This window comes from Nostoc sp. 'Lobaria pulmonaria (5183) cyanobiont', assembly GCF_002949795.1.
GTDB lineage: Bacteria > Cyanobacteriota > Cyanobacteriia > Cyanobacteriales > Nostocaceae > Nostoc.
In genome coordinates this window covers 2,287,458-2,748,830 of record NZ_CP026692.1, presented here as the reverse complement: position 1 = coordinate 2,748,830, position 461,373 = coordinate 2,287,458, and the positions used below count along the sequence as shown (strand labels likewise).

Annotated in this window: 418 protein-coding genes, 3 tRNA genes, 14 pseudogenes, 1 CRISPR repeat array and 1 riboswitch (2 of these 437 running past the window's edge); of the genes and pseudogenes, 195 read left to right on the top strand and 240 right to left on the bottom strand. The window is 41.8% G+C overall.

Annotated elements, in window-relative coordinates:
- Positions 1-1,030: the 3' portion of an AIR synthase related protein gene (locus NLP_RS11985; RefSeq protein WP_104906600.1), read on the top strand. It extends 107 nt beyond the left edge of the window; the window shows 1,030 of its 1,137 coding nt (coding positions 108-1,137); the start codon falls outside the window, past its left edge; its stop codon occupies positions 1,028-1,030.
- A gap of 16 nt (positions 1,031-1,046) precedes the next feature.
- On the opposite strand, the gene NLP_RS11980 is transcribed toward NLP_RS11985, so the two are convergent.
- Positions 1,047-1,238: a hypothetical protein gene (locus NLP_RS11980; RefSeq protein ID WP_104906599.1), complete on the bottom strand. Its 192-nt coding sequence runs from the start codon at positions 1,236-1,238 to the stop codon at positions 1,047-1,049.
- 2,242 nt (positions 1,239-3,480) lie between these two features.
- Between NLP_RS11980 and NLP_RS11975 the strand changes: the two genes are divergently transcribed.
- Complete coding sequence (locus NLP_RS11975) at positions 3,481-3,747, top strand: hypothetical protein (protein ID WP_104906598.1); 267 nt, start codon at positions 3,481-3,483, stop codon at positions 3,745-3,747.
- 163 nt (positions 3,748-3,910) lie between these two features.
- Here NLP_RS11975 and NLP_RS33060 read toward each other — a convergent pair whose 3' ends face one another.
- Entirely contained in the window at positions 3,911-4,048 is a 138-nt protein-coding gene (locus tag NLP_RS33060; RefSeq protein WP_158680351.1) for a hypothetical protein, read from the bottom strand.
- Positions 4,049-5,375: 1,327 nt separating this feature from the next.
- On the opposite strand from NLP_RS33060, the gene NLP_RS11970 reads away from it, so the two are divergent.
- Complete coding sequence (locus NLP_RS11970) at positions 5,376-6,062, top strand: PHP domain-containing protein (RefSeq protein WP_104906597.1); 687 nt, start codon at positions 5,376-5,378, stop codon at positions 6,060-6,062.
- 84 nt (positions 6,063-6,146) lie between these two features.
- Here NLP_RS11970 and NLP_RS11965 read toward each other — a convergent pair whose 3' ends face one another.
- The 5 genes from NLP_RS11965 to NLP_RS11945 all read right to left on the bottom strand — a co-directional run bounded on the left by NLP_RS11965 (position 6,147) and on the right by NLP_RS11945 (position 11,082).
- On the bottom strand, positions 6,147-6,857 hold the full coding sequence (locus tag NLP_RS11965; protein ID WP_104909852.1) for a precorrin-2 C(20)-methyltransferase: 711 nt from the start codon (positions 6,855-6,857) through the stop codon (positions 6,147-6,149).
- 2 nt (positions 6,858-6,859) lie between these two features.
- Entirely contained in the window at positions 6,860-7,486 is a 627-nt protein-coding gene (locus NLP_RS11960) for a precorrin-8X methylmutase (protein ID WP_104906596.1), read from the bottom strand.
- 158 nt (positions 7,487-7,644) lie between these two features.
- Entirely contained in the window at positions 7,645-9,096 is a 1,452-nt protein-coding gene (cobG, locus tag NLP_RS11955) for a precorrin-3B synthase (protein WP_104906595.1), read from the bottom strand.
- 61 nt (positions 9,097-9,157) lie between these two features.
- Positions 9,158-9,247, bottom strand: a riboswitch (adenosylcobalamin-variant (AdoCbl-variant) riboswitch).
- A 441-nt stretch (positions 9,248-9,688) separates the two neighbouring features.
- Positions 9,689-10,672 (bottom strand): alkanesulfonate monooxygenase, encoded by a 984-nt coding sequence (ssuD, locus tag NLP_RS11950; RefSeq protein WP_442946649.1) that lies wholly within the window; start codon positions 10,670-10,672, stop codon positions 9,689-9,691.
- Between the two features lie 35 nt (positions 10,673-10,707).
- A complete protein-coding gene (locus tag NLP_RS11945) occupies positions 10,708-11,082 on the bottom strand; it encodes a hypothetical protein (RefSeq protein WP_234017287.1) in 375 nt (124 codons plus the stop codon).
- A 150-nt stretch (positions 11,083-11,232) separates the two neighbouring features.
- On the opposite strand from NLP_RS11945, the gene NLP_RS11940 reads away from it, so the two are divergent.
- On the top strand, positions 11,233-11,646 hold the full coding sequence (locus tag NLP_RS11940; protein WP_104906594.1) for a GNAT family acetyltransferase: 414 nt from the start codon (positions 11,233-11,235) through the stop codon (positions 11,644-11,646).
- A 103-nt stretch (positions 11,647-11,749) separates the two neighbouring features.
- A complete protein-coding gene (locus NLP_RS11935; protein WP_104906593.1) occupies positions 11,750-12,136 on the top strand; it encodes a VOC family protein in 387 nt (128 codons plus the stop codon).
- A gap of 208 nt (positions 12,137-12,344) precedes the next feature.
- Here the strand turns inward: NLP_RS11935 and NLP_RS11930 are convergent, their stop codons facing one another.
- Positions 12,345-12,830 (bottom strand): molybdenum cofactor biosynthesis protein MoaE, encoded by a 486-nt coding sequence (locus NLP_RS11930; RefSeq protein ID WP_104906592.1) that lies wholly within the window; start codon positions 12,828-12,830, stop codon positions 12,345-12,347.
- Between the two features lie 31 nt (positions 12,831-12,861).
- Here NLP_RS11930 and NLP_RS33055 point away from each other — a divergent pair, with 31 nt between their 5' ends.
- Complete coding sequence (locus NLP_RS33055; protein WP_158680350.1) at positions 12,862-13,041, top strand: hypothetical protein; 180 nt, start codon at positions 12,862-12,864, stop codon at positions 13,039-13,041.
- Here the strand turns inward: NLP_RS33055 and NLP_RS11925 are convergent.
- Positions 13,038-13,454 (bottom strand): KTSC domain-containing protein, encoded by a 417-nt coding sequence (locus tag NLP_RS11925; protein WP_104906591.1) that lies wholly within the window; start codon positions 13,452-13,454, stop codon positions 13,038-13,040. The two genes, NLP_RS33055 and NLP_RS11925, sit on opposite strands and share 4 nt — an antisense overlap.
- 516 nt (positions 13,455-13,970) lie before the next feature.
- Between NLP_RS11925 and NLP_RS11920 the strand changes: the two genes are divergently transcribed.
- On the top strand, positions 13,971-14,363 hold the full coding sequence (locus tag NLP_RS11920; protein WP_104906590.1) for a hypothetical protein: 393 nt from the start codon (positions 13,971-13,973) through the stop codon (positions 14,361-14,363).
- Between the two features lie 231 nt (positions 14,364-14,594).
- Positions 14,595-15,539, top strand: coding sequence for a tetratricopeptide repeat protein (locus NLP_RS11915; RefSeq protein WP_104906589.1), 945 nt, complete (start codon positions 14,595-14,597; stop codon positions 15,537-15,539).
- A gap of 40 nt (positions 15,540-15,579) precedes the next feature.
- On the opposite strand, the gene NLP_RS11910 is transcribed toward NLP_RS11915, so the two are convergent.
- The 3 genes from NLP_RS11910 to NLP_RS33050 form a co-directional block, all read right to left on the bottom strand.
- On the bottom strand, positions 15,580-16,191 hold the full coding sequence (locus NLP_RS11910) for a DUF411 domain-containing protein (protein ID WP_104906588.1): 612 nt from the start codon (positions 16,189-16,191) through the stop codon (positions 15,580-15,582).
- 174 nt (positions 16,192-16,365) lie between these two features.
- Positions 16,366-16,491 (bottom strand): hypothetical protein, encoded by a 126-nt coding sequence (locus NLP_RS35515; RefSeq protein WP_267894915.1) that lies wholly within the window; start codon positions 16,489-16,491, stop codon positions 16,366-16,368.
- Positions 16,492-16,517: 26 nt separating this feature from the next.
- Entirely contained in the window at positions 16,518-16,733 is a 216-nt protein-coding gene (locus tag NLP_RS33050; RefSeq protein WP_158680349.1) for a hypothetical protein, read from the bottom strand.
- Positions 16,734-17,757: 1,024 nt separating this feature from the next.
- On the opposite strand from NLP_RS33050, the gene NLP_RS11905 reads away from it, so the two are divergent.
- Both NLP_RS11905 and NLP_RS34850 read left to right on the top strand, forming a co-directional pair.
- On the top strand, positions 17,758-18,135 hold the full coding sequence (locus NLP_RS11905; protein WP_094350598.1) for a hypothetical protein: 378 nt from the start codon (positions 17,758-17,760) through the stop codon (positions 18,133-18,135).
- Between the two features lie 10 nt (positions 18,136-18,145).
- On the top strand, positions 18,146-20,473 hold the full coding sequence (locus tag NLP_RS34850) for a caspase family protein (protein WP_234017286.1): 2,328 nt from the start codon (positions 18,146-18,148) through the stop codon (positions 20,471-20,473).
- Positions 20,474-20,490: 17 nt separating this feature from the next.
- Here NLP_RS34850 and NLP_RS11895 read toward each other — a convergent pair whose 3' ends face one another.
- Both NLP_RS11895 and NLP_RS11890 read right to left on the bottom strand, forming a co-directional pair.
- A complete protein-coding gene (locus NLP_RS11895) occupies positions 20,491-20,859 on the bottom strand; it encodes a type II toxin-antitoxin system PemK/MazF family toxin (protein WP_234017285.1) in 369 nt (122 codons plus the stop codon).
- Positions 20,817-21,059: a DUF2281 domain-containing protein gene (locus NLP_RS11890; RefSeq protein ID WP_234017284.1), complete on the bottom strand. Its 243-nt coding sequence runs from the start codon at positions 21,057-21,059 to the stop codon at positions 20,817-20,819. Before NLP_RS11890 ends, NLP_RS11895 begins: the two co-directional genes overlap by 43 nt.
- A gap of 337 nt (positions 21,060-21,396) precedes the next feature.
- On the opposite strand from NLP_RS11890, the gene NLP_RS11885 reads away from it, so the two are divergent.
- From NLP_RS11885 to NLP_RS11865, 5 genes are all read left to right on the top strand, one after another.
- Entirely contained in the window at positions 21,397-21,612 is a 216-nt protein-coding gene (locus NLP_RS11885; RefSeq protein ID WP_104906587.1) for a bromodomain-containing protein, read from the top strand.
- 60 nt (positions 21,613-21,672) lie between these two features.
- Positions 21,673-22,224, top strand: a complete 552-nt coding sequence (locus NLP_RS11880) for an alpha/beta hydrolase (protein ID WP_104906586.1) — start codon at positions 21,673-21,675, stop codon at positions 22,222-22,224.
- Between the two features lie 184 nt (positions 22,225-22,408).
- A complete protein-coding gene (locus NLP_RS11875; RefSeq protein ID WP_104906585.1) occupies positions 22,409-22,966 on the top strand; it encodes an HdeD family acid-resistance protein in 558 nt (185 codons plus the stop codon).
- Between the two features lie 177 nt (positions 22,967-23,143).
- Positions 23,144-25,228 (top strand): glycoside hydrolase family 10 protein, encoded by a 2,085-nt coding sequence (locus tag NLP_RS11870; protein ID WP_104906584.1) that lies wholly within the window; start codon positions 23,144-23,146, stop codon positions 25,226-25,228.
- 295 nt (positions 25,229-25,523) lie between these two features.
- Positions 25,524-25,961, top strand: coding sequence for an NUDIX hydrolase (locus tag NLP_RS11865; RefSeq protein WP_104906583.1), 438 nt, complete (start codon positions 25,524-25,526; stop codon positions 25,959-25,961).
- 98 nt (positions 25,962-26,059) lie between these two features.
- On the opposite strand, the gene NLP_RS11860 is transcribed toward NLP_RS11865, so the two are convergent.
- The 9 genes and pseudogenes from NLP_RS11860 to NLP_RS11820 all read right to left on the bottom strand — a co-directional run bounded on the left by NLP_RS11860 (position 26,060) and on the right by NLP_RS11820 (position 33,924).
- Positions 26,060-26,851, bottom strand: coding sequence for a GH25 family lysozyme (locus NLP_RS11860; RefSeq protein ID WP_104906582.1), 792 nt, complete (start codon positions 26,849-26,851; stop codon positions 26,060-26,062).
- 100 nt (positions 26,852-26,951) lie between these two features.
- Positions 26,952-27,578, bottom strand: coding sequence for a DUF4232 domain-containing protein (locus NLP_RS11855; RefSeq protein ID WP_234017283.1), 627 nt, complete (start codon positions 27,576-27,578; stop codon positions 26,952-26,954).
- A gap of 146 nt (positions 27,579-27,724) precedes the next feature.
- A complete protein-coding gene (locus tag NLP_RS11850; protein WP_104906580.1) occupies positions 27,725-28,540 on the bottom strand; it encodes a class I SAM-dependent methyltransferase in 816 nt (271 codons plus the stop codon).
- Between the two features lie 210 nt (positions 28,541-28,750).
- Positions 28,751-29,689 (bottom strand): prolyl aminopeptidase, encoded by a 939-nt coding sequence (gene pip, locus NLP_RS11845; RefSeq protein ID WP_104906579.1) that lies wholly within the window; start codon positions 29,687-29,689, stop codon positions 28,751-28,753.
- A 29-nt stretch (positions 29,690-29,718) separates the two neighbouring features.
- Positions 29,719-30,228 (bottom strand): annotated as a pseudogene (locus NLP_RS11840) (response regulator); the annotation flags it as partial.
- Positions 30,229-30,614: 386 nt separating this feature from the next.
- The gene (locus NLP_RS11835; protein WP_104906578.1) at positions 30,615-31,565 is read right to left on the bottom strand and encodes an AAA family ATPase; all 951 of its coding nucleotides are present in this window, start codon (positions 31,563-31,565) and stop codon (positions 30,615-30,617) included.
- Positions 31,566-31,625: 60 nt separating this feature from the next.
- The gene (locus tag NLP_RS11830; RefSeq protein ID WP_104906577.1) at positions 31,626-32,717 is read right to left on the bottom strand and encodes a DUF4350 domain-containing protein; all 1,092 of its coding nucleotides are present in this window, start codon (positions 32,715-32,717) and stop codon (positions 31,626-31,628) included.
- 85 nt (positions 32,718-32,802) lie between these two features.
- Positions 32,803-32,997: pseudogene (locus NLP_RS36045) on the bottom strand (hypothetical protein); the annotation flags it as partial.
- Between the two features lie 309 nt (positions 32,998-33,306).
- The gene (locus tag NLP_RS11820; protein WP_104906576.1) at positions 33,307-33,924 is read right to left on the bottom strand and encodes a hypothetical protein; all 618 of its coding nucleotides are present in this window, start codon (positions 33,922-33,924) and stop codon (positions 33,307-33,309) included.
- A gap of 156 nt (positions 33,925-34,080) precedes the next feature.
- On the opposite strand from NLP_RS11820, the gene NLP_RS11815 reads away from it, so the two are divergent.
- Complete coding sequence (locus tag NLP_RS11815) at positions 34,081-34,836, top strand: TspO/MBR family protein (protein ID WP_104906575.1); 756 nt, start codon at positions 34,081-34,083, stop codon at positions 34,834-34,836.
- A gap of 193 nt (positions 34,837-35,029) precedes the next feature.
- Here the strand turns inward: NLP_RS11815 and NLP_RS34845 are convergent, their stop codons facing one another.
- Positions 35,030-36,019 (bottom strand): aromatic ring-hydroxylating dioxygenase subunit alpha, encoded by a 990-nt coding sequence (locus tag NLP_RS34845; protein ID WP_234017282.1) that lies wholly within the window; start codon positions 36,017-36,019, stop codon positions 35,030-35,032.
- Positions 36,020-36,149: 130 nt separating this feature from the next.
- Between NLP_RS34845 and NLP_RS11805 the strand changes: the two genes are divergently transcribed.
- The gene (locus tag NLP_RS11805; RefSeq protein ID WP_234017281.1) at positions 36,150-36,563 is read left to right on the top strand and encodes a nuclear transport factor 2 family protein; all 414 of its coding nucleotides are present in this window, start codon (positions 36,150-36,152) and stop codon (positions 36,561-36,563) included.
- 262 nt (positions 36,564-36,825) lie between these two features.
- Here NLP_RS11805 and NLP_RS11800 read toward each other — a convergent pair whose 3' ends face one another.
- Positions 36,826-40,527 carry a leucine-rich repeat domain-containing protein gene (locus NLP_RS11800; RefSeq protein ID WP_199784803.1) on the bottom strand — a complete coding sequence of 1,234 codons (3,702 nt, stop codon included), beginning with the start codon at positions 40,525-40,527 and terminating at the stop codon, positions 36,826-36,828.
- 188 nt (positions 40,528-40,715) lie between these two features.
- On the opposite strand from NLP_RS11800, the gene NLP_RS33045 reads away from it, so the two are divergent.
- Positions 40,716-41,291, top strand: coding sequence for a hypothetical protein (locus NLP_RS33045; protein WP_158680348.1), 576 nt, complete (start codon positions 40,716-40,718; stop codon positions 41,289-41,291).
- A 116-nt stretch (positions 41,292-41,407) separates the two neighbouring features.
- On the opposite strand, the gene NLP_RS11790 is transcribed toward NLP_RS33045, so the two are convergent.
- Together NLP_RS11790 and NLP_RS33040 are read right to left on the bottom strand one after the other, a co-directional pair.
- Positions 41,408-43,999, bottom strand: coding sequence for a chloride channel protein (locus tag NLP_RS11790; protein ID WP_104906572.1), 2,592 nt, complete (start codon positions 43,997-43,999; stop codon positions 41,408-41,410).
- A 285-nt stretch (positions 44,000-44,284) separates the two neighbouring features.
- Positions 44,285-44,653, bottom strand: a complete 369-nt coding sequence (locus NLP_RS33040) for a hypothetical protein (RefSeq protein ID WP_158680347.1) — start codon at positions 44,651-44,653, stop codon at positions 44,285-44,287.
- A gap of 203 nt (positions 44,654-44,856) precedes the next feature.
- Here NLP_RS33040 and NLP_RS11785 point away from each other — a divergent pair, with 203 nt between their 5' ends.
- The gene (locus NLP_RS11785) at positions 44,857-45,312 is read left to right on the top strand and encodes a DUF4288 domain-containing protein (protein ID WP_104906571.1); all 456 of its coding nucleotides are present in this window, start codon (positions 44,857-44,859) and stop codon (positions 45,310-45,312) included.
- A gap of 472 nt (positions 45,313-45,784) precedes the next feature.
- Here NLP_RS11785 and NLP_RS11775 read toward each other — a convergent pair whose 3' ends face one another.
- On the bottom strand, positions 45,785-46,282 hold the full coding sequence (locus NLP_RS11775) for a DUF6174 domain-containing protein (RefSeq protein ID WP_104906569.1): 498 nt from the start codon (positions 46,280-46,282) through the stop codon (positions 45,785-45,787).
- 31 nt (positions 46,283-46,313) lie between these two features.
- Positions 46,314-46,463 (bottom strand): hypothetical protein, encoded by a 150-nt coding sequence (locus tag NLP_RS33035; RefSeq protein WP_158680346.1) that lies wholly within the window; start codon positions 46,461-46,463, stop codon positions 46,314-46,316.
- Between the two features lie 267 nt (positions 46,464-46,730).
- Here NLP_RS33035 and NLP_RS11770 point away from each other — a divergent pair, with 267 nt between their 5' ends.
- Positions 46,731-48,053: an MATE family efflux transporter gene (locus NLP_RS11770; protein WP_234017280.1), complete on the top strand. Its 1,323-nt coding sequence runs from the start codon at positions 46,731-46,733 to the stop codon at positions 48,051-48,053.
- 63 nt (positions 48,054-48,116) lie between these two features.
- On the top strand, positions 48,117-49,307 hold the full coding sequence (locus NLP_RS11765; protein ID WP_104906567.1) for an MFS transporter: 1,191 nt from the start codon (positions 48,117-48,119) through the stop codon (positions 49,305-49,307).
- A gap of 203 nt (positions 49,308-49,510) precedes the next feature.
- Here NLP_RS11765 and NLP_RS11760 read toward each other — a convergent pair whose 3' ends face one another.
- Positions 49,511-49,885 carry a hypothetical protein gene (locus NLP_RS11760; RefSeq protein ID WP_234017279.1) on the bottom strand — a complete coding sequence of 125 codons (375 nt, stop codon included), beginning with the start codon at positions 49,883-49,885 and terminating at the stop codon, positions 49,511-49,513.
- A gap of 863 nt (positions 49,886-50,748) precedes the next feature.
- On the opposite strand from NLP_RS11760, the gene NLP_RS11755 reads away from it, so the two are divergent.
- Positions 50,749-52,878 carry a hypothetical protein gene (locus tag NLP_RS11755; RefSeq protein WP_104906565.1) on the top strand — a complete coding sequence of 710 codons (2,130 nt, stop codon included), beginning with the start codon at positions 50,749-50,751 and terminating at the stop codon, positions 52,876-52,878.
- Positions 52,879-52,895: 17 nt separating this feature from the next.
- Here the strand turns inward: NLP_RS11755 and NLP_RS11750 are convergent.
- Positions 52,896-53,027 (bottom strand): annotated as a pseudogene (locus NLP_RS11750) (glutaredoxin family protein); the annotation flags it as partial.
- Positions 53,028-53,058: 31 nt separating this feature from the next.
- Positions 53,059-53,367 (bottom strand): glutaredoxin family protein, encoded by a 309-nt coding sequence (locus NLP_RS11745; protein ID WP_104906563.1) that lies wholly within the window; start codon positions 53,365-53,367, stop codon positions 53,059-53,061.
- Between the two features lie 88 nt (positions 53,368-53,455).
- On the opposite strand from NLP_RS11745, the gene NLP_RS11740 reads away from it, so the two are divergent.
- The 4 genes from NLP_RS11740 to NLP_RS11725 all read left to right on the top strand — a co-directional run bounded on the left by NLP_RS11740 (position 53,456) and on the right by NLP_RS11725 (position 57,589).
- Positions 53,456-53,644, top strand: coding sequence for a DUF4089 domain-containing protein (locus NLP_RS11740; RefSeq protein WP_104906562.1), 189 nt, complete (start codon positions 53,456-53,458; stop codon positions 53,642-53,644).
- A complete protein-coding gene (locus tag NLP_RS11735) occupies positions 53,641-55,026 on the top strand; it encodes an AtzE family amidohydrolase (protein WP_104906561.1) in 1,386 nt (461 codons plus the stop codon). The genes NLP_RS11740 and NLP_RS11735 overlap by 4 nt, the downstream gene beginning before the upstream one ends.
- Before the next feature lie 723 nt (positions 55,027-55,749).
- Positions 55,750-56,673: a hypothetical protein gene (locus NLP_RS11730; protein WP_104906560.1), complete on the top strand. Its 924-nt coding sequence runs from the start codon at positions 55,750-55,752 to the stop codon at positions 56,671-56,673.
- 328 nt (positions 56,674-57,001) lie between these two features.
- Positions 57,002-57,589, top strand: coding sequence for a hypothetical protein (locus NLP_RS11725; RefSeq protein WP_104906559.1), 588 nt, complete (start codon positions 57,002-57,004; stop codon positions 57,587-57,589).
- A gap of 325 nt (positions 57,590-57,914) precedes the next feature.
- Here NLP_RS11725 and NLP_RS11720 read toward each other — a convergent pair whose 3' ends face one another.
- The 10 genes from NLP_RS11720 to NLP_RS11675 all read right to left on the bottom strand — a co-directional run bounded on the left by NLP_RS11720 (position 57,915) and on the right by NLP_RS11675 (position 67,275).
- Complete coding sequence (locus NLP_RS11720; protein ID WP_104906558.1) at positions 57,915-59,033, bottom strand: ABC transporter permease; 1,119 nt, start codon at positions 59,031-59,033, stop codon at positions 57,915-57,917.
- Between the two features lie 37 nt (positions 59,034-59,070).
- A complete protein-coding gene (locus NLP_RS11715) occupies positions 59,071-60,177 on the bottom strand; it encodes an ABC transporter permease (RefSeq protein WP_104906557.1) in 1,107 nt (368 codons plus the stop codon).
- A gap of 15 nt (positions 60,178-60,192) precedes the next feature.
- Complete coding sequence (locus tag NLP_RS11710) at positions 60,193-62,199, bottom strand: ATP-binding cassette domain-containing protein (protein WP_104906556.1); 2,007 nt, start codon at positions 62,197-62,199, stop codon at positions 60,193-60,195.
- Positions 62,199-63,560: an HlyD family secretion protein gene (locus NLP_RS11705; RefSeq protein ID WP_104906555.1), complete on the bottom strand. Its 1,362-nt coding sequence runs from the start codon at positions 63,558-63,560 to the stop codon at positions 62,199-62,201. Before NLP_RS11705 ends, NLP_RS11710 begins: the two co-directional genes overlap by 1 nt.
- Before the next feature lie 99 nt (positions 63,561-63,659).
- A complete protein-coding gene (locus NLP_RS11700; RefSeq protein WP_104906554.1) occupies positions 63,660-64,298 on the bottom strand; it encodes a hypothetical protein in 639 nt (212 codons plus the stop codon).
- Positions 64,299-65,125: 827 nt separating this feature from the next.
- Complete coding sequence (locus tag NLP_RS35510; RefSeq protein WP_267894914.1) at positions 65,126-65,254, bottom strand: hypothetical protein; 129 nt, start codon at positions 65,252-65,254, stop codon at positions 65,126-65,128.
- A 78-nt stretch (positions 65,255-65,332) separates the two neighbouring features.
- A complete protein-coding gene (locus NLP_RS11695; protein WP_104906553.1) occupies positions 65,333-65,593 on the bottom strand; it encodes a hypothetical protein in 261 nt (86 codons plus the stop codon).
- A 144-nt stretch (positions 65,594-65,737) separates the two neighbouring features.
- Positions 65,738-66,010 carry a hypothetical protein gene (locus NLP_RS11690; protein WP_104906552.1) on the bottom strand — a complete coding sequence of 91 codons (273 nt, stop codon included), beginning with the start codon at positions 66,008-66,010 and terminating at the stop codon, positions 65,738-65,740.
- A gap of 78 nt (positions 66,011-66,088) precedes the next feature.
- Positions 66,089-66,349: a hypothetical protein gene (locus tag NLP_RS11685; RefSeq protein ID WP_104906551.1), complete on the bottom strand. Its 261-nt coding sequence runs from the start codon at positions 66,347-66,349 to the stop codon at positions 66,089-66,091.
- A gap of 662 nt (positions 66,350-67,011) precedes the next feature.
- Complete coding sequence (locus NLP_RS11675) at positions 67,012-67,275, bottom strand: hypothetical protein (RefSeq protein WP_104906549.1); 264 nt, start codon at positions 67,273-67,275, stop codon at positions 67,012-67,014.
- Between the two features lie 1,115 nt (positions 67,276-68,390).
- On the opposite strand from NLP_RS11675, the gene NLP_RS11670 reads away from it, so the two are divergent.
- Positions 68,391-68,801, top strand: coding sequence for a hypothetical protein (locus NLP_RS11670; RefSeq protein WP_104906548.1), 411 nt, complete (start codon positions 68,391-68,393; stop codon positions 68,799-68,801).
- A gap of 160 nt (positions 68,802-68,961) precedes the next feature.
- Here the strand turns inward: NLP_RS11670 and NLP_RS11660 are convergent.
- The 3 genes and pseudogenes from NLP_RS11660 to NLP_RS11650 form a co-directional block, all read right to left on the bottom strand.
- Positions 68,962-69,572, bottom strand: a pseudogene (locus tag NLP_RS11660) (GNAT family N-acetyltransferase).
- A complete protein-coding gene (locus tag NLP_RS11655; RefSeq protein ID WP_104906546.1) occupies positions 69,569-70,078 on the bottom strand; it encodes a GNAT family N-acetyltransferase in 510 nt (169 codons plus the stop codon). Before NLP_RS11655 ends, NLP_RS11660 begins: the two are co-directional and overlap by 4 nt.
- 56 nt (positions 70,079-70,134) lie before the next feature.
- A complete protein-coding gene (locus tag NLP_RS11650; RefSeq protein ID WP_104906545.1) occupies positions 70,135-71,460 on the bottom strand; it encodes a DUF58 domain-containing protein in 1,326 nt (441 codons plus the stop codon).
- A gap of 254 nt (positions 71,461-71,714) precedes the next feature.
- On the opposite strand from NLP_RS11650, the gene NLP_RS11645 reads away from it, so the two are divergent.
- The gene (locus NLP_RS11645; protein WP_104906544.1) at positions 71,715-72,260 is read left to right on the top strand and encodes a hypothetical protein; all 546 of its coding nucleotides are present in this window, start codon (positions 71,715-71,717) and stop codon (positions 72,258-72,260) included.
- Positions 72,261-72,359: 99 nt separating this feature from the next.
- On the opposite strand, the gene NLP_RS11640 is transcribed toward NLP_RS11645, so the two are convergent.
- Positions 72,360-74,123, bottom strand: a complete 1,764-nt coding sequence (locus NLP_RS11640; protein ID WP_234017278.1) for a mechanosensitive ion channel family protein — start codon at positions 74,121-74,123, stop codon at positions 72,360-72,362.
- 393 nt (positions 74,124-74,516) lie between these two features.
- On the opposite strand from NLP_RS11640, the gene NLP_RS11635 reads away from it, so the two are divergent.
- The 3 genes from NLP_RS11635 (at position 74,517) to NLP_RS33030 (ending at position 77,978) form a co-directional block, all read left to right on the top strand.
- On the top strand, positions 74,517-75,146 hold the full coding sequence (locus NLP_RS11635) for a hypothetical protein (RefSeq protein WP_199784802.1): 630 nt from the start codon (positions 74,517-74,519) through the stop codon (positions 75,144-75,146).
- A gap of 293 nt (positions 75,147-75,439) precedes the next feature.
- Positions 75,440-77,785, top strand: coding sequence for an alpha/beta fold hydrolase (locus NLP_RS11630; RefSeq protein WP_104906543.1), 2,346 nt, complete (start codon positions 75,440-75,442; stop codon positions 77,783-77,785).
- A gap of 28 nt (positions 77,786-77,813) precedes the next feature.
- Positions 77,814-77,978 (top strand): hypothetical protein, encoded by a 165-nt coding sequence (locus tag NLP_RS33030; protein ID WP_158680345.1) that lies wholly within the window; start codon positions 77,814-77,816, stop codon positions 77,976-77,978.
- 54 nt (positions 77,979-78,032) lie between these two features.
- Here the strand turns inward: NLP_RS33030 and NLP_RS11625 are convergent, their stop codons facing one another.
- From NLP_RS11625 to NLP_RS11610, 3 genes are all read right to left on the bottom strand, one after another.
- Positions 78,033-78,644, bottom strand: coding sequence for a hypothetical protein (locus NLP_RS11625; protein ID WP_104906542.1), 612 nt, complete (start codon positions 78,642-78,644; stop codon positions 78,033-78,035).
- 400 nt (positions 78,645-79,044) lie between these two features.
- Positions 79,045-79,812: a phosphatase PAP2 family protein gene (locus NLP_RS11615; RefSeq protein WP_104906540.1), complete on the bottom strand. Its 768-nt coding sequence runs from the start codon at positions 79,810-79,812 to the stop codon at positions 79,045-79,047.
- Between the two features lie 36 nt (positions 79,813-79,848).
- Positions 79,849-81,090, bottom strand: a complete 1,242-nt coding sequence (locus NLP_RS11610) for a hypothetical protein (RefSeq protein ID WP_104906539.1) — start codon at positions 81,088-81,090, stop codon at positions 79,849-79,851.
- Positions 81,091-81,184: 94 nt separating this feature from the next.
- Between NLP_RS11610 and NLP_RS33025 the strand changes: the two genes are divergently transcribed.
- Positions 81,185-81,334: a hypothetical protein gene (locus NLP_RS33025; RefSeq protein WP_158680344.1), complete on the top strand. Its 150-nt coding sequence runs from the start codon at positions 81,185-81,187 to the stop codon at positions 81,332-81,334.
- A gap of 3 nt (positions 81,335-81,337) precedes the next feature.
- Here the strand turns inward: NLP_RS33025 and NLP_RS11605 are convergent, their stop codons facing one another.
- The 4 genes from NLP_RS11605 to NLP_RS11590 form a co-directional block, all read right to left on the bottom strand.
- Positions 81,338-82,072 carry a glutathione peroxidase gene (locus NLP_RS11605; protein WP_104906538.1) on the bottom strand — a complete coding sequence of 245 codons (735 nt, stop codon included), beginning with the start codon at positions 82,070-82,072 and terminating at the stop codon, positions 81,338-81,340.
- A 77-nt stretch (positions 82,073-82,149) separates the two neighbouring features.
- Complete coding sequence (locus NLP_RS11600; protein WP_104906537.1) at positions 82,150-83,079, bottom strand: alpha/beta fold hydrolase; 930 nt, start codon at positions 83,077-83,079, stop codon at positions 82,150-82,152.
- 22 nt (positions 83,080-83,101) lie between these two features.
- Positions 83,102-83,926, bottom strand: coding sequence for an SDR family oxidoreductase (locus NLP_RS11595; RefSeq protein ID WP_104906536.1), 825 nt, complete (start codon positions 83,924-83,926; stop codon positions 83,102-83,104).
- A 109-nt stretch (positions 83,927-84,035) separates the two neighbouring features.
- Positions 84,036-84,521, bottom strand: a complete 486-nt coding sequence (locus NLP_RS11590) for a glutathione peroxidase (RefSeq protein ID WP_104906535.1) — start codon at positions 84,519-84,521, stop codon at positions 84,036-84,038.
- Between the two features lie 388 nt (positions 84,522-84,909).
- Between NLP_RS11590 and NLP_RS11585 the strand changes: the two genes are divergently transcribed.
- Positions 84,910-85,365, top strand: a complete 456-nt coding sequence (locus NLP_RS11585) for a DUF2141 domain-containing protein (RefSeq protein WP_104906534.1) — start codon at positions 84,910-84,912, stop codon at positions 85,363-85,365.
- Positions 85,366-85,461: 96 nt separating this feature from the next.
- On the opposite strand, the gene NLP_RS11580 is transcribed toward NLP_RS11585, so the two are convergent.
- Together NLP_RS11580 and NLP_RS11575 are read right to left on the bottom strand one after the other, a co-directional pair.
- Positions 85,462-86,595, bottom strand: coding sequence for a peptidoglycan-binding protein (locus tag NLP_RS11580; protein WP_104906533.1), 1,134 nt, complete (start codon positions 86,593-86,595; stop codon positions 85,462-85,464).
- A gap of 237 nt (positions 86,596-86,832) precedes the next feature.
- Positions 86,833-87,900: a DMT family transporter gene (locus NLP_RS11575; protein ID WP_104909844.1), complete on the bottom strand. Its 1,068-nt coding sequence runs from the start codon at positions 87,898-87,900 to the stop codon at positions 86,833-86,835.
- 382 nt (positions 87,901-88,282) lie between these two features.
- Here NLP_RS11575 and NLP_RS11570 point away from each other — a divergent pair, with 382 nt between their 5' ends.
- Positions 88,283-89,626: a cytochrome P450 gene (locus tag NLP_RS11570; protein ID WP_104906532.1), complete on the top strand. Its 1,344-nt coding sequence runs from the start codon at positions 88,283-88,285 to the stop codon at positions 89,624-89,626.
- Between the two features lie 434 nt (positions 89,627-90,060).
- On the opposite strand, the gene NLP_RS11565 is transcribed toward NLP_RS11570, so the two are convergent.
- The 5 genes from NLP_RS11565 to NLP_RS11545 all read right to left on the bottom strand — a co-directional run bounded on the left by NLP_RS11565 (position 90,061) and on the right by NLP_RS11545 (position 95,746).
- Positions 90,061-91,326: a bifunctional sterol desaturase/short chain dehydrogenase gene (locus tag NLP_RS11565; RefSeq protein ID WP_104906531.1), complete on the bottom strand. Its 1,266-nt coding sequence runs from the start codon at positions 91,324-91,326 to the stop codon at positions 90,061-90,063.
- 215 nt (positions 91,327-91,541) lie between these two features.
- Entirely contained in the window at positions 91,542-92,489 is a 948-nt protein-coding gene (locus NLP_RS11560; RefSeq protein ID WP_104906530.1) for a fatty acid desaturase family protein, read from the bottom strand.
- A gap of 259 nt (positions 92,490-92,748) precedes the next feature.
- Positions 92,749-93,372 carry a Uma2 family endonuclease gene (locus NLP_RS11555; RefSeq protein ID WP_104906529.1) on the bottom strand — a complete coding sequence of 208 codons (624 nt, stop codon included), beginning with the start codon at positions 93,370-93,372 and terminating at the stop codon, positions 92,749-92,751.
- A 336-nt stretch (positions 93,373-93,708) separates the two neighbouring features.
- Positions 93,709-94,113: a hypothetical protein gene (locus NLP_RS11550; protein WP_104906528.1), complete on the bottom strand. Its 405-nt coding sequence runs from the start codon at positions 94,111-94,113 to the stop codon at positions 93,709-93,711.
- A 181-nt stretch (positions 94,114-94,294) separates the two neighbouring features.
- Entirely contained in the window at positions 94,295-95,746 is a 1,452-nt protein-coding gene (locus NLP_RS11545; protein WP_104906527.1) for an MFS transporter, read from the bottom strand.
- Between the two features lie 101 nt (positions 95,747-95,847).
- Here NLP_RS11545 and NLP_RS11540 point away from each other — a divergent pair, with 101 nt between their 5' ends.
- From NLP_RS11540 to NLP_RS11505, 8 genes are all read left to right on the top strand, one after another.
- Positions 95,848-96,366, top strand: a complete 519-nt coding sequence (locus NLP_RS11540; RefSeq protein WP_104906526.1) for a phosphoribosyltransferase — start codon at positions 95,848-95,850, stop codon at positions 96,364-96,366.
- 451 nt (positions 96,367-96,817) lie between these two features.
- Positions 96,818-97,078, top strand: coding sequence for a hypothetical protein (locus NLP_RS11535; protein ID WP_104906525.1), 261 nt, complete (start codon positions 96,818-96,820; stop codon positions 97,076-97,078).
- 198 nt (positions 97,079-97,276) lie between these two features.
- Positions 97,277-99,037, top strand: coding sequence for a hybrid sensor histidine kinase/response regulator (locus tag NLP_RS11530; RefSeq protein WP_104906524.1), 1,761 nt, complete (start codon positions 97,277-97,279; stop codon positions 99,035-99,037).
- Positions 99,038-99,070: 33 nt separating this feature from the next.
- Entirely contained in the window at positions 99,071-101,191 is a 2,121-nt protein-coding gene (locus tag NLP_RS11525; RefSeq protein WP_104906523.1) for an ATP-binding protein, read from the top strand.
- A gap of 138 nt (positions 101,192-101,329) precedes the next feature.
- Positions 101,330-101,743, top strand: coding sequence for a response regulator (locus NLP_RS11520; RefSeq protein WP_104906522.1), 414 nt, complete (start codon positions 101,330-101,332; stop codon positions 101,741-101,743).
- A gap of 5 nt (positions 101,744-101,748) precedes the next feature.
- Positions 101,749-102,156 carry a response regulator gene (locus tag NLP_RS11515; protein WP_104906521.1) on the top strand — a complete coding sequence of 136 codons (408 nt, stop codon included), beginning with the start codon at positions 101,749-101,751 and terminating at the stop codon, positions 102,154-102,156.
- Between the two features lie 217 nt (positions 102,157-102,373).
- Positions 102,374-102,625, top strand: coding sequence for a type II toxin-antitoxin system Phd/YefM family antitoxin (locus tag NLP_RS11510; RefSeq protein WP_104906520.1), 252 nt, complete (start codon positions 102,374-102,376; stop codon positions 102,623-102,625).
- Entirely contained in the window at positions 102,618-102,893 is a 276-nt protein-coding gene (locus tag NLP_RS11505) for a type II toxin-antitoxin system RelE family toxin (RefSeq protein ID WP_104906519.1), read from the top strand. The genes NLP_RS11510 and NLP_RS11505 overlap by 8 nt, the downstream gene beginning before the upstream one ends.
- A gap of 71 nt (positions 102,894-102,964) precedes the next feature.
- Here NLP_RS11505 and topA read toward each other — a convergent pair whose 3' ends face one another.
- A complete protein-coding gene (gene topA / locus NLP_RS11500) occupies positions 102,965-105,130 on the bottom strand; it encodes a type I DNA topoisomerase (RefSeq protein ID WP_104906518.1) in 2,166 nt (721 codons plus the stop codon).
- 358 nt (positions 105,131-105,488) lie between these two features.
- On the opposite strand from topA, the gene NLP_RS11495 reads away from it, so the two are divergent.
- The 3 genes from NLP_RS11495 to NLP_RS33020 are packed head-to-tail and all read left to right on the top strand — an operon-like array spanning position 105,489 to position 107,557.
- On the top strand, positions 105,489-106,775 hold the full coding sequence (locus NLP_RS11495) for an AAA family ATPase (protein ID WP_199784801.1): 1,287 nt from the start codon (positions 105,489-105,491) through the stop codon (positions 106,773-106,775).
- Positions 106,768-107,427: an RloB family protein gene (locus tag NLP_RS11490; protein ID WP_104906517.1), complete on the top strand. Its 660-nt coding sequence runs from the start codon at positions 106,768-106,770 to the stop codon at positions 107,425-107,427. The genes NLP_RS11495 and NLP_RS11490 overlap by 8 nt, the downstream gene beginning before the upstream one ends.
- Positions 107,393-107,557, top strand: a complete 165-nt coding sequence (locus NLP_RS33020; protein ID WP_158680343.1) for a hypothetical protein — start codon at positions 107,393-107,395, stop codon at positions 107,555-107,557. Before NLP_RS11490 ends, NLP_RS33020 begins: the two co-directional genes overlap by 35 nt.
- A 222-nt stretch (positions 107,558-107,779) precedes the next feature.
- Here the strand turns inward: NLP_RS33020 and ftsH are convergent, their stop codons facing one another.
- A complete protein-coding gene (gene ftsH / locus NLP_RS11485; protein ID WP_104906516.1) occupies positions 107,780-109,690 on the bottom strand; it encodes an ATP-dependent zinc metalloprotease FtsH in 1,911 nt (636 codons plus the stop codon).
- A 438-nt stretch (positions 109,691-110,128) separates the two neighbouring features.
- Here ftsH and NLP_RS11480 point away from each other — a divergent pair, with 438 nt between their 5' ends.
- The 3 genes and pseudogenes from NLP_RS11480 to NLP_RS11465 all read left to right on the top strand — a co-directional run bounded on the left by NLP_RS11480 (position 110,129) and on the right by NLP_RS11465 (position 112,520).
- Positions 110,129-110,674 (top strand): NADPH-dependent FMN reductase, encoded by a 546-nt coding sequence (locus NLP_RS11480; RefSeq protein ID WP_104906515.1) that lies wholly within the window; start codon positions 110,129-110,131, stop codon positions 110,672-110,674.
- Positions 110,675-110,753: 79 nt separating this feature from the next.
- Positions 110,754-110,837, top strand: a pseudogene (locus NLP_RS34840) (NADPH-dependent FMN reductase); the annotation flags it as partial.
- A gap of 336 nt (positions 110,838-111,173) precedes the next feature.
- On the top strand, positions 111,174-112,520 hold the full coding sequence (locus NLP_RS11465; RefSeq protein ID WP_104906513.1) for a glutamate-cysteine ligase family protein: 1,347 nt from the start codon (positions 111,174-111,176) through the stop codon (positions 112,518-112,520).
- A 122-nt stretch (positions 112,521-112,642) separates the two neighbouring features.
- On the opposite strand, the gene NLP_RS11460 is transcribed toward NLP_RS11465, so the two are convergent.
- Complete coding sequence (locus tag NLP_RS11460) at positions 112,643-113,767, bottom strand: RNA-guided endonuclease InsQ/TnpB family protein (RefSeq protein ID WP_104909842.1); 1,125 nt, start codon at positions 113,765-113,767, stop codon at positions 112,643-112,645.
- 46 nt (positions 113,768-113,813) lie between these two features.
- On the opposite strand from NLP_RS11460, the gene tnpA reads away from it, so the two are divergent.
- On the top strand, positions 113,814-114,215 hold the full coding sequence (gene tnpA, locus NLP_RS11455) for an IS200/IS605 family transposase (RefSeq protein ID WP_104906512.1): 402 nt from the start codon (positions 113,814-113,816) through the stop codon (positions 114,213-114,215).
- Between the two features lie 192 nt (positions 114,216-114,407).
- Here the strand turns inward: tnpA and NLP_RS11450 are convergent, their stop codons facing one another.
- The 3 genes from NLP_RS11450 to NLP_RS11440 all read right to left on the bottom strand — a co-directional run bounded on the left by NLP_RS11450 (position 114,408) and on the right by NLP_RS11440 (position 116,856).
- The gene (locus NLP_RS11450) at positions 114,408-115,520 is read right to left on the bottom strand and encodes a ferrochelatase (protein ID WP_104906511.1); all 1,113 of its coding nucleotides are present in this window, start codon (positions 115,518-115,520) and stop codon (positions 114,408-114,410) included.
- A gap of 308 nt (positions 115,521-115,828) precedes the next feature.
- Positions 115,829-116,401: a hypothetical protein gene (locus NLP_RS11445; RefSeq protein WP_104906510.1), complete on the bottom strand. Its 573-nt coding sequence runs from the start codon at positions 116,399-116,401 to the stop codon at positions 115,829-115,831.
- A gap of 11 nt (positions 116,402-116,412) precedes the next feature.
- Positions 116,413-116,856 (bottom strand): LemA family protein, encoded by a 444-nt coding sequence (locus NLP_RS11440; RefSeq protein WP_234017277.1) that lies wholly within the window; start codon positions 116,854-116,856, stop codon positions 116,413-116,415.
- Positions 116,857-117,161: 305 nt separating this feature from the next.
- Here NLP_RS11440 and NLP_RS11435 point away from each other — a divergent pair, with 305 nt between their 5' ends.
- The 3 genes from NLP_RS11435 (at position 117,162) to ilvB (ending at position 121,208) form a co-directional block, all read left to right on the top strand.
- Positions 117,162-117,755: a hypothetical protein gene (locus NLP_RS11435; protein WP_104906508.1), complete on the top strand. Its 594-nt coding sequence runs from the start codon at positions 117,162-117,164 to the stop codon at positions 117,753-117,755.
- 168 nt (positions 117,756-117,923) lie between these two features.
- A complete protein-coding gene (locus NLP_RS11425; protein ID WP_104906506.1) occupies positions 117,924-119,186 on the top strand; it encodes an MFS transporter in 1,263 nt (420 codons plus the stop codon).
- A gap of 126 nt (positions 119,187-119,312) precedes the next feature.
- The gene (gene ilvB / locus NLP_RS11420) at positions 119,313-121,208 is read left to right on the top strand and encodes a biosynthetic-type acetolactate synthase large subunit (RefSeq protein ID WP_104906505.1); all 1,896 of its coding nucleotides are present in this window, start codon (positions 119,313-119,315) and stop codon (positions 121,206-121,208) included.
- Positions 121,209-121,995: 787 nt separating this feature from the next.
- Here ilvB and NLP_RS11415 read toward each other — a convergent pair.
- The 3 genes from NLP_RS11415 to egtC form a co-directional block, all read right to left on the bottom strand.
- Entirely contained in the window at positions 121,996-122,190 is a 195-nt protein-coding gene (locus tag NLP_RS11415; protein WP_104906504.1) for a hypothetical protein, read from the bottom strand.
- Positions 122,191-122,401: 211 nt separating this feature from the next.
- Positions 122,402-123,436, bottom strand: a complete 1,035-nt coding sequence (gene egtD / locus NLP_RS11410; RefSeq protein WP_104906503.1) for an L-histidine N(alpha)-methyltransferase — start codon at positions 123,434-123,436, stop codon at positions 122,402-122,404.
- 335 nt (positions 123,437-123,771) lie between these two features.
- Positions 123,772-124,560: an ergothioneine biosynthesis protein EgtC gene (gene egtC, locus NLP_RS11405; RefSeq protein WP_104906502.1), complete on the bottom strand. Its 789-nt coding sequence runs from the start codon at positions 124,558-124,560 to the stop codon at positions 123,772-123,774.
- Between the two features lies 1 nt (position 124,561).
- On the opposite strand from egtC, the gene NLP_RS11400 reads away from it, so the two are divergent.
- Positions 124,562-125,323, top strand: a complete 762-nt coding sequence (locus NLP_RS11400) for a nucleotidyltransferase domain-containing protein (RefSeq protein WP_104906501.1) — start codon at positions 124,562-124,564, stop codon at positions 125,321-125,323.
- Positions 125,324-125,710: 387 nt separating this feature from the next.
- Here the strand turns inward: NLP_RS11400 and NLP_RS11395 are convergent, their stop codons facing one another.
- From NLP_RS11395 to NLP_RS11380, 4 genes are all read right to left on the bottom strand, one after another.
- A complete protein-coding gene (locus tag NLP_RS11395) occupies positions 125,711-126,091 on the bottom strand; it encodes a DUF423 domain-containing protein (protein ID WP_104909841.1) in 381 nt (126 codons plus the stop codon).
- An 88-nt stretch (positions 126,092-126,179) separates the two neighbouring features.
- Positions 126,180-126,659, bottom strand: coding sequence for a hypothetical protein (locus NLP_RS11390; protein WP_104906500.1), 480 nt, complete (start codon positions 126,657-126,659; stop codon positions 126,180-126,182).
- 508 nt (positions 126,660-127,167) lie between these two features.
- Entirely contained in the window at positions 127,168-127,854 is a 687-nt protein-coding gene (gene bchM / locus NLP_RS11385) for a magnesium protoporphyrin IX methyltransferase (RefSeq protein ID WP_104906499.1), read from the bottom strand.
- Between the two features lie 353 nt (positions 127,855-128,207).
- Positions 128,208-130,820, bottom strand: coding sequence for a U32 family peptidase (locus NLP_RS11380; RefSeq protein WP_104906498.1), 2,613 nt, complete (start codon positions 130,818-130,820; stop codon positions 128,208-128,210).
- A 378-nt stretch (positions 130,821-131,198) separates the two neighbouring features.
- Here NLP_RS11380 and NLP_RS11375 point away from each other — a divergent pair, with 378 nt between their 5' ends.
- Both NLP_RS11375 and NLP_RS11370 read left to right on the top strand, forming a co-directional pair.
- Positions 131,199-131,480 carry an element excision factor XisH family protein gene (locus NLP_RS11375; RefSeq protein WP_325034758.1) on the top strand — a complete coding sequence of 94 codons (282 nt, stop codon included), beginning with the start codon at positions 131,199-131,201 and terminating at the stop codon, positions 131,478-131,480.
- Positions 131,468-131,800 carry a XisI protein gene (locus NLP_RS11370; protein WP_104906497.1) on the top strand — a complete coding sequence of 111 codons (333 nt, stop codon included), beginning with the start codon at positions 131,468-131,470 and terminating at the stop codon, positions 131,798-131,800. The genes NLP_RS11375 and NLP_RS11370 overlap by 13 nt, the downstream gene beginning before the upstream one ends.
- Before the next feature lie 133 nt (positions 131,801-131,933).
- Here NLP_RS11370 and NLP_RS11365 read toward each other — a convergent pair whose 3' ends face one another.
- Together NLP_RS11365 and NLP_RS11360 are read right to left on the bottom strand one after the other, a co-directional pair.
- Positions 131,934-132,197, bottom strand: coding sequence for a Txe/YoeB family addiction module toxin (locus NLP_RS11365; protein WP_104906496.1), 264 nt, complete (start codon positions 132,195-132,197; stop codon positions 131,934-131,936).
- Positions 132,178-132,429 (bottom strand): hypothetical protein, encoded by a 252-nt coding sequence (locus NLP_RS11360; protein ID WP_104906495.1) that lies wholly within the window; start codon positions 132,427-132,429, stop codon positions 132,178-132,180. Before NLP_RS11360 ends, NLP_RS11365 begins: the two co-directional genes overlap by 20 nt.
- Positions 132,430-132,489: 60 nt before the next feature.
- Here NLP_RS11360 and NLP_RS33015 point away from each other — a divergent pair, with 60 nt between their 5' ends.
- A complete protein-coding gene (locus NLP_RS33015; protein WP_158680342.1) occupies positions 132,490-132,660 on the top strand; it encodes a hypothetical protein in 171 nt (56 codons plus the stop codon).
- Positions 132,661-132,676: 16 nt separating this feature from the next.
- Positions 132,677-133,957 (top strand): hypothetical protein, encoded by a 1,281-nt coding sequence (locus NLP_RS11355; RefSeq protein WP_104906494.1) that lies wholly within the window; start codon positions 132,677-132,679, stop codon positions 133,955-133,957.
- A 221-nt stretch (positions 133,958-134,178) separates the two neighbouring features.
- Here NLP_RS11355 and NLP_RS11350 read toward each other — a convergent pair whose 3' ends face one another.
- The 5 genes from NLP_RS11350 to NLP_RS11330 all read right to left on the bottom strand — a co-directional run bounded on the left by NLP_RS11350 (position 134,179) and on the right by NLP_RS11330 (position 138,742).
- Positions 134,179-135,582: a ferredoxin:protochlorophyllide reductase (ATP-dependent) subunit N gene (locus tag NLP_RS11350; RefSeq protein WP_104906493.1), complete on the bottom strand. Its 1,404-nt coding sequence runs from the start codon at positions 135,580-135,582 to the stop codon at positions 134,179-134,181.
- Positions 135,583-135,758: 176 nt separating this feature from the next.
- Positions 135,759-136,553 (bottom strand): DUF5331 domain-containing protein, encoded by a 795-nt coding sequence (locus NLP_RS11345; RefSeq protein ID WP_104906492.1) that lies wholly within the window; start codon positions 136,551-136,553, stop codon positions 135,759-135,761.
- Between the two features lie 32 nt (positions 136,554-136,585).
- Positions 136,586-137,452 carry a ferredoxin:protochlorophyllide reductase (ATP-dependent) iron-sulfur ATP-binding protein gene (bchL, locus tag NLP_RS11340; protein WP_012410753.1) on the bottom strand — a complete coding sequence of 289 codons (867 nt, stop codon included), beginning with the start codon at positions 137,450-137,452 and terminating at the stop codon, positions 136,586-136,588.
- 609 nt (positions 137,453-138,061) lie between these two features.
- Complete coding sequence (locus NLP_RS11335) at positions 138,062-138,316, bottom strand: TIGR02450 family Trp-rich protein (protein WP_104906491.1); 255 nt, start codon at positions 138,314-138,316, stop codon at positions 138,062-138,064.
- Between the two features lie 51 nt (positions 138,317-138,367).
- Positions 138,368-138,742 carry a hypothetical protein gene (locus NLP_RS11330; protein ID WP_104906490.1) on the bottom strand — a complete coding sequence of 125 codons (375 nt, stop codon included), beginning with the start codon at positions 138,740-138,742 and terminating at the stop codon, positions 138,368-138,370.
- An 878-nt stretch (positions 138,743-139,620) separates the two neighbouring features.
- On the opposite strand from NLP_RS11330, the gene NLP_RS11325 reads away from it, so the two are divergent.
- On the top strand, positions 139,621-141,954 hold the full coding sequence (locus NLP_RS11325) for an NACHT domain-containing protein (RefSeq protein ID WP_104906489.1): 2,334 nt from the start codon (positions 139,621-139,623) through the stop codon (positions 141,952-141,954).
- Positions 141,955-142,015: 61 nt separating this feature from the next.
- Here the strand turns inward: NLP_RS11325 and cruF are convergent.
- Positions 142,016-142,919: pseudogene (gene cruF / locus NLP_RS11320) on the bottom strand (gamma-carotene 1'-hydroxylase CruF).
- Positions 142,920-143,259: 340 nt separating this feature from the next.
- The gene (locus NLP_RS11315; protein WP_104906488.1) at positions 143,260-143,469 is read right to left on the bottom strand and encodes a hypothetical protein; all 210 of its coding nucleotides are present in this window, start codon (positions 143,467-143,469) and stop codon (positions 143,260-143,262) included.
- 523 nt (positions 143,470-143,992) lie between these two features.
- Here NLP_RS11315 and NLP_RS36040 point away from each other — a divergent pair.
- A pseudogene (locus NLP_RS36040) lies at positions 143,993-144,154 on the top strand (ISH3 family transposase); the annotation flags it as partial.
- A gap of 135 nt (positions 144,155-144,289) precedes the next feature.
- Here the strand turns inward: NLP_RS36040 and NLP_RS11305 are convergent.
- Both NLP_RS11305 and NLP_RS11300 read right to left on the bottom strand, forming a co-directional pair.
- The gene (locus tag NLP_RS11305) at positions 144,290-148,513 is read right to left on the bottom strand and encodes a chemotaxis protein CheB (protein WP_104906487.1); all 4,224 of its coding nucleotides are present in this window, start codon (positions 148,511-148,513) and stop codon (positions 144,290-144,292) included.
- Between the two features lie 556 nt (positions 148,514-149,069).
- Positions 149,070-149,510, bottom strand: coding sequence for a response regulator (locus tag NLP_RS11300; RefSeq protein WP_104906486.1), 441 nt, complete (start codon positions 149,508-149,510; stop codon positions 149,070-149,072).
- A gap of 1,516 nt (positions 149,511-151,026) precedes the next feature.
- Between NLP_RS11300 and clpB the strand changes: the two genes are divergently transcribed.
- Positions 151,027-153,645 (top strand): ATP-dependent chaperone ClpB, encoded by a 2,619-nt coding sequence (clpB, locus tag NLP_RS11285; protein ID WP_104906484.1) that lies wholly within the window; start codon positions 151,027-151,029, stop codon positions 153,643-153,645.
- A gap of 161 nt (positions 153,646-153,806) precedes the next feature.
- Positions 153,807-154,676, top strand: a complete 870-nt coding sequence (locus tag NLP_RS11280; RefSeq protein WP_104906483.1) for a glycosyltransferase family 2 protein — start codon at positions 153,807-153,809, stop codon at positions 154,674-154,676.
- 148 nt (positions 154,677-154,824) lie between these two features.
- Here the strand turns inward: NLP_RS11280 and NLP_RS11275 are convergent, their stop codons facing one another.
- On the bottom strand, positions 154,825-155,382 hold the full coding sequence (locus NLP_RS11275; protein ID WP_104906482.1) for an SRPBCC family protein: 558 nt from the start codon (positions 155,380-155,382) through the stop codon (positions 154,825-154,827).
- Between the two features lie 419 nt (positions 155,383-155,801).
- On the opposite strand from NLP_RS11275, the gene NLP_RS11270 reads away from it, so the two are divergent.
- From NLP_RS11270 to lpxD, 5 genes are all read left to right on the top strand, one after another.
- A complete protein-coding gene (locus NLP_RS11270; protein ID WP_104906481.1) occupies positions 155,802-155,996 on the top strand; it encodes a hypothetical protein in 195 nt (64 codons plus the stop codon).
- A 278-nt stretch (positions 155,997-156,274) separates the two neighbouring features.
- Positions 156,275-156,439 carry a rubredoxin gene (rd, locus tag NLP_RS11265; protein ID WP_104906480.1) on the top strand — a complete coding sequence of 55 codons (165 nt, stop codon included), beginning with the start codon at positions 156,275-156,277 and terminating at the stop codon, positions 156,437-156,439.
- Between the two features lie 49 nt (positions 156,440-156,488).
- Positions 156,489-157,730: an NAD(P)/FAD-dependent oxidoreductase gene (locus NLP_RS11260; RefSeq protein ID WP_104906479.1), complete on the top strand. Its 1,242-nt coding sequence runs from the start codon at positions 156,489-156,491 to the stop codon at positions 157,728-157,730.
- Between the two features lie 234 nt (positions 157,731-157,964).
- Positions 157,965-159,047 (top strand): hypothetical protein, encoded by a 1,083-nt coding sequence (locus NLP_RS11255; protein WP_104906478.1) that lies wholly within the window; start codon positions 157,965-157,967, stop codon positions 159,045-159,047.
- 134 nt (positions 159,048-159,181) lie between these two features.
- Positions 159,182-160,234 carry a UDP-3-O-(3-hydroxymyristoyl)glucosamine N-acyltransferase gene (gene lpxD / locus NLP_RS11250; protein ID WP_104906477.1) on the top strand — a complete coding sequence of 351 codons (1,053 nt, stop codon included), beginning with the start codon at positions 159,182-159,184 and terminating at the stop codon, positions 160,232-160,234.
- Between the two features lie 562 nt (positions 160,235-160,796).
- On the opposite strand, the gene NLP_RS11240 is transcribed toward lpxD, so the two are convergent.
- A complete protein-coding gene (locus NLP_RS11240; protein ID WP_104906475.1) occupies positions 160,797-161,702 on the bottom strand; it encodes a CoB--CoM heterodisulfide reductase iron-sulfur subunit B family protein in 906 nt (301 codons plus the stop codon).
- A 422-nt stretch (positions 161,703-162,124) separates the two neighbouring features.
- Here NLP_RS11240 and acpP point away from each other — a divergent pair, with 422 nt between their 5' ends.
- The 8 genes from acpP (at position 162,125) to NLP_RS11210 (ending at position 170,561) form a co-directional block, all read left to right on the top strand.
- Complete coding sequence (acpP, locus tag NLP_RS11235; protein ID WP_094349173.1) at positions 162,125-162,379, top strand: acyl carrier protein; 255 nt, start codon at positions 162,125-162,127, stop codon at positions 162,377-162,379.
- Positions 162,380-162,392: 13 nt separating this feature from the next.
- Positions 162,393-162,536, top strand: a complete 144-nt coding sequence (locus NLP_RS33005; RefSeq protein WP_158680340.1) for a hypothetical protein — start codon at positions 162,393-162,395, stop codon at positions 162,534-162,536.
- Positions 162,537-162,703: 167 nt separating this feature from the next.
- Positions 162,704-163,954, top strand: a complete 1,251-nt coding sequence (gene fabF, locus NLP_RS11230; protein ID WP_104906474.1) for a beta-ketoacyl-ACP synthase II — start codon at positions 162,704-162,706, stop codon at positions 163,952-163,954.
- A 382-nt stretch (positions 163,955-164,336) separates the two neighbouring features.
- On the top strand, positions 164,337-166,364 hold the full coding sequence (gene tkt, locus NLP_RS11225) for a transketolase (protein WP_104906473.1): 2,028 nt from the start codon (positions 164,337-164,339) through the stop codon (positions 166,362-166,364).
- A 114-nt stretch (positions 166,365-166,478) separates the two neighbouring features.
- Complete coding sequence (locus NLP_RS11220) at positions 166,479-166,754, top strand: hypothetical protein (RefSeq protein WP_104906472.1); 276 nt, start codon at positions 166,479-166,481, stop codon at positions 166,752-166,754.
- A gap of 158 nt (positions 166,755-166,912) precedes the next feature.
- The gene (locus tag NLP_RS11215) at positions 166,913-167,914 is read left to right on the top strand and encodes an ATP-binding protein (protein WP_104906471.1); all 1,002 of its coding nucleotides are present in this window, start codon (positions 166,913-166,915) and stop codon (positions 167,912-167,914) included.
- A 28-nt stretch (positions 167,915-167,942) separates the two neighbouring features.
- Positions 167,943-168,419, top strand: coding sequence for a hypothetical protein (locus NLP_RS34075; protein WP_199784799.1), 477 nt, complete (start codon positions 167,943-167,945; stop codon positions 168,417-168,419).
- 306 nt (positions 168,420-168,725) lie between these two features.
- Complete coding sequence (locus NLP_RS11210) at positions 168,726-170,561, top strand: S8 family peptidase (RefSeq protein ID WP_199784798.1); 1,836 nt, start codon at positions 168,726-168,728, stop codon at positions 170,559-170,561.
- Positions 170,562-170,998: 437 nt separating this feature from the next.
- Here the strand turns inward: NLP_RS11210 and NLP_RS11205 are convergent, their stop codons facing one another.
- Positions 170,999-172,078, bottom strand: coding sequence for a hypothetical protein (locus NLP_RS11205; RefSeq protein ID WP_104906470.1), 1,080 nt, complete (start codon positions 172,076-172,078; stop codon positions 170,999-171,001).
- A gap of 53 nt (positions 172,079-172,131) precedes the next feature.
- Positions 172,132-173,115: pseudogene (locus NLP_RS11200) on the bottom strand (hypothetical protein).
- A 515-nt stretch (positions 173,116-173,630) separates the two neighbouring features.
- Between NLP_RS11200 and NLP_RS11195 the strand changes: the two are divergent.
- The 5 genes from NLP_RS11195 (at position 173,631) to NLP_RS11175 (ending at position 179,314) form a co-directional block, all read left to right on the top strand.
- Positions 173,631-174,383 (top strand): winged helix-turn-helix domain-containing protein, encoded by a 753-nt coding sequence (locus tag NLP_RS11195; RefSeq protein ID WP_104906469.1) that lies wholly within the window; start codon positions 173,631-173,633, stop codon positions 174,381-174,383.
- A 53-nt stretch (positions 174,384-174,436) separates the two neighbouring features.
- The gene (locus tag NLP_RS11190; RefSeq protein ID WP_104906468.1) at positions 174,437-175,756 is read left to right on the top strand and encodes a sensor histidine kinase; all 1,320 of its coding nucleotides are present in this window, start codon (positions 174,437-174,439) and stop codon (positions 175,754-175,756) included.
- A 28-nt stretch (positions 175,757-175,784) separates the two neighbouring features.
- Positions 175,785-176,453: a phosphate signaling complex protein PhoU gene (gene phoU, locus NLP_RS11185; protein ID WP_104906467.1), complete on the top strand. Its 669-nt coding sequence runs from the start codon at positions 175,785-175,787 to the stop codon at positions 176,451-176,453.
- A 426-nt stretch (positions 176,454-176,879) separates the two neighbouring features.
- The gene (locus tag NLP_RS11180; RefSeq protein WP_104906466.1) at positions 176,880-177,509 is read left to right on the top strand and encodes a Crp/Fnr family transcriptional regulator; all 630 of its coding nucleotides are present in this window, start codon (positions 176,880-176,882) and stop codon (positions 177,507-177,509) included.
- A gap of 131 nt (positions 177,510-177,640) precedes the next feature.
- Positions 177,641-179,314, top strand: a complete 1,674-nt coding sequence (locus tag NLP_RS11175) for an iron uptake porin (protein ID WP_104909840.1) — start codon at positions 177,641-177,643, stop codon at positions 179,312-179,314.
- 72 nt (positions 179,315-179,386) lie between these two features.
- Here NLP_RS11175 and NLP_RS11170 read toward each other — a convergent pair whose 3' ends face one another.
- Positions 179,387-179,647, bottom strand: a complete 261-nt coding sequence (locus NLP_RS11170) for a hypothetical protein (protein WP_104906465.1) — start codon at positions 179,645-179,647, stop codon at positions 179,387-179,389.
- A gap of 232 nt (positions 179,648-179,879) precedes the next feature.
- Between NLP_RS11170 and NLP_RS11160 the strand changes: the two genes are divergently transcribed.
- Both NLP_RS11160 and NLP_RS11155 read left to right on the top strand, forming a co-directional pair.
- Positions 179,880-180,485: a DUF3318 domain-containing protein gene (locus NLP_RS11160; RefSeq protein ID WP_104906463.1), complete on the top strand. Its 606-nt coding sequence runs from the start codon at positions 179,880-179,882 to the stop codon at positions 180,483-180,485.
- A 408-nt stretch (positions 180,486-180,893) separates the two neighbouring features.
- Positions 180,894-181,085 (top strand): hypothetical protein, encoded by a 192-nt coding sequence (locus NLP_RS11155; RefSeq protein WP_104906462.1) that lies wholly within the window; start codon positions 180,894-180,896, stop codon positions 181,083-181,085.
- A 181-nt stretch (positions 181,086-181,266) separates the two neighbouring features.
- Here NLP_RS11155 and NLP_RS11150 read toward each other — a convergent pair whose 3' ends face one another.
- From NLP_RS11150 to NLP_RS33000, 6 genes are all read right to left on the bottom strand, one after another.
- Positions 181,267-181,671 carry a hypothetical protein gene (locus tag NLP_RS11150; RefSeq protein ID WP_104906461.1) on the bottom strand — a complete coding sequence of 135 codons (405 nt, stop codon included), beginning with the start codon at positions 181,669-181,671 and terminating at the stop codon, positions 181,267-181,269.
- Between the two features lie 335 nt (positions 181,672-182,006).
- Complete coding sequence (locus NLP_RS11145) at positions 182,007-182,186, bottom strand: hypothetical protein (RefSeq protein ID WP_104906460.1); 180 nt, start codon at positions 182,184-182,186, stop codon at positions 182,007-182,009.
- Entirely contained in the window at positions 182,183-182,956 is a 774-nt protein-coding gene (gene hisA, locus NLP_RS11140; RefSeq protein ID WP_104906459.1) for a 1-(5-phosphoribosyl)-5-[(5-phosphoribosylamino)methylideneamino]imidazole-4-carboxamide isomerase, read from the bottom strand. Before hisA ends, NLP_RS11145 begins: the two co-directional genes overlap by 4 nt.
- 28 nt (positions 182,957-182,984) lie before the next feature.
- Positions 182,985-183,296, bottom strand: a complete 312-nt coding sequence (locus NLP_RS11135; protein WP_104906458.1) for a DUF3593 domain-containing protein — start codon at positions 183,294-183,296, stop codon at positions 182,985-182,987.
- Entirely contained in the window at positions 183,293-183,628 is a 336-nt protein-coding gene (locus NLP_RS11130; protein WP_104906457.1) for a DUF2499 domain-containing protein, read from the bottom strand. Before NLP_RS11130 ends, NLP_RS11135 begins: the two co-directional genes overlap by 4 nt.
- Before the next feature lie 85 nt (positions 183,629-183,713).
- Positions 183,714-184,055 (bottom strand): hypothetical protein, encoded by a 342-nt coding sequence (locus tag NLP_RS33000; RefSeq protein WP_158680339.1) that lies wholly within the window; start codon positions 184,053-184,055, stop codon positions 183,714-183,716.
- 177 nt (positions 184,056-184,232) lie between these two features.
- Between NLP_RS33000 and csaB the strand changes: the two genes are divergently transcribed.
- Positions 184,233-185,276 (top strand): polysaccharide pyruvyl transferase CsaB, encoded by a 1,044-nt coding sequence (csaB, locus tag NLP_RS11120; RefSeq protein ID WP_104909839.1) that lies wholly within the window; start codon positions 184,233-184,235, stop codon positions 185,274-185,276.
- A 244-nt stretch (positions 185,277-185,520) separates the two neighbouring features.
- Positions 185,521-186,996 (top strand): glycosyltransferase family 87 protein, encoded by a 1,476-nt coding sequence (locus NLP_RS11115; protein WP_104906456.1) that lies wholly within the window; start codon positions 185,521-185,523, stop codon positions 186,994-186,996.
- 203 nt (positions 186,997-187,199) lie between these two features.
- Here NLP_RS11115 and pgeF read toward each other — a convergent pair whose 3' ends face one another.
- Positions 187,200-187,979, bottom strand: coding sequence for a peptidoglycan editing factor PgeF (pgeF, locus tag NLP_RS11110; protein WP_104906455.1), 780 nt, complete (start codon positions 187,977-187,979; stop codon positions 187,200-187,202).
- Between the two features lie 77 nt (positions 187,980-188,056).
- Between pgeF and NLP_RS11105 the strand changes: the two genes are divergently transcribed.
- Both NLP_RS11105 and NLP_RS11100 read left to right on the top strand, forming a co-directional pair.
- Positions 188,057-188,875, top strand: coding sequence for a biotin--[acetyl-CoA-carboxylase] ligase (locus tag NLP_RS11105; protein ID WP_104906454.1), 819 nt, complete (start codon positions 188,057-188,059; stop codon positions 188,873-188,875).
- A 91-nt stretch (positions 188,876-188,966) separates the two neighbouring features.
- Entirely contained in the window at positions 188,967-190,541 is a 1,575-nt protein-coding gene (locus NLP_RS11100) for a M23 family metallopeptidase (RefSeq protein WP_104906453.1), read from the top strand.
- A gap of 72 nt (positions 190,542-190,613) precedes the next feature.
- Here the strand turns inward: NLP_RS11100 and NLP_RS11095 are convergent, their stop codons facing one another.
- Positions 190,614-191,294, bottom strand: coding sequence for a riboflavin synthase (locus NLP_RS11095; RefSeq protein WP_104906452.1), 681 nt, complete (start codon positions 191,292-191,294; stop codon positions 190,614-190,616).
- A gap of 340 nt (positions 191,295-191,634) precedes the next feature.
- Between NLP_RS11095 and NLP_RS11090 the strand changes: the two genes are divergently transcribed.
- The 4 genes from NLP_RS11090 (at position 191,635) to NLP_RS11075 (ending at position 196,149) form a co-directional block, all read left to right on the top strand.
- Complete coding sequence (locus NLP_RS11090) at positions 191,635-192,132, top strand: bifunctional nuclease family protein (protein ID WP_012406891.1); 498 nt, start codon at positions 191,635-191,637, stop codon at positions 192,130-192,132.
- 58 nt (positions 192,133-192,190) lie between these two features.
- The gene (locus NLP_RS11085; protein ID WP_104906451.1) at positions 192,191-193,321 is read left to right on the top strand and encodes an aldo/keto reductase; all 1,131 of its coding nucleotides are present in this window, start codon (positions 192,191-192,193) and stop codon (positions 193,319-193,321) included.
- 214 nt (positions 193,322-193,535) lie between these two features.
- Positions 193,536-195,344 (top strand): ABC transporter ATP-binding protein, encoded by a 1,809-nt coding sequence (locus tag NLP_RS11080; protein ID WP_104906450.1) that lies wholly within the window; start codon positions 193,536-193,538, stop codon positions 195,342-195,344.
- 187 nt (positions 195,345-195,531) lie between these two features.
- The gene (locus tag NLP_RS11075) at positions 195,532-196,149 is read left to right on the top strand and encodes a Uma2 family endonuclease (protein ID WP_104906449.1); all 618 of its coding nucleotides are present in this window, start codon (positions 195,532-195,534) and stop codon (positions 196,147-196,149) included.
- A 61-nt stretch (positions 196,150-196,210) separates the two neighbouring features.
- On the opposite strand, the gene NLP_RS11070 is transcribed toward NLP_RS11075, so the two are convergent.
- Positions 196,211-196,441, bottom strand: coding sequence for a type II toxin-antitoxin system HicB family antitoxin (locus tag NLP_RS11070; protein WP_104906448.1), 231 nt, complete (start codon positions 196,439-196,441; stop codon positions 196,211-196,213).
- A gap of 145 nt (positions 196,442-196,586) precedes the next feature.
- Between NLP_RS11070 and NLP_RS11065 the strand changes: the two genes are divergently transcribed.
- Both NLP_RS11065 and NLP_RS11060 read left to right on the top strand, forming a co-directional pair.
- Positions 196,587-197,648, top strand: a complete 1,062-nt coding sequence (locus NLP_RS11065; RefSeq protein WP_104906447.1) for a ParA family protein — start codon at positions 196,587-196,589, stop codon at positions 197,646-197,648.
- Positions 197,632-198,381 carry a HEPN domain-containing protein gene (locus NLP_RS11060; RefSeq protein WP_104906446.1) on the top strand — a complete coding sequence of 250 codons (750 nt, stop codon included), beginning with the start codon at positions 197,632-197,634 and terminating at the stop codon, positions 198,379-198,381. Before NLP_RS11065 ends, NLP_RS11060 begins: the two co-directional genes overlap by 17 nt.
- Positions 198,382-198,512: 131 nt before the next feature.
- Here NLP_RS11060 and NLP_RS11055 read toward each other — a convergent pair whose 3' ends face one another.
- Positions 198,513-199,391 carry a LysR family transcriptional regulator gene (locus tag NLP_RS11055; protein ID WP_104906445.1) on the bottom strand — a complete coding sequence of 293 codons (879 nt, stop codon included), beginning with the start codon at positions 199,389-199,391 and terminating at the stop codon, positions 198,513-198,515.
- 67 nt (positions 199,392-199,458) lie between these two features.
- On the opposite strand from NLP_RS11055, the gene NLP_RS11050 reads away from it, so the two are divergent.
- The gene (locus NLP_RS11050) at positions 199,459-199,857 is read left to right on the top strand and encodes a class I SAM-dependent methyltransferase (RefSeq protein ID WP_104906444.1); all 399 of its coding nucleotides are present in this window, start codon (positions 199,459-199,461) and stop codon (positions 199,855-199,857) included.
- A gap of 39 nt (positions 199,858-199,896) precedes the next feature.
- Positions 199,897-200,397, top strand: a complete 501-nt coding sequence (locus NLP_RS11045; RefSeq protein WP_104906443.1) for a hypothetical protein — start codon at positions 199,897-199,899, stop codon at positions 200,395-200,397.
- Between the two features lie 161 nt (positions 200,398-200,558).
- On the opposite strand, the pseudogene NLP_RS11040 reads toward NLP_RS11045, so the two are convergent.
- The 4 genes and pseudogenes from NLP_RS11040 to NLP_RS36035 form a co-directional block, all read right to left on the bottom strand.
- Positions 200,559-200,886: pseudogene (locus NLP_RS11040) on the bottom strand (amino acid ABC transporter permease); the annotation flags it as partial.
- Positions 200,887-200,903: 17 nt separating this feature from the next.
- Positions 200,904-201,179, bottom strand: a complete 276-nt coding sequence (locus NLP_RS11035; protein WP_158680337.1) for a hypothetical protein — start codon at positions 201,177-201,179, stop codon at positions 200,904-200,906.
- 35 nt (positions 201,180-201,214) lie between these two features.
- Positions 201,215-201,512 (bottom strand): annotated as a pseudogene (locus NLP_RS11030) (ABC transporter permease subunit); the annotation flags it as partial.
- Positions 201,502-201,766: pseudogene (locus NLP_RS36035) on the bottom strand (amino acid ABC transporter substrate-binding protein); the annotation flags it as partial. The pseudogenes NLP_RS36035 and NLP_RS11030, both read right to left, overlap by 11 nt.
- A gap of 548 nt (positions 201,767-202,314) precedes the next feature.
- On the opposite strand from NLP_RS36035, the gene NLP_RS11020 reads away from it, so the two are divergent.
- Complete coding sequence (locus NLP_RS11020) at positions 202,315-202,872, top strand: hypothetical protein (protein ID WP_104906442.1); 558 nt, start codon at positions 202,315-202,317, stop codon at positions 202,870-202,872.
- 77 nt (positions 202,873-202,949) lie between these two features.
- Positions 202,950-203,594, top strand: coding sequence for a DUF3318 domain-containing protein (locus tag NLP_RS11015; RefSeq protein ID WP_104906441.1), 645 nt, complete (start codon positions 202,950-202,952; stop codon positions 203,592-203,594).
- Positions 203,595-203,874: 280 nt separating this feature from the next.
- Here the strand turns inward: NLP_RS11015 and NLP_RS11010 are convergent, their stop codons facing one another.
- Complete coding sequence (locus tag NLP_RS11010) at positions 203,875-204,672, bottom strand: 7-carboxy-7-deazaguanine synthase QueE (RefSeq protein ID WP_104906440.1); 798 nt, start codon at positions 204,670-204,672, stop codon at positions 203,875-203,877.
- A 198-nt stretch (positions 204,673-204,870) separates the two neighbouring features.
- On the opposite strand from NLP_RS11010, the gene NLP_RS11005 reads away from it, so the two are divergent.
- On the top strand, positions 204,871-205,920 hold the full coding sequence (locus NLP_RS11005) for a sugar transferase (RefSeq protein ID WP_104906439.1): 1,050 nt from the start codon (positions 204,871-204,873) through the stop codon (positions 205,918-205,920).
- Between the two features lie 291 nt (positions 205,921-206,211).
- Here NLP_RS11005 and NLP_RS11000 read toward each other — a convergent pair whose 3' ends face one another.
- From NLP_RS11000 to NLP_RS10975, 6 genes are all read right to left on the bottom strand, one after another.
- On the bottom strand, positions 206,212-207,666 hold the full coding sequence (locus NLP_RS11000; protein WP_104906438.1) for a YcjF family protein: 1,455 nt from the start codon (positions 207,664-207,666) through the stop codon (positions 206,212-206,214).
- A 103-nt stretch (positions 207,667-207,769) separates the two neighbouring features.
- A tRNA-Met gene (locus NLP_RS10995) sits at positions 207,770-207,846 on the bottom strand.
- Positions 207,847-207,892: 46 nt separating this feature from the next.
- Positions 207,893-208,846 carry an asparaginase gene (locus NLP_RS10990; protein WP_104906437.1) on the bottom strand — a complete coding sequence of 318 codons (954 nt, stop codon included), beginning with the start codon at positions 208,844-208,846 and terminating at the stop codon, positions 207,893-207,895.
- 94 nt (positions 208,847-208,940) lie between these two features.
- The gene (locus NLP_RS10985; protein ID WP_104906436.1) at positions 208,941-209,441 is read right to left on the bottom strand and encodes a CGLD27 family protein; all 501 of its coding nucleotides are present in this window, start codon (positions 209,439-209,441) and stop codon (positions 208,941-208,943) included.
- The gene (gene rsfS / locus NLP_RS10980) at positions 209,438-209,896 is read right to left on the bottom strand and encodes a ribosome silencing factor (protein ID WP_104906435.1); all 459 of its coding nucleotides are present in this window, start codon (positions 209,894-209,896) and stop codon (positions 209,438-209,440) included. Before rsfS ends, NLP_RS10985 begins: the two co-directional genes overlap by 4 nt.
- Before the next feature lie 608 nt (positions 209,897-210,504).
- The gene (locus NLP_RS10975) at positions 210,505-211,779 is read right to left on the bottom strand and encodes a glycosyltransferase family 4 protein (protein WP_104906434.1); all 1,275 of its coding nucleotides are present in this window, start codon (positions 211,777-211,779) and stop codon (positions 210,505-210,507) included.
- Between the two features lie 372 nt (positions 211,780-212,151).
- Here NLP_RS10975 and NLP_RS10970 point away from each other — a divergent pair, with 372 nt between their 5' ends.
- The 6 genes from NLP_RS10970 to NLP_RS10945 all read left to right on the top strand — a co-directional run bounded on the left by NLP_RS10970 (position 212,152) and on the right by NLP_RS10945 (position 219,288).
- Positions 212,152-213,336 carry a DNA cytosine methyltransferase gene (locus NLP_RS10970; protein ID WP_104906433.1) on the top strand — a complete coding sequence of 395 codons (1,185 nt, stop codon included), beginning with the start codon at positions 212,152-212,154 and terminating at the stop codon, positions 213,334-213,336.
- A 164-nt stretch (positions 213,337-213,500) separates the two neighbouring features.
- Positions 213,501-214,181, top strand: coding sequence for a deoxyribose-phosphate aldolase (deoC, locus tag NLP_RS10965; protein WP_104906432.1), 681 nt, complete (start codon positions 213,501-213,503; stop codon positions 214,179-214,181).
- 90 nt (positions 214,182-214,271) lie between these two features.
- On the top strand, positions 214,272-215,222 hold the full coding sequence (gene recO / locus NLP_RS10960; protein ID WP_104906431.1) for a DNA repair protein RecO: 951 nt from the start codon (positions 214,272-214,274) through the stop codon (positions 215,220-215,222).
- Positions 215,209-216,861, top strand: a complete 1,653-nt coding sequence (locus NLP_RS10955; protein ID WP_104906430.1) for an MFS transporter — start codon at positions 215,209-215,211, stop codon at positions 216,859-216,861. The genes recO and NLP_RS10955 overlap by 14 nt, the downstream gene beginning before the upstream one ends.
- A 357-nt stretch (positions 216,862-217,218) precedes the next feature.
- On the top strand, positions 217,219-218,367 hold the full coding sequence (locus tag NLP_RS10950; RefSeq protein ID WP_104906429.1) for a glycosyltransferase family 4 protein: 1,149 nt from the start codon (positions 217,219-217,221) through the stop codon (positions 218,365-218,367).
- 477 nt (positions 218,368-218,844) lie between these two features.
- Positions 218,845-219,288 carry a DUF29 domain-containing protein gene (locus NLP_RS10945; protein WP_104906428.1) on the top strand — a complete coding sequence of 148 codons (444 nt, stop codon included), beginning with the start codon at positions 218,845-218,847 and terminating at the stop codon, positions 219,286-219,288.
- A 61-nt stretch (positions 219,289-219,349) separates the two neighbouring features.
- On the opposite strand, the gene NLP_RS10940 is transcribed toward NLP_RS10945, so the two are convergent.
- The 6 genes from NLP_RS10940 to NLP_RS10915 all read right to left on the bottom strand — a co-directional run bounded on the left by NLP_RS10940 (position 219,350) and on the right by NLP_RS10915 (position 225,546).
- Complete coding sequence (locus NLP_RS10940) at positions 219,350-220,162, bottom strand: peptidase (RefSeq protein ID WP_104906427.1); 813 nt, start codon at positions 220,160-220,162, stop codon at positions 219,350-219,352.
- Between the two features lie 10 nt (positions 220,163-220,172).
- Complete coding sequence (gene secG / locus NLP_RS10935) at positions 220,173-220,406, bottom strand: preprotein translocase subunit SecG (protein ID WP_104906426.1); 234 nt, start codon at positions 220,404-220,406, stop codon at positions 220,173-220,175.
- Between the two features lie 98 nt (positions 220,407-220,504).
- The gene (gpmI, locus tag NLP_RS10930) at positions 220,505-222,103 is read right to left on the bottom strand and encodes a 2,3-bisphosphoglycerate-independent phosphoglycerate mutase (protein ID WP_104906425.1); all 1,599 of its coding nucleotides are present in this window, start codon (positions 222,101-222,103) and stop codon (positions 220,505-220,507) included.
- A gap of 221 nt (positions 222,104-222,324) precedes the next feature.
- Complete coding sequence (locus NLP_RS10925) at positions 222,325-224,019, bottom strand: ABC-F family ATP-binding cassette domain-containing protein (RefSeq protein ID WP_104906424.1); 1,695 nt, start codon at positions 224,017-224,019, stop codon at positions 222,325-222,327.
- Between the two features lie 155 nt (positions 224,020-224,174).
- Positions 224,175-224,969 (bottom strand): Rpn family recombination-promoting nuclease/putative transposase, encoded by a 795-nt coding sequence (locus NLP_RS10920; protein WP_104906423.1) that lies wholly within the window; start codon positions 224,967-224,969, stop codon positions 224,175-224,177.
- A gap of 52 nt (positions 224,970-225,021) precedes the next feature.
- Entirely contained in the window at positions 225,022-225,546 is a 525-nt protein-coding gene (locus NLP_RS10915; protein ID WP_325034736.1) for a hypothetical protein, read from the bottom strand.
- Between the two features lie 310 nt (positions 225,547-225,856).
- Between NLP_RS10915 and NLP_RS10910 the strand changes: the two genes are divergently transcribed.
- The gene (locus tag NLP_RS10910; protein ID WP_104906421.1) at positions 225,857-227,884 is read left to right on the top strand and encodes a hypothetical protein; all 2,028 of its coding nucleotides are present in this window, start codon (positions 225,857-225,859) and stop codon (positions 227,882-227,884) included.
- Positions 227,885-227,982: 98 nt separating this feature from the next.
- Positions 227,983-228,720, top strand: a complete 738-nt coding sequence (locus tag NLP_RS10905; protein ID WP_104906420.1) for a type I restriction enzyme HsdR N-terminal domain-containing protein — start codon at positions 227,983-227,985, stop codon at positions 228,718-228,720.
- Positions 228,721-228,772: 52 nt separating this feature from the next.
- On the opposite strand, the gene NLP_RS10900 is transcribed toward NLP_RS10905, so the two are convergent.
- Together NLP_RS10900 and NLP_RS10895 are read right to left on the bottom strand one after the other, a co-directional pair.
- Positions 228,773-229,231 carry a DUF29 domain-containing protein gene (locus tag NLP_RS10900; protein WP_104906419.1) on the bottom strand — a complete coding sequence of 153 codons (459 nt, stop codon included), beginning with the start codon at positions 229,229-229,231 and terminating at the stop codon, positions 228,773-228,775.
- A gap of 203 nt (positions 229,232-229,434) precedes the next feature.
- Entirely contained in the window at positions 229,435-229,797 is a 363-nt protein-coding gene (locus NLP_RS10895) for a helix-turn-helix domain-containing protein (RefSeq protein ID WP_104906418.1), read from the bottom strand.
- Between the two features lie 240 nt (positions 229,798-230,037).
- Between NLP_RS10895 and NLP_RS10890 the strand changes: the two genes are divergently transcribed.
- Positions 230,038-230,484 carry a hypothetical protein gene (locus NLP_RS10890; protein WP_104906417.1) on the top strand — a complete coding sequence of 149 codons (447 nt, stop codon included), beginning with the start codon at positions 230,038-230,040 and terminating at the stop codon, positions 230,482-230,484.
- A 10-nt stretch (positions 230,485-230,494) separates the two neighbouring features.
- Here the strand turns inward: NLP_RS10890 and prfA are convergent, their stop codons facing one another.
- The 31 genes from prfA to rplC all read right to left on the bottom strand — a co-directional run bounded on the left by prfA (position 230,495) and on the right by rplC (position 248,651).
- On the bottom strand, positions 230,495-231,592 hold the full coding sequence (prfA, locus tag NLP_RS10885; RefSeq protein ID WP_104906416.1) for a peptide chain release factor 1: 1,098 nt from the start codon (positions 231,590-231,592) through the stop codon (positions 230,495-230,497).
- A gap of 103 nt (positions 231,593-231,695) precedes the next feature.
- Positions 231,696-231,938, bottom strand: a complete 243-nt coding sequence (gene rpmE / locus NLP_RS10880) for a 50S ribosomal protein L31 (RefSeq protein ID WP_069070756.1) — start codon at positions 231,936-231,938, stop codon at positions 231,696-231,698.
- 88 nt (positions 231,939-232,026) lie between these two features.
- The gene (rpsI, locus tag NLP_RS10875) at positions 232,027-232,443 is read right to left on the bottom strand and encodes a 30S ribosomal protein S9 (RefSeq protein ID WP_104906415.1); all 417 of its coding nucleotides are present in this window, start codon (positions 232,441-232,443) and stop codon (positions 232,027-232,029) included.
- Positions 232,443-232,904 (bottom strand): 50S ribosomal protein L13, encoded by a 462-nt coding sequence (rplM, locus tag NLP_RS10870; RefSeq protein WP_104906414.1) that lies wholly within the window; start codon positions 232,902-232,904, stop codon positions 232,443-232,445. The genes rpsI and rplM overlap by 1 nt, the downstream gene beginning before the upstream one ends.
- A gap of 97 nt (positions 232,905-233,001) precedes the next feature.
- Complete coding sequence (truA, locus tag NLP_RS10865; protein ID WP_104906413.1) at positions 233,002-233,850, bottom strand: tRNA pseudouridine(38-40) synthase TruA; 849 nt, start codon at positions 233,848-233,850, stop codon at positions 233,002-233,004.
- A 116-nt stretch (positions 233,851-233,966) separates the two neighbouring features.
- Positions 233,967-234,317 (bottom strand): 50S ribosomal protein L17, encoded by a 351-nt coding sequence (gene rplQ, locus NLP_RS10860; RefSeq protein WP_094349105.1) that lies wholly within the window; start codon positions 234,315-234,317, stop codon positions 233,967-233,969.
- A gap of 32 nt (positions 234,318-234,349) precedes the next feature.
- Positions 234,350-235,297: a DNA-directed RNA polymerase subunit alpha gene (locus NLP_RS10855; RefSeq protein WP_104906412.1), complete on the bottom strand. Its 948-nt coding sequence runs from the start codon at positions 235,295-235,297 to the stop codon at positions 234,350-234,352.
- 310 nt (positions 235,298-235,607) lie between these two features.
- Positions 235,608-236,003, bottom strand: a complete 396-nt coding sequence (gene rpsK / locus NLP_RS10850; protein ID WP_012410703.1) for a 30S ribosomal protein S11 — start codon at positions 236,001-236,003, stop codon at positions 235,608-235,610.
- Between the two features lie 54 nt (positions 236,004-236,057).
- On the bottom strand, positions 236,058-236,438 hold the full coding sequence (rpsM, locus tag NLP_RS10845) for a 30S ribosomal protein S13 (protein ID WP_104906411.1): 381 nt from the start codon (positions 236,436-236,438) through the stop codon (positions 236,058-236,060).
- A 115-nt stretch (positions 236,439-236,553) separates the two neighbouring features.
- The gene (rpmJ, locus tag NLP_RS10840; RefSeq protein ID WP_015129703.1) at positions 236,554-236,667 is read right to left on the bottom strand and encodes a 50S ribosomal protein L36; all 114 of its coding nucleotides are present in this window, start codon (positions 236,665-236,667) and stop codon (positions 236,554-236,556) included.
- Positions 236,668-236,784: 117 nt separating this feature from the next.
- Positions 236,785-237,009 (bottom strand): translation initiation factor IF-1, encoded by a 225-nt coding sequence (infA, locus tag NLP_RS10835; RefSeq protein ID WP_006276978.1) that lies wholly within the window; start codon positions 237,007-237,009, stop codon positions 236,785-236,787.
- 175 nt (positions 237,010-237,184) lie between these two features.
- Positions 237,185-237,739, bottom strand: a complete 555-nt coding sequence (locus NLP_RS10830; protein ID WP_199784797.1) for an adenylate kinase — start codon at positions 237,737-237,739, stop codon at positions 237,185-237,187.
- Between the two features lie 2 nt (positions 237,740-237,741).
- Positions 237,742-239,052, bottom strand: a complete 1,311-nt coding sequence (gene secY, locus NLP_RS10825) for a preprotein translocase subunit SecY (protein ID WP_104906409.1) — start codon at positions 239,050-239,052, stop codon at positions 237,742-237,744.
- Positions 239,053-239,126: 74 nt separating this feature from the next.
- The gene (rplO, locus tag NLP_RS10820) at positions 239,127-239,570 is read right to left on the bottom strand and encodes a 50S ribosomal protein L15 (protein WP_104906408.1); all 444 of its coding nucleotides are present in this window, start codon (positions 239,568-239,570) and stop codon (positions 239,127-239,129) included.
- A gap of 103 nt (positions 239,571-239,673) precedes the next feature.
- Positions 239,674-240,201: a 30S ribosomal protein S5 gene (rpsE, locus tag NLP_RS10815; RefSeq protein ID WP_094328453.1), complete on the bottom strand. Its 528-nt coding sequence runs from the start codon at positions 240,199-240,201 to the stop codon at positions 239,674-239,676.
- Positions 240,202-240,294: 93 nt separating this feature from the next.
- Positions 240,295-240,657 carry a 50S ribosomal protein L18 gene (gene rplR / locus NLP_RS10810; RefSeq protein ID WP_094349098.1) on the bottom strand — a complete coding sequence of 121 codons (363 nt, stop codon included), beginning with the start codon at positions 240,655-240,657 and terminating at the stop codon, positions 240,295-240,297.
- Positions 240,658-240,659: 2 nt separating this feature from the next.
- Positions 240,660-241,208, bottom strand: coding sequence for a 50S ribosomal protein L6 (gene rplF, locus NLP_RS10805; protein WP_104906407.1), 549 nt, complete (start codon positions 241,206-241,208; stop codon positions 240,660-240,662).
- A gap of 142 nt (positions 241,209-241,350) precedes the next feature.
- The gene (gene rpsH / locus NLP_RS10800) at positions 241,351-241,752 is read right to left on the bottom strand and encodes a 30S ribosomal protein S8 (RefSeq protein WP_104906406.1); all 402 of its coding nucleotides are present in this window, start codon (positions 241,750-241,752) and stop codon (positions 241,351-241,353) included.
- A 20-nt stretch (positions 241,753-241,772) separates the two neighbouring features.
- Positions 241,773-242,321: a 50S ribosomal protein L5 gene (gene rplE, locus NLP_RS10795; protein ID WP_104906405.1), complete on the bottom strand. Its 549-nt coding sequence runs from the start codon at positions 242,319-242,321 to the stop codon at positions 241,773-241,775.
- 112 nt (positions 242,322-242,433) lie between these two features.
- On the bottom strand, positions 242,434-242,787 hold the full coding sequence (rplX, locus tag NLP_RS10790; RefSeq protein WP_069070771.1) for a 50S ribosomal protein L24: 354 nt from the start codon (positions 242,785-242,787) through the stop codon (positions 242,434-242,436).
- Positions 242,787-243,155 carry a 50S ribosomal protein L14 gene (rplN, locus tag NLP_RS10785; protein WP_012410715.1) on the bottom strand — a complete coding sequence of 123 codons (369 nt, stop codon included), beginning with the start codon at positions 243,153-243,155 and terminating at the stop codon, positions 242,787-242,789. Before rplN ends, rplX begins: the two co-directional genes overlap by 1 nt.
- Before the next feature lie 46 nt (positions 243,156-243,201).
- Complete coding sequence (rpsQ, locus tag NLP_RS10780) at positions 243,202-243,450, bottom strand: 30S ribosomal protein S17 (protein WP_094349093.1); 249 nt, start codon at positions 243,448-243,450, stop codon at positions 243,202-243,204.
- Positions 243,451-243,456: 6 nt separating this feature from the next.
- Positions 243,457-243,684: a 50S ribosomal protein L29 gene (gene rpmC / locus NLP_RS10775; RefSeq protein ID WP_104906404.1), complete on the bottom strand. Its 228-nt coding sequence runs from the start codon at positions 243,682-243,684 to the stop codon at positions 243,457-243,459.
- A 3-nt stretch (positions 243,685-243,687) separates the two neighbouring features.
- A complete protein-coding gene (gene rplP / locus NLP_RS10770) occupies positions 243,688-244,113 on the bottom strand; it encodes a 50S ribosomal protein L16 (RefSeq protein ID WP_012410718.1) in 426 nt (141 codons plus the stop codon).
- A 104-nt stretch (positions 244,114-244,217) separates the two neighbouring features.
- Positions 244,218-245,000: a 30S ribosomal protein S3 gene (gene rpsC / locus NLP_RS10765; protein WP_104906403.1), complete on the bottom strand. Its 783-nt coding sequence runs from the start codon at positions 244,998-245,000 to the stop codon at positions 244,218-244,220.
- Positions 245,001-245,053: 53 nt separating this feature from the next.
- On the bottom strand, positions 245,054-245,410 hold the full coding sequence (rplV, locus tag NLP_RS10760; protein WP_069070777.1) for a 50S ribosomal protein L22: 357 nt from the start codon (positions 245,408-245,410) through the stop codon (positions 245,054-245,056).
- A 108-nt stretch (positions 245,411-245,518) separates the two neighbouring features.
- Entirely contained in the window at positions 245,519-245,797 is a 279-nt protein-coding gene (rpsS, locus tag NLP_RS10755) for a 30S ribosomal protein S19 (protein ID WP_012410721.1), read from the bottom strand.
- A gap of 136 nt (positions 245,798-245,933) precedes the next feature.
- Positions 245,934-246,797 (bottom strand): 50S ribosomal protein L2, encoded by an 864-nt coding sequence (rplB, locus tag NLP_RS10750; RefSeq protein WP_104906402.1) that lies wholly within the window; start codon positions 246,795-246,797, stop codon positions 245,934-245,936.
- 124 nt (positions 246,798-246,921) lie between these two features.
- Positions 246,922-247,236 (bottom strand): 50S ribosomal protein L23, encoded by a 315-nt coding sequence (locus tag NLP_RS10745; protein WP_104906401.1) that lies wholly within the window; start codon positions 247,234-247,236, stop codon positions 246,922-246,924.
- Entirely contained in the window at positions 247,229-247,867 is a 639-nt protein-coding gene (gene rplD / locus NLP_RS10740) for a 50S ribosomal protein L4 (protein WP_104909837.1), read from the bottom strand. Before rplD ends, NLP_RS10745 begins: the two co-directional genes overlap by 8 nt.
- A 151-nt stretch (positions 247,868-248,018) precedes the next feature.
- Positions 248,019-248,651, bottom strand: a complete 633-nt coding sequence (rplC, locus tag NLP_RS10735) for a 50S ribosomal protein L3 (protein WP_094349087.1) — start codon at positions 248,649-248,651, stop codon at positions 248,019-248,021.
- A gap of 270 nt (positions 248,652-248,921) precedes the next feature.
- On the opposite strand from rplC, the gene NLP_RS32990 reads away from it, so the two are divergent.
- Together NLP_RS32990 and NLP_RS10730 are read left to right on the top strand one after the other, a co-directional pair.
- Entirely contained in the window at positions 248,922-249,092 is a 171-nt protein-coding gene (locus NLP_RS32990; RefSeq protein ID WP_158680335.1) for a hypothetical protein, read from the top strand.
- Positions 249,093-249,579: 487 nt separating this feature from the next.
- Complete coding sequence (locus NLP_RS10730; protein WP_104906400.1) at positions 249,580-250,056, top strand: NAD(P)H-quinone oxidoreductase subunit N; 477 nt, start codon at positions 249,580-249,582, stop codon at positions 250,054-250,056.
- A gap of 35 nt (positions 250,057-250,091) precedes the next feature.
- On the opposite strand, the gene NLP_RS10725 is transcribed toward NLP_RS10730, so the two are convergent.
- From NLP_RS10725 to NLP_RS10715, 3 genes are all read right to left on the bottom strand, one after another.
- Complete coding sequence (locus NLP_RS10725; protein ID WP_104906399.1) at positions 250,092-250,565, bottom strand: GNAT family N-acetyltransferase; 474 nt, start codon at positions 250,563-250,565, stop codon at positions 250,092-250,094.
- A 307-nt stretch (positions 250,566-250,872) separates the two neighbouring features.
- Positions 250,873-254,184: an efflux RND transporter permease subunit gene (locus NLP_RS10720; RefSeq protein WP_104906398.1), complete on the bottom strand. Its 3,312-nt coding sequence runs from the start codon at positions 254,182-254,184 to the stop codon at positions 250,873-250,875.
- Positions 254,185-254,263: 79 nt separating this feature from the next.
- Positions 254,264-255,604 carry an efflux RND transporter periplasmic adaptor subunit gene (locus NLP_RS10715; RefSeq protein ID WP_442946663.1) on the bottom strand — a complete coding sequence of 447 codons (1,341 nt, stop codon included), beginning with the start codon at positions 255,602-255,604 and terminating at the stop codon, positions 254,264-254,266.
- 632 nt (positions 255,605-256,236) lie between these two features.
- Between NLP_RS10715 and NLP_RS10710 the strand changes: the two genes are divergently transcribed.
- Positions 256,237-256,776, top strand: coding sequence for a phycobiliprotein lyase (locus NLP_RS10710; RefSeq protein ID WP_104906396.1), 540 nt, complete (start codon positions 256,237-256,239; stop codon positions 256,774-256,776).
- Between the two features lie 265 nt (positions 256,777-257,041).
- Positions 257,042-257,356 carry an RNA recognition motif domain-containing protein gene (locus tag NLP_RS10705; protein ID WP_104906395.1) on the top strand — a complete coding sequence of 105 codons (315 nt, stop codon included), beginning with the start codon at positions 257,042-257,044 and terminating at the stop codon, positions 257,354-257,356.
- An 84-nt stretch (positions 257,357-257,440) separates the two neighbouring features.
- On the opposite strand, the gene NLP_RS10700 is transcribed toward NLP_RS10705, so the two are convergent.
- From NLP_RS10700 to NLP_RS10670, 8 genes are all read right to left on the bottom strand, one after another.
- On the bottom strand, positions 257,441-257,842 hold the full coding sequence (locus NLP_RS10700) for a nuclear transport factor 2 family protein (protein WP_104906394.1): 402 nt from the start codon (positions 257,840-257,842) through the stop codon (positions 257,441-257,443).
- Positions 257,843-258,059: 217 nt separating this feature from the next.
- Positions 258,060-258,236, bottom strand: a complete 177-nt coding sequence (locus tag NLP_RS32985) for a hypothetical protein (protein ID WP_158680334.1) — start codon at positions 258,234-258,236, stop codon at positions 258,060-258,062.
- Positions 258,237-258,719: 483 nt separating this feature from the next.
- On the bottom strand, positions 258,720-259,478 hold the full coding sequence (locus NLP_RS10695) for a YebC/PmpR family DNA-binding transcriptional regulator (protein WP_104906393.1): 759 nt from the start codon (positions 259,476-259,478) through the stop codon (positions 258,720-258,722).
- Between the two features lie 171 nt (positions 259,479-259,649).
- Positions 259,650-261,218 carry a metallophosphoesterase gene (locus NLP_RS10690; protein WP_104906392.1) on the bottom strand — a complete coding sequence of 523 codons (1,569 nt, stop codon included), beginning with the start codon at positions 261,216-261,218 and terminating at the stop codon, positions 259,650-259,652.
- A 247-nt stretch (positions 261,219-261,465) separates the two neighbouring features.
- Complete coding sequence (locus tag NLP_RS10685) at positions 261,466-261,891, bottom strand: type II toxin-antitoxin system VapC family toxin (protein ID WP_104906391.1); 426 nt, start codon at positions 261,889-261,891, stop codon at positions 261,466-261,468.
- A gap of 7 nt (positions 261,892-261,898) precedes the next feature.
- On the bottom strand, positions 261,899-262,114 hold the full coding sequence (locus NLP_RS10680) for an antitoxin family protein (RefSeq protein ID WP_104906390.1): 216 nt from the start codon (positions 262,112-262,114) through the stop codon (positions 261,899-261,901).
- Between the two features lie 126 nt (positions 262,115-262,240).
- Positions 262,241-263,470, bottom strand: a complete 1,230-nt coding sequence (locus tag NLP_RS10675; protein WP_234017276.1) for a damage-control phosphatase ARMT1 family protein — start codon at positions 263,468-263,470, stop codon at positions 262,241-262,243.
- A 323-nt stretch (positions 263,471-263,793) separates the two neighbouring features.
- Positions 263,794-264,150, bottom strand: coding sequence for a hypothetical protein (locus NLP_RS10670; RefSeq protein WP_234017275.1), 357 nt, complete (start codon positions 264,148-264,150; stop codon positions 263,794-263,796).
- A gap of 615 nt (positions 264,151-264,765) precedes the next feature.
- Between NLP_RS10670 and NLP_RS10665 the strand changes: the two genes are divergently transcribed.
- On the top strand, positions 264,766-265,050 hold the full coding sequence (locus NLP_RS10665) for a DUF427 domain-containing protein (protein ID WP_104906388.1): 285 nt from the start codon (positions 264,766-264,768) through the stop codon (positions 265,048-265,050).
- Positions 265,051-265,179: 129 nt separating this feature from the next.
- Here the strand turns inward: NLP_RS10665 and NLP_RS10660 are convergent, their stop codons facing one another.
- The 6 genes from NLP_RS10660 to NLP_RS10635 form a co-directional block, all read right to left on the bottom strand.
- A complete protein-coding gene (locus NLP_RS10660; RefSeq protein ID WP_104906387.1) occupies positions 265,180-266,163 on the bottom strand; it encodes a hypothetical protein in 984 nt (327 codons plus the stop codon).
- 39 nt (positions 266,164-266,202) lie between these two features.
- Positions 266,203-266,616 carry a type II toxin-antitoxin system VapC family toxin gene (locus NLP_RS10655; RefSeq protein WP_104906386.1) on the bottom strand — a complete coding sequence of 138 codons (414 nt, stop codon included), beginning with the start codon at positions 266,614-266,616 and terminating at the stop codon, positions 266,203-266,205.
- Entirely contained in the window at positions 266,613-266,858 is a 246-nt protein-coding gene (locus NLP_RS10650) for an antitoxin family protein (RefSeq protein ID WP_104906385.1), read from the bottom strand. Before NLP_RS10650 ends, NLP_RS10655 begins: the two co-directional genes overlap by 4 nt.
- 656 nt (positions 266,859-267,514) lie before the next feature.
- Positions 267,515-267,895 (bottom strand): HEAT repeat domain-containing protein, encoded by a 381-nt coding sequence (locus NLP_RS34825; RefSeq protein WP_234017274.1) that lies wholly within the window; start codon positions 267,893-267,895, stop codon positions 267,515-267,517.
- Positions 267,896-267,911: 16 nt separating this feature from the next.
- A complete protein-coding gene (locus NLP_RS10640) occupies positions 267,912-268,919 on the bottom strand; it encodes a HEAT repeat domain-containing protein (RefSeq protein WP_234017273.1) in 1,008 nt (335 codons plus the stop codon).
- The gene (locus tag NLP_RS10635; RefSeq protein WP_104906384.1) at positions 268,892-269,341 is read right to left on the bottom strand and encodes a hypothetical protein; all 450 of its coding nucleotides are present in this window, start codon (positions 269,339-269,341) and stop codon (positions 268,892-268,894) included. Before NLP_RS10635 ends, NLP_RS10640 begins: the two co-directional genes overlap by 28 nt.
- Before the next feature lie 271 nt (positions 269,342-269,612).
- Here NLP_RS10635 and NLP_RS10630 point away from each other — a divergent pair, with 271 nt between their 5' ends.
- The gene (locus tag NLP_RS10630) at positions 269,613-270,989 is read left to right on the top strand and encodes a dihydrolipoyl dehydrogenase family protein (protein WP_104906383.1); all 1,377 of its coding nucleotides are present in this window, start codon (positions 269,613-269,615) and stop codon (positions 270,987-270,989) included.
- Positions 270,990-271,321: 332 nt separating this feature from the next.
- Here the strand turns inward: NLP_RS10630 and NLP_RS10625 are convergent, their stop codons facing one another.
- From NLP_RS10625 to alr, 7 genes are all read right to left on the bottom strand, one after another.
- Positions 271,322-274,345 carry a hybrid sensor histidine kinase/response regulator gene (locus tag NLP_RS10625; RefSeq protein WP_104906382.1) on the bottom strand — a complete coding sequence of 1,008 codons (3,024 nt, stop codon included), beginning with the start codon at positions 274,343-274,345 and terminating at the stop codon, positions 271,322-271,324.
- 258 nt (positions 274,346-274,603) lie between these two features.
- Positions 274,604-277,414 (bottom strand): methyl-accepting chemotaxis protein, encoded by a 2,811-nt coding sequence (locus tag NLP_RS10620; protein WP_104906381.1) that lies wholly within the window; start codon positions 277,412-277,414, stop codon positions 274,604-274,606.
- A gap of 62 nt (positions 277,415-277,476) precedes the next feature.
- Positions 277,477-277,974, bottom strand: coding sequence for a chemotaxis protein CheW (locus NLP_RS10615; RefSeq protein ID WP_104906380.1), 498 nt, complete (start codon positions 277,972-277,974; stop codon positions 277,477-277,479).
- 4 nt (positions 277,975-277,978) lie between these two features.
- The gene (locus NLP_RS10610) at positions 277,979-278,356 is read right to left on the bottom strand and encodes a response regulator transcription factor (protein ID WP_069071198.1); all 378 of its coding nucleotides are present in this window, start codon (positions 278,354-278,356) and stop codon (positions 277,979-277,981) included.
- 62 nt (positions 278,357-278,418) lie between these two features.
- The gene (locus NLP_RS10605) at positions 278,419-279,486 is read right to left on the bottom strand and encodes a response regulator (RefSeq protein ID WP_104906379.1); all 1,068 of its coding nucleotides are present in this window, start codon (positions 279,484-279,486) and stop codon (positions 278,419-278,421) included.
- An 881-nt stretch (positions 279,487-280,367) separates the two neighbouring features.
- Positions 280,368-280,449, bottom strand: a tRNA-Leu gene (locus NLP_RS10600).
- A gap of 168 nt (positions 280,450-280,617) precedes the next feature.
- Positions 280,618-281,805, bottom strand: a complete 1,188-nt coding sequence (alr, locus tag NLP_RS10595; protein WP_104906378.1) for an alanine racemase — start codon at positions 281,803-281,805, stop codon at positions 280,618-280,620.
- A 417-nt stretch (positions 281,806-282,222) separates the two neighbouring features.
- On the opposite strand from alr, the gene NLP_RS10590 reads away from it, so the two are divergent.
- The 12 genes from NLP_RS10590 (at position 282,223) to NLP_RS10530 (ending at position 292,525) form a co-directional block, all read left to right on the top strand.
- The gene (locus tag NLP_RS10590; RefSeq protein WP_094349059.1) at positions 282,223-282,720 is read left to right on the top strand and encodes an HNH endonuclease; all 498 of its coding nucleotides are present in this window, start codon (positions 282,223-282,225) and stop codon (positions 282,718-282,720) included.
- Between the two features lie 668 nt (positions 282,721-283,388).
- Positions 283,389-284,672 (top strand): DHH family phosphoesterase, encoded by a 1,284-nt coding sequence (locus NLP_RS10585; RefSeq protein WP_104906377.1) that lies wholly within the window; start codon positions 283,389-283,391, stop codon positions 284,670-284,672.
- A 175-nt stretch (positions 284,673-284,847) separates the two neighbouring features.
- On the top strand, positions 284,848-285,318 hold the full coding sequence (locus NLP_RS10580; protein WP_104906376.1) for a DUF29 domain-containing protein: 471 nt from the start codon (positions 284,848-284,850) through the stop codon (positions 285,316-285,318).
- Positions 285,319-285,460: 142 nt separating this feature from the next.
- Positions 285,461-286,108: a hypothetical protein gene (locus tag NLP_RS10575; protein ID WP_104906375.1), complete on the top strand. Its 648-nt coding sequence runs from the start codon at positions 285,461-285,463 to the stop codon at positions 286,106-286,108.
- Positions 286,109-286,150: 42 nt separating this feature from the next.
- Complete coding sequence (locus NLP_RS10570; protein ID WP_104906374.1) at positions 286,151-286,351, top strand: hypothetical protein; 201 nt, start codon at positions 286,151-286,153, stop codon at positions 286,349-286,351.
- Positions 286,352-286,653: 302 nt separating this feature from the next.
- Positions 286,654-287,148 carry a phosphohistidine phosphatase SixA gene (gene sixA / locus NLP_RS10560; protein ID WP_104906373.1) on the top strand — a complete coding sequence of 165 codons (495 nt, stop codon included), beginning with the start codon at positions 286,654-286,656 and terminating at the stop codon, positions 287,146-287,148.
- 108 nt (positions 287,149-287,256) lie between these two features.
- Positions 287,257-288,393, top strand: a complete 1,137-nt coding sequence (locus NLP_RS10555; RefSeq protein ID WP_104906372.1) for a citrate synthase — start codon at positions 287,257-287,259, stop codon at positions 288,391-288,393.
- Between the two features lie 315 nt (positions 288,394-288,708).
- Positions 288,709-289,827 carry an NADH-quinone oxidoreductase subunit NuoH gene (gene nuoH / locus NLP_RS10550; protein WP_104906371.1) on the top strand — a complete coding sequence of 373 codons (1,119 nt, stop codon included), beginning with the start codon at positions 288,709-288,711 and terminating at the stop codon, positions 289,825-289,827.
- Between the two features lie 110 nt (positions 289,828-289,937).
- Positions 289,938-290,522, top strand: coding sequence for an NAD(P)H-quinone oxidoreductase subunit I (gene ndhI, locus NLP_RS10545; protein WP_104906370.1), 585 nt, complete (start codon positions 289,938-289,940; stop codon positions 290,520-290,522).
- Between the two features lie 97 nt (positions 290,523-290,619).
- Positions 290,620-291,234, top strand: a complete 615-nt coding sequence (locus NLP_RS10540) for an NADH-quinone oxidoreductase subunit J (protein WP_104906369.1) — start codon at positions 290,620-290,622, stop codon at positions 291,232-291,234.
- A gap of 58 nt (positions 291,235-291,292) precedes the next feature.
- A complete protein-coding gene (nuoK, locus tag NLP_RS10535) occupies positions 291,293-291,598 on the top strand; it encodes an NADH-quinone oxidoreductase subunit NuoK (RefSeq protein WP_006199065.1) in 306 nt (101 codons plus the stop codon).
- 6 nt (positions 291,599-291,604) lie between these two features.
- Positions 291,605-292,525, top strand: a complete 921-nt coding sequence (locus NLP_RS10530) for an NAD(+) kinase (protein ID WP_104906368.1) — start codon at positions 291,605-291,607, stop codon at positions 292,523-292,525.
- A gap of 152 nt (positions 292,526-292,677) precedes the next feature.
- Here NLP_RS10530 and NLP_RS10525 read toward each other — a convergent pair whose 3' ends face one another.
- On the bottom strand, positions 292,678-294,447 hold the full coding sequence (locus NLP_RS10525) for a pentapeptide repeat-containing protein (protein ID WP_104906367.1): 1,770 nt from the start codon (positions 294,445-294,447) through the stop codon (positions 292,678-292,680).
- A 545-nt stretch (positions 294,448-294,992) separates the two neighbouring features.
- Here NLP_RS10525 and NLP_RS10520 point away from each other — a divergent pair.
- Positions 294,993-298,010, top strand: a complete 3,018-nt coding sequence (locus NLP_RS10520; protein WP_104909835.1) for a zinc-dependent metalloprotease — start codon at positions 294,993-294,995, stop codon at positions 298,008-298,010.
- Between the two features lie 593 nt (positions 298,011-298,603).
- Positions 298,604-299,080 (top strand): hypothetical protein, encoded by a 477-nt coding sequence (locus tag NLP_RS10515; RefSeq protein WP_104906366.1) that lies wholly within the window; start codon positions 298,604-298,606, stop codon positions 299,078-299,080.
- Positions 299,081-299,545: 465 nt separating this feature from the next.
- On the opposite strand, the gene NLP_RS10505 is transcribed toward NLP_RS10515, so the two are convergent.
- On the bottom strand, positions 299,546-300,280 hold the full coding sequence (locus NLP_RS10505) for a DUF1995 family protein (RefSeq protein WP_104909834.1): 735 nt from the start codon (positions 300,278-300,280) through the stop codon (positions 299,546-299,548).
- A gap of 301 nt (positions 300,281-300,581) precedes the next feature.
- On the opposite strand from NLP_RS10505, the gene NLP_RS10500 reads away from it, so the two are divergent.
- The 4 genes from NLP_RS10500 (at position 300,582) to NLP_RS10485 (ending at position 305,025) form a co-directional block, all read left to right on the top strand.
- The gene (locus NLP_RS10500; protein WP_104906364.1) at positions 300,582-301,400 is read left to right on the top strand and encodes a DUF2382 domain-containing protein; all 819 of its coding nucleotides are present in this window, start codon (positions 300,582-300,584) and stop codon (positions 301,398-301,400) included.
- Positions 301,401-301,857: 457 nt separating this feature from the next.
- A complete protein-coding gene (locus NLP_RS10495) occupies positions 301,858-302,802 on the top strand; it encodes a DUF2382 domain-containing protein (protein ID WP_104909833.1) in 945 nt (314 codons plus the stop codon).
- A gap of 258 nt (positions 302,803-303,060) precedes the next feature.
- Positions 303,061-303,933, top strand: coding sequence for a YsnF/AvaK domain-containing protein (locus NLP_RS10490; RefSeq protein ID WP_104906363.1), 873 nt, complete (start codon positions 303,061-303,063; stop codon positions 303,931-303,933).
- A gap of 177 nt (positions 303,934-304,110) precedes the next feature.
- Positions 304,111-305,025 (top strand): ion channel, encoded by a 915-nt coding sequence (locus NLP_RS10485; protein WP_104906362.1) that lies wholly within the window; start codon positions 304,111-304,113, stop codon positions 305,023-305,025.
- Between the two features lie 20 nt (positions 305,026-305,045).
- On the opposite strand, the gene NLP_RS10480 is transcribed toward NLP_RS10485, so the two are convergent.
- On the bottom strand, positions 305,046-305,240 hold the full coding sequence (locus tag NLP_RS10480; RefSeq protein WP_104906361.1) for a hypothetical protein: 195 nt from the start codon (positions 305,238-305,240) through the stop codon (positions 305,046-305,048).
- A gap of 62 nt (positions 305,241-305,302) precedes the next feature.
- On the opposite strand from NLP_RS10480, the gene NLP_RS10475 reads away from it, so the two are divergent.
- Positions 305,303-307,021 (top strand): alpha/beta hydrolase, encoded by a 1,719-nt coding sequence (locus NLP_RS10475; protein ID WP_104906360.1) that lies wholly within the window; start codon positions 305,303-305,305, stop codon positions 307,019-307,021.
- A gap of 323 nt (positions 307,022-307,344) precedes the next feature.
- Here the strand turns inward: NLP_RS10475 and NLP_RS10470 are convergent, their stop codons facing one another.
- Positions 307,345-308,676 (bottom strand): HlyD family efflux transporter periplasmic adaptor subunit, encoded by a 1,332-nt coding sequence (locus NLP_RS10470; RefSeq protein WP_104906359.1) that lies wholly within the window; start codon positions 308,674-308,676, stop codon positions 307,345-307,347.
- An 804-nt stretch (positions 308,677-309,480) separates the two neighbouring features.
- Between NLP_RS10470 and NLP_RS10465 the strand changes: the two genes are divergently transcribed.
- From NLP_RS10465 to NLP_RS10440, 7 genes are all read left to right on the top strand, one after another.
- Positions 309,481-309,729: a hypothetical protein gene (locus NLP_RS10465; protein ID WP_104906358.1), complete on the top strand. Its 249-nt coding sequence runs from the start codon at positions 309,481-309,483 to the stop codon at positions 309,727-309,729.
- A 332-nt stretch (positions 309,730-310,061) separates the two neighbouring features.
- Positions 310,062-310,313, top strand: coding sequence for a hypothetical protein (locus NLP_RS32980; RefSeq protein ID WP_158680333.1), 252 nt, complete (start codon positions 310,062-310,064; stop codon positions 310,311-310,313).
- A 1,762-nt stretch (positions 310,314-312,075) separates the two neighbouring features.
- Positions 312,076-312,336: a hypothetical protein gene (locus NLP_RS10460; protein ID WP_158680332.1), complete on the top strand. Its 261-nt coding sequence runs from the start codon at positions 312,076-312,078 to the stop codon at positions 312,334-312,336.
- Positions 312,337-312,675: 339 nt separating this feature from the next.
- On the top strand, positions 312,676-312,927 hold the full coding sequence (locus NLP_RS32975; RefSeq protein WP_158680331.1) for a hypothetical protein: 252 nt from the start codon (positions 312,676-312,678) through the stop codon (positions 312,925-312,927).
- Between the two features lie 613 nt (positions 312,928-313,540).
- Entirely contained in the window at positions 313,541-313,840 is a 300-nt protein-coding gene (locus tag NLP_RS10450) for a hypothetical protein (protein WP_158680330.1), read from the top strand.
- Positions 313,841-313,938: 98 nt separating this feature from the next.
- Positions 313,939-316,083: a peptidase domain-containing ABC transporter gene (locus NLP_RS10445; protein ID WP_104906354.1), complete on the top strand. Its 2,145-nt coding sequence runs from the start codon at positions 313,939-313,941 to the stop codon at positions 316,081-316,083.
- A 1,695-nt stretch (positions 316,084-317,778) separates the two neighbouring features.
- Positions 317,779-318,600: an SDR family NAD(P)-dependent oxidoreductase gene (locus tag NLP_RS10440; protein ID WP_104906353.1), complete on the top strand. Its 822-nt coding sequence runs from the start codon at positions 317,779-317,781 to the stop codon at positions 318,598-318,600.
- Positions 318,601-318,631: 31 nt separating this feature from the next.
- On the opposite strand, the gene NLP_RS10435 is transcribed toward NLP_RS10440, so the two are convergent.
- Positions 318,632-319,870 (bottom strand): ScyD/ScyE family protein, encoded by a 1,239-nt coding sequence (locus tag NLP_RS10435; RefSeq protein ID WP_104906352.1) that lies wholly within the window; start codon positions 319,868-319,870, stop codon positions 318,632-318,634.
- 368 nt (positions 319,871-320,238) lie between these two features.
- Between NLP_RS10435 and NLP_RS10430 the strand changes: the two genes are divergently transcribed.
- The 3 genes from NLP_RS10430 (at position 320,239) to NLP_RS10420 (ending at position 324,460) form a co-directional block, all read left to right on the top strand.
- Positions 320,239-321,735 carry a glycosyl hydrolase family 57 gene (locus NLP_RS10430; RefSeq protein WP_104906351.1) on the top strand — a complete coding sequence of 499 codons (1,497 nt, stop codon included), beginning with the start codon at positions 320,239-320,241 and terminating at the stop codon, positions 321,733-321,735.
- Positions 321,736-322,218: 483 nt separating this feature from the next.
- The gene (locus NLP_RS10425) at positions 322,219-323,376 is read left to right on the top strand and encodes an FIST signal transduction protein (protein WP_104906350.1); all 1,158 of its coding nucleotides are present in this window, start codon (positions 322,219-322,221) and stop codon (positions 323,374-323,376) included.
- Between the two features lie 7 nt (positions 323,377-323,383).
- Entirely contained in the window at positions 323,384-324,460 is a 1,077-nt protein-coding gene (locus tag NLP_RS10420; RefSeq protein WP_104906349.1) for a sensor histidine kinase, read from the top strand.
- Positions 324,461-324,497: 37 nt separating this feature from the next.
- Here the strand turns inward: NLP_RS10420 and NLP_RS10415 are convergent, their stop codons facing one another.
- The gene (locus NLP_RS10415) at positions 324,498-325,856 is read right to left on the bottom strand and encodes a sensor histidine kinase (RefSeq protein ID WP_104906348.1); all 1,359 of its coding nucleotides are present in this window, start codon (positions 325,854-325,856) and stop codon (positions 324,498-324,500) included.
- A 239-nt stretch (positions 325,857-326,095) separates the two neighbouring features.
- Here NLP_RS10415 and NLP_RS10410 point away from each other — a divergent pair, with 239 nt between their 5' ends.
- On the top strand, positions 326,096-326,866 hold the full coding sequence (locus NLP_RS10410; RefSeq protein WP_104906347.1) for a Uma2 family endonuclease: 771 nt from the start codon (positions 326,096-326,098) through the stop codon (positions 326,864-326,866).
- Positions 326,867-326,974: 108 nt separating this feature from the next.
- Positions 326,975-328,147, top strand: a complete 1,173-nt coding sequence (locus tag NLP_RS10405) for an S-layer homology domain-containing protein (RefSeq protein WP_104906346.1) — start codon at positions 326,975-326,977, stop codon at positions 328,145-328,147.
- A gap of 197 nt (positions 328,148-328,344) precedes the next feature.
- Here NLP_RS10405 and NLP_RS10400 read toward each other — a convergent pair whose 3' ends face one another.
- The gene (locus tag NLP_RS10400; protein ID WP_104906345.1) at positions 328,345-328,791 is read right to left on the bottom strand and encodes a CAAD domain-containing protein; all 447 of its coding nucleotides are present in this window, start codon (positions 328,789-328,791) and stop codon (positions 328,345-328,347) included.
- 1,156 nt (positions 328,792-329,947) lie between these two features.
- Here NLP_RS10400 and NLP_RS10395 point away from each other — a divergent pair.
- Complete coding sequence (locus tag NLP_RS10395) at positions 329,948-331,621, top strand: sensor histidine kinase (protein ID WP_199784796.1); 1,674 nt, start codon at positions 329,948-329,950, stop codon at positions 331,619-331,621.
- A gap of 224 nt (positions 331,622-331,845) precedes the next feature.
- Here NLP_RS10395 and NLP_RS10390 read toward each other — a convergent pair whose 3' ends face one another.
- The 3 genes from NLP_RS10390 to NLP_RS10380 are packed head-to-tail and all read right to left on the bottom strand — an operon-like array spanning position 331,846 to position 333,860.
- Entirely contained in the window at positions 331,846-332,547 is a 702-nt protein-coding gene (locus tag NLP_RS10390; RefSeq protein ID WP_104909832.1) for a carbonic anhydrase, read from the bottom strand.
- A 28-nt stretch (positions 332,548-332,575) separates the two neighbouring features.
- Positions 332,576-332,887: a P-II family nitrogen regulator gene (locus NLP_RS10385; protein WP_104906343.1), complete on the bottom strand. Its 312-nt coding sequence runs from the start codon at positions 332,885-332,887 to the stop codon at positions 332,576-332,578.
- 4 nt (positions 332,888-332,891) lie between these two features.
- Positions 332,892-333,860: a sodium-dependent bicarbonate transport family permease gene (locus tag NLP_RS10380; protein ID WP_104906342.1), complete on the bottom strand. Its 969-nt coding sequence runs from the start codon at positions 333,858-333,860 to the stop codon at positions 332,892-332,894.
- A gap of 654 nt (positions 333,861-334,514) precedes the next feature.
- Between NLP_RS10380 and pcrA the strand changes: the two genes are divergently transcribed.
- Both pcrA and NLP_RS10370 read left to right on the top strand, forming a co-directional pair.
- Complete coding sequence (gene pcrA / locus NLP_RS10375; protein ID WP_104906341.1) at positions 334,515-336,839, top strand: DNA helicase PcrA; 2,325 nt, start codon at positions 334,515-334,517, stop codon at positions 336,837-336,839.
- A 59-nt stretch (positions 336,840-336,898) separates the two neighbouring features.
- Positions 336,899-337,084 carry a hypothetical protein gene (locus NLP_RS10370; protein WP_104906340.1) on the top strand — a complete coding sequence of 62 codons (186 nt, stop codon included), beginning with the start codon at positions 336,899-336,901 and terminating at the stop codon, positions 337,082-337,084.
- A gap of 147 nt (positions 337,085-337,231) precedes the next feature.
- Here the strand turns inward: NLP_RS10370 and NLP_RS10365 are convergent, their stop codons facing one another.
- From NLP_RS10365 to NLP_RS10350, 4 genes are all read right to left on the bottom strand, one after another.
- Positions 337,232-337,525, bottom strand: a complete 294-nt coding sequence (locus NLP_RS10365) for an antibiotic biosynthesis monooxygenase family protein (RefSeq protein ID WP_104906339.1) — start codon at positions 337,523-337,525, stop codon at positions 337,232-337,234.
- A 93-nt stretch (positions 337,526-337,618) separates the two neighbouring features.
- Positions 337,619-338,269 carry a retron system putative HNH endonuclease gene (locus NLP_RS10360; RefSeq protein ID WP_104906338.1) on the bottom strand — a complete coding sequence of 217 codons (651 nt, stop codon included), beginning with the start codon at positions 338,267-338,269 and terminating at the stop codon, positions 337,619-337,621.
- A complete protein-coding gene (locus tag NLP_RS10355; RefSeq protein WP_104906337.1) occupies positions 338,266-339,615 on the bottom strand; it encodes an AAA family ATPase in 1,350 nt (449 codons plus the stop codon). Before NLP_RS10355 ends, NLP_RS10360 begins: the two co-directional genes overlap by 4 nt.
- Before the next feature lie 5 nt (positions 339,616-339,620).
- A complete protein-coding gene (locus NLP_RS10350) occupies positions 339,621-340,538 on the bottom strand; it encodes a metallophosphoesterase family protein (protein ID WP_104906336.1) in 918 nt (305 codons plus the stop codon).
- A 135-nt stretch (positions 340,539-340,673) separates the two neighbouring features.
- On the opposite strand from NLP_RS10350, the gene NLP_RS10345 reads away from it, so the two are divergent.
- The gene (locus tag NLP_RS10345; RefSeq protein ID WP_104906335.1) at positions 340,674-341,549 is read left to right on the top strand and encodes a hypothetical protein; all 876 of its coding nucleotides are present in this window, start codon (positions 340,674-340,676) and stop codon (positions 341,547-341,549) included.
- A gap of 83 nt (positions 341,550-341,632) precedes the next feature.
- Positions 341,633-342,463, top strand: coding sequence for an ATP-grasp domain-containing protein (locus NLP_RS10340; RefSeq protein ID WP_104906334.1), 831 nt, complete (start codon positions 341,633-341,635; stop codon positions 342,461-342,463).
- Between the two features lie 95 nt (positions 342,464-342,558).
- Here the strand turns inward: NLP_RS10340 and NLP_RS36030 are convergent, their stop codons facing one another.
- A complete protein-coding gene (locus tag NLP_RS36030; protein ID WP_442946662.1) occupies positions 342,559-343,206 on the bottom strand; it encodes a sensor histidine kinase in 648 nt (215 codons plus the stop codon).
- 5 nt (positions 343,207-343,211) lie between these two features.
- Positions 343,212-344,597: a GAF domain-containing protein gene (locus NLP_RS10335; RefSeq protein WP_442946648.1), complete on the bottom strand. Its 1,386-nt coding sequence runs from the start codon at positions 344,595-344,597 to the stop codon at positions 343,212-343,214.
- Positions 344,598-344,692: 95 nt separating this feature from the next.
- Here NLP_RS10335 and cobN point away from each other — a divergent pair, with 95 nt between their 5' ends.
- Positions 344,693-348,871 carry a cobaltochelatase subunit CobN gene (cobN, locus tag NLP_RS10330; protein WP_104906333.1) on the top strand — a complete coding sequence of 1,393 codons (4,179 nt, stop codon included), beginning with the start codon at positions 344,693-344,695 and terminating at the stop codon, positions 348,869-348,871.
- 9 nt (positions 348,872-348,880) lie between these two features.
- The gene (locus NLP_RS10325) at positions 348,881-350,020 is read left to right on the top strand and encodes a peptidoglycan-binding domain-containing protein (RefSeq protein WP_104906332.1); all 1,140 of its coding nucleotides are present in this window, start codon (positions 348,881-348,883) and stop codon (positions 350,018-350,020) included.
- A gap of 132 nt (positions 350,021-350,152) precedes the next feature.
- On the opposite strand, the gene NLP_RS10320 is transcribed toward NLP_RS10325, so the two are convergent.
- The 4 genes from NLP_RS10320 to lipA all read right to left on the bottom strand — a co-directional run bounded on the left by NLP_RS10320 (position 350,153) and on the right by lipA (position 354,924).
- A complete protein-coding gene (locus tag NLP_RS10320) occupies positions 350,153-350,608 on the bottom strand; it encodes a Fur family transcriptional regulator (RefSeq protein WP_104906331.1) in 456 nt (151 codons plus the stop codon).
- 420 nt (positions 350,609-351,028) lie between these two features.
- Positions 351,029-352,279: an RNA polymerase sigma factor SigC gene (sigC, locus tag NLP_RS10315; protein ID WP_104906330.1), complete on the bottom strand. Its 1,251-nt coding sequence runs from the start codon at positions 352,277-352,279 to the stop codon at positions 351,029-351,031.
- A gap of 809 nt (positions 352,280-353,088) precedes the next feature.
- Positions 353,089-354,021, bottom strand: coding sequence for an NAD(P)H-dependent glycerol-3-phosphate dehydrogenase (locus NLP_RS10310; RefSeq protein WP_104909831.1), 933 nt, complete (start codon positions 354,019-354,021; stop codon positions 353,089-353,091).
- A 24-nt stretch (positions 354,022-354,045) separates the two neighbouring features.
- On the bottom strand, positions 354,046-354,924 hold the full coding sequence (gene lipA, locus NLP_RS10305) for a lipoyl synthase (RefSeq protein WP_104906329.1): 879 nt from the start codon (positions 354,922-354,924) through the stop codon (positions 354,046-354,048).
- Between the two features lie 140 nt (positions 354,925-355,064).
- Here lipA and NLP_RS10300 point away from each other — a divergent pair.
- Positions 355,065-355,138, top strand: a tRNA-Pro gene (locus NLP_RS10300).
- Positions 355,139-355,266: 128 nt separating this feature from the next.
- Positions 355,267-357,754: a CRISPR direct-repeat array (repeat unit 37 nt; unit sequence GTTTCAATCCCTAATAGGGATTTTATTTGATTGCGAT).
- Positions 357,755-358,006: 252 nt separating this feature from the next.
- Here NLP_RS10300 and NLP_RS10295 read toward each other — a convergent pair.
- Complete coding sequence (locus NLP_RS10295; RefSeq protein ID WP_104906328.1) at positions 358,007-358,774, bottom strand: circadian clock KaiB family protein; 768 nt, start codon at positions 358,772-358,774, stop codon at positions 358,007-358,009.
- Between the two features lie 169 nt (positions 358,775-358,943).
- On the bottom strand, positions 358,944-360,227 hold the full coding sequence (locus NLP_RS10290; protein WP_104906327.1) for a type IV pilus twitching motility protein PilT: 1,284 nt from the start codon (positions 360,225-360,227) through the stop codon (positions 358,944-358,946).
- Between the two features lie 730 nt (positions 360,228-360,957).
- Here NLP_RS10290 and NLP_RS10285 point away from each other — a divergent pair.
- Positions 360,958-361,329: a hypothetical protein gene (locus tag NLP_RS10285; RefSeq protein WP_104906326.1), complete on the top strand. Its 372-nt coding sequence runs from the start codon at positions 360,958-360,960 to the stop codon at positions 361,327-361,329.
- A 261-nt stretch (positions 361,330-361,590) separates the two neighbouring features.
- Entirely contained in the window at positions 361,591-362,721 is a 1,131-nt protein-coding gene (wecB, locus tag NLP_RS10280) for a non-hydrolyzing UDP-N-acetylglucosamine 2-epimerase (RefSeq protein WP_104906325.1), read from the top strand.
- A gap of 225 nt (positions 362,722-362,946) precedes the next feature.
- Here the strand turns inward: wecB and NLP_RS10275 are convergent, their stop codons facing one another.
- The 4 genes from NLP_RS10275 to NLP_RS10260 all read right to left on the bottom strand — a co-directional run bounded on the left by NLP_RS10275 (position 362,947) and on the right by NLP_RS10260 (position 365,951).
- Positions 362,947-363,537, bottom strand: a complete 591-nt coding sequence (locus tag NLP_RS10275) for a peptidoglycan-binding protein (protein ID WP_104906324.1) — start codon at positions 363,535-363,537, stop codon at positions 362,947-362,949.
- A gap of 270 nt (positions 363,538-363,807) precedes the next feature.
- Complete coding sequence (locus tag NLP_RS10270; protein ID WP_104906323.1) at positions 363,808-364,218, bottom strand: response regulator; 411 nt, start codon at positions 364,216-364,218, stop codon at positions 363,808-363,810.
- Positions 364,219-364,413: 195 nt separating this feature from the next.
- Positions 364,414-365,124, bottom strand: coding sequence for a Crp/Fnr family transcriptional regulator (locus NLP_RS10265; RefSeq protein WP_104906322.1), 711 nt, complete (start codon positions 365,122-365,124; stop codon positions 364,414-364,416).
- 80 nt (positions 365,125-365,204) lie between these two features.
- On the bottom strand, positions 365,205-365,951 hold the full coding sequence (locus tag NLP_RS10260) for a Crp/Fnr family transcriptional regulator (RefSeq protein WP_104906321.1): 747 nt from the start codon (positions 365,949-365,951) through the stop codon (positions 365,205-365,207).
- A gap of 1,095 nt (positions 365,952-367,046) precedes the next feature.
- Between NLP_RS10260 and NLP_RS10255 the strand changes: the two genes are divergently transcribed.
- The 3 genes from NLP_RS10255 to NLP_RS10245 all read left to right on the top strand — a co-directional run bounded on the left by NLP_RS10255 (position 367,047) and on the right by NLP_RS10245 (position 370,247).
- Positions 367,047-368,084 carry an NADP(H)-dependent aldo-keto reductase gene (locus NLP_RS10255; RefSeq protein WP_104906320.1) on the top strand — a complete coding sequence of 346 codons (1,038 nt, stop codon included), beginning with the start codon at positions 367,047-367,049 and terminating at the stop codon, positions 368,082-368,084.
- A gap of 124 nt (positions 368,085-368,208) precedes the next feature.
- Positions 368,209-369,336 carry an aryl-sulfate sulfotransferase gene (locus NLP_RS10250; protein WP_104906319.1) on the top strand — a complete coding sequence of 376 codons (1,128 nt, stop codon included), beginning with the start codon at positions 368,209-368,211 and terminating at the stop codon, positions 369,334-369,336.
- A gap of 239 nt (positions 369,337-369,575) precedes the next feature.
- The gene (locus NLP_RS10245; RefSeq protein ID WP_104906318.1) at positions 369,576-370,247 is read left to right on the top strand and encodes a glutathione S-transferase family protein; all 672 of its coding nucleotides are present in this window, start codon (positions 369,576-369,578) and stop codon (positions 370,245-370,247) included.
- A gap of 77 nt (positions 370,248-370,324) precedes the next feature.
- Here the strand turns inward: NLP_RS10245 and NLP_RS10240 are convergent, their stop codons facing one another.
- The 3 genes and pseudogenes from NLP_RS10240 to NLP_RS36025 all read right to left on the bottom strand — a co-directional run.
- On the bottom strand, positions 370,325-371,338 hold the full coding sequence (locus NLP_RS10240) for a zinc-dependent alcohol dehydrogenase family protein (protein WP_104906317.1): 1,014 nt from the start codon (positions 371,336-371,338) through the stop codon (positions 370,325-370,327).
- Positions 371,339-371,515: 177 nt separating this feature from the next.
- Positions 371,516-372,538: a tetratricopeptide repeat protein gene (locus NLP_RS10235; protein WP_104906316.1), complete on the bottom strand. Its 1,023-nt coding sequence runs from the start codon at positions 372,536-372,538 to the stop codon at positions 371,516-371,518.
- A gap of 254 nt (positions 372,539-372,792) precedes the next feature.
- A pseudogene (locus NLP_RS36025) lies at positions 372,793-372,927 on the bottom strand (ATP-binding protein); the annotation flags it as partial.
- Between the two features lie 275 nt (positions 372,928-373,202).
- Here NLP_RS36025 and NLP_RS10225 point away from each other — a divergent pair.
- The 3 genes from NLP_RS10225 (at position 373,203) to NLP_RS10215 (ending at position 376,427) form a co-directional block, all read left to right on the top strand.
- Positions 373,203-375,083, top strand: coding sequence for an ABC transporter ATP-binding protein (locus tag NLP_RS10225; protein WP_104906315.1), 1,881 nt, complete (start codon positions 373,203-373,205; stop codon positions 375,081-375,083).
- Positions 375,084-375,220: 137 nt separating this feature from the next.
- Positions 375,221-375,730, top strand: a complete 510-nt coding sequence (locus NLP_RS10220; RefSeq protein ID WP_104906314.1) for an ATP-binding protein — start codon at positions 375,221-375,223, stop codon at positions 375,728-375,730.
- Positions 375,630-376,427, top strand: a complete 798-nt coding sequence (locus tag NLP_RS10215) for a hypothetical protein (RefSeq protein WP_158680329.1) — start codon at positions 375,630-375,632, stop codon at positions 376,425-376,427. Before NLP_RS10220 ends, NLP_RS10215 begins: the two co-directional genes overlap by 101 nt.
- A 44-nt stretch (positions 376,428-376,471) precedes the next feature.
- Here the strand turns inward: NLP_RS10215 and NLP_RS10210 are convergent, their stop codons facing one another.
- The 3 genes from NLP_RS10210 to NLP_RS10200 form a co-directional block, all read right to left on the bottom strand.
- Complete coding sequence (locus NLP_RS10210; protein ID WP_104906312.1) at positions 376,472-377,110, bottom strand: acetoacetate decarboxylase family protein; 639 nt, start codon at positions 377,108-377,110, stop codon at positions 376,472-376,474.
- A gap of 135 nt (positions 377,111-377,245) precedes the next feature.
- Positions 377,246-379,168: a molecular chaperone DnaK gene (gene dnaK, locus NLP_RS10205; protein ID WP_104906311.1), complete on the bottom strand. Its 1,923-nt coding sequence runs from the start codon at positions 379,166-379,168 to the stop codon at positions 377,246-377,248.
- Positions 379,169-379,601: 433 nt separating this feature from the next.
- Positions 379,602-380,420: an SDR family oxidoreductase gene (locus NLP_RS10200; RefSeq protein WP_104906310.1), complete on the bottom strand. Its 819-nt coding sequence runs from the start codon at positions 380,418-380,420 to the stop codon at positions 379,602-379,604.
- A gap of 114 nt (positions 380,421-380,534) precedes the next feature.
- On the opposite strand from NLP_RS10200, the gene NLP_RS10195 reads away from it, so the two are divergent.
- The 3 genes from NLP_RS10195 to NLP_RS10185 all read left to right on the top strand — a co-directional run bounded on the left by NLP_RS10195 (position 380,535) and on the right by NLP_RS10185 (position 383,520).
- Positions 380,535-381,278, top strand: coding sequence for a TIGR03032 family protein (locus NLP_RS10195; RefSeq protein WP_325034733.1), 744 nt, complete (start codon positions 380,535-380,537; stop codon positions 381,276-381,278).
- A gap of 5 nt (positions 381,279-381,283) precedes the next feature.
- Entirely contained in the window at positions 381,284-381,790 is a 507-nt protein-coding gene (locus NLP_RS10190) for an Ig-like domain-containing protein (RefSeq protein WP_234017271.1), read from the top strand.
- Positions 381,791-381,993: 203 nt separating this feature from the next.
- On the top strand, positions 381,994-383,520 hold the full coding sequence (locus NLP_RS10185) for a sensor histidine kinase (RefSeq protein WP_104906308.1): 1,527 nt from the start codon (positions 381,994-381,996) through the stop codon (positions 383,518-383,520).
- A gap of 311 nt (positions 383,521-383,831) precedes the next feature.
- Here the strand turns inward: NLP_RS10185 and NLP_RS10180 are convergent, their stop codons facing one another.
- The 5 genes from NLP_RS10180 to NLP_RS10160 all read right to left on the bottom strand — a co-directional run bounded on the left by NLP_RS10180 (position 383,832) and on the right by NLP_RS10160 (position 389,464).
- Positions 383,832-385,502 carry a hypothetical protein gene (locus tag NLP_RS10180; protein WP_158680328.1) on the bottom strand — a complete coding sequence of 557 codons (1,671 nt, stop codon included), beginning with the start codon at positions 385,500-385,502 and terminating at the stop codon, positions 383,832-383,834.
- Positions 385,503-385,734: 232 nt separating this feature from the next.
- Positions 385,735-386,958, bottom strand: a complete 1,224-nt coding sequence (locus tag NLP_RS10175) for a M20 family metallopeptidase (RefSeq protein WP_104906306.1) — start codon at positions 386,956-386,958, stop codon at positions 385,735-385,737.
- 236 nt (positions 386,959-387,194) lie between these two features.
- On the bottom strand, positions 387,195-387,941 hold the full coding sequence (locus tag NLP_RS10170) for a phycoerythrobilin:ferredoxin oxidoreductase (RefSeq protein WP_104906305.1): 747 nt from the start codon (positions 387,939-387,941) through the stop codon (positions 387,195-387,197).
- Between the two features lie 58 nt (positions 387,942-387,999).
- A complete protein-coding gene (locus tag NLP_RS10165; protein WP_104906304.1) occupies positions 388,000-388,734 on the bottom strand; it encodes a 15,16-dihydrobiliverdin:ferredoxin oxidoreductase in 735 nt (244 codons plus the stop codon).
- A 151-nt stretch (positions 388,735-388,885) separates the two neighbouring features.
- Positions 388,886-389,464, bottom strand: coding sequence for a phycobiliprotein lyase (locus NLP_RS10160; protein ID WP_104906303.1), 579 nt, complete (start codon positions 389,462-389,464; stop codon positions 388,886-388,888).
- A 115-nt stretch (positions 389,465-389,579) separates the two neighbouring features.
- Between NLP_RS10160 and NLP_RS10155 the strand changes: the two genes are divergently transcribed.
- Entirely contained in the window at positions 389,580-390,404 is an 825-nt protein-coding gene (locus NLP_RS10155; protein WP_104906302.1) for a pentapeptide repeat-containing protein, read from the top strand.
- Between the two features lie 138 nt (positions 390,405-390,542).
- On the opposite strand, the gene NLP_RS10150 is transcribed toward NLP_RS10155, so the two are convergent.
- Positions 390,543-390,743, bottom strand: coding sequence for a hypothetical protein (locus NLP_RS10150; protein WP_104909830.1), 201 nt, complete (start codon positions 390,741-390,743; stop codon positions 390,543-390,545).
- 310 nt (positions 390,744-391,053) lie between these two features.
- Positions 391,054-391,716 carry a HEAT repeat domain-containing protein gene (locus NLP_RS10145; RefSeq protein ID WP_104906301.1) on the bottom strand — a complete coding sequence of 221 codons (663 nt, stop codon included), beginning with the start codon at positions 391,714-391,716 and terminating at the stop codon, positions 391,054-391,056.
- A gap of 147 nt (positions 391,717-391,863) precedes the next feature.
- Between NLP_RS10145 and NLP_RS10140 the strand changes: the two genes are divergently transcribed.
- From NLP_RS10140 to NLP_RS10105, 8 genes are all read left to right on the top strand, one after another.
- The gene (locus NLP_RS10140) at positions 391,864-392,445 is read left to right on the top strand and encodes a phycobilisome protein (RefSeq protein WP_104906300.1); all 582 of its coding nucleotides are present in this window, start codon (positions 391,864-391,866) and stop codon (positions 392,443-392,445) included.
- Between the two features lie 701 nt (positions 392,446-393,146).
- Positions 393,147-394,010, top strand: a complete 864-nt coding sequence (locus NLP_RS10135) for a phycobilisome linker polypeptide (RefSeq protein ID WP_104906299.1) — start codon at positions 393,147-393,149, stop codon at positions 394,008-394,010.
- Positions 394,011-394,465: 455 nt separating this feature from the next.
- Complete coding sequence (locus NLP_RS10130; RefSeq protein ID WP_104906298.1) at positions 394,466-395,224, top strand: phycobilisome rod-core linker polypeptide; 759 nt, start codon at positions 394,466-394,468, stop codon at positions 395,222-395,224.
- A 218-nt stretch (positions 395,225-395,442) separates the two neighbouring features.
- Positions 395,443-395,970, top strand: a complete 528-nt coding sequence (locus NLP_RS10125; RefSeq protein ID WP_104906297.1) for a phycobiliprotein lyase — start codon at positions 395,443-395,445, stop codon at positions 395,968-395,970.
- A 108-nt stretch (positions 395,971-396,078) separates the two neighbouring features.
- Positions 396,079-396,708, top strand: coding sequence for a chromophore lyase CpcT/CpeT (locus NLP_RS10120; protein WP_104906296.1), 630 nt, complete (start codon positions 396,079-396,081; stop codon positions 396,706-396,708).
- Positions 396,702-397,040 carry a CpeR family transcriptional regulator gene (locus tag NLP_RS10115; protein ID WP_104906295.1) on the top strand — a complete coding sequence of 113 codons (339 nt, stop codon included), beginning with the start codon at positions 396,702-396,704 and terminating at the stop codon, positions 397,038-397,040. Before NLP_RS10120 ends, NLP_RS10115 begins: the two co-directional genes overlap by 7 nt.
- Before the next feature lie 346 nt (positions 397,041-397,386).
- Positions 397,387-398,394: a phycobilisome rod-core linker polypeptide gene (locus NLP_RS10110; protein WP_104906294.1), complete on the top strand. Its 1,008-nt coding sequence runs from the start codon at positions 397,387-397,389 to the stop codon at positions 398,392-398,394.
- 1,072 nt (positions 398,395-399,466) lie between these two features.
- Positions 399,467-400,381, top strand: coding sequence for a M23 family metallopeptidase (locus tag NLP_RS10105; protein ID WP_199784795.1), 915 nt, complete (start codon positions 399,467-399,469; stop codon positions 400,379-400,381).
- Between the two features lie 209 nt (positions 400,382-400,590).
- Here NLP_RS10105 and NLP_RS10100 read toward each other — a convergent pair whose 3' ends face one another.
- The gene (locus NLP_RS10100; RefSeq protein WP_104906292.1) at positions 400,591-401,445 is read right to left on the bottom strand and encodes a cyanophycinase; all 855 of its coding nucleotides are present in this window, start codon (positions 401,443-401,445) and stop codon (positions 400,591-400,593) included.
- A gap of 365 nt (positions 401,446-401,810) precedes the next feature.
- Positions 401,811-402,014, bottom strand: a complete 204-nt coding sequence (locus NLP_RS10095; RefSeq protein ID WP_104906291.1) for a hypothetical protein — start codon at positions 402,012-402,014, stop codon at positions 401,811-401,813.
- Positions 402,015-402,343: 329 nt separating this feature from the next.
- Between NLP_RS10095 and NLP_RS10090 the strand changes: the two genes are divergently transcribed.
- Positions 402,344-404,254 carry an ATP-binding protein gene (locus NLP_RS10090; RefSeq protein WP_104906290.1) on the top strand — a complete coding sequence of 637 codons (1,911 nt, stop codon included), beginning with the start codon at positions 402,344-402,346 and terminating at the stop codon, positions 404,252-404,254.
- Positions 404,255-404,450: 196 nt separating this feature from the next.
- Positions 404,451-405,041 carry a thioredoxin family protein gene (locus tag NLP_RS10085; RefSeq protein ID WP_104906289.1) on the top strand — a complete coding sequence of 197 codons (591 nt, stop codon included), beginning with the start codon at positions 404,451-404,453 and terminating at the stop codon, positions 405,039-405,041.
- Between the two features lie 347 nt (positions 405,042-405,388).
- Here NLP_RS10085 and NLP_RS10080 read toward each other — a convergent pair whose 3' ends face one another.
- The 3 genes from NLP_RS10080 to NLP_RS10070 form a co-directional block, all read right to left on the bottom strand.
- Positions 405,389-406,504, bottom strand: coding sequence for a sensor domain-containing diguanylate cyclase (locus NLP_RS10080; RefSeq protein ID WP_158680327.1), 1,116 nt, complete (start codon positions 406,502-406,504; stop codon positions 405,389-405,391).
- A gap of 648 nt (positions 406,505-407,152) precedes the next feature.
- Positions 407,153-407,383, bottom strand: coding sequence for a DUF6737 family protein (locus tag NLP_RS10075; RefSeq protein WP_104906287.1), 231 nt, complete (start codon positions 407,381-407,383; stop codon positions 407,153-407,155).
- 59 nt (positions 407,384-407,442) lie between these two features.
- A complete protein-coding gene (locus NLP_RS10070; protein WP_104906286.1) occupies positions 407,443-409,062 on the bottom strand; it encodes a cyclic peptide export ABC transporter in 1,620 nt (539 codons plus the stop codon).
- Between the two features lie 339 nt (positions 409,063-409,401).
- Here NLP_RS10070 and NLP_RS10065 point away from each other — a divergent pair, with 339 nt between their 5' ends.
- Positions 409,402-411,057 carry a B12-binding domain-containing radical SAM protein gene (locus tag NLP_RS10065; RefSeq protein ID WP_199784794.1) on the top strand — a complete coding sequence of 552 codons (1,656 nt, stop codon included), beginning with the start codon at positions 409,402-409,404 and terminating at the stop codon, positions 411,055-411,057.
- Between the two features lie 432 nt (positions 411,058-411,489).
- On the opposite strand, the gene NLP_RS10060 is transcribed toward NLP_RS10065, so the two are convergent.
- Positions 411,490-411,870 (bottom strand): hypothetical protein, encoded by a 381-nt coding sequence (locus NLP_RS10060; RefSeq protein WP_104906285.1) that lies wholly within the window; start codon positions 411,868-411,870, stop codon positions 411,490-411,492.
- Between the two features lie 226 nt (positions 411,871-412,096).
- Here NLP_RS10060 and NLP_RS10055 point away from each other — a divergent pair, with 226 nt between their 5' ends.
- From NLP_RS10055 to NLP_RS09980, 17 genes are all read left to right on the top strand, one after another.
- Positions 412,097-412,897: an SDR family NAD(P)-dependent oxidoreductase gene (locus NLP_RS10055; RefSeq protein WP_104906284.1), complete on the top strand. Its 801-nt coding sequence runs from the start codon at positions 412,097-412,099 to the stop codon at positions 412,895-412,897.
- Between the two features lie 189 nt (positions 412,898-413,086).
- Positions 413,087-414,265, top strand: coding sequence for a zinc-dependent alcohol dehydrogenase (locus tag NLP_RS10050; protein ID WP_104906283.1), 1,179 nt, complete (start codon positions 413,087-413,089; stop codon positions 414,263-414,265).
- Between the two features lie 239 nt (positions 414,266-414,504).
- Positions 414,505-415,110, top strand: a complete 606-nt coding sequence (locus NLP_RS10045) for a CDP-alcohol phosphatidyltransferase family protein (protein ID WP_104906282.1) — start codon at positions 414,505-414,507, stop codon at positions 415,108-415,110.
- Between the two features lie 51 nt (positions 415,111-415,161).
- Positions 415,162-415,290: a hypothetical protein gene (locus NLP_RS35505; protein WP_267894913.1), complete on the top strand. Its 129-nt coding sequence runs from the start codon at positions 415,162-415,164 to the stop codon at positions 415,288-415,290.
- 106 nt (positions 415,291-415,396) lie between these two features.
- Positions 415,397-415,699, top strand: a complete 303-nt coding sequence (locus NLP_RS10040) for a type II toxin-antitoxin system HigB family toxin (protein ID WP_104906281.1) — start codon at positions 415,397-415,399, stop codon at positions 415,697-415,699.
- Complete coding sequence (locus NLP_RS10035; protein WP_104906280.1) at positions 415,680-416,096, top strand: helix-turn-helix domain-containing protein; 417 nt, start codon at positions 415,680-415,682, stop codon at positions 416,094-416,096. The genes NLP_RS10040 and NLP_RS10035 overlap by 20 nt, the downstream gene beginning before the upstream one ends.
- A gap of 67 nt (positions 416,097-416,163) precedes the next feature.
- A complete protein-coding gene (locus NLP_RS10030) occupies positions 416,164-416,556 on the top strand; it encodes a hypothetical protein (protein ID WP_104906279.1) in 393 nt (130 codons plus the stop codon).
- A gap of 123 nt (positions 416,557-416,679) precedes the next feature.
- Entirely contained in the window at positions 416,680-417,402 is a 723-nt protein-coding gene (locus NLP_RS10025) for a 2OG-Fe(II) oxygenase (RefSeq protein WP_104906278.1), read from the top strand.
- A gap of 104 nt (positions 417,403-417,506) precedes the next feature.
- Positions 417,507-418,265, top strand: a complete 759-nt coding sequence (locus tag NLP_RS10020) for a phosphocholine cytidylyltransferase family protein (RefSeq protein WP_234017269.1) — start codon at positions 417,507-417,509, stop codon at positions 418,263-418,265.
- A gap of 165 nt (positions 418,266-418,430) precedes the next feature.
- On the top strand, positions 418,431-420,086 hold the full coding sequence (gene aepX, locus NLP_RS10015) for a phosphoenolpyruvate mutase (protein ID WP_104906276.1): 1,656 nt from the start codon (positions 418,431-418,433) through the stop codon (positions 420,084-420,086).
- A 23-nt stretch (positions 420,087-420,109) separates the two neighbouring features.
- Entirely contained in the window at positions 420,110-420,508 is a 399-nt protein-coding gene (locus NLP_RS10010) for a hypothetical protein (protein ID WP_199784793.1), read from the top strand.
- A gap of 1 nt (position 420,509) precedes the next feature.
- A complete protein-coding gene (gene aepY / locus NLP_RS10005) occupies positions 420,510-421,688 on the top strand; it encodes a phosphonopyruvate decarboxylase (RefSeq protein WP_104906275.1) in 1,179 nt (392 codons plus the stop codon).
- A 42-nt stretch (positions 421,689-421,730) separates the two neighbouring features.
- On the top strand, positions 421,731-422,819 hold the full coding sequence (locus tag NLP_RS10000; RefSeq protein ID WP_234017268.1) for a 2-aminoethylphosphonate aminotransferase: 1,089 nt from the start codon (positions 421,731-421,733) through the stop codon (positions 422,817-422,819).
- Between the two features lie 247 nt (positions 422,820-423,066).
- Positions 423,067-423,543 (top strand): hypothetical protein, encoded by a 477-nt coding sequence (locus NLP_RS09995; protein WP_104906274.1) that lies wholly within the window; start codon positions 423,067-423,069, stop codon positions 423,541-423,543.
- Between the two features lie 266 nt (positions 423,544-423,809).
- Complete coding sequence (locus tag NLP_RS09990; protein ID WP_104906273.1) at positions 423,810-424,196, top strand: endonuclease domain-containing protein; 387 nt, start codon at positions 423,810-423,812, stop codon at positions 424,194-424,196.
- Between the two features lie 255 nt (positions 424,197-424,451).
- Positions 424,452-424,721: a hypothetical protein gene (locus NLP_RS09985; RefSeq protein WP_234017267.1), complete on the top strand. Its 270-nt coding sequence runs from the start codon at positions 424,452-424,454 to the stop codon at positions 424,719-424,721.
- An 81-nt stretch (positions 424,722-424,802) separates the two neighbouring features.
- Positions 424,803-428,123, top strand: coding sequence for a HEAT repeat domain-containing protein (locus tag NLP_RS09980; RefSeq protein WP_104906271.1), 3,321 nt, complete (start codon positions 424,803-424,805; stop codon positions 428,121-428,123).
- Positions 428,124-428,454: 331 nt separating this feature from the next.
- On the opposite strand, the gene NLP_RS09975 is transcribed toward NLP_RS09980, so the two are convergent.
- Both NLP_RS09975 and NLP_RS09970 read right to left on the bottom strand, forming a co-directional pair.
- Positions 428,455-428,910, bottom strand: coding sequence for a cupin domain-containing protein (locus NLP_RS09975; protein WP_104906270.1), 456 nt, complete (start codon positions 428,908-428,910; stop codon positions 428,455-428,457).
- A gap of 272 nt (positions 428,911-429,182) precedes the next feature.
- A complete protein-coding gene (locus NLP_RS09970) occupies positions 429,183-429,962 on the bottom strand; it encodes a cysteine hydrolase family protein (RefSeq protein WP_104906269.1) in 780 nt (259 codons plus the stop codon).
- A 78-nt stretch (positions 429,963-430,040) separates the two neighbouring features.
- On the opposite strand from NLP_RS09970, the pseudogene NLP_RS09965 reads away from it, so the two are divergent.
- Together NLP_RS09965 and NLP_RS09960 are read left to right on the top strand one after the other, a co-directional pair.
- Positions 430,041-430,424, top strand: a pseudogene (locus tag NLP_RS09965) (amidohydrolase); the annotation flags it as partial.
- Positions 430,425-430,587: 163 nt separating this feature from the next.
- A complete protein-coding gene (locus tag NLP_RS09960) occupies positions 430,588-431,796 on the top strand; it encodes a NupC/NupG family nucleoside CNT transporter (protein WP_104906268.1) in 1,209 nt (402 codons plus the stop codon).
- A gap of 55 nt (positions 431,797-431,851) precedes the next feature.
- Here the strand turns inward: NLP_RS09960 and NLP_RS09955 are convergent, their stop codons facing one another.
- From NLP_RS09955 to NLP_RS09940, 4 genes are all read right to left on the bottom strand, one after another.
- Positions 431,852-433,588, bottom strand: coding sequence for an ABC transporter ATP-binding protein (locus NLP_RS09955; protein WP_104906267.1), 1,737 nt, complete (start codon positions 433,586-433,588; stop codon positions 431,852-431,854).
- 102 nt (positions 433,589-433,690) lie between these two features.
- Positions 433,691-434,908 carry a lipid-A-disaccharide synthase-related protein gene (locus NLP_RS09950; RefSeq protein ID WP_104906266.1) on the bottom strand — a complete coding sequence of 406 codons (1,218 nt, stop codon included), beginning with the start codon at positions 434,906-434,908 and terminating at the stop codon, positions 433,691-433,693.
- An 804-nt stretch (positions 434,909-435,712) separates the two neighbouring features.
- A complete protein-coding gene (locus NLP_RS09945; RefSeq protein ID WP_104906265.1) occupies positions 435,713-436,258 on the bottom strand; it encodes an RNA 2'-phosphotransferase in 546 nt (181 codons plus the stop codon).
- Positions 436,259-436,434: 176 nt separating this feature from the next.
- Positions 436,435-437,751, bottom strand: a complete 1,317-nt coding sequence (locus tag NLP_RS09940) for an amino acid permease (RefSeq protein WP_104906264.1) — start codon at positions 437,749-437,751, stop codon at positions 436,435-436,437.
- Positions 437,752-438,720: 969 nt separating this feature from the next.
- Here NLP_RS09940 and NLP_RS09935 point away from each other — a divergent pair.
- Positions 438,721-439,344: a hypothetical protein gene (locus NLP_RS09935; protein WP_234017266.1), complete on the top strand. Its 624-nt coding sequence runs from the start codon at positions 438,721-438,723 to the stop codon at positions 439,342-439,344.
- A gap of 87 nt (positions 439,345-439,431) precedes the next feature.
- Here the strand turns inward: NLP_RS09935 and NLP_RS09930 are convergent, their stop codons facing one another.
- Positions 439,432-440,400, bottom strand: a complete 969-nt coding sequence (locus NLP_RS09930; protein WP_104906262.1) for a threo-3-hydroxy-L-aspartate ammonia-lyase — start codon at positions 440,398-440,400, stop codon at positions 439,432-439,434.
- A 208-nt stretch (positions 440,401-440,608) separates the two neighbouring features.
- Here NLP_RS09930 and NLP_RS09925 point away from each other — a divergent pair.
- Positions 440,609-441,409, top strand: a pseudogene (locus tag NLP_RS09925) (SDR family NAD(P)-dependent oxidoreductase); the annotation flags it as partial.
- 245 nt (positions 441,410-441,654) lie between these two features.
- Here the strand turns inward: NLP_RS09925 and aroF are convergent.
- Entirely contained in the window at positions 441,655-442,725 is a 1,071-nt protein-coding gene (gene aroF, locus NLP_RS09920; RefSeq protein ID WP_104906261.1) for a 3-deoxy-7-phosphoheptulonate synthase, read from the bottom strand.
- Positions 442,726-442,784: 59 nt separating this feature from the next.
- On the opposite strand from aroF, the gene NLP_RS09915 reads away from it, so the two are divergent.
- A complete protein-coding gene (locus NLP_RS09915; RefSeq protein ID WP_104906260.1) occupies positions 442,785-442,979 on the top strand; it encodes a hypothetical protein in 195 nt (64 codons plus the stop codon).
- A 67-nt stretch (positions 442,980-443,046) separates the two neighbouring features.
- Here the strand turns inward: NLP_RS09915 and trpD are convergent, their stop codons facing one another.
- The 14 genes from trpD to NLP_RS09840 form a co-directional block, all read right to left on the bottom strand.
- Positions 443,047-444,138, bottom strand: coding sequence for an anthranilate phosphoribosyltransferase (trpD, locus tag NLP_RS09910; protein ID WP_104906259.1), 1,092 nt, complete (start codon positions 444,136-444,138; stop codon positions 443,047-443,049).
- A gap of 166 nt (positions 444,139-444,304) precedes the next feature.
- Entirely contained in the window at positions 444,305-445,546 is a 1,242-nt protein-coding gene (trpB, locus tag NLP_RS09905; protein WP_104906258.1) for a tryptophan synthase subunit beta, read from the bottom strand.
- Between the two features lie 202 nt (positions 445,547-445,748).
- A complete protein-coding gene (locus NLP_RS09900) occupies positions 445,749-446,975 on the bottom strand; it encodes a tyrosinase family protein (protein ID WP_104906257.1) in 1,227 nt (408 codons plus the stop codon).
- A gap of 150 nt (positions 446,976-447,125) precedes the next feature.
- Positions 447,126-447,959, bottom strand: coding sequence for a tryptophan synthase subunit alpha (gene trpA / locus NLP_RS09895; RefSeq protein WP_104906256.1), 834 nt, complete (start codon positions 447,957-447,959; stop codon positions 447,126-447,128).
- Positions 447,960-448,421: 462 nt separating this feature from the next.
- Positions 448,422-449,375: a zinc-dependent alcohol dehydrogenase family protein gene (locus tag NLP_RS09885; RefSeq protein WP_104906255.1), complete on the bottom strand. Its 954-nt coding sequence runs from the start codon at positions 449,373-449,375 to the stop codon at positions 448,422-448,424.
- An 82-nt stretch (positions 449,376-449,457) separates the two neighbouring features.
- On the bottom strand, positions 449,458-450,291 hold the full coding sequence (gene trpC / locus NLP_RS09880) for an indole-3-glycerol phosphate synthase TrpC (RefSeq protein WP_104906254.1): 834 nt from the start codon (positions 450,289-450,291) through the stop codon (positions 449,458-449,460).
- Between the two features lie 94 nt (positions 450,292-450,385).
- Positions 450,386-452,587 (bottom strand): anthranilate synthase, encoded by a 2,202-nt coding sequence (locus NLP_RS09875; RefSeq protein WP_104906253.1) that lies wholly within the window; start codon positions 452,585-452,587, stop codon positions 450,386-450,388.
- A gap of 392 nt (positions 452,588-452,979) precedes the next feature.
- Entirely contained in the window at positions 452,980-454,176 is a 1,197-nt protein-coding gene (locus NLP_RS09870) for a 3-dehydroquinate synthase (protein WP_104906252.1), read from the bottom strand.
- Positions 454,170-454,814 carry a DsbA family oxidoreductase gene (locus tag NLP_RS09865; protein WP_104906251.1) on the bottom strand — a complete coding sequence of 215 codons (645 nt, stop codon included), beginning with the start codon at positions 454,812-454,814 and terminating at the stop codon, positions 454,170-454,172. Before NLP_RS09865 ends, NLP_RS09870 begins: the two co-directional genes overlap by 7 nt.
- Positions 454,815-454,823: 9 nt before the next feature.
- Positions 454,824-455,915 (bottom strand): bifunctional chorismate mutase/prephenate dehydrogenase, encoded by a 1,092-nt coding sequence (tyrA, locus tag NLP_RS09860; protein ID WP_199784792.1) that lies wholly within the window; start codon positions 455,913-455,915, stop codon positions 454,824-454,826.
- Between the two features lie 18 nt (positions 455,916-455,933).
- Positions 455,934-457,223 carry a glycosyltransferase family 4 protein gene (locus tag NLP_RS09855; RefSeq protein ID WP_104906250.1) on the bottom strand — a complete coding sequence of 430 codons (1,290 nt, stop codon included), beginning with the start codon at positions 457,221-457,223 and terminating at the stop codon, positions 455,934-455,936.
- A gap of 270 nt (positions 457,224-457,493) precedes the next feature.
- On the bottom strand, positions 457,494-458,690 hold the full coding sequence (gene scyF, locus NLP_RS09850) for a scytonemin biosynthesis PEP-CTERM protein ScyF (protein ID WP_104906249.1): 1,197 nt from the start codon (positions 458,688-458,690) through the stop codon (positions 457,494-457,496).
- Between the two features lie 171 nt (positions 458,691-458,861).
- A complete protein-coding gene (locus NLP_RS09845; RefSeq protein WP_104906248.1) occupies positions 458,862-460,238 on the bottom strand; it encodes a ScyD/ScyE family protein in 1,377 nt (458 codons plus the stop codon).
- 340 nt (positions 460,239-460,578) lie between these two features.
- Positions 460,579-461,373, bottom strand: the 3' portion of a protein-coding gene (locus tag NLP_RS09840) for a ScyD/ScyE family protein (protein WP_104906247.1). The gene runs 486 nt beyond the window's last position; the window shows 795 of its 1,281 coding nt (coding positions 487-1,281); its start codon lies off the right edge, out of view; its stop codon occupies positions 460,579-460,581.

The window sequence follows — 461,373 nt, the reverse complement described above, 5'->3', positions numbered from 1 at the left end:
CGTGCCCGCGTCAGGTCTGGGAGCAAGCGCTAACGCTTTCAGTTTCAACCTCGCTCCGTTTCTGGAGACGGGGGCTAGAGAACTCTCTATGACACTTGTCCCCGAAGGACTGGGCACCGCAGACGATACCCGCCCTGACGACCTTTCCGAAGAAGAACTTCGACGATTCTGGTGGAATATTGGTATCAAGATCGTCTCGTGTCTGACGAACGATGCTGCAACTTCAGGTATGCAGACTATACTTCTCGGTCTTTATCTGCCGTCGAGTACTCCTGAAACAATTTTTACCCCCGCTTTCCTTGATGGGTTTCTGGATGGAGTCGTTGAGGGGTGCAAACGCGTGGGGTGTGTTTATCTTTCAGGAGAAACTCCTCAACTAAAAACTAAGATGATTCCAGGGCGGCTCGACATTGCCGGCTCGGTTTTTGGGGTTATGCCGGCTGGTGTTGCTCCTATTGATAGCTCGCGTTTGGATGCCGGCAATACCATTGTTCTCGTCGAAAGTTCGGGGCCTCATGAGAACGGCTTTACCCCATTGCGAAAGCTTGCTGAGTCGCTCCCTGATGGTTATAGAACAAAACTCCCAAGTGGGCAGGAGTTATGGGAAGCAATGAATGCTGCGTCGTATCTTTATACGCCCCTTGTACAGGGCGTGCTTAGTGAGGGAATTCGTCCCACGGCGATGGAGAATATCACTGGTCATGGCTGGCAAAAGCTGATGAGGTCGGTGAAGCCGCTTCGGTATGTCATTGAAACGATGCTCCCAGTACCAGAGATATTTACATTTGTTGAAAGTCATCTTGAGGGTGGGGCTGAGACGATGCTTTCAGTGTTCAATTACGGTGCAGGATTCGCATTCTATACAGAGTCAGAGCAGGATGCAGAGAGAATTGTCCTGCTTGCAAGAGAACATCAACTTTCGGCTGTGATTGCAGGAAGAGTTGAAGCGTCCCTTACCCGCCAGGTAGTGGTAGAACCCTTGGGAGTCACCTTGAAGGGAGATTCTTTTGGAATTGCGCGAGGGGTATAATGATTCACCTGACTTTTCACCTCATCTGGAAAAGACCACGAAAAACATAACCCCTTTCCCGACACTCTAAAGGGGAAAATTCCAAGTCTGTAATGCGATCGCTTGCTAATACTGTTGATTCTCCAAACTGGAAGGCAAATAAATCTGCGCCTTGGTCGCCAGTTAAAGTATCAGCACCACCAAACAAAGGATCATTTCCGAATGACACTAAGTTAAGATACAATGCTTGTCCTCATGGGTTAAGAGCCTCTAGGCTCTTAACCCATTCTAGAAGGCTCCGCCTCCAGTGGCTTGACCAGAGGCACAGCCTATATACATTCCCAGCCTCCAGGCTGGGAACGAGGCGACACGAGCTTTTGAGGTTTTCTTAGTGTCAGTCTCAACCAGCCAGCACTCAAAATGCTAACTCTGATTGGGACTCAGCCATCTAATATACAGTTAATAGCTGTATGGTCGGGGTAAAAATTATTTATTATCATCAGATTTCAGAAATATTTACATGAAAAAACTATAAATTCTTCAAATTTTCAGTTGATCAGTGTAAGCTTATTACATTGATATTGAATGCCCATTGATTGCGTGAAAACACTTCAGTACACATCTATTCTCTTCTTTCGTGTTCCCTGTTCCCTGTTCCCTGTGTACCCCAGTCAATTCAGGAATCAAATCGCGTTTGTATATGCTTCTGGCAAAAGTCTAGACATCTTTGAAAAAGAATGTAGAGACGTAGCACTGCTACGTCTCTACAAGGGTTCTGGGTAACGCATATTTAATTTCTGGAGATGTCTTCTGTTTAACCACTCGCAATCATTACGCTCTCGGAGGTATAATAAAACTTACATAATTGTTTGAACGTTACCTTAAAGATGCTAGACACGGCTAGAAAAAGATTAACTTTGGTATCTTGCAAGAAAACCAAGCAGTTATTGTATTTTTTCAGTGAGAGTTTAGTTGACTAGTAATAATATCTTAAAAAGATGTACTTTCTAGTTTTTCTTGTCTCTTTACTTTAGATGGCTCGAAGCCAGCTTTTTAATCCTGGAGGTTAAAGGCTTGAGACTGAAGCTACTCCCTCAGGTAGTATGCCTGTTTCATTGGATCAGGTAAAGGTTTTGTTAAGACTTATGAGCGTGAAATTTGGAGAAGTGGGAAAAATAAAAATTACCCTTTCAACAAATTTAAGTGCCTTTGCATAGCCTTTTGCAGAAAAGTCATAGACATGAGAATAATCAGATCAGATTCTTGAATCACCTGATTTTTTCGTGTTAGACGCTTATCAAGTTAGTGCTTTTTAAGCAATTAAATAGCTATGCTCAAGATAGTATCCCAGAATCAGCGAAATTCCAGGACACTACCGAGACCTTAAATGCACCTCGTGTAAACCTCTGATTAACCTTTTATGGTTAATCATATAGTGCAGTTGTGATCTTTTTACTGTCAGGTATTGATCACACAACTGCTATGGCTTCCGTTTGCCCATAATTTACGACTTAATGCAAGGTAGATACAATTATGTCACACAATGTTACTAACGACAAAGCTGTTGACCACAAGGCTGTCGAAAAGCGTCAGGTTTTATTCAAGAGCATGGAAACTAATTTTCAGTCAGGAAATTTTGCTCACAATTAACATCTGGATAAAATACCGGGGGCTGGTGATTGGGATTCGGGAGAATTTACACAGGGATCAACTCACGAAAGCTTTGATCTAAAAAGAATTCCTTTTACAGCAGATTGCAATCGCTCCATTCTCAAATCAGCGTTGTTACCAAGATACTTTTCTGTTTGGTGGGACTATTAGTAAAAACATTGCGATCCTCACATTTATCATAAGCTTTGCGATCGCATATTTCGTAATCTTTACCCAGAAGAGGTTTCGATACTTTTTGGTGGCTAATAATTTGGGCACAGTCCGAAACACATAAATCTAGGTTTTATAAGGCTTTGAGAGATGTGGTCAGGATATCTTGGACTCCAGTACCGCAAAGATTGTCGTCCTAATATTGCAGCGGCTGTATTTGCTGCTGCACCACTACAAGCTCTTAAACCGATTACGACAAATCAGGGGAGGTATTTATAGATTTAAAAAATACCATCAACGCTGGTATTTTCTACTTACAAATTTAATAATGTTTTCTTTTTAGCATTTTATAACCGCATTTAAATCGTGCTATTTTAATACGATTTAAAAACTAATTTAAATCGCTAAAAGTCTTTGTGGGTAAGATTAATATTCAATCTTACCTGATTTTGTTATGCAATACTTGATGGCTATTAAATATTGCATATATATTGAAAAATCAATAAAAGCATATTAGTTTTTAAATCAAAAATTACTCAAAAAAAGATTGACTTTTCGGGAAAACAAACTATAGTAATTATGTAGGCAACAAAACAAGTTGATTACGACAAAAAGACCCAAAAAGATTACAATTCCCAGGAAAAACTCAAATGATTATTTCTGATCTAAACTACTTGGAAAATACTTCTGAAGAAGTTATTGGTGGGTTCAATCGCAGTAGTTCTTCTAATTTCAACGAAACATTAACAGTTAAAAAAACTGTTGAGTCTAACTTAACCGTAAAGGGCAACCTAGCTACTTCTGAAGGCGATGCTCAAGCAATTGGTTCAAACACCGTGACTCAATCGATTCTTGGCGCGTCTACCACTCCGCGTTCTTCTAATTCTGGTGGTTTCGTGTTAGCTGGTACCAATTAGTCGTTAAACTCTACTTACAAAGAGTATTAACTCCTGCAAATAGAGTTAGGCTCGAAAGGCTAGTAGATTCATAAATCGCCGAAGGCTCTTTGCTCATTTGAGCCTTCGGCTTTTAGCTAAAACACATCTTTGAAAAGTATCAAAGCCTCTTTTTAACTAGGTTCTAATGAGAACCACCCAAGACTAAATTAGGCGCACCCATTAAAATAATTCGTAATTCGTAATTTGTAATTAAGTTTTGTGACGAACGCGAGAGCGTCTCTAAGAGTTGAGTGCTGTTGTGGGGACGGTTTGGGTCCACAAAACTTCTCTTGATTTAGCTGAGGCTTCAATTCGCGCTGCTTACAGCACTTTGCAAGTAAATGAAGTACACCCTTCGCTTGCTTGGGGCTATGGTGAATTACCCCCCTTAAAACAATTCGCTTTTTCGCCCATTCGCAATTACGTTTTGCGACGGGGATTTAGCGCAAAGTGCGGTCTTGGGGTCTCCCCAAGAGGAGCAACTTTGCAAGACAGACACCGACCCAAAACGGGCTGCCTGTCTTGCTGGGGACTTAAACCCCCAAAGTTCGTTAATCCCCCCGTTTATTGGGGGAAAAAGAAATCTAGTTCCCTCCCCAATACATACCTACGGTGTACACACAAGTAGAATTACCCCCCTTAATCCCCCCTTGGCAAGGGGGGAAACCGGAAAATCTAGTTCCCTCCCCAATGCATCGGGGAGGGTTAGGGTGGGTTAAAAGCCTGGTTAATCAGCTATTTCCGACTTGTGTGTACACCGTAGCCAATACATACGGGGAGGGTTAGGGTGGGGTATTTTTGTACCTCACCAACTCGCAATCTGCTGTAATAGAAGCAGGGGACTTAAGAGGGTGTTTGAAAAGTATTTTTCGTAACATCAAAGCCTCGGAAACCTAACCCCCCAGCCCCCCTTCCCTACGAGGGAATGGGGGTTTCAAAGCCTCTCTCCTTTGAGGAGAGAGACTTTCTAGATTCGGTGAAAACTCAGAGTGATTTGCAACCGATCGCTAGTTTTATTGTGAGCTATTGTAGATAATTAGGGACTTCTAAGAAATAAATTATCCAATCTTGTGGGGTGGGCAACATGAGCGCCTTTGGCTACTGGGCGCTCGTGTCGCCCACCCCACAATAAATAGTTGGATATTTTTTTATTTGTCAGTCCCTTATCTGTTTTCAATCACAGAATTTTCTGACTTTGGCGATGCCTGCGGCGGGCTACGCCTACGCTGAATTCATTATTGATTAGACAAAAGTTGTAATTACTGAGATAAATAATGTTTTGTATACGCAGTATATAGTTGCATTTCCGGCTGATTATAGATAATTACTCTACTAAACCTATGTATCTAAGTCATTTACCACAGATGCTACAGGTGTAGTTATGGGATTTTGGATGCAATATTTATTACTACTTAAATATAAAGTACTCGAAAATACTCATGACTACTGAGATTAAGATTTGCTAACGTAGTCTTAACATATTGAAAAATTTGCTGATAAAGCTGAGAAAGTAGCAGCCGATACTAATTTTTAGTGTTAGTTCTTTCTCATCTAAAAATGTGGCGTTTTGGTGTGTTAAGAAAATATGTTTTTCTTCAGAGGGGGTTATGGTTGTAAATTTGGCCCGTACTACAGCTTCGGCAGAACTTTTGAAGCAAGTATTTAGTAACATTGATGCACATAGTTGTCCAAGGTTATTCAACTTTCACATGCACACTGTCCACTCGGATGGAAGGTTGCAGCCAAGTGCATTGATCGAGCAGGCGATCGCTATTGGGCTAAAAGGGTTAGCCATCACCGATCATCATGGTATTATCGGCTATCAAGCGGCCCTTGCTTGGTTAGAAGATTGGAAGTGGAATAATCCTGATGCAACCATTCCTCACCTGTGGAGTGGCGTAGAAATCAATGCCAACCTTTTAAATATAGAAGTTCACATTTTGGCTTATGCTTTTGCAACAGAACACCCTAGTATGAAACCCTATCTGCAAAGAAGGGCGAGTACAGGCCAAGAATATCAGGCAAGTAACGTGATTGCCGCTATTCATGAAGCTGGGGGATTGGCAGTTCTGGCTCATCCAGCTCGTTACAAGCGATCGCTTTTCGATTTAATTCCAGCTGCGGCGCAAAAGGGGATCGATGGTGTGGAAACTTTCTACGCTTACAATAACCCTAACCCCTGGAAACCCAGCACCTCGGAATCAGAACAAGTGCAAAAGTTAGCTGATGAATACTTTCTTTTCAATACCTGTGGTACTGACAGCCACGGTTTGAGCCTACTACAACGCTTGTAAAGATGAATCCATTTTTTTAAACTCTCCTGGTTTAATCTGCCAGGAGGTTATTCTATTTAGGATTTTCGATTTTTTAACAAAGAACTATAGTCGATTCTTGGTAGGAATCACAATCATTGAGAAATAGGGTACTTCATCTGGATTAACTTCATCCAGGGGTACGATGCGTTGCTGTGATGTTGATGCCCGCTCAATATATCTTGCCCGTGATGCTAACCCTAATTTATGCAAGATATCTCGTACTTTGGTAAAGTGACGACCTAGTTTCATTATTGCCGCTGCATCGGTCATCAGCAGATGTGTAGTCAGTTCTTCTGCTGGTAATGGCGCTGGTAAGACGGTGAGAATATCAGTGTAGTAGGTGAAAGGTACACCCAAGGCTACCGGACAAGCCATCAGCGAAGAAACTCCAGGGACAACTTCTGTTTCGTACTGGTCGCATAACCGCGTGAACAGGTACATAAATGAGCCATAGAAAAATGGATCGCCCTCGCATAGCACCACAACATCTCGACCGGCTGCTAAATGGTCGGCGATTGGTTGAATTTCCTGGTCATAAATAGACTTTGCTTTTTCTGGTTCTAAAGCGCGGGGGAGGTGAAATAGCACCTCGATTTGATTGCCAGGAAGATACTGCGCGACGATCGCTCTAGCAATACTTTCTTTATCTGTGGCTGATTGATAGGCTACTACAGGAGCCGCACGTAATAACCGCAGCGCTTTGAGGGTCAATAGTTCGGGATCGCCTGGGCCGACACCAATTCCATAGAGACGACCTTTACCTTTGGGTTGCATATTCATTCTTCCTCCGTTGCCAGGGCGTTAACTGCTGCTGCCGCGATCGCACTCCCACCGCGCCGACCGTGTAAGGTTAAAAATGGTACATTTATGCTGTCTGCTGCCAATGCAGCTTTTGATTCTGCTGCACCAACAAACCCCACTGGAAAGCCTAAGATAATCGCAGGTTTGGGCGCTCCTGCATCGAGCATTTCTAGCAGTCTGAACAGGGCGGTGGGCGCATTGCCAATTGCGATTACTGAGCCTTTTAGGTGCGATCGCCATAATTCTAAAGCTGCTGCCGACCTTGTAGTACCCATACTCTGGGCAAGTTCTGGCACTTCTGGCTCGTTGAGGGTACAGATAACTTGATTGTTTGCAGACAACCGCCGTTTGGTAACGCCATCGGCAACCATCCGGCAATCGCACAGAATTGGCGCTCCTGCGGCTAATGCTGCCCTTGCGGATTGTACTGCTGTTGGTGAATATCCCAAGTCAGTGACAATATCCGTCATCCCACAGGCATGAATTAGACGCACAGCAACTTTTGCTACATCCGGTGGCAACACATCTAAGTTCGCTTCTGACCGGATGATTGCAAAGGAATTACGGTAAATTTCGTTGGCATCTCGGATATAGTCGGGCATTAAATTTGGGATTTTAGATTTTGGATTAATTTGTTTGTTAGTATAAATACTTCTTTTTCAATAGAAGAATATCTAATTTAATTAACCGCAGAGGCGCAGAGAACACATCAGAGAAAGGGAGGAATCAATTATCTGTATTTATCTGTGGTTCCATTTTCTCAGTATTTATTAAATAACTGCTGTAATTGTGCTGGTGGATATCGATTAGCAAATTCCCCAAAGGACTCATCAGAATTTAAGCGTTGAATTTTATATACATATAGCATCCGCTCTATTAATGCAGGTAGTTCGGCAAAAGTTACATATTGATATAGTTCGCGTCCGAATTTATGCTTGCTGTCACCAACATAAATGTGATATCCTTCCACAGTTTCATTGTCAGCATTGAAGCTGACACCAAGCAGAGTAATATCACTCTTGCTATGTTGGGCACAAGATTTTTCGCAGCCGCTAAAGTGGATATTAACTGGGTAATCGAGAGTAATGCGAGTTTCAAGATACTCTGCTAATGTCAACGCATGACTTTTGGTATCCGTAGCAGAAGCGGCGCAACCCTTTTTTCCAGAACAGGCAACTAATCCAGTTTTGATGTTGGTTGCAGAGGAATCTAATCCTAAGAAAGCAATTTCACTTTGGACATCAGCAACCCATTGCTGAGGAATATCTGTAAGGAGCAAATTTTGCCAAGGGGTTAGCCTGATTGCACTACCGTATTTCGTTGCTAAATCTGCTAAACCCCGCATCTGTCTACTCTCCAATCGACCAAGGGGCAAGACAACACCAATGTAAAATAAGCCTTGCTGACGTTGGGGATGAATGCCAATATGGTGATATTTTTCCCTCTTGCCTTGCTGGGGGAGTAGGTCTTTTCTTATTTCACTGCATAAAAGGGGGAAAGGTAGACGCTGCTCAACTTCTTGGAGATAATTTTCACAACCCAAAGTATTCAATAACTCTCTCAAACGTAGCCGCCGTTTACTCGGAGTATGACTATAAGCTAGATAGACATCCGCCAAAGCTGCTAAGACAGGCAAACAGTCCTCTGGTGGTAACAAAATTCCCGTATCGCTGGGCGGTTGACCCTTCTCGCCGACACTGAGATAGAGGCAAAAGTAAACATTATCGTTAATTAAGACAGCTGCAAAGGTGATATCATTCAAGCGATCGCCCACCTGAATTATCCCACCACCATCAAAGCAAACGCTAAATTTTGCCGAGAGTCCCGAAAGCGCCGGATGTGCTGTAATATAATCATCCCAACCTTGGACAAAAGGGCGAGTGTCGATTAATTCCTGGGGATCGATACCAGCAGTTGGACTGGTCATAATATTGCGGATTTGGTCTACAAGAGTATTGTCAGAACCCAATCCCATCTTTTGGAGGTACTTCAGAACCTCAGCATTTATCCCCGTGCGGATTTCACGAACTTGCAGGTTGGCTCGATTAGTCACATCTATATAGCCGCCACCATGCTGTTCTGCTATATCTGCGATCGCACGGCATTGCTGACTACTAATAATTCCACCTGGTATTCTAACGCGAGATAATATACCATCTGCGGCGGGAGTAGCATAAAACAAGCCAGGACAAGTGGCAAATCCAGAAACCAAACTTAAAACTCCTTCCCCGTGCAACGCAGGGAGTAGACGGTGAGTGTGTCTTCAGGACATCCTGAGAGTTGGCATTCTGACTTGGGCGATCCCATCACAGCTGCGGCACAGTCCCGGAATTTCACCGGAGTTTCCCAACTTTTAGCTTTAGTAATTTAGACTTTGTTTAGGTTATAGATTTCAACCTAGACATCATCCAGATAATTATCTTACATTAGTATAGCCAGAAATTTTAACTGAACTTATCCACTACCGATCGGAAGATATAGCTCTTGAAGCTAGTCTATAAATTGAATTTAGTCATGGCTCAGGCAGGAATGCTTGAGCCTTTTTGCTGCAAAACTTGCTTTAGAAAAAGTTAGCCGGTCTAAGTTGAGGTTTTTTCGGACTCATGCTTTTTGGAATTTTGAATTGCTTACACAGGCTGTGGTTTGAGTAAATCTGTGTTGGTAACAAATTCACTGAATGTACTTGCAACCTGCTGCGGTAATGCAATCGCCGGAGTTTGTAACGGCAACCTGGGAAATAATAATTCTGCGACTCGATAGGCTTCTTCGAGATGGGGATACCCTGAGAAAACGAAGGTATCAATTCATAAATCGGTATATTCTAACATTCGCGCTGCAACTGTCTCTGGATCTCCGACTAAGGCAGTCCCAGCGCCCCCACGCACTAAGCCAACACCTGCCCATAAGTTGGGGCTAATTTCTAAGTTTTGGCGTTCGCGTAGCGTGCCGGAGGCAACCTCGCCATTGTGCAGTTGGGCCATGCGGCGTTGCCCTTCTGATTCAGACTGAGTAAATCGCTGATGTGCAGCTGCTATGGTTTCATCATCCACATACTGAATCAGTTCATTAGCTGCATCCCAAGCTTTTTGCGTAGTTTCGCGGACTATGACGTGCATCCGAATCCCAAAGCGGACTGTTCTACCTTGTTCTGCTGCTAATCGGCGTACCTTTGTAATCTTTTGAGCAACTCGATTTGGTGGTTCACCCCAAGTTAAATACACATCAATGTGTTTGGCAGCAACTTGGAGAGCGGCATCTGAAGAACCACCAAAATATAAGGTGGGGTAAGGCTTTTGTACGGGAGAAAATTGGAGTTTTGCGCCTTGAACTTGCAAGTGGCGACCACTATAGCTTACTTCTTCACCTTGCATGAGCGATCGCCAAATTGTCAAAAACTCATCCGTGAGATCATAACGCTGATCGTGATCTAAGAAAATCCCATCTTTAGCAAGTTCTTTTGTGTCGCCACCAGTGACAACATTCAGAATAATTCGACCGTTAGAAATCTGGTCAAAAGTCGCAGCCATCCTGACTGCCAAAGAAGGCGACATAATTGCTGGACGAAAGGCTACAAGAAACCGCAAGCGTTCTGTAACTGAAATTAACGAAGTAGCTACAATCCAAGTATCTTGTTTTTGTCCAGTACCAATCAACATCCCACCATAGCCCAATTTATCAACAGCCTGAGCTATTTGCTGCATATAGGGATAAGTGGCTGGTCGCCTGCCGATTGTAGTACCTAAATAACGCTCATCTCCCTGTGTCGGCAAATACCAAAAAACTTCCATTTTCCTATCTCCTGGCGCTATTTCTGGCTAATGGTTTATGGTGTGATAGCTGCATATTGTTCGCTAGTCAGCATCGCTTCCTTGATATTAATAGGTTTAAAAATAACTTTTTCTTTGGCAAACAAATCTGCAATCTTATGTTGATTTTCCATGATTTCTGGCGTAATTGGTCTTAACCCGTAAGTTCGCCTTTCAACCATTGTTGTTAAAATATCTTCATCAATTTTCAGGTGAGGAATAGTCAGTTTTACAACTTCTGATCGGTTTTTCTCACTCCATTGACCTGTGTTATCTATCTCCTCAAGAACTAATCGCACTAATTTCGGATTTTCTGTGGCAAATTTTCGCGCAGCCATATAATCTCCGTTAGGGACTTTAACTCGATCTGTACGAATTTCTGTGTTTGTCATCTTAGGATTAGCCTGTAATTGCTTTCATGACGCGATGTTTTATGGTAATTTTTGTACAATATTACTTAAAACATATCTATTTGCCGTAGTTTAAAGAGTAGTATTTCACAAACAATGTGCAAAGGCAAGTCTTTTGATTTAGAGATGTAGATGAATATAAGACCATATCAAGAATCTGATGCTGAATTAGTCAGCGCTTTGTGGGATGAGGTGTTTCCTAATAACCCGTCGCACAGCAGCCCAAAATTGGTAATCAGTCAGAAGCTTGCTGTACAGCCTGAGTTGTTTTTCGTTACTGAGATTAACTTTGTAATTGTAGGCACTATCATGGCAGGATATGACGGGCATCGCGGTTGGCTATACACAGTTGCGGTCAGTCCTCAGTATCAACCGCAGGGTATTGGTAGCAAGCTAGTGCAGCACGCAGAGAAGGAATTGATAGCGATGGGATGCCTCAAAATCAATCTCCAAGTTCGTGTCTCCAACGCAGAAGCAGTTGAGTTTTATAAAAAACTTGGCTATCTCGTAGAAGAACGCATCAGTATGGGAAAGCTTGTCGTATAGATGTTTGGTGAGTCGGAACAGAAAAACTTTACAAATACGCCAGTATTAGGGCAAAAAGTGATTATAGCAGTACCAAATTTAACCCAAATTAGGAGAAAAATTTATGAAGCTTAATGCAGTTCATCATATTCAAGTAACCTATCCTTTTGAAGTGGAGGAAGCAATGCTATCTTTCTACAGCGAAGTTTTGGGACTGACTGAAATTGCCAGACCTGATATCATCAAAAATGATTCAGGAGCGTGGTACAAGTTGGGAGACATTGAACTGCACGTTAGTAGAGAGAAAAACGCCAATAACCAAGCATCTAGACGGCATTTTTGTTTCCAAGTTGATAACTTGAACGCCTTTGAAGAACACCTAAAAGAGCATGGGATAGAAATTATTCCCGATCAACGACCACTTCCAGGATGCGTGCGGTTTTTCCTCCGAGATCCCGGCGGGAATCGTATAGAGATTGCAGAGTTCGTTTTGTCAACAAATATCAATTAATTATCAATAAGCAATCAATTTTGTAGCCTGAAACCCTTACTGTGGAAACAATCGACACCAGTCAACGAAGTTTTGCGGTTTTCAATGTTTTGGCGAGTGGTGTCGATGAGTTCAATACACTTCAAAAAAGGGCATAGCAGTTTACCTGTGCTTGTCAAGATTTTGTCAATCTGACTCCTGAATTCTGATTTCTGAATTCTTCTTCAAATCAACAATTTTCTCCTGATGTTTCACACGCACCAACACTCACCCAAGTGCTAGAACCATCTTCCCAATGTTCTTTCTTCCAAATGGGTGCTTCATGTTTGAGTGTATCAATAGCATATTGGCAAGCTTCAAACGCCTCACTCCGATGAGGAGAACCCACAGCTACTAAAACGCTGATTTCCCCAACTTGCAAACGTCCAACGCGATGATAAATCGCAACTCGATTCACATCAGACATAGATAAGCGAATATCAGCAGCAATTTGATAAAATATCCGCAATGCCATCGGTTCATAAGCTTGATACTCTAGAGCAATCACAGGTTTACCATCGGTTTGATTGCGAACCATACCACTCATCACAACCACAGCACCATTGGCTGGATCGTCAGATTTAGCATAGATTTCTTCCAGAGATAACGGCGCAAAGGTAATGGCAAAACTATCTTCGGCTCTTGGTTTAACAGCAGAGGTAAGTGTGGTTGTCATAACTGCGTTGATATTATATAGGCTTTTTCTATTGTCTCTGAAGAAAGCGTTACTAGTATTATGTTTAGTGTTGCCGATTATTGCTGTAAATCGACTGGCAACAAGTGAACAAGTACCGATCGATAAGACTGCTGAGTATACAGCCTTTTTACCTAAACCTTATACAACGCAAGAATTATTGAAAACCCTGTATGCAGTTATTAATCATTAATCTGCATTATCTAGACGATCGCAGTCATATCTACCTTTAATCTCTTGATTGAAAAAGCTGCCAATTGAGTCAGAGGAATGTAAATCTTCCCAAGTATCCTCGTCTACGCCTAAGTACTGATAAACCGCTCCACTTTGAAACTCAACTTGCAAAATCTGTTCGTTGTGATCGTAGCCTACAGCCATAGCCATTGATGAGACAACTGGTAGCATGACAATTGGTTCTTCTTCAAAGGGTAATGCAGTCGTTTCGGCGATCGCCTCGTTCAGTTCTTGCAATCCTTCATAAGCTTGTATCGGGGCCGGAATTTCCAAAAACTCTAGTTCGTTACCTCGGTCGAGCAACAACTGCAAATATCCATCAGAGTGAGCGATCGCTACTAAACTGCTCAAGTCTACCTTAGATAGCTTCATTTATTTTGTACTCTCCTATTGGCGTAGTCGGGAGTGGTAAAGTTTTATGCAACATTTAAGCGCTTTTATAGTACAAATATACTACAAAAGCGCTTTGCCGTCAAGTTTTTTCTCCCAAGCGAGAATTTTAGGTGCGTAGAGACGCTTTAGCAAAGCAGTACGAAGTGTTTTTCTCTAACATCCTGGGAAATACTTACGATTCAGCTTGGGTAAATGGGCGTGTTTGAGTCATCTGTTGCAGCAATCTCTGCTTTTTTAGGGGAACTCAAAAGGCGAATTGAAAAATTGCATAAATGTTCAACTCGCCTCAGTTCAGTACTTGAAAATTTCAACTAATCTTTTCTATATCTAGGCTTAACAAGTCTTTATTGCTCTTTGTGTCACTCAATTAGCTCACCCTTTTGGGTGAGTCATAGATCAACCGATCAGATGACCTGATTGAAGGAAGCTGAGATTAATAATAAAGAGGATTCTATTACTAAGGAACACTGATCGCATTTTACCTAAATATAACTTATGAAACTTGCTACCTTAATAAATACTGCACTGATTTTTGCTTCTATTACTCTTGTACCTGGAATTGGTGGCGCTCAAACAGCTACTATCAACAACAGTGAAACAATAGCTGTTAACTCTAATAATTTATCTACTAACTCGACTTCTGCGAATTACCTCCAGCCTTCAAATCTAGTTGCTTTTGCTTATCAAGGAGGTCTGCAACAACATGGTATTCCTAGCGGAGAAGCGCTAATACTTAAAACTCAAAATAGAAATATTCTTGCGAAAGATTTGGTTAAAGCTGCTGTGAATGCAGATAAGTTACCATCACAAGTTTTAAACGATCAAAATTATCTAAGTGCTGTGAATTTACAACTCAACGTATTGCCAGATTATGCTGCTGCTGATTAATTTGGTTTGTTTTATATCTTTTGAGAAAGCTAAGTTTTTCAGCACGATATATTCGTGTGATTGTTAGCAAAGAGAAATAAAAGCCTTTTATACATCGGGATGCTGCGTATATAATAAAGTTTGATATTGAAAAAGAATTTCTCGATTTTGACATAAGTTGCATTTATCCTGTGCTCAAGCCACAGAAAATTGTATAATCGACAGCTTATCAATCAAAAATTTCTATAGAGAATGACAGAAGTAATAAGATCCGGGGGACTAAATAATATTGAGTCCATTGAGTTTGAAGAGCGGTGTTTAGAAAAAGCCAGAGAAACAGGCGATCGCAATCGGGAAGTCATTTCTTTGGGAAGTTTGGGCAATGCTTATCAGTCACTCGGCGAGTACCACCTAGCAATTGAGTTTTATCAACAGTGGTTAGATATAGCTAGAGAAATAGGCGATCGCTTAGAAGAAGCCAAATCTTTATCTGGATTGGGTAACGCTTACCAATCACTAGGCAAATACCAGCGAGCGATTGAATTTTATCACCAGTGGTTGAGTATTACCAGGAAAATAGGCGATCGCACTGGGGAAGGCATAAGCTTGGGAAGTTTGGGCAATACTTATGAATACCTGGGTAAGTACGAGCAAGCGATAGAGTTTTACCAACAATGGTTGAGTCTAACCAAGAAAACAGGCGATTGGACTGGGGAAGGTCTTTGCCTGGGAAGTTTGGGCAATACTTATGAATCATTGGGATCTTACCAACTAGCAATTGAATTTTACCAACAATGGTTAGGGCTGGCAAAATTCATCAGCGATCGCAATGGTCAAAGTATGGCCTTAAGTGGATTGGGCGGTGCTTATAAGGCTTTAGGAAAGTATCAAAGGGCGTTTGAGTTTTATCAGCGTTCATTAGAGATCAGAAGGAATCTTGATGACCGAAATCAGGAAGCAAACGCCTGGTTTAATTTGGGTTTAGTGTTAGAAAAAATCAATCGAGAATCAGAAGCGATGAATGCCTTTTGCAATGCTCGTGAAATTTATCATGCAATGGGACTTGATGCCAGCCTGCAAGATTGTAACCATGCCATTGAGTTTCTTTCTCAAAATGTTGCAACTTTCGCATCTGCCTTCTGGTTTAGGAAATGGTTAAGTCATTTGTCGCAGTCGATCAAAAATGTTTATAAATGAAGAGTGCTGAGTTGCGAGTTAAAAGACCCTTTTAATTCACTCAGGATTCACCACCATACTTATTGAATACTGCAACTGAGTTATTGCGATCGAAGGAAAGCACAGAAAACGCGTCTTTTCGATTCCCCATCTCCATCCCAGGTGTGCCTACAGGCATTTGAGGAACAGATAAACCAACAACATTTGGCTTTTCTTGAAGCAGACGTTTGATGTCGTCTGCTGGGACGTGTCCTTCGATGACATATCCATTAACAATTGCTGTGTGGCAAGATGACAAGTTATCCGGCACGTTGTACTTTTGTTTAACTGTTTCGATGTCAGGCGTAGAAAAATCTGTGATTTTAAAACCCTGTGCCTTTAAGTGAGCAATCCACCCGCCACAACAGTTACAATCGGGACTGCGATACACAGTGGCATTTAGCACTGTTGATTTTGATGGTGTTTGTTGCTCCTCGATGTGCCTAGTGGTACTTAACAGTTGAGCTTTACCTGCAATAGAAGTGGGAAAAATAGCTTGAGCATGACTCACAGGAGCAGTACTTCCCAAAATGCTCAACACCCCTAATGTTAGAACCACTATTTGCACAGTAGCAGGCATCCAGATGGGAAGTAACCATTTTTGCCAGCAATAAATTAATTGTTTGTGCAACATCTGATACTTCCTCAATACAACACTGCTTTCAAAACACTCTACGCTTACGTTGCGTCCCTCAGCGTTTAAAATACTACGATTTTACATACAAAGAGATATGAATAAAATTAAATATGCGTTATCCAGAATCTTTGTAGAGACGTAGCACTGCTACGTCTCTACATTCATTTTCACTCATATCTCTAAAAATGTACTTTTTTCGTGAAAACAAATGGAGCGATGTCTACGACGGGCTACGCCTACGCTTTTTTTGAGGCGATCGTCCCATGATTCATATTTTGATTCAGGAATGTCTGCCATTTAGATTTATTTCCCCATCTCCTTCCCTACAAGTTTGCTGTTTTGTGAATAGTCTGTATAGCCACTTTTGTCACCTTGTCCCCGTGTCCCCAAGCCTCCCCTGCTCCCCTGCTCCTCTGCTCCTCTGCTCCCTCATCTCCCCAGTCCCCAATCTCACGTTTGCACTTGGCTTTGGGGTGGAAAGCCATGCTGAATTCTGCCTTCATCGGCATCAAATTGCTTGGAACTTTTGAAGAGTTCAAAAGAAATATTGGTTGAGAGTGACTGTTCTGTGCATACACAACTTTTAGGCATAGTCAGGTTAAATTTGTGCTTATTTCTTTAGACATAAATTTTAGAAATTTTGCACTAAATTCAAACTGTCTCTATAACTTTAGGGTGATAAAGTCATAATTTGGCAGACATACTACAGGGTCGTTGATTATTTGGAACGAAAATTGATTATCAAACCTGATGACGCGAAAAACTCAGAAAATACCATAGATTAAGCTAAACCACATCTAGTTTGCATATTTAAGATTTATATAACTCTTGTGGGGTTTGCATCTTGCCCGCCTTAATTATGCAATTTAAATGTGGAACAACTTACCTACGATATTTGCTAACTCACTCTGCCGATCTTGGACTGGGAATGCTTATTTTGGGGTTGCCGCCTCCCTGACTGACGGCAGTAGCGCAATCAGGAACATTTCTAGCCAGAGTCTAGAAACGAGTTTTTAAAGAGGTTTTAGCTTAAATTTTGTAGTTTTATTTATTTTCGCCGACTTAATTTACTGAGAAAGTATTCAAGCATTTTAAGAAAGTCAAATGTCATTATTACTTTCGGAAAACACCAAAATGAATAAGTCAAATGACATTTTGAGAAAGCATTTAAGTATTTTGATAAAGTAATTAGGCTTTTTGATAAAGTAATCAGCAAATATACTTGACGATTAAAAATCACGGCTGCACATAGCTTGTCTCCTGTTCGCCTTTGGCGTTCCGTAGAGAAGGGTACAAAGCCGACGCTCAGATATTCTGCAACTGTAAAATTTTATAATATGACACAGCAATAGCGATCGCTCTGGTATTGCTAAATTAACAAAGTAAATGTGGTAAGCAAGAGTCTCTATTTTTACTTTGAAGTACTCTTCTTATTCATAGCACGCTATGCATATTGGCAAATTTTGTATTTACAACAATCCAAACCGGAATTATCACTAATTGGATTGTATAAGATACTTGTGATAATTTAAGCATTAACTAACCACAATTAGAGGTGTAAGAATGGCGAGTACATCCAACGTCCAGATTACCATCGCCTTGCAAGAGCCTGATTTAGATGACGATGAACTGCAAGACGAAACGCAGAGACTATTGCAACAGATGCTGCAACTGGATGAAGTGGAAGATGCTAGTCTTTTCCGTGAAGCAGAAGCGCCAGCAGGAAGTAAGTCACTTACAGGACTGGCTGTGGGTTGGCTAACAGCCCAGGTGAATGCCAAGAATATTAAAGCACTGATGGGATTTTTAGGCGATCGCCTTGGGAACAAAACTATTGAACTAGAAATTGAAGCCAATGGCAAAAAATTGAAAGTGAAAGCCAGCAGTCGGCAAGAGTTAGAAGCAGCAATTGAGGCAGCACAGAAATTTGTAGCAGGATAGAATATTTCAAATGGTTAAGGTGGCGTTGCTGATTGGGGTGAGTGAATATGAGCCTGGGTTAAACCCGCTACCTGCTGCGGTAAAAGATGTTGAAGCGATGCAGCAAGTGCTATTACACCCAGAAATGGGCGGCTTTACTGAAACAGATATTATGGTGCTAAAAAATCCCCAGCGCCAAGATATGGAAGAAGCTATCGAAAATCTATTTGTCCATCGTCAAAAAGATGATCTGTTAGTTCTCTTTTTCTCTGGTCATGGCATTAAGGATGACACTGGCAGACTGTTCTTAGCAACCCGCACCACACGCAAAACTCCCAGAGGAGATTTAATTCGCTCATCGGCAGTAGCAGCCAGTGTTGTACATGAAAGCATGAGCCGCAGCCGTTCTAAACGGCAAGTGGTGATTCTCGACAGTTGCTTTAGTGGTGCTTTTGCTGAGGGTTTATCAGCCAAAGATGACGGGAGTGTAAATATCCGTGAGCAATTAGGAGGAGAGGGGCGAGCTGTTCTGACTTCATCCAGTTCAACTCAATATTCTTTTGAACAACAGGGATCAGACCTCTCAATTTATACCCGTTATTTGATTGAAGGAATCACAACTGGGGCGGCAGACCTAGATGAAGATGGCGTTGTCTCAATTGACGAGTTGCATGAGTATGCCAGCAGAAAAGTTAGAGAAATACAGCCGACGATGAAGCCAGAAATCTACACAAGTAGAGAAGGCTTTAAGATTCGACTTACAAAAGTTCCGCAAGGCGATCCTAAACAGAAGTATCGCAAAGAAGTGGCACGATACAGTAACCGTGGCGATGTTTCTTTTGTGGGTCGCAAGATTTTGGATGCGCTCAGAAGCCGCTTGGGATTATCCGAAATAGAAGCAACTGCAATTGAAGATGAGATGTTAGCAGTTGCTCGTCAGGAATTTAGACAAAAGTTACAGCAATACGAGCGGGACTTTACTGAAGCACTTCAGCAGACAGTAGCCCTAAGTGAAGATGATCTTAATGCACTAAGACAGAATCTTCAGCAAATTTTGGGGCTGAGGAATGAGGATACAATGCCAATTGAGGCGCAGGTTAAAGCAAGAATTGAAGCATATAAGCGACACCTTCAACACTACAGACAGTCGTTAGCTAAAGCAATGCGACAAGAGTATCCCCTAAGTCAACCTACTCGCCATCAATTGCAACAGATGCAGCAGGAATGGCAACTTAAGGATGAGGATTTAACTGCAATTGAAAACAGCTTGACAGCAGATATGGAGGCATATCGACAAAAGTTACAGCAGTTTGAGCAGGCATTTATCAGAGCAGTGCAGCAGGAATATCCTTTGAGCCAAACAAACCATAACCAACTGTGGCAACAGCAGCAACTTTTAGGTCTAAAAGCTGAAGATATTCACCCAATTACAGCCCGAATTACAACAGAAAGAGAGGCATATCAACAAAAATTGCAGCAGTATGAACAAGTAATAACTCAAGCAATTGAGCATCAGTTCCCGTTCACAGAAGAGATTCGTGAAGAGTTAAGGCGATATCAGCACGTTTTGGAAATTAGGGATGAAGAAGTAGCACGAATTGAACAAAAAGTTGTTCGACAAAGAGAGACAAATAAACCTCAAATTCGGCAATCAAATACTTATGAACCACCAGTAGCCCAATCATATTCAATTAATATAGATGCCGATACGTTTTTGGAAGAGGTAAAAGCAGATGAATTCCCGACTCAGTTTTTATCAAGGCGAGTAACTCAGGTAATTCCAGAAACTAAGCCAGTCAAAACTTCTAAATTACCCTTATATTGGATAGTTCCATTAATATTTGTGCTAGCAGCAGGTTTTTTAGGATTGTTCGTCAAGCAACTACGATCGCCATTAGTGGCCTCTCCAATTTTTTCTAATCCATTACAAACTCAAAACCCTGCCAACCCTGCCATTGAAGCGACACCTACACCGCGATCGCTGGCTAATCTTTCTCTTGGTTGGGTAATTAAAACCAATAATGACATCTCCTTGGGAAACAACCAATCACTTCCTCGTGGGACTTTTTTAGAAGTTATTGAGAAAAAATCAAATCCAAATCCTGCTTCTGGGAGTTTTTTGATGTCTATGCGAGTCTGTGCCAATAAAACTACACAAACTCCAGCTAATCCTAATAACCCAGCTGTAACTCCCTCAGTTCCACCAAATTCAAAACCTTTGCCAGCAACAGTATTGCTAAACTCCTCCCAAGTCAACCGTTTTGGCGTTGTTTTACAATCAGACGTACCAAATCCATGTAGAACTGTGACGCAACCGCCACCGCCAGTTACCGAACCATCTGACACCAGTCCAACTTAATCAAATACTGGATACAACTACGGGTTTGAGTACTGTATAATTTCAATAATTTTATTAATAACCTCTGTTAATTTTTCAAGTTTTATTTGACCTGCTTGATATAAAACAATTTGTTTATCGGCAGTAAAAATTCGATTTGGTCTAATATTACTTGGCTGATTTAATCGACCGTAGCTAAAATCAATATTATCTAGTTGAATGGCATAGATATCGCCAACAGCTTGGCTAGTAATTTGGCAAAGAATCAGATCATCTCCCTGAAGAATAGCAATAACTAAAGCTGGTCTGCGTTTTATATCAGTTAAGTCTGAAAATGGAAATGGAACAATAACAACATGTCCTTTTACAAATCCTGCAATGCTGTATTTTCCTCTGATCTTAACCAATCTTTTTGCAGTGATGATTCACTCATAATGGTAATTTCTAAGGTTTTTTCTTTTTGGTACTTGGCTTGTAAGAACTGAACAAAATCTAAAATTTCTTGTAACAGAGGTTCAGGTAATTTTTCTAGCTCTTGTGTAATCTGTTCTTTAAGCATAATTATTTTATTTTGTGCTTTGACAATATCTAAAATAATATTTATCATATCGTTTTTTGAATAAAAATATAAAATCAAAGAAATTCTGCCTCTTAAAGCTAATAGACTTATCCTGCACAAGGCAGAAGCAGCAAAGCTTCGATAGGGAAAATTTATCAAACCATTGCAACAGCGATCGCAAATGATAGCAATAGTTATTAAATTTGCGCTCGCAACTCCTGATTGCCTTAAAATTAGGGTGATAGAGTATTCCTACTTTAATATAATATTAAATTTATACCCTCTGAATGAGCCTCTTCAACCCATAGCAGGAGTGTCATGTTCCATTAACCGCGTACTATGAAGAACTAGTAAATCAAATTGCAGTATATCTGCCTTTCAAATTATGGACTGGAAGTACAGGTGGAAAAATGGCTATCGACCTAGCCGAGATGAAGCGGCAAAAAATCCTCATTTGTTAGATGAGAGTCAGTTCGAAAACGAACAAGACCGAAAGCTTGCTGAAGAAACTACAAGGAAGCATTTGGGCGTACCAGCAGCAACTTTAGATGAAGATCAATCTATACTACCTCATGCAGCTTCGCCTAATGGCAAGGTTTAATACTAAAACATAGGCATTTTTTGCCTATGTCTACTACATACCATTATCAAGTTTAACAAAATGCAGATTTATCAACTTTTTAGTCGATTAAACAATAAAAAATTTACTAAGTTACTCACTCAGGCAGTAGCTGTAGGTGTAGGCGCTATTGTTCTATTATCAACTACTAATGCTAATGCTGCCGAGCAAGTCGTTTTAAAGTATGGTACTTTTCAGGGGCAAATATCTGTTGAAGAATTAAGTCAGTTTACAGAAACTGGCAAAACTACCCCAACATTAAGAGCTTATTTACAGGCGGCGCAACAAGACCCCGCAGTAGCTCGTAAGGCACTAAAAGCCCCAATAAAAGCTGATGCTGCCTTTTTAAATAGCTTACTAGCTAGTTGGGCAGGGCCAATTTTAGTTAACCAAATTGGTGAGGTAGTTCACCCTCCCGCAGGACAACTAGATCAGCAGGCACTGCGAAGTGCTTTAAGTGCATCTATTAAACAAAATGGTGAAGTTACACTACTTGGAGCCATTCAGAATTATCCAAATACTTCTGTTGAACTTGAAGGAGATCGTCTCATCTCTGTTTATGAACGTCTAAGCAATCTTGCAGAACTCTTATAAGGGTTACTTAGAGACAATGCAGTTGTTATCAGATGATTGATTTAGTATCTCAATAGTCGTAGATTTTAGTCACGATCGCAATGAAGTTAATACTGATGAGTCTATCTTAGGGTTCATACCCTGTTACTTAGAAATTCCCTAACCTAAATGTAGAGTTTAGTCTAAGAATAGGAAAAGGATTTTTATGACAAGCGATGTTTCTAGAGATACTAACAAGAATGTGAATGGGTCCCTGATAACAGGTGTTCTCTTGAGTATTTTAGGGGTTATTGCGATCGCAGCGCCTAATTTCGCCACCATATTTGCCGAAACTTGGATTGCCGCGATTTTGATTTTCGCCGGATTTACAAAACTAGTTTATGCCACTCAAACCCGCGAAAGAGGGGGTTTTGTTTGGAAACTTCTCTTGAGTGGACTTTATATTGCAACCGGCATTATGCTGTTTGTTTACCCTTATACGGGTGTTCTTACATTGACTCTGTTACTTGGCACATTTTTGTTGACTGAAGGCACATTCGAGTTAATTCTGGCATTCAAGTTGCGTCCACAAGAAAACTGGACGTGGCCATTAGCTAATGGCATTATTACCCTCGTGTTAGGTGCAATGATTTGGTTCCAGTGGCCCTTCAATGCACCCTGGCTGATTGGGACATTAGTTGGTGTCAGCATTATTTTCACCGGCATTTCACGTGTAATGCTGGCGTTGAGTGGGCGTTCTACTTTAACTGCGGAACTACCTTAAGTGGGGAATAGGGAATAGGGAAAGGTTTTCTAAATGCCTAATTCCCAATCCCCAGTACCCAAAAAAGTTTAGAAGACATTGCAGCAGCGATGCCTACAGCTGGCTATGCCTACGCTAACAAAATTGCTAAATTAACTAAGGAAATCAAAATCAAGGCCAGCTAGCTGCTTTTCATCAATGGTATCTATTGCTACTCCATTCTCTGATATTCAAAACCATTGGGCACGCTCATTTATTACAGCTTTAGCCCAACGCGGTATTGTCAATGGGTTGCCTAATGGCACTTATCGCCCCGATAATTCACTTACCCGTGCTGAATTTGCCGCCATCATCGCCAATGCATTTGGGACAGTTTCCAAGAAGCGGCAGTATATTCCCTTTATTGATGTACCTACGAATTATTGGGCAGCAGCCGCCATTAAAACAGCTTACGAAAAAGCATTTATTAGCGGGTTTCCTGATAAAACTTTCCGTTCTGCTAACCGAATTACTAGAGTAGAAGTCTTGGTTTCCTTGGTAGGAGGCTTAGAAATTGCCACTAAGGTAAAACCTGACCTTCTTTCAAAACTCTCACAAATTTATGAAGATTCTATTCTGATTCCTGAGTATGGTAGAAATCACGTAGCTATTGCCACCAGCGCTGGCTTGGTGGTTAGTTTCCCAAATATCAAATTACTCAATCCTAATCTCGCAGCTACCCGTGCAGATGTGGCAGTGATTATTTATCAAGCTTTGGTATATTTAGGTCAGGCAGAAAAAATTGCCTCTAGTTACCTAGTACAGCCGCCAATATTAACGCCCACGCCGATACCGACACCAACTCCAACCCCAACACCCACACCAACTCCAACACCAACACCCACACCTGTCAATAGCGTTAGGGTAAATCATAGCCGGGAGTTCCGGGGAGCATGGGTAGTATCTGTGTGGAATGGTGATTGGCCTTCCAAACCGGGACTTTCTGTTGCTGAACAAAAAGCAGAACTTACCGAGATTATTACTAAATTACAAGCGCTAAACTTCAATGCTCTGATTTTCCAGGTGCGACCAGAGGGAGACGCTTTGTATGAATCTAGATTAGAGCCTTGGAGTGCTTGGATTACAGGAACTCAAGGGAAAGCACCAGAACCATTTTACGATCCTTTAGCGTTTGCGATCGCAGAATGTCATAAGCATAATCTTGAACTCCATGCTTGGTTTAACCCTTACCGCGCTAGCACTTCCACCGACCCAGCGAAAACAGTCCGTCCCCACATCGCAGCTACCAATCCAGAAAGCGTTTATTTGTGGAAAACTCAGCGCTGGATGGACCCAGGACTAAAAATAGTTCAAGACAGGGCGTATAACGTAATTATCGATGTAGTAAAACGCTACGATGTTGATGGCATTCACTTAGATGATTATTTCTATCCATATCCCATTGAGGGACAACCTTTCCCCGATGATAAAACCTACGCTGCATATAAAGCAGCTGGTGGTACACTCAGCCTTGGCGACTGGCGACGCGACAATGTTAATAAAATGGTACAGCGCCTTTGGCAGGGGATTAAAACAACCAAACCCGACGTTAAATTTGGTATCAGTCCTTTTGGGATTTATCGCCCTGGACAACCCGCTGGTATTACTGGGTTGGATGCTTACAATGTGCTGTATGCTGACTCAAAGAAATGGTTAGAAGAAGGCTGGATTGATTATATCGCTCCTCAACTTTACTGGCGCACAGACCAACCACAACAAAGTTATCCAGCGTTGCTAAAGTGGTGGACACAGGTAAACACAAAGCAAAGACACGTTTACGCTGGCAACAATCTGACAGAACCAAGCAACAAGAGTCGAGAGAGTGATGAGATTGAAAAACAGGTGAAAATTAGTCGTAGCCAAGCTGGACAGTTATCACTGGGGAATATCTTCTTTAATCTCAGTGTTTTGACAGAAAATAGTCAGGGCATTGCTGATAAATTTCAAAGTCTACTTTATAACAAACCTGCGCTACCGCCAACTTTGCCTTGGCAGGATACAACACCACCATCTCCACCCATTGGACTACAAGTCAATAACCGCAAACTGAGTTGGCAGCCTGGAGATAATCAGCCAGTTCGCTCCTGGACACTTTATCGGCTGAGTGGCGATACTTGGACAATTGGGCGAATTTTGTCTGCTGGCACAACCTTTGCTACCGTCCAACAAGCCGGAACCTATGCCGTTTGTGCAGTGAATAGATTAGCCAACGAGAGTGTGGGAACAGTTATTACAGTTAGTTGACCAAAAGTGCTGCCCAGATTCCCGATAACTTTTATGGATACAACTGACGAATGGGGGTCTGACTCTTCAAGATAAAACTAGTCTGACAATAATAGTGTAACTGCGGCATAAAAACCATCATCACCCGCTCAAACACTTATGCTGGAAATTTTTTGAATAATTAACTCTTATAAGCAAAAAGCAATTTTTAACCTTTTCATAACTTAAGATTAACCAAAATTTATTCGGTATCAGCTCTAGAATTTTTGAAGTAAACATTGTACAAAAAAGCTAGGACGTACAGGATGTAAATTACATGAGTCGAAAAGCCAGTAAAGTGTTTATACAGTCTGGGGTAATTCCTTACAGAGTGAACAATGGTAAAGTTGAAATCTTGCTAATTACAACCCGTGACTTTCAACACTGGGTGATTCCGAAAGGAGATATTCCTAATGGCATGAGTCCGCCTGATTCAGCAGCCAAAGAGGCGTGGGAAGAAGCAGGGATAATTGGGCAAGTAGATGCAAATGAACTGGGAACTTACAAGTATCGCAAACAAGGCAAAATTTACTGTGTCAAGATGTATTTATTATCAGTTGATATGCTAAGTGAAGATTATCCAGAAGCAACTAAAAGAAAACGTCAGTGGGTAGAAGTGAATAAAGCTATCAGGCGGGTTAAGTTTAATTCACTCAAACGAATCCTTAAAGGTTTTTTCCAGGTAAAATCTCAATTTTGTGCATTACGATCTTAAGTAATTACCGTAACAAATTAAGCTATACTATACAATATAAAATTAATTAAAGGTTTGGAAGCGTTGACACAAACCTTTGTTTATTCACACCTACTTACTTAAATCCATAGTAAAGCTACCCAAGTTTTTATACCGACAATTCCATCAGCCTGCAATTTCTTAGATGTTTGGAAACTAACAATTGCATTCTTAACTGACTCAGAAAAACGCCCATCAATGGCATCAGTATATAATCCAATATCTTTTAATTGCTGTTGTAATTGTTTTACTCTCAGCCCAGAATCTCCTAGCTGCAATCCATTAAATCTATTCAAATCGGCTCGACCACTAACACCAGTTACACCAGATATATCACCTTCATATTGATGGATTAAATATTGTCCCTGCCAAGCACCAGGAATCGTTGGGTTTCTAGTTCCATAGTGGGCAATCCATAACGGATAATTAGCAAAATCAGATGGATTACCAAGTTCTGTCCAGAAACTGGGGAAGGTATAAATAATTGGTTTGATTGGTTTTTTTGTTTGTTGTAGAAGGGCTTTTTCTACCTCTGCCAACCACTGTTTGGCTGCATTAATTACAGCTTGACTATTTACTTTGTCAGTTACCTCTACATCTAGGACTGGTGGTAAGTCTCCTGGTTCTAATTTGCCCAGCGTTTTTAAGAATTCCTTTGCTTGCTGAACCGGGTCAGATGTATGAGGGTGAAAAAAATGATAAGCACCCCGAATAATACCAACAGCTTTCATGGTTTGCCAGTGATGAGCAAAAGCAGAATCTTTGATGCTAGCTCCTTCTGTGGCTTTGACAAACGCAAAAGTTTTACCAGAGTTTTTTACTGCCGTCCAATCTACTCTGCCATCTTGATCGGCAACATCAATTCCTTCCATAAAATTTTTAACCTTTTTGATTAGTACAATCCTGAACTTATCAGAGGCTTTGATTAAATTTATGCTTTTTCTGGATCTTTGAGTAAATTACAGAAATTTACTAGGGTTGAGTGTTAGCGGCTCGTACTGGAGTCACTCTAACTTTGCCTGTACAAGGCTTGATTTGTTCTGTAAGGGTAAAGCGATCGTAAGCATTAGGAGGTGTGATTTGAATTTTACTAGACATTGGGCAGTTTTTCTCCGGGGAACTAATGTGGTTGTATGCTATCTGAAATGAGGCTTGTTTTCCAGGAGCTAGAGTTACTTGTTGTCGAAGTTGCTTACTTGAAAAGTAAGTGTCCTGGGAGCGAATAACTTTAATTCCCTGCAAAGGTTGATCTTTTGCATCCAGTAGTCCCAATCCTGGATAACCGTAGAGGCTACAAGGAGATGAGCCGTTATTGGTGAAGTTATAGGTAATTGCAACATTCCCAACGCCAGCATCTTCAGAGACTCGGCGCACTGACAATTGACTAGTTTCACAGCGCCTCGGATTTGTGGCAGTAGTGGCTTCAGGGGTAGAATTTTCTGTAGTTTTTTCAGTCGGTGTGGGTGTTGAGGTCAACACAGCTTCTTTCGTCGGCTGTTCAGTGATTGTTGGTAAGGCTTGTGTCTGTTTGGTAACAGAGGGAGAACCAACACAGCCAGTTGTCACCGCAGTCAGGAGCAATAACAGACTGCTTTCCATAAATAGAATTCGCATATCTCTTTTTTTGTGGTGAACTACTTACACTGATGCTTCATATACAGTATAAGTTTCCAATTTCACAAGGGTTATGCACGTCTGCTCCAATGACTTGTTCTGCTGCGTCATTACATAACAAATTCAACAGCTTATCCATCTTTTTGGGCAACGTGAACGGCAGAAAGAAACGAGAGGTGTACACTGTCTCCAAAGTTCCTCAGCTTTTCCCGCAATCCTGCAAATAGCAACTCCTTCGCCTTTGGCTCCAGTCTGCTCATGGTATTTAATAACTTAAGGAAGTCATCGATGCTGTACGTCACCTCACACGCGATTTGCTCAGTTACCAACTCCTTAAAATAACCAGAGTCTAGAATGTCTTGTTCAAACCCTCTCAAAATTTCCGCTTGAGTTTCTGCACCTTCATACCGGATAAGTGAAGGAGCATAGGCTTGATACACTTCCTCGATCGCTTGGTAAACTTCATATTTCAGTTCAGGTCTGAGATTCCATAGTAAGATGAGAAACCCGTTGTCGCGTAATGCCGTAGCTGCCTTGGCATACCGAATTTCTGACGGTATCCAGTGAAAGGCATTAGCAGATAGAACGGCATTGAACTGTTTTGCTTCCAGTTCCCACTCCTCAAATGAGGTGTTGTAGATTGCAACGTTTGGATAGGTTGCACAGTTGCGTTGTGCCAAACGACAAAAATCCTGGTTTGGCTCAATACACGTCATTGAAAAACCAAATTGAGCAAAAGCTACCGTCGCATTTCCTGGACCACAACCGACCTCAAGAATCGATGCATCTGAGTCAAGTTGGGCTAAAACGACAGACCGCTCGATCAGTTGCTTTGGATATTGTGGTCTGGCGTTGTAATAAACATCAGCTACGGGAGAATACCAATTTCTTCGCTGTTCTAAATCTATAGAAGCTCTGGCATTTATTTCTTGTTTAGAGTCTTGCATAAGCTAGTTTTATCAGCTTTTGAGTCCAACTTCATTTTAATTTAGTCTCCTGGATCAAAGACCAATTCAATATCGATTGTCGCGATACTGTTTGCAAGATTACCATCAAACAAAGTAGGTACTGCAAAATCCCCTCGCATCCTGCTAAAGATTGCCTTGTCGTGGGTTTGATTTTATATCCCCGTCTCCGAAGCTAAGTATTCAACCGAATTAAATATTATCTGTTGCTTCAATCAAAGCACTGCAAATCCCTGGTTCACTCATCGAATGTCCGGCATCAGGAACCACTATAAATTCTGCTTCTGGCCAAGCGCGATGTAATTCCCAAGCTGATGTCATCGGGCAGACTACATCATAGCGCCCCTGAACAATTACAGCCGGAATATGGCGGATGCGGTCTACATTTATAAGTAATTGATCTTCTGTTTCAAAAAATCCTTTATTCATAAAGTAATGGCATTCAATCCGAGCAAAAGCGGAAGCAAATTCACTTTCGCCAAACTTTTGCATGAGTTCTGGGTCTAAGAAAAGTCTACTAGTACTAGCTTCCCAAATTGACCAAGCACGCGCTGCTGTTAATTGAATTTCTAAATCTGGATTGGTCAATTGCTTGTAATATGCTGCGATCAGATCGTTACGTTCATCTATAGGAATTGGTTTGAGATATTCTTCCCAAGCATCAGGAAAAATATAGCTAGCACCCTCTTGGTAGAACCAGCGCAACTCCTTTTGTCTCAGCATAAAAATCCCACGCAGAATTAATCCCGTGCATCGAGAGGGATGGGTTTGACTGTAGGCTAATGATAAAGTGCTACCCCAACTACCACCGAAAACCGCCCACTTTTCTATACCTAAATGTTGGCGCAGTTTTTCAATATCACTGACTAAATCCCAAGTGGTGTTTTCTCGTAATTCGGCATGGGGAGTACTTTGACCACAACCGCGCTGGTCAAACATGACTAACCGCCATTTTTCTGGGTGGAAATATTGCCGATAAAAAGCTGGACATCCACCACCAGGGCCCCCATGCAGCAAAACGATGGGTTGACCTTGCGGGTTTCCTGACTCTTCAAAATGGATAGTATGAAGGTCGGAAACTTGTAAACTACCTTCTAAGTAAGGCTCGATCGCTGGGTAAAGTTCTCGCATTTTGCATATTTTATCAGTAATGTTGTCATCGCGATCGCTTTATCTGTCAAACTCTCTTCAAAAGCTAACCGCAACACTTCCAACCATTCTGGTTTGAGTTCGATTCCCGTTTTGATGTCTTTGGTGTGAGTTGCACCATGAAGGGCCAAATTAACCCGCATTAGCATTTCATTTTTGGGTAATCCTTTATCTGCGATCGCAAATCCAGCTTGATGATTATCAATCTCGTGTTTGATCCGAATTAACGCTTTCACATAACTAGTTTGCACCATAAAATTCTGATGGGGATATTCTTGGAGCAAAGTTTGCAACAGCTTAATTCCGGTATCAATTTCTACTGTCTCTCCTTGGCGATCGGGAATTGATAAATCCATCACAATCAGGTCAAAGTGATGATATTGAAGTTGAGAAAGTGTCTCTTTTGTTGTCTGAGCCTTAGCGATCGCAGATAAAGGATACTGTCAACTTAAGACATCGAGCGTACCAGTTAAAATTAATTAGTGGTCATCTACAACAAGAATACCCAGCTTTTTTTCCACTGGTAAATATCCAAAAACTTGATGTTATTTTAAATTTATTACTACCATATTTTCATCCAAATTCAAAGTTTCCTTAAGCTTTATGAAAAATTTCTTCCTCTTTGACGTTTAACTTGAGAGTCATATCTTGTATCTTTTAGCCCTAACTCAGTGAAGTATGCGCTTATTTTAATTGGAAATGAATATTTCAAGCTATACAGAAAAGTGCAAATCTAGAGGTGCGATCTGATTTTGGATTAGGAATCATAACTAATTAGCCCTCACCCTAAATCCCTCTCCCAAGTTTGGGAGAGGGACTTTGAAATTGGCTCCCCTTCTCCCAAAATTGGGAGAAGGGGTTGGGGGATGAGGGCAAATTTTACATTCACGCAAGAGGTTTAATTTTTTCACCTCGGAACTGGTACTTGATTAATTACCGACGCAATTACCGCATCCATTTGTAAACCATCCAGCATTGCTTCTGGTTTCAATATAAGACGATGACGTAGCAACGGTGATGCAACTGCTTTTACATCATCTGGCGTTACAAAATCCCTTCCCGCTAACCACGCTAGGGCTTGAGATGTCTGCAACCAAGCACCGGTAGCGCGGGGTGATGCACCCAAAGTCAAATCAGGATATTGACGCGATATTGTCACCAACGCCAACAAATAATCAACGATCGCTTCTGATACTTTAACTTCTTTGACTGCTTGTCGTGCTTGCAAAATGTCGGCTACTGTTGCGATTGGTTTCAAACGACTAATATCTAAACGTCGTGCTGCAAAACCCGCCTGACGATTGAGTAACATTTGCTTTTCAGCAGATCGATCGGGGTAATCTACCACCAGTTTAAATAAAAATCTGTCTAACTGTGCCTCTGGTAAAGGATAAGTACCCTCAAATTCCAGGGGATTTTGTGTCGCAATTACCCAAAATAAATCTGGTAAAGGCAAACTTTCGCCATCGAGCGTTACTTGCATCTCTTCCATTGCTTCTAGCAGCGCTGCTTGTGTCTTGGGCGGAGTACGGTTGATTTCGTCCGCTAGCAATACTTCAGTAAATATTGGCCCTTTTTTCAAAGTGAAATTGCGGCTATTCAAGTCAAAAATATTTGTACCAGTAATATCTGAAGGTAAAACATCAGGTGTTAATTGAATCCGGCGAAACTCCCCTTTAATTAACTGTGCCAACACTTTTACTAGTAGGGTTTTACCAGTTCCGGGAACTCCTTCTAAAATTACGTGCCCACCCGCTAGCAGTGCTACTAAAACTTGCTGTATTAAGCTAGATTGTCCGACAATTACTTGATTAAGACCTTGACCAAGACGAATTAAGATAGGATGTGTTTCACTCATATTTTTTATTGATAAACAACCAACCCAGAAATACTATGAATAATTCCAAAAAATTAAAAATTAATTTTTAATTTCCCTAATGGTTCGCCATTTCCCCAACCAGCTTAACAGGTCTCGTTCACTGATGGGTTGTTTGCGAGATTGTAGCTTTAAAACTGCATCTAGTTCTGCTGCACTTGCGCCTGTTTTTTCTATCCAGAAATCGATCAAGGCTTGACGTTCTAAAAGTACTTGCCCTAATCCCAAGGCTTTTTGAAGTTGTAGTTGTTCTTGTTTACCCACCATTTCAACAACAAAGTCGGTGGTATCAGCTTTCTGCAACACCCCGGCTAAAGCTTGGATATATGCCTCGCTATTATCTACAACTGGTGTATCTAAAGCTACAGGCTTACCAAAGCGGCGATTCTGCGCCCAAACTAGCACTAATAGCAGGATACCTACCTGGATCAATATTGGAAATAAAGGAGTTTTAGCAATAAAACTAGATAAATCTCCTTCACTTTCTTTCTTTCTGACATCGGCATCTTTATAGCCGTGGATGTATTCATCGACAAATATTGTATTACTTTTTTCAATAACCAAACTAGCTAAATACTTGAAATTACTTAAATAATCTTGGTAGGCGTTGGCAGCTAAATAAGGAGTAGTAGAAAAAATCACCTTTCCTTTTTTGTAATTCTCTTTCCAGACAACAGCACCAAAGCGATCGCCTAAATTAACTTGCTGGGAGTTAGCTTTTTTATATCGTCTACGTGTATCAATTTTAATATTACCTTCAGGAGATTTTTGCATAGTGCTAAACTCCGCTTCTGTAACCCGCGCCTTCGCACCCAAAATTACTAAAGTATTCCCTTTTTCTACCCATTCCCGCTCTTGACTATCCAGTGTGGTTTCCCTGGGATAGCCGCCTATCTGTAGCAAGGTAACTGGGCTGTTCTCTGGCTGAATATCACTAAAAGGCTTTTGCCAGCGCTTAATAGAAATTCCCTGTTGTTGCATAAAAGCGTACCAAGCACCATAGCCATCAGAGTTTCGGTTATAGGTAGAGCCAGCGTTAATTTTAGTATTATTGGGAGCCGCGAACAAACTAAGTAAAACGATCGCAGCGAGTGCGATCGCTCCCATCCAAGCAAGGCGATTTGGACGTTTCATTTTCGACTTTCATTGCTTTGGAATATCACTAGTGTTAATACTTACTTATTTTTCAGGCAAAGTCAAAAATATAATTAATTTTTTCTCAGTTTTCCAGCACTATGCGCTCTCTATATGCGTCACTCTTGCCCAGATTTTTGAGAATATCCTCTACCAAAATCAAAATGGCAGAGACATGAGGGTTTTTCCACTCTGGAAGGTCATGAGTCCACTCAGCAACTTCAATCGGGTCAAGATGCCCAAAAGCTTGATAAACCTGCTGAATGATTTCCTCTTCCTCTTCACAAAGGTCTTCGTCTCTCTAGGGAAGGGATTGACTATTATATTAATGCGAATATACATCAGAATACAGGAGTAAAACACGTTTTCTACCGGGAGCATCCCAATTTTGCCAAAAGATACAGGACTGGTACAAAAGCCCGATAAAAACCTCTTTCCTTTGTGTTCTTCTCTACGAGACGCTTTGCGAATGCGTCCTTTGCGGTTCGTTATTTCATTCTCCGTCTAAGTCAAAATACCGTATGAAAATCAACTTGCACATTTGGGATGCTCCCTTTTCTACCTGGTTAACATACTTAGAAATAATTTACTAACTACAATAAGCCAGACTGCTTAATCCAGGAGTATTCACTAAGTCAGTGTTGACCATCCAACCATTACCAGATAATTCTCCAGGAAAACTTCTGGAAAGGTCGATTTCTACCCAAATGTAATTTTCAGATTTGTATGACTTAACGATTTTACCTGTAACCAAGTTCACAAACACAATTGTGTTTGGATAAAGTGTTGTAATAAAAGGTTCTTTTGTACTTGGTTGGCGACGTATAGTTTCCTGTCGGACAATTTGCCGACATACACTGCCAATAGTAGGTTTATTCCAGATGTTTTGAGCGTTGTTATTCGTCTGACAAAATTTCAGCACAGCAGTTTGAATAAACCCTGAAGTTGGAGATTTAATTCTAACAAATCTATCTCCGCTAACTGGTATATATGCTAAAGTAATCCTTGTTTTTGCCGACAATATTCTGATAGCGTTGGATGATGTTGAAGGTTCTTTGAAAATTGGAGTATTTACTTTAGTTGCACGACAATTCGACTGTGAAGAATTAAAGGGAGTCTGTGTGATTTGAGCAAACACAGGTACACTCAGAGCAAACGTAGCAATATTTACTAGAGTAAAAATATACAATAACTTCTGAAATTCCACGTTTTTTCCTCAATCCCACTTACGAAAGACTGTACATTAGATTCGGAACTTATAAACTTTGATGTAAAAAAAACCTATAAAAATTATTTTTAACTATGAGAATATCATATAATGACTTATTACTACTAATTACCAACTACGGGCAATCTATTAATTATGAATCAATCCAATAATAGTGGAATAGTTGAACAGTTCGTTAATACAGTGATGGGGGTAAAACCTGGGAATAAACAACAGTATCTAAACACATCAATAGCTACTACACAAGAACTAGATATCAGAGCAGGTTTAGTTTATATACTAGGGACTACCCTACAAATCTTAGTGATGATTATCGTGTTATTAGGAATGGAAAAGTTAGTGTTTTTCATTGATAATAATTCTGATTTTGCCAGTTGGTTTAGTACTTTATTAACTGGATTATTTTTTGCTCTATTAAGTATCCGTTCTCGAATTTTTTCTCTTTTAGATAATACCCGTTCTCGTCAGACCTATGACCAGGTAATCAGACCAAGATGGTCTCCTCCACCTTTAGTATTTCCCATAGTTTGGATGATAATTGCTGTTTTGCGGGTAATTTCTTCTGTATTGGTTTGGCAGCAAATGAATCACCATTTTTTAGTGTTGCCTTTAATTTTGTTTGTGGTACATTTGGCTTTAGGGGATACTTGGAATACGATTTTTACTGTAGAACGGAGATTAGGTGCTGCTGTACCTGTAGTTATTTTAGGCCCTTGGTTATCTGCTGTAGTGGTGACGGCAATTTATTGGCAAACTAATCCTATAGCAGGAATGACTTTATCATTTTCTTGTGTGTGGTTAACTGTAGCTGTTGTATTGGTATTTAGAATTTGGCAATTAAATGGATCTGAGCCATTGTATCCTTTAAAACTAACACCTGTGGATAAATAAATACCAAAAATTCACCAAGACAATAAAGCTAGGAAAAATATCACTTGACTTTTGATTACCGCATTCAATATACATAAAAAACGGTAGAGCAGTTAACAATCTACCGTTTTTTAAACTCTTTAAGGGAGTTAGCTTCTAAACCAATTTTATCTAAATCTTTTTTCTTAATCATAATGACAAGCATCGCCAAGTTCTAAATAGTGCCGAAAGTAACACCCTGTTGTTTGAGCCACTTCCGGTATGCTATAGAATAGCGATCGCTCGGTAAATGTACTTCTGCTTGCAAATCCAAAGGTAAGCGTCGGGGTTGCTGCGACTCGACAATGGCAATATCTTGACTAGCAACTTGATTTTGAATATCTAGATACACTTCCACTTTTACTTCACGGACACTGTTTACCATTAACCAATATTGCACCACGCACTCATCTTCATCAACTGGTGTAATTGTATAAAAGATATTTAAACGATGATCTCCAGGTCCAAGTTTAAAGTATGCCACTAGCGGACGGAAAATGCGGTAATCGTAAGTGTTGAAAATCAGTGGTGCTGATAGAGGATTACCGGAATTAAAATCTAGTTCCCACAAACCACATTTGAAACTAATCCCATCTGGAAGAGGCTCTAATTCATAGTGCGTCAACTCAGGGCGACTGGCGTGGGCAAATAATCCCGAATGCATAATTGGGAAGTGTGCCGGATCGATGAAATTTTCTAGCACCCGCAAAGGGCTAGAGTGATAGTAGTAAGGGCCACAGAAAATCTTTTGATACACCGGATCGTACCATTCAGAAAACGGAGCTATGTCTTGTTTTGGTGTCCCTAAACAAACCCACAGCAGATCGTAACGTTCTTGAACTTGGTAAGTTTTAACACAAGCTTGTGTGGGGGGCGATTGTTCGGGATTAGCCGGAACTAGTACACATTTTCCCTCGCTATTAAAGGCTAAACCGTGGTAAGGACAAACAAGAGTCTCTTTATTAACATATCCTAGAGAAAGACGAGCACCACGATGAGGGCAAACGTCTTGCCAAGCTAAAACTTTGTCGCCATTATGCCAAAGCACTATGTTTGAGCCTAATAAGCGCTTTTGCAGGACTGTTCCAGGTTGGAGGTCTTGCGATCGCGCTATTACATGCCAATCATTCAGCAAAATCTGGTCTTGCACCATGAGTATCGACACCTGTCAGGTCAAATACCTATATCTTAATCATCCTGTGGAAAAACTATCAAAGCACTTTTAGGATTTGTTAACAGATAAATGTGCGATCTCCACGTATGCAAAAACTCAAAGTGGTGGTAAATTCAGGTTCATGCATAAGTCCTATAAGTTTATCAAAGCGATAGAAAACAAAACAATGGAGCGGCAAACCCCAACTCAAATACAGCAGGATTTACTGATAAAAGCCTATGCTGCCTTCAACGCCCGTCATATTGATTCCGTTATCGCCTTGATGCACTCTGATGTGGAATGGGCGAATGGTATGGAAGGCGGATATGTTCGCGGCCATGCGGCGGTGCGTGATTATTGGACTCGCCAGTGGAGCTTAATCGATCCTCATGTTGAACCTCAAGGTTTTCAACTTGATGAAAGCGGGCGGATAGTGGTTCATGTTCATCAAGTAGTGCAGGATCTAGATGGAAAGTTGATACACGAGCAAATGGTTCAGCATATTTACACTATCGAGAATGGATTAATCCGACAAATGGATATTCAGGCTTTGTGAATTAAGGAGCCTTGGTTTTACAGCTATTTTCAGGTAAATAGACCACGCGGTAGGGGCGCAAGGCCACGCGCCGCTACAACAGATGTGGTTCAAATACATGAAAACTGCTGTAATCTTTTGCAGTTTTTCAACAACTATATTTATATTGTTACAACAGATGGTTATTTGGCTGGCGCAGATTTGCAAATAGCAACATTTATTTCCAAAAATCACGGTGAAAGCGGATATAGTAATTAACTGGATTCGCCGCCTCTGTTATTGATTAGGGAAGCGGTAGTTCGATATTTAATTTGCTCCCTATTTCCATAACATTGTTTGCAAAGTCTGTCATACCTGCGATCGGGGCAGCGACTACAGTAGCAGCAGTTAGTATAGCTAATAGACGCTTTTTGAGTTTGGGTAAATTGCGTTTTTTTTCTGGCTTTTTAATTTCTTCTTCTACATCATCAATCTCAATGGTGATGTCGTCGCGGATAGCTGGTGGGAATTGGGCAGCAGTTTGGCGCAGGTTGCCGATCAGTTGCAGAATTTCGCTGATGTTTGCGCCGCTTGTTTGGTTGAAATTAGAGGCTTGCTGTCTGGCGTTGTCTTTGACTTCGTTGGCAAAGTTGGCGATGTTTGCGCCTTGAAGGTTGTTTGTGTTTTCTGTCATGGGTTTATATTCTCCTTGGTGGTTGTTATTGTAAATCTTGTTGACAATTGTGAAGCGATCGCTTTCTGGATCGCCTTTTTGTATTTTCTGACGCGATTCCAGTGATTCATAGCCATCTAAAAGTTGACGCAAATCGAGTTTTAATTTTAGTTTGCCGATGGTGATTGTGCTTTCACTCATTGCCTCAAGTCCGAGAAGTTCTTGGTAGTCAAGGGGCGGATGATTGGGATGGTTGGGGACGGGAACCCATTCGGTGATTTCGAGATTGGGAAGACTTTTGTGGATTTTTTGGAAGACATCGCGGAGGATGCCGAGAAATAAGCGGCGGGTTTCTTTGCGTCCGCTAATGGTGATGAAGATTTTTTTGTCTTCGGGATCGGCTTTGATCCGAGCAATGTTGTAGGGTTCGTTGTTTTCTTGATATTGCAGCATTACGCCACTGCGCCAATAGATTTGGTTATGAATTTTTTCGTGGGTGTTAACGATGAAGCGGGAAATGATGCTTTCGGGGAGAACTTTATAATGGTATTGAAATTCCAGGGTTTCGTCGTCGAGTTCTGTTTCGTCTGGTTGGTCTTTAGGCAAAAGTCCTGCAATCAGAAATTGTGGTGGATAACATTCTAGTGCAAAGCAAAGCTCAAATTCTTTCATCAACCCAATCAGATAACTGTGACGCTTGGTGGGGTAGCGTTCTGGATCGAGAATGCGGGTGAGATCGGCGGGGGTGAAAATGCCTTTGGTTTTAGTTTTGAGGTTTTCATCGCTCAGGAGCGCGTAAATGCCTTCTGTCACCCAGTTGGGTTTGAGGACGTTGGTATCTTTGAGGATGGGATGATCGCGGAAGTTGAGAACTAAGCCGAGTCGATGCAGCAAGTCGATGAGTTGCTCACGGTTTTGTTGTTCGCGAATCTTGTTTTCGTAGCAGATACAGATATAGTCATCGTAGCTGATGAAGTCTTGGGGCATGGATTCGAGTTGTTGTTTAACCTCAAACCATGTCAGGGGTAGAAGGTCGTAGACTTCTTTGAGGTTGGCGACTTGCTGCAAAATTGCGGTGCGAAGTTCATCAATGCCGATATTGTCTTGGCAAGAGGTTTCGATAATGTCTTGGATGTTAGGATATTTTTCGCGTAATGCTTTGCGGTTGATGTCGAAGGGTTGTTCGTCTTTTTTGTTGCCAACGATAATCACGGGGGACTTTCCGCCGAAGCTTTCGATTAGTTTCAGCCAATATTCGATGCGGTTTTCTTCTTCGCTGGTGCGACAATTACAAACGAGCAGATAGAGGCTGCGTTTAGTCAGAAAAAACTGATGGGTGGCATGATAAATTTCCTGTCCGCCAAAGTCCCAAACATTCAGGCGGATGTCTTTGCTATTGACCTGCACATTCCAAGTTTCCACATTGAGTCCGTCGGTTTGGGATTGATTTTGATCGTATTTATCGCGGATTAGTCGCTCGATAAGGGATGTTTTACCGACGCTACCTTGTCCGATGAGCAACAGTTTGGCTTCGTGTAATGGTCGAGTTTCACTTGTGCGAATTTGCCTCAAGTAATTAAAAATCTCTTTTGCATTTTTTGAATTAAGAATTTCTATGGGAATCTCGGTTATTTTGTTGTATCTGAGGTCAAGGTGCGTCAGATTGGTTAAATTAGCGATCGCTGGAATCTCGGTAATTTGGTTGCTATAGAGGTCAAGCTCCCTCAGATTGGTTAAATTAGCGATCGCCTCTGGAATCTGGGTTATTTTGTTGTCATTGAGGTGAAGCTGCGTCAGATTGGTTAATTTAGCGATCGCCTCTGGAATCTCGGTTATTTGGTTGTAACTGAGGTCAAGCTGCGTCAGATTGGTTAAATTAGCGATCGCTGGAATCTCGGTTATTTGGTTGCTATAGAGGTGAAGCAGCGTCAGATTGGTTAAATTAGCGATCGCCTCTGGAATCTGGGTTATTTTGTTGTCATTGAGGTGAAGCTCCCTCAGATTGGTTAAATTAGCGATCGCTGGAATCTTGGTTATTTGGTTGTAACTGAGGTCAAGCTGCGTCAGATTGGTTAAATTAGCGATCGCTGGAATCTCGGTTATTTTGTTGTATCTGAGGTGAAGCTGCGTCAGATTGGTTAAATTAGCGATCGCTGGAATCTCGGTTATTTTGTTGCTATAGAGGTGAAGCAGCGTCAGATTGGTTAAATTAGCGATCGCCTCTGGAATCTGGGTTATTTTGTTGTCATTGAGGTGAAGCTCCCTCAGATTGGTTAAATTAGCGATCGCTGGAATCTCGGTTATTTGGTTGTAACTGAGGTCAAGCTCCCTCAGATTGGTTAAATTAGCGATCGCTGAAATCTCGGTTATTTTGGTGTATCTGAGGTCAAGCTGCGTCAGATTGGTTAAATTAGCGATCGCCTCTGGAATCTCGGTAATTTGGTTGCTATAGAGGTGAAGCTGCGTCAGATTGGTTAAATTAGTGATCGCCTCTGAAATCTGGGTTATTTGGTTGTCATTGAGGTGAAGCTGCGTCAGATTGGTTAATTTAGCAAGCGCCTCTGGAATCTGGGTTATTTGGTTGTAACTGAGGATAAGCTGCGTCAGATTGGTTAAATTAGCGATCGTCTCTGGAATCTGGGTTATTTGGTTGGAAGAGAGGTGAAGCTGCGTCAGATTGGTTAATTTAGCGATCGCCTCTGGAATCTGGGTTATTTGGTTGTCATTGAGGTGAAGCTCCCTCAGATTGGTTAAATTAGTGATCGCCTCTGGAATCTGGGTTATTTGGTTGTAACTGAGGTCAAGCTGCGTCAGGTTAGTTAAATTAGCGAGCGCCTCTGGAATCTGGGTTATTTGGTTGGAAAAGAGGTCAAGCTGCGTTAGGTTGGTTAATTTAGCGATCGCCTCTGGAATCTGGGTTATTTGGTTGCCACTGAGGACAAGCTCCCTCAGATTAGTTAAATTAGCGATTGCATCAGGTATTTCAGTTAGCTCTACTCGAATTAAGATAAGTTTCTCTAAATGTAGTATTTGCGTTACCACATCGGGAATGCTCTCTAAAGGATTGCCACTAATATCCAACTTACGCAAATTAGGCAAACCCAATAGTTCGAGTGGAAGCGTTTTTAAATTGTTGCCTGAAACTTTTTGGAGAAGGCGGCCTCCTACTTCTTCATAACCTTCAACCTTCTTTCCCAAAATCAAAGACTCAAGCTGCTGCAACTTACCAATTTCTACAGGTAACTCAGTCAATTCCTGTCCAGACAAGTCTAACTCTTGCCAACCCTCAGCCACGGCGCGATCTATCAGTACCAATAACTCATCCTGCGTCATAATTCCAAGGATAAGGGTAAAAGGAAAGAAGATTGATAAAGATAGGACTTACGCATTGAAAACCTGAAACCTAGATCCCCCCTAACCCCCCTTAAAAAGGGGGGAACGCTAAAAGCCCCCTTTTTAAGGGGGTTGGGGGATCTCTTGTGCGTAAGTCCTAAAAGATGATCTTAACTGATTAGAGAAAAATGCTAGACCATCATTTTTTGGCGATCTGTCAGTTCCCTGTTTGGGATATTGCGGATTTAAGCGATCGCATATATCTAAATTTGGTTTTTAGCTATCTCTGTCATGATACTTGCGATCAATTTTTGGCATTGTTTACAAAATCGAGCGATCGTAAGTCGGAAAAACTTCATCCACCAAAGATTTGCGATGCGTTACGCTGGCGTGACAAAGCTAAATTGTTGCAATCATGGCGATGCCTGCGGCTGGCTATGCCTACGCATTTGTTACTTTGGCGAACTCATTTGTTATTTCGGCGAACTCATTTGTTATTTCGGCGAACTCATTTGTTATTTCGGCGAACGCATTTGTTATTTCGGCGAACTCATTTGTTATTTCGGCGAACTCATTTGTTATTTTGGCGATTGCATTTGTTATTTTGGCGATTGCATTTGTTATTTTGGCGATTGCATTTGTTATTTCGGCGAACTCATTTGTTATTTCGGCGAACTCATTTGTTATTTTGGCGATCGCATTTGTTATTTTTGAGTAAAGCAAACGCTCCTTTTACCAAGGCTACAGTGTATACACAAGTCTGAAATAGGTGATTAACCAGGGTTTTACCCCACCCTAACCCTCCCCGTATGTATTGGGGAGGGAACTATATTCTTGTTTTCCCCCAATAAACGGGGGGATTAAGGGGGGTAATTCGACATTAAGTTTTGACCATAATCACTGTACAATTACTCTTGCGAGAAATATTCTCGGCAATATTTCCATGAATCGCTTGTTGCAGTAGACTTTCACGGCTAGCTCCCAGAACAATCACATCACTGTTGTCTTCTTTGGCACAATTAAGAACAGCTTCAGAAACAGAATTGGCACAAACGGGAGTAGCCACCACTTTACCACTAACTCGGCGTTGCAGAAAGCTAACAGATTTATCTAGTAATGTTGTGTCAGGAATCGAGTTAGTCGGCTGGAAAACCTGACATAGCTTGATTTGGGGTGATGTACTTAAAGAAGCCAGAGCAGGTAATAACTTAATTGCTTGGCTGGAGTTAGGGCCGCCTGCCATTGGCAACAACCAACGGTCAAAGGATCTTTTATCATCCAATTTAGCCAAGATAACATCACAAGCAGCCTGTCGAATTATCGTATCCACCACTCGGCTAAAAACTCTACCAGGAGTTGATGTACTGCCTTTCCATCCCATCAGCACCATGTCAATGTGTCGTGCTTTGACAGTCTCCAAAATTGCCCCAGCAACATTATGGGCAACTCGGATCTCGGTATGAACGGGAATCCGCCATTCTTCTCCTAACAGTATTGCCCGTTGAAAAAGTTGAAGACTTTTGCTGATTTGCACTGGTGTTTCCGATGGGATGCGGCCAGACGCAACGATAATCACTTGGAGGCATTCTATTTCGTAATTGCGATCTTTGGCGATCGCAACTGCCATGTCTAGTAAAGTCTCGGCTGTTTGAGGATGTGAAAGTGGTACTAATAACCTTCCTTTGCCTGTAGCTGGAGCGCGAGTTTGGTAAACCACATAAGAAGGTGCTGATTTCGGTTCTATTTGTTCGCTATTACCACTCAGTCGCTCTGCTTCTACACGGATAATATCACTACGAGTAATAATTCCGATGAGCTTGCGACCTTCTGTAACCGGTAAGCAGCTGAGGTGATAACGATTGAGTATATGCAGTACATGAGCCAGTGTTGCTATGGGAGTTACTGTCACTGGCTCTGGTGTCATAATCTCGCTAACAGTTGTATCTTTGCCTGACTGTTGCGAAGCAATATTAACTAAATCTTTCTGAGTCACAATACCAACAACTTTACCATTTTCTAAAACTGGAAAGTTGCGATGGTTAGAGTGGGAAAATGCCTGTACTGCTTCATCAGTACTCATTTGACTAGAGAGAGTTTCCACACGCCGTTGCATCACATCTACGGCACTCAGTTGTGCCAGAAACCCCTCTGTGCTAGGCTCTTTGGTGATGTGAATCCCTTTCCACTCTAGTAGAAGGTCGTAGAGCGATCGCGGATCGATTTTTTCTGCTACTAAATAGGCAACCACAGACGCAATCATTAGCGGTAGCACCAGATTGAAATCTGTTGTCATCTCAAACACAATGACGACTGCTGTAATTGGAACCTTAGAGACGGCGCTAAAAAAGGCAGCCATGCCGACATGAGCATAGACTGTTGCAGCACTCATTCCCAGTAAACTGTGTTCGACAGCACCCACTAAGTAACCAAGGGCAGCTCCCAAGGCCAAAGTGGGAACTAGTAAACCCCCTGGCGCTCCAGAGCCGTAGGTAAAAATAATTAGGGTAAACTGAACTAAAAGAGCGATCGCTGCAAATGACCAATTAGCACTACCCACAAGCAAAATTTCTCTCAGCCCAGCATGATCGCGAAAGGTAGCAGGTAAAAAGGCGATCGCCGCACCACTGACTAACCCAGCGATTCCAATTCGCCAGGGTAAACTCAGGTGTAGCAGGCGGCGGTTAATTGCTAGACTCTCAAGAATACCTTTATTAAATAGAATGCCTAGAAGTCCCGCCAGCACTCCTAAAATCAAGTAGAAAGGGATTTCCTGAGCGAAGAAAGTTGTATCGGGAAGACCTAAATTTAGATGATTCAGATCCAGGCTGTGACTACCATAGAGCCGGGAAATGACTGAAGCGATGAAAGAAGCCAAAATCGCAGTCCCAAGAGTAATACCTGACACATCTTGGAGTAATTCTTCCACTACAAAAAGCACACCTGCGATCGGTGCATTAAAAGCTGCTGCTAACCCAGCCCCGGCTCCGGCGGCAATCAGTTGGCGACGATGCTCTGGTGAAGTCGGTGCCCAGTTACTAAGTTGATTTGCCAAGGCTGCCCCAATTTGGACAGTCGGCCCTTCTCGTCCTAAAGGCATTCCAGAACCCAACACTAATGTAGCGCTGATCAACTTGACCAAAGCAATCCGCAGATTTAATGGCATCGGCACGCGAGCCAATACGGCTTTGACTTCAGACATCCCACTACCTGATGCTTCCGGTGCAAAGCGCTCTACTAGCCAACCAGCTAAAAGTCCCCCTACTAGTCCAATACCTGGTAGCACCAAGTAGGCAGGCCAATGGTAAGAAAGATGCACTCGCCATGCGCCTGCCCAATCCACTGTCTGTCCTAATAGAACTGCCGCTAACCCAGAAACTAGACCAATCAGGCAAGCTTCCACGAAAGCTAACCGCCTGGGTTGAAGCAGCTGACGGGAAAGCCTCAACCAGAGAATTTTACCCCTGGCTAACATATTTTTAGGAATCACTTGTGATCAATGAAGGTATATAAATGTCTGAAATGTCTTACCGTTCACCCTATTTATAGCCTTTCATAAAAAAATGAAATTAGAATAAAAATTTTCTATGCCTAAAGATAGATATATACAGTAGCAGTACCGCAATGCGGAAGTCAAAAGTCAAAAGAATTGTATTCCGGGCTTTTACACCATTTGGAATGGTATGTTTATTTCCGCCATGTTGTACTAGATTAGGATTTACGCATAAAGATTCTCTAGAAAAATTGGGTGTAAAGTTTACTAGTAACGTTGCCAATCATACATAAATCGTCCATGACGATCGCGCACAAGTTCCCATTCTCCATGACGATATCGTTGTCCGTGATAACGTATAGAGCGATAGTGTCGCCTATAATAATGTCCTCGATTCCACTGGCGTTGATAATAATATCTTCCAGTCCGATGCCGTCTATGATAACGTCGTCGAGTTCGTCTGTGAGCTAACAAAAACTCTTCACTTCGCTCTCCTACTAATTTTGTCTGTACGTCAATACTCTGTTCATTGAGAACGTTATTTAGAGTATTATCTTTGGCTTCAACCAAAGTAGGTGGATAAATGAAGGCTAATAACAGGAACACAATTGAGGATAGCTTTTTGAAACGATTCACGTCTTTGCTTTTCCTAAACTATTGGTAATAATTTTATTTAATATTTAAGTTGAGCAATTATATAGTTCAGAATTCACAAATTTGAGTAACGCAAATGTCATTAAAAGTACATATAGCAGTTCCCATTCAGATGAAGTACAATGTCATATCGCTTGGTATAGTTGCTTGAGCATTATTAGTAAAAATTTTTAGTTTTATAAGCAATGGCATACATTCCAAAAAATGCAAAGTGGTATATTGCTGAATTGGTAATCGAGTGTAAAGTTGAGGGAAATCCACATAATGTTGTTCATGTAAATATTGTTCTTGTCCGTGCTTCTTCAGCAGAAGAGGCTTTTGAGAAAGCCGAAGAACTTGGTTATGAGAGTAACGACACATATCTTAATCCCAAAAATCAAACCGTAACTTTTACTTATAGAGGCTTACGGTCTCTGAATGTGATTCATGATGAATTAGAACATGGTGCTGAACTGATGTTTGAAGAAAAAATTGGTATACGTGAAAGCGAGTTACAACAAATGCTGACTCCAAAATCTCAGCTAGCTATTTTTCGTCCGTTAAAATCAATAGATCCATCTAAGCCAGACTATAGGAGTAAAGAAATTATGGATGAAGTCGCAAAAATGATGAGTGGCGATGGTGTTATTGAAAGACTTTAAATGCTTCAGCCCAACAGTGCATTCGCCATCCTAAACCTTTACAATAAAGCTAAGGTCAGCCCCTTCTCTGCGAGACGCTACGCGAACGGGGAAGTCAAAAGTCAAAAGTAAGAATCCCATAAATAAATTTACTTGCTCTGTAACAAGGACGCCGTATTTCTTGCGTTGCACGTCTCGAAATACATTTTTTCTTTTTCCATAAATAAATTTACTTGCTCTGTACCTTTTTCTTTCTGGTCATAAAAGCCCGAAATACAATTCTTTTGACTTTTGACTTTTGACTTTTGACTTTTGACTTTTGACTTTTGACTTTTGACTTTTGACTTTTGACTTCCGCCTTGCGGTATTAGTGGGTTGTTTGATGCAATCCACTGTGAGTATTGGTTGCATGTCTGTGCGATCGCTAGAGCAAGTAAGATACACTGAATCAATTAAGCACTGTTGTAGCAAATAATGCTCTCGCTAGCCATAGTTAATTAATTTTTTGCAGATTGCTAATTGTAAAAAATATTTCATCATCAGCGATCTGGCTATTATAATCAATGTTAATTTGAGTTGGATAACCAAGTATTGGATCGTATTGTACAGTCAAGTTTGCTGCTTTACGAATGAGCGCATCCCTGATGATATCAAAGAGTTTAGGAATTGTATTATATTGTTGAAAGAATTCTGCATTAGCTGGCTGTTTCGTTGCTTTATAAGTAATAGAAGTTGTGACTCGATTGCTTACTTTAATAATCACTGGTTCTGTGGCTTTCGGTAAACAATTGCAACTTCTAGTGAATTCATAGCGATAGTTAGAGATTTTTTGCCGTCTCCATAATCGGTAATTAATCTTAAATTGTTCCCAGGCTAAACTACTAGGCGCGGGTGTTTTGGCTACCTGTATAGGAGGAGGTTGAGATATTACAGGTGCACTAAAACCTAAAGATGCGACTAAAATAGCACTAATTGCAATTGGTAAGCGCATACAAATCCATTCTTAACTCCAACTGCTCACTTTAACGTAGCTTCAAGATGATTGCCAAAAGATTGAAATCATTTGTGACACTCAAAGCTGGTATGGGATTTTCAGCTTCATAGGCGATCGCGATGTGGATAATCTGCTTCAGGTCTGCTTCGGGGGATAAACCATCGCCCACAGCGAACATTCTAAAACTTTATTCCACAAGAACAATCAACCAAACATTTGATAGGTGTCGTGTTAGTCGTTACCTGGTTGCAACTCATCTGCTGTTAAATCTTTCCTGCAAAACGCTCTGCTAACCACTGTGACAGTAGTCCTCTTGCTCCATTAAGATAGATTCAAGTTCTCAGGAGCAATATCTCCTGAACATGGGTTTAGATTTTGGAAAAACCCTTTGTTCTTTACATCGGGTTATCAGCTGTATATGTTTTCTGAAGTTAAAAAATGTCTCATGTTAGCCGTACCTTTGGCAGCGGCACAACTGGCTCAATCTGCAACTGGTTTTGTGGATACAGTAATGATGGGCTGGTTGGGAAGTCAAACCATTGCATCTGGAGGTTTGGGAGCTGTTATCTTTAGTTTTTGTCTGTTGATTATTACTGGTATCGTTTCTGCTGTCAGTCCGTTAGCTGCCGAAGCATACGGAGCTGGAAATAGAGAAAAAGTTGGCACAATTGTCCGGCTTGGACTAAGGATATCTCTGGTGCTAGGAATACCAATTACATTGCTGCTCTACAATGGAGGTGCTTTACTACTTTTACTAGGACAGAATGCTAACACAGTAGCACTAGCAGAGATTTATTTAAGGGCGATCGCACTGGGTTTTATTCCTGCTTTAGGCTTTGGAGTACTTAAAAGCTTTCTTTCTGCTCTATTGCAACCGCAATTAGTGATCGTGACTGTGGTTTTAGGTACTCTGTTCAACATCACAGCTAACTATGTGCTGATGTTTGGCAAACTGGGATTCCCGGCGCTGGGTTTAGCTGGTATCGGTTGGGCAAGCACGCTTTCACTTTGGAGTATGTTTGTTGCTTTGACAGTTTATATATGTAATCAGCCTCGCTTTGCAGTTTACGGTATTTTTCGACCTTCGTCTCATGAAGCTTTTCCTCTAGAACATCGCCGGATCGTTGGTGAGATTTTTCAGGTTGGATTGCCCATTGGGGGTCTGATTGCGGTCGAAGGCGGACTGTTCACTGTTGTCACTTTCTCGATCGGACAATTGGGAACAAATGCCCTCGCTGCTCATCAAATTGCTTTACAAACAATTTCGATCTCATTCCAGATGGCACTAGGTATTTCTTTAGCGACAACAGTTCGTGTTGGACAGTTAGCTGGACAGAATGACCTAGTTGGCACTCGTCTAGCTGGATATGTAGGCCTTGCCATTGCAGCTTTATCTATGGGTATAGTAAGCCTTGCATTTTGGCTAGTACCAAAGTCGATTATTTGTCTTTATATTGACATCAACAATCAGAACAATGCAGATGTGGTTGCCCTCGCGGTGAAATTGCTAGCAGTCGCGGCAATTTTTCAAATAGTTGATGGTGTGCAAGTTACTGCCGCAGGAGCATTACGCGGACTAAAAGATACTCAAATCCCGATGTTGATTGGAATTTTTGCTTATTGGTGTGTTGGTTTATTCAGTGGTTATATTTTTGGGATCTCGTTGGGGTTTGGAGCTATTGGTTTTTGGTGGGGATTGGCTATTGGTTTAGCGATCGCTGCAATAATCCTAACTTGGCGGTTTAGCACCAGAAAAACTAATAACTGATAAACACAGATGAAGCTCAAGGGAAAAGTCCTTAAACAACTAAATTATAGTGACTTAGGTTGAATGAAAAAACAAATCTCAAGTAACGGATTAACTAAGGTTCAGGTACTGATTATGGCGATCGCATCTGGTGTGTGTGTTGCTAACGTTTATTATAATCAGCCAATTCTCAAAGATATTGCATCTTCTTTTCAAGTTAGTGAAGGTGAAGCAGGTAGCATATCTGTGCTTTCGCAAGTTGGTTACGGTTTTGGGCTTTTCTTTTTAATCCCCTTGGGCGATAAAATCAACAAAAAAACATTAATTCTTTCTTTACTTATATGTTTGTTCTGTTTGTTGATATTCATGACGGTTTCACAAAATATCGTCCAGGTTTGGATATTGAGCGTAGCAATTGGAATTACAACAGTCTCTGCTCAGATTATTCTTCCCTTAGCAGCAAGTATAGATAGAGTAACTACAGGTCAAACTGTAGGCAATATTTTTACTGGTATATTGATTGGAGTTTTAGGAGCAAGGGTTTTTAGTGGATATATTGCTGAATACTTGAGTTGGCGTTATGTATATGGATTTTCAGCAGTAATGATTTTAATTGTTACTGTTTTGCTCAAGATTTACTTGCCTAATGTAAATAATGAATATAGTGGTAATTATTTTGATTTATTAAAATCAACAATTCAACAATTAAAACGTTTTTCCTTATTGAGAGAAGCATCTTTAATTGGGGGATTAATGTTTGGTGTCTTTTGCTCATTTTGGACAACGTTGACTTTCCATTTAAGCGGAGCACCTTTTAACTTTCAATCTGACACAATTGGGATGTATGGCTTTGTGGCGATCGCAGGTGCATTGATGGCACCAATATTTGGTAAATTAGCTGATAAAGGTAATTCCCAACGTTCCTTAACTATTTCTGTATGCCTCGTGATTGCAAGTTTATTAATTGCTAAAATTGCTTCTAGTTCAGCGCTGGCGATCGCTGTTGCTGTATTGTTACTAGATGTAGGTGTACAAGCAATTCAAGTCACCAATGTTGCTAGAATATACACTCTTGATGCTCAATCAAATAGTCGCATCAACACCGTTTACATGACTACCTATTTTATTGGTGGTGCTGTAGGTACTAGTATTGGTCTATTATGCTGGCATTTTGGTGGCTGGAATTTGGTGACTTGGCAAATGTTAGTTTTTACTTTGCTTGCATTTATTGTTATAGTCAGACCCAAAATCACTACAGCGAGCATAAATAAATAGACCTCTTGCATTCAAAAATAAAGAACCCTACCCCGCATTTGAGTAAAGCAAACGCTCCTCTCCCCTTGGTAAGGGGCTACGGTGTACACACAAGTCAAATTACCCCCCTTAATCCCCCCAATATATTGGGAGGATTAAGGGGGGTCTATTCAACTTATGCAAGAGGTCTAATCTGTTGATATTTGCAAATCAACAGTGTTATTTTAAGCTATTGGGCGGCTACCATCTATCTCTAGAGTATCTTTAATTTTGAGTTTACTCTTGGCGATCGGACGTTGACCATCTATATCAAGAATTTTCTCAACCTCTAAATCACTAGGGTCAATTGGACGCTCGCCGTCTACAGCTAGCATCTCTTGTTCTTGAAAATTACTCTTGCCGATTGGGCGTTGACCATCTATATCAATTGTTTTATCGCTATAATTTTCATTTTTTGCAATTGGTCGCTCACCATCTATATTAATTGTTTCCTTAATCTCAAAGCTACTTGGATCGACTGGACGCTGACCATCTATATTAATTGTTTTATTTGACTGTTTGGGTTCGTTAGATAATGAATTCTCGTTAGTTTCAGCCATTTTTACCTCTCGATTTAAATTGTTTTTAGTACTATAAACTTTGTTTTTACTGTCCAGATTTCTTCTTACTTTTATAGACGTTTTCTCTACTGCAAGTAATATCATTTGAAGAATTATTTTTTTTCAGCTAAAGCGATTAACTTTAGGAAAATAGCAGCAAAATTGGTTTATTTAATCTTATATACTTTACTGAAATAGAATAAAAAAATCCTCTACCTCAGCACAGAATATATCTATGACTTTAGAGAGATATTTTATCTTTCAAAAAATATTTAATTACAGCAGTTTTCATATATTTGAACTACACCTATCGTAGGAGCGCCCCTACCGCGTGGTCTATTTACCTGAAAATAGCTGTAAAACACTGATGGGCGTGGTTGATTTTGCGCAGTAAGTGAGATGATTTTTGTCCTCACGCAGAGATGCAGTTTGCCGTTAGGCGTTTCCGTAGGATAATGCAAAGAATTAGAGATCGCGCCAAAGTATATATGCAAGTTGTCTAGCTTCATTGTCATCCCAAGTCAATTTCGGTGCTGCAACAAGCAAGGAAACTTATTCTGAAAATTTCAGTAAATAAATTAGAGTTTGTGGTAATATTTTTTAGTCAAAGTAACCCAATAAATACTTATATTAGTTCATACAAAAAATAAATAGTTATAACAAACTATACATAAATTTAGTAAAAATCTTGACAAAATATTTTTATTTTGCCAAAACATTTATATCAACTATTACCTATTGACAAGCATTACCTCATCTTCTAACTCAAGGAAGAATGCATACGCATTTCCACTTAATTTATACTATCTAGTTTTATTTACTAAGTATTATCTCTGTCTTCATTCCTTTACCAATGAGACTATATGAGCATTCGCTTGTTCCATATTCCTTTAAGGAAAATAATCCGCTTTTCTATACTCACTCTAGCTACGACCGTAGCACTTACAACCGTTGAACCTAGTCGCAGCGCAACAACATCTGAGTATCAATGGAATCAAGTCTCTATAGGGGGAGGAGGCTATGTTACCAATATTTATCTGCATCCTCTAGAGCGGAATTTAGCCTACATTAAAACCGATATAGGTGGCTTCTATCGTTGGAATTCGCTAGAGAAGAGATGGATTCCATTAACAGATCAGTTTGGGCCTGATAAAAGTAACTACTACGGCGGAGAAGGATTAGCACTTGACCCTAACAATCCAAATGTTATCTATATCGCAACAGGCAAATATACTAAGGCTAGCTTAGGAACAATCTTCAAATCGACCAATAAAGGTCAAACCTGGAGCAAACTGAACATAGATTTGCCAATGGGTGGCAACGAAACTAAGCGATGGACGGGGGAAAGGCTGGGAGTTAATCCATTTAATTCTAATATCATCTTCTTTGGTTCACGTTTGGATGGACTATGGAAGTCGGTGAATGCTGGTCAAACATGGAAGAAAGTAAGCTCTTTCTCTGGAAAACCCAATGCATACATTGGTATTACAGGAATTTTGTTTAGCAAAAAGAATGCTGGCTTGGTTTATGCAAATGCCTATGGAGACGGGATATATAAGTCTACCGATACAGGTGTTACCTGGAGCAGAATAACCGGAAGCCCATCAAAAGTAAATCGAATGGCGCTTACTAGCAATGGAGTACTGTATGTAACGCACACTTCAGGAGTTAGCAAATATGCAAATGGGGCTTGGAGCAATATTACGCCAACTAATATCAAAACTATTTCATTTAATGGGGTTTCTATAGATCCCAAAAACTCTAATCACGTTTTAGTTACTTATGACCAATACCATGAAAGTACTAATTACTCTAGAGTCTTTCAATCTACCGATGGTGGAACTACATGGCAACAGAAAAGCCATTCATTGAATCCTCAAGTCCCTTGGTGGTCAAACTGGTATTTTGCTTCTGCGGCCTCAGCGATTGAATTTGACCCAAATATTGCTGGCAAAGTTTGGTTAACAGACTGGTTTGGAACTTGGCAGACAGACAATATCAATGCTAACAAGCCTATCTGGTCTAACTATGAAAAAGGACATGAGCAAACAGTTACTTTTGACCTCGTCTCACCTCCAAAAGGCTCACTATTGTTAAGCGGTGTGGCTGATGTAGAAGGCTTTAACCATGGTCAGAAATTAGATACTTACCCATCTACTCAATTGGGTGGTATTAACGGCCCTTGGTTTCAAGAAACATACAGCATTGCTTACAGTGAAAAAGATCCTTTACGCATGGTACGTGTTGGCGGACATCGAGGGTTCAATACCTTTACAGGAGCAACTTCCACAGATGGCGGACATACCTGGAAAAACTTTTCCTCCTTTCCGCAGAATATTATGCCACTACGGGTAGCTATGTCTGCAACTAATCCAAATTTATTTGTAGCGATCGCCAGCGAGAAACAACCTATACGTACAACTAACGGTGGAGCTACTTGGAGTGGAGTATTAGGTTTACCCAACGGTTCTAAGGGGCCGTGGTACTGGGGTCAACCATTGGCATCAGACAAAGTAGATGGCAATATTTTTTACTACTATAGCGGTGGCAAAGTCTATCGCAGTCAGGATGGAGCTGCATACTTTAGTGTTGTCAACTCATCACTTCCTAGCGAAGATTCGTCTATACTCAAAACAGTTCCGGGGGTGAGTAACGAAGTTTGGATAAGTCTCAATTCGAATGGGCTTTATCGTTCAACAAACGGTGGTGCGAAGTTTGCCAAAATAGCTGGTGTGGAGAAAGCTTATTTATTTGCCTTTGGCAAGCCACAAACAGGAAGTACAATTCCAGCACTATATTTATATGGCAAAATTATTGGTATGGGAGGAGGAATTTTCCGTTCTTTGGATAGAGGGCAAACATGGACAAACATCTCTAATCCTCAAAATCCCATCGGCAATGTCCCGAACGTGATGGAAGCTAGCAGACAGCAATTCGGGCTAGTCTTCATTGGCACCGACGGCAAAGGAATCTACTATGGAAAACCACATTAATATAATTTCTCACTCCCCTTTGCATCCTTTGCGCCTCTGTGGTTAGATAAATAAATTACTGGCACCTCATACTCATACACACTCAACCAATCTTCACGAGTCGTAATATCCCTAACTTTCAACTCGAAACAGAGATTTTGGATTTGTTCTTAATACAGCATTTCATTAATTCGTAGCGAATTAATGAAAGGCAATACTTTGCAATGCCAATGCATCCCGATACAACGTTAATGCGTCCCTCTGCAATGCCATTGCATCCCGATACAATGTTAATGCATTCCCCTGCAATGCCAATGCATCCCGATACAATGCCAATGCGTACCCCTGCAATGCCATTGCATCCCGATACAATGTTAATGCATTCCCCTGCAATGCCAATGTATCCCCATGCATTAAAAACGCTATGCTTTTACGCAAAACTGTACTTAGCTTTTCTTGCAAGCCTTTACATAAATAACAGCCGGGTTTACTGTATAAAATGAATTGCATTTCAGTTGTTGCAAGAAGTTATAAGTTTAAGATAATGTAGACGCTTTGGCTTGTCGCAGGCTACCGCAAAGGGTACAAAGGAAGAGAGATGAGAAGAGAAGAGTTTGATGTGGGTGAGTATGTCGATCTGATGGGGTTGTTGTTAGATTTAGAGATCAGAGATGAGTATCGTGATGGTGTGGTGGCAAATTTTGAGAGAATTATGGCGATCGCTAATCTTGTAAATTCTTTCCCCCTACCAGAGGATATTGAAGTTGCACCAGTTTTTGAACCATGAATGACGCTGTATCAATAGCTGCTGCTGTGCGTGAAGCTAAAGTTAGCGCAGTGGAAGTTACCAAGGCTGCGTTAGCACAAATAGCAGCGCGGGATAATCAACTCAACTGTTTTACGGCTGTGACTGCCAAGACAGCTTTAAGTGATGCAGCACACATTGACAGGAAAATTGCCCAAGGTAATAATCCTGGAACACTTGCTGGTGTGCCTTTTGCCGTGAAAAATCTCTTCGATATCGCTGGTTTAACAACTTTGGCGGGGTCGAAAATCAATGCAGAAAACCCAGCAGCTACCCAAGATGCAACCGCAGTAGCAAAGCTGAAGCAAGCGGGTGCTGTGCTAGTTGGCGCTTTGAATATGGATGAGTACGCTTATGGGTTTGTAACAGAAAACTCCCATTACGGTGCTACTCACAACCCCCATGATTTACAGCGAGTTGCTGGTGGTTCATCGGGTGGTTCGGCGGCGGCGGTTGCGGCTGGATTAGTACCGTTGACACTGGGTTCCGATACTAATGGTTCAATTCGCGTTCCGGCGGCGTTGTGTGGCGTTTTTGGTTTCAAGCCAACTTATGGAAGATTATCTCGTGCTGGGGTAGCTTTATTTTCTAGCAGTTTTGACCACATTGGCCCTTTTGCGCGTTCGGTGCAGGATATCGCGATGGTGTTTGATGTGCTTCAGGGAGAAGACGATCGCGATCCCATTTGTACAAAGCGTCCGCCTGAATTATGTTTACCACAACTTAAACAAGATATTTCTGATATCAGAATTGCCATTGCAGCTGATTATTTTACCAATGCAGAACCGGCAGCTTTAGCAGCAGTGCAAAAAGTAGCTGATGCAATAGAAGTTACTGAATACGTAATCATACCAGAAGCACATCGCGCCCGTGCAGCAGCCTTTGTAATTACAGCTAGCGAAGGCGCAAATCTGCATTTGGATAAATTGCGATCGCATCCTGAAGATTTTGATCTAGCGACACGCGATCGCTTTTTGGCTGGGGCGTTAATTCCAAGTAACTGGTATCTCCAAGCACAACGGTTTAGAAAATGGTATCGCGATCGCATTCGGGAAGTGTTTCAAAATGTCGATGTAATTCTTGCCCCAACTACACCAATTTCTGCACCATTAATTGGTGAACAAACCATGATTTTAGATGGCGAAGAAATTCTTGTCCGTCCTCATTTAGGGTTGTTTACTCAACCATTATCTTTTATTGGCTTACCCGTTTTATCTGTACCAATTCAGCACCCAAATGCATTACCTTTAGGTGTGCAATTAATCGCCGCACCATATAATGAAGCCTTAATTTTACGGGTTGCAGCTGCGTTAGAGGCAAAAGGTGTAGTTTCAGCACCAGTAATTTTCAACGCCTTTAACTAAGAGGTTGTTTGAAAAATTTAATTTTTTAGTAAAAACTATACAACTACGCTATTCAAACGTTCGCTTAAAGATGATTTAAAATAGTAGGCTGTGCTTTGAAACATAAACTGACCAAAAAGGAATGATCAGTTAGCCTGTCAGCCCCTTCTCTGCGAGACGCTACGCGAACGGGGAAGTCAAAAGTCACGCATTCAAAAGTCAAACATTTTGAACTCCATAAATAAATTTAGTTGCTCTGAGTCAACTGACGTAGTATTTCTTGCACTACGTATCTCGAAATACATTTTTTTATTTTCCATAAATAAATTTACTTGCTCTGTACCTTTTTATTTCTGGTCATTTTTTGTCACTTAACTATCAAAAGCTTTGCCCTGTAATGCTTATACTCAAACAATCTCAGTTTTACCCTTTGGCAGACTTAACACAATTTTAAACCCTAGAATCTGTTGAGCAAAATTAGCTTGGCATACTGCTGTCAAAAATCATGTTTGAATCAACGTTTAAATTACGTATCACTTGGATGACTTGCTGCAAAAACATTCAAAAGTTGCAGATAATCTTTGAGATTTTTACTGAAAAAGATACAGAAAAGATTTGATTTCTTCTACTCAGTTTCACCCCCTATGTGTTTCTTTGGAGCGATTAATTCGCACTCTGTGCTAGCTATATTAGGTATTAGAAATAACTGACAGCTATCTGGTTTTAATCAAGGAGATTATTTATATGGTTGAGAGTAAGCAAGCTTTAGACAAACAGGTTGAAAATGCTAATCGCACAACAACAGATCAATTTTATACTGATTCAACCGGCACAAATATAAATGCTGGGGTATCTGGAATTGAGTATACTAACCGCACGACAGCAGGTCAATCTTATGCTGGTTCAACTGACACAAATATAGATGTTGGAGTATCTAGACCTGCAAATGCTCCTACAATTACGCCTCAATCCGATGCTCGTCCAGCAAACGGAGGTAGCAATACTACATTAAATAGAGCACTAATAGGAGGACTCATTGGTGTTACGTTAGGCTCATTAGCTGGCGCTTTCGCTGGTAAAAGAATAGGTCAAGGCTTTAAGCACACCGTAAAAGGTATAGGAGACGCATCAAAGACTATTGGTGATGGTCTTGGTCAAACAGCAAAAGGTCTAGGGGACGCGGCAAAGAGTGTTGCTGAGGGTACTATTCAAGCTGTTGTAGGTGGTGCAATCGACACAGCAGAGGGTGTTGCTGACGTAGCCAAGCAAACTGTGGTAGGTACACTAGACACAGTACAAAGTACAGCAGAAGGTGTTAATCAAGCGGTACAAGTTGCTGCGGACAAAGCAAAGGATACAGCACAAAATGTCGCTGACGTAGCCAAGCAAACCGCAGTAGGTACACTAGACGCAGTACAGAGTACAGCAGAGGGTGTTAATCAAACTGTACAAGGTGCTGCGGACAAAGCAAAGGATACAGCACAGAATGCCAGACTATCTGAAGATCAGGGCAATGAATATCAAGCGGAGATAGCTGCAACTAATCCGCAAATCAAGAATGATGAAATTGGTATAGGAAATATTGACGGTACGTCCACGGTCTATATTTCAAATTCAGATCAGACAGACAGAATTTTCGGAGAGCCACTTATGTCTGTAGATGAATGAATGCCAATAGCTTCTATTAAAGAAGACTTGTTTGAAGAAAAGATTGCTCGGTTTTAGTGACTCTCAGAAACAAACGGATAAGATTGCAAACCACTTATTTTCTGAGTTTATAACTGAGAGAAGTCTAATAGGGTAGTTCTTAAAGATTAAGGATAAGCAATAGTTCCTATTTTCAAAGCACATATACTTATTCCTTCTACTTTAAGGACTACCAGCAAACATAAAAAGTTCATAAGTTATTAGTTACTAGACAACTTAGACTCTGTGAAACTAAGGAAAAAATGTCTAGATATCGCTTTTCAGTCTTAGCGTAAAATAGAAGGTTATTATGAATCAGCAGTTTTCAGAGCAGCATGAAGAAAATATTGATCTGCTTACAGATCAAGCCAATAGTTATACAGCAGATAGAAGCACAAATAATGACTTAGCTAAAGTAGCAATTGGAGCGCTTATTGGTGCTACATTGGGCGCAATAGCTGCGGCTTTAACTATTAAGGGTACAACCGAAAAAGTTGACCAAACTGTAAAAAGTGTAGGAAATGCGGTAAAAGGTGCAACTGGGAGTTTTAAGCAAACTGTAACAAATGTAGGAAACGCAATCAAGACTGTAGCTGACAGTGTTAACGAAACTGTAAAAGATGTAGGAGATGCTGTTAAAGATACAGCTTTGGACGTTAACAGCATTGCAATAGATACAGTAGATGCTGTTAAAGGTACAGTTGTAGGCGTTAACGATACTGTAAAAAATACAGTGGATATTGTTAAGGGTGCAGCTGAAGGTGTTAAAGACACTGTAAAAGGTACAGTGGACGTAGCCAAGAGTGCAGAGGATGACACTCCATCTGCTAGTCAGAACGCTAATATACCTAATAACCAGACAACCTATATTTTAGTTCCACTAGACAAAAAGCAGTAACAGGCAAATAAGGTTTAAGTAAAATAGAATTCAGAATACAATCAGTGGGGGATTTAGATCCACCACCTAGAAGCACTACCTTTCTTGAAATTTGGTGGAAGACTTAGGGACTTCCAGAAAGTAAACTATTCCCTAAAAAACAATGATTATCATTATTGATAAATCCTGTCTTTTGTTTTTCTTGGAATGATTTATTCTTTGGAAGTCCCTAACAGATAAATTTCCTTAACCCAAGTGTATTGATCCTGAGGGCAGTATTTTTCTTGCCTTCTTCACGACCACTTATCCTGTTTAGACCCCATAAAGACTTAGTATCAGACATCCTCTAACTTAATTGATTGCGAAACTTGCTAAGACTAATAGTTAATAACACAACAGCAATACTAAGCAATGCCAGAATATGCATCCATAACACATCTAAACCAACCCCTTTAAGTAAAATCCCTCGAACAATGGCAATGTAATGACGTAAGGGATTCAGTAGAGATAGGACTTGAAAAAAGGGGGGCATGGCTTCGATAGGGGCAAGCACCCCAGAAGTCTGCAATATCGGCATATTGATAAAAAATGACATCAATACCACCTGTTGTTGCGAGCTGGAAAACATCGCCAACAAAATACCTATACTGATCCCAACCAGCAGATAGATAATTGACAGCCCAAAAAATAGTAGAAAATTTCCACGCAACGGTAAACCAAAGACCAGTTGTCCTAAAGTCAAAGCTAGCAGAATATCTCCCATGAGCAAAAACGCTAAAGGCAAAATTTTGGAAAGCAAAATTTCCCAGTTTGCGGCTGGTGTCATAAGTAATTGCTCCAAAGTTCCGCTATCTTTCTCTCGGACAACAGCGATTGATGAAACTAATGTTCCAACAAGCGTTAACACTAAACCCATGACTCCCGGCACAAAATACCAGCTACTTATTAGTCCGGGATTATATAAAAACACTACTTGGAGTGATACCGGAAAATTTAGCTGGGTTTGCCCAAAGTTACGATTATAATTTTGAATAATCTGAGTTATATAGCCACTAGCAATGCCTGCTGCGTTTGCATCCACTCCATCAATAAATACTTGAATCTTAGCTTCTTTTGTTGCCAGCTTTCTAGGGAATTCTGATGGAATAATCACCCCTAGATTGAGTTTGCCTTCTTCTACTTGACGGCTCAAATCTTTCTCAGTTGTTGGTGCAGATTCTATACTAAAAATGCTATTAGAGGTCATTGCCTGAACCAGTTCCCGACTAGCACCTACATTGGCATAATCAATAACACCCAATTTCAAATTATGTACATCAGGATTAAGTGCAAATCCATAAAGTAATAATTGCATCGTTGGTGGTATAATCATCAGAATAATTAACTGCTTATCTCGCAAGATTTGATTGATTTCTTTGCGAAGTAATGCCCAAAACGAGCTATTAAATAGTCGTGAAAAAAACATATTGGTTAGTAGCTGCAACATCTGAGAATAATACAGTTTAATAAGGCAATTGCATCTTACCCAAAGCACGACGCGTTATATTAAAAAACACCAATCCAAAAACAATCAGTACGACTAGATCAAACCAAACTCCTGCCCATCCGCTACCCCTGACAAATGCATCACGAGTGATATCTATAAAATAGCGGGCGGGAACTATGTTAGGCATAAGTGATAGGGGAAAGGGAATGTTGTTAATAGGATAAATAAAACCAGACAGTAATAGAGAGGTAACAAAACCAATCACAGAGACACTTTGTACAGCAGCATTTTGGTTACTGCTTCGTACCCCAAATAGTAAACCAAACAAAACACTGTCTATGAGAAAAAGGAGGGTTCCGATTAACAAGGTGATAGAATCGCCTACTAAGCTAACCTGGAAAATTAGCGAACCTAGACCCATAACTACGAATGCTTGAAGGATAGCTATCAGTAGGTAAGCCAGTCCTTTACCAAGTAACAGTTCAGTTGCACTGATACTAGAAGCGTAAAGTTGTAAGATGGTGCCTTTCTCCTTTTCTCTCACCATTGAGATCGCTGTCAGTAAAGACGGAAAAATCCACAAAACCACGGCATAGACTCCCGGTACGATATACAGGGACTCTAATCGACCGGGGTTAAACCATAAACGAATTTCAGGTGTGACGCTGTTATTAAATGTTATCAATCCTTGCTCTTGCATAAAAAAATTCGTCACTCTTTGAATGCTGTTTTTGATCACACGAGCATTATTCACATCCGTACCATCAATCAGCACTTGCACCGTAGCACTTCTACCAGCTTGCACATCTCGGCTGAATTGAGGAGGGATAATGACTGCTGCCTTAGCAATGCCACGGTCGATGGCATCCCGCACCGGGTCGTTTCCCGACCATTGGGTGGGCATAAACTGATTGGTGGCGTATAGTCGCTCAATATAGCTATTGCTAATGTTTGTGCGGTTAAAATCTTGCACGATTAAGGGAATATTTTTACTTTCTAACCGGATTGCAAACCCAAAAATGAGTAACGTCATAAATGGCAGTATAAATGCCAACCCTAATGTCAGGCGATCGCGCTGAAACTGTATTAGTTCTTTGGTAAACTGAGCAAAAATCCGTTTCATAAAAATAAAAAAATACTAGTTTTGCGATCGTTGTACTATACCGATAAAAGCGTCTTCTAGGGAAAAAGAAATGGGGCGCACACGGGAAATGGTGATTTGAGCAGATTCTATAAGTTTTAGTAGTTGAGGAAGTTCTCGATCGGGGTCGTCAAGGACAATGTGTAAACTATCGGCAAAGATGGAGACACGCCAAGGATCGAGGTGTTGTTTGAGTAGATCGGCAGCAGCTTGGTTTTGGTTGACAATAACCTCTATAAGTTGTCCTGGTTGACTGGCTTTAATCGAACTGGAAGAACCAGAGATGACGGTTTCTCCCGCAACCATAAAACTCATACGATTACACTGTTCAGCTTCTTCAAGGTAGTGCGTGGTTACTAAAATAGCTGTCCCGTTACGGGCAAAGTCATTAATCAACTTCCAAAACTGACGGCGTGCAAGCGGATCGACCCCTGATGTTGGCTCATCAAGGAATAAAATATCTGGTTCGTGCATTACCGAAGCACCAAAAGCAACTCGCTGCTTCCAACCACCCGGTAGCTGTCCGGTAAGCATCTTTTCCTGTCCTTTTAACCCACAAATGGCAATCACCCAATCAATTTTCTCCTGGCGTAGCTTGCGGGGTACACCATAAACACCGCAATAAAACTCCAGATTTTCTAAAATTGTTAGGTCATCGTAAAGGGTGAATTTCTGGCTCATGTAACCAATACGCCGCCGCAATTCAGTACTACGCAGGTTGCTTGTTTCGCCCCCAAGAGAAATGACACCACCACTGGCTTTAAGCAATCCACACAACATTTTAATTGTGGTGGTTTTCCCAGATCCATTCGCACCTAAGAGTCCGAAGATTTCACCGTGGCGTACCTCAAGATTGACACTTTTGACTGCTTGAAAATTGCCAAAAAAGCGGTTGAGGTTATGAGCGTATATGGCAATCGATGAGGAACTAGGATTAATTTCTCTATCTTTTGCTGCTACAGTTAACTTGTAGTTCTCCACTTTCCATTGCTGGTTGGTTGCTTTAGCTCTCGGAAATGGAAAAAATTGCGCTGCTAACCCCTGTTGCCGTAAATGGGTAACGAAGACGTTTTCTAATGTGGGGCTATTAGACTCAATACTAAATGATAATTGTTGCTGTTGCAGCAACTCCTGCACCTGTCTACGACCTAAAGTTATATCCTTGACAAGAACATCAAGGCGATCGCCAAATGTTTGCACATCTACAATGTTTGCTTGTGCTGTCTGTAATAATACTTGCTCGCTTAATTGCAGATTTGAGGTATGAACTTCTAGGCGATGTAAGGCTAAACTGGAGCGTAAAGCAGCAGGAGTACCAATTTTTTGAATTTGACCTTCATACATCAAAGCTACGCGATCGCAGCGTTCTGCTTCATCCAAGTAAGGTGTAGCAACGACAATGGTCATACCTCCTGCTGATAATTGCGCTAGCACATCCCAAAACTCTCGCCGTGAAACCGGGTCAACACCTGTGGTAGGTTCATCCAGTAACAAGACTTGGGGCTGTGAAATTAAAACACAGCAAAGTGCTAATTTTTGTTTCATACCGCCTGAGAGTTGTCCAGCCTGCCTCTTTGCAAACTGCTCTAAGTTCATCAAGCGTAGCAAGTGATTGCGACGTGTCCAAAATAAATCATCTGGCACTTGTCGCAAGCCAGCTGCATAACGTAAATTTTCATTAATGTTGAGATCCAAATACAGAGAAAACTGCTGCGTCAAATACCCCGTTATTGAGCGAGCATCCCGTGCAAGCTGACCAAATATCTGCACTTCTCCGGCGGTGGGTTCCATCACGCCACCGAGAATATGAAAGGTTGTAGTTTTCCCTGCACCATCAGGGCCAATCAGCCCAAACATCTCACCCTGCTGTACTGTCAAATCAATCCCCCGGACTGCGGCTAAACGACCATAGTGCTTGTGCAAGCCTCGAATGTAAATACTTTGGGTTGCAAGACTTGGGGTTTGGGGTAAAATTTGAGCGCCACTTGTGACTTTGCGATCCATTATTTACCCTTCAATAGAATCTCTGCATCAGCTGGCATCCCAATCTTGGCACAGGGTAAATCTGCACCAGTGTAGGGTTGTTTGGGGTTAAAGCAGCTCGCAGGGTTTTCAACACTTATGCGAATACCGACAACTTGTCTGACCCGATCCTTCTGAAAATAGATATTCTCAGGTGTAAACGAGGCTTGGGCATCGATGGCAATTACTTTACCTCGGAGGGGTTTATTAGGCGCAGAATCTAATAAGATTTTTGCTACCTGTCCTTGGCGCACTTTGCCAATATCTCCTTCAGGAATAAAACCCCTCAAATAAATCGTATAGGGATCAATCACTGACAGAATGTTCGTTTGACTATCCACCACCGCACCTGGTTCGACACTGCGGGCAGTTACAACACCGTTTAGAGGACTGAGAACATTTAGGTCTTTATTGGAATCTTGAATTTGGGTAATGAGTTGTTGTTTTGATGCCAACGCAACTTTCACCTTTGCCTGAGCAGATTTAACTTGCGCCCAAGCAGATTTCATTTGAGCGGATGTTTGAGCGTGCTTTCTTCTTAGGGCTTCTAACTGGGCGTTCCTAATACCGGGGTTGAAACCGGTTGATTGGGCTTGGGTGAGCGCCGCTTGGGTAGCACTTAATTGCTCAGAAGCCGCATTTACTGCTGCCTGTCGTGCCTGTAAAGTTGCGATCGCAGTGTCGAAGGTAGTTTGTGTTTGGTCAGATTGCTGTTGGGTAACTGCTCCATCATTGAGCAATTTAATATAGCGATCGCGATTTATTTTAGCTAGCTTAACTTCTGCTGCGGCTTGTTTGAGTACTGCCTGCGCTTGTACCACTTGCGCTTTAGCTGCCGCAGTGTTCGCTTGTGCTTGATTAACCTGACCTACCGTATCACCTCGCGATTGCTGTAAGTTAAGTTGGGCTTCAAGGATTTGGCTGTTGACTTCTTCTATCTCACCCTGTACCCGTTCTACATCTGAACGAGCCTGTTGTTCGTCAGATAGAGCAGACGCAACCTGTGCGTTTGCAGATTGCAGTTGTCCTTGTAGGAGTTGGTCGTTGCTGTTATCTAACCCAATTAACTTCTGACCCTTTTTAACCGCAGCCCCTTCGCGTACTGCAATCGACTCAATTCGTCCCGAATGCTTGACGCCAATTTTAGTCTCATAACCTTCAATGCGTCCACTTACCTTGAGTATGTCTGTTCTCGGTTGCGGCTGTAAGCTCCAAAATAGATAACCAATACCTGCGATCGTCACCATTGCCAACATCAAAGGAACCGCTTTGGTGCGGTGCTGCTTTGTTGGTTCTACTGGAGCAGGAAGACTTTCTGTGTATTTAGAGACAGTCTGAGCCATGCTATTACCCTTGATTACTAATTTATGGATTGGATTCCCATCTTGCAGTAAGCCTTAAACGAAAGTTTGTACTCTATAGAGGCGCGAAATTAGCCCTAACTAAGACAATACAATCTGTGTTGCCAACAGAGCTAAGATAAATGCAAAATCAACTGCCGAACCAACTAAAGAGCCAAAAATCTTTGTAGGTAAAGCATTGCCAAACAACATTACCACTGTTCCTACAAACATCCAAGGCCATTGGATTTCACGCCAAATGTAGAATCCTGCCACACCAACTAGCAAAGCGATTAAAATTGTCAAAATTGGCGCTTGACCATTTTTCGGTTTATATCGCAAACTGCCAGCAAAAGTTATTGGTGCTAGTTCCAAGTGCTTAAAATTAGTTAGTAATGCCAATCCAATCAAACCAAATGTAATCGTCCAGCAACCGGAGAGCAAAATCGGTTTACTTGCCCAGAACACACCAGCAGCACTAGCTAGTTGAACAGCCACTACCACTAACAATGGAATCAATAAATCATGTAATAAGAAACGCAGACGATTAAGTAATTTTAGGAAACTACCTTCATTAATCAAACGACCCAGAGAAATAATAAGATTGTCATAAGTCATTCCAGCTACCACTAACAGCAGCAACAATATGTTGGCATTGTGTGAGTGCTGCCATAAACTTATGCTCCATATAGCTAAGACCAAATTAGCTACCGTGTAGAGTGGATATAAGATAGCCCCCATAATTTAATTCCTAGTATTTTTAGAGAACGAAAACTTAGAGGATGTTTGAAAAGTGTCACATAACGCATCAACTTTGACATTACCCCTCAACCCTCTTTCCAAGGGAGGCTTTAAGAAGCTATTTGCCCACCCTTTCCAAGGGTGGGGTTGGGGGGTATTAGATACTTTTGGTAACAAAAATAGCTTTTCAAACATCCTCTTAGATTACAAAGTTAACTTCTATATATTCTTATTAGGTTCAGCTAATCAACTGAAGCTTTTAAGAAATTAGATATTAGCTAATGATTGCTTGATTAAAAAAGCAATGTTTTATACTTTATCATCACTCTATTTAAAATATTGTAAAGAAATAATTAGTTTTAATTTTCAATTTTAAATATTTAAATAACTCTGCAAGAAATTTAATTAAATAATTAACCTAGCATGAAAAAATAGATTAAATATACCATTAATTTAACCTTAAATTCTGAGTTTTTCAGTCTGAAAACGTAATTTTTCTGGTTAGGGTGAAATAATACAAGATATGAGTCAGGCTAAGGCAAACACATCTAAATAAAATTTCAAAGCCTTGACTGAAATGAATATGCATTTGCATCGCCCCTTTAGCGACATTACAAGCACGACGTGAAAAAATGGAGCTCTAGTCAAACTTTAACTCTAGCCCTAAATATGCAGCTTTAGAAAATGCCTAAAGCATTAATTTATCTAAGTGGGTAAAGTAGAACCCGCAGTGAATGTTCTAAACTGTAAGGTGAAATTGTCTACTGTACCAGTAAAAAGACTTCCACTGTCTGAAATGGTCTTCGATGATCCACCATTAGTAAAACCTATATAACTATTCCTGTGGTTACTCCAGTAACTTGAACACCTTTACCCCCATGAACAGCGTCCAAATCTATAACTGATACTTCTTCAAGCAAGCTAGACTGTAATTCAGCGATTTTGATATTAGCCATAATTTCCTGTTTGAGTTTTCTTGGTAGTACGTTGAGGTATCTTATTTACTATGCTTGTAAAATTTTTCCTGATGATTTTTAAGAAGGGAAAGACAGTGATACAGCGTTAGTAGCAAAAGTAGCAACGATAAATGGCGATCCAGCCCCTCCTTGTAAGCTACCAGTGGATGCAGTAGCATTTTCAATTCTTCCCGGTCCAATATTTACACCTGTGGAAAGAGCAGTTCCACCTAAACTAATTTGGAAACCACTACCTCCTCCATTAACTAACCGTAAATCGGCATCAGAAAGTTTCTCTAATTGGCTTTCTGGCAATTCAGATATTTTTATCGTAGCCATAGATTCTATCTATTCAAAAGAGATTAATTGAAATTTGTGCTGCGTATGTTTGAATTTGCAAACATAACTATAACGGTCAGAGTACTTCCGTTAAATTCTATTACAAAACTTGAAAAAGCTTTAGGTAATGTCTAAAGCATTAAGTTATCTAAGTGAATTGGATGAAGTAAAACCCTGGAATTGTGTTCCAAACTCTACGTCGGCACTTCCTAGTTGACCACTAACGATAGCGAAACTGTTTACAATGCCAAGCGTTGATCCATTATTAATAGCAACACCTAAGCCACCTCCTGAGCTTCCTCCAACAGCTTGAATACCAGGCTTAGATTTAACTCCACCATGAACAGCGTCCAAATCTATAACTGATACTTCTTCAAGCAAGCTAGACTGTAATTCAGCGATTTTGATATTAGCCATAATTTCCTGTTTGAGTTTTCTTGGTAGTACGTTGAGGTATCTTATTTACTATGCTTGTAAAATTTTCCCTGATGATTTTTAAGAAGGGAAAGACAGTGATACAGCGTTAGTAGCAAAAGTAGCAACGATAAATGGCGATCCAACCCCTCCTTGTAAGCTACCAGTGGATGCAGTAGCATTTTCAATTCTTCCCGGTCCAATATTTACACCTGTGGAAAGAGCAGTTCCACCTAAACTAATTTGGAAACCACTACCTCCTCCATTAACTAACCGTAAATCGGCATCAGAAAGTTTCTCTAATTGGCTTTCTGGCAATTCAGATATTTTTATCGTAGCCATAGATTCTATCTATTCAAAAGAGATTAATTGAAATTTGAGCGTCATTAGTTCAACATAATAACTATAAACAATTCAGATAATTTTGCAACATTTTTTTTCATTAAGTTTTGTAAATATAGTTTTGATATATTTGCTAAAAAACAACAATTTAGGTGGAGCATAACGCCACCTAAATTGTTGCCTTAGTTCTTAATTTTCCGAATAATTAATATGCGAATTAGAACTGGGTTGATAATTCATTTTTAGAGCAATTATCTGGAACACCAGCACTTTTCACACCATTCTTTATCTAAAAGTGCTTAAAGCAAAAGCACTTGAAGCCAAAGTTGGTAAGCAAGGAAACTGCGATTTTATTTTACTATAAAGTTAGCTCAAATTTATCCATTTTTTAGCGAACTGAATACTATCCCTAAAAGCTTTGTGCAACAGTAGTCTTACTTTTTTAACTTCATCGGTAATCTGTGAAGTTGAAAAAGTATTTGCCCAAAAGCCAGGGTTTTTACTGGATAAAGAAATCCAAATTTTTAATTTTGGAGAAAGTCGAGTTGAGAGTATGTTTGAATTTGCAAACATACTCTAACACTCAGAGTACTTCCGTTAAATTCTATTGCGAAACTTGAAAAAAGGTATTTGAGGCTAACAAAGCTAACGTCGTGTTCGTGTTATTTTTTCTTGATTGGTCTTACTGTTGCTTGAATTAAAGTTCCACCCGCTACTTTTTTATTACCGAAAGCGTCTGCTGTTATTGAAGCAGAACTAATACTACTAGCGTCTATCTGAGCTCCTGTGTCGTCGTAAACAGCCACTGTTCCACTTGTCAATAGTAAAATCGTAGTACCAGCGCCTCCAACTAAGTTTTTGGCTTTCTCATCATTTAGAGATTCTAAGTAACTCTGCTGGCAGTTCAAATCACGAATTTTAAGCATACTTTTCCCTGGTTAACTTCCTGTTTAGGATTATTGTCTGAGTCCAATTTACTGATTGCTTTTTAGCGCCACAAAAAAGAATAGCACTATTAGAAATTAATAAATAGTAGTTTTACATAATTTTTCTTGCTTGCGATTGTTGAAAGCCTCATATATACAGCTATTTACCTCATTATGTATTTAAAAGCTGTTTGAAAACTGTTTCGCTGTGACTGACTTTAGGTACTTTTAGATCCTCCCTAACCCAAGCTACAGGGCTATTTCATTCTATAAGGTCAAGAAGTTTGTCAATCTGATTCTAGAGAAATCGCTGAGAAGTTGCAATGGAAGCATTACTATTTCTGCGGAAAATTTGGAGTGATTTTTTACCGGATATCGAGAATAGTAGTGGTTCGCGAATGATATTCGCGAACATGAACAGATGAAATGATTTTTAGATTTCAGGTATTAACAAGCGAGTTTGTTATCACACATAAAAATATTACCTATATTCTCCGTTGATATACTTATCGTTGCCAGATAGAAGAGTATTATAAAGTTCTGAAATGGGCTGCAAAGCAAAAAGCGATCGCTTGGTGGGTGAGAGATATCTTTGATAATAGGTTTTTTGACTCTGATTGCTACGCAAGTATTAAGAAGGACTTATTTGTATCGGCAAAAGTATTAAGAATAACTTATTGATTGCTACGCAACTATTAAGAATGACTTATTTGTATCGACAAAACTATTAAGAATGACTTATTGGTACTGAACTAAACTACAAATTCTTGCATCATCGATGTTAACTAAGTTACAGAGATATCTGGTGTTTGCTAGTACACCTCCAAAGCAAAAATAATGTTGAATTCACTATTGATTGGACAATACGCGCAATAGTGGGGCTAGGAGGATACTTAGAATATATAAAAAATAGTGTAATTGGGATACAAGTTTGGTGAAGAGGTTAGTTAGAGTTGGAAACCTTGTGGCAAACTTGCTTGTTGTATTTTTTATTACATTTTGTTGTACTGTTTACTACATTTTGAAATTAATGGTTTAATTTTAATTGTTTAAAAGCTTTGTAGAGCCAAGAATGGTTCGTATAAGTTATTCACGAACCGTATAATTTTTGTTTTATGCCTAATAACTCAAAACCCTTGCCCCAAGAAGATTTATATGCACGCATAAATTGCGTAGTTCAAGCTAAAGAGCATCTTGAGAAAGAAATCCAAGCAATAAGTGCAAGTGCTTCGGGAGAAGTAGCTGCATCTTCCTGTTCGATTGTTCGCTATCTCGCTAAAGGCAGGAATTCAGCATATTGGTATTATAAACTACAGGCTAGTGTGGCAATATTTCCCACAAAGACTGATGGTAAGAGTTCTCGTTACAAACATTTAGGTAAAGCTGGTAGTCAAGCATACCTAGATGCTGTAGAACAAATTTTTCTAAAAGCCAAAATCGAAGCATTAGATCGTTCAATTAAAATTTTAAACCAGGGTTTGAAAGATTTAATCGAAGAAACTTCTAAATACAACAAAGATTATTAGTGGGTTCGCGAATAATGTGCCCGCGAACTATTCCCGCTTCTCTACATCCTGTGAAAAGTCAGAAGTAATAACGAATCGCGTACTCCTACGGAGAAGCAAGCTACGCGCAGCGTCTCAAAGAGAAAAAATAAATACTTAACTAAACTGTATTTTACTATACTTAATAAAAAGCATCTGGATAAACAACCTTGCCTTGATACTGCTTTTGATAACTTTGTAATGCTTTCACCATGAAAAATTCCTCTGGTACCGGAAAGGGAGACTCGATTTCATAAACAACAGAAGGCTGAAAACCAAAGCGAGTATAAAATTGGGGATGACCTAGTACCGCAAGGCGGAAGTCAAAAGTCAAAAGTCAAAAGTCAAAAGAATTGTATTCCAAGCTCTTGCGCCATTTGAAATGGTATGTTTATTTACGCCAAGCTGTACTAGTACAATTATTATGACTTCTTTCTTTGCCTCTGCTATTTCTAACCCTGCTTTTATTAGTGCGCTACCAATTCCTTGTCTTTGAAACTGTGGATGAACTGCCAAAGGAGCTAAACTAAGTACCTGTAGGGTTTCTTCACCCATCAGGTCAATGTAGCTGAATAAAATATGACCGACTACAACATTTTCAACCTCTGCAACTAGAGAAAGTTCGGAAATATAACGGTCAGAATAGCGAATTTTCTCCACAAGTTGAGCTTCGTTTTCTTGCCCAAAGGCTAATGTATTCACCTCAGCTATTGCTGTGTAGTCTAGCAGAGTTTCACAACGGATATCGATCATTTTAAAACTAATTCCATAAAAACCCAGTTTGCTCGATGTTCCAGAGAAATCTCTGTTTTTTCCAAATACGGCTCGATATTATGAAAGCCAAATATATGATAAAGTGCCTGTGCTTCCTTTGCAAAAGGGGCGCTGTCTAAACGTATTTTGGAGTAACCAATGTAGGCAGCTTCATTGATGATAACTTCTAATAAAGACCGACCGGTTCCTTTTCTGCAAAATTCTGGTCTTACATACATTCTTTTAATTTCGCCCATATCTTCACCAATCTTTCGCAAGCAAGCGCAGCCAGCTATTTTTTCCTCATATTGTCCCAAAAGCAAGCGCCCTGAAGGGGGTAGAAATTCGTGGAGTTGAGTCATATATTGTTCAAAGAATGTATTAATATTTAAATTGATGCCGAATTTATGGCTGAATATTAACTTAGTCTCATTAAAATATTCCCAAAACACTTCCTGGATATGAGAGTTATGTTTATCAGTCTCTACCTGGATAATTTTAAGCAAAGTTTATACCTCCGCTAAATAATTGCATAAAAATACACAAGTTAGAGTAACAATGACTAAAGTTGATTTCGCGCTTTGAGTTGCAGATATCGCTCAACCAACTGATCGGCAATTTGATTTGCTGGCGCGTCTAACACTAATACACCTTTTTGTTTTAGTTGGGCATAAGCCACTTGTCGTTGCATTAATAAATCTAGTGCTACTGCACGGGTGTAGGCACTTGCGACATCATCTGTAAAGGTGTGTGCTAGACGATCGACTTGTGGATCTCGCAAAGTCACGCAAAATGGAAGGTAGCGGGGTGCTAGCTTGGAGAGTGCAGCTAGGAGTTCTGTAGAGGCAGTAACATCAACTAAGTCAGTAATCACTACCACCAGCGCCCTCCGAGTTTGTCGCTGCAAAACATTTGTCACCGCCCCCAAATAATCAGATTCAAATAACACTGGTTGAATTGGAGTTAAGCGATCGATTAGCTGATTCAAATGATGTTGACCGCGTTCTGGGGGAATCCACGTATGCATTTGGCGGTCAAATACACCAATACCCACGCGATCGCCTCGATGTAAACCTGCCAAAGCTAAGAATAAAGTTGCATTCAATCCCCAGTCAAATCGCTGCAAATTCTGTACTTTTGCCGTCATCAGCCGTCCGCGATCGAGTAAAATCAGTAACGTTTGTTCCTGTTCTGGTTCCAAAACCCTCACCAGTGGCATAGCATTACCATAAGCCCCAACCCGACGGGCGGTAGCTTTCCAATCAATAAACCGCAAATCGTCACCTGTGCGATAGTTTCGCAATTCGGCAAACTCTGTACCAATACCAGTTTTGCGAGATTGGCGCATCGATCCCGATGATTGCAGTGTCAGACGAATGGTCAGCGATCGCAATCCCACTAAATCAGGATAAACTTTTACTGGCAGACTTTGGGGAATTTGCCAATCATCCCAAGCTAATCCCCAAAGCCCCAACTGTCGGACTTGAATATTTCCCCAAGGAAACTCTCCCCGCTGTGTCGGGTGGACGGTATACGTTAATTCCTCAGTGCTGTTACTGGGAACAATGGCGCTGAGTGCAGGTGCAGACACGCCAAATCCTGTTGGGTAATAGTCGCGGATTTCAATTTGGGTGTCGTTATTTGGCGATGTCACCTTTAGCACTACAGGATTATCTCGCCCAATCGATAATCGTGACGGTAATTCGCGGCTAATTTGCACACGAGAACGCCGCACCCGCAAACCATCTACAACCATCAGTCCGAAAATGATGGCATTAAATAGCACAGTGATAGCGATGGTTGCTCTAACAATCAGAAATAAGGATAGGATCGGGGCGATCGCAATACCCAAAACCAATAATAAATAAACTCGTTTGGAAGGAACCATTTTTTAGAGCGATGAAGTTAAGAGCTAGGTATAAGGTGAATTCAATGTAACCGAAATAAGAAGACTTGCTAACTTCTTATATTTTTTTCTTGTAGAAAAATGGCGACTTACTGTTTACAGCAGAATTCAAGTATTTGAACCACAATTGAGCAAATTCCACAAACTCATTCTCCTTTGGCAGAAAAATTGACAAACTTAGTACGCAGTTTCTGCTTCGATGAAATTATCAACCTAACTGAGGAAAATATACAATTATGAATAGCAAAACTAAATTATTGACTTTTGTCACCGTAATACTGGCAGTTTCTTCTCTGACTGTCAGCACAGTTGTAGCAAAGGCGAAACTGACGAACCAATCAAAACTTTTTATCAACGGCATCGGTACAGTACAAGTTGGCATGACTGTCCCCCAAGCGGCAAAGGCTGCTGGTACTAAGCTAGTGGGCGATGCACCAAATAATAATTGCTATTATGTTAAGCCACAAAATCAACCCAAAAACCTTTCGTTCATGGTGACAAAAGGTCGGATTTCTAGAGTAGATGTGAGGCAAAATAATCAGATTACTACCCTCAAAGGTGCAAAAATTGGCGACACAGAAGCGCAAATCAAGTCACTTTACCCAGGACAAATTAAAGTTACACCTCATAAATACGTCCAAAACGGACATTACCTAACTTTCATCCCGAAAGACCGTGGCGATCGCAACTATCGTCTAGTCTTCGAGACTGATGGTAAGCTTGTCACTGAGTTCAGAGCGGGTAAATTGCCAGAAGTCGAATATGTTGAGGGCTGTTCTTAATTTAATCATCTTGCAAAAAAGTTTTGTAGTATATTGAAGCGTTTTTCAGCAAAAGGTTTTAGCGGTTCTAGTAAGTTATTCGTTTTCAGCTGACAATCCTCAATTTGCATTCATCTGAATATTGTTGGCTTCAAAGGCTTGCCGTACCCGTAGACGAAACTCTCGCCCAACGCTCCATTGTTCCATAGGTGCGGTTTTAATCCAGACGCGCACTAACATACCTGTGTGGGATAGGTCATCAATCCCCAACACTTGGGGCGATTCTGGCAGGCGATCGCGCCATTCTACTTCGCTATACAATTGTTTGCATACTTGCTTGAGAATCTCTAAAACCTGCTTGGGGTCGTTTTCATACGCCACTACAATAGAAAAGTCTACCCGCGACCAGAGACGGGTTAGATTGCTGACATTCATGATATTGCTATTGGGAATGGTAATTAGTTTACCTTCGTTATTCCGTAGTTGAGTCACCCGCAGGTTGAGATTTTCCACCAGTCCGCTTTTATCCCCAATCTCAATTACATCTCCCACAGCAAATTGATCCTCCATCAAAATCAAGCAGCCATTGACTAAATCTTTAATCAGACTTTGGGAACCAAGAGAAATGGCGATACCGATGACAGCGCCCCCTGCCAAAATTGAACTGGTAGGCAGATTAAATATTTTTAGAAAATCCAAGATACCCAAGGTGATGAAAACAAAAGTGATTAATCCTTTGAGTGCCCCGGAAACTGTTGCAGCTCGTAGCGCAATCCGTTGAGTTTCACTCAAAGGGAGAGAGGAATGGGTTGTCCAGACATCAGTGAGGCGGTCAATTAAGATTTTGCCGATCCGAATAACAAGACTGATGAAAAACCAAATAATCAGTAGCGCCAGGGGCCTGGCTAAAGCGTCCGTCCACCATCTCATGAGGTAGGGGACGCGATACATGATGACCACAATCCCGATGTACCACATCAGAATAAATGCCCAAAACAGTAGCCATGTCAGCAGAGAATAAATCCCCAGTTGGCGCTTGAGGCTGAACTGTCGCTGGATCGTGTCTAGAAACTGCGATCGCTGATGGGCGATCGTGTCTGCATCTGTTTTCTTTTCGCCGATCTCTATTGTGTGAATAGTTGTGGATGTTTCTGCCTCAGCTCGCTTGACCACACCCTGTTTTACCGCAGCTTTCTGCTCTTGATGGCGAACTTGCAATGCTGTCTGTTTGCGAATTAAAGTTCGCCGCAGTAACCACAACACAACACTCCCCAACACTAAGCCGATGCTGATTTGCAGTGCCTGCCCAATCCGTTGCCACAATACCTTATGCGAGAAGAGTCTATTAATGCGTTCCACTTCTGCTTGTAATATTTTTTGCCACTCCTGCGCCAATTCCTCCAGAGTTTTCCCGTGGTAGTCAGCATCTGGCTCTGTTACACTCACCAGCCTTAAAGGACGGGTCGTTTGATCGTCACTCAACTGGAGGATTAAATCTTTATTCAGAATGGCAATAGAAACCAGAGGAGTTTGTTTAGCTTTGTTAGTTCGGTCGAGCGCTCGCATGAGCCGTTGTGTTATTTCTTCGGCACGTACCTCTACTGGAAGAGATCCATCTGGCGGTTGGCTACGATTAAAAACAGTGGGAGAGACAATCTCAAACAATAAGTTTCTGTCTAAGGGTGAATACACAGACGCAATTTCATACATACCGAGGCGGGTAACACCACTAGGTGGCTTATGCGGATCGTTGGAGGCTGCGGTAGGTAAAGAAGGTAGTTGACTGTGAGCGATCGCACTCCAACCAAGCACCATTGCGATCGTCATCACACTGACTAGCACAAACCGAATTATTGAATGGAGGAAGCGATTAAACAGGAACATATCTATGGTCAAGTGATTGAGTAACTGATATTAGTGTCGGTCATCGTCCGACTTTAATTCTTTATCATCAATTAATTTAGAGATTTTAGAACAAGGAAAATAGCGATTTTATCTCCATCTGGTCTTCAATTAGTAGAAGGTCTGAATCCCCCACGCTTTTAATTCTGACTTGCTTTTTCGAAATTCTTCTTCAAGAGAAAAAAACTGGCGATGCCTGCGGCGGGCTACGCCTATGCTTCCGATACAAAAGCTCTAGAATTCAGAATTTGCAAAAGTTTTTGGAGAGTGACACAACGCCAGATAGTTTAAAAATTTTTGCAAGTGTCAACTAGCAAATGCACATTTAGGGGATGATATAAAATGTCATCTTCGTTGTCATAACTCAGGAGCTTTATGGCGATCAAATCTTCAAATTTATTTTTAGCGGTAGCATTGGCGATCGCTTCTTTGAGTTTTCCCGTATCCGTCAAAGCCGATACCGTGAATGCCCGTTGCGATGTGTTCCCAAAAGGACAAGACCGCGCCACATCTTCTGGTTCTTGTACCTTTTCCCAACGGCAGGGTGCGGTTAGCATTCAACTGGAAAATGGTCGTAGCTATGACTTGCTCCCTGAGGGTAATCGACCCGGCAATTATCGCGATCAAAATGGTGATGCTGCCTATCGACAAGCTGGACTAGGCGATCGGGGACAGATTTATCGTCTCGCCAATGAGTCGATTTTTGTCTATTGGGATACATCTGCTAATCGACAAAACTCAGGTAACAGAAATCGTAGGGCTGCTGCTAGGCGTCAGCCTGAGGCGGGTACTACTGTTTCTCGGTTGAGTGATTTAGTGGGGGCAAGGGCAGGACAGGCAGAAAACACAGTGAAAGAGCGGGGCTATCGATGGGTCAAGAGTGATGATTCGGGCTACGGCTACTGGCTAGAAGGCAGAACTAACTACTGTGTAACGATCCGAACAGAGGAAGGACGCTACCAATCGATTGTTTACACAGGGGGTTCAGAGGATTGTAAGAAATAGTTGCTATCTGGACAAACACATCCAATTTAGAGGGCACTGAGACCCGGATTTCTTAAAAGGTAGCCGAAAAAGCTGAAACCCTCATTAATTATTTGGTTAAGTCACAATGTCTGAAACGCTGATTCTTTCGTGAATAAGCTAATGAGCATTTAAGTTGCATAACACCAGGGCTGAAGCCGTTACTACAAGCGAATCAGTCTGGAAAAATGAATGACGATTAGCTTAAGCATCCTCCAGGGGACTTCTCAGACATTGTGCTCTATTTTCCTAAATAATCACGATACATTTTTAACATGAAGCTTCAAAATTTACTTTTAGCAGTCACAACCGCGATCGCTTCATTTGGTTTCTCTGTAGCCGCGAAAGCAGAGACGATACAGGCGAATTGTGTTATCTATTCAAAAGTGGAAATTGGCAAGGTGGATACTGTACCCTGCACCTTTTCACAACTACGACGAGGCATAGTGACCATTCAACTCAGCAATGGCAAATACTATTTTTTACAGTCGCTCGGTAAACGCCCCGGAAGCTATCTCGATCAAAAGAGTCGAGTAGTCTACCGACAAGATGCACTCGGCAGCAAAGGTCAAATCTATCAATTTCCTGATGAATCGATCTACGTCTACTGGATTACTCGTGCATCTACTCAATCCCAATCGATTCGCCTCACCCCTTCACAAACGCCAAGTACACAGACGGCCGATCCACCGATTCAATCTGCCTCTGGATTTGCCGAGCAACCTTCGCCGCCATCATCTCTCTACCGCACCACTCAAATCCCTTGCCCCGTTGCTGTTGCGCCAGAAGAAATCGACGGTAAAACGACGATCTGTGGCATTCTCACCGTTCCCGAAAACTATAGCCAACCCAACGGACGCAAAGTTGAAATTACTTACACCATTTTTAAGAGCAAGAGTCTTTCACCCCAGCCCGATCCCCTCTTAGTTTTACATGGAGGCCCGGGCGGCAGCGATATAACGGCTCTAGGAGTATTCCCTCAATTTTATGAACCTCAGCGTCAGATCCGTGACGTGATTCTATTCGATCAGCGCGGCTCTCGATTTTCAGGCGATCTGGCTTGTTCTCCCACCTTCATTGCATTGGATACGCTGGCTAAAAATTCCAACAGCGAATGGCGCAACAAGATTGCTGAATTTACTAAAAAATTTGCTGCCAGTCTCAAAAAGGATGAGTCTGACGATGTGTCTGACCTTGCTGAGATGCTCTCATATTACAAAGTCTGCTCTGAGTTACTACAGGTACACGGCTTCGATCTCAATCAGTACAACACTGTTAACAATGCCACAGATGCGATCAATCTTGCGACAGCCTTGGGTTATGAAAAGGTCAATCTCTACGGTATTTCTTACGGTACTTATCTAGCATTGCGAATCATGCGCGACTATCCGCAACGTCTGCGGAGTGTCGTGCTGGATTCCACGATTCCCCCTCAAGTGAAAAAGTACGAAGTTGCACCGAGGGATTTGGAAGTGGTAATGCTGAATTTGATTGAAGACTGTCAGAAGGACACCGCCTGTAATGCAGCGTATCCCAATCTCAAAGCACGCACGATCGCACTGCTAAAAACACTTGCAAAGAAGCCCATTGCGATCGCGGGAACTGATAAAGCAGTGTCCGTGGCAGATTTTGCTAGCTTAATTGAATCAGTGAATATCGATCTAGATGCACGGAAAGCTGCTTACATTCCATTGATCGTGTCGGAATTAGAACGAGGCATCACTACGACTTATACAGGTGTTGTGTCAGGCAAGATTTTCCCGACGCCCCCAACTAAGCCGATTCCGATTGGTCGTTCACAAGAACTTCTTGCCAAAGCGGATGAGTTGCGAGAACAAGCCCACAAACTTTTGACCGAAACTGCCAACTTAGCCCAAGCCAATCGTCCCTCTCAGAAATGGGTACAGCAGGTACTGACGACGATCGAAACCCTGCCCGAAAAAGAACGCCCCGATGCGAGAGCTAATCTTTATGGCGTGGGCTTTCAAACTCAAAAACCGCGCGATCGTAGTGTTTTAATCACCTCCATCACTGAAATCTTCCCAGAAAACAAGAGACAGCCGCTGATTCAAGCTTTGCAGGCGATGTCAAATACAGAAATCCGTCATGTTTATGAATCGATTGGGACTATTTTCCGCTCTGGCATAAAGATTGATGACGTGGTGGCTGAGGGTGTGTTTAGAAGCTTCGATTGTCAAGATTTCGTCCCTCCTAGCAATAAGGATCGGACGCTGGCAACCTTTGAAGCACTGGAGATGCCTGGTTTGGGACTAAATCGAGCGATTGCTTCTCGCCAAGCCTACGCCATCTGTCAAATCTGGTCTGTTAAGCCTGCTTTGAAGCGCGATCGCGAAATTGTAAAAAGCAGCATTCCTACCCTGATTTTCCAAGATCGCTATGATACTGAAACAAATACAGATGTGGGCAAACAGGTATTAGCAGGATTAACAAATGGCACATTAATACAATTTCCCAATTTCGGACATGGCGCTCTTATATTTTCGCAATGTGCTAGAGATGTAGGAGCCGCATTTGTGATGAATCCCACTTCATCTCCCAATGCAGCGTGCAGGGAAGCTTTGAAAACCAAGTTCGTGCTGCCTGCAACTTCCTCAAAGTAGGTTGTCATGGAGCATCCTGCTAAAGCCAATGTCAAAGACCGCGGATGATGCGTTACTCGCCGCATTCCCAAATACAGTTACCGCATCTCTACCGCCATTGGCAAAGGCCAGGATGAACTGGCCTTACTTCTTGAGACTTAGACAAAAAGTAGCCAGACTAGAAACGAGTTCTGCCACTGCTCCAGTCGCCTGAATCGCAACTACCACGGAAATCCTCAATCCCATTAATGGCAATCCGTCCACTGCGTCAATCGATTTCAACACGCGGATGATTTAGCCCATTCACCCGGTATTTTCCCGTGATTTGCTTCGGTGTGACACGGAGATCGTTGAGGTTCCACCATCCATCAGTACCGCCTGAATTAATTGGTGGGATGAGCTTTCCGGCCAGATGAATTTTTCCCTGCATATTACGAATCTCGACTTGAACCTCGGAATCGAACTCGTCTGTCGAAGACTCTACACGATTTTGCAGTTCATAGCGATGACGACGTGAGTTCCATTCATAGCTGTTGCGGCTTTCAAGACTTGGTTTGCGACCTTCACCGTAGCAGATTAAGGTCAGTCTTTGCCGCATTGAGTCGTCACTGTTGCGCTCAGGTGCGCCTTGCTCCCGGAGATAGGTATCGATCGCAGTTTGAGCTTTACCAATTTCTCTTGAACTACAGGAACGACCATTTTGAACTAGCTCCCCTTGAGGGCTAAAAAGGACAGTGCAACCGCTTCCTCGTGTCATCCCCGTCACACTTAAATTACCGTTGTCTACAGTATCGATTATCGCTTGAGCATTCACAGAACTCGCGACTGTAAGTGTAAGTAAACCCAGCGCGATCGGCGTTAAAGCTCGCAATGTTTTCATTGTTATGTTAATTGTTGTTTTGAATAGATATGAATTAATGGGATCACTCTATCACCAAGAGGTTGAATGGTAAAGTCAGTAGACCTAAAAGTTTTGCCAACGCCAAAAATAATAGCCGATGATACCGTTTTTGGATAATTAAGTTATTAGCTTTACTTACAAAACGAGTTCCTGACAAAAAATAAAAGACCATATTTTGAGATACAATTTTTGAATTCAAAATAAGCTTACTGAAACCATGCTCTGGTTTTAATAATCATCTTGCACAAGTGCAAAATTTGCCTACCCTGCGGGATCTTGCTACATCCCCCAACCCCTTCTCCCAAAATTGGGAGAAGGGGAGCCAATTTCAAAGTCCCTCTCCCAAGCTTGGGAGAGGGATTTAGGGTGAGGGCTAATATTAATCCTCATTTATCAACTTTATTTCTTCAGGGAGTAAAGTAGTTTCATCTTTAGGACGTTCGCCATCTACAGATTTGGCTATAGTTGTATACGGATTGATAATTAGACTGACACCAATTGTCCAACCTAATGAAACCATCCAACCTGCGAGAATGTCACTGGGAAAATGAACCCCCAGATAGAGACGACACCACGCAATAGCTATGATGTATAAGCTGCCAAAGATGAGAACTAACCAGCGCCAAGAGCTAGCCCAAGTTAAGAATAACAAAATTGCTACCAGAGTTACACTCGTCATCGCATGAGCGCTGGGAAATGCAAAACTAGACTCAGGTGCAATAGACTGCCACAATTGTGGACGCACTCGATGCATTAATTCCTTGGCTGTGCGGTTGATGATGACACTTCCCAGTGAGGCGGTGAGTAAATAAGCTAGCGATCGCCAGCGTTTTTGAAGTAGTAACATCAGGGCGATCGCACCCAAAATCGGTATCGCCGTCCAAGGCAGCCCAATTGTAGCTAGGGTGACAGCTAAAACATCTAACTGTGGGTTTGTTGTAGAATGAACTGCTAACAGAATCGGTACATCCCACGGAAAGCCCGCTTGATTCTCCCATATCTTCACTGTTAAGATTTCAAAAACCTGCAAAGGTAAATAGACTCCGATCAAAAGGAGTAAGAGCGATCGCCAACGAGCAATCAACAGGTTTTCGAGAAAATCAAACGGTGACTGATTCTCTTTATTGATTTGTTTCGCTTTTTCCATATCTAAGTTAAGAAGACCGATCGACGACTTCACTGATTACAAATTACTGGATACTTGAGAAGTTCCACAATGTTTACAGTACGACAAATGTTTATAAGTAAGATTATGACAGTTCTGGCATTCAATGTACTGATAATAACCGCAGTGTGGACAGTAAGTATCAAGATGTTGAATTCTCTTAGCACAATTAACACAGCGTGAGTTTTGAACTCTACTAGCAGCTTGGACTTTAGCGTTAAAGACAAATTTTTGAAAAAACTGGATGATTCCAAAACCAATAATTGGAATCAGCAAGATATAAACATAATTTATCAGAAAAAGTAAACCACCAAAAATGGCACTGACTATATCAAATAAAAATTTAAATATTGCACCTACTTGCAAAAATTCAAATATTTTAACTATTAATGGGATAAAAAAGATAACTAGCAAATGCCAGCTAATTAGCGAAACGAGTCCATATCCTCTTCTTTGGGCAAATTTGTGAGCTGAGAAGGCAATAAGAATCAGTGGTAAAAGAAAGAGAGACTGAAAACCAAGTTGGATACTTGGATACCAAAATGATGCCTGCTGATAGCCTTTGTCAACTTCTTTGAATCGATTGTCATCTTTAATAAAGGCTATAAAACTAATGCTTTCCGGTTTGGCAAGTAGTTCATTTCTAAGAGTAGAAGTTTCTTGTTTAAGAGTAGAAATTTGACGATTGTTTTCTTCTAATGTCTGTTTAGCTTTTTGTGCACTGACTTGATTAATTGATTGTTCACTACTCTGACCTGCAATTTTTTCTAATAGCGTTGAGTCATATTGAGATTTAATAGTATTATTAGCTTGTTGAAGGCTAGTAATTTTCGCTTGTTTCTGCTCGATAGTTCTGATAATTTGCTGCTTTTTAGGATTGTTAATCTTATCTTTGTAATCGGCATATTGCAAGCACGTTTGAGAAACCTTACCCAGATGTCCTGCTTCGGCTTGTTGATAGTTTCGCCGAAAAGTGAGTTGATTGTTTGTGTAAGATGACAATGAAAGTCTAACAATTTCATAGTCTTTATCTTTAGTAGTTTTTGTCCGGTAATTTTGCCATTCTGAATAACATGGATAAGCCTCAGTCGGACTGATATGCCATCTGCTAATATCATCAAGTCCGGTAAAAACATTAATCAAGATAAAAATATCAATTATAATAATGACAATTAAACTTACTTTATTTAGTGGTTCGTTGTTGATTGTCCTTGATTTGCTAAAAAATTGACTCAAAATTCGGCGGATTCTGGCAAACATATTATATTTTAAATAAATAGAAATTCAATCTGAATCGATTTTATCCGATCGCTAGTGAATAACTGGAAAAAAATAAATCTACTCCTCTGAAGATTTGTTAACTGCTGACGAAAAACAAAATCCCCGACAACTTTTACGAAATCGGGGATCTGTGGTTTTCAATTCTCACAAATCAGGCTACGGTCAAAAATATCATGACTTTCACCTGAAGTTGACACAAGTAACGGCTGTGTATCCCAACTGAACTCTATTTAGCAGCGAAGTAAGCTTCTAGTGCCTCAGATCCACCAATTAATTTACCATCGATAAATACTTGGGGAACTGTTGTCGCACCTGTAACTGCTTTTAACGACCGTGTGGTGATATCCTTGCCCAAGGTAATTTCTTCGTAGTTGATGCCATGTTCCTTGAGCATAGCCTTAGCACGGGCACAGAAAGGACAACCCACTTTCGCAAACAGGGAAACTACTTCGGGCTTCACTGCTTTGGGGTTGATGTATCTGAGCATTGTCTCAGCATCAGACACCTTAAAGGGATCTCCTGGCTCCTCTGGTTCAATAAACATCTGGTTAATTACACCATCTTTCACTAGCATAGAATAGCGCCACGATCGCTTCCCAAACCCCAAGTCTGATTTATCTACCAACAGACCCATACCTTCAGTAAATTCGCCATTTCCATCAGGAATTAGTGTGATATTTTCTGCCTCTTGATCCTTCGCCCATTCGTTCATCACAAAGGCATCATTAACAGAAATACAGATAATGTCATCGACACTATTTTCTTTGAAAACCGGAGCTAATTCGTTATAACCAGGGAGATGAGTGGATGAACAAGTCGGAGTATAAGCACCCGGTAAAGAGAAGACAACTACTGTCTTATTAGCAAATAGCTTATCGGTTGTCACATCCACCCACTCGTTGTTATTGCGAGTATGAAAAGTGACATTGGGTACTTTTTTTCCTTGATGATTGGGTAACATAATTTTGCTTGCCTTTAGTAATCAATTCCAGTCATAACCTATCATGAGAGAACTGGTACGATGTAACTATCAATCAGCTAAAAAACTTCATTAATGAATGGAGCGATCGCTGCTACAAATTCAGTGGTTGATTCATAAGGTAAAACATTACGTCCATTTATTTTTATACCTCGACTTTGAGGAAAACAAGCAAGGTAGTGAGCCAAGCGTTCATCTGGGGTTTCTTTTTTATTGTCTTGGCTAATACTCGATGCAGTTTCCCCCATAACCGCTAATATTGGTTGCTGAATCGAGTCAATAAAACTAGTATAATCATCTCGCCAAAACCCTGCTAAAAAAGAAAACACTGCATGACGGCTAGCAGGATTTTCTGCACCTGCAAGCAATGTATTCAACCACTCTGCATCCACAGCATTTTCCGAAGCAAAGAGTTGACGAATCGAGAAAGAACGTAAAAATTTTGGTGTGCGTGCATAGCGATAAAAAGCACTGCCAAAAGGCGAATCTAACACATTCCAAAAGACTTTTTCCTGCCATTCTGGTGGTTTATTTGTCATTAAAGCCCACGCTGGTGGCCCAGAAAGTACCAGTCCGGCTATTAAATTTGATTCCTTTTGCACTAGTTGGATGGCAACTGGCAATAAAGCACCTTGTACTACTACAATAGCAGGTTTTTGGATTACTGTTTGTAAAAAGAACTGCAACTGTTGTGCCCAATCATTAGGAGTGTAAGCTATATGGGGCATATCACTTTCACCACATCCTATTAAATCAGGGTTGTAAATTGAATTACGCTGACCTGTATTATACCACTCGCGACAAAATCGCTGCCAAAATCGCCGCGACAATCCCACGCCAATCGGATGAATTAATAGTAAAGGAATGCCCTCAGATGTTGTATTGATTGGTTGATGAACTTCGTAGGCGCAACGATAATTCTGCCAACTGTAAAACTGGCTAGGAGATGCTGTCAAATTGGTTGTGTTAGCTACAGCAGATGGTTGCATAATTCCTAGTTTTTAATACTTGCTAAAAAATCATCTGTGGATGAATCAACTCATATCCAGCTTCTTTGAGCTTTTCATTAGATACCCAAGCATTATATGGGCGAGTACTATTGATAGATGTATCCCATTCTACTTTGGGTAAATTATGTTTTTCAAATAAGCTATCTAGTAAGTCTCGGCTAGTGAGATGTGCATCATCTACCAGATTATAAATTCCTTGCAACCGACGATGACGGGCAAATTCTATTGCACCAACAATATCATCTAGATGAACCCAATTTGTGATATCCTCACCATTGCCTGGACGGGTTGTATCAGAATATCTACCAAATATTTTCAACAGTTCTCTACCAGTTCCATAAATCCCTCCTAAGCGAAAGATACAAACACGGAGATTTTCGCTAGATGCTGATAGCAACACATCTTCTGTTTTTCGGAGAATTTGTGCATTTAAATTAGGAGGTGCAAGCGGTGTTTCTTCATCTACCCATACACCATTCCTGTCACCATATACGGCATAACTACCTGTGTATATTAATTGTTTTACACTCTTAATCTGCTGTAGGCATGAAACTAAAGTTTGGGCAGTTTGTAGATAAGTTTTTTCATAAACTTCCCGACTTTTTGCCCCAACACTCAAAAGTACAACATCTTGATTGTGTAAAACTGATTTTAGACTATCTATGTCATTACCACAGGTAACTACAACTCTTTGAGATACTGATTGTAGTGCAGGGACACGCTCAGGCGAAGTTGTGGTTACACTGACAACAAAATTTATATCTTGCTGCCAATATTGAGCAACTTTATAACCAACATAACCACAACCAATGATTGCAACGTTCATGACAAATTAGACACAAATAAATTAAACTACTAATTGAAAAAGCCTTCTCAATTAAGGGACTACCAAAAATCAATATCAATAGTACAACCTAATGACTAATGACTAATGGCTATTTTGCTAATTCTTTCTCAATTATGGCAATTATTTCTGGTGAATTTGGCTGAACACTACTATTAAATCGAGCTACCACTTCACCTTGCTTATTAACTAAAAATTTTTCAAAGTTCCAAGCAACAGTTCCCGTTGGCTCAACGGCTTTAGTAAGTCGCTCATAAAGTGGATGCTGCTGTGAGCCTTTAGCATGAACTTTATCGAATAGTTCAAAGGTAACATCGTATTTACTCGTGCAGAATTGCACAATTTCTTCATTGCTTCCTGGCTCCTGCGCTCCAAAATCGTTACAAGGGAAACCCAAAATACGTAACCCTGCTTCTGCATACTTTTGGTTCAACTTTTCTAGCTCCTCGTATTGAGAAGTATAACCGCAGAAGGAAGCCACATTTACAATTAAGAGTACCTTCCCGGTGTAGTCGTTTAATTGCTTATCTTCACCGTTGATGGTCTTGACTGCAATATCCAAAATTGTGTTACTCATCTTGAATCTGATTTATAGGGAATATTGCCAAGTCTCCCATATTACAGGTACTCTAAACCCGGTTTCTTTAAGGAAATTAGGTTTGTTAGCCTTGTTGTAACAATTCTATGTGAGTCATGTAGTTACAAAACGCTATATCTTGGATGAATAGCTCGAGCAATCTGCTATTTCAGGATAAATATGGTAAATCTGCGTTGTTGATTTCATAATATAAGCAAAAAAAATGTGTATGACGATACAGTTTTTTGGTTTGAGTAAATAAGACAATCAGTCAAATTTATCCGTTTAGGCATAAATTTACGAAAGTGAAATTAGTTTATACCTTCCACTTTTTGCCTGATTAGGGCTTTATTAATTTAGCGATCGCATTTTACCTTGTGAAAATTTTATGGTTAAAAGCTTAAGAGTTAGTATGCTGCTATTGGCAGTGATGGGAAATTTGGCATGGTCATTTAGTGCCAAGGCAAATTTTAGCGGCAAACTCACCGTGGAAATTGATGGCTTGAAGAATAAACAAGGACAAATATGTGCCAGTATATTTGCTAGCAGTGAAGGATTTCCTAGCGATCGCGATCGCGTCTTACAAAAGCAGTGTACCAAAATTACTGAAAATCCCTTATTCATTACCTTTAACAACTTGAAAGCAGGTAGCTACGCCGTTGCTGTCTTCCACGATCAAAATAATGACCACACTCTTAATACCAACATTTTTGGTATACCAAGGGAAGGTTTTGGATTTTCCAGCAACCCAGAAATTCGCACAAGAGCGCCTAAATTTAGCGAAGCAGCATTTTTAGTGGCAGGGCCAGATACCAATATCAAAATCCAGTTGAAATATTTTTAAGCTGCCAGCAGATTCAGCTTGGTACACTGTCAATTTGAGATTTGAGATTTTGGATTGAAGGAAAAATCTCAAATCTCAAATCAAATGACTCCTGCTTTATTGTTCTAAATCATTGTCTGAATCTTCCTGTAGACTCTGTTGTTCCGGCAAGCCACGTATTCGATTCATCTGAGTTAAAGCATATCGTGCTGTTGCTTGCACATCGGCATCTGGGTCTTCTAGCGCATGGTGCAACATCTGACTCATTTGACCCATCATGTCATAAACGCGCGTCAGGTCACGGATCGCATTTTGCCGCACTTGTGGACTTTCATCTTGAATGGAAATTGCTAAAGCACGGTTCATCGGTTTGAGTGTGCGGATGCCAATTTCTGACAAAGCTGCTAAAATTAAGCTACTTTCTTGAGAATCGGCATCAATTATCAGGTCAACCAGATGCTGAATAGCCCGCGAATCTCCCTGCTGACCTAAATCCCAAATAGCCTTGCGCCGCTTCGTTGGGTCAGAACTGCGTAAATCTTGAATTAATTCGTCAACGATATTGAGTTTAGCAAGACGGGAAGTTTTTTCTGGTAGCAGTAATTGTGGGGAAAGTGGTGGTGTAGTTGTTTGTAAACTAGTGACAGTCTCCAGTAAAGGTGGTGTAATCGGGTCTTTGTTAGCTTCACTCAAACTTTTAGGCTTTGATATTTCGGACTTTTGCACTTGCTTGACCTTCTGAAACCACCTCAGCAGATAAATAAGTGCGCCAGTACATCCTAGAACTCCAATGGCAAATATTAACCACCAGACAAAACCTCTTTCGGTTGGTTTGGGTTTTGCAGAAGTTGGAGCAATAGAGGTAACTTTTGGAGAGGTGACAAACTGCTTTTTAGCCTCCATTGCTGCTTGCAGTTTCTCCTGAGTTGCCGGGCCAGCAATCCCATCCACTTTTAAACCCTTTACTTTCTGGAATTTAGTTACAGCGATTTCCGTATTAGTGTTGTACTCTCCATCTACCACGCCACTGTAGTATCCCAACTGCTTTAATTGGGTTTGTAGTCTCTGCACATCTAAATTTCGACTACCATATCTCAAAACGGCCGGACTAGCAGTAACTGTCGAACTGGCTTGTGCAAGTTCTAAAATTTCAGGTGCTAGGTTAAGTGTGGCTGCGCTTGAGCGATTTGGGTAAAAACCCACGCAAGAAAAACAGGTAAATATCAGAATTGAGGAACGGCATAGCCTCATATTGCAAGTTTCAGCCTGAACGTGCTTTTCAAGTCTTCGATACCACAATAGCTTCTAGACGACCAAATGTTAACTGTCATTTTAAATTGGAAATCGGGCATTGGCAAAAAGGAGGCAGGAGGCAGAAGTTCTTTAATTTTTAATTTTTAATTAATTTCTCCCTCATCTCCCTACTGAATTACGAATTACGTAGCTTGCTTCTCGCCTTTGGCGAGTATTACAAATTATTTTAACAAGTTAGGGTAATATTTTTGGTTCAGATTCTTTAACTGCTAGGCTTATAGAACTCAATTTTTTAGCAGATGTTTCTAAAACTGGTTGCTGTATATTAGCTATCTCGCCGACAGTAACTGTGTCCTTTTGTCCTGCTAGAGTATCACGTTGGTTAATCAGATAGATGCTGATTAAAGTGAGAAATACTCCTACCCACTGCAACGGACTGAGAACTTCTGAGAGGAAAAGATTGCCGAATAGTAGCGCAAAGACAGGTGTCAGGAAGGTGAGAGAACTAAGACTCGTAAGACTGCCACTAGAGGCAAAGTAGAAGAATAACCCATAAGCGATCGCACTGCCAAATACGGTAGCATAACCCAAAGCCATGAAATCAGATCCTCCCAGATTTTCCCACTGCTGGGATTCAACAACTGATGAAATTCCCCATAGTGGCAATCCGCCCAAAATCATGTGCCATCCCGTAGCGCTTACAGGGTCAGTATGTCGGCACACAAACCGAATCAACACTGTTCCCACTGCCATTGATAGCGCTGCTAACAGCATTAACCACTCGCCACTAGCAAACAAATCTTGCCAGTTGCCAATTGTGATATTTGCGCCTGAGTCAAAAAAATGTAAAATCCACTCATCGGGTAAGCCAATTAAACTAATGCCTGTAACTCCCAAGCCTAGCCCCAGCCATCCCCAAAAACCAATGTGTTCTTGGAATAGCCACAACGACAGCAAGGCGACAGCCAAGGGTTGCGAGTCAATCATCACAGACCCTAACCCTGCACTAGTTCTGACTAATCCCTCTGCCAAAAAGCCTTGAAACAGCGTCCCATCTACTAGGGCAAATAAGGCAATCCACAGCCATGCAGCCCAACCCTTCGGCTGGGGTTTACCCATGAATGCTGCTGCAATCAGAATTAACATCCCTGCTGGTATCAGACGTACACCTGCCATGAATAGCGGTGTGGTATGGGGTATCACTCCTTTCATGGCTACCATTGCCGTCCCCCATAGGAAAAAGGGGGCGATTAACAAGAGGGGGGCGAAGGGAAGTCGAGATGCACTGAGTTTCAGTTGCATGGTTTGCTGATGCCTTTGTTTAACAAGCGCAAAAATTACTTTACCTAATTTTACCGAATTATGTAGTTTTGCGTAGGCATAGCCCGTCATAGACATCGCCTTTGGCGGGTGCTTTACACCATCGCATCGCGTCTTAGAGACAGTGAAACTCTCCAGCCTGAGCCTAGTACAGCACTGCGTAAATAAACATACCATTTCAAATGGCGCAAGAGCTTGGAATACAATTATGCGTGACTTTTGACTTCCGCCTTGCGGTACTAGTGCGATCGCTTGCTAGACAGCTTAAGAAATGCGGTCATCAGCCAGCCCCTAATATATGCTTACTCAAGCATAATAGGTGTATTTGTTTAAGATTATTAAGTGTAATCTACAGGTAAATATTATGCTTAGTCAATTACCGAATTGCATTACTAGCCCTTCGTGGTGGCAACTGATTGGATGGATTGCCGATCCGATTGGATTTCAGCAAAAGTATAGTCAAGAGTATGGAGATATTTTTTCCATGCAACTAGGTGGACTCAGTTCTTATGTAATTCTTAGCCATCCCCAAGCCATTCAAGAAGTTTTCAGTCAAGATTCTAAATTTGATATTGGTCGTGGTAATAGACTTGCAGAGCCTTTGATTGGGCGAAATTCTCTCATGTTAATAGATGGTGCCCGCCATCGACGAGAACGAAAATTATTAATGCCCCCCTTTCATGGAGAAAAGCTACAGACTTATGCTCAACAAATCTGCTTAATTACCGAGCAAATCGCCAGTCAATGGCAAATCAATCAACCTTTTGTAGCTCGTTCTGCCATGCAGAAAGTTAGTCTAGAACTAATTTTACAAATTGTCTTTGGTTTAAGTGAAGGGGAACGCTATCAACTAATTTTACCTCTCCTTACTAGTTGGTTGGATATGACTGATTCTCCTTTGCGCTCCAGTATGCTATTTTTCCCATTCTTACAACAAGATTGGGGAAAATGGACTCCTTGGGGGCAGATGAAAAGTAGACAAAGCTATATTCATGAGCTACTTCAAGCCGAAATTGAAGAAAAAAGAACAAAGAACGATCGGAGCCAGGGTGATGTTCTGAGCTTGATGATGGCAGCACGGGATGAAAATGGGCAAGCAATGACCGACGATGAATTAAAAGATGAATTGCTGACAATTTTATTTGCTGGACATGAAACTACTGCAACAACGCTAGCGTGGGCTTTCTATCAAATTCACCGAAATTCAGATGTTCTCTTAAAATTGCAGCAGGAACTCGACAGCTTGGGAGAAAATCCTAACCCGATGCAAATTGCCCAACTTCCTTACTTAAGCGCAGTTTGCCAAGAAACCCTGCGGATGTATCCAGTCTTGCCAGGGCTTTTCCCACGCATTACCAAATCATCCATAAATATTGCCGGATACCAGTTTCCTCCTGAGACAACTTTAATGATAAGTATTTACCTTTTGCATCACCGGGAAGACTTGTATCCTAATCCTCAACAATTTAATCCCGAACGTTTTTTAGGACGCCAGTATTCCCCTTGGGAGTTCATTCCTTTTGGTGGCGGAAGTCGGCGCTGTTTAGGATATGCCCTTGCTCTGTTAGAAATCAAATTAGTCCTGGCAACAGTTTTATCTAATTATCAACTTACCTTAGTAGAAAATAAACCGATTAAACTGCAACGACGTGGATTTACCCTTGCTCCGAATGGTGGAGTTCGGATGATGGCTATTAAAAAACGATAAACTTGCTTGGCAGGAACTTGCGTAGCGATCGCTTTCTCAAGTTTATCCAAATTCTGTTTCCATTTAGCCAAAGTCCCTCTCCCAAGCTTGCTATGCTGTACACACATCTTGGTAATCAAGCCCAAACCCTGGATTTACCCCCCTTAGTCCCCCCCTTGTCAAGAAGGGAAATATCCGGTTCTCCCCCTTGCTAAGGGGGAGTTATATCATGTCCGGTTAATTAGTTATAATTCCCGTAATCTATGCAGAAACCGGAAAACCCTCTTTCCCCCTGCCCCCTGCCCCCTGCCCCCCTGCGGTCTCAATGATAAGTTTTTCACCGGACACGATATTAGAGGGGGTAAGGAGAACTTGTGTGTACCCCGTAGCTTAAACTTGGGAGAGCGACTTAGGGTGAAAGCTCATTGATTCATGCAAAAAGTCTATTTTTTTGACTATTGTTTGCGTAAGTCCTGTTCGCTTTTCGCTGTCCGGCTGAAGAGTCGATAGTATAGTGACGTACTAGTTTCCTTTAAGGGAAACAGCAGATAGGTGAGAGGATTTATTGCCACAATAATATTTCGGAAGTCTCGTCGGGCGAAAAATAAGATTGCACGAGCAACTTGCTGTGCAGACATCACTCCATAAGGATTAAGTTGACTCTTAAATGGGCCAAGAATTAACTTGCGAATTACACAATCCCCATCTAAACGCTTGAGGGTGACAATATCTCCTAGCGCTCTTTTGCTGAGTTCATAAAGTGGACTCAGTGCGGGAGAAACCTCAGCCTCAGAAGTGTTTACCCAGATTTCCTTGGTTGCTTTTGCTTGTGGGCCTGTTACAGTTGTCAAAAATATATCTATCAACCGCAATGCTGAAAAGGTATTCACTTCATAAGAGGAGTTGATAGCCTCCGGTGTGCGGCTGGCATAGACATTGACTCCATGATTGATAATTAAAATATCTACTTTCTCTAAACTATCCTTCAGATTGGCTTCGTTGCCCAACTCCCAGGAAACCACCTTTACCCCAACTTGCTTTACTAATTTTTCTGGATTAGTGGTTAATGCCACGACTTTAGCATTATTCTTTACAAGTTCAGCTGCCAACGCTTGCCCCAACGCTCCTGATGCTCCGGTTAAAGCAATGGTTTTACCTTTGAGAGATAGTCCTGTACCAAGAATTTTATCCACTAGGGGAAAGACACCACTGTAGTAGGCGTTAACATTATCAAAATGATGCCGCCAATGGTAAGAGCGATTTACCCACCAAATGGATGGAACTGTCTCTAAAGGGCCGGGTAGGTGGTTGTAATCTGTATCAATTTTTCCTTGAAAATATCGCACAGACGCGCCATACAAAAAGGTGCAAGCGTAAGCTACTCCCAGCCATAACCCCTTATGTTGGACAATTAAGGCAATGACTATCAATACCACCAGCAGTAGACTCGATTCTAAAATGTCGTGATAAAGCTGAGATTCTTGGTAAACTTTCAGGGAAACTATCGATAAATCGCGGCGATAAGCTGCATGGTGCTTGTTGTGCCATTTAGCAAGCCAATTGACTTGGTGACACAAAGCATGGTAACTGTCTCTCAATATCTCAGCAAGTAAAAGTGAGAAAAGTGCCCAACTAGCAAACTCTAAGCTGGCATTTAGCCAAACCCAATTAATTTGTAAGCTTGTTTCAATTCCTATCAAGTTTTCTAGCATTTTTATCATGTTTGTCTATACTCGTTTTTTTTTAATCATTCTTCATGATCTGATAAAGGTGCGTTCAGGTCGAGTTTAGAGCAAATTAAAATCAAAGGGAATGGGCAATGGGGAGTGGGGAGTAGGGGAGCAGGGGAGACAAGGGTGAATTATTGAACAAGTCTCTCTCTTATCTCCCTCTTCTTCCTTGTCTACCTTGTCTCTTCTCAATGCCCAATGCCCAATTACGAATTAGTTATAATATCCCAGTTGACTTTCAGATATCCAGGTTCAATGTGGGTAAAGTGTTTGCTCAATTGCTGATGTGCTTTTGGTAGCGCGTGGAACGGAATTGATGCGTACAAATGATGCTCTGCATGAAATGGCATATTCCACATAAAAAATCGTATACACCAAAGTGTGAGGGTTGTGCGCGTATTGGTGAGCAGATTTGCATCAAGAGTGCAACCTGTATGTTCTGCTAGCAGAATAAAACGGAGAATTGGCTCACCGACAAGCATAGGTAGCAGCCAATAGAGGAAAAACCAAGGCTGATTAACTACAATTGAAAGAGCGATAGCACCTGCATAAATACCTAATTGCCAACGTGTAGAACGCATAACTTCGGCTCGTGCTGCTTCTGGGACAAATGGAAAATTGTCAAATTGACCAGTGGCAACTTGAAAATGCCCGTGTATTTTACCCCACCACCACGGTAAACCGCTAATTATCAACAAGTATTTGCCCAGGTTACTCGGTTTGGGATCGGTCAATTCTGGATCTTTGTCAGGAACGCGAGTGTAACGGTGATGCCATTTATGATAGCGGCGAAAAAACGTGCTGTTGTAAAATGAGAGCAAACCGGAAAACCAAGCCACAGCATCATTCAAACGATTGTTAGCGAAAGCCGTTCTGTGAACGCATTCATGCATTGGTGCAAACATCGAAGCCAGACTGAAGCCGTAGATTATCAGTGCTGGTATAGCCACTGACCAATTACCAAAGTTTGTTGCCCATAGGTAGCCACTGCAACCCATAACAGTGAGATGAAAAACTAGTTGAACTAGCCCTTTGCTGTTGGAGCGATCGTTTAGAAGACTTAATTCTTGTACAGTGAGAATTTTATAGAGGTTTTGCTTATTATCAGCTTTGTCATCTAATAATTCAGATTGAATAATTGCGTCATTAAACATAATTTGAAGTAGGTCGGTGTGAATAGTTGCGCGTGGGTTGCCTTCTAATTCCTCAATTCTGATGTAATTTTAATAGACACTGCGAATTTAAACCTCATCTATGTTGAGAACCGTAGTTTTTGCCCTCACCCTAAATCCCTCTCCCTACTTGGGAGAGGGACTTCTTTCCGGCTCCCCTTCTCCCAATATTGGGAGAAGGGGCTGGGGGATGAGGGTTTTTCTATTCATACAGAACTACGGTTTTCAACGTGGACGCAGTTTAGCTGACCACACCAGCGCGAAAAATTTGTTCTGCGGTTAAATTCAATTCTGGGAAAGTTGGTGATTGGATACGGTCATTGCCTCGAAATTTATTAATTAGATACTCACCTTCTTCTAAACAGCAAACCAAAATAGTAGGTTGTTTTGGCTTGCCAATAAATTCTCTACCGCCCAATGCGGCATAATCAACAATCCAATATTCAGGAATTCCCATTTCCTCATAATCAGCGTATTTTTTATGGTAATCATCACGCCAATTAGTACTCACTACCTCCACCACTAAAGGAATGGATGCAGCTTGACTTACAGTAGATGCTTTTTTCCATAGAGGTTCATTTATTAAATTGGGCTGATTTAGTATAAGGACATCTGGTGAATAAGCTGATTCGTTTTCAAGTGGTTTGACAAATACTGTTTTTGGGATGAGATAGAGAAGATTTAAGCGGTCAAATTCTACACTCAGTTTTCTGACCAAAAATCCTGTAACCTCTTCATGGTGGCCTGTTGGTTGTGCCATCTCAACAATTACTCCATCATGGAGTTCATAACGTCTTTGTGGGTTGTCTGGGTACTGAGCAACAAATTCGTCGAATGTAACTAGTTTGTGTAAAGCTTGAGTCATGGCTTTATTCCTCTAGGCAAAACTGATATGAGCGTGAAAGAAGTAAGAGTTAGGGGAAGTAGATAGATAGGACTTACGCAATAATTCTCTGAAACCTTATTCCTTTGTGTCCTTTGCGTCCTTTGCGGTTCGTTTTTTCATGATTTTGCGTAAGTCCTGATAGAGAACAAAGACTTATTCTAAGCATATTGCAATTCAAAGGCTTGTTCAGCCATTGAACTCTGTTAACGAGTATTTGAACCGGATGAATCTACCTCTGAACTCCGTTAACCTAGCTTTTGTACGAAATATTTTACTTCCTTCAATCTCAAGTGTCACACTACGGCTCTTCGATGTTTAGAGACTGTAGTTGGTGCGATCGCAATTAACTTCTGGCTTCACGTTTTGGTGTTTCGCGCAGTCTGTAGCAGCTTCCGTCTTCCCTGCAAGAACTTCTGCCTTGACGTTTCGGTGTTTCGCGCAGTCTGTAGCAGCTTCCGTCTTCCCTGCAAGAACTTCTGCCTTGACGTTTCGGTGTTTCGCGCAGTCTGTAGCAGCTTCCGTCTTCCCTGTAAGAACTTCTGCTTTGACGTTTCGGTGTTTCGCGCAGTCTGTAGCAGCTTCCGTCTTCCCTGCAAGAACTTCTGCCTTGACGTTTCGGTGTTTCGCGCAGTCTGTAGCAGCTTCCGTCTTCCCTGTAAGAACTTCTGCCTTGACGTTTCGGTGTTTCGCGCAGTCTGTAGCAGCTTCCGTAGTAACCAAGTATTAATATAGGAGGATAATCTAACTCCAAATTAAGACATAGGTGCAGGTGAGCAATGCCCACCCTACTTTGGCTCTTTTTATATAACGTCTACCTGCAATTAACTCCCCTAGACAATGCTGCCTAAATTCATCCCCCTTTTCTGCAACGCCAGAATTTCTTCCATGCTCCTGTGCTCCTTTAACTCTCCCTCTTCTCTTGCCGTTCTTTGAGTTTAAGCATAATTTCCGCGTGCATCTCGCGGGTAATTGGGTAAAAATACGTCAAAATTAAGCCAAAAATCAAACACACTGTCGGTATGGGGCCAACAGCAACGCGAATAGCAAACAGTGCCGATTCCGGTTGCATCGGTAGTGGTCTTCCGGCTACAGATTCTTTAAAACCGGCTACTTGCAAAGCATTTCCCACCAAAAATAGCCCGAAAGCCAAACCAAATTTTTGCAGCAAAACCATGAACCCATAAAAAATGCCTTCTCTGCGTTGTCCAGTTTGGAGTTCATCTAATTCAATCACATCTGGAATCATCGACCAGGGAATTAGATAAGCTGTGGATACACCAATACCAGCCATGACAGCCATCACATACATCAAAACTATTTGACCAGGTTGTAAGAAAAATAGTCCGGCAGCTGCTACGATCCACAAACTCATTCCCAGAAAATAAACAACTTTTTTTCCGATTTTTTTACTCAGCGCCCCCCAGACAAATAGCATCAGCAGGGCGGTTCCTTGGACTGCAATCACCAGTGTGGGCACATCTGATTCTTTAAGACCCATATAATAGACTACAAAATAGGGAATAATGCTGGCTGTAATCTGCACACCTAGCCAAGAAAAAAGATATATACCAATCACAAATAGAAAAGGTCGGTTGCTAAAGACAATTTTTAACTGTTCAAAGAAGGGGAGAGATGCAGGTTCTTCGGCTTGGATGCGTTTGGACTCAAAAGCCAGGATGCGATCGCGGACTCCAAAAACGCACCAATATAATGCCAAAATCGAAATTACCGTACAAATTGCTGCTAAAACGAGATATCGTTGTTGGGGATTGTGAATGTTGTCAAAAACAATTTTCGTTAAAATTAATGACAGAAGGCTACCACCAATAGAAAATGTGAACCGAAAGCTGTTAAGGCTGGTGCGTTCGTCGTAATCTTGAGTTAGTTCTGGAGTCATCGCCGTATAAGGCAAATTCACAACCGTGTAAAAGGACTGAGATACAATCCCAATCGCTACGTAATACCAGAACAGCGGCCAAATATTCTCACTCTGATTTGCACTAAATTGCGGTACAGTCCACTGCAACCAGAAGAAAATTCCAAAAGGGATTGCTCCATAAAACATCCAGGGAAGACGACGGCCCCAGCGACGAGATTTTGTTTTATCACTCAGGAACCCGATAACCGGATCATTTACCCCATCCCAGATTTTGCCAATCATCAGAATACTGCCAGCTAAACCCGCAGGAATACCAGCGACATTGGTAAAGAAAATCAGCAGAAAAAAGACAGAGATATTTGCAGTAATTGCTGGACCAAAATCCCCTGCACCGTAAGCCAGTTTTGTTTTAAAGTCGAGTTTTTGACTTAGAGGATCTCGTTGGGCATCGCCATCAGCGACATAATCATTCATAAAACTTTGCACTCATACTAAAATAATAAAGTTTGCGAGGCCGAATAGCCCGTTGTAGACATCGCCTTCAATACTAGCTATCTACCACTCCCCTTATACTTATGCCAGACCTTTATCTTTCTTGGTCAGATTATCACCAAAAAATTGAACAACTGGCTATTCAGATTTATCAATCCGGTTGGGAATTTAACCAGATTATCTGTCTTGCTAGAGGAGGACTACGAGTTGGAGATATTCTTTCCCGTATATACCAGCAACCACTGGCAATTTTAGCAACCTCATCTTACAGTGGCTCTGGAAAGCAAGAAAGAGGTAATTTAATTTTCTCCCACCACTTAACGATGACTGCCGAAAAGTTAGGTTCGCGCATTCTCCTAGTGGATGACTTAGTAGACTCTGGGGTAACACTCCAACAGACTATACCTTGGCTCAAGCAAAATAATGATTTCCCCATTGAGGAAATTCGCACTGCCGTTCTTTGGTATAAAGCCCGTTCATTTATAGCACCCGATTATTATGTTGATTATCTGCCTGATAACCCCTGGATTCATCAACCTTTTGAACACTACGAGCAGATGAACCCCGCAGAACTTGCGGCTAAGGTAAGTCAACTGTGTTGATTAATACCTAGACAAAATGAATCTTACACTCACTGATGCTCCCTAGTACCGCAAGGCGGAAGTCAAAAGTCACGCATAATTGTATTTCGGGCTTTTACACCATTTGAAATGGTGAGGCAGTCCGGTCTTGGGGGTTCCCCCCATGAGGAACTGCCGTTAGCACAGCGTTAGCGAGCCTGCGAGCGTCACCCGAAGGGGTATGTTTATTTCCGCCGTGCTGTACTAGATTTGTTACAGGATAATTTTTCGCAAATGGCACGGTGAATGTAACTACTGCACTGGTAGCATTTTAGATTTTAGCGATCGCTTCCGCTAGCACTATCAATCGCAAGTCAATTTCAACATTAGCTTTCAAACATAATAAAATATGTGCTGGTATTAGTTAGAAGGGCTTTCAAACTCTTCCCTCAGGAAGTACCAAGGGCACATCATTTGTCTTAGTCTTTGTTTTATGGAAATAAAAAGGAAGCCAGAAAAGAAGGCAACAGGCAGCTATGCTAAAGCGAACAATCAGTGGGAGCTTATACCCATCACTGATAGCGTAGGTAGCGAGTCCGTGAATGTCTTGCAGGCCACCATACCAGAGGTATGGTGGCCTGTACCCAATCAGGTCTTGGCTAAAGGCTTTCCTAAAAATTTTTTCTTTGCTTCTACCTCCTGCCTTGCCCAAAGGGCTTGGTCAGAATTCAGCAGTGAGAGTGAGAATGAATAAAAGGATTTTATACTACCACCTGATTGTAGACCGCCCTTGTTAGGCGGGTGTATTAAACCTTTTTATTCAAAAATCAGAATTCAGAATGAATTCTGATTTTTGATTTTTTCTTGATAAAAATTGAAGAAATGTTACTAAACTTGGGTGAATCTGGACAGGGACTGCTGAGGCAATATTTCTTAGAAGCGGAGTGTTGTAATGACGAATGAGGAAGTGGAGGAAATATGTTTAGACGATATTCTTATCACTGAAGAGTTGTCCCGTCGAGTTCCCAGAACCACTGACCTTAAGGAAGAAAACGATGCACTTCATACCCTGGTACGGCAACTAGTTGAGCAGCCTCAAATTATGCTCAAAAAGCTTGTAAAAATAACTACTCAATTGTGTCAGGCAGAATCAGCAGGTGTCAGCTTACTTGAGGTGACTCCAAACGGGGAAAATATCTGCCGCTGGTACACACTAGCCGGGATGTTAGAAGTGTATGAACAAACTCCCACTCTTTACAGCTGTAGTTTCTGCGGCTTCTGCCTAGAACGTCAAACCCCCCAGCTTTTTTCCTATCCAGAACGGTATTTCACCTACTTGCAAGAGTTTAAGCCAACAATCGTCGAGCTCCTGGTGGTACCTTTATTGATTGCCAATCAACCACTTGGCACGATTTGGATTGTATCCCACGATCAGCATCGGCAGTTTGATCAAGAAGACTTGCGGCTGATGAAAAGCCTCGCAAATTTTACCGCCGCCGCCCTTTACAGTAGCAATGCCCGTCAAGCAGCCGAAGAATCTGCACGGCGTGAGCAAGCCGCCCGTGCCGTTAGCGAAGCCGCACAAAATGCAGCTGAACAAGCCAATCGTCTTAAAGATGAGTTCCTCGCTGTTCTATCTCACGAACTGCGTTCCCCCCTCAACCCGATTCTGGGCTGGGCAAAACTCCTGCAAACCCGCAAATTTGATGAAGAAAAGACGGCTTATGCTTTAGCAACTATTGAGCGCAATGCCAAGTTGCAGTCTCAGCTAATGGAAGATTTACTGGATGTTTCCCGGATTCTTCAAAGCAAACTCAGCTTAAAAGTATCCTCTGTTGACCTGTCGGCCGTCATTGAAGTAGCCCTTGATACTGTGCAGCTAGCGGCTCAAGCTAAGTCAGTTCAACTGAAGACGAAATTTGAACCGAATGTAGGGCAAATTTTGGGCGATCCCAGTCGCTTGCAGCAAGTCGTCTGGAATTTGCTCTCTAACGCCGTTAAGTTCACACCGTCCGAGGGTCAGGTGGAAATACGACTTGAGCGCGTGGGTACACAAGCGCAAATCCAAGTGAGTGACACGGGTAAGGGGATTGAGCCAGAATTTCTGCCTCATGTGTTTGATTACTTCCGTCAAGCTGACAATACCACAACAAGAACCTTTGGCGGCTTGGGGCTTGGTTTAGCGATCGTTCGTCAAATCGTTGAACTGCACGGTGGAACAGTCCACGCAGAAAGTGAGGGAGATGAAAAAGGTGCCACCTTTATTGTGTTGTTACCCATCAAGAGTGTCGAGCCTCAAACAAGTGAAGACAAGGTTTTGCCTGAGAGTTCCCCTAACCTTGAGGGGGTAAATGTGCTAGTCGTGGACGATGAAGTTGACACCCGCGACCTCATAGTTTTCATTCTTCAACAGTATGGTGCTACTGTGCGTGCCTTCGCCTCAGCATCGCTTGCATTAGATGCCTTTGCACTCGATAAACCAGATATTCTCTTAAGTGATATTGGGATGCCAGAAATGGATGGCTATATGCTGATTCGGCAAATTCGATCGCTACCACCACAGCAAGGGGGAGAGATTAGTGCGATCGCCCTGACAGCTTATGCTGGAGAGACTAACGAGCAACAAATTCTCCAAGCAGGATTTCAAAAACATTTAACTAAGCCCATAGAACCAGACAAATTAGCTCTGGTAATTGCTAGCCTAGTGAAATAATAAATAATTATTCTAAGAAGTAGAGAGTACCAGGTGGCTACAAATTCTGGTTTTAGAAACTTAAAAGATCAGTTCCTGACTGAAGGCAAAGAAGCTCTGCTGGCTCGGATGTCCAACCGCATCCGGCAATCGCTGAACCTTCAAGAGATTTTAGATGCAACGGTGGTAGAGTTGCGGGCATTTTTGCAAACCGACCGGACTAAGGTCTACCGCTTTGATCACGATGGGCATGGACACGTCGTTGCCGAAGCCAGTGCCCCCAACCGCCTGCCTTCTTTGCTGGGATTGCACTATCCATCTGATGACATTCCGCCCCAAGCGCGGGCCTTGTTTATCAAAGCACGTACCCGCTCCATTGTCAATGTCAGCGAACAGCGCATTATCCTCAACTCCCTGCCGACCCCCAACACACCGACAACCGGGGACTTGACCGTTGAAGAAGTGCAACAGCAACCCCTTGAAGATATCTTAAGCCGTCCTGTAGACCCTTGCCATGTAGACTATCTCACCCAGATGGGTGTGCAATCTTCTTTGGTGGTGCCAATAATTTATCAACAGCAACTCTGGGGGCTGTTAATTTCTCATCATGCCGAACCCAGAGAAATTACATCCGAGGATTTGCTGGTCGTCCAATTGCTTGCTGACCAGGTTTCACTGGCAATTACCCAGGCGAATCTGCTGAATCAGGTACAGGAGCAGCAGCAACGCGAAGCGATCGTCAATCAAATTGCTACTTTGCTGCACGCGCCTCTGAACCCTGAGCAGATTTTGCATAACGTTCTGGAAAAAGCAGTAAAAGCTTCTGGCAGTTCTGGAGGAAGGTTGTACCTCACGTCCCCCGATGAGGCTTTACCAGCTCATCTTTATACTTATGGAAATCAGCCAGTCCCATCCGGGATTGATCAACCAAACTTACTAGAAAATCATCCCCTCTGGCAAAAGGTAGGGGAAACTCCTACTCCCATCGACCCTAGTTTAACCCAAAAGGATAATCCCCCCTTGCGAGTAGTAATTAATCTTCAGCAAGAACCACGTTTGCACCAACTGATTGAATCCTTCCAGACTACACACATTCAGGGTTTGATTATTCAACCTTTGTATTATGGTAAAGAATTCTTGGGGTATTTAACCTTCTTTCGCGATCAAATTGGTACAAAAGGTCTTTGGCCGGGCTATAAAGAAGCCGATGAGCGCCAACAGCGCCCCCGCGAGTCAATGGCGCAATGGCAGGCACTCAAAGAAGATAAAGCTCATTCCTGGAGCATCGAAGAGATGGAACTCATCCAGTCTTTGAATATTCACCTATCGCTGGCTGTGCTGCAAAACCGCCTTTATCAGCGCGAACGGCAACAGCGCCTGGTAGTTGAGATGCACAACGAAGCTCTCTCTCATGCCCGAGCTGCCGCCGAAGAGGTGAGTCGCCTCAAGAGCAACTTCTTGGCTTCTACTAGCCACGAACTGCGAACCCCTCTGGCCTCGACCTTGAACTACTTAAAGTTGCTCAAAGAGCGCCTTTATGAAGACGAAGAGGAGTTGCGCCAATATATCGATGGCGCTTACCAATCGACGCAAAATCTCGTTACCATCATTAACGATGTGCTTGACATTGCCAAGATTGAAGACGGGCGCATCGCCTTAGACTTGGAGACAGTTTATCTGGAACAGCTTTTACAAGAGCAATGTTTTCTCTCAGGTGCCGAAAGCCGCTATAAGTCAATTCCTCTGACACTCCACTGTGAAATTGAGACTGTTTTTGCTGACAAGATCAAAGTTCGTCAGGTGATGACAAACCTCCTGGATAACGCCTTCAAATTCACAGATGAGGGTCAAATCGATGTCCGGGCTGTCGTCGATAGTACTGGGACAATGGCTCAAATCTCAGTACACGACACAGGCATCGGCATTGAGATGGAAAACTCAGAGCAACTGTTTTCCCCATTTGTGCAAGCTGATGGTTCTGCCCAGCGCGCCTACGGGGGCACCGGTTTAGGGCTGACTATCTGCAAGCGATTAGTGGAACTGATGGGTGGTAAAATCTGGCTTGAAAGCCCTGGGCTAGGGCAGGGAAACACTGTGAACTTTACCCTGCCCCTAAACGAACAAAGTCAGATAGCAGGTCAGGGTTCTCTAATTGAGGGCCAAGCCCCTAGCTAAAAGCTAGGGGCTTGGCCCTTGGAAGATACTTCACCTGACGATAAAAAAGATGGATATTTTTATGGTTTTTCATATTTGGACGGCAATTAAAATCACCTGTACCTTACCCTCATACATGAATGTAGGAGCTTCCACAGCATGGAGGTTTTGGTAACAATCTTGAACATCTTACTGGTTGAAGATAACCAACTTCTAGCTCAGGGAACTGCCAAACTAATCGAACGCTTGGGGGGTCATCAGGTGTTTATTACTGCCGAACCAAAAGAGATATTCCAGCTATGCGAAACGGGAGCAGTAGAACTAGTGATTATGGATATCAATTTGCCGGGAGCTAAGTGGCAAGGGCAAAAAGTTGATGGCTCGATGCTGGCACGCCACCTAAAAGCACAGTGCAAACAAATACCAATTATCTTGGTGACGGCTTACACCATGCCCGCCGAACAACATCTGCTGTTGTCCCAATCTGGGGCGGACAGTTGCTATACCAAACCGATCACTGACTACGATGCTTTTTTGGATATGATTACTCTACTCGGTCAAAGGATAAATTGAATCCCATGTACAAGCTGGCGATTTTGGATGATGACGAACATTGGTGTAAAATCCTCCAAGGCTTTCTAAAGCAAGAATATGCGATGGTAACCTACAAGTCCGTGTCTAGTTTCTTATGGGAGTTAGAAGAACTAAACCAGTACGATATTTTTCTGGTTGACTTCATGCTGCCTACGGCTCGGTATGAGCTAAATACAGATGGCACCCAAATCGTTACCACTCTCAAGGGCCGCTTGCTTCATTCTCCTGTGGTCATCCTCGTCACGGCTTACATGAGTATGAATGAGTTAGAGGTGCATGGCAAACAAATGTGTCCAGAAGCAGACGCATTTTTTGCCAAGGATGCAGGACTAGAAATATTGGCTCGCCAAATGAAGCAACTGCTTACATCAGCTAAAACTAAGGACAGTTAGGAAAAAGTACTTAGGATTTTCGGACTTTCGCTTGCCCTAAATTCAGCTAAAGAGGCGTTTGAAGCGATCGCATTAAACTGCATAAATCTAAAATCAACTGGAAATTGTTTTATCCATTGTGTAATATTAGTACAGAACGTAAATTTTGTATATTTTTAGATATTTGTACAAAAATTACATTTTGATTAGTATCAATTACTTAATTTTATGAGGCGCTATGACTGCCATAAGTGCAACAGAAGCTCGTGCAAACTTTCAAGAGCTTATGAATCGTGCTGAGTATAAGGGTGAGCGTATTGTAATTCAGCGTCATGGTAAAGCTGCCGTAGCAATTATCGGTCTTGATGATTTGAAATTGCTTGAAGCTATTGAAGATGCTATTGATTCAGAAACACTTCGTCGTGCAATTGAGGAAAATGATGGGTTTACTACCTTAGACGCAATTAGTGTCAAGCGTGGAAATGAGTGAACGCTATAGTTTGAGAATTGCTAAGACTGCTGAAAAGGATTTATTGGATTTGCAAGCGAAACTTTATAAGCAGGTTGTATCTAAAATCCTTTCGCTTCAAGGCAATTCTAAACCTCAAGACTGCAAAGCCTTGAAAGGCTATAAGGGTGGTTATCGTGTTGATCAAGGTGAATATAAAATTCTCTACACGATTGATGAAGAAAGCAAATTGATTGATGTTTTTCGAGTTGGTAAGCGAAATGATGGTGAAGTCTACAAAAATTTGTAATCGCACTTCGTCCAAAATTTAGATGCATCTGCTCTGGAGTTGGCATTGAGTAAAAATATCAGCAGTGGAGTCTAACAATTCAACTCTCCAAACTTAGGACTCCACCACCCTTTTTGCGTACTGAAATAAGCCACCTCTTTATGTTTGGTGTCCTTACGGGATTGTGGGTCAGAACATCGCAACATTGTCTTACTCTGCCCCTCTTTGATGTAACTGTACTCCTCTAAAGCTTTCTTACATACTGGACAGGGATATGTCGTAACCTTGACGAGAGGCTTTTGTTGATTCTCAGGCTGGACTGCTTTAGTTCGTGGTGGCTGCCAAGTTTTGTTAAAGTCGCTCCAAAACAGCACAACATTTTCACAGCCTTTTGTGCATTTGAGAAAATATTTCTTTTTAACCTTAGTACTTGGAATTTTGGCGAGAAAATTTTTGCATTCAGGGCATCGAGTCTTGGAATTTTCATATTTGCGCTCACTCATCACATTAGCTTTACCTGTTGAGGAACTTGCAACTACAGTTTTAGCTTTGGAGAGTGCTGGTACAAAATAATTCTGATTCCAACTAGTTAAATAATGCTGCCAAGAGTTTTTTCCTTCGGAAATTGCATCAAGGGCATCTTCCATTTTCGCTGTGAATTCTGCCTCTAGTAAATCAGGTAATGCCTTGAGCAAAAACGCATCAACTTCTAACCCTAACGCTGTCGGTTGAAGATGGTCTTTTTTCAACTCAACATAATTTCGTTTTTTTAAAGTAGCAACAGTAGGAGCATAGGTACTTGGGCGACCAATTCCTTTACGTTCCATCAGTTGCACCAATTTTGGTTCACTATAACGGGGTGGTGGCTGCGTCTGTTTCTGCTCATGTCCAGCATTCTCCAGTTTCAATGCTTGTCCCTGTTGTAATGAAGGTAAAATACTGTCCTTGCTGAGATTGTTCCAGTACCGGGCATAACCGTAAAATTCAATCACTTGCCCTCTGGCTGACCACAGTATGGAACCAGACTGAGTAATGACCTGAGTTTTACGCAATTGGGCAGCACGACACTGAGAAGCAATTGACCGTTTCCAGATCATTACATATAGATTAAACTCATCATCAGGAAGTTCTAAACGCAATTGAACTGAGGGACGAAATACATCCGTGGGACGAATCGCCTCATGTGCTTCTTGAGCCGATTTGCTACTGCGATGCTTGGCGACTTGCTGCGGTACATTCTGCGGGTCATTTTGCTCTAACCATTTACGGGCGCTGGCACAAAATTCAGGACTTAGCATTACTGAGTCTGTTCGCATATATGTAATCAGCCCTGCCTCATAAAGCTTTTGGGCCACAACCATAGTTTTATCAGGAGCAAACCTCAACTTTGAACCGGCTGCTTGCTGAAGGCTGGAAGTTGTAAATGGTGGAGGTGGCTGGCGGTTAACGATTTTTCCTTCAAAATGAATCACCTGATGAGGATGTCGCTGTGCTTCTTCAACTAAACGTGTAGCTTCTGCTTCGGAAAGAACACGTTTAGACTCTGGTGTTTCTGTACTATTATTTACCTTTGCATCATCATGAGTTTCAGTTTCTTGCTCTGCTGCATCTTTTGCAGAATCGACCGTCCCTTTGTAAAAAGCCCGGAATCCTTCAGCATAATCTACCCAGACACTCCAGTAATCTTGGGGGACAAAAGCCAGAATTTCGTTTTCTCGCTGACAAATCAAGTGCAGCGTCGCGCTTTGGACTCTACCAACACTCTTAGCGCCGTTATTCAATGCCCAAACTAAAGGGCTACCCTTATAACCCACCAACTTATCTAGGCAATCTCGGCACAGTCCAGCACCGATTAAGTTTTGGTCTAGCTTTCTGGGATTAGCGATCGCACTCTTTACCGCCGATGCTGTAATCTCAGTATAAATTACTCGTTTCGGTTCCCTTAAACCCAGCGTTTCTTTCAGGTGCCAAGCGATAGTTTCGCCTTCCCGGTCTGGGTCAGTTGCTAAGACAACTTCATCAACCTGCCTCACCGCAGACTTGAGCTTCTGGATTGTTTCTTTCGCTCGTTGGTCACGTGGGATGTAATTACACCGGACATTATTGCCATCCATCACGAAGCCCAAGGAATCGTCTCCTTCATTGCTGAGTTCGCGGATGTGACCACAACTTGCGAGAACTTTCCAATCTGAACCCAAAATTTGACTGAGTTTTTTAACTTTTCCGGGAGACTCGACTACAAGCAGGCGTTTGACCATAGCAACTGCATTCTTGATTCTGAGCAATAAACTGGCAATTGCAATGAGCGATCGCCTATTCTCGTGATCTGGATTTTCTAGAATACTGTACCAAAAAGCTTGGGAAATTGCTCAACTCTGAAGTAATTTTCTTGTACCTAAACCTTTGCTTCACTTCTATGTGTCTAGGGTCAGTTTTTGCAACAAAACCGCCAATCGTCCGGTGCAGGCGTTTATTATGCTGCATACCTTAATAACAGTACATTTGTACGTTAAAAACAATCTTATAATTTAGCATCTTTAACCAATTATTGCTACTCTTAAAGCAGTAAATTACTATTTATTCACAATTTTCTGTCTGAAGCCTAAACTTCATCCTATGCTTATTGAATTTAGTGTCGCTAACTACAGATCGTTTAAAGAGCAAGTCACCTTTAGTATGGTGGCAGCAAACCTTGTCGCAAAAGACAAAAAACTCGACGAAAACAACGTTTTTGAAATAGATAAAGAATTAAAACTACTTAAAAGCGCCGCAATATACGGTGCAAATGCTAGTGGTAAAAGTAATTTGGCTACAGCTTTAGGTTTCATGAGATGGTTCATGATTAATTCTTCTAAAGAGACTCAAAGTACGGAAAAAATAGGTGTTGAGCGATTTAAACTCAGCACTGAAACCGAAGCTAAACCATCTTTTTTTGAAATTATATTTTTAATGAGTGGCAAGAGATATAGATATGGATTCGAGGCAACTATTGAGAAAGTTGTTTCTGAATGGTTATTCTATGTCCCTAAATCAAAAGAAACTAAGCTTTTTGAGCGTAAACTCGGCAAGATAAGTGTTTCTAAAACATATAAAGCTGATGGTATTCAGCAGAAGACAAGACACAATGCTCTCTTTTTGTCTGTATCTGCTCAATTTAATGTCCAGATTGCAGAGAAAATCTTGGATTGGCTGACAAACAAAGTTGCACTTATCTCTACTTTAAATGATAGAGGCTATCGAGGATACACAGTTAGTTGTTTAATGGATAATGAAAATAAAGATGAGATTCTTCAACTGCTCAAAAAATTAGATTTGGGATTTAGTGATCTTAAGGTAGAAGAAAGTGAAATTACTGCTAATTCTTTACCTAAAGAATTGCCAGATGAACTAAAGAACTTAATTCTAAAAAATGGGGAAGGAAAATTATCATCAGTTCAAACCACGCATCAAAAATTTGATGGCAAAGGAAATCTCGTATCTACAGAGGTATTTGATTTAGATGAGCAAGAGTCTGAGGGTACTAAAAAAGTCTTTTCTTTGGCAGGGCCTCTTGTTGACACACTGAAAAAGGGTAAAATTCTCATAATTGATCAATTCGATGCTAGAATTCATCCTTTGATCAGCCGTGCAATTGTTGAATTATTTAATTCTAATGAAAAAAATCCAAATAATGCTCAGTTAATATTTATGACTCACGATACCAATTTACTTAACAATAAGCTTTTCCGTAGGGATCAGATTTGGTTTACTGAAAAGAATAGATATGGTGCAACAGATTTATACTCTTTAGCAGAATACAAGATACCTGACGATGCGTCATTTGAGAGTGATTATATTCAAGGTAGATATGGCGCAATTCCATATATTGGGAATTTGAATCATCTAATCGACTCTCATGCCTAGAACAAAAGCAAACTCTCGTGGATATTCACCGAGAAAAGTTAATACTAGGGAAATCAAGCAGAGATTCTTAATAGTATGTGAAGGAGCGAAAACTGAACCTAACTACTTTAGGAGTTTTCGTGTTCCTAAAAATGTTGCTGAAATAGACGTACAGGGTTTAGGAGAGAATCCCAGCAAACTAGTTCAAAGCGCCAAGGAACTGAATAAGCAAGGAGAGTACGATCAGGTTTGGTGTGTATTTGATCGTGATTCTTGGACTATAGAAGATTTTAATAACGCTATTAAAAATGCTGAAGTTCAAGGTTTTAAAGTAGCTTATTCTAATGAAGCATTTGAATTATGGTATGTTTTACATTTTGAATTTCTCAATACTGGTATTCCTCGAAGTGATTATCTGAAGAAGTTAACTTATTTATTTGGTAGGACATATCAGAAGAATAGCGAAACGATTTATGATGAGCTATTTGAGAAGCAATCTATTGCTATTAGAAATGCTGAAAATCTTCTTAAACAATATGATCCTCACATTCCAGTCAAAGACAATCCATGTACAACGGTGCATAAATTAGTGAATGCACTCAACGATATCCTGAAAACAGAATCAGTCTGCACAGTAAGTGGTAAACCGCCGTTGCTGGCAGAAGATTATTGATGACACGCTTGATGCGTTGCTCAATGGATTGCAGCATTGGTATATACCACTTTTCCGTTCTGAGTTTGTCAGTACTATCCAATTATACTCAAACTTTGCGATCGCACTTCCTGTTTCTCTACCAGGTTGACTTATAGCAATAATTAGCGAGAATTGATGCTATCTGCACCAAGCGATTCTCATGGAGACGGTTTGCGATCGCACTTGTGACTTTTTTCAAGAAAATTCCCGACTTTTTTAAAAAGTCGGGAATCTGAATCTTTGGATTTTCACTAGTACAGCACAGCGTAAATCCTCTTGTTAATGGTAGGCAAACTTCCGTCACAGTGTACTAGAGAATGTCTTCTATTCCCTAATGAGGTACAGCTACTTGTGCATCGGCTACCTGGGCATTGTCAGCAACAATTTTGCGGAATAAATCGCCTTCAATTGTTTCCTGTTCTATTAACAAATCTACTAAACGCTCCAAAACTATGCGGTTGAGTTGCAACAGTTCTTTTGCTCTGATGTAGGAATTGTTAACAATTTCGCGCACTTGTGAATCAATCTTGGCGGCAATTTCCTCAGAATAGTCTGATTTATTCATCCAGTCACGTCCCAAAAATACCTCTCCACTCTGATTTTCTAGTGACAATGGGCCTAATTCTGACATCCCGAAGCGTGTCACCATCTGCCGCGCCATTCCTGTAACTTGTTGCAGGTCATTACCTGCACCTGTGGTCACTTCTGGCTTACCAAAAACAATTTCCTCGGCGGCACGACCACCCAAAGTAGCAGTAATCCTGGCTTTGAGTTGGGAACGGGAAATTAACCCCTGTTCTTCGTTGGGAGTAAACCAAGTTAATCCCAGTGCTTGCCCACGTGGGATCAGTGTAACTTTTTGTACAGGGTCATGCCCTTTGAGGAATGTGCCTACTAAAGCATGTCCAACTTCATGATAGGCAATCAAGCGCTTGCTCTTGCTGTCTACTAAGGCGGTACCTTCCATACCTGCAACAACTCGGTCTACAGCAGCATCAATTTCTAAAAGGGTAACAGCTTCTTTACGTCTTCTAGCGGTGAGAATAGCAGCTTCGTTGAGTAAGTTAGCTAAGTCTGCGCCAGTAAAACCAGGGGTGCGACGAGCGATCGCTTCTAATGATACGCTAGGATCGATTTTCTTATTGCGGGCGTGGACTTTCAAAATTTCCAGTCGCCCTTTGAGATCGGGTGGATCGACCATCACTTGTCTGTCAAAACGTCCCGGTCTGAGTAATGCTGTATCTAAAACATCTGGGCGGTTAGTGGCAGCAATAATAATTATGCCTGTGTTACCTTCAAAACCATCCATTTCGGTGAGCAGTTGGTTGAGGGTTTGTTCGCGCTCGTCGTTACCACCACCGATTCCAGCGCCCCGTTGTCTACCTACTGCATCAATTTCATCGATAAATATTAGACAAGGAGCATTATCTTTGGCTTTCTTGAAGAGGTCGCGCACGCGAGATGCACCCACACCAACGAACATTTCCACGAATTCCGAACCGGAAATACTGAAGAATGGTACACCTGCTTCACCTGCGATCGCTTTTGCTAGTAAAGTTTTACCAGTACCAGGAGGGCCAATTAACAGCACACCTTTGGGAATCCGTGCGCCTACAGCAGTAAATCTTTCCGGCTGTTTCAGGAAAGTCACAACTTCTTCGAGTTCTTCCTTAGCTTCTTCAACCCCGGCGACATCTTCAAATTTCACTCCAGTTTTTGCCTCCATTTGAAAGCGAGCTTTGGATTTGCCGAAATTCATCGCTTGGCTAGAAGCATTAGTAGAGCGCCGGAGGAACAATAGCATTAAAGCCCCCAGTGGCAAAATCCACATCAAATTAATCAACAGTCCAACAGCAGCTCGACTGTTCGCAGAGGAAACTTCGCCAAAATCAACATTCTTGTCTTTGAGAATGTTGACTAACTCTGTGTTTTGCGCCAAAAGTCTCACCTGTTGCGGTGGTGTATTATCTTTTTGCCCCTTCAGATAAACCTTTGCTAGCTGTTCGGTTTCGTCAAGCTCTACTTTCTCGACTTCTCCCGCCTTCACTTTCTTGATCAAGTCACCATAATTTAGGGAGGTGGTTTCTGCTTTTTGTGCCATGACAGGAGTACTTCCGAAAATTACTGGCAACATAATCAGACTAGCAGCGATGCCGAAGGCGGGCTGCGCCAACGCACCAAACCAAGCAACGCGCTTTGAGGACTGCCTTTTTATCAATGCTTTTTTTCCCAAATTTGTCATAATAATTACCCTTTGTCTGCTGGCACAAGTTAAGCGCTGGTTTTATGCCTATTCTTCTATCAAAAATTGTAATAACTGGAAATTACACTTTTCTTATCTAGTCTAACTTCCACACAAAAGCATTCCCAAGTTTCTTCAGGCTATTACATAAAGTTGAGCGAGGGTTATCTAGATTTATGCATCTGTTAAGACTGGGCATTGGGCACAAGAGGTAGAGGCGCTAAAGGGGCAGAGCGGAAAAACTTACTGCAACTTCTCCTCGGTCACTGAGCGTAGCCGTTCGCGCAGCGTCTCGTAGAGAAGTGCTGCTCCCCTGCTCACCAGTAGATATTAATTTGACACATTCCAGCACAAATCGCTAAGATAAACATAGTCATAACGATTCCGCTTTTTAAGAAATCTGATAGTAGTAGCTAGTTAGTAGTTTGTGGGTTAATTATGGTGAAAATTATTGGCATTGGTGGTAGTTTAAGGCCCAATTCTTATACCCAGGTTGCTTTAGAAGTCGCAGCGCAAAGGGTTGAAGCTGTAGGTGCAGAGGTAGAAATTCTCGATTTACGGCAGTTGCAGCTACCATTTTGCACTGGCGCAAAGGAGTATCCAGAGTATCCAGATGTTCAGCGGTTGCAAGATACAGTTAGTCAGGCTGATGGGTTAATTTTAGCAACACCTGAGTATCATGGTGGCGTTAGTGGTGTCCTGAAAAATGCTCTGGACTTAATGAGCTTTGAGCATCTGTCTGATAAAGTCACAGGATTAATTAGTGTCTTGGGTGGTCAGTCTAATAGCAACGCCTTAAATGACCTACGGCTAATTGTCCGTTGGGTACACGGTTGGGTGATTCCCGAACAAATTGCGATCGGACAAGCTTGGGGTGCTTTCAGTCCTGAAGGCAAGCTAGTAGATGAAAAGCTCTCTCAAAGATTCGATCAATTTGCTCAGAGTTTAGTTGAGAATACTCGCAAGCTGCGGGGCGTAAATTAGTTATTAAGGTGGGCGAAGCTTGGCCTACCCTACTCAACTTAATTGTGGTAGTGATTCCCAGCTAGTTGGGGACTAATAGTCTAATAGTAATGCTTTAAATGACCTACGGGTAATTATTCGTTGGGTACACAGTTAGGTAATTCCCGAACAAATTGCGATCAGATAAGCTTGGGGTGCTTTCAGTGCTGAAGGCAAGCTATGCTATATAAAGGGCAAACCTTTAATATGGCTCTCTAAGAGGGTGTAAGGGGATCTACACGAATGGCTGTGTCTCAGGTAGTGCTAACTGGTAAATTTGACGTAACTGATCTAAATTACTCACATTGGTAGATTTGAAACAAAGAAAAACCGAGAGCGGTAATGCAATCGGATTGCCTCAAACAGAGCCAGTATGCAATGGATATCTAGGTAACTGGATGGTTTCTATTCAGTTTGTGGGCGAGTCTAAATTTGTTATTTGTGTAGAAATGGTGGCGGGATTACCCTTGCGGAGGTTTAGATGAATGTAGTAAAGCGTCGTATCGGTCTTGAGCAAGAATTTTTTCTGGTAGATGAGGCTGGTAACTTAAGCGATCGCGCCGATGAGTTTTTGAAAGATTGTCACTTAATGGCGCAAACACAAGGTTTAGACCCAAAATACTTTGTGCCAGAGTTCGTCAAAAGCATGGTAGAAATCAACACACCTCCTGCCGATACTGGTACAGAACTAGCAAAAGTTTATCTCAAAAATCTCAAATTGGCGCTTTGTGTGGCGCAACAGATGGGTTTACGCCTTTACCCTCTGTCTAGCTACCCTTTGCATATTACACCAGTTATGCGCGATCACCCTAATTACCATATCCAAGCGCGGACTGTTGGCTATGAGAAATTCTTGCACGCCGCCAAATGTACAGGTACACACCTGCATTTGGAAGTCCCGCCTGGGGTAATTGACCCTAGTGTTGCAGTCTCCTACAACTCGACATCAGCAGAGCGAGAAGAACTACTAAATATCTATAATTTAGCTACAGCTTGCGACTCAGCGCTTATTTCCCTGACGCGGGCGTGTCCCTATTATGAAGGACAAGCGATCGGGCTAGCCGCGCACACAATTCGTTATCGAGGTAGTGAAACCTATGGCTGGGACGGAGTTTACACTCATTTACAGTCTGTCGGCGGACTCATGCCTTATGCATTAAGTGTAGAGGGTTTAGTTGAAGAGCACTTTGCTCGTTACTATGCTTGGTTGCAAGCGATGGAAAAAGCCGGAATTGAACCAAACCTGATATTAGAAGCAGAAGTCAGCTTACTCAAGTCAGCTTGGAATCCAATTAGACTCAACAAACTCGGCACTGTTGAAATCAGATGTATAGATAGTAACTATCCATCGGTAACTTTAGCTGTAATTACATTGCTTGAGAAGGCGGCTAATCGAGTCAGGCGGGAGAAGTTAACAGTTAGACCAGCTAAAGAAATGCAGATATTTGAACTAGTTGGCTCTAACCTGTATGTACCAGATTTTGAATATCTAAATGGTCAACTGCTCTATACCTCAGCTACAGAGGGAGTTAAAAATCCCAAAGTTAAGGCTTACGTCGATTCAATTTTGCAGTTTGCCAGCGCAGAGGGTGGCGAAGGAGCAAATTTTCTAGCAAAACTGAGCAAACACCTCGATAACTATCAGACGATAGAAGCTGGGATATTGCAAGAGTTTACACAGACAACTGCTCAACTTCCATTAGATGCCGGTTTGCATTTAGTGCGCTCTTGTTGTGACAAGCTAGAAGAACAGGTTTCATGGATAGACACAGAAAATCCCCTAGCAACGTTGGATACTGATGACCGATTGTTACTACAGCAGTATTAAAAAAAATAATTATATGTTACTAACGTGGGGCAGACGGAAATTTAAGCTTGAGGAGGCGTCTGCAACGGTGCGATATGAAGATTTGACATACTCCCCCAAATTGAATTCGGGGGATTCTAGGCTCAGACAGCGATTGCAGGCGTAGCCCGTCTGAAATCGCCTAACCCAACCATTGATGCCCCAACGGTTTGAATATTCTTAGACGCGTTGTCATCGCGCCCATTCACAGATTGACATGATGGACAACGCCACTCTCTGACCGATAAATCCAAAGTGTCTATTACATGTCCGCAGCAGAAACAAGTTTTACTAGAAGGATACCACTGGTCAATATAGACCACTTGTTTACCTTTTTTCTTCGCCACCCAACCCAAAATATCTAGGAAATCTCGAAGCGCTAAATCACTAACTTTCCTTCCCCAAAGACGCTTCATGCCCTTGAGGTTTAGCGTTTCAAAGCACAGCACATCAAATCTATTAGTTAGGTTATGCGCTAATTTCCAGAACCAATCAGTTCTGCGGTTGGCTATGTCTTCATGGGCGCGTGCTAAGTTTTTTCTTGCTCGTTCTTTGTTGGATGAACCTTTTAACTTTCTAGAGTGATGCCGATTCGCTTTCTTTAAGCAATTGAGTGATTGTTTAAAGAATTGGAGTGATTCAATCTTAGAACCGTCTGAACAAGTGAGGAATGTCTTCAGTCCAAAGTCAAATCCCGCTGTCTTACCAGTCGTGAATTTGATTTTTGATTCATCATCACTATCCACGACAATGACCACAAACAATTCACCAAGTGGTGTGCGCTTAATGGTCAAAGTTTTGATTTTCCCCTCAATCTCTCTAGAGTTCCAGTATTGATAAACCCTGTTTCCAATTCTTAAGCGATTACCACCTAAAAACTTGTACCCTGTTTGCTTTAGTGTAAATGATTTATACTTCTTGACTTTCTTAAATCCTGGCGGTCTAACACATGATTTATGGTATTTAAAAAATAGTTGGTAGGCTTTCTCTATGCGTTGGCAAATATCTTGCACTGCCTGAGAACCAACCGACTGCCAAAACTCTTTACGCTTGCGTATCTTGGCAATATGAGCTTGAAGTTTTGCACAGTTTAAGTGTTTTCCCCACATCCGATAATATCTTTTGTGGAGAGCAATACAATAGTTGTAAATTACCCCAGCGGCATTAATACTAGCTTTGAGGTATCTATTTCGCTTGTGTTGGTACAACTTAAACTTTAATGTCTTCATGTAAACATAATACCATTTATCATGTAGATAATCAATACTCATCTACATGAAAACTGTATACAATCATTACAATCACAGCTTAGGGTTAGCAACTGTTCACTTAGTCTGGATACCATGCAGGCGTAGAAGGGTATTTGCAAATAACGAAGACTTGAAATTTCGATGTATTCAAGTATTTCAGTCTGTCGCCAATGACAATAAATGGGTTATCAAAGCTTTAGAAATTGCACCAGTTCATATCCACTTGCTGGTAGAATACGATCCGCATCATTCAATTGCTCAGGTTGTGAAAGCGTTTAAAGGACGCTCCTCACGGATTTTGAGGCAAGAATTTCCTGATTTACTTAAGCTTCCTAGTTTGTGGACACATTCTTATATGTTTGATACCACAGGAAAAGTCAGCACACAAAAAGTACTGGACTATATCAATGATCCACATCACGGCTGAATAAATTCAGCGCGTTCGCTTATATCCCCCGACTGAAGTACGGAGGCTTTACGCATCACGACTCGTAAGACCTAAGCGAGGCAAAGAGAAAGCGCAGTTTTAGAGCAAAAATCCCACGCTTCAAGGCGTGGGAGTGTCAAGTGAATACACCATAAATGTAATGTGGGCAAAGCTTTGCCTACTCTACAAAACTTAATGATGGTGGTGGTGATGATGCCCAGCTAGTTGGGGATTAACTGCCAAAGTTTGGTCTGACAACAGCTGTGCAATATGAGCATCAGCCCATTGGGCTGCCATAGCTAAAAATTCTGGATGGTCGTTGACACAAGCCATTTGCACGTAGTTCGTACCAGGATGCTGTTTTTCCAAAGTATGGATGATATGGTGTACATCCAATAGAGTTTCGTGATTTTCTGTGGCAAAGCCAATTGGCATAAAGATCACTACTTTTGCACCCAATTGAATCAGGTTATTTGCAGCTTGCTCGGCGTTTGGCTGTGTCCAATCAATTAGGGGCGTATCATGATTGAGCCAACCCACGGAGATTAAGGGATAGCGGTTAATCAACTTATCCCGAACCAAGTCGTACATTGCTTCACTTTCGGCAATCCCAGAAGTAAATCCTTTCGCTTTATGGGGACAGCCGTGATTCATTAGCACAATGCCGATTTGAGAAGGAAGATAAGCTGCGGCTAACTCAGCAATTTTCTCCTCAACCAGATGAGCCATCAAATCTATGTAGGCTGGTTCGTTGAAGAAAGAAGGAATATAGCGCTGTGCTTTAACCCAGTGTTCTTCACCATCAGTCAACTCAACCAGAGCATTGTTAACTTGCTCGATCGCAATACCACTAGTAAAGATAGAATCAACAACCAGCAGTGGGTAAATTAGCAGTTTCTCGAAGCCTTGGTTTTTGATTTCTGCCAAGACTTGATTGGGTAGAAAAGGAGCGCAGAAGTTGAAAGCCTTGAAAACTTGAACCTTATCGCCCCATTTTTCTTGTAAATTCTTCTCAATCCCAGCCCGTTGCTGTTCAAAGATGGCATTGTGTGGGGAAATAAAATCGTGGTGTGTGTGTCCCCACTCATGGCGGTCAAATAGCGCCAAAAGTTTTGCCAGAGGGGGATAAATCCAGGTTGGTACTGGTGCGAATTTGGCTGTCAGGAGATTTAAAGCCTGTTCGTTATAGTTGGCGAAATCTTCGTAGCTTTCGACTTCGCCGTAGCCCATAAGCAATACGGCTACACGGTCTTTACCTGATAGATGCTCGTGGGTGTGTTGTACTTTTTCCGGCGTGGCAACCACAATTAGTTCCTCAATATAACCAGAGTGCAGAGAAATATAAAGTCAGGGAATAGTTTGTACATTTTCCCCACTAATAACCTATTATCCCATCCAGGGGGATAGGATAGGTGGGAAAATCAAGATAATACATCAAAAGACATACAAAATTTACGTAGGCCATTGGGCATTGGGCATTGGGCATTGAACCAATGCAGCATCTGCTATGTTGCTGAAATAGCAAAAGTGCTTAAGATGCCAAAAAGCCGCGTTCGTAGTGAAATTAATTTGGTACAGGTTTTTGCTAAATGCGTTTATCCAGATTTAAGTCTTCAACAATTCCCAACATCATTAATCAGAAGTTGCTGACAAAGAGCGATCGCTTGATTAATTTGCCCATTTTCTTGATATGCTTTTATCAGCCATTTGTGTTTTAGCAAATAGTGTTTTGTAGCTGGAGAAGCAGCTTTACAAAAAATCTTTAATGCTTGGATTGCTTTTTTATAGTATTTTTTAGTAATAGCTTCATACCCAGTGTTTATCAGTTGAGTTGCTTGTGCAGGCGTGAGTGAACTTTTAGTTGAATTAAGTGATGATTTTTGTGCTGTAGGTTTAGCTTCTGAAAATATTTCGGCAAGATAGTATTGTGCTAATATCTGAGTCGTTTGATGTTTACTGTTGCTCAATTCTTGGCATAAGTTAATTGCTTTATCAAAGCGTTCATTGTAGAGGTATGCGTCTAAAAGCAATACTCGTGCATATAAATATTCTTTTGTATTTGTTTCTGCATTATTTTGGAAAAAACTTTCCAAGCCCTGAAGTGCCAACTTATAGTTTTTGTATGCTAATAGTTTAGCTATTCCATTTAATAATTCCTGATTGTGTGCGGAACTAAATTTTGGCATATTTTTTTAAATTATTTATGGTTTATTTCAATTTTTACATTGTTTTTTGCTTGTAGATTAGCTTGAAACGGTAATTTTAATTGATATTTCATCCACGAAGCTATAATGTTTGTCGGAAACATTTCTACGGCATTATTATATTCAGTTACGGCAGAGTTATAAAATATTCTAGCGGCGGAAAGTTGTTCTTCTACTTCACTCAATGAATATTGTAATTTGATAAAATGGTCGTTTGCTTTTAATTCGGGATATGCTTCAACTATTACTATAATTTTGCTTAACATTCTCGAAATTTGGTCTTCTACAGCCACTCGGCTATTCTCACTTAAGTTTTTGGAAGTTGCTCTACTTCTGAGTCTGCTAATTTCTATCAATGTTTTTTGCTCAAATTGCATATAAATTTGAGCTAAGGTAACAAGTCTAGGTATCAAATCGCTTCTTTTTTGCAGAATCACATCAATCGTAGAAAAAGCATTATTAACTTGATTTTTTTTGAATTAGACTATTAAATAGTAATATAAAAATAATTGAAATTAAAATAAAAAAGCTAATTATAAAAATAAACATTTGATTGCTTAGATTAATCTGATATTATTTATAATCAAAATTAATCCTTTTATAAAATAGTATTATTTCGGAAAAATATATGAAGCGGCTATAATTTACTCAGTAAAAGTAAGGTAATATATAAGAATGTTACTTGATTTTTGAAAAAGCTCTGTACATCGGAAGAGTAAAAAAATCAAAGATAGTGTTATACATGAATATAATTATTTGCCCTGGAATTCATGATCCAGAGTTAACTGAAAGCTTTAGAGTAGAATTGTTAGATGTAGTTGGTAATAGCGCGATCGCTCCTAATACCGCAAATATACTGATTTATCCGGGAAAGGATGTTTTAGTTTTATCAGCATTGCACATCTTGCAGTTTTTGCGCGTTAGCGTAGCTCACCGCAGGTATCGCTTGACCGACTCTTTAAAATCACCAATTATATTCATTAGCTTTAGTGCTGGCGTAGTTGGGGCAATAGGGGCAGCACATTTGTGGCAACTCTTGGGTGGTCGTGTCAAAGCGTTTATTGCTATAGATGGATGGGGAGTACCACTACAGGGAAATTTTCCTATTCATCGGATGAGTCATGATTATTTCACCCATTGGAGTTCATGTTTGCTAGGTAGTGGGCAAGATAACTTTTATGCAGAGCCAGCAGTGGATCATTTGTCCATTTGGAAATCGCCCCAAACTGTACAAGGTTGTTGGGTAGATTCGTCCATTGAGATTATTCCACCCAAAGGTCGTCTGACAGCAGCTGAATTTTTGCTTATGCTGTTAAAACGCTATGAAGCAAATTAATCCGGACAATGGAGTAAGCAAACAGGAGTTAGGAGTGAGGAGTGCTCGAGGGAACAGGTTACAGGTGACAGGAGATAGTTCAAGAAAAACTATCCCCTATCCCTTATTCCCTATCCCCATGCTCCATGCCCCATGCCCCATGCCCCATCTACCTAAAGAAAGTATCTAATGTTTCCAACTGAACCTGCCGCTGTTAATAACGGCTTTGGCGCACTGCTAAAAAACCGTGGTTTTATGCTTCTGTGGATTGGGCAACTGCTGTCCCAGTTAGCAGATAAAGTCTTCTTCGTTTTGCTGATTGCTCTGCTGGAGAACTACCCACCGCTTCCAGGGTTGGCACGAAACTCGATGTATTCAACCTTGATGCTGTCGTTTACAATCCCAGCAATTTTGTTCGGCTCTGCCGGTGGTATCTTTGTTGACCGCTTGCCAAAAAAGCTGATTATGGTTGGCTCAGATATTGTGCGGGGAATATTGACGCTGTGTCTTCCCTTATTGCCACGACAGTTCCTGATTTTGTTAATCCTGACTTTTGCCATTTCCACGGTGACGCAGTTTTTTGCCCCAGCGGAACAAGCATCTATTCCCTTATTGGTGAAGCGAGAGAATTTGTTGGCAGCCAATGCGCTGTTTAGCAGCACGATGATGGGAGCTTTAATTGTTGGCTTTGCAGTAGGAGAGCCGATTTTGAGTTTGGCGAAAAGCTTGATGGGAGAAGAATACGGTCAAGAATTTGTGGTTGGTGGACTATACATATTATCGGCTGCAATTATGCAGCCAATAAAGTTTAAAGAACCCAAACAACCAAAGGAACATCGGGTATCAAATCACCCTTGGGCTGAATTCACCGAGAGCCTGCGCTATCTCAAGAAAAATCCTTTGATCTTAAACGCCATGTTGCAACTGACAACTTTATATTGCGTGTTTGCAGCCTTAACAGTGCTGACGATTCGGTTAGCCGAGGAGTTTGGTCTAAAAGAAAAACAGTTTGGCTTTTTCTTGGCAGCAGCAGGGGTGGGTATGGTATTTGGTGCGGCGATTTTAGGTAACTGGGGCCAGAAATTGCATCGCAAGCCCCTACCTTTAATTGGATTTTTGATGATAGCACTAGTTTTAGGGGTGTTCACTTTTACGCACAACTTGTTGCTGGCGCTAGGACTCTGTGCATTTTTGGGTGTAGGTGCTGCTTTAATTGGTGTCCCCATGCAAACTTTAATTCAACAGCAAACACCACCTACCATGCACGGTAAGGTATTTGGCTTTCAAAATCATGCTGTTAACATCGCTTTGGCGTTACCTCTGGCCATTACTGGGCCCTTAACTGATGCTCTAGGCTTGCGAACTGTGCTTGTAGCAATGAGTATTGTTGTCGTAGTTGTCGGTGTTTGGGCTTGGCAAAATACCCGCAAAGTCTTGCAAGACGTAATTTAACTAATGTAAGCTAATAATCTAGTTTTATATTTAATATAAAAATTAATAAGATTTTGATTGAAGTTTTCAATTAAAATGAAATCTTAACTACAGAATTCAGCATTAACTTTAGCTATAGTCTGAGGTTTGACCGTGCGATCGCTTTCCCCAATTAGTCTCCCACAAACTGAGAATCACAAACAGTCTCGTGCTTCTAGCCCGCCAGTAGTGCCCAAACGTGCATCTGGCGGTTTTGCTCTGCTTGACAGCCTTCATCGCCACGGCGTTGATTATATTTTTGGTTATCCTGGTGGGGCAATTTTACCAATTTACGACGACCTATATAAGGTGGAAGCAACTGGTGCTATGAAGCACATTCTCGTGAGACACGAGCAAGGCGCAGCCCACGCCGCTGATGGTTATGCCCGTGCCACAGGCAAAGTAGGAGTATGCTTTGGTACTTCTGGACCAGGAGCAACTAACTTGGTGACAGGCATAGCTACAGCCTACATGGATTCAATCCCGATGATTGTGGTTACAGGACAGGTAGCACGTCCGTCGATTGGTACAGATGCGTTTCAGGAAACTGATATTTACGGGATTACGCTACCGATCGTCAAGCATTCCTATGTGGTGCGCGACCCCAAAGATATGGCGCGAATTGTCGCCGAAGCCTTCCACATCGCTAGCACTGGGCGTCCAGGACCAGTTTTGATTGATGTCCCCAAAGATGTCGCTTTAGAAGAATTTGACTATGTACCTGTAAAACCAGGTTCAGTAAAGCTACGCGGTTATCGTCCCACTGTAAAGGGAAATCCCCGGCAAATTTATGCCGCGATCCAGTTGATTACTGAAAGTCGCCGTCCGCTATTGTATGTGGGTGGTGGTGCGATCGCCGCTGGTGCCCATGAAGAAATCAAACAACTAGCTGAATTATTCGATATCCCTGTCACCACAACCTTAATGGGGATCGGTGCATTTGACGAACATCATCCCCTCGCTTTGGGAATGTTGGGGATGCACGGCACTGCTTACGCTAACTTCGCCGTTAGCGATTGTGACTTGCTGATTTGCGTCGGCGCTAGATTTGACGATCGCGTTACAGGCAAGTTAGACGAATTCGCCTCCCGCGCCAAAGTAATTCACATCGACATCGATCCGGCAGAAGTCGGCAAAAACCGCATTCCCGAAGTGCCCATTGTTGGCGATGTGCGGAACGTGTTAGTAGACTTGTTGCATCGCTGCAAAGAAGCAGGGATTAAGGCTACACCTAATCAAAACCAAGAGTGGCTAAATCTAGTTAACCGTTGGCGCGATGAGTATCCTCTCATAGTGCCGCAGCATTCCGACAGCATTTCACCCCAAGAAGTAATTGTAGAAGTTAATAGCCAAGCACCCAACGCTTTCTACACCACAGATGTCGGACAACATCAAATGTGGGCAGCACAATTCCTCAAGAATGGCCCAAGGCGCTGGATTTCTAGCGCTGGTTTGGGAACGATGGGTTTTGGCTTACCTGCGGCAATGGGCGCGAAAGTGGCGTTTCCTGATGAAGAAGTCATCTGTATTAGCGGTGATGCTAGCTTCCAAATGTGTTTGCAGGAACTAGGAACAATTTCACAGTATGGAATAAATGTCAAGACAATAATTATCAACAACGGCTGGCAAGGGATGGTGCGCCAGTGGCAGCAAGCCTTCTATGGTGAGCGTTACTCATGCTCCGACATGGAAGTAGGGATGCCAGATGTAGAGTTATTGGCAAAAGCTTATGGCATTAAGGGCATGATAATCAGCGATCGCAGTCAATTAAAAGATGCGATCGCCGAAATGCTGGCACACAAAGGGCCAGTAATCTTAAATGTCCACGTCACCAGAGACGAAAACTGCTATCCAATGGTAGTCCCTGGTAAGAGCAACGCTCAAATGGTCGGCTTACAGAAGCAAGCACCGAAAGCGGCAGCCGAGCCAGTGTATTGTAGCCATTGCAATGCTAAAAATGCTCCCACCCACAATTTTTGCGCTGAGTGTGGGACAAAGCTCTAACGCTTTTTGATAATTCAGACTAGAGAGGTAGGGGAGCAAGGAGAAGGGGAGAAAGATGCTAGAATTCCCCCTAATTCCTGCCCCCTTTTCTCTTGCGTAGGCATCGCTTAATCTTCCTGATTAGGTTGAGGTAAAAAAATATTTCCTAAGTAATTCACTAAATCGCTTTGACTGTTGGAATCTAACAGCGCTTCAGCTAATTCTTCTAGTTTTATTAAAAATTCATATACTTTTTGCTTTAGTTAGTTAAATATGCGAGTTAGAGTTGATTTTAGATAAATTAGTTTTTTTAAAAATTTCAGTAACATTCCTCTTTTCTTAAAAAGTTAAATATAAATAAAATATTAATAGTTGTGCTGGCTTAGTTGATTGAAAAACATCAATTATTCTAGGTGTATCTATTTGCTAACTTTCTTTCAAGCAGATTCAGTAGTCTTAAAATAACTGCTCTCTTTCTTTTTACAAAAGAGAGTGTAGCTTCCTCTTGATTGAGGGAAGTTAGATTGTTGTTAGCGAATTAATCTACTAAGCATTAATAGTCTGTTCATTTGGAAGTCGCTGTGTTCAAGTTTTATTGGAGAACAGCGTCATGATTTCTATGGGAAAATTGCAGTTTTATTTCTAACTGAGAACAAACACAACTTCTTTAAGCTTTGAATATTTATCAACCCATTTGACTAATCTCTATGCAACAATATATTTCTCATTTGCTCGTACTGGTATTAGGAACAAGTTCAACTTTCTTAGTTACTCCATCTCAAGCTCAAACTCCGGTAAAAACCAACAGTCAAAATCCTGAGAATGTTACTTCCATATCTTCAAGTTTACCTTCGGCTACCCAATTGAGTGATTTTGCCAATTCTACTAATAGCAAACCACCTCTCCTTTCTGAGGCAACTAATAACTCTTCTGCTACTAATGCCAATATAACAGCAAATAAGCCTCGTCCACGGGTTCCTATATTCAGCAGAATTTTTGCCACACCTTCGATGCAGCAATAATTAGCGGCTAAACATTTAGTTTACTTGCTTGGGTTGATCAAAATTTCCATTCATACGTTTTAACCTCTCTCCTAAAAGGAGAGAGGCTTTAAGTGTTACTCCCTAATGCTTGTAGGGAAGGGCTGTTTTTGTTAGATATATATTGGACTCAACTGAGAACCGCTATATATATGAGTCATACTCTGATTTGCTTTATGCTTGCAGCTGACAGAGCATTAAGCCAAACCATTGATTTGGATCTCTCCACACATGAACAGGTAATAAACCTTGTGCAGTTAGTTGCTGTTTGATATTATTAAGGTCGAATTTGCGGGAAATTTCAGTGAGGATAGTCTCACCTAGTGCAAAATTAACCTTAAGATTAAGAGCGCGTAATTCTACAATTTGCGATCGCAGGCTGCATAAATGCATTTCTATTTGATGCTCGCTTTCATTGTAAAATGCTCTGTGTTCAAACTGGGTGGTGTCAAAGTTACCCTCAAACCGCTGATTTAAATGTTCCAGCATATTAAGGTTAAATGCAGCTGTCACTCCCTGGCTGTCGTTATAAGCTGGTTCCAAAATCTGTTTTGGCTTTCGTAAATCTATCCCCAATAAAAAATACTCACCTACTTGTAGAGCATTGGTAATTTGAGAGAAGAACACATCACACTCATCAGGGGTAAGATTACCTAAACTGCTACCAATAAAACAAATCATTCGACTGGGTAATTGCGTCGGTAGGAGTTTTGCAAGGGCTAATTCATAGGTTCCCGCTAGTGCATAAACTTGGAGTAAGGGATAATCTTCTAATAACTGCTTGGCACTACTTTCTAACATACCTGCACTTACATCAATTGGTAGGTAATGCAGAGGATAGCTTAGTTGCTGGTAGGCATCTAGTAAAATGCGGGTTTTACTAGAACTACCACTGCCAAGTTCTACCAATTCACAAACGCCAGTTATCTTAGCAATTTCACCAGCATACTGCTGTAAAATCTTTGTTTCTGTGCGTGTAAGATAATATTCTGGTAAATCACAGATTTGCTCAAACAGATGGGAACCACGGTCATCATAAAAGTAACAAGGGGGTAGAGATTTAGGTGTTTGAGTTAATCCCTTCACTACATCACTCCCAGCACTAGGTACAAATATTTGAGTTGCTCCTATCAAACGCTCTATCTGCAAGCGTTTTTCAACGTTGCTTTGAGAAGTAACCTTGTTGTTAACAGCTTTAGATATCGACATTAAACCTCCGTTTGCTCGGCGTAATAGGTTACTTTGATAGCAGACCTCTACCCCAATCAGTGAAACACATAGCCATAGTTAATAAAATCATGCTTGAGCAACATAGCTCAAGCTTTAAAGCTATTTTTCTGCATTTTCCCATTAGAATAATAGCAAGTAAGCACCTAAGTGCTATGTTCTAGCAGCGATAAAGACTTGATACAGGTAATATGAGCCAACAGCAGATCAAGTCAGAATGAGGTTGACTAGAGAATGTGGCTTCGTCCATATCTTGAAATAGCGCAAAAGTTTTCCAGCGACATTTATTGAAGGCTTGAGAAGTAGCCTCTTTCACACTAGATTTGCTCAATTTGGATCTCACAGTCTGCTCCCACACTAATGATGCTATTTTCTGGGCAAGCAATCCAATTACCTAGAAATAGAGGTTCAGACGCAATAATTACGGATTGTGGGAAAGTCGGATCGTCTCGTATCCAGTAAAGAGATGGAGGCGGTGAAGTGGTAGCAAAACGAGAAGCTATTAAACGATGTCCGTCACTAAAAACTACGTTGAGTGAGGCTTCTACTTGATAGCGTTTTGCCATCTCTAAAAGCATTAATAATGTGGTGCGTAAAGCATATTCTGAAGGCCGATGTTTGTTAATTTGACTTTGCGAAAGTAACAATGCAAAAATGTGTTCTGAGTCAGTACTGCCATTAATTTTTTCGTAAAATTCTTGGGTTAAAGTGCTGCGGATTTTTCTGTGTAATGTTTTGCGGAAATTTTCGATTCGTCCATTGTGAATAAATAGCTGTTGTTGATGGTTAAAAGGCTGACAGTTAGCAAAATCTACGGCTTGTCCTGCTGTAGCACTGCGGACATAAGCAAGAACGCACTTTGATTCAACGTAACGGCTGAGACTGGGTAGGTTTATATCATTCCAAATAGGTAGGGTATTTTTGTAGATAAAAGGATCGGCATCTTTTTGATTATGATACCAACCCACACCAAAGCCATCTGCATTTACTACTCCAGAAATCATTTCGCGGGGTTGATAACTCTGGGCTATAAGTGAGTGTTCTGGTTTATACAGAAGATGTTCTAAAGAAATAGGCAAACCGAGGTAAGCAAGTAAACGGCACATTATGAATATTCCAACTTCTATTAACACAATTATTAGACAACAGCCTTACTCACTTTTATTCACTATCATCAGTGGTTCCCACTTATATGGCTTTCCCTCACCTGATTCTGATTATGACTTGCGTGGTGTGCATATTTTACCAATTCAAGAAATAGTCGGATTAAAGACTAGGAATGAAACTATTGAAGTTTCAGAAATTCGTGAATCTTTAGAGATTGATTTAGTCACTCATGATGTCAAAAAATTCTTTTTGATGTTACTTAAAAAGAATGGTTATGTGTTAGAACAATTGTATTCTCCTTTAATATTAACAACTTCACCTGAACATAATGAATTGAAAATTATTGCTAAAAATTGTATTACCCGTCATCATAGCTACCATTATTTTGGTTTTGCTGCAACACAATGGAAACTTTTTGAAAAAGAACATACCTATCGAATTAAGCCATTGCTTTATGTTTATCGAGTTCTCTTAACTGGAATTTATCTGATGCAAACAGGGAGAATTGAAGCTAATTTAATTGATCTAAATGAGGTTTTTAATTTGTCATATATTTCTGATTTGATCGCCCAAAAGTTAGCAGGTACAGAAAAGTCTGCATTGTCAGATATTAATGTAGATTTTCATAAAAGAGAATATGAACGTCTGCGTAATAAATTACAGGAGGCATATCAATCTAGCTTATTACCTGAAACACCTTCAGCTAATGCAGCTTTGGATGATTTGTTAATACGCCTGAGAACAAGGAGCAATAAACTATAAGCTTTTAACTCCTCAGTACTAGCTTTTTAAAAAAGATAAACTTAGGAATTTTAAATTCTGCGTTACCTCTAAATAACGGTACTAGTTTATTTGTGTTTTAATAGGTAAAATGATTGCAAACTCCGCCCATTGTTAAAATTATGATTTAGTAATTGGTCAATTTTACTTTTTAAAAAATATTTTTGTTAATTTATTAGTTTTTGTACATATATAAGAGTAACTTTCCCTACTTAAAAACGAAGAGATTGAGTTTATTATTTGCAGCTTTTGGGCATTAAAATGCTAAATATACTATAGCATATTTTTATAAAATGTGTTGTGACAATCAGGTAAATGAGCTTATAAAAAATGGAGTTAGGAGTTAAAAACTCTTAACTCCTAACTTTTTTACAACTTCAAATTCCAAGCAGCAAAAGCTAAAGCACCCCAACCGGCAAGAAAGGCTGCACCGCCTAGTGGTGCGATCGCTCCCAAGGATTTAATACCGGTTAAGCTAAGGGCGTACAAGCTACCTGAGAAAAGAGCTATGCCAATGAGAAACAGCCATCCACTGGCGATAAGAGTAGGTTGAGGAGACTCGGTACGACTAATTAGTATTGCTACTAAGAAAAGTGCTAGAGCATGATACATTTGGTAACGAGCGCCAGTTTCAAAAATTTCTAGCGATCGCTCACTAATCTTTTGCCGCAAGGCATGGGAAGCAAAAGCACCAGCAGCAACCGACAAACCGCCTAAAATGGCAGCTACGCTCAAAAAAATCTGCGTCATTAGACCTAGCCGTAAGTTGGGTATTGTAGTCATTAGTCATTAGTCATTAGTGAATAACAAATAACAAATGACAAAGGACTAATGACAATTAGACATCAAAATGATATGATACAGCCCCTTCTTCGTTCACCTTAAAGTTTGCATTGAATTCTTTAGCTTTTTCATCTAAATATTGTCTGGCGTGGGCTGCGGGTAGTTGTGACTGCATGGCAAAACCTAAAACAGTTACGCGCCCGTGATTTTCTTGTAGCATCTCATAAAAAATCGATTGTAGGCGATCGCTAACTTGTTGATTAATCGCCTTTTTTTCCTGCCGACTTTGACGGTACAATCCCAATGCTAACCATGTGCCCAGTGTTAGGGTAGGGACACCAAAAATTAGACCACCAACAGCAGCATTATTATCTTCATAAGTAGCATTTGGTGCGTTAAACTCATACTCACCCGTGGGTATTATGATGGCTTGACGTGTAGCAAATTTTTCTAATGCCGCGGTTGCTGATAGAGTTACAAACATGAATCCGAGTGTCAGTAGCCAACCAGCAGCTAATTTTTCAGCAGTTTTCATAGTTTCACTTCAGATTTACACTTTGCTTGCGATTTTAACCTGACTTTCACAAAGGTTCCAAGATATCAATCTACTGCCGGCAACAGTTTTTTAGCTTTGACACAATATTTTTTTACCTACATTGCTTAATTAGTGCAGCGTTGGTTAATACAATATCACCCGTTATGATCTGAAATTAGGGAATTAGAGAAACTAGATAAACAAGAAATTAAATACACCTATAAAACCCTTGGAGTCAGCATCCTCAGAAGTTTGGTATCCTCTGTTGAAGCTTCAAAGAAGAAATTTTATCTGAATAAAATGTAAATGTGGTTATTTGCTTTCACTATTCTCTTGGGAGCAGCTGCGATCGCTTAGTTTGTAAGAATGTCTGATTATGCAGAGCAGAACAACGATTATTTAGAGAAAAAATAAAGCTTGATGCCAACGGTAATATCTACCATATCTCAGGTTTGAGATTGTCAAATCGCAGCAAGATGTTTATTATACCTTTGCTGCGATTTTAACCTTAATTGCGTGTAGCTTCCAGTAGGCGAGAAAAATAGAAGCGAGTCTTCGTCATTGCCCGTCGTTGCAATGAAAAGCCATTACTTTCTAAGATTTTCACCACATCAGCCTCACGATGCAAATATGCACGAGTGGCTTTACTTGGCCCAGGAAAGAAACTACCAATTTTCTTGAGTATACTCAGGGCGCAGGTCTTCGGCGCAAAACTGAGAATTATCCGCGACTGTGCCAAAGAACAGAGGTGAGATATCATTTCATCGGCTTTTTCTTGAGGGTAATGGATGAGAACATCTAGGCAAATAACGGTATGGTAGCTACCACTCAATGATTCCAAATCCTGCACAGCAAAAGTGGGATTTTCGGCATTTCCCAAAGTTTGCTTTGCTCTATCCCTGCCTTCTTCTACCATTTTTTCCGAAATATCGGTGGCATAGACTTTGGCACCATCTACTGCCAGGGGAATGCTGAGACTACCGACACCACACCCAGCATCACAGATTGATAGCTCTGGTAAATTATTATCAGCTTTCAGCCAACCAAGAACTGTATCCACAGTTTGCTGGTGTCCATTGCGGATGTCTAATTGGACTTTGTTGACTTCGCCATCGCCGTAGATTCGCTTCCAACGGTCAAACCCTGTGGAATTGAAATACTCGCGAACAATCGTTTTGTCGTCGGCTGCGTTCATAAACTTCGATTTTTAGGAGTTCCCAATGCTTAAAATTATCATTGATAGGAACCCAGGGTTATTTCATTTTAAAGGAAGGCGCAATATGGTAAAATGCAGCGCAAATTCTACTTACAGCACCTACTACTTATCGCACAAGCCCAACGACTCTCAATACAGTTCGGTTAGTGATATTTTGCCCTGGAGATCCCCCCAACCCCCCTTAAAAAGGGGAGCTTATAATCCTCTTTTACCCCCTTTTTAAGGGGGTCGCCGCAGGCGGGGGGATCTTAACCGAACCGTATTGCCCTACATTCCCGGAATTAAATTTAACCGCCGAACAGATTTTTCAAGCTGGGCGTTCAGAAAATCAATTATGACCGCAATGCAGACACTCCCATAGGGCCACGAGTCACGCCTAATTGATTTTGCAACTTCAACTCTCGCCATAGTTGAGAACCTGTAATCTCGCCTTGCAATAATTGAGTATAAAAATGTATTGTTTTACTCACTTGCTCTGGTGTTTCATTCACAAATTCGATGCGAAAGTGACGTAATCCCAGTTCTATGAGGCGCTGTACGTATTCGGCTCCGGTTTGAGCAGTGCCGTTAAATACAGTATTACGACAGCCTACATCTGCTTTGAGGACGTGTTCGCTACCTACACGGTCTTTTAATTTCACTTCCTGCTTTTCACAAGGTCGTCCACAGTTGGTGTAATCTGTACCCATCGAGAGAAAGGCACAAAAAACACAATGCTCCATGTGAAACATCGGTATATGCTGATGGATTGTCACCTCAAACCACTGGGGTGGACAACTGGTGAGCAGGTCTTGTAGTTGGGTAATATTCAGGTCATAGGATGCCGTCAGCCGTTCTAAACCAAAGTGTTGCTGAAAGTAGTCTGCTGTTAACGGATTAGCAACGTTGAGCGAAAAATCTCCGATACAACGGTCTGCTGCAAAGAATTGCAATTGGTCATAGTTCCGTATCAGATAGCCATCTGCTTCACATGCACGTACTTGCTGCAAAATCCAGTTTTCTCCAGGTTTAGTAATTCGGGGTGGTGCAACCCAAATTGTGGGGAGATGGGGAAGATGAGAGAGAAATTTTCCATTGTCCCCTTTGTCTTCCTTGTCTTTTTGCCCTTGTTGGCGTACCAGTTGCACGGCTTCTCGATAGGCACGGGGGTCTTCAAACTCACAGTAAAGTGTTTGGATTCCCGCTTGGAGTGCTGCTTGCAGTTGCTTGAGGTTTCGTACCAAGACTATGAGTGAAGGAGATATAGCTTTAGCTTCCCGCAGGGTAGGAGATGAGGGTAATGAGGAGGGGAGTAAGTCTTGAAAAGAGACATCAGAACGTAATTGCCAGCGTTTGGGTTGACTTCGCAATTCTTCCAACTGCACCACGATTTCCCGCCGCATCCGGTTCAACTCACTTACGGGTAGCATAATAGCACCGCTGAGGTGGTTGGTTAGCGTTCCCAAACAGAAAGGTGTGTTACCGAGACGACCGAATTGTTCTTGTAAACGCTCTGTATTTAAGGGTTTAGTGTGCGCCTCCACCAGAGAAATTGCAGATTCTACCTGTACGATATTACTGAGTCGATCGCGGGCGATCGCAATCAATGGCTGACCAACTTCTCCATAAATTTCCATATCAATCGGACGCTGAAATTGTGGGTTCTCCCCAGCAAAACTCTGACGTAGTTGCTTATCGAGTTCTGGATCGCTGGTTTTCCAAATGCGATCGCCTATATGCACTCGGCGCAGGTTCAAGTCATTTCGACCAAAGGTCAGCACACTTTCCTTACCTTTGGAAACCACCCCATAAACTCGGCCGCCTTCTTCCTTCGCCTCTGGATGACCGCAGTCAAACACAATTCCATCTCCTGGCTTGACAGGTGCTTTCAGTTTGACTGTTACCTGTTCGTTGTGAATGCGGGTGACTTCACCTAGATAAACCCCACGTTTTTTACCAAAGCGGGCGTGAACAAGTTCCTGATTATTAATCCCGCCAAACCAGCCTGTGTAAAGTCCGCGAGAAAATGCCATTTCTAGGTTGTAGTGTTCTTGGTCTGATTGACCTCTTCCCCCTTCCCTTGTAGGCAAAGAGGGGTTAGGTCTTTCCAATTCCGTCATGACACTATCCAAAGCTTGCCGATAAACACGGGTGACATTAGCAACATACTCTGGAGCTTTCAGGCGACCTTCAATTTTGAGACAAGTTACTCCTGATTTCACCAAATCTGGCAAAACATCTAACCCTGCTAGGTCTTGAGGACTGAGTAAATATTTGCGTTCTTTTAAATTTACAACTTCCCCATCGGCGATTAAATCGTAGGGCATCCGGCAAGCTTGGGCACATTCACCTCGGTTAGCAGAACGTCCACCTAAAGCCTCACTAGTCAAACACTGACCGGAATACGCTACGCACAAAGCACCGTGAACAAAAACTTCCAAGGGCAGCGAAGTTTCCTGTTGGGCAATCTGCTGCTGAATTTTATTGATTTCTTTGAGAGAACATTCACGCGCCAATACCACCAATTGACAGCCAAGAGACTTGGCAAATTCTACCCCAGCCGCACTCGTGATGGTCATTTGCGTGGAAGCATGGATGGGAAAATCGGAGGAAAGGTGACGGATGAGACGGCATATACCAATATCTTGAACAATTACCGCATCTACACCAGCTGCAATAATTGTGCGGAGATATTGCTGTGCTTCTGCTAGTTCTTTGGGAAATATTAGGGTGTTGACAGTGACATAACCCTTTATGCCCCGACGGTGCAGGAATGTCATCAATTGGGGTAAGTCCGCCTCAGTAAAATTTTGTGCCCGCATTCTGGCGTTAAACCGATCCAAACCGAAGTAAATCGCATCTGCCCCATTTTCCACAGCAGCTTTAGCACAGTCCCAATTACCTGCTGGCGCAAGTAGTTCAGGACGTTGAAGGGAAGGTTGGGAAGAAGGGCGATCGGTTTTCATTAGATTTAGGGAGGGTTAACTAGCACCATAGTGATTTTATCGAAGTTATTGGAGGATGGGGCGATCGCTCTTTCATCTGCGGTTCATTCAATACTCTTCTCCTCTGCATCTGAAGTAAGTAGACAGGCGAGAAGAAACAGAACTATATTAAATTTAGTTAAAAAAAAGTTTCGCTAGGTTGTCAATGTATTAACAAAATGGAAATTCTTAAATCAAGCACCGCCATAAATTTGAATCAAACCTGTGTCTGCTAAAGATGCTTTTCATACAGTTGTCAAAACAGCACTTGAGAAAGATGGCTAGTTAATCACTCACGATCCTTATGCTCTCCAGGCAAGAACCCTTGAATTATATGTTGATTTAGGAGCATAAAAAGTTATTGCAGCCGAAAAACAAGGACAAAAAATAGCTGTTGAAATTAAAAGTTTTCTAAGTCCGTCAAAAATCACAGAACTTTATGCTGCATTAGGACAATTTATCATTTACCGAATTGCTTTACAAAAACAAGAAGCTAATCGTACTTTATATTTAGCAGTTCCTAGTACTGTTTACAATGAGTTTTTTATCCTTCCATTTATCCAATCTGTAATTAAAAGTAATCAGCTCTGTTTACTAATTTATAATATTGAACAGGAGACGATCGCAGAATGGCAAATCTAGAAGTATATCGACAATATATTAAGAATTTGCTTGAACAACACGCTAGTACTGTTTGGGATAATCGCATTCAAGCACAGATAATTTTCGATACAGAACACGATCATTATCAATTATTTTATGTAGGTTGGCGCGAGCAAGACCGCATATATGGGACTGTTCTCCATGTAGATATTATTAACGAGAAAATTTGGATTCAGCAAGATGGAACAGAGGTAGGAATTGCTAATGAGTTGGTTGAATTAGGTGTCCCAAAAGAGGATATTGTTTTAGGTTTTCAGTTGCCATCTGTACGTAAATATACAGATTTCGCTGTTAGTTAATTGAAGGGTGACAATTTTAGCCATTTTCTACTAGCTTGCCTTTTACTTATCATTGTATCTGCGATCGCTCTGCATCTTCTGGTTAAAAAGAGCGATCGCTTGAAGTAAAACAATATCCTAGCCTCAATAACCTTTATTGCTCATAATGATATTTACAAGTCAAAATAATCAATAAATCTTCTTGCACTTTGTAAACTAATCTATGTTCATCTGTGATCCGCCTTGACCAGTAACCTTGTAGTTCATATTTTAATGGCTCTGGCTTCCCTATCCCCGCAAAAGAATCTCTTTGTATATCTCTAATCAGTTCCAATATTTTTTTGAAAATTTTCTTGTCTTCTGTTGCCCACTGGCCTAATTGTTCAAAAGCTTCTGGTTCAAAAGCAACTTTTTTCATATTCATCTAAATCTACATAAATTAAGTTTCCTTTTTCTACATTTTCCAAAGCTTTGAGCAGATGTTTTTTGTTAGTCTCTGATTTCAAAAGATAAGTAGTTTCATCCTCTTCAGTTGATAGTTCAACTAGCACAATAACTTCTACGATTGTTCCTTCTGCTAATTCGGTTGCTGAAAGTTCAATCTTGCCATCTTTGCCTACAATAGCCTTTTGTTTAATTCCACTAAGCATAATTCATATTTCCTCCTATCTTTACTACCTTATTGTAACTGTGTTTGACTGAGATGATATTTGGGCGATCGCTCGCTTTTCTTTATTAGCGTGGGCGGTTCGTTAAAAAGAGCGAAGCGATCGCTATTGCATAAACTACAACTCAAATTGGGAATACTGAGTAAAGCGCAGCTATTTGCTGTGCAGAATCGAAGCGACTGGCTACCAGACATCGTGCTGCTGAAATTTTAGCAACTAGGAGAAAATTGTGAGTTTACCAGTTACAGTAACCTTTATGCTTGCTGATTGGATTGCAAAAGGATTGGCAGATGGAACTTTTGAAAGGGTGGGGGGTGTTATCAGAGATGTAGGGACAAAACAAGTCGTTAGTTGGTTGCGGGAGCAAGGATCAAATAATTCCCAAGTGCCAACGTTAACTGATAGCCCTAACAATATATTCAACCTTTTTTTCTCAAGTGCAAATCTTGTTGCTTCAGGGGCTAATGCGGCTGCGACAGGAAAAGGATTAGCTGATGTTAATCGGCGTTTGGATGGCATTGAAAATCAGTTAGGTAAGGTTAGGCAAAGTGTGCAACTCACTCAAGAAATTTTGCAGGTAACTAGTGCAGTCAGTATACTTAACCTTGGTGTCTCAGTTATAGGCTTTGTTGTAATAGCACAACGCCTTAAGGAATTAGAACAACGCTTACAACAAGCACAAAAACTGTTAAATAACATTAATCGTAAAATCGACCTTAGTTTCTATGCTAATTTTCGTGCTGCAATCGAATTAGCAACTAATGCCTTTACGATGACCAAAATTGAAAATCGTAGAAGCAGCGCACTACAAGCTATTAACCGCTTTTTAGAAGCAGAGCATATTTATACTGAATACACCGATATCGAAATTGAGCAAAAAAGCCAGATTGCTGATGAATATCTGCTGACTTTATCTTTAGCCTATCTAGCTGAAGCACGTTGCTATTTAGAACTAGAGGAACACGATACAGCACTTCGCCGCTTCCAGGAAGGTTCGAGAGTTATTCGTTCTCGTATTCAGAAATATGTTAAGCTTCTGCTTACTTTTAACCCAGCAGTATATTTACAGCCTCAGTTCAGAGGTCAGATTGATTTGCGGAGGCTAACCCGAATTTACCAATGGCTCGACCCAACTTTGGATGAAAATGCAGTCTTTGATATGCAACGGATGAATCTATTCATGTTGGCTCAAGACCCTAATAAATGGGTAGAATCAATACCAGCAGCAATTTGGGATTCCAAAGTAGATTGGGTAGGAAAAGCAATTTGGGATGATCCTAAGCCGCAGATTTACGCACGTCTTCCTAAAACTTTGGATGTAGTGGAATCAATGATTGAAACTAATCGCAGGTTTGAATCTTACCAAACAGAAGTACAAGCAATATCCCAATTAGGAATCAGCTTTCATGACTGGCTTAAATTAACTCCGTCAACAGAAATTAAACCAGACGGTGCAGAATTAATGTATATCATTCCATCCAAACCTTTAGAGTTACAGCCTTCCATCTGATATCCAATCCGGTAGCATCTAAATGATTAAAAAACCGCAGAGACGCTGAGAGCGCAGAGGGAGAGGAAAGAGGAATAATTCCGATAAAACGGATTTGATATGAATTAAGTTCTCTCTCTCTTCCTCTGTGTTCTCTGCGCCTCTGCGGTTCGTAAAAAAAAGGCGAACCCAAAAGTTCGCCCTAACATACTATTTTGCTGTTGCTCAATCCAAACCCAAATCTAAATCTTCGCTTCTTCTCTCACCAACTTATCCCAACCCAAATCTTTCAAATTATTATTCCGACGCAACGGACGAGTCACCAACTCTAACATGTCACGCGCATTCGTAAAGCCGTGAATTTGAGCAAAAGTGAACTCCACCGACCACTTAGTATTAATACCGCGTGCTTCCAACGGATTAGCGTGAGCCATACCAGTAATTACCAAATCTGGTTTCAACGCATAAATCCGCTGAAGTTGATTGTAATTATCCGGCTTTTCCACAATCCTTGGCAGGGGTGAATTCATTTCCTGGCAAGTTTTCTCCAACAGTGCCAACTCAGCAGCTTGATAGCGCTTATCCATGTAGGGAATGCCGATTTCGTGAACTGTCATCCCACAACGGATTAAGAATCTTGCTTGGGAAACTTCCAGCAAGTTATCACCCATGAAGAATACAGATTTACCGCGAATCAGTTTCACATAATCTTCCAAACCTGCCCAAATTTGTGCTTCCCGTTCATCCAAACCCTTGGGAGTAATACCAAACACCGAGCAGATTTTCTCAATCCAAGCGCGAGTGCCATCGGGGCCAATGGGGAACGGTGCGCCAATCAGTTTACACTTACGGCGGCGCATTAAGGTGGTAGCTGTGCGGCTGAGGAAGGGGTTGACACCAGCGACATAATACCCTTCTTCTAGTACTGGCAGTTCAGTGAAGCGCTTCGCGGGTAGCCAGCCGGAAACTTTGATGCCTTGTCTCTTCAGTTCCAAGGTTAACTGAGTAACTACGGGGTCGGGAAGCGAGCCAAAGAGAACCAGTGGTGGGTGAACTACGTACTCAGATTCATCTTGGGCGACATCTTCTTTCTTTTTACCAAAGTTGAGCAATTTAGCGATCGCATTGCGTTCATTCTTCTCTGTTTCCGCCACAGGAGCCTTATCAGGGCAACGGTTAGCCATAGCAGCTAATACGGTATCTTCCCCTTGGGTGAAGGCGTAATCTAGACCATTTGCACGCGCTACAACGATGGGAATACCGATTTCGGATTCTAGCTTCGGCGCTAAACCTTCCAAATCTGTTTTGATAATTTCGGTGGTGCAAGTGCCAATCCAGACAATTACACTAGGATTGCGATCGCGTTTAATTTGCAAGCACAACCGCTTTAACTCTTCATAATCATTCAGTTGTGCTGAAATATCGCCCTCTTCCAACTCTGCCATTGCATAGCGGGGTTCAGCAAAAATCATCACCCCCATCGCGTTTTGCAAGAAGTAGCCACAAGTTTTTGTCCCAATCACCAAAAAGAAGCTATCTTCAATTTTTTGGTATAACCACGCCACGCAGCTAATTGGGCAAAAGGTATGGTAATTCCCGGTTTCACATTCAAAGCTTAAAGCTTCTGGTTGTTGAGCGACAGTCATTTTGGTTTTTTCTCCCCTTGATATTTAATGGCAGTTCAACCAATTTCAGATTTTAGATTGATAATTTTGGATTGAAGGCTGGGACAACAAAAGTATCCTCTGTCTAACGACAATTTCCCTAATTCCTCATCCAAAACCCCAAATCTAAAACTTAAAATTGCGAAGAACAGCAATAATTAAGCGTTGGGGAAGAGACGGGCAATTTCTGATTCATCAAAAACGCCTGCTGGCAGTTCTTCCCCCAAAAAATCGTTATTTTCTTCAGCCTTTTGTAAAGCTGTTTCATCACCCCAGACATCTGACAACACGTCTTTAAACGCATTCTCATCTAGCGGACTATCTTCAAGCGCTTCATCTTCATCCAGCTTTACTTCCGTTGCAGCTATTGAATCGAAGGCAATTTCCCCAAACTCATCTGCTTCTAAACTAGAGATTTGGAAAGACTCATCTTTTGAGTTGTGTGCGTTAGTTAAGGAAATATCGCCAAAGCCATTTTCGGTTTCCTCCAACTCGCTGATTCCCAGGCTTTCATCCTCAGAATCCACGATTGCGAACTCTTGAACGTCTACTACCGCCACCGACACAAAGCCATTTGTATGAGAATGTGTCAAAGTTTCATCTTCAGGCTTTTCATCAATGACATCTGCTGGTGTTTCTACGTATTTCTCTACTTCTGGGTTGACGACGAAGCGATTACCGAGAGCTAAATCTGGATCAAAATGCAAATCTAGCACCTCAATTAGGGTATCGGCGTCAGGATTAAGTTTGGCAAAGGGCAACATTAACTGCGCTAGCTTTGGCTCTAGGGCGTTAAGAACTCCCAGGATGAGGTAAGAAGGTGGTCGCTTCCCGCCATCAGGGGTGTACACTGATTCCACTTCCATGTGCAGGGTAATCCAGTCTCGATTATTCTGGAAAAATTGCAACCACTTTTGCTTTATTGAATCTGTAAAGCTGTGAAAGAAAGCCATATTATTGTCCCCCATCCTGAGAACTTAGTGATTTATACAATCATCAAGTCTAGTTCCTCTTCTGAATTAGGAACCTGGGGTTTACCCGGATTTAGATAAAAATCAGACAACAAAGAGAACAACTCACGATCTGGTGTGTCGTTTGGTACAACACCTTCGGGACGCGCCAAAATTTGGTCGGCGATGTTGAGATAGTAGTCGCAAACGTAGTCTAGAGAAGGATCTTGCTCTGCCATTTCAAACAAAGTCTTACCTTTCACACGGGAAACACGGATATCTTCAATTAAAGGTAAAACTTCCAAAACTGGCATTGGCACTGCTTCTATATATTTTTCAATCAAGTCGCGTTTGGAGGTGCGATTGCCAATTAACCCAGCTAGACGCAGTGGGTGAGTTCGGGCTTTTTCACGGACTGAAGCAGCGATCCGATTAGCCGCAAACAATGCATCAAAGCCGTTGTCTGTAACAATCAGGCAGTAATCTGCATAGTTGAGTGGTGCTGCAAAACCACCGCAAACTACGTCACCCAGAACGTCAAAGAGAATTACATCGTATTCATCAAAGGCGTTGAGTTCTTTAAGTAATTTCACGGTTTCACCGACTACGTAGCCACCGCATCCAGCACCCGCAGGTGGGCCACCAGCTTCTACGCAATCAACACCGCCGTAGCCTTTGTAAATTACATCTTCCGGCCAGACATCTTCGTAGTGATAATCCTTTTCTTGGAGGGTGTCGATAATTGTCGGAATCAAAAACCCAGTCAGGGTAAAGGTACTGTCATGTTTGGGGTCGCAACCAATTTGCAGCACTTTTTTGCCACGTTTAGCTAGGGCGACGGATATATTACAGCTAGTTGTGGATTTACCGATACCACCTTTTCCGTAGACTGCTAGTTTCACTGTTGTTCCCTCTTATAGCTTTTTGTCAAACTTGTGGCTCAAACATTTGCCTTCACCTTTCCTGAGATGGCGATGCGTGAGGTCTGTTGATGTCATTATTGGGCAAATTACATAGAAAAGAAAGTGGCTCTTAATTTGTAAAACGGTCTTATCGGATGAATTAAAGCTTAATTGTGTTTATTTGGATTTTTATGAACCTTAAAGACTTTTAAAGCTCTAAAAATAGTCAATAAAAAGTTTTTATTACTTATTTTTATAAAAATAGTTACAAAATAAAAAAATATGAAATCGGCTTTTTTGAATGCTTTTCATAGAATTAGCTGATGGTCAGACAACGTGTTTTCAAGGCATTGGGGTGTAGGGTCAATGGGAAAGAGAGGTATATGCAGACTGATGCTGGAAATATTACTGGAATTTGCGTTAGCGTAGCTCACCGAAGGTATCGCAGATAAATTGCCAGTTTTCAGACGGTAGCCAAGACCGTTTAATTGCTGCTTGAGAGTAAGTTAGTATGATTTTGTAAAAAATTATTAATTTGCAAAATAATCAGGCAGCAGCCCACTAATGGGTATTCCCAGTCAGAGGCTGGGAACGAGTCAACAAAGCTAATTAGGACACTTCAGTTTCAAGTCCGTGGATTTGCTGTAATGTTTGCCAGCCAGCTTGCCACTGGGAGTTATCTTGTAATAATTTGGCATTTATCCAAAAACGGACTTTCGGATCGCAAGCAGCAACCATTTCGGCATAAACCCACTTAGCCTGATTTTTGCGATTGACAACTTGGAAGTGCCGCCAGCCATCGATTTTTTGCTGTGCTGTCCACTTAGAACCAACTAGGTAAGGAAATTTTTGTTTTTTAGTCATTTGTTATTAGTCATTTGTCATCTGGCATTAGGTATAGTCCCCAATACCCAATTAAGATGTCACCAAATCGCCATTACGGGTAAACTTCTGGCAATGCAACTCACTATCTTGCTGGACACATAGCGAAAACCATCTGATATGACTCCAGCAGGTGTTGATGTTGTTGGTAATTTTGCGCTTTTTCTTAGAAAGGCGTTGCCTTACGACTTGATTAGGGCAAAGAATTTCTAACGTGCCCGTACCATCTTCATAATTGATGATACGAAATAGACAGTCTTGCAGCATAGCACGGCTGCTGCTGTCAAAGAACCGCTTAAATCGCTGTAGTTTTTCCCCTTCGGTCATTTGGCTGATGGGTTTTATTTTCAAGAAATCTTCATCCTCAAAGTCAAGGTCATCATCTTCAAAGTCGTAGGGGTCAATCATTTTCAGCATCCACTAGGCGACCTGGAATTATGGTAACTCTGTGTGGGGGCAAGAGGAGAATGGTAGAGGTAAGGTAGAACAACTTTAATACGTCATGCCTTGGTATACGCATTTAAATTTGTGCTGATGTTCAGACAGCTTCGGCAATAACCTTTCCAATTTCTTGAAGGGTTGCAATAGCTGTCACCAGCAACCTAACAATCGCCCCCGGTGAGTTCAAACCTTGAGTTGCGTAGAGCCATAATTTGAGGCAAAGGATTTCAAACTGGAAGCATAACAACAGTAGCAATCTTGCCAATCTTTAATGCTCATGGTGAAAAAACTTATCGCGCCTGTAAAACAATACGTCCTTATTAAATCCCCTAAATTTATTTATGGGGGATTATCTTTTTACTCTTTACTTCTTAAGCTATAGCAGTTCCGTACCTAGTGAGGTACGTTTTCAAAGGTAGTAACCTTGGTAAAAAAGATTTGGGTGTAACTCTGCTGCTTAAAAAATGCTATAAGTTATTTAAATATTAATTGATAATAAGCTAACTTTATAGACTTTATAGACAAGTATAGAGAAGTGCTACAATATTTATTATAAGTACTAAGTAATCAATGGTACATAAACTTTGAACTTGGCGCAGCACTTCAGCTATTAGATAGAGAAAAACTTTCTATAACATTAAACATAAAGTAGTAAAAAATACTTTAACATTTAAATTTTTACTGAGAATAATACAATCACAGGATATTGGCTGAAGATGCTTTAAATGAAATCATTAGTATTTAAAAATAGCAAAAATAACTAACTTATTTTCTAAGTAGTTCCGAAACTGAATGTAGCAATAATGTCAAATTGAATAATTATTGTTTGATGTGTGTAAACTCCTATGGTCAAGCGAGCGCTCCAGGCATCCCTCGCTGGGATTGAACAAGCTAAAAAAGCGTTCGCTCATAAGGGGTGGACACAAGACTATTTGGCTTTTGAAGTCCACTTAAAGACTCGCCAACCAATTTGGCGATTTTTTAGTGGGCGTCCAGTTGAGCGTCATATCTTTATAGAAATTTGTTCTGTGTTGTCGTTGAGTTGGCGGGAGATTGCGGCTAATCCTCCAGAAGAATTCCCTGAATCAAAAGAACTTAGTGCTGCTAAATTCTTAGATATTGATGCTTTAGTACAACAAGTGCGATCGCAACGCTTCGACAAAATTCAAGACCAGTGCGGCACTTTGCAGTTATTAGATATTAATCGTCCCGTTAAAATAGACGACATTTACATCGATGTCAACATTTTAGAGGAAATTGCCAGCTTTCAGTGGTTAGAGTTTGCTGATTTACAAAAGTTTACATCAAAAGAATTTGATCGCTTTGGTTTAGGTGAAGTATCCCAGACACAAATCGCGGGGATCACAGCAGTTGAAATTTACTCAAAGCTGCGGGTGTTGGGTAAACCGGGAGCAGGTAAAACCACTTTTTTACAACATCTGGCGATTCAATGCAACCGAGGTAGATTTGCTGCAAATCGGGTGACTATTTTTGTCACCTTAAGAGATTTTGCGGACGAATCTAGAGAAGCGGGGGAGTTCAATTTACTCAACTATATTTGCAAAGAATTCCTCACCTGTGGAATTCCAGACCCATCTATGCTGGAAACTTTGTTGTTAGAGGGCAGAGTGTTGCTATTGCTGGATGGATTAGATGAAGTACTCCATCAACAGAGCATCGGTGTCGTCAATGAGATTCGCAGACTATCTGAAAAGTATCAAAAGAATATGTTTGTCGTCACCTGCCGCACCGCAGCTAAAGCTTTCAACCTCAGACGCTTTACAGATGTTGAAATTGCCCCTTTTAGTCAAGATAAAATTGTTGCTTTTGCTCAGAAGTGGTTTACAGCAGTTACGAAAACGAACATCCAGGATAAACAAGAACAGGCATTTGAGTTTATTGAGAAACTAGATTTACCCGAAAATTTACAATTTCGGAGACTTGCTGTCACTCCCTTGTTTTTGCATCTCGCCTGCTGCGTTTTTCATCACCAGAACAAATTTCCAACCCAAAAAGCTGCGTTTTATAAGCAGTGTTTAGACCTGCTCCTGGGCAAATGGGACGAAACTAAAGCAATTGAGCGGGATGAAGTATACCAAGGTTTTTCATTACCACAAAAACTTAAGTTGCTGAGTCAGGTTGCTAACGCGACATTTGAGCAGGGTAATTACTTTTTTGAACAACGCATTGTTGAGCAATACATTAGCGATTATATCGGTGATTTGCCGAATGCTTCCACAGAACCAGAGGAATTGGAATTAGATAGTCAAGGGGTACTTCAGGCGATAGAGTTGCAACATGGATTGCTAGCAGAAAGAGTGCGGGGGATTTTCTCTTTCTCTTATTTGACGTTTCAAGAATACCTGACTGCTCGAAAAATCGTTGCCAGTTATAATTTACAAGCATTAAAACAACCGTTAGAACGTCTGGTGACTCATATTACTGAACCCAGGTGGCGTGAAATCTTTTTGTTAACGGTTGCTATGCTACGGAATGCAGATTTTCTGGTGCAGTTGATGAAGCAAGAAGTTGATGCGCTAACGGCTCAAGATCCATATTTGCAAAAATTTTTAACTTGGGCAAGTCAAAAATCTCTTGCTGCTCCTGAGTCTGCTGCAATTCGGGCGTTTTATCTTGCCTTGGCTAAGACTCCTCACCTTTCCCCGTACTTTGCCCTTGTCTGCATCTTCGATCGAGATATTTTTTTGGATGCGGCATTAGATAACCTAGTAATGGAATGCAAATCTAATTTTGCCGATGTCTATGGGTGCAACGATGCTCTGAGTAGTGCTTTAGCAATTGTTCAAGATGCTGGCTTACATCAAGCTTTACAACAACTTAAAGACCTACTGCCCGATCCAGAACAAAGTAGAGAAAGGATTCAGACATCGTGGAAAACAAGTTATCCTGCTTGGATGGAACAGTTAAAAACTGCGATCGCCAAGCATCGAAACATTCAGCATCACTGGCACTTCAGCCCACAGCAACAACAAGTATTGCAACAATATTACGATGCCAATCAGTTGCTTATCGATTGCCTCAATAGCAACTGTGAGGTAACAGGCGTTGTGCGCCAGGAGATTGAAGCTAGTTTGTTGTTGCCGATAAAAGAACTCTCCCAGCGAAAATGGCAGGGAATTAGGGACTGGGGGAGCAGGGGAGCAGAGGAAAAGTTGTAGTAAGTCTTTCCCCTCTGCCCTTTTACTCCTCTGCCTCTTGTACTCAATGCCCAATGCCCTTTCATTTCGCTGCAACTTTGACCCTAGCTACAGAGATTTCTGGTGCTTCCATGAGAACTTGGACAGGTGTAGATGAGCCTTTCAACCACAGCAGCACTGCGGGAGTTACACCCAGCAACAAGCCTAGCAACACGGGTACAAAGAATCCAGCTGTTAAGCTCATGACTGTAGCAAAACCAAAGTTACTTAAATAAACTGCAAAAGGTATATTAAGTTGCGATCGCTCCCAGCTAATTGGATTATTTCTCCACAACAGTGCAGTCACAGTCATAAATACCGAGCTAGTACCCAACCACCCCGCAAAGTTTTGGTAAGGCATTCCAAAGAAGGGGCCTGGTTGTTGCCAATACCAAAAGGGCAGGGAAGTTTGACTCATTGCCGGATCGAGAACAAAATCCCAGGAGGTTAGTAACAAAGCACCCAAAGCGATCGCACTTATATGACGCCACAAGGTGGGTTTTTTGTCCCCTTCCAAAACCTGCACGTGCCAGTAGGTAAGAAACAAATCCCAAATAAAACCACGACAAGGGAATTGTAAATGGGACTAAACCCGCAATCTTATAACCTAAACCGCTTAGGTAACTATAATGACCAAATGGAAAACCAGTACTGGTTCCTAGTAATTCACTTCCTAGAGAAATAAATACAGATGGCAACAGAAATGCCAAAGCGCGACCTAAACCCAAAGTCCGCGTGGCATACAAGAAAACACCTGCTGCACCTAAAATCATATAAACTACACCGCCTTCTGCCATACTCCATTGCATAGCAGTTTGTCCAACCTCGGATAAGTCGAAAATTACTTGGGCATTAGGTACAACCAGTAACATCCCTACCAATCCAAATACCATTGACACGATATGACCAATAAGGCTTACGCGTTCAGCAATAACAAGTTGTCTCATGATAATTCCTTAACAAAATATGACACGCGGCTACTCGGCTGCTAAAAGTTTCCAAATGTTTAAGAACATATTTAGAAAGTCATTGAATGCAATCTAGCCAGGAGTAAAACGGATCGTGTGCCAAGTCGGGAGCATATTTACGAAACCCATTTTGACAGTTGGAGAGACGCGATAAATCGTCGTCTCTACAGAAAATTTATTCGTCAATTATTTATTGACAGACTACTAGTACAGCACGGCGTAAGTAAACATACCATTTCAAATGGTGTAAAAGCCCGAAATACAATTATGCGTGACTTTTGCCTTGCGGTACTAGGTTGTAGCCTTGTCAAAAGCTTGCTTATGTCGTCCGCAAATCTGCCTCAGTGAGGAGTATCATCGTTTCTGCACCAACTCTGCCAAAGTTAGGCTCTAGCTCTAATGCCATCTCAATGAGATACGTCCATGTACCACATTCAGGTGTGTAGCTGCGTACAATTCCTTCTCCACCAACAAAACTCACCCATTGGGTATTACGAAACTTAGGCACCTTCATCAAGGTTGCAGTCATGCGTAAAAGTCCTCAATTCATAGTTGATACTTTCTGTTTTAGTTGAATAAATTAAATATGTTTTGTATCTTTTTAAGTAAAAATGTCAGAAATTATCTATAACTATTGAATGTTTTAGATGCAAATTAGACAATTTATACGTAATTAAAACGTTTATTCAAACATGATTTTTAACAACACTATCTTAAACTAATTATCCGTAACAGATTGATTAGAAAATGCGCCGCTATAGACTCAATTACTAGATAGGTTACTTGCTGATTACAATATAGTTAAATTCAGTAGACCGAAAACTTCTGCGATCGCTCTGTGATGATTACCTGTCTAAGTGAACTTTCGTTGAAAGTTAGTGATTTTAAATGTCAGTGTTGAATGACTGAGTTGATCTTGTGACATAAGTAAAGTTAATAAATCAGCCAAGCGTAAGAGCAAATTTAGCAGCAGAATATCATTCTGGTGTGATTACAGAGAATTTGTCAAAGAGTTGCGAGAAAATTGAACCAGAGAAATATCTGGTTGAGCTATGACTGCAATTACCCCAGTTCTAACTGATAGTAAAACTTTGAATGAAGTGGTTAACTGTTTAACTGAAAACATTCCAATTCAGACTCAAGGTAAGTGTGAACAAAGAAATATTTTTGAAATTTTAATTCGAGCAGCCACCCAGAGGGATAGCATTGAAAATTTAATTTCTTATGCTCAATTTCACACCCTGTGTGTTTCTTTAGAGCGATTAAGTCACGCTCTCTGCTCGCTATCTTAGTTATTAGAAATAACTAACAGATGTCTGGTTTTAATCAAGGACAAAAACAGCGCTCATTCATCTGACTCGGAGTCCACTCAAATTTGTAATCATCAATACCAATTTAGTCAGTTCAATGGGTTTAGCTAGATGCATTTGGAAACCAGCATCAATCACCTTTTGCTGCTCTTGTTCGCTAGCATAGGCAGTGATTGCTGCTGCTGGAATTTGTCCCCCAGCTTCAGCCTCAAGCTCTCTAACCTGACGAATCAGGGAGAAACCATCCTCCTCTGGCATCCCAATATCTGCTAGAAGCAGATCGTATCTGCCAGGAGATTCAGTTAGAGCAGCGATCGCTTCCCTTGCCGATGTCACAACCACTACTTCAGCCCCGAAGTCTTCTAACATCCACTTGATTAAGTCACGGTTATCCGCTTGATCGTCTACAGCCAAGATGCATAACCCTTCAAGGGTAAGGGATGGATTTTTACCATCTAATATATCTGGAGTCTCTGATAAAAGGCTCGGCTCTAAATAAGTTGGCGGTGTAATTTCCGGTGGTATTGAGCGCAGAGGCAGCCTGATGATGATTGTGGTTCCTTGTCCCTCGCCTGGACTTTGCGCTTGAACTGTTCCACCGTGAAGTTCGACAAGATGACGGACGATTGACAAGCCCAATCCAAGTCCCTGACTCGTTTTGCTGCTGCTGGAATCTCCTTGGCGGAAGCGCTCAAAAATATATGGCAGCAAGTCTGCCGGGATGCCAATTCCTGTGTCGCTGACTCGAATTTCAGCGTGACTATATACAGCTTCGAGGATAATTCCCACTCGTCCATCGGCTGGAGTGAACTTAATCGCGTTAGAAAGTAAATTCCACAGAACTTGCTGTAAACGGTCAAAATCTCCGACAACTGTCGCCGAGTTCAGCTGTGAAATAATTTGAATGTTTTTTGCCTCTGCGGAAAATTCCATAGACTCAATCGCGGCATCCACTACTGAAACTAGATCGATTAGACGAGTGTTTAAATGAAGCTTTCCGCTCGTAATCCGTGAGACATCCAGCATATCATCGATTAACTGAGCTTGTACTTTAGCACTCCGCTCCACCACTTCCCAGGCACGAGTGACTGCTGAAGAATCTAAATCGCGGGTGTGGAAAAGTTGCGCCCAGCCGAGTATAGTATTGAGCGGGTTACGAAGTTCATGGGAGAGGTTCGATAGGAATTCATTTTTAGCTTGGTTGGCAGTTTCCGCCTCTTGACGGGCTGACTGCTCCTGTGCTATTATATGCAATCGCTCTAACTCAAACTGTTTGCGATCGCTAATATCTTCAATCGCCAGCAAAATCCTTTGAGACTCTCCCTGTTGAATAATTTTCCAACCATTGAGCAGCATGGTTTTCTGCCCAATCTGCTCAAAACGATGCTCTACCTCTAAGTTTTGAATAGTGGTATCGTTGGCGAGAATGTCTTCTAGGATCTGTTGTAGTCCAGGTAGGTTCCACTGACCATTCCCTAGTTGAAAAATCAGAGATTGCGTTGTCTCTGATGGTGAAACCTGAAATGTTTCATAAAACGAGCGATTGGCTTTGTTCACCCGGAAATCAGAATCAAGCACGATTAACGGCACTTGTACCGTCTCCACAATTGCTTCAGCGTAATTCCGGGCTTGTTCTAAGGTTGTAGCAGTGCGTTTGAGAACATCAATATCTGTTAACACCAACACTACACCGTCAATCTGGTTTTCTGTGGTGCGATAAGGACGGATGCGGAGGTTGTACCAATGTCCCCCTAGAGTTTGGACTTCTAATTCTTTGATGCTGAGTGTGTCAAGTACCTCCAAAATTAGAGGTTCTAAGTCAGGAATATTCAGATTGGCTCTGATATCGCTCAAAGGTCGTCCAGCATCGGCGGGAATTAAATTGAAAAGCCGTTGTGCCATTGGCGTAAAACGTCGAACCCGTAAGTCCGAAGTCAATATCAAAATAGGAATATTGATACTGGCAAGCAAATTCGTCAGATCGTTGTTAAGTTGGTGTAATTCCAGATTTCGAGAGCGAAGTTCTTCATTAGTTGTGTTAAGTTCTTCGTTGGTTGCCTGAATCTCTTCTTTAGCAGTTTCTAGCTCTTCATTGGTGCTTTGCAACTCTTCATTGCTGGAGAGGATTTCTTCATTAGCAACTTTCAGGTCTTGATTGATGTGTTCCTGCTCTTGGATCACCGCTTGCAGATATTCTTGAGTTGCGGCCCTCTCTTGATTGGCGTTTGCTATTTCTTGCTTTAGCCGAACAATCTCTCGCTCTAAGTCTGGCTGCTCTTGGCTCTCAGGATTTACCGTGCTGAGATTGTTAACTGTGGGTGGGGCTTCTTCAAATAAAACCAAAAAGTAGAATTCTTCGTTGGTCGAAGGCTTGAATGGAATCACCTCAAGATTGATGATTCTTGAAAGATCGCCCTCTTCAATTCGTAATCCTTGCTTTTTAACTAGAATTTTTTGCCGTTGTGCCTGATAAACTGTAGCGCGTAGCTCTCCGAGCAAGCCTTGGCGCACCATTTTAAATAAGTTGAGACTCGGTTTTCCAGGTGCAAGTTTTAGGTAGAGATCGATTTCTCCCCGAAGTTGCAGCACCTCCATCTTGTTGTTGATTACTACACCCACTGGGGCATAGCGATTCAAGATCAGTTGGTCAGTTTTTCTCTCTAAATCAAACTCATCTGATGAATTCTCATTGGTGAGCTTGGGTTCATCCACTTTTACCATCGGATAATTGCTGGTAACGAACGATAGAATTGGACGATTTGCAGTTAGCTTCTTGGCATAAATTTTATACTTTTTGTCAATGGGAGTAAATAACTCCGAATATTTACCTGTGCTTTCTGAAGTTCCTAGCAGTAAAAAGCCAGTCGGGTTGAGACTGTAATGGAAGATGGGCAGTATCCGTTTTTGCAACGTTTCGTCCAAGTAAATCAATACATTCCGGCAGCTAATTAAATCTAAGTTGGAAAAAGGGGGGTCGCTACCCAAGTCTTGTCGGGCAAACACACACAGTTCGCGCACAGTTTTACTAATTTGATACCCACCGCCTTCAAGGGCATTAAAGAATCTGCGGCGGCGCTCTGGTGAGACTTCCATCATTTGATTCTCTACATAAATGCCTGATCTTGCTTTGTCAATCGCTATCTCGCTGATGTCTGTGGCAAAAATCTGGATCGGCGGTGGGGTGACTTTATCCGACAAAAACTCTAGCAAGCAGATGGCGATCGAATACACTTCTTCGCCCGTGGAACACCCAGAGACCCAAATCCGAAATGGCAATGCCGACTTATTTTGGATGATAGTGGGAAAAACTCGCTCTTTCAAGAGTTGAAATGCTTCAGGGTCGCGGAAAAAATAGGTGACGTGGATCAGAATTTCTTCATAGAGCGCTTTGACTTCACCCGGATTCTCTTGCAAATACTCGGCATAATCCTCCAAGCGTTCTAGTTTATACAACAGCATTCGGCGCTGGATTCGGCGATCGAGGGTGTTGGGCTTGTAGTGGCTAAAGTCAACGCCAGTTGCCGATCGCAACAACACAAATATAGTCGCCAGGGCATCCCCCTGTTCGGGCAACTTCTCAATCGCGATCGGTGGCAATAAGTTAGAAATAAAAGGATTGCGACTGAGGTTTACCAGTTCCTCGGCAATTTTTTGAGGCGGCAGCACAAAATCGACATTCCCTGTGGCAACAGCAGTATTGGGCATACTATCGAATTTGGCCGTGTCTTCACACTGAGCAAAAGTCACCCCTCCAGCTTCCTTGATTGCCTTTAGCCCCAGTGAACCGTCTCCATCCGCCCCAGATAAAACCACTGCGATCGCTTTGTGCCCTCGATCTGCTGCCAATGAAGTAAAGAACGCATCACCAGGCATATATTTACCCTGAACTTTCTCTCGCGGCGTGAGTTGCAACACCCCACCAGACAAGATCATCTTAGTGTTAGGCGGAATAATGTAGACTTGGTTTGGTTCTACAGTCACCCCGGATTGCACTTCCCTGACAGGCATTTTAGTTGTTCTTGCCAGAATCTCGCTCAACAGACTCTTGTGGTTAGGATCTAAGTGTTGAATCAGTACAAATGCCATCCCTGTATCAGTAAGCAAATGCCTGAGTACCTGCGTAAATGCCTCTAATCCACCCGCAGAGGCGGCAATGCCAACGATGGGAAATAAAGCTTTTGCCATGTCTTGCTGCTCTATGTCGAACGCTTCATTAGCGGTAGATTCAGATACAGGTTGCTCAGAGGATTGATCCGATGTCATAGGATGAAGTTTTGCACTGCAATGGTTTGGCAGCTAAGGTTTATATTTTAAGTTCAGTTTACTTACTTACCTTGTATTTAATAATAGTTTGAGTATAAATTAAATAAATTAAGGCTGCTTTGGGTGGTGCGCGTTCGCGTTGGCGCAGCCTCTCGTAGAGAAGCGTCTCGCACAGAAGCGCAGCGCCAGCGCGATAGGCAGGGAGTAGGGAGTAGGGAGTAGGGAATCAGCCTTTTCGAGTTATACCGATTTTTTTCACGCAATCAAACAGGAGTCCTATATTCCCAAAATATAAACTATCAACCATTTAAGTTTTCTAAACCCAAGTCACTGCCAAGAAATAAGAAGCTAGAATAAATCCAATACCAATAATTCCGCCACTCAAAAGCAAAACTAATTGAGTTAAAAGATATATTTGATAACTCCTGAGATTAATTCTATCGTTTATCAAGTTGATTAGTAGCATTTGAAAAAGAATTATCCCCACCAATAAATGACCCAGATCATTACTTCTCAAAACTTAGACTACTAGATATAAGACATTAATTAGAACTATTTAGCATGAGCGTAAATGAGGATTATTTGCAAGTGCTAAAATGCCAAGCACAGAAACGAAATCGTCAACAACTATCGGTTTAGCAAAGCATAAACTAAACCCAGCTAAAAGAGCACGTTGATACATATCTTCAGTTACAGCGCCTGTCAGAGCGATCGCTGGCACTACTTTGCCTCGTTCTCCCGTAAGTGTTCTCACTTGGTGAATCAGAGCATAGCCATCCTCCTTTGGCGAGGAAATACTATTTAAGAGGACATCAGGTTGCCATTCCATAAAGATTTTCAGAGCTTGCTCTCCTAAAAATGCCGCTTGCACGCTCACACCATAGGATTGCAACATCGGCGTGAACGAATTGCAGAAATTGACATCATTATCTACAAGGAGTACTCGTAGCCCTTGTAGAAATGAAGGATGAGTAGGAAATCTATTATTTATATGCATCAGAGTTTCAAAATTGAGATTTTCTTAAGCTTTTAAATGTCTTTAAGTAGTGAATCTATTGTGTGCTGCCTTGAAGTTCAATAAACGTCTCATCACTAGGCACAAAAACGGCGAACGTGCTATTACCTTTCAAAGTATCTAACTCTCTCATAGGACTTATATTTAATTCTTGCGAAGCTAGGTACACATGAATTCCCTTCTTTCGAGTTAAGAGTTCCCTCCCTATCGCGCTGGCGCTGCGCTTCTGTGCGAGACGCTTCTCTACGAGAGGCTGCGCCAAAGCGAACGCGCACCACGCAACTAAGTTCAGTAATCAAATCGGATTTGTATAGCAGCTTTGATTGCAGCAACTAATATATTAAAGCCACTAGCTTTCATGACCACATCGCCAAGATAAACCTTTTATTTGGCTTAATAAGTATAATTTTTATTAACAATTTTTACTATAACATCGTGTTGTTAAAGCTCATGTTTCAATCAATGTTTTAATAGCGTATAATTTGTATAAAATGTATAAAATTAATAATAATTTTTTTGATCAAAAAAATTAAATCATTCCAATGCTCAGTAACTAATGCTATCAATACTATGTCTAACGAAGTAGAATTTTTCTACCGTTCAGTAGTAATTAACACAAAATTTAAATTGCTGTACGTATATGCTCTGCCTGGAGGTGACAAAGAGGCTAGTACCGCAAGGCGGAAGTCAAAAGTCAAAAGTCAAAAGTCAAAAAGCTTATCATAATAGGCTTTTCAGTGATTTAAAATGGTCTGTTTATTTATGCCGACCTGTACTAGAAAGCAGACTGGATAAAAAATATAGCGCGTAAACCCTGATGAAAATAGGGTAGTTTACCAGGCTTTAAACGTATGAACTCATGAATTAAATCAGTCCAAAACTCCATCGCACCTACTGATAATTAGCCATTGCATTCCAACCTAAAAGGCACTATATCAGAGGTATAATCGCTTTAATTATTTCAGACGACCAACATATTTTTAGTTTTTAGCCTTAACCCAAGCGTATTGCATTACTTGCCTGGAAAAGTCACCATAGAATATTTGGAGATGAACAGTGCTTCTCAAGTGGTAGCCCGCCAACTATGGATTCGCTTGGATTTGTTTTCGTAATCGTACAGCACGGCAGTAACAAAATAGACGACCAATATCATGAGCGATTGCAAGCTTAACTACAGCATATCGAAGTAGAAAATTTAATAACTATCGTTCCGTTTCCTATTTTTATGACTATCATTTTGATTTGATGCAACTTCAGGTATCGCCTTAAGTGCAATGAGTGAGAATGACAAATAAGAAATGGGAACTACGGGAAAATACCACTTTTACAAGACGTGAACACCGATCTAGGCGATCGCCCTCATCTTCTTACAATAACGATATGAGAACAAAAATTTTCCTTTCCTTGGAGTCTAATCTACGAAAAGCCACCGTAGTCTGAGGTCAGCAGTGCTTTGCGCTTTTACAATGTCTAATATGGTTCATTCCTGAAAAAGCCTATGCAACCTACTAATCCTAACCAATTTACAGAAAAAGCCTGGGAAGCGATCGCCCATACCCCGGATATTGTTAAACAATATCAACAACAGCAAATTGAAAGCGAACATCTGATGAAAGCGCTGCTAGAACAAGATGGTCTAGCAACAGGGATTCTCACCAAGGCAGGTGTTAACCTCCAAAAACTGCGCGATCGCACTGAGCAATTTTTTCAACGTCAGCCGAAAGTATCTGGTAATAGTACCTCAGTATACTTAGGACGCAGCTTAGATACACTTCTTGATCGAGCAGACGGATATCGCAAAGAGTTTCAAGACGAATATATTTCAATTGAACACTTATTGCTGGCTTACGCTAAAGATGATCGCTTTGGCAAAGCTTTATTCCAAGAATTCGGTTTAGACGAAGGCAAGCTCAAAAATATTATTAAACAAGTTCGTGGGAGCCAAAAAGTGACTGACCAAAATCCAGAAGGCAAATACGAAGCACTGGAAAAATACGGGCGTGACCTCACCGAAGCTGCGCGTAAAGGTCAACTCGATCCAGTCATTGGGCGAGATGATGAAATTCGTCGCACTGTGCAAATTCTCTCTCGCCGCACCAAGAATAATCCTGTGCTAATTGGTGAACCAGGTGTTGGTAAAACTGCGATCGCCGAAGGATTAGCACAGCGCATTATCGCAGGTGATGTACCTCAATCCCTCAAAGACTGCAAGCTAATTGCTTTAGATATGGGTGCTTTGATTGCAGGGGCAAAATTTCGGGGTGAATTTGAAGAACGTCTAAAAGCAGTATTAAAAGAAGTTACTGAATCTACCGGCAAAATTGTTTTATTTATTGATGAAATTCACACTGTTGTCGGCGCTGGTGCAACCCAAGGCGCGATGGATGCTAGTAACTTGTTAAAACCAATGTTGGCGCGGGGCGAATTGCGCTGTATTGGGGCGACAACCCTAGATGAATACCGCAAACATATCGAAAAAGATGCCGCACTAGAAAGACGTTTCCAGCAAGTTTATGTCGATCAGCCCAGTGTAGAAGATAGTATTTCGATTTTGCGCGGGTTGAGAGAACGCTATGAAAACCACCACGGGGTGAAGATTTCTGATAGTGCTTTAGTTGCTGCCGCCGTATTGTCGAGTCGATATATTAGCGATCGCTTCCTCCCTGATAAAGCAATTGACTTAGTAGATGAAGCCGCCGCGAGATTAAAAATGGAGATTACCTCCAAACCAGAAGAACTCGACGAAATCGATCGCAAAATTCTGCAATTGGAAATGGAGAAGCTTTCGCTGCAAAAAGAAAGCGATGCCGCTTCTCGCGAACGTCTAGGAAGATTGGAAAAAGAAATTGCCGATCTCAAAGAAGAACAAAAAACTCTGAATACTCAATGGCAGTCTGAAAAAGATATCATTGACAAAATTCAGTCTGTTAAAAAAGAGATTGAACGGGTCAACTTAGAGATTCAACAAGCAGAACGCGATTACGACCTTAACCGCGCTGCTGAATTGAAATACGGTAATTTAACCAGTTTGCATCGTCAATTGGAAGCAATAGAAGCTGAATTGGCAAGTACTCAAAGAAGTGGAAAATCACTATTACGCGAAGAAGTCACAGAAGCCGATATTGCCGAAATTATTTCTAAATGGACAGGAATTCCTATTAGCAAGTTGGTGGAATCGGAGAAAGAAAAACTGCTGCATTTAGAAGATGAACTGCACCGCCGGGTAGTTGGACAAGAAGAAGCAGTCACAGCTGTAGCGGATGCAATTCAGCGATCGCGGGCTGGATTAGCCGATCCCAATCGTCCCATTGCTAGCTTTATCTTCCTTGGGCCTACGGGTGTGGGTAAAACCGAATTGGCGAAAGCACTGGCGGCATATATGTTTGACAGTGAAGATGCGCTGGTGCGAATCGATATGTCGGAGTACATGGAGAAACACGCCGTCTCTCGCTTAATCGGTGCGCCTCCAGGATACGTGGGTTATGAAGAAGGCGGACAACTTACAGAAGCGATTCGTCGCCGTCCTTACTCAGTGATTCTCTTCGACGAAATCGAGAAAGCACACCCCGATGTCTTCAATATCTTCTTGCAAATTCTGGATGATGGACGCGTCACTGATGCCCAAGGTCATAAGGTGGATTTCAAGAACGCTATTATCATCATGACCAGCAATATCGGTTCGCAGTACATTCTTGATATCGCCGGGGATAACGCCCACTACGACGAAATGCAGCGTCGAGTCATGGAAGCGATGCGAAATAGCTTCCGTCCAGAGTTCCTGAACCGGATTGACGAAATCATCATCTTCCACGGTTTGGATAAGAAGGAATTGCGGCAAATTGTGCTATTGCAAGTGGAAAGATTGCGTCAAAGACTGGGCGATCGCAAAATATCTCTGAAACTCTCGGATGCTGCCCTTGACTTTTTAGCAGAAGTAGGGTACGACCCAGTGTATGGGGCACGTCCACTGAAGCGGGCGATTCAGCGAGAGTTAGAAACTCAAATTGCTAAATTTATCTTGCGCGGCGAATTTAACGACGGTAACACCATCTTTGTTGATGTACAAAATGAAAGGTTGTCTTTTAGCCGTTTACCAGTTGAAGTCTTTATCGGATAATTACACCTGATAAATCACACACAAAAACCCGTTTTCTCACAGAAAGCGGGTTTTTGATTGTTTTAGGGAGAAAGTGGGAATCCTAAATTATATTCATAAAAAAATTTAAAATTAGGAAAACTCTTTCCCAGTCCTCAGTCTTTTTTACAAGGTAATAACTAATGATTAGTGTAATTACACCAGTTTATAACGGTGAGAAATTTATAGAATCTTGCCTTCAAAATGTCATTAACCAAAATTTTGCAGAAGTTGAGCATATTATTGTCGATGGTGGCTCAACTGACAAAACAATAGATATTATCAAATATTACGCCAATCAATATTCCCACATCCGCTGGATTTCTGAAAAAGATCAAGGACAATCAGATGCGATGAATAAAGGAATTGCTATGGCGCGAGGAGCGATTATAGGTATTTTAAACGTTGATGATTTCTATGAGCCAAAGGTTCTTACTCGTATTTCGGAACTATTTAAAACTCTACCAGAACCTAGCTTGATTGTTGGCAATTGTAATATGTGGGATCATCGAAATAGCTTAATTCAGATTAATAAACCTAAACGACTACGACCAGTTGATTTATTGATGGAAAAGCAAATTAATGATGATGGCATGATTGATGTTACTTTTCCTGTGAATCCATCGGCTTACTTCTACCACAAATCCTTGCATCAACAAATTGGAGTCTACAAACTTGAAGAGCATTATGTAATGGATATAGATTTTTTACTGAAAGCAGTTAAAGTAGCTTATGTTAAATATTTTAATGAAATTTGGGGGAATTTTAGATATTATCCAGGAACAAAAACTTTTGATGATTCTATAAATGGAACAAATGAAACGCGCATTCAACAGTTGTTTAAGGAGTATGCTAAAACACTCCCATTAATTGAGCAATGGGAGATATATTTGAATCGAATCATGATTTTTATTACATTAAGAATTTTCTATTTTTATAAGTATCCGCAACGATTACCTCAATCCATTAGGAATCGATTCATGAAATCGATTTCGTATTTAAATAGTAAATAAGAAGTGGTAGTGGGACGGCATATACAGCAGAATTCAGAATTGTCCGTTTATTCCTGCAAAAAAGCAAGCTACGCGCAGCGTCTCTTCCAGAGCGTTTTGTTCGCGTAGCCACCAAATTTATCCTTCAAATCAGCAACGCCTGAATTTTTTATTGAGTCTTACACATAACTTGTCGCATTTTACGCATATTTGCAGGCAACTCTAAATTCATCGCTTGTTGAATAAAAATAGATGGAATTGGAATTAGAGGTGTCGCTTGCACAGTATAAGCAAGTATTGTGCCATTACCACAATCTTTTAGTTCTAAATTGGCGACAAAATCCTCAAAAGTCCCTTTTACCATGCGAAATTGGATTTGCTGCCCCAGCACTTCTACAACATTGAGGTAAATTTCCACTTGAGCCGTAAAAAAGAAGAAGGCTTTTTGTGCTGCTTGATACAGACGTTTGACTTCACCTTTATGTACTATCTCACTCTTGGTGATATCGGGAAAATATTGTACCCAGCGGGGATAATCAGTTAATTGCTGCCAAACGTGCGATCGCACCATCGGCAAATACATCCAGGCTGTGACTGAACCACCCGACATCTTGTGCGATCGCGTTTCTACCAAAATTTCACCCTGTACCAGCAACTTTTGCTTGTCTTGACTCCAAGCCATATCTGAACCTGCAATAATTGAATCTGATATATAAGACGTAGACATAATGATTAAGTTACTCCTCAACTCATCCACCTAAATAAAGTTGAAACTACAAGCCATAAAACTTGATTTAGATCCAACCCATTAAATTAGTTCCAGTCTAATACTTATCTTTTACGGAAAGGATGATTTTTTACTAATCATTTCAGTTACTTTACTGTAAAAACTGTGTTTCTTATCACAATTAACATAATTAATACTCCAGTGAGTTTTGTCAAAGTAATACTTGTAGATGAAAAACTGCGTTATTAACAGCTAGAATGGCACAAACACGATTTAACATCAAGTACCTTACTCTAACGTTTGGATAGTATCTCTAAGTTTTTACGTGGTATTTATGATGAAACTGCAACTTCATCGTAACTTCATATTTTAATTATCAATATCAAGTGTAATGTCTGTTGAGTTGAGAGGAAAATTAGGTGAGTCAATCTTCTTTCAATCGTAGATTAATCCAGATTTTTGGTATACTTCTCGGCATTAGCGTTGCCGTCTGGGTACTCAGAGGTATTGGTATTCTCACTTTTATCCCAGGTGGAATTATTTGGCTACTGCTACTTGGGGCGATCGCGATCGCGATTATTAGTTATGCCCAAAGGACATGGTGGCGTTTTTAGTCATTTGTCATTGGTCATTGGTCATTGGTTATTAGTCTAAGATACAAGAGTTTTTGGTACATACCTCGCTTCTTGTAGGTGAAAAAAATAATGATATCGGACTAATTCAAACTACGCTCACAAGGGGCGTGGTTTCTCTTGGACTAATAATAACTTTGCAAAGCGGTTTGATTTTCATGCCATAGTTTCGTTTAAGAATTGTAGCGTGCCTATTTTGACACACTGCCAAAAGTATTTAATAAGAAAGCAATGCCACCAATTTACTAAAGGAAACGAATATGGCAAAGTATGTATGTACTGTTTGCGGCTATGAATATGATCCAGAAGTAGGCGATCCAGATAGCGATATAGCACCGGGAACAGTTTTTGAAAATATACCAGATGATTGGTCATGTCCAGTTTGCGGTGTCACAAAAGACCAATTTGAACTAGTTGAAGAGTGAAGATAACCGCTAGCCTAGTAAAGTACGTGCTATTAAAAAATTTTAAAACTTGCTACCGTTACAAATTGTAGTTATTGGAGGTGGAGCAGCAGGATTTTTTGGCGCGATCGCTTGTGCTAAAGCCAATCCTAATGCCCAAGTTACTTTACTCGAAGCTAGTCGTCAACCTCTAGCGAAAGTGTTAGTTTCTGGTGGCGGACGCTGCAACGTAACTCATGCTTGCTTTGATGCTGAGGAGTTAGTGCAAAATTACCCCAGAGGTGCAAAAGCTTTAAGGGGTGCTTTGACTCGGTTTGGGCCTCAAGACACAGTAGCTTGGTTTGCTGCTGGTGGAGTCTATCTCAAAACGGAAGCTGATGGCCGGATGTTTCCTGTCACCAATACTTCAGAAACCATTGTGGAATCTCTGATTAAAGCGGTGGCGACATCTGGGGTAAAACTTCGTATCGGTACGCATGTAACTTCGGTGAAACGAACCGCAGCAGAGGGTGGGTTTGATATTCTTCTGAAGTCGGGAGAGACGATTAAATGCGATCGCCTACTTCTGGCGACCGGTAGCAGCCTTGCGGGTTATAAAATTGTCCGAGAGTTAGGTCATGAAATTGAACCGCCAGTACCCTCGTTATTTACCTTCAACATTGTCGATCAAAAATTGCGGGAATTGGCTGGAGTTAGCGTTAACCCTGCTCAATTGCGGTTATCTGCGGGCGGAAAATCCCAATTACAACAAACTGGGCCATTGCTAATTACCCACTGGGGTTTGAGTGGCCCGGCTGTTTTGAAGCTTTCGGCTTGGGGTGCAAGAGTTCTGCACGAAAGCCGCTACCAAGCCACATTATTGATTAATTGGCTGCCTGATTTGCACCAAGAACAAGTGCGAGAAAAAGTTTTAGCAGTTAAGGATGAATGGGGAAAGAAAGCGATCGCCTTGCATCGCGGCGTTGACCTACCCCATCGTCTCTGGCAATATATCATTGCCCGTGTAGGCATTACTACTGACGATCGTTGGGCAGAAATATCTAGTAAAACCTTAAATCAACTGGTGCAAGAACTTACTCAAGGACAATATTTAATCAATGGCAAAGGAGCCTTCAAAGAAGAATTTGTTACCTGTGGCGGTGTCAAGCTCAAAGAAGTCAACTTTAAGACGATGGAAAGTCGGTTAGTTCCTGGTCTTTATTTTGCCGGAGAAATCTTAGATATTGATGGTGTTACCGGTGGGTTTAACTTCCAAAGTGCTTGGACAACAGGGTATTTAGCAGGCGTAGCAATGGCGACTAGCCACGAATAGTCCGCCGATCCAAAATTGATGGATTTGGAGTGACACAAAGACGCGGAGATTTTTCTCCGTGTTAACCCGAACCCATTTACCAGTTCTTTAGGAAGCGATCGCTACTTAACTATATTTACTTATCAAAATTCACACTAATCCTCCAGCATTTCCCACCTTGCCACTCTACATTCATAGCAGCCACCCTAGAGAAGGCAAATTTTCTGAGTGTATTACTTTTTTCATAAAACATATATGAATACTGATAAAAATGCTGCGTCTGAAATTATGTTGCAGGGAAGCCAGTATATGCTGCATGGCTTTCCAGTGCTTGGTATTCCTGATGAGGAGCGTGCTGTAAAATACTTTAGCCTCAATCCATTTCTGCCAAACGCCCAGAATCGTTGCCCGATTGAATGTGCCTATTGTGTCTGTCATCAAGACCGTGAATGGCATCATTATCCAGAAAATTTTCAGGATGTCTCAGATCCAGTTGACCTGCTCGATTTTTTGCTAGACTACATTTTTGCTACCCAGGAGGGACAAAAGGGTTTTCCGATTTCACTATGCGATTACTCTGACCCTTTTATTCCAGTCCATCGAGAACGCGTACTATCAATTCTGGATGCACTTATTGACCGGAAAGCTGCCAACATCGTCTACATCACCACTAAAGTCCATCCTGGTCAATCTTTTCTAGAGCGTCTCAAAACAACTTTAGAGCGGCCTCATTCACTTCGAGTCACTGTCTTTGTTAGTCTACCACCCTTGAAACCAGGCTATGAGCAAGCCTCAATTCAGAGCCGGGTACAGTTGCTGCAAGATTTAGTAAACCTTGGCATTCCCTGTTGTTGGTATCTGCGTCCACTGGTTGAAGAGTGGTTTGATGAAGCTTTAATGTGGCAATTAGCACGGACACTATTGCCCCATGTTTCCCGTCACGTTATTCTGTCTGGGCTTGTGATGTCTGAAGAGATTGAAGCGAGTCTGTTAAAACAGGAATTAATCGTTCCAGAATGGGATCGTACACAACCAGGACGTAAGCAATACTTGTCATTGGAGTTCGAGTCAAAACTGCGCTCAATTCTCAGCACTGTTGCTAGCGAGCAAAATATTTCTCTCGGCCCGGTGATGGGACATCGGCTATGCGGTACTAACGGCAATCATGCCTATGGCTGCTTGATTTGTGCCAAACAAAACCGTTATTGCCAACTTTTTCAACTTCATCATTATGGTGAAACGATCGCCACCGAAGATAATCAACGCCTCAAGACGCTATTGAGACAAGATTCGGTGAAAGTAAGCTCACGAGAGCCATCAACAGAAGAATGTCAGTAAAGTAATCCAACCGGAAGTGAATTTAGGAACGGATCTGATTGCCTCACCGCTACGCGTCTACAAAATTATTGTATTGGAGCATAAAGAGGGAAAATTATCTTGCGATTGTAGATCAATTTTAAACACACCCAACAATGAAATTTAGCGAAATTATCCGCCAATTTGGTGAAGCTGTTACTAATCATAGCCTCACTATTAACCCAGACTATGACCCAGAAATTACAGGAATGGCAGCTATTGATGAAGCTATGACTGGTACTCTCAGCTATGTAGAAGGGCCAAAATTTGGATCTTTTGTCGGCAATACCAATGCTAGTGCTTTAATTTTGCCCCAAGATGAAAAATTACAGGTGGTTGCACAAGAGAGAGGTATTGTCTGGATAGCAACCCCAGATCCGCGACTGTTGTTTGCCAAAGCGATCGCACTTTTTTATCAACCATATCGCCCCAGATCAGAAATTCATCCCACCGCTGTGATTCACTCCACCGCAAAAGTTGGTAGTGATGTTTATATTGGCCCCCATGCTGTGATTCAACACGGGGTAGAAATTGGCGATGGCGCAATCATTCATCCCAATGTAGTAATTTATCCAGATGTCAAAATAGGCGATCGCACCACCTTACACGCTAACTGTACCATCCACGAACGCACCCACATCGGTGCAGATTGCGTCATTCACAGTGGTGCTGTCATTGGTGCAGAAGGCTTTGGTTTTGTTCCTACCCGAAGTGGTTGGTTCAAAATGGAACAATCTGGCTATACAGTTTTAGAAGATGGCGTGGAAGTTGGTTGCAACAGTGGCATTGACCGCCCAGCCGTCGGAGAAACACGGGTAGGTCGCAATACAGTAATTGATAGCTTAGTGCAAATAGGTCACGGTTGCAAAATCGGTTCTGGCTGTGCGATCGCTGGTCAGGTTGGTATGGCGGGAGGTGTTCAACTGGGAAATCGCGTGATTTTAGCTGGACAAACAGGAATAGTCAATCAAGTGAAGATGGGAGATGGGTCAATGACATCTGCTCAAACTGGAATTCACAACGATGTTGCACCAGGAGAAATTGTCTGCGGAACTCCAGCCCTACCTTACAAACTATATCTCAAGGTATGTGCTGTTTATGGTCGCCTGCCAGATATGTATCAATCATTAAAACAATTGCAACGTAAATTCAAAAATAGCAATGATTAACTTCATCTAAACCTCTATTTCTCCCACCACCAATCTGAGTACAGATGTGGTGGGGGTCTGGTGAAGGTTTAAATGAATTTGATTTGAATGTGGCAAATACATTCCTAACCGGGAAAATTAGCGATCACATTTATGATTGCGCGAATTACTCAAATTACTCGAATTAGTAAGTCAAATGACCTTTTGCTTGCGGAAAACACCAAAATGAGTAAGTCAAATCACCTTTTGAGTAAGTCAAATGAACTTTTACTTGCGGAAAACACCAAAATGAGTAAGTCAAATCACCTTTTGAGTAAGTCGAATGACCTTTTACTTGCAGAAAAGACTAAAATGAGTAAGTCAAATCACTTTTTAAGTAAGTCAAATGAGCTTTTGAGAAAGCATTTAAGTATTTTGAGAAAGTAAACAGGCATTTTGATAAAGTAAAAATAGATAAAACTTTGAGAAATGAAATTCGGTCTTCGACAGCTTAAACTTGCCTTTGCGATCAGTTTGGTATCGCCATACTTCAAGTCTAATCAATGAACCAGACAAGGGACTTAAGCCCCTTGTACTCCATAAACTAAAATCCTAATTTTTCCAACACTGGCTTTGTGGAAACAACGTGACGGTCTAAACCCAGTTCTTTTGGACTAACTCCAAGTGCCAAAGCAATCAACTGGGGTAAATGCAACACTGGTAAACCTAGCTTCTGTTCAATAACCTTTTCTACCTCTGGCTGACGCGAATCTAAATTTAAGTGGCACAAAGGACAAGGTGTAACTATACAGTCAGCGCCAGATGTCAAAGCGTCCTGAATATGCATCCCCGCCATCTTAAAAGATTGGGTAGTGGCATAGCTAGCAAGCGGCCAACCACAACATTGTGTCCGTCCTCGATAATAAATTGGTGTTGCACCCACTGCCCGAAACATATTTTCCATCGCTTCCGGTTGGAAGGGGTCGTCATAAGGCATAGATTTTTGAGCGCGGAGGAGATAGCAGCCATAAAAAGCCGCACATTTTAATCCAGTTAACTTCCGGGTGACACGTTTGGTAATTTCCTCTAAACCGTAATCTGTTACCAAGGCGTAGAGAAGATGTTTTACGTCGGTACTGCCGCGATAAGGTGAACAACCTTCTTTGTGCAGCAAGCCATTAACCTGTTCAATGTAGGCAGGGTTAGAAGTCTTACATTCTTTCAGGTGTTCGTTAACGTGACCGATAACACCTTGACAAGTGCTGCAATGGGTAAGTAAGGGTAGATTTAATTCTTCTGCTAAAGCAATATTTCTGGCGTTGACTGTATCTTCCAGCAGTAGAGAATCTTCTTTAAATGTGCCAGAACCACAGCAGGCAGCTTTTTTAAGTTCAACCAATTCAATGCCCAGTGCTTGGGTAAGCGCTTGAGTTGACTGGTAAAGTTCCCGACAGGCCCCTTGGGCAACACAACCGGGAAAGTAAGCGTATTTGAGTGTCTGAGATAGCATAGAAGTATGTTTGGGTTAGAGCGATCGCTCTAAACAATAACTGTTTTATCATTCCTTGTTAGCACCAAAGTTATGATGTTTGACGTTTAGCGACCCTTTAAGCGTCTAGATTAAAGGGTCGCAGCATCTACATATTCTTAATTGCTAGCAAGGCTGTAAATACCGATCGAGACATTGTAAAAAATTTTAGCAATAATTGGAAAACCAAAGCATTTACACAGGATCGGCGATGGCGTAGCACGCTCCACTGCTCAAGTGTTCCGAGAAAACTTACCCGATTTATTTTAGGAATGGGAGAGGTTTTCTAACAGAAAAACTCTTGGAAGTATGCGGGCGATCGCGCTTGACGATAAGATGTATATGCTCAAAACAATGTCTCGTCTAAAGAGCAGATCGTAGCAAGTGGTTAAGGACTTTTATTTATGAGCCAAGCGGAACTTTTTGAAAAGGTCAAGAAAATCGTCATCGAACAACTGAGTGTTGATCCCCCAGATAAAGTCACACCACAAGCCAAGTTTATGGAAGACCTGGGAGCAGATTCCCTCGATACCGTTGAGTTGGTGATGGCCTTGGAAGAAGAATTTGATATCGAAATTCCCGACGAAGCTGCCGAGCAGATTACATCGGTTCAAGACGCAGTAGATTATATCAATAACAAAGTTACCGCCTCAGCTTAACTGGGGATTGGAATTGGGGATTGGAATTGGGGATTGGGATTGGGGAGATTTTTCTCTGATATCTAGCCACCCTTCGCGTGACGCTGCTAATGTTGCTAATGCTGACGTTAACGACAGTCACATTGAAGTCAGCAAATCCGATGCCAGTCGTTCGTAAAGGAAACCTTTAAGACCGCGCTGGCTCACCAGTACCTAGTCGCTAACCTCAAATTTTTTGTCTGCTGCTTCTTGAAAAGTGACGCTCCTGCGTCGCTAGCGCTGTGCTAACAGATCGCCGGAAGCCGGCGCCCCGACTTTCGTTTTTTCGCCATTTTTAACTGAATCATGACAGATCATACACGTAAACGCGTTGTTGTAACTGGTGTTGGCGCGATTACACCTATAGGTAACACAGCAACAGAATATTGGAATGGATTATTGAGTGGACGCAATGGCATTGACTACATCACATTATTTGATCCGTCTCGCCATGATTGCCGGATTGCTGGTGAGGTGAAAAACTTCGATCCGCATGATTACTTGGAGCGTAAAGAGGCCAAGCGCATGGATCGATTTTCCCAATTTGGGGTTGCGGCAGCAAAACAGGCTTTATCTAACGCGGAGTTAGAGATCAATGACCTGAATGCAGAACAGGTAGGTGTGATGATCGGTTCTGGCGTTGGTGGCATTAAGGTATTAGAAGACCAACAAACTATCTACCTCAACCGTGGCCCCGATCGCTGTAGTCCATTCATGATCCCGATGATGATCGCCAATATGGCCGCAGGATTAACGGCAATTCACACGGGTGCTAAAGGGCCAAACTCCTGTCCTGTAACTGCCTGTGCCGCTGGCTCTAACGCCATTGGAGATGCTTTTCGCTTAATTCAAGGGGGATATGCCCAGGCGATGATTTGCGGGGGAACGGAGTCAGCTGTCACACCATTGTCGATAGCTGGGTTCGCCGCCTGCAAGGCACTCTCTTTTAGCAATGATGACCCAGCTCATGCTTGCCGTCCTTTTGACCGCGATCGCAACGGATTTGTTTTGGGTGAAGGTTCAGGAATTTTAATTCTAGAAGAACTGCAACACGCCATCAGTCGCGGCGCTCACATTTATGCGGAAATGATTGGTTATGGCATGACCTGTGATGCTTACCATATCACCTCCCCCGTACCTGGTGGACTTGGAGCCGCTAGAGCAATCGAACTGGCTCTCAAAGATGCCAGTATAACTCCCGAACAAATTAGCTATATTAACGCCCACGGCACTAGCACCCCAGCTAATGATTCAACTGAAACCTCAGCCATCAAAAAAGCCTTGGGAGAATATGCCTATAAGGTGGCAATTAGCTCCACTAAATCGATGACAGGTCATTTATTGGGCGGTTCTGGAGGTATTGAAGCAGTGGCAACAGTACTAGCGATCGCTAATGACCAAATTCCACCGACAATTAATCTGGAAAATCCCGATCCTGAGTGTGACTTAGATTACGTGCCTAACTCTAGCCGTGCTCAAAAAGTTGAGGTGGCAATATCCAATTCCTTTGGGTTTGGCGGTCATAATGTCACACTGGCCTTTAAGAAATACGTTTAAAAGAAGTCAGGAGGCAGGAGTCAGAATTCAGAATTCAGTAGTTTGATCCGACTCTGCTCCTTTGCCCAATGCTGCCTCCCGCATGCCCACTTGCCCTGAGCGAAGCGGAAGGGATGCCCGATGACGGCAGTTGCTCCACTTGGGGAAACCCCAAGACCGCACTGCCTCCCTCATGCCCAAAGTATCAAAAATATCATTCCGATATAAAGTAAGCGTTCAGCATGACCCAATTATCAGCTTGATTTATCACCAGAAACTCAGGAGATCCCGCTTGTCCATCGACAAGCGGGAGTGGGATGATGAGGATACTGTGGGGAATCTAAAATAACCCCAGCAAGAGAAGCTACGAAGAGTGCTAACCCGTCGTTAAAAACAAGAGATTATGACTGTTGCAACCCAATCCGCCAAACAATTGTCCGTCGAAGAACTGGCTATTAACTCGATCCGCTTCTTGGCTATTGATGCCGTAGAAAAAGCAAAATCGGGACACCCAGGACTACCAATGGGTGCGGCTCCGATGGCTTTTGTCCTCTGGGATCGCTTTTTGAAGTTTAATCCCAAGAATCCCAAATGGTTTAACCGCGATCGCTTTGTCTTATCTGCCGGTCATGGCTCGATGTTGCAGTACGCGCTGCTTTACTTGACAGGCTACGATAGCGTCAGCATTGAAGATATCAAGCAATTCCGTCAATGGGAGTCAAAAACCCCTGGACACCCGGAAAACTTCATGACCCCTGGCGTGGAAGTCACCACTGGCCCGCTAGGTCAAGGAATTGCCAATGGAGTCGGTTTAGCGATCGCCGAAGCCCACCTAGCGGCTAAATTTAACAAACCCGATAGCAAGATTGTTGACCATTACACCTACGTGATTGTAGGTGACGGTTGCAACATGGAAGGAATTTCTGGTGAAGCTTGTTCTTTTGCAGGACACTTGGGATTAGGCAAACTCATCGCTCTGTACGACGACAACCACATCTCCATCGACGGTTCCACTGATGTGGCATTCACCGAAGATGTTTCTAAGCGCTTTGAAGCTTACGGTTGGCACGTCCAACACGTCGAAGACGGCAACACAGACCTAGAAGCGATCGCCAAAGCAATTGAAGCAGCCAAAGCTGTTACTGATAAGCCTTCTTTCATCAAGGTAACAACCATTATTGGTTACGGTTCCCCCAATAAAGCAAACACTGCTGGTGTTCACGGCGCTGCCCTTGGCGGAGACGAAATAGCATTGACTCGGAAAAACTTGGGTTGGGAATACGAGCCTTTTGTAGTCCCAGAAGAAGCCCTCAACCACACCCGCAAAGCTGTGGAACGTGGCGCAGGTTACGAAGACGAATGGAACAAGACTTTTGCAGACTACAAAGCTAAGTATGCCCAAGAAGCAGCTGACTTTGAACGCTACATAAGCAGCAAACTACCCGATGGTTGGGATAAAGTACTACCCACCTACACCCCAGAAGACAAAGGACTGCCCACCCGCAAACACTCAGAAAATTGCCTCAACAAACTAGCGGCAGTTTTACCTGAATTGATTGGTGGTTCGGCTGACTTGACCCACTCCAACCTTACTGAAGTCAAGGGCAAAGGCGACTTTCAAAAAGGGCACTACGAAAACCCCAACATCCACTTTGGTGTACGGGAACATGCAATGGGCGCAATCTGTAATGGGATAGCGCTACACGCTTCGGGATTGATTCCCTACGGTGCTACCTTTTTGATATTCACAGATTATATGCGTGCTGCCATCCGCTTATCCGCGCTTTCCCAAGCTGGCGTGATTTGGGTGATGACTCATGATTCCATTGGACAAGGTGAAGATGGCCCCACGCACCAACCCATTGAAACTGTGGCTTCCTTGCGAGCCATTCCTAATTTAACGGTGTTTCGTCCCGCAGACGGTAATGAAACCTCTGGCGCTTATAAAATAGCGATCGAGAAGGCGAAGGAAAACGCTCCGTCTCTGTTGGCATTTACCCGTCAAAATGTCCCGAACTTGGCAGGTACATCGGTTGAGGGCGTGGCGAAGGGTGGATACACCGTGGTGGATAGCGAAGGTACACCTGATATCATTTTGATTGGCACTGGTTCAGAATTGAGCCTCGCCGTCGGCGCAGCCGAAAAACTCAAGGCTGAAGGCAAGAAAGTCCGTGTTGTCTCGCTACCTTCATGGGAACTGTTTGAAGCACAGGATGCGGCTTATAAAGAGTCAGTTTTGCCGAAAGCTGTCACCAAGCGTTTGTCTGTAGAAGCTGCTAGCAGTTTCGGTTGGCACAAGTACGTAGGTACTGAAGGCGATTGCGTTAGTATCGATCGCTTTGGTGCTTCGGCTCCAGGCAATGTTTGTCTAGAGAAGTTTGGCTTTAGCGTTGATAATGTGTTAGCTAAGGCTAAACAATTGTTGGGTTAATAGCAACAGAATATTCTCGAAATTATGTGGGGTAGGCTAAAGAGTCTACCCTTTTTTTATGTAAAGGAAGATTAACTATAATTGGAGTAATAAGTTACTAATTGGGAGAAAGTTATGCAGGAAGTTTCTGAGGAAAAAGACGTACTTCTAGCTCGGATAACAAAAATTGTAGAACATTTGATGCAAAAGGATAGTAGCTATCAGTATTATCTAGATAAAGATAAAGCAATTCAAATGATATTTAAATATTATTCAGAGAAAGTTTCTATGAAGGAACTAAAAGCTATGTCTGATTTCAGATTAACAGGGTTTGTTGAGGGACATATGATGACTTTGTTATTGATTGAAGGGGAAGATGATATAGACCTTAAAGCAATGTCTTATGGTTAGATATGTTAAATTCCTAAGCAGAAAAATGATTTTTCGTTTATATAACTTAATATAATGATTATGGACAAGCTGATCGCGTTATAATTCTTAATGCACTATACGATATAGTACTATAGTACTATAAAAATCATAAATTACTATTTATACTGAGAGGCAGTATGAAAGCAGAGCTTCTCAAGAGATTTTTTAGAGCGATCGCTAGTTCAGATCAAGAGGCGATTGACAAGCTGACATATTTAGTGATTGAGGAAGAACGCACTAAGGGGCATACTCTCTTAGCTGACCAGTTAGAGAATATCACTAAAAAAAGCCAGAAAGAGAAGCCTACTAACATCAGCAAACCTGCTTCTTCAATACCAGAAAACTTACAGACATTAACTGAATTACCAACTAGCAAGCGATTTAATCTTCCTTTAGTAACTATCATACCAAGGGATCATTTGCGGCATCATATGGTGTTGCCAGAAAAAATTGAGAAACGTTTCTGCCGAATTGAACGTGAATATGCGGCAAGAGATAGGCTTGCTCATCATGGATTGCGTTACAGACAAAAAATTCTTCTATATGGGCCTCCTGGCTGTGGAAAGACGCTAGGAGCAGAACGTTTAGCTTGGAATACAGGATTACCACTGCTGAAAGTTCGGTTTGATGCAATGGTGTCGTCTTTTTTAGGGGAAACTGCAAGCAATTTGAGACTTGTATTTGAGGATGCTTCAAAAAATCCATGCTTATTGTTTCTTGATGAATGTGACTCAATTGCTAAGACACGAGAAGACTCTCAAGAAGTAGGAGAAATTAAGCGAGTAGTCAATACATTTCTTCAAATTTTGGATGAGTATCAACCCTCTTCTGGGCTTTTGGTAGCAGCAACGAACCTAAATAAATCTCTAGATACTGCCCTTTGGAGAAGATTTGATGATTTGATTGCAGTACCCAAACCCGGAGAACAAGAGCTAGAATTTATACTAAAGGAAACACTATCTGCAATTGAAGTGGGATCTATCAACTGGCCAAGGATTATTGAGCAGATGAGAGATTTTTCTGCGGCTCAAGCTGTGAGGGTTGCACAAGATGCAGCTAAACGAGCAATCCTTGAGCGGGAGGAGCTAGTGATTCAAGAACACTTAGAAGAAGCGATCGCAGAAATCAAAGTTTCCTAGTATTAAATTTTGCTGTCTGGATAAATAAATGGTTGAAAGTTCTCAGGGTTTTCCGCATATCCGGCTTAGGCTAACAACAGAAGGACGTGCTGCATCGCCATCAGGAGGAGGAAAAAATAATCCTATAACAGTCGTTAATCTGGGTAATCGCCAGGGACATGGAAGTAAACTCAAAAGTTCGGTTGACTCCTTGATCTTTGAATGGCAAGAAACTCAAGAAGAACGAGAGCAAGAAGAGAAGCCGCCACTTAAATCTCGACGTATTATCTTAGAAATTGATCCTGATTCTTTTAATCCAGATGGGTTGAAAGCATATGGCATTGAATTGATTGCTGATACAGAAGATGGATATATTATCGGTGCATCAGCAGATTTAGAACTTAGTGAATTACAAAAAAAAATAGAAAAATTTATTAATGAGCAGTATGGTGGTAATAGAGTTGCTGAAATTTGGGAAGTAATAGACGGTAAAAAAAAGCCAGAATTGATTCTTTCTCCAAACTGATTCGCTGAATTATATGAGAAATGGCTTGCTATAAAAGAAGAGCAGATATACACTGTTGATGTAGGTGTTGCTTGTGTAGGAACCAAAACCAAGCTGCCTAATTATCCCAAACCCCAACCTAATGAAACTAATGATAAATTTACAACGCGAGTTAATAAATGGATTCAAAAACGTCAGCTAACTGAGCAAGAATGGGAAGAGATATCCTGGGAAAGGCAAGAAGAATTTGAAGAGTTTATTCAATTTTATAAAGGCAAAATTAGCAAAGGTTTTCAAGATGATGGGGGTGAGATTGGTACAGCTACTTTGCCTGACAGTTTTTCATGTCGAATTCAAATTTCAGGTAAAGGTCTAAAAGATTTAGTTGAAAATTTCCCTTACATTTTTGATGTTAGTGAGCCAGATGAGTTTGCTGAAATTATTCAGCGAGAGGATCTATCTGATACTGATTCTCCATCATTTCAACTAGAATCGCCAGAATTAAATGCTCCTAAAGTATGCGTTATAGATAGTGGTATTCAAGAAAGACATTCTCTGCTAAGAGCAGCAATTGATTCAAAAAACTCAAGGTCTTGGGTTCCACGAGAAACTGATAAAACTCCAGACTATGTTAGCAATGGTGGACATGGAACAAGTGTCGCTGGTGCAGTCCTTTATCCAAGAACTATACCTCGTAATGGTAATGAAAAGGCTGTTTGCTGGATTCAAAATGCCAGAGTTCTTCAGGCTAACTGCAAACTACCTAAACAACTATTTCCAGCGAATCTTCTGGGTGAAATTGTAGAATTTTATCACGAACAAACAGGAACTAGAATTTTTAACCATTCTATTACTGGTTCTGTTCCCTGCCTAACCCGATATATGAGTGCTTGGGCATCGTCTATTGATAATTTAACATGGCAAAAAAAGGATATTCTCTTTATTGTTGCAGCAGGAAATTTACCTCTCAACAGTAGAATTGGCTTTACAAGATTATCTGTGAGAGAACATATAGCAGCAAATCGACAATATCCAGACTATCTATTAGAAGATTCATGCAGAATTGCTAACCCTGCACAAAGTTTTCAAGCTTTAACGGTTGGCTCTATTGCTTTGAATTCTTATCATGCACCACCTTATTATTCGATTGCACAGAAAGATAAACCCTCCGCTTTTTCGTGCTGTGGATTAGGAATTTGGGAGACGATTAAACCGGAAGTAGTTGAGTATGGTGGAGATTTAGTAATAGATGAAGGTTTACCACCAAATATTACTTTTCCTAAAGATGTTTGTCCCGAATTAGTAAGATCAACTTTGAACGGTGGCCCAGCGATTGGGGCTGATAAAGTTGGTACTTCTTTTGCAGTACCCAAAGTAAGCCATATTGCTGCACGTCTTGCTGCTGAGTTACCTAATGAAAGTTGCCTTCTTTACCGTGCATTAATAGTACAATCAGCAAGATGGCCAGAATGGATAGTGGGATATGGTGGCGATAAACTGCACATCCTACGTCAAATTGGTTATGGTCTTCCTGATGTTGATCGTGCTTTGGGTAATGCTCCCAATAGAATCACTTTGATGACAACAGGAGAGCGCCGTATTGTAGCTAAACAAGCTCATATTTACCAAGTAAAACTGCCAGAAAAATTACGTTCTCAAGGAGAGGCATTTAAGATTCTTCTGGAGGTTACTTTATCATACAAAGCCCAACCACGTCGAACCCGTAGAAATCGCCGAAAATATCTTTCAACTTGGCTTGATTGGGAATGTAGTAAAAAAGGAGAAGATCCAGAACTTTTTAAGGCTAGAGTTTTGGAAGAGTTTGTTGCTCCAGAAGATGCGGAGAAGGGAGAAGGTCTTTTTAAATGGATGCTCGGCAAACAAAATCATCACGGAATAATTAAAGGTGTGTCTAGAAGTGCAGGAACCCTTCAGAAGGATTGGGCTGTTGTAAATTCATTTGAACTCACGGAAGCATTTTCTATTGCGGTAGTTGGACATGAAGGTTGGAATAACGATCCAGAAGCTAGCGTTCCATACTCTTTAGTTATGAGCTTTGAAGCTATACAAGTTGATATTCCAATTTATACGTCAATTGTCGAGGCTCAAGTTGAAACAGAGATTGAACCACTGATAGAAATTCAATCTATTGTAGGTAGCTGAGGCGATCGCACCCCCGTTATTAAACATCTCCAGAAATTAAATATGGATTATCCAGAACCCTTGTAGAGATGTAGCAGTACTACATCTCTTTTTCAGCAGATGCCTATTAAGATTTGTATTTATCCCGTTAAAAGTGAAGGTTCCTACAGAGGTAACATTATTTACTAACTTTTTAGTTAAACTTAAATTCTCTGTGGTATATTTATGTAATTAACGATACCAGTAATATAATATTAAAATTTAGTATTATGTCTAGTCAAGAACAAAATTTCAACAGAGCATTAAAGCAAACGCAGGCTAGTGCAACAAATAAGAAGAAACTACAACCTCCCCCAGACCTCAAAAAACCAAAGAAAACTGAATAAAAAGCATTAGAGTTACTTGTAGAGACTTAAATTAAATTAAGTCTCTGCAATTTTCATCAAAAATAAATCAGTTTATTTATTTTTCGCTTGAGTCTTTGCCTGTTCTAAAGCTATTTCTTTGATTGCCTGATATGAATTAACATTTGAAGTACCTTCAATAGCTTTAACTGCCAAATCCTGAACTTGTTTGAGAGCGGATTCAAGTTGTTTAGAAAGATTTTGAATTCGCGTCTCTTGATTAGTAATAGTTTGTTCTAGAGATTGCAGTCTTTGTTCATAGAAACGCTTTTGCCCTTCCACTTCCTTAGAATATAAATCTGATTTTACTTTAGCTTGGTAGTGGGCGATGCCTTTGCCTTCTTCTGTAGCTTTTTTGATGGCTGCTTCTTTTTCTTTTGGAAAAACCTCTACCTTGGCTTTTAATTCTTCAAATTGTTTCTCTCTCTCAGAAATTGCTTTCTCCCGTTCAGCACACTGCTTTTCTGTTTCTTGTAGTGATTCTTCCAGTTGCTTATATAGCGCTTTCTGCTCTTGTTCGTATTCGTCATTTTGCAGTTGTCGCTGGAGTTCTAAATTATACTTATACTCTGTTGCATTGCGTTGCCGAGTTTTATTCAAGTTTTCATTCCGTTCTTTTATCGCCCTTTGCTGTTCCTCTTGTTCTTTTACCCAAGTATTTCTTTGCTCTAGTATTTCTTGGAATAACACTTCAGAACGTCGACTATATTCTTCCTGATAAGCTTTAGTATTATCTTCATAGGCTTGGATGACAGTATCCAAGATATCATCAGAAATTTCTAAATTATGCAGCTGTGTTAATTGTTGCATTTCTTCTTCTAAAGTTCGCCTGATTTCTTCCAACTTAGAGGCTTTTGTGGTTAGCTGTTCCGATAATTCATTAGCAGCACTGCCAAAACCTAATTGAACCTTCGCCAAGCTTTCAATTGTATTGTTCATTTTTTGTTGGATACTAGAAAGCTGATTCATAGCTATTTTTTGTTCTAATTTAGGCTGTTCTTTAGTTCCAGACTGGTTTTCTTTACCAACTTTATCAAGTTCTGATTTCAGTGCTACTTTTTCTTTTGCTAACTCCTCATACGCCTGAAGAATTTCTACTTTAGTATTCTTATCAGTCGGTTTTTTCCCCACCACAACAAACCTCCTCTTCAGGAATTCAAGATGATTAAGATGCTACAGACTCACAACTATTTAGGGTTAGAACTACCAAAAGCCCTCATAGCTAAGTCTTGTGCTTGTTTTAATGCAGTTTGCAATTAAGCAGAAATGCCTTCTATTTGCTCAGACTGTTTCTTAATTGTTTCTTCCAGAGATTGAATTTTTTGTTCATAGCTCTGTTTGTTAGATTCCCATTCTCTTTCAAATAAATCAGCCTCAATTTTAGCTTTTTGGCTTGTTTCTTTAATTGCTTCTTCTCTAGCCTTCTTAACGGCTTCTTCCAGTTCGCTAGGAAATATAGTTACTTTTTGTTGATAATCTGCAAAGAGTGGTTGGCGTTCAGCGAAGATTTTTTCTCGTTCTGCCCAATCTTTCTCTTTCTTTTGAGAATTTTCTTGTATTTCCCTTTGTTGTTGGCGCTTTATCCCTTCGTAGCTGTCTGTATTGAGTTTCCGAGTAGTTTGTAACTTATACTGAAATTCTTCTTGTTCTTGCTGGCGATCTTTGGCTAATAAATCGTTATATGCTTGAAGTTTTTCTTCATACTCTGCTTGTTCTTTTTGCCATTCTTTCCGTCTGATTATAATTTCTTTATCTAGTGCTTCCCTTTTGCTAATAGTATCTTGTTCGAGAATTTTTAATTTTTCTTGGTGTTCTTGACTTAAAATGTCTAGAGTATCCGCTACAACTCTAATTTGTTGCAGTTCTTGTAGGCGTTGAGTTTCAATTTCTATAGCTCGGTTCAATTCATCTAACTTGGAATTTTCCTGAGCTAGTTTTTCAGATAATCCATTGAGAATACTGCCAAACTCCAATTGTAAATCAGCTAAACCTTTAACAATACTATCAACTGTATATGCAGAAGCTGTTTGCAGAATTCCTTGACTTTTTACCTTTTCTGCTTCCTCTTGTTTGGTTGCTATTTTAGATTCAAGTTTTTTTCTTTGGATAATAATTTGTTGAAATGCTTGCATTAGTTGTTGTTTGCTGTCCTTGACTCCAACTGTAGTCATCTTCCAACTCCCTTCAATAGGCAAATTATTTATTGGGTAGCAAGCCATACCAATGACTACCCTATGCAGACATCAGAGTAGCCTTTTAATCAACATTTTTAACGCCGTGGAAATACTGAAATGCTCGACATCTCACACTTAGTGGGTACGAATTTTCCACATATATGTCTTTCTGTTTTTCAGGTATAGTTTTCCCTTTGGGGTTTAGTGGTACGTTTGTACTAAAATAAATATACCTAACCTAATCTCCTCTGTCAAGATAATCCTTCATGCACTAATGTATTTCCATCTTGTGAAGACAGAATCGAAAATTTAAAGTCCTTAATTAAAAAAACTATTTAGAAGCTTGTAGGCACAGTTATTTATGATTTAGGAGACTGCTGTGATGTATGTTACTTTTTGTAAAGAAAATCTAAAAGAATTAACCCTAGTAGAAGTGTGGTTGCAGTAAGGCGAGATAATAGACTTAATCATCCTAATTGATACAAGCACAGTCCTAGACTTTTGTGATATCAATGTATACCAGTGAATCGACCAAATACTCTGCCAGAACGGACATTGGACAAACCAGCCGTATTCTAGTAGTAGAAGATGAAGAATTAATCCAGGAAATGCTAGCTGTAGCTCTGGAAGAAGAAGGTTATGGGGTGATAACAGCTCCCGATGGGCGGTCTGCTATAGAGTATCTCAAAAGTTTTGAAACCAATTCAGGGGAACTTCCCTTCGATCTGGTCATTCTTGATTTGATGCTGCCGCAAATCAATGGGCTAGATATTTGCCGTTTGCTGCGTCATCAAGGCAACCCAGTACCTATTTTAATGCTCAGTGCTAAGGGTAGTGAAACTGACCGTGTTTTGGGGTTAGAGGTGGGTGCAGATGACTACCTGACCAAACCCTTTAGTATGCGCGAGTTAGTTGCTCGTTGTCGCGCTTTACTCCGCCGCCAACGCCTAAGTAATTTACCACAAATACCTGTATTAAAATTTAAGGATGTCACCTTGAATCCTCAAGAATGTCGCGTGCTGGTTCGCGGTCAAGAAGTGAGTCTTTCTCCTAAAGAGTTCCGCTTGCTGGAACTGTTTATGAGTTACGCTCGCCGGGTATGGTCACGGGAACAATTGCTCGATCAGGTTTGGGGGCCGGATTTTGTCGGCGATAGTAAAACCGTAGACGTTCACATTCGGTGGTTGCGCGAAAAATTAGAGCAAGACCCCAGTCATCCCGAATATATTGTGACTGTAAGAGGTTTTGGCTATAGGTTTGGATAATTAGTTGGGATAGTTGTTAGTTTTTAGTAGTCACCAAGAAACTAACAACTCAAATGCTTTTATTGGGATTTTTTCTGGGTTTAGCGGTAGGCATTGGGTTTTGGGTTTGGCAACAGGTTCAACTTAACCGTTACCTGGGGCGCTTACTCCGACCGTTAACCTCGCATTCTTACAAGATGGGACTGCTGATGATTCCTGGGTTGCGGCAGGAAATAGCAATGGTGAAACAGCAACGGCAAGATTTGCAGCAGTCGTTGCAAACTTACCAAGACCTGCTAGATTTTGCACCTGTGGGATATTTGCAGGTAGATGAGGAAAATCAACTGCTGTGGTGCAATCGACAGGCGCAGGAAATTTTGTATCTGCAAAGGTGGCAACCAGAACAAGTGCGCTTGTTATTGGAGTTGGTAAGGTCTTACGAACTTGACCATTTAATTGAGCAAACTCGCGATTCGCAAAAACCACAAACAGGAGAATGGATATTTCATCCATCTTGTGATGATGCAGCAGAGATGGCAACAATCAAATCTCTGGCTTTGCGGGCTTCTAGCTTGCCTTTACCCAATGGACAAGTGGGAGTCTTTTTAGAAAATCGTCAACCCCTATTAGATATAAATCAAGCACGCGATCGCTCTTTTTCCGACCTAGCACACGAACTCAGAACACCGCTAACTTCGATTCGCTTAGTTGTAGAAACTTTACAAAACCGTTTAGAACCGCCTTTAAATCGCTGGGTTAACCGCTTAATGCAAGAAGTTGATCGGCTGATTAACTTGGTGCAAAGCTGGTTAGACCTCACCCAAATGGAAGCAAACCCAAATATGCAATTGCAAGCTAAAGCTGTAGAATTGCGATCGCTCATTGCATCTGTTTGGGAAACACTAGAACCCTTAGCAGTGCGTCAACATCTGTCTTTTTCTTATTCTGGCCCAGAAAATCTGTGGATTAAGGCAGATAGAGCCAGGATTTACCAGGTTTTTCTCAACTTGCTAGACAATAGCATTAAGTACAGTCCTTCTAGTACAAGCATTTACGTTGAAGCGAAAATCTTATCAACAAAGGATAATGATGCTGCTTCCCCAATCTTGGAAATAAGTCTTATTGATTCTGGAGTCGGGTTTTCGGAGGCAGATTTACCTCACGTTTTTGAGCGATTTTATCGAGGAGATAAAGCGCGAACTCATTCCCCCCAAGATAGTAACTCCATAGGGGCGATCGTTGGCAATGGATTAGGATTAGCGATCGTTGAGCAAATTCTGATCGCTCACGGTGGTTCAATCAAAGCGATGAACCATCCAGAAACTGGGGGTGCGTGGATGCAACTCCAATTTCCTGAAGTTATGGCAAACTCCCTAAGCCAAGACTATAGTTAGTAATATCTTCACCTTTGAGACAACAAGTGTGAAAGCTGTCGATTATACTCCCAATCCGCAAAGACCACAACTCGCACGCGCTATTAGGCGCTTAGAACGGGATGTATTACGCATGGGTGCCTTGGTAGAACAATCATTTCGCCTCAGCCACCAAGCGTTATTTGCTCGTAACTTAACAGCAGCTGAGGAACTCCCCCGATTAGATAAAAAGATCGATCGCTTTTATAGACAAATCGAATCAGACTGTACGGCGATTATGACGCTACAAGCGCCTACGGCTCCAGATTTGCGCTGCTTAAGTGCCTTTATGCAGCTGGTGCGAGACTTAGAGCGCATTGGCGATTATGCTGAGGATTTAGCTGAGATTGCGATTAAAATTTTTCCTTACGCGCCTCATACATCAATGCCCGACATTGAAGCTATGTCCCTTCACGCGCAGGCAATGCTAGCAACTAGCTTAAAGGCTTTGGGGGATTTTGATGAAGCTGGTGGACGCCGTTTAAAGCATCTGGATGATACTGTAGACGATGCCTACGATCGCGTTTATCAGACTTTAGCCCAACAACGGGATGTGCCTGGCGTAGTCGAGCCAATTATACTGCTGGCACTGGCAATTCGTTGTCTAGAACGCATGGCAGATCATGCTACGAATATCGGTCAAAGAGTAGCATATATTGTCACCGGTCAACGCTCCTAATTGATATGCCGCCCAGATCCCCGACTTCTACCCTCCGGGTGTCTGCAAGAAGTCGGGGATCTAAATCTAGCGATTTAGTAAGCGCCATTCCACCCTACTATCTTCATAATTATTTGCGCCTCCATCTTACTTGGTCTTCAGAAAATACTAAATAATTAAAAATAAGTTAACTAAATATTTTACTAAAAGCTTACCTATTCTTAAACTTACACAATTAAAGTAACGAATAAATAACTAAAAATTTTGGCTCTATGTCACTGATAGATACCTTAAGCAAAAGTTGTTGCCATCAGAAGATTTTAAAGTCCCTAGCTTTGATTGAGAAGAATAGACTTTCCGATGTACAAGTAAATTTTGATACAAGTTATTAGAGTTTCTTAATCATTTAAATAGCAAGATTCCCTGATAATTATGTAGTTACAGTTAATGATGTATTCCACAAGTTCTACTTCAAACTCTTCTGCCTTGTCAAATAGCTCTGCTTTCAGCAGACAATTACCCCAGCAGATATTTACCCGTCGGGAAGTAATTCCACCTCACAATGATGTGCTTTGGCGTATTGAAAACGGTGCAGTTCGTACCTTAACGTGGAGTGAAGATGGAACATTCATCACTCTCGGTTATTGGGGACTAGGGGATCTGATTGGCTATCCTTTATCCAGAGTCAAGCCCTACCAGATTGAATGTCTCACGGGTGTGGAAGTAAGCATTGTGCCACCTCATTTGTGGCATCAGGATATTAATGCTTTGTTGTCTCATATTCAACAAACAGAGGATCTACTAAGCATTGTGCATCGAAAACCAATTTCGCTACGCTTATGGCAGTTTTTAGTCTGGTTAAGTAAAAAATTTGGACGTGACGTAGATAAGGGCAAGCTAATTGATTTAAATGTTACCCATCAAGATATTGCTGAAGTCTTAAATACTACGCGAGTAACAGTTACCCGACTCTTACAGCAGTTAGAGGAAGAAGGAACAGTTTTACGTCACAAACGCCGCATTATTTTGCGCTTACCAAATAAATTAATTAAAAATTATAGTTCAGCAGTATGCTAACTAATTGCTTGTAATAATCACAGGATAAAGGTATAATCGTCGCTGTGATTGTGTGTGAAATCCACGAAACAGAAGTGCTTAAAGCATTTTCTCATGGATTGATTATTGTAGGTGTGAGTGAGAGTAAAAACATGACAAAACGATTCTGGAATCTTTTTAAGGTTAGTCCGATTGTATTAGCTGCTACATTTTTCGTTGCTAATAGTGCCTTAGCTGCTGAAGTCAACGAACAGGTAACAAATGTTGGCCAGTTATCTGAAACTCAAGAGTCTAACGACATGAGTCAGGTAACATCAGTTTCTCAGTTTTCGGATGTGCAGCCTACAGATTGGGCGTTCCAAGCTTTACAATCTCTAGTTGAGCGCTACGGCTGTATTGCAGGTTATCCTAACAGTACCTATCGTGGGAACCGTGCTTTAACCCGTTATGAATTTGCCGCAGGTTTGAATGCCTGTTTAGATCGGGTTAACGAACTGATTGCTACAGCTACTGCCGATTTGGTCAGCAAACAAGATTTAGCTACTTTACAACGCTTACAAGAAGAATATTCTGCTGAACTAGCAACTCTGCGTGGTCGTGTTGATGGACTGGAAGCCCGCACTTCTGAGTTGGAAGCTAATCAGTTTTCCACTACCACCAAGTTGGTTGGAGAAGCAATTTTCGCCGTGTCTGATGTTTTTGGTGACACTAGAGCAGTTCCTGGTGGTGCTCCTACTCAAGACTTGAATTCTAATACCACTTTTAGCGATCGCGTTCGTTTGAACTTGTTGAGCAATTTCACTGGTACAGACCAGTTGCAAATCCGCTTGACTGCTAACAATACCATTTCTAATGTTGGTAGTGCTGCAACCGCTACTGGTACTGGTACTAACATGAGCCGCTTGTCTTTTGATGGAGATAACGGCAACTCGGTTGCAATTGATAAAATCAACTACGCTTTCAACTTTTCTGACGCGGTGCGTGTCAAAGTTGACGCTGCTGGTGGTGAATTATGGGAAAACGTAAACCCCTTTAACCCTGATTTTGCAAGCTCTGCTAGAGGTGCGCTCTCTCGCTATGGACGTTTTAGCCCCATTTACCGTCAAGGTCAAAATTCTGCTGCTTTGACTGTTACTTTAAATCCTAACAAAGCTATCAGTTTGACTGGTGCTTATTTAGCACCTTCAAGTGGTGCTGGTAATATCTTTGGTGCTAATAATCCCGGTCTTAATAATGGGCTGTTCGATGGTGATAACACCATCTTCGGTCAATTAACTTTCAAACCCAGCAAAGCCTTCAATATTGGTCTCACCTACGCCCGTAGTTACTTCGCTGGTAATGCAGCTAACACTCTCTTCCAAGGAACAGGTAGCGCTTTTGCCAATAATCCCTTTGGGGCTGGTGCTCGCACTGAATCCAATAACTACGGTATAGAAGCTACCTTCCAACTAGGCTCTACCTTGGCTATTAGTGGTTGGGGGGGTTATACAACTGCTGATGCTCTTACTGGTGCTAATGCGGGTACAGACGCAGATGTTTGGTACTGGGCTGGATCGCTTGCTTTGAAAGACTTTGGTGGAGAAGGCAACGTCTTAGGTGTGATCTTTGGTCAACCACCCAGAGTCACTGGTGGTAGCATCAAAAATGTCGCCGGCAATACTACCTTCGACGACAGTACTTCTTATCACTTAGAGGGTCTTTACAAGTACAAGGTTTCCGATAATATTCAGGTAACACCTGGCTTGTTGGTAATTTTCAATCCAGAGCACAACGACGCTAACAACACTGAATACGTAGGTACTCTACGTACTACCTTCACCTTCTAAAATTGGCAAAGCTCAGAATTAGATAAACAAAACCCCACTTTTAGGTGGGGTTTTGTTTAGGAAGAAAATTAGCTATGTAGGATTATAGTCTGGCTGATTGGATATATCTTTTGGCGGGCGATCGCTACTCCAAGCCCACCACACAGAACCACAGTGACAGTAGTAGAACTCTTGCCATTTGCGACGACGGTCTTCTGTAAGTACAGGCGATCGCCGATTTAGCCAAACTTTTTCAGCTTCTAGGCTACTTGAGTGGCAGTTAGGACAGCAAAAATTGTATGCATGTATTGCCTTATTTGTCCATTCAGGTGGGAGGGTAGCAAAAGCGTCCATGTAGTTACAAATATAGTCTTAATGACAAGCCAAAACTTTGAGGTTTTGAATTTGGCGGCAAACGAATACTATAAAATCCCGCCACACTATCAAACTGCTTCATCAATATTTTTATGGCTGGATCTGAATTTATTCAAGACTGCCAAAGCATCTCATAAATCAAAGGTTAACATGAAAACTTTATTTTTTACACACCTAGTTCCTATGCACATTATGGCTAATAATTAAATTTATGGAGCCAAATGTTGAAATTCGCCGTTTGTTAGATGTGATGCCTGCTTCGGGTCGGATGACGACAAAAATCGTTAGTAAGCCAGAGCAAGCAAAAGTGATTGATGCTTCCTTTCCCCAACCCTGGAATCAGGCGCGACCGATATATATTAATTTTGATTTGTGGCGTCGCTTGCCAAAGCCGCAACGAGACTTGCTGCTGTTGCAGATGGTTAGCTGGTTGACGGGGGTGAAGTGGTTTAAACCCGACATTTATCAAGGTGTGGTGTTAGCTGGGCTGTTAGGCGGATTCTTGGAAGCAGCACAATCAGATGTGGTGGGTGTAGCCGTAGCTGGGGGATTAAGTGCGATCGCTGCTTGGAGGATCTGGCGTACTAATAAATCTCAAGAGTCAGAGTTAAATGCCGATGCCGCCGCAATTAAGATCGCACAACGGCGCGGTTATTCAGAAGCTGAAGCAGCACAGCATCTGTTATCTGTAATTGAAGCGGTAGCCAAAATTGAAGGGCGTTCCAGTTTCAATTTTACTGAGTTGATTCGTTGCCAAAACTTACGAGCGATCGCAGGTTTATCACCAGTAGGTGTACCAGAAAGTTATGATAAGTAGAATAAATGTCTCTGTCGCCCATTTGTAGCAACATTTAAAGTCAAAGGTGTTTATATGAGTTTTTGCGAGGAATTAATCAAAAACCTCTAAATTTCAGATGAGGTTTTGGTCTTGTCTAAGCTTAATTTCTCGCTTTTTAAACTCCAGCAAGCTTTCAGTAACAACTGTGGCTTTGTGCATTTACACCAACACTTCTAGTGTTTAGGCAAGAAAATGCAATCCATGAGGCTCAAACTGGCTGCAATCCATGAGGCTATTCTACACTGGAATAAGAGATGTGTGTTTAACTTACTTAGATATCAAAAACTGGGGAGTTTTGTCATACCTTCTCGGTGTCGCTGATGAGGTGATTACCTCGTGTGTAAAACTTAACTTAAATTCTGTCAGTTACTAACGGAGTTGATAGGAATGGGTACCTTAATTTTTATTGGCTTGATAGTGGTTTACGGAGGCGGGGCTTGGAAGTTTTGGAATGGGTTTGGACGGACTAATTTTAATCCAAGTTTCACCAATCGGATTGGTTTATCTTTGCTATGGCCAGCTTTGTTTATTACAAATCAATCTTATCGTCGAAACTTTAGAAAGGCGTTAAAGGGCTAGGGATTACTATTAAACCTAACGTCATCCGATCTGACGGTGGCATATATCTCAAATAAATATAAGCCAGCAACCTCCCCTCCCTAATAGGGAAAGGAGGTTGCTGCTTTTAGGAAGGAGAGGAATTAGGGAGGGATAAGTGCGTTAACCGTTGGTAAAGTATTTCAGCTGATGAATTTACGAATTATTTGTGATTGGTTAATAGATGGATTGCTCCACCTACAGCCGCACCATCAACAGCATTGCCAAGGGTATCTTTGCCATCGCCAGTAATTACGCCAGTTACTGCGCTAGTGCCTGCACCGACTCCGACATCCTGAGCAGCGTTTCGGTGATGGCGATTGCGAGTGTTTCTCAGACCATTTGCACCATTGACAGCTGCACCAGTTACACCACCCCTAACAGCATTTTTTAATACATTATGACGTCCCCTAACTGCTCCTGTTACCACATTGGTAACAGCCCCAATACCTGCATCTCTTAGTACTTGGTCATCAGCAGCAGCGGGTTTTGCAGGAACTAAGGTGACACCAGCTAAACTGGCAGCCATGAGGCTGGGTAGAAGTGTGCGCTTTAGGATATTATTCATTGTGTTACCTTCTCAAAACATCAAACAATTGGCTAAAAACCAAAGTTCCTGGAGTCGCATAAAATCTGATTCTTTTATCTGAACAACAGCAACTATTTATTGTTTGAAAACATATATATAATCGCATTTGTAAAGTCATAACTGCATCTACTGAAAGCATGAATATAAATTCAGTCCAAAGAAAGCCTTGCTGATTTATCAGACCATACAAGGGATTACACCTTGACAAAATAAATTCAATATGAAACGTAGCTTTTTTCACCACTAGCAAGGAATTTCTAATGAGAAACCGCGTAGTGTTTACCTTATCTATCTAAAGGTAGTTGCCAAAATCATTAAACTAACTCGTCAGGGTTAATATTTAATTCTCTCAGTTTAGTAGCCAAGCGTTGCGTAGGCGTAGCCCGTCGTAGACATTGCTCCCATCCTGTTTGTAGCAAATTACCCTGATTATCCCACCAGCGCAACCAGGGTAATTCTAGATTTTGATAGCGGCCTTGCCAAGAAAATGTCAAGCAAAGCTAGAAAAACCGAGATTCGGTGGAATATCTTGAATCCGCCCAGGTCCTATCGCTCGTAATGCTTCTTTGAGTAAAATATCCCCAGTATACAAGGCACGTCCGACAATTACGCCAGTCACGCCTTGAGGTTCTAACGCCAACAAACTTAACAAGTCGCTGACAGAACTTACCCCACCAGAAGCAATTATCGGGATGGAAATTGCTGCTGCAAGTTCTCGCAAAGCTTCTAAATTTGGGCCTGTAAGTGTACCATCCCGGTGGATATCTGTGTAAATTATGGCTGCTGCGCCCAATTCTTGCATTTGTACAGCCAATTGAGTTGCTAAAACTTCCGAGGTTTCTAACCAGCCGCGAGTTGCTACTTTGCCGTTACGGGCATCAATACCGATAATAATCTGTTCGGGAAATTCTTCACACAGTTCTTGGACTAACTGGGGTTGTTCTACGGCGATAGTGCCGAGAATCGCCCACTCTATGCCTAGATTGAATACCTGTTGCACGCTGGTGCGATCGCGCAATCCTCCACCAATTTCAATGGGTACTGACACCGCATGAGCGATCGCTTCAATTGCCCCCAGGTTTACTACTTTACCTGCTTTAGCACCGTCTAAATCAACTATATGCAATCTAGTAGCACCTTGATCTACCCACTGTTTGGCAACATCAGCGGGATTTTCGCTAAAAACTTGCGAGCGATCGTAGTCTCCCTGATACAGTCGCACACAGTGACCTTCTAGTAAATCAATCGCTGGAATTACGTCCATTTAACTCTTCCTCATTCCAATCCAAACACTATTTATCGCTTAATTTACTATTTTTCATTTTTAATTCCCTTACAGCTTGCCCAAAACCCAGCACAAGTAAGATGTTAGAAAGCGTCAAAAATAGTTCTGCGCCACCGTGCACCCAATCCACATTGGCTAAAGACTTACCATAATGCAATACAGCATAAATCCCCGCCGGGATGGTAATGGCAACAAAAACGAGAGTGCCGTAAAATCCATACAGCGCCAAACGCGGCATTTGCGGACTGCGGCTGATAAACCACAAGAAACCCAAATAGGGAAACAGTGAAAGTGCAAACAGGGTTTCTTTAGAAATCATTGCTCTGATTTAATAGGTTTTGGTTCAACAGTGTTGACAGATTGGGTAGAACGCCAAATCAAAAACGCGGCTGCCCAAAGCGTAAAATTACCAACTAAAGTCATGGTAGCTTGAAGCGTTACCAGCCATTCCAGAGATTCGGCGTTGTCGAAATAATGCCAGGTACAAGCACACATCGCGCTGACTAAAGCTGGTAACATGGCAAGGGATAATCCCCACCAGCTGCGGTTATTAGTGAGTTCGCCGTAAGTCCAGATTAACCAAATGGCAACAATCCACTCAATAACGCTAGAAACATGAATAATCCAGGTGGGAATCGAAAGGGTGTGCATACAGTTAGGAGTGGGGAATAGCACTGTCAAGGTGATATGTAGCTTGAATTTTATATTTGTTTAAACAAAATCTTTACTTGTTCTTTTAGAATTTTAAAAATTCCGAGTTCAGAAGCTCAACGTCCGAGTTCAAAGGTTCAACTTCCGAGTTCAGAGGTTCAACGTCCGAGTTCAGAAGCTCAACGTCCGAGTTCAGAAGCTCAACGTCCGAGTTCAAAGGTTCAACTTCCGAGTTCAAAGGTTCAACGTCCGAGTTCAAAGGTTCAACGTCCGAGTTCAGAAGCTCAACGTCCGAGTTCAAAGGTTCAACTTCCGAGTTCAGAGGTTCAACGTCCGAGTTCAGAAGCTCAACGTCCGAGTTCAAAGGTTCAACGTCCGAGTTCAAAGGTTCAACGTCCGAGTTCAGAAGCTCAACGTCCGAGTTCAAAGGTTCAACTTCCGAGTTGAGAAGCTCAACGTTAGATATCTGAGGGAGTTCTAACTATCTTCTGCACTATGCAAAATAGAATTTGAGAATGAGTTTACCATCTGTATCGGGGACAGAGATTCATTTAACAATAGCTATTAATCCAAAATCCAAAATCCAAAATCCAAAATGGTCAAAATGCGGGCATTATTGTCTGGGTATTACGGTAAAGGTAATGGTGGTGACGAAGCTTTGTTAGCAACGCTTTTGCAAATGTTACCACCTGATGTAACGCCTGTGGTGCTTTCTGGTAATCCAGAGGGAACGCGCGATCGCTACAATGTAGAAACCTACGATCGCATGGCTCCCTTAGCTGTACTACAAGCTTTACGCTCATGTGATGCCTTGATTTGGGGCGGCGGGAGTCTGATTCAAGATGTTACCAGCGCTATCAGCCCATTTTATTATGGAGGACTGATGGCATTGGCGCAGAAAATGGGTTTGAAAACTGTTGCTTGGGCGCAGGGTATTGGCCCGTTAGTGCGCCCGCAAACTCGTTGGTTGGCACGGCAAACCTTTGCTAATTGTACCAAAATTAGTGTCCGCGATCGCGCCAGTGCTGCTTTATTATCTGATTGGCAAATTCCTTGTATTATAGCTCCTGACCCGGTTTGGGCGTTGGAGTCGAAACCAGTACCAGGACTTTGGGATTTACCTGCGCCAAGAGTTGCGGTAACGTTGCGATCGCATCCCCAACTTACAGAAACACGTCTGGCAAATTTAACCCGTGCTTTGGTTGACTTTCAAAAAGCTACGCAGGCTTTTATTTTACTACTGCCGTTTCAAAAAAGCGAAGATTTAAGTATTGCCGAAGCCATTCAACCACACCTTAAAGATGTCAGCAAAATTTTGTGTTTGGAAGACCCGCAACTTTTGAAAGGTGTGTTTCGCGGTGTCGAGATGGCAATTGGGATGCGTCTGCACAGCTTGATTATGGCTGCATCTGTTGGTTGTCGCTGCTTTGCTCTCAGTTATGACCCTAAGGTAAATCGTCTGATGGAAGACTTGGAAATGCCTGGGTGGGATTTAGCGAGTTTACCCGATGACCCCAACTTGATTAGTCTGACTTGGATGGAGCATTACGCTAATGGCGATCCGTTATCACCAGAGCAAATACAATCTTTAGTAGATAGAGCATTAATGCACCGCGAGTTATTGAGCCACGCTTTATGTAATAAGTAAGATTAAGCAATGTATACCGAAGAAAATGCAAAACTTCTATAAATTATGCACTGTACAAAATAATCATGTTGTGTATCAACGTAAATATCTTTTTTCAGCCTTTTATTAATGATTATTTTGGCAGTAAGGGAGTAATTGTAAAAATTTTGTAAGGTAATTATGAAAATACTTAAGTATTTATCATCAAAATTGATTTCGGCGATATTATTTAGAAAACACAAAAATAATTATTGAGATAATTCTGATGATTAGCTTTGGCTTTTGGAACCTAATTATACTAATTTTAGTTGCTTGGGTTCTTAAAAAGAATTGGCGATTAGATGAGGAACAGGTAGCCTGGAAAAATTCTTTATTCTTAAAATCTTCTGTGATTCAACAGTTGATAAAATTTTTTCGTAAACCAATTGTTAACTTTATCGTCCAAGCAGGTGTTGTATTAGTCGTTACAAGATTCCTCTGTTATACAGGTTGGCTAGTTTATTTCTTAAATCAACCACATCCACCCTTATGGGATTTTAAGTCGTATTATGTGGCGAGTGAATTGGCTCATCAGCATTTGAGTCCCTTTAATGTCGAGATTTTTAACCAAAGTTTCTGTACCCTAACTAAGGTGTGTGGGTTTATTCCACCGTTTGTCTATCCACCTAATATTATTCCTCTGGTCTGGTTTCTCGGTTATTTTTCGATCAATACTGCATTTACAATCTCGATTGTGATGCATATATTAGCAATCGGTTTGGCCTTATGGGGAGCGAATATCCTGCTGGAGTCAAAGTCGCCAGCTTTGAGAACTATTTGTACAATCTCAGTTGCCTTGATTTATGGCTTAGTTCGCGATTTGGAAGTTGGTAATATTGCTATTTTTATTGCAGTTCTGATCTTATGGATGTTTATCTTGGCTAGAAAAAATCAAGATATTCCAGCAGGAATTTGCTTGGGACTTGCCCTTTGTAAACCAACATTAGCTGCATTATTCATTTTGTATTTTCTACTTAAAAAACGGTTTTGTCTAGTTTTTGTATCTGTTGTCACAATCACTTTTCTAGCACTTTTAGGTCTAGCTTTGACGGGCAATTCTTTGACACAATTCCTGTCAGATTCTACTCAGGGATTCTCACTCTGGCTAAAAGATCCATCAGTTAACCCTTATATTTCGATCAGTCGTCTCGATTTGATGGTTGTGGGTCCAAGATTATTCCCTAATAACCCATTCTTTGCCGAGCTTTTGTCAAATATAATTGTTCTGATACTTGTTAGTTGTGTCGGTTGGTATTTGTATCTACAACAATCTTTTACAGCTTGGTCAAAAAAAATCTATTTAGCAGAAATAGCATTAGTTTCTTGCTTGAGTATTAGCATCAACTATTCACAGGACACTAGTTCTGTGATGTTAATACCTGCTGCTGTTTTTTTGCTAAATGATTTGCTGTATCAGATCAGACATTGTAAATTCTCTAGGAAAAGAATGTCTGTTTGGTTAGCAGGAGTTTGCTGTGTTGCAATGCAAACAGCAGTTATTCATGGCTGGCTCATCCACTCTCTAGCAAAGCACTGGAAGGTGAAAGCAGGGGAATTGCCATACTTTATGAAAATAACTATTTTCGCCCTACCGAGTTATGCCGTTTTAGGAATCACCGTAAGTATTTTAGTTTTAGCAATTAGTTCCCTTCGTCAAAAACAGATTATAAAATTTGAATCATTTAATCGGGTGTCAATATAATTCGTAATTGATAATTCATAGTTTGTAGTTGCAATCAGTACTTGCTCTATACACTCCATTGATTGTTGACCACTGAATCACAGACTTCGATGCTTGCTCTATAACCATTTAATTACGAATTACGTAGCTTGCTTGTCGTCGAAGGCGAGTATTACGAATTAGTAATTATTTGGTTATATTAATGCTAAAGTTTAAAACCAGTTTTACCTTTTACCGCTAACAATTCCTGACCATTGAACTTTTTTCTCTTTTTCGCGACGATAAGAAAAAAAATGCTCTGGAGTTTGGAAAGTACAATAAGGTGCGATCGCAATTTGTTCTGCACTAATCCCCAAATTTTCCAGTTGTAAGGTATTCACTCGCCGCACATCCAGCCGTACCTTTCCAGGATTTGGATCTTCTTGCAAAGGTGAATTTGCTAGTTCATGCAATGCCGTTACAATTTTTTCTTCGTCATTATCTGATATAATACTAGCCCCGATTTCGGCAGCCACCTCAATAGAGACTTGGTAAACCTCACCAGCGATCGCTGGGCCCATTGCAATGCGTAAATCATCAAGTTTGCTGCCTTGAGATTGTAATCGAGCGATCGCCAAGGGCACAATCTTTTTAGCAGTCCCCCGCCAGCCTGCGTGTAATGCTGCCACCCGTCCAGTTTGCACATCCCCAATTAGCACGGGTGTACAATCTGCGCTAGCTACCCAAACCGCTTGTAGAGGCTGTTCGCTAATTAAACCATCTGCCGATGCGAAATCGTCCTCAACAGAGCTTAAGAAGCTTTCAACTTCTTGGGGGGTGAGAACAGTATTGCCATGAACCTGCTTTAAGCGATAGACTGATGCCTCTGGTTGCAATACTTCTGTGATAACTTGTGGCGATCGCGGCCAAAACTGCTGCGTAAAGAAGCCGTGATGCCAACGTTCCAGAATACTACAAGTTAGATAGGGCAGTCCTTCCCAATTGTGCCAGTGCCAAGTGTGCATCTTCAACCAAACCTAAAGAGAAATCACTCATCAGCCAATCAATGCTAACTTGAACAACGGAATTTGGGTTAACTGCTGTGGGATTTAATCTGCAAAATTTGGAAGCAGCCTTGCAAGCAGGGCGTAAGTATACATATTTACCATTTTCCCTTCACTTTTTTGAAAGCGTCTCCTCAACCAACCAAACCCTCTGGAACTTACTCAACCAAGGTGCTATTTCAGGAACAGTAGTAATTGCAACTCAACAATCTGCTGGGCGGGGACAATGGGGACGCCAGTGGATTTCTCAGGCGGGGGGATTATATGTTTCCGTGGCGATTTCTTTCGACCATAAAATAGAGGCTACTGACAGCTATCAGCTAACTTTTGCGACTGCTTGGGGAATTGCGTCGCAATTGCGCCAATGCGGTATAGATGTTGGGATAAAATGGCCCAATGATTTAGTTTTAAATGGTCGCAAACTAGGCGGCATTTTGACAGAAACCAAAGTAAACAAAGGACAAATCACCCAAGCAGTAATTGGTGTTGGTATTAATTGGACAAACCCAGTACCAGAATCTGGAATCAATCTGGAATCGTGGCAAGCTTCCCAAGATAGTAAACCAATTTCTTGTCTGGAAATGTTAACCTCTAGAGTCTTGCTGGGAATAGAATCCGGTATGGAGTGCCTTGACCAAGAAGGAGTAAATATACTCTTGTCTCGCTATCTAGACTTGCTTACAAACATCGGCGATCGAGTCTACGTCAATAATCTTTCAGGTACAGTAGTTGGGGTGACTCCTCAAGGAAATTTACGAGTTGATTTAGAAACACATGATACAAAGGAATTAATTACACCGGAAATTTATATTGAACCCGGTACAATCAGTTTGGGATACCATAAATCTTCCGTTTAAATTTGAGGTTTGTTCAAAATTTCGCTCTTTGGGCAAGACAAACCACTAGCATCATCTCTTCCTTGCTAATTACACACAACTGAGAGAATAAATGACGCAGCGCAATAATTCTGCCCATCATCGTTTGCATTACCTATGGCAGCAAGGTCTAACAAAAAAACGTTTTGCCTCGACGCTACCAGCTCAGAGCCTCTGTTGGCTGAGTAGTGTTAGCCTCCTTAGCGGTGGCTTCGTGTTTGCCCAAACGGAAGCACAAATAGACAACATCGTTCCCACTGTTGAAAGTTCTCAGCCAACAGCCGTTACAAATCCAGTTAAAGCCTCAACTTTTAAAAAACAGGCTGTTGCGCCGGAAGCCCCTCAAGCGCAACCGGAATTTTCCCAACGGCGAGCCAGACTCAGACAGAGATTACGCAAGCCAGAGGTTGCTCAATCAAAAGAGCCAGTTAGGCAGTCTACACCCAAAATCGAAACTGCTGAACCTGTTGTGATTATCAGACAGTCAAAGCCTAAAGTAGAAACCTCTCAGGTTACTCCTATAAGGGTGAGACAGGAAAAACCCAATACCCCTGCCCGCTATGCACCTGAAAAACTTCCAGTAGTTGCTCAACCATCAAATAACTCCAACAGCCCTGTCAGTGCAACGGCGGAGAAAACCAAGGATTATAATAACGCCTATATCGATCCTAATAGTTATGACAATGGTGCAACAGCTACTTATCAAGCACCAAACTCTGTAATTGTTACAGAACGCTCCAGTGGTTGTCGAGCCATTTTGCCATCAGGGCAAAGTGTATTAGGCGGCGTTTGCGCCAAAGTACCCCAAAGGAGTGTAGCTAATTCTAATGGTAAACCAGCACCTAATTGGCTCAGAAGAAGTCAAAATGCCCAATTACCAGTAGTTCCACCCGTGCGGCAGATTGCAACTACTGGCAACACCAGTAGATGGCGTGCTGCTGAAAGTGGTTCTAGCGGTGTCGTCACCAAGAGCGCATTTCGCCCGAATCGGTTTATCCCGACTCCCAGCGAGTTCAGCCCAACAACAGTGAGTGCAGCTCCCATTACACCGAGTGGTGGGACTTTACCGCCACCAATGGCAGATGGTAACATTGCACCCCGCCCCAGCAAGGTAGCTTACGACTTCTCACTGGCATCAGTATTGCCGCAAATTCCCTACATGGGGAGAGTCGCCTATAGTGGTACAGGAATGATGTATCCACTATCTATTCCCGCTCCCATTACTTCTTTGTTTGGTTGGCGAATTCATCCAATCACAGGTAATCAACGCTTCCATGCTGGTACAGACTTGGGTGCGCCTACAGGAACACCAGTTTTGGCAGCTGCTGCGGGTCAAGTGGAAACTGCTAACTGGGTGGGTGGTTATGGTTTAACCGTTATCCTAAATCACAAATCTGCTGAACAAACTCTCTACGGTCACATGTCAGAAATTCTTGTTCAACCCGGTCAGAGGGTACAACCTGGAACTGTCATTGGTCTAGTTGGCAGCACCGGGAATTCCACAGGCCCTCACTTGCACTTTGAAGTTCGTCACCTGACACAAGATGGGTGGGTTGCTAGTGACCCAGGCGTGGAATTACAAAGTGGCCTCAGCCAGTTAGTGCGAGGCTTACAGACCGCTCAGGTAAGCCAGCAACCAGGCAGTTAAAAGAAAGTTAGGAGTGAGGAGTGAAGAGTTATGAATTTAAAACTCCTAACTCCTAACTCCTAACTTTTTTAATTACAAATACCCGTGTTCTGCTAAGAATGCGGGTGTAATGCCATCTATACTATTGTTATCAGAGGGTGTAGCGTGTGGGTTGCCAGAATAAAGGAATTTTTCGACGTATTTGCCGAGGATATCCCCTTCTAGATTTACCAAACTCCCAGCAACCAAATAGCGAATATTTGTCTCGCTGTATGTGAGGGGAATTACCGCTACTTTGAATTGGGAGAGTTCTGGCTCATAAGCGGCGACTGTGAGGCTGATGCCATTGACGGCAATGCTACCTTTGGGGACAATATACCGTGCGATCGCTTCGGATGCAATAAAGGTCATTTCCCAAGAATTAGCCGTTTGTTCTGCCACTAGCAATCGACCGATGCCGTCTACATGACCCATCACAAAATGACCGCCAACTTTGCTGCCTACCTTTAGCGACGCTTCTAAATTGACATATCTCTGTTGCGTTTGCTCACCTCCTAGAGTGGTGCGGCGTAGAGTTTCTGGTGAAGCAGTGACAATAAACCCGTCTTTTAAAACTTGTTCCACTGTCAGGCAAACACCATCTACAGCAACACTGTCACCATAAGCCAAATCTTGCATAATTACTTCACCCGACTGGCTTACACAAGTAATTTGCCAAGAATCGCCCCCTAAGGGTTCCATCGTTCCTAATGCTTGGATTAATCCTGTAAACACGGCTTTTTTGTCAAACTAACTCTATTTATTGCCTAATTTTGCCTGGAATCAATTGGTAATTGTCACATAAATCTCGAACATCCAAGTATATTTTCTGACTTTTTTTCGCATAGGAATATTAACACATTAGCATCCTTCACAGGGCATACTTGGGTAAGAAGGTTATTGTCTAAGAAGACCAATTTGACTTACTCTGGTTTTCACCACAAGTTCGGAGTTTAATAGAAGCAATTATAGAGAACAAATGCTTATGTTTATTACTCTCGCCAAACCGCCTAAAAAGGGGTACTATTTGTTACACAGCATCCAAGGCTCTCAAAGCATTGTAGAGGCTTAGGCAATGATTGAAATGAAAGTTGCTGGCATAGCATTAGATGCCATAACCCGCAGTCCGATCGTTCTTTTGAAAGATTCTTCAGATCGGCGGGCTTTGCCAATTTACATCGGTCAGGAACAGGCTAGGGCAATTATGGGCGCACTGGAGAATCAGAAGCCTCCCAGACCCTTAACCCACGACCTGATTGTGAATCTTCTAGAGACTTGGAATATGACTCTAGAAAAGGTGATCATTCATTCCCTGCAAAAGGATACATTTTATGCAGCTTTAATTGTCCAGCAAGGCGAGGTCAAAAAGGAAATTGACGCGCGTCCTAGCGATGCGATCGCCATTGCCCTACGTACAAATACCCCCATCTGGGTAATGGAAGAAGTGATTGCCGATGCTTCCATCCCTGTTGATCGAGATGCAGATGAAGCCGAACAGCAAGCCTTCCGGGAATTTATTTCCAATCTCCGTCCTGAAGATTTGATCAAGCGCTTTGGTAATGGCGACAGTTAAAAAAGTTAGGAGTTAGGAGTTATAAGTTAATTGGTTCAACTCCTAACTCTTTTTAAAGATGCAATACCGACGCTTTGGAAAAACGAATTTACACCTCTCGGTTTTTTCCTTGGGAACAATGCGCTACCTGGCTTCTTTTGAAAATGCTCACCAGACCATCGAACAAGCCTTAGCGTTAGGAATTAATCATCTAGAAACTGCTAGAGGTTACGGCAAAAGCGAGGAGTTTCTTGGTAGGATGCTAAAAGCTGGGTTGTCAGTACCCCGAACGAAGCTTTACATCACTACCAAAATTCCAGCCATAGCAGATGCTGACTCTATGCGTCGGTGCATCGACGAATCCCTAGAACGATTACAGCTAGATTATTTAGATTGCTTAGGCATTCATGGCTTGAACACTTGGCAACATTTGGAGTGGGTACAAGCCAAAAATGGCTGTATGCAAGCTGTAGAAGAAGCTGTTGCTGATGGACGAGTCCGACACGTTGGTTTTTCCACCCACGGCTCATTAGAGTTAATTCAGGCTGCAATCAATACAGATTTTTTTGAATTTGTCTATCTGCATTATTACTATTTTTTTCAACGGCACGCACCAGCAATTCAACTAGCTGCCGAAAAGGATATGGGCATTTTCATTATTTCCCCTGCTGATAAGGGAGGACAGTTGTATACGCCACCTCAAACCTTAAAAGACCTCTGTTCTCCGTATTCACCCTTAGAATTAAGTTATCGATTTTTACTTAGCGATAACCGTATTACTACTTTGAGTATAGGCCCAGCCAACCCAGATGAATTAAAGGAACCTTTGCAAATCGCTGACGATGATGGAGAGTTAACATCAGCAGAAAATTCTGTTTTCCAGAGGTTAGAAAATCACCAAAAAGTTGCTTTAAAAACTGGTAAATGTAGCCAATGTTATGCTTGTTTGCCCTGTCCAGAAAATATCAATATTCCAGAGGTATTGCGGTTACGTAATCTTGCAGTAGCATACGACATGAAAGATTATGGTCAATATCGTTATGGAATGTTTGAAAATGCAGGTCACTGGTTCCCTGGCATCAAAGGCAACCGATGTACAGAATGCGGCGACTGTTTGCCTCGGTGTCCAGAAAAGTTAAATATTCCAGCTTTATTGGAAGATACTCACCAAAAATTAAGTGGAAAAGCAGGCCGGAGATTGTGGGGATAAAAATATAAACAGGAGTCAAGAGTCAGAATCCAGAATTCAGAATATCCATTAACCTAAGTATGAGAGTCACCACTTAGTCGTACACCCGTCATTCTGGCTCCTCAGTTCTAAGTTATTTTTTGGTAAAATTAATAAAGATTAAATAAAGTCAGGAAGATCGGCCCAAGCTGGGGTATCTCGCGCAAAGAAAGATGAAGATTAAAAAAAAAGAAATATTCTACGCCAATCACTGACGGTTTTCCGCTACAGTGGACGGGCTGTAACCTTGGTATGGACTACCAGCCGATCGCTTACTATTCTTCTGGCAAGTTTAACTTTAGTAGCTGGTCTTTTACCGGCCGCTATATCCTACATTAGTAAGTTAATTGTTGATGCAGTGGTATTTGCATCTCAAGTTAACTCACAAAATAATGGTTTTGTCAATATTTATCCGTCTCTATTTTATGTAGGATTAGAAGCGATCGCTGTAATTTTACTAGCAGGCGGTCAACGGGGAATCATCATTTGTCAATCGTTATTGCGGGCGCTAATGGGTCAGCGAGTGAATGTACTCATCTTAGAAAAGGCGCTGACACTGGATCTTAGGCAGTTTGAAGACTCAGAATTTTATGACAAGTTGACCAATGCCCGCAGAGAAGCATCAGTTCGTCCCCTATCCTTAGTAAATCGCACCTTTGGATTGGTGCAAAGTGCCCTTTCCCTGATTACCTACGGGATTTTGCTAGTAAATTTCTCAGTTTGGGCGGTGGTGGTACTGGTTTTGGCAGCTATGCCTGTATTTATTGCGGAAACAAAGTTTGCTGGAGAAGGCTTTCGCTTGTTTAGTTGGCGTGCGCCAGAAACTCGTCAACAAAACTACTTAGAAAATCTGCTAGCAAGAGAAGATTTTGTCACAGAAGTCAAACTCTACCAGCTGGGAGAGATGCTGCTAGAACGTTACCGCAACCTGTTTGAACAACTCTATGGTGAAGACCGCGATTTGACTCTGCGGCGAGGATTGTGGGGGTATCTCCTGGGTTTAGTCAGTACAGGTGCTTTTTACCTAGCTTATGCTTGGATTGTCCTGGAAACAGTGCTAGGTAAGATTTCCTTGGGAGATATGACAATGTATCTCACTGTGTTTCGCCAAGGACAGTCTACTTTCTCCAATGCCCTCACTTCTATTGGAGGGATGTATGAAGACAACCTATATCTATCAAATCTCTATGATTTTTTGGAAGAGGAAGTACCAAAATCTTGGGGTAAAGCAACCATTGGTTTAAATTCCCAAGATGGTATCCGTTTTGAGAACGTATCATTTACTTATCCAGGAAGTTCTAAGCCAGCGTTGAGAAACATTTCGCTACACTTGAAACCCAGAGAGAAACTGGCAATTGTCGGTGAAAACGGTTCCGGTAAGACTACTTTAATCAAACTACTTACCCGACTTTACACCCCGGACTCTGGGCGAATTTTCTTAGATGGCTTGGACTTGCAGGAATGGGATGTGGATGTGTTGCGTCGTCGGATTGGTGTGATTTTTCAGAACTTTGTCCGCTACCAGTTCACTGTGGGGGAGAATATTGGCGTGGGCGATGTAGAACATCTCGAAAACAAAACCTATTGGCAAATTGCTGCTGAAAAAGGCATGGCCCAATCTTTTATTGACCAATTACCCCAAAGCTTCCAAACTCAACTTGGTCGTTGGTTTAAGGGAGGACAGGAACTTTCGGGGGGACAATGGCAGAAAATTGCTTTATCTCGTGCTTTTATGCGATCGCAAGCAGATATCTTGGTGTTAGATGAACCAACATCAGCAATAGATGCCCAAGCTGAGTTTGAGATTTTCAATCATTTTCGCGCTATTACTCAAAATCAGATGGTACTTTTGATTTCCCATCGCTTCTCAACGGTACGGATGGCTGACAAAATCGTAGTTATAGAAAACGGGGAAGTTATAGAACAGGGAACTCACGAAGAATTATTACAGGTACGAGGACGTTATGCCAAGTTATTTAAGTTACAAGCAGCTGGTTATCAGTAGGAAAGGAAGCTAACAGTTACTTTGTGAATTTTAGATAGCGATGCCTACGGCGAGCTGCGCCTACGTTCACTTTTTACAAAGTACATAACACCTCTATCCAACCACGTTAAACTGTTCGGTAAACATGGGTCAAATATCTTTAGTGCGTAGACGCTCCGTATCTTAAACATTGCTACCCGATAGAACTATGCAAATAACAGAAAAGCGATACTATACCCCAGAGGAATATTTAGAGCTAGAAGAAGCTGCTGACTACAAAAGTGAATACATTGACGGGCAAATAATTTCTATGGCGGGTGGAACAGCAAATCACAATCGTATAGCTGGTAATTTCTATGCTGTGTTAAACTTCGCGTTCAGACAACAAGAATACGAAGTGTTTAATAGCGATATGCGTCTGTGGATACACCAAAAGCGTATCTACACGTATCCAGATGTGACAGTAATAGCCTGTGAACCAGAATTTTTCAACAACCGTACAGATATTATTACAAATCCCCAAGTTATTGTTGAGGTTTTGTCTAAATCTACTAAAAACTACGATCGCGAGGATAAATTTCAGGCTTACCGAACTATTTCCACTTTCCAAGAATATCTATTAATTAATCAAACTCGGATTCATGTAGAGCAATTTTCCAAAACTGGGAAAAAGCAATGGACGCTTCGTGAATATGATGAAGAAGATGAAGCGATCGCACTTGTAACTGTACCATTTGAGATTTCCCTAGAGGATTTATACAAGAAGGTGAAGTTTGAGCCTGTTGAGTCGGAAGGGGAAAGTGCTAATTTTGAGGGATTGGGGTAAGGGTGCGTAGGCGTAGCCCATCGGACATATCGCCTTACTTGTGCAAAGCATCTAAAAATATTTAAGCCACTTTTAACGGTTTCTGAGGAAAAGTAATTGGTTCTGGCAGAGGTTTTTCTTGCTCTCCATACCATTCAATCAGAGATTCAATCACTTCATGTCCATGTTTAGCGGCTTCTTCATAAGTCTTGCCATAAGTGTGGAATTGCTGCCAAGGGAATTCGGGTAAGTGTACTAAGTAGCAATTATCCTCATCTGACCATTGAATTACCATACTGTAGCGATCGTTCATTTTTCTTCCTCTATTTCTCCTAGTTGCTTCAAAACACGATTAACTTACTATTCTGTAAGCTTTTTAGAAGCTATATTTAAGTCATACAGGTTCTGAAATGATACCTGTGTTCAAAAGATTTCAGAAGTATCAAAAGCAAAATAAGATGGTTCACAAAATTGCCTTGTTCAATCATAAAGGTGATGTCAGTAAGACCACAACGACTTTTAACTTAGGTTGGATGCTTGCTTCAAAGGGTAAGAGAGTTATCCTTGTAGATACTGATCCTCAATGTAATCTAACAGGAATAGCTCTAAAAGAAGAAACTGAAGATGACGAAGCAAGAATAGAAAACATCTACAACACACATTCAAATATAAAAACTGGCTTGGCTCCTGCTTTTGAGTCACAGCCACGGGCTATTGAAGCTGTAGATTGTATTCCGATAGAAGGACAAGAAGGTTTATTTTTATTACCTGGTCATGTAGGCTTTGCTGAATACGAAGTAACATTAGGTATCGCGCAGGAAGTCAGTGGATCAATTCAGACACTCAAAAACTTGCCAGGTGCTATTTCTGATCTCTTGGAAAAAACTGCTAATAAATTTAATGCTGACTATATTCTGATTGATATGAGTCCAAGTTTAGGAGCAATCAATCAGAATTTGCTGATGACAAGTGACTTTTTCTTAGTGCCTACAAATGCTGATTTTATCTCTGTGATGGCAATTGATTCTCTGTCTAGAATTTTATCAAAGTGGTGTGCTTGGGCAAGGATAGCAAGTGCAAACCCTATATTAAAGGAAGCTGTTTATCCATTTCCAGAATTTACCTTGAAATTTTTAGGAACTATAGTTCAAAACTATAGAATTATTAGGGGTAAAGAAACAGCAGCATTTCAAACATGGATACAAAAAATAGAGAATACAGTTACTCATAAATTAGTACCAGTTCTAGAACAAAATAATCTGTTATTACCAAAGCAAGTCTATACCGAGCAGGATATGAATGATAGTTTTACCCTGACAAAAATTCCTTATTCTAACAGCTTAATTGCTCTATCAGTGGTACACAGTACACCAGTTCATGCTCTAACATCTGAACAATTAAACCAGAAAGGCGTAATATTAGAAGCTAATCAAAGAAAGCAAAATGAATTTAGAGAAACTTTTTCTGATTTAGCAGATAAAATTATTGCATTATCATCCACTTATGCAGTCAGCGCTTGACCAATTTCGCATTAGTATTGAGCGTGTTCGGGATCTGATTGCTCTTCATACTTCCGTTAAGGCTCAAGCTACTGCTGCACTGGATCTTTCAGACATTTTAAGAGCTGCACTAGTGCTAACTATTAGTGCCTTGGATTATTATATCCATGAGGTTGTCACGTTGGGTATGCTGGAAATTCATCGAGGACAACGTGCTGAACCAGTGTCTTCAGCTAATACCACTCAATCAGCCTTTTCTCGTTTTCAAGTTTCCTTAGGAAGCGCTCGTGAGGATAGAAGAATAGCCATAGATATCGCCTCTTGGATAGAGAGTGATATACAGCAGGTTTATGGAGCTAACTTTTTACAGCAGTCTCATACTATTTCTGGTTTAATTCCAGCTATATCAAATAGTATTTTAAATAGATTAAATAATACTTCATGGTTAGAAGATGAGATTCGAGAACGTCTAAGTTATCAAAGCTTTCAGCAGCCTGACAAAATAGCTGATGCAATTAGGCAAATTTCTGATAAAAAATTGTGGGATGAGGTTGCTACCAAAATGGGTAAACCTCCTAAAGATATTAAGCAACAACTTACTTTAATTGTGGATCGCAGAAACAAAATTGCTCATGAAGCAGATATAGATCCTACCCTCAACATAGGTAATCGCTGGTATATCGACGAATCAATGGTTGGTGATACAGTTGATTTTCTTGAGCAGGTTGTAGAGAGTATTCATCAAATTTTGTAACTTTGGGTGGATCAAGGGTAGATATTGTTGACTAATCGGTTGGGCAATAAAGGTAGGCAATTGTTGTGGAGAAATGAGGACTGCGATCGCCCTATTTTCCACCAACTTAGATAAAATCACTATGGTGCTAGTTAACTACTTATGACAACTTGTAGAAATTCCCTTAGTACAGGTGTCATATCTTGTTCCCGCCACACTATAGCTGTTTCTACTAGTGGTGTTTTCTCTTCTAGAGTTCGATAAACTACACCAGTTCTTTGAAGATTTTGCAATGAAGACGGTGCGATCGCAATCCCCATTCCCGCTGAAACCAATCCGATAATCGTCTGCATCTGAATCGCTTCTTGAGTCACTTTTGGACTGAAATTTCCTTGCTGACAAAGACTCACGATTTGGTCGTACAGTCCCGGCCCCAAATGGCGAGGGAACATGATAAAGTTTTCGTTTACTAGCGATCGCACTGAAATCTTTTCTTGTTCAGCTAAGGGATGAGTTTTTAACATGGCCACAATTAAAGCTTCTTGCTGAATGCATTCTTGATTAAGTGTGTTGTCTTCTAAAGGTGGATGGGCAAAGCCTACATGGATGCGGCGTTCCTGTAGCGCTTGTTCCTGCTGAGTTGTGGTTAATTCCTGCAATACTAACTCTACTTCTGGAAACTGTTCTCGGAACCGCCGCAAAATCACAGGAAGCAAATCATAAGTTACCAAACTGGTAAACCCGATTCGTAGTTGTCCCTTCTCACCTCTTCCCGTCCGTTGAGTCAACTCAATTGCTTTTTCCAGTTGAGCTAAAAGTTGATAAGCTTCTTGCAAAAAAACTTGCCCAGCTTCGGTTAGCTGTACCTGTCGCTTAGTTTTGCGCTGAAACAGTTCTACCCCCAATTGCGCCTCTAATTGCTGAATTTGCTGACTTAAGGGCGGTTGAGCAATGTGCAGTCGCTCGGCGGCTCTACTGAAGTGCAGTTCTTCAGCTACAGCAATAAAGTAGCGCAGATGTCGCAGTTCCATTTTTTTGATATTTTATAAGTTTCAATTTTATCTAAATATATATTGGACATCTGAAAATTCCCTGCTGATGATACTCGTACAGATATTGCAGGGAGTCAAAGCTATGCCGGAAAAGTATACTCCAGGTTATTCGAGCAATGCGACGAATTTTATGGCAAATCGCAGCGTAGATACTCATGCTGCTTTTTTTACGCCTTATTTACGTCTAGGGATGAAATTACTAGATTGTGGTTGCGGCCCTGGTGCGATCGCTTTGGGTTTAGCAAAAGTCATTGCCCCTGGTACGCTTACAGGTATTGACACAGAAGCGTCTCAAATTCGGATAGCTGCTGAGAGTGCTTTCACCCAAGGTGTCAGTAATGCTAATTTTCTGGAGGGGAATATTTATGCTTTACACTTCAATGAGCCATGCTTTGCGACAATGGAGTCAGCACCCAGATGGATTTCTTGCTCAAGCTTGGTGTGAAGTTGTGGGACAAAAAGTTTATTGATTACAAGTGGTTTCATGAAGAAATTTGTAATTGGCGGTTTGTTAGCACTTTTGATTCCTGTGGGATACACACAAGCTCAACCCGTACCATCCAGACAACTAGTTAAACCTGTAACTACTCCTAAACCAACTACTATTAAGCTAAGAGACAACAGTACGTTGACTGCTGACAAATTGATTCCACAAGCTAAAATTCTTGCCTGGGTCAACAAAAAAGCTGTGATTAAATCCATCAAACTTGTGCATTTTGGCGAATATTTAGCCACCTCTAAAAAAGTGGTTGGTGTAGAGTCCCAAAATCCAGAGATATCCAGCAATCGATTAGTGTACGAATTGATTACGGAATTAACAGATTTTACAATTCCCCGCGCCGGTCACTTTGATCGCGCTACCATTACAACGATTATCGACGCTGAGACGGGAGAGGCTTTGAGTAGTGATATTTATGCTCCTGCGGGTGCGTTTCAATCTAACCATGACGCCTTACCACCTCGCGAGCAATGGAAAAACGAGTAAGGGGTATTAGTAACATTGGATGCTGTTTGTTAGTTTAGTGCTTTTGCGGCTTCAATTTGTCCACGAGGAATTGATTGGAGTCCACCGCGCACGTTTTCAGCCATGTATGCGGCACTAAATAGCCAAAGGCGGGATGTAAAGTCTAGTGGTAAAACAACTCACAAAACACCGATGATGAAAGCAAATAAAGCAATTCTACGCTTTGTTAACTGTTGCTTGCCAAAGAATACACCCCCAGTTGATAGCACCTAAAGTCGAAGCGATCGCCAGCACAATCCAAGTTCGCCAATATAGCGTTTGCGGAAATCTACCAACTAAAAATAAACGTAAATTAACCTGAATTACTGCCCATTGTGCTTGAGTAGTTGTCCAAGTTATAACTCCTCGCAGTATCCAAAACAGTAACACTAAACAGACAACAGTTAATAAGCTGTTGTACCAAGTACTGAACAGGTTTTTACATAGCCAAGTTAATTTGTCATTTGTCATTTGTCATTAGTTATTGGTCAAAACTCATATTTCAATCTTAAAGGTGCAACTTCCGAGTTCAGAGGCTCAACTTTCGAGTTCAAAGGCTCAACTTCCGAGTTCAAAGGCTCAACTTCCGAGTTCAAAGGCTCAACTTCCGAGTTCAAAGGCTCAACTTTCGAGTTCAGAGGCTCAACTTCCGAGTTCAAAGGCTCAACTTTCGAGTTCAGAGGCTCAACTTCCGAGTTCAAAGGCTCAACTTCCGAGTTCAGAGGCTCAACTTTCGAGTTCAAAGGCTCAAATGTCAGCCTCAACAGTTTCCTCCTCTTCCTCATCTCCTCCATTCCCCTCATCTCTCTTTAATTTGCACAGTGCGATTAAATAAATTCATAACTATAGAGATGGTCAAACTCAGGGTGAGATAGGTGAGCATAATCAGTAATATCACTTCTACGGCTCTCCCAGTTTGGTTAAAAGTGGTGGAGGTGACAAAATAAATATCGAGGTAGCCGATCGCGATCGCTAAACTGGTATTTTTCGTCAAATTAAGATATTGACTCGTCAATGGTGGAATTAATTACCCGCAAGGCTTGGGGAAAAATCACCAGCCGCATTGTTAACCCTGGTTTTAATCCTAGCGATCGCGCGACAGACATCTACATCAATACTGCTGTATTTACCATCAGTTCCCACAAAGCTAAACCCTGGCACTTCACCGCTGACACCGCAAATTAACTGACCACGGCTTTTAATACTATCCCAGCGATTTCGTAGTTGCTGGCGCTGCTGGAGTACTGCCTGGAGTACTGGCTGTATTTGCTGTTTGTGCTGACTCTTCACCACAAGCAGCGATCAAAAAGACTAGGGGTGCGATCGCTAGAATTAATACTGATTTACGCATCAACTTCATTGATACTCGACAATCAAAAATGTATTGCTCACTACAATCATTCCGTGAAAACAATTTGTTGCTTGTAATATAAAACTGTATCTGCATCTGTGCTAGATTTATTCACTTTTAAAAGCAGTAGTTGAAGTTTTTACTTATATTTTTAAAAGCCTCAGATGCTATGTATAAATTATTTACACTTTGCATAAAATTTCAAATTTAATTAAAAATCTTCGTACCATGCTTGAGCTAGCAAGATATTCATTCAACCTATAAAAGAATATTAAAATTTAAGCGAGTTAGTGCTATATCCTTCACTAGCTAAGGTTTGAAAAATAGTAATTATCGTTTCTTTAATAATCAGCAAGAGTCATTCAAAAAATATCATTCATAGTGCCGACCGATCGTCTATTTTTCTTATCTTCAATGCCCCATGACCATACCCAATACCCTAATTGCATATTTCTATGGGATTAGAAGTATCCACACCAACCCAAACAACTAACCCTAGCAGGTTAAACTAGATCTGGTAACAACTGCTCCACGTTCTTGAGGCTTTTATGGGAGCTAACCTCAAACAGATTGCTAACTATTTAGACAACCTTGGTTGGGACTACCGTTTTGATGATGAAGAAGACCGAATTATAACAGGTGTGGAGGCTGATAACTTAGAAGATTTCCTAATAGTTGTCCAACTGGATGAAGAAGGAAAATTTTTTCGGGTATTTGCGCCTCAAGTTCTGGCAGGAATCCAAGACCATCCTCACAAGGCAGCTATCCTCCAGACAATGCTTGCCATTTCTTGGGAAACCAAAATGTTGCAATGGGAGTACGACCCATCCGATGGTGAAATTCGTGCCATTATTGAGTTTCCTTTAGAAGACTCAATTCTCACAGAAAGACAATTTCACCGTTGTCTGAGTGGATTAGTTCAGATTGTGGATGGCATAGCAATACCTCGCCTGCAAGAAGTGATGGCAACAGGTCTCGATCCGGGGAATATAGAACTTGGGGAAAGACTATTACTCAGTATCCAAGAAGAAGCCCCAGGATTGTTAGATTTACTAGAAAAAGCAATGGAAGCGCGAAAAAAGCGAGGAAGTTTTCCTAGTGAGTGAGACGGATCGTTACTTAAATAGCTATACTCCAAAGTGATACCCTCACTATATACTGAAATTTTCTGGGGCTGGATATTATGACATCCTATGCAACCTCCTCTGCCAAAGCGGAAATGAGCGAACTCCGGCGGTTGAAAGCCTTACTACCACCAGAACTGCAAAGCTGGGTCACGGTTGAAGGCACAACTGAGGTCAATCCACCCCTGGTTCGCTCCGAAGAAATTGGTAAAGACCAGGTAGAAATTCAAATTGATTTGGTAAAATGGGATGCCCTCGCAATGGATCAGCGTAATCTGCTGTTCTGGCATGAGGTTGCTCGCGTTCAAAATGACACAATTCCTAAAGATGGTTGGGAAATGGCAGCACTAGCCATCGGTTTAGGTGGTGCTGTAGGGGAATTGTGGGTACAAGATGGATTGCTGCTGGTGTTAGCTTTGTCGCTTTGTGGCGTGTCAGGCTGGCGACTGTACCAAAAGAATAATGGGGAAAAGCAACTAAGAGAATTGCTCAATGCTGATGAAAAAGCGATCGCTTTAGCAACTCGTTTTGGTTATAGCCTTCCCAATGCCTATAAGAGTCTCGGTAGCGCCTTGAAAACCCTGATTGATAATACTCCTAGTAAGCGCCAACGGTCGAGATACGAAGCAAGACTCTCTGCCCTCAAACGCAGTGCCAATAAGGCAAAAACTAAATCGAAAACTCCAGATGAGGGCGCACTATAGCAACCATAAATTAGGTTGGGTGGGTATTTGCTCACCCCCCGAAACACCTAAATCAACGTGGCTTTAACGAAGCTCTCCCTACCTTGAACTTTAGTTCAAGTTTCTCTTTGAGTTGGAGAAGGAAGATTTTACGTAATAAAACCTCTTAGTGGTCTTTTGATTTAGCTAATTAGACTGCATACTAAGGAGGCTGCTGCCTCCCTAATTAGCGACAACAGCCCAATTACGATTTCATAAAATCTTACTTTTTTCTTGACTACATCTTTATCAAACTCAAATTTTACAACTGGTTCAGCATTTTATGCGTTTGGGGGATCACGCGCACGTGCTTGACAAACCCCTTCATCAAAGCTTGCCACGTCAAAACTCGATCGCTGGAAGGCGCAAGTACAGGTACTGGAGAAAATTGTTCTGATACAGCCAAAGGCGTGACAGGTTGTAAAAATACTGGGATATCTGGACTAACCTCTGCCACCAACGAAGCTGAACGTTCCAACTCGGCGGGATCTGTGTTTTGAGACACAATTATCTTGACAAAAACATTTAAATATGAGTCATAACATAACTGGAGAAATTTACTATGTTCTTGCCAATGACTTTCGCCGCTAACACTGGGCAATTTTAAATCCATACCTACAGAGTCTAAGTATGGGATAATCATTGCTAGTTGTTCTGGGCGATGTCCGCCGGTTTCTAAGTATATAGGTAGACCAGTTATGGCTCGCACTTGGGGTAGAAACTGCGTTAGAAATGAGGCATGAAGAAGTGGTTCGCCGCCAGTTAAGCTAATGCTATCGTGTAAACAAGGTAGATTTTGCTGTTCCACCCATTCGATTAATATGGGTAATGGGACGGGGTTAGAGTGGATTTCAAAGTCGCGCAATCCAGGCGATCGCTCTATCCGACAAGTTGTAGGTGCATTCCAAGTGTGGGCACTATCACAAAAGTGACAGCGCAAATCACACAAAGCAAAACGAATAAATATCTGACGTGTCCCTACATTCAGTCCTTCCCCTTGAATGGCAGAAAAGACCTCAATCAGGCGTGCGGTAGGTGTAACCGTATTTTTAGAAATCATTTGATGAGAGCAACGCGATCGCGCTGCGTCGGCACAACAGCAAGGATGTTTTTTGGCTTCTTGTTCTATTGTGAATCGTCGCTAGCGATCTCCAATCTCAGCCTCGGTAAATAGCAGTTAGTCCTGATTACCACTAATTCCGATATTAGGTTAAGTAATCTTGTAGGACAAAGTAATGTTTGGCATATTACATTATACATGGCAACGAAAGTGCAGAGCTTCATGACTAGCCAACCGACAGAGGTCGATTTTCCAGTTAATTCCCTTAACGACACGGCTATAGTGCAGGTGCCGACGCGGTTGAGCGTGCTAGAGGCTTTAGGCTTTAAGCAAACCTGCCAAGGCTTAATCCAGCCCAATTCACATCCCAAGCAAATCATCATTGACTTTCACCAAACTACTTTTATCGATAGTAGTGGTTTAGGTGCCCTGGTAAGTAATTTTAAATACGCTCAGACTCAGGATATTACATTAACACTGCGAAATGTAACACCTCAAGTCATGGCAGTCCTAAAACTCACAGGGTTGGATCAGGTTTTTCCTTTAGAGCTTGTGGAAGATAGGCCGTTAATAGAACAAGATGATGTACTAGATAATCGTAAGACAACTTCCCGTAAAGTAGAGCAGTTACCCACTACTCACCCTTCTATGGCATCTTGGATGAAACGATTCTTAGATATTGTCGGGTCAGTGATTGGTTTATTAATTACAGGAATTTTATTTATTCCAATTGCGATCGCTATTCAAATTAACGATCCCGGGCCTATTTTCTTTTGTCAAACCCGCTGTGGCTGGATGGGTAAGCGGTTTAAGATTTGGAAATTCCGCTCTATGTGTGTGGATGCGGAAGCAAAAAAATCCCAAGTTAAAAACCAAGTGCAAGGTGCTTTTTTCAAGAATGAGAATGATCCCAGAATTACTAAGGTAGGACGCTTGTTACGGCGAACTAGTCTTGATGAATTACCCCAATTTTGGAATGTCCTCAAAGGAGAGATGAGTTTAGTAGGCACTCGACCACCGACACCCGATGAAGTGGAACGCTATGAAGTACCAGAGTGGCAACGTTTAGATGTAAAACCCGGTATGACTGGCGAATGGCAAGTAAATGGACGTTCTACAGTCCGTAGTTTTGAAGATGTAATTCGTCTGGATTTGCAGTATCAAAAAAATTGGAGTTTATTGTACGATTTAAAGCTAATTTTCAAAACTATAGCTATTCTGTTTAATAGAAACAGTGGTGCTGTTTAGCTAATTATCCTTATTCACAATTTTTAGGTAACTCGCAACTCTCACGATATTCTTAAATACACCCAAGCCTATTTTAGGCTTGGGTAAATTTTAGGTTTAACTACAGTACCACGAAAGTTTCAGCCAATTTTGGATTCTAGCTCAAATACATGGATCAACCATCTTTGTTGAAACAAAGATGTTTATTTATTTTTGATCCCTGGTGAAAATTGGGAGCTTGAAACCAATTTAATTTTTGGATTTTGAATAATTAAATCCAAAATCCAAAATTCGGTAATCCTGTGTATGAGATTATCCCACTGCCTTCTGAATGCCAACTACTCCAACTTGTTGGACTTCGGGCAACAAACGCTTCACACCTTGCTTAACAAACCCCTGCAAAAAACCAATTTGCTGATTTTGCTGAAATACCTTTTGCAATGTTTGCCGCAAATTTTCCAAATTCAAACCAGTCCCAGAATCTATGGCTATTTCCTGCTGTTGGAAATATTCAACTAGACTTAACCCTGCGACTCTAGTCAGATAAGCCGCACTTACTCCCTGCACTACGCCACCAGCAACAAAGGTAAGGGCATTACTTTTCAGAACAATACTAATAGCCTTTGTAGAAAGTTCAACTAAACCCAATTTCAGCATTAAACTTCCCATTGTTCCAGCTACGGTTTGTGCTTGTTCTAGGGAAAATTTTTGCTGATAGAGATTACCCAAATCCATTACCATTTGAGCATTAATTGCCGCAGTTGCCAGAATATCAAAGGCTGGTACTGGATTAGCAAAGGCAGCAGCAGCAGCTATCCACTGATATTGTTCAATAATTGGGGTGGCGCGATCGCCTCTGGTTCCATTCAGCCAATTTTTCGCCTCAGCTTTCAACAATCCGGCTTTCCTCATGGTAGTTACCCAAACTAGCCGTTGTCTTTGCTGTGCTAAAACTTCACCCAACTGCTGAGTTAACTGCTGGATATCAGCTGCTGGTTGTTCCATCCACTCTTGCACAGAACCATCAGCCTCATGTTTTCGGACTTTGATGGCAATGGGAGAGGCCGCAGTTGCAACTACATTTCCCTGCATCCGCTGTTTCAATGACAGCAGGATGTTGGCGCTTTCATCGGTTAAATACTGGTCTTGTTTGTTGAAAACCAGCATATTAGGCTGATTTGCTGCCTTTAGCTGCTGTAAGGTTTGAAATTCTGAGTCTGTTAAATCACCGTTTGTCAGAAATAGAACAAAATCAGATTTTGCTACTTCTGCCAAAATAGCCGCATCTGAATTTTCACCCACTTCTTTAAACAAAGGTGCTGTCTCTTCTAGAGACACGAAATTTTGTGTCTCTAGATTTTGTAGCAGTTGAATTAAAGTGCTTTTACCCACGGATTTTCCGCCAGTCACAGCTACTTTAATTTGTTGTCTGTCTAATTCCAGCAACAATTGGGCAACTTGTTCTCTGAGTATCTCTAAGGCTGGATGGTTTTCTGCTTCTTGTGCTAGTTGGTTAATTACAGTTTCAGTTTTAGCGATCGCACTTTCCACAGTCGCTCGATCAACCACCATACTATCTAGCTGCTTTAAACTGTCTTTGGGGCGATTTTGCTGGAATAACCACAAACCACCACCTACAGCTAAAGCACTTAACAAACCAAACTCACCCACCTGCACTATAGAATCGTGCCAACTGTCCAACATCCACAGAGAAAAGGAAAGTCCCAATCCTCCCACTAAAATTGGTCGCTGCAACTTCACAACCATGATTCTCCGCGCCTTTTAGATGGCTATTTCTTCCAGAATAGATCAAAATAAAACAAAACCCCTCAATCTTTACTGATTGTAGGGTTTTGTTTTACATTTTATTTGGTGGCGGGAAGTGGATTTGAACCACTGACCTTCGGGTTATGAGCCCGACGAGCTACCAGGCTGCTCTATCCCGCGTCGCTCTTAACTTCTATACTATAACCTATAGTCAAGAGTTTGGCAACTACAAAAATGATAATTCTCCAATTACTTCTAAACGCTTGTATTTTCCCAAGGTGACAAACTTTTCTGAGAGGCTTTCGGCGGCGCTGGGACTAATCCACCCCATTTGCTGGAGTAAGTGAATAGCAACGGCATATTTTGCCCGTTTTGCCCCATCCATGACTTTGATTGCCAATCCCAAGCCTTCACCGAGTCTACCAATGCACTGCACTCCTTCGGCACCAGTTTTACTGACTAGTTCTCCTGGAGTTAAGCGCATCAGTTCCGTATCAAATTCTCCATCTCCTGCTACCATTGCGGGGTGATGAGTCATGGCACGGACGATGCGCTCCATATCCAAGTTGGTACTAGAGGCCAACAGTGCATATAAAGATGCCATGTGACCGAGTTGCATCAGATAAGTTGGTGCGCCACAGTCGTCATGAGCGCTGATAAATTCTGCTGCTGGCATTCGCAGCAACTCTGCTACTTTGCCCAAAATTAACTGCTGTATTGGGTGCTTGCGATCCAAGTAATTATTCAAGGGCCAATGGCGTTGCTGACAAACAGCTAACATTCCCGCATGTTTTCCAGAGCAATTGTATTCCAAAGGACTGTGTTTGCCTTCAGGAATTGGACACTGGAGTATAGTTGGGTCAAGATCCGCCCGCCAAAGGATGTTAAATACCTGTCGGACTTGATCTATTCTTCCTTTATGGGAACTTGTGATAATTGCTAAGTCGCGATCGCTGAGTTGATAGCGTTCCAGTGTACCTGTTGTGGTGACAGCCAGTGCCTGAAATGGTTTGAGGGCTGAACGGATAAATGCAGCAGTTTCAGAATTTCCAGCAACGGTTAGAACCCGTCCTCGTTCGTCGCAGACAACAGCTTGGACTATATGCCTGGATTCAATAATACCTTCCCGCAGCAACCGGACTTCCAGTGCTGTGGCTTGAGTTCGTTTTCCCATTGTCATGGGTTTATATTTATTACCTTTTTTAATTAATTAGTCATTGGTCATTGGTCATTAGTCTTTAGCTAAAGACTAATGACCAATGACCAATAATTCTTTAAAACAAATGCCAACCTATAGTACCAATAACGTACATTCCCGCCAAGCCAGCAAAGGTAAATTGTAACCGTCGCAAAATGGGTTTGATTTCGTATGCAACAATTAAGCGATCGCGGTTGAGGACTTCCTGTGGCTTTGTCCAAGTTTGACCGTCGTACCAGCCGGACTCTTCATAAAATACTGTGGGACTACAAAGGCGATCGCACACGTAGAACCAGCCTAAGTACAACCTTACCAGTATCAGCACTAACCCAACACTTGCTCCAGCTGCACCGCACAGAAGAAAATGTGCAATATACTTGTGAGGGGGAAAACTTGCCGCAGCTATCGGCCCAGCAAAAAGCCAAGATAAACCCCAAATCCAAACAAGTTTCGTGATATACTCGCGCCAATCTAAAGTAGTATCACGAAACAGCCAGGAAGTTTTTAACTCTTCGTATTCATTGAGTGGTTGTTGGTCTGTAGGAACTGGGCAGTTTGAAACCGAAGACTTAATCATGTTGGCTTACCCTCACCCTCATCAGATTCTGGAAGGGAAATACGCTCTGCATGAATCCAGAACGCTTCTAAATTATAAAACTCCCGTTCTTTGGGCATCATGATGTGAACGATCACATCACCGTAGTCTTGTAGTACCCAACTTCCCTCGACTTTTCCTTCTGTCCTTAAGGGACGCCGTTGCAACTCAGTTTCGACTTTTCCTTCAATTGCTTGAGCGATCGCCCTGACCTGTACCTTAGAATAGCCAGTCATCATCACAAAGTAATCAGCTAGATAAGATACCTCTGCTACTTTGAGCAATAAAATCTCACCTGCTTTGCGGTCTGATGCCGCAATCGCGATCGTTGCAGCTAATTTTTCGCTCGCCTCTTCGGTTTCGCCGTGGCTTATTACCGCACTCTTCGTCAGTGGGACAGATTGCAATGGGAAATTTCCTTGGAAATAATCAGTCATTAAACCTCAGGTGCTTTCTTCCTTTTGAAACAATTGTTGACATTTACTTACAAACAACAAACAATTGATCTGACAAATGTGTCAATAGGTTTTTTTGAATACTAACAAAAAAATAGGTGTCTATGGGCCTGGTTTGATTAATTGGCTGTTTAGATTTCGATATCCGCAACTGCTGATTGCTGATGGTTATTGTGCAGCAATAAATTAACCAATAGCTTTTCAGCAAGAATTGACAACGAAAATAATCGCAGATTCATCAAACAGCATAATATGTAATGTAAAGCTAGTAATTCGCAGATAACGGGATATCTAGGCTTTATACTGTTTGCTAAAAATTACGACATAACACAGCATACTAATGACTGGTCTAGCAAAAGTGCGATTTTTATACGTAGAGTATTAAATATTGTAAAATACCTTTTAATCGATTACCCACGGATTGAATGAAGTGAAGCCGTGAGATTTTAGTTCAACAATCCACCTAAAAACCTACTTATCTATTGCTATATAACTTTAAGTAAAATCTATTACCCTAAATATCTGCTATTACTTAGATATAAGGGCATAATTGCAATTTCTACAGATGCAGCATAACTTTGCTACAAAGATTAAACTTCTTGTTTCGTAACTATCCCTGTAGACTGAATTGCTCTACGTTCTGCTGTCAATGAGTAACACAAAGACTCATACTGATTTAAAGCTTGCTCAAAAGCATATTGCTCAACGGCATATTGGCGACTTTTGTAACCCAGAGTTTTGACTTTTTCGGGGTTTTGGTACAAATCTAAAATTGCCATTGCTAAAGCTTGGGGATCTTCTGGAGGAACAATAACTCCGCCGCCACTTTGCCTAATGGCTCTTGCTGCCGTACCATTGTCGGGGACAGAGGCAATTAAGGCCCCTCCACTAGCAAGTAGCACTTGAATTTTTGACGGCATATTGAAGGATACAACATTTTTCTTTTGCACCACTAAACCAACATCCGCAGCTGCTAACATTTGTGGCAAATCTTTGCGGGGTTGAAATGGCAGTAACAACACATTATCTGCGCCGCAGTCTAGACATTCCTGTTGCAATCGCTGTAGACCTTTTGCCTCTCCAACGATGACAAAGACAATATCTGGGATATGGCGCAACACAGAAGCAGCTTTGACAACGCTTTCTAAGCCTTGGGTTAGGGCAATGTTACCAGAATACAGTACTACAAATTTGCCGTTTAGATTATGTGCTGTGCGGAAAGCATTATCTTCTTTAGGCAAAGGACGAATAAAATTTACATCAACCCAATTGGGAATTTGCACAATTTTGTCAGCTTCTACGCCCTTAGAGCGCAAATTGTCCACAAACCCATCAGCAATGACGCTAATTTTACTGGCACTGCTGTAGGCAAATTTTTCCAATAATGTAAACAACCGGATAAGTAATTTATTTTTCAGCAGACCGACATGGACGGCTGCTTCTGGTAAGATATCTTGTAGATTTAAAATCACAGGACAAGCACGTAACCATCCTAAAAGCGCAACTGGTACACAGCTTGGCAAGGATGGCGATGTTGAGAGAATCACATCTGGGCGCCAACCGATGAGGGCGGGTACAAAGCTAGTGACTACGAAACTAGCATCTAATAACACCCGATCTAATAGGTTGGGTTGTGGGCGAATCCAAACGTAACTGCGTTGAATTTGAACGCCATTTTTATATTCGTTGACATACCATTTGCCCCGATATTCCTGGTAAATTTGCCGCTCAGGGTAGTTGGGCATAGCGGTAACTACACGCACTTCATGCCCACGTTTCACTAGTCCCTCTGCTAATTCAGTCATCAGTGGGGCAATACCAATCGGTTCTGGATAGTAGTTGTAGGAGTAAATTAAAATCCGCATAAAATTTAGTCCGAAGTACCCCGGCTTTTTATTTAATGACAAATATTTGTCTGAAATATCATTGGGGCTTGGAAACCCCTATATTTAATTGTGACTCCAGACTCTTTTTATGTCAGGCATTTTCCTTAAAGATTGAGTAAACTTTGAGATGTAATACTTAGGGAAACTGTAAATTTTTTTACTATTTAAGCAGTTTTTCAATTGTTATTTTTTGATTTGTACTTACGTAGAAGCCCTAAGTATATTATATTTTACTAACCCTTACAACCAAATTGGGATAGTTAGTATTAACTCTCTCTAGAAGTGACGCACATAACCCATTTTCCTAAAATCTGAATACTAATAATACTTTTTGCTCGTACTAGTAATTCAATGAGCGATCACCCTTGTATTTTCTCTTTTTTTGCTGGCTCAGGTTTCCTCGATTTAGGTTTTGAAACTAGCGGTTTTAATATTGTTTATGTTAATGAAATCTTCGCCCCATTCATCGCCGCCTATCGCCATTCACGAGAAGTTCTGAAAATGCGATCGCCTGAATATGGATATCATCACGGTGAAGCAGCAGATGTAACAAAACTTATTGTCGGAAAGGAAGTACAACACCTGAAAAAATTAGTCAAAGACTGCCGCAAATCTCATAATATAATTGGTTTCATCGGTGGGCCTCCTTGTCCTGATTTTTCTATTGGTGGGAAAAATAGAGGAGGTTTGGGAGAGAATGGTAAGCTTTCCGCTTCATACATTGAATTAATTTGCCAAAACATTCCCGACTTCTTTTTATTCGAGAACGTTAAGGGTTTATGGAAGACAACAAAACACCGTTTATTTTTTGAATCCCTCAAGCAACAATTACACGAAGCAGGCTATATATTAACAGAACGACTAATTAATGCTATCGAATATGGCGTACCCCAGGATAGAGAAAGAATTATTTTAATTGGTTTCAAAAATAATTTGATTCAGGATATAGGAATAAAAGTCGGTACTGAAAAGTTACTAACTGAGAGGTGTTTTCCTTGGGATAATTATATTTTATATCCTCACGAAAAAGTTTTTGCCTACCCCTGGCGTAAGTGTGAACCATTCCAAGAAAATTCTCTAATACCTTGTCCTGATGGCATACCTGAAGAACTAACAGTTGAATACTGGTTTAGAAAAAATAACGTTCTGAAACATCCTAATGCTGAAAACTGTTTTCAACCAAGGGCAGGTATCACAAGATTTGCTGCTATTGATGAAGGAGATGATTCTAAAAAGTCTTTCAAGCGTCTGCATAGATGGCGTTACTCTCCGACAGCTTGCTATGGAAATAATGAAGTACATTTACATCCTTACAAAGTCCGGCGAATTTCTGTAGCAGAAGCTTTAGCTATCCAATCTTTGCCTGCAAATTTTGTACTTCCAGAAAATATGTCACTTACTAATATGTTTAAAACTATTGGTAACGGTGTCCCATATTTGGCATCCCAGGCATTAGCTCAAACTATTATTAACTTCTTAGGAAATAGTGTAAAAAACACCGTTGATCTTCCTAGTATTACTACTACTAAGGGTTAACTTCAATACTTGCTGTAATTCCGGGATATCTCTAAAGCTGATATTCAAGACAAGTCAGCAGTTAGTTTTCAGGATAAACTCGTAATAAATGTGGTTTAATATATATATAAGAAATGTTTCAATTTTTTATATAGTTTAATAATCAATCACTGGCACAAGACACGATGGCAGCAGACTATCCAGACATTGATATTGCGCCATTTATCGATCACTCCCTGTTAATGCCAACGGCTACTCCAGAGCAGGTTGAGCAATGGTGTGAAGAAGCATATAGATTCAACTTTGCGGCGGTTTGTCTGTTCCCCGCTAATGTTAAGCAAGCAGTCGAACTCCTCCACGGTAAAGACCCCAAAGTCTGTACGGTGATAGGATTTCCTTCTGGTGCAACAACTTCAGCCGTGAAACTGTATGAAGCTCAAGAAGCGGCGGATAGTGGGGCCACTGAGTTGGATGTGGTTATGAACTTGGGCTGGTTGAAAGCTGGCAAAACTGAAGAAGTCCACCGGGAGATTGCCGAAATTTGCGAAGAGACTGGGCAAACGGTCAAGGTAATTTTGGAAACTAACCTGTTGACAGATACAGAGAAAAAAATAGCTGCTGAAATAGCTATGGAGGCGGGAGCAGCATTCTTAAAAACTAGTACAGGTTGGAATGGTGGTGCCACAGTGGCAGATGTGCGACTTTTGCAGGAATTGGCAAAAGAAAGGGTAGGAATTAAGGCTTCAGGTGGTATACACACTATCAATCAAGCCCTAGACTTAATCGTAGCGGGTGCTACTAGATTAGGCACATCTCGCGGTATGGATTTGATCCGTCAGCGCGATAACTTGGGAAAGGGTGAATAGTCATTTGTCCTTTGTCATTTGTCATTTGTCCTAAGCTAATGACCCTTGACCAATGATTAATAACTACTAATGACTAGTGACTAATGACTAATGAGTAGAACCTACAAAGCAACTGGTATTAATCTTAAAACCCAGGCGCTAGGAGAATCGGATAAAATAGTGACGATTTTGACACGAGAATTCGGTCTAATTCGAGCCGTGGCTCCAGGATCACGTAAGCACAACTCCAGCCTGGGCGGTAGGAGTGGAATGTTCGTTGTGAATGAACTATTGATTGCCAAAGGGCGATCGCTTGATAAAATTACTCAAGCACAGACGTTAAAAACTTATCCTGGTTTAGCTAAAGATTTGGGAAAACTGGCTGCCAGTCAATATTTAGCAGAAATAGTTCTGTGTGAAGCTTTGAGCGAACAACCCCAAGAAGAACTTTATGATTTGTTCAATGAACATCTCCATCGCTTAGAGGCGGTGTCTAGTGCAAATCCATCTGGTGTTTTGGCTCATCTGGCTCATGGTGTATTTCACCTTTTAGCCTTAGCAGGACTGACGCCACAAGTGCAAATCTGCTGCCTATCTCAATGTTCCCTTAAGCCAAACTTCACAGACCCCAATTGGCAGGTAGGATTTAGCATCCCTGCGGGTGGAACGGTTTCCTTAGAAGCTAGGGAACGTTTACGAAAAGAGGGGGAGAGGGAGATGAGGGCAGAGAGGCAAAGGAGCAGGGGAGCAGGGGAGCAGGGGGAGATTAATAACCAATACCCCATGCCCAATGTCCCATCCTCCATGCCCAATACCCAAACAATTGTTGTGCATCGGCAAGAAATACCTGTGATTTCTAGTCGTTTGGGTGCTATGGAACTAGCTTTGCTTCAACATCTGTCACAACCAGAGATAATGCAAATTGATGGTGCTAGAGATTATGACTGGTTATCTGTTGAGCAGATTTTGCGCCAGTATGCTCAGTATCAATTAGGTCGCCCTATCCGCTCTGCTACCTTGATCGACTCTTATTTTGCTGCCAACCATGATGCAACCGTCTGATTTAGATAAGAAAATCCTGCCTTTGTCACCAAACCTCGCCAAAAAACAGAATAGGGTATCAGATCCTACAGTCAGAAATCACTTGAGTGCCCTTTCCAAGTCTACACCTAGTCAAATAAATGGCCAAGAAATGTCCCCAAAAGACGTTTCTCAAAACGATCAAAGTTGGACAGAGGAGATCCCAAAAACCGATCTTCCAAGCCAATCAGAAACACAATCAGAGGAAAAATTAACCACTGCTGAGGTAGATAGTAACGGCGCTAGCAATGGGCATAATTTGCCAGTAACCACTATCCCAGAAAAAGAATTACCGAAATTAGATGGATCTGGTTCAGGTGGAGAAGCTATTGCAGGGAATGTAAAACAGCTAGGATTTTTACCTGTATTAAAAAATCCTAATTTCTTGGCTCTTTGGGGCGGTCAAGTTTTTTCTCAACTAGCAGATAAAGTTTATTTAGTCTTGATGATTGCCTTGATTAATACTCAGTTTCAAGGAAGTAATCAGAGTATTAGTGGTTGGGTATCAGTCTTGATGATGGCTTTTACTATTCCAGCCGTATTGTTTGGTTCCGTTGCTGGTGTATTTGTCGATCGCTGGTCGAAAAAGGCTGTGCTGGTGGCAACAAATATTTGGCGTGGCATCCTGGTTTTGTCAATTCCCTTCCTACTGTGGTTGACTCATGACTGGAAACCCATAGGAGTGCTGCCAGTGGGTTTTTTAATCATTCTGGGTGTGACTTTTTTAGTTTCCACGCTGACACAGTTTTTTGCACCGGCGGAACAGGCGGCAATTCCCTTAATCGTAGAAGAACAGGATTTACTCTCGGCAAATTCACTTTATACGACAACGATGATGGCATCGGTGATTGTTGGGTTTGCTGTTGGAGAACCATTGTTAGCGATCGCTGATGGACTTTGGCTGCAAATTGGTGGTAGTGGTAGTTTGGGCAAAGAACTTTTAGTTGGTGGCAGTTATGCGATCGCTGGACTAATTTTGTTCCTCCTGGCAACTAAGGAAAAACACCACCACCCCGATACAGAATTCCCTCACGTATTCTCTGACTTGCGAGACGGTTTTGCCTATCTAAAAGCAAATCAGCGCGTCCGCAATGCTTTGCTTCAACTGATTATCTTGTTTTCTGTCTTTGCAGCATTAACTGTTTTAGCCGTTCGGATGGCGGAAATAATTCCTAACATGAAAGCCTCTCAGTTTGGCTTTTTACTAGCAGCTGGCGGTGTTGGCATCGCTGGTGGAGCAGCAATTCTCGGTCAATTTGGTCAACGCTTCTCCTATACTCAGCTAAGTCTGTGTGGTTGTATGGGTATGGCAGCATCCCTGATTGGTCTGTCAGTATTTACAACTCAACTGTGGCTCGTATTGTTACTGGTGATGCTCTTAGGTATCTTTGGGGCACTAGTGGGAATTCCCATGCAAACTGCAATCCAAACAGAAACACCTCCAGAAATGCGTGGTAAAGTTTTTGGCTTGCAGAACAATGTAATTAATATTGCCCTCTCCTTACCTTTAGCATTAGCTGGTGTCGCAGAAACCTTTCTGGGATTACAGGTAGTTTTTCTGGGATTAGCTGTGATCGTCTTTTCAGGAGGTATATTAACTTGGTATAACTCACACAAGTAGTTATCAGCTAACAGGAGTTATTATTCATTACTTTGATGTAATTAATAATTTCCTTAAAGCTTTTGTGTTCATGGTAAACTGTTGCCAGTGAAAATTTATCACATACTTGCCGGATATAAATCTGACAATTAGTCAGAATAAGTTGTTTAAATATTAGAAATTAACAACTTATAACTAAAATAAATAAAGCCATAAATCCACTAGTTTAATCAGCTGACAATAAGCTTTTAAACTAGTAGAAAGTTGTGGAAATTTTTAATAAATAAAAAAACCAGCAAGTATAACTAGATAAAATAAAAATCACAAAGGACACACAAGTAATAGATTCAACCCGCTTTTCTTACAGCTAAATAAAGAATGCGTATAGCCTGGATTGGAAAAAAATCACCATTTTGCGGCAATGTCACCTACAGTCGAGAAATTACAAATGCCTTACTAGATAGGGGACATCAAGTTAGCTTTCTTCACTTCGCCCAGGAAGAGTCTGAACCTGATAATTGGCCAAATCTTCGAGAGGTTTCCTTACCTTTCATTTACAAGTCCCAGGTTTATACAATTCCCACTTTTAAAGCCACCAAAGTTTTAACCGATTCACTGCGGGAAATCAAACCAGACGTAGTCCATGCTTCCTTGACATTATCTCCTCTAGACTTTTTTCTACCGGAAATCTGTGAGGAATTGAGGTTGCCCCTAGTTGCCACTTTTCACACACCATTTGCTGGCAAGGGGGCAAAGCTGGTATCAGGAACACAACTTTTGGCTTATCAGCTCTACGCACCTTTTTTAGTTAACTACGATCGCGTGATTGTATTTTCTCAAATTCAGCGAGAATTATTGGCAGGGATGGGCGTAAGGGAAGAAAATATTGCCGTAATTCCCAATGGTGTTGATACCACCAAGTATTCTCCAGGACTTTCTAAAATAAAAGCAGAATTTAAAGCCGAACGCTTATTTGTTTATCAGGGTCGTATAGCGCCAGAGAAAAATGTCGAAGCTCTCCTCCGCGCTTGGAAGCAGTCGGCAATGGCGCCTGGTAGTAAGTTGCTAATTGTTGGCGACGGGCCTTTGAAGTCTTCCTTAGAGCCGTTTTTTGGTTCAGAATACGGCATTATCTGGTTGGGATTTGTCGCTGATGAAGACCGACGCATCGAAATTTTGCGGGGCGCAGATGTATTTGTTTTGCCTTCATTGGTAGAGGGTTTGTCCTTATCTCTGTTAGAAGGAATGTCGTGTGGGTTGGCTTGTTTAGCAACAGATGTGGGTGCAGATGGAGAAGTATTGGAAAAGGGCGCAGGTGTAGTTATTAGTACCAAAACAGCGCGATCGCAATTAAGAACTCTCTTGCCAGTGTTGCAAGACCATCCAGAGTTAACAACCTTACTAGGGCAAAAAGCTAGACAGCGTGTATTAGACCGCTATACCCTTAGTAAAAATATTAGTCTGCTGGAAGAACTTTATAAAGGAGTTTTAGCACAGCGACCTCTACCACTAAGTCGTAGAGCGTAAGCAAAGGGAATAAAGTGCGATCGCACTGGAAATTATCAGATGGCAATGAGTGCGATCGGGTAACAATGTTAGGCAGCATTAGCTAGTATTTTAGTTATGCAATGATTTGTGACTTATGAATACAGATGCCTGATTAAGAATTCGCTTACCAGTTTTACAATGTACAGTTGATTCCGGGGGAACAGCGGGAGACTTGGATTACTGACAGACGGTAGGGTAGAACTTTTAGTTGGTTGTTCTTCTGCGAGTCGCTGGATATCTTCTTACTTAACTTATGGTGCTGTCTATCTTTTTTCTGGGCAATTATCGGCAAAAATTAATAAATTACAGGACTTACGCAAAGTACCCCTCAAACTCTCATTAGTCCGTATTCTCTGTGCCTGGAGCGGTTTGATTCTTTCGTCACTTGTGCGTAAGTCCGGAATTAGTTAACATGAAATAATAAATAACAGTAAATTAAAGCTACAAAATCAACAAATGACTGCAATCATCGACATAAAAACATTATATGAATCCAATTACCTGCAATGGTTAGAAGAGACTATTAAATGTCTCAAAAATCGACAATTAGCAGACGTTGACTATGAAAACTTAATAGAAGAATTGGAAGATTTGGCTAAAAATGAAAAAAGGCGAGTAAGAAGTTTATTGGAACAGATTATTAGACATTTATTACTTTATCAATATTGGGATTTAGAAAAGCAAAGAAATGCTAATCATTGGACTGCGGAAATTATTAGTTTTCGGAACCAAGTAAATGAAGATTTAAGTGCCAATTTACGCAATTATTTAGAGGAAAATTTGAGCATAGTTTATAGTAATGGCTTAGATTATGTTAAAGCTAAAACAAATTTAACCAATTTACCTGAATTATGTCCTTATACCTTAGAGCAAATTTTGGATAAAAATTGGTTGCCTTAATCTTAAATTTTGATTTTTTACACAAAACATATTCATATTTTAACTCAGCAACACCATAAAATTAAGTCGCTGAATTATCCACTAAAGACCATCCTAGACTGGTTGGCTGTTCATAAACCCGCTTTAAAGTATTCACATCTCTAACAGAAATAGGCGACGGTTGACGAACTTGAGAAAAGTATAAAGCATCAGTTTGTAGCGGACTATGACCCCAAATTCCTAGCGCATGACCGAATTCGTGGCGGGCTGCTGCAATGAGATAGTCACCTGTTTGACTAGGACTTAGCAAGATGGTGAAGCGGTGGGATAAAACTTTGTTGCTGGTGTATAACTCGTAAGTAGTTTGTGCCGATCGCGCACGGGGTATATTACTACCAGGGGAAATTTGTAGAGGTGGCGCTTTTCGCACAATCGTAATATTAGCACTTTCTGGCTGTTCGACTACTGTTAAAGGTAAATAAGTACTCCATTCATGTACACCCTCCAAGACACAATTAACCCATGCTTGAGCTTGTTTTTCACCGATGGCTTTTGGTGGTTCTACGTAAACGCTAATGGGAAATTGTGACCAAACTAAGTAACCTACTTGGGTTGTGGTGACTTGAGAAAAGTAGTCACCACTGTTAGTCTTATCTTGCCACTGTGCAAGTGTGGGCGGTAGGGGATGGGATTTTAGGGGAGATGATGGAGGGAGAGAGATTATTAAGTCTGAATATACAGATTTTGGTATTATTGTAAACCCATCACTCGACTGGAGATTAGTAAAAACGATTAACAGCCCTGTGCCAATAAATAAGGCAAGAGCTGTAATTAACCGTCGTGAAATTAAATTTATTAGGGTGTTAAATATCGGGTGTTGGGTTCTTTTGCCCATTTACCTATCCTTATTTAGGCAGCCAACCAGCACTTAAAACTACTGTCAAACCGAGAAAAATTACTGTCAATGCCCAAGTAATTCGGTTTAAGGTATTTTCTGCGCTTTTGGTACTGCTAAATAGCTGCGCTTGTCCGCCAATGGCCCCAATGCCATCACCTTTGGGGCTATGCAACAAAACTAAGATAATCAAACCAGTGGCTGAAAAAGCCCAAATGCCTTGCACGATATTATTAATTGTCATGGTAGGAATCTCATTTATAACAAGTTTTAAAAAACAAAATTCAGAATTCAGAAGTTAGGAGTTTTTAGTAAACTCCTAACTTAGTACTCAGCAATTATTTACAGCCCTACTTGCACGGGAGTGCGAGGACGTTGCAGCTCGTATTCTGCTGTTTTCAGCAGCGATCGCCCGGTCATTTCTGGTGGCTGAGGTAGCTGTAAAATCTCTAGAATTGTGGGGGCGATGTCGGATAGCTTACCATCGCTTCGCAGTTCGACATTTGTACCATATCCAGGGATTTTGACTTTCTCTCCTTCCACCAAGATAAAGGGGACTGGATTAGTTGTATGAGCCGTCCAGGGATTACCCCCATTATCTAGCATATACTCGGCGTTGCCGTGGTCGGCAGTAATAATTGTTGTACCGCCGGCTTTGATAACGCTCTCTAATAGCCGTCCCAAACAGCGATCGACTGTTTCAACTGCTGTAATCGTAGCGTCGATTTGACCAGTATGCCCTACCATGTCTGGGTTGGCATAGTTAATTACAACTAGAGAATACGTACCCTTTTGAATCGCAGCGATCGCTACATCTGTAACTGCTGCTGCTGACATGGCTGGGGCATGATCGTAAGTCGCTACCATCGGACTGCTTACCAGTACCCGATCTTCTCCAGCAAAAGGTTCCTCCAATCCCCCATTAAAGAAATAGGTGACGTGGGCGTATTTTTCTGTTTCAGCAGTACGGAACTGATTTAAACTATGATTGGCTATAACTTCTCCCAGAATGTTACTGAGATTCTGAGGCTCAAAGGCTACAGCCACGGGTAACTCTGAATCATACTGCGTAAAGGTGACAAAGGACAACGGTGTGATTTGCTGTCTTTCAAAACCTTTAAACGTAGGACTGACCAAAGCCTGAGTCAGTTGTCTGGAGCGATCGGGGCGGAAGTTGAAAAATATCACCCCATCCCCTGGTTGTATTGCGCCGGGAGCAATTCGGATTGGGTTGACAAATTCATCTTTTATCCCTTGGTCGTAAGATGCTTGCAAGACTTCCACAGCCTTGAGACCATTACCAACACTATCTTGCATCATCATGTCGTAGGCGCGTTTGACCCGATCCCAGCGGTGATCGCGATCCATCGCGTAGTAGCGACCGCTGAGGGTGACTATGCGCCCAATTCCTATGCGGTCTATATAATCTTGCAGCAGTGTGATCGCTCTTACACCGTCAGTTGGGGCGGTGTCACGACCATCGGTGATAGCGTGGATACAAACTTCTGGAATTCGCTGGTTTTTGGCTAAGTCAAGTAGTCCGAATAGATGGGTGATATGCGAATGTACCCCTCCCTCAGAACAAAGCCCGACTAGATGCAGCTTGCTATTCCGAGAACGAACTTCCTGGCAAATTTTGACAAGTGCTGGGTTTAAGGCAATAGAACCGTCTTCGACTGCATCGGAGATGCGTACAAGTTCTTGCGGTACCACTCGCCCAGCACCAATGTTCAAATGACCAACTTCCGAGTTGCCCATTTGACCTTCTGGCAACCCTACAGCTTTTCCTGAAGTGTGGATGAGGGTGTGCGGGTAAGCTGCCCATAAAGTGTCCACGATTGGAGTTTTAGCAGCAACAATAGCGTTTCCTCGCCTTTCCTCGCAGTAGCCCCATCCGTCTAAAATGACTAGCACCACAGGAGCAACAGGTGCTTTGGTCATAGTAAAATTGCCCTTTACTTTTTGTAATACCCGAATGATACCACTGCTAATCCACGCCGCAAGTGAATTTTTGCTTATGAACTTATTTTATGAACGACTTGCAGTTTTTTGAAATGTTTTTTAAATTTTAGTAATTTTCCTGTGATGTTTTTAAACCAGAATAAGGAGTTGTTACTTAGTAGTAGGATTTTCGCGCTACTACTAAGCCCTTTTCTAGTTTCTCATTTCCTTTTTGTAGAAGCTTTAGCAGCTTTAGCAGCTTTTTTAGCTGCTTTTTCGGCTTCTATTGCAGCTAACTTTGCTTGTTCTTTTTCTTCGGCAATTTTCTGGAGATAGTAATGATAATCTCCCAAGTAAACCCGGAATTCACCATCACGAATTTCGACGATTTTATTTGCTACTTGAGAAATAAAGTAGCGGTCATGAGAGACTACAATTGCCGTGCCATCATAGTTTTGGAGCGCCTCTTCCAGCATTTCTTTAGCTGGAATATCTAGGTGGTTTGTCGGCTCATCTAAAATTAGTAAGTTTGCGGGACGTAAGAGCATTTTTGCCAACGCTAGACGAGCTTTTTCTCCTCCACTTAATGCCCCAACTGCCTTAAATACTGTGTCACCAGTGAATAAGAAGCGTCCTAAAAGCGTGCGGACTTCTTGATTATCCCAGTCGGGAACTTCATCATGGATAGTTTCCATGACAGTTTTCTTTAAGTCCAAGGCTTCAGCTTGATTTTGCTCAAAGTAACCGGGAATAACGTTATGATCCCCTAATTGAACGCTACCTTCAGTGGGTGGTTCCATACCCATAATTACGCGCAGAAGGGTAGATTTGCCAGCACCGTTAGGACCAAGAAATGCAATGCGATCGCCTCTTTCAATTAGGAGATTGGCTGCCAAAAACAAGATTTTATCACCATAAAGATGAGTTAAATCTTTAATGTCCACTACCTCGCGTCCACTGCGGGGTGCAGGCGGAAAACGGAAATGTAGAGTTCTTATCCCAGCAATAGGTGCTTCAATGCGTTCGATTTTGTCGAGTTGCTTTTCCCGGCTTTTTGCCTGAGTACTGCGGGTAGCACTGGCGCGAAATCTATCAACAAAGGTTTGCTGTTTTTCTAATTCTTTCTGTTGGCGTTCGTAGGCGCTAAGTTGTGCTGATTGACTTTCAGCTTTTTGTGATAAATATGCCGAGTAGTTACCAAGGTAGGTACTGGAAACGCCGCGTTCAGTTTCCACAATTTGGGTGCAGAGGCGGTCAAGGAACTCCCGGTCATGGGAAACTATTACCATCGGCGTAACTAGCCCTCTGAGGTAATTTTCCAACCACTCAATGGTTTCTAAATCTAGGTGGTTAGTCGGTTCATCCAGCAGCAACAAGTCGGGTTTTTGCAGCAGAATTTTACCTAAACTCATCCGCATTTGCCAACCACCACTGAAGGCACTGACGAGGCGATCGCCATCTTCTAGCCCAAACCCCATCTCTGGTAAAATTTTCCCGATGCGTGCATCTAAGTTGTAGCCATCCAAGGCTTCAAATTTGCGCTGCAAGCGATCCAACTTGTCGATCAGTCGATCCAGTTCCTCTGTGGTAGCCGTTTCCATCTCTTGTGGTATGTGCGCCAGAGATAGCTGTACTTCGTTGGCTTCTTTGAAGACAGTCCAAAATTCTTCTCTAACGGTGCGGGTGGGGTCTACTTCAAACTCTTGGTTGAGGTAGGCTATATGTAAGCTATTGGGACGGATAATTTCGCCGCCGGTGGGTTCAATTTCCCCAGAGATGATTTTGAGTTGGGTAGATTTTCCAGCACCATTGACACCGACTAAGCCAATGCGATCGCCTGGTTTAACTTCCCAGTTGATATCTTTGAGAACTTCGCCTGTGGGATAAATTTTACTTATATGTTCTAGTCGCAGCATTAAGTTTCTCTCAGGTAGGGAGTGGGTGGTTGAGGACGAAGTACTAACACCGCCTCTAATATTAACAAAAATTAACTATAAATTCGTCGTGAGAAAGTTTGGAAGCCGCAAACCAAATTTGGCTTGAGCCACGGATAAAATTTACCACATCTATCTCAAGGCTGGCTTTGTGTTACTTGTCTAACTTCTTCGACACTCAAATCTAACGCCTCTGCTACTTGTTCTACAGTCAACCCTGCTGCCAACATTGCTGGTACTGCTTTTAGTTTTCCTTTAAGCTCACCTTGTTCAATACCTTCCTGAAAGGCTTCCTGATAAAATCTGGTTTGCTTTAACTCGCTTAAGCCAAACATTTTCTCCATCTCCTCCCTACTCATTGCAGGAAACTTGTAAGCCAAAATAGTCTCTATAAATTGTAATAATTGCTGCTGTTTTAGTGGTGAGTTTATTTCTGACTTGGTTCTGTCTATCAACTCCCTTGCTTGGACAATTGCGATATCATCGCTTGCAATTACTAATTTAGCAGTTGCAATGCCCATTGGAAGCGATGCACCTTCACCTAATTCATCCAAATAAATGCGCCTGACGCGCCCACTTGTGAAAAACTCACGGTAATGTTTGATATTGCCTGTATCTACATTCCTATTTGGGTATAAAACTACAGCACCCCAGTCATTTGATGGTTGATTCTGACGGAGGTATAAACATATTTCTGCAATTAGCCGTGAATAAATTTCCCCATCAGTTTGAAATTGCACTTCAACAAAGTAAATCGGGTTCTCGCTTGCTTGTGTTGGTAGAAACACACCATCGATTCTGAAGGCTGTTTGTTTGATTTCAACTGATGAAAATTGATAAAGGCTAGCTGATTCTGGAGGATTACCAATAAGCTCAAAGAATATATCAGGGAATTCTTGAAACAGCCGATAAAAGATGATGTCTGTTTTCACAAATTTATATCATTTGAATATTTTGATTTGCTACTTATATGTTGCTTAATTCTTAAAAACCATCTCGTACTTTCAGCAATTGCTCTTTTGCCATCCCTAATATACGTGATAGGGGAGCTAACAAACTATCATCAAATGCTTCTCCAGCATAAATATTATTCAGTTCAGTAGGGGATAATTTAAAGGTGTCGCAGAATTTAGCAAACTCCTGATTACTCAAGTCAAGCTCTTTTTGCCTATCATGAAGTAAAACTGCGATCGCTCTTGTTCCATGCTTCGGACGTTCACTAGTTTTTACATATTTTTCCATTAAATAATTGACTTTTCTGGTATCGCCACCGATTTTTTTAATTAAATCAGTACAAGCCATTTTTAGTGCTTTTTTTAAAACTTCTTCTTCATTTAGAAACTTAATAATTTCGCTAGCATATTCTGGTCTAAAAAATCCCACCAAATTACCTTGATGATAAACTGGTATGTAAGGATTGTTTGTTTCAACTTGCCAATCTAAAGGTTCGTTACGTAGCGACATAGATGCACCCCTAAATATTTTAAGATTGCACCATTTTAAAACCATTTATTCCTTAACTGCCAGTAAAATACCCTAGCACTGGCGATTAGAAATCGCAGCTATACAGACAAAACCCACAGAGGTTGGTTTCAACTTGCTGGAGTCCACGCAGACGGACTTAGTTTGTGTAGTTGTTATGTATTTCTACCAGAACCTCGAACTCAACCACAATTAGCGATCGCCTTGCTCATCACCCAGTAGCTAAAGGCTTATCAGAGACGGAGTTAGTAGTGTTATGAGGCCGTTGTTAGATATTTAACCATAATGGGCATACTGTAAATATCAAGTAAGTAAGCATAGAAACAGGGTAAACAGTATGTTGACGATAACGTGGCAAGAAGAAATTGCATCCTTGAAACAAAATTTGAACAAGGAAATAAATAAAATTTCAGGTTTTCCAAAGATTATTGTATTTAATCATATTTACATCAATAACCTGAAATCTAAGCTAGAACGATTAGAAGAAATCGAGAAAATCCTTAGTATAGATAAATATAATATTGTTTTCATAGGTACTATTGGACAAGGAAAGACTACAGCTATTTGTCATCTTTTTAACTTAATAAGTAACTTTAATGTTTCCAAGACTATTGCTGGTAAGCCTCGGAATGTAACCGAAACTAAAGAGTTATTATCAACAGGGGCGGGGAAAACTACTATCTGTGAAGTCATTATAAAAGCTGCGGAAAAAACTTATATAGAGATAGAGCCTTATACACTAGATGAGATGAAAAATATTATTTTCGAGTTCTGCGACTCTATTGCTAATAAAGATAATCCTCAGACAGATCAAAATATAACTATTTCTAAGGAAATTGAAAGGGCTATTAGAAATGTTATCAAAATGAAATTATACTATAAAACAATTTCTGATGGCGATAAAAAGAAAACAGAAATAATTGATCAAGCTAAGGAGGAGTATGATCAATTAGGATTAGTTGAACTCAAAAAGATTGCATTGAATAATGCAAACCTTGAATCTAGAACTACGAATAGAATTGAATGTGATAATCATAATAATGAGCGAGAGTGGATAAAAAACACCTTTGCTGCTATCAATACTGCTGAGTTCAATGAATTTGCTATTCCGAGAAAAATATATCTTTATGTAAGTTATGATGTTTTATCTGGCTCAAACTTGTCTCAGTTCGATTCAGTTGTTGATACCAAAGGACTTGATGAGAACCCAATTCGTCAAGACTTGCAGAAATATATTGAAAGTCAGGATACCATCTGTCTCTTTGTAACTTCCTTCAAGGATGCTCCTGAAGCTAATATTCGCAAATTAATAGGTTATCACCTTACATCTAAATCCAAAGACTTTCATCATAGATTTGTAACTTTGGTATTGCCTTACAAAAAGGAACCTGAAAAAGTGAATGGATGTGATGAAAGTTGGGATTTAGGAATTCAAATTAGAAAAAAGGAAATTCAAGATACATTCAGAAATTCAAACTTAGATTTCTTCCTAGAAAATATTTTATTCTATGATGCGTTGAGGTACTATCGTGATGATATAGTCAAACTAAATACTGACATTTACAGTGAAGAAGATGTACAGGCAGATAAAAATGAATTCATCGAAACTATAGCGGGTGTCGTAGAACGTAGACGAAATATTTTATTGGACGAAATCAAAGATATTACAGAAAGCTTTACGAGAATAAAAAATGGTGATGCGTTGACAGGACCAGAAATAAAGGCGATTGAAAATGCTATTCATAAAATAAAAGATTTACGGTATTTGAATAAAAGAGTACCTAGTTTTGTTTATAAAGATGAAGATCAAGGTTTCGTTGCCAAGTATGTTGAATACTATCGTACTCTTTATAAGGCATGGAATACTAAACACGCTATCCATCTAAACTTCGGTTACTATGAACCAAGGAATATAGACATATATTATGATATGAGGGTTTTTGCTGAAGGAATAAATGAAGATGAAATGTTGAAAAAATTTACCAAGCAAGCAAAGCAAGAACTAGAAAATATCCTTAATGAGCTTACATCTGCAAATGAGTATTTAAAAACATTTATTCCTGAATTAGTTATACAATACAACTCATTCTATGACGATTTTATAAGTAAAGTAGGGGTAGAAATTCAAGACGAAGCTATAAGGAAACTATCACCTCAAAAAGAAGATTATAGATTCTGGACGGCTCTAATTGAGGAAAAGGGTAAGGTAAGACCTCCAGGTATAACCTATACAGATAACGTATGCAAGACATTGAAGCACGAACTTGAGACTGAGCAAAGCTTAAACATATTTTTAGAGATTAAAGCAGGACAATATTGGGCAGAATTAGTTACTAAAATATTAAGTTTTTTTGGGGAAAAATAGGTGTGAAGTAGTTTTCGATTATTGGATGATAAATACAAAGGGACGCAATTTTATTGTGTCCCTATAACCATTTTATAACTAAATAAAACTTACTATTTATGACTAGCTTAACTGAAGAAGTATCCAGAACACTAAATATATACAAGAGAAAATATATAGAATATACAAAATGCTTGGTTAGGGATAAGGAAATTATTATTGATGGAAGACCAGAAGAAAAAGTTAGACAATTATTTATCTACTTTTTGGTAAATAAAAGTGGTTTATTTCCAAATAAAATTGATATTAAAGTAGAATCAGATCATCATGATATAGAATTATATAAAATCGTAAAAAATAAATATTTTAAACCATATTGCCCTCCACTAATGATTGTAGAAGTGAAGCGAGAAGAAGAAAACTTGCGTAATCACGAGAAGCAGATTGAAAAATATCTAAAAAATTCTTGTTCAGAAATTGGTATTTTATATAATTATCATCAAATCATTGCATACACCAACAAAAATGCAGTATTTACAAGTAATAATCTCAATAGTCTTACAGATATACCACCTTTAATTTTGCAAAGCTCTAATAATATAGAGAATGACATACTAGACTTTGAAAAAGCTGTAAATGGAAGTTTTGATAGCTTTAATTACCTTACTAATAAGTATGGGAAATATGCTTTAAACACAATAACTTTTAGACTTAAAAGTGAACAATTACCTATAGCAGGATGTTTCTTCAGATTTAAAGATAACAAGATGTACTACGATATATATGGTAAATATGCTAAAAAGCAACAAAGCTTTAATTACCAAGATTTTGAAAAGCTAGTCTCTATTAAGTATTGACAAATATAACCTGTCTCCAAATAACAAATAAGCGTAAGAAAAATGGTAGTAATTATCCTTCCCAGTCTTGATGAGTATCGCACAGAAAATTGTCTGCGATCGCATCATCAAATAAATAGGGGCAATGCTCTGGAAAAGTTCGTAATGGTAAGTTAGTTTCTCGTAGTGCCAAATCGACACCTGCTTCAAAACCATCTAACAAGACTTCTTCTATTCGAGACTTTAAGCTAGGGTTCTGTCGCAAATTTCTGTGGATAGCGCGACGCTGTTCTCGAATTGTTAAAAACCAACTGCGAGAGCGTTGTTCGGGTTGATACTCCCACTTCAATAGATGACCGATTAATACACTTAGACAACTCACTAGTTCCTGATACTCCTGTCTCCCCAAAGCTTGAATTTCCTCTTGCAGGTGTTGCCAGTCTAGTTCCATAACTAGCCTCTGCTCTAACGCTTTAGCCTGCTGCTGTGTCCAGCCATAGAAGTCTTGATCGTATAAAAAAGGTTTATCCATAGAGTTGAGAAACGAGAGCTATAGCGCTTCTGGGTTGAGTCCAATACAGACCTAACCCCCAGCCCCTTCCCTTCTAGCGTTGGGGAGTAAAGTTCAAAGCCTCTCTCCTTTTAGGAGAGAGGTTTGGAGAGAGGTCAGAGTGTATTGCATACAAACGAGAAACGTTATATTTTAATGATTTCAATTCAATTCTGAACAAATATTCAACTAGCCTTCGCTTCATCCCCGGATGCTTCAGCCACAGCCGCCAATCTATCTGCCGCAGCTTGGACAATTTGAGCCACTTGGGCCAAAGGCATGTGCTGGATTTGTCTCAGAATCAGACTTAAATCTGAGGTTTCTGGAATTGGCTTGCCATCTATGCAGCTGATTAACTCTTCCATTGTGTAGCCTGCTTTCGATGCAATTTGAGCCAAATTTTCTGTATCTGGCACCTTCACACCTTTTTCCCACATCTGAACGGCAGTTGCAGATACTCCCAAAAGCTTACCAAACGCTCGCTGACTCATTGAACCGCGAGCTAGTTTAATGATTTCAATCAGTTTTTGTTTGCTTTCGATCTTCACTGCTTATGTAGCTAGCCAACTTTATTTACAAGTCTACTTTTAATATTACAAGTTTACTTTTATATTGACAGCCTTATGTTTTAGTACTACACTATATCTCTGGTTGTAAAACGGCAACTACAGGCATCAAGCTAGTAGGCTAACCCATCTATCTTTAATCAACCCAAAAAACTTAGTTTGCTACTGGGCTTGTGCTAGTAGCTCAATTTTGCTGCGAAGAAATAATATCGAAGGTGCATCATGTTTCACAAGCTACGCAAACTTAATCAATATCGCCGCAAAGGTAAAAACCTTATAGCCACTAATAAAATTAAACCAGAACAGTGGCACATTTCGGAGGCTGAAGCGAAAGAAGCCTTAAAAGTTAAAGGCTACGACGTTAAGCAAATCAAAAAAATCCACCGTCTGAAGCATCAAGTGTGTATTTCCTACTGGGATGCAAAAGGTAACGTGTGCAGCAGCTTTTTTAGCTACCGGATTTTTTCGCGTTGGCAAAAGGAAGTAGAAAAGTTAATTTATACCTGCCAAACTCTGAAGGAATGGGCAAGGCTAAATTACCTTATGAAGTACGAATTTGCCTATTACCATTATCCCAGTGAAATAGAAGATGCACTCGACGCGATATCAGAAAACCACCTGTATGTGTTAAAAGCAACAGTCCAAGAAGTGGTTTTACAGAGTATCTAAACGCAAAAATTTAGTTAGCGGCAGCAGTCGCTAACTCCGCGAGACGTTCCTGTTGATCTAAAGATATACAAGATTGGATCAGTGTTTCTAAATCACCATCCAAAACAGGGTTAAGGGAATAATTCTGACCTAAGCGGTGATCGGTAGCGCGGTTATCTTTATAATTATAGGTGCGAATTTTTTCCGATCGCGATCCAGTACCAACCTGCGATCGCCGCATGGAAGTTACAACTGCTTGTTGTTCGCTTAACTTGATTTCATACAACTTCGCCCGCAGAATTTGCATTGCCCGTTCTTTGTTTTGCAACTGGCTGCGTTCTTCTGTACAGAAAATGCGTATTCCTGTTGGTTTGTGCATCAAGTCAACGGCTGTTTCCACCTTGTTAACGTTCTGTCCACCAGCACCGCCAGAACGAGCTGTAGTCATTTCAATATCTTTCGGATCAATGTGAATTTCCACATCATCCACCTCTGGCATAATCGCCACGGTAGCTGTGGAAGTATGAACCCGTCCCCCAGATTCAGTTGCCGGCACGCGCTGCACACGATGTACTCCAGCTTCAAACTTTAACTGGCTGTAAACGTCATTACCTTTAATTTCGAGAATGACCTCTTTCCAGCCACCCATTTCTCCACGAGATTCGCTCACTAGAGAAACTTTCCAACCTTGAGTCTGGGCATAGCGGGTGTACATCTGCATCAAATCGCCAGCCCAAATACTTGCTTCATCGCCACCAGTACCTGCGCGAATTTCCAACATGATATTCTTTTCATCATTGGGATCGCGTGGTAGCAGTAAGACCTTCAAGCGAGACTCTAAGTTTTCTATTTTTTCCTCAAGTTCTTTTACTTCCAGTGCCGCCATTTCTTGCAACTCTGGGTCACTGGCAGATTCTTTGTAAACCTGACGCGCTCCGGTCAAGTCTTCTTGGGCTGCTTTCCAAATTTCATAAGTATCAACTACCTCTTCCAAAGAAGAACGAGACTTAGCAATTTCTTGATACTCATCAGGATTGCTAGCGGTATCAGGGTCGCCAAGACGACGTGTTAATTCATTAAAAGTTTGTTCAACGGATTTTAGTTTATCCAGTAAGTATGATTCAGCCATGACCAGTGCGATCGCTCCTTAAAAAATAACAAATTGGCTCGAGCATATAAATGAAAATCGACCCAGCTGATGCAGGGCCGTCGTTAACAGCAGAGCCAACTCGCTACTTTTTGTCTTGTTCGTCGCCAGATGTTTGAGTGCTGCTCATACCGTACTTACGGAGGAAGCGCTCTACTCGACCCTCAGTGTCAATAATCTTCTGAGTACCGGTGTAAAAGGGGTGATTCCCAGACCAAACATCTACGTGCAATTCTGGCTTGGTAGAGCCAATGGTCATAACAACTTGACCGTTGCAGTAAACTTTAGCATCTGGATACCACTTGGGGTGAATATCAGCTTTAGCCATTGTTCTTTTTGTGATGAATCTATATAAATTATAACTTTCAGCCTTCAGTTGAAGCTAGGGAGTGGGGAGATGCCCCATGCCCAATTCCTTAACGCTTAGAGTACTGAGGCGCTTTCCGAGCTTTATGTAAACCATATTTCTTCCGCTCTTTTGCTCTGGGATCGCGAGTCAAATAACCTTCGGTTTTCAAAGGTGGGCGGTTGTCTGGGTCTAGTTGGCATAAAGCACGAGCAACTCCCAAACGAACAGAATCAGCCTGTCCGGTCAAGCCGCCGCCTTCTGCTTTCACCAAAATGTCATATTCGTTTTCTAGTCCCAGAGTTTCCAGGGGTGCTTTGATCACTCCCAGATAGTTGGGGTTAAATTGGAAATACAAGGTTCCATCTTTACCGTTCACAATCAGTTGACCGGTGCCTGGAACCAAGCGTACCCTTGCTACTGCGTTCTTACGACGACCAGTACCCCAGTATACGGCGCGACCGCTATTAGCATCTGCTACTACCATTAATTTTCTTCTCCAGGAATTGTATTAACTTTTAGTTCTTTAGGTTTTTGAGCATCGTGGGGATGCGTAGGCCCAGCGTAAACCTTCAGCTTGGTGAACAACTGCTTACCGAGGCTATTTTTAGGTAGCATACCTTTAACAGCTTGTTCTAAAATCCGTTCTGGTATGCGGTCTTGCAGTTTAGCGAAAGTTTCGGTTTTCATCCCACCAGGACGACCAGAATGGCGGCGGTAAAGCTTTTGTGTGCGCTTTTTGCCTGTGACTGCTACTTTTTCGGCATTGATGACGATTACGAAGTCACCTGTATCTAGATGGGGTGTATATTCGGGTTTCTTTTTGCCTCTCAATACCTGAGCGATTTCACTAGCGAGGCGACCGAGGCGTTTATCGGCGGCATCTACTATGTACCACTCACGCTCAAGGGACGCTTGAGAAGGAAGGTATGTTTTAACTGTTGTCATTTGTCATTTGTCCTTTGTCATTTTTAATTTGTCATTAGTCGTCTTTTGTCATTTGTCCTTTGTCAGTTGTCTTTTGTTATTCACTAATGACCAATGACTAAAAACCAATGACTAATGACTCTTGACTAGTGACGAACTTTGGCAAGGTGTCGTACCAAATCTCTTTTGGAAAGGGAAAATCGGGATAGCCGACTCGCAACAAGCACAAGCCTTGAGGCGGTGCGGCGTATTTCACTTCTTCCCGGCGTTGTTCTTTCCAGAGTTGGGTGAAGCTAGAAAGTGTTCGTTGTCCAGAACCTACTTCTACCAGCATCCCTACCAACAGCCGTACCATGCCATACAAAAATCCATCTGCCTGTATTTCAATATGGATAAATGGCCCACTGCGACGGCACTCTGCTGCTTGCACCTCTACCCAGGAATGCGATCGCTTTGAGCCTGCACGATGAAAAGCAGCTAAGTGATGCTTTCCCAACAGAGGTTTCAAGGCAGCTTGAATTAAAGATTCATCCAGGGGTGCATAATAATAATGCCAACTGAAGGGTCTTACAAACAAGTTAAGTCGATCTTCAGTATATATTGTGTAGCGATACCGTCGATAGGCTGCACTAAAACGAGCGTGCCAACGGTTATCTACACTAGCTGAAGCCCTGATTAATATATCTGGCGGCAGGTAGCTATTTAGGATTGTTGCCCACTTGTGAGGCGGAATTAAACCTGTAGCTTCAAAATGGGCTACTTGAGCGGCAGCGTGAACTCCTGAATCAGTTCGCCCAGCACCGTGTAATGTCACATGATGCCCAAGAATAGTAGCGATCGCAATTTCGATCTCTTCTTGGACTGTCCGGTGTTTTTTTTGCCGTTGCCAGCCATGAAAATGAGTGCCTAGGTATTGGATTACCAAGGCTACTCGATGAGTTTGTGTAGGCTGGTGGCTTTCTAACATACAGATTTTGTCCTTTGTCATTTGTTTTTTGTCATTTGTCCTTTGTCAGTTGTCCTTTGTTATTCACTAATGACCAATGACTAATGACTAATGACCAATAACCAATGACCAATGACTTAAACCAATTCAATTATGGCCATTTTTGCATTATCACCCCGACGCGGTACGGTACGTAGGATGCGGGTATAACCGCCCTGGCGATCGCCGTATCGAGTTGGAGCTTGCTCAAATAGAGCGTGAACCAGTTGTTTGTCGAAGATATAGCCAAGAGCTTCCCGACGTGCTGACAAGGAACCATTTTTGGCTAGGGTAATCATTTTTTCCACTTCACTTCGGAGAACTTTCGCTCTAATTAAAGTGGTGGTGATCTTACCATGACGGATCAGCTCGGTGGCGAGCGATCGCAGTAAAGCACGGCGTTGATCGGCTGGTTTACTGAGTTTTTTGACGCGACAACGGTGACGCATAATTATGCACTATGAATTATGAACGGTTTTTTTTAAGGGTGTTTAGAGCCTCTTTCCATTGGCAGGGTGATGCCCAAGCGTCGCTGCAAAGCTTCCACGACTTCTTCTGCTGACTTCTGCCCAAAGTTCTTAATTTCTAAGAGGTCTTCTTGGGTATAATCCAACAAATCTGCCACAGAGTTAACTTGTGCCCGTTTGAGACAGTTATATGCCCGCACAGAAAGTTGCAACTCTTCGATGGGTATCTGGGCAGTTGGGTCGTCTGGAATATCCGAACCTGTGTCTGTTGGTTCTAGGGAGATGTCTTTCAACGGGTTGAATAAATCTACCAAGATCGCAGCGGCCGAAGATAATGCTTCCTGGGGGGAAATACTGCCATTTGTCCAAACTTCCAACAGTAGTCGGTCTTTTGGAATCAAGCCTTCCCCACGAGATTCTTCAACACTGTAGTTGACTTTTCGCACTGGCATAAATATTGAGTCGATTTGGAGAAAATCCAAAGATGTGGCTTCCTCACGTCCTCGCTCTACCGTGCGATAGCCTTTGCCTTTCTCGATCCGAAATTCCATTTCCAGCTTTCCACCCTCAGCGATTGTGGCTACATACTGGGTCGGATCTATGATCTCTACTTCACTGGGCAAATCAAAATGCGCCGCAGTGATTGTTGCAGGGCCGCTAACGAGTAATCTACCAATTTGAGGCTGCGAAGAATAGTTTTTCAGGATAACTTCCTTCATTCTCATGAGGATTTCCAATACATCTTCCCGCACGCCTGGAACTGTAGCAAATTCGTGTGAAACGCCCGCAATTCGCACTGCTGTGACTGCTGTACCTTCTAGGTTGGACAGTAAAACCCGCCGCAGTGCGTTGCCAACAGTTGTTCCTTGACCGCGTTCTAGAGGTTCCAGAACAAATTTACTGTAATGGTTCCGACTTTCGTCAGTATTCGACTCTACACATTCAATTTGAAACTGCGCCACGGATGAGCCTCCCTTTTTCTAAGGTGCTGCTAGCAGACAAATCAATTGCCTCCAGAATTGAATTTATGTCCTGTAGATTATAGGTATATCAAACTATTAGTATAAAGTTACGGTATAGTTTGACACTCCCATTGAGCTTGCAGGTGCTAATAATATTTTGGGTAGCCCGAAGTTTAACAGCTTTCCCGGCGGGGAAATCTGACGTGCTTCTGGTCGCCCAAGCTTTCACCTAATGACAGTTTGCACGTTAGACGCTCAAGCGGTCATTACTGGCTGTAACTTTTCGTCCTCACTGCCCAAGTCTTGGTATTTAAACTCGACGGCGCTTGGGTGGACGACAACCATTGTGAGGAATCGGGGTAATATCCCGAATCAGTGTAATTTCCAGTCCTGCTCCTTGAAGTGCCCGGATAGCGGTTTCTCTACCTGCTCCTGGACCACTGACCATTACTTCAATTTGGCGCATTCCTTGATCAATAGCTCGACGGGCTGCACTTTCAGCAGCGGTTTGTGCTGCAAAGGGAGTTCCCTTTTTTGCTCCCTTAAAACCGCTAGAACCAGCACTAGCCCAGGAGATGACATCTCCATTTTGATCGGTAATGGTGACAATGCTATTGTTGAAAGTAGATTGGATGTAGGCCATCCCACTGGGTACATTCCGTTTCTGCTTCTTGCTCCCGGATTTTTTAGTTGGTTGTCTCGCCATACTTGTTTAGTTGATTTAAGGTAAAACTTGCTCGGATTAGCAAGCGTTGCAAAATTATTTCCCTGGAGCCTTCTTCTTCCCAGCCACTGTCTGCCTTCTGCCTCGACGGGTTCTAGCATTGGTGCGAGTTCTTTGTCCTCTGACTGGTAAGCCCATGCGATGACGACGACCTCTGTAGGTACCAATGTCAACTAAGCGCTTGATGTTCAAAGACTCCAAGCGCCGCAAGTCGCCTTCAACTTGATAGTTGGTTTCTATTTCCCCTCGTAGGGCTGTCACATCGGCATCACTTAAGTCCTTAACGCGAGTATCTGGGTTCACACCAGTAGCCGCTATAATTTCTTGAGAACGTGATAAACCAATTCCGTAAATGTAAGTCAGACCGATCTCGACGCGCTTATCGCGTGGAAGGTCTACTCCGGCAATACGTGCCACAATGAACTCTCCCTATTGTTATCGCAATTACTGTTGGTTGGAAAAACGTGATTAATCGCGTCTTTTCGTTTTAATGATGATATGCGTGTTACAACTGGCTCTGTTGGTAAGAGTGTTATCCTTGACGTTGCTTGTGCTTGGGGTTCACGCAAATCACCATAACGCGACCACGACGTTTGATTACGTTACACTTTTCACAAATTTTCTTGACTGAGGCTCTAACTTTCATGCCTTTTATTTTTTGACTCCAAATATAAAATTATAGCATTTCTAGGGAAATTAATCCAGTTTAATGACTAATAAACAGTCAAAAAAATGGTTTTATGGTAAAATTCTCTACATATACTTACTTCTTTCGTAGTCGATAGGTAATTCTGCCTTTGGTCAAGTCGTAGGGGGTCAACTCCACCTTGACGCGATCGCCGGGCAAAATCTTGATATAATTTCGGCGAATCTTGCCGGAAATGTGTGCCAACACGTTAAAGCCATTGTCCAAGTCAACGCGAAACATCGCATTGGGCAAGGACTCTGTAACCGTGCCTTCCATTTCAATCAAATCTTGCTTAGACAATTTGTTTTTTCCTCAACTCAACAATTTCGTGTTCAGTTGCAGCGCTTCATCTGCAAAAAAACACATTTTAAGAAATATATCAACAGTTTATTAATATATCTTAGCTAAAATTGATCTTTTTCTTTTTCTTGGGAGTGGGGAGTAGGGAATTCTCTACTCCTTATTCCCCTTCTTTTCAGGAAGCGATTACCTTTTGTAGTTCACCAGTGACATCTTCTTGGGGCTGATTGCCATTGACTGTTAGGAGTTTTTTGCGATCGCCGTAATAATCAATTAAAGGTGCAGTTTCAGCGCGGTACACTTCTAAACGACGACGAATCACCTCTTCGGTATCATCTTTTCGTCCTCTAGCTAGCAAACGCGCGATCACAACTTCGTCTGGTGCATCTAAATTGACTACCCTTTCGCCACCTTGATGTATTGCTTCCAGTAACTTCTCCAGAAAAGCTGCTTGGGTCACTTTTCGGGGAAAGCCATCAAGAATCCAACCATTTTTGGCATCTGGTTGATCGAGGCGCTCCTGTACCAAGTCCTGCACTAGCTGGTCGGGTACTAACTCGCCGCTATCAACATAACTTTGAGCCTTAATTCCTAAAGGAGTTTGCTCTTTCATGGCTTGTCTTAATATTTCACCAGTAGAAATATGGGGAATATTCAAGTGTTCAGCCAAGGTATAAGCTTGTGTTCCTTTACCCGCTCCAGGTGGCCCCAAGAAGATTAGTCGCGTCACTATTATTTCACCATTCCTTCATAGCGCTGAGATATGACATAAGTTTGGACTTGTTTGGCTGTCTCAATTGCTACACCAACTAAAATTAACAACGAGGTTGCACCTATTCCGCGGAAAGTTTTCACATTCAAAGCGCTTTCCACAGCTGTGGGGATAATCGCAACGAAGCCCAAAAAGATCGCACCCAAAAAAGTTAGTCGGTTGGAAACGCGTTCGATATATTCGCTAGTTGCCTTGCCGGGACGAATTCCAGGAATACTAGAACCCATTTTCTTCAAGTTCTGCGCCACGTCTACTGGGTTGAGAATCAACGAAGAATAGAAGTAGCTGAAGAAAACAATGGAAATCATGTAGACCAAAGCATAGACCCAAGAGCTAGAACCGCTTGGACTCAAATAAGTGTTAACTATATTCGCCAAATCAGCATTTTTAGTAAAATTGGCGATTAGCAGTGGCAAACTGAGGATGGCAGCAGCAAAAATAATTGGCATTACGCCGCCTTGATTTAGCCGCAGGGGCAGATAACTACGCTGCTCGGCCAAAACTCGCCGACCTACTTGGCGACGAGCCGAAATAATAGGGATGCGGCGCATTCCTTCCTGCACAATCACAATACCAACAATTGTTGCTAGGAAAACTAAGATCAGGACGATCACCCGACCCACTGCTTCTCGACCGCCGACTTGCACCAAGTCGATAGTATCGCCTAAAGCTTTTGGTAATGAGGCAACAATGTTGACAAAAATTAACAATGATGCTCCGTTGCCAATGCCCCGTTCTGTAATCAGTTCTGATGCCCACATGACGAACATAGAACCAGCAGTCAGAGCGATCGCAGTTTCAGCGACAAATATCGGCCCTGGCTTTAGGGCGAATTGCTGGAGGAATAATGCCGAAAAAGCTGTACTTTGTAGAATTGCCCAACCTACAGTTACATAGCGGGTAATTTGCGATATTTTTCGCCGACCGGCTTCCCCTTCATTTTTCTGTAAATTTTCTAAAGATGGAATCGCCGCGGTGAGCAATTGGATGATAATAGACGCATTAATGAAGGGCAAAATTCCTAAAGCAAAGACTCCCAAAGTCGAAAGTCCTCGCCCGGAAAATATATCCAATAAGCCAAATATGGAATTGCTGCCCGATATGGCTTCGGCAAATCTCGGTCTATCAATCCCTGGTACCGGTAAGAAGATACCCAGGCGAACCAAAATCAAAATACCGACAGTGACAAGCAGCCTACCTCTGAGGCCAGCTGCCTGTGCCATCTGCATAAAAGTTTCTTGAGCCGTTGGGGCTTTATCTCGACTGATCATAGAGTGCTACCTTTATAGTGAACCAAGCACTGGCAGCGAGTTGGCTTGCATTTAAGTGCGCTGTTCCGGCTCACTCATAAGACTTCACAACTACCACCAGCTGCCTCAATTTTGCTACGAGCTGAACCTGTGAAAGCTGCCGCTTGTACTTTAAGCGGAATGCTCAATTCCCCGTTACCTAAAATTTTCAATGGCCCTTTGACAGCAGTCAGGATACCTGCGGCTTTCAATGAGGTCAAAGTTACTTCCGTATTCGCGGGAAGGGAGGCTAGCTTCTCTACATTAATCGTAGTGTAAATCTTCTGATTAACAATCGGAAAGCCCTTCAGCTTAGGTAAGCGGCGGTACAATGGCTGTTGACCACCTTCAAAACCTGGTCGTGTACCACTACCAGAACGAGATTTTTGACCCCGCATACCTAGACCAGCACTGGCACCTTGACCGGCAGAAATACCTCTAGCTACACGCTTCTTGCGTTTCTTTGAGCCTTTTTGCGGCTTAACATCATGGAGTCTCATAAGTTATCAAGTTCTCATTTGTCGTTTGTCATTTGTCGTTTGTCATTTGTCATTTGTCCTTTGTTATTCACTAATGACTAATGACCAATGACTAATGACTAAATTAGATGTAGAGATTTTGAATAGGAATACCGCGATCTTCGGCGACTTCAGAAAGGGTACGCAGTGTAGATAAGGCGTTAACTGCGGCTCTAGCATTATTGAGCGGATTGTTGGAGCCTAGTTGCTTGGCTAAGACATTACGAACTCCTGCTAATTCCAACACAGTTCGCACTGCGCCACCAGCAATTACCCCAGTACCCGGTGAGGCTGGACGCATAATCACTTTTGCACCGCCACCGACACCATCAATGGGATGGGGGATGGAGTTGGATTTGGTGATTGGGATATCAATGAGGTGTTTTTTGCCGTCGGCTACGCCTTTTTTAACAGCGCCAATTACATCTGAGGCTTTGCCTACTCCGACTCCAACTTGACCGCGTTCGTTGCCCACGACAACGATCGCTCGGAAGCTAAGTTTTTTACCACCTTTGACCACTTTACTCACGCGGCGGATTTGGATCACCCGCTCTTGCCAAGTGGTTTCTTCTTTTTTGGCACGTTTTGTTCTACTTTTACGCTCTGTTGCCATAATTTATGCTCTGGTGAACGTCATTTGTCAGTTGTCATTTGTCATTTGTCCTTTGTCATTTGTCCAATAACTAATGACTAATGACCAATGACTTTAGAAATCTAAACCAGCTTCACGTGCTGCATCAGCTAGTGCTTTGACACGACCATGATATAAGTTCCCACCGCGATCAAAGACTACTTTGGTGATGCCTTTTTCTAGCGATCGCACTGCGATCAGCTTACCAACTTGTACCGATGCATCGCGGTTTGCACATGACGCTAAACTAGATTTCAACTCTGGTTCTACAGTCGATGCTGCCACGATGGTTTGATGCTGAGTATCATCAATCAGCTGGGCATAAATATGCTCATTAGAACGAAATACCGCTAAACGCGGACGTTCTGGGGAGCCAATTACTTTGCCACGAACGCGTCGATGACGACGGTTTTTTGATTCTCTACGAGTAAGTTTCATTTCTACTTCTTACCACCCTTACCAGTCTTACCAGCTTTCCGTCTGACCACTTCACCGGCATAGCGGATGCCTTTACCTTTGTAAGGTTCTGGTGGACGAACGGCACGAATTTTGGCGGCTGTGTTACCTACAATTTCTTTGTCATAGCCACTGACAATGACGTTAGTGGTACCTTCTACAGCAAACTGAATCCCTTCTGGTGGTTCAATTTGCACCTGATGGCTGTAACCCATATTTAAAACTAGGTTACGCCCTTGAAGTTGTGCCCTGTAACCAACACCTTGAATTTCCAAACGGCGCTGAAAACCTTGGGAAACTCCCTCGACCATGTTGGCAACTAAAGTGCGGCTCAAGCCGTGTAGCTGCTTTGATGTCCGAGTTTCATCCCGACGATTTACGTGTAAAATTTCTCCCTCTTGAGAGAGTGAGACATTATCTCTGAGAGTGCGAGAAAGTTCTCCTTTCGGGCCTTTCACCACAATATTCGTACCATCGATCGCCACTTGAACTTTGGCGGGAATAGTAATTGGACGTTTACCAATACGAGACATTACTTTTTGTCCTTTGTTATTTGCCCTTTGCCTTTTGTTATTTGTCTTTTGTCCCTTGTCCTTTGTCCTTTGTCTTTCACTAATAACAAATGACTAATGACCAATGACCAATGACTAATGACAAATGACTAATGACCAATGACTACCAAACGTAACAAAGCACTTCACCACCCAAGTTCTGACGACGCGCTTCGCGGTCAGTCATAATCCCACTAGATGTAGAAATAATGGCAATGCCAATGCCGCCTAGTACTCTTGGTAATTCTTTTCTATTGGAGTAAACACGCAAGCCTGGCTTACTCACTCGCTTTAAGGCGGTGATTAGAGGCTGACGATTCTTACCTTTATATTTCAGGGAAATCACTAGGTTGTGTTTTACCCCTTCTTCTGCTTCTTCGATTTCAGCAATAAAGCCTTCCTCCCGTAGCACTTTGGCAATGCTCCGAGTCAATTTTGTCGCTGGCACTTGTGTAGTTTGATGCCGCGCCAGGTTGGCATTGCGGATGCGCGTCAGCATATCTGCAATTGTGTCGTTAGCCGCCATCGTTCCCTCTATAGATGAACTTATTGATCGCGAAAGGGCATTCCTAATTCTTTAAGTAAGGCGCGTCCCTCTTCGTCGTTTTTTGCTGTGGTGATGATGGAAATATCCATCCCACGCACTTGATCGATGCTGTCGTATTCGACTTCTGGAAAAATTAGCTGTTCTCTCACACCTAGAGTGTAGTTACCGCGTCCGTCAAAGCTTTTAGGGCTAACGCCGCGAAAATCTCGAATTCTGGGTAGTGACAGGCTAACTAACCGATCGAAAAAGGCATACATCCGTTCGGCTCTGAGAGTTACCATGATCCCCACAGGCATCCCTTGACGAATCTTAAAGCCAGCGATCGCCTTTTTCGCCCGTGTCACCACTGGTTTTTGACCTGTTACCACAGCAATTTCGTTAATGGATGCCTCTAGGGACTTCGCATTTTGAGCTGCTTCACCCAAACCTCGGTTAATTGTAACCTTTACCAACTTCGGTACTTGATGAACGTTGGTGTATTGAAACTGATTAATCAGTTTGGGGACGATCGTCTCTTGATATAAGGTTTTGAGTCTTGTTGTCGCCATAATTTTTTTGTCCTGATATCCCTGGGCTTGGTCAGGGAACTTTTATTGTCCTTTGTCTTTTGTTATTTGTCTTTTTACTAATAACTAATGACCAATGACCAATGACTAATGACTATTTATCCAGAATTTCGCCAGTTTTTTTAAGTTTTCTGACTTTTTTGCCTTCTGAGGTAAAGGTATAACCAACACGACTGGCAACGTTTTGCTTGGTGGAATAGAGCATCACGTTAGAGCTATGAATCGGGAATTCTTGGGTAATAATTCGCCCTGATTCCCCTTCTTGCTGGGGTTTTACGTGCTTAGTTTTAATGTTGACACCTTTGACGATGACTTTACTCAGTTGGGGAAGTGCCTGAGTAATTTCACCAACCTTTCCTTTGTCTTTACCAGCAATCACTTGTACGGTGTCGCCAGTTTTGACGTGCATTTTGTGGAATACTTTGGGCGTACCCTGTTTGGTTGCCATTAAAGCACCTCCGGAGCCAGAGAAACAATTTTAGTAAAGTTTTTATCGCGCAGTTCCCGTGCAACTGGGCCAAAAACCCGTGTGCCTCTGGGATTACCGTCTTTGTTGATGATTACAGCTGCATTATCATCAAAGCGAATACTCATGCCGCTGTCACGACTTACAGCTTTCCGAGTCCTGACAATTACTGCTTCCACAACATCAGACTTTTTTACAGCCATGTTGGGTGTAGCATCTTTGACAACTGCGATAATTTTATCACCGATAAAACCATAACGACGGTTGCCTCCGCCTAAGACGCGGATGCACATTAGTTTGCGGGCGCCGCTATTATCTGCGACATTCAAGTAAGTCTGGGGTTGAATCACAATTATTCTCCCTTGTAATGTTATTAGTTCTTAACAACGATGAGGTTTAAGTAGGCTTGACGTTTAGGACTTCTGTGATTTTCCAGCGCTTGGTTTTACTCAGGGGTCTAGTTTCCTGAATGCGAACGCGATCGCCTACTTTACACTGATTTTCTTCGTCGTGAACCTTATATCGTTGGGTGTTAACCACAATCTTGCCGTACTTGGGGTGAGGAGCGCGGTTTTCTATGGCGACTACCACAGTTTTTTGCATTTTATCGCTCACTACCAAGCCAACTCGTTCTTTAACTGCCATATTCTCCTACTTTTTTTCTTTAGCCGATTGACTTGCTGCCCGTTTGCGTTCTGTTTCTAGCGTCAGTAATTGGGCTAGGCGGTGTCGCATTTGTCGAAACTGGTGGGGCTTTTCTAGTTGTCTGGTGGCTTTTTGCAAGCGCAACTGAAATAGTTGTCTTTTGATCGCGACAATTTCATCAGAGAGCTTCTCGTCACTTAATTCTCTAGCTTCTGAAATCTTGGGAAGAGGCATAAGCTACTCCTGCTCCTGTGGTTGAGAGCGCACAATAAACTTGGTTTTGATGGGCAGTTTAAATGAAGCCAAACGCATCGCTTCACGGGCGATTTCTTCAGAAACTCCACCGATTTCAAACAAAATTCGTCCTGGTTTGACTACAGCTACCCAAAACTCTGGATTACCTTTACCGGAACCCATCCGGGTTTCAGCAGGACGCATGGTTACAGGTTTATCAGGGAAAATCCGAATCCAGATTTGTCCACCCCGACGAATATAACGAGTCATTGCCCGACGGGAAGCCTCGATTTGACGCGAGGTAATCCAAGCAGGTTCTTGCGCTTGGAGTGCAAAATCACCGAAGTTAAGGGTACTACCACGGGTGGCTAGTCCCTCCATCCGTCCGCGCTGTTGTTTGCGGAATTTAGTTCTTCTAGGGCTTAACATGATTGGCTACTGGGTACTAGGTAATGGGGATTAGGGATTGGGAATTAGGGATTGGGGATTGAGAATTTTTACCCAGTCCCCAGTCCCCAGTCCCCAGTCCCCGTTTACCCTTCATTCGATCGGTCTTCAAATTGCTGGCGACGACGTTGTTGTTGACGGCGACGGGGTTCACGATCGCGATCGCGGGGATCGCGTTCACGATCGCGGCTTGCTGGTGGTAGGGGTGTTTCTTCCTGTCCAGGAATAATTTCTCCTTTAAACACCCATACTTTGATACCCAAAATGCCGTAAACAGTTTTTGCCGTGCAATAAGAGTAGTCAATGTCAGCCCGTAAGGTATGTAAAGGTACTCTACCTTCACGAGTCCATTCTGTCCGGGCAATTTCTGCACCGTTGAGCCGACCACTGACTTGGATTTTAATACCTTGGACACCAGCGCGTTGGGCACGCTGAATCGATTGCCGCACTACCCGCCGAAAGGAAACCCGGCGTTCCAATTGTTGAGCAATGTATTCGGCAATTAGGTAGGCATCAGCATCAACTCGTTGAACTTCAACTACGTTGATGCGAATTTGACGATTGCTACCCAACAATCCTTGGAGTCCAGTACGTAAGGATTCGATACCTTGTCCACCACGACCCACGACTACGCCAGGTCTAGCTGTGCGTACTTCTAAGTCGATTTGGTCAGCTTTGCGCTCAATCCGCACCTCGGAAATTCCGGCGTTGTTTTGAGCGAGTCTACCCAGCTTTTGTTCTATGTATTGACGGAGTTTGTAGTCTTCTTGGAGAAGTTCTGGATAGCGATCGGGAACTGCAAACCAACGGGATTGATGTTCATGTGTAATACCCAGGCGAAAACCAACTGGATGAATCTTTTGTCCCACGAATGCTTCCTCTAAAATTTCTGACTTTACGCAATTTATTCCTGTAAAAAAGCTTATTTTTCTGGGGCAGCTGCAACAGCCACAGTAATATGACACGTCGGCTTGCGAATTTGGTAAGCTCGACCTTGCGCTCTTGGCTGGAACCGCTTCAACGGCGGCCCTTGATCGGCATAAGCCTGAGTAATCACTAGTTGAGTCCGATCTAACCCAGCGTTGTGTTCGGCATTAGCAGCAGCACTTCTGAGAACCTTCAATATGGGTTCAGTAGCGCGATAGGGCATAAATTCCAGGATGATTAACGCTTCTCGGTAAGATCGCCCGCGGATTTGATCGAGTACGCGACGTACTTTGTAGGCCGAGATGCGGATAAAACGAGCGATCGCTTTTACTTCAGTAGTATTAGTAGCCATAATTTTCTCCAATTTTGTCCTTCGTCCTTTATCTTTTGTCCTTTGTCTTTTGTCGAAAGCTAATAACTAATGACCAATGACCAATGACAAATGACCAATGACTAATAACTACCTACCTGCTTTTTTGTCGCTTTTTCCATGACCCCTGTAGGTGCGTGTTGGGGCAAATTCACCCAACTTGTGTCCTACCATCTGTTCATTGACAAAAACTGGAACGTGTTGACGTCCGTTGTGAACAGCTATGGTATGACCTACCATTAGAGGCAAAATTGTCGAAGCTCGTGACCAAGTTTTAATAACTTCTTTTCTGTTGTTGTCATTGAGCTTTTCAATTTTCTTTAAGAGATGATCCGCAACGAAAGGACCTTTTTTTAGAGAACGACCCATAGTTCAATTTTGGATTTAGGATTTAGGAATTAGGAATTAGAATTTCGGATTTTGGATAATTAAGTGTCTGAACTAAGTTTCACAAATTTTCAATGTTCACAAGTAGACTCCAATCTAAAATCCAAAATCTAAAATTCTATGATTCACGACCACCGCGACCGCGTTTAGAAGACTTACGACGACGACGCACAATCAACTTGCTACTAAGTTTCTTACGATTGCGTGTCTTCGCACCCAATGTGGGTTTACCCCAAGGTGTAACAGGCCCCGATCTACCGATAGGCGCTCTACCTTCACCACCACCATGTGGGTGATCCACTGGGTTCATGACGCTACCTCTAACCTTAGGACGGCGACCTTTCCAGCGATTTCGTCCGGCTTTACCTGCACTCAAGTTTCTCGCGTCGGTGTTGCCTACTTGCCCAATGGTGGCGTAGCATTCGCGTCGAATCAAGCGGACTTCTCCTGAAGGCAACTTGAGAGTTACATAATTACCTTCTTTTGCCACAACTTGGGCGCTAGCACCAGCAGCACGTACAATTTGACCACCTTTACCAGGAGTGAATTCTACGTTGTGAACACTAGTACCTAAGGGAATCTTCGAGAGCGGTAAGGCATTACCATCTTCAAAGGGAACTTCAGGACCAGAAATAATTATTGTTCCAACTTTCAACCCGTTGGGGTGAAGGATGTACCGTTTTTCGCCATCTTGGTAATACAAAAGGGCAATTCTGGCGTTGCGGTTAGGATCGTATTCAATTGCTGCGACTTTGGCAGGAATATTATGTTTATCCCTTTTAAAATCGATGATTCGATAAAGTTGTTTATGTCCGCCACCCCGGCGACGACTAGTAATCCGCCCGTGATTATTCCGACCTTTAGCGCGATGCTTCGAGGTTGTTAGGGATTTTTCTGGCTCGGTTCTGGTAATTTCCGCAAAGTCAGAGATTGTAACTTGGCGAGTACTGGGGGTATAAGGGCGATAAGAACGAGTACCCATATTTATTAAGTGCTGAGTGCTGTTAGCGATAGCGGGGCGTTTAGCCCGTGCTGAGTGCTGAGTTTAAAATTTTGAGTGCTGAGTTTTGAGCGTAGTAACTCATAACTCCTAACTCACAACTTTTTTAGACTTCTGGGAATAGAACTTGTCTAATCTTGTCTTCATCCCCAGGTGCGACGGTGACAATGGCTCGCTTATATTGGGGTTTATAACCAATAAATTTACCAACGCGCCGCTTTTTGCGCGGTGGTAAGATGGTGTTGATTTTTACAACCTTGACCTGAAACAAGTCTTCGATCGCTGCCTTTATTTCTGGCTTAGATGCCTTTGGAATTACTTCAAAGGTGTACTTGTTTTGCTCCATCAAGATGGTCGCTTTCTCGGTGACGATTGGGCGACGCACTAAGTCGGCAAGGTCGCGGGGGTCAAAGCTAGGCACTGTAGACCTCCTGAATTTTTTCTAGGGCTGATGCCGTAACTACAATTTTGTCAGCGTGCAGTAAATCAAAAACATTTAGCTGGTCGGCTGCAATTAGTTTTAAATTTTCAATGTTGCGGGCTGATAAATAAACGTTATCTGTATCCGCAATTTCAGACAAAATTAACAGTGACTTGCTTTCTGGTACTACTCCCCAACGGGCAAGGGCTGCCACTAAGTCTTTAGTTTTGGGGCGAGATAGCTCAGTGCTAAATTCTTCTACTACGATCAAGTCGTCAATACGACCGACAAATGCTGTCCGCAGTGCTAGACGTCGCTCTTTGCGGTTCAACTTCAGGTCGAAGTCTCTGGGCTTTGGCCCAAATATCACACCACCACCACGCCACAATGGTGAACGAATAGACCCTGCACGAGCGCGACCAGTACCTTTTTGTCGCCAAGGTTTACGACCGCCACCTCTGACTTCCGAACGAGTTTTTGTACTGGCATTTCCTTGACGAGCATTGGTCAATTGCCGTACTAAGGCGCGGTGCACAATATGAGACGCTGTTTCTTCCTTGGCAACGCGCAACTCAAAGGTCGTCTCGCCGACCTGTTCTCCTTGCCAATTTTTAACTACGCTTTCAACCATTTTTGTTATCTGTCCTTTGTCCTTTGTGAGCCACTGCGGTCTTGGGGTTTCCCCAAGTAAAGCACGTGGCGTCATTTGTCATTGGTCTTTTGCCATTTGTCTTTAGTCAATGACTGTTTGACTAATGACTGTTTGACTAATGACTTATTGACTATCCCACTGTTTTTGCAGGCACAACACTTACTAGAGCGCCTGGTTTACCAGGAATGGCTCCTTTAATTAGCAATAAGTTGCGTTCTGGGTCAACTCGCACTATGGTCAGTTTGCGGATTGTAATACGTTTTCCACCTAAACGCCCTGCCATCCGCTTACCTGGATAGACACGACCGGGTGTTGTACCAGCACCAATAGAACCGGGTGCTCTGTGGTTTTTGGAACCGTGTGACATTGGCCCGCGACCAAAGTTGTTGCGCTTCTGGTTTCCCGCAAAGCCGCGACCGATGCTTGTACCGACGACATCAACAATTTGACCAGCGCTAAAAATATCTGCTTTAATCTCTTGACCTAAAGCATAATCACTAGAGCTATCGGTGTGATATTCATTTAAGTGACGCAATGCTGGGGCAGATGATTTAGCCAAATGGCCCAATAATGGTCTGTTTAGTGCCTTGGGTTTGACTTCGCCATAACCAACTTGAATGGCAAAGTAACCATCGGTTTCTTTCGTTTTAACTTGTGTAACGGTGCATGGCCCTGCTTGAATGACAGTTACAGGAATAGACACTCCTGCTTCGTCAAATATTTGGGTCATGCCCAGCTTGGTGCCGAGAATACCTACAGACACAGTAACTGGTTCTCCTTTCTACTTGCTGACCTTGGAATTGGACTCTAGAGGACACGCTTTGTACGCATCAGTTTAGGCTGGGTTAGCCTGCGAAATTTGGAATGGTTTCAATAAACCGCTCCAAATGCTTTCGGACACAACAAACCGTGTCCGTACTGCTTGGTGAATCTGTTTAGCTTCACTCATTAGATCACCAGAACAGCCACAAGTTTCTTCCCATTGGGAAGGAGTAACTTCTGGAATCAATGCAAGGCGCTACAGCTTTAAGCTGTGTGCAGCAATGCTTTCGTCCAAGCAATTGCTCTGGCACTTTCTGGAGGCAGCGCTGTCGGCGGGTTTTCCGATTTTTACACGCCTTATATGGCGGCTTCCCGGAGATTGGCTACTGCCGTGTTGCAGTTGGACTTAAGCGGTTATTACCGCCCAGTATCCGTTAACTGAGACTGACGTAATGCCATGAAACCAACATTGCTGCTCAGTTTTTACTTCCTTAAACACCTTAAACTATTGTTTAAGCTTTTGCCTGCTTTTTTGGAGGCACAGGAGTAAACGTACCTTGGAGCTTAGGATTAACTTTGATTATTCTTCCATAAGCTCTAATGTTGACCTGAAAGCTTTCTTAGTTTACCAGTCTACGATCGCTCTGAGTTAGATTATCCAATTTGGATTTAAGTCATCAGCTTTTGATGCTGACACTACCTCAGAATGACAGTAAAAAGTCAACCTAATTTGCGTGTTTGGTCACAATCTAATAATATAAATTATTTATTTATGTTTGTCCAGTAATTTATAGAGCTATTTTTAGGGAGTGAGGGAAGCAGGAGGACAAGGAAGAATAACTATGCCCAATGCCCAAAAAAAAATGCTTTTAATCTATACGGTTCAGGGTAAATAATAGAGATATCTAAGTGGGATAAGACGAAAATCTATGGCACTAATTACCACTGGCAACGGTTTAATCCGCGATCTGGAAAAATTTGGCGCTCTTGGAGTGTATGTACCTCTGGAAGGAGGTTATGAAGGTCGATATCAGCGCCGACTACGGGCAGCTGGCTATACTACCCTCCACATTACTGCTAAAGGACTGGGTGATGTAGCTGCGTATCTCACAAGAATTCATGGAGTCAGACCTCCTCATCTTGGTAAAAAAAGTACTGGTAGCGGTGCGGCAGTAGGTCAAGTGTACTATCTTCCACCAATTCTCAATTCTCATTTAGAACAGTTACCACCAAAATCAAAGGGGCTGGTCTTGTGGATTATTGAAGGGCATATTCTTTCTAATGAGGAAGTTGAGTATTTAACGAATTTGCCTCAGCTAGAACCACGAGTGAAAGTAGTCATGGAGAGGGGTGGCGATCGCTCTTTCCGTTGGACTTCTCTAGAAAAAACTCTGTTAGCTAGTTAGTCTTTTGTCATTAGTCATTAGTCATAAGCAAATGACTAATGACTAAATTCAATCAGCATTTCAATAATGCTGAATCGAAAACCACAAGATGCAAATAACCGCCGTGAAGCCTCGTTAGCAATTGCTGTATCTAGACGAATTTGCTTGATATTCATCTGATGAAAGCGTTCAACACTTAGCATCACCATCTGCCGCGCAATTCCATTTTGGCGATATTCCGGCTCGACCCAGATATCATGAATAAAAGCAAATTCCTGTAACCGATAAATTGGTATTTCTCGCTCAACTGTTGCCACCAGAAAAGCTACAATTTGCCCTTCATTTTCGGATACTAGAAATACACTGCGATCGCTATTTGCCAAACGTGTCAACCATTGCTCATAACGCTGTTCTGGATGCGGTAGAAAACCATACTTGGCGGAATCCCAAGACTCATGCAAAGCACAAATTTTGGCAACCATTGGTAAAACTGCGGGTACGTCAGTTATTGTAGCGGGGCGGATCAGCATAAGCTTTCAAGCACAAAAAGCACAAACAAGAAAGAATGCCTTGCAGTGAGATATTAGTTTTTATTCACTTACTCAGCCAAGAGTATCGTTTTGTTGACCCTGAGCATCATAAACTTTGGAAAACTTTGTTTTTAGGATTGGGGAAAGGCTGGCTTGGTTAAAACAAGGGTGATGTCTAAGTGGATATCTGAAATGGTTATAAGGTTTAGAGCTATGGCAAACAGCCGTCTATTTATAACCACTCCAGAAAGAAACAGCAATCGCGCCAGTAAAATCGGTATTGCGCTATGTGCAACTTAAATGCTCACTAGCTGATAAGTTTTTTCCTAACTCCACGCAATCGGGTTAACACTGGCTTTGCCCAATTTCCACCAAGCAAATCGTGCAACAGAATATAAAAACAGGGGATGATAAATAGTGTCAGCATCGTTGCGATCGCCATCCCAAAGAAAACTACAATCCCTAAAGGCTGCAAAAACTCCGAACCTTCGCCAATACCTAATGCTAAAGGAAACAGCCCCAAGATAGTAGTGACTGTAGTCATGATAATTGGGCGCAAACGTTGAGGTGCAGCTTTCACGATCGCAATTTGGCGAGTACAACCAACTTCTTCCCGAATTTGATTCGCCAGTTCCACCATCAGAATCCCTGCGTTCACCACAATTCCCACCAGCAGGACGACACCAACAATTACAGTTGCGCCAATTGCAGTTTGGGTAATGTAAAGTCCAAAAATTCCCCCAGCTAACGCTAGTGGTACGGTGAACATAATTACCAATGGGTCAATTAGCGAATTGTATTGCACCGCCATGACTACAAAGATTAAGAACGTTGCCAACGCCCCCAAAGTTTTTAAAGCATCCTGAAGTTGCTGATTAGTTTCTTCGGCAGAACTAGGCACAATTGAAACGCCATCAGGTAAGTCTACATCTTTGAGTACCTCGTTTACTTCTGCGATCGCTTCACCAAGACTAGCTCCCTCGCTAAGATTTCCTGCGACAATAAAAGCTTGGCGCTGATTAATCCGTTGTACCTCACCAGGCGCTTGACCTTCTTGAATCTTCGCCACATCAAAAAGCCGGATTAGTTGATTGTTTTCTGTAAATAGCGGTAATTGCTGTAGCTGAGAAGGACGCTGAATCGCTTCTTTATTTAGCTGCACCCGTACATCAACTAAACGATTACCACGTTGAATTTGCGTGGGAACTGAACCTTCAATTGCTGTTTGAACTGTTGCACCAATTTGCCCGGCACTCAATCCTAAAGCTGAAACTCGTTCCCAGTCGGGGCGAATTTGGATTTCGGGTTGTCGGGGGTCAGCATCTGGTCGGAATGTCGCTAATTTTGCCCTTTCTTGTAATGCTTGCAGTACTTGAGCGCCTGCTTGCGTTAAGTTTTCTTCGTTCTCACCTTGCAAAACCACGTCAACTTCTGACCCTTGCACTGGAGAATTACTCAAGATTAAACCCCGCACTTGACCAGGATTGAGGCGCAGCAAAATTCCTGCTAAGTTTAGTTTGTTAAATTCTTGAGTGACTTTTTTGACGAAAGCTTCGACATCTGTGCCTGGTTTCAGATTGATGGTACTACTGGCACGTAAAGGATTTTCTGTAGTACTGCTGCCAAATAAATTACCACCCACAGTTGTGAAAGCAGACTCGGTTTCTGGTTGTTTGAGCAAAATGTCATCGACAATTTGCATAACTTTTTGGGAAGTTGCTAAAGGTGTACCGGGCGGAAACTGCGCTCTCAAGTTAGCTTGACCAGTACTGATGCGGGGTAAAATTTCTTGGGGAATTTGACCAAACATCAAGAAGCTGCTGCCGCCTAAAATTATCAAAGCAGCAGTTACTACGAGGAGCCGATAGCGTAAAACTTTGGTTAAGAAGTTACCGTATCCCCGCGTAGCATCTTCAAATCGGTGATTAAACTGTCTAAGCAACCAAAATTCGCTGATTCGACTAGACCAACGAATTCCTAAAAGTCGAGAAGACAGCATCGGCACTATTGTAATAGCGACGACAAGTGAGGCTGCGACTGCGAAGCTAATTGTCAGAATCAGTTCATTAAATAGCAGTGCAATAAAGCCGCCAATTAAGAGGAATGGCACTACAGAAACTAAGTTGGCACCTGTGGCAGCAACTAAAGCAGATTCTACTTCTTGGGAAGCTGCGATCGCACTGTTAATAAAGAATTGGGAATTTCTCCCCTTCTCCTCTGCTCCTCTGCTCCCCTGCTCCCCTGCCTCCATCTCTCTCTGATTGGGAGTCATACCTGCTTTTTCGGAAATGTTCTCCAAGATCACAACCGATGTATCAATTGCTTGACCGACTCCTAATGTCAGACCTGCCAAACTAAAAACATTCAAGGTTAAACCAAATATTCTCATCAAAGCGATCGCCGCCAGAGTACACAGCGGAATCGTCAAACTGATAATGAATGTTTGCCGGAACGATCCCAAAAATAACAACACTGCTGCTGCTGCTAACAATGCTCCAGAAATCCCCGAAAAGATGACATCATTTAAAGAATTGCGGATGAAGACAGATTCATCTGTGGTGGGACTCAAAGTCATGTCTGCTGGAATTAAACCTGATTGTCGTAATTGTTCAATTCGGCGCTTAACAGCATCTACAACTGTGATTGTGTTGGCTTCAGGCTGCTTTTGGACTGAAAATTTCACCGCAGGCTGACGATTTAGATAAACAAATACTCGCTGTTCTTCTGTATCGTCAATTACCTCAGCAAAGTCTCGCAAATAAACGCGGCGGGAAGGTGCAGGCGTAGTGGTAGTAGTAGTAGTGGTATTACTGTTATTAGTGGTATTAGCACTAGCAGGAGAAGAAACTTCCAAGGAAAGGTTTTCAATTTCCTTGGCATTTTGGAAGCGTCCGACAGTCCGAGTCAATGGCTCGGAATTTTGCCCCAGAATCCGACCACCAGAAGTATCTTGGTTACGGGCTGTTAATTCATTTAAGACATCATTTAACCCGACACCCAAAGCTTGCAATCGGTTTAAGTCAACAAGCACTCGTACTTCTTCCTCTGCGCCACCAGATACATCAACGGAAGCGACTCCCGGTACGACACTGAGTTCACGGGTTAACTCTTCATCAGCAAATACGCGTAATTCTTTACCTGGCAATGAAGCAGATGTCAGCGCCAATTCATAAACCGGCAATTGCGAAGGATCAACTTTGAATAAGCGTGGCTCCTCTATCGTATCTGGTAGTTGTCCTCGATTTCGGTTAAAAGCAGCAGTTGCATCGTTTAGAGCTTGGTCAATATCGCCCCCTGGTTGGAAGTATAAATCGAGGCTTACCTGTCCTTCACGGGTGCGGGAGAAAACTTGCACTACATTCTCGGTTGCTGATAAAGCTTCTTCTAAAGGTCTGGTGATTTCATCTACTGCTACTTCTGGTGAAATACCAGGGGCTTCTAGCCGAACCCCAATTCGGGGATAGGTAATTGATGGTAGAAGATCGACTTGGATCGTTGTGAGAAAAAATACCCCAATGACAATTACTGCCACGGTGAGCATGAGTGTGCCAATGTGTTGGCGGATAGCGATCGCACTAAGGCTAAATCCGCCATTGCCATTATTATTTGCTTGTTGCATGATCCTAAAGTGATAAGTGCTAAATGCTGACTACTGAGTACTTTTTTCTTTGGTATGGTGATTATTGCTCACCCTACTATTACTTTTCTGAAAGAATTGAAAGACTTACAGTGTCACCTTCTTTTAACGGCTTACCACTACGAACAACATATCGCTCTCCCGCTTGCAAACCGGATAAAATTTCCACTTTGCTATCAGCCCTTTTTCCGAAAGTAACTGCACGCGTCGCTACTTTCGTCTTGCCATCTGTGTCTTTCACCACAAATAGCGTCCCCGACGGGTTTTCTTGCTCTTTTCCTGCTCCCTTTGCTGCTCCTGCTTGTTTTTGAATAGCTGTTTGCGGCACTACTACCCGCTGTTGAGTCTGGTTTTCAAAGTTGACTCGCGCCAGTAGTCCGCTGCCAATCTTACCTTGAGTGTTAGGAATCAATACCTCTACAGGTATCAAGCGAGCTGTGGCATCGGCAGCTGGGGAAATCCGCGTAACTCTGCCAATTAATGCTTCTTTGGGGAAGGCATCTAAGCGCACTTGTACAGACTGCCCAACTTGAATTTGTGCTAGTTCTAATTCGGAAATTTGGACGACGACTTTGACACGGTTAAAGTCGCCAATTTTCAAAACTTCGTTACCTGCTTGCAGCAAGTTGCCTGGTTCTGTTACCCTTTGTGTGACTACGCCAGTGATGGGAGATACCAGCCGAGCGTAAGACCTGCGCTCTTTGGTTTGGGCAACCAATGCCTGTTGAGCAAGTACTCTACCTTGGGCGGCAGCAACGGCTTGCTGTTCTGTCCGAACTTGTTCTTGGGCTGCCCGGAGTGCCTGGGCAGCTGTTTTTGCCTGGGTACGTGCTTGCTGGGCAGTTTGTTCAGCGATCGCTCCAGCTTGGAAGAGTTTTTGCTGCCGCTGTGAGTCTGCTTGAGCTTGTACTACTTCTAGGCGCGCCCGTTCAACGTCTGCACGAGCATTGCTTACCTGATTTGTTGCTCTTGCTACTTCTGATTTGAGGGCTGCTAGCTCTGCTTCTGCTTGCTTTAATTCGGTAGAAAGTATGGCATCATCTAACCGCCCGATGTTTTGCCCAAGCTTTACTGCATCGCCGACATCAAGGTTCAAAGCCAACAACCGAGCTTCTACTTGCGATCGCACTGATACAATTCGGAAGGGTGTTGTATTACCTGTGTATTCTGGTTGTGTTTGTAGCGTATCAGTTCGAGCGATCGCTACATCTACAGCTGTCGCACCACCACGTTGTCCACTACCAGGACTCTGAGATTGTGCATCAGCCGGTTCTTCCTTGGATAGCGCTCCACAATTCGCTGTCAGCAGTCCTATGCCCAGCAGACAGGGAATCAATAATATGGATGCAAAAGGGGAAGAGACCTTTGTGTGAACGCTACTCTTTGTATCTGCAACAGCCATATCAGTCTTCATAACTGAATCTAACTGGGTACTAATTACCTGGTTAGCGGCTGCGAAAGGTGAGATTTTCGCCTGCTTGTGCGGCTTATTTCTGTCCAAAATCATTTATTTTTCTCGTATTTGGTGGGCTTTTTGGGTTAAACAGCCGTGCATTACCAAGTAATTTTGAGACATTATGAATAGTGAAAAGCGGCGAGAGTCAATTAGCTATCTTCTTGCAGAATTTTGTATCAAAAATTACTTTTTATTAAAAAATTTCTCACCACTTTAACTCATTACATTGAATCGGCAGCTTTTTAGCTGACGATGCAATTATTAACTCAGTATAAATATTTTTAAATTTCTTGCAATCTGCCCTTAGTAGAAAACTTGTATTTCCTGAAAATACCGGACTTTCACACCCTTACTTCTAAAATGGGCAGTGTTAATAAATAGCTATATTTAGGCTGACATAAGTAGATTTAATGTAGCAAAATGCCTAGTAATTTTTACGCTAAATCAAATATATTAAAAATAGTAAATATAAATTGCTTTTTTTGACGCTGTAGTATTTTGATCAGGCGATCGCATATAAGGCGAAGAAAAGGGCGATATATATTACAGCCACCAATATTAGGTCAGGAAAGTTACAAGTGACATCATTGCTAAAAATTGCACAAACTGCTGACGAAGCCCAGATTTCGGAATTTTTCCAGGAATCGGCGGGTAAGTGGCAATCGCAACGGCGCTACTACACCCTACCAAAGGGAGAAACCAAGGAGATGGAGAGTATAGTTACGATCGATTTTCTCAACCAAGGCTGTGATGAATTGCAAAACCTAGCTCAGATGCACGATTTGCCTGATACAGATAGTTTGATCTGTGGTGCAGCAGTTATATGGGAAAGTACAGATGTACTAAATGGAAGGAAAGAGTCGCAAGGTTCAACGATATTTGGAGCTTTAGGAAACATTTTGTATCGCGATCGCGGTTTTGCCATATCTAAACCAGTCACCGCTCAGTATTATTTCTCCAACCCTAAAACAATGTGTTTGCGAACTGAGTACAACGGTTCAGTCTTTGAAGAAGAGTTAAAGCTAATTGGCAGCAAATACCGTACCAGACAAACCATTATCTCCCGTGCTAGCGAGCAGTTAATGATTGGTCAATATTTAGAAAAGAGAGTGGATTAGTCGATCTCGTGGGTGCGGTTTACTAGAGCCTCACCCGTTTTGAGACTAGCCAGCATCTAGCTATTAACCGCTTATATAACTTTTTATAACAGTTTTTCAAACCTTTTTCCCAGAAACTGAGTTGTTATGTCATTATGGGAAGTGAAATGAGAATTAATTCGGTGACAGTGTTTGTTTTTAGTATTGACAGGCTTTTTCCTTTTGGTATTACAGACTTCTCTCCGAAATCTAAATCTCTACAAACTTATGATTTTGGAGACATTTAATGTCAATTTACGTAGGTAACCTCTCCTATGATGTTACACAAGATGCGCTGAGTGCTGTATTTGCAGAATATGGTACTGTAAAGCGTGTTCAACTACCCACTGACCGTGAAACAGGTCGTTTACGCGGCTTTGCTTTTGTGGAAATGAATTCAGAAGATGAAGAAACAAAAGCCATTGAAGCTCTTGATGGTGCTGAATGGCTTGGTCGCGACCTCAAAGTAAATAAAGCCAAGCCCAAAGAAGACAGAAGTGGTGGTTCCTTTGGGAACCGTGGTGGTGGCGGCGGCTACAATCGTAGCAATAACCGCTACTAAGATTAATTGAATTTAGAAAAGGCTCAGGCAGGAATGCTTGAGTCTTTTTTATGCAAAACTTTGACTCTAAATAATCTCAGGCAATTACTTCTCATACCGCACTGATGATTCTCTAACCAGAGTGCCCTGATGAAAGATCATTTTCCATCGATTGTTATTTAATTTCCAGATGGAACTTCGCAACGAATGAACAGGTTGTTCGCCAGATATATGTCTGACTATACGATAAGTTACTAAAACAACCCCTGTTGCTAAAACTAACGTTTTGAATTCTGTTATCAATCTTTGAGTCAGGGGTTGGATGGGTTCATTCTGCAAGCTCTCGATAATTTGCTGTTTATTAAAAACACGCCCTGAGCTGACGAATTCAATGAACTCGTCAGCAAGTAAATCTATGATATCTTTAGCTGACTTTCGGACATCGGGTTGAAGCAAACGCTCCTCCAACTCACGAAGAAGCGATTCTTCTAAATAGTCTGCTTTCATATATGTTTTCAAGACTAAATTGGATGGTGGTAGGTAAAATTAGACGATCGCTTTAACTTGGATTTTGATACGATCGCACCCTTGAGCAAGTTAATAAAAAAAACCCGCTGATTGGGGTAGGATTTCAGCGGGGTTAAATAATACAGTTTTTTCAGAGAAACCAACACTAAACTTAATTACAGAGCTACTAGAAACTTTTACGACTAATAGTAACTATTTATAAATGTTTATGAACTATTTTTTTAGCATGATGTCTGTGATGTCTAGTATGATGAACTTTAGCAGATTTTACGCCAGGATGATGGATAGTTTTAGCTTGAGCTTGAGATGCAAAAGCGGTTACAGGTGCAGCAAAAATTAGAGCCAAAAGTAAAGCTTTAGCGAACTTATTCACTTGAAAATCCTCATCAGGTAATCAACAAATCAACTATCCAATAGACGTATGTCATAAGTTTGTAATTGATATGAAGATTTCATGTCTATTTTTATATCTGTCAAATATAGGACTTACGTCAATACTGTTCGGGTAAGGCAAGAGACGCGATAAATCGCCGTCTTTACAATGATGATTTATCACATCTTTAGCGATCTATAATTTTCATCAAAAAACCTTAACCGAATCGTATTGGAGCTGACGTGAACCTATCCCACTATTCTAAAAGATCCCTACTTGTTGTCGTAAAATGTGCTTCAAAACCTTAATTTTTCGTTTTAATTTATCAATAAGCTTAAGTTTTGTAGCACAAATATTATTAGTAGGATAGGTTCGGGGAATACTTAGCTAAAAAATACTTGCTGGCATTTCAATCTTAAATGTAACAATTTGGATATCATCCAAATAACTGTAATTTGGCTATGATACCTGGGTTAATTTTGATTAGGAAATGCTGAGAGCCATCAATTCTTCTGCTACGTCAAAATTAGCTGTGACATTTTGCACGTCATCCAAGCTTTCTAGAGTATCAATTAACTTGAAAAGCGATCGCGCCCGATCGGGATCGGTAACTTCTACACTATTACTAGGAATCCAGCGCAATTCGGCATCAGTTACCTTAAAGCCTTGATTTTTAAGTGTCTGACTAAGGGTTTCTAAATTTGCAATATCAGTAAATACCTCAGCCATCTCATCTTCAGTCATCTCATAAGACTGGGCACCCCCTTCAAGGGATGCTTCTAAAAGCTGTTCTTCGTCAAGTACACCCTGCACTACACAAACGCCTTTTTGTTCAAACATCCAGCTAACACAACCTGTTTCACCAAGATTGCCACCATTTTTACTAAAAGCTACACGCAAGTCAGCAGCAGTGCGATTACGATTATCTGTGAGGGCTTCGATTAAAATTGCTACACCACAAGGGCCATAGCCTTCGTAGCGAATGGCTTCAAAGATAGCATTATCCCCGCCAAAAGTGCCTGCACCTTTAGCGATCGCTCGTTCAATATTATCATTGGGAATACTCGCAGCCTTTGCCTTGTCAACTGCCGTGCGAAGTTGAAAATTCAGCGCCGGATCTGGTACACCACTTCTAGCCGCAACGATAATTGCCCTGGATAATTGAGTAAAGGTTTTTCCCTTTTTTGCATCTACTACCGCTTTTTGGCGCTTAATATTTGCCCATTTACTATGTCCTGCCATAATTTGAGATTATCATAACTCTATTCAAGATTAGGATATACCTAGCTTTTGTCTTAATGCAAAGATTTGGAAAAAATTCGCCAAGATAATCATTCAAAGCAACCCAGCAGCACTGAGATGTGATTTTCAAGTGAGATGAGGAATGGTGTCTTCAATTACTTCGTATCCCGTTTAAATAACAAAAGGTTCAAGTTCCGTGTTATGCCACTTTTGTTCAACTCGTTCAGTAATCAGCGGTCTGATGATAAACTTGGGCGGGCTACCATCCAGAACATCAATCCGCACACATGAATAAGGCAGTCGGTTCTGGAAATTGTAGTTATGACGGCCCACAAATAGCCTTGAATCCGCAACTTTCCGAGTGGATTTACCTGCAATTTCAGCAAAAGTTTCCATCAATTCAGTCCCTTCTCGCCGTTGATAGCGGGGACGATGACCGCTACCACCAGAGATAATACAGTTAATGTGCGAGTCTGCAAATCCGGTATCAGTTGTGCAAAGATGCTCTAAACAGTGAGCGTGTCCATTTAAAATCAAATCGACTATGGGACGTTCTTTAATTAGAGAACCAAGAGTTTCTGCCACTTGTTCAAACACCCAGCGCAAGCGGTGGCGAACTGCCAAGGTTTGTGCCTGATTCCACTTGGTAGCTTCTGTGACGTAGGGGGGATGGTGGAAAAAGATTACACGTCCGCGCACTTGGGAGGTGTTCCAAGATTCGATTAGTTTGCTTCGCAACCATTCAAGTTGTTCAAAGTCGATCGCAGGCATTTGATGAGATGCTAGTTGTTTTTCAATGTCGATTTTGATCTCGTTGATTTGGTCTAATTTAGCACTAAGGTCATCGAGTTGTTCGGCTTCGGTGGGTTTATCTGGGTTGAGGCGATCATATATTTTCAAAATCTCCACTTCTTCTCGATCTATTTCCTGGCGACGCTTTTGCAATTCTCGGCGGTAAATTTCCCCCTCTTGAGTTGCAGGTAAAGGTGAGGGTGTATTAAAGGTATTAGAATCCAGTGCAAAAAAGTCAATCCCGCCGTAACGAAAGGTGTAATAGCGATTGGGTAAGCGGGTAAATTGTCCGGGTTCATAACGCAAACAGCGCCCTGTATCGGTTTTAGCAGTGTAGTGCCGATCTAAATGACGTTCTAACTCTTGTGGAGACATCGCCTGAGTGTAGTCCATAAATGCCCGTGCATAAGCATTACCTTGATACGATCCATGCCAGCCAATCTCGATATCTTTGTAGCGGAACAGGCGACGTAGTGACGATGTTGTGCCAGTAAATAAACGGTACATCAATGGCACATCGTAGTAATCATGATTACCAAGTACTGGCAAGAACGGCAGATTAAACACCATGCGGTCATAAGGAATGCTTTTCGGATTGTCGCCATTAACAAGAAATTCCCGGTAAGGCTCAATAAAGTTTGTTGAATAATATTCTTGGGAACCCACCACATAGATGACATCGCCAGTATGCAACACAAAGCTGCAATCATCGCGGTGAGTCAGCATCAGTTCGGCAACTTTTCGTTGGGGGTGGTGTCGAGAATGGGATTTAGTGCCAGAATCACCGATAACCATAAAGGAAAATTCTGGATTATCCTGTCTGCGATCGTCAATAACTATACTGGTTTGGTCAATTCCCCGTTGCACAAAACTTGGATGCATCCACCGCACCCGTTCCTTCATCTTTTGAATTTTCACAGGAATCGGCGGATCGGAAATCAATTTCATGGCTGATAACTCTTGAATGCCTAACGCACACGCCGATTGTAACGAAATAATAAGGATTTAATTGTCATTTGTCATTTGCTAATAAACCTCTTGCACGAATGCCCTCATCCCCCAACCCCTTCTCCCAATTTTGGGAGAAGGGGAGACAATTTCAAAGTCCCTCTCCCAAGCTTGGGAGAGGGATTTAGGGTGAAAGGTCATTGATTCATGCAAGAAGTCTAATGTCTCATGCCCAATTCCCAAATCCTTACGGTAAATTTTCTCGCAGTAATGCTCGAAAGCCTGCTTGTTGAAAATGCTCATCAGCTGTCAGTGCTTCAGTGATGCCGCTATATTGCATAACAATAAAAGATACGCAATCGACAAATCCCCATTCTTTCTCTGTTCGTTCGCGATATAGCTGGAAAGCACGTTCGTAGAGTTCCTGGGAAAGGGGGACAATTTCTACTTTGGAGTCTGCTACTAAAGAATTTAATAATATGATTGCCGCCTGACGATAAGGTTGTTGGGATAAGGCATTGCCAATTTCCAACATTACCGCCTGTGTTGTCACCAAACGAGTTTCTGCTGCTTGTAACATTTTAGCCAGATGTAAAGCTCGGTCATGCAAGCGATCGCTCGGTGCAGATAAAGCAATGGCAAATGATGTATCAAGAAAGACTTCAGAATGCATGAAAAGTTTACTTACTGTATAAATATTTATCTATATTGGCAGACCAGTCAGGTGGCCCTTCGAGGTTGAGCGATCGCGCCGTTTGCAGAAATGATACCGTTTCCTGTTCGCTGGGCGGTAAAATTTCAATACTGATTCGCACGCGGGTATTAATTGGCAGTGCGATCGGTTCAGCCGGATAGAACACTTTGCCATTAAACACAGCTGTGATTTTTTCTACCATTTTCCTTAAAAAGTTCTTCTAGTTTATCCTAAGCTGGTTGTGGTGATACGGGTAGGGTAAACGACCCTATAAATAGTGAAGATACGTATACTTGTCTTACAAATTATCTCGATTTGGCAAAACTGCCTAAACCACCAACTGAATTACACCCCACTGTCCATTTGTCAACCAAGAAGAGTCAGATTTTGCTACTTTCTCAATAACTTCTGGTTTTAAACCAACTGCTACTTCTGACTTTAGGGTGCGTAGAGCTACCATTGGCACGGGTAAGTAGCAGACTATATCTGCAATGTTGGTAGTAAAATTCCAATGGCGATCGCCTAATAATCGGCGATAATTGGCATCTCCTTTGATTATAACCAAACTCGCATTGGCTAATTCATTTTTGAGAGAGTTGGGTATTTCCCAAAAAGCTAAAGGCGATGTCCAAAAGTAATCTTCAGATAGTACTAAACGCCTTGATGCAATATTGTCTTGCAGTCTTTGGGCAAAGGATGTAACTTGTTGATTTCCACTAGCGCCTAAAAAACTTGTTGTGTAATGTACATCCTTAATCATGGCATCAGAGACAAAAGTCGGATGTGGCTTTAAGTGTAGGTAAACCCGATCCGCCAGTCCGCTACTTAACAAAAAATCTACTAAAAATAAATCACAAACAAGTTCAAAACCAGCATTGTCTACAACAAAATCAATCCGTCCTCCTTGAGAGTTTATTAACAATTCCGTGACTTGGGAGGCATCATTTACTAGGATGTGAGCTAGTTGGGTTTGAATATCAAAACGACTGCGATCGCTCTCGGACGCTGACCATAAACTCAAGTCAACTCGATTTCCCCACAAAGCAAAATATAACAGTGCTATTAAAGCTGTTTGATTTGATTCTTCCTTTCGTTGTGAATTATCTAACCAATTGTTAGCCTGACCACACAGTAGAATAATCGAATCCAGAGATGCTTCTAAACTTTGAGACTTTTGTAACTCAAATGGATCGACACCTTGCCAGACACCAGGGCGAAAATAATTAGTAATTTCTAGAATTAATCGAAAAAAATAAGTTTCAGCAAAAAACCAAGGTACATCTACCCAACGCTGACCTTTGTAGAATTCTAAATATGTATTCCAGGCTGAAAAATCTACAGCAGTATTATTTAAAAGAGGTTGCACATATCCTGTTGGCAATTCTCTAGCCAGGTTTTCTAAGCTGGTATTAATTTCAGACGAGAAATTATTTTCAGCGATAACTTTGCGAGCGATCGCAGGCATTCGTTGAGTAACTGTAAACTCAGTAAAAGAACCGACTTCTGACCCCAAAAGAGATGGTGGTATGGGTAATTTGGGGATGTGGGGTATATTCACTACAAACTTTGATTTTCCTGATCTTTTTAGTTATTCTAACCCTGTATGCGACTTGATTTCAAACCTAATTAACTCAAAAGCGGGATAAATCCACCAATGCTGCAAACAAAGCATTTAAGAAAGTCAGAAAAAAAAGACTGATTATTGTAGAGACGGCGATTCATCGCGTCTCTTGTTTTAACCAAACAGTATTGTGAGTGGTGCTTTTCGTTGTTGTGGAAGCCATGAAAGATTGGGAATTGGATGTAGAAGTAAAGCTTTTATTAGAGAAATACTAAAGTTATAGGGAGATGCAGAGATTGATTCTAGCACTCCTAAATTGTCTATTGTGAATCATTAGTATCCCCAAAGGATGTCATTTGTAACTCGACTGCGTTGACGTAACTTCGATCGTTCAAAACTTGCGCTGGTAACTTATTAGCCCTGATAGCAGCCTGAACCACATCTTTCGCAGTCAAGTATCCAGTTTGGTATTTGAATAACAAAGTGTCCCCACTAGGAATACCCTGATCTTTTAAATAACCTTGATAAGCTAGAAAAGCAATATTGAAGGGTTGCAAATATTTAGTATCTGTAGAATTTTTACGTAAAGTATTAGAGTTGATATTTGTATTTATTTGTCCACCACCATTGTTCGTATTAACTGTTTGAGCGCCAGCAATTTTAGGTATAAAAGCCATAGAAGTAATGATAAGTGCAGAATTGAGCAAGGTTGTGAATTTAATAGAGTTATATTCAACTGAAGAAAGTGCAATCAGTATCCTCTAGTAATAGAGTTCACTGTTTTATTAATCTCAATCTTTTATCGGACGTTTACCTGATGGGTTGATTTGTCATTTACCCGAACTGGTGAGTTAAATTCACCCCAATTGGAAAAGTGGGGAATTAGGAGAAAGTTTAGTAATAACTTCAAAGAGGCAAAGATATGCTAAAGAGAATCTTTAGCTAACAAGTATTTTTAGAAGATGCATTAGCGTAGTTCGCCGCAGGCATCGCCTATCCACATATCTAGAGATTTTTTGCTTAAGGCTATTAACCGAAATCCAACTTTGTTTTGGCTAATTAACTTTCCATACCAATATGCTAGAAAATCTTGATGATGGAAGCAAATGCTTTTAATTTTCCAATTGATAAAAAAAAGTGATTGCAATTAATATCTAGAGGGAAATCCTGCAACTCATTGCCTTTTCGTGACATCTGAACTATTTTGGCAGCGTCACGGGTTCCATAAATTCACTATAAGTAAGCTAATAGTGTCAAAATGTTATATGTATAGTTTATTTACAAAGTCATTTATGCCGAAAGCAATTTGGAATGGAACTGTTTTAGCCGAGAGTGATAATACTGTAGTTGTGGAGGGCAACCATTATTTCCCTGTTGACACCGTTAACAAACAGTACTTTACTGAAAGCAACACTCACACTACTTGTGCTTGGAAAGGTGTTGCCAGTTACTACAGTATTGAAGTTGATGGGCAAGTCAATAAAGATGCTGCTTGGTATTATCCCAGCGCTAAGGAGAAGGCTAAGAATATTGAAGGTTATGTCGCCTTCTGGAAGGGTGTAAAAGTCGAGGCTTAATAAAGGTTCCTGGAAGTATTTTAGTTGCAGGTAATTGATATTACATTTGACTAATTGCCCATAAAATACTTAGCCCACGTGCGCGGGCTAAGTATTTAAATTTATTTGCGAATTTATTTTAATACGTAATTATACCTTCGCCTTGCGAAATGCTGCTTGCTTTCTCTTCGCCAGCCAAGCCAGACTACCAGCAGGTATAGTACCAGCGATCGCACTTGGTTCGGGTACTGGTTTCGATATAATAGCACCAGGTTTCAATATCAAAGTACCAAAGCTGATAGTTATGTTGCCTGCTGCTCCTGAATTAATATTACCAGCAGCGATCGCACTTGGTTCGGGTACTCTTCTCAGAATCAGGTTAGGGGTTGTAATAGTTATGTTGCCTCCTAATCCTAAATTATTGCTACCAGCGTTAATTTCCACGTTATTATTTAAACCAAGATTAGCAGTAGAGATATTTAAAGTGCCGCTGTTGATGATGCCGTTGGGAGTCCCGATGCTACTATAATCTTGGACAATCAGTTTACTAGTATTAATCTCAGTATTGTTGCTACTAACTAAGTGACTATGCTCGGTGAGCGTCACCACATCACTAGCATTAATTTCAATATTATTGCTGCTGATAGTGCTATTGATAAGTCTTAAGTTACTATCTATCTTAAAATTGTCGCCGCTAACAGTGCTATTGGTAAAGGTTAGGTTACTAGAATTGTAAGCATTGAAATTACCAGCGATCGCTAGCCCAGAAAACGTAACATTGGCGGCGTTAATGTTAAACACGGGGAATTGATTATTGGCACTGATGGTAAGTAAGTTAGCACCTGGGCCATTAATAGTGAGATTTTTAGCGTAGGCGTAGCCTGCCGCAGGCATCGCAAGTGCCCCACTTGTCAGGGTAATTGTACTGGGATTACTACCCAATAGGAACTCTACTACATCATTGCTAGTTGCAGTGTTGATAGCGTCTCGCAATGAGCCAAAGCCACTGTCATCAAGATTGTTAACCGTCAAAGTAGCAGCTTGGGCTGATTCCACTTGCATTATCACCCAACCCAGAGCAACGGCTGTGGAAATAGCTTGAGCGATAGCGTTTTTTTTATTATTTTTTGTCACCTAAAACTCCTCTGAAAACTATAAGTGTCTTTCCATCAATTACTCCCGCAACAATGCCCGAAAACCAGCTTGCACAAAATGCAAATCAGCAGTTACCGCATCAGTCAAACTTTTTTCCCACATCACTGTAAAAGAAATGCAGTCTGTCAAACCCCAAGTTTTATCAGGACGTTCGCTATAAAGTTGTAACCCACGGGCAAGCAATGATGTATCCACGGTTACTATTTGTAAATTAGCTGTCTTGTAACACTGCTGGATAAATTGCGCCGCACCTGGACGATTCACAGCACTTAAAGCATTACCAACCTCTACCAATATCGCTTCTGTAATCCAAACAGCCTTTGCTGCTCTTACTCTTGGCAGAAATGTTTTAGCTTGATAATGATACTGGTCGTGTTTATTCAACAGAGCCTGGATAAATACTGTATCCAAAAATAAGCGCTCATCACTCATGGATTGTCTGGAGTTGCCTTCTTTGGTGTACCATACAAATAATGATCGTGTTCGCTAGACCAATCATGGGGTGCATCAACAGTTCCCGTCATCGCCTCTAGTACATCCCAAGCATCACCTGATGGTAATGGTTCTTGCAACTCTTGAATTGTAATTATATAACGCGTGTTAGGTGCCAAGTCCAAAGGGACATCTGGGCGCAAAACACCCCCATCAAATACAACTGTTACTCTCTTGTTCATAAAAAACCTCTGAAACTTTTGCAGCAGTTGTTACCTTCATCAAGAGTAGTTCATTCTGCATCAATCCCTTCCCAAGGTTGAGAGATAGGTACAGTATTTCCAGTCATCGCAGCAGCCTTGACGAAAACTTTCACTTGCAGACTCCATAAATTCATCATCCTCTTTCGTAATTAGGACAATGACTCGGACGCGCCTGTGTTTTTCTATAGTCAAGGGCTTGTCTAAAGAAATTTGACCAATTCGTTCACAGTTCCCTTGACTTTAATTGCTTTCATTCTCGTGAATCTGAGTTGTGCTGTTAATAGTATAAGATTTATATTGATAAGTTTTACTTAAACTGTGGTAACGATCGCATAAGCTTTGTCACAAATGGATAAGCATTCTGAACGAAACAAGTTGTGTTGTTAACGAACGCATAAGTTGTCGTTACCAACGGCTAAGCATTCGTAACGAAACAACTTGTGTTGGTAACGAACTTTAAGTTGTCTTTACTAACGGATAAGCGTTCTTAACGAAACAACTTGTGTTGGTAACAAACGACAAGCTGTAGTAACGACAATAACTTTATTCTGAACGTTTGCTTCTGTGTTGGTAACAAATAGCAAGCTGTTGTTACCACGCGAACTTCATTTATAACGTCGCTGCTGCAAAAGTATTTAAATTATTCTTGTGAAGAGGATTTTCTTTAAGCTTCGCATTGTACGAGTAGCAACATTATGCTGATGCCAAGCTTGATAGAAATCGGGGTAAGGCAAATTCTGGGCGCAATTCCAAATTACATTGTAGCAATGATAATCGAATCGCCAATAACCACTTAAAGCTTTGACTACCGCAAAGCGATCTTGATTATTATGTAAAATTTCGCTCAAGCTAGATGCTACCAGCATACAGGTGATGTAATCCTTGATATTTGATTGCAACAGTTGTACCAAAGCTGCGATCGCAATTTTATTGCCAGGGTCGATTTTTCCTAAGCTTTTTGCTGCCTGGCTACGGGTGTAGAAATCCACATCTGGTGATTGTAGGAGTTGTAGCAAGGCTGCGATCGCTTTTTCATTGCCTGTGCCTATTTCTTCCTAAGTTTGATACTGCTTGCCTAAGGATGGAGTTAGACACATCATTTGATTGCAGCAGTTGTACCAAGGCTGCGATCGCAATTTTATTGTCAGGATCAATAATCCCTAAGCTTTCTGCTACTTGTATACGTATGTCATAATCAACATCTGGTGATTGCAACAGTTCTACCAAAGCTGCGATCGCCATTTCATTGCCAGGGTCGATTTTGTCTAAGCTATATGCTGCCTGCCTACGTGTGTCGGAATCCACACTATTTAATTGCAGCAGTTGCACTAAGGCTGCGATCGTCATTTCATTACCAGGGTCGATTTTTCCTAAACTTTCTGCTGCCTGCCTACGGGTAGAGTTAGACACATCTTTTGATTGCAACAGTTGCACTAAGGCTGCGATCGCAATTTTATTGCCAGGATTGATAATCTCTAAGCTTTCTGCTACCTGTATACGACTGGAGTCAGACATATCTTTTGATTGCAACAACTGCACTAAGGCTGCAATTGCAATTTTATTGCCAGGGTCGATTTTTCCTAAACTTTCTGCTGCCTGCCTACGAGTGCGGCGATCCAGATCAGGTGATTGCAGCAGTTGTACCAAGGCTATGATTGCCTTTTCATTACCTGTGCCGATTTTTCCTAAGCTTTCTGCTGCCTCCATACAGGTGTAGTTATGCACATCTTTGGATTGCAGCAGTTGTACTAAGGCTGCGATCGCCATTTCATTGCCTGTGCCTATTTTTCCTAAGCTATAGGCTGCATTACTATGGTTGTTCTTATCCACATCATTTGATTGCAGCAGTTGTACTAAGGCAGCAATCGCCATTTGATTGCCTGTGCCTATTTCCCCTAAGCTATAGGCTGCATTACTATGGTTGTTCTTATCCACATCATTTGATTGCAGCAGTTGTACTAAGGCAGCAATCGCCATTTGATTGCCTGTGCCTATTTCCACTAAACTTTTTTCTACCTGCCAACGGATGTGGACAGGCACATCAGGGCAACCATTGCACCTTTCTCTGCTTTTATTTCCTCTGCTAATTTTGCAAACTTGTTAATAACTGAGGGCTGTGACTTGATTTCATCTGCTAATTTTTGAATTTCCTTAGCATTCTCAGACTGGTCATTCTTAACTGCTGCTTCCACTTCTACAACAGCTTGAGCAATTTCTGGGTCTGTGTCTGCGGCTGCTTTTAGTTCCAGCACTGCTTGACCATAATCTAATCGCTGCGGTTCATTTCCCTCAACAGTACTAGTGAGTAATGGCGATTTATTCTTCTGGCGGAGTAATCCGATTAACTTACCACCTAGCGTCCATGTAGCATCACCAATGTTTTCGCCGATTTTCTCCTGTGCTTTAGTCCAAAGCGTAGTTGCGATCGCAGTAGCAACAGCCGTCAGTGTCACAGTTACCATAAATTCACTACAAATTGAATTGATATAGAAATTTCTCGGCTCAATACCTTTTCCAATTTTTCACAGAGAATATCACGAATACCACGCACAACCTGATAAGTTGAATTTTAACTCAAATAATTTGAGTGGTTTGACTGGAATCAGGGTTGAAGAATAAGAACACCTAATTGGAACCCAAGAAATCCTCGAATGATCAATCAGACTATCATCAACTCGTAATAATTCAGCACCCAGGAGTCAGAAGTCAGAATTTATAAGGAGTTTAGCACTGATGGAAACAGCAGATGTCATTGTAATCGGCAGTGGTCAAGGAGGCATTCCACTGGCGGCTGATTTTGCCAATGAGGGGCGTAAGGTTGTCTTGTTTGAGCGGGATGCTTTAGGCGGCAGTTGCATCAACTATGGCTGCACTCCGTCTAAAGCGTTCTTAGCTGCGGCTCATGCAGCAGGGCGGGCGCGCCAGGGCAAGAAGTTAGGCATCCACACGGAGGTGAAAATAGATTTTCCCGCTGTTATGGAGCGAGTTCGGGGAATCCGCAGCAGCTTTAATCAGGGGATTCGCAAGCGATTGGAGACTGCGGGTGTCAAAGTCATTTGTGCCGAAGCTTCTTTTGTGGGTGAACGGACGGTCAAAGGTGGGGATGTTACCCTTCAGGCTCCTCTGGTAATCATTAACACAGGCACGTCATCGCTGATTCCTGATATTCCCGGACTTGCAGGAACTCCCTACCTGACCAACCGCAACTTCTTTGACTTGAACACCTTACCAGCCCGTTTATTGGTGATTGGAGGCGGCTATATTGGCTTGGAATTGGGACAAGGACTAGCGCGTTTGGGCAGTCAGACCAACTTAATTGTGCGGGGCGATCGCGTCCTCGATCGGGAAGAGGCTGATGTCAGCAAGGTCTTAGCAGAAGCATTAAAACAGGATGGGATTAAGCTCCACTTTGGAGTCAATGTGAATCACGTCGCCCACGAGAGTAACGTATTTAGGCTGACCCTGAGCAGTGGCGAACAACTCCAAGGAGAAGCGTTGCTGGTTGTGATTGGACGGAAACCTAATACAAGTCGATTAAATGCAGCCGCCAGCAAAATTGAGCTAGACGATCGAGGGTTTATCAAAATTGATGAGCAGTTCCATACTACCTGTTCTGGAGTCTATGCGATCGGGGATGCTGCCAAACAGCCTGCCTTTACGCACGTCTCGTGGGAGGACTATCGCCGCTTAAAAGCAATTTTGTGTGGAGAAAACCGGACACGGAGCGATCGCGTCCTTGGCTATGCGATCTACACAGAACCCCAAGTGGGGCGAGTGGGTATGACGTTAGAACAGGCTCAGAAACAAGGCATCAACGCGCGTGCTGTCACATTACCCATGAGCCAAATTGCGCGTGCGATCGAGTGGGGGCATGACCTCGGATTTTATCGCATGGTGATCGACAGCGACACAGACAAAATCCTGGGAGCAACCCTGGTGGGGTACGAAACTGCTGAACTGGTGCATGTATTTTTATCCCTGATCGAAGCAGGAGCAACTTGGCAGTTGTTAGAGCGATCGGTTCACATCCATCCCAGCTATGGTGAAGCTTTACCCAGTCTGGCACGATTGCTGCTTGGAGATAACATGCCAGGGTGTCCGAATATGTGAAGAGGTTTTATTGAAAGCGACGGGAAACTCCATCCTGCAAGTGGCGTGGAGAAGGATAGTCGCCCCGTCGCTTGGGCCAAACAGGGCATTGGTAACTTCTTCCCCATGTTCAAAAACTCCATCCCGCAAGTGGTGTGGAGTTTTTTATTGATTGTCCTTTCTTTGCATCCTTTGCGGTAGCCTGCGGCAACCCCTTCAGGTGACGCTCGTACCTCGCTAACGCTACGCTAACAGCAGTCGCTCATGGGAGAAACCCCCTTGGCGCTAGCCTCTGCCTTTGGCGTAACGCACCCTACGAAAATATCTGAAACCTAATTATGAATTATCAATTTTTAATTAGAAGCTACCTTTTCTGCCACATTACGAATTATCTCCTCCAGCGTTTGGAGTAATTCTTGCTCGTTATAAGGTTTAGAAAAGTAAGCCCGTGCCCCCAATTGCATAGCTAGTTGCCGATGTTTATTGCTGCTACGAGAAGTCAGCATCGCCACAGGAATATTTTTTGTATCAACATCTGAATTTATCTTACCTAAAAAGCCATAACCATCAAGGCGAGGCATTTCAATATCGCAAATTACCGCCTCAACTCTCAATCCACTATGGAGTTTTTCTAAGGCATCTTGACCATCTTTAGCTTGCTCTACCTGATACCCTCCTTTTTCAAGGGTCAGGGCTAAAAAGCGGCGGACATTAATTGAATCATCTACGATTAAAATTGTACCTTTCTGCTTAATAGATGCTGCTGATATTTTGTCTTCATCAAATATTAAGAACGGTGTTTTTAACCTTGCTGATGGTAATTGAGTGCCTCTGGAAGTCCGCGGATTGGTAGCAATCCAATACAGCAACTCATTCACATTAACTAGTGGCACAACTCGACCATCACCGAGAATTGTGCAGTTGCTGAAGCCTTCAGGTAAAGGTATATTCCCTTCAACTTGGCGAATCGCAACTTCTTGTTCGCCCCAGCAACGATCTATTTGGATTGCAACTGGCTGATTATTACCTTTGACTACTAACACACTGTTAGTACTAATGGCTGCCGGAATTTCCAACTCTGGGTTATTGTAGTGTAGGCAATTAAACTCTAAATAACGAATTAAGCGAATCAGTGGCAGCATGGTTCCTTGCCAATTTAAAACTTCGCTACCAGCCATCTCGAAAACTCGCTCGTCTTGCAGTAAAGATATTTCTGAAATGACATCTGTAGGAAATGCTAATAGAATTTTGTTGATTTCTACCAGCAGAACTCGGGCAACGGAAAGTGTAAAGGGTACTGAGAGGGTGAAGGTAGTACCAACTCCTGGTTCTGTATCAACTTTCACATCTCCTCGAATCAATTTGAGGTTGTTGCGAACCACATCCATACCGACACCGCGACCAGATAATGCTGTGACTTGCTCGGAGGTGGTAAAACCTGGTTCAAAAATTAGTGATAATAGTTCTTCATCACTAGCATTAGCGACTAAAGAAACATCCAATCCCATAGCTAGAGCGCGGGTGCGAATTTTCTCCAGAGAAATGCCCCAACCATCATCACGGATAGTAATGATGGTGCGGTTACTGCGGTGAGTAGCTGTAATTTCAATCAATCCTTGTTCTGGTTTACCCAAAAGGCGACGCGTAGTAGAGTCTTCAATCCCATGATCGAAAGCATTCCTTAATAGGTGCATTAAAGGTTCGTTCAAAGCTTCTAAAATGCTGCGTTCAATTAAAGTGTTGCCACCTTCAATTTTTAACTGAACATTTTTCCCATGCTCGACATTTAAATCGCGTAAAGCTCTCGGAAAACGTTCCACTAAATCGGATAGCGGTCGCATTCGGATGTGATTTAGCTTTGTCTGTAATTGTTTCGATGTTTTGTTTAATTTCCGAGCAATATGGTCTGTATCATCTACACTGAGTTGCACATCTGTTGTAACTTCCTGTACCTGAACAATGGTTTCCATAACTTCCTGCGATCGCAGGTTTAATTCGTTATAGCGATCCATTTCTAAGGCATCAAATTCTGTGTTTGTACCTTGTACTTGGTGGCCATTCCCAGCTTGCATCTGTGCCCCATTCGACATAGTAGCTTGAGTGGAAATTTTGTCGGAGACTATACGTAATTCCTGGTTTTCGCGGTCGAGAACTTGGACTCGCTGGTTGAGGTTACGAACGAGTTTGCGTAATCTTTCTAGTTGTGAGTTTAACCCATTGCGCTGAACAATCAGTTCGCCAAATAAATCATTAATTTGCTCTAGTTGTTTGCTAGGAACTCGGACGCTATTTTCATGAATTTCTCGTTCTTTACCAACGGCAGCTGGCTCTCCTTTGCCTTCGCTAAATTTGGACTCTGAAGTATTATCTTCTCTAGCAAATATTGTATTGTACTCGGTGACATTGACAGCATTTAGCTCATCGGCAAATTCTGCATCTATAAATGTAAAATTAGCTGCGATTGCTTCATCTTTAGTCCAAGTTTCTGGAGTGATCTCTGCTTGCCAAACAGCTGTTGACACTACTTCTGTGTCAATGACATCTGTGGGGAAAAGCTGTGGTATCACTTCTGCGGGTAATAGTGGCTGAAATTGCGTAGAACTACTCAAGTCAATTTCTGTAGGCAAGTTATCTAACTGATTCGTCAGCACCAAAGCTTGCGATCGCCGCCATGCTTGCAATGCTAACTGGGCAATTTCGGGAATGCGAGAGCTACTAGCAGTTTCCAATAGCTGCGTTACTGACTCACAAAGTTTGCTAAAAGCTGGTAGCTGGAGCATTTCCCCTAAACCACCTAATTCAGCTGCCAGAATCGCAATTTCTTCATGCAATCCAGCTTGTTCGCTATCTGCCAATATAGATTCTAGACGCTGCAAACACTCTTCTACTTCTGTGGCAAATAGCAAAGGGATAACGTCTTGTCCATCCTCTGGGGATAGCATGGTTGAGGCATCCTCAGGGGTGGGGTCGCCCAAGCGATCGTGCAACTCATCAAAAATTGGGTAACAAAAAGTTGCTAACCACTGGTCTTCAACAACATTCCCTTCTGCAAGCAATTCTACAATTTGACGCAGCCAGTCAACTCCAGATAGCAATAAACTTTGCAACTGAGTATCAATTTCTAAAGAATTTTTTTTAGTTTTTAAAACTTTAAAGGAATCTTCTAGACGGTGTGATAAATCACTTAGCGATTTAAATCCCATCATCGCTGCACCACCTTTAATAGAATGAGTAGCCCGGAGTGCAGCATTGATTTTATCCAAATCGATACGGTTACTAGTATCAATTTCTAGCAAGACCCCTTCTAAGGTATTTAAGTAATCTGTTGCTTCTTCCAGAAACTGCATCTGGATTTCTAGTTCTTTGTCTTGTAGCATGGTTTTTGTCCTTAGTCATTGGTCATTGGTCATTGGTCATTGGTCATTAGTCATTAGTCATTAGTCATTGGTCTTAGTAAAAGGACAAAGGACAAATAACGACGGACAAATAACAAAAGTCATTAGTCATTGGTCATTGGTCATTAGTAAAAGGACAAAGGACAAATGACAACAGACAAATAACAAAAGTCATTGATCATTGGTCATTAGTAAAAGGACAAAGGACAAAGGACAAATGACAAATGACAAATGACAAACTTAACTAACTTTGAAAGCCTCGACAGTCTCTTGCAACTGCTGGGAAATGTCCACAGTTTGTTGCAGAGATTGGGAAACTTGGTGAGAAGAATCGCTGGTGCGTTGTGATATAGCAGCGATATCTTTCATCAATTGGCTAACACTTTGCGATGTTTCCACCTGAGATGCAGTTGCAGTAGAAATCGACTGCACTAAGGAGTCAATTTGACACGATACATCCAAAATTTGACTTAGACTTTGTTTCGCCTCCTCTACAATTCGAGTACCTTCTACCACTTGGGTAGTGCCTATTTCCATTGCTTGCACCACTTCACTGGTTTCTCGTTGGATATTTTCAACAATTTGCTCAATTTCTTGGGTTGCTGCGGCACTCCTGACTGCTAATTCGCCGACTTCTTCAGCCACTACGGCAAAACCTTGACCTTCTTCACCCGCACGTGCTGCTTCAATACCGGCGTTGATAGCAAGCAAGTTGGTTTGAATCGCGATTTGGTTAATCAAGGAAACTACGCGAGAAATTTGTTGCGAAGACTCTCCCAAACGTTTCACTTTCTTGGCAGTTTCACCCACTGTTTCCCGCAAAGAGAGGATATTTTGTACTGTCAAATCCATCGCGTGTCCGCTATTGGTGGCGGTATGAGCAGCATGGTTAGCAATGAAGGCAGCTTTTTCGGCACTTTCGGCTACAGCTTTCATTGATTGGGTCATTTGGTCAACAGCATCAAGGGTGTGGTTGATTTCGGCAGCTTGGGTGAGTGCTTCCTCTGCTAGGTGGCGGATGGCTCCTTCGTTAGAGCCAATGGCACTATTTACATGGATAGCAGCTTGTTTAACTTGGGTAACAATATCCCGGAGGCTTTCGACAATGGAGTTGAAAAAGTCGGCAACAGTGCCGATTTCTCCAGCAGTTACGTCTGCACGCACTGTCAAGTCGCCTCTAGCTGCACCTTCTACGTCGTTGAGTAGTTGTAAAAGTTGTTGTTGCAGTATTCCGTCTGACTCAGTTACATTTACATTTCTGACTTTTTCTATCTCTTCTAATAACTTGGCTTGTTCTAAGGCATAGCCGACTTGAGTTGCTATCTGTTGAAACAAGTCAATTTCCGGCTGTTGCCAAACACGAGGAGTTTCGCAATGATGAGCTATTAACAAGCCTAAAAGTTTTTCTTGGGCAAGAATTGGTACGATTAAATAACCTTTGACAGCAAATTTTTCCAACAGTTGGATGTAACCGTCGGCGTTTTTCAGACTTTGGTCTTGATGAATATTGGCAACTGCTTGCACCTGTCCATTGCGATCGCTTTCTAGATAATGTTTCCGGAAATAGGAGTGATCAATTTGCACTCCCAGCATTTCCGGCCAATTACCAGTTACCGATTCCGCAACGACAACGCCAGCCAAAGTAACTGGATTCAGACTATAAATGATTACCCGGTCTGTTTTTAACGCTCGCTGAACTTCTTTGACTGTTGCGTGATAAATATCTTCAGTTTTGAGAATTCTCCGAATCCGTAGGGTAATATCTGCTAGTAATTTTGCCCCTTCAACGTCAAATTCTTGTTGCTGTTCCTTAACTAAGACCTGCAATTGTTCAGCCATTAGGTTGATATTTGCACTCAATACCCCTAATTCGTCTTCTCTTTCGATTTGCAGACGGGTATTAAATTTACCTTGACCTAACTTTGCTAATGCCGCAGTTGCATTGAGAATTGGCTGTGTAGTCAGTTTAGCTAACCGAGATGCGATCGCACCCACAATCAATGCTGTGACTGCTGTGCCGATGGCTATAGTCCACAATAATTGTCTTTGTGGTTCAAATACAGTTGCGGTATCTGTGGATAAAAGTACCTGCCAGTTTAAATTTGGTAAGCCATCTAACTTACTGGCTGGTACGTAGCTGACTAGTTCTTGTTTTTTGTGAGTTTTGGGAACTTCTATAAAACTATTTACCTTTTTGGCTGCTAACAGTTTAGGTAAATTAGAATACTCTCCCTTGGCCTGTTTCCCCAATAATTCCTTTTGAGGACTTAAGAAAACTGTTCCCGAAGCATCGAGCAAATGGTATTGTTGTCCGTTGGCTACGTAATTTTTGATGACTTCCTCTAAAGATTTTCCGGGCATACGTGCTTGTACCATACCAATGGTTTGGCCCGTCTTTGTCTCTTTCACAGGTGCGGCTAGATAAATACTTACGACACCAGTATTTTTTGCTGCTTCCGGTTTGCTGATGATAGGAGTATCTTTTTGTAAAGCGTCTTGAAAATAGGTACGGTCTTTTTGATTTTCCAGGGGTTCACCTGTGGACTGGACAATCAAGTTACCTTGGCGATCGAAAACAGCAATACTGTCATAAGCTTTGTAGGCTTCGGCAACCCGATCTAAGACTGCTTGCTTTTCCTGAGTACTAATACTAGCTTGAGAATTTGTCAAAAATGGCAAGCTTGATATTACCTGAATATCTCCATAGCGTCCCAGCATAAAGCGGTTAACTTTATCACTTAAGCCAGTGGCTTCGGCTTGTTGAGATTGGGTAATTTGCTTAGTAATAGATTTGTTGGCAAAACCAAAAGCGATCGCACCGATGCCCAATACTGGTATTGTACCGATTGCGATCGCTAAAATAGTCGCTTTCTTAACCAATCCCAGCCTTGTAAAATAGGCAATACCCTGATTTAAAGAAGAATTATTAGCAGTTTCAGTAGTCAGCTTAGTTGGTAGCTTTACTACAGTCCCAATGCCTTTCTGGGATGAAATCAGTGATGCTCGATTTTGAGCGCCATTACCTTGATTCGTATTGGTTTTATTAAACATAAAAGTTGCTCTCCTAAGTATGTGAATAAGAACACTAAAAATCTTTTTTTTAGTAGTACACTCTAATCACTGCGGAGAATAGAAGACTGCACAATTGCCTGTGCATCTAATACCAGTAATATTTCTTTTTGTTGCACAACGCACCCACATAAATAGGGAACTAAACTGGATGCCACTTGTCCGATAGGAGAATGAATATCATCAACTATGAACTTGGTTGTACCTTTTATTTCTTGTACAACTAAGCCCAACACTAATGATTCCAGTTGAATAACGATTACATTGTACTGTCGCAGTCGATAATCTAGGGATTCTAAATTGAGCATTCTTGGTAAATCAACTACCCAAATTATCCGACTCCGCCAATTCATTAATCCTAATATGCAGGATGGCATATTGGGCATTGACGTAATAGATTCAACAGGCACAAGAATTGCTTCTTGCGTATGCCTCATTGATAAAACAGCAGTAGTTTGTTGATTTAGCTGAAATTTCAGATAACCATCTGCTAAATTATTTGGGATTGGTTTTGAAGAAAGAGTAATGTTTGTACTAGTCATTGATTCAAATTACCACTGATTTAATAGTACGTAGGAGATGTTCGCGGGTGTAAGGTTTAGTTATATAGGCATCTGCACCTTGTCTCATCGCCCACAAACGGTCAATTTCTTGATTTTTGGAACTACAAACCACAATCGGCACTTTTGCAGTAATCGGATTTCTTCTTAGAGAACGACACAATTCAAATCCACTCATTTCTGGCATTACTACATCAGTAACGATCGCATCTGGTTTTTCTAACACAGCTTTTTCTAAACCCTCTTTTGCACCACTTGCTTTAATTACGTTGTAACCACTTTCTTTGAGATAATGGCTCATTAATTCTAATTCGCTGGGAGAATCTTCTACAATCAAAATTGTGCCAAGCAAAGTCAGGCTCACTATCAAATCTCCTAAAAAAATAAATTAAACATATTGTGTTATTTTTATTTGCCTTATTTCAATCAACCAAGATGCTTAAAAACCATTTTTAGCAATTCTGACTGTGTAAAAGGCTTAGTCAAATATCCTGACGATCTGACCATTTTAGCTTTTGCCCTGTCGATAAATCCCGTTCTACCAGTCACCATAACGATTGGTGTATTTTTAAAAGTTGAATGTTTTCGTAATAAGGAACATAGCTCGTAGCCATCTAAACTTGGCATTTCAACATCTAGCAAAATCAAATCGGGCTTACTCCGCAGAATTTGCATTAAAGCTTTTACTGGATCGTTGATCGTTACAACTGAAAATGCGTTTTCATCCAAAAAGTGCTTGATGGAATTCAAAACTGTTTGGCTATCATCAATGCAGGCAATTGTATATAGTTTTTTGCCAACAGGTAGCTGAGTAGTTTTATTATTATCAGAAATATCAAAATTGATTGGGATTGGCAATTTTTGCCCAATCTTTATTTGCAACTGTGGCTGAACTTGAGAAGGTTGTGTTGAAGAAAAAACTTGAGAACTCCCACCAGCCGGAATTGATGACTGAATATTTTGCCGATTTCGTAACTGCTTTTGACAGTGTTCAACAAGTAACCGTAAATCCAGATGACAGAACTTTGGTAGTTCATCTAAAGAGCTTTCTGGACTGAATTCATAGCTACCTTCTTTTAAACACAGAAATGATTCCATTACTTCTTTTGCTAATTCATCTATCAGGCTTCCTGCTTGCACAGACGTAATATAGTCCTGATTTACTAACCAACAAATAGCTTGGTAATCCGCATTTGGTATTAATTGATGTTCATTCTTCGTCTCAAACATCAGCCGTATCTGTACGCGAGTAGCGCTGTTGAGAGTAGGAATTTGCTGACTGAAGCGCCGTAAGTGACTGTCAAGGCGCTCAAATAGTTTATCTGAATAGGAGGCATAAGTAAGTTTACCGTCCTCTAGATAGATTGACCAAGAAACTAGCCCGGTAAATACGCTTAAGGAACCCGTAGCACGCCGACTAGTTAATTGTGCCAACAGAGATAGCGGATGTAGTTTCTGGAACAACCTGTAGCTACCTATAGGAGTTGTGCTCATTTTGCTTTTACTCCAGCTAAATTCGATACGTGTAAGCTAAATTCGTGTAGAGTTATTCCACAATTAAAATCAATTAAAAAGCATTAAACTTTTGTGTTTGAAAGTACATCAGTTTACATCTAGGTTTGTGGTGAAACTCAATGGGAGTAGCGTTATTTTCAGATAAGCAAATCTTAGTAAATTCGTAAATTGTGATTAATCTACTTAGTATTACTGAGATTTATCAACATCTTTCGAGAAATAAGACATAAAAATGTCAAGACTAGATGAAGCCACTTTCCATTGAGTAACCCCCATCTGACCACAGGAATAATACTGATTTTGTTGATGGTAATATATTTGAACTTCTGTATTTACACTTAATAAATATCTAGTTTTTAAACAATCAAGGACGAGATGAAGCCAGCTTGCATTGAGTAGCTTCATCTTTGCATCAGTAATAATACTGTTTTCATTAGAGCAATAAATGTATGTTTTATTATTTACATTTAAAAATGTAGATTAAGCAGAATGTAAAACTTATCTTTTGTAAGGTGTTTTACCGCCGAGAGTACTGCACGGAAAATACTCGGAATGGTACGTTATGCCCTTAACAGCTCATACCTACGAAAATTGTCAGTTATTAAATCCACTAGAATTTATGCACTTTTACACATTGGCTATCATCTGGAGAACAGACTTTTTAAGCTAAAAGTCTTGCTCTGCCTCGTTCACAGGCATAGCCTATCACAAACATCTTTTCAAATATCCTCTTATATTTGAAGCTATGCTGGCGAAACATATTTTTATTTAAGCGATATTTAAATAGGCTGGTACTTATACTTGAAGTTTTAACTCAAGTATAATTACCAGCCTATATAAGGCAATTTGATTTATCAAAATGCGGATGAAAGGACTTGAACCTTCACTCCTTTCGGAACTAGAACCTAAATCTAGCGCGTCTGCCAATTCCGCCACATCCGCATCAGTTTACTATCATACCATAAAAATTATTTTTGGGAATAGGAAGTGGACAATGACGGAGCAGAGCAAAAGTTGCAGTAAGTCTTCTTCCAATACCCAATGCCAATACTTCGACTTACCTCGGCTTTGCTCGGCACGAGTCGCTCAGTACAAGTGCCCAATACCCAATTACATAACTGCAATACGAGGCAGACGATGCTTGAATCCACAGAGAATTTCCCAAGAAATAGTGTTTAATTGTTTTGCCCAGTTGTCCGCTGAAATTTGTTCTTTTCCCTGTTCCCCTAATAAGGTGACTACTTCTCCTTCTTGGATATTGGGTATGGCACTCACATCCAGCATCAACTGATCCATTGTAATTGTCCCAATTTGCGACACCCGCTGACCGCGAATTAACGCCTGCATTTTGTTGGAAAGACTGCGGGGAACACCGTCAGCATAGCCAATTCCCACGACGGCGAGGCGAAGTTCACGTGGGGCAATAAATTGATGGCCGTAGCTAACAGCAGTTCCTGCGGCAATTGTTTTGACTTGGGTAACTCGTGCCTTAAGTTCCAAAACAGGCTTGAGGTCGATTGCATTTTGTAAATGCGGTGCTGGATATAATCCGTAAACAGCTAAACCTACACGTACCATGTCGTAGTGCAGTGCTGGATTTGTGAGTGCAGCAGCTGAGTTTGCCAAGTGCAAACAGGGTACTTGAATTCCCATTGCTTTGATTTGAGCGATCGCTTCCTCAAATCGTTTATGCTGTTCTTCCATTGCCGTGGTATCTGGATCGTCTGCTGTCGCCAAATGAGAATAAATACTGGCAATGTTAAGATGTGGTAAGCGCTGCACTAATTGCACAAATTCGCCAGCTTGCTGCCAATTAGTTCCCAACCTCGACATTCCCGTGTCTAATTTAATGTGTACGGGCACTGGAGAACCATGATTCATCGATTCTAAGGTATCAGAAAATACTAAAGCTTGTTTAGGGCTACAGAGTGTGGGCTGAAGTTTCCATTGGGCGATCGCATGAATCTGCTCTAGTGTATGAGTTGCCCCTAAAATCAAAATGGGCGCTTGAATCCCGCCTTCTCTCAATTGAATAGCTTCTGGAACTGTAGCCACTCCCAGGCAACTAGCTCCTGATTGGATGGCAATTTGAGCGACTGTTACCGCTCCATGTCCATAGGCATCAGCTTTTACTACTGCCATCAACTGGGTACGCGGCGATAAAAACTGCACCAATTGCTTTACATTGTACGACAAGGCCTCTAAATCAATTTCAACCCAAGCTCGTTGCGAAAACCACGCGTAGGTATCGCACTGCTGATTAGGAACTACACCAGGGATTTGTTTGCGACTTAACATTTGTACTGACTCCTATCCCGCCACGGCTAAACTTTCAAGTTATCTATCTATACACGCTCCTAAAAGCGAGATCAGATTAAATAGGAAGTTTAACCTTCAGATTGGAACTGATACAAGATGTTGCGGCGCTAAAGTAAAAGTTAAGAGTTATGAGTAAGAAGTTAGGAGTTAGAAGTAAATCTTACGGCTCAACTTTTCACTCCATTCTTCTCTACGAGACGCTGCGCGATTGTGTCAATCTACGTAAGCCTTGTCATAAAGTTATAAATTTTACTTCTTAACTCTTAACTCATAACTCATAACTCCTAACTCCTAACTCAATTTCCAAATTTTCCCGAAAGTATAATTTTTTCTCACCTCCCTAGCAGGGTGTATTTGTGTTAATATATTGTAAAACTCATACCCTGAGCGCAAATAATGGGGAAGGTTTTAGTCTTAAACGCCTCTTACGAACCTCTCAATATAACGAGTTGGCGTCGTGCTGTAGTTCTTTTAATCAAGGGCAAAGCAGAACGCGTGGAACACAATGGTAAATTTCTGTACACGGATTTCCCGTTGCCGACCGTAATTCGGTTGCGTCATTATGTACGCGTTCCTTATAAAGAAATCCCTCTAACTCGCCGAAATATATTGCACCGTGATGGTCATGCCTGTCAATACTGTGGTTACACAGGGGATGAGTTGACGCTAGACCATGTAATACCGCGATCGCGCGGTGGGGGCGATACTTGGGAGAATATTGTTACCGCTTGTGTCCGTTGCAATGTCAAAAAAGGCAGTCGGACTCCCCACGAAGCTCACATGCCTTTGCGTCATCCCCCACGCCAACCTTATAGTAGTCTTTATTTCGAGGTCAGCAAACATCTTAAGAGTGGACTACACACAGAGTGGCAAAAGTATGTTATAGGTCTTTGAGCAAAAAATTTAGAGGAGCAAAGGCAAAAGAAGAAATACCCTCTTTCTTTAAGACATAGCCAATAACTTTTAGTAGTTATGGAGTGTTAAAAAATTGGTGGCTATATAGCTGGCAACGAAGGCAATTGCATCAACTATCAAGCTTTCAACTTTGTTGTATGTATATAGAGTTTCCCCTTTGCTCTTTATCCCCACTGTCTTTTGGCTTTTCCATTGGACTTTACTCTAAATTCTTAGAATTTTCAAAGGGGATACGAAACACGCGTTGTTCATCAAAAATAATTGTTAATTGCTCAATAGTCACAATAATGAGAATATTAAGCATAAGAATATTTCAAAGATCAAGGACTAATCCTAAAGTATAAGATAGAGGGTAGACCCTAAGTTAGATAAAAATCACCCCGATTCAATTTACGAAAAAGAAAAAAACTCCTAAAACATATTTATGCTGCCAGATACAGCCCGATATCCTAAACTTCCTGACTGTATGCCCTTTAGTGGAAGTTAGTTGATTGTTAAGCGCTGTTACTGACAAGAAATATACTTAGATGTATAGTGCAATGTCTTGAGATTTTTGCGAAGATCGTAATTAATGTGGCTAAATTCAGTGAATTGCTGCTCGTAGTATTTCTGAATTAAAGGAGCCTCACACTTTAAAAAAGTTCCCTATGTACTTTAATTCTCCCGTTACTCAGTTTGAGAGTTTGTCATTGACCACAGAGCCAAACCCAGAGGAACCTGAAATCGAGAAAGCGCCAGTGGAAGTTGCATTTAAAAGTGCGTCATTACCGCCATCGGTAGGTGATGGGACTATATATCTCGGTCAGCGTAGTAATTCTCTGGCACAACAAAAGTCAGAAGAACTGCAAAAAACCCTGTTAGCACACCGACACGATCGCCAACTGGTCATTCTGCAAGATTTTCCTGACCCTGATGCCCTTTCCTGTGCCTGGGCTTACCAGTTAATTGCCCAGCAATATGATATCAAATGTGAAATCATTTATGCTGGCGCATTGAGCCATCAAGAAAATATTGCCTTGGTAAGGCTGACTAATTTACCTGTCCACCGGTGGACAACGCAAACCTTGAAAACAAAAGATTTGTCATCTTATCAAGGTTTTGTACTAATTGACAACCAGGGAACCACTTCACAACTACTGTCAGCGGTGCAGCAGGCTGGAATTCCTTTAGTGGTACTCATCGACCATCACAGTATCCAAGGCGATCTGCAATCAGAGTTTGAGGATATCCGTCCTTATGTAAGAGCGACGGCAACAATTTTTACTCAGTACCTCCAAACGGGATTATTAGCATTAGATAGCAGCATAAATCAACACGTAAAATGCGCTACTGCCTTGATGCATGGCTTGCGATCGGATACAAATCGGCTCATGCAAGCCCAAGAAGAAGATTTTATGGCAGCGGCGTATTTAAGCCGATTTTATGACGCTCAACTGCTAAACGCCATTTTACAGGCGAACCGTTCCAAGCGGGTAATGGATGTGATCGAGCGATCGCTCAAAAACCGCATCGTCCAAAATAACTTTTCCATTGCTGGTGTTGGTTACTTACGCTACGAAGACCGTGATGCCATCCCCCAAGCGGCTGATTTTCTCGTCACCGAAGAAAACGTCCACACCGCCGTAGTTTACGGCATTGTTCACGATGAAGACGAAGAATTAGAAATAGTCATTGGCTCCCTGAGAACCAGCAAACTCACCCTTGACCCTGATGAATTCATCAAAGAAGCCTTTGGACAAGATAGTGCAGGGCGCTTTTTCGGCGGTGGAAGGACAAGCGCAGGCGGCTTTGAAATTCCAATGGGCTTCTTGTCTGGCAGCAACGAAAATTCCGCTTATGCGAAAATGAAATGGGAAGTATTCGACGCTCAAATTAAGCAAAAACTGCTGAGGTTAGTTAACCCCAGAGACAACCCGATTCAGTCGGAGTAGAGAGATATCAAGGAGACGCGGAGAACTCCTAACCAATGCAGCAGTCAAGGTGTTTGGTCAGATAGCATCCCTTCCCGATTTTTGATAAAAGTCGGGAATTTGAGTTTTATGAAGAATGCTGAACTAAATCAAAGTTAACTTGCGCCTACCTATTTATTTGTGAAGAAGGAGCGCCATGAAGTCTATAAAACTCCAAATCTTACAAACTCTGTATGAGCAAGATTTTTATGCTTGGGTAGAGCAGACAGCAGAGCTTTTGCGATTGCACCACTGGGACACCCTGGATTTAGAACACTTAATTGAGGAAGTGGTGGACTTGGGTAAGAGTCAACAGCGGGCGTTGCAAAGTGCGTTGCGGTTAATCTTATCGCATTTGTTGAAGTGGAAGTATCAACCAGAACGTCGTAGTCACAGTTGGCAAGTGACCATTACCCGTGACCGACTGAATATAGATGAATTGCTGCAACAAAGTCCTAGCTTGCGGCATTTTTTAAATGATGCCGAGTGGATAAATACTACCTATCAAAGAGCGCGGCGAGAGGCAATGGTGGAAACAAGTTTATCAGAAAATAACTTTGCGATCGCCTGTCCCTTTTCTGTCGATGAGATTTTAGACTTAGACTTTTATCCTAACGCTGAGGAATAATCGTAATCTTATCTTGTGAGCGATCGCTGAAAAATTGCATCGTGCAAAACGCTCATTGTCTCAGCTTAGAGATTTAATAGTTTGACGTAGATATTATCTATGAATTACTATTAAGTAATTTAGGTATTTTTAGACTAAATAAATGAAGACTTATCAAGAACTAAACTTAAAATTCAAAAAAGTTACTGATGACGAAATTATTGAGATTTTTAAAAAATTTACTCAAGATTTTAATGACTGGAATTATCTCCAAAAAGAATCAGAAGAGCATATAAAGGAAACGAGTAAGCCTTCCTGTATCCTATTTTTAGATGAAAACCACCACAAACCATCATTTCTTATTACTAAGAGAAAAGATAAATTTTATTCAATTGTGAATATTTTTAATTCACAGTACGGTCATATACAAATGTTAGAGTACAATTTTTTATTAAGACGATTTAAAAAAGATTTTAATAATTTTATTAGTCTTGCTAGTTATAATATAATTTCTATCAAACTATCAAACGAAGATATTGGATTACATGAAATCATTACATCTCTAAAAGCAAGAGAATATTTTGAAAGATACTTGAGTCGATTTCCCTTAAGTTATCATACCAACGATATTGAACGGCTAGATTTTTTTATTTGTGCTGCTTCACGTTGTAAAAAAAAGATAAATACTGAGTTAATCGAGCAATATCTTGTTAAGGATCTAAACTGGCCTCAAGAAAATGCAAAGTGGTGTCGTAATAGAATTGACGTTGGATTAGAAATTTTGAAAGTAAATAAACAATACTATTCATAATATATTTAATTTAAAGAATGACAAGCTTGATTTACCTAAATTATGAGTACCCTAAAGGAAGTAAAACTCGCTGTTAGTCAACTTTCACCAGAGGATTTAGCTGCTTTTCGTGCCTGGTTTGCGGAATTCGATACAGCAGTCTGGGATAAACAGATTGAAAAGGATGTGGTTGCTGGTCGGTTAGATGTATTAGCAGAGAAAGCACTCAAACATCTCCGAGAAGGGCGTTGTACTGATCTGTGAAACATCGAGCAACCCCAGATTTTTGGTATTACTATCGCAAGTTACCAATTGATATCCAAGAGCTTATTAACCAATGTTACAAGTTTCTTCGGGAAGATCCCAAGTATCCATCATTGCATTTCAAAAAAGTTGGTCAGTTTTGATCAGTGCGTATTGGTATACATTATCGGGCGCTTGCAAGAAGATGATAATTTTGTATGGTTTTGGATTTGGTCACATCCAGAGTATGACAGATTGCTAAGTGGTGGATAGCGTTCTAACATTGCCTAAGAGCAGCCTAACTGACACTCATAATACAAAATATGGAACTATATTTAATTCGTCATGGCATCGCCGAAGACAAGGGATTAGGCATCAAGGATGAGGAGCGCAGTCTTACCAAAGAAGGAAGGCAAAAAACTGAGAAAGTTGCCCAGAAACTTGTTAAATTGGGTTTAAGTTTTGATTTGATTCTCACCAGCCCCTTAGTGCGTGCCCGCCAAACGGCTGAAATCCTTATAGCAGAAAAACTAAGCCCCCAGTTAGAGGAATCTAGCCACCTCGCCCACGATGGTCAAATTTCTAGTTGGCTCAAAGACTGGTTAGAGCGGAGAAATTATTCTCAAAATACCCAACTAGCACTGGTTGGACATGAACCTGATTTAACCAATTGGGCAGAAATTCTCCTGTGGGGAGAAGTCAAAGCAAGCTTAGTCTTGAAAAAAGCAGGTATGATTGGGATAAAACTACCAGAAACAGGATCTCCTCTGGGTCGCAGTCAAATGTTTTGGTTGACACCACCCAAGTACCTGCTATAACAGTTTTTCAACATTTTCGATTGTTGTTAGAACGGCTACTGTTATGGCGACAATAAATTTCTGGTAAGTTAGCTTGATCAGATATTTCAAAAAGCAAATGGTGTTGCCATGATGGTGTGCGAATACAAGCCTGGTCTAGAAGGCATTCCCGCCGCTCAATCAAGTATCAGCTATGTTGATGGGCAAAAGGGAATACTAGAATATCGTGGCATTCGGATTGAAGAACTAGCAGAAAAAAGTACATTCCTAGAAACTGCTTATCTTTTAATCTGGGGCGAACTTCCAAGCAAAGAAGAACTGGAAATATTTGAGCATGAAGTTCGTTACCACAGGCGGATAAAGTACCGCATTCGGGACATGATGAAATGCTTTCCAGAAAGCGGCCACCCAATGGATGCCTTGCAAGCTTCTGCTGCGGCTTTAGGCTTGTTTTATTCGCTCCGCGATTTACATAATCCTGTCTACATTCGAGACTCGGTGGTGCGCCTGATAGCAACCATTCCCACGATGGTGGCAGCGTTCCAACTGATGCGAAAAGGCAACGATCCGGTACGTCCCCGTGATGACTTAGACTACTCCGCCAACTTTCTATACATGCTCAATGAGCAAGAACCCGATCCTCTGATGGCGCGAGTTTTTGATATCTGCTTGATACTTCAGGTCGAGCATACAATGAATGCTTCCACTTTCAGTGCCAGGGTGACAGCTTCCACCTTGACTGATCCTTATGCTGTGGTTGCTAGTGCCGTCGGAACTTTGGGTGGGCCTCTGCATGGTGGAGCCAATGAAGAAGTAATTCAGATGTTGGAAAAAATTGGTTCTGTGGAAAATGTCCGTCCTTACATAGAGGACTGTCTGCAAAGTAAATCTAAGATTATGGGCTTTGGACATCGTGTTTATAAGGTGAAAGACCCACGAGCCACAATTTTACAAGCACTAGCAGAGCAATTGTTTGAAAAGTTTGGCCACGACAAGTTTTATGACATTGCTCAAGAAATGGAACGAGTAGTAGAGGAAAAACTCGGTAGCAAGGGGATTTATCCCAATATTGACTTTTATTCCGGTTTGGTGTATAGGAAGATGGGTATTCCTACAGACTTGTTTACGCCAATATTTGCGATCGCCCGCGTTGCAGGTTGGCTAGCCCACTGGAAAGAACAATTAGCAGAAAACCGGATTTTCCGTCCTACACAGGTTTACAACGGTCATCACGAAGTTACTTATACGCCCATTGACCAACGGTAAATGGGCATTGGGCATTGGGCATGAAGAAGAGACAAGGTAGACAAGGGAAAGATTTGTTCAATAATTTCCCCTTGTCTCCTTGTCCCCTTGTCCCCGCTGCTCCTCAATAGCCAATCTCAATGCCAACCATAAGTAGAAGTTCTCATCTCGCTTCAGGGTGCTCAAACCATCCAACGATATACTAGGCATGGGAATTGGCAACAAATCTTCAATCGGGCGTCATCACAGCAAAAATTAAAAATGGGTGAATTTACAGGTATTAATTTAACTAATAGTTGTAATTCACTATGACTCGATGTCTTAAAGAGCGGAAACATGAACTCAGGAATTGACCTCCAAGGAACTTTTATTGAATCCCTCCGGGATTTAGGTATACCAGCAGGAACAGCCAAAGCGATTTGGATGCCCCTGCCAATGATACTGATGCTAATTGGGGCAACAGTGGGGGTATTAGTTGCTACTTGGCTAGAACGGAAAATTTCCGCCTCCGCACAGCAGCGAATTGGGCCAGAATACCAGGGGCCTTTTGGGTTGCTGGTACCTGTAGCGGATGGTCTGAAGCTGGTATTTAAAGAAGATATAGTACCAGCCAAGTCTGACCCCTGGCTGTTTACCCTCGGCCCTATTATTGTTGTAATTCCGGTGTTTCTGTCGTTCCTGATTGTGCCTTTTGGACAGAATATCGTTATTAGCAATGTGGGCATGGGCGTATTCTTGTGGATTGCCTTGTCAAGTATTCAACCCATTGGCTTGCTGATGGCTGGCTACGCATCTAATAACAAATACTCCCTCTTAGGGGGCTTGCGGGCAGCAGCGCAATCTATTAGTTATGAAATTCCTTTGGCGCTGGCAGTGTTAGCGATCGCTATGATGTCTAACAGCCTCGACACCGTTGATATTGTCAATCAGCAATCTGGCTACGGCATTCTGGGCTGGAACATTTGGCGACAACCAGTTGGTTTTCTGATCTTTTGGATAGCTGCCCTAGCTGAATGCGAACGATTACCCTTTGACTTACCTGAAGCGGAAGAAGAAATCGTTGCCGGCTATCAGACTGAATACTCAGGTATGAAATTCGGTCTGTTCTACCTGGGTTCCTACGTTAACTTAATCCTTTCTTCCTTACTAGTAGCGATTCTCTACCTGGGTGGTTGGGACTTTCCCCTTCCCCTCAACCTGATCGCTGGTTGGCTAGGAGTCAGTGAAGTAAATCCCGTGTTCCAGATAATAACTGCGGCTTTGGGTATCACCATGACCGTCTTCAAAGCCTATTTACTAGTGTTTGTCGCCATCCTGTTGCGCTGGACAGTGCCACGGGTACGGATTGACCAACTGTTAGATTTAGGATGGAAGTTTTTGTTGCCAGTTGGTTTAGTTAATCTGCTATTAACCGCCGCCCTGAAACTAGCCTTTCCCTTCGCTTTTGGTGGTTAGTCATTAGTCATTAGCATACACAAATGACTAATGCACGAAAGACAAAGGACAAAGGACAAAGGACAAGGGACAAATAAGGCTGATAGCTTCAAAAGAGAGAGTGAAACACAATGCTAAAGTTCCTAAAACAAGTTGGTGATTACGCCAAAGAAACGGTACAAGCTGCGCGTTACATTGGTCAGGGGCTTTCTGTCACCTTCGACCACATGCGGCGGCGTCCAATTACTGTACAGTACCCTTACGAGAAACTAATTCTTGGCGAACGGTTTCGCGGTAGGATTCACTTTGAATTTGATAAGTGCATTGCCTGCGAAGTTTGCGTTCGCGTTTGTCCAATTAACCTGCCTGTAGTAGATTGGGAATTCGACAAAGCCAGCAAAAAGAAAAAACTCAACCACTACAGCATTGACTTTGGAGTTTGTATCTTTTGCGGTAATTGTGTGGAATTTTGCCCAACTAACTGTCTATCTATGACAGAAGAGTATGAGCTTTCCACTTACGATCGCCATGAATTGAACTACGACAACGTAGCGCTAGGTCGTCTGCCCTATAAGGTAACAGATGATCCAATGGTTACACCACTGCGCGAACTAGTTTACCTACCCAAAGGCGTCCTCGAACCCCACGGACTACCTGCGGATGCACCGCGTGCAGGTGCACGTCCAGAAGACTTGGTAGAACAAACAGAAAAATAAATGTCATTTGTCATTTGTCCATTGTCATTTGACCAATGACTAATGACCAATGACTAATGACCAATGACAATTGACAATTGACTAAGGACAAAAAACAGTGAATCTAGCAGAAGGAGTACAGCTTGTATCGCTTGGCATACTAGGCGTGATGATGATTGGGGCGGCCATTGGTGTGGTGCTGTTCTCCAACATCGTCTATTCTGCCTTTTTGCTGGGGGGTGTGTTCATCAGCATAGCGGGAATGTACCTGTTACTAAATGCTGATTTTGTTGCAGCTGCACAAATACTAATTTATGTTGGGGCGGTTAACGTGTTGATTTTGTTTGCCATTATGTTGGTGAACAAGCGGGAGAACTTTGTAGCATTTCCTAACTCATGGGTGCGTAAAGTACTTACGGGTGTAGTTAGTGTAGGATTGTTTGGTCTTTTAAGTACGATGGTTCTAGCTACTCCTTGGGCGTACTCAACTGCTCCTGTGGCGGGTGGTGAAAGTTCTATAGTTTTAATTGGAGAACATTTTTTCACTGACTTTTTACTGCCTTTTGAACTAGCTTCCATTTTGCTGCTGATAGCAATGGTAGGAGCAATTATTTTGGCACGCCGCGAGTATTTGCCAGACCTATTGACACCATCCCAACTGGGGCAAACTGTTTTGACTTTGCAAGAACGCCCTAGAGAACTAGTATCAACAACCAGTGAAACAAAAGAGTAATATTTGCGACCTGAGTCGCAGATAAACAGCCAGATTTTGAGGAGTAATACTTAGATTCATGCAACTCCAGTACTTTTTATTACTAGCAGCAGCTTTATTCTGCATCGGCATCTACGGTTTAATTACCAGCCGCAACGCTGTGCGGGTGCTGATGTCAATTGAGTTACTGCTCAATGCTGTTAATCTGAATTTAATGGCATTTTCCAACTTCCTCGACTCAACATTAATCAAGGGTCAGGTTTTCACAGTATTTGTGATTACCGTGGCCGCAGCCGAAGCGGCGGTGGGTTTAGCGATCGTGCTGGCCATTTATCGCAACCGCGATACCGTCGATATGGAGCAGTTTAATCTCCTGAAGTGGTAATTGTGCGTGCAACTCAAGCAGGTAATCATTGCTTATAAAGCGCGGGATGCCCGGAGTAAAGAATGGGCAGAAATCTGTGCGAAACAACTAGAAAGTCGCGATTGCCAAGTGTTGATAGGGCCTAGCGGGCCGAAAGACAACCCCTATCCAGTCTTTTTGGCTTCGGCGGGTCAACCAATCGATCTCGCTTTGGTACTCGGTGGCGATGGTACTGTTTTAACTGGTGCCAGACATTTAGCCCCAGCTGGTATCCCAATTCTGGGAGTGAATGTGGGAGGTCATCTGGGGTTTTTAACTGAGTCAGTGGAAGAGTTTCAGGATACGGAGAAAGTTTGGGATCGGCTGTTTGAGGATCGCTATGCTATCCAACGACGGATGATGTTACAAGCTGCGGTGTATGAGGGTCATGGATCTAATTTAGAACCAGTGAGCGAACGTTACCTGGCTTTGAATGAATTTTGTGTCAAACCCGCCTCCGCTGACCGAATGATCACCTCAATTCTGGAAATGGAAATCGATGGTGAGGTAGTGGATCAATACGTCGGGGATGGGTTGATTATTTCTACTCCTACAGGTTCTACAGGTTATACCGTTTCTGCTAATGGGCCAATTATGCATGATGGTATGGAGGCGATTACCATCACTCCCATTTGTGCAATGAGCCTTTCTAGTCGCCCCCTCGTTTTACCCCCTGGTTCTGTAGTGAGTATTTGGCCTTTGGGGGATTACGATTTGAGTACCAAGCTGTGGACAGATGGGGTTTTGGGGACTTCAATTTGGCCCGGACACCGCGTTGATGTGCGGATGGCAGAGTGTCGGGCTAAATTTATTATTTTGCGCGAGAACAATTCCTACTATCAGACGCTGCGGGAGAAGTTGCTGTGGGCAGGTACAAGGGTTCACTACAGCAATAATCACCGTAATTAATTAAGTATTTTAGAGTGCATTTACCGCAGATTGCGATCGCAACCAAAATTACCCAAGCCCTTGGATTCATCTGGGGGCTTTCTAGTTGGGAGGAGAAACCTATACATAAATGTATTGGCTCTTTAAAGTTGAGTGTAGAATATCGCCTCATCTCAATTCAGTCCCAGTTCTTCCTTCAACGCCTCCGGTACATTAACTGCTGTCTCTAATCCCCGCACACCTTCCCACTGCTGCTTTTTACCCCAGATCATTTCTTCTAAATTGGCGTCGCTAAGGTCTGCACCACCCAGAATGGCATAACTTAGATTGCTATGACTGAGATCCGCACCATTGAGGATAGCACCACTGAGGTTACTGCCACTGAGGTTAGCACTGTTAAGGTTGGCATAGCTGAAGTCTGTGCCAAACAGGATGGCGTCAGTGAGGTCAGCACCACTAAGGTCGGCGTCGTTGAGAATCACGCCGCTGAGGTCAGCTTCGTTGAGAATCACCCGACTCAGGTCTACACCGCTGAGGTCGGCACCTAAGAACATTGCACCGTTAAGTCTGGCATTGTTAAGTTTGGCACCGTTAAGTTTGGCATAGCTGAGGTCTGCGGCAACAAGGATAGCATCGCTGAGGTTGGTACTGAAAAGAATTGTGTCACTGAGATTAGTACCGTTAAGGATGGCGTGACTCAAATCAGCACCACTGAGGTCGGCGCGGCAAAGGTCGGCATGGCTAAGGCTGACGCTGCTAAGATTGGCTTCACTCAGATTTGCACCGAAAAGGATGGCGTTACTTAGGTCAGCATGGCTGAGGTTAGTGCTGCTAAGGTCGGCGCGGTTGAGGTCGGCGCGGTTGAGGTCGGCGCGGTTAAGGTTGGTATTGCTAAGGTCGGCGCGGTTGAGGTCGGCGCGGCTAAGGTTGGCACAGTTAAGGTTAGCACCACTGAGATTGGTGCTACTGAGGTCGGCACCGCTGAGGTTAACACCGCTGAGGTTGGCACCGCTGAGGTTGGCATCGCCGAGGTTAGCACCCCTAAGGTTGGCACCGCTAAAGTTTACACCAGTTAAGTTGGCATCGCCGAGATAAGCAAAGCTTAGGTCAGCGTTGCTAAAGTCTGCCCCGGTAAGGTTGGCATCACCAAGGTAAGCATTCCGAAAGTTGCCACCTTTGAGAAATTGTCCAACTATATTGCTAAAGTTACCAATTTCCAGGGCATCACTATAATTGATAATCCGCAGCAGTTGGGATGTGAAAAAATTATCTGTGTCCGGTTGGGTAGATGGATAGAAGGTGATTTTTTGTTTGAGTTCATCTTGGCCTTGAGCGTAGCGGTGTAACTCTAATAATAAAATCAGTACGTTCAGCCCTGTATATATGTCTACCTGTCTCAACCCGATCGCAATATTTTGTGCTGCTAGCTTTAACTTTGTTTTCTGAGGCAGGTTATCATCTGGTATGCCATCGATAAATTCCCCGTGACACCAGCGACGATAAAAATCTTCTAGCCGCCAAAAAAGCAATTCTGGGCGGATTTTTTGACCAGTCACAACCAATTCCATCAGTTGCTTGACTATTTCAGGTTTCAGGGCACTATTGCCCAATAAATCATAAATCTGTTCATGCATCTGGCGATCGCATACTTTAAAGTAAAACCCAGTGGGTAAAGTGCCCAATGTGCGATCGTCTATCTGAGAAATCAAACCGTTCTTTGGTATTGTCCATTTTTCTAAGCTTTTTTGCAGTTTTGGAGAGTATAAATATTCCTGCAAATTATCTTGAGCCAATTTAACGCTTTTGTCTGGTTCTTTAGTCTTTTTTCCTAGAGGTAAAACTGCTTTAGTTTCTAGCGATGTGGTCTTTGGCATCTCTTGTAACCTTGTACCCCTCACATAATTTCTCAGCAGTTGCCAGACTTGAGATAAATATGTTGACATTTTTGTTTCCGTTGTTACATTTAAATAACTGTTTTTGATAATTCTGAATTAAAAACTTTTCTACGCTAGTTTGCTTTGCATTTCCAACAATCAATAGTATAAATAAATACTATAGTAAAAAAATCATGAGTTGGCGATGTTTATGGCGGACTACTTCTTGTGAATTTGCCAACAGCGTTCCTGGATGGCGACTTCTCGCTCACCTGTAGTAGCCTTAAGCTTCTTCTGATCATGTAAACAAAGTGTTAACTTAAAAATTATTTCAAAAATCAAGTAATTCTATGGTTGGGCTAGTTTGTTATACTTTTTTTCCTAGAAACTTACTAGTCTGATGTAAAAATCATACTTACTGTTTGTTGGAGATGCAATTGTTAGAAAAAATCCTACACTAAAACAGCACAAAAAAGCTGAGAAATTGCAACTAAAATTTAAGTTGAAAGTTTGTTGCCCAATATAAAGCAGCTAAGACAATCGGCAGAGGGCAGGCTATATAGCTTTGCAAAAGTTAAAAATTAACGTGAGATAGTTATCAGGGAATGAATGCGATGAAAAGATTAACCTTTTATATGATTTTGTTACATGGTTTGTTTTTAGGAATAGCGACAGCTAGCGCTAAGTCACCGTTTGTTAACAATGTTGATACAACCAAGCATATTGTTGTAAAAGATGTGGTTACAAACAGAAGTGGAGATAAATCCAATAATCAGTTATCCACAGAAACTGATTCAACTAAAATCTCAGCATTATCATTAAAGGATATTAATATTCCTCAGAAACAGAGGCTACCGTCAGGCCAAGTTTGGGTAGTTAATCAAAATAAACAAGTACAGCCTCAACCGTTTATTTGGATAGTAAAAAACCTGAAAAAAGCAGATCAGCAACCATTTTTACAAGTTGCAAAACCCCCAGAAAAACCGGATGTAAAGCCTAAACCTAGTGCTAAACCAGCAGCAAAAGATGATTTAGAGCCATTTAACGAAGTAATTAAAAACACCCAAAAGTCAGGGGGATTGTTCACCCTTTATCGCAATAAAGAAAAGAATAAAATTTATCTAGAAATTAAGCCAGAACAACTTAATAAAAATTACTTAGCTACGGCAACCCTGGAATCGGGTATTGGCGAACGGGGTATTTATAGTGGTATGCCTCTGCAAGATTTTTTGTTTTATTTCCAACGGGTAGATGATAAACTACACTTTGTCATCCGCAATGTGAATTTTCGCACTCGTGAGGGAGATCCCCAGGTGCGATCGCTGACGCGATCTTTTAGCGACTCTGTTCTCTACAACATTTCCATTAAAAGCATTCATCCAGAACGCAAAACTATTCTCATTGACTTGGGAGATTTGTTACTCACAGACTTAGCTGGATTATCTGCAAGTTTAGGAGTCCCCACAAGCACAGACCAGTCCTATTTTGGTACTGCTAAAGCCTTTCCCCAAAACTTAGAAGTCGAGTCAGTTTTGAATTACTCTGATAGCGCTGAACCCAACAGTGAAGTGGCAAGCTTTGCGTCGCTAGCTGACAACCGTGGCTTTACCCTGCGCGTTCACTACAGTCTCTCCCAACTACCCGATCAAGATTATCGACCACGCCTTGCTGACGATCGCGTTGGCTATTTCATCACCGCCTACCAAGATTTATCCAAAGACGACGATCGCGGCGATTCTTTTGTCCGCTACATAAATCGTTGGCATTTAGAAAAACAAGACCCGAAAGCAGTCATTTCTCGTCCCAAAAAACCGATTGTCTTCTGGATTGATAACGCTGTACCCTTAGAGTACCGCGATGCCATGAAAGAAGGCGTTCTCATGTGGAACAAAGCCTTTATCAAAGCCGGATTCAAGGATGCAATTGAAGTCCGCCAAATGCCAGATGATGCTACCTGGGACCCGGCAGATATTCGTTACAACACGATTCGCTGGATTAACACAGTCGATGGCTACTTTGCAATGGGGCCATCCCGCGTTAACCCATTGACAGGGGAAATTTTGGATGCAGATATTCTCGTAGATGCTAGCTTTATCCGGGCACTCAAGAGTGAATATCGCAAAATCATCCAACCCAGCCAAACAGAAAATCGCACGACTTTATCAGCTTTAATGCAAAATCGTCTACTTTGCGCCAATGGTTTGGATGCGAAAAACAATGGTGTGCCTCAGAAGATGCAAGGACAAGAGAAGCTGTTGGGTCGTTTATCGAAAATGGCAGGCGAATACGATTTATGCTACGGGATGGAAGCTGCTAACCAGTTTGCTTTTGGTTCACTGGCGATGTCACTGCTGCCTGATACTATGGCTACTCCAGACCAGGTGAAAGAATATATTAATCAATATCTACGTTTAATCATCGCTCACGAAGTTGGACATACTCTTGGTTTACGTCATAACTTCCGTGGTAGTACGCTGCTACCACCACAGGAGATGAATAATACAGAAATTACCAAAAATAAAGGTTTGACAACTTCCGTAATGGACTATATTCCCCCAAATATCGCCCCTCAAGGTACAAAACAAGGAGATTATTTTCCTAGTATGGTGGGGCCTTATGATGAATGGGCAATTAAGTACGGCTACACAACAATTCAGACATCAACTCCTCTAGCAGAAAAGCCAATTTTGGAGAAAATTGCTGCACAATCCTACAAGCCAGAGTTGAGTTATTCCACAGATGAAGATGTATATGACCTTGACCCCACAGCTGATGCTTGGGATAACAGCGGTAATGTGCTGCTTTATTCTCAGTGGCAATTGAATAATTCGCGGGTGATGTGGGAACGTCTGGATAAACGTTTCCCAATGGCTGGTGATAGTTACAGCGATGTCAGCGAACGTTTTAGCACAGTATTGGGTAACTATTTTCAACAAATATATTTCACCACAAAATACATCGGGGGACAATCTTTCTATCGCATTCACCCCAGCGAGATACCTTCTGAGAAATCTGGAATCCCCCAACACCGTTTACCATTTGAACCAGTACCTGTTGAAGAACAACGACAAGCTTTAGAAACGCTGCAAAAATATGTATTTGCAGAAGATGCCCTAAATTTTTCGCCAGAATTACTGAATAAATTAGCACCTTCCCGTTGGCGACATTGGGGTAGTTCTCCCCAAGTTGGTCGTTTGGATTTTCCCATTCATGACTTGGTGTTACTGATGCAGGGTTCTGTGTTGCGAGATTTACTCTCAGGCGATCGCCTCTCTCGTCTCAAGGATATTGAACTCAAAACTCCCGAAGGAAAAGCACTGACCCTGCCGGAACTATTTGATACTTTACAATCAGATATTTGGACGGAAGTCATCAAACCAAAAGGTAAACCAATGAAGATCGCCAGTTTGCGGCGAGGCTTGCAGCGTCAATATTTGGACATTTTGACTGGTATGGTATTGCGAAAAGAAAATGTTCCAGAAGATGCTCGCACTTTAGCTTGGTATAAACTAAAACAACTTGATGAGAAGCTCAAGGGTGTTAATTCCGAGGATGAATATACCAAAGCGCACTTATTAGAAACGCGCGATCGCATCGAAAAAGTCTTGAACGCACCGTTGCAAACGAATTAAAAAAGTTAGGAGTGAGGAGTTAATAGTAAAATTCCTAACTCCTCTTTTTATCTTATAATTTTTGCAAAATATATTGATTATGCTGTGGAATAAAGGCTTTTTGCCGATCGTGCCAAGCTCCAAGAACGGGTAGGGGTTGAGTATTCCTTATTTCACATTGGTCGGTGGCAAGGAGATCAAGCTCGTACTGAAGATTAGCTGTATCTCTTGTTAGCTCAGAACCTTGGCTCGTCCGTGCCTATTAATTTTCATCGTCAGACTGTAAATCCTGTAATCCACAGCCTACGATGATTTGACCCCTGATCAGTCAGAATTGCTTGATCTTATTAGCGATCGCGCCGATATTCCCTACTCCGCTAACTTTCATCTTTATAAATCTCGCAACAATGTCCTACTTGGATGTAAAAAATAATTTAACAATTTGCATAAAAAGTGTACTAACGTCTGATAAAAGCTAGTGAGATGTTATTAACTGCATAAAAGCAACTATTATACTTAGGATTTTCAAGTAAACATTAGTTACTTTTTTCACCGTAAAAGCAATGTCTCACTTACCTAAAATATCTAATCCCACAACAAAGGAGTTAAAGCTAATGAAGATAAATTGGAAAACTGGAATTGTAGCTCTTGCTACTTTTGCAAGTCTTACACCTATGTCATCAGTTTTAGCTCAGGAGTTTAACGACAAAGCAATCCCTGAGTCAAAAAATATTATCTATTCTTCAACTAGCAGCAATAATTTAGACGGAACATGGGATTACCAAGTCAGTCTTCCTCAGAGCCAATGCTATGTATTAGGTGCTTGCTCGATTAAAATAGTAGGCAGTAACGGGCATTATGTGTTGCCTATTAACACTGATAATAAGAATGGTGTTTTTGTTGTCAATGTTTATCCAACTACTATCAACCGAGGACTGCCGGTCGTTACCATTACAGGAATTGGGGTTACAGGGCAAGAAATCACTTATACTATTGTCCACAGTGGCAGGCTAGACCAACCTGGACTTATAACTGGACGCTTTGTCGATGTTGAAAATAACCAGGGAACATTTACATTGAAGAAGCAATAAATTTCTGGGTGATTTTATAGCAATGTAGTGAGAAGCGCTCCAAAAATCCCGTAGAGGGTAAAGAAAAACCATTAGCTATTCTCACTGTCTCACCCATCCCTAGCCACATATCATAACTAAAATAGGCTGGACTATACGAAGAACTTGATTAACGACCTAAACTACCGCATAATTGCCTTAACACCCCGTAGCGCCTCTTATGGCAGCGGGGTTTATTTTTGGTAGTTGGGTGCGATCGCCTAAGTTGTTGCTCTGCCGAAGCAGCGATATCTAGCAACAAATCGCTTTGCGTCTACGCACTCCCCAACAAACTGAAGCGGTCTTGCTCGTGATGGGAGCGGTCTTCCTCGCAACGGGAGCGGTCTTCCTTGCGACGATTTACTATCAAAGGATAAATAAAAAACTCAAAATGAGGCAGCAGATGATCAAGTTTCCTCCTGCTACCTCTGCTTTATTTCCTTTCTGTTAACTACTCAACGCCTTTAAAAACCGTTGCAAACTCTTAAACACATTGGGCTTTATCGCAGGTGTCGCGTCTGTTGTTGTTTGCGGTTGTCCTTTTAAAACAATGACATCCAAATCATCACCAGATGGTTTTGTGGGTAATTCGGCAATTCTTTGATATTCGCCGCCGGTTTCTAGCCAAACTTCCCACTGTCCTGGGTAGGAGCGATATAGGGCACTTTCATCGTCTATGGGGCGCACGTAATAGGCAGATTCAATAGTACTGATAAAACGATCGCGGATTTTTCTCGCTGTATAACCAATGCCCACAGTTCCAGAATCTTCTAGGCGGGGATTTAACAAGACTACAGGGCGATCGCCTATTACTTCACACAACTTTTCCAACTGCGGCACTTCTACGGATGTGGGGGCGATGAATAAGAAAATTTCATCCTCTGGCTGAATTTTTGTCTCCAAGGAAGCAGCCCTACCTGTACCAATATCCAAAATTTGAAATGGTGCATCTGCCCAATCACGCCGGGCTAAGGCCGCAGCCCCAGCGTCAGCAAAGAAAATCTTCAAACGGGAATCATAAGCTGTAAACGCTGGTAGAAATTGTTCCGCCACCGGCATAAACTTCAGTTCTGGGAACAGGAACTCAACTTGTAAGCGAGTACAGCCATCTGCAAGGGCAGCTTGGACGGCTACACGAGATTGGGCGATCGCATCTTCAAGAGTATTTGGAAGTTCACTCATAATCTGCATGGTTCTCTAGTGTCTACTCCCATTGTTTCAGTATTGGCTCTTAATTAGGACTTACGCAGAGGAGATCGCCTCAACCAGTTGAAAAAAATATTTTTTTTCAGTACAGTGTCTTGTTTTTTACAACTTTAGTTACATCTCTATTGATTATTAATAAGGTTCAGCTTGAGTCTTTCCCTAATAACAAATAAATTTCAAATATCTCCATTAAACTCAGTCGCTAGCAGGAGGATACTTAGCACAATATTTTTTATACTAGCAAATAAGCCTTATAAACCAACTTAAGATACAGTGTATGCCTCTTCACAAACTTGAACATTTTGACCAAAATTATCGAGAAACTTTTGGCGGAGACGATCTCAAAGCACTGGATCTTTATACTGTGGGAGGAGACAGAGTTGGCTCAGTTGGTGACGTTTTAGTTGATGATGATGGTCATTTCCGGTATTTAATTATTGATATCAGCTTAGATTTTGTTAGCAAGAAAATCTTACTACCAATTGGTCTTTGCCGGATCAGTTATCCAGAAAGACGCGTCTATGTTGATGGGTTAAGTAGACAGCAAATAGAAAATTTACCCGATCATACAGAAGACGCGATCGTTAATAATGATAATGATTACGAAGAAAAGGTACGTAGTGTCTTTCGTTCTTCAACCAGCGATGTGACTTATGATCGCGATACATACAATTACCAAAAAGATCCAGATTTATATGGATTGAATGAGCAATCTCATCAAACTTTTAAACTCTATGAAGAACGATTAATTGCCAATAAATACCGCATTAAAACCGGAGAAGTAACGGTTGGTAAGCATATTGAAACAGAAACTGTACACCTTACAGTACCCGTTCAAAAAGAACGAGTTCTGATTGAGCGAGTTACGCCAACAGAAGCAGGAAAAATTGTAAATCCCAATGAACTTCAGTTTCAAGAAGGGGAAGTAGCACGCATAGAAGTGTATGAAGAAACGCCTGAGATACATAAAGAAGCGTTTGTGCGTGAAGAAGTCCGGGTGAAGAAAGTAGTAGAACAGGACACTGTGGAAGCACAAGACACTATTCGTCGAGAAGAGTTAGATGTTGATACAGCGGGGAATGTACATGTGCAATAATATGGGATTACTGTACATGAAGCTATTTAATTAGCTGGTTTATATTGTTTGATAAATTTATCTGAAAATAATCATGCAGGCAAAGTTAATTTTTATCTCTGCCTGTATTTTTATTAAATAACAAGATTCTCGACTTTCTAAGAAGTCGGGAATTTTAACATTAAAATAAATTACATTTTGAGAAACCGCGTACAGATCCAAAGATACAAAACTTTGCGGTAGAAATCTTAATATATCTGGTGAATACCGTGTACTAAAGCTAGAGATATCTTTACAAAAATAAAGTGAGATGGTCTCAATTTCATGTCTTTAGTTAACCATATCGATCGAAATTCTCTCTAACTTTTGATTATTTAACTCTAGAAATAATTCATTCGGCAGATGGATGTACAAAAATAAAGAAATGTCTAGTTTAGATATTAAGAGATTGACAAAAAAATATTTGAGGTTAAACATAATGGTTCTTTACAAATTAGAAGATTTTGAGCCTAGCTATCAAGAGAGTTTTGATGGTCATGACATTAAAGGGCTGGGTGTATATACACAGGGAACTGATGAAAAAGTTGGTACTGTTAGCGATGTTTTAGTTGATGAAGAAGGTCATTTTCGCTATTTAGTTGTTGACTTAGGCTTCTGGATTTTTGGTAAAAAAGTATTACTACCAATTGGCCGCGCCCGTATCGACTATAACGTTGATCGCGTTTACACAATTGGCTTGACTAGAGAGCAAGCTGAAGATTTGCCTGAGTTCGATGAACGTCAAACTCTCGATTACGATTATGAAGAACGGGTGCGTGGGGTATATCGTCAACCCACAGACTACAATCTTCCTGTAGAAGCTGCAACACCATTAGATCCTTTAGCAGGATTAGATCCTTTGGGATCGCCTGTAACACCATTAGGTACAACTCCTACTTTAGGATCGCCTGTAGCACCATTAGGTACAACTCCCAGTTACGCCCCTGATAGCTATACTTACGAAAATGAGCCTGCTTTATACGGGTTAAATGAGCAAGATCATCAAACTCTGAAATTGTATGAAGAACGGCTGATTGCCAGCAAACGACGCCAAAAAACTGGAGAAGTAACAATTGGCAAGCGTGTTGAAACTGATACTGCACGGGTTGCAGTGCCAGTAGAAAGAGAACGAGTTGTGATTGAGCGTGTAACTCCAGCAGATGCGGGTACGGCTGTTTCTGGGCGCGAAGCAGACTTCCGTGAAGGCGAAGTTGCTCGCATAGAAATCCATGAAGAAACTGCTGATGTTCGCAAAGAAGCATTTTTGCGTGAAGAAGTCAGAGTTAGAAAAGTAGTAGATCAAGACACAGTTGAAACTCAAGAAACCGTACGTCGTGAAGAGTTAGATGTGAATTCTGGTAATCTTCCGATTGAAGAACGCTAAATAAACATAGTCATTAGCTAGTAACTAATGACTAATAATTAATTCTACACAGTGCAGGTAAGGCTGTTGAATTAGCTTTACCTGTGCTTGCAATACCTGATACAATTTTGGAGTTGGGATTGCAAATATTACTCTGGATATGAGTTGGATAAATGCATTGATCGCAAATATTTTCTAAATGGTATCCAGATGATTAATACATTTAATTTAGCTAAGTAGAAAGCAGTTCGTAAATTTTCCAGATAGAATAGCCAAACTATGGCAAAAAACATTTTACAGGCAAAGGGTAATTCTCGCACTAGCTCCTCGCTGGCAGATTTAAGAAAGAAGGTGAATAATTTTGCTGTGTTTGATAATCAAGGTCAGCTAGTAGGAGTAGTTCATGATTTAATTGTGGATGGTAATCGTCGGCTAAACCTCGTTATATCTAACCAGGCTAATCAAAAAACTGCTGAATATAGCCAGCAGTTAGCTGATAAGCATCCTTCTTTATTTCGGTTGCAGAGCCAGAGAATAAAACAAATAGACAAGCCGACTAAATCTGTTTTCATCGACTTAAACAAATCAGAAATTGAATATATGCCTGAATATTTAGAATCAGAAACACCAGGCGATCGCAACTCAACTGAGCAATTAGCTAAAAATCAAATTACTAATAGCCCAGTTGAGCCAGTAAATTTAGAACAGGTTCCTGAAGAACAGATTATTCGTCTAATAGAAGAACGACTAGTTGTTGAAAGCAGTAAGCGTAAAGTTGGTGAGGTAATTGTTCGCAAAGTAATCGAAACCCAGATGGTACAAGTTCCTGTCCGGCGTGAAAAGCTGATTGTGGAACAAATTAGCCCAGAACGCAAACAACTTGCAGAGATTGATTTAGGACAAGGAGAAATTCCTGGCGTTGATTTGACCGAAGTAGAAAGACTTGAAGTTACACATGACAACGGTTTAACGGTAAGCGGCGAATTTAGCTCACCCAAAATTGCTAATTTATTGTTGAATGCGATCGCACTAGAGCGAAATAACAACTGTAAACAGGTGCGTATTACCATTACTGTTGAAGATGAGTCACACCAGAAAAAATACCAAGAGTGGTTTGACCGCTGTTCTAAAGGTCAATCATTAAAGCGATAACAATAAGTTTCTAGCAGATAAATTATTAGGGTGAGCATTGCACACCCTATTTTTTTGCTGATTTAAGAAAAGAAAGTTTAAATTTTCACTCCCTACTCCCTAATTGTCTAGAGTGAATGTCTCTAAAGCAACTTAATTTACAATACTAAGTAGTTGCCGTTCTTTTGGCTACTTGCAATGAAATTTCGACTGAAGAGACTTTCACTCAAGAAACGACAGCGTCTGATCTCACCTATTCAGATTAAAGTTCAAGATGGAAAATTTGAGATTATAGGTATGGGTGCATGGCATTCCTACTGGCGCGATCCCTATCATCTGCTGCTAACGATTCCCTGGACTGGCTTTCTGCTCCTGATTTGTAGTTTCTATGTAACTATTAATGCTCTATTTGCCCTAGCTTACTTGATCGGAGGAGATTGTATTGCCAACGCCCGACCTGGCTCTTTTTTAGATGTCTTTTTCTTTAGCGTCCAAACTCTAGCATCTATCGGCTATGGGGCAATGTATCCGAAAACAACTTACGCCAACATTATTGTCACGATTGAAGCAATGATCGGTTTGGTGGGAATTGCTGTGATGACAGGACTAGCATTTGCTCGATTCTCTCGGCCTACAGCCCGTGTACTCTTTAGCCGTGTTGCTGTGATTACAGCTCATGATGCGATGCCGACTCTGATATTTCGCAGCGCTAATAAGCGTCGCAATACGATTCTGGAGGCGCAGATGCGAGTCTACTTGATGCGCGACGAAGTAACCCAAGAAGGACAATTCATGCGTCGGTTCTACGATCTTAAACTGCTAAGGAACCAAACACCTAGCTTCACGTTAAGCTGGTCAGTGATGCATGTCATTGATGAGTTTAGTCCTTTATATGGGATGACACCAGAATCGTTAACCCAGACAAATACGATGCTGATTGTCTCTTTGAGTGGCATTGATGAAACGGTTGTCCAGGTCGTCAATGCCCGTCATAGCTATAGTGCTAATGAGATTTTGTGGAACAATCAATTTGTCGATATCTTTCACCACACACCCGATGGACATCGCTACATTGATTACAACCGCTTCCACGATGTTTTACCTTTAGAGTGAAGGGGTGAAATTTCTAAAAGTTACTCAGAAGTCTGATTGAGTGGTGGTTGTAAGGGTTTAACGACCACTCGACCATTTTCAATTACAGTGCAACTTTTAACCGTGCTCTTACTGTGGTTAACTGGCACATCCTGGCACTGGTTTTGGTGGGAGATATTTTGCTCTTGTTGTTGGTTGAGGACGACAACACAACAGGCGCAGGAAGCAAAGGACATATAACTTAATTTTGATCTCTGTTTCTATTATCGCGCTACAGGTTAGATAGTGGGTTTTTCTAATGAAAAAATTTTTGAGATATCTGGGTTTAGGTTTGCTATCTACGTTCTTGACTGCTACTCCCGGATTGGGGGCTGAACGCATTAGCTTTTATTATCCTCCCTTCGGCGAATTTTCCTTATCGGTGAACTCGCTGGAAACCTTTGCTAAAGAAGGCAAAATCGATCAAGATTTTTCATTTTATGCTAGTCGTGCGACTCCCGAACAACTTGCTCAATTGCGGGATCTACTCCAGCAGCGCTTTAATGTCACTCCTACACTAGTATCTCAAGTTACCTACTCACCAATAGGCGAGCAGCTGGTGCAACAACTGGGAAAATTACTCCTCACTGAGTCTCGAAAAAATGGCTTCTATGCCATACGTGCCTCTTTAATTTTGTCTGCTGCCGATCAAAAAGAGGGTTTAACGGTTGTGAATTTACTGCGGAAATTTCCTAGCGATACTATCCGGGTGAATTTCACAGAGGGGTTAAGGATAGTCGATGACTTGTCGCAATTAATCAAAAGAAAGGATGAGGTTTTTGCCTCTCTTCAAAAAGAAGCGATCGCTCAAGCAGCCACTTCAAAAATTGATTTCTCCCAAAAACCAGATTTGCGATCGCCAGGAAAATTCACCTGGCAGAAAAAAAGCCTGGAGTTAAATGACATTTCTCGCTCACGCCGTCTACCTGTGGATATCTATTTACCGTCAGCAGGTTCAAAAAACGCTGGAGAATTACTCTCGCCTCCCTTTCCCCTGATTGTAATTTCTCACGGACTGGCCTCAGACCGCTCTACCTTTGTCTACCTGGCTGAACATCTAGCATCCTATGGTTTCGCCGTTGCTGTACTGGAACACCCTGGTAGTAATGCTGAACGCTTTCAACAATATTTTGCGGGTTTGGCAGGGCCGCCTGATGCAGCAGAATTTATCAACCGACCTTTGGATATTAAATATCTACTCAATGAACTCCAGCGTCTAGATAAATCCGATCCCACCCTTCAAGGAAAACTCAATTTTCAGCAAGTTGGGGCGATTGGTCAGTCTTTTGGTGGTTATACTGTTTTGACTTTAGCAGGAGCGAATATTAACTTTAACCAACTGAGGCAAGATTGTAATCCCGATAATTCATCTTTTAATTTATCGCTCTTTTTGCAGTGTCAAGCAAACGATTTACCTCCAAAAAATTACGAACTCAAAGACGATCGCATCAAGGCGATCATTGCGATTAATCCCATTGATAGCTCAGTTTTGGGTCAGGGGGAAATCAGTCAAATTAAAATTCCCGTCATGCTGGTAGCAGGTAGTCAAGATGTTTTTGCACCACCCGTATTTGAGCAAATTCGTCCCTTTACTTGGCTTTCTGACTCCAATAAGTACCTAGCTTTGATCGAAAATGCCACCCACTTTTCAGCGATCGCCGAACCTACTCCTCAAAACGATGTCTTACCTGTGCCACCTGCGTTGCTGGGCCCCCCCGATCGTGCTGCTGTTTATTCCTATCTCAACGCCCTCAGCGTCGCTTTTTTAGAAACCCATCTCCTTAACCGCCCTGAATATCGCTCCTATTTGCAGCCTTCTTACGCCACTTTTATCAGCAAAGAGCCGCTTAATCTCAGTATTTTACAGTCGTTGTCGGTAGCTCAGTTCAATCAAGTTTGGAGTGGATCAACTCCCCAGTCTAGCAAACCATCAAATCCTCAACCTACTCCTACCCCTTATCAGCCTTTGAGGCAATGAAACAGTCCTGTTGCTTTTGCAGGGGGATTGGAGGGATAAAAAACCTGTGGTGCAACTCTCAAATACTTGTGTTTAGACACAAGTATTTGAGTAGAATTAGGGAAGATTGAGGTTTCCGGTTTTCAATAGACTTCTTGCATAAATCAATGAGCTTTCACCCTAAATCCCTCTCCCAAAGGAGAGGGACTTTGAAATGGACTTTAAAATTGGCTCCCCTTCTCCCAAGTGTGGGAGAAGGGGTTGGGGGATGAGGGCTATTCGTGCAAGAGGTCTAATGCCTAAATCCTGAGTGGTTCTCAATGGCGTGGAATACAGGAAGAAGCCTACAAATCTGTTAGCAGCCTTGCTTTTCTCAGAATAAATGTCATTACGGTTTCTTTTTTGGAAATGATATCAGCTGTAACTTCCATCCCTGATTGAATGGGATAGGATTTATCGCCCTTTTTTAAATAAAGTCTCTCTGCCTCAATTGTCACCTCATAGTAAGGCGCAATTGGATTGCCGTTAACTTGAGATGTAATAGCGTCGGCGGTTATGGCTCTAACAGCTCCTTTGAGGATGCCGTAATCTGGGTACGGATAGGCAGAAAGCCGCATTTGTACTTCCCCCTCTGAACATTTTGTTACTTGTACGGCTTTACACACCTGCACTTTGCTAATATCAGAAGCGGCAACACGGGCTTTGATTACTAGAGCAGCCCTACTAGGAGCAATTTGAGCGATCGCATCCCCAATCCGCACAACTTGCCCAGGATTTCTTAATTCTAGTTTCAGGATAGTACCTGCCTCTGAAGTCTGAATTATAGTTTTTTGCAGTTCCGTTGAGACTTGTTTTAGCTCTTCTTGAGCATTGTTAATTTGATTTTGAATTTCTACTTGACGCCCAATAAGTTCTTCTCTTTCTTTGTTCAATGCCGCAAGCATAGACTCACCTTTTGCCCGTTCTTGGGCAATGCGTTCTTGGGCGATCTCCACATTTGCGCTACTGGGATTGAGTCCAGTTTTGATCCCTTCTAATCTGGCAAGTGCTGCTTTGAAAGCTTGTTCTTTTTCCTTAATCTGTAGAGTTGCGATCGCTCCAGTATTTGCCAATTGCTGATATCGCTTCAGTTCCTCTCTCGCTAACTCCACAGAGGCTTCTACTTCTTCCACTTCTGCCTTAGTGGTAATTCGCTTGTCTCTATAATCCCGTTGATTACGACTCAGATCAGCTTGTGCAGAGATAATCGCCTGCCCCATAGAATTGGACTCAGCTGTGATTTGAGTCTGTAGCGCTCTTAGTTGTGCATCGATTTGCGTTCTTTGTAAATGATTCTGCCGGATATTTCCGGCAATTTGGCTTTTTTTACTTTTTAATTGGGTGTCGTAGAGCAGTGCAATCTCATCTCCCCTTTTCACAACTTGATTTTCTTTCACGCTAATACTTCTAACAGTCCCCTCTGCTGCTGCTTGCACTAACCGTATTTCTCCTGTTGGACGGACAGTACCATCTGCTTTCACTACTATGTTGTATTGAATAAAACTTGCAAGGCTAAAGGCAGCGCCAACACTTCCAATTAAAAATACTCCTCCGAGCCTTGTCCAGATGCTGATTGGCGGAAGATATTCGTCGTTTTCAACTGGGCGGAGAAAGTCTGGTTGGGGGTCAATGAGCATGAACGTTAAAAAATATTTTGGTTGTGCAAAAAAATCTCGCTAGCTTTAGCCCAATAACCAAGGTTTAGCCTGCATGTATTGGTATGTAAGTACAAAATCCATGCACACCCTACTCTAAACAATAATTAGCGTAGCGCATTTTAGTACAAACACCAAATCTTTATAATTTTTATCTAAAATTTTATCGTTTATTCATTTATTTGCAAAAAATTTGTATTAAACAGTTTTTATCCATTAATAAATGTTTAAGCGAACTTAGACGTTTTATATTAAAATAATTTATATTTTTCAGCTTATTTCTGTATAAAATAATACTAAAATAAACTTTTTACATAAAAATACTTATTCAAAAATGCAGAATCCCAGTTTTAAGTTTTATAAATCTACTTAAGTAAAACTCGTATAAAAAATGTTATTTGGTTTGCTTGACTATATCTGTAATTCTGGAAATTTTCGTTACCTTATCAGTATTAATAGCTAAGTAGCTTAATTTCTACATTTTTTTAAAACCAAATTAAGCTTTGAGAACCCCATATATTTATAAACATATCAATCTATCAATATATATAGATTGATGCCTGCGATTTTTTGATAAATAAGAACTTATTTTTAATTAAATTTGTATAAATACTACCCATGTAACACGTTTGCTCTTAAACAAATAGTTGCTTGACCTATTTAGCAACAGCCGTATAATACATCTAGCGACACAAAAAAGTTAGTAAATATACTCTTTTACCGTTTATATCTATTACTTTGGAGTGACGTGACTTTAATCCCAACAATCAAGCAAGAACTAAAATCATGGAAAGCAGATTGTTTACTGCATTAAGCAGCAACGAAGAAGCCAATCTCTCTGGTGGTGGTAACGCCAATGGCGGCGCAGGCGGCAGAGGCGGCAGAGGCGGCAGAGGCGGCGATGCCACTGGTGGCGTTTTTATAGGTGGTGGCACTGTTGCTGGCGATACTGCTGGAGGAACTACAAGTGGTGGAGTTGGTGCAGCTGGTGGAGCTGGTGGAGTTGGTGCAGCTGGTGGACAGGGCATAGGATAGAAAATTCATCGCCATAGGCAAACATCTGAGCTTTAGTAGAAGGAAAACAATAAACGTCAACAGACGATTAAACGCTCCCTTAGAGAGATAAAGCGTCGCGTTTGAAATAATTTACCCTGTTGCCTCAGGTTAAGTTACTTTTACACGTGACTCAATTGCTAATCGACTTAATCGTAATCAGCAATAGCTATTTCTTTATGGCGTTAATTGTAACAGAGTTGATTGTTACCTACTTAATTTTCCTAAAGTTACTAAATATACTCTTGACGTTTATATCTAGTAATTTGGAGTGACGTGACTTTAATCCCAACAATCAAGTGAGAACTCAAATTATGGAAAGCAGATTGTTTACTGCATTAAGCAGCAACGAAGAAGCCAATCTCTCTGGTGGTGGTAACGCCAATGGCGGCGCAGGCGGCAGAGGCGGCAGAGGCGGCAGAGGCGGCGATGCCATTGGTGGCGTTGTTCTCAATGGTGATGCTACTGTTGTTGGCAATACTACTGGAGGAGGTACTACTGGTGGAGCTGGTGCAGTTGGTGGAGTTGGTGGAGCTGGTGGAGTTGGTGGAAGTGGCATAGGATAGAAAATTCATCGCCATAGGCAAAACTATGAGGTTTAGTAGAAGGGAAACAATAAACGTCAAAGAGACGATTAACCGCGCCTTTTAAGACACGATTAACCGTGCTTTAGATAAATAAAGCGTCGCGTTTGAAATAATTTACCCTGTTGCCACAGGTGAAATTACTTTTGCACGTACCTCAATTGCTAATTGACCTACCAGCCATTAGCTAGTTATTGAACGCACTAATCTTATATAGTTTTTTGTTACCCATCTACTTTTCTTAACGAAACTTAACATTGACGTTGCCCACCAGCAACCGTCGAGAAGTTTCAGCAGCGCTTTTCCCTAAACATACTGTTCACCTTTGAGTAGTCCAGTGGGGAAACAAGCGCTGCTACTTCAGCAGAAATCGACCATATTCATCACAATCTAATAATTTATGGATAACGAAACTCTTTTTACCTAACTTACTCCAAACGAATAAGCAAGTCTGTCTATTAGTTTGGAGCAAGTAAGGTAAACATACCAAAATTCCCGATATTTTCTCTGTTGAGATATGGAATATAACCATTTTGGTACGCCCTTGCTCTCGTTATCTTAAGTGAAAACAGCCTTGTCAAAAGTTCAAAACTGATAATTGGCAATTTAGGTTAACTTAAGTCTGCTTTTGCGGATGCTAGAAGCCTGTAGCATTGCATTGGACTCAGGAGTGATTTGAATTTTTAGCGCTTTGAATTGTGCATCGATTTGCGCTTGTTGTAACTGATTCTGCCGGATATAATAGCGCTTTTCGTTTGAATGAAGACAAGGTAGGGGCGCACAGCAAGCTTGCTGTGCGCCCCTACGAATTACTGTACTTCACACGATTGAAAACTGCTATATTTCCGAGTATTTGGCTTTTATTACTAGATAAGTGCCTTGGCTGTATCTATTTAGTATATTAATATAAAGCTTATATACAGCTAAATATAAATAACGTCAGTTCGGGTTAAAAACTCAAATTTGATTACTTGGACGAAAGAATAACGCTTTCACACTATCAAAACTAATGACAGAATCAAGGTTTCAGCTTATCCCGAACTCAGGTTAAATAACAATTTGTGCATTTTAGTTATGAACACTAAATATTTATAATTTTTATCTAAAATTTTTTTTATCCTTTCTTAATTTATTTGCAAAAAATTTGTATTATGAAGCTTTTTCCAATTAATAAATCTTTAAGCGAATTTGAACGTTTATATATCAAAAAAAATTATATTTACTCTCAATAGGGTTGTATAAAATAAGCTAAATAATGAGTTTCTTACCTAAGAATACTTATTCAAAAATGCCGAATCCCAGTTTTAAGTTTTATAAATCTATTTAAGTACATTTCGTATAAAAAATGTTATTTGGTTTGTTTGACTAGATATTTAATTCTGAAAATTTTCTTTATTTACCACTATTAATAGCTAAGGAGCTTAATTTATACATTTTTTTAAAACCAAATTAAGCTTTTAGAGCGCAATCTCATATATTTATCAGTATATCAATCTATCAATAGATATATATTGATGGCTGCAATTTTTTGATAAATAAGAGCTTATTTTTAATTAAATTTGTATAAATACTACCCATGTAACATGTTTGCTCTTAAATAAACAGTAGCTTGACCTATTTAACAACAGTCGTATAATACATCTAGCGACACAAAAAAGTTAGTAAATATACTCTTTTACCGTTTATATCTATTACTTTGGAGTGACGTGACTTTAATCCCAACAATCAAGCAAGAACTAAAATCATGGAAAGCAGATTGTTTACTGCATTAAGCAGCAACGAAGAAGCCAATCTCTCTGGTGGTGGTGGTGGTGGTAGTAACGCCAATGGCGGCAGAGGCGGCAGAGGCGGCAGAGGCGGCAGAGGCGGCGATGCCTTTGGTGGCGTTACTATCGGTGGTGGCACTATTGTTGGCGATATTGATGGAGGAACTACAACTGCTGGAAATGGTGGAGCTGGTGGAGCTGGTGGAAATGGTGGAAATGGTGGAAATGGCATAGGATAGACAATTCATCGCCATAGACAAACATCTGAGGTTTAGTAGAAGGAAAACAATAAACGTCAAGACGCGATTAACAGCCCCCTTAGAGAAATAAAGCGTCGCGTTTGAAATAATTTACCCTGTTGCCTCAGGTTAAGTTACTTTTACACGTGACTCAATTGCTAATCAGCTTAACACTAACCAGCAATTAGCTGTTTTTTTGGCGGCTTTAATGCTAATTCTAACATGTTAATTGTTACCTACTTACTTTTCCTAAAATTACTAAATATATTCTTGACGTTTATATCTAGTAATTTGAACTGACATGACTTTAATCCCAACAATCAAGTGAGAACTCAAATTATGGAAAGCAGATTGTTTACTGCATTAAGCAGCAACGAAGAAGCCAATCTCTCTGGTGGTGGTAACGCTAATGGCGGCAGAGGCGGCAGAGGCGGCAGAGGCGGCAGAGGCGGCGATGCTACTGGTGGCGTTTTTATCGAGGGTACGTCTACTATTGTTGGCAATACTAATGGAGGAACTACAACTGCTGGAAATGGTGGAAATGGTGGAGCTGGTGGAAATGGTGGAGCTGGTGGAAATGGCATAGGATAGATAATTCATCGCCATAGGCAAAACTATGAGGTTTAGTAGAAGGGAAACAAAAAACGTCAACAGAGAATAAACCGCGTCTTTAGAGAAATAAAGCGTCACCTTTTAAATAATTTACCCTGTTGCCACAGGTGAAGTTACTTTTGCACGTACCTCAATTGCTAATTGACCTACCAGCCATTAGCTAGTTCTTGAGGGAACTAATAGTACATGGTTTTTTGTTACCTATCTACGTTTTCTTAAACAAACTTAACATTGATGTTGCCTACCAGCAACTGTTGATAAGCTTCAGCAGCGCTTTTCCCTAAACATACTGTTCACCTTTGAGTAGTCCAGTAGGCAAACAAGCGCTGCTACTTCATAAATCGACCATATTCATCACAATCTAATAACTTGTGGATAACGAAACTCTTTTTACAAAACTTACTCCAAACGAATAAGCAAGCCTGTCTATTAGTTTGGAGTAAGTAATGTAAATATACCTAAAATTCCTGATGTTTTTTCTGTTGAGACATCAAACATAACCATTTTGGTACGCGCTTGCTCTCGTTATCTTAAGTGAAAACAGCTTGATCATAAAGTTCACAACCGAATAATTAGCAACTTAAGGTTAACTATGGAATGCACTCAAACATCCCCCATGTTTATCTCACTAACTCAAACCGAAGAAGCAAACTTGTCTGGTGGTGAGGCCACGGCTAATAGCAATGGAGTTGTAATAAACGGAGCGGCTGGACAAGATGGAGCGGCTGGACAAGACGGAGTGTCTGGACAAGACGGAGCTGCTGGACAAAACGCAGTATCTGGACAAGCGGGTGTACTAAATTTACAGAGTTCCGGACTAACTCTAATTTATAGAAAAAAAGAACTTTTAGAAAGGCTATCGTCTCGACTAAGAAGTCTAAGAAAAAGATAATACAACTAGACTGTTGGTCACATTTTTAGCCATGCAGGGATAAAACCCTGCTATTTTTTTGAGTTTTGTCACGATGTTATTGGATACTGGGGTGCGAAATGAAATACCAAGTTGTTACACAACATAGTGAAGAAGATTGTGGAGCTGCTTGTCTTGCTTCCATTGCCAAACACTATCGGCGTAACTTTACACTAAATCGCATTCGGGAAGCCGTAGGCACTGGGCAACTAGGAACAACATTGTTGGGACTGAGGCGGGGAGCGGAGGCACTTGGTTTCAATGCGCGATCGGTTCGAGCGTCAAATGAAATATTAGACCGGATGAACCAAGCGCCACTACCAGCAATCATTCACTGGAAAGGCTACCACTGGGTTGTTTTGTATGGTCAAAAAGGCAAGAAATATATAGTTGCCGATCCCGCAGCTAACATCCGTTATGTCTCTAGAAAAGAATTAATAGAAGCTTGGCCAGATATGGTGATGCTTTTACTAGAGCCAGATTCGGTTCGCTTTTATGCCCAACCCGATGATAAAATAGGCGGCTTTGGGCGCTTTGTGCGGCGTGTATTGCCTTATCGAGGCATATTATTCGAGGCTTTTCTCTGCGCTTTAGTTCTAGGTCTGATTTCATTAACTTCTCCATTCCTAATCCAAATTCTTACAGATGATGTACTAGTTCGAGGCGATACAAGGCTTCTTGGTACTGTGATTATTGCTGTTGTAGTGATGAATTTTGTGGGAAGTAGTCTGCAACTAATTCAATACAACCTCATTGCTCATTTTGCCCAACGGCTTGAGTTAGGGTTAGTTCTGGAATTTGCCAGGACAATCCTGAGATTACCCCTGACTTACTATGAATCGCGTCGTAGTGGGGAGATTGTTAGCAGATTACAAGATATTCAACAAATTAATCAGCTAGTTTCTCAAGTAGTTGTCAGTCTGCCTAGCCAATTCTTTATTGCAGTGGTTTCTTTAGGTTTCATGCTGTTCTATAGCTGGAAACTCACCTTTGCTGCCTTCATTATTGCTATTGTAATGTCTTTATCTACGGTTGTATTCCTGCCTACACTTCAACAAAAAGTTAGAAGTCTATTGGTTTTAGAAGCAGAAAACCAGGGCGTTCTTGTTGAAAGCTTTAAAGGGGCGCTAACACTCAAAACCACTGCTGCTGCTCCTCAGTTTTGGGAAGAATTTCAAAACAGATTTGGACGATTATCAAACCAAATATTCCGCACAGTTCAGATTGGAATTATTAATAATGTTTTTTCTGGGTTAGTTTCTGGTATTGGCAGCATTAGCTTGATTGGTTTCGGCAGTGTTCTAGTTATTAGTAAGGAACTAACTATTGGTCAATTGCTGGCATTTAACGCGATGAATGGTAATTTTCTGGCATTCATTGGTACTGTCATCAGATTTATAGATGAATTCACTCGTGCAAAAACTGCTACGCAGCGCTTAACAGAAGTTATTGATTCTACACTTGAAACTCAAGGCGATACTAACAAACCCTTTGCTAAAATTCCTAGCAATGCTGATATTATTTGCACAAATCTCAACTTTCACTACCCTGGGAGGCTAGAGTTACTGGAAGATTTCTCCCTAACTATTCCTGGCAGTCAAGTTATTGCTCTAATTGGTACATCTGGCTGTGGTAAAAGTTCTCTAGTTAAACTGATTGCAGGTTTATATTTGCCTAATTCTGGTAACATTCGCATTGGTATTTATAATCTGCAAGATTTAGCCCTTGATTGTTTACGGCAACAAGTCGTCCTCGTTCCGCAAGATGCTCATTTTTGGAGTCGCTCAATTATTGAAAACTTTCGGTTAGGTTCTCCTCACGTCACCTTTGAGCAAATTGTCAACGCTTGCCAAATTGCGGAGGCAGACGATTTTATTAGTAAACTACCTGAAAAATATCAAACTGTATTAGGTGAATTTGGCTCAAATATTTCTGGTGGACAACGGCAAAGATTGGCTATAGCAAGAGCCATCATCAACGATCCACCAGTCCTGATTTTAGATGAATCAACAGCTGGACTCGATCCGGTTAGTGAAGCTCAAGTTTTGAATCAGCTGTTGTTGCATCGCCAAGGCAAAACTACGATTCTGATTAGCCACCGTCCGAGAGTAATTACCCGTGCTGATTGGATTGTGCTATTAAATCAAGGCAAATTACAAATTCAGGGAACTGTGGAAGATTTGCGTGTCCAACCAGGAAACCATTTAGACTTTTTAACCCCTTAATTAAGCTGATGGACTTTATAGCATTTTTCAGGTATTTAGACCACAACTTAGACAGGGAATAGGGAGTGGTGTCAATACTGCGTAGGTTTTGCCTAAAAAATAGAAATGTGTAGCGACTGTTTTAAAAGTCAAGCGTAGGTGTAGCCCGTCGTAGACATCGCTTTGTTTGTGGAGATTTATGAAAGCGATGCGTACGGCGGGCTATTCGGCGTCGCACCTGTGTACTTTATCGTGGTGCGACAAAGTTTGAAGTACTCCAACACGATTTTCAAGTACTTCAACACGACTTCGGAGTACCTCAACACGACTTCGGAGTACCTCAACACGATTTTCAAGTACTTCAACACGACTTCGGAGTACCTCAACATGACTTCGGAGTACCTCAACACGACTTTCAAGTACCTCAACACGACTTTCAAGTACTTCAACATGACTTTCAAGTACTTCAACACGACTTTCAAGTACTTCAACATGACTTCGGAGTACCTCAACACGATTTTGGAGTACCTCAACACGACTTTCAAGTACTTCAACACGACTTCGAGGTATCTGTTGCTTATATAGCAGTCCTAAATCATTCGTGAGAATTTGAGATCGTTTTAACCCCCCTCTAGTCCCCCCGATGAAGAAGGAGGGACGGCTCAGACATTGAGATCAAAAGTGCGATGCCTGTGAGCTAATGAACGAAACCCAACATTTTGCTTGGTTTCTTGGGTAACGCTTACGCTCAACCCAACCTACGAATATTTTTAAGCGAACAGTATTGATATCCATCCTTACTGTCAGTAAGTCGATTTAACCGTGGAGTAATAATTAATAATTACGTAAATATACGGAGTGTAGTTTTCGGCGAAATCATCAATTAGGAATCATATTGACTTACACTTCAGATCCCCAACTTCTCTAATAAATCGGGGATCTTATTGTTCGAGAACGATTTAAGTTTGCTATGGACGAGGCAAGTCTCAAGCATTACTTTGATGAACTCAAAGTTAAACCTAAACAAATTACTATTTATTCTAAAGTTTTGGCAGATAATTTCAGACAACGATCTGGCCCTTTTTGATTGTTTTCAATAAATAAAAGTCATCAACCTGTCTTTTCAATAAAACAGTAAATATACTGTTGCAATTATATGAGTTAGCTAAGAGTTCTAACTATTGCAACCATAAGCCAAAATGCTATATGTCTTTTTTGTTTCTAAACCGTGAATTAGATATCACAATTTTCTAAAACAAGGCTATTTGTCAGGAAAATGAGATATTTGTACTGAGGGATTCATAAAAACTTATTTAATAAAATCTTTTGTATATATATACTTGTCGTTAAGAAGTATTAAGAAATCCTTATTAAAGAATATTGCAATACCTTGATTTAATTGCTAACGTGTGTATGACAGCGATGCTGATGAACGCTCGGATCTAGGAGAAATAAAATCTATGAGCTATACCCATTCAGCCAAGTGTGTTAGGCTTTGACGGGTTAAGAACGAGAAATTTCTGCCTCGTATAGACAATTATGAGGGATTGCAGATTAACCAAGAAATATCTCGTTGCTAAAGGCTTAGTTTCATTTTGATTTCAATTACGATTGATTATTTGTCTTACTTTGTGCCGAGAAGCGAGTAGCTCTTGATTGTGTGTATCGGCAATAACGAAGAGTTTGGTAAGACTTAAATTTTGGAGAATAAAACTAATGGAGATTCAAGGTAAAGTTGCCCTAATTACAGGGGCTTCGCGTGGAATTGGACGAGCGATCGCCCTGGAATTAGCGCAACAAGGCATCAAGCGGATGATATTGGTAGCACGCGATCGCCGCAAGTTATTGGAGGTAGCCAAGGAAATCGAGGCTATGGGTACAGAAGCTGCGATCGTGGCCTTAGATTTAACGCAGACAATAGAAGTAAATATCGCTGTTGCCCAACTGTGGCGCAATTACGGACAGATTCACCTGCTGGTTAATTGTGCGGGAGTCGCATATCAAAGTTCGTTTTTGCAATCTAAAATGCCCCAAGTTCAAGAAGAACTCTCTGTGAACTTGTTAGGAATGTACAACCTGACTAGTTTGATTGCTCGACGCATGGCTAGCCAAAGACAAGGGACAATTGTCAATGTATCGAGCCTGATGGGGAAAGTAGCTGCACCAACGATGGCGACATACTCAGCAACTAAGTTTGCCATCTTAGGATTTACCCAAGCCTTGCGCCAAGAACTAGCCGAACACAATATCCGCGTCATTGCATTATTGCCTTCTCTGACAGACACAGACATGGTGCGCGACTTAAAATTATTTCGCTGGGTGATCCCCATGACTCCCCAGCAAGTGGCTAAAGCACTCGTCACCGGAATGCAGAATGATTCATCAGAAATCTTAGTCGGATGGCAAAGTCATTTAGCCGTATTGTGTCAACGCCTTGCCCCTTGGTTGTTAGAGCTAATTTTACGAATAGCAACACCACCAGCACCAAAAAGACAACGGTTTATTGAAAAACTTACCCCTTCGCGTAGCGTCTCGTAGAGAAGGGGAGACGCCGAAGGCGATCGCTGACTCAGCACTCCTGAACAAACTTGTCCGAAATCTTTAGTCCTTTGGCTTTACCCTTGTGCAAAAAAGTAAGGCTCACAGTGCCAAGAAATGCTAATAAGCTGAAAATAGAAGTAGATTCAGGAACAGACTTGGAATTCTCAATTTTGATAACTTGTCCAAGTCCAGGGCGATCGCCTCGGTTTGTCACGTAGATAGTATCATCAGCACCAATAGTCAAAGCAGTAGGAGACTCTAATCCATTGCCACTAAGAATAGTTGTGCGAGTCCCATCCTTCGCTATTTTAATTACAGAACCATCTAGATTACCTTTCCAAAGTGACTGATTAGCGTATTGCAAAGCATATAAATTACCCTCACTATCAAAATCTAAGTCAGTAACTTGAGTAAAACCATCAGTATAAACTGTTGGTTGACCATCAGCACCAACTCGGTAGATTTTTGCTTCACCTTCTGGAAAAGGAAAACCAGTTAATTGGCTAATATAATAAGCGCCATCTGGGCCTTTGGCGATATTTGTGGGTACTGCTTGGATTTCAAATGGCGATGACGATGCACCAGAGGGAAGAACTGGATTAGTTAATGTCTGCCGGGGAATTGTGGCGATCGCTTTTAAATTACTTCCATCAGTACCTACGCTGAGTAACTCATTAGCACCAGTATCAACTGCAACAATATTATTTCCATCTAAAAGAAGAGAGAAGGGATTGCTAATTAGATCGCCTTGGTCGGTATTATTTGCAAGTTCATAATTAGCTAAATCAGCAACACTAGTCCAGGAATTTGTATTGAAATTAGCAGTGATGATTTTTCCTAAGTCAGTGTTACCTAATGTGGCTCGAAATGTGGGATCAGAAGCATACCCAACTGCAATATAAGGCTTGCCATTGGCATCAAATTTTATATCATGAGGCCCAGCAGTATCAGTACCATCTGGTAATGCCAAAGAAGGAAGCCCTGTAAGTACACGCTCTTGTGTACCATTTCCAATCTTTGTCACTGCGCCAGTTGTGCCATAACATAAAGATTGACCTGCGGCACTCGGTGAAGGAACACAAGCTCCACTTCCGCCTGTTCCTGCCTCTGTGACGTAGAGACTGCCGTCAGGGCCAAAAGTTAGACCCCGTGGACTATTAAGATCGTCGGCAATTACTGAAAATGATGCCGCTTCTGCTGCTTTTATTCCTGAAAAAGCAGCAATACAAACACTCAAAAATGTAATTCCAAATTGTTTTAGTTTCATTAGACATCTCCAGAAATTAAATTTGCGTAAAGGAAATAGAAGAGAAAATTTTCTCTTGATAAATATTAATATTTACTGTGTTTTGAATTTCTTAATTTCGAGTTGTATCATACCATTTCCAAAAATCTTTGCAACATAATGAATCAGCTGTAGGGCTGTACAGATGTATGGCTATAGCAACAAAATTAAGTAGAGTTACCGAATATTTTTTGGTAATTTTTGTATAAATATGCTATCTACTCTGTTGGATTACACAGATATTGCGGGACTACAAGGCGATCGCAGTTTGCATTAATAGATAAAGTTGTAGATCAGAAATTGCTGTGGGATCGCATAATTAGACATACCTTGTTTCGGAGCAATCAGAAATGCTTTCCTTCCCCACAACCCTGACTCCTTTGCCCGAAATCATTGATGGCTTGCCGAATATTTCTGGTTGGGAAACAGAGGTTCTCTCTGTGGTTAACCACGATCGACCAGTATTTTTACCAACCACGAATATTCGTTTAGAAGACGTAAATGCTGTGTTTGCGATCGCCTTACACATGCACCAGCCAACTATACCTGCTGGAAATGGCGGTACACTGATCAGCAATCTGCAATATATGTTTGAACATCCCCATGAAGGGGATAACCACAATGCAGATCCCTTTGCCTATTGTTACAGCCGCATGGGTGACATGATCCCCGAACTCGTAAATCAAGGTTGCAATCCGCGTGTGATGTTGGATTACTCTGGTAATCTTCTGTGGGGACTGCGACAAATGGGACGCGGTGATGTTCTGGATAATCTTAAACGTATCACTTGCGATCGCACCTATCAACCTTACGTAGAGTGGCTAGGTACAATGTGGGGTCATGCAGTTATTCCTTCCACACCCATAGCAGATATTAAATTGCATATCATCGCATGGCAACATCACTTTGCCGCAATTTTTGGCTGGGAAGCATTAGCGCGAGTCAAAGGATTTTCGCCCCCAGAAATGCACCTACCAAATCACCCTGATGCTCTGTTTGAATTTGTGAAAGCGCTGAAAGAATGTGGATATCGCTGGTTACTTGTTCAAGAACATTCTGTAGAAACTCTTACTGGTCAATCTCTCACTCATAAACATTTACCACATCGTCTAATTGCCCGGAATTCTCAAGGTGAAACAATTAGCATCACAGCCTTAATTAAAACCCAAGGTTCCGATACGAAATTAGTTGCTCAAATGCAGCCTTATTATGAAGCTAAAACATTATCCAAACAACAAGTTGGCAGTGTGTTTGTACCACCAATAGTTAGCCAAATTGGTGATGGTGAAAATGGCGGCGTGATGATGAATGAATTTCCTAGCGCTTTTAAACAAGCTTGGTGGGATATGGTCAATAATGGGGGAGGAAAATCAGGTGTTGTTGGGATGTGTGGTACAGAGTATTTAGAATTAATCGAAGCAGCCGGATGCAAACCTGAAGATTATCCAACTTGTCAGCCAGTGGGACAACATCAAATTTGGGAGCGAGTTTCACCAGATAATATTCAACCGGAAGCTGTAGAGAATGCCATTCAAGAATTAAAGCAAACAAACTCTAATTTTCATCTGGATGGAGCCTCGTGGACAAATCATATCAGTTGGGTAAAAGGATATGAAAATGTGTTGTCTCCCATGTATCAATTAAGCAGTTTATTTCATCAAAAAATTGACCCATTACTGCAAACTGACTCAGCAGAACCGATTACCAGACAATCTCAATACCGTAACGTTCTCCTACATAACCTTTTGCTACAAACTAGTTGTTTTCGTTATTGGGGACAAGGTGCTTGGACTGATCACGCACGAGAAATTTACCAACGTGGCGAAAATTTATTGCAGATGAATTGAACGGGAGACTGGAAACTAGGGAGTTGATTTTGTAGAAAATGCTCCCCAAGTTTGTTAGAGGTTGTTTGAAAAGTATTTCACTATGATTTTAGGCACTTTTTGATCCCCCCTAACCCCCCTTAAAAAGGTGGGAACCGGAATCAAAGTCCCCCTTTATAAGGGGGATTTAGGGGGATATAGAAGTTTTTATACCGACAATACGACTTTTCAAACATCCTCTTAAGGCATCATGTAAAAATAAGTTGTACAAAATTTATTTGGAATAGCTTGCTAAATCTAGCTTTCACACAAAAATTGTTCAGGTTATTTTTACACAAATCCTAAGCATGTTTCGTATCGTCAGATACAGCGAAAAATAAACAATCAGGTGAATCGAGATTTAGTTCAAGTAAGTGGGAAATCTAAATGTAGGTTACTGGGTGCTGATATCGAAATTGAATTAGCACACTAGTATTAAAACTTACAATAAGGTAGTAAATAGTTGTGTTTCGAGTTGTTGTTGGTCATAGTGACGATCCTGATTCTCAAAATGCGATCGCTGAAGTTCTTCAAGAATGTAGCCGTTCCCTTGCAGGAGCAATTCCTCAGGCTGGACTTTTATTCACTGCTATAGACTTTGACCATGCGTTAATTTTGCAACACATCCAGAATGCTTTCCCCGGAATTGAGTTGATTGGTGGAACTACGAATGGAGAAATCTCCTCAATTCTGGAGTTTCAGCAAGATTCTTTAACCTTAATGCTGTTTGCTACAGATGAAGTGGAAATTCGGGCAGGTATTGGACGAGGAGCATCCAAAAATCCAGCCCTTGCAGCCCAAGAAGCGATCGCACAAGCAAAGGCAAAGAGTGCATCCTCCCCACAATTGTGCCTCACCTTTCCTGATAGCCTGACGAGTAATGGGGTCTTGATTTTAGATGGTTTAAAACAAAGCTTGGGAGAGGATGTTCCGATCGTTGGGGGTATGGCTGCCGATGACTATACTTTTGACAAGACCTACCAATTCTTCCAGGGTGAAGTGTTAAGTGATTCAGTGCCAGTGCTGCTGTTCTCTGGACAACTATTATTTTCCCACGGAGTTGCCAGTGGTTGGACTCCTATCAGTCAACGTAGCCGTGTAACTAAAGTTAATGGCAATGTAGTCTATGAAATTGATGGACAGCGTGCCTTAGATTTCTATCAGCACTATCTCGGTGAAGAACGATTTGCCGCCAACTTTGCAATTCATGCCTTGGCGCTTTTTGAGGATCAAGACCATTTTTATATGCGGGCACCCAATGGTTACGATCAACAATCTGGTAGCGTTACCTTCTTCTCTGATATTCCTGAACAGGCAGTTGTGCAAATCACCGATGCAACTCGTGACAATATTTTATCAGCTTCTGAGGCATCCCTAAAGAATGCTCTTGCCGATTATCCGGGTGTGGAGCCAACAGCAGCGTTACTTATTTCCTGTGCAGCCCGGCGGCGAATTCTGGGAACTCTGGCAAGAGTTGAGTATCAGCTTGTGAAAACTCATTTACCAAAGGCATTGCCTTGCTGTGGTTTCTACGCTTATGGTGAAATTGCTCCTTTGGTGAGCAAAGGTCAAACGCAATTTCATAATAAAACGTTTGTCACACTACTAATAGGGACAAAATGAGTAGTGTATGGATAACCAAGACGATTCCATACAGATCCAAGAGTTGGAAAAGACAAACCGTATCTTGCGGAAAAAGCTGGAACGCTGCGAAGCTGAACGCTGCCAGCTAGAAACTGACATTAGTACGAAGGAATTTTTACTAAAGCAAGTTATTTGTGAGTTAGAAGACTCTCGCACAGACTTGCAGCATAGAAGCCAAGAATTAGAAAATACGTTAGATAGATTGCATAAAATGCAAGCTCAAATGATTCAAAGCGAAAAAATGTCTGCCCTGGGTCAAATGGTGGCAGGCATTGCTCACGAAATCAACAATCCTGTTAGCTTTATTTACGGAAACCTCAGCCATATAAAGCAATATACCCATGATTTACTACGACTGGTCGAGCTTTATCACCGTTACTTCCCCAACCCACCTGCTGAAATTCAAACCGAAAGCGAAACCATCGATTTAGACTTTCTAAAAAAAGATGCGATTATGGTATTGGACTCAATGAATATTGGGACCGAGCGTATCCGAGATATTGTGCTGTCATTACGTAACTTCTCGCGCCTAGATGAAAGTGAGTTCAAAGCGGTAGATATTCATGAAGGCATCGACAATACTTTGATGATTTTGCAGCACCGCATCAAAGCCACTGACAAAAGTCCAGAGATTCAGATTATCAGAGACTACGGCAATTTATCCAATGTAGAATGCTACGCCGGACAGTTAAACCAGGTATTTATGAATATTCTAGTAAATGCTGTCGATGCCCTTGAAGAACTTAATACCAAACGAACTTATCAAGAAATCCGGGATAATCCCAGTTGTATCACGATTCATACCTCTGTCGTTGATTCGGAATGGGTAAAAATTGCGATCGCAGACAATGGCTCCGGTATTCCCGAATCGATTCAAAAACAGATTTTCAATCCCTTCTTCACAACCAAACCTATTGGTAAGGGAACAGGAATGGGAATGGCTATCAGCTATCAAATCATCACCAAAAAACATGGCGGCAAGTTAGAATTTTTTTCCACATCTGGAAAGGGAACGGAGTTTGTGGTTCAAATTCCTATCCAGCAGAAAATTTGTCTAATATAACGAAACGTTATCATGGCTATTCTAAATTCTGAGTAAATCAAACTAAAGGTAATAAAATTTCAAATTTTGTACCTATATCAATCTGTGAATGAAAATTTAATTTTCCGCCATGTCTGACGGTGATAATTCGGTAACTTACTGCCAAACTAGTATTTTTCCCATTCTTTGTTTCCAGAGAAAAAGACTCCATAATTTGCTGTTGTAATTCTTCAGACATTCCAGAGCCATTGTCAGCAATGCGAATTAAAACCCAGCGAGAATCTGGTGCATCTGGGTTGCTTGCTTCTTGTGATATAACTTCTGTGGTAATCTCAATTCGGGGTTTTTGAACAGTCTTTGTCTCTTCTAAATTTAACTGTTGTCGCACTGCTTCATTGAGTAAAGTATCCACAACTTCGCTTAAAATATTCATCAAAACCTGGTTTAATTGCCCCATAAAGCAATACACAGGGGGTAATTGACCATAGTATTTGACGATTTCAATTTCTCCTTGAAGACGGCTATTAATTAATAGAATAATACTATCTATACAGGCGTGTAAGTCTACTGGCTTCGGATAAAGTTCATCAATATGACAGAAGTTTTGCAAGCTAGTAACGAGTTTTTTTAATCTTTCCGCTCCCGTGCGAATACTAGCAAGCGATCGCGACAAATCTTGTTCTAAAAAATCAAATTCAATTTCTTCTTTAATCTGATTAATTGCCGGAGAAACTGATGGTAAATTTTGCTCGTAAGCCGCTATGAGTTTGAGTAAATCTTGACTGTAGTTTGAAACATAAATTATGTTACCCCAAATAAAACCCACTGGGTCTAAAATTTCGTGGGCTACGCCGTCTACTAAACGCCCCAAATTTGCCATCTTATCATTTTGAATCATTTGGGCTTGACTGCGTTCATAGCGGATCAAATTGTCGATACCCCGAATTTGCCAAGAAATAATATTTAATTCTTGGACATCTAACAATCTATAAGCGCCAGATTCCGTTTGTATGACAATTGGTTCTGCTAATAATTCAGGCGATCGCTTTAAGCTAAGTTGCATCGTAGTTAAAATCGATGTTGTATCAGCAACTAGCAAAATCGGTGTCCGCACATAGCTGTAGAGAACAGCTAATGGTTGCTGAACAAATAACTCTTGTCCGAATGGACGAATCAAAAATTCCAGTAGTCGCCGCCGCGAAATCATCCCCATGAACTGTCCCTGTTCTACCAAAATTACTCCTGGTAACAGGGGGTATTTTTCCAAAAAACTAGCCACTTCCATACCAGTGTGGTTGATTTCCACCGAGAAGTTATACATTGGTAGTTCTTGGAGAGTTGAATCTAAACCAAGATCGCGATCGCTACCCTCAGACAAAAATGGTGGTGAAATTTGGTAACTAAATTCTTCTGGCACTAGACACCCTGATTTTTTCAAAGACAGGTAAAGAATAAGTTAATATTTTACATTCTGTCACCCTCAAAATCCGGTTTTAGTTTAGGTATCTAATAAACTAGTGGTCTGTCAAGCTAAAAATCTTTCTTAGGCGACTGGAAGTAATTGGGGTGCAATTTATAATCTGGGTGGAGAATATTGAGAAAGCGATCGCAAGCTAAACTAAAAATAACCTTTACGAAGAGTGCAAAGGTAGCGTTATGACCTCTGTAACCAATCCGCCCAACGCCCTCACTCCTTTCCCCTTCCCGGATCATACTCAACTTCCTGAGTCTGATGGTACTTTTGTGAAGAACTGGCAAGAACATCCCCAAAGCATTTTACTGACTGACTCTATTACACCCATCCTCAAGCAATTAAATCCTGAAGGTGAATACTGTATAGGGCAAGACTTAGGCATTTACTGGCGCTTGACTGATCCCCCTGAAAAAGGCGCAGAAGCACCTGATTGGTTTTATGTACCGAATGTACCATTTTTGCTCAATGGGAAAACGCGACGTTCTTATGTGTTGTGGCGAGAGTTTATTGCCCCGTTGATTGTCTTAGAATTTGTCTCTGGGGATGGTAGTGAAGAACGGGATAAAACTCCTTTGAAGGGGAAATTTTGGATTTATGAGCAAGTCATTCGTCCTCCCTTCTATGGCATTTATGAAGCGAGTAAAGCCAGCCTAGAAGTTTATCATCTAATTGAAGGACAGTATCAGATATTACCAGCAAATGAACGAGGACATTATCCTATAGTTTCTTTGGGTGTTGAATTAGGCTTATGGCTAGGAGTTTATCAGAATGTGGAATTACCCTGGCTGCGTTGGTGGGATTTACAAGGTAATTTGTTGTTGAATGGCGATGAAAGAGCCGAACAGGAATCTCAAAGAGCAGAACAGCAATCCCAAAGAGCAGAACAGCAATCCCAAAGAGCCGATCGCCTAGCTGCCCAATTGCGATCGCTCGGCATTGAACCAGAAGCTTAATATTTTAATAAGAATTACGAATTACGAATTAAAAAGGGCTGGTGTAAAAGAGTCATCTGTGGCTTAATTTGTTTAGACACAAATTTTACTGCTACCTGGGTAATCACGATGACAAATAGACCTCCTTCCGAACCGGAGTCATCCCAAAAAACTGCCCTTGGCTTTGATGAATTTATAGCCATTCTGGTTGCCTTCGCCACTATCGGAGCGATTCTTTTTTGGTCATTGTCCCGCAGGGATTCTAGTTGGAACTTAAACGGGCTGCTGTTGCCTTCATCTACTCCATCTCCTAGTGTTCGACCAAATCCAGTATTGCCCTCTCCTACTGCCAAGGTAAAACCTTATGCAGTCCCCGACAACGTTTTGCCCTCTTCTCCACCTGAAGCTGTTGTTGAACCCACAACACGTTCATTCCCAACTAACAGCGCAACTCCTGACCGTGCAATGTTACCATCTATTCTGGTAATCCCAACTCAATCCCCACAAGCACAAACACCTGTATCCTCTCCAATAGAACTTGAGTCATCAGTTAGATCATCAGCGTTGCCTTTAGTAACTCCGGCAAAACCAAAATCAATCATTCCGCCGCCAATTGCATTTAACGATGTGCCCAATAACTTTTGGAGTCGGCGTTTTATAGACGTTCTTTCTGCTCGGGGCATTCTCAAAGGGTTTCCTGATTATTCTTTTAGACCAAATCAGCCTGTAAACCGTGCTGAATTTGCTGCCATACTAGAAAAAGCTTTTGACCAAGAACCGTCTAAGACTGCGATCGCATTTCAAGATGTACCAACAAAATTCTGGGCAAGTCCAGCAATTGACCAAGCCATCAGTGCGGGATTTCTCAAAGGCTACCCGAAAAAAACCTTCAAACCACAACAAAATATTTCACGAGTGCAAGTTTTAGTCGCCCTTGTCAGTGGGTTGAATTTGAAAGCACCCACTTCCCCAAATCAGATTATCAGTGTCTATAAAGATGCTAAAGATGTTCCACCTTATGCTATCGGTAAAATCGCCGCTGCTACAACCAATGGTTTGGTAGTTAACTATCCAAATCCCCAAGTCCTCGATCCCAACAAAGTAGCTAGTCGGGCAGAAGTGGCGGCGATGATTCATCAAGCTTTAGTCAAACGGGGCAAACTGGCGGCAATTACATCTCCTAATATAGTGCGTAGGCGTAGCCTACCGCAGCCATCGCCCAAAATATCTCCAGAACTTCCACAGACTCCAAAACCGAACCCAAAAGTTAAATTGCCCACCGGAGGTTCGCCTCAACAATAATTACTAATTCGTAATTCAAGCAAGGATTCAGAAGGAGCGAGTTCTATACGAAGTGTTAATAAACTTCGTAGGGAATTATTGAGAGAAGTCTGAACGCCGGAAGTCGGCGTTCAGACTTCGGTGATTTGGAATTAGAGCGTACTTTTACACAGGAGCAAGCTACGCGTAGCGTCTGGTAGAGAAGCGATAATTAGATATTAAGCTTCTGGAACTTCTGGAATTTGTTTACCGACAACTTGTGATTTCAGAGTGGTGATTTCACTAGTTAACTCTTTCCTAGTTGAGGCTTTGAGTAAATAACGGTAAACAAACCAGGCAGAGTAACCAATACCGATCAACTCAAAAGAAGGTGCTACCAAGGGGATATCATTCAAAGCATCTAATACTGCCAAGAGTACTTTAACCCCAACAATTGATCCTACAATTAAACCAACTGTTACCAGGGGTTGCTTATATTGATTAAAGAAGCTTCCCAGATAATCTGGTAATGTTGCTAAAAAGGTAGAAATTTGCTCTCCGTATTTTAGCCATTCATCTTGAGATTGTGCAGGAGGCTGAAGTTTGGTGATGGTTCCCGTTTGGCTGTTAATCTCTGCCACTGTAGTATCTTTAGATGCGGTTTCAGTAAGTTCTTGTTCTGGCATTTTCACTCCTATTAATTTGACAGTTGAGTTTTTCTAATCGGGGATAATTACAACCAAAAGATTGTTGATTAGGTGATGTACTTGTGCATCAGTACAATTTGGTGAAAGGCACAAAAAGATTTTAGTGTCCTATAACCATAGTTGCTTCATACTATCTACTGCATCAACTACAAGGTAGACAGTCAGTAGGAGGATAGAACTCAAAAGGCAGCAGGATGTATTATAATCAACTTCCTGAATTCTATTTTTGGAATCAACTGGAATCCTCAGGTTGTGATTATCCTATTCCATGTCATTTGCTCATAATCGTACTAAATATTAAGTACAAATCATGCAAAAATCAGTCTCCCGCTAATTTCTATAAGCCTAGAAGCCGATTTTATCTGATGTTAAAGCTATCTTAAGCCGCGTTCGTCAATTAAGGCATTCGTATTGATTTTAATACGAAATAAATATTTTTGTGTGTTAACATAGACTAGACTTTTAAACTATTTTATGATATGTACGCCTGGTATGAGGGAGAAATAATCAATGCCCAATGCCCTTCAGGAGTGCTGAGTGCTGAGTGGGGAATGTCTAGTTGATATCGGTGCTACTGTTGGTGATGGCTTCAGGAGTGCTGAGTGCTGAGTGGGGAATCTCACTTCTTTACTCTAAGCCGAGGAACTCGAAACTGTTTTGCCCCATGCCCTATTCCCAACAAGTATCAAACCTTTTGGTTTTTTCCTGATTGTATTAATTTTATAAGGAAGCAGTAAGGTAGAGTAATGGCGTAGGCGATCGCAAGAACTCATTGCTTGCTATCAACCGCATATTGAAGAAAGTAGTGTGGTAAAGAGAAGACGCTCTCAGGCGCGTCTTTAGTGCAGAAAACTATATCGTTGCTCCTAAAAAAAAGTGAATTCTGTTAAATCTAGTAATTATACTTAATTGACTAGTTATAAAATTTACTTATATAATCTAAGGTGATGCTAATTATCTAGCAAGCAATGATTTGCTCTGGCGATAAAAGAAGATAATGTAGATGTTAATGACTAAATTAAGGTATTTTGACAATCTAGACTAATTTGATTATTTTTGCGGGAAGGCAAGGAGGTTTGAGAAATGCCTTCCTCAAAAGCCAACCCCTATCTACAGCAGTTCAGAAAGCAAAAAAGTGTCAGCCGAAGAGCCATCGACAGACGAACTCCCAACTATAGAATTTCCTTCACGAGGGAAACTCAAAGCTAGTTCTTGGCGTATCCATCAAAAAATTGGCTATGGGTACTTTGTAGCGATCGGAATTGGCTTTTTTGGCTCACTGACTGGGTTAGTGATTGCTAATTACTACCGGGGAAGGGAAGTGAGACAATTCAATCAAGCTTATGAACAAGGACAACTACTGAGTAATTATAAAGATGCAGTAGTAGGGGCGCAATTACATAGTTCTAACCTAGTTGCTGTATTAGAAAATTCACAACAACTGCAAAGCAAAAAAGCTGATTTTCTGAAGAATGTTGAAAAAGCCAAGCAACTAGAGTCAAAAATTGGCGGATTTATCGATAGTAAACCTAAAAGATTAGCAGCAACAAGTTCGACTTTACAGACTTTATTACTGGATTATAAGACTAATTTAAAAGCTTACGTTGACCAAATCGAGGTCGTCTTAAAGAAAATTGACTCTCAAAAAGTGCAGCCTCAACAGATTTCCTCTGCCCGATCGCAGTTATTAACAATTATGCGTGGTGAAACAGCCATGCAACTAGACCAGCTTTCTCAAAGCTTGACTAACATCCTGCAAACTGCTGAAGATCAAGAGCAAGAAAGGCAAAAAGCCGTTGAGGAGGCGAGAATAGTTGAGCGATTGATCGTGATCGTGAGTATGCTGGTTTCGGTAGCGATCGCAGCTATTGTAGCTTGGCGTACCAGTCGGGCGATCGCAGAACCAGTTATCACTGTCACCCAAGTAGCTGAACAAGTTGCAAGGAAACATAATTTCGATTTGCGAGCGCCCGTCACCACTGAAGATGAAATTGGCCTACTCGCAAAATCTCTAAATCGTCTGATTGAGCGAGTATCTGAGCGAACAAAAGAACTACAACAAGCTAAAGAATTAGCCGAGGCTGCTAGCAAGGCAAAAAGCGTATTTTTGGCCAATGTCAGCCATGAATTACGCACACCGTTAAATGCTGTCATTGGCTTAAGCCAACTACTAGAAGACGACGCTACCGATCTTGGTTTATCGGCAGACTTTATCACAGACTTAGAAACAATTAACGCTGCTGGTAAGCATCTACTGCACTTAATTAACGAAATCCTCGACTTGTCAAAAATTGAAGCGGGGAAAATGACCCTCTATCCTGAGACATTCGAGATTGCGACGCTGATTCATAACGTTGTCCTCACAGTCAAACCAGCTATAGAAAAAAATGCCAATGTTTTAGAAGTAAATTTTGATGAGCAACTTGGCACCATGTACGCCGATCAAACTAGGATGCGGCAGGTGTTGTTAAACTTACTCAGCAACGCCAGTAAATTTACTACAAACGGCAAGGTGATGCTGACAGTCAGCAGAGAAAAGGATGAATTTCGACCGGAGGCTCCTTTGGGCAGCATTATTTTCACCGTTACCGACACAGGTATCGGTATGTCTAACCGTCAACAGCAGCAGTTATTTCAACCTTTTACACAAGGTGATACTTCAACTACGAAAAAGTATGGAGGTACGGGACTGGGGTTGGCAATTAGCCGCCACTTTTGCCAGATGATGGGTGGTGAAATTATTGTCAAAAGTGAACCAGGAATTGGCTCTACTTTCACTATTCGTCTGCCAATGACTGTGCAGGATTGAATGGGGTATTGGGCATTGGGCATGGGAAAGAAGACTTGGGGACAAGGGGAAAGACTTGTTACTTGTTGTAAGTTCTGACTTACAGCAATTTTCATGTATTTGAACCACATCTGTCGTAAGGGCACAGCATTGCTGTGCCCCTACCGCGTGGTCTATTTATCTGAAAATAGCTGTAAGTCTCCTTGTCTCCTCTGCTCCCCCTCATCTGGGAATCCTTTGCCGAATTAAGTAATAATATTCACCCTCCCTGTATCCAAGTCATAACGACCCCCGACAATTTTCAATTTGCCTGACTCCATCTGCTCAGTTAAAAGCTTTGAGTGCTTCAACCGTTCAATTTGATATTGCACATTTGCCACCACGGCATTTTCAACTGCATCACCCGGCTGACCCTTGACCTTTTTTACGGCTGGCTTAATTGCCTTAACAAAAGTACTAATATCACCAAGCAACGATTGGTTTTGGACAGCAGCGGTTACAGCCCCGCAACGCTCATGACCCATCACCATCAGTAGCGGAGAACCTAACAAGACAACCGCATATTCAATACTGCCGATCGCTTCACGTGTAGCAATATTTCCGGCAATCCGAACATCAAAGATGTCCCCAATGCCTTGATCGAAAACAATTTCTGCGGGTACTCGTGAATCCGCACAACTAAGAATAGTTGCAAATGGATGTTGAGCTTGAGCAACTTCCTGCAACCGCAGCGCAGATTGATCGGGGTATTGGGGATGATGATCAATAAACCGCTGATTTCCCTCTATCAGCTTTTGTAAGGCTGCATCGGGACTGAGAGATTCAGGGGAAGTTGAGGGGATTTCGGCAGCTTTAGCCTGTTTAACCCGCCAGAGGAAATCGCTGGCAGATAGCATCATCCCAAACGCTCCAGTCATTCCTAACTTCAAAAAGTCACGACGTTCCATGAAATGCTTCATTGAATTTATCACTCTCTTACATCGACGCAACACATCTGACAGAGCGAATTTCCATCACATCGGAAACGTAGCAAGTACCTCCGAACTTATTAAGGAGTGGTTTGATATTTTCGACAACAGGCTTGAGTTCTTCTGGCATACAAAACGCGAGGATGTAAACATTATCAAGCATGGTCATGTCTAAATCTTCTGTCGTTCCTCGTAATCCTTTACCAGCAACATTTCGGATTACGGCATGGTTATGTACACCAGACTTGTCTAAATTATCTAAAATTTTGGCAAGCTCAAAAGAGTTGGCGATAATTTCTATCTTTTTAACTATGTGCATATTCTTACCTCCAAAATAGGTTAATTCCGTAGAGATATAACGGAATTCCCACAATAATATTGAACGGGAATGTCACTGCTAGAGCAGTAGAAACATACAGGCTGGGATTTGCTTCTGGAACAGTCATCCGCATCGCCGCTGGCACAGCAATGTAAGAAGCACTGGCACACAGTACAGCGAATAACAGCGAATCTCCGCGAGGCATACCGATCAATTTGGCAATCATCAACCCAATGGCTGCATTGAGTATTGGAATTAGTATGGCAAATAAAATTAGGAAAACTCCGGTTTTTTGCAAGTCTTTAATTCTTCTGGCAGCGACTAGTCCCATGTCCAGTAAAAAGAAGGTGAGAACGCCATAAAACAACCCTTGAGTAAAGGGTTCTAATACGTGCCAACCGCGTTCTCCTGTCAAGACACCGATCAAGAGACTACCGACTAATAGAAAAACTGAACTATTAAGAAATGCTTCTTGCAAAACTTCTGGCCACGAAAAGTCCCGCTTGCCATCAGCGGTGAATATATTCACCAAAATTAGACCAACTATAATCGCTGGGGATTCCATCAGGGCAAGGGCTGCCACCATGTAACCATCAAAAGTAATGCCAAGCTCAGTTAAAAAAGCGCTAGCCGTGATGAAGGTGACGGCACTGATAGAGCCGTAGGTTGCAGCGATCGCAGCAGCATCGTAAGTATCTAGTTTCAACCTGAGGATAAAAAAGGTGTAAATTGGAACCAGACAAGCCATCATCATTGCTGCTGCAAGTGTTAAAACTACTTCCTGAGTGATGCCGCTTTTGATTAGTTCTACCCCCCCTTTAAAACCAATGGCAAACAGCAGGTACAGCGAAAAGAGTTTGGGCATCGGTGCGGGAATTTCCAGATCAGACTTGACAAAAACAGCAGTCATGCCTAAAAAGAAAAACAGGATTGGCGGATTCAAAATATTGGATACAATTAAGCTGATATCCATATCCACCCCTCCTTGTATTGGTTAAACCTGAAATTAAAGAAATTTTTCATCTTTAAAAATTTAACGGTTGAATCATGATGTATCGTGTATTGCGACCCAATGTCAATTGGGTACTCAAGGAGTGAATAGTCCTATTAATGACAATACTCTCGGTTAGGTATTACAGCGTTTTTCAAGCAAATCAACCACAGAATAGGGAACATTGCCATGTCCCTGCGAAAATCGGTAGTTCAATTAACTGAAAATAGCTATAAGCTCCGTTGACAACAGAACAAGTTAGAGCTTGTCCAGCATTTTTATGATGTTTGATTCCCCGTTGCTGATTTTACGACACAACGCGCAGGAAATAACTGATGGCTAACCTATCTACGTAGAAAAGTTAACGTAATAGTGAAAAGTGATGGAAAACCTGTACAACCTGGTGGGCGAAAGGGTATAGGGAGAACTTCTAATCAAGAGTATTAGTGACAGGGAAGCAAAGTACTATGCTACGCAATCTTTGTTGACCAAGTTTCGTTAGGATATTGTAACCTGGGCAATAGCAACTCTCTATTGATGTGACGCCAGGCGACGCCGAATAGCCCGCACTTATCTACGAGACGCTGCGCGAACGACAAGCTCAGTGACCTTCGGAGACATCGCTTTTTCACATCCATGACAACAACCATCGACTTTCTCAGTCACCTTAACCCCAGCCAACGTCAAGCTGTCGAACACTACTGCGGCCCGTTGCTAGTTGTTGCTGGCGCAGGTTCCGGTAAAACACGAGCGCTGACTTATCGTATTGCCAATCTGATTCTCAAACACCGCGTTGATCCAGAAAATATCCTGGCGGTTACTTTTACCAATAAAGCCGCACGGGAGATGAAAGACCGGATTCAACGGCTGTTTGCGGAACAACTGGCTATGAAGGAACACGGTAAGCGTTTTGATTTGTTGACAGAATATCAACAAACGCAATTGCGATCGCAAGTTTACAAAAATACGATCAAAGATTTATGGTGTGGCACTTTCCACAGTCTATTTTCTCGGATTCTCCGCTTTGATGTTGAAAAATACGTAGACGAAAAAGGGCGCCAGTGGAATCGTAATTTCTCTATCTTTGATGAATCAGATGTAATAAGTCTGATCAAAGAAATCGTTAATAAAGAGCTAAATTTAGACGATAAGAAGTTTGACGCCCGCTCTGTCCGTTACGCTATTAGTAACGCTAAAAACCAAGGTTTATCACCCCAAGAATTTGAGCAAGAACAACCCAATTATCGCGGACGGGTAATTGCCCAAGTTTACAATTTATATCAAGATAAGTTAGCACAAAACAACGCTCTCGACTTTGACGATCTTATTCTTGTACCTACTAGATTATTTCAACAAAATGAGCAGGTATTGGGTTACTGGCATCGCAAGTTTCGTCATATCCTCGTAGATGAATATCAGGATACTAACCGCACTCAGTATCAACTCATTAATTTATTAGTTACTAATGGCGAAACCAAAAAGAGCGAATGGCAATGGCAAAATCGCTCAGTTTTTGTTGTCGGCGATGCAGACCAATCAATTTACAGCTTTCGGATGGCAGATTTCACCATCTTGTTGGGATTTCAGGAAGACTTTGGCGATGGTTTGGTAGATGATGACACCCGGACGATGGTTAAGCTGGAAGAAAACTATCGTTCTTGTGAAAACATTTTGCAAGCGGCTAATGAATTAATTGAAAATAACACCCAACGGATTGATAAAGTCCTGAAAGCGACGCGGGGATCGGGTGAACAGATCACTTGTCACAAAGCCGATGAAGAACTCGCAGAAGCGGCATTTGTAATTAATCAAATTAGCACTTTAGAACAGCAAAATCCAGAGTTGAACTGGGGTAGTTTTGCCATACTTTATCGGACGAATGCCCAATCTCGTCCCTTTGAAGAATTGTTGGTGAAATATCAAATTCCTTACACAGTTGTGGGGGGAATGAGGTTTTACGATCGCAAAGAAATTAAAGATGTCGTTGCTTATTTAAGAGCGATAAATAATCCAGCTGATACAGTCAGTTTATTACGAGTTATTAATACTCCTCGGCGGGGAATTGGCAAAACCACTATTGATGCTTTGATGAACGCATCTCAGCAATTAGGGACAACTTTGTGGGAAATACTCAGCGATGAAACATCAGTTAATACATTAGCTGGACGGGCAACAAAAGCTGTAAATAGCTTTGCCGCAATGATTAGCCGTTGGCAAGGACAAGTTGCTACGGTTCCGGTAACTGAGGTTTTACAAGGAATATTAGAAGACTCTGGTTACGTTCAAGACTTGATGAATCAAGGTACTGATGAAGCCACAGATCGGGTACAAAACGTTCAGGAACTTTACAACGCTGCGCTGCAATTTCAAGAAGAAAACGAAGAGGTTTCCCTGCGAGACTTTCTGAGTAGCGCCGCCCTCAGTTCCGATTTGGATAACTTAAAAGAAGGACAGACAGCCGTTTCTTTAATGACTTTGCACGCTTCCAAAGGGCTAGAATTTCCTGTAGTATTTTTGGTGGGATTAGAACAAGGGCTATTTCCCGGCTACCGATCGCTGAGTGATCCTGCATCTTTGGAAGAGGAACGCCGCTTATGTTATGTGGGGATTACTCGCGCCCAAGAAAGGTTGTATTTATCACACGCGCGGGAACGGCGTTTGTATGGTTCTCGTGAACCCGCCATGCGATCGCAATTTCTCGACGAATTACCAGAAGAATTATTAGATACTCGACGCGTGAATCGTCAAACTTATACTAAAAGTGCCTCTAATTCTAATGGAAAGCAAGACACGAAGCAGAGTTGGCAAGTTGGCGATCGAGTATTACATAAAACTTTTGGACTTGGTGAAATTACCCATGTTTTCGGAACGGGTAATAAGATGTCTGTGGCAATTAAATTTGCCAGCTTGGGGCAAAAAATTGTTGACCCAAGAGTAGCACAGTTGCAACGAGTAGAGTAAGAGGTATATAAACGACCAGGTAGACTATATTTTGATGGTGCGTTGCTACAGAACAAGCTGTGTCAACTATAGAAGAAGCATTTATAGCTCCAGAACATGCTGTAGTAACTAAAACTTGTTCATTTGTAACTCCAGAACATGCTGTAGTAACTAAAACTGGTTCATTAATAAGTTATGAAGAAGTTTTATTAACGAAAGCTTCTATTTTACTTATCATTTTTGGATTTTTTATAATTAATCATTAAATTTATTAAATCTAACATTATTTTTACTTATCTAAAGACGAGTTATTTGTAACTAAAACACCAACATTTATAAGTTGAGCTTAGGTTGTATTAACTCTAGCTTCTTCTGAACTTATTAAAGAATGAGTTTTTGTAACTTATTGTTTTTCATATTTCAATTTCTTCAAAGTGTTCAACAGTGGGAAATGGCTCATAAAAATGGTGCAGAAGTTTTTTCCACTCTTGATACTCAGCAGAACTTCTAAATCCTACAGTATGAGATTCTAAAGTTTTCCATCTAACAAGTAATAAGTATTTACCTTGGACTTCTATACATTTATGCAATTCATGGGATAAATATCCGTCCATTGAAGAAATAATTTTAGAAGCTTTTCTGAAAGTAGCTTCAAAATCAAATTCCAAACCAGGTTTGACATGAAGAATAACTGCTTCAAGAATCATAAACTTTTGCGGTGATAATTAAACTAATATTATTTAGTATAAAGTGAATGTGATGTCTACGATGGGCTACGCCTACGTACATATTTTATTGAATCAAAAATAATTCTTGAGTAAATAGCCAATTGCGGCACAAAACGGAGTATATTGCCCATCAACATCCAGTTTTTCATAACCTTCAGCTAGCAGTTTTATTTCTATTTCAGTCAAACCTTCAGTAGCCAGTAATGCAGCATCAATTGCTACTCTACGCATATTTTGCAGTTTGTCAATGTCAAGTGCAAGCTTCTTAATTGTTGTTTCAGCAACAACTTTTTTACCTGGATTATCTGTCGGTTGAATTTCACCAGAAGCAGGATATTTAAAAAAATTAGCACAGTTTATTTCTAAAGGTGAAACCATCAAATTTTCATCGTACCAATACTTTTTCTTATGTCCGCAATGCACCGGAACAGTAGGAGGTTCTTCACTTTCTCCTTGACATGAAGCAATGAGATTTGTGTACTCCAGCGCCAGATTTGGATAAGTACTACGAGGCTTGAAGTGTTCTATGTGGCTAGTTGTTCTAGTGATACGCATTCCACAATAGCAACAGATATATCCCTGTTCTTTTAGTAAAGCATCATGTACAACAAATTTTTCTGGTATTTGAAAATTATCATCCCAGCTAGGTTTCCAATCATCATTTTCCAGAGCCTTCCACTTGGTAAATTTTTCTGGTTCCTGACTCTTTTTGATGTGCTTCATCGGTTGAGAATTTCCTTCCGCCGAATGAGTACATCCGCCTTAACAAACTCTGGCTCATCTGCTCCGATTTCATTAGCCAATTGTTGACGTAATTGCCTAGCACCTTCAATATTTCCAGCATCAATTAGTCGAAAAAGTTCTAAAAGACTTTCCTTAATTTCCTGCGGACGTTCTGGAACACCCATGAGGTTTTCTAAAATGCGATTACTGTCTCTCCCAAAGGAACTTTCTGGTTTTTTAGCAACAACACCTTCGTCTGTTTTTTCTAGAATATAAATTCCTTCTGGCTTGACTTGGCTAATTACTTGAGGCGAATGGGTGGTGACGATAAATTGGCAATTGGGAAATGTTCTTGTCAAAGCAGGAATAATTTCTCGTTGCCATTTGGGGTGTAAGTGAAGTTCAATTTCATCAATTAAAACAACACCCTCACCTTCGAGTGGATCTGGTAAACTTGGGTTAGCGATCGCTAATCGTCTTGCTAAATCACCAACCATAGCCAGCAAGCACTTTTCCCCATCAGATAGTTGATTTACTGTAAGTTCTTCATCTTGTTTTCGCACAGTCATTCGCAGGGGTGAACGCCGTACCCGTAAGTTAGAAAACCCTGGAATTAATGAATAAATAGATTGTCTTACTGCTTCTAGCTGCTGGGTTTTAAATTCAGGATTATCCCGCCTTTCTTCGTTTTCTAAATCTTCCAATGATCTAAACCATTGAAAGAATCTATGGAAACTAATTTGTACTCCGTTTAGTGCTTGATCGTAAGCATCTATCTGTTTCAATGAATGCGTTTCTGTAATCTCCATATCAATCCCAAGAACCGAACGTTTCACTGGGTAATAAACTGCTAAAGGCAAGTTAAACTGAGGATTTGCTTCCCACTTACGGTAAATATCTTGAGAAACTGCATTTAACTCTGCATTTTCTTTATTTAGCTCTTCATTGCGTTCTTTACTAAAGTTTGTAAGAAACCAGCTTACTTCCTTTGATTGCAGAAAAATTTTAATCGTATTATGTGTCTTTTTCTGTCCGTTTGTAATATCTTCTTTGCTGAAGAAACGCTTTTCGATATCCGGTTTTCCGGGAATCGATTTTTCATATTCATTGCGAATTTTAGAAACTACATAAAAATTTACTCCTCCTAAACTCCTATTTTTACCTATTGACTCTGCATCTGCAATATCCCTTATCAACTGTGACAAAAGAATAGCCAGACAGTCAAGAATACTAGATTTGCCCACGCCGTTAATACCAATCAGCGCCGTTGGACTAGTTTCATCGAACTCAAGCGTTAAATCACCGATTCCACGGAAGGATTGCATTTTCAAGCGCTTGACTTTCATAATAATTACGCTGATTTTAACTGAATAATACCTTTATCAAAAACGCGATTATTAGTAGCGATCGCACTTATTTCTATTCTATCTTTATACACTTCATAAGAGGCAAAACTTAAATCACTAGTAGAATACCCTGTCCACTCAGAACGCCCTACAGGACGATTACCAGCACCCGCGCCACAAATTAAGTAAGTTGTACCATTAATAGCACGAGTGCGTTCATAACTATGTTCGTGACCATTGATATAAAGTTGAACGCCGTATTTTTGAAATAGAGGAGTGAAAGTTTTAATAAAATCTGGATTATTCCCATACTGACCCGATGAATAAATTGGATGATGACCAAACACTACTTTCCAAGGAGCATTACTAAGACTTAATTCTTTTTCTAACCAAGGTAGCTGGTTTTTCCAATCAGCATTACTGTTAGTATCTAAAGCGAAAAATTGTACAGTTCCACGGCGAAATGTATAGTAACGTCCCTTCATATTAAAGCCAGCATACTTGACTTGGGGATCGCCATTATCAGTACGAATATCGTGATTGCCTAAACAAGCCTGAAATTTCACACCTTGCTTCAGTAAACCTTGATAAGGACGCTCAAAAACTGCATTAATTTTCTCAATTTCGCCGTTATTGTAAATGTTATCTCCAGCTAAAACGACTAAATCATAAGGATTTTTCTGATGATACGCATTCATCGCTCTAGCCACAGCATACTGTCCTTTAGCCCCAGTTCCCGTATCTGCTACAGACACAAAACGTAATAACAAGTCTTTTTTGGCTGGGTTGGCGGCTATAGCTGTTGTTGAATCGCTAATATCAGCACTTTGATGATTTTGATGAGCAAACATCCAGCTTAAAAATCCTGTACTAATGGCGCTGATGCTACTTAAAAATACAAATTGACGGCGTTTGAGTTTCATAAGTCACCAAATTTAATAAATAGTCAGTTTAGCGGAAACAATGAGCAATGAAGTGATACATTAAGGCAAAAGAAGGCAGCACCAGTAATAATCTACGTTGTTTGTCTTTGATTCGCTGCTTTTGGTGAAAGTTCCATGTCACAAGACAATCAGTCAAAACCGACGGATAAGAAGGTAAATCAACCTCCCCAAAAACCTTACCAGAGAGTTCAGCCATTTTGGAAGACTAAAATTATCCAACTTCTTCAAGGGACGATTGGGGTTCTAGAAGTAACGGTGGAAAAACTGGAGACAGCACCCCAACCTGGGACTGAGGAAAAACCTGGTTTTTTTCAGCAGCTTCAGTTGTGGTGGGGTGGACTGTTAAGGACAATCCGCTTGTTTTTACCATCAAATTTGTCAACAAAGTTATCAGATACAGCTTTGACGGGAATTGTTACTGGAATTGCTGTAATTCTCGTTTGGACAACTACGACTATCTTTACTGGTAAACCTACGGAAGTAGCAACTGTTCCTCCAGTTGAAGAGGTTCCGATACCAACACCAAGGGTAACTACTCCACCGGAGTCAGTCGCACCAGAACCACAGCCACCAGAGGAAATTACGCCGCCGCCAGAAGTACAAACTACGCCACCAACGCCGTCACCGTCACCGGAACCAATTCCTACGCCAACGCCAACGCCGACACCAATCATAGAATTGACACCTGAACAAGCCTTGATTGCGGCTATTGAAAATCAGGTAGTCGAAATTAGCGATCGCATTGCCTCTGGTCTGATAAAGTCAATTCAAGCTAACTTCCGTACAAGTAACTTGACTGTCAAAATTAGTGATGATTGGTACACTCTCAATGAATCTCAGCAAGACAAACTAGCTGCAAAGATATTACAACGCTCTCAAGAACTTGATTTTACCCATTTAGAAATTACTGATTCCCAAAATAGGCTAATAGCTCGTAACCCGATTGTTGGGACTGAGATAGTAATTTTTAAACGGCAAACAGCAAGTTAAAATAATTCGTAATACTCGCTAAAGGCGAGAAGCAAGCTACGTAATTCGTAATTCGTAATTTAGACGTTTAACTTTAAGTATTTATGTTAAACAACATTTCGCTACTGCTCAAAGCTTGTAAAAACTTAAACATCAGCTATGAAATCCTTCATCCATCTGAAAACTTAATCAAAATAAAATTGAATAGTAAACAGCATTATTTTTGTAACTATAGCACTCCGTTACTTAATCAAGCAGTAGCACACCTTATCAAAGACAAAGAATACACTTATCATGTTTTAAATAAAAAAGTTAACCTTCCTCGGACAGTAGGTTTTCTTTCGCCTTTTTGTGACAGCCAATATAAGATTTACTTAAAATTTCCAACTATTCCAGATATCGTATTAGAAATAAAAGAAAATTTTGAAACACCAGTGATTATTAAAAGAAATTCTGGTGCGGGCGGACATAATGTCTTTTTATGTGATAATCTAAATGAAATTGAAACTGCTTTAAAAGAAATTTTTACTATTAATAATAAGTATGATTACGTCGCTCTTGCTCAAGAATTTATTCACATAAAATCTGAATATAGAGCGGTTTTCTTAAATAAAGAGTTAGTTTTGCTTTATGAAAAAGATATAACTGATGCCAAATTTGTCGGTAATCTCAGTCCTCTACACTGGGATGGTGCGAAAGCCAAATATATCAACGATCCACAAATACTATCAGAAATTACTAATTTTGCTCAACCAGTTTTTCAAGAGTTAGACATTGATTATGGTGGTTTTGATATCGTCTTAGATCGAGATAATCAATATTGGTTAATTGAAATCAACTCTCATCCAAATTTTAGCCTTTTTATTAGAGACAATGGAGAGGAGCCAATATTGAGAATTTTTGAAAAAATGCTCATTAGCCTAGCCTCAAATTGAAGAAATAAATCATCACAAAGACGCGATAAATCGCCGTCTCTACAAAATATCGATTATTGTAAAGACGGCGATTCATCGCGTCTCTTGCTTAACTCCTAACTCACCACTCTCACTGCTTGAGTTGGTATCCATATAGTAAAAATCGAGCCAATACTTACAGTTGATTCTACTTCAATTCGACCTCGATGAAGTTCTACAAGTTGTTTAGTTAAAGCCAGTCCCAGCCCAGTGCCTTCGTAGCGGCGGCGATAAGGTGTATCGAGTTGTTGAAATTTCTCAAACAGTAATGGTAATTGTTCTTCGGGAATGCCAATCCCGGTATCTTCCACTTGAAAAATAGCAGTATTATCTTCCACCCAAAGACGTAAAGTAACGCTACCACTTTCAGGGGTGAATTTAATCGCATTATTTAACAAATTCAAAATAATTTGTTCTACTCGTTCGGCATCGGCGGTAAAGCGATCGCGCCTGGGATTGATTTGCAAATCAAGTATAAGATTAATTTGTTCGCTCGTTGCTTTTTTTCGCAGTGACTTCATAGCATTTTCGGCAACATTCACCAAAGAAAATTCTGAAATATTTAAAGCTGTCTTACCAGCCTCGATTTGCGATAAATCGAGAATGTCATTAATCATTTCTAATAAATGTTCTCCACTGTCGTGGATGGTTTGCAGATAACCCCGTTGTCGTTGACTCAATTCACCCAAAGGCCAGCGTAATAACGTCGAAGACATCCCAATCACATAAGTTAAAGGCGTGAGCAATTCATGACTGATAGTAGCGAGAAATTCACTTTTGATCCGGCTAGCAGCTTCCGCAGCGAGGAGAGCACGCGTAAGGCCATTGTCCGCTCAATAACTCGTTGTTCGAGATTTTGTTTTTCTTGGGTGAGAGTTTGCATTAACTCTGCTTGGTGAATAGCGATCGCTAATTGTTCTGCGATCGCAACCAGCAAGTTTTTTTCGCTATCATTCCACTCGTGAGGGCGATCGCACTGATGAGCAATCAGCAATCCCCACAGTTTATCCTCAAACATAATCGGTGCAGCCAACTTAGCCCTAACTTGGCATTCCCTTAAAAAATTCAATAAACACTCTTCCAGAGCATAAGTTTTTTCGACATCATCCACAGCTAAAGTAAAGCCTTGGCGATACTTCTCCCAACACTGAGAGGTGCGGATAAAGCAATTTTTTTCCGTGTAATTCAACACCGATGTAATAGCATCTGTAGCACGGGCTTCATAGACAATATAACCTCCATTCTTTTGGCAGTCTCCTAGTAAAGGTTGATTATTGACTGATACAAAAGGCGAGTGTTTACCGTTGTTCTCGTGTATAGAAAAATAGATTTCAGCAGGTTCCCTAACTGATGGTTCTATATCTGTTGGTAATGCCGTTTCATTGAGGGGAATAATGTCAGACTGGTATTGTCGAGCCTTAACTTGGGAACCTGCAAATTTATAGATTACTAATCTGTCTAATTCTAGAAACTCACGCACCTGTGTAATTGCCGTTGCCATAATCACGGGCAAATCCAGGCTTTTGCGGATCTGTGTTGTTACCTGATTTAATAACCGCTCTTGGGAAATCTGTTTTTTTAAAGCATCTTCTACTGGCTGACAGATATAAACTGCCGGCCCAATTGGGCTTGGATCTGCTATTATTTCTTGGTTTGGCTGAGTTAAAAGATATTCTAATAACAACAGCGAGAATTGACTTTGGAGCGTAGCATCATTAGGTCTAATAATTTGCCGATAGCGTTCGAGATTTTGGTGAGTATAAGAATCGCACTCAAACAAATCTCTCAATTCGTAGATAAAAGAAGCGATCGCCTCCAAATTAAACGTCAACTGAGCATTGAGTGCCGAGTAAATTCCTTGCTCCCCTGCTCCCCTGCTCCCCTGCTCCTCCTCAAAGTTTCCTACCAAGAGCGCACTAAACTGCTCACAAACCACTAGCGTAAACCTTTGCCTTTGCCACTCCACAGGTATGCAAATCCGCACCAGCACAGCTTCTGTCAGTACCAGAGCGGCACTTTCCACCCTTTGAGCCATCTGTTCTAACAATTCCCCAAGCTGATTAAATACAACAATAGGCAAGGTTCGAGAAAAGCTCAAATCAGGAGAACTAAGCATTTTCAATCATTTTGGTGAGAGGGGGCTAAATCCGGGGAAAAAAGTTTGTTTTGATTATCTACTAACCAACAATTTTAAAACGGTAAGACAGGATTATGCATCGTACAAGTAGCACATCGGGTGGATGGAATCAGTCAGAGGGTTTAATTTTTATAGAACAAACTCCAGCGCCTTTCGTGTTGATTACAGCTGCTGATACCGACATTCAAACCTTGGCAGCTGCGGTTACAAAGTTACCTGTAAGCTTTCCTGCATTAAGAGTCGCCAACCTTTTGCAGTTGCAGCAACAATTAAGTATAGATACTTACGGAGAGCAAGTTTTAGAACATGCTCAAGTAATTATTTTGCGCCTGTTAGGAGGACGTTCTTACTGGGGTTATGGCTTAGAAGTAGTGCAAGAAATTGTGCAACGTAATGGTAGAACCCTCATTGTAATGCCAGGGGATGACGCTTTTGATCCCGATTTAATTTCCCAGTCTACCGTGCCCTTGGGTGTTGTTAACCAAGTATGGCAGTATTTTAGCGAAGGCGGCGTGGAAAATTTCGTTAATGCTCTGCAATTTATCTCCGATAGTTGCTTATTAACTGCATATAATCCCCCACCACCACAACCAATTCCGCGTGTGGGATTGTATGAGTGGGGAGTGGGGAGTGGGGAGCAGGGGAGCAGGGGAGCAGGGGAGCAGAGGGGTAGAAGAGAGTTAGAACTCCGTTCATCCACCTCAGAGACTCGTTCATCCACCTTTGAACTGGATGAATCCACCTCAGAACTCCGTTCATCCACCTTTGAACTGGATGAATCCACCTCGGAACTCCGTTCATCCACCTTTGAACTGGATGAATCCACCTCAGAACTCCGTTCATCCACCTTTGAACTGGATGAATCCACCTCGGAACTCCGTTCATCCACCTTTGAACTGGATGAATCCACATCAGAACTCCGTTCATCCACCTCAGAAGCTCAAGGGTTCCAATACCCAATGCCCCATGCCCCATGCCCCATACCCAAAATCGGCATCCTTTTCTACCGCGCTCATTATTTAGCGGGAAACACTAAAGTAATTGATGCTTTATGCGAAGCTTTGGTACAGAAAAATTTACAACCAGTGCCAGTATTTGTTTCTTCATTGCGTGAACCAGATGTTCAAGTTGAGTTGAGTGAATTTTTCCAACCTAAAGAAGCTGAATCAATCGCTGTGCTGCTAAATACCACCAGTTTTTCTCTAGCACGCTTGGAAAGCGAAACACCCCAAACCGACCTATGGCAAAAATTAGATGTGCCTGTGTTGCAGGTGATCCTCAGTGGCGGGTCAATTGAGCAGTGGGAGTCACAATTTCAAGGGCTTTCTCCCCGCGATATTGGGATGAATGTGGCGCTACCAGAAGTAGATGGGCGGATTATTACTCGTGCTGTGTCTTTTAAAGCATTGCAAACTCGTAATCCCCATTTAGAAACAGATGTGGTAATTTATGAACCAGTGAGCGATCGCATCGAATTCGTTGCTAAACTAGCAGCAAATTGGGCGCGTCTGCGTTCTAAACCACCCCAAGAACGGCGAATTGCCCTGATTCTGGCAAACTACCCCAACCGCAATGGCCGCCTCGCCAATGGTGTGGGACTCGACACCCCAGCTAGTTGTGTAGAAATCCTGCAAGCTCTACATCTGGCTGGTTATGAAGTAGAAAATCCACCTGCTCAAGGAGACGAGTTGATTCAACGGCTGACAGCTGGCGTAACTAACGATCCGGAAGGTCAAGAATGGCTTCCGGTACACCAAAGTGTTTCTTGGGAAGAATATCAAGAATATTTCGCTTCATTACCGCCAGCAGTGCAGCAAGGTATTAGTGAACGGTGGGACAAACCAATTTTAGATTCAATCCAAAATCCAAAATCTAAAATCCAAAATTGGGCTGTTCCCGGAATTCAACTCGGCAACATTTTCGTGGGAATTCAGCCAGCAAGAGGTTATGATAATGACCCCAGTTTGAATTATCATGCACCGGATTTAGAACCAACTCATGCTTATTTAGCTTTCTACTATTGGGTCAGAGAAACTTTTGGTGCTGATGCTGTAGTTCATGTGGGAAAACACGGAAATCTAGAATGGCTACCGGGTAAAAGTGTGGCTTTATCGAGTAATTGTTATCCAGAAGTAGCTTTCGGCGCACTTCCTCACCTGTACCCGTTCATTGTGAATGATCCTGGCGAAGGTTCTCAAGCCAAACGTCGCGCTCAAGCGGTGATTATAGATCATCTTACGCCACCGATGACTCGTGCGGAACTCTACGGTTCGTTGCAACAGTTAGAAAATTTAATTGATGAGTATTATGAAGCGGACAGCTTAGATCCTTCGCGTTTGCCAGTGATTCGCGATCGCATCCGCGAACTGGTAATCAAAGAAAATCTCCATCTAGATTTAGGATTCCATTATGAAACAGAAATTTTTAATTCTGAATCTTTAATTTTGAATTCTATCGGTGGCTATCTTTGTGAATTAAAAGAAGCCCAAATCCGCGATGGCTTGCATATCTTTGGGCAATGTCCTCAAGGACGGCAATTAAGGGATTTAATAGTAGCGATCGCTCGCATCCCCAATCGCCATTCTTCAGGTATTACTCGTGCCATAGCTCAAGATTGGGGACTAGACTTCGATCCCCTCACCGCAGATTTGTCAATGACTAGTGGTGAATACTCAATAGTCAATGGCACAGAATGCCGTACCCTCGGCGATATCGTCGAAGTCCTAGAAGAACACGCCGCCCTTTTAGTAGAACAACTAATAAATCAGGACTCTTGTACAGACGCGATTCATCGCGTCTCCCCACTCAGCACAGACGCGATGAATCGCGTCTCTACCTGGATACGCGATCGCCTGCTTCCCGCTTTACAACAAACAGATCAAGAAATCACCCATTTATTACACGGACTCGATGGCGGATATGTCCCCAGCGCTCCATCTGGCGCACCCACACGCGGCCGCCCAGAAGTTCTACCAACAGGGAGAAACTTTTATTCTGTCGATATTCGCGCCATTCCCACAGAGACAGCTTGGGATATTGGGAGAAAAGCTGCTGAAACCCTCGTAGAATATTACACACAAGAACATGGTGAGTATCCCAAAACATTAGGTTTATCAATGTGGGGAACTGCCACCATGAGAACAGGCGGTGATGATATTGCCGAAGCATTAGCTTTACTCGGAGTTCAACCTGTATGGGATGGTGCAGCGCGGCGAGTAGTGGATTTTGAAATTTTGCCTCTAGCGATTTTGGGGCGTCCCCGTGTAGATGTCACCTTGCGAATTTCGGGATTCTTCCGCGATGCTTTTCCCAACTTAATTGACTTATTCGATCAAGCAGTGTCAGCAGTAGCAGACTTAGATGAACCGCCAGAACAAAATCCCCTAGCAGATGCAGTTCGCCAAGAAACTGATTTGTGGACAAGCCAAGGATTAACTTTAGAAGCAGCAGTAGTGCGATCGCGTTATCGCATCTTTGGTTCTCGTCCAGGTGCTTACGGCGCTGGACTTCAAGGTTTAATCGAATCGCAAAACTGGACAGATGACGAAGATTTAGCCCGCGCCTACATTAACTGGAGTTCTTACGCCTATTCTTCGGGAGCAGGAGCAGGGGGAGCAGGGGGAGCAGGGGGAGCAGGGGAGGATAAAAACTTTAATCCTCAGTCTCCAATCCCCAATGCCGAAGCCTTCAAGCAACGCTTGGCGCAAATGCAAGTTGTCCTGCACAATCAAGATAATCGTGAACACGACCTACTTGATTCTGATGATTATTACCAATTTCAGGGTGGCTTAACAGCGGCCGTGCGTTCTCTACAGGGAAAAAATCCCCAAACCTATTTTGGTGATAATTCTATACCCGCCCAACCACGAGTCCGCCAACTCAAAGAAGAAATTGCACGGGTGTATCGTTCTCGCGTAGTTAATCCTAAGTGGATTGCGGGAGTTATGCGCCACGGATACAAAGGAGCCTTTGAAATGGCGGCGACTGTAGATTTTTTATTCGCCTATGATGCAACAGCTAAATGTGTTGAAGATTATATGTATCAAGGCATAGTAGAAGCTTATTTACTCGATCCAGTTGTGTCAGAATTTATTCAGGAAAAGAACCCTTATGCTCTGCGTGATATTGCTGAAAAATTATTAGAAGCACACAAGCGCAATTTATGGGAGGATGTAAATATAGGAACATTAGAAGCTTTGAGGAACCTAGTACATCAAGCTGAAGCAGTTATCGAAGAAAAATCAATGGTGTAGGAAAGAAATATGGAGAATCTTGCGTATTTGCACCTAGCTTTCGCCTACGAAGACAGCACACCCAGTGAATTGGTCTCCCTCAGTTCTTTGTTTAACAAAGCAGCTGCACCAGACTGGAAACGGCTATCTGGTAGGGCTTGGAAGTATATGATGCCCCTTGCTCTGTCTCTGTCCATTCTTAGCGCTGTCAGCAGCGTTATGGCACTGGAAAAAGGCGATCAAGGCCCTTCTGTCAGAAATTTACAACAAAACTTGAAAACAGCAGGTTTTTACCAAGCTTCTGTTACCCAAGTATATGACGTATCCACACAAGAAGCTGTACAGCGCTTCCAAAAGGCCGCCGGTTTACCAGTGGACGGCATTGTTGGAGGAAGCACCCTGCAAAAATTAGAAAGTTGGCAAGCGAAAAAGCCCACAAATACAGCTACACAAGCGAAAAAAACTACTGCTGTAAGCGCACAAGCGAAAAAGCCCAGCACTACAAGTTCAGCTAGTTCAGCCACTAGCAAGCGCCGCAATCCCAACTACCTGGCTAAGGGGGATGAAGGTGAAGATGTCAGAACTTTGCAAGAACGGTTAAGAGTCGCAGGCTTTTATTACGGAAACGCCACAGGCATATTTGGGCCAATTACCGAAGAATCTGTCAAGCGCTTCCAAGATTCTTACAAATTAAGCGTTGATGGAATTGCAGGCCCAGCAACATTGGGTAAATTGCCGGGAGTTGGCATCGGTGATGGAGAAGAGGCTCCCAAAAAGGTAGTCAATCGAGACAAACTTCGTGTAGGCGATCGCGGTGAGCCAGTTAGAATTGTTCAAGAACAATTGATCCAGGCAGGATATTTAGAGGGAGAGCCAAATGGCTACTATGGCCCCTATACTGCCGATGCTGTAAAGAGATTTCAGGCAGCTAACTTCTTGAGTGCAAGTGGTGTTGCTGGCCCAACTACACGAGCTAAGTTATATAGCTCAGTTAATACTGCTAGCAAAAGCGAATTTAATACCCTAGAAATCCAAACCCGACTACGGGAGCGGGGATTTTATAAAGGCAAGTTGAATGGTGTAATGGCTGATGACACCAAAAAAGCGATTAAACAAGCCCAAGAATTCTACGGCATCAGTCTCAAGGATCTTAAGAGCGGACGCTTTTAACATCCGCTTTGGTGTTTTTAGTCTCACTTCCCAACTGGTTACTTGCCTCTAATAACAGCAAATTACGAACTGCTCAGAATTCCAATTATTTGGTTAATTTGAGTAGTTTCGTCTTATTTATCCACCCAAGTGCTAAAGCGGCATCAGCGCTCGTTGGCACTTGGGACATACTGCATGGATGGTCATTTGACAGTCCAGCAGGTGGAAACCTTCTTTTTGAGCGGTTTTCGCCCCAATTTTTAAAATTGAGTCATTTTTAAACTCAATGGTTGAGTTGCATCGAACACAAATTAAGTGATGGTGATGGTGGGGATAGGGCTGGTTGATCTCATAATGCTTATGTCCTTCGCCCAATTCTAGTTCACGTAAAATTCCCATCCTGGCCATCAACTTCAAAGTCCGATAAATAGTTGACAGACTGATCCCTTCACCATCAGTTTCTAGCCGATGATAAAGATCCTCCGCACTCAGATGTTCACCTTGCGGAAGTTCTTGAAAAATGTGTAAAATTGTTTCGCGCTGGGGAGTTAAACGCCAGCCTCGGTCGTTCAATTCTGCCTTAAGTGAAGTAGTTGTGTAGACAGTCATACTAATATTTCTCAACAAATATCGTTAATTGAGAATATAACAAATCTTTTGAGCAATTTGCAACAATCATTGCTTATTGACAATATTTACTAAATACTTAAGAACAATTTATAAAATATTGCTCAAAATTCAAGTAATAAGCTGTAGTGCATTTAATTTGCATACAGCTAATAGTTAGGATGGTTTATAACCATTACATCCCTTGACTTTGAATTTTGAATGAGTGAATTTTGAATTGCTGAGTTTATCCCCACCTTTAAGATATCTGAGCAAAGGTTTAGGGAAACTCTTATACAATTAAATACAAATTATTTGCTACAAGCTTCTAAGAGGCTTTTGACCTAGGGATTAAATCAGCCCTGTGTCCCTAGTCATTTGTCAAGTGTAGTTTTCTAATGACAAATGACTAATGACAAATGACTAACTTAGAGACTCCAAATAGTCGCGGATAAGGTTGCGGCGCTTGGGTTGACGTAGCTTTTGCAAAGCCTTGGATTCAATTTGTCTGACTCGTTCGCGCGATAAGTCAAGAGCGCGGCCAATTTCTGCTAAAGAATAAGGATGACCATCTGCCAAACCAAACCGCATCAGAATTACATCACGCTCCCGGCTAGTCAAATCTGACAGAAGATGATGCAAATCTCTTTGTAAAGATTCTCGCATTAACATCTCTTCTGGAGTTACACTGTCAGTTTCGAGTAATTCGCCTAACTCAGTGTCTTTATCCTTGCCTACCTTGGTTTCCAAAGAAACGGAGCGAGGAACCCGCAACAAAACTTCTCGTACTTGGGTCGGTGTCATCTCTAACTCAGTTGCTAAATCTTCTAAAGTTGGGGTGCGACCTTTTTCTTGAGCAATTTTGCGTTGGGCTTTTTTGATTTTGTTTAACTTTTCGGTAATATGGACAGGGAGGCGGATGGTGCGACTAGAAGTAGCGATCGCCCGTGTAATACCCTGACGAATCCACCAGTAAGCATAGGTACTGAAGCGATAACCCTTAGTTGGGTCAAATTTTTCTACAGCCCGCTCCAAACCTAATGTACCTTCTTGGACTAGATCCAACAATTCCAAACCACGATTTTGATACTTCTTAGCAACAGACACAACTAGGCGAAGATTCGCCTTAATCATGTGTTCTTTTGCTTGCAGTCCTTGGGACTGAACTTGCTCCAACTCTTCTACAGTCAACTTGGCGATTTCAGCCCAGCGACGTTTGCCATCTGCCAAAGTCGGTCTGAGATCGGATAAAACTATATCAGCAGTGGCAGCCCATCTTTCCAAAGATGGCCGATGTCCAAGTTCCGAGGTAAGACGTTCTTGAACTTCAATTAACCGAAGATAGGGCGTAATCACTGCATCCCCAAGTTTTGCGGCGTTAGCAAGTACTATCCGCATCCGCAAGTAGCGTTGGACTTTTTGAGCTTCTGAAACCTCTTCATCGCGCCCCAACAAGCGAACCCGACCAATTTCTTGAAGATATAGACGTACTAGGTCTGTACTCCGACGGTTGGTGCTAGCAGCAAAGTTAGTATTGTCTACAGTTGCCATCTCTAGCTCCTGTAAATCATCTACCGATAACTCACTTTCGTCAACCGTGAGATCCGAGTCCAAAGCCTGGCTAGACTTTTTGGTGTTGTAGGGGGCGTCTGCATAAAAAGATGTTGCTGGCATAAAGATCGTCTCAATGGCTCCAGGTAACAATAGATTTCGGTCAGCTTAGATTACGGTCAGCTATTCAACTGTTGCTATTGTTCCCGTGATTCACGATGAACTAACATGGTTGAACGTTCCATTACAATTTTTTTAGAAATTAACTGTAAGGGTTTTATTGGATACAGTATTACTGAGCTTAATCGGCTGCTAAAGTTTTGATTCAACCAATAGCTATTTAAATTCACAGCTAGGCTTTCAATATTTCTAACTACTTAGTTAACATTTCAACCTTGATCGGTTTTTGATAGTAACTTTCGCGACACAGTATAAACATCCTTCAGTGAATGTCATCTTTATAATTGGCATAGTCACATTTACATGGCTAAAAAGTAATATCCTGACGATTTAACAATTTTTTCTCAGGATTATTCAGGTATAAGTAGAACTAATAAATATCGGGGAAGTGATTAGCATTAACGGTAAAAATTCTCTCGACACGGAGATAGAAAATGCGGATAAATTATCAAATCCTCTCTCCGTGTCCCCGCATCCTCTTGTATGTCAGCCTTAACTTGCCAATTTCAACTTGAGAGATTACTAGTAGTCCATCAAGCTACCGAAAGCCTGGTATGTAGTAAGCACTGAAGTCCTTAAGAAAAGGACTAAAGTCCTTACTACAAACTTATTTACGCAGCATAGTTAACTTGACAGACTACTAACTAGTACAGCACGGCGTAAATAGAGATACCATTCACAATCAGGGAAAAGCTGACAACACAAGCTTTTTGACTTTTGACTTTTGACTTTTGACTTCCGCCTTGTCGGTACTAGTAGTTGTACTCTGGCTTGATATCTCGCAACATCAGTTCATCAAGTGCTTGTCCGGGTGTGATTTCGCCTTGAAGTAACCGATAAACTTGCTCAGTAATTGGGACTGCGATGTTTTGTTGCTTGGCTCGTTGCATCAAAACTCGGCAAGTATTCACTCCTTCAGCAGTTCCTTGTAAATTTGCGAGAGTTTCTGTAAGTGACTTACCACCAGCTAGCTGGTAGCCGACTTGGTAATTGCGACTTAAGGGACTGTTGCACGTTGCTAACAAATCTCCTAGACCTGATAAACCATAAAATGTTTCCGTCTTGGCGCCCCAGTTGTTGCCAATGCGAACCATTTCTGTAAGTCCACGGGTGACTAAAGCAGCTTTGGCATTGGTTCCCAGTTGTAAACCATCGCACACACCCGCTGCGATCGCAATCACATTTTTCAGTGTTCCCCCCAGTTCTACCCCCAAGGGGTCGGGATTGGTATATACCCGGAAACGCTGAGAAGAAAATACTAACTGCACTACTTCCGCAGCCGTAGGAATATTACTGGCTACCACCGTGGCTGCTGGTAATTCCATTTGAATTTCTTTTGATAAATTAGGCCCAGACAAAACAACCACTGCATGATTAGGGAATATTGTTTGCCAAATTTGTGAAGGCGTGCAGGTAGTTTGGGGATCTAAGCCTTTTGTCGCTGTCACAAAAATTGTTTCTGGAGAAAGGGGGAAAGACTCAACTTGGGAAGCAACATCTCTCACACCAATCATTGAGATAGCGGACAGGACTATTTGGACATCTTTTAAAACTGTTTGGATTTGGGAACCTTGACGCGACCACACGCGCACCAGATGACCATTTGCTATGGCGAGATTTGCCAGAGATGCACCCCAAGCACCTGCACCAAGAATTGCAACCGATAATTTTGAGTTGGAGTACATCTGCTCACTCATAACTCCTAACTCCTAACTTTTAAACCGGGGATAACGTTCCATCAATTCCCTGACTTGTTCTGCATGATATGAGCTTCTTGTCAATGGTGAAGAAACAACTTGTAAAAATCCAATTTCTTCGCCGAATGCCTTCCAATTAGCAAATTGTTCTGGATTGACAAATTCGTTTACCTGCAAGTGTTTTTGACTGGGTTGGAGATATTGCCCAATGGTCAAAATGTCGCAATCCACGGTTCGTAAGTCTTGCATGACTTGGCGAATTTCGGCATCAGTTTCACCGAGTCCAACCATGATCCCGGATTTAGTGTATGTGCTAGGAGAAAGTTTGCGAGTGCGCTGCAATAATTCTAATGTGCGATCGTAGTTTCCTTGGGGACGCACCCGGCGATATAGACGTGGAACAGTTTCGGTATTGTGGTTTAATACCTCTGGCGCAGCTTGTAGAATCGACTCTAGAGCATTCCAATTACCGCATAAGTCAGGAATTAGCACCTCAATTGTGGTGTTGGGTGAAACAGAGTTAACTGCATCAATACACGCCATAAACTGAGATGCACCACCATCAAGCAAGTCATCTCGGTTTACAGAAGTGATGACTACATGATTAAGGTTCATGCGGCGAACAGCTTGGGCCAGTCGTGTAGGTTCCGTGGGGTCTAGTGGTTTGGGTTTTTTCTCAAAATCAATATCGCAGTAGGGACAAGCGCGTGTACAAGCCGGGCCCATAATCAAAAAAGTGGCAGTTCCAGCGTTGAAGCATTCACCAATATTCGGACAGGACGCTTCCTCGCAAACTGTATTGAGGGCTAAATCCCGCAAAATTTCTTTAACGTTACCGATGCGCTCACGCCCAGGTGCTTTCACCCGCAACCAGTCTGGTTTTACAGTCACAATCCGCTTTTACCACTAGAGTTATACAAACTCAATCCTAGCAAGCAAAGTCTTTGATGAAGCGATCGTATGTATATAGATGTAATTCTGCTATTTGGCACAGGTTGTGATATTGTTAATTTACAATGCCATTTTTATGGCGGGATGTGGCGCAGCTTGGTAGCGCACTTCGTTCGGGACGAAGGGGCCGCTGGTTCGAATCCAGTCATCCCGATTTATTGTAGAGCGACAAATTATTTGACCGTGGTGGCAAGTTATTTGTCAAATGCTCTCCTATGAACTTAAATATAGCTGATTTATCTTTGAGTTGAAGCAGTACCGTCCAAAGTCGTGTACTTAAAGGTTTCAATCCCTAATAGGGATTTTAGTTGATTGCGATGCGGGAGTTTTAAGGGTTGATCGTCGAGTAAGCAATGTTTCAATCCCTAATAGGGATTTTATTTGATTGCGATGCACACTTCGAGGTCTTACGGCATTTTGATTGGTAACGTTTCAATCCCTAATAGGGATTTTATTTGATTGCGATCCAACTAGAAATGGCATGGAGCATTGCCCAATACGTTTCAATCCCTAATAGGGATTTTATTTGATTGCGATGTTACGCTTATTTTCCAGGAAGTCAATATAAGCTTTTGTTTCAATCCCTAATAGGGATTTTATTTGATTGCGATGGGGATTATTTGGTAGCCGCATCCCCGAACGCGAGGTTTCAATCCCTAATAGGGATTTTATTTGATTGCGATTCCTAGCAAGTTAGATTTGCTGTTGTATTTTAAGGTTTCAATCCCTAATAGGGATTTTATTTGATTGCGATTTGACTATGATGTAGTAGAGCAAATTTTTGAGAAAGCGTTTCAATCCCTAATAGGGATTTTATTTGATTGCGATGGCAGCAGCAACAGTTTCTTGTGCTTTGGTTATTCGTTTCAATCCCTAATAGGGATTTTATTTGATTGCGATAGGCGTTGGGTAAATTGTTTAAGGTTGGTGGTATCGTTTCAATCCCTAATAGGGATTTTATTTGATTGCGATTTGGGAATAATTTTCATTATCATCAGCCACAATTAAGTTTCAATCCCTAATAGGGATTTTATTTGATTGCGATAAGGCAGGATTTTCGGTGGCAGCGTCAAAAGCTGTTTCAATCCCTAATAGGGATTTTATTTGATTGCGATATGTTTACCGCATTCAGGGCAGGGTAGATTTCCTTGTTTCAATCCCTAATAGGGATTTTATTTGATTGCGATATTCATGTAATCAACATTACAAGTCGATTCCGTATAGTTTCAATCCCTAATAGGGATTTTATTTGATTGCGATTGGAAGGTTACTGGTGCTGGGGATGGGTGGCAGGCGTTTCAATCCCTAATAGGGATTTTATTTGATTGCGATTTGCTAAAGCAGTTTTACAAGTTGTTCCCAAAAGTTTCAATCCCTAATAGGGATTTTATTTGATTGCGATAATCTTTATTTAGGCTTGGCATTTTTCTTGTTTTTGTTTCAATCCCTAATAGGGATTTTATTTGATTGCGATATTCTTCTTAAATGCATTAAAATTCTTGTATGGAAGTTTCAATCCCTAATAGGGATTTTATTTGATTGCGATTATCCCTTTGTAACTGTTCTCTGGGATGGTGAAAAGTTTCAATCCCTAATAGGGATTTTATTTGATTGCGATCTTCCTTAGCAACTGTGGCGTTAATTTCGGCTTGAGTAAGTTTCAATCCCTAATAGGGATTTTATTTGATTGCGATAAAAAGAATCTGTGCGTACCCCTTGACTTTTACTGTTTCAATCCCTAATAGGGATTTTATTTGATTGCGATTTAAAGACCGCTATAATGCCCAGTCTAGAGATGATTTGTTTCAATCCCTAATAGGGATTTTATTTGATTGCGATGCCAAGAAGTCAGCATCTACCATTACTGATACCGGGTTTCAATCCCTAATAGGGATTTTATTTGATTGCGATGCTTTGATGACACAATTGAAGACATAAAGGCACTGAGTTTCAATCCCTAATAGGGATTTTATTTGATTGCGATGCCGTGATGCAAGTCTAGAGCAGCAGATACAGCTAGTTTCAATCCCTAATAGGGATTTTATTTGATTGCGATTCTGCTAGTTTGTTAAATCAGGCAAAGGTAATTGTTTCAATCCCTAATAGGGATTTTATTTGATTGCGATAGGGAAAAAATGCTTTTTAATGTCTGAGTACTCAGTTTCAATCCCTAATAGGGATTTTATTTGATTGCGATATGCCACTTTAGCGGCTGCTGGCGGTTCATTTGGCGTTTCAATCCCTAATAGGGATTTTATTTGATTGCGATAGGCTGGCAGATTTGCAACCTGCAAATGATTGGTTTCAATCCCTAATAGGGATTTTATTTGATTGCGATCTGGTAGGTCTATCTCATGCCATAGTAGCCAATCCGTTTCAATCCCTAATAGGGATTTTATTTGATTGCGATCTAAACCGGAAATTACCAGCGAGAGAAGGATTGTTGTTTCAATCCCTAATAGGGATTTTATTTGATTGCGATTAGCTGCATAGTCCATACCAGCACCAACCACTTCTGTTTCAATCCCTAATAGGGATTTTATTTGATTGCGATCAAAAATTGGGGCATTGTTATCTATCAAGTCATTGTTTCAATCCCTAATAGGGATTTTATTTGATTGCGATAGCGGGTTTCGGCTTGTGCCAGTTAAATTTATGTGAAGTTTCAATCCCTAATAGGGATTTTATTTGATTGCGATTAAAGATTTACCCAGTGAACGTGCGATCGCATTTGTTTCAATCCCTAATAGGGATTTTATTTGATTGCGATCGCAGGCGTCTGAAAGCCCTGTGTTATTTGGTTTTCAAGGTTCAATAGCGCGGATGCAAAAATCATAACATAGGGACTGGCAATTGTGCTAATTGTAAATAGCTGAAAGTCAGTTTATATAAGGTGCGCGGATGGTTTCAAGTGCGAAAATTATCAAATCCTTGCAGATACGGCAATCTAGCCATTTTTGTAGTTACTCCTTCACCAACACCTACCCATTCGCGCACTTAGCAAAAAAACTAGTCTGATTACTTAAAATTTTTCCTTAGCAGCTAACATCTGTAAAATCTTTTCTACATGATCCAACTCTCCGACGATTCGCCGAATTGGGTGAGGCCAAACCTTGACAAGGGTAGGGGTTGCAGAAACCTGATTTAGTTCTGCTTGTTCTGGATGACTTAAAACATCAATCACCTTCAAAGTATAAGGGTGTCCGAGCGATCGCTCTAACAATTCGTGTAAATTTTGCAAAATGCGTTCAGTAGAACTGCTATGTCCTGCAACAAACAAGCGGAGAACATAGCCTTGGGTGATGGCTTCTTTTTTTTGTACTATTACTGGTTGGTGATATTTTGGCACAGGTTCAGAAAGGTCTAAACGGACAATTAAATCATGATCCTCCCAAAGCTGCCCAAATGAAGAATGATAGGTTGTTAACACCATGCGATCGCACAATCCCTCTTGCCAAGGAGCTGCTTGCCATACTAATTCCTCTGTGCCAAAAATGGCATTAAGCAAAGCTTGATGTCTAATTACAGCCGGATAAGCTTCAGCAAAAGTTCGCACTTGTTGAGTGCGCGGATCTAACCAATTGTCAATAGTTGCAGTATAACAAGGTACTAAAAAGTGTGGTGGCTCTGGTAAATCTAGAATTTCTTGCAAAGCCGAACACAAATGCAAATGCCATCGACCTTGCTTACTAGGGTCGATGCAGTAAATTAAATCTCCTCCAGGTGTAAATAGCGCAATGCCTTTAAACAGCTGGGGTGTAGATAGTTTATTTGTCGTCAAGTTATTCACAGAGGTTAGGGAACTAAAAGTAAAAATTCTCTCTTTTACCTTTTACCTTAGCTATAACCTCAACCAGGATCGCAAAGATATTTGGGATTAGATACTCGAAGATGAGGGAGCAGAGGGGGCAGAGGAGCAGGGAAGAAATAACTAATGCCCAATGCCCAATGCCCAATCGTTAAACTCGACCTCGGAGAAACTGTGCCATTTCGTTAGGAGTTGGTGACATTTCCAAAGCAGTTTCTTCAGTGATTCGTCCGTCTTGATAGAGATTCAGCAATGACTGATTCATCGTAATCATGCCGTCAAAGCCAGCTTGTTTCATCAGCTCGCCAATTTCATCATACTTTCCGTCTTTGATCCATTCCTTAATCGCCTCAGTATTGATCAGCACATCGTGGAAAGCAGCCCGCTTACCGTCAGTTGTGCGACACAAACCTTGAGCAATTACTGCCACTAAAGACTCAGAAATCGCCACCCGCATTGCATCCTGTTCATCACCAGAATAGAGGTTGAGAATCCGCTCAATGGTTTTGACAGCGCTATTGGTGTGTAAGGTTCCCATGACTAAGTGACCGGTCTGAGCGGCTTTTAGGGCGGTGTTAACTGTTTCCTTGTCCCGCATTTCCCCCACCAGAATCAAATCTGGGTCTTCCCGCAAAGCTGCTTTCAAAGCGTTGTCAAATTTCCGGGTATGCATTCCCACTTCCCGCTGTTTGACTAAAGACTTGCGGCTTTGATGGACAAATTCTATCGGGTCTTCAATGGTGATGATATGTTTGGCCATCTCCTTATTGATGTAGTCAATCATCGCTGCCATTGTGGTGGACTTACCAGAACCAGTGGGCCCCGTCACCAAAATTAAACCTTTATGGTGATGACAAATATCCCGAAAAATTGGAGGTAATCTCAACTGTTCCATAGTTAAGATTTTTAGCGGAATCAACCGCAACACCATTGCAGGGCCTTTGAGGGAGCCAAAAACATTAATCCGCACGCGAGCAAATTCGTATTGAGTTGCTCCGTCAAATTCTAAGGATTCTTCAAAGCGCTGAATTTCTCCCTCACTCATCACCTCCCGCAACCAATTCATAAAAGTTTCTTTATCTGTTTCTGGATAATCTCCTGATTGAATTTCTCCTCGGCTGCGGAAGCGGGGTGGTTCACCCACACCCAAGTGCAAGTCAGAATATCCCTGATCGTAAGCTTCTCTGATTAACTTCTCTAAAGTGATTTCTGGACTGCTGTTTTGAGGGCGAACTGAATTAGGTATTGGCGGTGGACTACCCGGACGATGACCTGCAACAGGCAAATTAGTGCCTCTATCGATTGACATATCGAGTGTTTGTGTCATCTGCCGCTGTGTAATAAAGGTTGGGATTGGCGGTGGTGGCGGCGGCATTGGTGGTAGATTACGTCCGGCAGCAGAGTTAGAATTTAATGGAGACTGTGATTCTGTCATATATCTTCACATTTGGCAGTTAAAAAGTTGAATTAAGGAGAAGTCAAGTCACTTACTTCGATGACTTTTGAGAATATTTGTCTGCAAGCCTTAACGGTGATAGAAGGCGATTGAAACTCTAGAACCACGGTCAATCCATTTCATCCACCTCAACTGGTATCTTTTTTTTCCTAAGATTTCATTACTCAGAATATTCAGATAGATTATTTAACCTATCTAAACTGGTTTAACACACGTAAGGGATAAAAATACCTCAGTAAATACACAAGGACAAATAAGTATTTTTTAGTGCTTTGCTTTTAAAGTAAATATTCTCATGACTTAGATGAGAAATTTATCCCAGGCATGGGCACGAATTGCCAGCAATTAACAGTACAAATACTAGCAGTTCATTTATTCAGCCCGTCTATGAATTATGAGAAAGACTAATAATTTTTATAAGAAATGTTAAGTTGAATAGCAGCGGTATTGTGGGGATCAAGGTTAAAAGCTCATACCTTTTAGGTTATATACCTGAAGATAGATGCAGTAAACAAGTTTTTTTAATAGATAGAAACTTGGCTTTATATTCATAATTATAAAAAATTAACTGTAAACTTTAGTAAACAAATGCTCATTTTTCCGATTAGTTTTTATATACTGAAATTTCACTGAAGAACAATTCAGTTTACTCGCAAAAGTGAGATATGACTGAAATTAAAATTTGTTGTGTATTTTAGGAGGAAAAGTCATGGTTTCTGCTCAAAGCTCTAATCAAGGAAAGACCTACTCCTTGTTGATGATTAAAAGCTTTTTAATATGGACTTTTACATTAGCAGTATGTTTGTTGGTTGTGGGTTTTCCACTAGTTGTCTTGATGGCTACGGTCGGATGTCTGTTGTCGATTATCTTGCAATCGGTGATGCCTGTTAGTGCGGTTTTGCTTGTAGCAGGCGCTCTAATAATGTTTAATGTCATGGCAGTTGTATTAGCTGCGGGTGTGCTAACTCTTAAGGGAGTTCATCCTAGTGAAGTTAAATGGTTAAGTTGGCTGCATGGTGAGGCAGACCAAATGCAGGTTACTGTTTACGCTGCTTGCCCTCTAACTTGTGAGATTAAATAGTTATTACAGGTTAATTAGACAAACAGTGCGTCTGCCCGGTTAAGCCGGGTTTTTTCATGGTTTTTATAATTTGAACTTTTAAATAGTCATTACAGGTTAATTAGACAAACAATGCATTTGCCCGGTTAAGCCGGGTTTTTTTTATATCTTGTGTGATTTATCCATTAATATTTATGGTTTATGTGAGGATTGACCGCCGACTATTGACCATAAACCATTGACTATAGACCATTACTATAGATGGTAAATTACAGATGACTAATGACTAATCAAAAACGCGTTTGCATTATCTTAGGTACTCGCCCGGAAGCGATTAAACTCGCTCCAGTTATTCAAGTTTTCCAGAAGTCTTCGGAATTGCAGTTGCAAGTAATTCTAACTGGACAGCACCGGGAGATGGTTGAGCAAGTTATGCAACTGTTTAATATCAAGTCGGATTATAACTTGGAAATTATGCAGGTTCAGCAATCTCTAAATGATATTACTTGTCGTAGTTTACAAGGGTTAGAAGCATTATTTAAGGTAAAAAAGCCAGATTTAGTAATTGTGCAGGGAGACACTACCACTGCATTTGCCGCAGCATTGGCAGCTTTTTATCAAAAAATTCCTATTGGTCATGTAGAAGCAGGGTTAAGAACTGATGATATCTTCAATCCTTATCCAGAAGAAGCTAATCGCCGATTGATTTCTCAAATTACTCAGTTGCACTTTGCGCCGACTCCTTGGGCTGTGGAAAATTTGCATCGCTCTGGTGTTTTGGGTGAAATTCACATGACGGGTAACACGGTAATTGATGCATTATTGAATGTCGCTGCAACCCAAGTAGTTTGTAATGTCCCAGGCTTAGACTGGGAATCATATCGGGTTTTGTTAGCAACAGTTCATCGTCGGGAAAATTGGGGAGAACCTCTGTTAGCGATCGCTCAAAGCTTTTTACAAATTTTAGACAAGTTTCCCGATACAGCTTTACTGCTACCATTGCACCGCAATCCGACAGTGCGAGTCCCGTTGCAGGAACTTTTAGGGAATCATCCCCGAATTTTCTTGACAGATCCTCTAGATTATGGCGAATTGGTGGGAGCAATTGGGCGATCGCATCTTTTGCTCACTGACTCTGGTGGCTTACAAGAAGAAGCCCCCAGCTTGGGAAAACCAGTACTAGTTTTGAGAGACACCACCGAAAGACCAGAGGCTGTTGTCGCTGGTACAGCCAAACTTGTTGGCACTACGACTGAGAACATTTTTGCAGCCGCTGCTGAGTTACTCAGTTACTCAGATGCTTATGAAGCGATGGCAAATGCAATCAATCCTTTTGGGGATGGTCATGCAGCAGAGCGCATTTTGCAGATTGTAGAAAATTACTTGGGTATTTCATCAGAAACATCAACTTAGGAACTTTTTTCAACAAAATGCAAAATTTCTGTTTTCTAAGGTGCATAAAACCGGGGTAAAAGTCGGTTTTTCACTTTATCAGTTCTTGTGGAGTGAGGTCGTATTGCCCGCCTGATGACGGGCCAGACGTTCTGAAATTTTGATTTCCTGAACTTTTGACTTCTCTCTATTCCACCAGAAAATAGGTAGAACTTGGAAAGGAGATGTTTAAAAGGTTGCTTCTGGCTAAATACCCAGAGCAGATCGAGTTTCGGGGCCCACAACACCATCTACAAGTAAACCTTTACTTTGCTGAAAACTGCGGACTCGGCTAACAGTTTCTTGACCGTAAATTCCATCAACCCTGAGATTGCCTAAAGCTGTTTGAACGTCTCTGACAAGCAGACCTTTAGAACCAGGGGTAAGAATCACTGAACCGCCAACACCACCGGGTCTAGTCACAGGACGATTGTTAGGTCTATCACCAATCCATCGGGCAAAAATGTATCTACCCGTAGAAAGTCTGGCAAAACCGTTTTCATATCGTTCAATTGTTGGAAGTGTTGCGCCATTGGGTACGCAGTCTACATACGAGTAGTTGGTGCTTGGACCTGAACGGACACGTAAACAACTACCGTTAGTCTTTACATAAGCAGCCGAACTCATTTGAATTTGGGTTACAGCAGCAAATAAGACACCGACACCAGCTAAGGCTAACCAAGCCGAAGATTTAAGCAGTTTTTTCCAATTGAATTGAGGTTGGGGAAGATGATACTTAGTGTTTCCAGATGCCTCTTCTTGAGCAATAAACATGTGAGAATATGCAAGATATTCCATAATGCGCTCCTTGTATATGAAAAAATGAGTACTCGCAGAGAATTACTTGGTCGTTCTCTGTATTTATTCTTAGTATATTTTAGATCACTGTGTTTTCAAAGTTTTTTATTGATAGTGAAATTAATAAAAAATAAAATTAGTCAAAAGATTCCTGAAAAAATGCGATGTCTACGACGAGCTAACCCGTCGTAGACATCGCATTTTGAAAATAAATAAAATTTAGTTAAAACTTTTTTACTTAATGGCTTGTCCTAGTTGCATCTAAATATGTCAAACGTATTGTTCGGTTCTAGTTAAAGTAGCAACGATAGAAGTTAACTCGTCTAAGTCTATGGGCTTGCATTGATATATATCATAACCTGCTAATAATGCACGTTCACGATCGCCCTCAAAAGTAGATGCCGTCAGAGCAATCGCTGGAATCTTTCTACCTCGCTTTGCTTCCAAATTTTTGACTTTCAAGAGCAGTGAGCAGCCATCTTCATCGGGTAAGCAAATGTCACTAATTAGGATATCTGGTTTAAAAGATGACATTATTTTTAGAGCCTTGTCTGCTGAAGCAGCTGCAATCACCTCTGCTCCCTCTAATTCAAAGAGGAAGGTAAGTAATATTCTCGTATCAGTATCGTCATCAACAACGAGTAATCGCAGACCTTGAAAAGACATCGATTGATTAGACATTATTCTCACCGCTATCTAGCTCAAAAAGTTGAAGTAGCAATTACATTAAAAGGCGCGTATTTGTAAATACCATTTGATGCATACTTTACTAAATCTTAAAAGAACTTTTAGCAAGTGTCTGTCCGGTTTCGGACATAGTAACTTAAGATGATTCTATTGGCGATGTCTACGACGGGCTACGCCTACGCGCCTTGGCTAATTGCCCAGCAACCGAGTAAATTCGTTTTGAATGACCCGATAACACTCGCAGGAAGTTGCTGACAAATCCTCTCGCTTCAGGATGCTAATATGACCACGCTGGTAGCGAATCATTCTAGTTTGGCTCAAGGTATTAGCCGCTACTGTCACACCAGAGCGGCGTACACCTAGCATCTGGGCGATAAATTCTTGCGTGAGCGGAAAATCCTCTGATTGCAAGCGGTCAGAGACTGTTAGTAGCCAACGAGCCAGCCGCTCCTCTATGGTATGAAAACGGTTGCAGGCACATCCTTGTGCCAATTCAGTGTATACAGCTTGTACATAGCGCAGCAGCAGGTTTTGAATAGCTCCACCCTGATTTAACTCGGTTTTAAGTACATCTGTATCCATCCGCATAGCAGCACCTGAAACCTGCACAAAGGCTTTTGTGGTTGTTGTGTTGCCTCCTAAAATTATTGGGATACCCACCATACCTTCACTGCTCACTATCCCAACTTCCATCATCGAGCCATTTTTCATATTAGCGACTAAAGAAACTACTCCGTGTTGGGGAAAATAGACGTGTGCGATCGGTTCTCCTGATTCATAAATAACTTGCCGAGTCGAAAGCGAAACTAACTTCAGGTGCGGAACAAGACGCTGATAATCACTAGTTGGCAAAGCCGCGAGTAACCTATTTACTTGCGGCTTAAAAGTCTTTTCGTTCACTGAACATTAAAAGATAAATTTTCTCAAAATACTTTAAATCAAGTTACTTTTGCGAGTCTGTTCGGTTTCGCACACATAACTCAAAAAATTTTTTTGGCTCGGTTATTGGGCTTCATGCCCAATAACCGAGCAAATTCGTTTTGTATGACTCGATAACACTCGCAGGAAGTTGCTTCCAAATCTTCTCTGTTCAGGATGCTAATATGACCACGTTTGTAACTGATCATTCCGGCTTGGCTGAGGGTGCTAGCCGCTACTGTCACGCCAGAACGACGTACACCTAGCATCTGGGCGATAAATTCTTGCGTGAGGGCAAAATCTTCTGATTCCACACGATCAGAGACTGTCAGTAACCAGCGAGCCAGCCGTTCATCCAGTGTATGCAGACGGTTGCAGGCGGCTGCTTGCGCCAGTTCCGAGTATATAGCTTGTACGTAGCACAGCAGCAGGTTTTGAAGCGCTCCCCCCCGATTGAACTCGGCTCTAAGTACATCTGCATTCATCTGCATAGCAGCGCCCGAAATCTGCATAAATGATGTTGTGGTTGTGATCCTGCTTCCTAAAATTACCGGGATACCCACCATGCCTTCACTGCTGACTATCCCAACTTCCGCCGTTGAGCCATCTTCCATAGTGGTAACTATAGAAATCATTGACTTATCAGGAAAATATACTTGTGTGATTGGTTCGCCTGCTTCGTAAAGGATTTGCTGAACTTCGAGCGAAACTAACTTTAGATGGGGGACAAGACGCTGATACTCACTAGCTGGCAAAGCTGCGAGCAACTTATTTGCTGGTTGCTCAAGGGCATTTTTGTCTAATGACATTGGAATTCTCCTGAATGTAGCCCTCTGTAGAAAAGGCAGCTCCAGGCATAAGGAGAAAAATCAAGAATCTAATCCTAATGTCAAAAGGTGTAATTTCTAAAAAAAGTTGTAATAAGAGTTTTTTATACTCCTATTTATAAATATAACAGAACTAAATTAGTTAATAGCTTATTTAATGCAAAATAAAGGGCGTTGCTGATTAAGAATATGAATTTGTCTCACGCAGAGGCACACATACATAGAGAGCAAGAGTTGAGAATACCTGATTTTTGCATTTCATATTTAAATTTAACAACGCCAGATAAATTATTAATATGCCGCTTTGTAACTCCAATTGAATGCATCAAAAATGTCATAATCATCTCAGCAAATATTTTTATTATTCAGTATAATTCTATTTACTTGTTACTTAAATCAGATTGCTATAGACATGAGTATCGTTGTCAGCGATCGCAGGTTTTCGGTGCGTTACGCTAACACGGTAACATACCCTATGCCTTAAATCATATTGTCATAGACATGAGTATCGTTGTCAGCGATCGCAGTAAAAAAGTCCTGGTTATGCAAGTCATTAAAACCCTAAATCTTTGTCAATCAGCTGTTGTAAACTCTCGCAGGTAAATTTGGTATATTTTGATTACCATGAAGACAAGCTACTTAGAGCTAAATATATTAATATGAACATTTATTAAGGCTTAGTTCTAGAATAATATTAAGATTTTTTGATATACTACGGTAAGTCTAGCAATTTACTGTAATATAAAATCAAGCTAAAACAGTCTATTTCACAAATACCCAATAAAAGCGAGTCTTTTCTACTACAATTTTATAATTTTTATTACTCCAAACTAGCTTACTTATCTGGTTCATCTATGCAATAATAAACAACTGTACCCATAAAATACTGTTTATCTATCGGTTTTTAGTAATATCTACAAATCAATATTTGTATTTGCTGAAAAATTTATATTGGCTAAGTGCCGAATCCAGTGTTGTTTGAAGCTAATTTACTTAAAAATAATAGCGTCCTTGACAAAATGCAAAATCTCCAACAAAAATATCACTGTTCAATTGATTGAATAACAACGCAGAAATATGAAGTATAACCAACTTGGCAAGAGTGACTTAAAAGTTTCCGAAACTTGTCTGGGCACCATGACCTATGGACAGCAAAATACCATTGAAGAAGCCCACGAGCAGCTCGATTATTCTATTGCCCAAGGAGTCAACTTTATTGATGCGGCTGAGATGTACCCTGTGCCCACAAGTGGCGAAACTTATGGATTAACTGAAACTTACATTGGGAAATGGTTAAAGCGTCAACAAAGAGATCAACTTATTATAGCTACTAAAATTGCTGGCCCTGGTCGAGGCTTTAAATGGGTACGTGGTGGAGCCAAAGCAATTGACCGTGATAATATCAAACAAGCTGTAGATGATAGTCTAAAAAGATTACAGACAGACTATATTGATTTATATCAAATCCACTGGCCCGACCGCTACGTGCCACGATTTGGGCAAACGGTATTCGATCCAACTCAGGTGGAAAAAACGATTCCCATTCCTGAACAGCTAGCAGTTTTTGCCGATGTAATTAAGGCAGGAAAAATTCGCTATATCGGTTTGAGTAATGAAACACCTTGGGGAGTCGCCCAGTTTAGTAACGCTGCTAAACAGTTGGGATTGCCCAAAGTTGTTTCGATTCAAAATGCTTACAACTTGCTAAATCGAGTCTTTGACGGAGCCTTAGCAGAAGCAGTTTATCAGGAAGAAATTGGGTTACTAGCTTATAGTCCTTTGGCATTTGGCTTCTTGACTGGCAAATACCTAAATGGTAAACCAGAGAAAGCAAGAGTTACTTTGTTTGAAAATTTTGGTCAGCGTTATTTGAAACCAAAAGTAGGTCAAGCAGTAGCAGCTTATGTGGAAATTGCCAAACGCCATCAACTCAGTCCAGCACATCTGGCCTTGGCATTCGTGCGGAGTCGTTGGTTTGTACCTAGCACAATTATTGGTGCTACGACACTGGAACAACTTAAAGAGAATTTAGAAAGTGTAAATGTAGTTCTCAATAAAGACATTTTAGAAGAGTTGGATATAGTTCATGCTCAGTCTCCAAACCCAGCACCATAAGAGTACTGAGTACTGAGTGCTGAGTGCTGAGTAATGAGTGTGAGTTGTTCAGAAACAAGTAGAGGTGTTCGATGCACTCTCTCCCAGTTTTTAGATTAAAAACTAGATATTTAGTAGGTAAAATATGACTTTTACAGTAACATCGGTTGACCAAAATACTATTCGTCGTCGGGGTACTGGTTTAAAGGCTTACAATCCCGAAAAAGTATTTAAAGGATACACACTTTTTACACCCCTGACAGGTCAAGGTGAAGTCTACCTTCTGAACTTGGAAGGAGAAGTAGTACACCAATGGAATCTGCCTTATCCACCAGGGTTATACGGTTATCTCTTGCCCAATGGCAACCTTTTTTATAACGGAAAGACTCCACCAGAAGAACCACTACGTTTTGCTTTATGGGCTGCATTCAAAAGTGGCGTTGTTTTAGAAGCAGATCCCAAGGGAAATATTATCTGGGAATATAAGCATCCAGATCATCATCACGATGGACGCAGACTAGCCAATGGCAACACAATTATACTGGCCATTGAAAAGATACCTCAGTCTTTGGTTCCTCGAATCAAAGGTGGCGTACCAGGTACAGAACCAGATGGTGATATCTATGCAGATGTGCTTTATGAGGTGACTCCAGCAGGTGAAATTGTTTGGACTTGGCACGCCCACGAACACCTCGATCCGGATATATTTACGATTACACCCCAGGATCATCGACATGAATGGACTCATGGAAATACTGTAGATGAACTTGCCGACGGCAACATTATAGTCAGCTTTCGTAATATATCTACAGTTGCGATCATCGATCGCAAAACTGGAGAAATCATCTGGACGCTGGGCGATGACGTGCTAGCACAGCAGCACTTCCCAAACGAACTAGCTAACGGTAACATCTTGATTTTCGATAATGGCGCACATCGCCGTAACATTGCTCTCAATTTCTCGCGTGTGATTGAGGTGAACCGTCAAACCAAAGAAATAGTTTGGGAATACACCGACAACCCGCCCCAAAATTTCTTCAGTGCTTATATATCAGGAGCGCAACGTTTAGCCAATGGCAATACCTTGATTACAGAAGGTGCTTATGGTCGAATATTCGAGGTGACAGTTACAGGGGAAATTGTTTGGGAATACATCAATCCCCACTTTGCATCTCGGAATATTCCAGGTGAAAAATCGCCGGTAACTCGTGGAGAGCAAAATACAGTCTTTCGCGCCTTCCGTTATGCACCTGAAGAAGTGCCTTGGCTGTAGGAGAAAGCAGGGGGCAGGGCAGCAGGGGGAAAAATAACTATTCCCTATTCCCTAACCTCACAATTTTGGGTTATTTGAGTATTACTCCAGTTTTAAAGTTTGCTTAGTGTCGAGAATTTTTCACGCTACATTCACTTCAAAAAGATTTTGTGACACTAACAATTTAAGATTTGGGATTTTGGATTCAAATTCAATTCCCAATGCCGATTAACAAGTCCTATTTACCAAGGAACTTAAACATGGCTGAAATTAAAGTATACAGTGCAGTTGTTTGTCCTTATGCTCACCGTACCCGCTTGGTACTCCAAGAGAAAGGCATCAACTTCGATTTGATTGAGATTGACTTGCAAAATAAGCCTGAAGGATTTACCAAAGTTTCCCCCTATGGGAAAGTGCCTGCAATAACTCATGGCGATAACCGAGTTTGGGAGTCAGCAGTAATTAACGAGTATCTCGATGAGGTATTTCCCAATCCACCACTGTTACCCAGCAGCCACATTGATAGGGCACAGGCTCGCATCTGGATCGATTTTGCTAACACTAGGTTCGTTCCCGCTTTTTCTACCCTATTGCGGAGTTCAGATCCCGAAAAACAAGAAGAAGCTAAACAGGAATTATATAAACATCTGGAATTCATTGAAAACGAAGGTTTAGCAAAGCTATCTGGAGAAGGCCCTTACTGGTTTGGTGAATCCATTAGTTTGGTCGATTTCACCTATTTCCCTTGGTTTGAGCGCTGGACTGCACTCAAGCAGTATCGCGGCTTTGGAATACCAGAGCAATTTACCCGTCTACGCCAGTGGAAACATGCTTTGAAAGAGCGTGAGTCTGTGAAAGCGATCGCTCACTCTAAAGAATTCTACATCGAGCGATATGCTAAATTCGCTGCACCTACTCTTGCTGCTGTTTAAACGTAATTCATAACTATGTTTCAAGTGGGAATTTAAACCCCACTTGAAACATAAAATTAAACTTTTAAAATTACGAATTACGAATTACAAATTACGACTTTACCGAAGTGAGCCGCACTTTTAAGGTAATGATAAGCCTCTCGTGCTTCAGTAAAAGGGAAAACTCGATCGATAATTGGTTTGATTTGATGCTGTTGCATCGCCTGATTCATCGCCTCAAACATTTCTCGACTGCCAACATAAATCCCCTGAACTGTTAAACTCTTAAAAAGTATTGGCATGGGGTCGATCTCATTCCCTGTGCCTGATAATACGCCAATCAAACTAATACGTCCCCCAATACGAACTGCTTGTAGCGATTTTGGCAGAGTGCCTGCACCGCCTACTTCAACTACATGATCTACACCCGTGCGATTGGTTAATTGATAAACTTGCTTTTCCCAATCTGGTGTTGTTTTGTAGTTGATTGTCTCGTCAGCACCAAGCTGTTTCGCTCGTGCCAACTTTTCATCACTGCTGGAAGTAATAATCGCTCTAGCACCATGTAGCTTGGCAAACTGGAGAGCAAAAATTGAAACTCCCCCAGTACCGAGTAATAAAATACTGTCACCTGCGCCAATATTGCCTTTTGTCACAAGTCCGTGCCAAGCTGTGACTGCTGCACAGGGCAATGTTGCACCTTCAAGATAAGATAGGTAGTCAGGTAATATTACTAAACCCTCTTGGTGTAATAAGACATATTCAGCCAGCATTCCATCGATACCACCTCCCAAATCAGATTTCATTTTCTCTTTGGTTAAAGAGCCATAAATCCAGTCTTGGAAGAAAGTACCAGCGACGCGATCGCCTATTTTCACCCGTGTCACACCTTCCCCTACCGCCACAACTTCTCCCGCACCGTCAGACATGGGAATTAACGGATATTTCTGTCCAGCACCGTAAGCTCCTTGGGCGACAAGCAGATCGCGATAATTTAAGGATGTTGCCTTGACTTGAATCAGAACTTGTCCATCTGTGGGTTTTGGTTCAGGGCGATCGACTAATGCCAGGGCATCAATCCCGGCGTTGCTTTGAATTTCGTAAGCTTTCATGGATGTCCTTGTTCTAGCTACAACTTTGGTATTGTAGCTAGGGTAAAAAAGAATCAAGAGACGTAGCAAGTGCTACGTCTCTTGAAGGGTTTTGGATAACGCATATTTAATTTCACTAGTAGGGTTGCCCTCATCCCCTAACCCCTTCTCCCAATATGGGAGAAGGGGAACTGGATACTATAGAGAATCTATGAACTGCTGTACTTTTTCTAAAAGTGGCTGATATTCGATTTGCTCTGCTAACTCTTGGGCATTTTGGTAGCACGATCGCGCCATTTTTTTCCGTTTCGTGGTGGCGTAAAGGCTTCCCATATTTAACAAAGTTGAAATTTCTCCGAGATTATCGCCCAGTTCTTGATAAATCACAATGGCTTGCTTGTAGAACTTCATTGCTTGGCGATGCTCTGCCAGCGTGCTGTAGGTAAAACCAATGTTGTGAAGAGTTGTTGCCTCACCAGAGCGATCGCTGATTGCTCGACGTGTCAAAAGAACTTGATTGTAGAGCAATAGTGCTTCTTTGGGTTTTCCTAAATCATGATAGACAGAAGCAATATTGTTCAAGGTCGTTGCTTCTGCAAGTAAATTCTTCACAGCTCGTTGAATTGGCAGTGCTGCTTGAAAAAATTCTAGCGCTTGCTCAAACTTGCCTAAGACATTGTAAGCAAATCCAATGCCATTGAGCGTTGTGGCTTCACCAGAAAAGTCACCTAACAATCGCCGCATTCTCAAAATTTGGTGTTGTAGCAACAGTGACCGTTTCGGTTCTCCTAAGCGGGTATAAATTAGAGCTATATCATTAAGAGTAGAAACTTCATTTTGGGTATCTTGCGATCGCCTAAAGATTGGCAGTGCTTTGTCAAAATATTCTAATGCTTGCGAAAAGCGTCCAAGATGGCTGTAGGTAGAACCCAGATTGCTAAGTGCAGTTGCCTCTGCTGGCGTGTTGCCAATTTCAATAGCAACCGAAAGCGCCTGATAAAAGCGCTCTAATGCTTTTTGAGGTTGCCTGCAACTGAGGTGAGCTAAACCGAGGTCGTTTAATGTATAACCTTCTCTGGCTCGGTCTGGAATTGCTCTAGCCAAGTGTAAATTTTTGGTTGCAAGATCGAGAGACTCTTGAAATTTCCCCCGTTGGTAGTAGCGGTTTGCTTCGTCACGACGTTGTTCCCATTCTTTAACTCGATTTAAAGGTTGCCTCATCTGACCTCAGTTGCATTCTGCGATAAGTAGGTAGGACATCTCTTGGGAATGAACCCCTCTTAGGTTTCCCAAATTTTAACCTCAATCTTCTATCTTTAGATATAAGACGTAAACAGATAAGTATGCTATTTTTTCATACTTACAGGAATATTTATGAAGCAATTAATACAATTACCGTAGGGACGCATAGCAGTGCGCCCTCAGATTCCCGATTTATTTCAAAAGTCGGGAATCTTGTTGTTACATCGCTATTTTCAACTCAACCGTTGCCGCAACCACAAGGCCAGTAAAGACAATGCCAGTTGATAACCTTGCTCGGCATTATAAATCAAGCCTTTGGGCTGTAACCCAGTCAGCGCACCCTAAATGCTTCCACCCCTTGAAAGTCCTTATGTTTAGCAGTTGGTTCGCCAATGATTCTGTGAACTGCGGTTGTGAATCGTTTTGAGCCGCCAAATTAAATTAAACAGTGGCAATATTTCTGGGTAGGAGACTGATAGTTTTAAGATTGCAAAATGTAAAGGGAATCATCCAAATCTTGAGGAATATAAGGTCTTAGTAGTAGTCTTGCAGTTTCTATCTCAGGCATGGTATCAGAGTAGGAAGATAAACGCTACTTTAAACAAGCGTGTTTTTTTCCAAACATTAATATAATGCTCTTACTATGAGCATCTACCAATCTCTGAAAAAATCTTATACACCAGCTCGTCGGCGTGAAAATGACTGGCGGTTATTTTTGCGTTTGGTGCCTTATGCCCGTCGTAACGGGCGGCTACTGGCGCTGTCGATGTGCCTACTCGTACCGATCGCACTAGCTAATGCCTTACAACCTTTCTTGATTGGCCAAGTAATCTCCCTAATTCGTCACGAACCAAGCACTTACGAATTTTTCAGGAATCGTCCCTTCTCGCAAGGGCTAAATATCCTAGAGGGATTACTGGTAATTGCGATCGCCATCCAATTGATATTGACAGGTTTGCAAGGTTATATAGTCCAAAAGCTAGGGCAACAAATCACCGCAGCAATTCGCCAAGACTTATTTCAGCATGTAACATCTCTAGCAGTGCGCTTTTTTGACCGCACACCCGTAGGTAAATTAATTACCAGAATCACCAGTGATGTGGAAGTGTTAGGCGATGTCTTTTCTACTGGGGCAGTTGGCATTATATCCGATTTGTTTTTAATGCTGGTGACTTTGGGTTTAATGTTTTCCATCCAGTGGCAACTTTCTTGCTTGCTGCTATTGATGCTGTTACCAACTAGCTGGGTAATTGTTTACATTCAAAAACAGTACCGCAAAGCCAATTACAAAGGGCGAGAAGAACTTTCGATCCTGAATTCACAGCTACAAGAAAATGTGCTTGGTATTAACGTCGTGCAGTTGTTCCGTAGAGAAAAATTTAATGCCGAATTGTTTCGTGCTACGAACAGCAACTACACTCAGCAAATGGATAAAACCATCTTTTATGATTCATTTGTTTCAGCAACCTTAGAATGGATTGGACTGATTGCGATCGCAGGTGTTTTGTGCATGGGTGGTTGGTTGCTGTTGGAAAAAAACTTGACTTTCGGGACTTTATCTACATTCGTATTGTATGCCCAGCGATTATTTGACCCTTTAAGGGCTTTTGCGGAAAAATTTACAGTAATTCAAGCTGGTTTCACCGCCATTGAACGCGTAGGCGATATATTAGACGAACCGATAGAAATTCGCGATCGCGCCAATGTCCGCTTCTCAATATTTGATGCAAAATTTGGCTACATCGACGAAATCCTGGCAAATCTAGAATCCCCAAACCTCACTTCTCCCCCAGAACTGGGAGAGATTCGTTTTGATCACGTCTGGTTTGCTTACAAAAATGATGATTACGTAATTAAAGACTTAGATTTCACCATTCATCCTGGTGAAAAAATTGCATTAGTTGGCCCCACTGGTGCAGGTAAAACTTCGATTATCCGTCTTTTGTGCCGCCTCTACGAACCCACTCAAGGACGCATTCTCATAGATGGCGTCGATATTCGGGAAGTACCACAAGCAGAACTGCGGCGTTACATGGCAGTAATTTTACAAGAAGGCTTTTTGTTTGCTGGCGATGTTAAAAGCAACATTTCTTTAGGAGATGGCTACACCATTGAACAGATTCAACAAGCAGCTGAAGAAACCAACATTGCCCAGTTTATAGAAGAATTACCCCAAGGTTATGATACTCAACTTCGAGAACGGGGCACAAATATTTCTAGTGGTCAAAAGCAACTTTTAGCCTTTGCGCGGGCTGCCATTCGCAATCCGCAAATTTTGGTACTAGATGAGGCTACCGCTAGTTTGGATGTTGGAACAGAAGCTTCAGTTCAAGAGGCATTAAACCAGCTTTTGCTCAGACGTACCGCCATTATTATTGCTCACCGCTTGTCTACAATTCGCAATGTAGACCGAATTTTTGTTCTCAAGCGTGGCGAATTAATCGAACAGGGAAGTCATGAGCAACTACTGCAACAAGGAGGGCTTTATGCCACTTTACATAACTTACAAATGTTGGGAGCTTAGACGATAGATAGTCAAAAACTCACATTTACTACAAAAATAACTTAATTTTGCGGAATGAAGAATACGCTGAGGTAAATTGTGGAAAACCTGGATGTACGTAAATTTTTCAAGCAACTCAGCCCAGCAAGACGCTGAATGTGAAAAATCAGGACGAAGGAAAGTATTATATTGATTTTTCCTCAGTCTGTGGTGGTCAGATCATTGAGGAATTGAAGGAAATTATCACCTTCCTTTCACCTGATGAGCCAACCTGTAATCTATTTACAGGGCATATAGGTTGTGGCAAATCTACTGAGTTGCTGCGACTCCAAGCAGAACTAGAGCAGGAAGGTTTTCATGTAGTTTATTTTGAGTCTAGTAACAACATGGAAATGGAAAATGTCGATATTGCTGATATTCTCTTAGCGATCGCGAGTAGTGTGAGTGAAAGCTTACAACCATTCAAAATCGAGCAACCAAAGCGTCTTCAGGCGTTGCTCAAAGAAGCAGAACGGCGTTTACACACAGAAGTCGGGCTAGGCGCTTTTCAATCAAGACTTCCCATCTTTGCGTATTTTAGAACGACGAGCTTGTTTACTTTACTCTCTGGGATTGTGGTGGCGTACATACGCTCTGTTGCATCACTCGGAACAGGAACGTGCTTTTAATCTTGCTAAAGATTATTTTCAACAATGTATTGAGTTATTTGAGCAAGCTAGCCGCAAAGATTTAGTCGCCAAATTTATTAACGTCTTGGGATCTGTACTTCAAAGTCTCCAGTCTTGGCAAGAGTTGGAGACTGTTGCTAACAAAGCATTGGCACTGCATAAAATATATCCCAATCAGTTTAAAACAGCCAGAGCTTATGGCTTTCTGGCTGAAGTAGCGATCGCAAATGGCACAATAATTAAAACTTTTAATCAGTATAGAAATGGGGTTAACAGTGTAAGTTTCAGTCTTAATGGCAAGATGATTGCATCTGGTAGTCAAGACAAGATAGGGACGGTAATTTGGTCATTAGATGGCACAAGAACTGTAAAAGTATACGATGCCGATTCTGTAAACAGCATCAGTTTTAGTCCAGACAGTCAGGTTATTGCCTCAGCTAGCAAGAAAACAGTCAAACTGTGGAACATTGATGGCACTTTGCCAACCAACTTCCAACACTTTGGTAGCTATGATGTGAGTTTCAGCCCAGATGGCAAGAGTATTGCAGCTATTGGTGATGGCAAAATTTTAGTTTGGGATTTTGACCTCAAGGAACTTCTCAAACGCGGTTGTGAGGTGGCGCATGATTATCTGAAGAATAACCCAAAAACAAAGAGCGATCGCTATCTCTGTGACGACATCTACAAAAAAAAGTGAAAGCTCAAGGTGTCTTATTTAGAGTAAAATAAAACACCTTTAAATTAATCTAAAATTGATTGACCTACCACTTTTGGCGCATCAACCCGCAAACTCAACTGCTCACAACGGACAGTTAACCAAGGTTGACCCAAACCTATTCCAGAAAAAGGACTTTCGACGGGGATTTCTAACTTAGAACCAATCAAACCCAACATAGACTCAAATTCAGCAGGGAATATCAGCAAATCAGCACCCTTAGCGCTGAAACTAGAAGCACTTAATCGCTGTCTCCATGCCAAGCTTTGTTGATTATACTTAAGACTACACAATTTCCGGTTTTCCTGATGCACAGTAACATACTTTCCTTGTTCCCAGGTAAACTTAGCTAGTTCCTTTGGTAGTCCCCAGATTTCTCGACCACCAGCCACTGAATCAGCATTATCAACATAAATATGGGAAATCCAAGCACCGATTTTCCTTTGGTAATTAATCAAAGCTGGGACAACAATTAACTCACTATACTCCAGTACTGAGCCTGACCCGTAATTAGAGAAATACACGCTACCGAGGGTTTTACCAGGCCATACAGAAACAATTTCTAACTCTAAGGGAATCAAAGGGCGCACTTGGTCAATATTTAGCAAATGCAGAGTTTGGATAGCATGGCCCTGAAGTGTCCAAGGTGCTTGTGGATATGGCATAAGGGATTAACCAGACTTTATATAACTCTTAATTCCTAACTCCCAACTCATTAAAAAAAATCCCCACTCAGGCATTTGTCTGAGTGGGTAATTATAAGGTGGGACAAGATAATCTTCCCAAAAGAAGTAAGGGAATTATTTGCTCTCTGTAAAATCAGCGTCAATCACATCGTCGCCGTTACCAGAACTAGAGGAACTACTACTATCTTGAGGTTCACCACCAGATGTAGCACCCGCACCGGCACCAGCACTTGCACCAGCTTGTTGATAGATGTTGCTACCAACAGCGAATAGTGCTTGTTGCAATTCTGGAGTGAGCTTCTTAATTTGCTCATCGTCTTCTTTAGCAACTGCTTCCCGCAGTTCTTTTACTAAACCTTCGACTTTAGTCTTGTCAGCATCGGGAACTTTATCGCCCAACTCTTGTAACTGCTTTTCAGCTTGGTATGCCAAAGAATCGGCTTGGTTCTTGCGTTCAATCTTTTCACGCCGCTCTTTGTCAGATGAAGCGTTCTGTTCAGCTTCTCTCACCATCCGGTCAACGTCATTTTTATCCAGGGTGGAAGCGCCAGTTATGCTGATGGACTGTTCTTTACCAGTACCTTTGTCCTTAGCGGTGACGTTAAGGATACCGTTAGCGTCAATGTCGAACACCACTTCAATTTGAGGGACGCCACGTGGTGCAGGAGGAATACCATCGAGGCGGAAGGTTCCCAAGCTCTTGTTATCGTTAGAGAATTCGCGTTCGCCTTGGAGGACGTGAATTTCTACGTTGGTTTGTCCATCCACAGCAGTGGAGAAAACTTCCGATTTCTTGGTAGGAATTGTGGTGTTGCGGGGGATAATTTTGGTCATCACGCCGCCCAATGTTTCCACACCCAAAGATAGCGGTGTCACATCTAACAGCAAGATGCCAGTTACATCACCAGCCAGTACCCCGGCTTGAATGGCTGCACCAACTGCTACGACTTCATCAGGGTTAACGCTTTGGTTGGGGTCTTTACCTAATACCTGCTTCACAATCTGGTGGACTGCAGGAATCCGCGTAGAACCACCAACTAACACCACTTCATCAATATCGCCTTTGTTTAACTTGGCATCCCGCAGGGCGTTTTCCACAGGAATACGACAACGGTCAATTAAGTCAGAGCAAAGTTCTTCAAACTGGGCGCGAGTCAGGGTTGTATCCAGGTGCTTGGGCCCATCCTGGGTTGCGGTGATAAATGGTAGGTTAATTTCTGCTTGGGTGACGCTAGAAAGCTCAATTTTGGCTTTTTCTGCGGCTTCAGTCAGACGTTGTAAAGCTTGTTTGTCTTTCCGCAGGTCAATACCTTCGGCTTTCTTGAACTTCTCAGCTAAGAAGTCAACTATTTTTTTATCGAAGTCGTCACCACCAAGGTGGGTATCACCAGATGTGGCTAGTACTTCAAAAACTCCGTCTCCTACTTCCAGCACGGATACGTCGAAAGTACCACCACCAAGGTCAAATACGAGGATAGTTTCGTTACTCTTCTTGTCAAACCCATAAGCCAAAGAAGCAGCTGTAGGCTCGTTGATAATCCGTAGAACTTCAATCCCGGCAATTTTACCAGCGTCTTTTGTCGCTTGCCGTTGCGAGTCGTTGAAGTATGCGGGAACGGTGATTACAGCTTGGGTTACGGTTTCACCCAGGTATTTGCTGGCATCTTCAACTAGTTTGCGAAGAACTTTTGCAGAAATTTCTTCAGGAGCAAACGGTTTACCAGCTATTGGACAATCTAATTTGACATTGCCGTTGCTGCTGAGAACTTTGTAAGAAACTTCCGTAGCTTCGTTACTAACTTCATCGTAGCGGCGACCGATAAAGCGTTTGACTGAGTAAAACGTATTTTCGGGGTTCATCACCGCTTGGCGTTTGGCGATTTGGCCAACCAAGTTGTCGCCATTTTTCGCAAATGCGACTACTGATGGCGTTGTCCGAAAACCTTCAGCATTAGCAATTACTGTGGGTTTGCCACCTTCCATCACTGCCACGCAGGAGTTCGTTGTTCCTAAGTCAATTCCAACTACTTTTGCCATTTTAGGTGCTGGCTCCGTATAACTACAAATGAATGAATGAGAATATAAAGCACTAAATTTTGAACCAACAGGGTCAATAAATCAGCCAGTTCAGCATGAATACCTTTGATTTGGCTTTCCTGGGGTTAAAACTCCAGACTATGCTGATATATATACTGAAGCTTAGTGGTAGCCAGTCCATGAAGGGTGGTTTCCCGAACCTTACTTGGGACGGTTAGACTAACTAAATTGTGTTTTTAGTTGGTTCATGGATTAATTTGTCTTCACTCTGTCTAATGTAGAAGAATTAATACTTTCAGTAATTAGGGTGAACCGTAACGTCCGAGTGGTGTTTGCCGTCTTTTGAGGCAATAAACTACAGAAGGACTGGAGATTGGGGATGGAGCATGGGGCATGAAGAGAGAATAATAACTCAGCACTTAGCACTCAGAAGTTACTCAATCCCAGAAAAAAGAGTTTCCCAGTCAATTACAGGTGGTCTTTGTCCTTGGTTGACTATTTCAAAAATTTTCCTAGAATTACTTGGCTGAAAAAGGCATTCTACACAAGCGTTTGCGACATCAATCCGGCTGGCATCACCCGAAAGTGTATCCCCAGTGCCTATGACCACACCGTATTTACCCCCAGTTTTTGCCTTCAGGAGGGTGTTGAGGTCGTATGAGGTATAGGGCCCGTCAATGAGGCGTCCTGGGCGGATAATGGTGTAGGGTAATCCTGAATTAATAATGGACTCTTCGCCTTTTTGTTTGGCATCCAACACGCCAAAACCATTAAGAATACTAAAAGGAAACTGATTTTTACGGAGAATTCCACAAGAAGAGATGAAAACGAATCGCTTCAAATTCTGGGGTGCTGCTGCTACTAGATTGCTGACACCTTGAGCATCAATCTTTGCCGGACTATTCTTTGCTTTTGCTTCACTAGATTTGGGATTAAGGAAAATAATTCCCCATTCAATCAAGTTTGGGGGTTGGTCAAACTCCCATCGCGCAGAGGGAAAGGCAGTAGTTCCAGTACAATTTATGATGTAGGTAACACCTGGCATTGCAGCTGGCAGTGTAGCTGGCTGGCGAATATCGCCAACGGCAATTTCCACTTTTTGGTTAAACATCTCTTCAGCTTTTGCAGCATTGCGTGTCAGAACGCGAACTTTTAAACCCTTTTCGAGTAACTTGCCTACCACTAATTGCCCGACTCCACCTGTAGCACCAACAACTAGTACCAAATCTTTAGCTGAATCAAAAGAAGTCATAAAGTGCCCTTGAGATAGTCTATTGCTAATCTACCTAAAAAATACGATGTCTACGACAAGCTGTGGCGCTCGATAGCGCAGCAAGAGCATCTGACTCGCTAACGGATATAAAGCTTGGATGAACATGATTCTTGCTTGTGCAAAGATGTTCTCAAATTATATATAAAAATAGTTTATGTATGTTTTGGGACAATCTGTCATCACAAAATTATTACTGGCACAACAAGAAATTGGGTTTTTGTCAAAAGACAGGCGAAATTTGACATTAGTAAATTGGCAGCAGAAGACAGGTGTCATCTTAACGGGTTAGCAATACGAGATGGTCAGCCCAGATATGTCACTGCTGTGAGTCAGTCGGATGTGGCAGAAGGATGGCGGGATAGGCGGGCTGATGGTGGTTGCGTCATTGATGTGGAAAGTAACGAGATACTCATCAGAGGACTTTCCATACCCCATTCTCCTCGGTGGTATAAAGACAAGCTGTGGTTACTTAACTCTGGAACAGGAGATTTTGGCTACCTAGACTTTAAACGGGGCAGCTTTGAACCTGTGGCATTTTGTCCAGGATATATGCGCGGTTGTGCATTTCATGGCGACTTTGCGATCGTCGGAGTTTCTCAGCCCAGGCATAACAAGACTTTCAGTGGTTTGCCTTTAGACGAAAAATTATTTAAAAAAAATGCTGAACCTCGCTGTGGGCTACTGGTGATTGACCTGAAAAGCGGTGATATTGTCCATTCTGTGCAGACGGTGGTGGTACTGGAATTATACGACGTGGTGGCGCTACCAGGGGTGCGTCGTCCAATGGCGATCGGCTTTAAGAGTGATGAAATTCGGCGGATGGTAACGATGGGATGAGAGACGTGAAACTTCACGTTTTACAGCCGAGAAACAAACAACTTGGAGAATCAACAACAATGGCTAATGCAGTTTTAAATCTATCTGAGCTTAATAGCAGCAACGGCTTTGTGATTAACGGCATTGATGTGGGTGAAAATTCAGGCAGTTCTGTCAGCAGTGCGGGGGACATCAACGGCGATGGCTTCGATGACTTGATTATCGGGGCAAGTAATGCCTCCCCCAACGCTCAGATTCTTGCAGGGGAAAGCTATGTAGTGTTTGGCTTTCCGACTGCCGCTACCACTAACGAAGATATCGCCATTAACATCCTTGCTAGCAATCTTCTGCGTAGATATACAGATATCGATGGCAATACTTTAACTATTAGTGATTTCACCAACCCCACTAACGGCACACTGACACTTAATGACAACAACACTCCAGACAATCCCGGCGACGACTTCTTCATCTACACCCCCAATGCCAACTTCAACGGCACTGACAGTTTCACCTTCACTGTCGATCATTAATTTGCGATCGCCACGCCTATCGGTAAAAGTCAGTGCCAATGTTTTTCAGCCCTTAAGTGCGATCGCAGTTAGAGGGGAATTGCCCCTGAATTGTTCGGTTCTACCACTGTCACCAGTATACAAATAGCTATAACCTCTTAGATAGTAGTGAAATGTCTAACCCAGACGCTGTTAGTCGCTCTTGAATTAAGGGGTGAAAGCCTGTGTACCAATGTATATTGCCAAGCCTGAGCGAAATCTTGGCTGAAAATCAATCAAGTGTGGCAGAATGTTCACCTGCTAAAGCAGAGCAGCAGTGGCGTATCAGCCTCGCAGCGACAGAACATTTGCTATTAAATACTTTAGCAGACCCTTCAGTTGACACAACCCAAGGATTAGTTTTAGCCGCACCAGCACCCTTATTTAGTCAACCAAAATTGACTCAAAGTTTACAAACAGTAACTTTTACAGCAAAACCATTTAACCCCTTGGCGCTGATGCCATTTCAGATGCCAGGTGCGATTGCGTCTGTAAATGAAGACATTGCTCCCCATGAATCAGTACTTCCTTTACTGCCTGGCGATCCTTTAGGCGCAGAACAGTTTTGCTTAGTTTTTACAGATAAATTTAGATTAGTGCTAGTTTTAGCAACCCAGAAAAACGGTAAAAAAACCTTTTCATTTTCTTTTGAGCCAGAGATAGTGCAACAGGCTTGGCGATCGCTAGGGGCACGGGTAATGCTGGCTAATCCAGAATTTTTTGCCCGCTTGGACGCATTAGTAGAACAGTATTCTCCGGTAGCACCAGACTACCGTATGATGATTCACTTTAGCCAGTTATTGCTTCAGGAATTAACAGAACCAGAAGAGACTAACGACTCTTTACTAGGAACTGAGGAAGAAGCAAGGGAGCAAGGGAGCAGAGGAGTGGGGGAGCAGGGGAGAAGAGTTATCCCTCAATGCCCAATGCCCAATACCCATTACCTCTTATCCACAGAGGGGGCCCCACCTTCCCCAAATCCTGATGTAGAATTGCTCCAAGCCTTCGCTCACGAAGTTCGCACACCTTTAACCACTATTCGCACCATGACTCGTCTGCTGTTGAAGCGGCGAGATTTAGATGCTAGCGTGCTCAATCGCTTAAAAATTATCGATCACGAGTGTACCGAGCAAATTGACCGCATGGAATTGCTGTTTAAGGCCGCAGAATTGGAAACTACTGCCTCAGCAAAATCATCAAAAACTCAACTCACGCCGATGTCTTTAGATCAGGTGTTGCAGCAGAGCATTCCCCGTTGGGAACAAGCAGCGCATCGGCGGAACTTAACTTTAAATGTTGTTTTACCCCAGCAACTACCGACAGTGGTAAGCAATCCCACCATGCTAGATCAGGTTCTCACTGGTTTGATAGAAAATTTTACTCGCAGCTTACCCGCTGGCAGCCATATTCAAGTACAAGTTATCCCAGCGGGAGATCAACTGAAGTTACAATTATCGCCGCAATTCCGGTGCAAAGATTCAAATAAAGCCGCCACACCTGCAACACCACCAATTCGCAAAGCTCTAGGTCAACTGCTGATGTTCCAACCAGAAACAGGTACGATTAGTTTGAATATCGCTGCAACCAAGCATTTGTTTCAAGCGATCGGTGGCAAACTGATTGTGCGCCAGCGTCCACACTATGGGGAAGTTTTGACGATTTTCCTGCCTTTAGAAGTTAGCAATAAACACAAACCGGCAGTCATAAATTAGAGATATGAGTCAAAAAGCATGTAGAGGCGCAGCACTGCTAGTCTCTACAAGGATTTCAGGTAACGTATAATTGATTTCACCAGATGTTTATTTTAAATGCGTTTACCTGATATCATGTCCGGCTAATTAGTTATAATTCCTGAATCTATGCAGAAAGCCCAAAAACCCCTCTCCTCTGCCCCTCTGCGGTCTTAATGATAAGTCTTTAACCGGACACGATATGACTGGTTTTCACCTTAAGTTAACACCAATGCACAGATGTAAAACATCCTCTTATGGCTTATAGCCTGATTCTGTCCGAAGTATTGTAATTAATCAACAATAGTAAAATCAGTGGCGATTAGAGTGGGAGTACTTGATGCAAATGTTGCGAATAGACCTCCTTGGGGATCTGCCAGACTAGAACCGGAACCAAATCCAGGTGTTGCACCATTTGCGTTATAAAACAGGCTACGAGTCCCGGTACTGTAAACAATATTGCCAGTACTTGTTTCAGCAGCTGCGTTAGTACTGACAGTAGCAAAGATAAAACCAGAAGAACCTAAAACAGTAAAAGTATCTCTCGATAGTTCGATTGTGTCCGTATTACCTGCAACTCTTTGGAAGTCGTTGATTATATCTACTCCGAGGTCATCAGTCGTAAATGCTGATCCAGTGTCAAATATAAACCTATCGTTGCCTGCTCCCCCAAATAAATCGTCCTTGCCACTATCTCCTTGAAGGATATCGTCGCCGCCTTGTCCTCGTAGAACATCGTTGCCACTACTGCCAAGGAGAGTATCATTACCGTTTCCTCCGTATAGGTTGTCATCAGAACTGCCACCATCAAATATATCTTGACCACCCCCACCATAAATGACATCAAAACCTGCTCCTCCATCAACAAAATGGTTGCCAGGAACACCAAAGAGGTCAATAGTGTCGTTACCCGCCCCTGCAAAAACAACCTGATTGCCGGGTGTAGTTATATTAGAGGCATCAATGTTTTCATCGCCGTCGGTTCCCTCAATAGTTATTACAGCATTTGCTTTAGCGATCGCAAATTTTATGACATCAGCCACATTCTCGCTATTACTATCAAGAGTTGTCACAATACCCCGACCTAAACTGCTAACCAGCCCGTCGTAAGTACTTTTAACATCACTGGTAGCTAGAAAAACAGGAATAATATCATTTGCGATCAGAGCCGTCTGTACTTGTGCAATATCTGGATAATCTTCATTAGGATCGATTACGCCATCTCCGTTATTAGCCACAGTGATAGCAGTCGGATTGGCCGCAGCACCATCCCCTGCAATGTGATAGGTCGCATCGGTAGCTAGGAAAACTAAACGCTTTGAGCCTACTCTGTAACCGATACTACTATCTAAGGCAGCGTGTAAAAGTGCCTCTAATTGTGATTCGGGTTCGTCAGCACCGCCAGTAGCAACAAAACCAGTACCAGGAATGCCAGGAGTACCAGTGACTGTTGTTTTAATTAGTGCTGCATCAGTGGTTAAAGAAACCTCTTTTTGATAAACATAATCACCAGGCTCACCTAAAGTCGGTACTGGTTTATCCTTGAAAGAGGCAAGACCAAATTGAAGATCATTACCAAAAATGTTAGTTAAATAAGGGCTGGTTAATCGGTTTACTACCGCAGGAAGTAAAACCTTCAGTCTGGGTAAGTCATCATAATACGATCCAGTCAAGTCTTGTAGAAAAACGATGTCATTTGTGGCCATACAGTTAGTATCTAAGTAAAGTAAATTTTTCTCCTTAGCCTTAGTATTACAAGTTGTGTGACAAAAAGTCAAGCAATCTGCTTGATGTAAAAATATGTAAAAAAAACTACCGGATACAGAGATAGGTAAATAAAGTTTTGACGCCATAGCGCTAAAATCCACTACCAGAAAGCCTTCTGGCTCTTTTTTAACCCGGAAGTGCGATCGCTCTTTAGGTGGGAAAATCAACTTATGACGACATCGGCATAAAACAGGCACAGAGTAAAAATTAATAGCGTATTACACTGGTGAAACGACATCTCCCTCAAAAAAAGGGACTAAGAAAAAGCTACCAGTACTCGATTAGCGAAGCGAATTTTTTCAAAAAATCACCAACCCTCACTCTCTTTAATAAACCTACCCCAAACTCCTGCTAAGAAGAGGTTTTGAGGTTTTGGGTAGGTTTAAAAACCCTATTAAATCCTGTCGTCGGCAATAATTATCCTATTATTTAAGTTGAAACAAAGTACTTTTCCACGCATCTAACAAATATTTCTACACCCATTGCCAAGGCGGTTTCGTCAAAATCAAACCGGGGATGATGATGGGGATATGCTAAGTCTTTCGCGGGGTTAGCAGAACCTAGAAAGAAATAACAACCAGGAACCTCTTCTAAGAAAAATGACATATCTTCAGCAGCCATAGTTTGGCATTCTGGCACAATCCCCACAGGAGTTTCTACAACTTCTTCTGCTACAGATCGCACTAGTTCTGCTATTTTTATATCATTAATTACTGGGGGATAAAGTGACCAATATTCTAAATCATAATTTGCACCATGACTCTGACAAATTCCAGCAATAATCTGCTCGACACGCTGGTTAAAAAAGCCTTTCAAACTAGGATTAAAATATCTAACAGTAGCACTCATTCTCGCTGTATCAGCAATTACATTACGCTTGGTTCCAGCGTGAAGTTCTCCCACTGTCACTACTGCTGAATCAATGGGATTAACATTCCGAGCGACAATGGTTTGCAAAGCATTGACAATTTGGGCAGCAACAACAACGGAATCAACAGTTTGATGAGGTAGTGCGCCGTGTCCACCTTTGCCCAAAATTGTGCAGTTAAAGCATTCCACAGCTGCCATTAATGCCCCAGCCCGCACACCGACTGTTCCTAAAGGCAAATTATTCCACAAGTGCAAACCAATAATCGCATCAACATCTGGATTTTTCAGAACTCCAGCTTCAATCATCGGCTTTGCGCCTCCTGGTGATTCTTCCGCTGGCTGAAAGATAATTTTCACGATACCGGAAAAGTCTTGACGATGCTGCTGGAGATAATAAGCTGTACCTAAAGCGATCGCTGTATGTCCATCATGCCCACAAGCGTGCATCACTCCATCATGCTGCGATTTGTACGGCACTTCGTTGAGTTCTTGGATTGGCAAAGCATCCATATCCGCGCGAATCGCTAAAACTTGGGGAGTGGTGAGTTTGTCGCCTTTGATGGTGGCAACAATGCCAGTGTGGGCAATGCCAGTTTCATGCTCAATTCCCCATTCTTGCAGCTTTTGTGATACAAACTCAGCAGTCAGTTTTTCTTGAAAACCCAACTCTGGTTGTTGATGCAATCGCCGCCGCCACTCTACTAACTGCGGTTGCAATGAGCGGATCGAAAGTCGAATGCGAGATAGATCAACAGAAGAGGGATTGGGAAAGGTGGAAACCATTATGAAGACAAACTAGTTTAAGTACAGTTAATACCAATTTGAAAAAAGAATGCAACACATATATAGATAAGACCTCTTCCCAACCTTTTCCAAGGCATCGGAAAAGGTGCGCGTCAGCGTATCATATCGCAAACATTTTTTGAATTGGTATAACTTAGATTCTTTTCCTAGTTTAACGTGACTTGAATAAGTCTTCAGTAACGAGATACTCAGCACTGAGTGCGGTCAAAGAGCCTCTAGTTAATAGCTGTTAATTTTCTCTCTAGGTCAAATAAAAATCCGTGGATATACTCCTCAGTCCATTCTGCACCATAGAAGCGTTTAAACATCCCTCGCGCTGGGTCTTTTTCAGCCCGATATCGCAGGTATCGCAGTTGGGCTTGCTCAATGGCTACTAAACTTTGGGAATCTGTTACAGCTTCTGCTTGCTCCACGAAATCTAAATAAGCTTTCAAATAGTCTTTGAAAGCGGCAAACACCTGAGTTTCTACGACAGCTGTTTCTTGGGGACGAGTCCACAGAAAAGCGGGAGAGAAAAAAGGCTGTGCTTCTTCGGGAAAATCTCCTCCCCAAGACAGATGTTGTTGGTGGGCGTGGAAAATCGGCAGAATTGGTTCAGTATATTTTGCCTGATATGCTAGATCGTCCCGAAATAGGGGCTGCATATCCAAAGCAATTAGATGTCCTCCTGGCAATGTCACCAAATCTGCCCCAAAAAAGGGTAAATCGTAGTTGAGGCGCGGAAAAATCACAAAATTCAGCACTTGCAGCGAATTACCACCCTGTACGTGAGCTGCCCGAATTTGCCGCAATTTTGCAGTTTGAAAGGCATAACTGGTGGTGACAACTTCTTCCTGATTCTTTCCCTTGCCCACAACAGCACTCTTGGACTCAAACCCAGTGGGGATAGGATAGGACTGTAAATCTAAGCGCGATCGCATATAAGCGATCGCATAATCGAGAAATGGCTGATAGAGTGTCACGTCGCTTTGCTCCAAATTCAAAATTCACGCATTCAAAATTAATAATCCCCAATGATAGTTATCTTTTACTGCCACTGACTGCTAGGGGAACAGCATCTTCAAATAAGAACTCATGGAGAAAGCGCTCTGCCCATTCATGACCAAAGTAACTGCTAAACAAACCAGATGCTGGGTCGCGGTCTGCACTATATTGGTCATAGTCTTTTTGGACTTTGACAATCCGCTGGATATCTTCAGGGTCTTGGAGCGGTTTGGCATCTGCTAACATTTGCCAATACAAGTTTAAATAATCCTGAAAAGCTTCAAATACTCGTGTTGCCACTGTTTGGGGATCTGTTTTGGCAAACAATAGGTATTTAGAAAAATACTGGTTGGCATCGTAAAACTTCATTTCTAAGTTTTGTGCCAAATCCGGGTATTTATCATGAAGAGATTTCAGCGGAACTATATATTTTTTTTGATAATCTTCATCCTGAAATAAAGGTTGAAAGTCAAGCACAATCAGGTTTTTGACTTTACCAAAGGATAAAAAATCAATCCCTAACAAAGGTAAATCATAGTGATGACTGGGATAAATCACGCTGTTAAAAATTTGAGCGCTTTCCCCAGCATCAATGTAGGTATAGCGAATTTTCCGCAACTCTTGACATTGGTGACACCAACTGCGAATAGTTGCTGGGTTTCTGCCGCGATCGCTAATTTTGAATTCCAAACCAGGGGGAATGACCCTACTTTGTAAATCAAACCGCTGAAATAGCTCTTTTTCTAAAAATTCCAGGAAAGGCTTATACATAGAGCATGATTTATTAACCCTTGCATGAAAATAAGTGATGGCAATCATGCACGTCTCATTTATGAGAAACAAAGCAACATTCCTTAATGGGGATTGGGGAAAACTCTTCTCCCCTGCTCCTCTGCTCCCTTACTCCTCTGCTTCTTCCCCACTAACGCCTAGCATGATTGCGACCGATCATTTGCTCCAAGACTTCTTGAGAAACACAGCGACGCTCGGAACAATAAGTCATTAAGTTGATTCCGTTCATCATTCGTACTGTACTGACTCTGACACGAAAATCATCCGTAACAAACCAACAACGTTCCTGACCTTGATTATTATCATAGTCAGTATCAATCGTCAGCACTCCATCATCGGCAAAGTGATATCGGCTCACAACCGGAATGCTCTCAACATAGCCTTGGTTGCGAATCAGTTTTCCAGAACGCCTCGTTTCGTCGGGAACATCAACCAAAATCGCCGCATTATCGGTATTCGGTAGCCTGGTATCTAGGTTAGCCTGCCATGCAAAGCTAGCACCGCTTGTTGCTTTACTAGGATCTATGCCTTGGGCTTTACAAACTTCTTGGACTTTCGGATCGTCCTTTTCCATAACTTTTATAATCAAATTCGACTCCCCCGACTCATCCGCCGCCGAGTCAAAATGATGAACGGCGCGTTCCGTAAACCATGTACCTTCACTTTTACGGAAGAAGTCGATCATTGTCAAAGGCGGTATTATATGCATCTGTTTTGAAACCTCGTTTGATCAAATTTTGGCTTTATTAATACTGAGTAATGAGATGAAGTCCCGATTTAGCTAAAGTGTAGAATAACTCCAAAAGTGATATTTTAATCAGCTGATGACAAATAGTGAAATTCAACTTATTACAAGCGTTCGCCCCAGTCCAACTCCAGAAATCTTAACAGCCCTCAAAGCCGGAACCCCTGTGGATTCGATAGATTTGTACCAATTCAATCTCAGGGAAGTCGATTTACAACAAGCTAACTTGAGTAAAGCCAAGCTATTAGGAGCCGACCTCAGTGAGGTGGTATTAAGTAATGTCGATTTGAGTGGGGCTGATTTACGAGGCGCTAATCTGCGAGGAGCCGATTTGAGTGGGGCTAATTTACAGGGAGCCTATTTAAACCGTGCTGATCTCCAACAAGCAAATCTCAGTGGTGCAAATTTGGAGGCAGCCAAACTCCAAGTAGCGCGTTATGATTCACAAACGAGATGGCCCGAAAAATATAACTACAAAGCTTCTGGAGCGGTAGGGCCGGGTGCTAATCTCAATGGTGCTTTTCTCAATACAGCTTCTTTACGAGATGCAGATTTACAAGGTGCTAATCTGCGTGGAGCTTACCTAAGTGGTGCTGACTTGACAGGAGCCAATTTGCAAGGTGCTTATTTGAGCGGCGCTGATTTGACAAAAGCTTATTTGACAGGGGCTTGCTTGCGAAATGCTCGATTGACAGGAGCCGATTTACGGGATACAGACCTGCGAGCAACCGATCTCAGTGATGCAGAGATGGAGAATCTTCTAAGTATCGCTGGGGCAGATTTTACTCTTGCTCAAGGACTCACAGAAGCAACTAAAGCCATGCTTTCCAGCCGTCCATATTCAGAACTAGACGCTTGGAACGCCTATACCCGCACAACAACTCGTGAAAGTTTGAGTGCTTGACCGTACCGATTTTAGATTTTAGATGCAAGCCGCACTCCTTGTGAGCGAAATAAATCCAAAATTTGATGTTGCGCTGACAGCGTAGTAAAGGTGCGACCCAAAATCGAAAATTGTTTGATTAGTTGTTCTGTAGTGAGTTTACAACGGCTGCCAGTTCTTTTTTAGGAGCGCTAAAAATGTCGTGTATCCTTCGGAAAAACCGGGCGGATCGGGCAGGACATATTGTGCAAATTCTTTATACGATCGCCAAGGTTCCGAAGCATTATGCCGCAAATGCAAGGCACATTCTGAGGAACCTGGTAGTCGCCAAGTCATTTGACCAGTTTGGATATCAGTCACAAATGCCTCCTCATCTAGAAAAAGTTGATCTTTTATTCCAGATTTTGGCAAATTAACCGGATAATTTGGTCAAATTTAAGGTAAAGCCAAATATTTACTCTTTCTCTGATAAGTTTTATCAAAAAGAATTCAGAACTCAGAAGTCAGAATTCAGCATAAATTCTGTGCGACTATATTTAGATGAACATTGATTTCAAACCTAGCTCCTCATGGGGAAACAAAGTTTAAAATTTCTTTCTTATTAAAACTTTATCCATTTATGGGTAGACTATTCTGACTCCTTTTTATTATTTTGAACAAACCTACGCCGCTATTGTGGCAACAGGTCTTCTAAAGCAGCTCCGACAACTCGGTGATCCTGATCCTGTCTGAGTTGGTTCAGGGCTGCTTTGGCTTCTGGTTCGTCAAATCGTTTGAGAGCATAGCTAACTCGCACGCGCATCCGCCAAGATTGATCATTCACCAACATTAGTATTTGGGATAATGCCGCAGTATGTTGGCTAGAGTTAGCTAGTAAGCCAAGTGCATCAACAGAAGATTCCCGAACTGTGAAATCCTCATCTTTTAAACCCTGAACGCATATATCAAATAGTTCTTCAGGGCAATCCATTTCAGCGATCGCAGCTAAAATGCTCCGCCTAACTAGCCAGTGGTCATCCTGATAATATGCCAAAACTAGATGAGAAACTGCGACTCTGCCAAATAGCGATAAAGAATTTGCCGCCTCAGCCCGCACATTGGGAGTATCATCAAATTTCATAATTTGCATCAAAGCCGCAAAAGATTCCGCCGATTGTTGATTACCCAAACCCCTAGCCACAAAAGAACGCACCAAAAATTCTGAGTCATGAAGTTTACTGGTAAGCAGAGGAACTGCAACTTCTGATTCATAATCTTTGAGGGCAGCGATCGCCTTCAAACGATAGTGAAAATCTGGGTTCTTCAGTTCAGTTTGGATTTTATGGATTTCCATAAGTGCATTTGGTACAACTATTCTTTACTTTATTTTACAGATGTCACCAAATGGCGATCGCATTCTAAGAAGATTGAATCTAAGGGGATTGGGCATTAGTTATCCTCCTTGTCCCCTGCTCCCCCCCATGCCCTATCCCCTAAATCAATGACTCAATTAAGCGAAACCGTTAAAGAATTAATCGCCAAAGCTAGAATTGTCAGCTTTGCTGAGTGGGAACAGTCCCATCCAAAAGCAGCGATCGCTATATTTCAAGCTGCGGATGATGCTTTTCGGTATCTGAGCGACGAAGATTTATTGCAGATTATAAGCTTGTCACCGGATAATTCAGCCTTGATTCCTGTTGCTGTGTTATTACGCGATCGCGCAGCCGAAATTGTTGATGAAGCTAGGGAACAGGTTTTGGCGACTTATCCTGAAATTATCCAGCCTGGAGGCGGTCTTTATCCACCTGAACGCGCCCAAGCTTGCTGGCGAGATTTCTGGCATTTTCTCCGCTGTATTACCTATGGCATAGCAGGTGGCCACACTGAATATACAAATCCCACAGGATTGCACTATATGAATTTGCTCTATCAGGAATTACAAGTTCCATTGGATGCAATGGTTTTAGGGTTAAAAAGCATCAAGGCTGCTAGTTTGAAACGCTCTCAAGCCGATCAGCAGCAAATTCTTGCTCCCTATTTTGACCATTTAATCAGCCAATTGGCTACTTTCCAAATTCAGTAGTCCTAAGTAAAAAGTTCTGAATCTAAGTGTCTAGTTTAGCTGAGGACTTGGTTGAGCGAATGGTGCTATGGGCAAAAAGGTGGCTAGACTATAGCGCATCTCGTTTAGATGCAATATACGACGAGACACGGTAGGGGCACAGATGTATTTGACGCAAGAAAGCTTAAGTAAGTGACAATGCATTGGCATTGCAGGTCGATACAATCGCATTGTAAGCCGATGCAATGGCATTGTAAGACGACGCAATCGTATTGTAAGGCGATGCATTGGCATTGCAAGCTAGATTGGCAAAGAGAGGTTAACAGCGTCCTTATATCAAGCCCATCAATAAATTGATGGGCTTATTCTGCAACCTTTTTTTGACAGCTATTATCACTCCTTGACTCAACACGATTAATACTCTTGCTCAAGCGAATATCCCCTTACCATCGCTTGTACCCCAATCACCAATCAGATACTAAAAAAAAGCTGAAATTTCTCTAAAGTATTATTTCAGTTAACAAATTTTAATAAATATGGCTTCGGCATCGTATCAGAATGTATACCAGAATGTATAAGGGTATAAAAATGCAAAAACTTAAATCGACTAATAAGGATTTAAAGTCTCTATGGTTTTTCCTTTTTCAAATGATGTAAAGTTTTTTAACATTTGCGGAATATCTTTCTCATAAAATTTAGTTGTTAAGTGGGAGATAGTTTGAATGGCTTTTGGACCAGCATCACGATTAGGGGTCGCTCTGTTTGAAGACACCGATCCCATTGATCTGTGGCCAAATCGCTCTAATGAAGATGTTGAAACCGTAATTAGAACTGTCTACAAGCAAGTTCTAGGCAATGCTTATGTAATGGAGAGTGAGCGGCTTTCTGTTGCGGAATCCCAACTAAAACGGGGTGAAATTAGCGTTCGCGGGTTTGTGCGTCAAGTCGGGAAGTCGGAACTTTACCGTTCGCGGTTTTTTGATAGCACGCCTCGCTATCGGGCGATTGAATTAAATTTTAGACATTTCCTTGGTCGTGCACCATTGGATTTAGAAGAAACGCGTACACACAGCACTATTCTGGATACGAAGGGCTTTGAGGGTGAGATTGATTCTTATCTAGACAGCGACGAATACCAAGAAACTTTTGGGGAAAACATTGTGCCTTATATTCGAGGCTACAAAACCGAAGCTATCGAGAGTTTGGTTCAGTTTACCCACTTATTCCAACTGGTACGTGGTTCCTCTAGCAGCAGCCTCAAAGGTGACTTAGCTGGCAAACAACCAAAATTAAACAGTTTGCTAATTCAAAGCACGCCTACTCCTGTGGTTTCACCAGCCAGCAAGGGCGCTACATTCCGCAACCCAACATCTACTCCTCGCACTCGTCAGGGTGTGGGATCTGGTGATGATGGTAAGGTCTACCGGATTGAAGTCACTGGCTACAAGGCAAATGTGGTAAATAACATTTCCAAATATCGCCGCAGTAACCAAGTCTTTTTCGTGCCTTACAATAAGCTTTCACAAGAGTATCAGCGAATTAACCAACAGGGCGGTACGATCGCTAGTATTACCCCCGTCAACTAAAGAATAGAAATTGGGTATTAGAGATTAAGGATTGAAAAATAATTTCCCCTGTACTCAGTCTCTAGTCTTTAATCCCAGTGTCGCTCGTTCTGGGATTTACGCAAAAAACTACACCCACTCAAAGGCAATACCTTGCGGTAAGCCGCTTTGCGTAACTTGCCTCGATCTAGGAGTATGCGCTTAGATCAACTGCCCTTAGCTGAAAATCATTCTTTTCGGCTATTGTTTCCGTAAATCCCGATCGATCAAAAGTTAGCCAAAGCGATGGCTAATCTAGGGTTTGACCAATTCCGCCGTCAGTTGTGATATCCGAAGACATTTAACACACTTTTACAAACTAAAGTTTTACAAAAGCTAGTCAGTAGCAAAAATAACTGACAACTGATAGGAAATTCTACCTCTACAAGGGGTAGGATGCTCGGAAATTTAATTAGCGTTTTTTAGGAGATACTTAAATGTCACTTTGGGCTATTGATTCACCGACTATTGAGCTGCGTCCGAACACCAGCGAAAGTGAATTACAAACACTGATTCAGGCCGTTTACAAACAGGTTTTGGGTAATGCTCACTTGTTAGAAAGTGAGCGACTAGCCACTGCTGAATCGCAATTGCGCGATCGCAAAATCAGCGTCCGCGAATTCGTCAACGCCGTTGCCAAATCAGAACTCTATCAATCCCTGTTTTTCAACTCTTCTTCTCAGTATCGGTTCATTGAACTGAACTTCAAACATCTACTAGGGCGTCCTCCTGCCGATCAAGCAGAAATTGCCGAACACGTCCGCATCTACAACGAACAGGGCTATGATGGTGAGATCGAATCCTATATCGATAGCAACGAATATCAGCAGAATTTTGGGGAGAATATTGTTCCCTATGTTCGCAGCACAAGTTCCCAAATAGGAATTAAGAATGTTACCTTTAACCGCACCTTTAGCTTAGTGAGAGGATTCGCTAGCAGTGATACTGATCGCAAAGCCAAACTGATCGGTGATATCGGTTCCAATTTCCCCACATCCATCAAGGCTCCCGCCGCTGGTTCTAGTGTCAGCAGCACCGACAAACGCTTTTTGATTAAGGTTGTCAAAGGTGCAGGTAATCTCCGTACTCGTCTGGGCAACATGGAATATGTAGTTAACTACAACCAACTGTCTGGACAAGTGCAAAACATTCATCGGACAGGCGGCAAAATTATCAGTATCACTGAAGTTGCTTAGGTTTGTCTAAGTAGGAGGCTGAGGACTGGGGACTGGGGACAAAAGAAAACTCCTAACTTCTAACTCTTAACTCCAAACTACTAACTCAGCACTAAGCACTCAGCACTCCTAAATGCGGTTGTGGTCAAGGAGGCTAGCTAGCATATAGACTGGGAGAATAACTTTTTAGCCAAGATATCTCTTGGATTTTAAGCTACTTTTTTAAAATCATTTTTCTAATGGAAATTACTGAATTTTTTGAACTTTCTATTGGACGATGGCGATCGCAGCGTAGCGCTCATCATTTAGCATTCGCCCATTTTGAAGAAGTATTGTCTAACATTGACATTGAGTCTTTATCCACCAACGATCCAGCAGTGGTAGCAATCTGTCAATTGTATAACACTGAACCCGCCAGTATTACTCACCCCTTTCGGATGACTTGGGAAGGTGAGTCAGACTGGGACGATAAAGCAATCTCTGGCAGTACTGTGCTAGTACCAATTCCCGATGTCGAAAATCCTTCTAGAGGAAAACTCCTGCGGGACAAAGGGTACGCTGAAACAATTCCAGCAGTGGCTAAATATCATCTGAGTGACGATGGTATTTTTACCCTGCTAACAGAGTATGAACTCGCTGCTGCTGAGGAGCGAATTTGGTTTGCTAATCCAAATCTCAGATTTCGGGTAGCGATGATTAAAACCAGTGATGGTAAAGGTGTGACAACCGCTTCCTTTTCTTCAGAGATTCGCTCTTTGTCAAATTAAACCAGTTAGCAAATATCAGGTTAAAACAGAAAAGGATACAAGCTCCTAAATTTATTTATGGGGATTGTAATGTCTGAATTTTGAATTTTGAATTTGGAGCGAAGCGACGTGACGATAGCGCCCAGCGAATCTAGCACCAACGCTAGCGATTTGCTCACCTTAGCCTGTTGGATGGCAGGAGATTTTAGCAACTACAAGCAATCTTTTGCAAATCCGCAACTTTACGCCCACATTCACATTTTTTTCCGTCCTTTACCGATTGAATTTTTTTCTGGCATCGGTTTCTATTCTGAACAAGCTTATGACCACGATTTATGGACACCCTATCGTCAGGGAGTACATAGACTAGTCGATTGGGGCGATCGCATTTATATCGAAAATTACAGCTTGAAAGACCAGATGCTTTATGCCGGTGCAGCTCGTGAATTAGATATCCTCAAAACCATCACCCCAGAAAGCATCGAACGGCGTTATCACTGTTCAATGGTTTTCCAACGAGAAGGTGAAATGTTTCGAGGCAGTGTGGAACCGGGCAATCAATGTCTGATTAAACGCAATGGATGCCAGACATATCTTGTCAGCGAAGTAGAAATAACCGAGCGTACTTGGATAAGTCTAGATAAAGGTATGGATATTGAAACCCACAAGCAAATATGGGGATCTACTGCTGGTCCATTACAATTTGAAAAACGGGAAAGTTTTGCTGATGAATTACGTGCGGTGAGCGCATTATGTTGATTCAGTTTGAATCTGTTAAAACCAAAATGTTGCCTCCACTGGCTGAAAAAAAGATGCGCTGCTGGATTCGCAGCCGCCATTTGATTTGTTCGGGTAACTTTTTTATATTCGAGACATTAGAATATACAACGATTGAGAGATTTTCTGAATGCGTTACTTCTTTAGGAGGGACAGTAATATCCGTTGACCCGGTTAATAAAATTTGGATGGGCGATCATCGCCAAGTTATTTTATATCAGGCAAAAGCTAGTTTACATACACCTCATCATACTTTGAAACAATACTGGATAAAATACGGTGGTTTCTACACTAGATTTGATGAGCGTGCTTGAGAGTTACTATCCTGTAGAAATTTTTCTGACAGGCGTCTACACTGCAATTCAAAATTAAGTTTTGAATTTTAAATACTCCCCAAGGGGGTTGGCGGCTAATTGTTAATGTCTAATTGCTAATTTTTTATCATGATTAGCTGTTATTTATTAACAGTTAGCCGTCTAAGTTTGTTAGAAAATGTAACTAAAAAACTCCCCAAAAGTTGATAAGTTAATATCAGTAATCAGTAATTAGTAAATCTTAAGTAGGGCCCGTTATGGCTTTGCGATTTAGTATTGCCACCCTATTACAGAAATTTTATTTTTACTTGATAAATTAGTTACTCTTACCCACAATAACCCAACTATGCAGATTTTCCTAGACGACGAAACCAGACGACGCCAATATCAAGCATTTCCCCAAACAGAACCCATCGAACTGTGGACTACTGCTTCAGTTGATGACATTGAAATTGTAATTCGGGCAGTTTATCGGCAAGTGTTGGGTAATGCCTACATCATGGAAAGTGAGCGGCTCATAGTTCCAGAATCCCAACTCAAGCAAGGCATAATCGATGTCCGTGAGTTTGTGCGTCAAGTTGCCAAATCAGAGTTATATCGCTCCAGATTTTTTGATAACGTTTATCGCTACCGGGCAATTGAACTGAACTTTAAGCACCTGCTGGGTCGCGCTCCCGATGATTACTCCGAGACTAAACATCACAGCAACATTCTCGATGAGAAGGGTTTTGAGGCGGATATTGATTCTTATCTTGATAGTGACGAGTATCTAGATGCCTTTGGCGAGAACATAGTGCCATATTACCGGGGTTATAAAACTCAAAACGGCAAAAAGATATTGGAATTTACCAATATGTTGCAACTGGCGCGGAGCAACTCTAGCAGTGATAAAAACTTAGCAACGAATAATGAACCTCAACTGGTGCGATCGCTAATTACCAACGCTCCTTACGGTAGACAGAAACTCACGGATATTAGTGCATTGCTGGCTGAAATATTCAAGCCGAAGCCAGAAACTGCTGCTCCAGTTAATCCATTTATTGCAGCTTCCACAGCAGCCGAGGAAAGCTTACGGCAAAAGATTCAAGAGCAAGAAAGCCAGATTACAACTTTGCAACAACAATTAGCAGACTTACGACCATTTGCCAATATTGGGACAACAAAATTTAGTAGTAGTTGGCAGTCTTCTAGTTTGCCGACTAGCACAGGTGAATATACATCTTTGCAACAGCAAGCTGACGCCCAAGAAAAACAAATTGCAGCTTTGCAAGAGCAAATTGCTGATGCTCGACGGTCTGCAACAATTGGGGAAGCCCGGTTGAATAAGTGGCGCAGTCGCGTTTTTAATGGCTAATTTCTCTACTGTTTAATTTTATCGGGTGGGTTAGGCAAAGTTTAACTCACCCAGCCCTTTCAATGCGAACAAATTAACTACTTTAGTAAAATTTGAAACTCTTTCCCTGTGTTAAATATACGGAAAATTATTTTTAAAATCCTTGACTTGACCTTAGACCTATATTAATAAGCTGACACTGTTGATCCTAAGCCTGCTCAATGCTCAACTCAAAATCTTTATCTACTAGTTGTTCGAGACTTTGCCGAGGCTCAACATTGGACAGCACTAGCGTATGCTAAACCTGGCAAGGCAGTCGAGCAAATTGCACGGGCATTTAGTCAACTCCAAGCAACAGCCTCAGAATTCAATTCTACAGACAAGACAGAAATTCTTCGCCTCGCTTCTTTGGTGGAAACCTTTGCTGAACCTTTAGCTGAGGCGCAATTGGAACCATTATTAGTTTACACCCGTGCAATGGCAAGCTTTTCTCGTGGCGATCGCAGCATAAACTAGAAACACTTCAGGCAGAATGCGATCTATACCATCAAAAATTATCTAAGCTGCGTCACGCTTTAGTAGCTGAAACTGATGCAGCTAAAAAGTTTCAATTAGAACAGCAAATTTTTGATGAAAAGGCGAAACTGGCATATCTAGATAATGAAATGAAAAAAATTGAATCTGCATTGCAACCATAGGATTTATTAAAACTTCATTCAAGTATAGCAACGGACAGGAAGCTTAGGACATCAATAAAATCATAAAGTACGCTGTTGAAGACGCGTTTCCCGCAAACTGTCCTAACGGCTTTGGCGACTGCTATATGAGGGAAAACTAATATCGTGTCCGGCGAAAGACTTATCATTTAGACCGCAGTTCTTGCTGAGAGCAAAGAGGCTTTTAGGATTTTTGCACAGATGCGGTAATCTAAGTGATTGACCGAGCCTGATATAAGACCTCGTTGGTGAATTCAAAATCTAAAAAGCTAGAAAGCTACAAACTCACTAAAGATTTCCTGATATTTTCCGAGTAAGCTTGAAACAACAAATAATCAGAAAGTCTCTGAATTATTGTTCTAATAGACTTGCAACTTATGAAAAAAGCTACTGCTTATCGATACCGTACTTATGGACTAGTTGGGTTAATATCCTTAACCGCTGTATTAAGTACAGCTACATCTGCCTTAACACAATTGGCAGGCGATTCCCCAATTGGGCAAACTCCTATCCTTACTTCTAACTTAATCTGGCCAACTAAAGGGTTTATTTCTCAAGGCTTCCGCAAATATCAACATGAAGGAATTGATATTGCAGGGGCGTCTGGAACTCCTGTTGTTGCTGCGGCATCCGGTACAGTTGTTAAAGTAGGTTGGGATAATTGGGGATTAGGAAATGCCATAACTATTAAACATCTCGACGGCAGCACTACTGTCTATGGCCACAATCGCCGTTTGTTGGTGAGCAAGGGTCAACAGGTCATTCAAGGTCAAATTATTGCTGAGATGGGATCTACAGGCAATAGTACAGCACCTCATCTGCACTTTGAAGTTCATCCAAATGGTCGAGTAGCAGTTGACCCCCTTCGTTTGTTGACATCTGTAACTGCAAGTGTTGGCTCCGGTTCTAAAGTTCAGCAAGTGGATAACCCGAACCGCCCAGTCTCGCCACCCCCAGTAGCAAATCAAGTTTCACCTTCACAGCCAATTCCAATAGGTTTTGCACCTGTAAGCGCTGATACTAAATGCAATGGAGTTACCATAATTGAAGGTGAGACAGCAAGCATTCATGTAAAAGTCTGTGAAGAAAATGGTCAATTATTTTATATTGGGCAATTGAAGCAAGCCCCAAACAAGCCTATAAAGATAGTAGCTTTGAATATTGGTAAAGACAGATATCGAGCAGATAATGGAAGTTTTTATTATTTAGTCACTCCACAAAGAGTTGAAGTTTGGCGAAATGGCAGTCAGATTCGTTCTGACAGTTTTTATAGTTTAACAAAATCGCCTTGATATTCTTTCTACCTTACTTTGGTGAAGATGGTTATTTTAAATATCACTCTTTCCTATACCAGATTGTTAAAAACTTAGCTACTACGCAGACTTGATTTCGCTTACACTCAAGTTTTGAACCGCTTGATATCCCCTGCCTACCAAAGGTTGAGGCAGGGGGTATTACAGCGATTAGATAAAACTTTCAGTTTAAATACACTTGCTAAAAGTTAAGTGTTAACTGAAGCAAGTGGTTGAGAGCCATTTGGCACAGAGCCATTATTTAGGATAGGCTGGCGACTTTTCAGGTCAAATTTGAAGCCATGTGGCAAAATATGAAGCTTTGCTCCACAAATAGCCAAAGACTCATCCTTCAAAATTTCGCCCATATTGTTGTATGTAGCTTCTGATTCATCAACAATCGTAACCGCACCCTCACCAATTATTTCAATTTGATTATCAGTCACTACCATAGCGGTATTTTCGTCAATCCCAAATCCCAAGACAGCAGGTTCTAGTATTAAAGCTGAAATTAAGCGTCCCAAGCGTCCACGCTGAGAAAAATGCTGGTCAATTACTACGCCTGGTAAAAATCCCAGACCTGGGCCCATTTCGACAGTTTCAATTCGAGGATGTGTTTGCGAATCACCTTCGACAATCATTTTATCTGGCATCACAGCAGCTCCGGCACTTGTACCTGCGATAACTACGCCTTCAGAATAGCGCTGATGAATCGTTGCATCGATTTCAGTGTCCTTGAGGATGCTGGTAATACGAGCTTGATCTCCCCCTGTAAAAAATATCCCAGTTGATTTCTTAATAGCTTCCAATGCGGTAGATGAAGATGCATCTTCACGGGTTTCTGTATCAATAATGCGAACATTTTCGGCTCCCAGGCGCTCAAACACTCTGATGTAATTTTCTCCCACTTCTCTTGGTAGTTCTGTGGCTGCTGTCAAAATTACAATATATGCCTTTGTACCCCCAGCGCGTCGTACAAAGTCCCGCAAAATTACGGAATCTCCTTCTTTATCTTCGGCTCCCCCAATAATTACTAACTGCCTTTTGATATTACTTTCCACCATGATGCCCCCCTGGATTTGAGTTAATAAATATCACTAAAACATGACAATTCAATGTATCAAATCATCCCTTTGATAGATTACTTGATAAAATTAGGGTTAACATTTGCGTAGACGCATTCGCGGAGCCTCTCGTAGAGAAGCGGCTTGTCGTTAGACATCGCGATTAGACCAAAATACTTTTATGAAAAATTATTTAATTTTTCAGTTAATAAATAAAATTCACAACGTCAACTGCCTCTAGAAGTATTTTCTAGAGGCATTGTTAGCTATATTGCTAATTGTCGATTAGAGATTTATCGGGCGATGTGAGTAATTGGTATTGACCCTAGCTAGATGCAAATAGATAAGATATCTGATGGCAAGTCCTAATCAACCCGACTTTTGTTAAGCAAGTTAGTTAAGAAAAAACGTGCTTGTTCTAGTGGGAGATGCCTGGGTTTGCCTTGGTAGACAATTTGATACTCATTCATGTCCGCCCCATCTCCATGTCCAGAGATCAGCTTTTGGTGAAAAGCTTCATCAGCAAGTTCTCGAATTTCATCTCTTAGAGCAGCTTGTGTGCTATTCATAACTTTGCTGTTTTTTTATGCTGTCTTTTTAATGCCTCATATCTATTTATACAATTATTGGATGAGTGTTGCACCTTTCAAAGGTTATATCTTTGATTATTCATGAGGATGAATTGACTGTTATTGATTGCTGGCAGAAGAATGGGGATTAAATTATGCCTTAAGATAGTTAAAAATGCTTAGTAATAGAGTTAGCGTGGGTTCTGATTAGCTCAGTGGCAAAGCCATCACTCTCCAAAATTAACGTGAGTCAATCTACAATCAGTAAGTCTGAGTAACTACAACTCAGCATTAAAATCTCAGGGTGTTTAGCCGAAGGTTTGTAATCAATGGTTCTACAAAAAAGCAGTGAATTAGTCCGCATTAATGCTAGAAGGACGGATGTATTCGATATTTTCAACTTCAAGCATTACCTTGGGCCCAACCCTTATTTAGATGTAGGGGCACTAGTATTTGATTTTGCTCTAATTGACTCTAGAGAGCCTTTGCCCATTGAAGATTATATTGCCAGCATTGGCGATCGCTATCCAAATCTTCGCGATCAAACCTACGAATCTTATGCTCATCTATTTGCCCAAGTTGTGTCCGAAGCCGGAAAATTGGACATGGATTTACACCTTAACCGCTGGAGTGTTAAGCCATATCCAAATCTTACGCGGATTAGCGTCCAATCACTACATGAACGTACAACTAGAGAGGTAATTTACTTTGTTTGGGATTGGTTTGAAGCCATTACCCAAGACGAAGACTTTGCCTTTGATGAGCAACTGGTGAGGTTACAAGATAGATTTCGCGCATCTGTCTATGGTGGGCCCACAGTTTACGCCCTATTGCGAACAGCCTATCAGAAAGGTATTCCTGCCTTTTATTTGTGGGAAGAAGGATTAATGCAATACGGCTTGGGAAAAAAACACGTCCGGGGGATAGCAACAACATTTAACTGTGATAGCCATCTAGATTCGGAATTCACGACCCGTAAAGATGACTGTAAAGCATTTTTAAAAACCTTGGGTTTCCCAGTACCTGAAGGTAGTATTGTCTTTTCCGAGAAAGAAGCCTTGGCAGCAGCAAGAGAAATTGGCTACCCAGTGGCAGTTAAGCCAGTGATAGGTCACAAAGGAATTGGCGTCACGGCTGATGTGCAAGACTCAAAAGAACTGATATCTGCTTATAACCGTTCACTGGCAGCGATTCCCGAAAATCAGCAAACCCGAATAATTGTTGAGAAAAGCATCACAGGATCGGATTTTCGTTTGTTGTGTGTCAATGGTCGATTTGTCGCCGCCACAGAACGCCGTCCAGCCTCAGTTGTTGGTGATGGGCACTTAACGCTTGCAGAGTTAATTCGCCAAGAGAACCGCAAACCTGCACGTTTAGACACGCCAACTTCGCCGATGAGTAAAATTCAGATCGATGAAGCGATGGAACTCTACCTAGACGAACAGCGCTTATCATTAGACAGCGTAATTGAGAAAGGACGCACTGTTTACCTGCGTAAAGTCGCCAATCTTTCAGCCGGAGGTATGAGCATCGATGCAACCTCGACAGTTCATGATGACAATATTATCTTGGCGCAAGATATTGCCCAACATTTTCAGCTAACTTGCCTGGGAATTGATGTTATCACCAAAAGTCTTGCAGAATCTTGGAAGTCCAGTAACTTTGCCATCCTGGAAATCAATGCTGCACCAGGCGTTTTAATGCATCTTAAACCTTCTGTTGGTGAAAGTGTTGATGTGCCTTCTCATATTTTAGAAACCTTTTTTGAGTTGGGTACAGATGCCAGGATACCAATTATTACCTTTAACAAAATCTCTGTTGAAGAACTACAAGCAACGATTGACCATATCCTTTTGCAAAATCCCAACTTGACAATAGGTGCTGTTTGTCGTGATGCCGTTTTTGTGAATCGCTCGAAAAAAGTATTAAGCAAAGATTACAACAGTAATGTCCAAACTTTGCTGCGTCATCCCAAAGTTGATTTGCTAATTGCCGAGTACCCTGAAGAAATCCTCGAAGAACAGGGCGTATTTTACCAGAATAGTAATATCGTAGTTTTGGATAATCCCACCGAAACGGAGATGATTTTGGTGCGGGATGTTTTCGATGGTTCGACTGTGATAATTAGAAAAGGCAACGATATTTCTATTCGTCGCAAAGGGTTGATTGAAGATTATACTTTGGGTGAAGATGAACCATTTACGCGGGTTTATTTGAAGGAAACTGGAGCAATTTTGTAAGTGAAGTAAATAGGCGCTTTGGGATTGGTGAGCAGGGTAGCAGAGGAGAAGTAGCAGTAAGTCTTTCTTTCCCCTCTGCCTCTTGTGCCCCATGCCCAATTCCTAGTTCAAGCTTCCAAAGCTAGAGAAATGATAGAGTGCCTGGAGTCAGCTAAACTAAAGAAGAAATTGCCTAATAAGTTTTAATAATGCTGTTATGAGTACTGATTCACCTATTAATTCTCCCGAAAAACTTGAATCCACATTTGGGAAGCGTCTGAGAAATTTCTTAATTGTAATGGTAGCGATCGCTCTTACTGTTTCCCTCGTCTTAGGATTGCGAACTGAAACAACCTCGGCAACTCTAGCCAAGTTAAGCGAGACTTCCACACCATTAGAAGTAGCCGTCAGCAACGGCAAACCATCTTTAGTAGAGTTTTATGCTGATTGGTGTACTGTCTGCCAAAAAATGGCACCAGATATCACTCAGTTAGAAACAGAGTATGCTGACAAGATGAATTTTGTCATGCTGAATGTGGATAACACAAAGTGGCTGCCGGAAATGCTGAGATATCGGGTAGATGGGATTCCCCATTTTGTATTTTTGAGTCAGCAAGGGGAAACCATAGCTGAAGCGATCGGCGATCAACCCCGGACGATTATGGCTAGTAACTTAGAAGCTTTGGTTACTGGTTCCTCTCTCCCTTACGCTCAAGCTAGCGGCAAAGTTTCCAAATTTTCAGCCCCAGTCGCACCAACGGCGAATCAAGATGATCCCCGCAGTCATGGCAGCCAGGTGGTAAATTAAAATAATTCGTAATTCGTAATTCGTAATTCGTAATTAAAGACTGTTATTTAATGGGATTTAGACCCAGACTAAAACTTTCGACATTATACACGTTGGCGTTACCTTCTCTCAAGGAGAAAAGGAGAATTAAACCCAATACGCTTGGGTTAGGAAGAATAGTAGTAGCACGACACGCTTAAAATGTTGGGTTTCAAAAACTTACGAAAACCAAAATTCAATAATTAACAAAATTACTCAACCCAACCTACGCCTACTAGCTGTTTAATAGATTAATATCTGATGTTCAATAACGAATCTCGATTTTTATTAGCACTACTCTTACTTGCTTAATCTTCAGACAGGATGATTCATGTAAGAGATTGCCGTTTGAGACGCTTGTGAGCATACATTAATTCGTCAGACTTAGCAATTAGTTGTTCTAGTGACATATTGCTCTCTGGTGAGTAACGCTCTATGCCCATACTCATCGAAAGTTTATAGCTACGGTTTTGCTGTTGATTAAAGTTAGCGATATTTGTTTGTAGACGCGCTTGGATACTATCAGCGTCCTTAAAGTAGCTATAAATGAAAACAATGAACTCATCACCACCCAAGCGGGCAATAATATCTGAGTTCCGAAAACTTTGCCTAAGTAATCGACCAGCATCAATAATCAAGGCATCTCCCATGTCATGACCAAGGGTGTCGTTAATCTGTTTTAGTCCATCTAAATCAATGAACATAACCCAGCAAAACTTTTTCATGCGGTGAGCATTTTTCAACTGCTTTGCAGCCATTAGGAAGAAACCACGTCGGTTATACAAACCTGTGAGTTCATCAGTCAGCGATAACTGTCTTCCTTCGATCTCTGCTTGTTTGCAGTTACGAACTTCCTGAATGAGTTCCATTTGAGCGATCGCCTGACGACTTAGGCGGCGCAGTGCATCTAACTGCTGGTAACTTAGGTGATGAGGAATGGTATCGAGAACACACAATGTCCCAATTGGAAGACCATCAGGCGTAATTAGAGGGACACCAGCATAAAAACGAATTTTGGGATTACCTTTGACTAAGGGATTGTTATTAAAGCGATCGTCTTTAATGGCGTTGGGAACCACTAATATATCCTCTGGTTGAAGAATGGCATGGGAGCAAAAAGACCCATCTCTAGGTGTTTCGCTACTTTTTAGTCCAACCTTAGATTTAAACCATTGGCGATCGCTATCAACTAAGCTAATTAAAGCAATTGGAGTTTTACAAATGTAGGCAGCAATAGCAGTTAGGTCATCAAATGCTTGTTCGGGTAGGGTATCTAGAATATTGTAGTCTGCCAGCGCTTTGAGCCTTTCTGCTTCATTGTCAGGTAGAGGAACAGCTTGGGTTTTCACAGATGAGTGTCTAAGCCTTAGCCAGGAAAGTTTGGGACGCTGGAAATTTTGGAACAACCGCAGCATTATTTTTCCAGCAATAAGGCTGCGTGACATAAATATCTCTGCAACGAAAATCAACATTCGGTTGAATATACAGAAATATTCTATTACATGATGTTCTTCATGCCTTTGGTTTGCTCTGTTGTTCATGTCACCCTAACTTTCCCTGTGCAAATTCCCTAAGTATCTAGATACTTACAAGGTCTTTTGCCCACAGCCAGCTTAAAAAATATCAATTTTAGCTAAAAATTATCAAAACTTATTATATTGTTAGAGTTCTCTATCATAGATTGATGTTTTTGATACTACTAATTTGTTTATACCTAAATTCCGAGGATTAGAAACTGTTTCGGAGAACTTCTTCTCACGGCATTGCTGAATTAGGGGATGATTTCGCACAATTTATAACGAATTGTCCAATGGTTTCAACCGCCAATTCATCCCGCATTTATGCAACGCCCTTCTCACAATTTGCTTGAACGATCGCTTAATGCAGCACAGTCTTGCTCATCTCTGCACGTCTACGCAGAGATGATACGAGTCCGGTTAAAGAGCGATCGTTAAGACCATAGGGGTTAGATGGAAGGGGTTTTTGAGATTTTTGCATAGATTCGGGAATTATAACTAATTAGCTGGACGCGATCTGAGATGCTGAATCTCTGAACACGCTGGACTAATTTCCAGCATTACATCAAGCTCAAACTACTCTTTATACGACTCCAAAATTCCACTGCGAATCATTAGTTGTGGCCAAAACAACACAAAAAATACCATCCACGTTCCTATAGGGATGGAAACGAGAACTGTTAGCCAGATAGTTTTAAATAGTAACCAGCTACCACCAATCAGTGTTACACCTGTGAGAACTATAGACCAGGGTTGACACCACCAAGGTTTGTAGTTCCAAGGATTTATGGGCTTTTGTTCAGACATTAGTTTTATTTAGTCAAACTCCAAATATTCTTTTAACAATTATGAATTGTTTTGACAGATTAAGTTTTATCGTACTCTATTTTTCCATAGTCAAGTTTGATAATTCGGTCTGCTAAATGAAAATAGCGATCGTCATGGCTAATCACCAGCACTGTTTTACCCCGCGATCGCAGTTCTGGGAGAAGTTGAGTGTAGAATATTTTCTTGAATACTGGATCTTGATCGGCTGCCCACTCATCAAATAGATAAATTGGTCGATCTTCCAAGTAGGCTGTGAGTAAAGCTAGCCGTTTTCGTTGTCCTTGAGAAAGAGCAGTTGTAGAAATTTGTCCATTTTCAATTTTCACCTTATGGTCTAGTTGCAGTTGTTGTAAATATTTTGTCGCTTGAGCATCCAAGTGATAATTTTTTAATCCCAATAGTTCTTCAAATAAATAAAAGTCGGAAAACACTACGGAAAAATGCTGGCGATACCATTCTCGATTCTCTTCACTAATTAACTCATCATCAAACCAGATTTCGCCGTTTTCTGGGACATAAAGCCCAGTAATTAGTTTAGCTAATGTAGATTTACCGCTACCATTACCACCGACAATGAAGACTAATTCTTGAGGATGCAGTGTCAAGTCGATGGGGCCAAAAATAAAGCTATTGTCTTCTTGCTCTGTGTAGTAAGTATGGGTAACACTTTTAAATTTTAAGCTGTGCCAGTCAGATTTCAGAACAGGTGGAACAGTTGATATTTCACTTCGACTAGCTAGAGATAAACCCAGTGACTCAATTTTTTGTAAAGCAATGCTAGCTTTGCTTAAGAGAGGAAGTTTACTGATGATGTTATCCATTGGTAACACCAAGTAAGTGAAGGTCAAAATGTAGCCAGAGAGAGTTTCGGGATTGATGGTAAGCAGATTAGGCAGTACAAATAGAACAAAACCGAGAGCAAAAAAGAATATCAGTTGACCCCAGCTTGAAGTTACGGCAAAAAGGGTTAGACCGTTAACGTTGTGATGACGGAACTCGTTAGCAGTTGATTGCAGCTTTTCTTCTAAAAAATCTTCACGCCGCCTGTAGTTTAGTTTGAGTTCCTTGACTCCTTCAGTGATGGTGCGAAAATGTTTAAATAGATGATCTTCATCTTCACGAGCTAGGGTCAGCAATTGCCCGCCTCTATTGAGTAGCCACTGACAACTAGCGATCGCAACTACTGAAATCCCACAAACCATCAGCAGTACTAACCAAGAAAGCCAGGTTATATACGTTATACAACCCAAGACGATCGCTAAATTAATAAAAATGAAAGGCATCTGATAAACAGCATTAGCCACCGCCTGAATGTCTTCTGTTAAAGTTGCTAATAATCGAGGATTCCCTAAGCGTTCTAGATGACTCAATTCAGAAGCGAGAATCTGGCGACTCAAATGCATCCGTAATTGTAAGACTGCATTCTGAGAAAGACGAATCAGCATCACTTGAGAAATGATACTGGTAATTAATGCAACTATTGCCAGCCCCGCAAAACCCCAAATTATCGATGTGAGACGAGAAGCAGTACCGCTACTTGCAGCATGACTAATTAAGGCAATCAAGCCAGCACTACTACCGCCACTCAAAAATCCGGTAGCGATCGCCATCGCTACCATTCCCCATGAAGAACGCAAAAGAAAGTAAATCAAATTCATGACAAATGCCTATACCCAGTTGGATACAACAAAAAATGAAAATCTCTCTTTTTATGTCCCATCCGCGATTTCCATAATAGTTGTTTGCCAACCAATTAAATTTGCATTACTAGGGTAGATTTTCTATTTTACCAGTTAAACTCCCCTTCAAATATGACGATGAATCAGGCACAAAGCAAGATAGGGCGATTTATAATCATTAGGACTTTGCTTTGAGCAAAAATACATTCCTAATTCCTTCTGCCTCCTGCCTTTCTTTGGTAAGCTAGTTGGAATTACAGCTAATTATGTCAATAAACTGTCAAATTACCTGCTCAGTTTTCCAGGGTGAAATTTGCGATGACTGTGAATTTAAAGTCTTTAGAGAACCAAATTAATCTAGCGGCCGATTCTAAAACCGCTCCTGTGACTCAAGGAACCCGCTACGTTCCTTCGCACCATCGACGCATTCTGTGTATCTTTCCCAAATACAGCCGCTCCTTTGGTACTTTTCATCACGCCTACCCACTCATGGGTAATGTCCGGGCTTTTATGCCACCCCAAGGTATTTTAATTGTGGCTGCCTACTTACCCAAAGAATGGGAAGTCCGGTTTATTGATGAAAATGTCAAAGCAGCAACCAGGGCTGATTACCAATGGGCTGACGTGGTGATTGTCAGTGGAATGCATATCCAAAAACCACAGATTAATCAAATTAACGAACTTGCCCATCGAGCCGGGAAAATTACCGTTGTGGGTGGCCCCTCGGTATCTGGGTGTCCAGAATATTATCCTGAGTTCGACATTTTAAATTTGGGTGAATTGGGAGATGGAAGCGATCGCATGATCGAGTATCTAGACCAAAACTCGCAACGTCCCCAAACGCAAATTCGCTTTGAAACCAAGGAACGTTTGCCCCTAACAGAGTTTCCCACCCCAGCTTATCATTTGCTGAATATCAATGATTATTTCTTGGCAAATGTCCAGTTTTCTAGTGGTTGCCCTTATCGCTGCGAGTTTTGTGATATTCCCGAACTCTACGGCAATAGTCCCCGGATGAAAACACCAGAGCAAGTAGTCGCCGAGTTAGATGCAATGCGACAATCTGGCAATTTGGGAGCAGTGTATTTTGTCGATGATAACTTTGTTGGCGATCGCCGCGCCGCCATGAAGTTGCTTCCTCATCTGATTGACTGGCAAAAACGCAATGGTTATCCCATCCAGTTTGCCTGTGAAGCAACGCTCAACCTAGCTCAAAGTCCCAAACTGCTGGAGATGATGCGCGAAGCTTATTTCTGCACCATCTTTTGCGGTATCGAAACACCTGAACCAAATGCTCTCCATGCGATTTCCAAAGACCAAAATCTGAGTATGCCAATCTTAAAAGCGATTCAGGTTTTAAATAGCTATGGCATGGAAGTAGTATCAGGAATCATCATCGGCTTAGATACAGATACACCAGAAACAGCAGACCGAATTATCGAATTTATTCGGGCATCGCAAATTCCCATGTTGACAATTAACTTACTTCATGCCTTACCGAGAACTCCTTTATGGCGGAGGTTAGAAGCAGAAGGACGACTTCTCTTTGATGAAAGCCGCGAATCAAATGTTGAGTTTTTGATGCCCTACGAGCAAGTTATCGAGATGTGGCGGCGCTGCATTACAACAGCTTATGAGCCAGAATTTTTATATGAGCGGTTTGCTTACAACATGGAACACACCTATCCAAACCGCATCGAAGTACCTAACAGCCCAGCTCGCACTTCTGGGGCTAATATTCGCAAAGGTTTAACTTATTTAGGGAATATTTTGCTGCGGATAGGCATATTTAGTAACTATCGTCAGACTTTCTGGAAAATGGCCAAGCCAGCACTAAAAGCGGGTGATATTGAAAACTTGATTCACGTTGGACTTGTCGGGCATCATTTGATTAAATTTGCCCAAGATTGTGCCAAAAACGAAGAATCAGCTTCGTTCTATTCCCAAAAAATCCTCACCAAAGTTCGTAGTTAACTGTCAATATTAGGTACTAATCATCGATTGCTACAAGTGCTACATCTAAATTTGATAGCTCACGCATAATACAGAGTTAGAGTTTGTTGCAAATAGGGCTAAGGCTTTGTTTAGATATTTTGGAAAAAATTGACTATCAAAGCTAGCTAAAAGTCCTATTTCACCATTGCTATAAGAATCAGATTTGATTTATGAAAAACTCTAAGTATGCGTAGGGTGCGTTACGCTACGCGATAACACACCAAAGTCTTCGGATGGTACGTTAGCCAGAGGCATAACGCAACGCCAGTTGCTACAACGGATAGCGCAGCGTTAGCGTGTCATCGAGCGTCGGGAACCTCCGCAACGCACTGGCTCCCCTACGTATATTTCACAAATCAAATCTGAGTCCTATATGTGATTGTCACTACTTAGTTAGCATTTCATTAATTCTTAGCTAATTACAGCTATTTTCAGGTAAATAGACCACGCGGTAGGGGCGCAAGGCCTTGCGCCCCTACAACAGATGTGGTTCAAATACTTGAATTCTGCTGTAAATTTGGCAATGGCAATGCGTCCCTCTGCAATGGCAATGCGTCCCTCTGCAATGGCAATGCGTCCCTCTGCAATGGCAATGCGTCCCTCTGCAATGGCAATGCGCCCCTCTGCAATGGCAATGCGCCCCTCTGCAATGGCAATGCATCCCTTTGCAATGGCAATGCATCCCTCTGCAATGGCAATGCATCCCTCTGCATTTAAAAACGATACGATTTTATGCAAAAGCGTACTTAGTCCATTAAAATCTGAGGTTTGCCAGAGGTAGAAGTTAAGCACAGTCTATCCGACTAAATGAAGGCTAAAAATATATCCAAAACTCCATAAAAGTAACCTTAAAGACACAGGAGCGATATTTCCTGGGAAAGACGTAACTACACTGCTGCCTCTCTAAGATTATAAGAATTGAAAGTCTACAGTCCACGCAGACGGTCTGGTAATGAGACAGAAGCTTGCCAAGACTTAGGAGCGTGGAGCAGTTATATAGGAGTTTGAACAAACGGTTATGAACAGTTCTTTGACCCGACCCCTTGCTGTCGTGACGGGTGCCTCAAACGGCATTGGCTACGAACTTGCCAAACAGTTTGCCCAAAACGGCTTTGACCTTCTAGTCACAGCCACCGGATCGAGTATCAACGAAGCTGCTCAAGCTTTCAAGGATCTAGGTGCTAAAGTTGAGACGGTGCAGGCTGATCTCGCTACCTATGATGGTGTTGAAACACTTTACAACCAGATTAAAGCAACTAACCGAGCAGTGGATGCGATCGCCATCAACGCGGGTGTTGGTGTGAGCGGCGACTTCGCTCGTGAAACTGACCTGAAGGATGAACTCAATCTGATAAATTTGAACGTTGTATCGTCTGTCCATCTTGCCAAACTAGTTGTAAAAGATATGGTTGAGCTTGGCAAGGGTCGAATCCTTTTCACATCGTCGATCGCCGCTTTGATGCCCGGCCCGTTTGAGACAGTTTACGCCGCCTCTAAGGCGTTTGTGCATTCTTTTTCAGAGGGGCTACGCAGTGAGTTGAAGGATACAGGTGTTACCGTCACCGCACTCATGCCCGGGCCGACTGATACCAATTTCTTCCACCGTGCGGATATGGACGACACCAAGGTAGGCGCAGATGAAAAGGACGATCCGGCTGAGGTCGCCAAGCAGGGTTTCGATGCCTTGATGGCAGGTAAGGATGAGATCATCGCAGGTTCGCTGAAAACGAAGCTTATGGGCACAGTGAGCAAAGTCTTACCTAATACCGTCAAAGCTGAATTGCATCGCAAGCTTAGTGAGCCTGGATCAGGCAACTAGTAATGGCAAGCGATCGCGTCATTAAGACAATTCTCTTTCCCCAGGATGTTGCTCTGCCAACTACTTGTCTCAACGATATCCGCATTGACGCTCAACCAGTTTTGCTGTAGTGAACTGGCTTTGCCGAAAGGTAATTGACAAAAGTTTTGGTAGATCCATTTCACTATTATTAAAAGGAAATTTCAACAGATGAAAGCAGTTTGCTGGCAAGGTACTAATAAAGTAGAAGTCGAAACCGTACCCGATCCCAAAATTATTAATCCGCGTGATGCTATTGTTAAAATCACGTCAACGGCGATTTGTGGTTCTGATTTACATCTTTATAATGGCTACAACCCGACGATGCAAAAGGGTGACATCCTGGGTCATGAATTCATGGGGGAAGTCGTTGAGTTGGGGAGAGCTGTCAAGAATGTAAATATAGGCGATCGCGTTGTCGTCCCCTTTACGATTTCCTGCGGCTCATGTTTCTTCTGCAATCGGGATTTATGGTCGCTGTGCGATAACTCCAATCCCAACGCTTGGATGGCAGAAAAAATGCTGGGTCATTCTCCATCGGGTCTTTTTGGCTACTCTCATCTCACAGGCGGCTACGCAGGAGGTCAAGCCGAATATGCCCGCGTTCCCTTTGCCGATGTTGGTTTGTTCAAGATTCCAGATGGACTGACAGACGAACAGGTTTTGTTTCTGACTGATATCTACCCCACTGGATACATGGCTGCGGAAAACTGTGATATCCAGCCTGGAGATACTGTGGCGATCTGGGGCTGTGGCCCCGTAGGGCAATTTGCGATTAGAAGCGCCTTTCTTCTAGGTGCAGAGCGGGTGATTGCAATCGATCGCGTTCCTGAACGCCTCCAGATGGCAAAAGCTGGTGGGGCAGAAATCCTCAACTATGAAGAAGTCGAGGTAGGTGAAGCCTTGAAAGAAATGACAGGTGGACGCGGCCCCGACTCGGTAATGGATGCAGTGGGTATGGAAGCTCACGGTTTGGGTTTGGAAGGCTTCTATGACAAGGCCAAGCAAGCAGTACGTCTAGAGACTGATCGCCCCAATGTGCTGCGTCAAGCGATCGTTGCCTGTCGCAAAGGCGGCACTGTATCCGTTCCCGGTGTTTACACTGGTTTTGTAGACAAGATACCGATGGGGGCTTTCATGAATAAAGGCTTGACCATGAAAACGGGACAAACACACGTTCATCGGTACTTACGTCCGTTGCTCGATCACGTTCAAAATGGTAATATCGATCCATCATTCGTGATTACCCATAGTCTGCCGCTAGATCAAGCACCGCACGGCTACGAAATTTTCAGCCACAAGCAGGACAACTGTATCAAGATTGTACTCAAGCCTGGTCAGTCCACCTAAAACCTTTTGATGCGCCCACGGCTTTAAGCCGTGGGATTCATGCGTAGAACAACCCCTATCTACTCGACTCAGGTCTAACCTTAGTCTTGTGCTTACTTTTAATTGCTGTAATCCTAGTGTCAAGCTATATGGACATCTTAAAACCGCCAGTTATTAAATAAAAATCTATATCTATAAGTAGATGTGGTACTTTACAGTGTTATGGATATTAAAAGACCATATCAAATTCAAGTTGATCTATGACCACAAAGCCTTGGGATGCTCAACTTGCTCACTGGCTAGTTCAACCTCTAAAAGACAGTTGGGTAAGCCCCAATCATCTCACCACAGTGCGACTTGTAAGTGGTTTGGCGGCTACCGTGGCGATTGCAGTTGGCGATACCATTTGGGTTAACATTGGGGCATGGCTATTTGCTTTATCCAACTTTCTCGATCACACAGACGGCGAATTAGCTCGTTTGAGTGGGAAAAGCAGCAAATGGGGACATCAGTATGACCTTGCTAGTGACGCTATCATCCACATTCTATTGTTTGTGTGTATTGGATATGCTCTTAGAGAGGGAAAATTTGGTTGGTGGGCGTTGGTGATGGGGATAGTATCTGGCGTGTCTGTTGCTTGCATCTTTCATTTGCGAAACCAAATGGAACAGCGTTTAGGTAAAGACGCCAGCCGTCAACCAAATTTCGCTGGTTTTGACATTGAAGACGTGCTGTATTTGTTTCCCATCGTTCCCTTACTGGATGGACTAGAACCGTTATTAATAGCAGCGACAATTGGTGCGCCAACCTTTGCAGTATGGGTAATTTGGCAATTTTGGAAACTCCCGCACCCAGAATCAAACTAGTAACGGCGCATTGGGTAGAAAGCTAATAAAACAGGCTTTTTAGGTTATTGAATGCATAATCAAATTTTGCGATCGCATATAGCGAGTGAGTACGCCATCGCACTTTCTAAACTTGGTAACAAATATCTTTTTACGAAAGTCTACCGTTATTGGGGTAAAGCGAGAAACCCTAACTATTAACCTCTTGACACCGACTTAGCAAATTGCTAACTTATAAATTGAGCTATCACTTACTTACAAGCAAAGGAATTTTTTATGATCTTTACACTAATAAAATTCATTTATTATGCACATTGTTTCTACCACAACACTGAAACTTTTTTATCAAAAGTATCCTGAAGCTGAGTCTAGTTTACGTGGTTGGAACAAAATTGCAAAATCAGCCAAGTGGCAGAATATACTTGAAGTTCGCCAAGCTTTTAACTCTGCCGATCCAGTAGGTGAACTTACAGTTTTTAATATTCAAGGAAACAAGTATCGACTTATTACTTATATTGACTATCAAAGCAAAAAAATATTTATTCGTAACATAATAACCCATACAGAGTACGATACCGACAAGTGGAAAAATGACCCTTGGTTTAAATAAACATCCTACCTATATTGAGCTACTGCAAGCATTTCCTCCTCGTCCTATCAAGACTGAGGAAGAGTTATTTGCCACTCAAAAAATTATTGATTCTCTGATAGACAGTGCCCCACTAACATCAGATGAAAAAGATTATCTTAATATTTTAGGCACTTTAGTTTATGAGTATGAACAAACGCAGCAGCCCGTGCCTGATATTTATGGAGTAGATTTACTTCAAGTTTTGATAGAAGAAAATGGGCTACTTCAAAAAGATTTAGTACCCATTTTCAAAACAGAATCTATTATATCGGCCATCTTGAAAAAACGGCGTAAGCTAACAACCAGACACATTGAAGAACTGGCAGAATTTTTTCATATTTCACCTGCTGCTTTCTTCCCAAATTATCTTGAATAACTCGTTTTTGGTTTTTTGAACTAATATAATCATATTATGTTTTTAGGAAACCTTACTCTTTTAAAATATGAGATACATTGCTGCTTATATATGTGGGGAAAATGACCCTGTTAAGTGCCAGGTAACTACTTCTGATGAATCTTCTTACACTTTTAGTCCTGGGGATAAATGCAGAATTGTCCCAATTTACCCTACTTCTGAAGATCAAAAATATTTTGGGCTTATCGGCACCTTTACTGGGCTGAGACATTCCCCCGGAAAGGTTTACATTGAATTTGAAGGCAGAGAATTTGCAGGAATAAATATTTATAATATGGTTGCACCACAATACTGCTCGGTTAAGCCTCTTTTAGGCATTATAGACAACGATATTTCAAGGGTTTCAGCCTACTTTCTTTCCTTAACCAAGCAGTATTGGGTTGCACCAAGCCTTTTTGGATCAGCCCCCAGATCACGCTAGAATCTTGCTAAAAACTTTATTAAGTCTAAAAGTGCGAGCGCCTACGGTGGGCGGATACGCCATCGCGCTTTCATAAACATGGTATCTTGATTTTTGCAATCCTGTATTAGTATCAAACTATCAATGGAGCTTCAAACTGAAATTGATAAAGCGATCGCAGTTGTTGATTACCAGAAACTTCAAGCTGAGTTTCAAGCTCAAAATGAATTTTTGGTAGTGGAGAACTTTGTCCCTAACTCCATCATCGAGCAGTTCTTGGCGTTATTGCCATCTTTGGAACCTGCTATCAACCGCAACTATATTCCCAATCATAAAAAGGGCGGTAGTATTAGCCGCTATAGCTTAGACAGCCTCGCTCCGATTTTCGGAGAGTTTTATCAACGCAGTGCCTTTTTTGAGTTCCTCAACAAAATAACCGCAGAAAAACTCCTTCCCTGTCCTGATGCTGATCCCCATACTTATGCGCTGTATTATTATACTGAGCCTGGAGATCATATTCAGTATCATTACGATACCTCTTACTATCACGGGAAACGCTATACAGTCTTGCTTGGATTAGTTGATAATTCATCCAGTAAGCTGGAATATCAACTTTACAAGGATATTCCAGAACGGGAGACACAAACGCGATCGCTCTCCATAACCCCTGGTACTCTAGTCTTATTCAATGGTGACAAACTTTACCACAGAGTTACTCCTTTGGGTGAAAATGAACAGCGCATTGTCTTAACTTTAGAGTACGTCACCGACACGCGTATGGGTATGGTAAAACGTTTTGTCTCGAATATGAAAGATGCGATCGCCTATTTTGGTTTTCGCCAAGTGTTTCGCCGTTGGGGTAACTAGATTAAGAATTAATTAACAAATATTATCTTGAGCAAAAAGCAGTCATCATAAAATACTGGGAAAACTTCCAGATTTCCTGGTGTCATAGCTTTGTTGGTGACTTGATGATGAAGGCAATTATATTAGCTGCCGGCGTTGGCCGACGCTTAGGTAAAGATGGGCAAAATCAACCCAAATGCTTACTGAAATTTAACGGCAAATCTCTATTAGAGCGCCATTTGAACTATCTCCGTTATTACCAGATTGACAAAGTAGTGATTGCTGTGGGTTATCAAGCACAAAAAATTCAGGAGGAAATCAAAGCATTAGGAGCGGAAAATTGGGTCAGTACAGTTTATAATACTGACTACACTAAAGGCAGTACGATCAGCCTTTGGACTGTACGTCAGCATTTAGTTGCTGGCGATGACATATTATTAATGGATGCAGATGTGTTGTGCGATCGCCGCATCATCGAACGACTGGTAAAGACAAATATCCCCAACAGCTTTTTACTAGATCGAGATTTTGAACCGGGAGATGAACCCGTAAAGCTTTGTGTTAGAGATAATTATCTAATGGAGTTTCGTAAACAAGTAGCTCCTGGTTTAGTTTACGATTTTGTCGGTGAGTCGGTGGGATTCTTTCGCTTTGGAAGTCCTGTTGCTCACCGTCTTGCTACTCGCACAGAACAGTATGTTGCAGACGGACGCGATAATGAACCTTATGAAGAAGTAATTCGGGATCTGCTCTTAGAAACTCCAGAAACATTTGGCTACGAAGACATCACTGGATTACCTTGGCTCGAAATCGATTTTCCCCAAGATATTCAACGTGCCCAAAATGATATTTTACCTCAGATAGAAGTCGCAGAAAATGTTTGAAAATATTTTCATTGATAGCGGTTTTGGTTTGAATGCATTACAGTTTGACCTCTCTCCTAAAAGGAGAGAGGCTTTGAATCTTACCCCCCAACGCTAGTAGGGAAGGGGCTGGAGGTTAGGTCTGTGAGAACCGCTATATTATATAGGTTGAAAAAAGCAGAATAAATGCATCAAATATTTGCACCCATTGATACCGCTGCAAAATTAAATAAGTGTGCCCAATTGCGGCTATTACTAGAATCGCCTCAACTCGACTTCATCATGGAAGCTCACAATGGGATTAGCGCCCGGATTGTGGAAGAGGCTGGATTTAAAGGAATTTGGGCGAGTGGATTAGCCCTTTCGGCTCAATATGGCGTTCGAGATAATAATGAAGCCAGTTGGACTCAAGTTGTAGAAATGCTGGAGTTTATGTCTGATGTCACCAGCATCCCGATTTTATTAGATGGAGATACCGGTTATGGCAACTTTAATAATATGCGTCGCCTGGTCAAAAAGTTAGAACAGCGAGGTATTGCTGGAGTCTGTATTGAAGATAAGCTTTTTCCCAAAACCAATAGCTTTATCAACGGTAGTCGCCAAGCCTTGGCTGATATTGATGAATTCTGCGGCAAAATTAAAGCAGGTAAAGATAGTCAGACAGACCCAGATTTTTGCATCGTCGCCCGACTCGAAGCTTTGATCGCTGGGTGGGATCTCTCTGAAGCAATGCGCCGAGCTGAAGCTTACCACGCAGCCGGAGCAACCGCCATTCTGGTTCATAGTAAATCATCGCGTCCTGACCAAGTGTTAGCCTTTGCGAAAGAGTGGGCGGGTCGTTCCCCGTTAGTGATTATACCGACCAAATATTACAGCACGCCTACTGATGTTTTTCGCAAAGCTGAAGTTAATTTGGTCATCTGGGCAAACCATTTGATTCGAGCTGCTGTTGCTAGTATGCAAGCGATCGCGCGTGAAGTGAAAGCTAGTGAAACTTTAATCAACATTGAAGATGATATTGCGCCTGTAAAAGAAATTTTCCGGCTACAGGGGGCGGATGAACTCATAGAAGCCGAAAAACGCTACTTCAACAATGGACGACAAAATACCCAAGCGATCGTTTTGGCTGCTAGCAGAGGCCAAGAGTTAGCAGGGTTGACGCAAGATAAACCAAAAGTCATGTTACCCCTTGGAGGTAAACCTCTACTCAGGTTGTTGGTGGATAAATTTAAGAAACTTGCCATCAACGATATTACAGTGGTCGCAGGTTACAAAGCAGAAACTATAGATGTTGTCGGGACTAAAGTCATCTGCAATCCAGATTATGAAACAACAGGAGAATTAGCATCCTTAGCCGTAGCTCAAAGTAGCTTCGGCGAAGAGATGCTGGTGCTTTACGGCGATTTACTATTTAGAAGCTACATCCTGCGCGATTTATTAGAATGTCCCGGAGAAATTGTGGCTGTAGTTGATTCTGTGGCTAACACCAAGTCTGTTAGCGGTTCACCTGACTACGCCTATTGCTCAATTCCCGACGATCTTTCTTTGTTTGGACAGGATGTTAACTTGTTGGACATTTCTAAAACAACACAAACGCAATTAGGAAACTCTAGCGGCCGATGGATTGGGATGCTGCGGTTGCGGAGTCAAGGTAGACAATGGGTTAGTGAAGCACTCAATGAGTTGCAAAAACGACCGGATTTCAATAGTTTGGGTTTGCCAGAATTATGCAATTATTTAATCGAGCAAGGAAAACCGATCAAGGTGCTTTATATTCGCGGTAACTGGTTAGATGTTAATTCTTTGGACGATCTTGACCTTGCTTTTCAATTAAAACAATAGGAGTGGGGCATTGTGCATTAGGCATGGGGAATTGTGAGGCTGAAGTTTTGGGTTCTGAGGCTGAAGTTTTGAGTTCTGAGGTCGGAGTTTTGAGTTCTGAGGCTGAAGTTTTGGGTTCAGAAGTCGAAGGTTTGAGTTCTGAGGCTGAAGTTTTGGGTTCTGAGGCTGAAGTTTTGAGTTCAGAAGTCGAAGTTCCGAGTTCAAAGGTCGAAGTTCCTAGTTCAGAAGTCGAAGTTCCGAGTTCAGAGGCTGAAGTTTTGAGTTCAGAGGTCGAAGTTCCGAGTTCAGAGGTCGAAGTTCCGAGTTCAGAAGTCGAAGTTCCGAGTTCAAAGGTCGAAGTAATAATCTTTCCTATCAACTCTCCAGTCCCCAATCCCCCTTCTTCACTCTCTACTCCCTACTCCCCACTCCCCATCTCTTAATATGATCCAGGCAGAAGAATTTGTAGAAGCTGCGCGTAATCTTGGCTTTGGCTGGTACACCGGTGTACCCTGTTCTTTTCTCACGCCTTTTATTAATTACGTCATCAATGACGTTCAACTTAAATATATCTCCGCAGCCAATGAGGGAGATGCTGTAGCGATCGCAGCTGGAGCAGCAATTGCTGGAAAACCTGCTGTGGTGATGATGCAAAACTCTGGTTTGGGAAATGCAGTTAACCCGCTAACTTCCCTCACTTATATCTTTCGGATTCCACTGCTGCTGATTTGTACTCTAAGAGGCGATCGCCTGTTGCAAGATGAACCGCAACATCAATTAATGGGGCAAATCACAGAGAAATTGCTGCAAACAATGACTATACCTTGGGAATTTTTTCCCACAGACGCAGCAGAAATAGAACCCGTTCTGCAAAGAGCCACAGCCTATATGCAACAAGAACGCTGTCCTTATGCTTTAATTATGCGTAAAGGAGCGATTGCACCCCATGCACTCACTCGTTCTTCTATCCCCGAACGAGAAAATAGTAGTAGCGCTCATATTCAGCAAAGCTTTTTTCGGGATAATAAAGAACAACGCATTTCTCGCAGCGAAGCATTAGCTCGGATTGTGGAACTTACCGATCCAGAAAACACTGTAGTAATTGCCACCACTGGATATACGGGACGTGAACTCTTCGCCAGTCAAGACAGCGCCAATCATCTTTACATGGTCGGCTCGATGGGCTGTGCTTCCTCTATGGGATTGGGATTATCCTTAGCACGTCCAGACCTCAAGGTAGTAGTGATTGATGGCGATGGTGCAGCATTAATGCGAATGGGTAATTTTGCCACTATCGGCACTTATGGCGGTGCTAACTTGACCCATATTCTTTTAGATAATGAAGTCCACGATTCCACAGGCGCACAAGCCACCGTCTCTGCGGGTATCTCCTTTGCCAAAATTGCCGAAGCGTGCGGTTACGGCGTTACATTAGCTGGAGATGACCCAGCGATTTTAGATGTCTTATTTACCGCAGATGCTAACACTAGACCTAAATTCGCTCATTTAAAAATCCGTCCAGGGACTTTAGAAAAGCTACCCAGACCCAACCTCACCCCGGAAGAAGTTTTACAACGCTTCATGAAACATATTGGTTCTGACCTTATAATTCCTAATTCGTAATTAATGAATTCAAAGTACAAACTCTTAATTTATTAATGACAAATGACAAATGACAAAATGATTTTACTAAATCCCGGCCCTGTCAATTTGAGCGATCGCGTCCGAAACGCCCTGCTGCGTCCCGATTTGTGTCACCGTGAAGTGGAATTTTCTCAACTTCAAAGCAGAATCCGCGAACAATTACTTCAAGTTTATGATCTTGGAAGCGATTGCTGGGTAGCAGTTCTCCTCACGGGTTCTGGAACCGCAGCGATGGAAGCGATGATTAGCAGTCTAGTACCCACAGATGGGAAATTACTAGTAATTGAAAACGGTGTATATGGCGAACGACTATCTAAAATCGCCAAAATCCACGGTATTAATTACATAACACTTTCCCATCCCTGGAATGCCGAAATAGATATCAACGCTTTAGTCAAACTCCTGGATGAAAACACCGACATCACCCACCTTGCTGTCGTCCATCACGAAACTACTACTGGTCGCTTAAATAATTTGGCGGAACTTGCGCCAATTTGCCAAGAACGCGGTATCAAACTATTAGTAGATGCAGTCAGCAGCTTTGGTGCTGAGGAATTAAATTTTGCAGATTGGGGAATCACCGCTTGCGCTGCGACAGCGAATAAATGTCTGCATGGTGTCCCCGGAGTGTCCTTTGTCATCCTGCAACGAGATGCACTGCCGTCAGTAGACACCATTCCCCGCACCTTATATTTAGATTTAGCAACCTATTGCCAGCAACAAGACCGAGGCGGCACACCTTTTACGCAATCAGTACAGACATTTTATGCCCTAACAGAAGCTTTGCAAGAAATGGCAGAAGCAGGAGGGTGGCGTACCAGACACAGCCATTACAACCAACTTGCCAGCTTAGTCAGAGACGGGTTAGCCTCAATCGCAATTAAACCCCTACTTCCTCTTGGCAGTTCATCCGTTGTCTTGAATGCCTACTATCTGCCAGACGGTTTCAGCTATGAGGAATTTCACGACCAACTGAAAGCACGAGATTATATTATTTATTCTGGACAGGGAAATTTAGCTCAATCTATCTTCCGAGTCTCGACAATGGGAGCTATTACCCACGCTGACATGGAACGCTTTGTTGTTGTTGTTAAAGAAATTATTCGGTAAACTGACTCTTCACTTCAGAAACCTCCCGAAATTACTACTTTGATTCGTGGGCTTGAGCAGTTTGAATCGACCTTTTTTGGCTGGGAACTCGCTCTGGGCAAACTTGTGTGTACACCGTAGCCTAAAAGGAGAGAGAAATAGAAGTGAGGTTTTCCAGATATTGTGAAAAGTCAGGTTGACGTTGAGATGTGCGATCGCATTTACCAATGGGAATCATAACAAACAGATTTACCACAGTAAATATCCAATGGCTTACCAAAACATTACCGCCTCCCTTTCTCTAGCAGATATCCAAGAAATTAAAGCAGCCTTTGCGACTATTGAAGCAAAGTTACCTTTTCTCGTGACTCTAAGTGCAGAAGAACGACGCAACTTATTTAAGATGGGCGATAAAAGACTAGCTTTTGTCAACACTAGCCTGATTGCTGCCCAGTCGAACCGAGAAATTCTCCCAGCCAGTTTTGATTTAGACGAATTTGTGCGGGATTATCAACTAGCCGCTAACCTCACCGAAGTTTTGATTGGACTGCGACAACTGACAGAACAAGTAGATGATACCCTAATGGCAGTCGGTAGCGAAGCAATGGGTAGCAGTTTGACAGTTTACGACTACGTGAAGACTGCTGCAAAGAAAACTCCAGGGTTAAAAACTATTGCCGAACAGTTAGGCGAACGGTTTAAAGCTATAAAAAGTAAACCTGCTAAAACTGCTGTCGATTCTTAAAGAATTTTTTAAAAGCCTTTAGTGATGTAGCAAATACTTTGAGATCCCCCTAAATCCCCCTTACAAAGGGGGACTTTGATTCTAGTTCCCCCCTTTTTTAAGGGGGGTTAGGGGGGGATCAAAACGTTAACTGAACCCTATTGCTTTAAAAAGGGTGACTTTGACTCCGGTTCCCCCCTTTTATTAAGGGGGGTTAGGGGGGATCTCTAATGACTATGCACCAAAACCTACGCAGTATTAGGTAGGGGGTATAAACACTAGAAAATATGACAAACAAACTCAATAGCAGCAATCACCATTTACCTTACAATCCAAAGCTTGTAGAAAGAGCGAAAGAACTTCGTAAAAATATGACCCCAGCAGAAAAAAAGCTGTGGTATGAATATTTGAGAAATTTTCCATTTCGGGTTTTAAGACAACGACCGATTAATCATTTCATAGTTGATTTCTACTGTCCGACTTTAAAAACAGTGATTGAAGTTGATGGGGATAGCCATTTTACAGATGAAGGTCAAGATTACGATCTGGAGAGAACAAATATTTTGGAAGGCTATGGTTTAAAGATTATTAGGTTTACAAATAGTCAAGTTTTAAATCACTTTCATAGTGTGTGTGAGCAGATACAGCATCTGATCTCCCCTAGCACCCCTTAAAAAGCTACGGTGTACACACAAGTCTTCTAGAGTTGCGCCAGAGGCTTTTGATCCCCCCAACCCCCCTTAAAAAGGGGGGCAAAAAGCTCTTAAAGTCCTTCTTCTTAAAGGGGGCAAAAAGCTCTTAAAGTCCCCCTTCTTAAGGGGGATTTAGGGGGATCTCAAAGTATTTGCTACCGAGGAGAGGACTTTTCAAATATCCTCTTAACCGAATCGTATTGAGAGTCTCCTAATTTGTAAAACGAGATGTATCTTTTGGTCAATGAACCTCAAAGCTTCGTGAATGAACCTCAAAGCTTCGTGAATGAACCTCAAAGCTTTGTGAATGAACCTCAAAGCTTCGTGAATGAACCTCAAAGCTTCGTCGATGAACCTCAGAGCTTCGTCGCTGAACCTCAAAGCTTTGTCAATGAACCTCAGAGCTTTGTCGATGAACCTCAAAGCTTCGTCGATAAACCTCAGAACTTCGTTAATGAACCTCAGAGCTTCGTTAATGAGTCTTTAATGCTCGTGGGCGAGTATTAAAGGCTCTCAATCAGGAATTAGGAATTGCAAGGTTGTTGTTATACTCATAACCGCGTGTAATCTGCCGCCTTGCCCTGATTTATGCTCACAACTCCCTGCCACACTAACAAGCTTTCCCTCATTTTCCTTTTCTGTTTCACCCTACTCCTGACTTTCCTCCTCTCCCTCTCTTGGGTAAGCGCCAAAGAAAAACCTAAACCCAAACCCCAAGATTGGCAGATTAACGGTATATCAGCAGCCCTTGATGATGGATACGACAAAGTTAAGGGATATGCTCTCAACCAATTAGGTGAATATAATCTCAAAGATTTAAAATCCTTGGGCAACAAATCAGAGTATTTTGCTCAAAAAGCTGACAATTTGCTCAAGGATGAAAAGGTTCCCGCCGAAGTTCGTTCAGGTGCGGCAGAGGCATTGGGCAACCTGGGGTCAGCGGCGGCTAACTACGTCCCTGACATCGCCAAAATCCTCAAGGATGAAAAGGTGGACGCCACCGTTCGTTCAGGTGCGGCAGTGGCATTGGGCAACCTGGGGTCAGCGGCGGCTAACTACGTCCCTGACATCGCCAAAATCCTCAAGGATGAAAAGGTGGACGCCACCGTTCGTTCAGGTGCGGCAGTGGCATTGGGCAACCTGGGGTCAGCGGCGGCTAACTACGTCCCTGACATCCTCAATTTCCTCAAGGATGAAAAGGTTCCCGCCGAAGTTCGTTCAGGTGCGGCAGTGGCATTGGGCAACCTGGGGTCAGCGGCGGCTAACTACGTCCCTGACATCGCCAAAATCCTCAAGGATGAAAAGGTGTCCGCCTACGTTCGTTCAGGTGCGGCAGTGGCATTGGGCAACCTGGGGTCAGCGGCGGCTAACTACGTCCCTGACATCCTCAATTTCCTCAAGGATGAAAAGGTGGACGCCACCGTTCGTTCAGGTGCGGCAGTGGCATTGGGCAACCTGGGGTCAGCGGCGGCTAACTACGTCCCTGACATCGCCAAAATCCTCAAGGATGAAAAGGTGGACGCCACCGTTCGTTCAGGTGCGGCAGTGGCATTGGGCAACCTGGGGTCAGCGGCGGCTAACTACGTCCCTGACATCGCCAAAATCCTCAAGGATGAAAAGGTGGACGCCAACGTTCGTTATCGTGCGGCAGTGGCATTGGGCAACCTGGGGTCAGCGGCGGCTAACTACGTCCCTGACATCCTCAATTTCCTCAAGGATGAAAAGGTGGACGCCAACGTTCGTTATCGTGCGGCAGAGGCATTGGGCAACCTGGGGTCAGCGGCGGCTAACTACGTCCCTGACATCGCCAAAATCCTCAAGGATGAAAAGGTGGACGCCAACGTTCGTTATCGTGCGGCAGTGGCATTGGGCAACCTGGGGTCAGCGGCGGCTAACTACGTCCCTGACATCCTCAATTTCCTCAAGGATGAAAAGGTGGACGCCAACGTTCGTTATCGTGCGGCAGTGGCATTGGGCAACCTGGGGTCAGCGGCGGCTAACTACGTCCCTGACATCGCCAAAATCCTCAAGGATGAAAAGGTGGACGCCAACGTTCGTTATGGTGCGGCAGTGGCATTGGGCAAGATCAGAAAACTGGAGTTAAAGGAGGTTATTGTAATTCTGAATAATTTTTATGAACCTGGAAATTCAGAATATCTAAATTTGCGTTTTCTAACTTATTTCCTGAGTGGTGGCACTGAGCAAGTGAAAACTCTACTAAAATGGCTTGGGCTTGGCTCTCCTCAAGTAGTTCCTGACAAGCTCACACAGGATCAAGGCGTCAAAACCCTCAACGTATTCCTGCAAGTTTGGAATAGTAGTCAGGGGTTAGAAGCTTTACGCAGCGACTTAGCCAAGCAAATCTCGGAAGTAGCCGCCAACAAAAACGTTCCTTGGCAAGTACAGGATATTGGCTTACTGCAAAGCCATTACAGCAACCTGGAACAAGTCCACTCCACTAATGCTAATGCGGTGCAGTCAGCAATAGATAAACTAAAGGTGTGGCGGTGGTTTGTCCTTGCTAGAAACACCATCCTCATTCATGCAGCCTTTTGGCTAGCCCTGATCTTTGCCTACCCCAAATTTCCCCAAGTCCAAGCCATCTTCTTCTGGAACCCTTGGGTACGCCGAATTTTAGGCGTCGGCTATGTCGGCTTTCTCCTCGCCTGGGTTCCGTTCTTGCGCCGCAAACTTTTTGAGCCGTTCCAACCTTCTCTATTAGCAGATGCCGGCTTAGATAACTTTAATGACCAATCATACTTCCCACAATCCAGAGTCAAAATTCCCGTTTCAGGAGACATCTTTCCAGTTACCTCAGCCTTACCCAGTATCAAAGGGCAAATTGTCTTAGAAGGCGATTCTGGTTTAGGCAAGTCGATGTTTTTGCGCCATCTTGTCAAAAACTCCCAGCGAATTCTTGTCTATTTACCCGCCCAAAAGTGTAATAAAGGCGTAATTGAGGCAATTCAAGACAAGCTACACGGCCAAGCCAAAGATGCCGGCTTCCTAAAAAACCTGATTTACAGTGGTGCAATTGACATCTGCATCGACGGACTCAACGAAGTCACTGCTGATACACGGGCAAAAATCTGCCAGTTTGTCGAAAGCTATTTCCGGGGCAACATTATTATGACTACTCAGCCCCTAGAGTGGACACCGCCCTCAACAGCAAAAACATACTACTTGCAACCCCTTGAGCAACAACAAATTCAAGAGTTTTTGATATCCCGTCAGCCGCGACTCCCCAAAGATGCCAAAGTTCAAGGCGATGATTACGCCAAAGCCTGTACCAATTATTTAACAGAAGTCCTCAATAACCAGCAAGCCAAAGAAGAGTTAAACGCTGTCCAACGAACTCTTTCCAATCCAATGGATCTAACAGTGGTAGCGCTGATGTTATCACAAGGCAAATATCCAAACTTGTTTCGCCTGCAAGAACAGCAATACAATTTAATGGCGGCAGAATACCTGAAAGAATGGAATCAAGAATTTCCCTTAAAGAAATTCTCAGCCGCCGTCTACCAAATGCGACTCGAAGACAAACAAGCCCTACCCGCAGACGAATTTTACCAAGTTGCCATGTCTTTGTCAGATGAGAAATACAAAATGGTAGTCAGCCGTCAGTGGGAAGGTGAAAAAGGCGAAGCCAAGAAAGAATGGTACTTTCGCCACGATAAAATTATGGATTTCTTCTTAGTGCAAAACTTTCTCGGCGAAACTGATGCCGCCGAAGGACTATTAGTTGATAGAATGGGCGATCCGCGTTTTCGTGGTGTTTATTTCTTGCTAGCAACCTTACTCCCATTAGATCCAGCTAAACAACTGCGGGAAAAATTGATTCAATACGCCGCCGACACCAAAGACAATACTGTGAGTAATACTTTCGTGCAGTTATTACGGACTAGATAATGCGCTTCGTTGGCTATAAACTAAGCCCTACATGAGCTTCGGGAGATTAGCCGTCAGGTTCTAAACCATGTAAAGATAAAAAAGTGAAAATATTCCCGGTAACTGTCTCTATCGGCAAAACGGAATATGTGGCAACAAATGACTTAAATCAAGATTCTACAGATGCCATACAACAGGTGTGTGACATTTGTTGTCAGATTGAGGAATTTCACAGATAATATCAAGTCTGGATAATTAGTTATGATTCCCACAGTCATTGGCTACGGCAAAACTTGTGTGTACACCGTAGCCAAGTAAAGAGAGAGAAATAGAAGTGAGGTTTCAAATATATTTAACAGGGCATCAAAGCATCAGATCTCCCTAGTACTGCCATATCTTCTTCATCTAACTCTGTCGGAATCCCACTGCGAATTAGTTCCGAAAAGTCTTCATTGGGAACCATAACAGTCAACGTGTACAAGCGAGTAGAACCAGTATTTTTAATCAAATGAGTACCAGTGGGAGGCACCAATAAACTATCTCCAGCTTTGATCGTGGTAGTCTTGCCGTCACATATAGCGATCGCTTCCCCTTTGAGGACAAAAAACATTTCCACCGCCCACTGATGGCGATTTGGCGGTGTTTGTCCACCAACATCAAAAATTTCTACGCAGCAAGTCAAAGAAGTATTAGCATTTGTCGAATCGAAGATAATTGCTAATCGATTAGAGGCGTCGGGACTGATGCGATATACTTGGTAATCTTTGCTAGATTTGATAACCGGAATTACACAACGAGTAGCGTACATTTATTTATCCCCTCTGAAATTATCGATGGGTATGAAAATTCCTAAAACCTGAGTCCTGAATCACAGAATTTTAGATTTTAAATTTTGGATGTTGGATTAAGCGCTCACACCGTTCGCGTAGCGTTCCGCAGGAAAGTCCAAAATTTAAAAAAGTCTGAGAGCAAGTGAATTTCAACGCAAGAACAAATCTAAAATCTAAAATTCTTGATCAAAGAAAGAGCATTAATGCATGGGATCAATCTAAAATCTAAAGTCCAAAATCCAAAATTGATTCACTCCTCACCATTTTGCAGCGCTGTTAAAATTCCTTGCGAGTCAGTGACAAAACCGAAGCATTGTTTGACATTATACAATGTCGCCAGCCAACAATATTCAGGAGAAGTGGTAGCGGCGCAATCTTTAACCAACACGCAGTCATATCCTAAGAAGTTGGCATCACATAAGGTAGCTAGCACACATTGATCGGCATTTACACCAGCAAAAAATAATGTTGTCCTTCCCAAATTCCGCAAGATACTATCTAAAGGTGTATCCCAAAACCCACTCATGCGGTATTTATCCACACGAATATCTTCGGGTATCTGTTCTAGTTCGTCTACTACTGCCGCAGCCCAACTACCTGCCATGAGTACTCTAGCACCATTGCTTGGTAGTGGATCGCCCAATCCCACACCTTCCCCTGTGGGATTATAGACGTGGCGCGAACTAGCACTAATATTGAGCAAGTCAGGACGATTCCCCCAATTTACCCAAATAACTGGAACACCAACCTCACGCAGTTCGGGAAGTAAGTTGTTCAAAGGTTCAATAGGCTGACGCGCTGGAGTTACATCTACACCGATATGCGCTAACCAGCCATCAGGGTGACAGAAGTCGTTTTGCATATCAATGACGAGGATAGCAGTTTTTGCCAAGTCTAGGCGCAGGGTTTTAGTTTCTGTTGATAAGATAACGGGTTGTGGGGTCTTTTGAGGACGAGTGATATCTGCGATCGCATCATTCACTGTCCACGCATTTGGTGCAACTCCCAATGTCCGTAATGGTAAATTCATAAAATTCCAGTACCCAACACCATTTTCTATTTTGTAACTTGAAATTCAGTTCAAAATACAATTACTTAATTAAGGTTAGTGAATTTTACTATCCAGAATGTTTTGATTGCCGTCAGTGATGATTATGCAACGGTAGATGTACAGATTGTAGATAGAGCGACGCCGAATAGCCCGTCGTAGACATCGCAGCCATTTCCCCCAATACTACAAGTAGTCGGCACTGCCATAGATGGCAAAAATAAGCTATTACTACCTGGCTTTTTCAACACCCACACCCACTCATCAGAGATGTGGCAACGGGGGATGATGTCAGTTTTACTTTTAGAATTATGGTTGACGGAATTGTTTGATTTTGCTCCCCTCAATCCCGAACAGGTTTATCTCAGCGCCTTGGGTACTGCGGTGGAAACCTTACTTGCCAACGGGACGAGTGTGGTAGATCGTCTGGTGTTAATTCCCGGACTTTAGTTAAAAGCGATCGCTACAATCTTTGTCGTCACTCCCATTTACTGGAAACCAGGGCAAAAGAAAAACTCGCTCAACTGACTAAAAAGCCACAAAAAAGGCGAATTTTTGTGTATGCTTTGAGACCAAGTGCCTTAGCGATACATTTCCGGGAGTAATCATGGAACGCGCCATTTCTGCGTTGGGAATTTTAATTTTTATCGGTATATCCTACGCCTTCTCTGTTAACCGTCGTGCGGTGCGTTGGCGAATAGTGGCGTGGGGTTTAGGATTGGAATTTGTGTTTGCACTAGTGATTCTTAAAACTCCTTGGGGTTTAACTGTGTTTAAATCTCTGGGAGATTTTGTCAGCCAATTTCTAGCATTTTCTGATGTAGGTGCAAAATTTGTCTTTGGAGAAAATTTTAAGGATCATTTCTTTGCTTTCCAAGTGCTACCGACAATTATTTTTTTCTCTGCCTTCATTAGCGTCTTGTATTACTACGGCATTTTACAGCGAGTCGTAAACGTGATGGCGTGGGTAATGATGAAAACGATGAAAACATCGGGTTCTGAATCTTTATCTTGTGCAGGTAACATCTTTTTGGGGCCAACAGAGTCGGCGCTGATGGTTAAACCTTACATAGCGAATATGACGCAATCAGAACTTCATGCCTTGATGACAGGTGGTTTTGCCACAATTGCCGGTGGAGTACTAGGGGCATATCTTTCCTTTGGCATCCCAGCAGAACACCTGATTGCTGCTTTCTTTATGACTGCTCCGACATCGTTGGTGGTATCAAAATTACTTTACCCAGAAACAGAAGTATCAGAGACGGCTGGTAAAGCAAAAGCAGATGTAGAAACCAATTATGTAAATGTAATTGATGCTGCTACTACCGGAGCAATTGACGGTGTGAAGCTAGCAGTTAATGTTGGGGTAATGATTATCGCCTTTTTAGGATTATTAGCTGCCCTGAATGCACTTTTGGGATGGTTGGGGTCATTTGTGGGCTTACAGCAACTCTCATTGCAGTGGATTTTGTCTTTTATCATGGCTCCCGTGGCGTGGCTAATGGGCGTACCTTGGGCTGATTGTCGGCAAGTTGGGGCTTTATTGGGTACAAAAACAATTTTGAATGAGTTTATTGCTTTTTTGGATTTGAAGGCACTAATTGAGAGTGGAAAAATTTCTCAGCGTGCAGTAATTATTACAACTTATGCATTATGTAACTTTGCAAATATAGGTTCAATTGGCATTACCATTGGCGGCATTACTGGCATAGCACCTAATCGCCAGCATGACTTAGCTCGTATGGGTGTAAGGTCAATGATTGGCGGATTGTTAGCGGGTTTTATCACCGCTTGTATTGCTGGGATATTGATTTGAATAATTCTTTAAAATAAATTTGATCAAATGAGCGAACCGACAGTTTGACAATGCCCTACTCATCTGTAGAGTAAAACTGTTGGGCGTAAAAACGGGCATACCGTCCTTCCTGAGACAGGAGGGAGGTGTGAGTACCAGCTTCAACCACCTGTCCTTGTTCGATTACGAGAATGCAGTCAGCCCGACGAACGCTGCTCAAGCGATGGGCGATAATAAACACGGTACGGTTTTGCATCACTCGTTCCAGTGCTTCTTGAACTAGTGCTTCTGATTCAGAATCTAAGGCAGAGGTGGCCTCATCCAAGATGAGAATTCGCGGATCGTTGGCAACTGCTCTGGCGATCGCTAATCTTTGGCGTTGTCCTCCCGATAGGTTAACTCCACGTTCTCCCACCCAGGTATGATAACCCTGAGAAAACTGGGTGATAAAAGAGTGAGCGTTGGCAATCTTTGCTGCTTCTTGAATCGCTGCTAAATCTAATTTTTCCTGACCGTAACCGATATTTTCAGCGATCGTTCCCGAAAAAAGGGTAACATCTTGGGGAACAATCCCAATTTGATGGCGCAGGCTGGTAAGTGTGACATCACGGATATCAATATCATCAACCAGAATTTGACCCATCTGAGGGTCATAAAAGCGAAGTAAAAGATTAATTAACGTCGATTTGCCTGCTCCAGAAGAACCAACCAAGGCAATGACATCACCAGGAGAAGCGTCCAGGCAGAGATCCTTTAGCACTGGCTGGTCGCGATTGTAGGCGAAATCGACATGACGATACTCTACCTTGCCCATAACTCGTGGCATTGCCTGAGCATTCGATTTTTCGCTGATACTAGGTTCCTTCGCCATCAGATCAAAAATGCGTTCAACAGAAGCTTCGGTCTGTTTGTACTCGTTGTAATTGCTAATCATCATGTCGATTGGCTGAATCAGTAAAGCCACAGCAGCTAAGAAACTGATAAACCCTTGAGCTGTCAGCTGATTCTGAGAAATCTGCCATCCTCCTAATAAAAACAGCAGTATAATACTAACTGCTTCCAAAAAACCGACAACGGGAAACTGAATGGATTGGAGTTGTAGAGCGCGATACTTAGCTTGGCGATTGATTTCTGCTTCTTGATTGAATCGCTTCACTTCATATTCTTGCGCTCCAAAAGCCTGAACAACGCGAATCCCGCTAAATACTTCAGTTAGCATCGCCGACAAATTGGAAACCTGATTTTGGCTCTGGCGAGATAGCACGAGTAATCGCTGACCAAATTGCCCGATTAACCAAGCCATTAAAGGAGCCAAAATCAAACCCGCAAGAGTGAGCGGCCAATTCAGGTAGAGCATGTAAATGGGAATCACAATTAACTGCAACAAATTGGAAATAAACTGATGGGATAACTTGTCCACGATCTCGCCCACGCGATCGATATCTTCGGTCAGGCGATAAGTCAGGTCTCCCGTCTGTGTGGTTTCAAAGTAATCTAATCCAAGTTTGTGCAGGTGAGCATAAACGCGCTTACGCAAGTTTAAAACCATGTTCAGAGTAGCAGCGATCATAAAGACATTCTGCCCGTATTGACAAAGCCCTCGAACCAAAAATACTAAAGTGGCTAGTCCGAGCCAGTAGGCAATCTGGTTAACATTTCCCTGGCCAAGATAAAAAGAGACCTGACCTGCTAAATAGGGCACTGCTAGGGTGAATAACACAAATCCTAAAATACAAGCTAATCCCCGAATTAACAGCGGCCATTGGGGCCACAGATAAGGCAACAGTTGCCAGTAACTAGAGCGGACTTTCATAGGTAAGTAAGAATTCAGGAGTCAGAATTGAGGTGCATTACGGCGTTAGCCTACCACACCATGTTACCCAACCGTGCTGACTCCTGAATTCTGGCGCAATTTCTACTCAGTTTCTCCTAGAGAGTTTAGTAGAAAGCGGGCAATTCTCTCAGATGCGCCGGGTGGGCCAAATCGCTCAGGGCCATTTTCTTTGCACTTAGCAAGGTAGTCTGAATCTTCTAAAGTTTCAACTACTCGTTTAGCTGCTTGCTTGAGAATCTCAGGGGTTGCTGGCTTAGTGCCGATGGTTTGGGCAGAAATGCCCAACAGCCGCGTTTGCGCTTCTGCAAATTGATAGGTAAATTGAGGGCCCTCTCCGGGAATCTGGATGATAGGTTTGCCGATCGCTACAGCTTCCTCCACTGCCAAACCTGCCATACCAATAACGAGAGTAGAGTAACATAGGATGTCACTGAAGGCATCTGAATAACATCTCAGTTCTACAAGCGGTGATTCCTCAGCAGAACTTCCTGGGGGAGAATAGGTGAGTATGCCTTGATTCAGTTGCCAACCTTGACTTTTAGCAATGTCGTCTAATTGCGCCATCAAATCCGGTATCAAAGCTGCACGAAATTGTAATCCTGACTCAGGCATCACCTTGGCGATTTCTACTACCAGTTGCAACTGCAAACAAAAATTTCGCGCAGCTTCAGGCATCCGTGACCCTGGTAGGAGAGCGATCGCTCTCTCGTCCGGTTTCAGGTGCAAGTCTTTGCCAGTAGGGACGAGCCAATCTAAAGCCGGAATGCCAGCACACTGAGCTTTAGTTAAACCTTGCCGTTGGAGGTCATAAGCCGTATGGGAATCCTTGGTGAAAACTGCCAGACATCTGGAAGAATTAAGGTCGTGCCACAGAAGCGGATTGAGTCGTAACCGCCCTTCGTAGAGGGCAGAAAGACAAGAGATAAAGGAGACGAAGGGGCGCTTTGTTAAGTAAGCAAATGTCTGGGAGATAAAATCCCCAGTAGACATAATTAAATCGCAGTTGGGAGCATACTGCAACACCGCTTGTAACTGTCGCCAGGTTAATCCAATCAATCCCGATTGAAAATCTTTGAGCAAGTAGAGGCGCTTCATGTAAAAGAATCCCCCAGAGGGCATTGTTTGTGTGGGCCCAATAATGGGAATATCCAAGCTGCGGTAAGCTTTTCCTTCCCCCACAATCGGCATTGCCGCCATCTCAATAGAAGGACACAATTGGCGCAGGGTCTGAATAACATGAGAGGTGTGGTTGTCCTCTCCGTGGCCGTTACTGATAAACAAGATTCGCTTAGAAGGCATCTTGGGGTTTGGATAGGTCTAAAATGCTTGTTTGGTGAGATTTTTAACCTACATTGGGTGAGTAGGCTAAGAGATTGATAGTATTTTTACTCTTGAGAGTTTGTAATTTTATAGACAAATCTACAAAGTTACTTTTTCAGGTGTAAGTAAGTGGGCGGGAAAATTTATAAGTACGTAACTAAATGTAAAATTAGCACATACCCTACAAATACCTTATTTCACCGTTTTTACAAAACTAAACATATATCGATTTTATCGTGCCTACTTACTTAAACCGGAATGGAATTACTGCTAATCCCTGTTTTTGCAGACGCTAATCTATCAGAGAATACAGTATTAGGAGTACAAACGCTATGGGTACATTGATCTGAGTTCATAATAAGACTTACGCAAAAAACCTTTCTAACTCTTATTCCTCTGTGTTCTCTGCGTCGCGCCAGTTGCTTCTCCCAAGGGGAGACGCTGCGCGAACAAGTCGGGAAACCCGCCCAACGCACTGGCTTCTCTGTGGTTTGATTTTGCGTGACCTGTGCGTAAGTCCTAGATAAATTAAACGATAATTTTAAGTATTTCTCGCTAGAGGACAAGGCGAGAGGGGAAGGATTTATTTATAGGTATGTCCCCTTGTCACCAAATTCTCTTGTGTCGTTGTTCACTTCAGTTACGACAAAGTTATAAAAAATTTGTATCCCAAAAGTAAACATAGAACGCATCATTTCTGCGTTTAAAATTTGAATATATCAAAGACTATTTATAGAGTAAATCTTCCTGATTATTGATTCCTAAATTTTGTTTTATTAAAGTTCAAATTTTTTGTAGATACTCAGGTGGCACACAATCGACTAACCAAACACCATTAGCAGAACAATAGAAGATATAACCCGCCTGATGCATTGCCGCAGTATTTACAGCAAAAACCACTGGCTTTCCATGCCTTGCACCAACAGTTTGTGCTGTTTTTATATCCTTTGATAAATGGACATGATGTCGCGACATTTTGCAAAGTCCTGTTTGCAGAATTAATTCTACAGATTTGCGTCCTGTGCCGTGATAAAGCTCATCTGGAGGAACAACAGCTTCTAATTGTAAATCGACTTTTACACTATGTCCTTGGTTCGCACGAATAAGATTACCTGTAGAATCAAAAGAAAAGCGTTGTTTCTCGTTGGATTCAACTACCACCTGTAATTCCTGACGGGTAATGGGAAACTTGTTTTGAGCACAAGCGGTAAGTAGGTCATCAACAGCAACCCAACCACCAGGAGTAAGTTTAATTCCAATAGCATCCGGGGTGTGTCGCAGATATTTACTGAGATATTTACTGATTTTGACGAGTCGAGAATCACTCATTTGATGAAGTAGTCATTGGTCATTGGTCATTGGTCATTGGCTAATTCAAACTATCTTAAAGAATGGGTGTAGTATCTCAATAACTAATGACTCTCGCGTTACAGTTTGATTATGGTTAGCATGATTATACTACAATTCGATCGTTGTATAATACATTAAAACTTTTATTGATGGTTTTATTTTATATAAATTGACAGAATTTGTTTGCCCATCATCGCTAATGCCACTCCAATCATCACAATGAGTGTCACCTTTCCGCCAGGAACGAGTGATTGATTTACGCTATCTGAGTTTTCTTGTTCTTGACGTTGTTTCCAACTCATTAACGCCGGAATAATTCCACCTAGAACTGAAATACCAAATGTTCCAGTGTAATCTAGGGCAGTAAAGAAGATGCTAGGGTTGAGCGTTCCAAGAGTCATCGGAGGGAAAAGAACCAGCGAATAGAGGGGTAAGCGGCTAGAAAGTTGCCACTGTGCAGGTAGGAAAATATCTTTGAACAAATCCAGCAACCCGTACACAAATCCAATGAATGATGTGACGATCGCAAATTCTGAAAAAATGGATACTAGCACTCCTAACCATTGCCCCGCACTACCTCCTCGGAGAATTTGTAGTGGATCAAAAACACTTGCACCATCAGAAGTGCTATGTAGCATATCGGGACTGACGCTTCCTAAAATTACGGCATTCCATGCCAAGAACATAATTAGAGGAATTACAGAACCAATAAAGATGGACTGACGAATTTTGCGGGCATCCCCTTCGAGTTGCTTCACAACTAGCGGCACAACGTTTTGGAAAAACAACGCCACAGACATCACTGAAATGGCACTGCCGAGCGCACTCCAGTTTTGAAATAATAGTTGGGTACTCTGAATATGCCTTCCTCCGAGAAATAATAGTCCTAAGAAGGAAACGATGACAATTCCGACAAAGGCGCTGTTTAATTTCTCAATAAATTTTTCTCGCCCAAGATACATAATCCCACCAAATAAAAGCGTGAAAGCCATTGTGCCCACCCACGTAGGCAATATCTGCATACCCCAGATTTTTGCCGCCGCCACTCCTAAAATCTCTCCGCCTTCGGTGATGTATGCCACCAAGAGAGCATAGTGCATGAATAAATATGCACCGCCAGCAATTCGCGCTCCCAGCTTACCAAGGATTTTCTCAACAACTCCCAAAAAACCTATACTCAGATGCCCTTCTGTTCGCATCGTGTTTAAGGTAACTTCTGCAACCAATAACCCTGACACTAAAGCGTAGAGCCAAACAGCAATCAGTCCAGATGTGGATGGCACTATACCAGACGGCAGAGTAACGGCTGGTAAGGCGAGAATCCCTGCCCCAACGGTGGTTCCCGCAATCAATGCAGTACTTCCCAATACACTACCTGGTTGATGATTGAGCTTTTTTCCATCAAATTCGAGATGAGAAAACAAGCGAGTGACTTGCTCTGAATCTTGAAGAACAGTCTTTATGGGAACCATAGGGAATATCCGCACTTAAACCAAAAAGTTAATATTAACACATGTAAATATTCTTTACGGAAACCCTGATCGGTATCTCGTTTTAAAACCCTCGCTTGTCGATGGCGGCAATGACTGTGAGCCGTTCATGCAGTGGGTGATAGAATGAGTGCCGTTGGATTGTACAGTGGTTCTGCGACCAGAGCAAACCAAGGTATTTGTGTTGCTCAAAAAAACTCCCTTGTAGTCGAGCGCACTTATGAGAAAGCTGATGGGGTGTCGTAGATTCGTCAGAGACTATAAGTTATTGCCCGAAACATCCCCGAAACGTCAGAGACCTTTATCTATCTTGCCATGATCCGTCTTCTAGTGAGGCGACTGGCATAAAAGTTGACTCCTCAAAACTTTTCAAACACCCTCTTATCACGATTTCTCTAAGAGGTTGTTTGAAAAGTATTTCACTGTGATTTTAGGCACTTTTAGATCCCCCCTAACCCCCCTTAAAAAGGTGGGAACCGGAATAAAAGTCCCCCTTTCTAAGGGGGATTTAGGGGGATATAGAACTTTTTATACCGACAACACGACTTTTCAAACATCCTCTAATATTTTATGCAACTAGATATAAAAATAATTCATTCAATATCAACAAATAAATCATTGAAGTCGTCAATAAATAAATTTATCCTATTTTTTAGGAGTTATTAACAAAATGTATTAAATAACATTGTATAAAATTTGTTTAATCACTATTAGAGGTTATTTATTAAGTAAATCTATATTTGGTAACTTGTTCGTAGGGTGGCAATACCCACTACCTCAAGGTTTTCAGGGTATTACCCACCATCAAATACTTATATTTTTTTAAAAGTTAAACAGAATTTTTACGTTAGGTAACTTTGTTATTTTAATCAAAAAAGGACAACTATGTTTGGTTCACGTATAGGCTGGCTAATTTCTGCGACCTTAACTATAGTCAGTTTGGGTTCAAATATGCAAACTGCAAAAGCACAAGATAATTATAATAATTATAAGTTTAGTGTTGACTACAATACATTTGTCAATTTTGACCCAACCTTTAGACCAGACTTAGGAGTTATTAGAGCAACTATCAAAGGTGAAAGTACCAAAAAGGCTCCTTATGGGTTAGATTTCTTTCTTAGTGATGACTATGGCAAACTTGAGCCTATTGAAAATCCATCAATTAATAAATATACCTTTAACTCAAACCCAAGCGTGTTTGGTTTAGAGGACGAACTTGCATTTTCTGACAGGTATTATGGTGGTGCTAATGAATTATTTGGCAAAGCAAGTGACAGCGCTGAAATTAATTTTGCCGAAGGCTTTATTAAAGGTGGTGGTACTATTACCATCTTTGGGGGAACAGGTTTATTCCAAAATGCTACAGGCACAATCACTTTTACTGAACAAGACCAACTTAATACCTCTGGAACCCCTTCTCAAGGTTTAGCTAAACTGAATTTCACCTTGCAAACTCCTCAAGAGGTTCCAGAACCAACGGCGACTACAAGTTTAATTGGTATCGGTTTAATTGGAGCAAGTTTAGTAATTAGCCGACGCTATAAAAAAAGTTCTTTATCCAGGATAATCAATTAAATATGGGATTATTTAGAAGCCCCGCCGATCAAATTCACGGCAGAACCATACATAATGAACCTGGAAACGATGTTTTTAATTACAATCCTACAGAGAAAATAATTTACAAACTTGCGCCAAATCTACATTTCCACCGCTGATGATGATACCAATTCTCGCCTCTGGTGCTTTCACTACACCTTCGAGTAAAGCGGCGGCGGCGAGTACTCCGGTGGGTTCAACAACAATTTTCAGACGTTCCCACAAAAAAAACATGGTGCGAAGAATCGCTTCTTCCGATACCGTTACCATATCATCGACGTAATCCAGCACTAAGGGAAAAGTAATTTGACCAAGGCTAGGAGTTCGCGCACCATCGGCGATGGTATCAGGATTTTTGACAGTTTGTAGAGTTTTAGTGTGAAAAGAGCGGGTCGCATCATCGCCAAGTGCTGGTTCTACGCCGATTACTTTACAATTGGGTAGAAGTGCTTTGGCTGCGATCGCACACCCTGAAAGTAATCCGCCACCGCCACAACAAACTAATAATAAGTCCAATTCACCAACTTCTTGGATCAGTTCTAAAGCAGTTGTTCCCTGTCCAGCGATTACATGGGGATGATCGTAAGGGGGAATGAGTGTGAGATTGCGATCGCGTGCTAAATTTTGAGCTAATTCTTCCCGGTTTGTGTCTTGGCGATTGTACAAAATTATCTCTGCGCCATAACCACGAGTAGCAGTTTGTTTGACAACAGGTGCATCATCAGGCATGACAATAGTGGTAGGAATATTTAGTAATTGTCCAGCTAAAGCGATCGCTTGGGCATGATTTCCCGATGAATAGGTGATAACGCCTGTTTTTTTTTCTGCTACCGATAGTTGGGCTAAAGCATTGTACGCGCCTCTAAATTTAAATGCCCCTGTGCGTTGAAAGTTTTCGCATTTAAAGAATACTTGGCTATTGGTGCGATCGTTAACGATTCTAGAAGTCAGCACGGGTGTGCGGTGGGCAATCCCCAAAATTCGTTCTTGTGCTGCTTGCACGTCAGTTATAGTAACAGAATTATACTGTGCCATTGATGACGATATTAAATATTCTTGCTCTTGTTTATATAGATACAGTTTTTTATATTTGCGTTTACTATGCTTGATTGCAGCAAACTGGTTTCAGGTGGATAGCATCATTTCTTGTCTGCATAGAAATAACTACAGCGAACATTATATATTGCTGTAGCTAAATTCATAAAAATTAAATTAATTAATTCACATTCGCCATTTTTTTAGCATGAATAAAACATCTGAAAGTCGGCAAAAAAAAACTGCCCTAATTACAGGAGCGGCTAGTGGCATAGGCTATCAATTAACCCAGATTTTTGCTCGTCATAGTTATAATTTTGTCTTAGTAGATAAGAATGAACAAAAACTTACTGAAATTATAGATGAATTTCCGCAAAAATTTGGTATTTCTGTCAAAATTTTTGTTAAGGATTTATCTATTTCTACATCTCCAGAAGAAATTTTTACAGAACTTCAGCAAGCATCCATCAAGATTGATGTGCTAGTTAACAATGCTGGCTTTGGGACTTATGGAGCATTTAGCGAAACAGACCTCAACATGGAACTGAAAATGCTTCAGGTAAATATAGTCAGCCTGACTCATTTAACTAAGTTGTTCCTCAAAGATATGGTCGAGCAAAACTATGGAAAAATATTAAATGTGGCCTCAGCGGCTGCTTTTCAACCAGGGCCTTTAATGGCAGTTTATTTTGCTACTAAAGCCTATGTATTATCATTTTCAGAAGCGATCGCTAATGAATTAGAAGGCACAGGTGTCAGCGTGACTGTTCTTTGTCCAGGGCCAACAGCATCGAAATTCCAACAAAATGCTGCAATGGAAAATTCCAAGATTGCTAGCGTTAACAGAATGATGGATACGGAAACTGTCGCTAGAATTGGTTATCGGGGCTTAATGAAAAATAAAACTGTTATTGTTCCTGGGATGAAAAATAAAATATTGACTGAAAGCGTCAGATTTACGCCCAGAAATTTAGTTACAAAGGTTGTCAGAAGTATGCACGAACTTAAAAAAATAGGTAGTTCGAGATTTTATACTCTTTTTAAGAAAACCCGAACAATAGATTTTTTAGACAAAAGAATCTATTGTTCGGGTTTAGCCATTTGCAAAAAATCAGCTAATAATACAGCAGAATTCAGGAGTAAAACACGCTTTATATCTGGGTAACAGACGAATCGTTGTGTACCTCACTTTCCTTCAAATCTGCTGTATGTGGACATTGCACAGTAGATGACCACAATTCATCACTCTATTATTCAACGCCCACCAATGCGATCGAATACAGGTGTAGTCCAGCGATCAACTAGTTTGCCCAGGACTGACATTTCTTGAACCAAGCGGTCAAATTTCTCAGGGGTGAGAGATTGAGGGCCATCGGATAAAGCTTTTGCAGGATTGGGGTGAACTTCAATCATTAAGGCATCTGTACCAGCTGCGATCGCAGCCATTGCCATTGATGGAACATATTCAGACCTACCCGTACCATGACTAGGATCAATCATAATTGGTAAATGGGTCAGCGATCGCAATACTGGAAGCACCGATAAATCTAAAGTATTGCGGGCATATTTACCATCAAAGGTTCTGATTCCCCGCTCACAAAGAATTACATTCGGATTTCCAGATGCCATGATATATTCTGCCGCCATCAACCACTCGTCAATTGTGGCAGACATTCCCCGCTTCAGCAGCACTGGTTTATCTTGAGCGCCTACCTTTTTCAGCAGCGAAAAATTGTGCATATTCCTAGCTCCGATTTGGATGATGTCAGCGACTCTCGCCACTGCTGATAAATCAGCAGCATCCATCAGTTCTGTGACGATACCCAAACCAGTAGCTTCCCGCGCTGCTGCTAACAAATCTAAAGCGCTTTCACCATAACCTTGAAAGGCATAGGGTGAAGTGCGGGGTTTGTAAGCTCCGCCCCGGAGAAACTGCGCTCCTGCTGCCTTCACGCGCTTTGCCGTTTCGACAATCATCGCTTCATTTTCAACAGAACAAGGCCCGGCTACCACCACAATCGGATGATGTTCGCCGAAATAGACACGGCCGTTAGGTGTCGGTACAACAACTTCGCTGGCTTGTCCATCTCGGAATTCTCGACTTACCCGCTTGAAAGGTTGTTGTACCCGTAATACTTGCTCAATCCAAGGGCTGAACTCCTGAATCTGCAATTTATCGATGCTAGTGGTATCACCAATTAGCCCCAGTAGAACTTTATGAGTGCCAACGCTTTTTTCTACGGTGACTCCCCAAGTGTCACTCAGTTCTTGGCTAATGCGAGTAATTTCATCAACAGGCGTACCGTTCTTAAGTATGATAATCATCTATTTTTCCTTGTGTATAAGTTTGGGTGGGCTAATCTTTACAGGTCGATGCATTCACATTGCAGGTTGATGCATTGGCATCGCAGGTTGATGCATTCACATTGCAGGTTGATGCATTGGCATTGCAGGTTGATGCATTGGCATTGCAGGTTGATGCATTGGCATTGCAGGTCGATGCATTCACATTGCAGGTCGATGCATTCACATTGCAGGTCGATGCATTGGCATTGCGGGTCGATGCATTGGCATTGTAGGCAAGGTGTAGGGCAGCTTTAGAAGACTTGCGTGTACACCCCGTAGCTCCTCGTAGGAGAGGTTCGTCTAGCGCAAAAATTCCGCAAGTTGTTCTAGTTTTGTCCAAGCTGCGCCGCTTTGGAGAATTTCCTTGGCAAGGGCAATACCTTTAACACAACCTGCTAAAATATCCGTTTCCCCATGAATGGCTTCACCAACTTGGAGTGCTAGGGCTGTATTCAAAGCAACTACATCCTGCTGCGCTTGAGTGCCTTTACCTTGGAGAACTGCCTTCAAGATTTGGGCATTTTCTGGGACATCTCCACCGTGCAACGCCGCAGTGGGTGCAAAACTCAAACCAAGTTCTTGAGGATTGAGCGTTAGAGAACGCACTTTTTTATCTTGGAGTACAGCCAAGTCGGTGACATCTGCCAAACCAGCCTCATCTAAACGTTCCCGTCCGTGGAGGGCGATCGCTTGCTGACATCCCAATTGGGATAAAGCTTGAACAATCTCCTCTAGTAAAAGCGGGTCGTTGACACCAATAATTTGCCCTGTCGGCCGCATCGGATTTACTAGCGGGCCGAGTAAGTTAAAAACAGTCCGCACTTTCAAAGTTTTTCGCAAAGTAGCGATCGCCTTGAGTGCAGGATGCCAGCCGGGAGCAAACAAAAAGGTGATTCCAACTTCACCCACTGCCGCCTGTACTTTCTCAGGAGTGGCGTTGAGATTTATACCCAAAGCTTCCAACACATCAGCCGAACCAGCTTTGCTAGATGCCGAACGATTGCCATGTTTGGCAACTTTTACCCCTGCGGCTGCGGCAACAAAAGCGACAGCAGTGGAGATATTAAAGGTTGAAGCGCCATCTCCACCAGTTCCACAGGTGTCAATTAGGGGAACTGGGAACTGGGAACTGGGAACTGGGGATTGGGATTGTAAGACGGTGGCCATGCCGACTAATTCTTCGGCAGAGACGCCTTTGGCTTGAATTGCGGCTAAAATTGCTCCTGATAGAACATGGGGAATGGCATCTGTGAGCCAACCTTGCATCAGATCCGCAGCTTGGGAAACCGTCAACGATTGCCGATTTAGCAACTGTTGTAATAAAGCTGGCCAGTTGTAGAACTCAGAAGGGATGGAGATGTTTTCAGGTTGAGTTTGAGTTACAGCTATCATATTGGTCATTTGTCATTGGTCATTGGTTATCGGTCACTTGTACTGAGAGAACGCGAACAGCCCCTCGTAGAGAAGCTGTTGGCGCAGCCTCTCCAAGAGTTGTATTGGTCATTGGTCATTTACGAAGGACAAATGACAAAGGACAAATGACGATAAGAAGAGAAAATTAAGGAATTAGGACTTTGGCGACGGTTTGTACATCTTTGTCACCTCTACCAGAGCAATTGATGACGATGCGAGGGCTACCTTTTAACTGAGGACAAAGGGTTTCAAGATATGCGATCGCATGAGCAGTTTCTAAGGCTGGAATAATCCCTTCTAGTTGCGAAAGCTTTTGAAATGCATCTAACGCCTGTTTATCGGTAACACTGTAATATTCGGCGCGACCAAGATCCATTAAATAACTATGCTCAGGGCCAACGCCAGGATAGTCTAATCCGGCACTAATTGAATGAGCTTCAATTATTTGACCATCATCATCTTGCAGTAAATAGCTCATTGCACCGTGCAATACACCTATTTTTCCTTTTGTCAAGGTAGCAGCGTGCTTTTCTGTATCTACACCTTCACCTGCTGCTTCTACTCCAATTAAGCGCACTGAAGGTTCATGTACAAATTCATTGAATAAGCCGATCGCATTGGAACCTCCACCCACGCAAGCCAGGAGAATATCTGGCAATCCTCCCCATTTTTCTAGAGACTGAGCGCGAGTTTCTACACCGATTATCACGTGGAAATCACGGACAATCATCGGGTAGGGATGGGGCCCTGCAACAGAACCCAGGATGTAATGGGTTGTTTCCACATTCGTCACCCAATCTCGAATTGCTTCCGAAGTCGCATCTTTGAGAGTTCCTGTACCTGCCTCTACTGGACGAACTTCTGCACCCATTAACTTCATGCGAAATACATTTAGGGCTTGGCGTTCCATATCTTGGACGCCCATGTAAATCACACATTTCAAACCAAACCGCGCACATACAGTTGCAGTCGCAACCCCATGCTGACCTGCACCTGTCTCGGCAATAATCCGTTGCTTGCCCATGCGTTTAGCTAGCAACACTTGACCTAAAGCATTATTAATTTTGTGAGCGCCTGTATGATTTAAATCTTCACGCTTTAAATAGATTTGCGGCCCCGTGCCATCTGGTCTAGCGTAGTTTGTTGTCAGGCGTTCAGCAAAATATAATGGGCTGGGTCGTCCTACGTAATCGCGTAGTAAGTTTTGCAGTTCTGCTTGGAAACTCGGCTCATTGCAATATTGATGAAACGCCGCTTCTAACTCACTTAATGCAGGCATTAAAGTTTCGGGGACGTACTTACCGCCGAATTTTCCAAACCTGCCTAAAAGGTCAGGTCGCACAGACGTAGTTGAAAGCGTAGCGTTGATATCTTGGATGCTTACCATAATTCAAAATCCTTTTATGTTCAAGTATTTTTTGCTCTGGTTACGCCGGATGTAACTTTCTCTCAAATCTAACCCCCAACCGCTTCCCTTCAAGGGAAGGGGAGTAAGAATCAAAGCCTTTCAGGAGCGGGGGAGAGGTTTGGAAGCGGGATTCCAAGCATCTCGTTCTAACTTTTTAGAACTTATGCCACAGCTGAAATCTTCATTGCGTTTTCTTTTCACGGGTTTGGTAGGTATAACCCAGTTCCCTGTGATTCAAAACATCTATAGGACGCACCAAATCGTTAGAGTCAAAATTTGGTAATAGCGATAGTAAATCTCCTAACGCCGTAGCTTTGGGGGTAGACATACCGCCGTCCCAAGGCCACATTAGGTCTTTCAGATTGTGTCCGTAAGGCTGACTATGACCATCGGGAGGATAAAAATCGCTACCTTTATGACCGTTGTCTTGCCATTCAGCCCAGAGGCGGTCTGCGTTTGCATGATGCAACCAAAACACTGGGTCATAAGGCGAACTTGGTATATTGCTCATCGTACCCAGACCCTTAAACTTTATGGGTATCGTACTTGCGTCTATTTGTACCCCACCGACTAAACCATGAATGTAGTTGTGGATGAATCCTCCGGGGGTGACTTTACCCTGCTCATCTATAGAGATAAATCCTTCCAAAGCAGCGCGAAATAGAGAATAGTCATTAAGAGCCAGGACACGCTGAATATCTTTTTTAGGCACAGGGTAATCACTGGCAGGAGGTAGTCTCAGAAAGCGGACAAGTGATGTACCTAAAGATATTCCGGTATCTGTGTCAATGTTTAATGCTGGATTCATAACCCAGCCATTTGCAGCAGAGAAACCCCCAGGCACAGCGCCACCTGTAAAATTCCCCTGATTTGGAATTTTGATGGTTACTCCTTGACCATTAGAGCCAAGAAAGTCATCGTTAAAAATTACATCGAGTGCTTTGGCGTCAGTCCAATCCCAGTATGGGAGAGTAACAGTTGGGTCTACTGCTTGCAGAGCTTGTTCAAATCTGCGAATATATTCTCGATGCCAAGGGAAAAACGCGGCATTTTCATGAGCAAGTTCTTGGGTGGAACCATCGGAATGCCCTGTATGGTTATGAATTAAGCGTGTTGCCCCTAGATGTATGGCAACGAATTGGTCGTAAATACTGAGCTTGCTACCTGCGGGAATTATCGTTTTTAAGGTTTTGATCGCCTTGACAAAGGCTGTTTTCTCTGCTGGTGTCAGGTCAGTTACGTTCTTTCTTACAGTTAGATAACCCTGTTGCCCTGGTAAATTGTAATGCCAATGGTAGTTGTATTGTCCGTGGTCAATGCGATCGTGGGCAAAGACTGTAAGCGCACAGGTGCTAACTATAAGTAAGCTGTAAATTAATATTTTGAAGGATTTCAGCAGTAATTTCATTGTCTTAATCGAAAAAGAGGAGCAGGGGGGCAGGGGAGCAGGGGAGCAGTGGGGCAGGGGGCAGTGGGAAGAAGGAGAAATAATTGATACTAATTTCCTATTCCCTACTCCCTATTCCCCATTCCCCACTCCCTAAATCTGCGGGTGAATTTATCCCACCTCTTGAAGAGATGGACTTTCGCGCCGACTTTCTGTAATGGCTGTTTTAAGTTCTTGACAAAGCTTTTCTACTGCTTGCAATCCTTCAGTTGGGCTACCTTCAGCTAACCTTTTAACGAAGGCGCTACCAACAATCACTGCATCTGCTCCCCATTCTTTTACTTGATGTGCTTGTTCTGGCCCTGAGATGCCAAAACCAACGCCGATGGGTTTATTGGTGACGCTTCGCAAATCTGTTAATAAATACTTTACGCGGTCTTGGATTTGAGCGCGGATACCTGTAACGCCTGTAACGCTGACCAGGTAGATAAAACCTTGAGATTGACGAGCGATCGCTTCAATTCTATCTCTAGAACTGGTAGGAGCTACGAGTAAAATTACCTCAATTCCGAAAGATGCAGCAGTTTGGATTAATTCTTCTGCTTCTTCTAAGGGTAAGTCTGGTACTACCAACCCTTGCACCCCAGCAACGGCAATTTGCGCCAAAAATGACTTAATACCTCGGTACAAAATGGGATTGTAGTAAGTAAATAGAATTATCGGCGCTTTTAGGCGAGGAATCTCTGTGTGCAACATTTCTAGCACTTGCTCTAATTTCGTGCCTTTTTGCAAAGCGCGGGTTGCTGCTGCTTGAATCACAGGCCCATCTGCCAGAGGATCGGAGTAGGGAATGCCCAACTCGATGAAGTCAGCGCCGTTGCGATCTAAGATGTGTAAAGCCTCGGCGGTGGTTTCTAAGTTAGGATCGCCTGCTGTGATAAAGGGGATTAAAGCACACTGTTGGCGAGCGCGTAAAGTTTGAAAGGAATCGGAGATAGAAGTCATGCTGAAAAATAGTTAATGATTAGTTAATAGTTTTGGAATAATTAACACTTAGCAATTAGCGATGTCCACGCTAAATTTTTTGTTAATGAGTCTTTGATACTCGTGAATGAGTCTTTTAGCTCCGTTAATGAGTCTTTGATCCTCGTGAATGAGCCTTTTAGCTCCGTTAATGAGTCTTTGATCCTCGTGAATGAGCCTTTTAGCTCCGTTAACGAGTCTTTGATCCTCGTGAATGAGCCTTTTAGCTCCGTTAACGAGTCTTTGATCCTCGTGAATGAGCCTTTTAGCTCCGTTAACGAGTCTTTGATCCTCGTGAATGAGTCTTTTAGCTCCGTTAACGAGTCTTTGATCCTCGTGAATGAGTTTTTGAACCTCATTTTTTTAAGTTTGGGATTTGAGTTATAGCTAATGCTTAACGGCAAGGCAGAAACTAATAATCACTGATCAACCCTAAACGTTGATTCATACAACCTGTACAACAATCTTGCCGCGTACACCCTCACCGCCTTCCTCAAAGGTTTTATGCGCTTGGGCTACCTGATGAAGTGAAAAAGTCTTACTGACAACAGGTTTGATTTGACCCCGTTCAATTAAGGTTCTTAAAGCATCAAGCTTGGGGCGGGTCTGATCTAAGTGTGTAAAGTAGACAGTAATATTTTTGAAAATAGCGATATTCAAGTCACCTTCAACCCCCGTGACAGTAACAGCGCGACCCTCAGCTTTTGTGACTACCAAACTTTTGGCTAAAATGTCACCGCTAACAGTAGTAAAAGTCACATCAACTCCTTGACCGCCCGTTTCCTGCATAATAATGTTGATAAAGTCTTCGTTGCGGTAATCGATCGCTCTGTCTGCACCGATGGACTTGACAAAATCGGTATCATAACCGCCGCAGGTTGTGTAAACGTAAGCGCCTGCCGCTTTAGCTATTTGAATGGCGAATGTGCCGACACCACCTGCACCACCATGAATTAACACTGTTTCACCGACTTTGATATTTGCTCTAGTGATCAGTGCAGCCCATGCTGTACCCCCTGCCACAGGTACGCTAGCAGCTTTTAAATGGGATATGTTTCTGGGCTTTTTGGCAATAGTTGATTCATTTGCGACATGATACTCCGCATTAGCACCGCCACCTTCTTCATGTGCGATCGCATAATAAACTTCGTCACCCACCTGAAAATCTTTAACATTTTCGCCAACTGCCTCAACGACACCGGAAACGTCAAAGCCGAGAATTGCAGGCAGTTTGACCCTTGGCCCGAAACTTCCTTGGCGCATTCCGCAGTCGGCTGGATTCACTGAGGTGGCATAAACCTTGACTAAAACTTCGTTGTTCCTTGGTGTCGGTTTATCTACTTCAGTTTTTACAAAGACTTCTGGACTTCCGAAGTTTGCGATCGCCATCGCTTTCATACAATTGCCTCAAAGCAAAATAGGGAACAGGGAAAGCAGGGGGGGCAGCGGAGAGATAAAAGCTTAACCCAAGCGTATTGGGTTAGGCAGGAGCAAGTCTTAGCAAAGTACGCACAGCTTGTTCTACATCGCTTTGTTTAACTAAAGACTCTCCAATCAAAACTGCACGCGCACCAGCCTCAGCGACAAAAGATAAATCAGCAGGTGTATACAGTCCAGATTCGCTGACGACGGTGATATCCAAACTTTGTAATTGTTGTTGACGCTCTGCTAAAAGTTGCTGGGTTGTTCCTAAATCAAGAGTAAAATCTGCTAAATTGCGATTGTTGATTCCTACTAAATGTAAGTTATCAAGCTTTAGCACTCGATCCAGTTCAGCTAAGGTATGAACTTCTACCAGTGCATTCATGCCCAAATCGTGAATTACTTCCAAAAAAGCCTGGAGTTCTCGATCTGATAAAATGGCGGCAATCAACAAGACTGCATCTGCACCTGCTGTTCGTGCTAAATAAATTTGATAGCGATCGATGATGAACTCTTTGCACAGTAGCGGTAATGCTACTTTTAATCGCACACTCCGCAGATTCTCAAAACTGCCCTGAAAGAACTTTTCGTCAGTCAGGACTGATAAACAAGCTGCACCGCCTCGTTCATAAGCTTGAGCAACAGCTACTGCATCAAAATCTGCGCGGATAATCCCCCGACTAGGTGATGCTTTTTTTACCTCGGCAATTAAGCTCGGTTGGTTAGAATTTGACTGCAAAGCAGTCAAGAAATTTCGCACAGTCGGGGCTGCATTTAACTGTTGTCGCAAGGAGGCTAAAGGCAGTTCTTGCTGCATTTGTGCAACTTCTTGCTTTTTATGCGACACAATGTCTTCAAGAATATGGCGGGAAGTGACAACTTGATTAGTCATAAACAGCTAGGGGGAATGAGGAAATAATTAATTATTCTCGTATTCTCGTTTCTTCTCGTTCTCAGATGGAATCTGGGAACGAGGCAACTCTTGACTAATGACTAATGACTAATGACTCTTCGACCTGCGTATACGCACGCACGACATTTTTAATTATTTCCAAACCGACTTCTCCCGCTAAAGTCATGATTGATTCTGGATGAAACTGAACGGCGGCGATGGGAAGTGTTTGATGTTCAATGCCCATAATTACGTCGTCATCAGACATCGCTGTTACTTTCAGTTCTTTTGGCAAACGTTGCGGTAGGGCAAACAATGAGTGATATCTACCGACTGCAAAGGATTCTGGTAAGTTTTTGAAGGTGACAGAATTAGAATCGGTGACGAAAATCCGTGAAGATTTACCATGTTGAGGATAGTCGAGAACTCCCAACTCGCCATCAAAAGCTTCAACGATGCCTTGCAATCCTAAACAAACTCCGAAAATCGGAATTTGGCGATGCAGAAGGGCGCCAACAGTCTGCGAAACCCCAAAATCACTTGGTCTACCAGGCCCAGGAGATAAAACAACTAAGTCAGGGCGTTCTGTATCGAATAGCGATTCCGAGAAACCATGACGGAGTGTGGTAACGCTTGCACCAGTTTGGCGAATGTAATTAGCTAGGGTATGAACAAATGAGTCTTCGTAGTCTATTAGTAAGATGCGTTTGCCAGTTGCCGCACTTGGGGATTTAGTTAACTTTATGGAACTGGACTGATCAATTTTCTGACTCGTTTGCTTCACACGCCGAATCGTTTCAAATAAAGCAGCACCTTTAGTAATTGTTTCTTCTTCTTCTGCTTGGGGTATGGAGTCATAAAGGACAGTAGCACCAACTCGCACTTCGGCGATGCAATCTTTTAATCGGATTGTCCGCAGAATTAAGCCAGTATTTAAATTGCCGTTGAAATTTAAATAGCCGACTGCTCCACCATACCAACGTCGGGCGCTCTTTTCGTGCTGTTCAATAAAATCTATTGCTGCCCTTTTGGGTGCGCCGGTGACTGTAACTGCCCATGTATGCGAAAGAAAGGCATCTAAAGCATCAAATTGCGATCGCAGTGTCCCTTCAACATGATCCACTGTATGAATTAAGTGGCTGTATAATTCAATTTGGCGACGACCAATGACTTGTACCGAACCAGGTTCGCAGATTCGGGATTTGTCATTGCGATCGACATCAGTACACATGGTCAACTCGGCTTCATCTTTTTTGGAGTTGAGTAACTGACGAATTTGCACCGCATCATCAAGAGCATCTTGTCCCCGGCTAATAGTGCCACTGATTGGACAAGTTTCAACCCGCCTACCTTCAACCCGCACAAACATTTCTGGAGATGCACCAATCAGATATTCACCACCTAAATTAAAAATAAATCCATAAGGACTGGGATTTATTTCTTTTAAGGTGTTAAATAATTTGCTGGGTTGGTCTTCATAGCCTTCAAAAAAGTTTTGACTAGGAACAACTTCAAATAAATCGCCTCGGCGGAAATAATCGAGTGCAAGCTCAACTTTTTTCGCATATTCGCCTACTTTATGGTCAGCAGTTTGCGGCGGTAGAAGATGTTTGCCGCGATAATCTACAGACTCACCTGTTCGAGGAAGATTCTTCGTGCTGCCGTGCGCTGTCTCAAAATCATATTGTAGACGAAATGCACGTTGCTGATAATAGTCAACAACAATTAATTCATCAGGCAGATAAAGTACTAAATCCCGTTGATCTGTAGGACGTTCCAGACGTTGGGTAATTGGTTCAAACTGAAAAACTAAGTCATAACCAAAAGCACCATACAAGCCTAAATGCTCATCTTCTTGACTAGAGAAAGTATATAGAATTTCGCGAACAACTGTAAATGATGAAGGCTGTTTACTGCGTTCTTCCTCAGTAAATAGTTTGTTTGAAGGTTTAATAAAGCCGACAATATTGTTATTATCTTGGGTGACGTTCTCAAGTTGCTCTGACTGGGATAGGCGCTCTAACAGAAATGGTAAAAGTACTTGACCGCGTTCATTCAACGCTATCAAAGTAAAAGCGTTTTCCTGTGTAGTCAATTCTAACGGTGGATTGACAAATCCGATCGCCCATCTTTTGTATCTGCCTGGATATTCGTAGCTACTCCTTAGTAAGCCTCCACGCTGAGAATTTAAATGGAACAGAATATCTTCGAGGGCAGTGTCCATCTTAACTTCAGTGATGGAGCGAGAAACACTTACACCGCTAAGGGTTTTGTAAGAACGGGAATCAAAAATCATGAGTAATTTCTCTGAAATAGTTATTAGTCAATTATCAATAAGCAACCATTGGTTATTAGTAGTTATTTTTAAAGTAGTAGCAAACTTAGATAATCTGCTGTCAATCTAAGTCAACTTATTTTAATTACTGTGTTCTTTCTAAAAAATGTAATAAAAAACTTTTTGTTTCTTACTTAAGATTACTAGATGTTAAGCAAATAATACATTGAATAATTTTTCGATTGGGTGTCAATTTATTCGCTTTTTATACTGCTTTTCTAGTACATTTAATAACAACCCTATTTAAAAATATCCGCCTCCCCCAAAAGTAGTAAATAATCTCATAAAAACTCTGCGTTCCTACCCTACGGGAAGGCGAAGCGCCTATGCGCTTCCCTCAGCCTTCTTTGCGTTTAAAAATTCTCCCTCGCCTCCTGCAACAGCGAAATGGCTTGCTTATACAAAGACAAATTCACCTCATGAACCTCAATGCTTTTTCCAATCCTTTGTAACAGTGTCAGAGTCAACTCTCCCCCTAAATGTTCGCGAAATTCAATCAAACCCCAAAACAAACAATGAGGATCTTCCAATTGTGATAAATTCTTAGCCAGTTCTGGCACATACAACGTGAAACCCAAAGCCAATAAAGTATTTAATATCCGTTGCCACTCTGAACAATCCAGCAGCCCTACCAAATAAGAATAGGTGCTATCCAAAGCGATACCGATCGCAACAGCTTCGCCATGACGCAAGCGATAATTTGTCAAATGCTCCAATTTATGAGCCGCCCAATGTCCAAAATCTAGGGGACGAGACGAACCCATTTCAAAAGGATCGCCGCCATTGGCAATATGTTCTAAATGCAACTGGGCGCAACGATAGATAACTTGTTGCATAGTATCCATATCTCGTCGCTTCAGGGCTGCGGTGTGAGAGTGGATAAAATCAAAAAAGCTAGCATCCTTAATCAGCGCCACTTTGATTGCTTCTGCGATTCCAGAACGCCAATCGCGATCGTCTAGAGTTGTCAAGAACGCAGAGTCATTTATAACTGCATAAGGTGGCGCAAATGTGCCGAGAAAGTTCTTTTTACCAAAAGCGTTGATGCCGTTTTTGACGCCAACCCCAGAATCATTTTGTGCCAACACCGTTGTTGGAACCCGAATTAGGCGAATTCCCCGGTGAGCAGTTGCGGCTGCATATCCTACCAAATCCAACACCGCCCCGCCCCCGATCGCTAATATGTAGGAGTGACGACATAATCCGGCAGCTTCAATTACTTGCTGGATTTGCTCTACTAAAGTGCGATCGTTTTTGGCAGCTTCTCCTCCCGAAATTATCATCGGTTGGGCTGCGATCGCTAGTACCTCTGCATAAAACTTGGTATACGCGACTAATTGCTTCACCAATTCAGGTTGATACTTTAATATTCCTGCATCTACTACTGCAACTATTTTCTTCGGCTTTGTCTCCTCATCCGCACCAATCACTTGGGCTAAGGTGGGATTTTTCAACTCAAATAAATTTTGGGTGAAGTAAACCTCGTAGTTAAAAGTAACTGAAACACGTTGATTAATTAATCTACTTTTTTGGTTGATGTCAACTACCATATTTTTGCGGGTATATCTAAAAGTGCAGTACGATTCAAAGTTTCCAGGAACACCTCTACCGAGTGAGAACCATTTAGCTTAACTTTGTTATTGATGACGAATAACGGCACGCTATTGATGCCATTTAACCGAGCAAATATTGATTCAGCAACAACTGCATCACTCACAGCACTATCGTTTAATTGCAACTTTAATTCGCTAGCATCCATTTGATATGCTGTACCGATGGCAACAATAACGTCAATATTTCCGAGGTTCAAACCGTCTTCAAAGTAAGCTTTATAAATAGCTTCTACGACATCGTTTTTTACGTTTGCGGGTGCAAGTGCAATCAGTTGATGAGAAAGCTTAGTATTGACAGCCAAACGGATTTTTTCAAAATCTAGCTTAACTCCAGCCGCCTCACCTGCGCGTTGGGTATAATCAAACATCTGTTGTATTTCTTCCGCTTTAATGCCTTTTCTATTTTGCATAAAGCTATAAAATTCGTACCCGTCAGCAGGAACAGTATTGTCCAGAAGAAAGGGATGCCAGCGGATATGCACTTCTTGTTCTTGTTGTGCTAGTGCATCAAACAGATATTTTTTACCAATTCTGCACCAAGGACAAACGGTATCGTGAAAGATGTCTATCAGCATATTTTTAGTTTAAATGCTAATATTTGTGTGCATCTGTGGTTGAAAATCTCGTTGGATAGCTATTAAATTTAAAGGCTGTAGAAAAGTATTGATTTTCTCTTCAAAAAAGCTTTGAGAATTTTCAAATTCTTGAGTTAATGCGTCTCTGTCTTTCATCGCTACCAGTTTCGCCAAACGGCTGTAGGTATCAGCTAAAAAGCTAATTGCATTACACCTTTCTTCTGTAGCTAGCATAATATCCACAGATAAGTGAGGATTTTGGGAAAATAAACGTTTAACAATATCAATTTCTTGACGGTAATTAGGAGTTGACATTGTTAAACTCTGCTCTATGTCAATTTTTGCTTCTGCTAAGAAAACGCCAAGACTAAATCTACAAAAATGTTGGGTTGCTTGAATAATCACCATCATCCGATCGTGTTCTTCAGGCGTGCAAGCAACTAACTCGGCCCCTTGACTTTTAAAAAAGTCTAAAAACCATTGAAATGAATCATCGTTTCGACCTGGACACACCACTACTTTTTGTCCAAAAAACGATTTGATATTTGGCCCAAACATTGGATGTAAACCCATAACTGGCCCGCAATGGTGTTCGAGCATCGCCTGAGTTGGCTGTACTTTAATACTCGTAATGTCACACAAAGCGGTAGTTGGAGCGAGGTATTTAGCTACACGCTTGATAACATCAACTGTATGTTCAATAGGAACGCTTACTAATACTAATTCTGCCTGACTTAACAGTTTATCTGCATATTTCCAATCATTATGTTCCAGAACGCTAACATTGTTACCTACTAGCGAAAGTTGCTCTTTAAATAATCTTCCCATCCTGCCGCATCCACCGACAATCGCAATTTTTCGGGGACTGACATGAATTGTTTTAGATTTAGGAATTAGAGTAGTATAACAACTATTTACTACACCTGCCCAAACAGACTCAGGAATACCAGCTTGGGCGAGTAGGGGAGCGACATCAGCCAATTGTTCATCTAAAGAAGGTTGTTCTGATGCTGCTAATAATGATATGCGATCGCTTAATAAGGCGATCAACCTTTGGTCAGTTTTTTTAAGCCGATCTGAATCAGAGGATTTCAAAGGCATTTTTCCTGTCCCCAATTTTCAAATATCAACAAGTGATTCCTGAGAACTCAATTTGGGCAACATATCCAAAGTTGTTGCTCTTTTGGCAATCATATTAGAAAATAACTCTTCATACCGATCTAGCGTTTGCTCAAAGGAATAGTTTTCTACCGCAAACTTTCTTCCTTCACGCCCTAATTTTGCTGCTAGTTCCGGTTGATTATATAAATCCAATACCGCAGTGGCTAAAGCATCTGCCGACTCTGGCTTAACGATAATACCGCCGCCACTTTCTCGAATAGCTTTGGCAGCAGTACCAGTGGCGGGAACTGAACCCACAATTGGGCGACCACTGGCTAACAACAATGGTATTTTAGAAGGCATATTGAAAGAAATCACATTGCACTTTTGCACAATCAACCCGACATCAGCAGCTGCTAACATTTGCGGTAGTTTTTCTCGCGGTTGCAATGGTAAAAGCAATACGTTATCTGCACCACAAGCAAGACAATGTTTTTGCAACCTTTCGAGAGCTTGGGATTCGCCGGCTACGACAAAGACAATATCATTAATATGGCGCAAGCAAGCTGCTGCTTCTATTACTGTCTCCAAACCTTGCGTGAGAGCAATATTACCTGAATAAAGCACTACAAATTTACCATCGAGTTGATGGGTAGCTCTCCAATAGTTATTCTCCTTTGGTAAAGGGCGGATAAAATTTAGATTTACCCAATTTGGAATGCAGGCAATTTTATTAACAGGTACACCTTTATTTATTAAATTATCCACAAAGCCATCAGCAATCACACTAATGGTATGTGCATTTCGGTAGGCAAATTTTTCTAAAGCTTCTAGAGCGAGAATCATCAACTTATTTTTAATTAGCCCAACACGCACAGCAGCTTCTGGGAGGATATCTTGCACATTCAGAACTACTGGACAGTTGTATAGCCAACTTATTAAGGTTGCAGGTAAGCAAACGAGTAACGGTGGCACTGTTAAGAGAATTAAATCAGGTCGCTCACCCTTGAGAGCTTGTGGCAAACTTGTAAAGACAAAGCTCAACTCTAGCAGTAGCCGATCTACAAGGTTAGGTTTAGACTTAATCCGCAGGTAACTACGCCCAATGGTGACACCATTTTTCTCTTCAGTAACGTATAACTTACCCCGATAGCGATCGTAAATCTGACGCTGAGGATAGTTAGGCATACCTGTGATTACCCGCACTTGGTGCCCTCGTTTCACCAGCCCTTCTGCTAGTTCAGTCATCAAAGGTGCAATACCAATTGGTTCTGGATGATAGTTGTATGAATAAATCAGAATGTGCATGAGCTGTTAATGTCCTGGAAGCACCTTGATAATGTTGGCTTTATTGTGTTATCCAGTTTTTATCTTCCTTGTTCCGGATTTAATAACCTGAAATTTTCGTAGGGGAGCCAGTGCGTTGCGAAGAGAACTCGATCAGAACTTCGGGAGGTTCCCTCCGTTGTAGCAACTGGCGTTGTGTTACCGCGAAGCGTAGCGCACCAAAATTTTTGAGATGGTGCATTATGCCCTTGGCTAACGCACCCTACCAAACTGTTACTCAAGCATCAGAACTTAGCACTGTTTTTGTAGTTCCTTCTCTAAACTGAAGACTGGCTTTTGTTGCCCACGTTTCCGCAATGTGACGGTAGCAGCCCCAAATCCAAGCAATGCTAAACCCAATGCTGAACTAGGTTCTGGTACTTTCCTTGTGCCTTCTACGTTTAACACTTGGACGCGACCTTGGAAGAAATCGCCCACATAAAGCTTGCCATCTTTGAGGCTTGTGCCACCCGTCCAGTTAAATCTGCCTGGTGTGAGGTCGAGGGGATTACCAAATGGGGGGTCAGTTAATCCTGGAGGCGGGACTGGGTTGCCTGATGCATCTAGAGCTGGTTTACCGTAGGAAGTCAAGAAGTTACCCTTTTTATCAAACACCTGAACGCGGCTGTTGATCGAATCAGCTACATAAACATTCTCTTGGTCGTCCACTTCGATGCCAATTGGCTGAAGAAGCTGTCCAGGTCCGCTACCTGCTGAACCAAATGTGTACAGAGGTTTACCATTTGGATCGAGTACCTGAACGCGGTTGTTATACTGGTCAGCTACAAAGATATTTCCACTAACTGGGGAAATTCTTGTACCGGCTACACCTTGGAATTCTCCAAGTGCAGTGCCAGTGGTGCCACCAATGACACCAATTTGCTTTCCGTCAGGTGTGAATTTAAGGATTCTTTCGCCGTTAAAATCACCTACGTAAACGTTGCCAGTTTTGTCAAATGTTACACCAGATGGTCCAAAGAAAAATCTACCTGGTATGAGAGGGGTAAATTCTCCATTTGCAAAGGATCTAATAAATTTACCCTGAGAATCGAATTGATTAATGCGGTTGTTGTAAACATCACCTGCATACAAATCCCCTGTTACGGGATTAAAGTCTACAGTTGTTGGCTCGTCAAACTGTCCGGGCCCTGTGCCGCCGGAGCCAATTGCTCCAATATACTGACCGCTTGGACTAAATTTTTCAATTTTGTCACCGAGGTTGTAGTTAGGAGTACCATCCGGGTTAATACCGCGTCCGTTAGATATAAGGGTATTCCCTTGGCTATCCACCGCTATGCCTTGGGGAACAAACAGTTGCCCAGGGCCGAAGCCAGGACTGCCGATAGTTCTGTCGAAAGTTAATGTTACAGCCTTGGCTTGGGCTGCTGTTGCCAACACCAAGAATCCAGTACCGAGAATGCCGATTGACAAATTTTTGACTAATCCCATGAGTTTGAAGTGCTGGTTGTATGAGTTATACTCTTTCCTAGACTAATTTTGTTCCCAGTCCCAGTTCGGGAACTCTGAAATTTGGGCTGCTGCCTCTTGTTGGAAATGCAACTTTCTCTATGAGGCAGCAGCCTATTTTGCAAGCTTTACGTGATACTAGGTAAAGAGGAATTAGACAGTCTCTGCTTTAGCTAGGAACTCTTCATCCAACTTTTCTGAGCGTTTGCGCTTGGCGATCGCACCAGTTGCGCCTACACCAGCAAGTGCTAATAAGCCAACTATTGAACCAGGTTCGGGGATTGTTTGTGTAACGAGACCATCCACCCGAACAACTTCCCCTCGTCCTTTGCCAACACCCTGATTGGTAATATAAATCTTACCGTCAGGGCCAATAGCAATTCCATCAGCCGAATCTAGCCCTTGACCGGCTGCAACGAGTGTTGTGCGAGTGCCATCAGGAGCAACTTGGATCAGAGAACCGGGTAGGTCTGTGATGTCACCCCCTAACTGGGACTTGTCGCTGAATTGTAAAACCAGCAAATCGCCTTTCTTATCAAAGGTTAGGTCTGTGATGTGCGTAAACCCATCTAGAAAAACTTCTGGTTTCATATCTTTGCCAATGCGGAAAATCCGTGATTTACCTGCTGGATAAGGAAAACCCGTATATTCACCAACGTATAAAGCTCCATCGGGGCCAATTGTGCCACCTGTGGGTACTGATTGAATTGCTGTTTTTCCTCCTGGAAGCTGCTCTAATAGCCCAGGAGGTAATTGTAATCCTGGTGGCAAGTCGGAGTCACTAATGACGTTTTTAGGAATTGCGATCGCCTCGGACTTACTTCCGTCAAGTTTAATTTTGTAAGCAGCGTTCCCACCCCCATCAACCACATAAGCACTATCCCCATTAATAGTCAGGTCATAGGGATTGGTAACTACATCCCCTTTGTCTGGATTTTTGGTGATTTCATACTTGGCAAAGTCAAAAATACTGTTGAGAGCTCCCGTCTTCAAGTCAACTTTGTACAGTTGTGCTAAAAGCGGGCTATTCAGTACTTTATCGGCTGTTGATGGCGGAAAACTACCAAGTTGATTTTGTGGGATAGGGGATTGAGTACCTAGTTTAAATGTTTCTAGATCGCGGTTTCCTGGATAACCAGCATACCCAGTCAGAAGATAAGCATTCCCTTTAGAGTCGAATTGCACGTCTTCAATACCAGCCCCTTGATTGCCTGTAGGTTGTTCTGCTAGAGACTCAAAGTTATTAAGTAGACGCTGTTTGGTGCCGTTTGGTGAAACTTTGACGAGTGAACTAGTGTTACCAGCACAGATAGGCTGAAACAGCGTACTCGGAGATGGTTGGCAATTTCCGTTTCCGCCGATACCTGGCTCTGCTACGTAGAGACTGCCGTCAGGACCAAAGCTAACACCCCGTGCATTACTGACTCCATCGACTATTGTCGTTAGTGTTGCAGCTTGTGCAGATAGTGTTCCACAAATAGCGGTAAAACAAAATGTAAGAGATGTAAGAGCAAATGATTTGAGTTTCATACCTTTGGTGATTGAGAGTTAAATAATTGGAAACTTTTATGGCTTTAAAGACAACGAATCTCAGTCTTTAAGGAATGCAGGATAAATGCCCTTTTTGAGAGGCACTGATATTCAGTAAACCACGAATTTTTAAAAACCAACGTAAAAATAAGAGTTCCAGGCATTATAAGAAAGCAGGTAAAAAGCATTTGTTGAACAGCTATCACCTGTATGTTGCTAGTAGCATCAACTGAAATGCTCACTAATCGGTTGTTTTGTGGTATCCCTGCATTAACTGAAATGTCCACTTGTCTTGGCTTATAAAAAACTTTTTGGTTTACTGATATTGGTTTGAAACTCTTTATTTGAGCGCCACAACTCTATCTATGAGTGGTTGGGTAGCTCTCTTCTTGTGCAACCAAGCAACGCCCAATGCACCGATCGCTAACACACCTAAAGCAGAATCAGGTTCAGGGACAGACTTGATATTTTCAATTCTGAGAACTTGTCCAAGTCCTGGGCGATCGCCTCGGTTTGTGACGTATACTGCACCATCAGCACCAATAGTTAGGGCGCTAGGCGACTCTAATCCATTGCCACTCAGAAGAGTTGTGCGTGTGCCATCGGTAGCTATTTTGATTACAGAACCATCAAAATTACCCTTCCAAGCTGACTGATTGGCGTACTGCAAAGCATATAAATTGCCCGCAGAATCAAATTGCAAGTCTGTGAGTTGGGTAAAACCATCAGCGAAGACTGTTGGCTTGCCATCAGCACCGACTCGATAGATTTTTGCGCCACCTTCTGGGAAGGGAAAACCAGTAAATTGGCTGACGTAATAAGCGCCATCAGGGCCTTTTGCCACACTTGAGGGTACTGCTTGAGTTGCAAACTGCGATCGCACCGCTTCACCTTGAGATGGCACCTGTGCCGGTTCATTGGATGGGGTATCAGAAGGTGGAAAGATGGGATTAGTTAATATATCTTGGGGAAAGGTAGTAATAGCTTGCAAGTTACTACCACCAGTATTAACACGGAGTAAGTCGTTCGCACCTGCATCAACCGCAACCAGATTAGTGCCATCTATTACGAAACCCAAGGGATTGCTATCTACATCACTACCATCGGGATTGTTGGCGAGTTCATAGTTAGCTAA

Coding starts and splice junctions, on each gene's coding strand:
- NLP_RS11975 (WP_104906598.1), top strand. CDS start 3,481: ATGATTATTTCTGATCTAAACTACTTGGAAAATACTTCTGAAGAAGTT.
- NLP_RS11970 (WP_104906597.1), top strand. CDS start 5,376: ATGGTTGTAAATTTGGCCCGTACTACAGCTTCGGCAGAACTTTTGAAG.
- NLP_RS11965 (WP_104909852.1), bottom strand. CDS start 6,857: ATGCAACCCAAAGGTAAAGGTCGTCTCTATGGAATTGGTGTCGGCCCA.
- NLP_RS11960 (WP_104906596.1), bottom strand. CDS start 7,486: ATGCCCGACTATATCCGAGATGCCAACGAAATTTACCGTAATTCCTTT.
- ssuD (WP_442946649.1), bottom strand. CDS start 10,672: ATGGAAGTTTTTTGGTATTTGCCGACACAGGGAGATGAGCGTTATTTA.
- NLP_RS11945 (WP_234017287.1), bottom strand. CDS start 11,082: ATGACAAACACAGAAATTCGTACAGATCGAGTTAAAGTCCCTAACGGA.
- NLP_RS11940 (WP_104906594.1), top strand. CDS start 11,233: ATGAATATAAGACCATATCAAGAATCTGATGCTGAATTAGTCAGCGCT.
- NLP_RS11935 (WP_104906593.1), top strand. CDS start 11,750: ATGAAGCTTAATGCAGTTCATCATATTCAAGTAACCTATCCTTTTGAA.
- NLP_RS11930 (WP_104906592.1), bottom strand. CDS start 12,830: ATGACAACCACACTTACCTCTGCTGTTAAACCAAGAGCCGAAGATAGT.
- NLP_RS11925 (WP_104906591.1), bottom strand. CDS start 13,454: ATGAAGCTATCTAAGGTAGACTTGAGCAGTTTAGTAGCGATCGCTCAC.
- NLP_RS11920 (WP_104906590.1), top strand. CDS start 13,971: ATGAAACTTGCTACCTTAATAAATACTGCACTGATTTTTGCTTCTATT.
- NLP_RS11915 (WP_104906589.1), top strand. CDS start 14,595: ATGACAGAAGTAATAAGATCCGGGGGACTAAATAATATTGAGTCCATT.
- NLP_RS11910 (WP_104906588.1), bottom strand. CDS start 16,191: ATGTTGCACAAACAATTAATTTATTGCTGGCAAAAATGGTTACTTCCC.
- NLP_RS35515 (WP_267894915.1), bottom strand. CDS start 16,491: ATGGCAGACATTCCTGAATCAAAATATGAATCATGGGACGATCGCCTC.
- NLP_RS11905 (WP_094350598.1), top strand. CDS start 17,758: ATGGCGAGTACATCCAACGTCCAGATTACCATCGCCTTGCAAGAGCCT.
- NLP_RS34850 (WP_234017286.1), top strand. CDS start 18,146: ATGGTTAAGGTGGCGTTGCTGATTGGGGTGAGTGAATATGAGCCTGGG.
- NLP_RS11890 (WP_234017284.1), bottom strand. CDS start 21,059: ATGATAAATATTATTTTAGATATTGTCAAAGCACAAAATAAAATAATT.
- NLP_RS11885 (WP_104906587.1), top strand. CDS start 21,397: ATGGACTGGAAGTACAGGTGGAAAAATGGCTATCGACCTAGCCGAGAT.
- NLP_RS11880 (WP_104906586.1), top strand. CDS start 21,673: ATGCAGATTTATCAACTTTTTAGTCGATTAAACAATAAAAAATTTACT.
- NLP_RS11875 (WP_104906585.1), top strand. CDS start 22,409: ATGACAAGCGATGTTTCTAGAGATACTAACAAGAATGTGAATGGGTCC.
- NLP_RS11870 (WP_104906584.1), top strand. CDS start 23,144: ATGGTATCTATTGCTACTCCATTCTCTGATATTCAAAACCATTGGGCA.
- NLP_RS11865 (WP_104906583.1), top strand. CDS start 25,524: ATGAGTCGAAAAGCCAGTAAAGTGTTTATACAGTCTGGGGTAATTCCT.
- NLP_RS11860 (WP_104906582.1), bottom strand. CDS start 26,851: ATGGAAGGAATTGATGTTGCCGATCAAGATGGCAGAGTAGATTGGACG.
- NLP_RS11855 (WP_234017283.1), bottom strand. CDS start 27,578: ATGGAAAGCAGTCTGTTATTGCTCCTGACTGCGGTGACAACTGGCTGT.
- NLP_RS11850 (WP_104906580.1), bottom strand. CDS start 28,540: ATGCAAGACTCTAAACAAGAAATAAATGCCAGAGCTTCTATAGATTTA.
- pip (WP_104906579.1), bottom strand. CDS start 29,689: ATGCGAGAACTTTACCCAGCGATCGAGCCTTACTTAGAAGGTAGTTTA.
- NLP_RS11835 (WP_104906578.1), bottom strand. CDS start 31,565: ATGAGTGAAACACATCCTATCTTAATTCGTCTTGGTCAAGGTCTTAAT.
- NLP_RS11830 (WP_104906577.1), bottom strand. CDS start 32,717: ATGAAACGTCCAAATCGCCTTGCTTGGATGGGAGCGATCGCACTCGCT.
- NLP_RS11815 (WP_104906575.1), top strand. CDS start 34,081: ATGAATCAATCCAATAATAGTGGAATAGTTGAACAGTTCGTTAATACA.
- NLP_RS11805 (WP_234017281.1), top strand. CDS start 36,150: ATGCATAAGTCCTATAAGTTTATCAAAGCGATAGAAAACAAAACAATG.
- NLP_RS11800 (WP_199784803.1), bottom strand. CDS start 40,527: ATGACGCAGGATGAGTTATTGGTACTGATAGATCGCGCCGTGGCTGAG.
- NLP_RS33045 (WP_158680348.1), top strand. CDS start 40,716: ATGCTAGACCATCATTTTTTGGCGATCTGTCAGTTCCCTGTTTGGGAT.
- NLP_RS11790 (WP_104906572.1), bottom strand. CDS start 43,999: ATGTTAGCCAGGGGTAAAATTCTCTGGTTGAGGCTTTCCCGTCAGCTG.
- NLP_RS11785 (WP_104906571.1), top strand. CDS start 44,857: ATGGCATACATTCCAAAAAATGCAAAGTGGTATATTGCTGAATTGGTA.
- NLP_RS11775 (WP_104906569.1), bottom strand. CDS start 46,282: ATGCGCTTACCAATTGCAATTAGTGCTATTTTAGTCGCATCTTTAGGT.
- NLP_RS33035 (WP_158680346.1), bottom strand. CDS start 46,463: ATGTTCGCTGTGGGCGATGGTTTATCCCCCGAAGCAGACCTGAAGCAG.
- NLP_RS11770 (WP_234017280.1), top strand. CDS start 46,731: ATGTTAGCCGTACCTTTGGCAGCGGCACAACTGGCTCAATCTGCAACT.
- NLP_RS11765 (WP_104906567.1), top strand. CDS start 48,117: ATGAAAAAACAAATCTCAAGTAACGGATTAACTAAGGTTCAGGTACTG.
- NLP_RS11760 (WP_234017279.1), bottom strand. CDS start 49,885: ATGGCTGAAACTAACGAGAATTCATTATCTAACGAACCCAAACAGTCA.
- NLP_RS11755 (WP_104906565.1), top strand. CDS start 50,749: ATGAGCATTCGCTTGTTCCATATTCCTTTAAGGAAAATAATCCGCTTT.
- NLP_RS11745 (WP_104906563.1), bottom strand. CDS start 53,367: ATGCAATTCATTTTATACAGTAAACCCGGCTGTTATTTATGTAAAGGC.
- NLP_RS11740 (WP_104906562.1), top strand. CDS start 53,456: ATGAGAAGAGAAGAGTTTGATGTGGGTGAGTATGTCGATCTGATGGGG.
- NLP_RS11735 (WP_104906561.1), top strand. CDS start 53,641: ATGAATGACGCTGTATCAATAGCTGCTGCTGTGCGTGAAGCTAAAGTT.
- NLP_RS11730 (WP_104906560.1), top strand. CDS start 55,750: ATGGTTGAGAGTAAGCAAGCTTTAGACAAACAGGTTGAAAATGCTAAT.
- NLP_RS11725 (WP_104906559.1), top strand. CDS start 57,002: ATGAATCAGCAGTTTTCAGAGCAGCATGAAGAAAATATTGATCTGCTT.
- NLP_RS11720 (WP_104906558.1), bottom strand. CDS start 59,033: ATGTTTTTTTCACGACTATTTAATAGCTCGTTTTGGGCATTACTTCGC.
- NLP_RS11715 (WP_104906557.1), bottom strand. CDS start 60,177: ATGAAACGGATTTTTGCTCAGTTTACCAAAGAACTAATACAGTTTCAG.
- NLP_RS11710 (WP_104906556.1), bottom strand. CDS start 62,199: ATGGATCGCAAAGTCACAAGTGGCGCTCAAATTTTACCCCAAACCCCA.
- NLP_RS11705 (WP_104906555.1), bottom strand. CDS start 63,560: ATGGCTCAGACTGTCTCTAAATACACAGAAAGTCTTCCTGCTCCAGTA.
- NLP_RS11700 (WP_104906554.1), bottom strand. CDS start 64,298: ATGGGGGCTATCTTATATCCACTCTACACGGTAGCTAATTTGGTCTTA.
- NLP_RS35510 (WP_267894914.1), bottom strand. CDS start 65,254: ATGGCTAATATCAAAATCGCTGAATTACAGTCTAGCTTGCTTGAAGAA.
- NLP_RS11695 (WP_104906553.1), bottom strand. CDS start 65,593: ATGGCTACGATAAAAATATCTGAATTGCCAGAAAGCCAATTAGAGAAA.
- NLP_RS11690 (WP_104906552.1), bottom strand. CDS start 66,010: ATGGCTAATATCAAAATCGCTGAATTACAGTCTAGCTTGCTTGAAGAA.
- NLP_RS11685 (WP_104906551.1), bottom strand. CDS start 66,349: ATGGCTACGATAAAAATATCTGAATTGCCAGAAAGCCAATTAGAGAAA.
- NLP_RS11675 (WP_104906549.1), bottom strand. CDS start 67,275: ATGCTTAAAATTCGTGATTTGAACTGCCAGCAGAGTTACTTAGAATCT.
- NLP_RS11670 (WP_104906548.1), top strand. CDS start 68,391: ATGCCTAATAACTCAAAACCCTTGCCCCAAGAAGATTTATATGCACGC.
- NLP_RS11650 (WP_104906545.1), bottom strand. CDS start 71,460: ATGGTTCCTTCCAAACGAGTTTATTTATTATTGGTTTTGGGTATTGCG.
- NLP_RS11645 (WP_104906544.1), top strand. CDS start 71,715: ATGAATAGCAAAACTAAATTATTGACTTTTGTCACCGTAATACTGGCA.
- NLP_RS11640 (WP_234017278.1), bottom strand. CDS start 74,123: ATGTTCCTGTTTAATCGCTTCCTCCATTCAATAATTCGGTTTGTGCTA.
- NLP_RS11635 (WP_199784802.1), top strand. CDS start 74,517: ATGGCGATCAAATCTTCAAATTTATTTTTAGCGGTAGCATTGGCGATC.
- NLP_RS11630 (WP_104906543.1), top strand. CDS start 75,440: ATGAAGCTTCAAAATTTACTTTTAGCAGTCACAACCGCGATCGCTTCA.
- NLP_RS33030 (WP_158680345.1), top strand. CDS start 77,814: ATGTCAAAGACCGCGGATGATGCGTTACTCGCCGCATTCCCAAATACA.
- NLP_RS11625 (WP_104906542.1), bottom strand. CDS start 78,644: ATGAAAACATTGCGAGCTTTAACGCCGATCGCGCTGGGTTTACTTACA.
- NLP_RS11615 (WP_104906540.1), bottom strand. CDS start 79,812: ATGGAAAAAGCGAAACAAATCAATAAAGAGAATCAGTCACCGTTTGAT.
- NLP_RS11610 (WP_104906539.1), bottom strand. CDS start 81,090: ATGTTTGCCAGAATCCGCCGAATTTTGAGTCAATTTTTTAGCAAATCA.
- NLP_RS11605 (WP_104906538.1), bottom strand. CDS start 82,072: ATGTTACCCAATCATCAAGGAAAAAAAGTACCCAATGTCACTTTTCAT.
- NLP_RS11600 (WP_104906537.1), bottom strand. CDS start 83,079: ATGCAACCATCTGCTGTAGCTAACACAACCAATTTGACAGCATCTCCT.
- NLP_RS11595 (WP_104906536.1), bottom strand. CDS start 83,926: ATGAACGTTGCAATCATTGGTTGTGGTTATGTTGGTTATAAAGTTGCT.
- NLP_RS11590 (WP_104906535.1), bottom strand. CDS start 84,521: ATGAGTAACACAATTTTGGATATTGCAGTCAAGACCATCAACGGTGAA.
- NLP_RS11585 (WP_104906534.1), top strand. CDS start 84,910: ATGGTTAAAAGCTTAAGAGTTAGTATGCTGCTATTGGCAGTGATGGGA.
- NLP_RS11580 (WP_104906533.1), bottom strand. CDS start 86,595: ATGAGGCTATGCCGTTCCTCAATTCTGATATTTACCTGTTTTTCTTGC.
- NLP_RS11575 (WP_104909844.1), bottom strand. CDS start 87,900: ATGCAACTGAAACTCAGTGCATCTCGACTTCCCTTCGCCCCCCTCTTG.
- NLP_RS11570 (WP_104906532.1), top strand. CDS start 88,283: ATGCTTAGTCAATTACCGAATTGCATTACTAGCCCTTCGTGGTGGCAA.
- NLP_RS11565 (WP_104906531.1), bottom strand. CDS start 91,326: ATGATAAAAATGCTAGAAAACTTGATAGGAATTGAAACAAGCTTACAA.
- NLP_RS11560 (WP_104906530.1), bottom strand. CDS start 92,489: ATGTTTAATGACGCAATTATTCAATCTGAATTATTAGATGACAAAGCT.
- NLP_RS11555 (WP_104906529.1), bottom strand. CDS start 93,372: ATGACTCAAGCTTTACACAAACTAGTTACATTCGACGAATTTGTTGCT.
- NLP_RS11545 (WP_104906527.1), bottom strand. CDS start 95,746: ATGAATGATTATGTCGCTGATGGCGATGCCCAACGAGATCCTCTAAGT.
- NLP_RS11540 (WP_104906526.1), top strand. CDS start 95,848: ATGCCAGACCTTTATCTTTCTTGGTCAGATTATCACCAAAAAATTGAA.
- NLP_RS11535 (WP_104906525.1), top strand. CDS start 96,818: ATGGAAATAAAAAGGAAGCCAGAAAAGAAGGCAACAGGCAGCTATGCT.
- NLP_RS11530 (WP_104906524.1), top strand. CDS start 97,277: ATGACGAATGAGGAAGTGGAGGAAATATGTTTAGACGATATTCTTATC.
- NLP_RS11520 (WP_104906522.1), top strand. CDS start 101,330: ATGGAGGTTTTGGTAACAATCTTGAACATCTTACTGGTTGAAGATAAC.
- NLP_RS11515 (WP_104906521.1), top strand. CDS start 101,749: ATGTACAAGCTGGCGATTTTGGATGATGACGAACATTGGTGTAAAATC.
- NLP_RS11510 (WP_104906520.1), top strand. CDS start 102,374: ATGACTGCCATAAGTGCAACAGAAGCTCGTGCAAACTTTCAAGAGCTT.
- NLP_RS11505 (WP_104906519.1), top strand. CDS start 102,618: ATGAGTGAACGCTATAGTTTGAGAATTGCTAAGACTGCTGAAAAGGAT.
- topA (WP_104906518.1), bottom strand. CDS start 105,130: ATGGTCAAACGCCTGCTTGTAGTCGAGTCTCCCGGAAAAGTTAAAAAA.
- NLP_RS11495 (WP_199784801.1), top strand. CDS start 105,489: ATGCTTATTGAATTTAGTGTCGCTAACTACAGATCGTTTAAAGAGCAA.
- NLP_RS11490 (WP_104906517.1), top strand. CDS start 106,768: ATGCCTAGAACAAAAGCAAACTCTCGTGGATATTCACCGAGAAAAGTT.
- ftsH (WP_104906516.1), bottom strand. CDS start 109,690: ATGACAAATTTGGGAAAAAAAGCATTGATAAAAAGGCAGTCCTCAAAG.
- NLP_RS11480 (WP_104906515.1), top strand. CDS start 110,129: ATGGTGAAAATTATTGGCATTGGTGGTAGTTTAAGGCCCAATTCTTAT.
- NLP_RS11465 (WP_104906513.1), top strand. CDS start 111,174: ATGAATGTAGTAAAGCGTCGTATCGGTCTTGAGCAAGAATTTTTTCTG.
- NLP_RS11460 (WP_104909842.1), bottom strand. CDS start 113,767: ATGAAGACATTAAAGTTTAAGTTGTACCAACACAAGCGAAATAGATAC.
- tnpA (WP_104906512.1), top strand. CDS start 113,814: ATGAAAACTGTATACAATCATTACAATCACAGCTTAGGGTTAGCAACT.
- NLP_RS11445 (WP_104906510.1), bottom strand. CDS start 116,401: ATGCCAAAATTTAGTTCCGCACACAATCAGGAATTATTAAATGGAATA.
- NLP_RS11435 (WP_104906508.1), top strand. CDS start 117,162: ATGAATATAATTATTTGCCCTGGAATTCATGATCCAGAGTTAACTGAA.
- NLP_RS11425 (WP_104906506.1), top strand. CDS start 117,924: ATGTTTCCAACTGAACCTGCCGCTGTTAATAACGGCTTTGGCGCACTG.
- egtD (WP_104906503.1), bottom strand. CDS start 123,436: ATGTCGATATCTAAAGCTGTTAACAACAAGGTTACTTCTCAAAGCAAC.
- egtC (WP_104906502.1), bottom strand. CDS start 124,560: ATGTGCCGTTTACTTGCTTACCTCGGTTTGCCTATTTCTTTAGAACAT.
- NLP_RS11400 (WP_104906501.1), top strand. CDS start 124,562: ATGAATATTCCAACTTCTATTAACACAATTATTAGACAACAGCCTTAC.
- NLP_RS11395 (WP_104909841.1), bottom strand. CDS start 126,091: ATGACGCAGATTTTTTTGAGCGTAGCTGCCATTTTAGGCGGTTTGTCG.
- NLP_RS11390 (WP_104906500.1), bottom strand. CDS start 126,659: ATGAAAACTGCTGAAAAATTAGCTGCTGGTTGGCTACTGACACTCGGA.
- bchM (WP_104906499.1), bottom strand. CDS start 127,854: ATGAACGCAGCCGACGACAAAACGATTGTTCGCGAGTATTTCAATTCC.
- NLP_RS11380 (WP_104906498.1), bottom strand. CDS start 130,820: ATGAAAACCGATCGCCCTTCTTCCCAACCTTCCCTTCAACGTCCTGAA.
- NLP_RS11370 (WP_104906497.1), top strand. CDS start 131,468: ATGGCAAATCTAGAAGTATATCGACAATATATTAAGAATTTGCTTGAA.
- NLP_RS11365 (WP_104906496.1), bottom strand. CDS start 132,197: ATGAAAAAAGTTGCTTTTGAACCAGAAGCTTTTGAACAATTAGGCCAG.
- NLP_RS11360 (WP_104906495.1), bottom strand. CDS start 132,429: ATGCTTAGTGGAATTAAACAAAAGGCTATTGTAGGCAAAGATGGCAAG.
- NLP_RS11350 (WP_104906493.1), bottom strand. CDS start 135,582: ATGACTGTCGCTCAACAACCAGAAGCTTTAAGCTTTGAATGTGAAACC.
- NLP_RS11345 (WP_104906492.1), bottom strand. CDS start 136,553: ATGGCTTTCTTTCACAGCTTTACAGATTCAATAAAGCAAAAGTGGTTG.
- NLP_RS11335 (WP_104906491.1), bottom strand. CDS start 138,316: ATGACTAAAAAACAAAAATTTCCTTACCTAGTTGGTTCTAAGTGGACA.
- NLP_RS11330 (WP_104906490.1), bottom strand. CDS start 138,742: ATGATTGACCCCTACGACTTTGAAGATGATGACCTTGACTTTGAGGAT.
- NLP_RS11325 (WP_104906489.1), top strand. CDS start 139,621: ATGGTCAAGCGAGCGCTCCAGGCATCCCTCGCTGGGATTGAACAAGCT.
- NLP_RS11315 (WP_104906488.1), bottom strand. CDS start 143,469: ATGACTGCAACCTTGATGAAGGTGCCTAAGTTTCGTAATACCCAATGG.
- NLP_RS11305 (WP_104906487.1), bottom strand. CDS start 148,513: ATGACATCGGATCAATCCTCTGAGCAACCTGTATCTGAATCTACCGCT.
- NLP_RS11300 (WP_104906486.1), bottom strand. CDS start 149,510: ATGCATATAAATAATAGATTTCCTACTCATCCTTCATTTCTACAAGGG.
- clpB (WP_104906484.1), top strand. CDS start 151,027: ATGCAACCTACTAATCCTAACCAATTTACAGAAAAAGCCTGGGAAGCG.
- NLP_RS11280 (WP_104906483.1), top strand. CDS start 153,807: ATGATTAGTGTAATTACACCAGTTTATAACGGTGAGAAATTTATAGAA.
- NLP_RS11275 (WP_104906482.1), bottom strand. CDS start 155,382: ATGTCTACGTCTTATATATCAGATTCAATTATTGCAGGTTCAGATATG.
- rd (WP_104906480.1), top strand. CDS start 156,275: ATGGCAAAGTATGTATGTACTGTTTGCGGCTATGAATATGATCCAGAA.
- NLP_RS11255 (WP_104906478.1), top strand. CDS start 157,965: ATGAATACTGATAAAAATGCTGCGTCTGAAATTATGTTGCAGGGAAGC.
- lpxD (WP_104906477.1), top strand. CDS start 159,182: ATGAAATTTAGCGAAATTATCCGCCAATTTGGTGAAGCTGTTACTAAT.
- NLP_RS11240 (WP_104906475.1), bottom strand. CDS start 161,702: ATGCTATCTCAGACACTCAAATACGCTTACTTTCCCGGTTGTGTTGCC.
- acpP (WP_094349173.1), top strand. CDS start 162,125: ATGAGCCAAGCGGAACTTTTTGAAAAGGTCAAGAAAATCGTCATCGAA.
- fabF (WP_104906474.1), top strand. CDS start 162,704: ATGACAGATCATACACGTAAACGCGTTGTTGTAACTGGTGTTGGCGCG.
- tkt (WP_104906473.1), top strand. CDS start 164,337: ATGACTGTTGCAACCCAATCCGCCAAACAATTGTCCGTCGAAGAACTG.
- NLP_RS11220 (WP_104906472.1), top strand. CDS start 166,479: ATGCAGGAAGTTTCTGAGGAAAAAGACGTACTTCTAGCTCGGATAACA.
- NLP_RS11215 (WP_104906471.1), top strand. CDS start 166,913: ATGAAAGCAGAGCTTCTCAAGAGATTTTTTAGAGCGATCGCTAGTTCA.
- NLP_RS34075 (WP_199784799.1), top strand. CDS start 167,943: ATGGTTGAAAGTTCTCAGGGTTTTCCGCATATCCGGCTTAGGCTAACA.
- NLP_RS11195 (WP_104906469.1), top strand. CDS start 173,631: ATGTATACCAGTGAATCGACCAAATACTCTGCCAGAACGGACATTGGA.
- NLP_RS11190 (WP_104906468.1), top strand. CDS start 174,437: ATGCTTTTATTGGGATTTTTTCTGGGTTTAGCGGTAGGCATTGGGTTT.
- NLP_RS11180 (WP_104906466.1), top strand. CDS start 176,880: ATGATGTATTCCACAAGTTCTACTTCAAACTCTTCTGCCTTGTCAAAT.
- NLP_RS11175 (WP_104909840.1), top strand. CDS start 177,641: ATGACAAAACGATTCTGGAATCTTTTTAAGGTTAGTCCGATTGTATTA.
- NLP_RS11170 (WP_104906465.1), bottom strand. CDS start 179,647: ATGGACGCTTTTGCTACCCTCCCACCTGAATGGACAAATAAGGCAATA.
- NLP_RS11160 (WP_104906463.1), top strand. CDS start 179,880: ATGGAGCCAAATGTTGAAATTCGCCGTTTGTTAGATGTGATGCCTGCT.
- NLP_RS11155 (WP_104906462.1), top strand. CDS start 180,894: ATGGGTACCTTAATTTTTATTGGCTTGATAGTGGTTTACGGAGGCGGG.
- NLP_RS11150 (WP_104906461.1), bottom strand. CDS start 181,671: ATGAATAATATCCTAAAGCGCACACTTCTACCCAGCCTCATGGCTGCC.
- hisA (WP_104906459.1), bottom strand. CDS start 182,956: ATGGACGTAATTCCAGCGATTGATTTACTAGAAGGTCACTGTGTGCGA.
- NLP_RS11135 (WP_104906458.1), bottom strand. CDS start 183,296: ATGATTTCTAAAGAAACCCTGTTTGCACTTTCACTGTTTCCCTATTTG.
- NLP_RS11130 (WP_104906457.1), bottom strand. CDS start 183,628: ATGCACACCCTTTCGATTCCCACCTGGATTATTCATGTTTCTAGCGTT.
- csaB (WP_104909839.1), top strand. CDS start 184,233: ATGCGGGCATTATTGTCTGGGTATTACGGTAAAGGTAATGGTGGTGAC.
- NLP_RS11115 (WP_104906456.1), top strand. CDS start 185,521: ATGATTAGCTTTGGCTTTTGGAACCTAATTATACTAATTTTAGTTGCT.
- pgeF (WP_104906455.1), bottom strand. CDS start 187,979: ATGCACACTTGGCACTGGCACAATTGGGAAGGACTGCCCTATCTAACT.
- NLP_RS11100 (WP_104906453.1), top strand. CDS start 188,967: ATGACGCAGCGCAATAATTCTGCCCATCATCGTTTGCATTACCTATGG.
- NLP_RS11090 (WP_012406891.1), top strand. CDS start 191,635: ATGATTGAAATGAAAGTTGCTGGCATAGCATTAGATGCCATAACCCGC.
- NLP_RS11085 (WP_104906451.1), top strand. CDS start 192,191: ATGCAATACCGACGCTTTGGAAAAACGAATTTACACCTCTCGGTTTTT.
- NLP_RS11075 (WP_104906449.1), top strand. CDS start 195,532: ATGCAAATAACAGAAAAGCGATACTATACCCCAGAGGAATATTTAGAG.
- NLP_RS11070 (WP_104906448.1), bottom strand. CDS start 196,441: ATGAACGATCGCTACAGTATGGTAATTCAATGGTCAGATGAGGATAAT.
- NLP_RS11065 (WP_104906447.1), top strand. CDS start 196,587: ATGGTTCACAAAATTGCCTTGTTCAATCATAAAGGTGATGTCAGTAAG.
- NLP_RS11060 (WP_104906446.1), top strand. CDS start 197,632: ATGCAGTCAGCGCTTGACCAATTTCGCATTAGTATTGAGCGTGTTCGG.
- NLP_RS11055 (WP_104906445.1), bottom strand. CDS start 199,391: ATGGAACTGCGACATCTGCGCTACTTTATTGCTGTAGCTGAAGAACTG.
- NLP_RS11050 (WP_104906444.1), top strand. CDS start 199,459: ATGATACTCGTACAGATATTGCAGGGAGTCAAAGCTATGCCGGAAAAG.
- NLP_RS11045 (WP_104906443.1), top strand. CDS start 199,897: ATGAAGAAATTTGTAATTGGCGGTTTGTTAGCACTTTTGATTCCTGTG.
- NLP_RS11020 (WP_104906442.1), top strand. CDS start 202,315: ATGGGAGCTAACCTCAAACAGATTGCTAACTATTTAGACAACCTTGGT.
- NLP_RS11015 (WP_104906441.1), top strand. CDS start 202,950: ATGACATCCTATGCAACCTCCTCTGCCAAAGCGGAAATGAGCGAACTC.
- NLP_RS11010 (WP_104906440.1), bottom strand. CDS start 204,672: ATGATTTCTAAAAATACGGTTACACCTACCGCACGCCTGATTGAGGTC.
- NLP_RS11005 (WP_104906439.1), top strand. CDS start 204,871: ATGGCAACGAAAGTGCAGAGCTTCATGACTAGCCAACCGACAGAGGTC.
- NLP_RS11000 (WP_104906438.1), bottom strand. CDS start 207,666: ATGGTTGTGAAGTTGCAGCGACCAATTTTAGTGGGAGGATTGGGACTT.
- NLP_RS10990 (WP_104906437.1), bottom strand. CDS start 208,846: ATGACAATGGGAAAACGAACTCAAGCCACAGCACTGGAAGTCCGGTTG.
- NLP_RS10985 (WP_104906436.1), bottom strand. CDS start 209,441: ATGATTAAGTCTTCGGTTTCAAACTGCCCAGTTCCTACAGACCAACAA.
- rsfS (WP_104906435.1), bottom strand. CDS start 209,896: ATGACTGATTATTTCCAAGGAAATTTCCCATTGCAATCTGTCCCACTG.
- NLP_RS10975 (WP_104906434.1), bottom strand. CDS start 211,779: ATGCGGATTTTAATTTACTCCTACAACTACTATCCAGAACCGATTGGT.
- NLP_RS10970 (WP_104906433.1), top strand. CDS start 212,152: ATGAGCGATCACCCTTGTATTTTCTCTTTTTTTGCTGGCTCAGGTTTC.
- deoC (WP_104906432.1), top strand. CDS start 213,501: ATGGCAGCAGACTATCCAGACATTGATATTGCGCCATTTATCGATCAC.
- recO (WP_104906431.1), top strand. CDS start 214,272: ATGAGTAGAACCTACAAAGCAACTGGTATTAATCTTAAAACCCAGGCG.
- NLP_RS10955 (WP_104906430.1), top strand. CDS start 215,209: ATGCAACCGTCTGATTTAGATAAGAAAATCCTGCCTTTGTCACCAAAC.
- NLP_RS10950 (WP_104906429.1), top strand. CDS start 217,219: ATGCGTATAGCCTGGATTGGAAAAAAATCACCATTTTGCGGCAATGTC.
- NLP_RS10945 (WP_104906428.1), top strand. CDS start 218,845: ATGACTGCAATCATCGACATAAAAACATTATATGAATCCAATTACCTG.
- NLP_RS10940 (WP_104906427.1), bottom strand. CDS start 220,162: ATGGGCAAAAGAACCCAACACCCGATATTTAACACCCTAATAAATTTA.
- secG (WP_104906426.1), bottom strand. CDS start 220,406: ATGACAATTAATAATATCGTGCAAGGCATTTGGGCTTTTTCAGCCACT.
- gpmI (WP_104906425.1), bottom strand. CDS start 222,103: ATGACCAAAGCACCTGTTGCTCCTGTGGTGCTAGTCATTTTAGACGGA.
- NLP_RS10925 (WP_104906424.1), bottom strand. CDS start 224,019: ATGCTGCGACTAGAACATATAAGTAAAATTTATCCCACAGGCGAAGTT.
- NLP_RS10915 (WP_325034736.1), bottom strand. CDS start 225,546: ATGGTTTTAAAATGGTGCAATCTTAAAATATTTAGGGGTGCATCTATG.
- NLP_RS10910 (WP_104906421.1), top strand. CDS start 225,857: ATGTTGACGATAACGTGGCAAGAAGAAATTGCATCCTTGAAACAAAAT.
- NLP_RS10905 (WP_104906420.1), top strand. CDS start 227,983: ATGACTAGCTTAACTGAAGAAGTATCCAGAACACTAAATATATACAAG.
- NLP_RS10900 (WP_104906419.1), bottom strand. CDS start 229,231: ATGGATAAACCTTTTTTATACGATCAAGACTTCTATGGCTGGACACAG.
- NLP_RS10890 (WP_104906417.1), top strand. CDS start 230,038: ATGTTTCACAAGCTACGCAAACTTAATCAATATCGCCGCAAAGGTAAA.
- prfA (WP_104906416.1), bottom strand. CDS start 231,592: ATGGCTGAATCATACTTACTGGATAAACTAAAATCCGTTGAACAAACT.
- rpmE (WP_069070756.1), bottom strand. CDS start 231,938: ATGGCTAAAGCTGATATTCACCCCAAGTGGTATCCAGATGCTAAAGTT.
- rpsI (WP_104906415.1), bottom strand. CDS start 232,443: ATGGTAGTAGCAGATGCTAATAGCGGTCGCGCCGTATACTGGGGTACT.
- rplM (WP_104906414.1), bottom strand. CDS start 232,904: ATGACAACAGTTAAAACATACCTTCCTTCTCAAGCGTCCCTTGAGCGT.
- truA (WP_104906413.1), bottom strand. CDS start 233,850: ATGTTAGAAAGCCACCAGCCTACACAAACTCATCGAGTAGCCTTGGTA.
- rplQ (WP_094349105.1), bottom strand. CDS start 234,317: ATGCGTCACCGTTGTCGCGTCAAAAAACTCAGTAAACCAGCCGATCAA.
- rpsK (WP_012410703.1), bottom strand. CDS start 236,003: ATGGCGAGACAACCAACTAAAAAATCCGGGAGCAAGAAGCAGAAACGG.
- rpmJ (WP_015129703.1), bottom strand. CDS start 236,667: ATGAAAGTTAGAGCCTCAGTCAAGAAAATTTGTGAAAAGTGTAACGTA.
- secY (WP_104906409.1), bottom strand. CDS start 239,052: ATGATCAGTCGAGATAAAGCCCCAACGGCTCAAGAAACTTTTATGCAG.
- rplO (WP_104906408.1), bottom strand. CDS start 239,570: ATGAGACTCCATGATGTTAAGCCGCAAAAAGGCTCAAAGAAACGCAAG.
- rpsE (WP_094328453.1), bottom strand. CDS start 240,201: ATGGCAACAGAGCGTAAAAGTAGAACAAAACGTGCCAAAAAAGAAGAA.
- rplR (WP_094349098.1), bottom strand. CDS start 240,657: ATGAAACTTACTCGTAGAGAATCAAAAAACCGTCGTCATCGACGCGTT.
- rplF (WP_104906407.1), bottom strand. CDS start 241,208: ATGTCTCGTATTGGTAAACGTCCAATTACTATTCCCGCCAAAGTTCAA.
- rpsH (WP_104906406.1), bottom strand. CDS start 241,752: ATGGCGGCTAACGACACAATTGCAGATATGCTGACGCGCATCCGCAAT.
- rplE (WP_104906405.1), bottom strand. CDS start 242,321: ATGGCGACAACAAGACTCAAAACCTTATATCAAGAGACGATCGTCCCC.
- rplX (WP_069070771.1), bottom strand. CDS start 242,787: ATGGCAACCAAACAGGGTACGCCCAAAGTATTCCACAAAATGCACGTC.
- rpsQ (WP_094349093.1), bottom strand. CDS start 243,450: ATGGCAGTTAAAGAACGAGTTGGCTTGGTAGTGAGCGATAAAATGCAA.
- rpmC (WP_104906404.1), bottom strand. CDS start 243,684: ATGCCTCTTCCCAAGATTTCAGAAGCTAGAGAATTAAGTGACGAGAAG.
- rplP (WP_012410718.1), bottom strand. CDS start 244,113: ATGTTAAGCCCTAGAAGAACTAAATTCCGCAAACAACAGCGCGGACGG.
- rplV (WP_069070777.1), bottom strand. CDS start 245,410: ATGGCTACTAATACTACTGAAGTAAAAGCGATCGCTCGTTTTATCCGC.
- rpsS (WP_012410721.1), bottom strand. CDS start 245,797: ATGGGTCGTTCTCTAAAAAAAGGTCCTTTCGTTGCGGATCATCTCTTA.
- rplB (WP_104906402.1), bottom strand. CDS start 246,797: ATGGGTACTCGTTCTTATCGCCCTTATACCCCCAGTACTCGCCAAGTT.
- rplD (WP_104909837.1), bottom strand. CDS start 247,867: ATGGTTGAAAGCGTAGTTAAAAATTGGCAAGGAGAACAGGTCGGCGAG.
- NLP_RS10730 (WP_104906400.1), top strand. CDS start 249,580: ATGGCACTAATTACCACTGGCAACGGTTTAATCCGCGATCTGGAAAAA.
- NLP_RS10725 (WP_104906399.1), bottom strand. CDS start 250,565: ATGCTGATCCGCCCCGCTACAATAACTGACGTACCCGCAGTTTTACCA.
- NLP_RS10720 (WP_104906398.1), bottom strand. CDS start 254,184: ATGCAACAAGCAAATAATAATGGCAATGGCGGATTTAGCCTTAGTGCG.
- NLP_RS10715 (WP_442946663.1), bottom strand. CDS start 255,604: ATGGCTGTTGCAGATACAAAGAGTAGCGTTCACACAAAGGTCTCTTCC.
- NLP_RS10705 (WP_104906395.1), top strand. CDS start 257,042: ATGTCAATTTACGTAGGTAACCTCTCCTATGATGTTACACAAGATGCG.
- NLP_RS10700 (WP_104906394.1), bottom strand. CDS start 257,842: ATGAAAGCAGACTATTTAGAAGAATCGCTTCTTCGTGAGTTGGAGGAG.
- NLP_RS10695 (WP_104906393.1), bottom strand. CDS start 259,478: ATGGCAGGACATAGTAAATGGGCAAATATTAAGCGCCAAAAAGCGGTA.
- NLP_RS10690 (WP_104906392.1), bottom strand. CDS start 261,218: ATGAAATTGATTTCCGATCCGCCGATTCCTGTGAAAATTCAAAAGATG.
- NLP_RS10685 (WP_104906391.1), bottom strand. CDS start 261,891: ATGCATTCTGAAGTCTTTCTTGATACATCATTTGCCATTGCTTTATCT.
- NLP_RS10680 (WP_104906390.1), bottom strand. CDS start 262,114: ATGGTAGAAAAAATCACAGCTGTGTTTAATGGCAAAGTGTTCTATCCG.
- NLP_RS10670 (WP_234017275.1), bottom strand. CDS start 264,150: ATGGCTTTTATACCTAAAATTGCTGGCGCTCAAACAGTTAATACGAAC.
- NLP_RS10665 (WP_104906388.1), top strand. CDS start 264,766: ATGCCGAAAGCAATTTGGAATGGAACTGTTTTAGCCGAGAGTGATAAT.
- NLP_RS10655 (WP_104906386.1), bottom strand. CDS start 266,616: ATGAGTGATGAGCGCTTATTTTTGGATACAGTATTTATCCAGGCTCTG.
- NLP_RS10650 (WP_104906385.1), bottom strand. CDS start 266,858: ATGAACAAGAGAGTAACAGTTGTATTTGATGGGGGTGTTTTGCGCCCA.
- NLP_RS10635 (WP_104906384.1), bottom strand. CDS start 269,341: ATGGTAACTGTGACACTGACGGCTGTTGCTACTGCGATCGCAACTACG.
- NLP_RS10630 (WP_104906383.1), top strand. CDS start 269,613: ATGGAAACAGCAGATGTCATTGTAATCGGCAGTGGTCAAGGAGGCATT.
- NLP_RS10625 (WP_104906382.1), bottom strand. CDS start 274,345: ATGCTACAAGACAAAGAACTAGAAATCCAGATGCAGTTTCTGGAAGAA.
- NLP_RS10620 (WP_104906381.1), bottom strand. CDS start 277,414: ATGTTTAATAAAACCAATACGAATCAAGGTAATGGCGCTCAAAATCGA.
- NLP_RS10615 (WP_104906380.1), bottom strand. CDS start 277,974: ATGACTAGTACAAACATTACTCTTTCTTCAAAACCAATCCCAAATAAT.
- NLP_RS10605 (WP_104906379.1), bottom strand. CDS start 279,486: ATGAGCACAACTCCTATAGGTAGCTACAGGTTGTTCCAGAAACTACAT.
- alr (WP_104906378.1), bottom strand. CDS start 281,805: ATGTTAAGTCGCAAACAAATCCCTGGTGTAGTTCCTAATCAGCAGTGC.
- NLP_RS10590 (WP_094349059.1), top strand. CDS start 282,223: ATGGGGAAGGTTTTAGTCTTAAACGCCTCTTACGAACCTCTCAATATA.
- NLP_RS10585 (WP_104906377.1), top strand. CDS start 283,389: ATGTACTTTAATTCTCCCGTTACTCAGTTTGAGAGTTTGTCATTGACC.
- NLP_RS10580 (WP_104906376.1), top strand. CDS start 284,848: ATGAAGTCTATAAAACTCCAAATCTTACAAACTCTGTATGAGCAAGAT.
- NLP_RS10575 (WP_104906375.1), top strand. CDS start 285,461: ATGAAGACTTATCAAGAACTAAACTTAAAATTCAAAAAAGTTACTGAT.
- NLP_RS10570 (WP_104906374.1), top strand. CDS start 286,151: ATGAGTACCCTAAAGGAAGTAAAACTCGCTGTTAGTCAACTTTCACCA.
- sixA (WP_104906373.1), top strand. CDS start 286,654: ATGGAACTATATTTAATTCGTCATGGCATCGCCGAAGACAAGGGATTA.
- NLP_RS10555 (WP_104906372.1), top strand. CDS start 287,257: ATGATGGTGTGCGAATACAAGCCTGGTCTAGAAGGCATTCCCGCCGCT.
- nuoH (WP_104906371.1), top strand. CDS start 288,709: ATGAACTCAGGAATTGACCTCCAAGGAACTTTTATTGAATCCCTCCGG.
- ndhI (WP_104906370.1), top strand. CDS start 289,938: ATGCTAAAGTTCCTAAAACAAGTTGGTGATTACGCCAAAGAAACGGTA.
- nuoK (WP_006199065.1), top strand. CDS start 291,293: ATGCAACTCCAGTACTTTTTATTACTAGCAGCAGCTTTATTCTGCATC.
- NLP_RS10525 (WP_104906367.1), bottom strand. CDS start 294,447: ATGTCAACATATTTATCTCAAGTCTGGCAACTGCTGAGAAATTATGTG.
- NLP_RS10520 (WP_104909835.1), top strand. CDS start 294,993: ATGAAAAGATTAACCTTTTATATGATTTTGTTACATGGTTTGTTTTTA.
- NLP_RS10515 (WP_104906366.1), top strand. CDS start 298,604: ATGAAGATAAATTGGAAAACTGGAATTGTAGCTCTTGCTACTTTTGCA.
- NLP_RS10505 (WP_104909834.1), bottom strand. CDS start 300,280: ATGAGTGAACTTCCAAATACTCTTGAAGATGCGATCGCCCAATCTCGT.
- NLP_RS10500 (WP_104906364.1), top strand. CDS start 300,582: ATGCCTCTTCACAAACTTGAACATTTTGACCAAAATTATCGAGAAACT.
- NLP_RS10495 (WP_104909833.1), top strand. CDS start 301,858: ATGGTTCTTTACAAATTAGAAGATTTTGAGCCTAGCTATCAAGAGAGT.
- NLP_RS10490 (WP_104906363.1), top strand. CDS start 303,061: ATGGCAAAAAACATTTTACAGGCAAAGGGTAATTCTCGCACTAGCTCC.
- NLP_RS10485 (WP_104906362.1), top strand. CDS start 304,111: ATGAAATTTCGACTGAAGAGACTTTCACTCAAGAAACGACAGCGTCTG.
- NLP_RS10480 (WP_104906361.1), bottom strand. CDS start 305,240: ATGTCCTTTGCTTCCTGCGCCTGTTGTGTTGTCGTCCTCAACCAACAA.
- NLP_RS10475 (WP_104906360.1), top strand. CDS start 305,303: ATGAAAAAATTTTTGAGATATCTGGGTTTAGGTTTGCTATCTACGTTC.
- NLP_RS10470 (WP_104906359.1), bottom strand. CDS start 308,676: ATGCTCATTGACCCCCAACCAGACTTTCTCCGCCCAGTTGAAAACGAC.
- NLP_RS10465 (WP_104906358.1), top strand. CDS start 309,481: ATGGAAAGCAGATTGTTTACTGCATTAAGCAGCAACGAAGAAGCCAAT.
- NLP_RS32980 (WP_158680333.1), top strand. CDS start 310,062: ATGGAAAGCAGATTGTTTACTGCATTAAGCAGCAACGAAGAAGCCAAT.
- NLP_RS10460 (WP_158680332.1), top strand. CDS start 312,076: ATGGAAAGCAGATTGTTTACTGCATTAAGCAGCAACGAAGAAGCCAAT.
- NLP_RS32975 (WP_158680331.1), top strand. CDS start 312,676: ATGGAAAGCAGATTGTTTACTGCATTAAGCAGCAACGAAGAAGCCAAT.
- NLP_RS10450 (WP_158680330.1), top strand. CDS start 313,541: ATGGAATGCACTCAAACATCCCCCATGTTTATCTCACTAACTCAAACC.
- NLP_RS10445 (WP_104906354.1), top strand. CDS start 313,939: ATGAAATACCAAGTTGTTACACAACATAGTGAAGAAGATTGTGGAGCT.
- NLP_RS10440 (WP_104906353.1), top strand. CDS start 317,779: ATGGAGATTCAAGGTAAAGTTGCCCTAATTACAGGGGCTTCGCGTGGA.
- NLP_RS10435 (WP_104906352.1), bottom strand. CDS start 319,870: ATGAAACTAAAACAATTTGGAATTACATTTTTGAGTGTTTGTATTGCT.
- NLP_RS10430 (WP_104906351.1), top strand. CDS start 320,239: ATGCTTTCCTTCCCCACAACCCTGACTCCTTTGCCCGAAATCATTGAT.
- NLP_RS10420 (WP_104906349.1), top strand. CDS start 323,384: ATGGATAACCAAGACGATTCCATACAGATCCAAGAGTTGGAAAAGACA.
- NLP_RS10410 (WP_104906347.1), top strand. CDS start 326,096: ATGACCTCTGTAACCAATCCGCCCAACGCCCTCACTCCTTTCCCCTTC.
- NLP_RS10405 (WP_104906346.1), top strand. CDS start 326,975: ATGACAAATAGACCTCCTTCCGAACCGGAGTCATCCCAAAAAACTGCC.
- NLP_RS10400 (WP_104906345.1), bottom strand. CDS start 328,791: ATGCCAGAACAAGAACTTACTGAAACCGCATCTAAAGATACTACAGTG.
- NLP_RS10390 (WP_104909832.1), bottom strand. CDS start 332,547: ATGGAACGTCGTGACTTTTTGAAGTTAGGAATGACTGGAGCGTTTGGG.
- NLP_RS10385 (WP_104906343.1), bottom strand. CDS start 332,887: ATGCACATAGTTAAAAAGATAGAAATTATCGCCAACTCTTTTGAGCTT.
- NLP_RS10380 (WP_104906342.1), bottom strand. CDS start 333,860: ATGGATATCAGCTTAATTGTATCCAATATTTTGAATCCGCCAATCCTG.
- pcrA (WP_104906341.1), top strand. CDS start 334,515: ATGACAACAACCATCGACTTTCTCAGTCACCTTAACCCCAGCCAACGT.
- NLP_RS10365 (WP_104906339.1), bottom strand. CDS start 337,525: ATGATTCTTGAAGCAGTTATTCTTCATGTCAAACCTGGTTTGGAATTT.
- NLP_RS10360 (WP_104906338.1), bottom strand. CDS start 338,269: ATGAAGCACATCAAAAAGAGTCAGGAACCAGAAAAATTTACCAAGTGG.
- NLP_RS10355 (WP_104906337.1), bottom strand. CDS start 339,615: ATGAAAGTCAAGCGCTTGAAAATGCAATCCTTCCGTGGAATCGGTGAT.
- NLP_RS10350 (WP_104906336.1), bottom strand. CDS start 340,538: ATGAAACTCAAACGCCGTCAATTTGTATTTTTAAGTAGCATCAGCGCC.
- NLP_RS10345 (WP_104906335.1), top strand. CDS start 340,674: ATGTCACAAGACAATCAGTCAAAACCGACGGATAAGAAGGTAAATCAA.
- NLP_RS10340 (WP_104906334.1), top strand. CDS start 341,633: ATGTTAAACAACATTTCGCTACTGCTCAAAGCTTGTAAAAACTTAAAC.
- NLP_RS10335 (WP_442946648.1), bottom strand. CDS start 344,597: ATGCTTAGTTCTCCTGATTTGAGCTTTTCTCGAACCTTGCCTATTGTT.
- cobN (WP_104906333.1), top strand. CDS start 344,693: ATGCATCGTACAAGTAGCACATCGGGTGGATGGAATCAGTCAGAGGGT.
- NLP_RS10325 (WP_104906332.1), top strand. CDS start 348,881: ATGGAGAATCTTGCGTATTTGCACCTAGCTTTCGCCTACGAAGACAGC.
- NLP_RS10320 (WP_104906331.1), bottom strand. CDS start 350,608: ATGACTGTCTACACAACTACTTCACTTAAGGCAGAATTGAACGACCGA.
- sigC (WP_104906330.1), bottom strand. CDS start 352,279: ATGCCAGCAACATCTTTTTATGCAGACGCCCCCTACAACACCAAAAAG.
- NLP_RS10310 (WP_104909831.1), bottom strand. CDS start 354,021: ATGTACTCCAACTCAAAATTATCGGTTGCAATTCTTGGTGCAGGTGCT.
- NLP_RS10290 (WP_104906327.1), bottom strand. CDS start 360,227: ATGACAGAATCACAGTCTCCATTAAATTCTAACTCTGCTGCCGGACGT.
- NLP_RS10285 (WP_104906326.1), top strand. CDS start 360,958: ATGGTTTCTGCTCAAAGCTCTAATCAAGGAAAGACCTACTCCTTGTTG.
- wecB (WP_104906325.1), top strand. CDS start 361,591: ATGACTAATCAAAAACGCGTTTGCATTATCTTAGGTACTCGCCCGGAA.
- NLP_RS10275 (WP_104906324.1), bottom strand. CDS start 363,537: ATGGAATATCTTGCATATTCTCACATGTTTATTGCTCAAGAAGAGGCA.
- NLP_RS10270 (WP_104906323.1), bottom strand. CDS start 364,218: ATGTCTAATCAATCGATGTCTTTTCAAGGTCTGCGATTACTCGTTGTT.
- NLP_RS10260 (WP_104906321.1), bottom strand. CDS start 365,951: ATGTCATTAGACAAAAATGCCCTTGAGCAACCAGCAAATAAGTTGCTC.
- NLP_RS10255 (WP_104906320.1), top strand. CDS start 367,047: ATGAAGTATAACCAACTTGGCAAGAGTGACTTAAAAGTTTCCGAAACT.
- NLP_RS10250 (WP_104906319.1), top strand. CDS start 368,209: ATGACTTTTACAGTAACATCGGTTGACCAAAATACTATTCGTCGTCGG.
- NLP_RS10245 (WP_104906318.1), top strand. CDS start 369,576: ATGGCTGAAATTAAAGTATACAGTGCAGTTGTTTGTCCTTATGCTCAC.
- NLP_RS10240 (WP_104906317.1), bottom strand. CDS start 371,338: ATGAAAGCTTACGAAATTCAAAGCAACGCCGGGATTGATGCCCTGGCA.
- NLP_RS10235 (WP_104906316.1), bottom strand. CDS start 372,538: ATGAGGCAACCTTTAAATCGAGTTAAAGAATGGGAACAACGTCGTGAC.
- NLP_RS10225 (WP_104906315.1), top strand. CDS start 373,203: ATGAGCATCTACCAATCTCTGAAAAAATCTTATACACCAGCTCGTCGG.
- NLP_RS10210 (WP_104906312.1), bottom strand. CDS start 377,110: ATGCCATATCCACAAGCACCTTGGACACTTCAGGGCCATGCTATCCAA.
- dnaK (WP_104906311.1), bottom strand. CDS start 379,168: ATGGCAAAAGTAGTTGGAATTGACTTAGGAACAACGAACTCCTGCGTG.
- NLP_RS10200 (WP_104906310.1), bottom strand. CDS start 380,420: ATGACTTCTTTTGATTCAGCTAAAGATTTGGTACTAGTTGTTGGTGCT.
- NLP_RS10175 (WP_104906306.1), bottom strand. CDS start 386,958: ATGGTTTCCACCTTTCCCAATCCCTCTTCTGTTGATCTATCTCGCATT.
- NLP_RS10165 (WP_104906304.1), bottom strand. CDS start 388,734: ATGTATAAGCCTTTCCTGGAATTTTTAGAAAAAGAGCTATTTCAGCGG.
- NLP_RS10160 (WP_104906303.1), bottom strand. CDS start 389,464: ATGCATATAATACCGCCTTTGACAATGATCGACTTCTTCCGTAAAAGT.
- NLP_RS10155 (WP_104906302.1), top strand. CDS start 389,580: ATGACAAATAGTGAAATTCAACTTATTACAAGCGTTCGCCCCAGTCCA.
- NLP_RS10145 (WP_104906301.1), bottom strand. CDS start 391,716: ATGGAAATCCATAAAATCCAAACTGAACTGAAGAACCCAGATTTTCAC.
- NLP_RS10140 (WP_104906300.1), top strand. CDS start 391,864: ATGACTCAATTAAGCGAAACCGTTAAAGAATTAATCGCCAAAGCTAGA.
- NLP_RS10135 (WP_104906299.1), top strand. CDS start 393,147: ATGGCTTTTGGACCAGCATCACGATTAGGGGTCGCTCTGTTTGAAGAC.
- NLP_RS10130 (WP_104906298.1), top strand. CDS start 394,466: ATGTCACTTTGGGCTATTGATTCACCGACTATTGAGCTGCGTCCGAAC.
- NLP_RS10125 (WP_104906297.1), top strand. CDS start 395,443: ATGGAAATTACTGAATTTTTTGAACTTTCTATTGGACGATGGCGATCG.
- NLP_RS10115 (WP_104906295.1), top strand. CDS start 396,702: ATGTTGATTCAGTTTGAATCTGTTAAAACCAAAATGTTGCCTCCACTG.
- NLP_RS10110 (WP_104906294.1), top strand. CDS start 397,387: ATGCAGATTTTCCTAGACGACGAAACCAGACGACGCCAATATCAAGCA.
- NLP_RS10105 (WP_199784795.1), top strand. CDS start 399,467: ATGAAAAAAGCTACTGCTTATCGATACCGTACTTATGGACTAGTTGGG.
- NLP_RS10100 (WP_104906292.1), bottom strand. CDS start 401,445: ATGGTGGAAAGTAATATCAAAAGGCAGTTAGTAATTATTGGGGGAGCC.
- NLP_RS10095 (WP_104906291.1), bottom strand. CDS start 402,014: ATGAATAGCACACAAGCTGCTCTAAGAGATGAAATTCGAGAACTTGCT.
- NLP_RS10090 (WP_104906290.1), top strand. CDS start 402,344: ATGGTTCTACAAAAAAGCAGTGAATTAGTCCGCATTAATGCTAGAAGG.
- NLP_RS10085 (WP_104906289.1), top strand. CDS start 404,451: ATGAGTACTGATTCACCTATTAATTCTCCCGAAAAACTTGAATCCACA.
- NLP_RS10080 (WP_158680327.1), bottom strand. CDS start 406,504: ATGTCACGCAGCCTTATTGCTGGAAAAATAATGCTGCGGTTGTTCCAA.
- NLP_RS10075 (WP_104906287.1), bottom strand. CDS start 407,383: ATGTCTGAACAAAAGCCCATAAATCCTTGGAACTACAAACCTTGGTGG.
- NLP_RS10070 (WP_104906286.1), bottom strand. CDS start 409,062: ATGAATTTGATTTACTTTCTTTTGCGTTCTTCATGGGGAATGGTAGCG.
- NLP_RS10065 (WP_199784794.1), top strand. CDS start 409,402: ATGACTGTGAATTTAAAGTCTTTAGAGAACCAAATTAATCTAGCGGCC.
- NLP_RS10055 (WP_104906284.1), top strand. CDS start 412,097: ATGAACAGTTCTTTGACCCGACCCCTTGCTGTCGTGACGGGTGCCTCA.
- NLP_RS10050 (WP_104906283.1), top strand. CDS start 413,087: ATGAAAGCAGTTTGCTGGCAAGGTACTAATAAAGTAGAAGTCGAAACC.
- NLP_RS10045 (WP_104906282.1), top strand. CDS start 414,505: ATGACCACAAAGCCTTGGGATGCTCAACTTGCTCACTGGCTAGTTCAA.
- NLP_RS35505 (WP_267894913.1), top strand. CDS start 415,162: ATGCATAATCAAATTTTGCGATCGCATATAGCGAGTGAGTACGCCATC.
- NLP_RS10040 (WP_104906281.1), top strand. CDS start 415,397: ATGCACATTGTTTCTACCACAACACTGAAACTTTTTTATCAAAAGTAT.
- NLP_RS10035 (WP_104906280.1), top strand. CDS start 415,680: ATGACCCTTGGTTTAAATAAACATCCTACCTATATTGAGCTACTGCAA.
- NLP_RS10030 (WP_104906279.1), top strand. CDS start 416,164: ATGAGATACATTGCTGCTTATATATGTGGGGAAAATGACCCTGTTAAG.
- NLP_RS10025 (WP_104906278.1), top strand. CDS start 416,680: ATGGAGCTTCAAACTGAAATTGATAAAGCGATCGCAGTTGTTGATTAC.
- NLP_RS10020 (WP_234017269.1), top strand. CDS start 417,507: ATGATGAAGGCAATTATATTAGCTGCCGGCGTTGGCCGACGCTTAGGT.
- aepX (WP_104906276.1), top strand. CDS start 418,431: ATGCATCAAATATTTGCACCCATTGATACCGCTGCAAAATTAAATAAG.
- NLP_RS10010 (WP_199784793.1), top strand. CDS start 420,110: ATGGGGAATTGTGAGGCTGAAGTTTTGGGTTCTGAGGCTGAAGTTTTG.
- aepY (WP_104906275.1), top strand. CDS start 420,510: ATGATCCAGGCAGAAGAATTTGTAGAAGCTGCGCGTAATCTTGGCTTT.
- NLP_RS10000 (WP_234017268.1), top strand. CDS start 421,731: ATGACAAATGACAAAATGATTTTACTAAATCCCGGCCCTGTCAATTTG.
- NLP_RS09995 (WP_104906274.1), top strand. CDS start 423,067: ATGGCTTACCAAAACATTACCGCCTCCCTTTCTCTAGCAGATATCCAA.
- NLP_RS09990 (WP_104906273.1), top strand. CDS start 423,810: ATGACAAACAAACTCAATAGCAGCAATCACCATTTACCTTACAATCCA.
- NLP_RS09980 (WP_104906271.1), top strand. CDS start 424,803: ATGCTCACAACTCCCTGCCACACTAACAAGCTTTCCCTCATTTTCCTT.
- NLP_RS09975 (WP_104906270.1), bottom strand. CDS start 428,910: ATGTACGCTACTCGTTGTGTAATTCCGGTTATCAAATCTAGCAAAGAT.
- NLP_RS09970 (WP_104906269.1), bottom strand. CDS start 429,962: ATGAATTTACCATTACGGACATTGGGAGTTGCACCAAATGCGTGGACA.
- NLP_RS09960 (WP_104906268.1), top strand. CDS start 430,588: ATGGAACGCGCCATTTCTGCGTTGGGAATTTTAATTTTTATCGGTATA.
- NLP_RS09955 (WP_104906267.1), bottom strand. CDS start 433,588: ATGAAAGTCCGCTCTAGTTACTGGCAACTGTTGCCTTATCTGTGGCCC.
- NLP_RS09950 (WP_104906266.1), bottom strand. CDS start 434,908: ATGCCTTCTAAGCGAATCTTGTTTATCAGTAACGGCCACGGAGAGGAC.
- NLP_RS09945 (WP_104906265.1), bottom strand. CDS start 436,258: ATGAGTGATTCTCGACTCGTCAAAATCAGTAAATATCTCAGTAAATAT.
- NLP_RS09940 (WP_104906264.1), bottom strand. CDS start 437,751: ATGGTTCCCATAAAGACTGTTCTTCAAGATTCAGAGCAAGTCACTCGC.
- NLP_RS09935 (WP_234017266.1), top strand. CDS start 438,721: ATGCAAACTGCAAAAGCACAAGATAATTATAATAATTATAAGTTTAGT.
- NLP_RS09930 (WP_104906262.1), bottom strand. CDS start 440,400: ATGGCACAGTATAATTCTGTTACTATAACTGACGTGCAAGCAGCACAA.
- aroF (WP_104906261.1), bottom strand. CDS start 442,725: ATGATTATCATACTTAAGAACGGTACGCCTGTTGATGAAATTACTCGC.
- trpD (WP_104906259.1), bottom strand. CDS start 444,138: ATGATAGCTGTAACTCAAACTCAACCTGAAAACATCTCCATCCCTTCT.
- trpB (WP_104906258.1), bottom strand. CDS start 445,546: ATGGTAAGCATCCAAGATATCAACGCTACGCTTTCAACTACGTCTGTG.
- NLP_RS09900 (WP_104906257.1), bottom strand. CDS start 446,975: ATGAAATTACTGCTGAAATCCTTCAAAATATTAATTTACAGCTTACTT.
- trpA (WP_104906256.1), bottom strand. CDS start 447,959: ATGACTTCTATCTCCGATTCCTTTCAAACTTTACGCGCTCGCCAACAG.
- NLP_RS09885 (WP_104906255.1), bottom strand. CDS start 449,375: ATGAAAGCGATGGCGATCGCAAACTTCGGAAGTCCAGAAGTCTTTGTA.
- trpC (WP_104906254.1), bottom strand. CDS start 450,291: ATGACTAATCAAGTTGTCACTTCCCGCCATATTCTTGAAGACATTGTG.
- NLP_RS09875 (WP_104906253.1), bottom strand. CDS start 452,587: ATGATTTTTGATTCCCGTTCTTACAAAACCCTTAGCGGTGTAAGTGTT.
- NLP_RS09870 (WP_104906252.1), bottom strand. CDS start 454,176: ATGGTAGTTGACATCAACCAAAAAAGTAGATTAATTAATCAACGTGTT.
- NLP_RS09865 (WP_104906251.1), bottom strand. CDS start 454,814: ATGCTGATAGACATCTTTCACGATACCGTTTGTCCTTGGTGCAGAATT.
- tyrA (WP_199784792.1), bottom strand. CDS start 455,915: ATGCCTTTGAAATCCTCTGATTCAGATCGGCTTAAAAAAACTGACCAA.
- NLP_RS09855 (WP_104906250.1), bottom strand. CDS start 457,223: ATGCACATTCTGATTTATTCATACAACTATCATCCAGAACCAATTGGT.
- scyF (WP_104906249.1), bottom strand. CDS start 458,690: ATGGGATTAGTCAAAAATTTGTCAATCGGCATTCTCGGTACTGGATTC.
- NLP_RS09845 (WP_104906248.1), bottom strand. CDS start 460,238: ATGAAACTCAAATCATTTGCTCTTACATCTCTTACATTTTGTTTTACC.